Origin of the sequence: Polycladidibacter stylochi (genome assembly GCF_001562055.1) — a bacterium.
In the GTDB taxonomy this organism is placed as follows: domain Bacteria; phylum Pseudomonadota; class Alphaproteobacteria; order Rhizobiales; family Stappiaceae; genus Pseudovibrio; species Pseudovibrio stylochi.
This window is the reverse complement of record NZ_LLWE01000018.1, coordinates 1-405,300: the sequence shown is the minus strand read 5'-3', so window position 1 is coordinate 405,300 and position 405,300 is coordinate 1. Positions and strand designations below refer to the sequence as shown.

Below are 405,300 nucleotides of genomic sequence, written 5' to 3'. Positions count from 1 at the left end.
AACTGGATTACCCATAAACCTGATAGAGCATCTAAGGCATGGCGAAAAAACTGCCCCAAGCGCTCAATAAACTAAAGAGTCGTGTACTGTGGCTTTTAAGAAATAGCAAACTGCTTTAACTTTTTAGATCAAACGACATCGGAAGATTTGCGCTTGCGAGCCATTCGCGATTGTATCAAGTATTTATTGATGATGATTATTTTGAAAATAATCTAACTGCGGAACTGTCCGTTTTACATCAATTGCATGAACTTCCGGGGTGACAACGGCATGTTGAGCAAACGGGTCTTCAGCGACGCGTTTGTGAATTGCGTCTGTGCTCTCACCATGAGCGATTATAAATCCGCCTCCGCTATCCAAAGAACCAACACATTGAAAAACACCATCGGAAAAACCACTGGAAATCCAGCTGTTGTGCGTTTCCATATACTTTTTTGCAGATTCTTTGTTGTCGCCAAATTTCAGTAGAATGATATGCATTGCTCTCACCTTAATAACAGCCTTTTAAATTTGCACTTGCTAAAATACATCACTAATAGTTTTATGGAAGTAGGCAGAAATTTTGAAGTAACTCTTAAAATAATAGTATTAGGCCCGTATGACCCAACAGACTGATAGCGAGCTCTGCCCTGCACCCATTCTATTTTCAATGATAGGTGGTAAGTGGAAGCTTTTGATCCTGAAAACACTTGTTTTTAATGGAACAAAAAGATTTGGTGATTTACGCCGAGAAATTAGCGGCATCACCCAGACCATGTTAACCAAGCAATTACGTGCCTTGGAAGCTGATGGTTTGATAGATCGAAAAGTATACGCACAGGTTCCACCACGTGTGGAATATAGCGCCACCAATACAGGACGCGCATTAAGGCCCGTATTTGAAGCGATGCACCAATGGTGGTTGAATAAAGAGCAGCTTGAACAACAGTAGGGCTATTATTTGTCAGCCCTTTGTGCAGTAAAGCAGATATATATGTGTGGCGCTCGAAGGTACTATTTGATTATTGGAAATTTAAATGGTCGGGGCAGCAAGATTCGAACTTGCGACCCTCTGGTCCCAAACCAGATGCGCTACCAGGCTGCGCTATGCCCCGATCCGTGTCAACTTATCAAGTGGTCGGGGCAGCAAGATTCGAACTTGCGACCCTCTGGTCCCAAACCAGATGCGCTACCAGGCTGCGCTATGCCCCGTGACTCGATAATGTCTTTATGAATGGTCGGGGCAGCAAGATTCGAACTTGCGACCCTCTGGTCCCAAACCAGATGCGCTACCAGGCTGCGCTATGCCCCGTCATTCATATAGTCGCCGCTGTGCTCAGCGGCTCTGTGAGGGGGTATATATGCCCTGTTTTCATTTGTTGCAAGAGACAATTCATTTTATCCAAAGGGGGAATGCAATTTCTATCTATCTGAAAAGGATATTACATCACTAATATCTCACGTAGCCACCTTCAATGCCCCAATACCCCTACCCTTGAAAATCAAATAGGGTAAATGCAAAAAAAGAGGCGCGCCCGAAGGCACGCCCTTAAAGTTTTCCAGAGACCCATAAGGGTCCATTCAATCGCCAAACAGAGACAGATACTCAAAGCTGAGTATCAAACTCATGTTTTATTTCTAGTGCTATTGATAATGAATGTCAACTGCAATCGAAAGAAATATTGAACTATTCTTTCAACCTATGCAAAAACTAGTTTTGTGCAGTTTGCGTACTGGCGTGGCGGGCAAGCCAAGCACTCGCCCAATCAACCGCATCGCGGCGCTCTTGCTCACCCACTTCAGCCCACACTTTTTCATGCAATGCCGCAATCTCTTCAAATTGTTTTTTGTTATGCGGTAACCGCCGTTGTAAATCTGCGGTAATTTGCTTTTGAGCCAATGTAATCCAGCGGATGCCCATATTTTTTACCGTCTGGTAGCTATCGCTGTTATAAAGCAGCTCTCCAAACTTCGCCTGCGCAAAAATATGCCCTTTGACAGCTGAAAGCTTGAGCCAACGAGCTGCTAGGCGCCGATTACGTTCACCCGCCTGCCCTTCATTCAGTTTAGATTGCTGTAAATAATAGAGGCCTAAATGGTATTGGGCATCGGCATCACCAAAATAAGAAGCGCAATATGTAAAGATTTCCAGTGCCCGGGCACGATTGGGTTGAACGGGTGAGCCCTCAATACCTGTTAAATAATAGTTTCCCAACTCAACAAGAGCATTGGCAACAAATGGCGCACTGCTAGAGCGGGGACTATCACCAGAGTGTTCGCGGGCAACACGAGAATAATAATGGAATGCTTTCAAATCATCTTCAGCGACCCCGTCACCATAGGCGTACATACGCCCCAGCTTCCACGCAGCCATAGCCTGACCATTATCAGCCGCATATTGCAGTGGACGTAGCGCCTCGGCTTTATTACCCGCATAATAAGCTTTGGCACCACGGCGTAAAGCTTCTACTGGGGTTACAGGGTCTAAACTTTGTACAGCAGCAAGCGCACTATCAATAGGAGCCGTTTTGGCATGCCCGCCATTCGAATCGGCATGCACACCAACACAAGAAACGGCCACGGCGCTAAAGGTAATAACAATGCGCACAGCTCTACGAAATACACCATCTTGCGCAAAACACCGCTGACCCAACCAGTTTATGGCGCTACGCTTCGAATTTTGAAGTGCTAAATCCATCATTTGCAACTGCTTGTACCGATAAGACACAGAATTATTCTTAAGCCTACGACAACCTGTTTCAATACAGGTATACCCACAAACTATTTAAACTTGTACATTCAATAGCGCTGTTAGGCAGCAAGTTGAAGGCTCACATCTTCTTTTATCCTAGCCAAAAGTGTCTTTTTTGGCACTGAATTCAAGCAGCCCTATGGTTATTTGCGTTTAAAATCCTATTCAAAGTGTTTTTCCAATACCGCAAGTGAGATGCCAATACTCCAGCCAACTTTTAAACTAACTCTACATTTCCATGTAGTTACCCAAACTATCGCGCTAAAGATTAACTTACCGGTTAAGCCATAACCCTGAATTTGTTGCACCAATGCAACATTCTGATTTTCTTGTTACAAACACACAACGCTTGCAACAAAACAGCTCTTTTCTGTATTTTTCAGTCAACATCGACTTGTCAAAGCTGCCCTTCATCAGTGTATAAGGATGCCTGTAGTTCCCAATATCGAAAAGCAACACTGATCAGTCACATAAAAATACCTAGCAAGAGCAACAGGCCCTATGCCAATAACTATTGCTCATCAATATTTTAGTTAATTGTTTGTTTTGATTAGTAACCACAAAAGGCTGGAGCAAGAGACAGAGGCGCAATGAGTGAACGAGACGATTTATTTGCAACAACAACAAATACACAAACCGCTCCTGTTGCGACCAAACCGAAGAAAAAGAGCACCACGCCAAGCACAACAACGATGAAGGCTCCCTCTTTAAAGCCCGCCAACTCTGTGGCAGATCAAAACGAAGCCGGTTACACCGCAGCCGATATTGAAGTGTTGGAAGGACTGGAACCGGTACGCCGTCGCCCTGGAATGTATATTGGAGGCACCGACGAAAAGGCGCTTCACCATCTCTTTGCGGAAATCATAGATAACTCCATGGACGAAGCTGTTGCCGGTCATGCAAGCTGGATCGAGGTCCATCTCGGCGCTGATGGCTACTTAACAGTAACCGATAATGGGCGCGGCATTCCCATAGACCCGCATCCCAAATACAAAGATCGCTCGGCACTAGAAGTTATCATGACCACCCTACACGCGGGTGGTAAATTTGACAGTAAAGTCTATGAGACATCAGGCGGCCTGCATGGTGTAGGTGTTTCCGTTGTGAACGCACTCTCTGAGGAGCTCATCGTAGAAGTAGCCCGTAACCGCAAGCTTTACCGGCAGGTTTTTCGCCGCGGATTGGTAGATGGCCCCTTACAACACGTCGGTGATGTCCACAATCGCCGTGGCACCATGGTCCGTTTTAAACCTGATGTCGAGATTTTCGGACCAAATGCACGTTTTAAACCTGCGCGTTTAATGAAAATGGCCCGCTCCAAAGCCTATCTATTTGGCGGCGTTGAAATCAGATGGCGCTGTGATAGCGAATTAATTCAAGAAAACGAAAAGTCTTCCATACCCGACACCACCACCTTCCATTTCCCCGGTGGGCTAAAAGACTTTCTCGAGGCTGAGCTTGGCAAAGAACGCCGTGTCTGCGATGACATATTTTCCGGTCGAACCGCAACGACAGGAAAACACGGTTCTGTAGAATGGGCAGTATCTTGGTTTGCCGGTGATGGCTATGTGAATTCCTACTGTAATACGGTACCCACTCCCGAAGGTGGCACGCATGAGGCCGGGCTGCGCTATGCACTGTTACGTGGCCTAAAAGCCTATGGTGAACTGACAGGTAATAAACGTGCCTCGGTGATTACCAGCGATGATGTCATGACTTCAGCAGCGGCCATGTTATCCGCCTTTATTCGCGAACCCGAATTCGTTGGCCAAACCAAAGACAAGCTAGCGACCAACGAAGCCACTCGCCTGGTAGAAAATGCCGTTCGCGATGCGTTTGACCATTGGCTCACCGCCTCGCCAAATCAGGCAAATAAACTGCTGGAATGGGTTATTGAGCGAGCCGAAGATCGCTTAAGACGGCGTAAAGAGCGCGATGTGGCTCGCAAAACAGCCGTACGCAAACTCCGCCTACCTGGCAAACTGGCCGATTGCTCAACCAGTCAGGCCCAAGGGACAGAGCTATTCATCGTTGAGGGCGATTCGGCTGGCGGCTCAGCAAAACAGGCAAGGAATCGCCAAACACAGGCTATCTTGCCTCTTCGCGGGAAAATTCTTAACGTGGCCAATGCGGGACGCGACAAACTGGTCGCCAACCAGCTGTTATCTGACCTAATACAGGCCTTGGGTTGTAGTACCCGTAGCCAGTATCGCGATGAGGATTTACGCTACGAGCGCATTGTTATTATGACTGATGCGGATGTCGACGGTGCTCATATCGCCTCCCTCCTCATCACGTTTTTCTATAAAGAAATGCCAAAATTAATCGAAAACGGCCATCTTTACCTAGCAGTTCCTCCTCTCTACCGTATCTCCCAAGGAGGTAAAACATTGTATGCGCGCGATGACGCGCACCGCGACGAATTGCTAAAAACACAATTCAAGAAAAACGGTAAGATAGATATTGGTCGCTTCAAAGGCCTTGGCGAAATGCTCCCTGCGCAATTGAAAGAAACCACAATGAACCCCGCAAACCGCACATTACTTCAAGTGGTAATAGGTGCCGGAGCAGAGGAAACCACGCGTTTATGCGTTGAACAGCTTATGGGCAACAAACCGGAATCCCGCTTTGCTTTCATTCAAGAAAATGCCGAATTTGCCTCGGATTTGAATATCTAACTTTAACGATTGTTTATTATGCAAGCTCTGCCTTTATGAAGCGTTTCTCAACAAGCACTTTTGTAAGGAGACCGCAAAGAAAGTGTAGTAAACATTGACAAGCGCTACTTAAGCTGTAGTGTGCCGGAAAACCTTGGGTACAGTAGCAATACTGTGCCTTTCACAACTGTCACGAAGATCCCAAAAGTATGTCATTTGCCACACTTGGTTTAAGCGAGAAAGTCCTCGCAGCTGTAGAAGCCTCAGGTTACACCGAACCCACTGCTATCCAGGCAGAAGCAATCCCCTCTGTCATGGAGCGACGGGATGTTTTAGGTATCGCGCAAACCGGTACCGGCAAAACGGCTAGTTTTACGTTACCAATGATTTCGCTTTTGGAAAAAGGGCGGGCCCGGGCGCGCATGCCCCGCACCTTGATTTTGGAGCCAACACGCGAATTAGCTGCACAAGTTGCAGAAAACTTCGACCGTTACGGCGTCAATCATAAACTGAATGTTGCCTTGCTCATTGGCGGTGTTTCCTTTGCCGATCAAGACAGAATTCTAGAGCGCGGCGCGGACGTTTTGATTGCAACGCCGGGACGTTTGCTAGATCATGTTGAACGTGGCAAACTACTCATGCAAGGGGTTGAAATCCTTGTGATTGATGAAGCCGATCGCATGCTGGATATGGGCTTCATTCCAGACATTGAACGTATCTCCAAACTGATCCCGTTTACGCGACAAACAATGCTTTTCTCGGCAACCATGCCCAGTGAAATTCAAAAGCTTGCCGATCAATTCCTACAAAATCCAGTAAGGGTAGAAGTCGCCAAAGCCTCTTCAACCGCTGAAACAGTCACACAAAAACTGGTTCCTGCCAGCTTTGAAGACTACGAAAAACGCTCTGTACTGCGCGATCAGATAAAAGCCGCAAGCGATTTGCAAAATGCAATTGTTTTTTGTAACCGCAAGCGCGATGTGGCGACAGTCTTTCGCTCGCTCATACGCCATGAGTTTTCTGTTGGTGCCTTGCATGGCGATATGGATCAGCGCTCGCGCATGACCATGCTCGACAATTTCAAGAAAGGCAATATCTCTATCCTTATTGCCAGTGATGTGGCTGCACGAGGCTTGGACATTCCCAGCGTGAGCCACGTCTTTAACTATGATTTGCCAACCAATCCGGAAGATTATGTTCATCGTATTGGTCGCACAGGACGTGCAGGACGTGATGGTACTGCCATATCCATTGTGACAGGAGATGACGAAAAACTGCTGAAAGCAATTGAAGAAACCATTCAGGCTACGATTGACTGGGATGGAGAACCAATTGATTTTGCTGCAGCTCAAGAAGAGAAAAAGCAGCGTAGAAAAAGCAGAACCCGCACAAATCGCTCTTCAACAGATAAAAAGAGTGCATCGCAGCAACCCGCCGAGGCAAAACAACCCAAGGCAGCACCACCTATTTATCCAGGTGATGAGCAACCAGTGATTCACGACGAAGCATTTTCTCATAATAGGTATTCACATAAACGCCCTGCGCCATCGACAAGGCACAGTAAAACGAGGCAGGCTGCTCCAGAAGAAGAGCTATTTAAAAACGCCTCACATATACCGGCATTTTTATTGCGTGAAGCGCGTCCGAGGGCAACCTAAGCTCGCTAATAATTTGCAAGACGCATATTTGTGTGGGTAACTAGACCATCAAGTCTACAGCGCGTTTTTATTTAAAAACACGCTGTAGTATCACCTTTGGTAAGCTTTATTCTATGCACATTGCGAGACAAATATGGCAAGTAAAGATGATTTTCAGCGTACGATTACTTATGGCGATAGTGCTCTAAGTTATATCAAAAGCAATTCATTACCTGCCTTTCCTCGCAACTACGAGTTGTGGTATAGCTATGCTTCTGGTTTCAACCTCTCACTAAACAGATCCATCAATAAGATCCTTTCAAGAGATGGTAAAATTTCTGAGGAAGAAACCGAAAAAATATATAACCGCTTTCTATCCCCCAACCGCCTTGGCGATAGAATTGATGAGGTTGGTGATAAAATTGCTTCGGAAGTCCGTCATTTGGCTGAACGACTGGACCAAGGCAACATAGTAACTGAAGAGTATGCTGAACGATTAAAAAAGGCACTTTCAGAACTCAATTTAATAACCGATCAAAACGAATTACAACGCCTCATAATCGAACTAATGCGCGTAACAACACAAACTGCCGATTGTAATCGCGACTTACGTGCAGAACTACTCAATTCGAGACGGCAAATTGGCGTGCTTCAAGAAGGGCTTGAAGCAATTCGTTATGAATCGATGACCGATGAGCTAACCACCCTACACAACCGCAAGCACTTTGATAAATCTCTCGATAAACATGTCAAAGAGGCACGCGATTCCAAAGTACCACTGGCGGTACTACTATCCGATATTGACCATTTCAAACAGTTCAATGATAATTTTGGTCACCAGACTGGCGACCAGGTACTGCGCTTGGTTGCTCTTGCTGTCAAAAAGAACATGAAGGGTTCAGACATCGCCTGCCGTTATGGCGGTGAGGAATTCGGCATCATTTTGCCACGCACCAGCGAAGAAGATGCACTTGATATAGCCGAGCAAATACGACGCTCGGTCATTTCAAAAGAGCTTGTTAAACGCTCAACAGGCGAAAATCTGGGACGGATCACCATTTCAATTGGTGTTGCCTTTTTCCGCTCCGAAGATACCCCAATGTCCATCGTAAATCGAGCTGACAAAGCGCTCTACGCAGCGAAAAGAGCAGGTCGAAATCAAGTCAAACCAGAACTTGAAGAACCAGAACGCCTCCCCGTTGCGGCTTCAACATAAGTTTAGTCACTAATTAGCGACTGTTCTTTCTTCTGTGCCAGTGTTTTTAAACGTAGCGCCTCGTTGAGGGCATCAATGAGCCAGCTTCTCATTTTGCCTGTATCTTCCATCACTTGCTGGGGAACCGAGTAAAAACTAATAGGCAATACCTGTTGCCCCATACGCACGAAAAATGGCAGCTGCCCATAACTCAAATACTTATAGGCATTCGTTTCACTTCTCAAAAATAGCTTGTTGTCAGCACATAGGCCGAACATAACACCCTGGCAATAAAGGCCTAAGCCACCAAACATGCCTTTAAGCTCAACAGCGCCTTCGGGCAGCAGTTTTTGCAAATCCATCTCTTTCATATTTAATGCTCATTTATGTAATAATTTAATTAATTCTCCCGTAATTATATCGAGTGTTTTAGATTGGTCCATAGATCTAATTGTGTTTTATTATGATAATTTTTCAGCTATTTAGTTTTTACGCATCTCACCCGCGCTCAAGACCCATCTGCCAAAAATCAGCTTCCAAACGGGTGGCATTACCAAAATGCTCCATGATTTGTGGTCGGCGAGCATTCGTTAAATACGCCTGAGCCAATTCGTTTAACTCGGTCTTGGCCTCTTCCATGAGCCTAAGATAGTCCTCCCCTGAATACTCCTTAATCCACGGAGCATAAGGATTTTCGCTATCTAAAGCATTGGGTACCTGCGCCAACCGACGGGCAATCTCACCATAACCGATAACGCATGGTGCAAGAGCAACCTTTAAATCGAAGATATCTCCACGCATCCCTGCATCAAGCACATAACGGGTATAAGCCAGTGTTTGTGGTGCTTGCACAGCTGCCTGCATTTCTTGCTCACTCAATCCCCAAGATTGGCAGTACTGCACATGCAAACCCATCTCAACATTCAAAATGGTTTGTACTGAATCCAAAGATTTGCGCATCAATGCCATATTGGGACTTTTATAAATCGCGAGTGCATAAGCGCGTGCAAACTCGATCAAGAATAAATAGTCTTGCACAAGGTAATATTTAAAAGCCTGAATTGGCAACGTGCCTGCGGCCATCTGCTCGACAAAAGCATGTTCAGTATATTGCTTCCATGCCTGTTTATTGTCTTCAACCAGCGCATCAAAAAAAGTCATCCTATTATTTCCAAATTTGTAAAATCAATTGGATTTCATTGCTTTCAACATATCGGCCGGTTTGAGTTCAACAGATACGCCGCAACCGCATGCCGAAACTTCGTTCGGATTTTGGAAAGTAAACCCCGAACGAAACTTGGTGGTTTCAAACCCCAATTCGGTCCCTAAAAGGTAAAGCGTTGCCGAAGGGTCTACAAAGACCTTAATGCCATCAACCTCAACCACATCATCGCCCTTTGGCGCTTCGCTAACCATATCCATTGCATATTCCATACCGGCACAACCGCCCTTTTTAATGGAAATACGCAACCCAACGGGTACACCCTCTTGTATTTCAAGCAATGACTTGATCTGGGCAACCGCATCTTTGGTAACGCTTAATACTTGAAAACTAGCTGCCATAGCTGACCTCCTGCGCAAATGCGTCTTACTCGCAGTTTACACAATATAACGGCTTATGTAAAAAACCGCAGGAACCAACACGCCTTTGCATTGCAAAGGCGTGGAGATACTAAAAGAAGTTAAGGGCAACACGGGCCTCGTCCGACATGCGCGAGGTATCCCATGGTGGATCAAACACCATTTCCACCTCGACAAGGCCAACACCTTGAACCGAGCTAATGGCATTTTGCACCCAGATCGGCATTTCCCCAGCTACCGGACAACCCGGTGCGGTCAACGTCATATCCACTTTAACGGTGCGATCATCCTCGATATCAACCTTATAAATGAGACCAAGCTCATAGATATCAACCGGGATCTCGGGATCATATACAGTTTTCAAAGCCGCGATAATATCGGCGGTGAGCTGCTCCAGCTCTTCGCTCGGAATGGCAGAGCTTTGATTGATCTGCGTCTCTGCTATCTCCTCACCGGAGAATTCGCTACGGTTTACATTCTCACTCATGGGACTATCCAAACATCTTGCGGGCTTTTTCAAGCGCTGCCACGAGAGCGTCGACTTCTTCAACGCAGTTATACATGGCAAAGCTGGCACGGCAGGTGCTGGTTACACCAAAACGCTGCAGTAAAGGCTGGGCACAGTGGGTACCTGCGCGCACAGCAACGCCCTCACGATCGATTATCATCGAAACATCGTGAGCATGAATGCCATCCATCTCGAAAGAGAAGATCGCACCCTTTCCTTTGGCGGTACCAATAAGGCGCAGGCCATCCATATCATCAAGACGGGCTTGCGCATAATCACGCAGTGCCGCTTCATGCACCGCGATATTATCACGGCCCAGCTGCATGACAAATTCCAGCGCAGCTCCAAGGCCAATGGCCTGTACAATTGGCGGTGTGCCCGCCTCAAACCGATGCGGGATATCAGCATAGGTCACGCCATCCAGCGTGACATCCTTAATCATCTCGCCGCCGCCATTAAACGGGCGGAGCGCTTCCAACGCCGCCGCTTTGCCATAAAGCACGCCAATACCAGAGGGACCATAGAGTTTGTGCCCGGTAAAGACGTAGTAATCGGCATCAATAGCCTGCACATCAACAGGCATATGCACCGCCCCTTGCGAGCCATCGATCAGTACCTTCGCCCCGACCGCATGCGCCTTGCGGGTTACCTCTGCCACCGGCACCACAGTGCCTGTCACGTTGGACATCTGCGTCATGGCAACCAGTTTGGTGCGCGGGCTGAGCAGCTTTTCAAACTCTTCCATTAAGAAAGAGCCATCCTCGGCCACCGGCGCCCACTTAATCACCGCGCCCTTGCGCTCACGCAGAAAGTGCCACGGAACAATGTTGGAGTGGTGCTCCAAAATGGAGATGATGATTTCATCACCCGCTTCGATCTGCTCTTCCAGCCCGTAGGAGACCAGGTTAATGGCCTCCGTTGTCGAGCGGGTAAAGACGATCTGCTCCGCACTTGGTGCTCCAAGAAACTTGCGAACACTCTCCCGCGCCCCCTCGAACTTGTCGGTGGTGGCATTGGAAAGATAGTGCAAGCCGCGATGTACATTGGCATATTCACCGGAATAAGCAGCGTTCACCGCATCAATCACCGCCTGCGGCTTTTGCGCCGAGGCACCACTATCGAGAAACACCAATGGTTTGCCGTAGACCTGCCGCGACAGAATCGGAAATTCCTTACGTACGGCCGCCACATCAATAGACTGGTTTTGAGTTTGTAACTGAGTAACTGGCTGTGTCATCATCTGTTCCTAAACATGCAGCCAGTTGCTGATACGGCTGGTAAGCAAAGGGCCAATACGCGCGTCGTCCAGCTCATCGATGACCTCGCCAAGGAAAGCAAGAATAAGGATCTTGCGTGCTTCCTTTTCCGGAATGCCGCGGGCCCGCAGGTAGAACAACAAGTCCTCATCGATCTCGCCCGTGGTTGACCCATGGGCACACTGCACGTCATCGGCGAAAATCTCCAGCTCCGGCTTGACATTAACCTCAGCGCTTTCCGAGAGCAGCAGCGACTGCACCATCATCTGGCCATCGGTTTTCTGTGCGTCCGGCTTCACAAGAATTTGCCCCTGGAATACAGAGCGCGCCTTGTCATCGACAATCGCCTTGAAGTATTCGCGGGAATCGCATTCCGGCACCTTGTGATCAACGCTCAGCGTGATGTCCGCATGGCTGTCGCCCTTAAGCAGCGAGACCCCGCGCAGTGCAGCGTTAGAGCCCTCACCGTTGAAGGCAACGGCAAACTGGCTGCGAGATAACCCGCTGCCCGCATCAAACAGGAACTGGCTCAACTCGGCACCCTTGCCAAGATTTGCCGAAGCAGAGGCCAGATGGGTCGCGCTTTCCGCTTCCTCTTGCAACTTGACCCATGTGAGCTTGGCATTATCGCCCACCTCAAGTGTGGTCAATGTATTGCGCAGATAAGCGCCGCTGTCGCCCTGATAGCTCTCCAGTACCAAAACATCAGCACCGGCTTCGACCACCAGATCAATGCGCGAGAAGCTGGCACCCTCGCCCTTGGCCACGTGCACGATTTCCACCGCTTTTTCAAGCTTTTCGCCACCAGCAACCGTGATGGTTGCCCCGCCTTGAACAAACGCCGTGTTCAGATCAACCAGCGCATCGGCACGGGGGAAGGCAGCAGTGTCATGGGCCGGAGCCTCCGCCTTTTCCGCCCATGCAGAAACGCTAATCTTGCCTGCCAGTGCCTCAACATTCGACAGGGCAGCATCAAACCGTCCATTGACGAAAACAAGACGACCTTGCGTCTCCACTTCACCCAAAGCACCGGGGGCCGCAACCTCTGCCCTAGCAGAAAGCGCGATGGCGCTGCGTAGTTTAGCCTTCAAATCGGTATAGTGGTATTCTTCAATGCGGCGGTGCGGCAGCCCCGCTGCTTCAAAACGGGCCATGGCGGCGCGGCGCGCCTCACTCAGGCCGTCGCTTTGTTTGCCATGCGTGGCGGCAAACGCCTCCACAAATCCTGTTTCTGCGGCACTCAGCACCCGCTGATTTTGTGCTGTCATAGAGTTAACTCCCCTTACCAGCGTGCCCTACGCTTCTTCACCCACATAATCGGCATAGCCGTTTGCTTCCAGCTCAAGCGCCAGCTCTTTACCGCCGGTCTTGACGATTTTACCTTTGGAAAGCACATGCACCACGTCAGGGACAATGTGATCCAGCAGGCGCTGGTAGTGAGTGATAACAATCATCGAGCGTTCAGGAGAGCGCAACTGGTTCACACCTTCCGAAACAATGCGCAGCGCATCAATATCGAGGCCACTGTCTGTCTCATCAAGAATACAAAGGGTTGGTTCCAGCAGTGCCATCTGCAAGATTTCAGCACGTTTCTTCTCACCACCAGAAAAGCCCACATTGAGCGGACGACGCAGCATTTCGGGTGTGACCTTAAGATCCTTGGATTTCTCGCGTACCAGCTTCATAAAGTCGGGGGTCGATAATTCTTCTTCGCCGCGTGCGGCACGCTGTGCATTCAGTGCGGTTTTCAAGAATGTCATGGTGGCCACACCCGGAATCTCGATCGGGTACTGGAATGCAAGAAACATACCCGCAACCGCACGTTCATCCGCACTTAGCTCCAGCATATCTACACCGTTATAGGTGATCGAGCCCTCGGTGATTTCATAGTCTTCCTTACCGGCAAGGATATAGGAAAGCGTAGATTTTCCCGAGCCGTTCGGCCCCATAATAGCGTGTACTTCGCCAGGCTTAACAGTTAAATCGATACCGCGCAGGATTTGGTTGCCTTCTACTTCGGCGTGCAGATTTTTGATCTCAAGCATGAGATGGTGTCCTTAAATTCGTGTCATGCGCCAGCTCTAAGCTGGCCGCTAGGTGCTGGATCGTTGTGTCTGTTTTACGGCCTTTAGCCCACAGAGCCTTCCAGCGAGATATTGATCAGTTTTTGCGCTTCAACCGCGAATTCCATTGGCAATTGCTGAATGACATCACGCACAAAACCATTAACGATGAGCGCAACCGCCTCTTCCTCGTTAAGTCCACGCGCTTGGCAATAGAACATCTGGTCATCCGAAATCTTCGAGGTTGTCGCCTCGTGCTCGAATACGGCCGTGGCGTTCTTGCTCTCGATATAGGGCACGGTGTGAGCGCCGCATTTGTCGCCAATCAACAAACTGTCACACTGGGTGAAGTTACGAGCGTTTTTCGCCTTGCGATGCGCCGAGACCTGACCGCGGTAGGTGTTTTGCGAAACGCCAGCGGAAATCCCTTTGGAGATGATACGCGAGGAAGTGTTCTTGCCAAGGTGAATCATCTTGGTACCGCTGTCCACCTGCTGGTGACCATTGGAAATGGCGATGGAGTAGAACTCACCTACTGAGTTATCACCTCGCAAGATGCAGCTTGGGTATTTCCATGTGATCGCCGAGCCAGTTTCAACCTGCGTCCATGCGATTTTGGAATTGGCGCCACGACAATCACCGCGCTTGGTGACAAAGTTGTAAATCCCACCCTTGCCTTCGCTATCACCGGGGAACCAGTTTTGCACGGTGGAGTACTTGATCTCCGCATCCTCGTGCGCCACCAACTCAACAACAGCGGCGTGTAGCTGGTTTTCATCACGCTGCGGCGCGGTACAGCCTTCCAGATAGGACACGTAGGAGCCTTTTTCGGCAATAATCAGTGTCCGCTCGAATTGGCCGGTGTTGCGCTCGTTAATGCGGAAATAGGTAGAAAGCTCCATCGGGCAGCGCACCCCTTCAGGGATGTAAACAAACGACCCATCAGAAAATACCGCCGAATTTAGCGTGGCGTAAAAATTGTCAGAGACCGGCACAACGGAACCGAGGTACTTTTGCACCAGTTCTGGATGCTCGCGGATTGCCTCGGAAATCGGGCAGAAAATCACACCAGCCTTGGCCAGTTCCTCTTTAAAGGTTGTGGCAACAGAAACACTATCGAACACCGCATCAACGGCGACACGGTTTTCTGGCGCGATTCCGGCAAGAACTTCCTGCTCGGACAGCGGAATACCGAGTTTCTTGTAGGTTTCCAGCAGCTCCGGATCGACCTCGTCTAGACTTTTAGGCCCCTCTTGGGTTTTCGGAGCTGCATAATAATGCAGATCTTCAAAGTCGATTTTCGGATAGTTGACTCTGGCCCACTCAGGCTCTTCCATGGTTTTCCAGCGTTGGAACGCATCCAGACGCCAGTTCAACATCCATTCCGGTTCATCTTTCTTAGCGGAGATGAAACGGATAATGTCTTCGTTCAGCCCTTTGGGCGCCAGTTCGGATTCAATATCGGTGACAAAACCGTACTTATATTGATCCACGTCGATCGATTTCACGTGATCGATCGTCTCCTGCACTGCTGCCATTTACCTACTCCATAAGCGGTTCAAAGCCGCATCGGGGTCAATTGATATTTTTGTATTTATAGTGTTTGCCAAATAAACGCAGTCTTTTTTACGCTTATATGAACGATTTGATGTGCATGATTATGCAACTTGCGCACATCGCTTATAGTAGGGCCCTTTCCCGCCCTTTGCGCATGCGCAAACTTATTTTCGATAATGCTTGCAAAAAGTGATCCACATCAGCCTTTGTACTTTTCCAGCCCAAGGATATGCGAAGTGCACCATTTATTTGCGCCGCATCAAGCTGCATCGCGCTTAATACATGCGAGCGACCAACTTTACCTGAGGAGCACGCAGAACCGGAAGAAAGTGCAATTTTTTCTAAATCGAAAGCAATAAGCGCAGTTTCAGCACTCATACCGACAATTGAAAAACAAGTTGTATTAGGCAATCGCGGCACTTCTTGACCAATAATTTGAATATTCTCACTCATTTGTGAAAGCTGTGCTTCGAGATAACTATGCAGCTCAAAAACCCGAGCGCGCTCTTCTTCGTTAACAGCAAGTTTGGCGGCTGCTGCAAAACCAGCAATGCCGGCAATATTCTCGGTACCTGCCCGTCGCCATCCCTCCTGGCCACCACCGCGCATCATAGGTGCGGGGCGAAAATCACCATGACCCAAAATCAAAGCCCCCACGCCTTGTGGTCCACCCAATTTATGGGCAGAAATCGCCATTGAATGACAAGCTATCATTGGCTGGGATAAATCTAAACGACCCGCAGCCTGTACAGCATCCACATGTAAAGTATGGCCAGCATCTTCGACAATCACACCGATTTCCACAAGAGGCTGCAAAACTCCTGTCTCGCTATTCGCTGCATGTATAGCAACCAACACCTTTTCATCAGCACCGATATTGCTGAACTTTGAACGTAAATCGTTTAAATCCAGCAACCCATCAGGAGTTAAAGCAATTTGCGTCACACGCTCTTCCACAAACTGCCCGCCACTCAACACAGACGGATGTTCGCCAGCGCTGACAAATAACCGGTCAAACTTGTATTCTTGGCCTTTTTTCAACCAGTTCGGTGTTAGAGCCATGACATTAGCCTCAGTGCCACCACTGGTAAAAATCACATTTGCTGCGATACCATCCACCAGTGCAGCCACCTGTTGACGCGCCGATTCGATAACACCACGTGCCTGACGACCATAAAAATGCACCGATGACGCATTCCCTGGAGATTGGTAGGCATCTAACAATGCCTCTCTCACTTGGGGGCGCAATGGTGCACTGGCGTTATAGTCCAAATATGTATGTTGCTGCTCTACGTTCATGGCTCATTTATGAAAACACGGGTACTTTTTGCAAGTTATGCCAATATGATTCACGGCAAAGCTTGAAATTTCCCCTCACACTGACGATAAGGTGTTTAGAGTTTCGAATTGAACACCGTTGCTTCACGCTTTATTTTTGTTTTACAGAGCAAATAGAAGCCGCAACGCTCTTTTGTTTCGAATGGTTCTAAACTAGAATATAAAACCTGCTTTGTACAGTCAAGTTTATATGTTGCATAGCAGGAATACACAATGCCCCCTGAATAGTCAGAGGGCAAGCAACAAAGGATTTCCAACGCTCATGCCTGAGGTGATCTTTAACGGACCGGCAGGACGGCTTGAAGGTCGTTTCCATCCCGCTAAAAAACGCAACGCGCCTATTGCACTCCTACTACATCTACACCCGCAGTTTGGCGGCACGATGAATAACCAAATCATCTATCAGATGTATTACATGTTCGCAAAACGTGGATTTGCTGTATTGCGCTTCAATTTTCGCGGCGTTGGACGCTCACAAGGTCAGTTTGACCACGGGCAAGGTGAATTATCGGATGCAGCAGCAGCACTAGACTGGGTACAAACCATCCATCCCGACGCGCGGTCTTGCTGGATCGCCGGTTTTTCTTTTGGCGCATGGATTGGCATGCAGCTGTTGATGCGTCGTCCCGAGGTGGAAGGCTTTATCTCCATAGCACCACCAGCAAATTTGCATGACTTTTCCTTCCTCGCCCCCTGCCCGTCTTCGGGCCTGATTATACATGGCGATCAGGATAAGGTTGTTCCACAAAAAGATGTGCAAGCACTTGTAGACAAGTTGAAGACACAAAAAGGTATTGTGATCGATCATCAAACAATGTCGGGAGCCAACCACTTCTTCGAAAATAACGTCGATCTATTGGTAGACAATTGCGCCGATTATCTCGACCGCCGTTTGGGCATGATTCAAGAAACCGAAGAATAGTTTCACTTTTCACCCACAAAAAAAGCGGCCAATCGGCCGCTTTTTTATGTATTCATTGAATTCTATCAGCTCTCTGGCGACCAGGCTTGATAATCGCCAGTCACCTCGTCACGCTGAGCACCCTTAAGCAGCGAGCCTTTAGGGCGATATGCACCAGCAGTACCTGTTAAGTTAGGCTGGTGTGCCAACTCCCAATCTTTTGCCTGATAATTGCTTTCACTAGGAATTTCGTCAGTACGATGGTGCATCCATCCGTGCCAGCCTGCAGGTATTAATGAAGGCTCAGCAAGCCCTTTATAAATAACCCACCTTTTAGAACCGTTTTTCTGACGGTAATATTGATTGCCAAACTGGTCGTGCCCCACAAGCTCACCATTACGCCATGTAAAGAATCGCGTTCCCCATGTCTGACCATTCCACCAAGAGAAGAATTGAATTATGAGTTTTTTCATTGCCGCGCGCCCCTTCGGTTCCAGCGGTTGGGATAACTGACTATTGGCGCTGAATATGACCATATACATAGGACGTGTCCAGCCCTTTGCGCGATTACTCAGCAATCTATTTAACGATTGCAATCACTTTTTTTGTTTACGCACCCCAAAAGCGGGTTTAAGCGGTGAGCGCCGGACATCATCACGGCCCTGCATATACCCCTTCGTGTATCCATAGTGCTTGTGTTGATGCTGAGAGTGATCCGCTTCCAACACTTCCTCCCAATCGATTTTGATTGAGTTTACCTGCTTAGATACGCGCTTTCTCTCTCTTAATAATTTAGCACGCGGATTTTGTAGCTCGCTCTTTTCATATTTGGCTTCAAAGGCCCTATTAAATTGGCGGTTACCGCCTGCATTAATATCACTCTCTTTGTCACGCACACTCAAAACACTACGGATTTTTTCTGCATTTTGGATATCATTGTACTTCTTTTCACTCAGCTCCAAGCGCTCAGCAATGCCCGCAAGCTGAAAAATTCCTTCAGCCCCAATCACCATCTCTCTTGTATCGCGGCATATTTTCAATAAACACTTTTCAAGTTGGCTTGCTGAAATCGGCTTGACCAAAATGTGATGAGCCCCGGCTTGCATGGCCCTGTTCACATTCTCTCTTGTCCCGTGTGCCGTAATTACAATCACAGGAACAAAGCATAAAGGGGCTAGTTGCGGTTGGCGAATGAGGTTCAACATTTGCAAACCCGATAAAGGAGACATAACCCAGTCAGTTAAAATAATATCCGGTAGCTCACTCGCCATAGCGGGAATCGCATCTTTCGGCCCATCGAAAATACGAATCCGGCGAACCTCAAGACTACTTAAAAGACTACGTAAAATAGATTGTACTGGCTTTGAATCTTCAATAACGACAATATCAAGCTCATTTGTCGTTTTACCAAGCGCAAAGTGGTTCACAAAATGCCTCAATATCAAATCAAATCTACAGGAGATGCATAAAATGCCTATTACAATTAATAGTCGAACATATAAAGAGTAATTAACATTTTAACTAGTTTCGCCATCAATTTAAAATGATATTTGCACACATATATTAACGATATAAGCTATCCACTTTTATCCCACGCACAACAAGAAAAAACCCACAAAAAAAGTTGTGACGTTAAGGCATCACATCCAAACGCTTTAAAAGCGCAGTCTTCTGCAAAACAGAACGCAACTGCTTGCCTGCCTAACTGTTTATCAACACTATATTTGGTAGCTCAAACCCTCCTCGACACATTATGCACTAATAAATTTTATTGACGCTCGCACCAGATTCACACTAGGTTTAGCGCATTCGCAACGCGTAACCGAACAATCGGATTGTTTGGATGTTCTTCAAAATGGCAATGTAAATCTGATTTGAGTAGCCTTCATATCGCAACTCAAAGCAGTTTTTTTTGTCCAATCGCGTCTATATGTTGTGATGTGTATTTATTAAGCTACCATATATAGTTTTTATGACGTAACTGTTTTAAACTATCGGCAGCAGCGGCACAGGTATGACCAAAAATGAGTTAAGGCGGCATTGAATAGCAAGCCCCTTAACAAATGCGGCAATGTTCATATCTGACTAAATTATCCAGACCAAGTGGTCTGCCATATGCATAGGGGGCAATGGAAATGAAAATTTCACGGCACTACACGATGGAAGGCCAGTCAGCATACGCTGATATTGAGTTTCATTCGGCAACGAGCGAAATTCGTAATCCAGATGGGTCCATTGTGTTCCGCCTAGAGAACATTCAAGTTCCAACCCAATACTCACAGGTTGCAGCCGATATTCTGGCACAAAAATATTTTCGTAAAGCAGGCGTTCCGGCCCGCTTGAAAAAAATAGAAGAAAACAGCGTCCCCTCTTGGTTGTGGCGCAGCGAAGCAGATACGCAAGCACTTGAGGAGCTCCCAGCAGAAGAGCGCTTTGGCTCGGAGATCGATTCCCGCCAGGTTTTTGACCGCCTGGCAGGCACTTGGACATATTGGGGCTGGAAAGGCGGCTACTTTGATAGCGAAGCGGATGCCCGCGCCTTCTTTGATGAGCTGCGCTTTATGCTGGCTACGCAAAAAGTAGCACCGAACTCCCCTCAGTGGTTCAATACCGGCTTACACTGGGCCTATGGGATTGATGGCCCAAGCCAAGGCCATTATTACGTTGATTTTGAAAGTGGAGAACTTGTACGTTCCAAAACAGCCTACGAGCACCCTCAGCCCCATGCTTGTTTTATCCAGTCTGTTGATGATGATCTGGTAAACGAAAATGGTATTATGGACCTTTGGGTGCGTGAAGCACGTTTGTTCAAATACGGCTCCGGTACCGGCACCAACTTCTCGTCGCTTCGTGCCCATGGCGAAAAACTGGCAGGTGGCGGCAAGTCCTCAGGCCTGATGAGCTTCTTGAAAATTGGCGACCGTGCCGCAGGAGCGATTAAATCGGGTGGCACCACCCGCCGCGCCGCAAAAATGGTGGTTGTTGATATTGACCATCCAGACGTTGAGGAATTCATTTCCTGGAAGGTGACTGAAGAACAAAAGGTTGCCGCTATCGTTACCGGTTCAAAAGTCTGTCAAAAGCACTTGCAAGCAGTCATGCGCGCTTGTGTCAACTGTGAAGGCAGTGGCGACGATTGCTTTGATCCGAAGAAAAATCCCGCTTTGAAACGTGAAATGCGTGCGGCCAAAAAAGCACTCATTCCGGATAACTACATCCAGCGTGTGGTCCAATTTGCCCGTCAAGGCTACAAAAACATTGAATTTCCAACCTACAACACCGACTGGGATTCAGAAGCCTATCTCACTGTTGCAGGTCAAAACTCCAACAACTCAGTCCGCATTACTGATGGCTTTTTAAAAGCCGTCACCAATGATCAGGATTGGGAACTCAAAGCACGTATTGATGGCTCAACCCTCAAAACAGTTCGCGCTCAAGAACTGTGGGAGCAAATTGGTTACGCTGCTTGGGCATCTGCCGATCCTGGTTTGCAATACCATACCACCATTAACGACTGGCACACCTGCCCGGCTGGCGGCGAAATTCGTGCATCCAATCCATGTTCTGAATACATGTTCCTGGATGATACCGCCTGTAACCTTGCCTCCCTCAACCTCTTGCAATTCCGCATGGAAGACAAGAGCTTCGATTATGAACGCTTCGAACATGCCACGCGCCTTTGGACAATAGTGCTCGAAATATCCGTGATGATGGCGCAATTCCCATCAGCACAAATTGCCAAGCAGTCCTACGAGTACCGTACACTTGGTTTGGGTTATGCCAATATTGGCGGCTTGCTTATGACCGCCGGCATTCCATATGACAGTGATGAAGGGCGTGCATTATGTGGTGCCATCACGGCGATTATGACAGGTGTTTCTTACGCCACCTCGGCTGAAATGGCCGGCGAATTGGGCGCTTTCCCCCGTTATGAAGAAAACGCACAAAATATGTTGCGGGTTATTCGCAACCACCGCCGGGCAGCTTATGGCGAAACAAGCGATTATGAAGGCCTGCAAACAGCACCCGTTCCACTAGACCATATCTCGTGCCCAGAAGAAGTGTTGATCGAGCGCGCCATGCTCTCTTGGGATGAAGCGCTCGCACTTGGTGAATTGCACGGGTTTAGAAATGCGCAAACCAGCGTCATAGCGCCTACCGGCACCATTGGCTTGGTGATGGATTGCGACACGACAGGTATCGAGCCAGATTTCGCATTGGTGAAATTCAAAAAGCTCGCAGGTGGTGGCTACTTCAAAATCATCAACCGCGCAGTACCGGAAGCACTGGAAAAGCTTGGCTACAAACCATCGGAAATTGCCGAGATCGAAGCATATGCGGTAGGTCATGGTTCTATCGACCAAGCACCAGCTATCAACCCAACCAGTTTAAAGGCAAAAGGGTTTGATGACGAAGCCCTTGAGAAGCTAAGTGCGTCTCTAGGATCTGCCTTTGACATTAAATTTGTTTTCAACCGCTGGACACTGGGGGATGCCCTACTCGGTGAAAAACTCGGCGTATCGCAAGAGCAACTTGACGATATGGAGTTCAACTTACTTGAGCATATGGGCTTCAATAAGTCAGAGATTGACGCTGCCAACACCCATGTTTGTGGTGCCATGACCCTTGAGGGCGCGCCTTTCTTGAAAGAAGAGCACCTGAAAGTATTCGATTGTGCCAACCCATGTGGCCGCATTGGTAAGCGTTACCTTTCCGTAGAAAGCCACATTCGTATGATGGCAGCAGCGCAGCCATTCATTTCCGGGGCTATTTCCAAAACCATCAATATGCCCAATGATGCTACAGTCGAAGATTGTAAAGATGCCTATATGCTCTCATGGCAACTCGGTTTGAAGGCCAACGCGCTCTACCGTGATGGTTCAAAACTGTCTCAACCTCTAAATTCTCAGCTATTGGAGGATGAAGAGGAAGAGGCCGAGCTGGACAATGTTGTTGAGGCAATTACAGCCCAGCCACAAGCTGCCCGCGCCGAAGCCATCGCAGAAAAAATTGTTGAACGCGTTGTTGAGCGTGCGGTACGCACAAGAGAAAAGCTTCCGAACCGCCGCAAGGGTTACACACAAAAAGCGTCTGTAGGCGGCCACAAGGTTTATCTCACCACCGGCGAATACGAAGATGGCCGTATTGGTGAAATCTTCATTGACATGCACAAGGAGGGCGCAGCTTTCCGCTCGTTGATGAATAACTTCGCTATCGCCATTTCCCTTGGTCTCCAATACGGTGTGCCTTTGGAAGAATACGTAGATGCATTTACATTCACACGCTTTGAGCCTGCAGGCATGGTCATGGGCAACGATGCCATTAAAAATGCCACATCTATTCTGGATTACATTTTCCGTGAATTGGCCGTGTCATATTTGGGCCGGCATGATTTGGCACATGTCTCACCAGAGGCCATTGGCAACACCACCTCGCTCACTCGCACCACAAGCGATGGCAGCAGTAACGGCACTTCTGGGCCAGCTATTGTTTCCCATGGCTTGGTTCGTGGCCAGACCGAGAAATTCCGTCTTGTTCCAGGCGGCGACCCCACAGCTCATTTGGGCGGAGCCCTAACGGCACAATCCGCTGTCATTGCAACTGCTTTTAAACAGGATCAAGAAGCCGTTGTGGGCACAGCGCAACCGGCAAGCCAGCCATCAGTTGCCAGCCAAGTAGCCCAGGCACGCATGAAAGGTTATGAAGGTGAAAGCTGCTCGGAATGTGGTAACTTTACTATGGTACGAAATGGCACATGCCTAAAGTGCGATACTTGCGGCTCGACCAGCGGCTGTAGCTAAGCCCACAAATTCTGTGGCTTAACAATTAAAAATAAACACCATTTCAAGGCTCTGGTTATCCAGAGCCTTGTTTTATTTTTAAATTTCCTAAGAAAACAAATTATGTAAGTATATAACTAGTCATATTTATCGCAGTAATTTTCCAATATAGGTTAGTTATGGCTTTCTTTTTTACAGCCGATCCGCATTTCGGACATGAGAATATCATCAATCTTTGTAGGCGCCCCTTTAAAGACTCTGACGAGCAAACAAGTCAGCTCATTGCCAATTGGAACAGTATTATTGGCGAGAAAGATCATGTATTTGTGCTTGGCGACTTTGCTCACCGTGCCCCAAAAGGCTCGTTGTATAGTATTTTCTCAAGCTTGAATGGGCGAAAATCTCTTATCAAAGGCAACCATGATCATTCTGAAACGCTTAGTCTACCTTGGGTTTCACACGATCCAAACAAACCGCAACTAGCAATAACTGATCAACTAACGGTAAAAATAAACCGGCAACCCTTTTTTCTATGCCACTATGCCATGCGTACGTGGCCCGCAGAACATCAAGGGGCCATCCATCTATTCGGCCATTCCCATGGTAATTTGCCAGACCACAACCAATCAACAGATGTTGGCGTTGATTGCTGGAATTACATGCCAGTAAGTGCCCTGCAATTACAACAAAAATTCACAGCAAAATCCAAGCGATAAAACAGAGTTCCTAAAGTTTAGAGGGTGACAAAACAATGTCACAGTGCCCCAGCGTTGCTATCCTATCGGCATTAATTTGTTTTAAGCTTGAATCCAGCTCAACCGCATAAGCAAAGTAACCAAATCCCTCAATGTAGGCTAGAAAATCAGAGGGAGCTTCAAAGCGGGTCAATACCATGTGGTCATTATATTCCATCAATATGATAGGCTTTGACCGCAACAGCAGGTTCTCAGCACCAAGCAAAATGAATGCTTCACTTCGTTCTGCATCCATCTTGATGAAATCAACTTTATCACTGGCTTCTAAATAATCATCCAGTGAAGTTGCTTCGACTTCGATACGCTCAGTCTTAAAGCCCAAATGGTCTTCACCGTTATGGGAAAGGTGCAGGCTTGAGCCACCCATAAACTTGTTGCAAATCTCAAAGCTTAACTTCTCGGGATGAGAGTAGACCGCTTTTTGAACAACCTTACAAATTGACTCATAACCATTAATTGCAACGGACTGTTTTAGTAAACCGACCAAGTGCGGGTTCGCTTCGAATGCAGTAACACGCCCTTGCGGCCCAACGCCATGCGCACCAAGCAAGGTATAATATCCAAAATTAGCGCCAATATCGATCAAATGCATTCCCGGCTTTAGGAGCTTTAAAAACACCTTGGTAATCCACTCTTCCCAATAACCATGAATCATCAAATGCGGCGCGACAGATATATCGCGCGTGTCCACATACATTTTTTGATGACGTGTTGTGACGGTCAGAGCTGTATAATCACCTAAATAAATGCTCGAGGTGCGTTCCATTGCGATGCCTTTAAGTGAATAACTAAAAAGGCAGAATACGGTACCAGTAGAGAATTACTATTCTTAAATATTATCTAATATATTTTTATATTGCAAAATGCACTATTCATTTAGGCCCCAGTAAAACCAGGGCCTAAACGCGTAAAGCTACTTCGTCCACCAGTCATTCGCATCAAACCGGCCTGCCGCCTGTTCGATAACTTCACCAACCTGGAACAGTGTGCCCTCATCAAATGGTTTACCTAAAAGCTGAAGCCCCAACGGCAAACCGTCTTTGTTCAAACCAGCCGGAATAGACATACCCGGAATACCCGCCATATTTGCCGTAACAGTAAATACGTCGTTCATGTACATGGTCACAGGATCGGTAATCTCGCCCGGCGCAAAAGCAGCATCTGGTGTTGTTGGTGTCAAAATCGCATCCACACCGCTTTCCCAAACCAGATCAAAATCGCGCTTGATGAGTGTACGAACTTTTTGCGCTTTCAAATAGTAAGCGTCATAGTAACCAGCAGACAGCACATAAGTACCAATCATCACGCGGCGTTTCACTTCATCACCAAAGCCTTCAGCGCGTGTGTTCTCGTACATCTCGACAATATCATTACCCGGCACGCGCAGGCCATAGCGCACACCATCATAACGAGCGAGGTTGGAAGAGGCCTCGGCAGGTGCCACAATGTAGTAAGCAGGCAACGCATACTTTGTATGTGGCAACGAGATTTCAACAATTTCGGCACCAGCAGCCTTCAGCCAGTCAATCCCCTGCTGCCACAGTTTTTCGATTTCCTCAGGCATACCATCCATACGATATTCTTTCGGAATACCAATTTTCATACCCTTGATGGATTTGCCAACAAAGCTTTCGTAGTCCGGCACAGGCAGATCAACAGATGTTGTGTCTTTGGCATCAACGGAAGCCATTGACTTCAGCAGGATCGCATTATCACGCACGGTGCGGCCAATCGGTCCCGCTTGGTCGAGCGAGCTTGCAAAGGCCACCATGCCCCAACGCGAACAACGGCCATAAGTTGGTTTAATACCCACTGTACCGGTAAGCGCTGCTGGTTGGCGAATAGAACCACCGGTATCGGAAGCTGTCGCAGCAGCGCAGATTTTCGCAGCAACCGCACTCGCCGAACCACCGGAAGAACCACCGGGAACCAGCGCAGTTTCACTGCCATTACGACGCCATGGGTTGACCACATTGCCATAGAAGGATGTTTCGTTAGAAGAACCCATCGCAAACTCATCCATGTTGAGCTTGCCAAGCATCACCGCCCCATCATCAAACAGGTTTTGAGTTACGGTAGATTCATATTCGGGCTTAAAGCCATCAAGAATATGCGAACATGCCTGTGTATGAACACCCTTTGTTGCGTAAAGGTCTTTAATGCCAAGAGGTATCCCCTCAAGCGGACGCGCTTCACCAGCGGCAATTTTGGCATCCGAAGCTTTTGCCTGTTCACGGGCAATATCGCCGGTCACAGTGACATAAGCATTCAGGCTTTCATTCGCACTTTCAATAGCACCAATATAGGCTTCGGTAAGTTCAGAAGCTGAGAACTCGCGGGCAGCAAGCTTGTCGCGCGCCTCAGCGATAGTCAAATCAATCAGTTTAGTCACGGTTTTATTCCTTTAACAACGGCAAGTAAGCCAACAGCACATAAGGGTTATTCAACCACCTTAGGCACCATGAAAAAGTTATCTTCACTCTCTGGCGCATTGGCGACAACTTTATCAGCGTAGCCACCATCTTGAACGCCATCACTGCGCTTCTTCATGGTTTGCTCGACAACCGATGTTAACGGCTCCACATTATCTGTGTTCACTTCATCAAGCTGCTCGATAAAGCCGAGAATGGCATTGAGCTCACCGGTCATGGTTTCTGCCTGCGCATCGCTAACTTTAATGCGGGCAAGACCAGCAACACGTTTGACTGTTTTTAAGTCAACAGACATGGGTCTCTCCTGTTTTGAAAATGGCCGTAAAATGGTTTGTTGCACCTAGCAATATGTTTGAAATTGAACAAATTCAATGCGCTCTCCTTGCCATATACCCAGCTAATTGTTATTTTCGGTCCCCATGAGTACCGATAAATCTCCGGTTGGTCGCAAACAAAACGACGCGCTCACCAAACGCATATTTGCAGCCACATGTAATGCCCTCGCCCTAAATGGCTATGCGGGCACAAATCTGGCTCAAATAGTCAAAACTGCAAACACTTCAAAACAAGCCATTTACCGCCGTTGGCCCAATGGAAAACCGGAATTGTCCCTTGAAACTCTGCGCTTTTTCTTTTCAAGAGTTACCTATGTGCCAGCTGGCACAACAGGCTATCAACAAGAGCTAGAGACATCCTTTCATGCCTTGGAACAAGCCCTACTCTCCACTCCTCTAGGTCCCGCGCTCATCACCTGCCTAGGAGAGCCGGATTTACGTCCCTCCTGCCAATTGTTACTGGCAGAACAACGCACTTTTTTTCGGCAAATCTACCTTTACTGGGGGCAAACCCAAACAATGGAAACACAAATCAATTATCACTTTGCCAATGTACTACAAAGACTTATCATGGGAGACTTCGCAGCAAAGCCACATCAGCATTCCTAGGCCAACGACCAATCAATGGGCGTTTCACCCCTTGCTTGCAAATAGGTATTCGCTTGCGAAAAGGGTTTAGAACCAAAGAAACCACGGTGAGCGGATAGTGGCGAGGGATGCGGAGCTTTCAAAATCAAATGCCGAGCCTCGTCAATTAATGTGGTCTTTTTCTGTGCAGGCGCACCCCACAATACAAAAACCAGCCCTTCTCGCTCTTCATTTAATTTGCCAATAGCGGCATCTGTAAATTTTTGCCAGCCAAACTTGCTATGTGAACCCGCAGTACCAGCATTCACCGTTAATGAGGTATTTAACAACAGCACCCCTTGCCGAGCCCATGCGCTCAAGTTGCCATGCCTCGGGACACTCGTAATAAGGTCACTATGAAGTTCCTTGTAAATATTACGTAGAGATGGCGGAACCTTTACCCCTTCAAGCACCGAAAAGCTCAAGCCGTGTGCCTGCCCTGCCCCGTGATATGGGTCTTGTCCCAAAATAACCACCTTAACATCATCAAACGCTGTCATCTCGAACGCAGCAAACCTTACATCAAGTGGCGGATAAATCTCGTGCCCTAATGCTTCTTGCTCCGCGATTGAATGCATCAGTGCTTCATAATAAGATTTCGCACTTTCACATTCTAAAAATTCTTGCCACTTATAATCCATTCCTCAGCCACATCCTTAAAATATGCATAATAAACACGAAGAGTATTTCCCTAGGAGCACATGGTCATTATTGCAACACCTGCGTTGAATGCCTAACATTTCAACCACTTTAGCAACAAAAAAAACACATAGTTAATCCCAGCTCTTGCCAGTATTGCTTGGAAAAGCTAGTCAGAGGCCATGGGAAAACAACAGTCAGATTTTGCAGCGCCCGAGTCCATTAATCTGAAAGATGCACTAGAAGAGCGCTACCTTTCATATGCCCTCACCACGATTATGCATCGTGCCCTGCCCGATGTTCGTGATGGCTTAAAACCGGTTCACCGCCGCATCCTTTATGGTATGCGTTTACTAAAGCTCGACCCCAAGTCCGGCTTTAAAAAATGTGCCCGTGTGGTTGGTGATGTAATGGGTAAATATCACCCTCATGGTGATGGGCCTATTTATGATGCACTGGTGCGACTGGCCCAAGAGTTCTCTGTACGCTACCCCATGGTCGATGGTCAGGGCAACTTCGGTAATATTGATGGCGACAGTGCTGCCGCCATGCGTTACACCGAAGCGCGTATGACAGACGTTGCCATTCGCTTGCTGGATGGTCTGGATGAAGATGCCATTGATTTTCGTGAAACCTACGATGGCTTGGATAAAGAACCCGTCGTACTACCTGGCGCTTTTCCTAATCTTCTTGCCAATGGCTCCACCGGCATTGCGGTTGGTATGGCAACTTCTATTCCCCCGCACAATGCCTATGAGCTTTGTCAGGCATCGCTCACCCTAATAAAAAATCCAGAAGCCTCCACAGAGGACCTACTTGAATATATTAAAGGGCCGGACTTTCCAACCGGTGGTATTATAGTCAATGACAAAGGCTCAATTCTAGAAGCCTATAATACCGGTCGTGGTAGTTTTCGTATCCGCGCGAAATGGCATAGGGAAGAAGGCCCGCGCGGCACCTATCAGATTGTTGTTACCGAAATTCCCTATCAGGTGCAAAAGTCTCGTTTAATCGAAAAAATAGCCGAGCTTCTCACCGCTCGTAAATTACCTTTACTCGATGATGTACGCGATGAATCAGCTGAAGACATTCGCCTGGTTTTGGTACCTCGAACAAAAACAGTTGATCCTGATTTACTAATGGCTTCGCTCTTCAAGCTCACCGACTTGGAGAACCGTTTTTCACTCAACATGAATGTACTTTCTGCTGGTGTTGTCCCCAAAGTTATGGGCCTCAAGGCAGTGTTGCGAGAATGGCTTGACCATCAAAAAGTGGTGCTCGAACGCCGCTCCAATCACCGCCTTGAACAAATACGCCACCGCTTGGAGGTTTTGGAAGGCTATCTCGTTGCCTATTTAAACATCGATGAAGTTATCCGCATTATCCGTGAAGAAGATGATGCCAAAGCCTCTCTTATCAGTGCATTTAAGCTAACCGATGTTCAAGCCGAAGCTATTTTGAACATGCGGTTGCGCTCTCTGCGAAAGCTCGAAGAATTCGAAATTCGTAAAGAACACGAAAAACTCTCTAAAGAACGCGATGCGCTGGAAGCAATGTTAGCTTCACCGGCAAAACTTTGGAAGCGGATCAGCAAGCAGATAACGGAACTTGCCAAGGCTTATGGACCGGGAACAGAAATTGGCCAACGCCGTAGCCAGTTCGGTTCCGCTAGTGAAGTCGACTTGGAAGATATTCAACAAGCTATGATCGAGCGGGAGCCTATAACTGTCCTTGTCTCGGAAAAAGGCTGGATCAGGGCCCTGAAAGGCCATACCCAAGACGTTGCCAATATCACCTTCAAACAAGGGGACCAGCTCAAGCAACACTTCCTTGCTGAGACCACCAGTAAACTGCTTGTCTTTACCACAGGTGGAAAGTTCTACACCATCGGTGCAGATAAGCTGCCAGGTGGGCGTGGGCATGGTGAGCCAATACGTTTGATGGTTGATATGGACGAAGCACAAGATATTTTAACAGTCTTCCCCCATCAACCGGATCGAAAACTACTTGTTGCCACAACAGATGCCAAGGGCTTTGTTGTTAAAGAAAATGATATTATCGCCAATACACGTAAGGGTAAGCAGGTACTCAACGTATCAGCGCCAGAAGAGGCAAAACTCTGTATTCCGGTGACAGGTGATTATGTTGCTGTTATTGGCGACAACCGTAAGCTAATTGTCTTTCCGCTCGCGCAAATAACCGAAATGACCCGAGGGCGTGGTGTCCGCCTGCAGCGCTATCGTGACGGTGGAATTTCCGATGCCAAAACCTTTGTTGCAACCGAAGGGCTCAACTGGGTTGATAGTTCCGGCCGCACCTTTACCAGAACTCTTGATGATTTAGTTGATTGGCGCGGTGATCGGGGACAGGCAGGCCGCCTGCCGCCAAACGGCTTCCCAAGATCCAACAAATTTGGCGGGAACGGGCTGTAATTCAAGAAAGTTAAAGGCTAAGAACCAATAGGAAGTTCTTAGCCTTTGAGTACCATAGGACGTTAAGCTGTGCGCACTGAAGCCATAAAACTATGCACTGTATCGCGAAGATTAATAGCTTGCTCAGATAAGCTATGTGAAGCATCCAGCACAAAAGAGGCTGAACTTCTTGTTTCACGAACTTGATTACTTACCCGTTCAATATTATCGGCTACATTTTGTGTACCCACCGCAGCAAGTTGCACATTCTGGCTAATCTCTGAGGTCGCAGCTCCTTGCTGGCTCATCGCCGTTGCCATATTCGCTGCATAATTGCTCACATCGCCAATCGATTGGGTAATAGCATCAATCGCAACAACCGCTTGCTTGGATGCCCCCTGCACTTCCATAATTTGCTCGGAAATTTCTGTGGTCGCTTTGGCTGTCTGGCTGGCAAGTTCTTTAACCTCGCTGGCCACAACAGCAAAACCGCGCCCCATGTCTCCTGCCCGCGCAGCCTCAATTGTCGCATTCAAAGCAAGTAGGTTTGTTTGCTCTGCGATATCTTGAATAAGATTAATGACTTCGCCAATTTTCTGTGCCGAACCGTCAAGGTGGTTCACTTGCGAATTTGTACTCACAACACTATCAGCGGTTTCTTGCACGACCCTGCTTGTCTCACCCACTTGCCGACTGATTTCTTCAATGGTTGTGCTCAGTTCCTCAGCAGCAGTTGCTACAGTTTGCACATTAGCCGATACTTCTTGTGAAGATGTTGAAGCCGTATTTGACGAAGTTGAGCTTTCTTCTGCAACACCATTCAGTACACGAGCTGTACTTTCCAGTTGTTGAGACTGATCGCTCATTTGTTTCAACATAAGCTGAACATCTTTATCAAACTGCATCAGCAGTTCTTCTCTTTTTTTATGCCTTATTTCTTTTTCGCTTTGCTCTTTTTCTTTTTGTTTCTGTAAGGCTAAGCGCTCATTATTATTTTGATCCAATACAACGATAGCTTTCGCCATTCGTCCGATTTCATCAAATCGATTCATATATGGTATATGAAGGTCTTGCTGATTTTTCGCCAGCAGTCGTAAACACTGCGTCATTTCTGTAATTGGCCGAAGCAAATGCCGAGCACCCAGTGCGGCAAACAAAGTTAGCAACAATGCCAAAGCCACTTCCGATATTAACAAACCTTGAATAACACTATAAGTTGCAGCCTCAACACGCGCCTTTTGTACGCCGACATACAATATTCCGATAACATTATTCTGCTCATCAAAAATTGGTTGATAGCGCGTGTAATAAGGAATCCCTAAAATCACCGCCTCGCCTAGGAACGTTTCTCCTTTTGTGACAACTGGATACACCTTCCCATTCTGACCAAGCTGGGTACCAATTGCGCGGCTACCATTTTCCTTTGTAATGTTTGTGGTTTTGCGCCAAAAGTCCTGCGTCTTTGAATCCCATGCAAAAACCGTTGCGGTTTCGCCAGTTAACTGTCCAATTCCATCAATGAACTCATGATTATCAAAAACAGGTAGCTGTGGAAGGACAATGCGCTCGATATCACCATGACTGTCAATTTTTACTTGAGCTTGCGGGTAGTTAAAAGCAAGTTGCTTTGCCGCTATACGTAGCGTAAAATTTTGTTGCGCGATAACATCTTCTTTAAGTGACTGGAACAAAAGCCACTTTACTATAACGCCCAATAACCCTAGAGCTAAGACAATTGCAAAACTAGCACTTACGCCCACTTTAAAAACTAAAGATTTTTTTGCCCAATAATTTCTCATAAGACACCTCTATCCATCTCTGGTAGAGCGAATCACTTGTACTCTACCAATTTACGTAGATGTATATACGTACGCAACCTTGAGTAGAATTATCGCTTTAAATTTAAATACAATTTTAAACAGCATTTTATGCAATTTGTCCATTCACACATAAAGCCACTGCAGGGTCTTATTTTAATCCATAGGAAAGCTGAAAGATATATATAATTCTTTAGAATCTCATTCAAAAATTTATATGTTTTCTTGAAAAACCGTATTCTTGAATGGCATGAGAGCACAGCACAAACTATCAAAATATACTGATTTACGGGTATGCAAACCCTCTGTGATTATACCAAAAGCACCATCACTATGCTTAGAATTCTTAAGCTCATATAACTGATCGAAAGCATAACCCAACTCAATACCCTCTCGCACAAGTTGCATGACCTTACCCGGTAGCGGAAGCGTCATCGAACGGGTGCGCGATATGCGGCCATCCGCAGCTTGAATAACAAACCAGGCAAAAGTAAAGTACTGCTCACCGACAACATCGATACCCCCCTCAAGAGACACCCAGAAGTCACAGTCTTGCGCTTCACCTTGCGCATAGTCAGCGCGGTTTTGTGCACCTAACAGTGTCTCATTGTCTCCCAAAGGCTGGTCGGGTACCCCTGATGGCGCTGCAAGCGCAACCACGTCACACACGCTTTCAGGAAAGACTTTTTCAAAAGCCTCACGAGCAGCGGCAATTTTTACAGGGTTTTGTGAGGCCACGCAGATTTTCATAATTCCCCCGAAAGCTTGTGGCTGCCTCTTAATAGTTACGAAGAACTAGCCGTTTTTAAGTATTCTTTGTTTTTCACGGTTCCAGTCGCGCGACTTTTCTGTTTGCCGCTTGTCGTGTAACTTTTTACCACGCGCTAGGGCTATTTCCATTTTTGCGCGGCCATCTTCATTGAAATATATTTTTAAAGGAACAATTGTTTTGCCATCTTTTTGCACGGCACCGGCAAGCTTGTTGATTTGCCGTTTATGCAATAGCAACCGACGTGGCCGACGCGGCTCATGATTGAACCGGTTGCCCTGAGTATATTCCGGAATATAAATATTATACACCATGAGCTCGCCTTTATGCTCGGCAGCATAAGACTCAGCTATATTACTTTTACCGGTTCGAAGTGACTTAACCTCGGTACCTTTCAACTCGATACCGGCTTCAAAAACCTCTTCAATTTCGTAGTTGAAGCGCGCCTTGCGATTATCGCTAACAATTTTGCGCCCCGGAGCGCTACCTTTTTTGGCAGCCATGCGTCACCCTATCGTTCTCATAATTAACGTGCCGATGCTTCTATGCATCGGCACATTTTGTTTAGTCAATCAGACCTGCATGCACCATTGCTTTACGAATAGCAACCTCTGTCGCCTCCGAAACCGGCAACAAAGGCAAACGTAAGGAATTTTCCATTTTCCCAAGTAGCGACAAAGCATATTTTGCACCTGTCGGATTGGGCTCAATGAACAATGCGCTATGCAATGGCGCCAACTTATCTTGTATGGCAAGCGCCCCAGCAAAATCACCTGCCAAACATGCCTCTTGGAACTGGCTACATAAAGCAGGCGCAATATTCGCCGTAACAGAAATACAGCCATGCCCCCCATGAGCCATAAACCCAAGCGCAGTAATGTCCTCACCCGAGAGTTGAAGAAAATCATTGCCACACAAATGGCGCTGCTCGCTCACACGTGCCATGTTGGCCGTCGCATCTTTCACACCAATAATATTCTTGTGCTCAGCAAACAAAGCAGCCATCGTTTCACTAGACATGTCGATAACCGAGCGTCCAGGAATATTATAAATCAATATGGGCAGATCCGTAGATTGTGCCAAACGGCTAAAATGCGCCCGTAAGCCCGCTTGATTGGGCTTGTTATAATAAGGGGTCACAATTAAAAGCCCATTGGCACCAACTTTTTGCGCATGCTGGCAAAAGTCAATTGCTTCCACAGTATTATTAGACCCGGCACCAGCAATAACCGGTACCCGGCCAGCAGAAACTTCAACCGCCATTTCAATCACACGCTTATGTTCATCATGCGAAAGTGTGGGGCTTTCACCAGTTGTACCAACCGGTACAAGGGCATGTGAGCCCTGTTTTATCTGCCAATCCACGAATTCCTGGAAGGTTTTCTCATCCACTGCGCCATCCTTAAATGGAGTGACGAGTGCTGGGATTGATCCTCTAAACATAACAGGTTCCTCGTAGGTATTGCAGACGTAAACATATGTCGACATCAAATAGATTCAGATATTGCGCAGGCCACATTAGTGCCCAAGTATAAATGGGGCAATGCTAATAAGAGAGGATTACCCGTCAATTCCCTGTTTTTTTATCTCTTATTTCCGCCAATATCCTATGTTGAATAGCTTAGGAAGCTTTCATAGCCATAGATATTAAAGGATACTTACAGTGCAAGATGTGAGAGATTTTAAAACTAAATTTACCATGACAAGGCAGTCTTTGCATCACAACGCGAACTCAAAGTAGCCAGGCAAACTTGTCTGCAAGCTTTATCGCGCCCCCAACAAGCATGTTTCTGGGTTGAGAGAACGGATAGTATTTAAATGCAACGCAATCGAAAACCCGGTTTCTTTTATGCCTCTGCTGCGTTTATGCTCGCAGGCATTGTTCAAGCGAACGCACTAAACGTAAAAAATTTTGGATTTGATAGTCAATTACCCCAGAAAAAGCCGGTTATGAGAAACGTTAGCGCTGCACACACAATTCACGAGAAAGACATCACAAGTGCTGCTGTACCGCAGCGCAAACCAACCGAACCCAATAAGTATGCACCGTCAACGAACAACTTACAAAAAAGTAACTCGCCTCTTAGCGCTTTAGGGTTGCAAGCCGCACACAATGCAAAGCAGCCACAGACAACCCAAAACCAAGCCGCAATCATTAGCCAAACCTTTCAAAATGGATTGGCACAAGCTCAAGCCCACAGTAACGAACTTGCACTTTCAAACCTTATAAAATCCGCACAATCAAAAGACCTTGCACGTGCCTTCTTTTACCGCAGTCAACTAACAGATACATTAGATATAAAAATCGCTGACTGGTGGCTTATCGCATACGCCGGAGATAAACTTCCCCCCCGTTTTATCGCCGAATTTGCCGCAAAACACCCGAGCTGGCCAACACCAAAGCTTATGCGGGCAAAGGGAGAAGCTTCTTTAGCCGCAGCCAACCTTCCACCAAGGCAAGTCGTTGCCGCATTTGGCCGTACAAGACCAGAAACTGTAACAGGCAAACTCCTGCTTGCAAAATCCTATCTAAAAATAGGAAATAGCAACGCTGCCTACACCATATTGCAAAAAATATGGTTCACACAAACCCTTGATCTGGAGACACAGAGTAGCCTCTTGAAGGCATCTGGCTCTTTGTTAAATGCGCAAGACCACTACCGCCGTGCGGTCATGCTCATCATGACAGGTTATTTCACGCAAGCAAAAGCACTTTTCCCTTACCTTACCAAACAGCAAGAAAACCTACTAATAGCCACAACCAGTGCATTAAGCGGGCAAAAATCTGCACATAACAAGCTAAAAGCACTACCCAATGCCGATCATTACTTAGCACCCTATATTTATAGCATGGTGAAAGCAGCCCGCGAAGCTGAAGACTACCCAACAGCTGCTAAATGGCTAGAGGCATTATCCGCCGAACAAGAACGCAATACCGCACCAGACGAATGGTGGGTCCAGCGGCGCGTTATCTCCAGGCACTTAGCAGAGGAAGGCAACTATCGCGGTGCATACGCCATAGCAGCCGTTCATCAGGCAACCTCTAAAAGTAGTCAGGTTGAAGCAGAATTTCACGCAGGCTGGTATGCTTTAACAGGCCTGAATGACGCCAAAACGGCAACAATTCACTTTACGAAAATAACCCAACTTGCGCAAATGCCTGTCTCGTTATCCAAAGCGCATTACTGGCTAGGCAGATGTGCCGAAAAGCTCGGCCAAACACAAAAAGCTATTCAATCTTATACCCGCTCAGCCGTATATCAAACGACCTATTACGGCCAACTCGCACAAGCAAAACTTGGCCGCACCGCTTTATCACTTCCAAATACAATTTCTATTAGCCCAGAGGATGCCAGCAGCTTTAATAATAATGAAATTGTAAAAGCCATATACCGCTTAAAAGCCGCAGATATGCACAATTCAACAGTACGGCTGTACGCTTCCTTGGCAAAATCATTAAAAACCCCGGGGCAACTTGCCCTATTAACGAACCTGGCAATGGCAAATCAAATGCCGCAATGGGCACTGATGGCAGGGAAACTAACAGCAATTGAAAGCCCTAAAATGGCAACGCTTGCATTTCCCCTTGTCAAGCTGCCACGCTCTGTGGCCAACATCTCGCATGTTGAATTACCGGTTATCTATGCCATATCAAGGAAAGAGAGTGCCTTTAATCCCGCAGCAAAATCGCGTGTCGGCGCTCTTGGGTACATGCAGCTCATGCCGAGCACAGCAAAAGCAACGGCAAAAAAACTTGGTTTACGTTATAGCCGCCAAAAGTTGACACAAGATCCAGCCTATAATGCCACCTTAGGTGCAGCTCTGCTGCATGAGTTAATCGATGAGTTTAACGGCTCGTACATATTAGCATTTGCAGCCTACAATGCAGGTAAAACCAAAGCATACGAATGGATTAATCGCTTTGGAGACCCTAGGAACCCGCAGGTTGACCCAATCAACTGGGTCGAAAAAATTCCCTATGGAGAAACCAGAAACTACGTTCAGCGGGTTTTAGAAAGCATTCAAGTGTATCGCTATAAACTCGACAATCAAAAATTAGCGATTATTAATGACTTAACCCGTGGATAAACGCAAAGTCATGCCTCCCAGCAGAGGAGAAGGCTTCATTTGCTTACGGGCAAAATGGCCGACCAATAGGTCGGCCAAGAGGCCGGATAAAGGGGTAAGCTACGCAAAACATTAAAAGTCCCGTTGTACCCGGAATAACGCGGTCGCCTCATTTCTATTTTTTTCATGCCGTTGCCACATATTGGCAAAGCCAAAATCAACTCCCATCTCAACGCCATTAACAGGCATGTAAACAATGTCCATATCCATGGCGAGACGCTGAAAATCCTGTTGAGGAGCTGCTTTTGCCACCTCAACTCGCGCATAAGAGCTATCCACATCCCAACGCCATGCCGGTGAAAAGTAGTGCGTCAAGCCACCGGAAACCGAAATTCCTCGTGAGAGCTTTGTTTTGCCATCATCATAAGTGGCATCAAAAACATCATTAAACCCAATGTAGTCAAGCGCTCCTTGGGCATATTGCACCTGCAAAGCGGCTGCATCGCCCTCACCCCAAAACGGAATATTGAAGATAACGCCAGCACCAAGTGCAAAGCCTGTGGCACCATCTGCCTGACTGTCCAAGGCCCTCACCTGCTTAATCGCAGCTGAAGCTTGCGCACTCCCCCAGGCTTGATCAATTCTCAGTGCCGCAACGCCATCGGGCAGCTTATTTCCTGCAAGACCTTGCGTACCTCCACTCACAAACACCCCATTATCACGTAGACTTCTGTCTTCCAGTGAAAATGAAACACTCACGCCATTGCTCATCATAGCTGTGAAGGCAGCTACATTGGTGTCACGATCAGACCAGTTGCGCTTAATAGAGCCGAAAGTTGCACCCGTAAAATAATCAAACACAGAACGCGCGCGCCCCACAGTAAAACCGTAGAACTGCACATAACCTTTATTCATTCGCAAGAGTGTATTGTCATCCAGCCCCGCATCATCGCTATCACTAATTGCTTCCCATTCCATGTAGGAACGCAATAAGCCAAATTCAGTTTCTGTGCGTGCATCCATGCTCAGTGAAGCGCGAGCACGAAAGTTAACACCATTTTCAAGCCGCCCAGTTGGCTCTTGGTCACTTACACCCGACCAATTGCTTGGGCGGCTGCCAAAGTCCTCAATCTGTACTTCCGCGCGGACCCGGCCACTGATCCGCAAACAGGTATCTGTACCCGGAATAAAAAAGTAACCAGCACCATAACTATCGCAAACGCGAACATACTCGACCGGCTCCACCAAGTCAGGAAGCAACGGTTCAGTATTCGACGCCAAATCAGCCGCCCCACTATCAACACTCGAAAGTAATGCAACAGCAGGAAATAAAACAATATAATCACGAATTCTCATCTAGCCGACCTCCAAGAAAAGCCCAGCTTCATCGGCTATTTGTCAACTAAGTAAAATGAACACTTAGAAAACCAACAAATACGATCACTAGGCAAATACACTCAATTTGCTAGATATTGTTTTATTACTCATTGTTAAAAATGCATATCACTGCAATATTACTCAAATAAAATATTAGGATTATTGTGGCCAGACATAATCCTCCGACCAATAACCCTAATAATGTATTTAATGTAAACTTATTACCCATAAATAATACATAGTTATTTATATTAGATACATGATTTTATTACTAAAATAACTAATTGGGCAAATGCATAACTAAAACCCAGCCATCTCAACCTCAAAAAAAGAATGCATTAAGACTATAGGTATTCAGATTACTCAAGATAAAGCCAAATGCACTCATCATACGCCGAGGTTTAAAAATGCTAAGCAAAAATGTGATTATGCCAACAATCCTTCTGGCTTTCTTCTTGTTCCCTATCCACTTGCAAGCCAGTCCACTTCCATCATGGAATGATACCAAGGCAAAAGCTGCAATTATCGCGCATGTTGAGGCACTTACCGACCCGAATAGTAAATCATACCTCCCCAAAGAACGCCGTATTGCGACACTCGATAACGATGGCACATTATGGACCGAAAAACCGCTCTATATCCATGTTCTTGCCATTTTCGAACGCATGAAAGCGCAAATGAAACAAGCCCCCTTGCTCACCAAGCAACAGCCCTACGCAGCAATTGCCAGCAAAAAACTGGACTACTTCAAAGCCCTCTATGAAAATCAAGGGCTAGATTCCCTTGCTGGCCAATTGATGGCTGTTCCCTTTGCTGGAATTACAACAAACGACTATGCCAGTTGGATGCGCAAATGGGCCAAGGGCTGGCAACACCCCAAGTTCAAGCGCCCCCTATCCCAGCTCACCTACGCGCCCATGCGCGAATTGATCACCTATCTGAAAGACAACCAATTCCAAGTCTACATCTTTACCGCTGATGAAGGCGACTTTCTAAAACTGTTCTCGCAAGAGCTGTATGGCATCCCCCCGCAAAACGTTTTTGGCTCCAGCGTACATCGTGATTTTACCATGAGCGAGAGTGGTGCCACCATTACCCGCACCTATCGCATCCAGTCCATCAACAACTGGAGCGCAAAAGCCCGCTTAATTAATCAACTGTTTGGCCATGCCCCGGCTATCGCTGCCGGCAATTCCAATGGTGATCTCCAAATGTTGCAATACACGCACGCAAATGGCGGCCTTGCGTTACTGGTGAGCCACACAGACGATAAACGGGAAACCGCCTACCACTCGCACACCGATAAAGTGATGCTAGATGCAAAAAAGAACGGTTGGACAATCATTGATATGAAAAAAGAATGGCGCACCATATTCACTAAATAGGTAAGACGCTAACTTGCCATCCGACCAACAGCTTGCCGACTTAAAACTTTATGCACCGGCATGACGCAGTTTAAATAAACCCGCCCCAAGGCGTTATGGCAATGAACCCACGTTGCCATATACATACGGCCTTGATCCTTAAAAATAGAAATACGAAAGTTCAAATGCTTGTCGTCAAAACCAAGCAGTATTTCTTGTTCATTTTCAAAAGCCACTGGAAAGCGAATTTGCTGTTTATCACTGACCGCTTCGTTTGATCTGTGAATTCCAAATGGTTTAACGATAATATTACGCATTCTCATAAGCATATTCGGCAACCAACCAAATTGTAGCCCGTCTTCCATTGCTGTTCGTACAGATGAACAACTTTCAACAGAGTAACCGTCAATAAAATCGCCCTCTTGATACAGTGACCAAATACGAGAACCCTCAGGATGAATGCCGGCAATAACCATAGTACCCCCCAAATAAAAATGACCCACAATATAAATTATGGGTCATCCTAGGAGTTCTCAATAAACAGGGCCAATGCCCAATTAGTAGGGAGTAAAACACCTCAATAAGACGCTAATGACTATCCCCGCCTATTAGCTTGGCACGTAACCAACTTGAAAGGTTATCGATCAAAATTACAAGAATGATGACCAGTGCAATGATGTAGGTCGTATTTTCCCAATCCTGCCGTGTTCGCATGGTTTCAAGCAGCTTCAAACCAATGCCACCAGCTCCCAAAGCTCCAATCACCGTTGCCGAACGTGTATTGGACTCCAAATAATACAGCATCTGCGAAATAAACAGTGGTAGGATCTGCGGAAACACGCCAAAGCGATATTTCTGAACTGGTGATGCCCCTGTCGCCTGCACACCTTCGGCCTGCTTTTTATCGGCATTTTCGATCGCCTCGGAAAACAGCTTTCCAAATGTACCCGTATCGGTGAAGAAAATCGCAAACGTTCCTGAAAGCGGTCCAAGACCGAAAGCGCGTATAAAAATCAAAGACCAAATCAGATTATCAACACCGCGCAGGAAATCGAACAAACGTCGCAATCCAAATCGGCTCACCCTGTTGCGGTTCACATTACGCGCGGCTGCAAACGCCATTGGCAAAGCCAAAATACCCGCAATCAACGTACCCACCACAGCCATGACCAATGTTTGCAATAGCGCATAGGCAATGTCACCATGCAACCACTCTTCATTATACCAAAACTCAGAGAAAATAAGCGAAATGTTGGACTGCTGCGGATCCAGACGCTGCGCAGAAAACGCCAAGCTAACCACTTCGCCAAAGCTTTTACCATTTAAAGGGCTATCAAAATCAAACCAGAAGTTCTCCCAGCCCGCAAAGTAACGCTGTATCTCAATCCGAGATTTGGTAACACGGATGCGGCTGTAAAGGCTTGGCCTTGCATCAACCTGCGTCGCACTCACCCGCAACCACTCTGGTGTCTCACGCCCTGTGTAGGTAGGTGCACCTTGTCCCGTTTTAACCTGAAAATCCTGCGCATAATCTGGGTGTCGATAGCTAACGATACCATCTTTAACACGCACAAAACCATCACGCCCTAAATCAATCGAAGCATTGGCACCACTACTTTGAACCCAATCAGGGTTTTCAGAGTAAACCGTATTCCGATTACCCTCTAGGGAAACAACAAAACCCGCTTCCGGCTTTTTAAAGCGATAGCTGACGTGAATCTTATGCGCATAAGAATCGAGCAAGTACAAACTGGCAATATCAAAACGCACGCGCTTTGCCACGCTATGAATGTCAAAGCTCACATAGCAAACAGCCAGATAGGCCAAAATCAAAAGCGTAACAATTGGTGCTACCAGTTTTTTCAGCAGCGGACGGTCCACCACATCCGGGTATTTTCGCGCAATCGCGTTCATTTCAAGCATATGTACATGTGTCATTGTTAAGCCTATAGGGTTGCCGCATCGCCAATGAACGTGCGCCGCACAGCAGCAGATATGTAATCGATGAGACTAATTGCCGTGACCAGCATAAAAATAATCACCAAAATATCCGCCCCGTAATTCCAGTCGACAACCATTTTTAGCTCAGCCCCAAGGCCACCTGCTCCCACAAAGCCAAGAATTGCCGAAGCACGAACGTTGACCTCGAGCCGAAGCAAACAATAGGAAAAGAAGTTCGGTAATACTTGTGGCAAAATCCCGTAGCGCATTTGCTGCAGCCAATTCCCCCCCACTGAGGCAATACCTTCAACGGCCCGCATATCCGCATTTTCATTGGTTTCGGAAAACTGTTTTGCCAATGCCCCGATACTGTGAAAACAAACAGCCATGACCGCCGCTACAGGCGAAGGCCCAATAATCAGCACCAATAGCAACGCAATAACCATTTCAGGAAACGCACGTGTCACGTCCATAACGCGGCGCATACAAAACACCAGTATCCGTTGACTGACCAAGTTGCGGCTAGCCAAAAACGACAGCGCTCCTCCCAAAAAGAAAGCAATGAGTGTTGCCAGTAACGCAATGTTGATTGTTTCAATCAAATACGGCAGGTAGTGCCAACATAAGGAGAACAGCCGCCAAAGCCCGGCATCATAAGCGCCGCGAACCAGCTCCACAGGATAATCAAAGAACCTTGAAAGCCCGGAAAAAAAGCTACCGGAATTGGCATCCGCCGCCACAACCAAACCACCAGAGATTGAAAGTAAGACGACAGCAATAAGTATGAAGGTATAGAGCGCGCGCTGACGTGATAAACGTTGAAAATTTTGCTCCAGCTGCGCCAGTTTAGGATTTGCGGCCAGGGAATGAAGAGCTGCCACGAATTTCTCCTGATTATTATTGGGCACATATTAAAAATACAAAAAGCGCAGCACCATTGATGCTGCGCCCCGCTTTTTTAATAATTAGTTGCCTTTTTTCTTGGCTTCGATTTTACGGCGACGCGCCTCAACAATTGTCTTGTAGAAGCTGTGGTCCACATCAATATAGTCAGCGTATTCACCCGCCTGAGCTGAGTAGAAGCACTTTGGATCGTCCTTGACCATTTCTTTCAGTGATGCCTTGATCTTAGCTTTCACCTCTTGTGGCAAAGATGCACGCACAACCATCGGGCCATTTGGGATAAGTGGTGACTGCCAAACTTGCACCAGGTCACTCATGTCAACCATACCTTTGTCAACCATTTTGCGCAGGTTGCCAGAAGTATAACCATCTTCCCACTCGCCAACACCTGAGGCCCAGGTCACACCAGCGTCAACATCGCCATTAAGAACAGCCAGAACGTTTTGCTCATGACCACCTGAGAATTGAGTTGAGGCAAAATATTCTTTTGTGTTCAGGCCCATATCATCGAAAGCAACAGATGGGATCAGGTAACCGGAGGTGGAGTTAGGATCAGCAAAACCAATGCGCTTGCCTTTCAAGTCATCAAAGGTTTCGATACCTGAATCCGCCCGCGCAACCATCACAGAATAGTAACCGGTTGCACCATCAATTTGCTTTGTTGTCACAATTGGCTCAACAGCTTTAGGATCTGCCAGATAAATCGCGGCATAACCGGAAGCGCCAAGCTCGGCATAATCCAAAGTACCGCCCTTCAAGCCCTCAATTGTACCAGCATAATCGGCAGCAGGATACAAAGTCACTGGCACACCGAGCAACTTTTCAAAGCGGTCAGCGAGACACTGGTTCGCACGCAAACGGTCCTGTGCGTTCTCACCACCTAGAATACCAATGCGAAATTCAGTAATTTTTTCTTCCGCAAATGCTGTATTTACAGCAAATACAGATACCGTAATAGCTGCCGCAGCAGCGAGCTTAGCAAGTACTTTCATTTTAATCTCCATAGATACTATTGAAGCAATAAATTCCGCTTTTTAAGCGGATACCGCAGTTGCCAGTGGCATAACACCGGCTTGCTCAGTCACACTTGCAGCAGCAGTCTCGTTGCCGACAAGCGAAGTCTTTGTCGTCGCCTCGTCAAAGCTTTCATCAGCCCCGTAGATGTCTCGGGCTACAGCCGTTGAAAGCGCTTCAGGGTCACCATCAAAAACGATCTCGCCATCACGCATTCCAATAACGCGGTCACAGTAGTTGCGCGCAGTATCGAGCGTATGCAAATTACAAATAACAGTTAGGTTATCCTGCTCGTTAATCGAACGCAGGGCATCCATAACCACCTGTGCATTCATCGGGTCCAAAGAGGCAATTGGCTCATCAGCAAGAAGTATTTTAGGCTTTTGCATCAATGCCCGTGCAATAGCCACGCGCTGCTGTTGACCACCAGAAAGATTTTCCGCCCGTTTCATAGCTGTTTCAGCAATACCAAGACGCTCAAGATTCAAGAGTGCTTCAACCCGTTCATCACGCGAGAAGAGTTTCAAAACACTCGCTATGGTACTGTGCATATTCAAACGGCCAAGCATCACGTTGGTGAGCACATCTAAACGTGGCACAAGATTAAATTGCTGAAAAATCATAGCACAATCACGTTGCCAACGCCGTTGTGCGGCACCTTTCAAACGAAGCACATCAACCCCGTCAACCAGTAAGCGGCCAGATGTTGCCGGCGTCAATCGGTTTATCATCCGTAATAAGGTAGATTTACCTGCCCCGGAACGACCAATTATTCCAATCATCTGTGGTTTATCGACTTCAAAGCTGGCCCCCCTTACGGCAACATGGGAACCAAATTCTTTTCTGACCGTTTCAAACTGTATCACGTAGGCCTCATAGCGTTATCTGTTGCTTCGCTAATCGCTACATTGTGTAACAATACAATAACGGATTAATTACAAATTCATGAAGTCACATATGTGTCAAAATGATCACTGCTTTAACACACTGATACTAAGTATAAATTCGCAATTATATTGCAAAACAGCTACATTTAGTTCTCTTAATCAGCACCTATGAAACAAGTGGCTGCTTGAGCCAAGAAATCATTTCAAACATAAATTGATTCACTTACATAACCCATTTCTAATATTACCATGTAATAAGAACCATTATTATTTTCTATTATCAAATAATATTGCACCAAATATACTAATTTATTTTACAAACATAGAATTTCTAAAATAAACCACTGTCACTTTCAGTACATGAAAAATGACTAATAATAAATTTTATATTTATACTTTATGATAACTTGATGTAAGCGCTTACATATATCACTCTAACAAATACTATTCACTATGCTAGCTAACTACGGCAAACAAAGGGAGGGGCATTGAGCCCATAATACAACATTGGTAACTCTTGCCACAGTCTCTAAAGTAGCTGGCGTTTCCACTGCCACAGTTTCCAGGGTGCTCAATCAACCGCACAAAGTTGATAGGAACACGCGCCAAGTTGTTGAAAAAGCAATCGAGAAACTGGGGTATCGACCAAATCAATACGCGCGAGGGCTGGCAAGCAAAACCTCAAAAACCATAGGTGTCATCGTAAACCGCTTTTCATCAACATATTACGGGTTCATGTTAGACGGCGTAGAAGAAGCACTTGTAGAGTACGGCTACAAAACACTGGCCGAATCCAGCCGCGAAACAGCTGAAGGAGAAAACCAGGCACTGCTATCCTTAATCGATCGCCAGTGCGATGCCTTGGTAATACATACCAATAAACTAACAGATATCGAATTAGCTCAATACCAGAATAAAGCACGTCCCATCGTCTTTATGAACCGCAAAGTGCAGGCCTGCGAAAACGAATCTATCTACCTAGATAATAAAAGTGCAGGCCAACTTGCGGCAAGCTACCTTTTACAAAAAGGCCATACAAGTTTTGCCATGGTTACTGGCCCTAAATCCTATCACGAAAGCGTGTCACGCACTAACGGCTTCATAAGCACGCTAAAAGAACACGCGATTACAATCGATAAGGACTGTATTATTGAAAGCGATTTCACAGTTCAGGGCGGTTACGACAGCCTTTGTCGCCTACTAAAACAACAAAAACATTTTACAGCTATTTTCTTCCATAACGATGAAATGGCCGCCGGCGCATATAAAGCGTGCCGTGAGCATGGCATTGCCATACCAAGTCAAATTTCCATACTCGGGTTCGACGACGCAGTCATAGCAAGCCATTTGACCCCGGGACTTACAACTATAGAGCAACCATTGGCAGAAATTGGCAGAGCATCAGGCCTGCTGGCCCTGTCCCTTTTAAAAAACAAGCCAGAGATCTTTCAAGGGTCCAAACTGTTCACTGCGACGGTAAAAGAGCGTGATTCCGTCAAAGATATCAATAGGGAGTAAAGCGCTCAAACCTGGAGGAAATATGTACAAGCAGCTTATTCTTGGAATTTCCATAGCAACCATGTTTGCATTCACGGCACAATCTGGCGAATTGCGTTTTGATGGCTTTCCCGATCTTGATAGCCACCTGGATAAAGTCATTCCGGTATTTGAAGCGAATAACAAAGACAGCAAAGTTTCTTACCAGATGAACAATCATGGCGATCACCACAAGCGCTTAACAACAAACCTGGCAACAGGTGCAGGTGCAGGCGATATCGTTGCAGTGGATATCGAATATATCGGCTCGTTTATCAATTCAGGTGGATTTGAAAACTTATCAGCCCCTCAATATGGCGCAGAACAGTTCAAGGATCTATTCGTCAGCTATGCTTGGTCTCAGGGCAAAGGTACAGACGGCAATCAGTACGGCATACCGATCGATATAGGACCGGGGGTTATGTATTATCGCCGCGATAGCCTAGCAGCAGTTGACGCAAATATCGATGAGGTCATTAAAGACTGGGATAGCTATATTGAGTATGGCCGCCAGCTGAAGAAAAAGAACATCCACCTCATAGCCGATGCTTTCGATGTCGCCAACATTATCATTCGCACGACCGTCAAAGAAGGAGAAGGTCTGTATTTTGACCAAAATGGCAACTCGCTCATCCGCTCCCCCCGCTTTGTAAACGCATTCAAACTAGCAAAGACAATTCGCGACGAAGGACTAGATGCACAAATCGGTTCATGGTCAAACGAATGGTATGATGCGTTTAAAGATGGCAGCGTGGCAACTCAGCTTTCTGGTGCATGGCTGCTCGGCCACCTACAAAACTGGATGGCTCCGGATACCGCTGGTTTATGGGGTGTTTCAAATTTGCCAGACGGCATCTACGGCTCTTGGGGCGGCTCTTTCCTGGCAATTCCAAAACAATCGAAAAACAAACAGGAAGCATGGGAATTCATCAAGTTCCTAACAACTAACAAGCAAACCCAAATAGCAGCTCTTACCAATATTGGAGCCTTTCCAGTCCTGACGCAGACCTACAGCGATCCCATATTCGAGCAACCACTTGAATTTCTAGGTGGGCAAAAGGGCCGATTATTATTTGCCCATGTGGCACAACGCGTTCCGGCTGTAGCCCCAATGAAAGGAGACTTAATCGCTGCCGATGTTGTTCTAAATGGCGCTCTACGAGAAGTACTTAATGACGGCAAAGATATTGAAAGCGCTTTGAAAGACGCGGAACGCATGATCAAGCGACGCGTTAAATAGTGCAATGGTAAGGGCGCCTTGATTGCGCCCTTCCTCTAACAATATCAGTGCTTTTTAGTTGAACATTCAAGTAGTACTTGCGGGCAAAACAATGTCATCCGATACGCCATCAATCTCACCTCCCCCTGCTTCCAATAGGTCGAATAGTCTTGATAGGCTGGTAAACACAGTCCCCATAAAGCCTGAGCAAATAAAAAGACATAAGAAAAATAAATGGCACCGCCTCGTAAGGGCAATAACGCCTTGGCTCTTCATTTCACCATTTATAATAGTTTTTTGTACATTTACTCTTTTTCCTGTGCTCTTTTCCATTCACCTGTCTTTTCAAGAATGGAACCCCGTAACCGGCCTCAGCTCGATGCAATTTGTTGGCCTTCAAAACTACATCACCGCACTGGATGATCCTTGGTTCTGGAAGTCACTCTACAACACGCTCTGGCTCGCCATTGTTTCAGGTGTGCCTCAACATATTCTGGCAATACCCACGGCCTATATATTGGTTGCCACCTTACGTCCGATGCTACGCCACATTATTTCGGCCACTTTGTTTATTCCTTTCATTACATCCACTGTTGCCGTTTCGATGATTTTTTACAGTATTTATTCGGCCAATACGGGCATACTTAATCAAATCCTGGTGGGGCTGGCGCAAGTACCCATTATTGGCTGGCTGTTCTCATGGGCACCCGATGCAATGCCCATACAATGGCTCACACGATCTGATCTACTCAAGCCGGCTATCTCAGCTGTCGTGATTTGGAAATATACAGGCTTCAACATCCTTGTTTACTCTGCAGGCTTTATGACTGTACCAAATCAGCTCTATGACGCGGCAAAAGTTGATGGCTGTAACCGCTTCCAGCTCTTTTGGCACATCGCCTTACCGATGATACGCCCATTTATTTTCTTCGCACTCACACTCACCATTATTGGCAACCTACAGCTATTCGAGGAACCGTTTATTCTTACCACTGGCGATAGCGGCGGTATTGCTCAATCAGGCCTAACAACAACCTACTACTTATACTTGGTGGGATGGGAATGGCTGGAAATGGGAAGTGCCTCGGCAATATCCTGGATTCTTTTCCTGCTCATTGCACTGGCAACTGCCATTCACTTCTTTTTCAATGGCAAGCAAGGCATGGAAGGGCACCGGTAATGCAAAATGTAAAGCGCTCCGCACACACTCCCAAAACACAAACACTGGCAAGGCTGGCAAAGCTCAACTTCCTTGCTTTTGGCATAGTAATCACTATCTTTCCCTTTGTTTGGGTCGCACTCATGGGCACCCACACCAGGTCTGAGATTTTCTCATCTCCGCCACCTTTTTATATCGGCGACAACTTTATTGATAACTATTACAAGCTCTTAGAGATCATGCCTTTTTGGTTGGTACTCTGGAACTCGCTCTTTATATCCGTAATGGGCACCATTGGTGCAGTCTTCTTCTGCTCACTATGCGCCTATGGTTTTTTTGCTTTTGAATTTCGCGGTAAAAATATCATTTTCACACTCATGATCGCTTCCATGATGGTGCCCCCGGCCCTATTGCTCATCCCTTTCTTTTTAACAGTCCAGTTCCTGGGCATTCTCGATACTCACTTTGCACTGTGGTTTCCTGCCATCGCAAATGCATTCGGCATTTTTCTGGTGCGTCAATACATGGTGACAGCTATTTCAAAAGACTTGCTAGATGCAGCAAAAGTTGATGGGGCATCGCATTTGCGAATCTTTCTAGTCATAGTCTTACCCCTCATTAAGCCGGTACTCGCCACACTTGGAATTGTGATGTTTATTGGCCTATGGAATAACTTCCTATCACCCCTTATCGTTTTATCCTCGCCTGATAAATTTGTACTCACTCTCGCATTACGCTCGGTCCAATCGCTCGGCGATTCTCCTTGGGGAGCAGTTATGTTGGGTACTTTCTTATCAATGCTTCCCCTCCTCATCGCCTTTTTATTCTTCTCAAAACAAATCATGGCAGGGCTTACGGCCGGTGCAGTTAAAGGATAGCAATAGCTATTGGAGAACATTTCATGGCTTCATTACAACTCAGTAACCTAAGCAAATCATTTAATCAGACCAAAGTGCTAGAAGGTTTGAACCTAATGGTACCGGAGGGAGAGTTTATCGCTCTAATTGGCCCATCTGGCTGTGGCAAATCCACTTTGCTACGCATCATTGCTGGCCTGGACGAGCCAACTTCTGGTGACGTTTTACTCGATGGACAATGGGTTAACGAGCTCTCCCCGCGTGAGCGTAAAGTTGCCATGGTTTTCCAATCATATGCCCTTTATCCGCACATGACTGTCTTTGAAAACATTGGCTTTAATCTCAAAATATCCAAAATACCGCGGCAAGAAATTCGCCAACGTGTAACACAAACAGCGGCCATTTTGGATCTGGAAGAGCTGTTGGAAAGAAAACCCTCGCAATTATCAGGTGGGCAAAGGCAACGCGTTGCCATGGGCCGGGCCATAGTACGTAATCCAAATCTGTTCTTGTTTGATGAACCCCTGTCAAATTTGGATGCAAAGCTGCGTGTGCAAATGCGCGACGAAATAAAAAAACTGCACAAAGCAATCAAAACAACCTCAATTTACGTTACTCACGATCAGGTTGAGGCTATGACGCTGGCAGATCGGATTGTCATTTTAAATGATGGCGTTATTCAACAAATTGGGACGCCGCAACAGCTGTACAACACGCCGGTAAATCCATTTGTTGCCGGGTTTATTGGCTCTCCCTCTATGAATTTCTTAAATGGAAAATGGGAGGATGATCACAAAACAGCAATTATTTTAAAAGATGGAACAAAACTTCCAGCTCCTGTACCCAAGAGCAACACACATTTTGATGCCTCCACCCAAAACGATATCCTTATCGGAATGCGCCCCGAGCATCTACATTTACGTCCGGCCATGTCAGAGGACATTCAAGTAAAAGGTGTTTTGGATCATATCGAGCCCACTGGAGCGCAGAACTATCTGAAAGTACGTGTAGATGGGCAAATCATAACAGCGACAGACTTACAACAAAGCCAGTTACAATCACAACAACCAATTGAGCTAGCTATTGCACACAAAAACCTGCACTTCTTTGCAAATACCGCGCATGAATAACAAAACGGATTTTATTCAGCGCGATCCAACAAACGCTTACATTCAAGCAAATCAGTCATAACGGCTTGCAAACGGCTCACATCATCTTTTGTCAGCACAACGCCGCCTGTTTCTGCTCGCTCTTGCCCGCGAAAGCGGCTAAATATCCCTGTAGAAGGGCTTGCTGGTTCATTGGCAGGTAACTCTTCCACATCCGAAAGAACGCCTTCAGGTAGCTTCACGGGTACTTCTTTTGCAGCACGGCGGTCTAACTCAAACAAATCGTTTTGAGTATTGAGCTCGCTTGTTTCATAAGCGTCACTCTCTTCTTGCGCCACATCCAGACTATCCAGGTTACCAACTGGAGTTGTTACAGCTTCACGCCAAACATCCATAACAAAGCGTATGCCTTGTTCCTGCAAAATTTTCTGAACACCTTTGATGGTATAGCCTTTGCCATAGAGCAAATAGCGAATGCCACGCAACAACATGACATCTTCCGGGCGATAATACCTTCGCCCTCCACCGCGTTTCATGGGTGAGATTTGGCTAAAACGCGTTTCCCAAAACCGCAACACGTGTTGTGGCAAATCCAGTTCTGTTGCCACTTCACTAATTGTTCGAAATGCATCAGCGGTTTTAGACAAAACAATAGCCCTGTAGTTTTGGCCCGGCTAACCGGGCCAAATCAAAGAATGCATGGTGCCGTTAAAAAACTAAAACAGCTTATTAAGCGTCAACATTTTCGAGTAATGCATCATTAATGCGTTGCTTTAAAACATTGCTGGGTTTGAACACCATTACCCGCCGTGGAGAAATAGGAACCTCCTCACCGGTTTTTGGGTTACGCCCAATACGCTCCCCCTTTGAGCGTACAACAAACGATCCAAAAGAGGATAGCTTGACTGTATTACCCTGCTCCAGGCTTGCAGATATTTCTCCCAACACCTGCTCAACCAAGTCTGCAGATTCTGAGCGAGACAAGCCCACTTTTTGATAAACTGCCTCGCACAAGTCAGCGCGGGTCACCGTATGACCACTCATAGAACCCTCCTAATCCAAGAACCAAGCCTTTAGGAATATAGATAATTCTCAAAGGGATACGGTATAAAGTTAAATGCCTGCGGTCAACAGCACATTACAAAAAACACCCTTATTTTACGTAGGGTTCACCACCGCAGCATCACAGCGCCCCATGTAAAGCCACCTCCCATGGCCTCGAGCATCATCAAATCGCCTTCTTTCACACGGCCCGACTTAACTAGACTGTCCAAAGCCAACGGAATTGAGCCCGCAGATGTATTACCATGATAAGCTACTGTTTGTATTACCTTTTCTGGACTGATGCCTAGTTTTTTAGCAGAAGCATCAATAATACGTTTATTCGCTTGGTGCGGTACAAACCAGTTTAAATCCTCAGCGGTTGTACCAGTTTCATCAAAACAAGCCTGAATTACATCTGTCACCATACCCACAGCATGTTTAAACACTTCTTTGCCCTGCATACGCAAATGACCTGTGGTTTGTGTGGTAGATGGGCCACCATCAACATACAGTTTTTCCTTGTGATTCCCGTCTGAGCGTAATTGACAGGACACCACACCGCGTCCGCACTCGGCTGCATCTCCTTCTTGCGCTTCCAAAATAACGGCTCCGGCACCATCACCAAACAGCACACAAGTGGTCCGATCACTCCAATCCAGAATGCGTGAAAATGTTTCAGCGCCAATAACCAGTGCCCGCTTTGCCATTCCGCCACGCAAATAAGCATCGGCTGTAGTCATGGCATAAACAAAGCCCGAGCAAACGGCTTGTATGTCAAAAGCAAAGCCATGGGTGATGCCAAGCTTACGTTGGACCTCAACCGCAGTCGCCGGGAAGGTATGATCTGGCGTTGCCGTCGCAAGAACAATTAAATCTATATCACTGGCTTCAAGGCCCGCATGAACCAAAGCAGCTTGAGCTGCCTTTGTCGCCAGGTCTGAAGTATATTCACCCTCGGCTGCAACGTGTCGTTCTCGTATACCGGAGCGCTGTACAATCCACTCATCAGTGGTATCCACCATTTTTTCAAGGTCATGGTTGGTTATAGTTTTTTCAGGCAGGTAACTACCGCATCCAAGAACAACAGAGCGAAGAGATTTCACAATTATACCTTCCAATTACGCATCACGTTCAGCAAGACGACCACGATGATAGTCACCCAGATCATCGGAGATTTTTTTAATAAGATTATTTTTTGCCATGTCATAGGCAAGCTCAACAGCAGCGGCAAAACCTTCAGCATCTGTGCCGCCATGGCTTTTTATGACAATACCATTGAGCCCCAAAAACACACCACCATTGACTTTGCGCGGATCCATCTTCGCACGCAACCTCTCAAAGGCTCCCCGTGCAAATAAATAGCCAATTTTCGCCATAATAGTTCTACTCATGGCAGCCCGCAAATAGCTGGCCAGCTGCTTGGCTGTACCCTCGGCAGTTTTAAGCGCAATATTACCGGCAAACCCTTCAGTCACCACAACATCAACGGTGCCTTTACCAATGTCGTCGCCTTCAACAAACCCGGCATAAGTCATGTTCGTAGGCGAAAGTTCGCGCAGCATCCGTCCTGCAGTACGCACTTCTTCAACGCCTTTCACTTCTTCAACACCAATATTCAAAAGTCCGACACTCGGGCGCTCAACACCTTGAATAGAACGCGCCATGGCACCGCCAAGTATTGCAAAATCAATAAGCTGTTGCGCATCCGCGCCCACAGTAGCACCCACATCAAGCACAATAGACTCGCCCCGCATGGTCGGCCACATAGCAGCGATTGCGGGGCGCTCAATCCCCGCCATTGTCCGCAAGCAAAACTTCGACATAGCCATCAAAGCACCCGTATTACCTGCAGAAACAGCCACATCTGCATCACCGTTCTTCACCGCTGCAATGGCCTGCCACATCGACGACTTGCCACGGCCTTTTCTCAGGGCCTGACTCGGCTTTTCGTCCATTGTTATTGAAACATCGCAGTGTTCAAAAGAACTCGAGGCTTTCAGTTTGGGGTATTGGGCCATTAGAGGCTCGATAACTTTTTGATCGCCAAACAAACAAAAGTGAATGTCAGGGCAGCGCTCAAGTATCAGCTCGGCACCGGGTAATACGGTATCGGCACCATTATCCCCCCCCATCACATCCAATGAAATTCTTACTTTGCTCGACATTGATAAAGTCCAAATCCTACTGTTTTTGGCCACGATAATGGCACAACGCTTTTAAGGTTTGCCTGCTCATACCAACAAACCTACCACTTTTACATGTCAAAGCCCTAAATAGGCAAACATGTGAGCTTCAGCGCACTTACGCAATTTGTTGTTCGTTATTGCTTCAACAACTGCCCGTTTTGTTATGCGTTAGTGTTCACTCTCACGCAATTTTTTTAATGCTGCAAAAGGTGAAGCCTGTTGCTTTTCTCTCACTTCAGCCTCTTCGTCAATGGGCTGTGGTGCAAACTTTTCATCCATTTCGACACCAGCGGCACGAGGAAAATTGTTTAACGCTAGGGCAAAGTGCTCACAAATAACAGCCCCAACATCAAGTGAAGAACCGCTAAAGGTTTCAGGAGGGTCCTTTTCCTCCATATCGACCAAGAGTTCAAGGCTATCCTCATTTTTCCGCTTGGTGCCGCGCTCTTCCTCTGGCAAAAAGGTCCGCTCAAAGCTATCGTGTACGACCTCGCGAACAGGTTCCAGGCTGATGATACACTGTTGGATCACTTCCGCATCAATCACCCCGGATATTGCAACCCCGTTTTTACGCCATGTACGCAGCTCCAGTTGCGCTTCGAGCTGCTTAACCTCGATTAAGTCATAGGCTTTAGCCACCTGCTGACACTGTTCGCTACTAAGTTCCAGCTTAATATGATGTTTCTTGTTTCCAAGGCGGGTCACTTCCACCATGTGAACAATTGGATAGTCAATAACACTCATTTTAAGCACCTTCCACAACTGGCAACTCTTGCAGCCAATCAACATGGCCTACCAACAACGCACCCAGATCCTGTTTTTCCAAGTAGCCGTAGGATTTGCGAACATATAAGGCCAGTTGCGATGCCTTTCTATGCTTTTCTTGAGAATCGTAGATATTTTTACAAAGAGCGCGAACCAACTCATCGTTTACCTCGCTCTTCATTGCCTCGGCATAAGCAACCGAACGGCCATAAAATGATTCGCTCATTTTACGAATGCGGCGTCGCACCCCTTCATCACCAATTCCCTGCTCGCGCATGCTCTGATCCATATCTTCAAAAAATAAATCAAATACCCCTTGAGAAACTTCCTTGGCCGCCGCGCCTTCTCCATCCAAGCGCTTCAGGACTAAAAAACTATGTAAAACAATTAGTTCAAACCGACCAGAAATACTATCAGAAACGCCGCCCTCAGTATAAAACATGGGCTGACGCGCTTGCTGGACGATGGTTTTATACAAGGAATAGACACCATCTCTCTGCTTTTTTTTAAAAAAACCAAATACCATAACGCCCTCCTGGACAGGTTATTTCTCACAGTGGTTGCCAACTTGCCATTGACACGTTAGGCATGTTGATTAATGCGAATTTAGTTCGCTTGAATGATAGATTTTTGCTCTTTTTGCAAGTCAACAGGGTGTATCGCATGTTGAATTTCGCGCAACGTACAGCGCTTCTTGTTTGTTTGTCTTTGCCGCTAAGCGGCTGCTTCACGCAAACGCTGGTACACGGCCAGCAAGTCTCGCCAGATGCTCTACAAGAAATCCAGGTAGGCTCAAGCCGCGAGCAGGTGGAATTACTGTTGGGCACGCCCTCAACAACTTCCAACCTCAACGGTGAGGCATACTATTATATTTCTCAAAAAACAGAAACCGTGGCATTTTTAAGCCCGGAAATCGTCGATCAGCGCGTCGTTGCTATTTACCTTGATGACGATGGCTATGTGAAATCAATGGGTAACTACGGCCTAGAAGACGGTAAACTTGTTGACTACCTCAACAAAAAGACCCGCACAGGCGGTGAAGACTATGGCTTCTTAACCCAAATTCTCCGTGGTGCGCGCAACCCGTCATTGGGTCTATAACTGTAGCGTAATCACGAATTATAGCTTCCAGACAAAACTAGGGGCCCACCTTGCAAACAAGATGGGCCCCTAATTATTTGTTGAATACGAGCAGATGAACTAGTGAGCCAAAACGGCCAGGATCAAAAGCGCCACAATGTTCGTGATCTTGATCATCGGGTTAACTGCAGGGCCTGAAGTATCCTTGTATGGATCGCCAACCGTATCACCTGTTACAGCTGCTTTATGGGCCTCAGAGCCTTTACCGCCATGATTACCATCCTCGATATGCTTTTTGGCGTTATCCCATGCACCACCACCAGCGGTCATAGAAAGCGCAACGAACAAACCGGTAATGATAACACCCAGTAACATCGCCCCAAGTGCGGCAAACGCATTCGCTTTACCGGCAATCATATTAATCACCCAGTAACAAAAGACCGGTGAAAGCACAGGCAACAATGAAGGAATAATCATTTCCTTGATTGCAGCTTTTGTCAGCATATCAACGGCACGGCCGTAATCAGGACGTTCAGTACCTTTCATGATACCGGGTTTTTCTTTGAACTGCTGACGCACTTCCTCAACAACTGCACCGGCTGCCCGGCCCACGGCTGTCATGGTAATACCACCAAACAGGAATGGCAGCAGACCACCAAAGAATAAACCAACAACCACATAAGGGTTGGACAAAGAGAAGTCCAAAGCAGTTGGATCAATATCTTTAAAGTAGGCGAACTGATCGCCATTTGCCATGAAGAACTTCAGGTCTTCAGTGTAAGCAGTAAACAGCACCAAAGCACCCAGACCGGCAGAACCGATTGCATAACCTTTAGTAACCGCTTTTGTGGTGTTGCCCACGGCATCCAAAGCATCGGTTGTTTTACGCACATCCGCTGGCAGTTCGGCCATTTCGGCAATGCCGCCTGCATTATCAGTCACCGGACCAAAAGCGTCCAGCGCCACAACCATACCGGCCAAAGCAAGCATTGTTGTCACAGCAATCGCGATACCGAACAGGCCAGCAAGCTGGAAAGTAACAATAATACCGGCAATAATCACAATTGCTGGTAAAGCTGTTGCTTCCATGGAAACCGCAAGACCTTGGATCACATTGGTACCATGGCCAGTTTCAGATGCTTTCGCAATAGAGCGAACAGGACGATAGCCGGTACCGGTGTAAAATTCTGTGATCCAGATAATAAGACCCGTAACCACAAGACCGGTAATACCACTCAAGAACAAGGACATAGCAGGGAAGCTAATGCCATTACTCATGGTTAGCTGTGTGTCCATACCACCAAATACCCAAGTGGTAATTGGATACAGCGCCACCGCCGAGATCACCGCAGCCGCGATAAATCCTTTGTACAGCGCACCCATGATGGAATTGGACTGTCCCAAGCGCACGAAGAACGTACCGGCAATAGAAGCAACGCCACAAATACCACAGATAACCAAAGGATACAGCATGGCCGATTGCAAGGCCTCAGAACCGGCAAAGTAAATTGCTGCCAAAACCATCGTTGCAACCAATGTTACCGCGTAGGTTTCGAACAAATCAGCTGCCATACCCGCGCAGTCACCAACGTTATCACCAACGTTATCAGCAATTGTTGCAGGGTTACGCGGATCATCCTCAGGAATACCGGCTTCCACTTTACCAACAAGGTCACCACCAACGTCAGCACCCTTAGTAAAGATACCGCCGCCTAAGCGCGCAAAAATGGATATGAGCGAAGCACCAAAGCCAAGCGCGACCAACGCATCAATCACGCTACGCGATGTCCAGGCATGCCCCATAGGGCCTGTAAGAATGTAAAAGTAAACCGCAACACCCAAGAGTGCTAGGCCGGCAACGAACATACCGGTAACAGCACCAGAGCGAAAAGCAACACTTAAGCCTGCACCTAAGCTTTGGCTGGAAGCTTGGGCTGTACGCACATTTGCACGCACAGAAACCAACATACCAATGAAGCCCGCAGCGCCTGATAGTATTGCCCCAATGGCAAAGCCAATAGCCACAGTAATGGAAAGCAAATACGCAACCACTGCAAAAATGACAACGCCAACCAAGGCGATACTTGTATATTGGCGAGAAAGGTAAGCTTGCGCACCCTCTTGAATAGCACCTGCAATTTCTTGCATGCGTGCGTTACCGGCATCGGCTGCCATAACGCTACGAATTGCCCAAATGCCATAGAGAACTGACAAGACCCCACAACCTATGGTAATGAATAGTTCAGTCATGAATCCTCCCCTAGGATTGATCTGCAACGAAAGATTGCAGAGACTAAAGTACCGCCTCTAGTTGAAGCACGTATGGGGAGACGGTATATGGCTGGCACTATCCGTCAAGATTGTTTTCAGAGGTAGTCCTAGATAACACGTAGGTTGATAAGTGCCGCTGCACACTGACGCACTTCACAATTAACTAGAGGTTACAGCTCTAACCCTAAGAGATAGAAGAAGAACAAGTACGACAATCACCAAAAGTAAACTTATCTGATTGACCATATCCCAGCCATAAACTGAAAGTAGTTTTCCTGAGGAAAACGACGATACCGCCATAGAACTAAAGATCACAAAGTCATTTATTGACTGAACACTATTCGCTTCATTATTTCTATAAGTTGTTGTCAGTAAAGTTGTTGCGCCAACATAAGAAAAATTCCAGCCTAGACCAAGTAGTATCAGCGATATCCAGAAGTGCGCCAATCCATCGCCACTCATGCCAACAATTGCAGAAAGACCGGTCACAATAAACCCTGCGGCAATAACACGCGTAGAGCCAAAGCGCGAAATAATGCTGCCACTAAAGAAACTCGGCAAATACATTGCCAACACATGCCACTGTATGCCAAGGGCCGCCTCCGACTCACTAAAACCACAACCCACCATAGCTAGGGGTGCCGAAGTCATTAGCAAATTCATTAGGCTGTAACTGGTTGCACCGCAGAGCACCGCAATGATTAAAGGCCTTTGCGAGAAAATTTCTGACCAATGACGTTTTTGGTCCCTATCAATAGTCACCTTTTGCCGCTTGGGTAAACGTAAAAAACCCACAGCTATAAGCGCACAAAATTGCAACCCGGCCTGCACCATATAAGTGGCCATGAATAAAAACGGCGTATATAAATCCTTGGTAAAAATAACTGTTTGTGGCCCCAGTATAGCCGCAACAATACCACCTGTAAGAACCCATGAAACCGCCTTGGGCCGAAACGCAGGCGAAGCAGTGTCTGTTGCCGCAAACCGCCCTTGTTGCAAAAATGCTGCCACAACCCCGTTTCCAAATGTCGAAAGGCACAAAAGCGTAAAACTACCCTGATAGGCAGCGTAACTTGCAAGCAAAGAGAACAAAATTCCGGTAAAATTGCTTAGCAAAAAACCAAAGCGACGCCCGTAGCGCCGCATAATTTGCCCAGCAAGCAGACTGCCAAGCATTGTTCCGAAAACAAGCGCAGTCACCGGCAACGTTGCATACGTCATATCGCCGCCGAGCAAACTCGCTGCCAGAATTGTCGTGGTGCTATAAATTATTGTTGTAGCGGAAGAGCCGAAAGCCTGCGCAAAAGCAAGAATCCTAGCGTTGTAGCTTGCTAGATCGTCATCAAACACGGGTGTTTCATTTACATTACTTGTCTGCACGCTCATGCTACGCTCCTTATTTAGTTCTTCACTAAAGAAGCGCTATTAATAAGCAAGATCTAATGTATCGAACCCTATCATCTATGTGGATTTACCCACTGTTTTAACAATGCATTTTAGAAAACAGTCTTATCAACCATAGTTTCTTCGATTCAGGTAAAAGTTAATCCCTCTTCCGAACAAAGAATGTCAGGTTAACTTATATCACCCCAATATGGTATCCGCAGCTTGATGGCCGTTTCGCCTCTAGCCCTAGAAGTGGGCATATCCACGCTTGGAAAAAGTAACAACCTGCTGGTTATCGTAGAATACAGGCTCACATGAGCCAAAAGTTACTTTACTTTCGACAAATTTGCCGATTTGCGTAACCCGTACCCCGCACTGGCGCATAGCGGTTTCAAACTCGCTAGCATTCTCTGGCAAAACCGCCATAAGTACCTCATAGTCATCACCGCCAGTAACAACGGTTTCAACCGCATCAGGGCACAGTTTTACAACGCGTTGCCCCGCATGAGAAAGTGGAATCCTGCTCAGTTCTACTTGTGCACCAACCTCAGATGTTTGGCACATGTGACCAAGATCAGCAACCAGACCATCGGAAATATCCATTGAAGCCAGTGCATATTCTCTGATGATTTCATGCGCTTCAATGCGAGGCTCTGGCCTTAAATACCGGCCAAGAAGATAATCAATATCACTTTTATCAACTTGCCATTGAGCGCGGGCATTATCATCGCGGCGTAAACACAACCCCAGTGCTGAATCGCCAATATTACCAGTTACATACAGAAGAGCCCCGGCTTGCGCTGTCGTTCGGCGAACAACTCTGCCCGTCGGCACCTCCCCAAACATACTGATAGAAATAACCAGTTGACCAGTGCCGGTTTTAATGGTGTCACCCCCGAGCAAATCAAGCCCGTAGCGTAACATATCCCGCTTCAGCCCATCAACAAAACGCCCCATGAACGCATCATCAGCTGTAACGGGGAGCCCAAGCCCCATAAAATAGCCAAGAGGTTTTGCCCCCTTGGCAATAATATCAGAAACATTAACCCGAAGTACTTTTGCCGCAATATCTTCGGGTGCGTCATCAGCAAAGAAGTGTACTTGCGAGGCCAGCATATCCTTACTAATGACAAGATCATAGCCATTACGTGGAGACAATGTTGCCGCATCGTCTTCAAGTCCGGCTGCACCTGTACTTTGCGCCAGCGGCGCCAGGTATTTCTTTATAAACGAAAATTCGCCTAACGCCGCCATGGATACCTATGACCCGTTTCTTTGCCAGCTTGCAATCATGCAATGCCAAGCCTTGCTTTTGGGGTACAAACTAAAACCTTTAATCAACTTACTCGGAAGTAAATTCCTCAGGCCTTAAATCACGCGCCAACCGGTTCATAATACCATTCACAAGCTTGGGTTCCTCTTGCTCGTAAAAGGCTTTTGTTATCTCAATATATTCATTGATAATAACCTTTGCCGGCACATCTTTTTTACGCAACAGTTCGCCCATGCCAACCCTTAGTATGGCTCTTAAAGTTGTATCAACGCGTTTAAGTGGCCAGTCCTGAGAAAGCATTTTATGAAGTGCTGGGTCAATTTTCCGCTGCTCTTCGAATACAATCTGGACCAGGTCACGAAACCAACCTGCATCGGCTTCACGATACAACTCACCGTCGACCTCTTGTCCGAGGCGAAAAACTTCATATTCGCTCAAAACATCGTTCACACGTGCTTCGGAAACTTCAAGTTGATAGATAGCCTGTACCGCAGCAAGGCGCGCAGCCCCGCGCTTGTTCACAGGCCGCACTTCTTTCTTGCTATTACCTTGTTCGCTCGTCATTCCTAATTAAATCCCAAAACGGTCGCGTAGCTTTATCATTGCCAAGCAAGCTTCAGCTGCACCACCGCCTTTATTCTTTTGTTCAACACTGGCTCTTGCCCATGCTTGTTCGCTATTTTCTACCGTTTGTATACCATTGCCAACGGGAAGAGCGGCATCAACCACAAGGTCCATAATAGCGCGAGCAGACTCATTTGAAACAATATCGTAATGCGTTGTTTCTCCGCGAATAACCACACCAAGTAACACAAAACCATCATAATCGGCGCTGCCCATCTCAACTCCAGCTAGCGCCATGGATAAAGCAGCGGGAATTTCAAGGACACCAGGTACACTCACGCGAGAAATTCTTGCACCAGCACGCTCCAAAACCTCTTCGGCACCTTCGTAAAGGGCATCGGCTAGATCTTCATAAAATCGCGCTTCAATCACTAGGATATTTGGAACTGCTGTCATCACTACCACTCACCACTTAAGAACCCCGTTAGCGAACAACGGCTCTATTACCAATCCCAACATATGCCGGGGGCCTGTGTTTACAGGACATTACACTCAGGAACCATGCAAAAAACAAATTGTCCAGCCATATTCTCACCGATGCGTTAAAAACAATCGGCAAAAACATAAATTCTTTGCACCAACTGGCCCCATAAGCCTCAAAAAATCACTCTTGGTTAAACTCAGCCAGCCGCGCCACATAGCGAGCCATCATATCGACTTCCAAGTTCACCTCATCACCTTCAAGGCGCTGCCCCCAAGTGGTCACCGAAAGTGTGTGCGGAATAAGAAATACAGAAAACGTGTTACCGTCAGCCTCGTTCACCGTCAACGACGTACCATCCAGCGCAACCGAGCCTTTTTTGGGAATGAATTTTGCGAACTCAGGCGCACACGAGAATTGAAGATAGACACTATCAGGATGTTCTTCGCGGCGAATTATTTTGGCGCGCCCATCCACGTGGCCTTGTACCAAGTGTCCACCAAGCTCAGCTCCTAAGGCAAGCGAGCGTTCAAGATTGACCATATCGCCGACCTTCCAGCCAGCAACGGTTGTCAATCGCAATGTCTCGGCCGCGCTTTCCACCTCGAACCACGCCTGTTCGCCATCACGTCCACGTGCAACAACCGTATGACAAACACCTGAACATGCAATAGATGCACCGATATCAATCGTTTCAGGCTCATAAGAACATGCAATCCGAGAACGCAGTCCGGCGTCTATTTTCTCAACGACAACCAACCTGCCCACATCCGTAACGATACCAGTAAACACGTCTCTTGCTCCTAAAACTTAGTGTAATGCCATAATTCGTCTGCGTCACAGGCTTGTAAAAATTTTCCATTCATCGATGAATGGAGCTTTTCGAGACCAAAAGAACCGAACGGCAACAAACCATTATCAAGTTTTTGCGCACCTTTAAAGATGAGCGCTTCATCAATCAAGCTATCTTGCAAAAAGGCCGCAGCAAGCTGAGCGCCGCCCTCTAACATCAGCTTTGTAATACCCTGCCTTCCAAGCTCTTTTAACGCTTGAGGCAAGTCTATTTTCCCATTGCTATCTAGAGCTACCGGCAATAGGCGAACCCCCATTGCTTCAAGCTCATCATATTGCTGCGAAGCAATGCCAGCCCCCACCAACAACCAAACAGGCGAGGACTTGGCTCTACGCGCTAATTGACTGTCAAGTGGCAAGCGCGCTTTCGCATCAAAAACAACGGCTACAGGAGAGCGCTCCAAGCACCCCGGTAATCTGTTTTGTAAGTTAGGATCGTCTTCCAAAACAGTGCCGATACCAACCGCAATAGCATCAACCTGCCCACGCATACTGTGCACCATTTGGCGACTGGTATGCCCGGTTATTCGAATTTGCCCGCTACCCTTTCGACCAATATAGCCATCTTCCGACACAGCCATTTTTAGCATAATATACGGTCGCTGCTTTTCCACCAGACTTAGGTAACCGGCTAAAGGCTGCCGAGCCATTGATTGCAACACACCTTGACTAACCTCAACATTTGCCGCCGCCAACTGCCGATGCCCACAACCGCACACCAAAGGATTTGGGTCAGTGACAGCATAAACAACGCGGCGTACCCCTGCTTCGATCAATGCCTTAGAGCAAGGGCCTGTTCGTCCCGTATGCGAGCAAGGCTCTAAAGTAACGTAAGCTGTTGCACCTTTTGCCAAGGCACCGGCCTCTTGCAACGCCACAACTTCCGCATGCGCCCCGCCAACCGGCTGCGTAACCCCACGACCAACAATTTGCCCCCCATTATGCCCCTTATCAAAGCGAACAAGAACCGCCCCGACAGAAGGATTGGGCCATGTCCGCCCGAGAGCACGTCGTGAATACCCGATAGCAACTCCCATATAGAGTCTATCAAGTTCTTCTTGGGTACGGCTCGCGAAAGGAATAAGCATCGAACTCACCTGAATGGAACACACAAGAGAAGGAGAAGATAAAAAAACCTAATTGCGCGGCGTGAGCAACAGTGGATCCTCCTCACCATCACTTAGTTCATCGAGTAAAGCCTCGAAGTCTTTAGCTTCCCGGAAATTCTTATAAACAGAAGCAAATCGCACATAAGCCACATCGTCAAGCGTCTTAAGGCCTTCCATGACAAGATGTCCAATATCCTCGGCCATCACATCACTTTCACCAGAGCTTTCTAACTGGCGCACAAGGCCCGAAACCATGCGCTCGATACGATCGGGCTCCACAGGCCGCTTACGTGTAGCAATCAAAACGGAGCGCATGAGCTTTTCCCGATCAAAGGGAACGCGTCGACCACTTTTTTTAATAACCGTCAACTCACGCAATTGGACACGCTCAAACGTAGTAAACCGGCCTCCGCAAGTCTGGCATACACGGCGCCGACGTATGGAGCTATTATCCTCTGTCGGACGAGAATCCTTAACCTGAGTATCTTCACCACCACAATAGGGACAGCGCATCGAGCGTCTCCTGTTACTACAAAATGGCCAAAGTTACCCCTGGCCATTTTAATATGCATATTTCCAATTCTAGCCTTACGACAAAGAACTAGTAGAAAACAATGTGTTAAACAGGTTTACTCCCAGTAAAGATGAAAAACCTGTAATAACCCTTAGCCTTCATAGATCGGGAAGCGAGCTGTTAATTTCAAGACCTTCTCCTTAACGGCTGCCTCCACAGCTGCATCACCTTCTTCGCTGTTGGATTTACGCAGACCTTCGAGAACTTCTGTAATTAAGCGACCAACTTCACGGAACTCTTCAGGTCCAAATCCGCGTGTCGTGCCTGCAGGTGTTCCAAGACGTATGCCAGAGGTAATCGTTGGCTTTTGCGGGTCTAACGGCACACCATTTTTATTACAGGTTATATTCGCCCGGCCGAGTGCTTTCTCAGCAGCTTTACCTGTTAAGTTCATTGGGCGCAAATCAACAAGTAACAAGTGTGTATCTGTACCACCGGAAACAATGTCGGCACCACCTTCAACTAGAACCTCAGCAAGAACCTGTGCATTTTTGATAACGGTCTCAGCATAGGTTTTAAACTCGGGGCGCAGAGCTTCACCAAAAGCAACTGCCTTGGCAGCAATCACATGCATCAAAGGTCCACCTTGCAGACCTGGGAAGATTGCGGAATTAATTTTCTTCGCAATAGCTTCGTCATTGGTCAAAACAAGCCCGCCACGAGGGCCACGCAATGTTTTGTGTGTGGTCGAAGTCGCTACATGCGCATGAGGAAACGGGCTTGGGTGTGCACCACCGGCAACAAGTCCGGCAAAGTGAGCCATATCAACCCACAAATATGCCCCAACTTCATCAGCCACTTTTCGAAATGCAGCAAAGTCGATCCGACGTGAATATGCCGAGCCGCCTGCAACAATTATTTTCGGTTGATGCTCGCGGGCTAGCTTTGCCACATCTTCCATATCAATATATCCGGTATCCGTATCAATACCGTATTGAACCGCATTAAACCATTTACCGGATAGATTTGGCTTGGCACCATGTGTCAGGTGACCACCCGCATCCAAGCTCATGCCTAAAATTGTATCCCCGGGTTTTGCCAGAGCCATCAGCACCGACTGGTTTGCTTGCGAACCAGAATTTGGCTGCACATTCGCAAACCCACAATCAAACAGCTTCTTTGCCCGCTCAATAGCAAGGTTTTCAACCACATCAACGTATTCACAGCCACCATAGTAGCGGCGTCCAGGATAACCCTCAGCATACTTGTTCGTTAAAACCGAGCCCTGCGCTTCTAAAACAGCGCGCGATACAATGTTTTCCGACGCAATCAACTCGATTTCATTTTGTTGACGCGAAAGCTCACTATTAATGGCCTGAAGGATATCAGGATCACCTTCGGCAAGTGAGCCACTAAAAAAGTCGGGGTAGAGAGGGGACACACGAGTGCTATCCGTAACAGTCATAGGCGGGCCTCATTATAATTATCTGTGCCGATTGTGTTTGCAATCATTGAGGCAATACAATCTGGCAACAGCGATCAACCAAGAGCAATTGCAATTAACATAAGCGAAAGATAAACCCAAGCTATATAATGCTGAAACAAGTGCTTACAGACGCACAAGAGCAACAAATAAGACTAATTGCCAATTCTATGCACAGCGAAATTTATCTCAACAATCGTCGATATTTGCAAAAACGCTCAAAGCAGCAAAATCAGCTTATTTTAAAAGAAGTTAACCAAAACGATATAAGAGTATTCACGCAAATCCCAAAGACTCACCGCGCCTTTAATTCCAATAGTAGCTTATTGTATGCCAAGTTCTTCAAATAGGCTAAGGACGCCGATTTTGGTCCACTCACAAAAACCTCAGTGCCACTTTGTGAGCAAATTGCACTAACCTTGAGGAGCGCCCCATATTGGCGCACCTCAAAGAAAACTTCCCTGGTTTGTGATGGGCTCACTGGAGCTGGCCACCAGCTACCGGAGATGCGAATGCACCATCACGACCATAAATATCATCCCGGAAACGCACCAGACCATCACCATGCGACCAAGCTGTCACATAAACCATGTGCAAGGGAATACGCGTCTTCAACTTAACATCAAGACGCTCACCACTGCGAATAGTGGCATCCACCCGTGAACGACTCCAATCCTTGGTTGTTGTTGCTGTCAACCAAGATACGAATTCGCGTACGTTCTGCACCCGCACACACCCTGAAGAGTGGAACCGGTACCCACTACCGAATAAAGATTGCTCAGGAGTATCATGTAAATACACTTGATGCGTATTATGGAAATTTATCCGCACATGCCCGAGGGAATTGCCATCACCAGGTTCTTGCGTAAAGCGGTATTGGGTTGCCTCGTCGGTCGTCCAGTCAATATCTTGCCACTGCAATTCTTTGCCATGCCAATCAAAAATCCGAATTCGGTTTTTTGCAAGATATGTTGGATCCTTTTGCATACGTGGTATCAAATCCCTACGGATAATACTCAACGGTACTGTCCAGTACGGATTAAAATTCACCTCGAAAATTGCACTATCCAGTATCGGCGTTTGCCTATCTTTTTTACCAACAACGGCTGTGTGTCTAGAATGAACATGACCATTTTCGACAACCTCGGTACGTGCGGCTGGAATATTTACCATCACATACTTATTTTCAAGCTTCGCCTGCAACTCTTGTATTCGCGGCAAGTTCACACGCAGCTGGTTAAGTCGAAAAGTTGCTGGCACATTCATCGCTTCAATCGTACTCTTGCCCACAACTCCGTCTGCCACCAGCCCATAACGTAACTGAAAGCGGCGAACTGCACCATCGACATAACTGTCAAATATACTTGTAATGGGCGCACCTGCAGCCAAGTCACCAGAGACCATAAGTCTTTGCCGCAGCGCTTTGACAGTGTCATGGCTCATACCAACACGCAAAGACTTTGTGACTTGCGGCACGCGCTGCCAACCACCTGAAGCAACGATACGCTCGTACTTAGCAATAGCCCTGCCCATCGCCGGTATACTATCAGAGCTAATAAAAGGCGTTGTTCGATCATAACTGCCAAGCGTTATCGCAGAGCTATCGAAACCATCTTCCCATTCAGCACCTTCAACGAACGCACCTTGCAACGCCATTTCAGCACCAGCATTCGCGCTAAGGGGATTATCGTGATTAATCGGCATTGAGGGAGATACATACCCTGAGGGTAGAGTGGCATTAGGGTTAATAGGCTGCCTGGCTTGCCCTTGTTGGTACTCATTGCTGGTTGTCAGCTTAACCTGCGCAAAGCTACTTTGAACACCAAAAGCAAATACAGGGGCAAAAATTGCGGCAGTTAAAGCCCTGTACTTCAAATTCCATGCAAATTTACCCACCAATATCTCCTAGTATCGTCACTGCCCTCTTGCAGCGTTTCGCAATTTTGTAACCCTCAAGGAAATGAGAGATACAAGCATCACACCTCGAAAAGTGTAAAACCGTGCCAACTGTGAAATTTAGGTTAATCCATTCGATTATGGCTGTTTAATGGTCATACATGAATTTGCGCAAAAACCAACAACAATCCAAAGCAAAGCTCTATATTCTTAAAAAACTCAATAACAATTCTTCATAGAAGCAAGCATTAGAACAAATTTTACAATAAAAAAGGGTGCCCTAGAGCACCCTTATATCTAACGACTTAGAGGCGATAGAGAATCTGATCAGTCCAGAAACGCTCTAGACGTCTAAGAGAGCGATTTAGCTCCTGAAGATGCTCAGCACCAAGTTCGCCAACCTGCTCAACAGACAAAATATGACGTCCATAAAGTTCGTCAACAATCTGCGCAATTTCGCGACCTTTTTCGGTCAAACTCACACGAACGGAACGACGGTCCATCTGAGAACGTTCATGATTGATATATCCGGTTTCTACCAGTTTCTTAAGATTATAAGAAACATTGGAACCTAAATAGTAACCACGTGTACGAAGCTCACCTGCTGTCAGTTCCGCATCGCCGATGTTGAACAGTAAAAGTGCTTGAACACTGTTCACATCAGACCGACCCATCCGGTCAAATTCATCTTTAATGACGTCAAGCAAACGCCGATGAAGTCGCTCGATCAACGTTAAAGCTTCCAAGTAAGAAGCCTTAAGACCTGCGCTCTCTTCATCTTGCGCCAGAACCTCGACTGCCCTGTTCGTGTTATTCATCTGGTTGCGCCTCATGTCCATGTCGTTTTGCAATGGCTATTTTTATTCCGCAGTTGAGGCAAATTTATCTCACTGCTGCTAAAAAGCACTTAAGAGACATTGTTAATTTTCTCTAAATGCAATGAGATACCTTTGTGCTTACCCGTTAAACCTCTACTAACCTTTGGTTGAGCAAAAACTGCATTATACCGGAAAAGTCAAGGGTCTCCCCTCCCTCTTTACAGAATTCCTTATAAAGTTCGCTGGCTCTTTGGCCCATATGGTTCACCGCTTGACATTGCTCGGCTGCTTCATTTGCAAGCAGCAGATCCTTTAACATCATAGCCGCAGCAAACCCTGGTTTATAGTCATTATTGGCGGGTGAAGAAGGCACAAGGCCCGGTACAGGACAATAAGAGGTTAAAGACCAACACTGCCCAGAGGACGTTGAGGCAACCTCAAATAACTTATCCGCAGCCAAACCCAGTTTATCAGCAAGCACAAAAGCTTCGCATGTACCGACCATCGATATACCAAGAAGCATATTGTTACATATTTTCGCCGCCTGTCCAGCACCAGCTTTACCGGCATGCACAATAGACTTACCCATTACCTCCAATAGTGGAAGTGCAAGGCGGTAATTCTCGTCCTCTCCTCCAACCATAAATGTCAAGGTTCCTTGAGTTGCGCCTACCACGCCCCCCGAAACCGGAGCATCCACCATTTTCATGCCAGCGGCATTGGCTTTATCTGCCACATACCGGCTTGTTGCCACATCAATGGTTGAAGAATCAATCAATAAACTGCCCGAATCAACAGAACTTAAAACACCATTCTCACCTAAATAGATATTTTTCACATGCTCGCCTTTAGGTAGCATAGTAACCACAGTATCGGCACCATTTAAAGCAGCACCAACACTATCAGCTATACCACCACCAGCTTGCATAAACTGCGACCTAGCCTCCTCGCTTAAATCATAACCCGTTACGCTATGACCGGCTTTTAATAAATTTTGGGCCATTGGCAGTCCCATATTGCCAAGACCAATGAAACAAATTTTCTTCGTTTGCGTGCCCATAACTTCCTCCCATAATGAGATCAAACGTTAGAAGCACGTCTTTCAACGTACATTACTAACGCACAAGCCTCGCGTGAAACTTGTCGATCAATAGACTTTAAAACAAAAGGAACAAGGCAAGCTGTCCTATCCCTCACGTTCAGCAAGGTAAAGCAGGACGAGATAAATCGCGATTGCACTCATGTAGAATATCACTTCAATCATGCTGCGACCATAGACCGATGAAAGCACAGTATGCATGACAACCTGGGCAAGCGAACGAAACAGCCACATGGCAGCTCCCCAGCTTGTCAGCAACCATAGTCCTGTAGAAACAACAAGGTCGAGCACAGCAAAACATATGATCGTTGTTTTAAGGGGCATCGACAATTCAATAAAACTGAAGCCATTATAGTTGATAACACCAACTATCTGCATCCAGTAGTAAAGCCCCATAAACATAACAATAACAGACATGACCCGTAAGTACCCATGCATCCAGCGTTGACAAATACGGCCTCGCTCTGTCAATTCATTAGCTGCATTCATCATCATGGGTAATCTCCGGTAAGTTCTACTAGCACAAATCCCTAGTAGGGTAGTCAGATCAATTAGTGTGTAAAAAAGTCTATCACTGTTACTAAACACTTGTCGCAAACGCGCAAGTGCTCAACGCCCTAACTCCACAATCAACAGTGGTTCAAATGCCAAAAGCAACATCAAGCAAGTCAGGAAAACGATGACAGCTAATCGGAAAAACCTGCAAGAGCAACGATTAGCATTTAAAATACTTCTAAGCTTTTACATAGAGCTCTAAAAGCCATGCAGTAAAGGCGGGTAAAGCGGCATGTGCAAAAAACGCAATGCACCGCCGCCTTATCGCTAAAGCTACCAATTGTCTTGCAAATTCAACATAACCTCACGGCGTATGCCTTACTGGGGAAGAGGGGAACCCGCATAACTCGAATAGAAGTCAATCTTCTTCTGGTCATTTTCGCTGAAATACTTTTCAACGAGTTCACGCGTCACACCTGCGAACGTTGCTGGTTGCCACTTTGGCTTTTGGTCCTTATCTACGAGCACAGCCCGTATACCCTCATAAAAATCATGGGATTGGAGAACCTGCCAAACCATGCCGTATTCCATTGCCAGGCACTCTTGCAAAGAAAGCTCTTTGCCGCGTTTGATTTGCTCAAAAGTTACCAGCAAGCTGGTAGGTGAGCGCAATTGCAACTCATCAATTGTTTTTTGTGCAAATTCATCCCCGGCATCACAATCAATCTGAATCAGTTCAAGAGCCTGTGGCAAACTTTGGGCAGAAAACCAGTTTTCAATTTTTTCGCGCTGCTGCCAAACCGCTCCAACACTGCCCAACTCCACATCGTGATAATCATCAAGCACCCTTGCCACATCCTCATTTTCGCACAGGGCATTCAAAAGAGCCTCGAAATTTTGCGAACTGATCTTGTGCGTTACCAAACCAGCCTCATAGCAATCACCAAGTCGCATCCGCCCAGCGGTCAAACCGCAATAATAGCCAATTTTGGAAGGCAGGCGCGGCAAGAAGTAGCTGCCGCCAACATCTGGAAAGAAGCCAATTGCGGTTTCTGGCATCGAGAACAACAAACGCTCACTACCAACACGATAACGACCATGGACAGAGATACCAACGCCGCCACCCATGAAAATACCATCGATCAATGCAACAATAGGCTTCTCGAACGTGCCCATTAAATGGTTTAGTCGGTATTCACTTGCAAAAAAGCGAATACTGTCTGCAGCTTTTTCCGGCCCATCATCATAAAGCTGGCGAATATCTCCTCCAGCACAAAACGCTTTTTCACTCGAACTTTTTATAACAACATGCTTGATTACAGGATTTTCACGCCATGCCAATAAAACATCCGTAATCTTGCAAACCATATCAGATGAAAGAGCATTGAGCGCTTTAACTCTGTTCAGAGTAATCACACCAGCGTGACCGCGCACCTCAGACAAAACATGACTGTCTTCACCAATACCCATAAAAATTCCTCATAACCGAATAAATCATACTGCACCTTAAAACCAAACATCCAGCCTGAACATGGCTCACATCAATTCATTAACTCGCGTGAGATGATTAACCGCATTATTTCATTGGTTCCTTCAAGAATCTGATGCACGCGCACATCGCGCAAATACCGCTCAAGCGGGTAGTCTTTCAAGTATCCATAACCTCCGTGTATTTGCAGTGCCTCATTCACCACTTTAAAGCCGGTATCAGTGGCAAAACGTTTGGCCATGGCAGCAAATTTCGTTGCTTCCGGGTCTTTCTGGTCCAACAAAAAAGCAGCCTTATAAAGCAGCTGACGCGCAGCCTCTAGCTCAGTCGCCATATCAGCCACTTTGAATTGCAGCGCCTGGAACTGCGAGAGCTTGCGCCCAAATTGTTGCCGCTCATCCATATACACCAAAGCACGGTCCAAACATGCTTGTGCTGCGCCAATCGAGCAGGCACCAATATTCAAACGCCCACCATCAAGGCCAGCCATGGCGATTTTAAAGCCTTGCCCCTCCTCACCAACGAGGTTAGCAACAGGAACGCGACAATTCTCAAAATTCACTTGTGCAGTTGGTTGTGAACGCCAGCCCATTTTGTGCTCATTCGCGCCAAAACTTAACCCTTCACTTCCCTTCTCAACAACGAGGCAGGAAATCCCCTGGGGCCCCCCTCCGCCCGTGCGCACCATACAAACATAAATATCCGAAACACCACCACCAGAAATAAAGGCCTTGGAGCCATTGAGTATATAATGATCACCATCACGTACCGCTTTGGTGCGGAGCGAAGCAGCATCAGACCCAGAGTTTGGCTCGGTCAAACAATAGCTGGCAACTTTCTCCATACGACAAATATCTGGCAGGAAGCGCCCCTTCAACGCATCGCTGGCAAACTTTTCCAACATCCCAGCCACCATATTGTGAATGGATAAAAACGCTGCCGTCGATGTACATCCTTGCGATAAAGCCTCAAACAACAACACGCCGTCCAAGCGCCCGAGCTCCGAGCCACCAAAATCGCTTGAAGCATATAGGCCGGCAAGACCCAAGCCTGCAGCCTCCTTCAATGTCTCAACCGGAAAAGTTGACATTTCATCCCATTGAGCCGCAAAAGGCTCTAACTGGTCCTTGGAAAAGCTCGTTGCCATTTCCACAAATGCACGTTGTTCTTCACTTAGATATAAATCCAACACTAGTCTCCATGATCACCCACAAAACCAACAGCAAGACAGCCGAATCTCGAAGCACTTCCATGCTAAGACTTGGACAAAGCCCCCACTCTAACCTGCTTTATCGGTATGTTGATGTATCTCTAAGGTCAATTACCACCTAGTCTTAGACGTGCTGATAACAGTGCAACCAAAGACGAATGGAGGCTGAACAAACAGTCCGGTGATTTTAACGCAAATCTTTTTTGCCTTTTATCAAGGCCATTGCATGTGATAGGGAAATGATTGTTCTTGCGCAAAACGTAAGAAGCCAAACACCTTATAGATGTTTTACCCATAAGAAACGAAGCCAATTGGTGAGCAATAGTATGTCTACGACCAATAAACCATTTCAATCCAGTATCGATGAAACTCTCGATGTAAACGCGATTCTACAAGGTAAGCGCATGCGACGAAATCGGCGTTTTGATTGGTCCCGTAGGCTTATTAAGGAAAATACGCTTTCAACCAATGATTTGATCTGGCCTATTTTCCTCATTGAAGGTGATAATTGCCGCGAACAAGTCAGCTCCATGCCAGGCGTTGAGCGCCTGTCTGTTGATTTAGCCGTTGAAGCAGCCCGGAAGGCCGTTGAGCTTGGCATTCCGGTTCTTGCCCTGTTCCCAAACACCCCAAGCGAACTGCGTTCTGAAAATGGTGCAGAAGCCTTAAACCCGCAAAACCTGACCTGCAAAGCGTTACGCGCTATCAAACAGGCAAACCTGCCTATTGGCCTGATGACCGACGTCGCACTTGATCCCTACACCACCCATGGCCATGACGGCTTGATGGCCGGTGAGGAAATTATCAACGATGCCACCGTAGCCCAACTGTGCCGCCAAGCGATTATTCAGGCCGAAGCGGGTGCAGATATTATTGCCCCTTCCGATATGATGGATGGGCGCATAGGTGCCATTCGCCAAGCTCTCGACGCCGCAGGTTTTGAAAACATCCAGATCATGGCATACTCTGCGAAATATGCCAGTGCCTTTTACGGGCCATTTCGCGATGCTGTAGGCACTTCCGGCACATTGATTGGTGACAAGCGGACCTACCAAATGGATCCGGCAAACACCAACGAAGCTTTGGCAGAGGCTGAACTGGACCTGCAAGAAGGCGCGGACATGATCATGGTCAAGCCCGGCCTGCCATATTTGGATATAATCCAAAGGCTCAAGCAACAGTTTCAAGCCCCGACCTTTGCCTATCAAGTCTCTGGGGAGTATGCCATGATCTGCGCCGCAAGCCAGAATGGTTGGCTTGATCATGACAAAGCCATGCTTGAGAGTCTGCTCGCATTCAAGCGGGCCGGTGCAGATGGCATCTTGACCTATTTCGCCCCTGCAGTTGCGAAATTACTACAAAACAACAAGTAACCCCAAAAGCTGGGTAGCGTAAACAAACATGACTAAAATCATCACCTACCAACACATCAAAAACGCTCATACCCAGCTAAAAGGCCAGGTCGAACATACCCCCTTCATAAAAAGCGCACGCTTAAGTGCGCTTCTCGATGCTTCCATCTATGTAAAATACGAAAACATGCAGGCCACCGGCGCGTTTAAAGAGCGCGGTGCCTTAAACAAACTGCTTGCGCTCACCGATGAAGAACGCAAGCGTGGTGTCATTGCCATGTCAGCAGGTAATCATGCGCAGGCGGTTGCCCTACATGCCACTCGCCTTGGCATACCAGCCACCATTGTCATGCCCTGTGATACCCCGCATGTTAAGGTTGCGGCCACCAGCGCTTTTGGCGCTTCGGTGGTGCTCGCTGGCGAAACTGTTGACGATGCGCGTGAAGAAGCCAATAGGCTGTCTAACCTGCATGGTTACACATGGGTCCACCCCTTTGATGATCCGTGGGTAATGGCAGGGCAAGGCACCATCGCCATTGAAATGCTTGAAGAAGTGCCACAGCTCGACACGCTGATTATACCCATTGGCGGTGGCGGTATGATTGCTGGCATGGCAACTGCGGCCAAAGCAATCAAGCCGACAATCGAAATTATAGGCGTCGAGGCCGAGCTCTACCCTTCCATGTGGAACGTGGTACAACAAGATCACCGACCAGCGGGTGGAACCACCCTTGCCGAAGGCATCGCCGTTAAAGAAGTCGGCACCCTCACCCGCCAAGTCGCAAAAGACACTGTTGACGACATCATTTTGGTAAGTGAAACCGCAATTGAAAAAGCCATCAACACTTACCTCACCCTGCAAAAAACAGTGGCAGAAGGTGCAGGAGCTGCGGGCCTTGCAGCCATGATGTCCCAACCCGAGCGCTTTGCCGGTAAAACTGTTGGGCTGGTGGTCTGCGGTGGCAATATTGACCCGCGTTTACTGACCTCCATCATGCTGCGAGAACTCATCCGTTCCGGCAATATTATGTCAATCCGCTGCATAATCCCTGACCGGCCTGGTCTATTGGCCGATATTTCCAACATTATCGGTAAGTTGGGTGGTAATATTTTGGAGGTTTCGCATCAACGGATGTTTTTAGATGTGCCCGCGAAAGGGGCAACATTGGACGTAACAATTGAGACACGTGGCGCAGAACATGCCGAGCAAATCATCAAGGATCTGGAAGCACATGGCATAAATGTAATGCGAATTGGCAAGGGAGAAGGCGAACATCGCCCTTAGACAAGGTAATTACATTGCTAATTGCTAATTGCTAATTGCTAATTGCTAATCGCAAATACCAGCTACTAGCCGCAACTATTATTGTCGCACTAAACGCATACTTGCGTATTTCAAGCCCTGAAAGCCCTTGAAATACGTCAAAGCGATCTAATATGATGAATAGGCCAAAAGACTTATAAACCAACTTTTAATCGAACTTGTTTTTCGAAAGCCATTCGTATGACCCAATATCCCGTTTCCAATACCAACTCCCAAGAACAAAGGTTTCGCGAGGAATTCTCAAGTAATTCAGGCGGAGAAGATCTTTACATGCAAACGCTTTTGAAAGACGTGCGCAAAAAACGTGTTTTCGCTTTCTGCCTCGACTTTATAGCCATTTCCTTGCTTTACGTGGTACTTTCCATACCACTTTTTTTCGTCGGCATCCTCACTCTGGGCCTTGGCTTTTTACTCTACGGCATTCTCTGGCAAGTTATTGCATTGTTTTATTGTAGCCTCACACTAGGCGGCCCCAATGCAGCAACGCCAGGCATGCGCGCAATGGGCCTACAAATGCGAACCCTTTCCGGTACAAAGCCCTATCCGGTTTTAGCGGGTTTTCACGTTATCCTCTTTTATTGCTCAGTGGTAATTATCACGCCGTTTGTGCTTCTCATTTCACTGTTCAGCAATAAAAAACGCTTATTGCACGATATTTTGCTTGGCACCGTGATTATTAATGCGCCACAATAATTATTTTGCATAATTCAAAAGTGTTTGGTGGATATATGACCAAGCTGCACCCCTGATGCAACCTTGATAGGATGACGCAAGCCTTGTTAATAGGCTATGTAGTAACTACGACGTTTCTAAACAAGGTTACATCAAGGAGCCATACAGCACTATGTTATTAGCCGACCTACCAATGCTCTTGGTTTTCTTTGTTATTGGTACAACCATTATTCTCTATGCCTCTGAAAAGTTCGCAATAGAGATTATTGCGTTGGGCTCGCTAGTGGCCTTAATGCTCATTTCATTAGCTTTCCCGCTATTATTAAACGGGATAACGCTCTTACCACAAAGTTTGTTGAGCGGCTTTGCTAATCCTGCCCTTGTCACTGTAATTGCTCTATTAATTGTTGGCCAAGGCCTATTCCAGACCGATGCACTGGAAAAACCCGCCAACCATATTTTAAAAACAACAAAAAGCTATCCTTGGATGGCTGGCGCACCCCTCCTGCTCATAATTGCTGCCTTAAGCGCTTTTTTGAACAATACACCAGTTGTTGTAATGGCTCTCCCAATTCTTAGCGCTATTGCCGCAGCACATGGCAAGTCGTCAGCCCGGGTTCTGATGCCACTATCGTTCATAACGATTCTCGGCGGCATGACAACAATGATCGGCTCTTCGACAAACCTGCTCGTGACAAACATAGCCAACGCAACAGGCGAAGTTAACCTTCAGTTCTTCAGCTTAACCTCTATTGGACTAATCGTTATTTCCGTTGGCGCACTCTATGTTTTGTTCATTATGCCCTATTTGCTCAAGCCACGAAAAACAATGGCTGAAGAATTTACCGGTAATAGCGGCAAACAATTCATTGCCCAAATTCCCATCGTCTATGGTCACCCGTTGGTTGGCTCAAAGCCGGTTGCCGGGTTATTTCCCAACCTCAAAGACATGACAGTACGCCTCATACAACGTGGCGAACGCCCGCTTTTGCCCCCTTTCGAGAATGTAGAATTAAGCCCTGGCGATACAGTCATCGTCGCCGCGACACGCAAAACACTCACCAATGCAATTGCCAGCCGCAACCCATTGCTACCAGCAGATTCCAACGAAAGCCTGACAAGTGATGCAGAGCCAGCCAGCCCACAAGGTGCGCTTATTCTTGCCGAAGCTGTCGTTGCACCCGGTTCTCGACTGATAGGGCGTACCATAGCGCAAGCCGGTTTCCACGCTGACACTGGTTGCGTCATAACCGGCCTACAACGCCGCTCACGTATGCCACGTATGCCTATGACCGATATTCGCATGGAATCGGGAGACGTATTACTTATTGGCGGCAATCAAAAAGAAATTGATCGCCTTCGAGGCAATCGAGATGTGCTGCTGATGGATTGGTCAGCAAAAGAAGTACCGCAACGCCGTTATGCCCGCCGAGCATTGGCAATTTTCTCTATTATGATTGCAAGTGTCGTAAGCGGTATGCTGCCTATTGTCGTTGCAAGCACCACGGCTTGTTTTGCTATGATTGCTTGTGGTTGTCTGAATATCCGCCAAGCTTTGCGCTCCATAGATAGCCGCATATTCATGCTTATAGGTACCTCTATTGCGTCCTCTATGGCTCTACAGGCAACAGGAGGTGCTGCGCATATCGCTAAATCACTTGTTGCACTCTCCGATGGTTATTCACCAGCCGTAGTATTGTCGATCATGTTCGTCATTGTTGCCATTCTAACCAACTTGCTTTCGAACAACGCCACTGCTGTTATCTTCACTCCTATCGCCATCGATATGGCGCACCGCTTGGGCGTACCGGTAGAACCCTTCATCGTGGCACTTATATTTGCAGCCAACTGTTCCTTTGCCACACCAATTGGTTACCAGACCAATTTAATTGTAATGGGGCCAGGGCACTATAAGTTCTCAGACTTTATAATAGCAGGTACACCACTGGTCATAATCATATGGCTAACATTCTCAATAGTTGCACCGCTCTATTATAATCTATAGGCTCTATTCAAGGTGATCTTGCCGGCATAGGATGACCCATGACAAAGCAAACCTATGATAACCCCCATTTTTATCTCACAGCACCTGCCGAGTGCCCGTATATTGCCGGACTGAAAGAGCGTAAGGTCTTCACTCATTTGGTCGGCCCAAAGGCTTCTGCTTTAAATGATTTGCTTACGCAAGGCGGATTTCGCCGATCACAAAACATCGCATATCGCCCTGCCTGTGAAAAATGCAGTGCCTGCATATCTGTTCGCGTATGCGTTGATGAGTTTATTTGGACAAAGTCACTCAAGCGACAGTGGAAAGCCCATAAAAGCCTAATTGGGGAAGAGTTACCACCTATTCCCTCTGCAAGACAATATGAGCTTTTCCAGTCCTATTTGAATGAACGTCACGACGATGGCGGCATGCAGAACATGTCACTACACGATTATTCGATGATGGTAGAAGATACTCACGTCGAAACCGCAGTCATTGAATATCGTTATATTGGAAGCGAAGATTTGAGTGCCGTAGCTCTTACGGACCGTCTAACTGATGGTCTATCTATGGTTTATTCCTTCTATGACCCACATATTAAACCATCAAGCATCGGCACCTATTTAATACTCGATCATATTCAACGCGCCGCAAGCTTAAATCTTCCCTACCTCTATCTAGGGTATTGGGTCAAAAACTCTCCGAAGATGACATATAAAGAACGCTTTCAACCACAAGAACATTTAGGCCCTCAAGGCTGGCACAAAGTGTCCCAAGTCGTACCAAAGCCGCAAAAAGAAAAAACTACAAGCAACAAAAGAGCCATTCCCAATTCAGCTATGGAACTATTAGCCACACAACACAAAAAGCTATAGATCTCAAATACCTTCAAATACCTTCAAATACCTTCAAATACCTTCAAATACCTTCAAATACCTTCAAATACAAAAGTAAAGCGCATAATAATACCAGCAAGGCGGAGTTTTGTTGTCCCACGAAAAAAGGGTGACCCAGTAGATCACCCCTGCAAAACTCATTCCCCTGAAAGCATTAAACTGCTTTTTTATAGGGTAATTTATCTACTAGTAATCTTCGTCCATCAATCCTTCAGGGTCATCTTCCATCATACGCTGTGGGCGCTCATTAGGATCACGACCAACGCGCTGCATAAGAGTGCTGAGCTCGATAAAGTGGTCCGCTTGACGGCGCAGATCATCGGCAATCATCGGCGGCTGCGTTTGCAATGTGGAAACAACCGAAACCTTGCGCCCACGTCGCTGTAACGCCTCAACCAGCGAACGGAAGTCACCATCGCCTGAGAAGAGGACCACGTGATCAACCTGATCAACCAACTGCATGGCATCAACGGCCAACTCAATGTCCATATTGCCTTTAATTTTGCGCCGCCCGGTAGAATCGACAAATTCCTTCACCGGTTTCGTTACAACTTTATAACCATTATAATCAAGCCAATCGATTAGTGGTCTAATCGAAGAGTACTCTTGCTCCTCAACAAGTGCAGTATAATAGTAAGCGCGTAACAGATAGCCTTTTGATTGAAACTCTTTCAAAAGCCTTTTGTAATCAATATCGAAGCCAATTGCTTTAGCTGTTGAATAAAGATTGGCCCCATCAATGAATAAAGCAATTTTTTCTCTGGGATCGAACATATTGTTTTTAGCCTTTCCAATGCACAGTATTTTCTGTCACAAACTCGTTATAGGGTATCCGTATCGTTAAGTGTAAAATCACCCAGAATAATACGAGTATACCTTAGCAATAAGCCTTGTTACACCTTTTTTATCGGAAGCGGACGAGACATCCGGCCATAGCACTGGCTTACCCTTCCTTATTTACGCAAGACCCGTTAAAAAAAGGCCAATGCGTCCCGATTCAGATTGACGAATTTAAAACAAGCTGAAAAAAATTGACAGTCACTCTCCTGTAAAATTAACAGGAACAGATAAATAACTCATAGTTTTTTATGCTATCACTAATAAAATTGCCAAACAAACCTCTGGTTTTACCCTACGAATTCCCTCTGATTAAACGATAATCCAAATGTTACAGACAAATCGACGTTTTTTACTAGTTGGTACAATTTGAAGATAATTACCAGATCGCTCTTAAGATATCACTGGTGCAAGAGAATCAAAATTACCTCTACGTTCTTTGGCAAAACTAGTTAATTACTCCTTATTGTCTTTTGAAAGCTACTCAAATGAAGTGTATCATTTGGAAAATATTCAACAAGCCATAACTTGCCACTTGATCTTCTTTGTAAAGCACTATAATTGTGTCTGACTAAATTCCCATCAAACTATGGAGTATGTCTATGGCGCGCGTGACCGTCGAAGATTGCATCGACAAGGTCGAAAACCGGTTCGAACTGGTATTGCTTGCCAGCCATCGCGCCCGGATGATTTCTAGCGGTTCGCCGTTGACCATCGACCGCGATAATGACAAGAACCCGGTATGCTCACTGCGTGAGATCGCAGATGAACGAATTTCTCCGGAAGACTTGAAAGAAGATCTGATCCACTCCCTACAAAAATACGTAGAAGTGGATGAGCCAGAACCAGAAACAGCCCCAATGATTCCGACAGACCGTCGCGCTGTAGAAATTAATAGCGTTGATGACAGTCAGGTTGAATTCGATACGATGAGCGAAGAAGACTTGCTCAAAGGGCTCGAAGGTCTGGTACCACCTGAACGTACAGACGATTATTAAGTCTGACAGATAATTGCCGGCGCCGGCCTTGTCGGCGCCCCATTTGGCCGGTGCCTATTGATTTAAACTAAAATTGATCGGCCACCACCATGATGCGTCAGTATGAGCTAGTTGAAAGAGTAACAAGGTACAACCCTGAAGCTGACGAAGCACTACTCAACAAAGCATATGTTTATGCCATGCAAAAGCATGGTTCGCAATTTAGAGCTTCCGGCGACCCCTACTTTTCCCACCCGCTTGAAGTTGCAGCTATCCTAACAGATTTAAAATTAGACGACGCGACAATTGCGGTTGCACTTCTTCACGATACCATTGAAGACACCGACGCCACCCGTGCCGAAATTGATACACTATTCGGCGAGGAAATCGGCAAACTGGTCGAAGGCTTGACCAAAATCTCCCGCCTTGACCTCGTCTCGCGCAAAGCCAAACAAGCCGAGAACTTCCGCAAACTATTGCTGGCCATCGCTGACGATGTGCGCGTTCTACTGGTAAAACTGGCAGACAGGCTGCACAATATGCGCACCCTACACCACATGCGCGAAGACAAGCGAGCGCGAATAGCCGAAGAAACGATGGAGATCTATGCACCACTCGCGGGTCGAATGGGTATGCAAGACATCCGTGATGAGCTGGAAGATATCTCTTTCCAAACCCTTTACCCCGAAGCTTGTCAAACAATTAAAGAGCGCCTTAGTCAACTACATGATAAAAACGAAGGCCTGATCGCAGATATTGAGGCCGACCTCACCCAAAGACTAGCAGAGCGCGGCATCACAGCAAAAGTGAGTGGCCGCGAAAAGCGCGCCTACTCCATTTTCCGAAAAATGGAACAAAAGTCCCTTGGCTTTGAACAGCTCTCAGATATCTATGGCTTTCGGGTAATCGTCTCTACTGTCGAAGCATGCTATCGCGTTCTTGGTGTCATTCATACCGCATGGCCTAGTGTCCCCGGTCGATTTAAAGATTACATATCTACCCCGAAACAAAACGACTATCGCTCAATACACACCACCGTCGTTGGTCCAAAGCGCCAGCGCGTAGAGCTACAAATTCGCACCCACACCATGCATCGTATTGCCGAAAACGGCATTGCAGCCCATGCGCTTTACAAGGATGGTGTAACGGGCGGGAGAGATATCTCTCACCTAACAGCAGAATCAAGGGCTTACGGCTGGCTGCGCACAACAATCGACATGCTGTCACAAGGCGATACACCCGAGGAGTTTTTAGAGCACACCAAGCTCGAGCTCTTCCATGACCAGGTATTTTGCTTCACCCCGAAAGGCCGGTTAATCGCCTTGCCACGCGGCGCAACCCCAATCGACTTTGCCTATGCGGTGCATACTGACATTGGCAATACATGCGTTGGTTGTAAAGTAAATGGCCGAATATCTTCACTTGTCACAGTACTTGCCAATGGTGATGAGGTTGAGGTCGTGCGCTCAAAAGCGCAAACGCCGCCCCCGGCTTGGGAAAACATCGCCGTCACAGGCAAGGCCCGCGCCGCAATACGCCGCGCCACCCGTGCCTCTGCCCGCCAGCAATATGGCGATCTAGGCAAGCACATATTAGAACGTGCCTTTGAACGCGCAGGACAAGAGTTGCAATTAGAAGATCTGGAAGCCTACCTGCAAACACTGGGTAAGAGCTCCCTGCTCGATCTTTTAGTCAGTGTTGGCCAAGGCGAGCTCAGCAGCCGAAGCGTTTTAGAAACCGTTCACCCCGATTGTAATGCAGAGGCTGCAGCCGAACGCACCAAACAGGCACTACCAACCGGCAATGCTGCCGAAGGGTGGTTCGATATGGAGCAAAATTCCTCCGTCAAATTTAAAATACCCGAGACACTGCAAGAAGATGGCACAACCAACGCCCTACCTATTCGTGGTATGTCGGGCGCACTACCGGTACGCTTTGCGCCCAATGGCGGCGCAGTCCCAGGCGATCGCATAGTCGGCATCCTAACCCCAGGTATCGGCATTACAATTTACCCGATCCAATCTCCTGACCTCAAGGAGTTTGACGACCAACCGGATAGATGGCTTGACGTACGATGGGAGCTCGACTCGGAAAACCCCGAGCGCTTCCCTGCTCAAATTGCCGTTTATGCGGTTAACGAGCCCGGCTCCTTGGCAACAATTACCCGTATTATCGGCGATCTAAACGGCAATATCGATAATATCCGCATGCTACGTAAAGCTAGCGACTTCCATGAAATGCAAATTGATTTGGAAGTATGGGATTTAAAACACCTCAATCAAATATTAAAGCAACTAAGAGCACGGACGAATGTTTCCGATGCACGCCGTATTAACGGCTAACTGCTACGATGAAGTTCCAACAAACAAATTGGGACTTCATCATTCGCAATCTCTGGTAGCATCAACAACCTATTAAAGCTATTAGGTAAATAAATCAGTATTTCAGCTTGCTAATGCCGTAATTGCAGTATAACCGCTATTCAAATGTCAATAGCTAAACTGATGGTATAAGACCATACCAAGCCAACCAAAGGCTTCAACGAAAGCCTGGCTTTAAAGAGAGTAAGAGCACCAGAATGCTTTTTAAACGCCGTACCAAACCCACACGTTTACAACGCTTGCGAGTCGCCGTTTGGCCAAGGCATAGCTGGCGCCGTTCAGCAAAATATTTCAGTAAACGCGTGCTAAGGCTTTCGGCTAGTCCACATACTGTGGCAATCGGCTTTGCTTGCGGGGCAGCAGCTTCCATGACCCCGTTTGTCGGTTTTCACTTTATCTTAAGTTTCATTCTTGCTTACATCATTCGCGGCAACATGCTTGCCGCTGCGCTTGGTACTTCTGTTGGCAATCCGCTAACTTTCCCGTTCATCTGGGCGACAACCTACCAGTTTGGAAGTTTTTTATTACAGCAAGAAGCAACGGCAACACCCAACCTAAAAGCAATCCATAAGGCGCATATGGCCGCGAGCCATCACCTCGGTCTCTTAGACAAAATCACACTTATGCTGACCAAATCCATGGATACACTCCTACCCATGCTGGTTGGCAGCTTACCGCTGGCTCTCGCTGTAGGGCTGTGCTTTTACTTCCCTATTAAAGCGGCCGTAAGAACCTATCAAAAAAACCGCTACCACCGCTTTCAAGTATATCACCAAAGCAAAAAGAGCAATCAAGATAGTTAACCAACATAATCATTTTTGTTATCGCGCAGCAAAAAGGCATCAAAATGATATTAGGGACTGGAACTGATTTATGTGATATCCGGCGTATTGAAAAAACTCTCGAGCGCTTCCCCGGCCGCTTTGAAAATCGCGTTTTCACAACAATTGAACAGGATAAATCGGACAAGCGCAAAAATCGAGCGGCCTCATACGCCAAGCGTTTCGCTGCCAAAGAAGCCTGCGCAAAAGCTTTAGGAACAGGGCTTTCTATGGGCACCGCGTGGAAAGAAATGGGCGTTAAAAACTTACCCTCAGGCAAACCAACGCTCAACTTAACAGGCAAGGCCGCCCAACGCTTGCAAGCCATGACACCGGAGGGCTTTCGCGCCCAAATAGACCTCACAATAACCGACGACTTTCCCTATGCTCAAGCATTTGTGGTCATTTCCGCCTGCCCACAATCATGGCCGAACCCACAAGAGTAGCTATAAGCGCCTAACTATTGTATTTCCTAAAATAGGCAATTCACTCATCCATTGACCGAGCACACTTGTAAACACAGGTCGGACAAATTCAAAACCTATGGATTGCACTGACTAAAGCAAACCATTAAGAGATTGCAAGGTACTGTCATAAGTGGTGAATCAATTCTCCTAGCAAGGGTCAAACTGGCATTGATCCCTTGAACTATAGCCAACTATGGTTACATGTACCTGATTGACTTCATTAACGATGACAAATGAAGCAAAGTGCCATATTACAGCGCGGCCCAAACCCACAGTTTCCGGCCAACCTATTTTTATTAAGGGAACAATATGAGCGTGACCAACGAAAGCAAAGAGCAAGAGGGCGGTCTTTATGAAACCATAAAGGTAATAGCACAGGCCTTGTTGCTAGCCCTTGTCGTGCGTACTTTTTTGTTTCAGCCCTTCAATATACCTAGTGGCTCCATGAAGGATACCTTGCTGATTGGTGACTATCTGTTTGTTTCCAAATATAGCTATGGTTATTCGCAGTACTCTTTCCCCTATGGCTTGGCCCCTATCTCAGGGCGCATTTGGTCTTCAAACCCTAAGCGTGGTGACATAGCGGTTTTCAAACTGCCAACGGATAATTCAACAGACTATATCAAGCGTGTTATCGGTCTGCCTGGTGATGAAATTCAGGTAAAAAACAGTCGGCTCTACATCAATGGCAAGCTGGTTGAGCGTAAACGCATTGACGATTTTGTAGAAACAACGCCACGAGGCACGAAAATTAGCATCCCGCGCTATGTCGAAACACTACCCAATGGTGTGAGCTACGAAACCTTAGATGCCACCCCGAATGGTGCCCTGGATAACACAGGCGTTTATCATGTCCCTGAAGGTCACTACTTTATGATGGGTGATAACCGTGATAACTCGCAGGACAGCCGCGTAATGGAGCAAGTCGGCTTTGTACCGCTTAAAAACTTTGTCGGTCGCGCAGAAATTATCTTCTTCTCAGTACAAGAAGGCAGCGCCCCGTGGCAGTTTTGGAAATGGCCTTGGAGTTTACGCTGGCAACGTTTTGGCGACAGCCTTTAACAAACATAAGACAAGCTGGTTGTAGGCATTGTTCGTAAACTTTTACCTATAACCAGCCTTGCGATAGAACAAGTATGAGCAGAAAAAGAAAAATTTTAAAGCCGGCATCGGATAATGCACTCGAAGAACGCCTTGAGTATAAATTCAAGGACAGAACACTGTTAGCCAAAGCCTTGACCCACGCCAGTGCGCTAACCCCATCACAGGCAAATACCGGCAGCTATCAGCGCTTGGAATTTTTAGGAGATCGCGTTCTCGGTCTTTCCATTGCCGCCATGCTGGAGCGTGAGTTTCCCAAGGCCGATGAAGGCGAACTGGCCCGCCGCTTGAACCAGCTTGTTAAACGCGAGACCTGCGCACAGGTAAGCCGTGCACTGGCCATAGGCCCACATATGCGCTTGGGCGATTCAGAAATCAGCAGCGGTGGCAGAAAAAAAGAAGCCTTGCTGGCCGATATGTGTGAAAGCATAATCGCAGCCATCTACTTGGACAGTGGCTTTATTGAAGCAGATGCCTTCATACATCGCAATTTCAGCGCAATGATGAAAAGCTACAAAGGCCCCCTACGCGATGCCAAAACCACATTGCAAGAATGGGCTCAGGCCAAGGGCAAACCCACACCAAGTTATGAAATAGTCAATCGCACAGGCCCGGATCACGCTCCTGTATTTGTGATAAAAGCATGCGTGGAAGCTGTTGAACCGGAAGAAGCCTCGGGCACGTCGCGCCGCGCTGCCGAGCAAGCAGCTGCCACTGCCATTCTAAAGCGCGAAGGAGTGTGGAAAGAGTAGTTTCAGCATCTTTCCTTGACACTCGACAAAACAATTAACAAACTATCATTAGGCTTACACCAGCAAAAACAAGCCGATCAATAAAGAGTTATAAAATGACAGAGAACCCATTGGCGAGCTATACAGCGCAACTGCCAACCAAAGCCGGCTTTGTTGCCCTCATCGGCGCGCCCAATGCTGGCAAGTCAACACTTCTTAACAAATTGGTTGGCTTAAAGGTTTCAATCGTCACTCACAAAGTACAAACGACCCGCAACATCATTCGCGGCGTTGCGATTGAAGAACAAAGCCAGATCGTTTTTGTAGACACTCCAGGTATCTTTAAGCCGCGCCGCCGCTTGGACCGCGCCATGGTCGACAGTGCTTGGGGCGGTGCGAAAGATGCTGATGTAATCGCGGTACTTATTGACTCAACCCGTGGCATCACCGAAGCAGTAGAGCGCATTCTCACCGAGCTGCAAAACATCAAACTGCCAAAGGTGCTGTTGCTCAACAAGGTTGACATCACCAAGCGCGAAAAACTGCTTGAACTGGCCCAAAAGGCCAACGAGTATACTAGGTTTGAGAAAACCTTTATGATTTCGGCCCTCAATGGCAGTGGCACAAAAGACATCCTGAACTACTTTGCAGGTAAAATGCCGGAGGGACCATGGCTGTATCCGGAAGATCAAGCCTCCGATGTCCCGCTACGTATGCTGGCAGCAGAAATCACCCGTGAAAAACTTTATCTACGACTACATGAAGAGCTACCCTATATATCCACCGTTGAGACTGACCAATGGCAGGAAAAGGACGATGGCTCGGTACGCATTGAACAAACCATTTTTGTAGAGCGTGACAGCCAAAAAAGCATTGTTCTAGGTAAGAACGGCCAAACCATCAAAGCCATATCCAAGGCGGCAAGGGAAGAAATGATGGAGGCTTTTGAGCAAACCATTCATCTTTTCGTTTTTGTTAAAGTGCGCGAGAATTGGTCCGATGACCCAGAGCGATACCGCCAGATGGGGCTGGACTTCCCGCTCTAATTCAAAAACAACTCAAGGCTAGGGTGTGCGTCAACAGTAACGCGTTGCACCCTGCCTTGAATGCGTCCCACGCTCAGGAGCAAACAACACGATGCAGTGGAATGCGCAAGGTATTGTTCTTGGAACGCGTAAACAGGGCGAAAATAACCTCATACTAGAGGTAATGACACTAGAACGCGGCCGCTGCCTTGGCCTCGTTCGTGGTGGCCGCTCTCGTAAACAGCACCCTTCCCTTCAAGCTGGCAATCACCTGACACTCACATGGCGCGGCAGACTGGAAGAACATCTGGGCTCATTCACATTTGAGCCCCTCCAGCTACGCGCAGCAAACCTAATGCAATTCGCTCTCACATTACATGGGTTGCAAACCCTAACCGCATTACTGCGCTTGTTACCCGAGCGAGACCCACATCCTCAGCTATATCATGCCGTAGACATTATTTTGGATCATTTGGAAGAGCCCCAAATTGGCGCAGTGCTTTTGCAACGGTTTGAATTGGAACTCCTGAGGGAACTGGGTTTCGGGCTCGACCTGTCCCTATGCGCGGCGACCGGTACCACAGAAAACCTCATATGGGTCTCACCCAGATCAGGCCGCGCGGTATGCCAGGAAGCCGGAATTCCCTACGAACACTTACTTCTGCACCTTCCCCCTCATTTAGTACCCGCAAAAGGGCAAGGGAATGGACAAGGGCATGAGCTGTCGACACATAATAAGAATGAAAATTCAGCAACGATAACAAGTTCTGATATACAAAATGGCTTTAAACTGACGGGATATTTTCTTCACAAATACATATTTGAGCCCCGACAAATTACTTGGCCACAAGCCCGTGATAGCTATATCAAGGCATTACTTAGCACTATTTAAAAAATTGTTTATATTTAAATACAATCGTCTCATAATAATCATTTAAAATGCCATTTATTATTTAGACGAACTCGCATTCTTATCCTATGATATATAATAGGAATATACATGTTATGAGCGACACAGTTCTGCCAGTGTTCCTACATTAAACAAATAGCATCTTTAAAATAGCTAAATAGTGCAATTACTTGACCCAGATTAGCCTACTTGACACCACGAGAGCATTTAAAAAAACGACCGCTGTTAATAGACTGTCACTAACCATAGAAAGTGGTGAATTTGTAACGTTACTCGGACCATCAGGTTGCGGAAAAACGACAACTCTTCGCTTGATAGCCGGCTTAGAAACTCCGGACTTTGGCGAAATCTTATTTAACGGTGTTTCCGGCAAATACCTTAGCTCAAGCAATCGGGGGATTGGCTATGTAACCCAATCCTACACCTTATTTCCGCATATGAACGTAATGCAGAATATTTGTTTTGCCCCCAAAATGGCGCATAAAACAAAAGAGTATCAAGAAAAGCTATTAGCCACCCTCATAGAGGATTTGCATTTACACGGCCTTGAGAAAGCGTATCCCAATGAATTGTCGGGGGGGCAAAGACAACGCGTCGCTATTGCACAAGCGCTTGCAGGCAAACCGAAAGTTCTATTACTTGACGAACCGTTTTCTTCTTTAGATGCCCAGCTTTCTCAAGAGCTTCGTAACTTAATAGCTAATTTGCACAATAGATACCAATTAACTGTTGTATTAGTTACCCACGACCAACAGGAAGCCATTGAACTATCTGATAGAATTGCTCTTTTATTCAATGGGGAATTGACTCAATTCAGCACGCCGCAACAGCTTTATCATCACCCAGAAACGATGCAAGCCGCCAAGTTCATGGGTAATGCAAACTTCTTAGAATGCACGCGCATATCTGCCAACATATTGAAAACACCAATCGGCCTGCTACAGACCAATACTTCAATCCAGCAAGAACAAAACTTCGTTATAGCACGCACAGAAAACGAAAATTTACGACCTAATCATTATGCCATGATTAGGTACGAGGCGCTGAAACTCGCTCCCTTGGATAAAGCCAGACAATCTCAAACTGCAAACTATGATAGTCCAAGTAATACCTTTATTGCCCAAATTACCTCTAGGGAGTTCCTAGGGAATCTGACAAGATATCAAATGATAGTAGGGGAAGAGCAACTATTTGCCGATACGCTTTCAACGCCTCATTTGCAGCCAGGTGATATGGTTGAATTGACAATACCACCCCACAGCCTTTGGCATATAATTGGGAAATAGATGCTCCTTGCCAAGCCACACGAATGTTAGGATTAAGACCTGTGATGCCGACAAATAGCAAAGGTTATTATCTATCCGCACTATTGATGCTAGTTATTGTTTTCATCTCCAGCCAGAGCAAGGCTCAAGAAAGCGGGTCCCACGCCGAAAATCTACGTGAAGATTTTCTGCATCACAATTTGCCTTGGCAGCAACTGCTAGAAAGTGCCCAAAAGGAACAACAGGTTAATTTCTATTATTGGGGTGGGAGCATACCCATCAACCTATGGATTGATCAAAATGTAACGAATGATCTTAAGGCTTTAGGCATAAAACTGAATGCTAGGAGACTAAGCACAACCAAAGAAGCTATTGATTTAATCGTGGCAGAAATGGCAGCAGGCCGCAGCTACGGCCAAGGCTCTATTGATTTGCTATGGGTAAATGGCGAAAACTTTTACACCCTCAAAAAGCAAAATGCTCTTTGGGGCCCATTTGCAGATAAATTACCCAACTCCAAAAACTACGATTGGCTGTCAGATTCTATCACGGCCCATTTAAATCTCTACGACTTTGGAACCGCAACAAATATGCAAGAACTCCCTTGGTCAGGTGAGCAGTTTATATGTGCGGCCGACAGACAATATTTACCAGAAAGCAAAACACCGCACACATTTGCTGAGCTAAAAGAGTATTTAATAAACAGCCCCGGAAAATTTACATACGTAAAGCCACCGCATTACTTGGGAAATACTTTTGTACAATCCGTTATCTATGCAAAAAATCCCACAGGCACAGGCGCAATTCCTTTTCAAAAACCTATAACCAGTTATACGCCCAAGCAGTTTGCCGACTTAATTAAGCCCGCCTTCACGTATCTTCAAGAAATTGAACCATTTCTTCTACAAGCCTCAAAGGGTAACCCTCACTACCCGGGAACCGAAGCTGCACTGGATCAATTATTCCAAAACGGTGAGGTGCATATAAACTGTAAGTTTGGCATCTATGCAGTGCACAATGGCTTTATAACGGGACAATATCCTGAAAAAGCACGTATTTTTGTTTTCCCCAAAGGGTTAATGATTAAAAATAAAAGCTATCTTGTCATCCCTAAAACCGCCCCACATCCAGCAAGTGCGTTAGTTGCGGCAAATTACTTTGCATCGATTGCTGCACAAAGCAAAATGGTTGCAAAAGCAGCTATGCCCAATGGCATTGACTTAGCAATGTTGAATACAAACGAGCGCGAAATACTGCAACAAGCAGCCCCTCCCCTACACGGGTTAACTCACGAGCAATTAAGCGAAAATGCAGCTCCGGATATGAATGCCTCTCTTGTAAATATTATAAAAACTGTTTGGTTAGAAAAAATAGAAAAAAAGTCCTCCGAAACTATTGAGAGTGTAGTCGAGAAATACTACAAGTCTAATAATATCAATACAATTACAAATAAATGATAATAAATCGCATCAAAATTAATGAACTAGTCTATTTATTACCTTTTACTTTACTAATTGGCGGATCCATAACATTATCGCTAGGCTTCTCTCTGGCAACATCTTTAGGTTATGCTCCCTGGTTTGGTGTCAATAATTTTCCAAATTTTACAACATATTGGCAAACTTGGGCTTCATCAGCATTTTGGCTGGCACTGGCTTATACACTTTATTACGCCGTAATCTCATCCCTATTGGCAACAGCATTTGCAATACTACTTGCAATTGCGATCAACAAAAACATACCATTCATAAACAAACTTAGCAAAATCAATGGTCTGCCGCTATTTCTTCCGTATATTTTAGGCATAGCACTAGCAATTATAATGCTCGGCAAAGGGGGTATCTTTTCCCGACTATGCGCTGCCTTTGGCATCATAGACGACCCCGCTCAATTCCCAGCAATATTGAATACCCATTACGGCTGGGGCATAATCTTTGTTTTCGTTTGGAAACAACTGCCCTTCTTAACTCTCGTCATCAGTGCAGCGCTAAACGCCATACCAGCAAACCAAAAAGAAATGGCAATGATCTTAGGTGCCAATAAATGGCAAATTCTTTACCGCATTATACTGCCTCAAGTAATGCCACACACAGCATCCGCACTTGTTTTATGTATGGCCTACAACATATCTTCCTTCGAGGTTCCATTAATACTAGGGGGAGGATACCCCTATACCCTACCTGTAATCGCCTATAATTATTATATAAATCCCGATTACAGCTACCAGATACAAGCGATGGTTCTTATTGTTCATATGGCAATAATTAGCGCACTATTTTCCTATACCTACCTTTACCTCGGGCGCTTTTTAAAAGTAGGCAACTAGAGGGAACATGTACCAAAGCAAAAATACGGCACAGCGGCTCGCATCACTTGGGACACTGTTCATAACTATCATCATACTGATGCCGTTTATTCCATTGATCATCAGTTCACTGGCCTTTCGTTGGCAATGGCCAGATTTATTACCCGCTAAATGGTGGTGGCAACAAAGAGAAATTTCTCCAATCCCACTTTCCTGGGATTATTTAATATCGCCAAGTTCGCAATTAGGCGAGGCCATCGCAAATACGATGCTGATTGGTTTATCTGCATCAGCACTAACACTAGCCATTTGTTTTCCTGCCGCTTTAATAGCAGCCAAGAGAGAGAGCACAAGCAAGTTCTGGCATGCATTTTCACATAGTTTCAGCAACTTACCGCTCTTTCTCCCTGAAATATCGCTGGGGATACCTCTGGTTATATTAGCAATTCATACAAACCTACAGGGGTCTTACATAGTCATAGTGCTAGCACATTGCATTCCCGCTAGCCCCTACGTTTTTCGTTTGCTTATCCCCGCCCTAAATTCTCACGGTAACGAGCTGGAAGACCATGCGAGCATGCTAGGTGCCAGCAAAGCACAAACCTTGCGTCATGTAACATTACCTATACTAACACCAATATTTACGATCTCTTTTTTAATGGCTTTTTTAGTATCGACAAATCTATTTTTGATTACCTTCTTACTTGGACAGGGGAAAATAACTACATTAACAACATTACTGTTTTCCCACATCAGCGGTGGGGCATTAACACCTGTAGCCTCGGGGATAGCTATTATTTCTATATTACCAGGCCTGCTTACTCTTTTCATAATTACAGCAGGAGCAAAATTTAACAATAATTACAGAACCTTAACAAGACAAAAAACTCGAACCAATTTTTAACAGTAATAGAGAACAAAAATCCGTAAATTTACAATTGATAAAACTATAAATATTGAAAGGTGAAAATTCTTGAAATCTCAAAAATATACTAGAATATTTTGATAAAAGCATTTACTAGTCAGCGTGAAAATCAAGATCAGGCAAGTAAAAATGAAGTCAATAAAGTCTCTCTTTTCTATAGGTTTCTTTCTCACGCTGGTCGCCCAAGCTAGTGCTCAAACTCCTGTTGATCTGATCATTAAGAATGCACTTATCCTCACGATGGATGGGCAAAAAACCATACTTGAAAATGGTATGGTGGTAGTTAGCGAGGACGTTATTGTATCCGTTAGTAACGGTTCTGATTTTGAAGCTTATGACGCGAAAGAAATTATTGACGCCAAGGGCGATATAGTTATGCCCGGGCTCATCAACACTCACACCCATGTATCTATGAGTGTTTTCCGTTCTCTGGCCGATGATGTCCCCGACCGTTTACATCGCTACATATTCCCCCTAGAGAGCAAACTTGTCTCCCGTGATATGGTTCGCATTGGCGCAAATCTTGGCAATATTGAAATGCTAAAGGGCGGTGTAACCACTTACGCCGACATGTATTACTTTGAAGATGAAGTCGCCAAAACAGTAGATAAAATTGGCATGCGCGCCGTTCTGGGTGAGACTATTATTAAATTCCCGGTGGCTGATGCACAGAATGCTCAAGAAGGCATTGATTACGCTCTAAAATTTATTGAAGAATACAAAAATCATCCACGTATTACCCCTGCGTTTGCCCCGCATGCCCCCTACACAAATACCACGCTAGTCCTGCAACAAATCAGCAAACTATCCCAAGAGCTGGATGTGCCGGTTTTGATCCATCTAGCTGAATCTCAACGGGAAAACGAAATAATCGCTGAGCGCTCCAACGGCTTGTCCCCCATTTCCTATATGAATGACATCGGCGCATTAAACAGACACCTGGTTGCTGCCCACGTAATTCACGCTGACGCTGCAGATATAGCCCTGCTCAAGGCAAATGATGTGGGCATTGCACATAACATGAGTGCCAACATTAAATCAGCAAAAGGGGTATCCCCGGCTCTCGAAATGTTCGACAAAGGGCTACGTATTGGCCTCGGAACTGATGGCCCAATGTCAGGTAACACATTGAGCACAATAGATGAATTCAATCAGGTCGCCAAAGTACATAAACTGGCCAACAACGATCGCGCCGCCATGCCGCCAATAAAAGTTATCGAAATGGCCACCATTGGTGCAGCACGTGCACTGCACATGGAAGATAAAATCGGCTCATTGGAAGCAGGAAAACAAGCCGATATCATCATTATTGACACCAAGGCACCGAATATGGTGCCAATTTACAACCCTTATTCTGCACTCGTCTATTCAGCCAATGCGAGCAATGTTCGTACCAGTATTGTGGCAGGTAAGATTTTAATGCGTGATCGCAAGATCTTAACCGTTGATGAAGCCAAAATCGTACAAGAAGCTCAAGACTATGCGAAAATCGTACGAAAAACGGTCGAAGAAAGTGGCGAAAAGCTACAATAAGTGTTCCCTAGCAATTTCATAGGCATACAAAAAGGCCCCGCTGGTAAGAGCGGGGCCGTTAAAAACTGTATTGCTGAATTTTGTTAGAGAATATTCATTTCATACAAACACTATATGAATTTAGGATACTCTCCGCGCAAAAAAATACTTAATCTTCACGCACCACAAAAACAGATTGGTGAGCATGGCGCACAACACGCGCGGCATTCGGGCCAAGCAAGTAATCTTTCAACTCAGGCCGGTGCGAAGATAGTACAATCAAATCACAGTCCAGCTTATCAGCCGCCTTATTGATTTCCTCATAAATCGTCCCGTGTGCAATATGCCCCTGCACATTTTGTGATCCCTCGGGCAACTCACGGTCCAGCAGCTCTTCAAGCGCTTCACGGGTTTTTTCAAGTGCCTTGGTTTCATATTCCTTAGCAAAAAAGCCACCCACAAAGGCCTTCCCGTAATCTGGCAGCACTGTAACCACATGCAAATTTGCCTTGTAGTGCTGCGCCAAGTCGAGCGCGACAGGAAGAACCCGCTTCCAAGAACTTTCTTCGTTAATATCTAGAGGTAGCAGGATATTGGAATACATGCGTTTAATCCGTCTCTAATTTGGTCAACTTGCATTGCCACGACCAGTGATTCATCCAGATGATACTAAACGGTTTTATTTGCTCTGCATATTCTTAGAAGCCGCAGCCATTTTTCATAGGCCTAAAAGACCGCATCCATAAAACTTCCGCTTGCATCTTGTAAAGCTAACAGTGCAATACCCGCAGCTCTTAAGAAACTGCGGGTATTCTGTGGTTTTAAAAGGCTGGCTGCGTTTGCCGCCGCCGCTGCAAACCAATAACAAGCGCCAACAACAGCAGTGCAGGTAAGTAGAACCACTCTTTAGCCATACGCTCGGCCTGAACCTCGGTGCTCGCAATTGTCACAGGTACATCCCCATAAAAGTCAAAGACCTGGAGTTCCTTGGAGAACTTAGTACCGGGGAAAGGCTCATCAAGCACTACTTTATCGCCATCTTCCATGGCACTCAGCCCTTCGGCCTGCAAACGCTGCTCGCCGCTACCAACACCGACATCCAAAGTAATCGTGCGCTTGGTCACCTTGTCGGGATCGTCAAAGTCACTCCCCACCAGATTTAGGCGAACCTCCGTATTCAGCGGCGCATCACCAATCATCTGCATAACTGCCGTTCCGGTTGACCGCTCATAGGGCGGCTCGACCATATCCAGCCAGAAGCCGGGGCGGAAAAGTGTAAACGCTACCAGCAACAATGCCGCAGATTCCCATAGTTTTGAGCGGGCAAAGAAGTACCCCTGCGTTGCCGCAGCAAACAGCATCATCGCCACAACGGCCACAACAAACACCACAATCGCATGATCATATGTGACGTTGATCAACAACAGATCGGTGTTGAAGATAAACAGGAACGGCAACAATGCGGTACGGATGGAGTAGATAAAGCCCTGCACACCAGTCTTAATGGGGTCACCTCGGCTAATTGCCGCCGCCGCAAAGGCTGCAAGCCCCACAGGCGGTGTTACATCGGCCAGAATACCAAAGTAGAACACGAAGAAGTGAACAGCTATCAACGGCACAATAAAGCCCGTTTGCGCACCCAGCTCGACGATAACATGCGCCATGAGGGAAGAAACAACCAGATAGTTGGCAGTTGTCGGCAGCCCCATTCCGAGAATAAGGCTCATCATCGCTACAAGCATCAGCATCAACAACAAGTTACCGCCGGAAAGATATTCCACCAACTCGCCAATCATCTGATGCGCACCAGTCAGCGAAACAGTACCCACAATAACGCCAGCCGCCGCAGTGGCCACCGCAATACCAATCATATTGCGCGCACCACCAATCATACCCTCGATAAAATCAACCAGACCACGCCAATAGGTGCCCGCCAAGCTCTCACCACGGAACATCGCTTTCAACGGGTGCTGCGTCAGCACAATCACAATCATCGCCATGGTAGCGTAGAATGCAGATAAGGAGGGCGAGAAGCGCTCAAGCAAAATACACCAGATCAACACCACAATTGGCAGAATGAAGTAGTAACCGGTTTTGCCAACATCCCCCGCACGTGGCAGCTCGGAGATGGGCGCATTCGGGTCATCCACCACCAAATCAGGTGATTTGGAAGCCACATACACCAAATACACATAGAAAGCAGCAAATAGAACCAAAACAACCGGGAATGTTAAGCCGGGAATATTCGCCTTAAAGAAGCCGAGGATATAGTAGACAGCCAGCCCAAGCAGCGAAATACCGATAAAACCGGTCAAAACACCGATCAAACGTTGCATTGCTGTTAAAAGCGCTGGTGGCTTTGGCAAACCTTTCAGGTTCATCTTCAATGCTTCCAGATGCACAATGTACACCAAGGCAATGTAGGAGATAACCGCAGGAATAAACGCATGAATGACCACTTCGTGGTAACCAACACCGGTAAATTCGGCGATCAAAAAGGCCGCCGCCCCCATAACAGGTGGCATCAACTGGCCGTTTACCGAAGAAGCAACTTCAACCGCGCCTGCTTTTTCCGCAGGGAATCCGGTGCGCTTCATCAAAGGAATGGTAAAGGTACCTGTGGTCACCACATTGGCAATCGAAGAGCCAGAGTAAAGACCGCTCATGGCAGAGGCCACAACCGCCGCTTTGGCCGGTCCACCGCGCAAATGCCCGAGCAGAGCAAAGGCTGATTTAATAAAGTAGTTCCCCGCGCCCGCTTTTTCCAACAGCGCACCAAACAGCACGAACAGGAAAATCATCGAGGCCGAAACCCCAACGGCAACACCGAACACACCTTCAAGCTGCATCCAGTAGTGCCACATGGCTTTATTATAGGAAGCTCCGCGCCATTGCACCGCATCGGGTAAGAAAGACTGGTTGCCAAAAAAGGCATAGAGTAAGAAAACGCCCGCAACCACCACGAGCGGAAGCCCTAGCGTGCGATAAACGCAAATAGCAAGCACACAAAGCCCAATAGTGGAAACAATAAGGTCCATCTGGGTTGGCAAACCGGCGCGATCGGCGATTTGGTTGCGCATAACGACCAAATATAAGCAGGCAAAAACTGCCAAAGCCGCCAAAACCCAGTCGTACCAGGGAATACCATCCCGCTTGCTGTTAGCGAACAGCGGATACGCGAAGGCAGCCAAAACCATACCAAAAGCCACGTGGATAAATCTGATCTCCGAATTATTGAAAATCAGATTTATGCCCGTGGCACCTTCCAGCCAGTACGGCACATTGGAAGCCACGAACAATTGAAATGCAGACCAAAAAAACGCGATAAAAGCAACCATATACCCCAAAGAGCCGCTTAGGTTGCGCGCACCGGTATCGCTTTGCGCAACGAGCTCTTGGGCTTCTACCTGTGCTTTGTGCTGTTGTGCACTCATCACCCATCCCCACTATTGGCAAAAATGCCAGCTATTCTATTATTATTGTTGGTTGCCTGACCTAAAACAAAGGCCGATCATTGAAACGAGAATTGCATGCAACCAAAAGTATGCCCGAGCAATCGGACACTGTAACTCCCCTGAAAACCGAGAATTAAAATAGTTTTCTCTTGCTAGATATGTGTCATTTCAGGGGATGAAAAAGGGCGTTCGCACGCATCCGCGCAAACGCCCTGGTCAGAATTACATCCAACCCTTTTCTTTATAGTACTTCACAGCACCAGGGTGCAGTGGAGCTGTCAAGGAATCCTTGATCATTTCTTCCGGCTTCAAATTTGCAAAGGCAGGATGCAGCTTTTTGAAATCGTCAAAGTTTTCAAACACAGCCTTAACCAGTGTGTAAACAACTTCATCAGGAACCTTTGCAGATGTTACAATGGTTGCACCAACACCAAAGGTGTGGATGTCTTTGTCGTTGTTGTACATGCCGGCAGGAATAGTTGCTTTACGATAATAAGAGTATTTATCAAGCAACGCATCAATGGCCGGGCCTTCAACGTTCACCAGCTGAGCATCACAGGTGGAAACTGTTTCCTGAGTTGCCGCAGATGGGTGACCAACCAGCCAGTAATAGGCATCAATCTTGCCATCACAAAGTGCAGCACCAGCTTCAGAAGACTTCAGCTCGGTTGCCAAAGCAAGATCAGAAGTTTTAATAATACCTTCTTTTTCCAAAAGCTTCCAAGTGGCGTACTGGCCAGAACCAGGGTTACCAATGTTAACCTTCTTGCCCTTCAAATCTGTGTAGTTTTTAATGCCGGTATCTTTACCTGCCAACATGGTAACGGGCTCTGGATGCACCGAAAATACAGAGCGCTCGTCTTTAAAGGGCTTGCCCTCCCACTGGGAACGACCTTCATAAGCATTCGCCTGAACGTCGGATTGGGCAACACCGAATTCCAGCTCGCCGGCTTGAATGGTGTTAATGTTGTAAACAGAACCACCAGTAGACTCTGCAGAACAGCGAATGCCGTGTTCCTTGCGTGTCTTGTTAACAAGACGGCAAATCGCGCCACCGGTTGGGTAGTAAACACCGGTTACGCCACCGGTACCAATGGAAATGAACTGCTGCTCAGCAGCCGAAACCTGTGTCATGCCAGCAAATACAAGCGCAACACCGGCAGCAATGCTTCCTAATTTCATGTGCTCCTCCACGAACGACTTATTGGATTTCAAATCAAACAATGCGTTTTCTAACGCCGGGCCTATTGGTCTTAACCCTTAGGTATCAAGTGACATGATTCACCTGTATACAAAAGCGGACAATTACGCATTGACCGCATTAATCACTGTACCCTACGCAATTCTTCACACATCCCCTTTTATATCAGGGAGCAAGACAGAAAAAGGGTTGTAGGCCACTGTACACAATTTTTGCGCATTATTACCTAATAAATAACAAATGTTCTCCCCATTCCCCACTGAGGAAAAAACAAAACACCGTGCTCCATTAATTTGAAATATCTTGCTTTCTTAAAAGAAAGACAAAAGCACAAAGAGCAACAAACCCAACACGAAAAAACACCCAAGATTGTTAATGAGTTATTTTCCTATTATTTTTCATGTAGTTACCATGAGCCAATGTAGCACCCCCCATAAATACACACAGGAAAACACCACAAAATTCATTTTTATCTCATTTTCCGGTTGCACAATTCATCTTGGACCAGTATGTACCTTCTCACCGAAACGGAGCGGCCCCGCCGCAAAGCGAAAAGAGATTAAATCTCAATAAGCTAGCCCCTAACAAGGCACCGTTGAGAGCCCGTAGCTCAGCTGGTAGAGCAACTGACTTTTAATCAGTAGGTCCACGGTTCGAACCCGTGCGGGCTCACCACTCCCCCCAAGGAGTGAGAGAAAAATCTCCTAATACATACGATTGTTCAGCTTTTTGACATTAACAAGTCAAAATCAATTTAAGATTGTGGACTATCTAAAGACAATAAAAACTATTTTCACTTTTTCATTTTTTCCGGTTGCATTATTCATCCAAGGCCAGTATGTACCTTCTCACCGAAACGGAGCGGCCACGCCGCAAAGCGAAAAGAGATTAAATCTCAATAAGCTAGCCCCTAACAAGGCACCGTTGAGAGCCCGTAGCTCAGCTGGTAGAGCAACTGACTTTTAATCAGTAGGTCCACGGTTCGAACCCGTGCGGGCTCACCACTCCCCCCAAGGAGTGGGGGCAAAATGAATCATTTATAGATTCGCAACATCAACAGCCGTATCACTCACCAATCGAAATCCCAAATGTGCTGGTGGCGTACCTACAGCACAGCCTCCGCGTGCCGGATCCCGTACCGGATAGGGAATAACTGCCATATGTTCACCGCTCACATAAAAAGCGGGGCAGGATGCATCCTCTATTTTTTCTCCATTCTCGCTATAGCAATCCCCCGTCCACTCCCAAACACTGCCATCAAGGTCAGCCACCCCTTCGGCACTTGTTGAAAAGCTACCCCGCGCCTTAAGTCGCCGCGGTGCCAACCCCTCGGTCAAATAAGCAGATGCCCAGGTAAGCGAAGGATCTTTAAAAATCGGCTCGGGTTTTTTGGGTAAAACCTTGGCGGCCATAAAATTCCACTCATCTTGCGTTGGCAAACGAAACTGATGTCCGGAATGCGCATTCATCCAATCGACATATTGCGAGACATCCTCGAAATTCAAACCGGTGGCAGGAATACGCGCACTATCTTTTTTACCCGATACCCGCAGCTTAAGTGTACACGCACCGGCCGTATGGCAACGATTCCACTCCGCAACCGAAACCTCATATTTTTGCACGTAAAGCCGATGGCCATTCGGAAATACAACGGGATGCTCGGCCATTTGCGGTATCAATGACGGATCGCCTTGCGCACTCCAGTTCATGTAGGCAACCACAGCGCCGCCACCGACCCCGCCAACCACAACACCGCCCAAGATTAATAGAAAAGACGTTTTCAGATGATCAACTGCCCGGCGAAACCCCATGAAAACTCTCCCCACAAAATAAAGGTGCCTATGCAGTCTGGCTAGAACAGCATGAAATGCTGGGAATAATGGGATTAACAGCCAGACCGCACCAGCTTTACTTAACTTCAAAGGCGAATGAAGCAAGCAAAGGAACAATAAAGCATGAGCAAAGAGTAACGCCCCCAACTCATGCTTGTAAATGACAGTGCCTGCGCCCAGTTATGCCTGCTTTATCGTTTCAGGTACTGTCATTTTTCTCGCAGTACCAGTTAGCCTTGCTTCGTCAGCTTTTGAGGTGCAACCACTTGTTCCATCAAAGCGTTATTCCATTCACCCTCCACTACGAAGTGCGCTGTGGCGCCAAGCAGTGCTGCCTCAATCAGGTTATGATTCACGTAGGCGTAAACACCCGGTTGCTTAAAGGTATACATGGCAGCCCCGGCACTACCACCGCGAATGAACCAAGTCTCCAATCCTGTTTGCGGCGCATCCGTAAAAGATCCAGCCTCCCAAACATAGTCACCATGCCCACCAATAAGGTGAGGTCTTGTATCCCGGTTAGCCTGATTATGGATCATCAAAACGGTTTCGCCGACTTTCGCCTTCAAGGCATTTTCACCCGTAAGCGCACCAACGGAGCCATTAAATACTGAGTGTGTAGGCACCAATGTACGCATCACTTCCAAGCTATCTGCGTAATCATCACCCGCTTGCTCGTAGGTTTTGTATTCACCGTCTTTGTCTTTTGGCAAATAGAAGTCCTGCTCACCTATGTAAGCAATGGAATCGTAACGTAATGGGTTACCAGCCTTATCTTTCAGACCTTCGCGCGGCAACACCATAACAGCGCCATTCATGCCATGTACCACATGATAAGGGATCATAGCTCCGCCAGGTGCACAGTGATAGGTAAACACGCCTGGTTTAACTGCTTTCCAGCGCAATACAGTCTCTTCCCCTGGGTAAATATGGGTCAGACCACCGCCACCAAGAGCACCGGTTGAAGCATGGAAATCAATATTATGTTCCATTTTACTGTCCGCAGGATTGCGCAGTGTTAATTCAACATAATCACCTTCATGCACAATGATCAACGGGCCGGGAACAGAGCCGTTATAAGTCAGCGCCCAAATTTCAGCGCCGGTATCCTCATCCACTGTCAGTAATTTCTCAGTGGTTTCCATTGTGATTTCAACAATTTTCGGCTTACCGCTTGCAACTTGCTCATGCTTGGGCGCAAAAGGTGGGGCAACCAGTTTTTGCTGAACACGCTCATAGCCGGATAGATCAACCGGTTTCGCTTTTGCTTTCGCCTGCGCTTTTGCCTCCGCAACCACAAATTCTTTTGCCGGTGCACGTGGAGTCACTAACTTGGACTTCCCTTGTGGCATATTCATAGCCACAGCACTCGTACCAGTCACCGCAGCAGCACCTGCCAGCAAACTGCCGCGCAACATATTACGTCTGTTAACTTCAAGTGTTTGTTTGTCAAATAGTTTACCCATAACTTCCTCCGATAGGGTTAGGCTAGGCCCGTTGGGCCCAGCACATCAAACTGATAAAACTAGAGATTCTTGAGTTGTTTTTCGAAACGTTGTTTTGCTTTTTTAGGAATACGTCGCTCTAGGAAATCCTTTGGAGCTTCTTTGGCATCACCAACAGCAACAGTCATCACCATCCCCATGGCATAATGCGGTTTACACTCAATTGCATAAACACCTTCGTCGCTGAAAGTTACTTCGACTTCCTTGTTCATTTTCCCTTTAAAAGGCTTAGCGCCTTCTGGAATCATGCCTTTGATAGATTGGGCGTTATGCCCTTTATCTGTTGGGATAAAGCGCACAGTATCACCTGGGCCCACACGAAGAAAATCAGGTTTAAAGACCATGCGTTCTTTGCCGTCTTTATTCAGCATATGAACTTCAAACGTCTCTGCCATTGCGGGGCCCGCAAGTATACTTCCAACAATTAGCGCCATTGAAATTGTACGGAGCATTTTGTCTAACCCTTCCTATTTTGTTTCGGTCAATGACCTTTCACAAAAATACTAGGACGCAAAAGAAGGCGTGAATTTGCTCTGGCACAACCTTTTTCATAGAAATTTTACTTAGTAAAAACACCTGTGTTTTATAAAAAGAACCTATAGAACTGTGGGTTACTCTGTGATTAAATATATCTATGAGTGAAAATACATTAAAAAAAATTTTACCAAAGTTGGACACCAGTCTGCTTGCAAAGCTGCCACCTTTTTCTCGCTTATCTAATGAACAGATTCGCGAAATACTTAATCACGTTTCTGTTCGCCGCCACCCTGAAGGCACGCATGTGTTTGACGAGGCCGAGGCTGCCGAACGCTTTTTTATGTTGCTGGATGGCTATATAAGGGTTGTGCGAATTACCCCTACTGGGGAGCAGGTTATCTCACTTCATATTCCAAGCGGTCAGCTTTTCGGCATAGCCCGAGCACTTGGCCGAGACACTTACCCGGCAACAGCCATCACCGCAAGCGAATCCATTGTGCTCAGCTGGCCCACATCCCTATGGGACACATTCACCGAAAAATATGAGGGCTTTGCCACCGAAACCTACAAGACTGTCGGCCGCCGTGTTGGCGAGGTCAACATGCGCGTTATGGAAATGGCCACACAGCAGGTGGAGCAGCGCGTTGCCAACGCCCTATTGCGATTAATCAATCAGACTGGGCGTCCCGTTGAAGATGGCATAGAAGTCGATTTTCCCATTACCCGGCAAGACCTTTCGGAAATGACCGCAACCACATTGCATACTGTCAGCAGATTAATGAGCAAGTGGGAAAAGCAGGGGTTGGTATCAAGTCGCCGAAAACGAATAATCGTCAGTGATCCGCACGGACTGGTTGTATTGGCGCACCCGAAAGACAATCACGCCCATTAGCGAATTCAGGCAGGCGTTTCCTTTACATTTAAATTACTCAGCTATTAAACAAGAAATTCCGGCAATCAACTACTGCTTGGTTGCAGTAATTGCCCGTTCAAGCTCGCAACGAAAATCTTGCTCATCCAATTTATATTCTTCACAAGCATCGCTGATTGTGTGAAACGGATTAACCAGACAACCAACACACAGCATTTTATATTTCAAAAATACAGGAATTGTTTGTGGACACTGTTCCATGAGCCGGTCAAGTGTCATGTCTGGATTATCAAGACATTGAAGTGACATGTATTTTTCCTTTCTCTAATACATACATTACAGTTTTAACCGCTCTAAACTTTGCGCAAGCACAAACTTCCTTTTTCCAAAAAACGCTACCCCTTCCATTATTACGGAACCAGGGGGAGGCCAATATATGGCTGAGATACTTACCAAATCCCGGGCGCGAAACATTTTCTACGGAGGCTCGCTGTTCTTCGTTGTCATTTTCATCGTCCTGACTGTACAAAGTCATCTTTATATCACTGAAAAATCTACAGCTTCGCAACCTCTCACCAAGGAAGTGATTCTTGGCAAGCATGTTTGGGAGAAAAACTCCTGTATCAACTGCCATACCCTCCACGGTGAAGGCGCTTACTTTGCGCCGGAAGTCGGCAACGTCATGACGCGCTGGGGCGTTGTCGACGACCCCGAAGGAGCTTTTGAGACGCTCAAGGCATGGATGGAATCACAGCCTTCCGGCATTGAAGGCCGTCGCCAAATGCCCAATTTCCACTTGACCGACGAAGAAATTAAAGGCCTCGCCGAATTCTTAAGGTGGGCAGATCATACCGATACGCAGGGCTGGCCGCCCAACGACGCAGGTTAAGGAGAACATTCCATGAAATACCAATCGCAAAAAGTTGCAAAGGCCTATTTCCTGTGCGCTCTGGGTTTATTTGCCATTCAAGTACTCGGTGGCTTGCTTGCTGGCTGGGTTTATGTATCACCCAACTTCCTTTCCGAGCTACTGCCATTTAACATTATAAGAATGCTGCACACCAACGCGCTGATTGTTTGGTTGCTGCTTGGCTTTTTTGGTGCCGCCTACTTCTTGGTACCTGAAGAAGCTGAAAGAGAAATCTACTCGGTCAAGCTGGCCTACTTACAGCTGATCATATTGGTTGTCGGCACTCTTGGCGCTGTAGTCTCCTACCTTATGGGCATCCACGGAGGCCGCGAGTTCCTGGAACAACCTCTTTGGGTCAAGTTCGGCATTCTGGTTGCCGCTGTTATCTTCCTTGTTAACATTTCCCTGACAGTTTTGGCGGGCCGTAAAACAGCGATTACCAGCGTTTTGCTCACAGGGCTGTGGCTGCTATCGCTTTTGTGGATCTTCGCGTTCATCAACCCAGACAACCTCAGCCTTGATAAAATGTACTGGTGGTTTGTGGTTCACCTGTGGGTTGAAGCCACTTGGGAACTGGTCATGGCCGCAATTCTGGCCTTCTTGATGCTGAAAATGACCGGCGTTGACCGCGAAGTTGTCGAAAAATGGCTCTACGTTATTGTCGCAACGGCACTATTCTCTGGTATCCTTGGCACCGGTCACCACTTCTATTGGATCGGTACACCAAAATACTGGCAGTGGGTTGGCTCGATATTCTCTACCTTCGAAGTCATTCCATTCTTCTTGATGATGTCCTTTGCCTTTGTCATGGTTTGGAAAGGGCGTAAAAATCACCCGAACAAAGCCGCCTTGTTGTGGTCGCTTGGTTCTTCAACCGTGGCATTCTTTGGCGCAGGCGTATGGGGTTTCCTCCACACACTGCACGGCGTTAACTTCTACAGCCACGGCACACAAATAACAGCAGCTCACGGTCACCTTGCCTTCTTCGGCGCATACGTGGCTTTGAACCTGGCAATGTTCACCTATGCAATGCCAATGCTTAACAAGCGTGAGCCTTATAATCAGGTGATGAACATGGCCAGCTTCTGGCTCATGACTGGCGGCATGGCATTCATGACATTTGTTCTCACCTTCGCCGGTACAATCCAGACACATATGCAACGTGTCATCGGTGACTACTACATGGAAGTGCAAGACAGCCTCTCTGTCTTCTATCTCATGCGTTTTGGTTCCGGTGTTGCTGTGGTGGCAGGTGCGTTGCTCTTCATCTACTCCATGGTGGTTATCAATAAGCGTGAAGTGATCACACCAGGATCTGCCCAACTGAAAACAGGAGAGTAATTTGACTGTACATAGTGCACAAACACCCTTCTATAAACCAACAGCTCGCGAATGCGAGCTGTTTGAAACCGCCTATAACAACACCCTACCCCTTCTTTTGAAGGGGCCTACGGGCTGCGGCAAAACCCGCTTCGTTGAGCATATGGCCCATAAGCTTGGCAAAAAGCTATACACCGTTGCCTGTCACGACGATTTATCCGCCGCCGATCTCATGGGCCGTTATCTGCTCAAAGGTGGTCAAACCGTGTGGGTAGATGGACCACTCACCCGTGCAGTGCGTGAAGGGGCTATTTGCTATCTCGACGAGGTGGTCGAGGCCCGTAAAGACGTCACCGTGGTCTTGCACCCGCTCACCGACACCCGTCGCACCTTGATGCTGGATCGTACGGGCGAAGAACTTGTCGCGCCCGAAGGCTTTATGCTGGTCGCCTCCTACAACCCCGGCTACCAGAATGTTTTAAAACGCTTAAAGCCATCCACGCGCCAGCGCTTTTTGTCTATCTCGTTCGACTTCCCCGATGCCGAAACCGAAATCGCCGTTGTCACGCAAGAATCCGGTCTTGATGTTGACCGCGTTAGCTCTTTGGTACGGCTTGCCGGTCATATTCGCGCCCTGTCAGGCATGGACCTGGAAGAAGGTGTTTCCACCCGCCTGCTTATCTATGCCGCGACCTTGATTGCCGCGGGTATGAATGTTGACCAAGCACTGCAAGTGGCCATCATTGAGCCTTTGAGTGACGAGGAAGACGTTCAAAAAGCATTACGCGACTTAATATCAACAATCTACGGGTAGAGCGATGCAACTGCTTGATTTGATGGAGCCAGAAGAAACCGTTGGCAACATCTGGCACAATTTGGCCAGTGATCTGGGACAGTCAGCCCAGTTCCCGGATCAGGCTGTGTGCTTAACCGACATACGTACCAGTTTGGCCGTTTTATTTCGTGCCTTACATGGCAATGCGCAGGTGGACATAACAGAAGCGGCCCCAACCGCTGTAAACCACCGCCAAAATGCCAAACGTAAACTGGCCACCAACCGCGATAAGCACTATGTGGCCAGTTTCAATGGCGAAACGCTACGCTTACCACCACAAATTCTGAGCTTTCCAAGTAAACAGCTCAACCGCTCTGCTTACCTCTGGCTTACGGCTCTTGCCGCTTTGGCTTCAAGCGAGCAGTGGCAACAAGTCGCCAACCTTGAAGAGGGTATTGAGCGCGATCAAAAGCTTATTACATGTAACCTTGCCGCCACAGCCCAAGTACTAAAAACATGCCCTGGGCTACGCAAACCGTTTGAACTGATGGCAAATTACGCTCTTGCCCAGCGCCCAAAATTGTTGCGTCCAACCCAAGAGCAGCAAATAGAACAAGATATTTGCGCCGCCCTAATACACAAGGGCCCAGCAGAACAGTTTTCATTTAGCAATTCAACCCCAACTGCACAACGCAATTATCACCCCTATGCACCCGTCCCCATCTGGCTGCAATTTATCACGCCAAAGCTAGGCGCAAAAGCGGCTGAGGAAGAGCAAGACCCGGCCGCAAAAGCACCACTCGCCATGGCGATGGCCAATAAAAAGCAGGGCGAGCGAAAAGACAACGAGCAGAACCGCCGCTCCGATAGTTTTATCATTCACCGCTTTGAGGCTATTCTTTCATGGGTCGAGTCCATGAATATCAACCGCTCAGTGGATGATGATGACGACGAAAATGCACAAAAGGCGGCAGATGATCAGGAAAAAATTACCCTCACCAAGCACAATCGCAAAGCAGCTACTCGTCTGCGCTTACACCTTGACCTTTCCCCTTCCGATGCTGACCATGAAAAGCTAGCCGGTAAATATGTTTATCCGGAATGGAATTACCGCACAAAATCTTACATGGAAGACCATTGCCGTGTGCTTGATGCTCCCATACAGGTATCACACGATGAGCAGTTTAAAGCCAATCCTGCCCATGTGCGCCAGGTACGTCGTCAGTTTGAGGCACTTATGCCCAAGCGCAAAATCCAGCTGCGGCAAATAGAAGGCTCTGAGCTGGACTTGGACGCCCTCATCACCACGCAAACCGATTTAATGGCCACAGGGTATGGCAGCGATCGAATTTGGCAAGATTCCCGCCAAACAGAACGGGACTTAAGCGTTGCCTTTTTGATAGATACCTCGCGCTCCACTGAATCCGCAATTGGCGACACCACAGTTATCGACACCGCCCGCGAGGCCATGACGGCCATGTCTTTTGGTATTGATGCAGCCGGAGATAAACTGGGAATCTGGGGTTTTTCATCGCTCTACCGTGATCGTGTCTTCCTCTCAAGGGTGAAAGACTTCCAGGACCCGATGAACGAGCAAATAGAACAGAATATTGCCGCTCTAAAACCGGGCCATTACACCCGCCTTGGCACAGCAATACGCCACGTGGGAGCGCAACTCGCCACACAAAACAGCGCGCGAAAACTGCTCATTATTCTAACCGATGGCAAACCCAATGATCTCGATCATTATGAAGGCCAGTTCGGTATTGAAGACAGTCATATGGCGGTACGCGAGCTTCGATCGCAAGGCATGAGCCTACACGCCATTGTGATTGATGAAGACGGTCAAAACTGGTTCACCCGGATTTTCGGGCGTGGCGGCTTTACGCTACTGCCCAACCCCGAGCGCTTGCTACGCGCCCTTCCCGAAATCTACCGCAGTTTAACAAAGGAGAGCTAACCATGCGCTTGTTCCTATCATCATTATTATCTCTAGTTCTTTACCCCACTCTTGCGCTGGCAACCGCTTATGACCGGCCCATACCACAGGCACAATCAGCCACCGCTGAGTTCTGGTTTGCCATCGCATCCATTGCACTAATACTTGCATTGGCCGCCGTACAATGGATGATTGCCCGCCGATGACACGCCGCGATAACAGCTGGTCAATTTGGAAAATCACCGCAGCGCTCTACCCCTTTGGCGTGGGAGCCTTTGCGGTGAATGTTTTCTTTGCCTCGCTTATCGGCACCTGGCTTGGCGGCCCGGTGCTGTCCACCACATGGTCTATCATTATCGGAGCACTTATTGCCTTACCGGCAACCTATTACTTCGCAGCCCATATAAAAAACCTGATGCAACAGGCTGATGGCACCCGCAAAAAGTAAAACAAGAAACACACATGGACTAGAGAGTTCCTGTGGTTTCTTCGCGCCTTACTTGCAAAACACCCAGTTAATTGACTTGCAACAAATACCCAGTAAATCGACCATGTAAGGTTGCAAATAAAACGCAATTCCACAAAACACGAAGGAGCGCCTCGCGCGAGAAAAGCTGTGCAAGCAAGTAGTTCCCCCCGTTTACAAGCCACATTTTCTTTAGGGTTCCGCCCCTTCTACCTATTAGGTGCCATATACGCGGCGATCACCATACCCCTTTGGATTTTCAATCTAACCGGCCACTTAGAAATTTCCGGCCCGCTGGACGGGCTTTACTGGCACGCCCACGAGCTGCTCTTCGGCTTTGGTGCCGCCATATTGATTGGCTTTTTATTCACCGCCGTACAAAACTGGACGGGCGTTCGAACACCCCATGGAACACACTTGGCGTTGCTAGCACTACTTTGGCTTGCCGGTCGTATTGTTTTACTTTTTTGGAATAGCCCGCTTGCCTCAATAATTGATCTGGCATTTTTACCTGCAGCCACCGTCGGCGTTGCCATTCCCTTGATAAAAGCCAACAATCGCCGCAATTTATTTGTCATCATGCTGTTGAGCATCATGTCCTGCGCCAATCTCGCGTTCCATGCAGATGCATGGGGTTGGATAACAATCTCCCCCGAAGCACTCTTTCTGGCCGTTATCGATATATTCGCTATTTTTATCAGCGTGATAGCCGGCCGTATTATACCGATATTCACGAATAATGCCCTTGGACCCAAAGCGGTGCGCCTTCCCAAACTCGAGGCGGCGCTGGTAATTGGTATGCTAGCACTGCTTGTTTTGGATAGTATCTTTGGCATGTACAGCGAATACCCCTTGCCGCAAGCCACCCTTTGCATCGCCCTTGGTGTATTGCATGCCTTTAAACTGGGGCTTTGGTCTCCCTTCCGTACATGGAAGAACCCGATCCTCTGGATACTGCCATTAAGCTATGCCTGGCTGCCCCTTGCTTTCCTGTTACGCGCTGCAGCGCTTCTTGAAATCGTCGAACTAGAACAAATCTACGCCCTGCATGCGCTCACCATTGGGGCCATGGCCGGTATGATGCTGGCGATGATGACCCGCTCCAGCTTAGGCCACACCGGCCGCCCTATGCGTGCCACATGGGTTGATACGCTTATTTTCTATTCAATCATGCTCAGCGCGACTGCGCGGGTTTTCTTGCCCTTAATCAGCGATGCACTCTACACAATGTCGCTGCATATATCTGCCACACTTTGGGTCATTGCCTTTGCAGCTTTCGCACTACGTTATGCCCCTATGCTCACCACACCACGCGCCGACGGCAGGCCAATGTGAGCTTCACCATTTAGCCCCAGGAAAATATAATTGGACATACCAGCCTCAATAAGGCTGGTATTTTGGCGAAATAAGAAAGCTTGCCGTTCAAGAGCTTTGCTGCTCAATAAGCAGGTTTAGTTTATCAATTTTTGATTGGGCTACATTTGAAGCCTTAATGACATGCTCTTCTATGTACAGGCGAGAAATAAACCTTGCACCCCCAACACACCACGCCCCAAAACCACCCAACACCCTACGTAAAAATACATTACAACTCGAGAGAATTCAGGTATTTTTTATTCACCATGCCAACAAAGGCTTTTCAAGCTTCCAAAATTAGGCGTAGTCTGGTGCTCCCCACTGGTTATAAGTGAATGTGGTCAGTAAGTGCCCGCAAGCGGCCCCACCTGCTGCACCCCACACCAATAAGCAAGAGAACGCCAACCATGTTATTTAGTTTTCAAAACCCTACCGCTATTTTTTTTGGTCGTGGCCAAATTTCAGCCATTACCGATCAAATCCCCGAAAATGCCCGCGTGCTGCTTGCTTACGGTGGTGGCTCGATCAAAAAAAACGGGGTTTATAACCAAGTTACCAAGGCACTCCATAAGTATCAGTGGCAAGAGTTTTCAGGTATTGAGCCCAACCCCCATTATGAAACCCTGTTGGAAGCCATCGCACTGGTGAAAGAAGAAAAGCTCGATTACATTCTGGCAGTCGGCGGAGGCTCGGTGGTGGATGGCTGCAAGCTCATTGCAGCGGCATGCTGTTATGAAGGCGAACCATGGGACATTGTCACTAGAAAAACCCCAGTTGAAAAAGCATTGCCTTTGGGTTGCATTCTAACTTTGCCCGCCACTGGAAGTGAAAGCAACGGCAATTCCGTCGTAACCAAAATGGCAACTCGGGAAAAGCGTGCATTCGGCTCTCCATTGGTTCGCCCGCAATTTGCCGTACTCGACCCCGACACCATGAAGACATTACCCGAACGCCAGCTACGTAACGGTATTGTTGACGCTTTTGTCCATATTTGCGAGCAATACCTTACCTACCCCGTGGAGGCTATGGTCCACGATGGTTATGCGGAAACCCTATTAAAAACGCTTATCAAACTAGCAAATTCATTTGATCAGCAAGATGATGAATGGCGCGAAAACCTCATGCTTGCCGCCAATCAGGCCCTCAACGGCTTTTTGGGCGCCGGTGTGCCCACCGATTGGGCGACCCATGGAATTGGACATGAGATTACCGCCTATTATGGCACCGACCACGCAGCAACACTTTCAATTGTTCAACCCTCGTTACTACGCGCACAACTCAAGCAGAAACGCGGTAAACTGCGCCAAATGGGCCGCAATGTTTTTGGCCTGCATGAAAATCCATTCTTGGCTGAGCAAACCATTGATGCAATTGAAAACTTCTACAATAAACTGCACATGCCCACGCGCCTTTCCCACATTGGCGTTGGCAATAACGAGCAGCTAAAACCCTTCTTAAAAACCATCGATTCCAGGGATTACCTGCATGATATGGGAGAGCATGCCAACATTTCTCAAAAGGAAATCAAGGAAATATTGGTCCACGCCCTTTAAAAGCACAGCCTGCTAATACAAAAATACATATTGCCTTAAGAAGCACCAAGCCTGCACCCCACCAAGTGCAGGCTTGCAATGGCGCAACAAACTCAACACTAAAGCAAGACACCACCAAACCTTGAGCGCATCCCTTTTGCGTGAATCAAGCTCACGAAAATAATACCACTCAGCTTTTTTCAAGATCAAATACCCTTCAAAAGCTATGTGTATTCGTTAACTGACACAAAGCGGAAATAAAAAACTACTTCTGGAACGAAAAGCCTTAGCGCACCCTAAGCAAACTGCTTACCTGCAAAAACCCGTAGTTCCTGCCAATACTGCTTGCTGGTTTTAAGTGCCCCATGTGCCCATTCACGCCAAAACCTTTGCCAAATAATTCGCACAACGGTTTGCTGCTCCTGCCAGCGCAAAACCGCCATGTTATTTGTGGGATTCAGCTCTTTTTGGGAATTAATGAATTTTGAGCCCTCAAAGTGTGTTAGTGCGGCACGCTCCCAAGAAAACCGATGGCTCACCAAGGTTTTCTCCTGCTTATCCTCTGGCCAACGATCAGCCACGAATGAGCCCCCCTGAAAAGCATTTTTTTCCTCATTTTTAAAAGCTAATTTCCCTTGCTGTCCAAAATACACACCACTGATCTGAAGAAAAACCTCGCCCAATGCCTTACCTTTTTGTTGCCCTAACGGATCTAAACCTCTCTCAATAAAGGGCAACCACGATGACAAACTTGCGGCACTTGGCAGTTCAGCTTTCAAATGGCTTTCGCCCACTTGCACCCGTTCACTGCCTATTGAGTGCTTTTGAGCGGTAAAACTGCCCTGCTCTGCAATAAAAACCACCGCCCGGCTCCAACCCTGACCATTAGAATCAGCCGCGCGCTTTACTTCATATAAAAAGCCTTGCCGCGGGGCGATAAATACTGGTTCCAAATCCTGCCGATCTGCGCGCGTTGCTTTTAGGGGCGTAGTCCTGCCGTTAGTCACGCTTCCTGTTTCCCTAGGCCACTGTGTTGAAGGCAAAACTATTGACTGCTCTACACCGCTATCGTCCAGATCTCGCCCAAAATCAGCAAACCGCTGTTCAACCTGTTTCATTTGCAATAGAGTTTCCTCTAGCGCGATCCGGATTTGCGCATAATCCTTTTGCAGCCGCTTACCGTTTTGTAAAAGGGCCAATTCTTCGCCAGCAATTTGTCGTTGCTTGGCAAGTGCCGCCCGCTCAAGCTCAATAATCGCAATTCGTGGAATAATCAGCTCTTCAACAAGAGGAGCCTTCATTTGTTTTTCTTGCAAAATGAGCGCCAGTTCTTTTGCCAAAATTCCGCGCCTTTGCGCACCCGCATGGTAGATTTCATGGCTTTCTTGTGCACTTTCAACAAGCTGGCTAAGCCGTTCAAGCCCAGCGTCTAACGTGACTTCCCCCGGCCCAAGCAGCCGAACAGGCTCTGGCAACGTGGCAGCCTCCTCTATTAAATCGAGCCAAACACCTTGAAGCCCAAAACGAAATCGTTCTATTTCCTCCAAGGAGGTCGGATCATCCCGAACGCCTCCCCCCTTTGGCAAAGCTTCAAGGATTATACTCAAGGTTTTCGCCTGTTTATTCAGCTCATCGCGTTGTCCCTGTAATCGCTCCCAATTAACTTGTGCTCGCTGATCAAAACTCTCCTTCCGATCATGACGGCCTAAAGGCGATGTTTGTGGCCTGTTTTGTTCATTATCCAGCGCGGGCACGTGTCCACTAGAGCGTTCTTCTCTGAGAAATGTAAGCTGACTGCCAGCCTGAACCCGTAGCCCATCCTTTCGCAAAAAAACAATCTTACCTTCATTACTCACCACAACAAGCGGTAAGGATTGCCCACTCCCGTTAACGTAAAAGCCCCCTTGCCCCTTCTGCAAGGGCACAAACTCGATAAAATCGGCAAGAACAACCCCAACCGGTATCTCGCGCGATTGCTGAAACGAAAGAAGGCTAAGAAAACCCGCACTTAGCAAAAACAACAGGCAGCCAGTAAACAAACCAAGCCAAACTAGGTACCTTTGACGGCGACCAAGTACTGCCAGATAAATCTCCTCAGCCGCTTGTTGCACCATTTATACACCCTCAGCACCACAAACGCACACCAAGCACGCCGCACAATGCCCATTACGATTGCCAGTTGAGTGACAAAAGACCCAAAAATCGCAGGCCATTTCACTAGCCATTTCACTGGCCATTTCAAAGGCAACGCATCCGGACACCCCAAACAAAGCAGTCTTCACCCGTGATTGTTCAGGTGCTCTCATACAGCAAAGAATCGCATAGCCTTTTCATAGGTTATCGCGTCATGCGCACCCTTTAATCCGTCAACACTCACTAAGGAGTTCTGCATGGGCGTTTCAACAAGTCTGACAAAAGATGTGCGGGACGAACACAAACAACAAGCCGACCATCAGGACCACTCACAGCTCCCGCAAGCGGGGACTCCACAAACTATCGACGATTATGGCTTTGAAGACCCCTATGCCGGCGTTTTGCAAATACTTGCCCAGCAACTGGACCACCCAGTTAACATCTCCCGCCTGCAAGAGCGGTATTTACGAACCGGAGAGCGCTTTTCAATCCAGCAATTCCAGCGGGCTGCGAATGAATGCGGTTTCATCCTAAAACGAACCAATGCGCCCATATCCTCGCTCTCCGACCTGCTCCTACCGGCTCTGATAAACCTCAAGGGCGTCGGCCCGGTGGTTGCTATTGCCACCCATGGCGAAAACAAAATAACCGTAGCATTGCCTCAGGCCGCTGGCGGCACGATAAACATGCAGCACAGCGAAATTGCACTCAAATCCAGCACGCCCATTTATCTGGTCAAAACAAAACCGAGCAAACGACTTAAACAGCAAGAAAAGATCAAGGCAACAACGCTCAAATCACCCCAATTAACCCTTGGTCTTTTAAGCTTAAGCTTTGTCTTCTTCAGCCTAGCGCTTTTACTGGGCGCAACAGTTCTGCAAATGCCACAATCAACAGACGGCCAAACCACAGCTGGATTCAACTGGCCAAACATGAACACGCAAAGCTATATTTGGCTGTGCTTAATAGGCTTATTGCCCGTAAGTTATTATCTCATTGAGCGGATAAAACTCTCAATTGCCAGAGCTTATGAGAATAAGCTTCGCTTCACCTGTGAGCTGAACAAACTTGAGGCCTTGTTATCACCCAAAACAATGGGTAAGAGCTGGAAAAGCGCCACCAGCCCTCATACCTCCCCGGCATACACCCCAACGCACCATCGCCCACACACACTCAGTATCTGCGATCGTGCCAATGCCATTTTTCTATGCCTTGTCGCAATTGCGGCCAGCACAACACAACCACATTTTCTGGCCATTGCTCTTTTACAGTTTATATTGTTGTGCGCTCATTTGCTTCTAAACCGACCGGCGGCAGATACACAGCAAAGCGCGGATAAACCCACGCAAAACCTTTTGCTCTCAAAGTCGCTCGTAGAAACAATCGTCACCTCTGCCCTCTATCACAAAGTGCGTGGCTACCTTGCCCGCTCTTTTCAAGCCGTTGAGGCGAGAGAGTTTCAAGAAAACTGGCAGACCGCGTTCATAAAGGCAGTGCTGTTGACTTCTCTTGGTTTGGGGCTGGCATTTGAACTGAGTATGCAGGGAACTTTACATTTATCGGCTCTAGCAACCCTATCAATAATAACACTCAGCACAGCGGCCCAGTGGAATTTACTAGGAACACGCAGCCCCGCGCGCACATACTCTCAAAACGGTGATCAGCCAGCGCACATAGGCCGTAATACTGCCAAGCCCCATGTGGCGCGAAAAATCGAACACGGCGAGATTGAAATTAAAAAACTCACCCTGAAACAAACCGGTTACAATAACAAAAATACCAATGAGAACATTCTCTCCAACATAAACCTGCAGATAAAAGCAGGGGAAAAAACCGCCATACTGGGAGCCACAGGCAGCGGCAAAACCAGCCTGCTAAAAACGATAGGCGGTATATATTTGCCGCAAAAAGGGCAGGTTATCATTGATGGACTAGAGCTTTCCAGCTATTTTCCGGCCGAGCGCGCTGCAAGTATTACCGCCATTTTTCAAGGTATACGTTTATGGCCCTATGACCTTTTCACAAACTTTCAGCGCAGCTATTACAAACCGTCACTTGAAGATATAATCTGTGCCGCACAAAAAGCAGGCGCAACAAATGTTTTCAACCGCCTGCTCAATTGCGAACAGACGCAGCTGAGTGCTGAACTGCAACAACTGTCTGCAGGCGAGTTGCAAGCACTTCAAATGATAAAAGCCTTCATCAACCATCCGCCAATTGTATTATTAGACGACCCAACAGGCACGATGGACACGAAAACCGAAGAGCACATAATTAAAGAACTACAACAGCATATTCAGCCGCATCAAACTTTGCTTATGACAACCCATCGCAGCACCCCTCTTGACCTTGTGGATCGTGTCATCATTATTGATCGGGGGCAAATAATTGCTGATGAGCAAAAGTAACTAAGCACACCCCAATAGACGGGCAAGCTTTGAGGTGCTGAGGCAACAAAGCAAACAACCACTTTGCCAAAGCTCCCTGCAGCGAGAAATAGACCTGTATGGCACGAGACATAATCTTAACCACCCCAATCAAGCCTACGAAAAACAATAGAGGGTTAATTTACGCACTCAACTTAAGCTTCGAGCACACTTGCAATAGTGGTGTCAAACGGACACTTTAACACTCGCTTCATGTTAGCGTTCGGCACAACACAAAAAGCAAACAACCACGCCTTACACAAACAACATGCAACTTGAGCGAAATTTATAAGCCGATAGTTCTATAGTGAGTAATAAACACAAAACTAGTTTTGTTTGCTGTGCGACCAGATACCCTTGCGCTGCTTCTTCGCTTTATGTTGTGCTTGCACAGCTGTAATCGGCAGGTCTTTGAAAGAGCCCCCCTTGGGCTTAACCCGTGGAAGCGGAATCACGGCTTGAGAGAGAATTTGCCCCTTACCACTCCTATCACTTGTTTCAATGAACCAGCTAGAGTTAAGCTGTTCCAGGGCTTTATCAAAGGTCTGGCGACTGCGCGCTGCAACAACCAAACCCTTTGGATTTTGTAGTGGCCGCGAAGACACCACCCCGACGGAATTATAACTCTCCTTAGGCTTAACCTGCACTCTTGCCTGCTCACCCTCTTGCTGTTGCGCTCCCCCAACAATAAAGAAATCACTTTTTTTATGCGCAGACTGGGCATTAGAGCCCTGTTTGATACCCGTAGCTTTAGGCCTTGGAATAACGCTTTGCGTGCTAAAGGCGTGCCCTTGATCCGATTTTATAGGTGCGACATTTCCATATAACCCAGTAGTTTTTGCCATGCGCCCCACTTGCAAGCGACTGCTCAGCATGCGGGCTGGTCGTTGCCTCTTCCTGTTCTCTTTGAAAAAATTTTGCCCCGCATTCATTACTGTAGAAACCTGACGGGTAAGCTCTCCACGAAAACCTGCGGGTTTAACCAGTGGTAAGGCCACAGTAGATCTAGCATTTTCACCCAAAATTAAACTTGCTCCAATCCGGTTAAGCTGCTTTGAGAACCTGTTTCTCTCTTGCCTAGCGGCCGCAACGGTTGGCCTAGAAGAATCAGCGGGTGAGCGCGTAGCACCATGTTTCACAAGCGCGTTCAACCGTTCTGTCGATTGCTTGAGCTCGCTACTCTTAAGGGTCGGCAAAAGAACCCAGGCAAATGAGGCTTGTACACCATGCCAACCGCCGAGTGCGGCTTTCCTCGCACCTTCCCCCTGCCTCATCACGATCAAGCGCGTTGTCGCGCGGGTATGCGCATGACGGTGAATGCCTGTTTGACGATCACTTTTTGTAGGGCGTACAAAGCCTTTTTGTAAAGCTAAAGCGCCCTTATCGTCTGGCTTACTTGCAAAAGCACGATACTTTGACGCTAAATCCCCCCCATCACCATAGGCCACACTAGCCACAGCCTTTTCTCCTGTTTCAAAAGGCAGCTCTGCCAACACATGGGGGGATGGGCTTTTCTTGTGCTTGTCCCCGTTTAACCCGATATTCTCAGAGAGGATTACTTTTTTATCGCGATGCTCTTTAAGCTCTTGCCCCTCTAAATGCCCCATTTCCAAGGGCTGTAGTGCGCTGGTGGTTTCGTTTTTTTCATCATCAACACGTTTAGAAGGCAAACGCACAAGACGGTGAACATCCTGCTCTCGTAAATCGCCCCTACGTTTTTCAAAGGAACGCCGCGCGGTGACAACACCTTGCATTTCATCCAGACTGGCAGCCAGCGCTTCATTTGGTGGACGAACAAGCGCTGGTGTAGCATCGCCAGTACGCTCATTTGCAGCAAGTCCCTTGCTTTTTTGTGCTCTTAAAGATGGCAGATCACGACTTTGCACACCAAGGAGCTGCTCAACCAGCGCACCACTTAACGCCAACAATTCATAACGTAAATCCTGATAGGCATAACGAACGGAAACGGCTTGAACCTGTGCGGCAAAGTACTGCGCTTGCACCTCAAGCACATCAAGCAGTTGCCGCTCTCCTAAACTGTATTGTCTTGTATAAGAGTGGCGTAAAGCCATGGAAGAATGCACTTGCTGTTGTAAATATCTTTGCTGCTTTTGCAGCTCTTGCAGTTGCCCATAGGCCGCTCTGGCTCTTTCTTCCAAGCGCCGCAGCGCAGCGTCAAACTGGTATTTTTTTTCTCCTGCTTCTGCGACCCGTTGCCCATACAAACTAGAGCGCCTTGGACCATCAAAAACATTCCAGCGCATTAAAATGCTGGCACTAGCGCCACGGTCAACCCCCAAACGTCCGTCATAATTTTCCCGCAGTCCAGATTGCAGCTCTAAATCAACCTCCGGGTAATACCCCGCCTCCGAAACCCGAATGTTTTCCTCGGCAGCCCCTGCATTTTGCTGCAACTGTTTCAAATAGGGGTTATCACGCCGTACCTGCGTAATTAACTGGCTAAGTGATGAGGCAACCGCCTCCAGCCGTCCCCCACCAGCAGTACCGCGAAAAACAACCCCAGTAAGGGATTTAAATTGCTCTTGAGCTTTTGCAAGTGCCTCTTTTACCTCACTAAGTGCCACCGCCCCGGCACTGGCTCGCGCCTCGGCTAACTGCTGATCGGCAATTGATAGAACACCTTGTAAAACGCCTTTTCGACTCTTTTCCTCCATTGATCGCAAATATTGGAGATTAGATCTCGCCAACGTTTCAAGCACTTGCATTCGGGCTATTTCATTGTAAGCCAATGCCGTTTCTAGTGCTAACAGCTCAGCTTGCGCATCAATAGCATAGTGGGCAGCTTCGCTTAAATGCGCTTGCCTGCGAACTTTATGGGTAGTTGCAAAACCATCAAACAATTGCTGCGTGGCACGTGCACCAACCCGATACGGCCCATACCAGAACCGCGATATGCGCCGTGTCGAGCGCCGTTCACGCCATTCCGCCCCGCCTTCGGCTTCAAAGGTCAGGCGCGGATACCACTGCCCTTCAACACGTTCTTGGGCAAATCGGGCAGCCTCCGCTCCTTTTTCAGCCGCACGCAACTCGGGGTGATTAGCCAAAGTCAGCCGCACGGCTTCTTGCAAGCTCATTGCGTGTAAAGGCATAAGACCAGTTAAAAGCAGAGCAATCAAAACTATCGACTTAAATATATAATTTCTCATAATATGCCCCGACGCATACACAACCTTCTGGGCGGTAATAAACCTTCAAAATAGCCTATCAGCCCAAACCTAAGGGGTCATGCCAAGGATAATCCTATGAAATTCAAAAGGGGTATAATTACGAATAGGCTGAATCAAAAACTCAATCGCATTATCTATATATATCAATAAGTTAAATCAATTACCTGAATCAAAATAGCAACCGCACGGCTCCTATTAAATAAAGGGTGACCGCTCAACAAAAATCAAAGCAAAAAACTTACAAAACTTCAGCAAAATCAATAACTAAAGTAGATTATTTGATTCAATTTATTTAAAGATTTCTTAATCCCAAATCATCACTTCGTTAGAGCGTATTCTAGAAAAGCGCCAGCAGTTTTCAGGTTAGAATACGCGTCAAAATAATAGACTAAAGCAGTTTGAGCGCCTCGATGAAATAGCAAACTGCATTAATAGCGTAGTAATGCAAAAAGGGGCACAAGGCCCCTTTAAAATTTACAGAGATAAACTGTAGAGCCTTCGCGATGAAAGACCCGCTATTTTAGTCCCCTTATACCAAACGGCTATTATCCATAGCCGCGGCAATAAATGAAGAAAATAGCGGATGCGGTTCAAGCGGCCGTGACTTGAGCTCAGGATGATACTGAACCCCCACATACCACGGGTGATCTGCAATTTCGACAGTTTCTGGCAACACACCATCAGGCGAAGTACCGGCAAACTGTAAGCCCACGGCCTCCAGCTTATCCTTATAGGCGATATTAACCTCATAGCGGTGGCGGTGGCGCTCAAAAATCGTTTCACTTCCATAAATATCAGCGATTTTGGAGCCCGCTTTCAGCTTGGCTTCATAAGCCCCAAGGCGCATAGTACCGCCAAGGTCACTCTCGCTATGGCGTGTTTCTTTCTCGCCATCCTTGCTCCACTCGGTCATCAAGCCAACAACCGGCTCACCTTCGCCGCTAAACTCAGAAGAGTTTGCACTTCGCATACCCGCAAGGTTGCGTGCCGCTTCCAGCACGGCCATTTGCATACCGAAGCAAATACCAAAATAAGGGATTTTGTTTTCGCGTGCGTATTGCGCCGCTGCAATTTTACCTTCCGCCCCGCGCTCGCCAAAGCCGCCAGGAACCAGAATACCGTTCACATTCTCAAGCAGACTTGCCGGGTCTTTTTCTTCAAAAACTTCCGACTCAATCCACTCAAGATTGACTTTCACCTTATTGGCAATACCGCCATGTACCAGTGCTTCAATAAGCGATTTATAGGCATCTTTCAAAACGGTGTACTTACCAACAATCGCAATCGTAACTTCGCCCTCAGGGTTGGAAAGTGTTTCCACCAATTGCTGCCAGCGAGAAAGGTCGGCAGAAGGCGCACCGGTAATACCGAATGCATCCAGCACCTGGGTATCAAGCCCCTCTTTATGGTAGGCCAACGGCACTTCATAAATACTCTTGGCATCATACGCCGGAATAACAGCTTCTGGACGCACATTACAAAACTGCGATAACTTGCGGCGCTCGTTCTCGGGTATTTGCCGATCACAGCGCACCATCAAAATGTCTGGCTGAATACCAATAGAACGCAACTCTTTCACCGAGTGCTGCGTTGGCTTGGTTTTCATCTCGCCTGCGCTGGCAATATAAGGCAACAAGGTCAGGTGAATGTAAACAGCCTGCCCACGTGGCAATTCGTTACCCAATTGGCGAATAGCTTCAAAGAAAGGTAGGCCTTCAATATCACCTACAGTTCCGCCAATTTCACAAAGCACAAAGTCAAAATCCTCATTACCATCAAGAATAAAATTCTTAATGGCATCAGTTACATGCGGAATAACCTGCACAGTACCGCCCAGGTAATCACCACGCCGTTCCTTGGCAATGATTTCCTGATAAATTCGTCCCGTTGTAATGTTATCCTGCTTGTTGGCCGCCCGCCCTGTAAAGCGTTCATAGTGGCCAAGATCAAGGTCGGTTTCCGCACCGTCATCGGTGACATAACACTCCCCGTGTTGATAGGGAGACATGGTACCCGGATCGACATTCAAATAGGGATCCAACTTTCGAAGACGAACCTTGTAGCCGCGCGCCTGTAAGGCTGCGCCGAGAGCGGCGGATGCCAATCCCTTACCAAGGGAAGAGACAACACCACCGGTGATAAAGATATACCGCGCCATGGATCACTACCGATTTGCTTGTTAACGAGCTTGTCAGCTCTTATTGTCATTAAACGCAAAATTACAGGCACCGTGATAAAAACCACGGTGCCCATGAATTTTATAGATCCCGCAAACTGCGGAAAATCATAGGAAACGGACCTTGCGGACCACTCTATTGTGCCGCAGGAACCTGTGGACCTTCTGGTGTGCTCTGCTTTTTCAAAGCATCCAGCAGACCCTTGGCATCTTCGCCTTCGCCAGTTGTTTCACTCGCGGCAGGAATATTATCCAGCAGATCAGCAGGACGGTTATCCCAGCGATGCAACAAGGTGAGGCTCAACGAGGTCACAAAAAAGATTGCAGCCAGTATTGCCGTACCACGTGTTAAAACATTGGCAGTGCCACGGCTGGTCATCAAACCACCACCGCCGCCGCCCATACCCAGCGCGCCGCCTTCAGAACGTTGAAGCAGCACCAGAACAATCATGCCAAGCACGACCAACAGGTGAATTACAATTAGAACGGTTTCCATAGGTATCCGTAGGTATTAAAGTTGATTTCAGCGCTTTCTAGCGGAAATTTTCCCGCAATTCTACCCTCAAACAACAGCAAATTGGTAAATTGGCGCTTTTTAACCCAAATAGCTCTGGGCAATACCAAGGAAATCGGTTGCCTTCAGGCTGGCACCACCCACAAGCGCACCATTCACATTCGCAACAGAAAGCAGCTCTTTTGCATTGGCAGGCTTCACAGAACCACCATAAAGAATGCGGATTTTTTCACCTTCAGCACCAAAACGCGCCACAAGACGCTCACGCGCAGCAGTGTGGATTTCTTCCACATCCTGTGCGGTTGGTGTCAAACCGGTGCCGATTGCCCATACAGGTTCATAGGCCACAACAGTATTTTCAGCGCTCACACCATCAGGCAGAGAATCAGCAAGTTGTTGCGCGACAACATCCACAGCTTTACCGGCTTTACGTTCAGCTTCCACTTCGCCAACGCAAACAACAGCAACCAAGCCAGCACGCCATGCAGCTTCGGTTTTTGCCCGCACTTCCGCATCACTCTCACCATGGTCGGTGCGGCGCTCGGAGTGCCCCAAAATCACGTAGGAAGCCCCAGCATCCTTAACCATTTCTGCAGCAACATCACCGGTATGCGCACCAGAAGCAGCGGCATGACAGTCTTGTGCACCAATAGCAAAACTTGCCGTATCAGCGGCCTGTGCAACCAACATAGCAGAAGGACAAATGAGCAGCTCAACCTTGTCTTTCAATTCAGCAGTGTAACCTGCATCCATTGCCTTCAACTCTTCTAGCGCGGCTTTCAGGCCATTCATTTTCCAGTTGCCAGCAACAAGCGGACGAATTGTCATAGGATCATGCTCCCAGTTGTCAGTTTCAAATTGCCCGGCTCCCAAATGATACAAGATCTATCAAATAGAAAACCGGCTCCAAAGCAGCCGTCTTCACTGGCCAAAACCGCCCGCTCAACGCTGCTCTACTAGCCCCATAGCAAAGGACCGCCATAGCATGCAACACTCATGAACGAGCCGTTGAAAGGTATTACATCTTTCACCTATGGTTGATTAAGAACACAACAACGTGAAAACAATGCGACCAAACATCTCTTGTGGCGCTTTGACCTGCAAACCTTTACACCAAGCGCTATTTTTCACAACTCCAGCCTCGCTTTCAGGCCCACTTGACCGCGTGAAGGCAACGACTATCCAAAACAAATGAGGATGGTTACCCACACAAGCCGACATTAGCTTGCCCTAGAAGCGCTGGCTCATTATGATCTGCCAGCTTTTTATTGTATATGGCAGGCAGGTTCTTGCCATATCAACCAAGAGAAACGGATATTTAATATGCTGGACGCGCTGCGCCAAGGCGCCGGATCATGGGCTGCCAAGATTCTTATTGGACTGCTTGTTTTAAGCTTTGCCGTGTGGGGCATTGCCGATGTATTTACCGGACTGGGATCCAACGCTGTCGCCAAAGTTGGTAAGACAGAAATCTCTGCCACCCAGTTCCAGCAGGAGTACCAGCGCCAGCTGGAAACACTCTCCCGCCAGATTGGCCAGCCACTGACCCCGCAACAGGGCGCAGCTTTCGGCATTCCACAGCGCGTATTGTCCACACTGGTCACAGATGCAGCTCTCAACGATGAGGCAGCCCAGCTTAAAGTGGGCGTTTCTGATGCTGCGATCGTTAAAACCATTCACGAAAACCCGATGTTCCAAGGGCTAAACGGCAAATTTGACCGCTCACGCATGCAGCAAGTGCTCTACGCCAACAACATGACAGAAGACCGCTTCGTCAGTGAGCAAATGGACGTAGCACAACGCCAGCAGCTGGTCGCAGCACTGCTTGGCGGCTTCACTCCGCCACAAATGCTGGTAAAAGCCATGCACACATACCGCGCCCAGGCCCGTACCATTGATTATCTGGTACTAACGCCCGAAACATTGCCTTTTGTTAAAGCGCCGAGCGATGAAGAGCTGCAAACCTACTTTAAGGATAATCTGGCCAGCTACCGCGCCCCTGAATACCGCTCCGTCAAATATTTGGAGCTAACCGCCAGCACCTTGGCAAAGCCAGAAGATATCAACGAAGAAGACGTTAAAGCCGAATACGAGCGCACAAAGGACAGCAGAGTTCAAGAAGAGCGCCGCCAAGTATACCAACTCTCCTTTGCCAGCAAAGATGCAGCGCAAGCAGCAGAAGAGCAGCTAAAGGCAGGCACCCCGTTTACGCAAGTTGTAAAAGAGCAAGGCCATACCCTGAAAGATATCGATCTTGGTATGATGAAAAAAAGCGACTTTATTGATAAAGCCGTTGCCGATGCTGCATTTAGCCTTAAGCAAGGCCAATCCAGTGAGATAATAGAAGGCACGTTCACCACGGCCATCATCAATGTTGCAGCCATCAATCCAGAGCAAGCAATTCCCTATGAAGATGTTGCGAAAGAGTTGCGCCAACAGCTGGCAGCCGCAGAAGCCGCCAGTGAAATCGACGCCATCTATAACGAAATTGAAGATGCCCGCGCTGGTGGCAGTACTTTAGATGAAGTCGCCAAACGCTTTAGCCTGGCGATCACTCAATCTGCTCTTTTCGACAACACGGGTAACACCAAAGAAGAAAAGACTGTCAAGCTGCCAGAACAGGGCAAGCTTATTAAAGCTACTTTTGACAGTGAACTTGATAGCGAAAACGACCCAGTAGAAACCGGCAATAACGGCTTTATTTGGTATGAGCTCACCAAGGTAGAGCCCGCCAGAGATCGCAGCCTTGATGAAGTCCATAGCAAAGTAACCGCCGACTTCATGAAAAAGCGCCGCGCTGAACTTCTCGCCAAACAGGCCGAAGAGTTATTGAAAAAACTCGATGCCGGCACTTCTCTGGCGCAAATTGCCAAAGAGCAAAACCTTACGGTTCAAACACTAAAGGATGTCACCCGTGAACAGCCAAAGGGTGACTTGACCCAAGAAGCTGTGGCCGCGGCTTTCTCGGGCCCAACCGGCCTGTTTGCACAGGTAAATGGCAATAATGGCTCGCGCCTGCTGATCAATGCAGTCAGTGAGACCATTGCCCCGTTTGTCGCAAATGCGAAAGAGAATGCACCACTCAAAGCAGAAATCAGCCGCCAACTGGAAGGCTCCATGGGTAATCTCTATGTGGGTGAAATCCAAAAACGTGTTGGTGTGACCATCAATCAGGCAAATTTGGCCCGCGTCTCAGGTCTGGGCAATACTCAGTAAGTAAAAACGCACTACTCCGCCTGTTATGGCGGGGTAGTTTTTGTATCGCGGGGAGCCAAAACCATGTCCACACTTAAAAGTCACATTGACACGATTGCCAATGGGCACAATCTCAACCGCGAACAAGCACGCGAAGCCTTTGAAATCATTATGTCAGGCGAAGCAACTCCGGCACAGATCGGCGGTTTCTTGATGGGTCTTCGTATTCGCGGCGAGACCATTGACGAAATCTCAGCTGCTGTGGACACCATGCGCGCCAAAATGCTGCGTGTGGATGCACCCGAAAACGCCATTGATATTGTCGGCACTGGCGGCGATTCTTCCGGTACCTACAACATCTCAACCTGCACCGCTTTTGTGGTCGCTGGTTGTGGCTTGCCCGTTGCCAAACACGGCAACCGCTCGCTCTCCTCAAAATCCGGCTCAGCCGAGGCCTTGGCACAATTGGGAATCAACCTCGATTGTACCGCCGACCAGATATCCAATTGTATCAAACAAGCCGGCATTGGCTTTATGTTTGCACCCAACCACCACAGCGCCATGAAACATGTGGGCCCCGCCCGTATGGAACTGGGTACCAGAACCATTTTCAACTTACTTGGACCACTTGCCAACCCGGCCGGCGTAAAACAGCAAATGACTGGTGTATTCGCCCCACAATGGGTGGTACCACTCGCACAGACCTTAAACCAGCTCGGCACTGAGCGGGCCTGGGTGGTTCATGGTAGCGATGGACTGGACGAAATCACCACAACAGGACCAACCCAAGTGGCCGAATTACGTGGTGGCACCATTAAAACCTTCACCATTTCGCCACAAGATGCTGGCCTGCCACAAGCCGACCCGCAAGATTTAAAGGGTGGCTTACCAGAGGAAAATGCCGCGGCCCTACGAGCTGTACTGGAAGGCGAGCGCAATGCATACCGTGACATTGTTTTGCTCAACGCCGCCGCAAGCCTTATTGTTGCCGATGAAGTACCAACCTTGAAAGATGGTGTGGCGGTAGCAGCCGATTCAATCGATAACGGCAGTGCATTGCAGCACCTCAATAAACTGGTTGAAGTCTCCAACACTTAAGCATAGCAGCGCAAGAGAACAGCAGATCAATAAATCATGGCCGATATTCTAAAAAAAATCGAAGCATATAAACGCGAGGAAATAGCAACTGCCAAGGCAAATGTCCCCCTTACCAGCTTGCGTGCACAGGCAGAAGCGGCCACCTTGCCACGCGGCTTTGCCGCCGCCTTGCGCAAAAAACATCAAGAAGGCGCCTATGCCCTCATTGCAGAAGTAAAAAAGGCCAGCCCTTCTAAAGGTTTGATCCGAGAAGACTTCAACCCGCCCCTCTTGGCAAAAGCCTATGAAGATGGCGGCGCCGCCTGCCTTTCCGTTCTCACCGATGGCCCCTCATTTCAAGGGGCACCGGAATACTTGGTAGCAGCGCGTAGCGCAGTAAAAATTCCCGTTCTGCGCAAAGATTTCCTCTATGACCCCTATCAAGTGCTGGAAGCCCGCGCATGGGGAGCCGATTGCATCTTGATTATCTTGGCCGCTGTTGATGACGCGACAGCCAAGGATCTGGAAGACACCGCCATAGCGCTTGGTATGGATGTACTGCTCGAAGTGCATAACGAAGAAGAGCTGGAACGGGCGCTTAAGCTCAACTCACCTCTTGTCGGCATCAACAACCGCAATTTAAAAACATTCGAAACTTCGCTGGAAACCAGCAAACGCCTTGCACCCATGATCCCGCAGGAGCGCATAATAGTTGGCGAATCTGGGCTATTTACACCGCAAGACTTGGCTCAAATGGCCGCTGTGAATATTGAAACATTCTTGATCGGTGAGAGTTTGATGCGCCAAGAGGATGTTGAAACGGCCACCCGAAATCTGCTTGCCAAATAACCTGCAAGAACTTTATGTAGTCTTTATGTAGCGATAAATAGAATAGATTAGAGCAATCACATGTGCCAAGAAAACAAGCAAGCCCCGCTCGCCGACAACCTGACCCATTTGGATGAAACCGGCGCGGCCCATATGGTGGATGTCTCGCAAAAGGCTCACACCTCACGCATTGCCAGAGCCGGTGGCCGTGTGCGCATGCAAAAAGCAACACTGGATCTCATTCTTTCCGGCAACGCGAAAAAGGGCGATGTCCTTGCCACCGCCCGCATTGCAGCCATAATGGCCGCCAAACGTACCCATGAGCTGATCCCCCTTTGCCACCCGTTGCCCCTTTCAAAAGTGACAGTGGATTTCACTCCCCTACCCGATTTACCGGGTATTGAGGTTGAAGTGATGGCCAAAGTCACTGGCCAGACCGGCATTGAAATGGAGGCTCTCACCGCGGCCTCTGTTGCCTGCCTGACCATCTACGACATGGCAAAAGCCGTTGACCGCTCGATGATAATGGAAGATATCAAGCTGCTGGAAAAAGCAGGCGGCAAATCCGGCCATTTTTTGGCCGAGCGTGACCTTTAAAGCTAGAGCGTATTCCCGAAAAGTGCCTAGCGGTTTTCGGATAAGAATACGCGCCACAAAAAAGCGTATTCCCGATAAGCGCCTAGCGGTTTTCGGATAGGAATACGCGTTAAAATAAAAGGTTAAAGCAGTTTGAGCGCTTCTATGAAAAGCAAACTGCTTTACTCGTTCCTCCAACTATTTCTATCTGCCCATAAAACTAAAGGCACTAGCATGACTTTGATCAGCATTGAAGAAGCCCACCAACGCCTCTTGCAAAATGTGGCCACCATGCCAACGCAAACAGTGCCTTTAGCAAGTGGCGGCGAACGGATTTTAGCCAAGGATATGGCCGCTACCCGCACCCAGCCCCCCTTTAGCGCTTCTGCTATGGATGGCTATGCGGTCATCGCGGCCGATTGCACACAAGGTGCTATGCTGGAAGTGGTTGGCGAGGCGGCGGCAGGCCATAACTTTGACGGACAGCTACAACGCGGTCAGGCGCTGCGCATTTTCACCGGTGCCCCCGTGCCAGCCGGTGCCGATGCCATTTTGATTCAAGAAAATGCCAGCCGCAATGGCAGCACCCTCACCGTCAATGAAACAGTCCCACAGAGTAAGTTTATTCGCCCTGCTGGCCTTGACTTCAAGAAAGATGAAGTGCTGTTGAGTGCTGGTGACAAGCTCGGTTTTCGCCAACTTTCCCTGCTCGCAGCCATGAACATCGCACAAGTCCCAGTCTACAAAAAGCCCCTTGTGGCGATCCTTGCCAATGGCGACGAACTGGTTGAACCGGGACAAGAACCCGGACCCAATCAGATCATCGCCTCCAATCAGGTAGGTGTGGCCGAACTGGCCCGTAATATGGGGGCCGATGTGCTCATGCTGGGCATTGCCCGCGATGATAAGCAAGACATCACGGAAAAAGTGAAGCAAGCCATGCGCGCCAATGCCGATTTACTCGTAACACTGGGCGGCGCATCCGTAGGCGACCACGACCACATTCAATCAGTATTGGGCGAACAGGGCATGCAGCTCGATTTTTGGCGCATCGCTATGCGTCCGGGTAAACCGCTCATGGCAGGAAATATTGGTCCTATGCAGGTGCTGGGCCTCCCCGGCAATCCGGTTTCGGCATTGGTGTGCGCGCTACTTTTCATGCGCCCTCTACTTGCCAAAATGTCTGGCAACACCAGCCCGCAACAAACAGAGGTTGCGGTGAAACTCACCAAACCTATCAAGGCAAACGACCAGCGGCAGGATTACATGCGCGCCGCGCTACACACCAACGTGCAGGGCGAGCTGTGCGCCGAACCTTTTGACAATCAGGATTCTTCGGTGCTCTCGGTATTTTCACAGGCCCATGCCCTAATCATTCGCCCCCCCTTTGCCCCACAAGCTAAAGCAGGTGAGTGGCATAGTGCCCTGCGATTGAGCGAATAGGTTATAAAACCGTAATACAACACCGCAGTTATCGAAAACTTACATAGATCAATGAAGAAGTTACAGCAACTTCTTCATTGAATATTTCCAAACATCTCTCATTACCATACGCTTATCTTCAATTATTATTTAAATATCGGCGTATATATTATTCTTAAGTTCTCGTAACTTCCTGTTCAGATCAAGCAGTTCATCATCTTTCATTTTTGATGATTGCCTTAAGTTCTCAGGTATACAACTCGCTTTTCCCTTTAATGCTTTTCCCTTCTCACAAACTACTATTAATACTTGTCGCTCGTTATTTGGGTTTCGAAGCCGCTCAACAAAGCCAGCGACCTCCAATCGTTTAAGCAAAGGCGTTAGTGTGCTGGCTTCCAGCTCTAACTGTTTCGCGAGTTGCGACACACTTTGCCTGTCCTGCCCCCACAACAAATTCAAAACCAAATACTGAGGGTAAGTGATCCCCATCTCGTCGAGCATGGGTTTGTATTTGCGTTGTATCGCTAAGTTTGCAGCATAAATTCCCAAACACAAGTGATCATCTAATGAAAGCATCAGAACCCCTTTCGCCATGACATTGTTTTAATTCACCTTTTACCTCATACTTATATCGCGATAATTATTATCTTGACAAGATTAAATTTATAACAGATATTTCCTCACGTTAATTATCGCGATAACAATTATCGCAACACAGGAGAAGAAAATGAAAACCGCATTTCTTTTAGGATTACCATTTTTAGCCAGTGCCGCATTGGCCGCACCAACCCTAGAAAAAGAAACTCAGTTATTTATTGAGGCTGCACATAAGGCCACCCCGCTTTACACGCTGTCCTACGAAGACGCTCGCAGCGTTCTTGATAGTGTTCAACAAGAGAAAATCGCAACAGCCAAGACATCGATCCAAGATACGTCTTTCCCTGTTGGACCAACTGGAAATGTGGCCATTAGAATTATTCGCCCACAAAATGCCTCGGGAAAACTACCTGTAATTCTCTACCTTCACGGTGGTGGCTGGGTTATGGGCAATAGAAATACCCATGATAACCTAATTCAAGAGTTATCCGCACAAACTGGTGCCGCAGTAGTTTTTGTAGAATACGAGAATGCACCCGAGCTTAAATATCCTGACAATAACGAACAGGCTTATGCAGCTCTGGAATACGTTTCCAAGCATGGCCACAACTTTGGCCTTGATAGCACCAAAATTGCCGTCGCAGGCGACAGTGCAGGCGGAAACATGGCTGCCGCAATCACACTTATGGCAAAAGAGCGAAAAGGGCCAACAATCAAGCATCAACTCCTCTTCTATCCGGTTACCTCAGACATCTCGGAAAACGAATCCTATACCAAATTTGGTGAAGGCCCCTTCCTAACTAAAAAAGCAATGGAGTACTTTTTGAAAGCCAATTACCCAGAGGATCGTCGCAACGAGGTTTTGGCCTTTCCGCTTTTGGCAACTGATGAACAGTTACAAGGCTTACCAAGCGCAACCATAATTGTTGCAGAAAATGATTTGTTACGTGATGAAGGTGAAGCATATGCCCGCAAGCTAGCCAATGCAGGTGTTCAAGTTACCTCAACACGCTACAACGGCACAATTCATGACTTCGTTATGCTAAATGCATTGGCAAAAACGCCTGCTGCAAGCTCCGCAATTTCACAAGCTGCAACGGAATTAAAAAAAGCCTTTTCGAAATGAAATTGATTGATAAGCGGCCGGGCATCACCCGGTCGCCCTACAACTTGCTGATGACTATTCTCAAAATGTACCTAAGTCATTTTAAACACACCTGAAACATCATATCCTAGCGTTATCAGTGTTTTTAACAGACCTATGTGTTTTTAAGGTTGCAGAACACATGTGGAACATGTAACCTATGTTCGTGATTTGTACCATACATAAGCTATTTCAGCGGCTACAAACACAAACAGTACATAAGCCCCCATAAATTATGAGGGTAAGATTTTATTTTGAGTGTGACAGCCAGTTTTCTTGGCAACCACTTTACGTTTAATGGGGGCTACCATGCTAACGCCGAAACAACATGAGCTGCTAATGTTCATCCATTCGCGTTTGCAACAGCAAGGTATCCCGCCCTCGTTTGACGAAATGAAATCAGCACTGGATTTAAAATCCAAATCAGGCATTCACCGCCTTATTACCGCGCTAGAAGAACGCGGTTTCATTCGCCGCCTTCCCAACCGCGCAAGAGCGCTTGAAATCCTAAAAATGCCCGAAGCCGCCCTTGCCAATTCGAGCAAAACGCTAGAAGCACAAAAAAACAGCGGTTTTGCCCCCGAAGTTATTGAGGGCTCTCTTGCCAAATCGGTGCGCAGCAAATCAGCACCCAACCGCAATCCCACTCCCGCTTCCACGGATAACCACGCAGACCATGTCCCTACACTGGAAATACCGGTTATGGGGCGTATCGCTGCCGGCGTACCAATTGAAGCCATTCAGCATAAAAGCCATTCAGTTGCCATGCCTGCAGATATGCTGGGTCGCGGTGAACACTACGCCCTTGAGGTCAAAGGCGATTCCATGGTTGATGCCGGTATTTTGGATGGCGATACGGTTTTGGTGCGTAAATGTGCTGTGGCCGAAAATGGCGAAATTGTCGTAGCAATTGTTGATGGCGAAGAAGCCACATTAAAACGCCTGCGCAAAAAAGGCGATTCAGTTGCGCTCGAAGCGGCCAACCCCGCCTACGAAACCCGCATCTTCGGGCCAGACAGGGTCTCGGTACAAGGCAAAATGGTCGCCCTGTTCCGCCGCTATTAGTGCCTCATACCACTGTGCTTTGGGCGGGTGAAACATCCGCTGCCCTTCATAGGAACGGGTGATTTTCACTATTTCTAATTTCCTATTATTTACGTTCCCCTCTAAGTCATGAGTGCGACTTAGAGCAATAGGGCCTTGCACTCGATTAAATGAGAACCAGACTTTCGCGCCCCCCTTGGCCATTAAGTTTTCACCATCCAGAACCAGCGGGCTTTGGCAAGAAACCGGTGCCTGCAATTGGCTTATGATGATATCTGCCACTTGGCAATCACGTTCAAAAGCTTCCCCGCGCTTCACATGCGCAACATACAAAAAATCCTTAGGTCGTTGAATACCTTTCCCTTTTGCTACTTTTCCCTTTGTCACAGCCGCCTCGTCGACCAAAGCTTGTCCCATCACCAAGGCTGCTTTTTCTTCCTCACGGCTATTGCGTTCATTGCGAGCAGGATAAACCTTATAGATACAGCCCAGCGCATCACAGCTTTTATGCATCTCACCTGCTTGAAACCCCTTAAAATCTCGCCCCCGCGGGTATCCCCGCGCCCCCATATGCGCCTGACGTAAAAAGCCCATTGCCTGAAACAGGTTATCAGTTTGAAAACTGCCGCGTGACGCTTCAACCACAATCTGCCCATTTGAGTTGTAAAATGCAAAATGCCGGCCACTTGCGCCAATCACCAAGTCTGGTGCCTTTTGCTGCGCCAGCAAATATAGCAAGGCAACAGCGGGCAATAACGCAACAACTTTAACACGCCCCGGCAACACACAAAGACCCGCTAATAACAACAGGCTACAACCAAACATTTGTTTGCTGAAATAAAAATGCCCTTCACCATCAAGTGCAAAAGCGCTGAGCCAATGGGCAATATCCAAAACAACCTTAAGCCCTGCAAACATCAAAGCAAGTATCGGCCCTTCAAGCCCCAACGGCATGAACAAAAAACTCACCAGTCCCGCTGGCATAATCACAAAACATAAAAGCGGCATTGCCAGCAAGTTTCCCAATAATCCTAGCGGGGCAATTTGCGAAAAATAAAACAGCGATACACCAAGTGTTGCAATGCCAGCGATTAAAGATGTACTCGCCGCCATAAGCAGCCACATACCATAAGAGCGCAAGCCAGTAATAAGACGCTGCCAAAACCAGTGATATTGCATGTTGCTAAAATGGGAGGAGGCCGTACGACGTGAAAACTGCTCGTACGTGCTTAAAAGCGCCAGTACTGCCAGAAACGACATCAAAAAACCTGGGGCGAAGATATCCTCAGGCCCGACAATTAAAAGCCCGATAAATATAAAGGCAAGAGCACGTAAGCCATTATAGCGCCGCCCAAAAAAGCTCCCAAGAACCAAGAGGGAAATCATCAAGAACGCCCGTATGCTGGCCACAGCACCGCCGCTCACGAGTAGATAGACAAAACACCCCGCCAATGCCCATAGCCCTAACCAGCCTAGGTTAAACCGTGCCACGTTGGAAAGGTGCAATAAAAGCGAAAAAAACCGCAACAGTAACCAGAAACCGCCCCACACCAACCCCATATGCAACCCAGATATTGCTAAAATATGCGCCAATCCCGCATGGCGCAGCGCCGAAACATCGCCCTCACCCAAATCCTGACGCAAACCGGTAAGCAAGGCCGAGGCAAAGCCTGCGGCCTGCTCTTGCTGGTAAAATGCCCCCCACCGCAATATACGCTCATGTAAATCATGGCGCAGTATGATCAGCCGACCTTGCAAATTTTGCCCCACGTGCTGCCAAGATCCCAAAGAGCCTGAAGGCTCATCCAGAGCATCAGGCAATTGAGGCGGAGCCACCACATACCCCGATGCACCAACACCGCGAAAATAGGCGTGCCATGCATAATCATAGCCCTGCGGTACCCGAGCGCCGCCAAGGGGAAACAACATAACGCGAAAAATCAGCTTTCGCCCCAACAGCTGCGTAACCCCGTTTTTTTGCCGCGCAAACCAATCACTTTTGGCAAGCAGTTTTTCGCTTAAAGAAACTTCGATTTTCTGCAAACACGTAGCGCTTAAACGCCTACTATGCCCGTTAGGTTCTGCCTGTTTAAGCCCACCTTGAACACAAGACCCCTTGTCCCTTCCTATGTTCTTGGGGGCTGACAGCGTTAAATGCACGCGTTCTCCAGAGCCGGCCCGCACCGCTTCAACAACGGCCTCGATATGCAGCGATTGCATACGAATAAGACGATCACTTTGCACAAAATGTACCTGCAAACCGGCAATCGCAAACCCGCCGCCCATAGCAACCAGCAGGCTGAAAAGCACCGCATTAATCCGACCAAACTTGCCAGTGTAAAGCAGATACAAACCGCAAAGAGCGCCAAACAAAACCAGCCACAACACAGTATGCGCAGGCTCAAAAGCAAGCGAAAAATAAACCCAAATGCCAAAAGCAAAGCCACAGGCAAAGTAAACCGGACCAAAACCACGCAGCAAGCTTTGCGAATAATCTGCAATGGCATTTTGAAAAAAAGCGAATAGTTTTTGACGAACAGAAAAATGTTGAGCTTGAAAAAGGCCCGCATGAAGAGGTGCACCTAAGCCTTGCTCCTCGTAGGAGTACCCAAAAGATTGCGGAACAGGACGATGATGAGGGCTTTCATTTTTTAAAGTCTGTGCCGGGCGTCCATCAATGGGCGTATTTGTATTATCTGGCAGCCATTCATTCTGGCTCTCAGTGCTCTTTGTGCCTTTATGTGGTTTATTTCTGCTCTCCACGCTCACAACCCTTGGGGCTTGCCTGCCACTATGTTACACACCAGCAAGACAAACGGCCTCCGCCGTATTTCAAGGTTCACCATAAGAAAGATTGCCAAAAAGCCATGAGCGATACAGTCATTACCCGCTTTGCGCCCTCCCCAACCGGTTACCTGCACATCGGCGGTGCCCGTACAGCCCTTTACAGCTGGCTTTATGCCAAAGGGCGCGGCGGCAAAATGTTGCTGCGTATTGAAGACACCGACCGCGCCCGCTCTACCCAGGAAGCGGTAGATGCCCTGATTGATGGCCTCACATGGATGGGACTGGACTGGGAAGGCGAACCGATTTCCCAATTTGCCCGCGCAGATCGTCACAAGGAAGTGGCAGAGCAGCTGGTCGCCGCTGGCAAAGCCTATTACTGCTACGCCACCCCGCAAGAGCTAACCGAAATGCGCGAATTGGCCCGCGCCGAAGGCCGCCCGCCGCGCTACGATGGCCGTTGGCGCAACCGCGACGCCTCCGAAGCGCCTGAAGGTGTTTCCCCAGCCGTGCGCTTAAAAGCACCGCAAGAAGGCGAAACAGTCATCAACGATCAGGTTCAGGGCACCATTAAGTTCCCCAATAAAGATCTCGACGATCTGGTACTGCTGCGCTCTGATGGCACCCCGACATATATGCTCGCCGTGGTGGTAGACGATCACGACATGGGCGTCACCCATATCATTCGCGGTGATGACCACCTCACCAATGCCGCCCGTCAGGCGTTGATTTATCAAGCCATGAGCTGGGATGTACCGCAAATGGCCCATATCCCGCTCATTCACGGACCGGATGGTGCCAAGCTCTCCAAGCGCCACGGCGCAACCGGTGCCGAAGCCTACCGTGCCATGGGCTACCTGCCTGCCGCCATGCGCAACTACCTTGCACGCTTGGGCTGGAGCCACGGCGACGATGAAATCTTCTCCACCGAGCAAATGCTGGAATGGTTCGACTTTGACGCCTGTGGCAAATCCCCATCCCGCTTCGACTTCCAAAAGCTGGCCAACACCAACGGCCACTATATGCGTGCAACCGATGATGCCGAACTGCTCGTGCACTTCAAAGTCTTCTTGAACGCCATTGAAGACGGCGCACCTATTTTGCAATGGCTGTCAACACCAGAAAACGAAACAACGCTGCTCAATTCCATGGCAGCATTGAAAGAACGCGCCAAAACGCTGGTCGAGTTGAAAGACGGCGCGTCCTATCTTTGGGCCACCCGCCCGCTTTCATTCGAGCCAAAGGCAGAAAAACTGCTCAGTGATGAAGCCAAGGCCATTTTGGCAAACCTCACAACCAAGCTGGAAGCACTCAACGACTGGACAATGGAAGCCACTGAAACAACTGTCAAAACTTTTGCAAATGAGCAGGAGTTGAAGCTTGGCAAAGTGGCGCAGCCCTTACGCGCTGCCCTTACAGGCAAAACAACCTCACCGGGTATTTATGATGTTCTCATCGGCCTTGGGCGCGACGAATCACTTGCCCGCCTGAAAGAAGCTTGTGCGTAACACCACTTATGCTATGTAACTTAACGCACGGAATCCCTCGGATTTCGTGCGTTAAGTCCCCTTGTCGCAAACTTGTGTTAACCCTTTCTCTTGCGACATTTCGTCAAATCATGTAGCAAAGCGTCACAACACTTCCTCCGGGCGAAGCCGTCTCATTTTAAGGTGTATTCATTGGTACACAATTGAGGCCAGGTAAGTGTGGGGGGACAATTAAAACGAGGGGGTTGCCTTTATGAGCGACAAATCAGCAAGACTGACACTAGGGAATGAAACCTGGGACCTTAACGTACGTCAAGGGTCAGTTGGGCCAGAAGTCATCGACATCGGGTCACTCTACCGTGATACGGGAATGTTCACCTACGATCCCGGCTTCACCTCCACCGCATCATGTGAATCTAAAATTACCTACATTGATGGCGACGAGGGCACTTTGCTCTATCGCGGTTATCCAATTGAACAACTTGCCGACCACGGCGACTTTTTAGAAACTTGTTACCTACTTCTCTACGGCGAATTGCCAACCCGCGCACAAAAGGAAGACTTTGACTTCCGCGTGTCGCACCACACCATGGTGCACGAGCAAATGACCCGTTTCTTCTCTGGTTTCCGCCGTGACGCTCACCCGATGGCTGTCATGACCGGTACTGTAGGTGCCATGTCCGCTTTCTATCACGATAGCACCGACATCACCGACCCGCATCAGCGTATGGTGGCATCACTGCGCATGATCGCCAAGCTGCCAACCATCGCAGCCATGACCTACAAATACCATGTGGGCCAGCCATTTGTGTATCCGCGTAACGATCTCGATTACGCCTCCAACTTCCTGCACATGTGCTTTGCTGTGCCATGCGACGAGTACAAGGTAAATCCTGTTCTCTCCCGCGCTATGGACCGCATCTTCACATTGCATGCCGACCACGAGCAAAACGCCTCCACTTCCACAGTGCGTCTGGCAGGCTCTTCAGGTGCCAACCCGTTTGCCTGTATCGCTGCCGGTATTGCCTGCCTTTGGGGCCCGGCCCACGGCGGTGCCAACGAGGCTGCACTGAACATGCTCACCGAGATCGGCTCTGTAGACCGTATTCCCGAATACATCGCCAAAGCAAAAGATAAGAACGACCCGTTCCGTCTCATGGGCTTTGGTCACCGCGTCTACAAAAACTACGATCCACGCGCCCGCATCATGCAAAAAACCACGCACGAAGTGCTGGCCGAGCTGGGCATTAAAGACGACCCACTGCTCGACGTGGCTATGGAACTGGAGCGTATCGCTCTTTCCGACGAATACTTCGTCGAAAAGCGCCTCTACCCGAATATCGATTTCTATTCCGGTATTACCCTGCGCGCCCTCGGCTTCCCGACAACCATGTTCACCGTGCTGTTCGCACTGGCCCGTACAGTAGGTTGGATTGCCCAGTGGAAAGAGATGATCGAAGATCCATCCCAGCGTATCGGTCGCCCACGTCAGCTCTACACCGGTGCTGCACAGCGCGATTACACTCCGATCGACCAGCGCAGCTAAACCACTCTCTATTTTATTGGATACGATCAAAACACCAAGGGCGGCCTATAAGCCGCCCTTTTATTATGAAATTGCCCTAATCAATAGAGTATAAAAGACCTAAGCCCCTTCTTTAATACCCTCACTAGGAAAATCGCTTTTTCTCAATAGTGAGTAAGACGATGCATTGATTACTATAGTACCTAAAACAATATCATGTAGAAAACGCTTGTATTTGCTAATCAGACCAACAACGAGCACGAAGGGCGTTAAAAAACTAATACTAAGATAGTAAAGAACAGCAAATGCCGCTCCATATCCTGGATCCATTGCACGCCCATCTACGCGTATTAATTTGATATTAAAAATCCGCATACCGACTGTGGCCGAAGCATCCCCGCCTAAGGTAAAGGCATAATAAATTAACCCAACGACGGGATATAAAAGAAAAAACAATAACAGGCCTATTCCCAAGCTCAAAAAACCTATAAGTATACTTATAGTTAAAATAATCACTTCATCTATTAAGCCGGCAAGAAACCTCTTTCTGCGTACAGATTCCAATATTTTACCCATCTGCTCAATACTTAATTTTTCCATAAAAACTGGACTAGATGCGAATTCAAATTCCTTGGTCATAATCAAAATCTCCACTAACTCTTCCCATATAAACATTAAATACAATTTTAGTATTTATATAATTCTTAATGTAATTTTCAAGAACAACTTAACATAAACTCGCATTATTAAATGGCAAAAAGAATAAAATCATAAGGTTTATATAAATAATTATAATACATATATGCAACTTACTATATTTGAATAATTAGAAAAATGAAAAAACCATTACTATGTCATCTATAGGTACGATTGTCTTTGCTTTTAAATAGCGCTCAACTATCAGCATTTTCCTGACAATTTGAAATGCAAACATCGCCCCAATCACCAAGTAAATAATCAATAACAGGCACAAGCACAGCCTCTATGAAAATTCCCAGCAAAACACCACCAAGTACAAGAACGAGAAGCCCAGCCAATAACGACATGAAAGGATGATCAACAATAAACCCTAATAGTAAGACCCACTTAGCCCTAGAGAGGTGATTTATTTGAAAAGCTATCAATTCATCAAAATCTGCATTTGTATAAAGACCATCATAACAATAACCGGTTTCAGCCTCCACTACCCGAATTGGATATTCAAAGAGGTCGAGCGCAAGATTTCCCTCTTGGCGACCCTTCAAAATTTCTCTCTTAACCTGCTCAGCAGTTTTGGGTAGTTAGCCCTGCTCCTCAAGCGCCTCTTCTCCGCAAGCGGCATCTAAAGTGTTCGTAATTTGCCATTTTGTTAAACCATCAACATAACCGGATGCTTGCGAACTCATTACTGTTTCATTAACCGAACACGTTATTGCACAAGTACCTTTGGAAAGCGCTCTAATCGCGTTTTCCTGCAAATCACAAGTGACCGCATGATCTACAACAAAAACTGTCCAGCCATTTTTAAGACGGCCAATCCATGCGCCCGAATGCGGGACACTTTCAGCTTTATTCAAAACGGTTAAATCAAGCGCTGAAGCAATACGCTCAGGACTTTGCTTAATTAATAAATAATCACCACGGTAGCCCATTCAAAATCTCTTAAACTAATAAATTCCAACTTATCAAAAAACCGACACCTACGAAAACAAATATACTCAGAAAAACTATTCGAATTCATATTAGTTAAGAGATACGCTTATAACCCCTTCTTCAATACGCTTAGGTTAATCAGCACCCAAGCCCCGGTCAAACACCAAAACTCATTCCCCTTAACGACAGGAAGCGGCATTTTTAGGTAAAACGAACAAAAGGCCAAGCCAGCCAAAACAAACGATATAAAGAATGCCAAAAACGAAGGTGCCGAAAGTCTCATTTCAATATGCTCTCACTCAAACATGAATCAACTCAACGTAATCCTATAGATTTCATATTAAAAGGCAAACACAACTATAAAAAGAAAGTAGTTTATATATTTATTATAATAAAACTACAATATTAATCATCTAGTTTATTTGAGCCGCGACACATAATTGCCTCGCGACTCAAAGCTATCTTACTTACGCACTTGATCTAAAAACGCTGTCACCGCCTGTTGCAGATGCGCAGATTGCTGCGAAAGCGCCCCCGCTGCCTTTAGTGTCTGTTCAGCAGCACTACCGGTTTCACCAGCTGCCTGCTCAACACCAGTGATAGAGCCAGAAACTTCTTGCGTACCAAGCGCTGCTTGCTGCGCATTCATAGAAATTTCCTGGGTAGCCACCCCTTGCTGTTCGGCAGCAGCCGAAATCGCAGTCATATGCTCGCTAATGCTCACAATACGCTCAGAAATACCAACAACCGCCTGTACTGTCGCCTCTGAAGCATTTCTCATATTACCAATTTGCTCGGCAATCTCCTGCGTTGCCTTACTTGTTTGTCCGGCAAGCCCTTTCACCTCACTGGCAACAACGGCAAAGCCGCGCCCTGCCTCTCCAGCTCGTGCCGCTTCAATCGTTGCATTAAGCGCAAGTAGGTTGGTTTGCTCGGCAATATCATTAATAAGCTGCACAACCTCATCTATTTTTGCTGTCGCTTCACGCAGTTCCTGCACTTGCGCATTGGTTTTATGTGCTTCATCAGCCGCTGCTTGGCTGAGGTCTGTCGAGGTTTGAATTTGCTCGCTTACCTCTTGAATAGTCGCAGAAAGCTCTTCCGAGGCCCCGGCAACGGTATTTACAGATGTTGATGCCTCCTCAGCCGCGCCGGCAGCTGCAACGGTTTGCGCACTGGTTTCTTGTGCAATCGCTGCAAGTGTTTTCGCACCGCCTTCCATTTGCTGAGCCGCGGTCGAGACCCCAAGCACAACTTTACCAACCTGCTGCTCAAACTCACCAGCTAAGCGGTGCAACATATCGCGTTTTTCAGCTTCAGCTTCCTGTTTCGCTTTTTCCTGATCATCCTGAAGTCGCTTGTTCTCAAGCGCATTATCTTTGAAGACTGCAAGATTGTCCGCCATCTGTACAATTTCAACAAAACTGACATCCGCAATCTCATGCTCTAAATCCCCGCCAGCAATCGCTGTCATACTCTCAGTCAAACCTTTAAGAGATTTAGATGCATTCACCACAATGAAAACGCAAAGTAAAAGCGCAGAAATAATTGCAATTCCAATTTCGATAGCGGTCCATTTCAAAGTGGTACTGGCTTCATCTCTAAGATTGGTAATTGTCTCCTGCAATTCCGCATTGAGAGTGTCTTCAAACCCTTTCAATAAATTAATTTTCTTTGTTATTGCTTCAAACCACACCTCGGCCGTAACATCATCACGGCCCCACTCTTCAACCGGAGTGTTTAATAAATTGCGTAGTTCATCAACTTGTAAGCTAGTTGATGAGTTTAAAAGCTCCTCAAGTGCATTTGCCTTATCTTTGTGAGCAAGGCTTTCGAAAACAGAAAAATAGGTATTCGCTTCGCTAACCAATTGGTTAAAGCTTAATAAGAGAGCTTTATCACGCCCCTGCTTGGCATAGGCAGCCGCCCCTATCGCCCGCTCGCGGCCGGCACGCTCTTTACCCTCTAAAAATGCACTATAGGCGGTAAACATGCGCGATACGTGGGCTGTTTGGCTTAACCTGCTCCCGATATCAATCAGTTGTATCATGTTTTCATTCAACTGATTATAAAAGCTCACTGTCTGCTTTGTACTGAGTTGCAATCCATCCACCAGCTCGCGTTGCTCGCTCAGCTTTCTTAGCTCAGCGTTAACGGTCTGTAACTGCTGGGTAAATTCATCACCTAATATATTTAGATCAAAAGATGATAGCAGCTCTTGTAATGCTTTTTGTTTCTGGTCGGTTAAACGTCTTTGCTTAGGAAGCACATCTGCAAATTGCTTGCCGTCACTGGCAATAAAACCAGATGATGCACCGCGTTCTTTTTGCTGCTCATGAATAGCTGCACTCAACGCAACAGCAATCCTTGTCATTTCAAGTTGCTGCTCAGCGCTTTCCATAGCTTCAAATTTCTCATTGAAAATCTGCCAAGAAAACAACCCCACAACAATCATGGGTAGAGCAATTGCACAGCCCAATAGAAAAGTTACATGTATTTTTTTAGCTATTGTCATTCTACACCTGATAATGAAAACTTTTAATGTCAATAATCACAGTTGCAACGGACATTCAAATAGATTTTAATTATAATTCTAAAATTAGCTGTATTTGCTTTATGAATTTCAACAATATTACATTTTATTTACACTACCCCTACTTTTTCTCACTTTAAGTCACTCTGAAATATCAACAATCGAATCACTTATTACCGCTAAGTAACAACCTGACATACCAATAACTCCCCTCATCACCACGAATACAAAGCCGATGAAATACCCTCCTGTGTTCACTTTCTCCTTGCAAAATCTAAGCTACCCACTGGCATTTTCGGCCTTTTTTCACTAAGAGCAAGACAACATTTTTTTAATACGTAAGTGAGCACAACCGGCTTTCATCCTTTGCCTTTGCAATGAAAGGTGCTGTGTGTACCTGCGTTGTGCAGTTGGCCGCAAGCGCGGCCCAAGGAGACAAGATGAGTGCAGCAACTGGTGTGCAACAACCCCATGAAACCCGCCGTACCTTCGCTATTATTTCTCACCCGGATGCCGGTAAAACCACCCTTACCGAAAAGCTGCTATTAGGCGGTGGGGCGATCCGCGCCGCAGGTCAGGTTCGCGCCCGTGGCGAGCGCCGCCGCGCCCGTTCTGACTGGATGAAAATCGAACAAGAACGCGGCATCTCGGTCAGCTCCTCGGTCATGACCTTTGAGCGCGGCGGTATCCTCTTTAACCTCTTGGATACACCGGGCCACGAAGACTTCTCCGAAGATACCTACCGCACCCTCACAGCCGTGGATGCGGCCATCATGGTGATTGATGCCGCCAAGGGTATCGAAACCCAAACCCGCAAACTGTTCGAAGTCTGCCGCCTGCGTGACATTCCAATTATCACCTTCATCAACAAAATCGACCGTGAAGGCCGCAATACGCTGGAAGTGCTGGACGAAATTCAAGAGGCCCTCGCCCTTGACGTTACCCCTATGGCTTGGCCCGTGGGCATGGGTTCCGACTTCTTCGGCGTTTATGATCCCCTCAACAAGCAGTACTATACGTCCAACGAGGGACGCGGCGGCGCGTTTGATGAACTCAAAGACCTCTCCGGTCCGGAGGATGAGGCCCTCACCAGCACCGTTTTTGAAAACGTTCTTACCGAGCTGCAAGAAAATGTCGAGCTGGGTCTTGAGGTCTACCCTGAATTCGACCGTGAATCGTTCCTCGAAGGTCACCTGACCCCAGTCTTCTTCGGCTCTGCCCTTAAAGACTACGGCATCGATCAGGTACTCGACTTTATCGCCGCCCACGCACCAGCGCCGCATTCCCAGCCGGCCACCGGCGGCCGCACTATCTTGCCTTCCGAGAACAAGGTCACCGGTTTTGTCTTTAAAGTACAAGCCAACATGGACCCCAAACACCGCGACCGCATCGCCTTTGTGCGCCTGTGTTCGGGCACCTTTAAGCGCGGTATGAAGCTCAAGCACGTACGCGCGGGCAAGCCGATCACTGTTTCCGCCCCGATCTTCTTCTTTGCCGAAGAGCGTGAACTTGCCGAAAAAGCCTATCCGGGCGATGTGATCGGCGTGCCCAACCATGGCCAGCTGCGTGTGGGTGATACCCTTTCCGAGGGCGAAGAAATCCACGTCACCGGCCTACCGGCCTTCGCACCGGAAATCCTGCGCCGCGTCCGCCTGACCGACACCATGCGCGTCAAGCAAATGCGCCGCGGTCTGGAAGACTTGGCCGAAGAAGGCTTGGTGCAAATCTTCAAACCCGCCATTGGCACCAACTGGATTGTCGGTGTGGTTGGTGTACTCCAGCTCGATGTGGTTATGGACCGCCTGAAGGCCGAGTATCAAACCGAAATCAGCTTTGAAGCCGCCATGTACAACACCGCCCGCTGGATCGAGTGCGATGATCGGCAAAAGCTCGACAAGTTTTTGGAAGCCAACCGCGCCCACGTGGCCATGGACCGTGACGACCGCCCGGTTTACCTCTTTAAAAACGCATGGGAAGTCAGTTATGTGGGTGAGAAGAACCCCGATATCCGCTTCCGCGAAACCCGCGAAATCGTCCACACTTCGTAATCAAGCGCGACGCATAAAGGCTAAGCTATGAAAGACCCCGTCTTAGACACCCTGCTACTGCCATTGGAAAATGGCAGCCTTGAACTGCCCGCGCAAAATGCGGTGTTTCTACGCGCCCGCATGGGGGCATCGCTGCGCCAGCTGGGGGCAACCAACCTCACCTGCGTGCAAACTTTTGCACCCTATAACGACGCTTTAGAGGCCGCAGGTTTTACCACCACGCCAGACGCACCCCAATCCGCCGAGCTGGTACTGGTGCTCCCGCCGCGCCAGCGTGATGAAGCCCGCGCCCTTATGGCCCGCGCTGTGATCATGGCCGCCGCGCACAAAGGCACCGTACTGGTTGCCGCCCCCAATACGGAAGGCGCGAAAACCACCGAGGCCGATCTGGCAAAGCTCCTGCCGCTAGATGGCAAGCTCTCCAAAAACAAATGCCGCGTCTTTTGGGGCACAGCGGAAAATATCAACCAGCAGCTGGTGGATGAGTGGCTCCCGCTCGACGCCCCCCGCGAAATTCTAGAGGGCCGCTTCACTTCGCGTCCCGGCATTTTCGCATGGGATCACATCGACCCCGCCTCGAAAATGCTCGCCGAAACCCTGCCCACCCATTTGGGCGGTGTGGGTGCCGATCTTGGCGCTGGCTTTGGCTATCTTTCGGCCGAGGTTCTCGCCCGCTGTCCCAAGGTGAAAGCGCTTGATCTTTATGAAGCTGAAAAACGCGCCCTCGACTTGGCCCAGCTGAATATCGAAAAACAGCAAAGCGATGTCCTCACCGGCTTTTACTGGCAGGACGCTACTAAAATGCTACGCAAAACCTATGACTTTATTGTCATGAACCCGCCATTCCATACCAGTAAGGCCGACCAGCCAGACTTGGGCCAGAACTTCATACGCTCTGCCGCCCGTTCCTTGCGCGTTGGCGGTCATTTGTGGCTGGTAGCCAACCGCCACCTGCCCTACGAAGATACGCTGAACAAAACCTTCGGTTCCTATAAAATCGAACGCGATGAAGGCGGCTATAAAATCATCCATGCCATCAAGGCAGGGCGCTAAAGCGTATTCCCGAAAAGTGCCTAGCGGCATTCGGGTAAAAATACGCGTCAAATAAATAGGTTAAAGCTGTTTGAGTGCTTCAATAAAATAGCAAACAGCTTTAACACAAAACAGTAAATGGATCTGAGCTCTCTTATAAGGGCACAGATCGGAGCAGAAAGTCACAATTCCCGAGGCAACCATGAAGCTAGATAAATTACTGGCAAATCTTGGCTATGGCAGCCGCAAGGAAATGGCAATCACCATTAAAAATGGCTGGCTCACCGATGCCGCGGGCACCATTCTTAAGGATGGCAAACAAGTCCCCCCCTGCCCCTTTGAAGAGTTGCGTTTTGATGGTGCACCGCTTGATCCACCGCAAGGTAGCCTTATCATGCTCAATAAGCCGGTAGGCTATACCTGCTCCACCAAGGACCAAGGCGCATTGGTCTACCAGCTGTTGCCCGACCGCTTCTTGCGCCGTAAGCCGCCCATGTCCAGCGTTGGCCGTCTGGATAAAGACACCTCGGGCCTACTGCTGTTTACCGATGACGGCAAGCTGCTGCATCGCTTGATATCGCCCAAATCCGAGCTTGCCAAAACCTATCGTGTCACGCTGGAAAGACCGTTGAGCGGCAATGAGATTGATATTTTCGCCAGTGGCACCCTTATGTTGCGCGGCGAAACAACACCGCTCAAACCCGCAAAGCTGAGCATTGATAGTGAAACCATGGCCCACCTTACCATTACCGAGGGCCGTTACCATCAGGTGCGCCGCATGTTCGCCGCCACGGGCAATCACGTCAGCCAGCTTCACCGCACTCAAATAGGCGCTCTCACACTTGAAAACTTAGCCGAAGGTCAGTGGCAAACCATTGACCTTGCGAGCATCTACCCGAGCGAACAAAAAAGCTAAACAGCTTCGGAAAGCTTCTGCTGTACATCAGCCATCATGCTTTTGCTAGCTGCAACAATATCCTCGTAGGCGGCATCCGCCTCGGCGATTTGCTGGAATTTGGCCTCATTCAACCCCAGATAATCCAGCTTTTCCAAAGTATCCATAAAGCCGGTTTCAAAAGACTTCGCTTGCGCGTCTCGTACGCTTTCAACTTTGCCAACCAGCTCTTTCTGGCCACCAATGATTGACTGCTCCATCGACTGGGCATGATCAATCAAACGTTTAAGTGCGCTTTCATAATCCTTGGCATCAAGCTTGGTAATATCAACATGCATCAGCTCCAGCCGCTCGCTGCTCTCATCGCCGCGAAGAATTGCATCGATTTTATCTATCGCCGCACTTGCTTCCACTTGCTGTTGCTTATAACCGGCCTCGTAAACCTGGCCCGTGTCGCCCACCAGTACCTGGGTTTCTATTTGCAGCTTATCGATACGCTTTTGCAGTGCAAGCTTATCTTCTGCACTGGTCGCCTTGAGCGCTTCTTGCAAGGTTTCGCGTAACACGCGTATTTTACCACCCGCCAAGCGTAGGTTATCGCCGGTCTGCTTGGCAATAACCGCCGTTAGCGAATGCCGCGATTGCGAATCCACCAATGAACGGCGGGTAAAAGAATGCGGGTCCCCGCCAATCCACATGGTATAGCTATCATTAGGTGAGTTTCTCAAAATCTCTAGATTAGAGCGCTCAATCCTTCTATAGTTCTGCAGAACCGTTCTTAAATTGGATTGCACCAAAGACAAATCGCCGGAAAATACGCTCGCACCCATAATACTGCCCCACAAAACAAACGCTCAACCAATAAATAACACAACTGCTACCAGAGCTAATAACCATTTATTTATATAGCATATGGTACCAGACATAAAAGCAATACATTCGAGCAAGCCAATTCATCTATGCGAATAGATTAGAATTGTTGATCTATTCATATTTACTAGTATTCGTTTCCAGTTCGGTTATCACACGGTTACTTAAAAACAGCGCATCATCAAATTCCAAATCAACTTGCACTTGCCCATACAACTCGGGATTACGCTGGTTCACCAGTGCCGCAATCATTGAGGTTTCATATATGGTTTCGCGCTGGTTGAGAGCCTCTTCTCGCGCTGACAAAAAGTCAGACTTAGCATGCGATAGCGCATCAAGCTTCTCTTCACTAACTTTAACAAACTGCCCGACCACCCGCTCAAAGCTACTGGAGCCTTGATAGTTGGTCAGATCAAAATGTAATATGGTCGTGGAGTGCCGGCCAACCGCGCCGCTTTCATCCAGTTGCACCATAAAGGGAGCGTTTAAAATACCCTCACCCGAGCCTTCAATTCCAAACAGGCTCGAACGCTTCATATCAATGGCAACCAAACCCAGCTTGCCAAGCCGGATACTGTCACCGCGATCATCATCATCATCCAAACGCTTGATAAGGCTATCGACTTTATCAAGGTATTGGCTCATATCAACAAAATGCTGACCATGCTCATGTGCATACGCATGACCCGATGTATCCACCTCTTGCTGCATCATCCCTTGCAAGCTGCGAATACGTTCTTGCACATGACCAGTTGCAACATTTTTATTTCTTGTGCTCAAAAGTGCACTTCGTAACTCGCGCATATGCATGGTAACATTATCAAGCGCAATGATAGAGCGCTGCGCGGCCTCAGCTGAGTTCGTCAGCTTCGCGTCCACCTCAACAAGCGTTTGCGAGCTTTCAATACCACTATTTTTCTTGGTCTTACTAACCCGTTGCCGCTCTTCATCCGCACCTTGAAACTGTGCGATGTCTTCATTCGGGGCATTTTTGCTGCGCACAGCAGAACTGTCAACGGACCGCATAGCCTGTAAAACAGAGTCTTTTAAAAACACGCCACTCATCGTAAAGCCTCAACACTTTGCGCCACTAAAGGCAGCAGATTTTTACCCTTATAAATCCTGAGTTGATAAAATTAATACCTCAACCCAAAATCAATGCCTGTTTCACACAAAAGCTACAGCATTTGCAATACAAGGTTAAACACCTATAGCAAATCATTAGATACCAGTTAGCTTTCTGCAAGCTTACCATCAAAAACGACAAGTAAAACAAAAATCAATTTCATAGAATTGGAACGAATTATCGATACTAAAACATTCAATTTTAAAAGCACATTAGGGGAAATTTTCATTAAATCTGTAACGAATAAATACTAAGATTGATTAGCTAGGGCGTATTCCCGATAAGTGCCTACCGGTTTTCGCGTAAGAATACGCGTCAATATAAAAGGCTAAAGCAGTTTGCGTGCTTCAATGAAATTGCAAACTGCCCTATTACATAGCAAAAGGCACGCAGCCCCAAGAGAACTCTAGGCCCTTCCTCATAATTATAGACCATAGGCTAAAAGAGTTACACCTAAAGGTGAAGAGATCTCCTCTCTCCAGCCAAACCCCGGTAGATCAATTGTAATTCAAAAAGAAATACGCTCAAAATCGGCAAAACTAACGAACGCGATTGATCGTTTCTATAATTAAATCAGCAGCTTTTCCCGCCTGGCTTTCGCCTTCAGGCAGCTGCATAACTTCATCCAATTGCGCAAAGGCTTGCACTTGCTGCAAACGTTCATCCCCCCCTTCAAGCAAGCGTAGGATATTGTTCGCCATGAGGTGGGGATCAGCCTCCTCCTCGATAAATTCAGGGATGACATTTCGCTTCAAAATAATGTTGGGCAAGACAATTGAATCCACCTGCGCAAGCTTAATGAAACGGTTCAGTTGCTTCAAACGCCGGAAGAACCAATCAAGCTTGTAGGCCACAACCATAGGAACACCAGCAATCGCCAGCTCCAAAGACACGGTTCCACTGGCAGCCAAAGCCACATGCGCCCGCCTAAATGATGTAAATTTTTCATCAATAGACGAGACGATTTCAACAGGCTCCGCCCATTTTGCCATCTCGCCCTTAATCCGCTCCAACTGATGCGGCACTCCAACCAGCTGAATATTTAAATCTGGCCGTTTTTCTTTAACAAGGCGAACGGTTTCACCAAATGGCGCCATCAATCTTTTGACTTCACTGCCACGACTTCCAGGCAGTACAAGCAGTGTGTCTTGCCCTGCTCCCAGTGCGGCCCGCTCACCATTTTGCGGTCGTAGCACATCCAGCCGCTCAATCAGTGGGTGCCCGACATAATCTGTTTTCGGCCCGCCGAGCCGCCGGTGTGCTTCGGGCTCGAATGGCAGCAAAGCTAACAGCTGATCCACAAAAGCTGCCATCTTCTTCGCCCGCCCTGGCCGCCATGCCCACACGGAGGGCGAAACATAGTCGATTATGGGTAGGTGTTCGCACCTTTTTCGTACTCTTTTAGCTACATTTAGAGTGAAATCGGGACTATCGATGATCACCAGTGCGTCAGGCTGCTTTTTCTCAACATCATCAACGGTTTGGTAAACACGCTTAATAATAAGTGGTAGGCGTTCAAGAACTGCGGAAATTCCCATGACAGAAATATCCTCTAAAGGAAACAGAGAATTAACCCCCTGTGCCGCCAGCCTTTCACCACCAACACCACTCAGTTTGAGCCCGCTTCCAAAGCGCTCGCGCAAAACCTTAACCAGCTCAGCACCCAGCTGATCACCAGATTCTTCGCCAACAATCACATAAATATGTAACGATGTTTCTTGTGCCATCCATAACGCCTTCTATATATAAGCGTTTAAAAACAAAATCTTAATAACCATAAAGGAAAAGATTTTCTTTTTTGCATACTGAAAGTAGCTCTTCTTTATCAGCAAGCAAAACCTGACCAGCCTCAACATAAATGCCTTTTAACTGCGCCCGTGCCGCCAACTCTATACTGCGCGTACCAATGGTTGGTAAATCTGCACGTAAATCTTGGCCTTTTTTCAAGCCTTTGATCAAAATACCCGCCGAACCCTTGGCCTTCACACGCCCACATTCACGTAAGATAGCACAGCGCTCAAGCATCATATCGGTCCCCTCGGCCGCCTCAACAGCCAAACAACGCCCATTATGGACCACAACCGCCTGACCGATATCAGATTCGCTTATTTTTTCAATTACTTGACGACCATAAGCCAAATCTTCAAAACATTGCGCAGAAGGCTGTTCGCCACACAAAAGACCAGAAGACATTAACAATTCAGGAGCAATTTCATGTGCGCCAACCACTTGAAAACCCTCGTGTTCGAAAATAGCCATTACTTTAACCAGTAGGCTATCATCCCCCCCAATAAGTGCTGATAAAATGCGTGGCAAGCGTCGCACAGTCCCAAGGTCCCCTAATACCTGAGTAAAATCAGGACGTTTCGAGACTGAGCCAATTAAAACCACTTGCTTCACCTGCCGTTTTTTCAGCAGGTTAAACATTTTGCCAACCTGCCCCCAGCCAAGTACAACCGGCTCAAACGGCAAAAGGGAGGCATCTGCCTCCCCTTGTATCGCAATAACCACAACCTCACGGCCTTGTCGCTGAGCAGCCGCAACCACTTGCGCAGGGACTTGCCCTCCGCCAGCAATAACCGCTAAAGCGCCTAAGCTGTTGTCTTTACATAACATTCATCAATCATCCTGATGCTTGCGCGGCGCACAGAACTTGCGGCCGTCGGCACCAAGAATGAATGTAGTCATGGTCTGAACGCCTTCGAATTCGGCATACTGCACCTGCGCAGCCGCAGCGCGGTCCCGCATAGTGCCATTCTCACTATTGAAAATAGCCTTATACGCGCCGCGCAGGGCATGGATTTCCTCACGTGAAAAGTTACGCCGCTTAAGCCCGATGAGATTCAACCCACCCAGTCGCGCCCGCGAACCCAAAACAGAACCATAAGGAATCACATCGAATTCAACACCGGTCAAACCACCAATTATCGAATGCGTTCCAATGCGGCACCACTGCTTAACCGCTGATAAACCACCAAAAATAGCATAGTCTTCAACATAGACATGGCCCGCCAATACAGCGTTATTCGCCATAATAACGTAGTCACCAACTTGGCAATCATGCCCCACATGTGTACTAGCCATAAACAGGCAATTATCACCCACCTTGGTGATGCCCCCCCCATGCGCAGTCCCGGGTGACATAGTTACATGCTCTCTGATCTGGTTATTACAGCCGATTTCCAGCACTGTATCCTCGCCCGCATACTTCAGGTCCTGCGGTCGGTGTCCAAGGCTGGCAAACGGGTATACAACACTACCAGAACCGATGCTTGTGCGTCCGGTAACAACAACATGTGATGTTAATTCAACGCCTTCTGCGAGTGTAACTTTCCCCCCCACCATACAATAGGGGCCAATCTTGACGTTATCACCAAGAACAGCACCCTCTTCAATGATTGCGGTGGGATGAATTTGCGGCATATTCACCTCAATTATCTACAAGCATTGCGCTGAATACGGCCTCGGCAACTTTTTGACCATCGACCATCGCTGTACCTTCAAATTTCCAAATGCTAGCGCGCTTCTTAACTTTTTTTACATGGAAATGAACTTGGTCCCCAGGCACTACCGGCTTACGGAATTTACAACTATCAATAGTCATAAAGTAAACCAATGCAGGGTTTTCATCTTGTTCGCGTGAATGAACACAAAGTGCACCAGCTGTTTGCGCCATGGCCTCAACGAGTAGCACGCCAGGCATAACAGGTTGCACTGGGAAATGCCCCTGAAACTGCGGTTCATTAATGGTGACATTCTTGATACCAATACCGGAATTATCCCCATCCATTTCGATGATACGGTCAATCATCAAAAATGGGTAGCGATGCGGAAGCAGCTCCATAACACGCATAATGTCTGCGGTTTCAAGTGTTTTTGTTTCTGTCTCGCTCATCATTAAGCCTCAGTCTATAAAGAGTAGTTAGTTGGGTCAGCTTTTAGCATCTCATTGACAATTCTCAAGGGCCAAGCTGATTTTTACTTCGTTCTCATGCCTTTTTCTGCCAGGCGTTTGACGGCTGCCAACTCACGGAACCATAACTTAACAGGTTTTGCAGGCATGCCCCCGTAGCGTCCACCCGCAGCTAAATCGCTATGGACAGTACTCACCGCAGCAATTTGCGCACCCATTCCAATTTTCACATGTCCGCCAACACCGCTTTGGCCACCTATAGCAACATAGTCCTCAAGCTTGGAGCTGCCAGATATCCCCACTTGTGAAACAATCACACAGTGGCGACCAATCTCCACATTATGCCCCACTTGAACTTGGTTATCGATTTTAGTGCCTTCGCCAATCACAGTATCTCTGTTAGCACCGCGGTCAATTGTCGTATTTGCACCAATTTCAACCAAATCTTGAATAATGACGCGCCCCAATTGTGGCACTTTTTGGTGGCCACCAGGACCCATAGCAAAGCCAAACCCATCCTGCCCAATACAAACACCAGGATGAATAATACAGCGATCGCCAACAAGAGTATGTTGAAGCGTCACGTTCGCCCCAATATGACAAGAGCGACCAATGCTTACATGAGCACCAATCACCGCATTAGGTCCAATATGACAGCCCCGTCCAATTTGCGCATTTGCACCAATGACAGCACCGGCTTCAATAACCACATCCGCTTCAATCAACGCACTCTCGCTAACGACTGCACGGGGGCTAATCGACTTTTCGTCAGTAACAGCAAGAGGTTGCATTGCATCCGGGTAAAGTTTCGCCAAAACAGCGGCCAAAGCCTTATAAGGCTCTTTAACAACCAGCGCGACAACACCTTCAGGAATTCTCTCTGCATATTTCGGCGGCACGAGACAGGCAGCAGCATTCAAGTTTTTTAGCTGATCAACATACTTGGGATTTTCAATGAAAGTGAGCATACCTGTCCCCCCCTCATCAAGGGGAGCAACACCGGTAATAACAATCTGTTCATCATCACGATCTATTTGAACACCCGCCCATTGAGCAATTTCGACGAGCTTCGTAGGCTGGGGATCAGCGAAAAACTTGGGATCAGTCATGGTCTTCCTTAAACAAAAACGGCCGCCGAGGGAATCGGCGGCCGAATATACATCGAAATAGTTAAGACTAGAAGCGCGTACCACCACTCAGCTTAAACACCTGAGTTTTATCGGCATCATTCTTGACCACTGGCCAAGCGAAGTCAGCACGAAGTGGCCCGAATGGTGATTGCCACAGAACCCCGACACCCACAGAGGCTCTCAAATCAAATTTCTCGGAATTAACAGAGCTGCCATTTTGTTTGATAACATCCGACAATTCACCATCAACTCCCCAAAGAGAGCCAGCGTCCGCAAACACTGCACCAGAAAGACCAAGCTCCTCTGGGAAAACAGGGAATGGGAAGTTACCCTCGACAGTACCAGCCACATAGTATTGCCCGCCAATTGCATCGCCATTCGCATCACGTGGCCCATAACCATTTGTTGCAAAACCGCGAATGCGATCACTACTGCCTTGGAACTGATCCGAGACGCGCAAACGGTTGTTCCACGAGTTGATCGCGCCACCGGTCACTTTCGTAAATCCAACCAGACCCCAGGCAGGAACCAATTCACGATAAACGTTCGCCTGAACCTCACTACGTGTGAATTGAGAATCGCCACCGACACCAGCAAAATCTTGGCTGTACTTGGCAAAAACGCCTTCATGCGGGCTCATCATATTATCAAGTGTATTATACACCAGTGAGAAGCCAACAGAAGATGTCAGGTATTTACCGAGCGAGTCACAAACAGCGAACGAAACACCTGCCTTTTTACAGTTTTCAGGCGTCGGATCACCGACATTACTACGCGTTAGATCACGTTGATAAAGCTTGTAATTCAAGTTCAACACAAGCTCATCTTCGCGAAGAGGCAAACCGAAGTTCACGCCGCCACCAGTCGAAGTTTCCGCATAAGAGCGGTTACTGGATTGTTTATAGTCACGTCTATAAACATCAAAACCAGCAGAGATACGCCGTCCCATAAAGAATGGTTCAACAAACTTGAATTCGTACTTCTGGTTCTCGGTACCACCACCAACAGCCGCGCGAACAAACTGACCGCGACCTAGGAAGTTTTTCTCGGTAATTGACAAATCACCAATGACACCGTCCGAAGTTGAATAACCAACACCGAATGAAATCTCACCAGTTGGCTGTTCTTCAACATCAACATTCAAAATAACACGGTCTGGAGCGCTGCCTTGTTGGCGCGTAATCCGCACGTTCTTGAAGTAACGTGTATTACGCAAGCGGCGCTCTGCTTTATCCAGCAACACCCGGCTATAAGCGTCACCCTCGGCAATATCGAATTCACGGCGAATAACATATTCACGTGTACGGTCATTACCGCGTATATTGATGCGCTCCACGTATACACGTGGGCCCTCTTCAATATAGTAGGTCACAGAAACTGTTTTCGCATCGTAATCTCGATCACCACGTGGGCGAACCTGCGCAAAAGCGTAACCAGCCTTGGAAACTTCAATCGTCAAATCTTCTAGAGTTTTTTCAACATCTAACGAGTTGTAAGTATCACCGGATTTCGTGCGTACGAACGAACGCAAGGACTCAGTATCAACGGCACTTAGCGCACTATCGATTTCAATATCACCGAATGTGTATGGATCACCTTCATCCACAGTAAATGTCACATAAAAGATATTTTGCTCGCGGTCCAAATCAGCCACAGCGGAAACAATCCTAAAGTCAGCATAACCATGCTGATAGTAGAACTGTCTTAGCATTTCCTGATCCACTTCCAAGCGGTCAGGATCATAAACATCGGTAGTTCGCAACCAGCTTAACAAGCCGGATTCGCGTGTTTTGATCTGGTCTCTCAGGCGAGAATCGCTAAAGGCTTTATTACCAATAAAACTAATACGTGAAACGCCTGTTTTATCCCCTTCCTGAATCTCGAAAACCAAATCAACACGGTTATTACCGCGTTCAATAATCTTCGGCTCAACGGAAGCACGATAACGGCCAGAACGACGATACGCTTCTAAAATATTTTGCACATCGCTTTGCACACGTGCCTGTGTCAGCATCCCACGTTCAGTAGAACGTACGACACCTTTAAGCGCGGCATCATTAATACGTTTGTTACCTTCAAAGGAAACACGGCCAATCACAGAATTTTCAACCACTTCAACAACCAGGGAACTTCCCTTTTGTGAAATAGTTACATCAGAAAACAAACCTGTCGCATAAAGCGTGGTCAAACTTTCATCAATATCAATAGCACTAAATTGTTTTCCGGGTTTAATTGTTAAGTAGCTACGAACTGTATCATCCTCGACACGGGTAGCACCTTTAACAATTACCCTGCTCACAACAGCGGCTTGCGCCTGGCCTGCTCCAATAACCGGAACATTCGTCGCCAGCACAGCTCCCGGCGCCGCAACGGTCAATGCCAACAGTGAGATACGCGACAAATTCTTAAATGACTGCATAGAACTGCTATGCCTTTATTTTCGTCCCAGGCTACAGATGCAGCCATAGGTTATGGATGGATTCTTTAAACACCTAGCAACTTTGTACAGGGTTTACCAATGAAAGCAACCACTGTCCGCCATAATAACAACAAAATCACCAACGTAATTGAGCTTTTCACAACCATTCTATGATCTTAGTCCTTAAATCATTCCAAGTTGTAAAAATCATCAGTAGCAACACTAAGCTGATTCCTATGCGGAAGCCAATATCTTGTACTCGTTCATTTAACGGTTTCCCCCGAACAGCTTCAATAACATAGAACAACAAGTGTCCTCCATCTAGGACGGGTACGGGAAGTAAGTTTAACAAGCCGATGGAAACTGAAAGAACTGCAATAAGGTTAACAAGCGGTATAATGCCATGCGCGGCTACCTGGCCCGACACTTCTGCAATTTTGATCGGGCCACCCAGTTGCGAGGTATCCTCGGTGCCATGGAATAGACCGGCAATATAGCCACCAGTACGTGCAATAATAAACCAAGTTTCTTGCGCACCAGCGCCAAGCGCTTCTAGCGCTCCATAGCTACGTACTTTGACATCTCCAGAGCGCCCACGATGCTCAATACCTAAAACACCAACCTTTTGAGTGTTTCCAAACGGATCTGTCAGCTCTTGCCGCTTTGGCGTTGCTTTAAGGTGAACAAGAACTCCTTCACGGTCCACGTCGATACGCAATTCCTGATTGGCACTGGCCGTTACGATTCGTTGCAAATCGGCAAAACTCTCAATTTCAGAATCATTGATACGTAAAATGATATCTCCCGGCTCAAAACCGGCAACCTGCGCAGCACTATCAGGACGTACCGCATCAACCCGAGGCACGGTTTCCATTTTTCCCAAAAAGAAAAACAAACCTGCAAAAATCACAATGGCAAGAATGAAATTGGCAATTGGCCCCGCCGCAACAATAGCCATACGTTGCCAAACAGATTTCGCAAAAAATGCAGTTCGCCGTGTCTCTTCATCCATTGACGCAATTTCTTCGCGACTTGGCATGCTTGCCGCATTCTCATCACCGGAAAACTTCACATACCCACCAAGTGGTATCCAGCAAACCTTCCAACGCGTCCCGTATTTATCATTACGACCAAACAGCTCACGTCCAAAACCAACAGAAAACGCATCAATTTTAACACCGCAACGTCTGGCAACCCAAAAGTGACCAAGTTCGTGAAAAAACACCACAACCGTCAAAACAAACAGGAAAGGAACAATCGTTCCAAGCAATGAGTTAAATAGGAAGTCTAGCAGATCCATACCATTTCCTTCAGGCAAGTGCCCATAAGTTATTTTTCAACTGCGATGAGTATTACACCTTAAGGCTCACCTTTGAAAAGTGTTTCAAGCCGCCCCAAACAGACGCACCGAGGCGCACACATTTCACTATAGCCGAACCATTTTAGGTTATAAGTGGGTTTATTTTAGGCAACCTGTTGCAGTTTTACAATTCTCTCATGCGCACAAATACGTGTTCGCGCATCAAGAGCAAGCACACCCTCCAAATCAAGCTCTCCACCCAGCTCACCTTGCTGGTTGAAAATCTCCAAGCAGTGCTCAACAGTTTCGACAATATCAAGAAAACCGATTTGGCCTTTTAGAAAAGCCTCGACCGCGACTTCATCAGCAGCATTAAACACGGTACCAGCAGCATCCCCAAGGGCCATAACCTCTCCCACAAGCCGCATAGAAGGAAAGCGCTCTAGATCCGGTTTTTCAAACGTCAGTGCACTAATCTCGGTTAAGTCCAAAGGCTGGACATTAACACGCAAACGCTCAGGGTAAGAGAGGCAATGCGCAATTGGCACTTGCATATCAGCCGGCCCCATATGCGCAAGCAATGAGCCATCATTATATTGCACCAACCCGTGAACAAGAGACTGCGGATGCACCCAAACCCCAATCTGCTCAGGAGAAACAGGAAATAGGTGCCGACATTCAATAACCTCAAAAGCCTTATTCATAAGTGTTGCGCTATCAATCGTAATGCGCTGCCCCATCGACCAATTGGGATGCCTCAAGGCTTGTGCGGGCGTTGCAAGCTTCATTTCTTCTCGGCTATTTTGCCGGAAAGCGCCCCCTGATGCCGTAATGATAACTTTATCTATCGCTTTAACATTATGAGTCTCAAAGACCTGAAACAGAGCGTTGTGCTCTGAATCCAAAGGCAATAAGGGCTTACCTGCTTTTTGCGCCGCAGAGCACACCAGCCGTCCGGCACACACCAAGGATTCCTTATTGGCAAGCGCGACCTGATTGCCTGCCCGCAGCGCAGCGAGCGTAGGCTCCAGCCCTGCCGAACCTACAACTGCAGAAACCAAAATATCAACATCGCGTTGCGCCGCTTCAAGTACAGCCGCACGACCAGACGAAACAGATATCCCAAGGCCACCAACAGCAGCCTCCAAATCGCCTTGCAGCTCTTCATTTGCCACAACAACATGGGAAGGGTTAAATTGGCGGCAAATGTCGATCAGAGCCGCCACATTTTGGTTGGCAACCACCGTATCCAATTCAAACTGCTCAGGGTGTGTGCCTATGAATTTAAGTGTACTCTGGCCAACAGATCCAGTCGCACCCAAAATACTTATCTTCTTAGGCATTTAAAACACTCACCTTATCAGACCAAATCATTTAGCATAAACCTACGATAAGCTTAATAAAGCCGTCGCAGGCATCTCCAAGGCACCACCAATCATAAGAGCAATGATATATGCAACCACGCAGGCAAATACCAAGCCATCCATTCGGTCAAGAACACCGCCATGACCAGGTATTAAGGCACTTGAATCTTTCACACCAAAACGACGCTTAAGCGCAGATTCAAATAAATCACCCAATTGCGAGCTAACAGATAAAATAAAAGTAATACCAATAACATAAGCATAATTTTGCGAGCCAGCAAAACGTGCCATCAAGACACCAGCTAAAACAGCCAGCAACAAACCACCAATGGCACCACTCCACGTTTTGCCCGGTGAAACCGCTGGCCAAAGTTTAGCACCACCAATGGAACGCCCGCAAATATAAGCGCCAACGTCAGTAACCCATACGACAACAAGAAGAAAGAAAACAGCCCAAAACCCGTTCTCTCCCAATCGCAAGCTATAAATGGCAATGAGCGATAAGGAGGCGTATAAAAAGCCTTCCCCCACCCAACGTGCGGACTTGCTAAAACCGCCTGCCGCATAAACAGAAATAACCCCAATGACCACTGCAAGCAGCGCATATATATAAAGGCCGGACAACAGCAAACCGCCAATACCGGCAAGGAGCAAAAAGCCGGCCAAGCCACTCGCCCCGCGCCGACGCGAGCCAACAATCTTAACCCATTCCCAAAACATGAGCATACACGTCGCTAAAGCAAGCGCCAAAAAGTAATGCCCCCCTAGCCACAACAATAAAAGCGCAATGGGAATCAAAATAAGCGCTGAGAATGTACGCGTTAATAGATCCGGGTTTGCAGCAAGTGCCCGCTTGATTCTATTGTTATTAGGCATGTTTTCTTTTGTCATGTGTTATCACTTTGCTCTTCATCAAGGCCGCCAAATCGCCTTTTTCGCTTGGAAAAAGAAAGTAACGCCCGATCAAAAGCATCAGCATTAAATTCCGGCCATGGCTCCGGCGCAAAGTAGAGCTCGGCATAAGCCAGCTGCCACAACAAAAAGTTCGATATCCTTTGCTCACCGCTAGTACGAATTATTAAATCTGGGTCAGGTATATCACCGGTATCAAGATACTGAATAATCTCGGTCTCACCAATGGCATCTAGTGCAACACGGCCCATACTCACATCGCGCGCAAGTGCTTGAACTGCGCGAACAATCTCTTGCCGGCCACCGTAGTTAAATGCCACCTGTAAACGCAGCCCTGTGCACTCGGCAGTTTTTGCTTCTGCACGCTCCAACAAACCCAACAGGTCCTTGGGCAAGTCGTGGCGATCGCCAATTATGCGCACTCTTACATTGGCTTTTTTGAGTTTTTGTAAATCACTTTCAATAAAAAGCTTCATCAGACCAAGAAGGAACTGAACTTCTTTTTCTGGTCGGCGCCAATTCTCGCAGGAAAAACCGAAAATTGTTAGAAACTCTATACCGCGCTTTTGCGCATGGGCAACACTATCGCGAACAACTTGCACACCGCGCCGGTGCCCTTCTGTGCGTGGCAACCCCTTACTCTGCGCCCATCGCCCGTTACCGTCCATAATCACAGCAACATGACGTGGCAAACCCTCTTTCTCACATTCAGAGACAGGTTCAGCTAACAGCTCCGCAGGTTCTGCCATACTTCACTCTCTTATTACCCTTGCCGTTAGGCAAAGAAATATTCCTATAAATCACAACCGAAGTAACCAAGACCAAATCAAGCTAGCATAAGTTACCTCGGTTGCCATGAGCTTAAATCTGTTTGATTTCCTGCTCTTTTTTCGCCAGAACACTGTCGATTTCAGCAATAAACTCGTCGGTCATCTTCTGAACCTTGTCAGAAGCTACCCGACTATCATCCTCACCCATCTCACCAGCTTTTTCTTGCTTTTTGATGGTATCCATACCATCACGTCGCACATGGCGCACAGCAACCTTAGCTGTTTCAGAGTGCTTATGAGCAACTTTAACCAGTTCAAGGCGACGCTCTTCGTTCAGTTCGGGAATCGGCAAACGCAATGTTTGTCCGTCAACAACCGGGTTGATACCCAAACTGGATTCGCGAATTGCTTTTTCAGTTGCAGCAACCATCGAACGGTCCCAGATTTGTACTGAAAGCATACGCGGCTCTGGAACGGAAACGGTTGCGACCTGGTTAATTGGCATTGGCGAGCCATAAGCATCTACCATAATCGTGTCCAGCATGCTGGCAGAGGCACGGCCAGTCCGCAGACCAGAAAATTCGGTTTTCAAGGCAGTAATCGCACCATTCATGCGACGCTGCAGATCATCAAAGTCTACTTCAGACATTTTTCCCTCTTTCGAATTTTAAAGAACCAAACCGCAAGCAGCAAAACACTATTGCTCGGCCCAACCGCGTTTAATCCTCAATAACCGTAAACAGCCCCTGCCCTCGTAACACATTTACAAGCGCACCTGACGTGTGGATGGAGAAAACAACTACAGGAATTGCATTGTCGCGGGCAAGTGCAATTGCCGTCGCATCCATGACTTTCAAACCTTTTTCAAGAACATCTCCTGGAGAAAGCGTCTCAAAACGCTTTGCATCAGGCACAAGCTTGGGGTCTGCATCATAAACACCATCAACCTGCGTTCCTTTCAAGAAGGCATTACACTGCATTTCTGCAGCCCGTAACGCCGCCCCAGAATCAGTTGTAAAGAATGGATTACCGGTACCACCGGCAAACAAAATCACATCACCATCTTCCATGTAACGTTCTGCACCGCGTTGGGTAAAAGTTTCACAGATAGAAGGGACAGGGACAGCAGACAGCACACGCGCTTGAATACCAAGACGGCGCAACGCATCCGCAAGCGTCAATGAGTTCATGACAGTCGCTAGCATGCCCATATGGTCACCGGTCACACGGTTACCACCCTTGGCAGCAACTGCAACGCCACGGAAAATATTACCGCCACCAACAACAATACCAAACTGGGCACCAAGACGAACAGCCTCGGCAATCTCACTAGCTACCCGTTCCACGACCTTGGGGTCAATACCGAAACTCTGATCTCCCATCAGCGCTTCGCCTGATAGTTTAAGAAGAACCCGCTTCCAGCGCAGTGAATGAGACATAGTAAACCCCTTGTCGTGTCTCTAGATACAATAAGGGCGCCGATTAAAACCGACGCCCTATAGAATTAGTTACCGGCAGCAGCTGCAACTTCTGCAGCAAAGTCGGTTTCTTCTTTTTCGATGCCTTCACCGAGGGCATAACGAACAAAGCTGGTCAGTTTAATTGGCGAACCAATTTCTTTCGCAGCTTCTTCGATTGCTTGCTCTACAGTCAGATCAGGATTGATCACGAAAGACTGTTTTACAAGTGTAACTTCCTCGTAGAACTTACGCAGACGACCTTCAACCATCTTTTCGATGATGTTTTCAGGCTTACCGGATTCTTTAGCTTGTTCAACGTAAACAGCGCGCTCACGCTCAACAGCAGCAGGGTCCAGTTCATCAACGTTCAGTGCCATTGGGTTGGTCGCAGCAACGTGCATTGCAATCTGACGGCCCAGTGCCTGCAACTTGTCTGCAGCACCAGCAGATTCAAGAGCAACTAGAACACCAATGCTACCCATACCATCAACAACAGCGCTGTGAATGTATGTTGCGACAACACCTTCACTAACACTCAAACGGGTAGAACGACGCAGTGTCATGTTCTCACCGATTGTTGCAACAGCATCTTTGATTTCTGCTTCAACTGTTTTATCAGCGCCTGGGTACGGTGCAGCGGCCAATGCCTCAACACCACCTTCAGTAGCCACAGCAACAGAAGCAACATCACGAACCAGCTTCTGGAACAGCTCGTTACGAGCTACGAAGTCTGTTTCGGAGTTCAGCTCGATAACAGCTGCAACATTACCGTTTGATGCAACGCTTACCAAGCCATCGGCAGCTACACGACCAGCTTTTTTAGCAGCCTTAGCCAAACCTTTTGTGCGCAGCCAATCAATTGCTGCTTCCATATCGCCGCCGTTTTCTTTCAGCGCGGCTTTACAATCCATCATGCCAGCACCGCTAGTTTCGCGGAGCTCTTTAACCATTGCAGCAGTAATGCTCATCGATCGCCTCTTGGACGGAAGTGAAAAACAATTATCGGCAAACCCGACTTCCGGATACTGTTTACCGATGTGTCACATCGTGAGTGTGACGATACCCATAAAAATGAGAATCGCCACACAAACTTGTACACATGAGACAAAGCAGCCTCACAGCAAGCGCAGATTAACCTTCAGCTTGCTCTTCAGTGCCGGTAGCTTCTTCAGCCAGTGCAGGCTCTTCAAGAACCTGCTCGGACTCACCAAGGTCTACACCCATACCACCTTGTGCGCGGGCAATACCATCGATAGCAGCGCGGGCAATCAGATCACAGTAAAGTGTGATTGCGCGGCCGGCATCGTCGTTGCCTGGAACAGGGTAAGTGATGCCATCCGGATCACAGTTGGAATCCAGCACAGCTGCCACTGGGATACCCAGGCGGCGAGCTTCTTGAATAGCAATTGCTTCACGGTTGGTATCGATGATGAAGATCAGGTCAGGAATACCACCCATGTCCTTGATACCGCCGAGGTTGCGCTCAAGTTTTTCACGCTCACGGTCAAGGAACAAACGCTCTTTCTTAGTCATACGGTTTGCTTCACCGCCATCAAGCAGTGATTCAACCTTGCGCAGACGCTGAATGGACTGGGAGATTGTCTTCCAGTTTGTCAGCATACCACCAAGCCAACGGGCGTTGACGTAGTACTGAGCAGAACGACGGGCAGAATCAGCAACAGCTTCTTGTGCCTGACGCTTGGTACCAACCAAAAGCACACGACCACCACCGGCAACAGTATCGGAAACTGCTTTAAGTGCCTGGTGTAGAAGTGGCACAGTCTGACCAAGGTCAAGAATGTGAATGTTGTTGCGTACGCCAAAGATGTAGTTGTTCATCTTTGGATTCCAGCGGTGCTTCTGGTGACCAAAGTGGACACCAGCTTCGAGCAGCTGGCGCATTGTAAAATCGGGCAATGCCATAACCCTGAACTCCTTGATTTTCCGGTTTAAACCTCCGCAGGGGAACAGCAGATGCTGCGCCTTTACCGGATGGGCGCACCAAAAGGCACACCCGCCCCTGCGTGTGGGATGTGGGCGTTATAAGGAGCATTGCGGAAAATTTCAAGCGATTATCAAACAAAGATCAACAGACACTATTGAGCACTTAAACGCATCGACACCTAAAAATACAAAATTAGTACAATTGCTAAATATATAACACTTACCTAATACTCCTGGGCGGGAGATTATATAGGGATTTCAACTTATGTATAATACGCAGATTACAAGGCTTATATTCAGGTTTCTAGCCATTCTTTCTATTAGTATCCTGACAGCGTGTGGCACCACATCTAAATTACAAACTGCCTAAGGAAAAAACAAAACCGAAACGGACTTACGCGCTTACAACATCATTCTTATTCGCGACTTTGACTATGCCGAAAATAAAATCGACAAGAGTCGTGAGGAAATGCAAATCGTCTCCAATAAGTTTAGTGAGCTGATTTATAACTATACGCGCAGCACCTATGCTTTTCAAAAGGTAATACGCATAAAACATGCTGCTAACACAAAAGCAGAAGCTGAAAAACTCACTGGACCGGTAGCTGTCGTCTCGGGGCAAATTACAGAGTTTGAAGATGGCAACGCTACGGCACGCGCCATGATCGGTTTTGGGTTTGGCTCTTCGCACTTTGACGCCGATGTCGTAGTAAGCGATGCCCGCACTGGCACGGACCTGGGACACATTAAGGTTGATAAACACAGTTGGCTCTTAGGCGGTGCAATCGCGTCAACACAAGATGCCCGCTCATTCATGCCAGTTGCCGCACAAAGCATCGCCGACGAATTGAAAAAATCAAAGCTGTAATTCAAGCTTATACGATATCACTTAAATGAAGGAAAAGGAGCTAAAAGATCCTTTTCCTTCAAGATATTATAATTGGGAACCTTTCAATGAATACGATTTTTAAAAAGCTTTCAATATTACTTGCGAGTTCTCTAGCACTAGCCAGTTGCATGAAAACGGTCAAGCTTTCCGATGAAAACCATAAAAAGCTGGCATCTCAACCGATTATTGTTCTTGAAAATGCCAATTCGGATGAACACCGCCAAGACAGTACAATGCAGGGTCAAGGCCTGATAGCAATGGCGATTATTGGCACAGTTAACTTGGCTTCAGGTACTTATAACGATATGGCAGCAGCACCGCGTGCCAAAATTGCACCTCTTCCGCCCCTAAGGGAGCAAATAGTTAACCACCTTAAAGCAAACCATTCCATGCAGTTCGCAGGAACCAGATAAGGGCCATTTATGCCAGGGGCGGTAACGTCAAAAGAACGCATCAAGCAACTCGCTGACTACGCAAAACACACCAATTACAAAGGTTATATGCTTGATATCAAACCCGGTAGCTTCACCTCGAAAATAACCGGCATTGGTCCTTTTACAAATATTCAATTCCACTATAGTGCCTATGCAATCATTGCTTCATCCGAGGGTGGAAAGCCCCTTGCACAAGCCCAATGCACGGTAAACGATGAACATGATTTAAGTGAGTTTAATGCTGCTGGCAGTAAATTGGCTAATTCTATTGCTGTAAAACTGGGTAAAGAATGCGCCAATGAAATCATCGCGGCTATTTTTTAGCTTTTAAAAACACATCTTCGAAAATTGGGAACTGTTATTTCGAAGATGTGTAATCTTTAAGACAGCCAGCGACATATCAAAGTAGCAGTAGGTAAACCTTAACTACTGTTACTTATTTAGAAACCCCGTCAAAAATAGAATTAAATAACAACTATATATTAGCAATACTGTATTCTTGCAGTTCTTTACACTCAGTGCCCATTTCATGAATTCTGCAAATCATTCAATACACATGGCTTTCTTATTTATCGTGCTTTAAATGCAATGCAGTGCCATACAAAATATCAGCCTTGTACCGACCTCAAATTGCAGACCCTAAAGTTAGAGCACCAGCTTCAATAAAGCTCATCCTAATATTGTTCATAAAACTTAATTCAGCCGAATTTGACCAATGCCACACTTGATAATTCGCTATATGAAATTCAAGCAACAATTATCTCCTAGGAATACCAATGATCTCTCGCCCCAAAATTGTTACCGTTCTACTCGCTATTGCACTGGCTAACTGTACAAAAACAATGAATCTCTCCGAAAAAGATGCAGCAAATATTGCCAATGCTGATGTGATAATTGCTGTTGGTCCCGCCATAAAACACCAGCGGACAGTTAATGGTAATCTGCTCGCCCAATCTATTCCGGGGTTAACGAATGAAACCATAGAAAAAGAACGACAAAAAGCAGCGATACCAACACAGGCACCTCAGCCGCTACTCCTTGCTGATTTAACGGATTACTTTAAAAATAAGAAGACTGTAAACTTCAAAGGCATTTTTGCAAGTAAACAAAGTACAAAACTAATTCCTGAGAACGAGCGCATCGCTTCACTACAAAAAGAAGCAGCAGCAAGGAAATATACCGGTTACTACCTTGAAGTGACCCCGCAATCAAATCGATCACAAATAATTCAAGGTGCTTTCACGAATTCAATTAAATTTAACTATGAAAATACAGCAACTCTAATTTCTGCCAGTAGCGGAACAATCGTTGCGCAAGCCAGCTGCAATATTATCAAAGAATACCCTTTAGATGACTACGTAACGAAATCGTCTTCCTACGCCAACTCCCTGGTTCAAAACATGGGAATTGAATGTGCAGATCAGCTTATTCAAAGGCTTTTCTAACAGCAGCCTAATTACTTATCAGCTTGCGGTGGCATCTTGACTGTTGCCACCACTTATTTACAAAATAACCTCATTAAACTGGGCCAGCAAATAAAAAATGCCCTAATGCATTTGTGTCTCGACAACACCGGGAAGAGAGCGCAGTGCGCCAGCAAGCTGCGGCGAAAGTTGATACTTGCCTGGCAAACGAACCTCGACCTCACGCTGCCCATTATCCAATAACAACACGCAGCTCACTTCACCATCACCACCAACATGCAGTTGTCGTTTTAGGACAGCAACTGGTTCGGTTGAATTCAAGAAAATGCGCAGTGAACGATGCACGCGCGATGCCACTTTTTCAAGTGGTTCCACTTGCTGGATACGCACCCCAACCTCATCATCGCGCATATCGGCCTGAACCAATAGCACGACAGAAGCCCCCGGCTCCAAAGCCTCTCGATATTGATTAAGCCCTTCGGAAAACAAAATCGCCTCGTATTGTCCGGTCGGATCAGAAATGCGCACAATCCCCATTTGATTGCCATTTCGGGTTTTTCGCTCTTGGCGCGACACCACCGTTCCAGCCAGCCGGCCAGCTGCGGCCCCGGCTTTAACCGAGTGCTCAAAATCCTTCCACATTTGTACCCGCAACTTTTCAAAGAGTTCGCGGTATTCATCCAAAGGATGGGCTGAGAGGTAAAACCCAACAGCCGCCATTTCTCGTTGTAATTTTTCTGAAGGTAACCAGGGGTCTGTATCTGGCAAAATGAGCGGCTCTGGAGCCTCCACTCCGCCAAACAATTCATTTTGACCAGAGTTGGCATTTTGCTCGGCCCGTTGAGCCATACCAACCAGCCGATCAAGACCAGCAATTATCTGTGCACGATTGCTATTGAGCTCATCAAAGGCACCAGCCGCCACAAGATTTTCAAGTGTACGCTTGTTCAAAACCTTAACAGAAACTCTTTGGGCAAAGTCAGCAAGACTTTTGAATGGCTTTCCTCCTCGCGCTTGCACAATGTGCTCAACAGCACTTTCACCAACACCTTTAATGGCGCCCATGGCATAAATAATTTTGCCATCCTGCACATCAAAATGCACACCGGAAAGATTAATAGAAGGCGGCACCACCTCAATACCCATACGCATGGCTTCTTGGCGAAAATCACCTAGCTTATCGGTATTACCCAAATCAAGCGTCATGATACCAGCAAGAAACTCAACCGGATAATTGGCCTTAAGCCATGCGGTTTGATAGGCCACCAAGGCATAGGCGGCCGCATGCGATTTGTTAAAACCGTAGTTGGCAAACTTTGCCACCAGGTCATAAATCATACCCGCCTGGTCTTTATCGACCCCGCGCTCCACCGCACCTTCGGTAAACCGCGCCCGTTGAATCTCCATCTCAGAGGCAATTTTTTTACCCATAGCGCGGCGCAGTAAGTCCGCCTCACCCAGCGAGTAGCCGGAAAGCACTTGAGCAATCTGCATCACCTGCTCTTGATAGACGATAATGCCATTGGTTTCTTTCAATATTGGCTCAAGAAGCGGATGTAGAAAATCAGGTTCCTGCTCACCGTGTTTCACCGCATTATAAATGGGAATATTATCCATAGGGCCGGGGCGATACAGCGCCACCAAGGCCACAACATCCTCAAACCGGTCGGGGCGCATGCCGGCAATTGCCCGCCGCATCCCCTGGCTTTCCAACTGGAAAACGCCGACGGTCTCGCCTGCAGCAAGAAGCCTATAGGTGTCCGGATCATCAATGGCGATAGTAGAAATATCTACATTAATATCTCGCTTTTTCAGCAAATCCAGCGCCGTTTGAATAACAGTGAGTGTTTTCAGTCCCAAAAAGTCGAACTTGACCAGCCCCGCCGCTTCAACCCACTTCATATTAAACTGGGCAACCGGCATGTCCGAGCGCGGATCGCGGTAAAGCGGCACCAGTTGCTCAAGCGGACGATCACCAATCACCACACCAGCGGCGTGTGTCGAAGCATGGCGGTATAGTCCTTCCAGCTTCTGCGCCATTTCCAAAAGCCGCGAAACCACTTCTTCTTGCCGTGCCGCCTCGCGCAAGCGTGGTTCTTCCTCCAATGCCTGCTTCAACGTCACAGGTGCAGCAGGCGTTCCCGGAACCATTTTCGAAAGCCGGTCCACCTGTCCGTAAGGCATTTGTAAAACACGCCCCACATCACGCAGCACCGCTTTCGCCTGTAGCGTTCCGTAGGTGATAATTTGCGCTACCTGCTCGCGCCCATATTTGCGCTGCACATAACGGATAACCTCTTCACGTCGATACTGGCAGAAGTCGATATCAAAATCCGGCATGGACACACGTTCCGGATTCAAAAACCGTTCGAACAGCAACGAGTAGCGCATGGGGTCAAGATCGGTAATTGTTAATGCCCACGCCACCAGCGAGCCCGCACCAGAACCGCGTCCCGGCCCTACAGGTATACCTTGGTTCTTGGCCCATTTAATAAAGTCGGCAACAATAAGAAAATAGCCGGGAAACTTCATCCCGATGATAATGCCAAGTTCGTAGTCCAGCCGCTCCCAATAGTCTTTCTCTGCCAAGTCAGGCGCAAGACCATTCATATCCAGCCGCTTTTGCAAACCTTCTTTCGCCTGACGTGTCAGCTCTTCCGCCTCGGCCTTTTCCGCCTGCTCCGCATCCGCATCCGCCCCTGCAAAGCGGGGTAAGATAGGCGCGCGCTTCAAAGGGCGATAATGACAGCGCTTGGCAATTTCGACCGTATTTTCCACCGCCTCAGGCAAATCAGCAAACAGTTCCACCATTTGCGAGCGGGTTTTAAAGCAGTACTCGGCTGTTAACTGACGCCGGTCGGTTTCTATTAAAACCCGCCCCTCAGAAATCGCCAGTAACGCATCATGTGCTTCAAAATCATCAGGTGTCGGGAAAAAGCATTCGTTGGTTGCTACCAAAGGAATATCCAGCGCATAAGCCACATCAAGCAGCAATGGTTCGCTCATATTCTCTTCGCGCATACCATGGCGTTGCAATTCGATATAGAAGCGATCACCAAACAACCCGCGCAGCTTTTCTGCCCGCGCATTAACCAGTGCAACACCCCCATGAGCACAAGCTTTGTTGAGGGGGCCATATAAACCACCACTTAAGGCAATCAGCCCCTCATGCTTTTGCTCTAGACGTGAAAAAGGAATATTCGCCTTATGCCCTGGCTCCGTATCCAAAAATGCCCTTGAGCATAAATCCATTAGGTTTTCATAGCCCTGCTCATTGATGCACAAGAACACCATATCGCACAGGGCTTCGTCCCCTTCCCCCTCACCTTGTAAATCTTCAAAATCAACGGTGATTTGGCAACCAATAATCGGTTGCACACCCGCTCCGAATGCTTTTTCCGAAAACTCCAAGGCACCGAACAAGTTGCCACTATCTGCAATACCCAACGCAGGCTGTTCATCGGCTATAGCCAAATCCAAAAGCTTTCCCAAAGGCAAAGCCCCCTCAAGAAGAGAGTAAGCACTATGGTTGCGAAGATGTATAAATTGCGGATCTGTCATGCGACTGCCTTAAGAACTACCCTATGGGATTGAAAACCCAATTTGCTGCACCAAGCATGTGTTGTCGAGCACAATACGCAAGAACCGGTCAACATCCACAGACACAGCGTCAAAGTACGGCTCCATTATGAAAATGGAGTGGCAATAGCTTCAAACCAGATATGAACACTTGCTAAAAAGCTGGTAATAGCAACCAAACTCACCAAATCCCGTAGCATATAGGAGAACATCGCACACCTCACCTTTGTTTATAATTTGAACTCTTTATGTTCTATATTTGTTCCGATTCAAATTGAAATGGCAACCCCTATTTTTAACTTTTTTGCCCCATGGTTAACAAAAGAAAAAGGGCCTTGAAAACAAGGCCCTACAAACGCTCTTCTATAATTAGCAAACGAAGCTGGCTAGTTGAGCTCCACAACTTTTCCATCTCGCAATGTAATTCGACGGTCCATCATACGCGCCAACTCAAGATTGTGCGTCGCCAATAACGCCGCAACACCAGAAGCGCGAACCAATGCCTTCAATGCATCAAATACGTATTTAGAAGTTGTGGGGTCCAAGTTACCGGTCGGTTCATCAGCGAGCAAAACCCGTGGACCATTGGCAACAGCCCGAGCAATAGCAACCCGCTGTTGCTCGCCACCAGAAAGCTCGGAAGGGCGATGCGCTTCACGCGGACCAAGGCGCATGTAATCAAGCAATTGCCGCGCCCGTTCTTCCGCTTCCTTGCGCTTTAAACCACGAATAAGCTGCGGAATAACAATATTTTCAAGTGCAGTAAACTCGGGCAATAACTGGTGAAACTGATAGACAAACCCTATTTCATTACGGCGGATGGCTGTGCGCTCTTCATCATTAAGCGAACCACAAGCGCGCCCCCCAATATACACTTCCCCCTCTTGTGGCCGCTCGAGCAGCCCCGCCAAATGCATTAGGGTAGATTTGCCAGACCCGGATGGCGCAACCATCGCCACCAGCTCCCCCTCAAACAACTGTAAATCCGCTTGTTTGAGAATTTCCAGCCGGCCTTTACCCTCTTCAAATGAGCGAGACACACCGCGTAGTGCAAGTGCAACATTCTTTTGTTTCTGGTTGGAACCGTGCTCTGCTAGCATTGCTTTATTCATCATTCGTAACGCAAAGCCTCCACAGGATCCAGTTTTGCTGCCCGCCAGGCAGGGTACAAAGTTGCCAAAAAGCTAAGAGCCAAAGCCATCAGCACCACAAACCCCGTTTCACTGGGGTCCATGTCAGCTGGTAACTTGGAAAGAAAATACAACTCAGGCGAGAATAATTCTGTTCGCGTAATGTAGGAAATTCCCTGTCGGATCGCTTCAATATTCAAGCACACCACCGTTCCCAACACAAAGCCTGCCAAAGTGCCCAGCGTACCAATAGAGGCGCCAGTAATAACAAATATCCGCATCACTGCGCCACGCGTTGCACCCATGGTCCGCAATACCGCGATATCACGCCCTTTATCCTTCACAAGCATTGTCATGCCCGAAATAATGTTCAAAGCTGCAACCAGAACGATGAGTGTTAAAATGAGAAACATAACATTACGTTCCACCTCAAGCGCAGAAAAGAACGTCATATTGCGTTGTCGCCAATCGCTCACATACACAGGGCGCTGAGCAGCCTCTTCAGCAGATATGCGCAGCGGCCCAACACTATCAGGATCATTGGAATAAAGCTCTATACCGGTGGCAAGCCCCTCTTTATTGAAGTAAAGCTGCGCTTCTTCAAAGGGCATAAACACAATTGTACCGTCATACTCGCTCATACCGATTTGAAAAATAGCGACAATATGATACGCTTTCACCCTTGGCGTCATCCCCATAGGAGTAATCGAGCCACGTGGGGAAATAACACGAACACTATCACCAACAACAACCCCAAGCTGACGCGCTAAGCGGCTCCCTATGGCAATACCATTACTGTCATCAAACCCTTTTAAGCTACCGGTCAAGATATTACCGGAAACCAATGGCAATTGATCCAAATCACTTTTATGTACGCCGCGAAATAAGGCTCCTAAATCAGCACCTGGACCAGAAATCATTGCTTGCCCCTCAACAAAAGGCATAGCAAATTTAACCCCATCCAATGCGGCCAATCGCGCACTGACCTCTTTATAGTCATCAAACTTGCTATCAATCGGCTGCACCAAGATATGGCCGTTAATACCAAGGATTTTGGTCAGTAATTCACTACGAAATCCATTCATCACGGCCATAACAATAATCAGCGTCGCAACGCCCAGTGTTATGCCAAGAAAAGACAAGCCGGCAATAACAGATACCACCGCTTCTTTGCGCTTGGAACGTAAATAACGCCCCGCCAGCAACCATTCAAAACTGGCGAAGGGCCGGGTTTTCGTGGGGCCAGCATCCGCGCTTTGTGCCGTCATCAAATATAACTCCAATCAGGCTAAATGCTTCTTACAAAACAACAGAACACAAAAGCCCCTGTACAAACAAGGTAAAAGACCCGACTGCCAACGACTCCCTTGTGCATGAGCGCAAAAGAATAGGGCAATCGGGCCTTTAACTACCAGTTATCGCAAAATTATGGCAATTTTATTCGGCTAAAGCATGATTAGAAATTAATCTAATCTGCAAAAACAGAAACCAGTTTGCTCAAAGCCGCTTCCGGTGTCATCATCTCTTTTTCACCTGTACGGCGGTTCTTCACTTCCACTTCACCGCTCTTCAAGCCGCGCGGACCCACAACAATCTGGTAGGGTAAACCTATAAGATCCATAGAGGCGAACTTCGCACCAGCGCGTGTATCGCGATCATCGTAAAGCACTTCAACCCCGCCAGCTTCCAGCTTGGCATATAACTCTTCACAGGCACTATCGGTTTCGCTACCCGGTTTCATGTTGATCAAGCCAACATGAAACGGAGCAACGCTGTCTGGCCAGATAATGCCATCATCGTCATGATTGGCCTCAATCAACGCCCCCAACAATCGTGAAACGCCGATACCATAAGAACCCATATGAACAGGCACTTCACTGCCTTCACCAGTGGCGACCTTTGCCCCCATCGCATCCGAGTATTTGGTGCCAAAATAGAAAATGTGCCCGACTTCGATACCCCGCGCGGAAACCTTTTTGTCTTCCGCAACTTGCCCAAATGCTGCTTCATCGTGCATTTCGTCAGTAGCCGCATAGGGAGTTGTCCAGCTGGTAATGATTTCAGATAGATCACCATCAAAATCTGTTGCCTCGCTCGGAGTTTCCAGCGCAAGTATATCTTTATCCAAGAACACTTCACTCTCACCGGTAGAAGCAAGTACGATGAACTCGTGGCTCAAGTCACCGCCAATAGGACCTGTATCCGCTTTCATGGGAATAGCGGTCAGCCCCATGCGCTTAAAAGTACGCAGGTAAGCAACAAACATACGGTTGTATGCATGGCGGGCCCGCTCTTGGTCCACATCAAACGAGTACGCATCCTTCATCAAGAACTCACGGCCGCGCATCACACCAAAACGTGGGCGCACTTCATCGCGGAACTTCCATTGCACATGGAACAAGTTTAACGGTAAATCCTTGTAGGAGCGAACATAAGAGCGGAAAATATCCGTAATCATCTCTTCGTTGGTAGGACCATACAACATTTCACGCTCATGACGGTCCGTGATGCGCAGCATTTCCTTGCCATAGGCTTCATAGCGCCCACTTTCACGCCATAAGTCAGCGGACTGGATTGTTGGCATCAACAACTGCACAGCACCGGCACGCTTTTGTTCTTCCTCGACGATTTTCTGGATTTTATCCAAAACCCGAACCCCAAGCGGCAACCAGGCATAAATACCGGCGGACTGCTGGCGAATCATACCGGCACGCAGCATGAGGCGGTGCGAGACAATTTCAGCCTCTTTTGGGTTCTCTTTCAAGATAGGCAGAAAATAACGTGATAGGCGCATAGAATAGACTCATCATCTGGACTTGAATTATTATTGGCACTCAAAGCAAAACCGCAGCACAAATACAAGCCCTAGCCGCAAAAATCAGCAAAACTCCCTAACTATTTTGGTGTTAAACGGGCACCAGTTATAAACAGCACATTTATTAATCAAGACCAAATGATGGGCAAATAACGACAAAATAATGACAAACATGTGTCGTTAGGGTAAAGTTATTGCAACACAAAAACGACGGAGCGTGCTCCGCCATCGCAGTCTTAAGTCTTGGGAGGAATAGTTCTCAGGCGCCTTTATAAAAGAGCTGCCGGCTTTATAGCCAATGAGAACGTATAGACGCGGAACTTAAGTAGCAGCAAGGCCTCGTGCCTTGCTTCTTTTTTGCCCTAAGAAATTCCATATAGATAAATTACTTAGTGCAAAACATCATCGAACCACAGCATAAAGCTCTTCAAATGCCCCGCTTCTACTGCCCAATAAAATGTAGCAAATAACAGGCTCGTAAGCAGCGTGCACCATAATACCTTACGTAATAACAGCGGATTTTGCGGCGCACTGGCCGGCGTTCCGGGCACGACAGCTGCGCCATCTTCGTTTTGGGCACGAATACCAAAGGGCAACAGAGCCATAAAAATCACCCACCACATGACAAAATAAATACCAAGCGAAAGAGTAACTGACATGCGTTGCCCCTCTGAATTAGCAGGTAATACCCACATGAAGCATTAAGCTTGTTCCAACTCGGTTAGCGTACCTAAAAAATCCTTCGGATGCAAAAACAGCACCGGCTTACCATGGGCACCAATTTTCGGTTCGCCATCGCCCAAGATACGCGCCCCTTGCGCCACCAGCTGGTCACGCGCCGCTAAAATATCTTCCACCTCGTAACAAATGTGGTGAATACCGCCAGCGCTGTTTTTCTCTAAAAACTTGTTAATTGGAGAGTTATCACCCAAAGGCTCCAGTAGCTCGATTTTAGTATTGGGTAAATTCACGAAAACCGTTGATACTCCATGGTCCGGCTGCGCCACTTTTTCCGAAACATCGCCGCCCAGAGTATCACGATAAACTTTAAGGGCAGCTTCCATGTCTCGTACAGCAATAGCCACATGGTTTAATTTGCCAAGCATCAAAAGTCCTCCTTCAATCAATTCAGTATTGTAGGAGCAAAATTTTCAGCCCATGTCCACTAGGCACTTAGACATAGGAGATTGGTTGTAGAAAGAAGAAAAGCCATAATAACAAGGACTGGCTCCGCACAAAAGTTCTAGCCAGCCCTATAGAAATACTAAACGCGGCGAACCAGAGCCTTACATAATGGTTTTTTGCCCCAGTGCTCGACAACAGCATAGCGAGCACTACGCCGCGCCGCCTCGCGCACCAGCTCCACATCCTTGCGCCGTCCTTTCGGGATACTGATCACCGCACCATACACCGCATCACGAACCACATCTTCAAATGGAATTTCATCGCCATTTACGTCAGGATGACCAAACAATACTACGTCGATATCGCCCTCCAGATCGCCCTTGCCATTCACAGCCAGCGAAACCATGACGCAGCCGCCATAGGATAGTTTACGGCGTTCTTGAACGCCGGTCTCCTCTGGCGGGGCAATCAAATGGCCATCACGTACTGTAATGCCCACCGGTGCTTCATCAATGACCTCTAATGGCCCCGGACATAACCGCACCATATCCCCATCACGTATGATACGGGTATCTTCAACGCCGCGCCCAATGGCAAATTCTTTATGCGCTTGCATATGCGCCGCTTCGCCGTGAACAGGAACAACCCGCTTAGGCTTGAGCAAATCATAAACTTGGGCCAGCTCACCACGACGTGGATGGCCCGAAACATGTACCAAAGCATCACGATCCGTAATCACCTTGATATTCTGCTGGATGAGCTGGTTCATAATCCCGAATACGGCTTTTTCGTTGCCCGGAATAGTACGCGAGGAGAAAATGACCGTATCCCCAGCAGAAAGCGCAACCTGACGGTGATTATCACCAGCAATACGCGCCAAAGCCGCCCTATTCTCTCCCTGAGATCCGGTTAACAGTGCCACCACCTTATTACGCGGCAACAACCCATAGGCCTCTTCATCCAAAAACGCTGGTACACCATCAAGATAGCCCAACTCGCGTGCCAGCTCGCCGACCCGCAACATCGAACGGCCAATCATCACCACCTCACGCCCGGCTTCTTTGGCTGCCAGCGCAACCGCACGAATACGCGCCACGTTAGATGCAAAAGTGGTCACCGCCACCCGGTGTGGTGCGGCTTTAATCAACTCGGTCAGCTCGTCCTGAACATCCGCTTCACTTGGACTAATCCCCTCACGCATGGCATTGGTACTATCACAAATGAAGGCTTCCACACCCTCTTCACCAAGCTCACCCAATCGTGCCAGATCAATACCATCACCCACACCGGGGGTAAGATCAATTTTCCAATCCCCCGAGTGCACCACCATCTGCCCACTGGAACGAATAGCCAGCGCACATGCCTCGGGAATAGAGTGGGTCATGGCAATCAATTCTACGTCAAAAGCGCCAATCTGGTGCCGCTCTCCCGCATGAACGATATTGACAGGAATAGCTTCATCACGGCCATCATGGTGCCCTTTGGCAGCCAGCAGACCCGCCGTAAACGGCGTAGCATAAAGTGGCAGTTGCAGCTTGTCCCATAAATAGCCAAGCGCGCCATAATGGTCTTCGTGAGCATGGGTAATCACGATACCATCAATACGCGAACGTTCTTCCTCTAAAAAGCGAATATCTGGTAAAACGAGGTCAACACCGGGTAACTCGGGACCGGCAAAACAAATGCCAAAATCGACAATCAGCCAGCGGCGCTCATGCTCGGCTCCCACCCCATACAGGCCAAGATTCATGCCGATTTCACCGACACCTCCAAGCGGCAAAAAAACTATATCTGAGCGCGCGCCCATCAACTACTCCTGTTCTGCCCTGCTTCCATCGCAAGAGGCATATCTTCACGCTGTAGCGCTTATAATTAATTACGGATCAAGAAAAGAAAACATCGCCAGCTGAAACCAGCCGCTCTTTTCCGTTATGATCAATAGTGATCAACCGGCCATACTGGTCGATATCTTGAAACACACCTTTAAAGCTCTCGTTAATAAGCCGCACTTCAATGCTTTTGCCTATGCCAATGGCACGCGAGCGCCAACTCTCGCGCACACGCATAAAACCATCGGCCTGTAACCAGATTTCCCGCCAACGATGGAAGTGCTTGGCAAGTGCGTCAAATAACAATTCCGCTGAAACGCGATAACCCAACTCTTTAAGGTTGGTCGCCGGATAAAGCCCTAAATCCGGATGGTGGGCACAGTTGACACCAAACCCGCATACCAAAATCATACCGTCTTTGGTGTTATTTTCGCTCTCAAGCAAAATACCGGAAATTTTCTTACTACCAATCAAAAGATCGTTGGGCCACTTCAGTTCCACCAGTCGTAAACAACCGGTCAGCTCCTCCACAGCATCTGCCAGAGCAAGTGCTGCCACAAAGGGCAGCTGCATCACCTGCATCTGCGGGTTTTCGAGCTTTAAGATAACACTTGCAAACAAATTACCCGGCTCAGAGGTCCAGCTACGTCCTCGCCGTGCCCGCCCTTTTAACTGCTGGTCAGCCACCACCCAAAAGTCGGCAGGATAGCCAGCTCTGGCTTTATCAAGTGCAGTCAAATTCGTAGAATCGAGCGCATGATAGTGCTCGACAAAAAAACCCGGTGCTGAACGCACCGGGCCTTTATGGATCATTAGGTCATTCATACTGACTAGCTATCAGAACAATGACTGAGCAGCAAGAGAGGCTGCGCTAATTACCGGATTTGATAGAGCGATGTAAAAGCAAACCACTATACTTGACAGGCCCAGAACAATCTTCATTTCTCCGGACATCGGCAAGAATGCATCCGCAGGCTCATCAAAATAGATCACCTTCACAACACGCAGGTAGTAGAAGCAACTCACAACACTTGTCACCAAGCCAATGATAGCCAATGGTATCAAGTTTGCTTCAATAGCTGCGGAAAACACATTCAACTTGGCAAAAAAGCCAAAGAATGGCGGCACACCTGCTAAAGAGAACATCAAGAATGCCAGCAAAATTGCCATCACCGGATTGTGCTTGGAAAGCCCAGCCAAATCGGCGATCTCTTCCACCATGCCCTCTTTACGGCGCATGGACAAGATGCAGGCAAATGTACCAAGTGTCATGGCAAGATAAGCGCTGAGGTAAATCAGAACACCTTCCACACCTTGCTCGCTACCTGCAGCCAGCCCCACAAGAGCAAAACCCATGTGACCAATAGAAGAGTAGGCCATCAAGCGCTTGATGTTTTTCTGTCCAATCGCAGCAAATGCACCCAGTGCCATGGAAAGTATAGAAATAAACACAATGATCTGCTGCCAGTCGTGGGCTGTATTGCTAAAGCCGTCGATCAACACCCGCATTAACATACCAAACGCGGCAATTTTCGGTGCTGCTGCAAAGAATGCGGTTACGGGAGTAGGTGCACCCTCGTAAACATCCGGTGTCCACATATGGAACGGTACAGCAGAGATCTTGAAGCTTAAGCCTGCCAGCATGAATACCAGACCGATAACCAAACCAATTGAGGTTTCGCCGCGCGCCAATGCTTCACCAATAGCCGCAAATTCGATTTGCCCGGTAAAGCCGTAGATGAACGACATGCCATAGAGCAACATGCCAGAGGACAACGCCCCAAGCACAAAGTATTTCAAGCCCGCTTCTGTTGAGCGAATAGAATCGCGGTTGATGGCAGCAATCACGTAAAGAGCCAAAGATTGCAACTCAACACCAAGATACATGGCAATCAAGTCACCGGCCGAAATCATCAGCATCATACCGACGCTCGCCAGTACAATCAAAATCGGATACTCGAACCGGTCAAAGTTCTGCGCTCTGGCATAAGCCACAGACATGGCAATGGCAAAGCCCGAACCGATCAGCACCAGCACTTTCAAGAATTGCGCATAGGCATCTTGAATAAACGCACCATTAAACACTTCGCCATAATGCGGGCTGACAAGCAGCATAACGCCGGCAACAGTGAGTAATGCCACGCACACACCAGTGACCAGTGACGACGACTTGTCACCACCAAATGCGCCAACCATCAGCAACAACAGCGCCCCACCAGTGAGCAGCAGTTCCGGCATCAAGGGCATCAAATCAGCCATTTGTAAAAGCTCAGTTTGCATCAGTTTCACATGCCCCCTGATCACTGTGCCACTGCGGCAACAGCAGGCAGATGGCCCGCAGCTTCCACAGCAGTGCTATATTGAGAAATGAGAGCATCTACCGACGCCTGTGTCACATCCAGAACAGGCATTGGGTAGAAACCGAAGAAGATCACCAGTACAATCAGCGGCACCAGCAACACTTTTTCCCGCCCCGACAAATCGAGCAAGGATTTCAAGCTCTCCTTGTCCAGAGAACCGAAAACAACCCGGCGATACAAGAACAACGCATAGGCTGCAGAAAGGATAACACCGGTTGCGGCAAAGAAAGCCACCCAGGTATTGGCCTTAAACGCGCCGATTAATGTAAGGAATTCGCCAACAAAGCCCGATGTGCCTGGCAAACCTACGTTCGCCATGGTGAAGATCATAAATGCCACCGCATATTTCGGCATAATGTTCACCAAACCACCGTAGGCGGAAATCTGACGGGTGTGCATCCGGTCATAAATCACACCAACACAAAGGAACAGTGCGCCGGAAACCAGACCATGCGACAACATCTGGAACAAAGCACCCTGAATACCTTGGGCATTCATGGTGAAAATCCCCATGGTCACGTAGCCCATATGCGCTACAGAGGAATAGGCGATCAGCTTTTTAATATCTTCTTGTGCCAGCGCCACCAGCGAGGTGTAGATGATAGCTATCACCGAGAGGGTGAACACGAAAGGCGCAAACAACTCACTGGCCAGTGGGAACATGGGCAGCGAGAAGCGTAAGAAGCCATAGCCACCCATTTTCAAAAGAATACCCGCCAGAATAACCGAACCTGCGGTTGGCGCTTCCACGTGAGCATCTGGCAACCAAGTGTGAACTGGCCACATCGGCATTTTAACCGCAAAGCTGGCAAAGAATGCAAGCCACAGCCAAGTCTGCATATTTTCCGGGAATTTGGCTTCCATCAATGCTGGAATTTCCAAAGTACCGGCAAACCAGTACATGGAAAGAATAGCCACCAGCATCAACACCGAACCAAGCAGGGTATATAGAAAGAACTTATAGCTGGCATAAACCCGCCGTGGTCCGCCCCAAATACCGATAATCAGGAACATCGGAATAAGGCCAGCCTCGAAGAATACATAGAACAGCACCAGATCAAGCGCACAGAAAACACCAATCATCAGTGTTTCCAGGATCAAAAAGGCGATCATGTATTCTTTCACACGGGTCTGCACACTCTCCCAACTGGCCAGAATACAAAACGGCATCAGGAAAGTAGTCAGGATAACGAACAACATCGAAATGCCGTCCACACCCATGTAGTAGCTGAAGATACCCCCCATCCACTCGTGTTTTTCAACCATCTGGAAGCCGGGGTTTTCGTAGGTAAAACCGCCCCAAATGAACAACGAAACGATGAAAGTAAAGCAAGTGGTGATCAACGCCACCCGCCGGATGTTAGTTTTAGCTTCTTCATCATCACCGCGAACCAGCAGGATGAACAGGACCCCCACCAAAGGCAGGAAGGTCGTGATAGATAAAATAGACCAATCGCTCATCAGTGGGCTCCCCCGCCCGAGAACATTGAAAGGGTCACAAAGAACGTAACACCAATTAGCATCGCGAACGCATAGTGATAGATATAACCAGACTGCAAGCGCACAATTTGCGCAGACAACTTCTGAACTCGAGAGGCAACACCATCAGGCCCCAGCCCGTCGATAACAGCGCCATCACCACGTTTCCAAAGAAAACGCCCGATCTTCATAGAGGGTTTGACAAACAGGAAGTTGTAGAGCTCGTCAAAGTACCACTTATTCAGCAAGAACTGGTAAAGGGCATCGTGGCGTTCTGCCAGTTTCTTCGGCATTTCAGGTGCACGAATGTAGAACTGGTAAGCAAGCAAGAAGCCCGCAACCATCATCACAAACGGTGACAACTTCACCCAAGTCGGCACGTGGTGCATTTCATGCAATACATGGTTTTCAGCTCCGGTGAACAACGCTCCTTTCCAGAAAGCATCATAAGCTTCGCCAATGAAACCACTCTGGAATGCCATACCGGCAAACAGCGCACCGAAAGCCAGAATGAATAGCGGCATAGTCATCACCAGCGGGCTTTCATGCACATGCTTCATCACATCAACAGAAGCGCGCGGCTTGCCGTGGAATGTCATGAAAGTCAAACGCCATGAATAGAACGAGGTGAGGAACGCGGCAATAATGGTCATCCAGAACGCGTATTGCGAGAACATGTTATGCCCGGCAAACGTTGATTCAATGATCGCGTCTTTCGAAACAAAACCGGCTGTACCAATATACAGCTCCCCAAGGTGCGCCAGCGGGATACCAAAGCCGGTTAGCGCCAGCGTACCTATGAACATGGTCCAGTAGGTTACAGGGATCAGCTTACGCAAACCACCCATGCGACGCATGTCCTGTTCATCGGATACCGCATGGATTACAGAACCGGCACATAAGAACAACAGCGCTTTAAAGAACGCGTGTGTGAACAGGTGGAACACGGCCGCACCATATGCACCAACACCCAGCGCTGCAAACATATACCCCAGCTGCGAACAGGTGGAATAGGCAATCACGCGCTTGATGTCGTTTTGAACGCAGCCAATAGTACCGGCAAAAAACGCAGTGGTTGCACCAACAAATGTCACCACAGTCAATGCTGTATGCGAGTATTCAAAGATTGGCGATAAACGCGCCACCATGAACACACCCGCCGTCACCATGGTTGCCGCGTGGATCAACGCTGAAACCGGCGTTGGACCTTCCATCGCATCAGGAAGCCAAGTGTGCAACAGCAACTGTGCTGATTTACCCATAGCGCCCATGAACAACAACAGACAGATAACGGTAATCGCGCTATCAGCTGCAAGGCCAGTGCCTAGGAATGTCAGAACATTGCCCTCTTGACCCGCCACACTATTCACATTCTGGAAGATCACATCGTAATCAATTGAACCAAACAGAATGTAGATACCGCAAATACCCAGAGCAAAACCGAAGTCACCCACACGGTTGACCACAAACGCCTTCATCGCCGCCGCATTGGCACTTGGCTTTTTGAACCAGAAACCAATGAGAAGATAAGAAGCAAGGCCCACACCTTCCCAGCCGAAGAACATTTGCAACAAGTTGTCAGAGGTCACCAGCGATAGCATCGCAAAGGTAAACAGCGACAGATAGGCAAAGAAACGCGGCCGATGCGGATCGTGATGCATATATCCGATGGAATAGATATGCACCAATGCAGAAACTGTATTCACCACCACCAGCATGACAGCGGTCAGAGTATCAACGCGGATCGTCCAGTTAATAGATAAATCACCCGAACTGATCCATTGCAGAATTTCCAGCTGTACTTTTTCAGTACTGCCAAAACCTACTGAGAAGAAGGCAATCCATGAAAGGATAGCAGCAATCACCAGCAAGCTGCTGGTTATAAACTCGCTGGCCTTGGCCCCCAGTGCCCGTCCGAACAGACCGACAACCAAAAAGCCAACCAGCGGCAGAAAAACAATAGCAGAGTACATGTGCCGCTTAGCCTTTCATCATATTGATGTCTTCAACGGCGATAGATCCACGGTTACGGAAATAAACTACCAAAATAGCAAGCCCAATGGCCGCTTCGGCAGCTGCAACCGTCAGGACCAGCAGCGTGAAGATCTGCCCGACGAGATCATTAAGAAATACGGAGAACGCGACAAAATTAATGTTGACCGACAAGAGCAGCAGCTCAATCGACATCAAAATCACGATCACATTTTTCCGGTTCAAGAAAATTCCGAAAATCCCGATAGTAAACAGGATCGCCGCAACCGAAAGGTAATGGGAAATGCCTAATGCCATAGGTCCTATCGCTCTCCGTGGTGTTGAAGGGGCTGACCGGTGCACCTCACATGAAGGAGGTGCCGGTTTTCATCCCGCGGTGAAACAAACTTGATATTCATTATATCCCCTTCCGGTTTTCCACCGAAACCACCTCGATAGAGGTCTCGGGTGAACGGGCCACCTGCTCGGAGATATCCTGACGCTTAACGTTTTTCTTATGGCGTAGTGTCAGCACAATCGCCCCAACCATTGCCACCAGCAAAATGATGCCGCAGGTTTGGAAATAGAAAATATACTTGGTGTAGAGCACCTGCCCGATAGCAGCGATGTTTTGTACCTGCTCAGCACTTTGCATCGGCTCGGCGCCATGTCCAAAAGCCTCGGGGGCAAAATACCAGCCACTTACAGCCATAATCAGCTCGGCCAGCAAAATGAACCCGATGAGCGCCCCCACAGGCAAATACTGCAAAACCCCTTGCCGCATTTCGGCAAAGTCCACATCCAGCATCATCACCACAAACAGGAACAGCACCATCACCGCTCCCACGTAGACCACGATCAACAACATGGCCAGATATTCAGCACCAATAAGGACAAACAGCCCTGCCGCATTGATAAAGCAAGCAATCAAAAACAGTACCGAATGAACCGGATTACGCGCAGCAATCACCATAAAGGCGGATGCGACCGCAATCGCGGCGAACAGATAGAAGAATAGCTCCTGCAAAACCATAGAAGGTTGCCTCTGTCTCTATGTTTGCCCAAGCCCTTTACTAAAGGCTGAAGCATTGTTTTCACCGATCACCAAGCACAAAGCGCTTAGCGGTAAGGCGCATCCTCAGCGATATTGCGCGCAATCTCGCGTTCCCACCGTGCCCCGTTGGCAAGCAGCTTTTCTTTATCGTAAAACAGCTCTTCACGGGTCTCGGTAGCAAATTCAAAGTTCGGCCCTTCCACAATCGCATCCACTGGGCAAGCTTCCTGACAAAAACCGCAATATATGCATTTGGTCATGTCAATATCATAGCGTGTAGTGCGTCGTGTACCATCGTTTCGCCGCGGACCGGCTTCAATGGTAATGGCCTGAGCCGGACAAATCGCTTCACAAAGTTTACAAGCAATACAACGCTCTTCCCCGTTCGGATAACGCCGCAAAGCATGTTCTCCGCGAAAACGCGGACTTGTCGCCCCCTTCTCGAAGGGGTAGTTAATAGTCGGCTTTGGCTTAAAGAAGTATCGCATGGCGAGGAAGAATGCCGAGACAAACTCCTTCAGCAGCAGCGATTTTGCAGCCTGTTGCAGTCCCATAGCCTGGAGCCTCTCCTTGAGTGAAAGGTTACCAGCAAGTCTTTACAAAGAACCTGCAATGTAACCGGCGACCGGAAAACCGATCAACGTTAACAAAAATATCCCTAGTCGAAGTACAGGCATTATCCTTTTAAGGTTTTGCGCCCTAACTTCATCTTCTTGTTGCAGACGGTCTATCCGCGCTTGTAAACGTGCCAGCAATACAGCGCGATTAACCAAACCTATCAACAAACCAAGCCCGGCCCCAAAAAGGCCGGGAAAGGAAATCATCATACAGCACCACTCACAGGTGCCCAGCCCATAGCCATCAACACCGCAGCAACTGCAAACACCATAAACAGCGATAAGGGTAGGAACACTTTCCAGCCCAAACGCATTAACTGATCATAGCGATAGCGTGGCACCATTGCTTTCACCATTGCGAACATGAAGAACACCATCAGTGATTTGAGCAAAAACCACACGACCCCTGGAACCCATGTAAACGGAGCGACATCAACAGGCGGCAACCAGCCACCCATAAACAAAATGGTGGTGAGTGAACACATCAAGGCAATGGCCACATATTCACCCAGCATGAACATCATGTAAGGGGTCGAGCCATATTCAACCATAAAACCCGCAACCAGTTCAGATTCAGCCTCTGCCAAATCGAATGGAGGGCGGTTGGTTTCTGCTAATGCCGAGACAAAGAAAACAACAAACATCGGGAACAACGGTAACCAGTACCAGTTCAAAATGGTTAGCCACGGCACGCCCAGCATATTGGCAAGGCCGGTTTGCTGCGCATTCACAATGTCGCTAAGGTTCAGCGATCCCACACAAAGCAGCACGGTGACAATCACAAAGCCAATGGAAACCTCGTAGGAGACCATTTGCGCTGCAGAACGCAAGGCAGATAGAAACGGATACTTGGAGTTAGACGCCCAACCACCAATAATCACACCATATACGCCAAGGGATGAAATCGCGAAGACATACAAAATGCCCACGTTGATATCAGAGATCACCCAGCCATCGGCCATGGGAATAACCGCCCAGCCCGCAAGCGAGAGAATAACTGTGATCATTGGTGCAAACAGGAACAAGAACTTGTCGGAACTTGCCGGAATAACCGGCTCTTTCAAGACAAATTTCAAAAGGTCCGCAAAACTTTGCAAAAGCCCCCAAGGGCCAACCACGTTAGGACCACGGCGGATTTGCACCGCCGCCCAGATTTTACGGTCTGCGTAAAGAATATACGCAATGATCAACAGCAGCACGACCATGAGCAAAACGCTCTGCGCCACCATGATCAGCAAGGGAAACCCGTAGGAATTCCAAAATTCAGCCATAACGCCCCCTATTCCGCAGCTTCAGCCAAGCGCTTCTTGGCAAGGGCAGAGCACTGCGCCATTACCGCCGAAGCACGGGCGATTGGGTTGGTCAGGTAAAAATCGCTATAAACAGGAGCAAAGCCGGAACCTTGCATCTGTCCGCCAACAGCAGCAACTGCCTGCACAGCACTCACGTCTCCGGCCAAAATCTCGTCCACCTCACCTAGGTGCGGATGGGCTGCAATCATGGCAGCACGCAGCTGTACAAAACTGTCAAATGGTAAGGTCTTGTTCAACACACCGGAAAGGGCACGGAAAATCGCCCAGTCCTCACGCGCTTCTCCTGGAGGGAATGCCGCCCGGTTTGCCTGTTGTACACGGCCTTCAAGGTTCACATAGGTGCCGGACTTTTCAGTATAAGCCGCCGCAGGTAGAATAATATCCGCCCGGTGTGCTGCCCGATCCCCGTGGGTACCCACGTAAACGACAAAGGCATCGCCAAAAGCGTTCATGTCCAGCTCGTCAGCCCCTAGCAAGAACACCACATCAAGGGCCCCCTTACCAGCAGCTTCCTGCATCAGGGCAACGTCCTTGCCTTTGCCAGTTGGCACAAAGCCAACATCCAGCCCGCCAACACGGCTCGCCGCTGTGTGCAAAATGTTAAAGCCGTTCCACTCATCGCTGAGCGCACCGACTTCACCAGCAAGCTTGGCAGCTGTTGCCAGTACCGCCGCGCCATCTTCACGCGCCATCGCACCGCCACCAACAATAATCATTGGCCGCTTGGCACTCTTCAGCGTGGCAAAGAACTCGCCCTCACCCTTTGCCAGAGCGGCAAGACTGTCAGTACCAGCACCCAGATAATCATAGTCGTAAGTAAGATCTTCCGGCGTACTGATAGAGGCCACTTTCAAACCACCCTGACGCCAGATTTTGCGAATGCGGGCATTCAATACAGGAGCCTCGAGGCGCGGATTGGAACCCACCAACAAGATCGCATCAGCTTCTTCAATGCCCTCTATTGTGGTGTTGAACAGGTAGCTGCCACGGCCAAGGCTTGGATCAAGCTTTGCCCCATCCTGACGGCAATCAACATTGTCAGAGCCAAGCGCGTTCATCAGCGTTTTAAGCGCGAACAACTCTTCGGTAGAGGCCAGATCACCGGCAATCGCCCCGATTTTCTCTCCTGAAACACCATTGAGTTTCTGCGCAATCGCCGCAAACGCCTCGTTCCAGCTCGCTGCCTTGAGCTTGCCGTCAACTTTGACATACGGGCGATCAAGGCGCTGGGTCTTCAAGCCATCCCAGATAAAGCGGGATTTGTCGGAGATCCACTCCTCGTTCACCGCGTCATTAATCCGTGGCATAATGCGCATCACTTCACGCCCACGCGTATCAACGCGGATCGCCGAACCCATGGCATCCATCACATCGATGCTCTCGGTCTTGGTAAGCTCCCAAGGGCGCGCGTTAAACGCATAAGGACGCGATGTCAGCGCACCAACTGGACAAAGATCAATCACGTTGCCCTGCAATTCAGAGGACAGCGCCGCTTCCAAATACGTGGTAATCTCGGCATCTTCACCGCGGCCAATCAGCCCCAGCTCGGAAACACCGGCAATCTCGGTGGTGAAGCGTACACAGCGCGTGCAGTGAATGCAGCGCGACATGATCGTCTTAACCAATGGGCCAATATACTTGTTCTCGACCGCACGCTTGTTTTCACCAAAGCGGGAGCTGTCCACCCCATACGCCATGGCTTGGTCTTGCAAGTCACATTCGCCGCCCTGATCGCAAATCGGGCAATCCAGCGGGTGGTTGATGAGCAAAAACTCCATCACCCCCTCGCGGGCCTTCTTCACCATCGGGCTTTTGGTAAATACTTCCGGCGGCTGGCCTTCCGGCCCCGGACGCATGTCTTTCACGCTCATGGCACATGAGGCGGTCGGCTTTGGCGGCCCGCCCTTCACTTCCACAAGGCACATGCGGCAGTTACCGGCAATGGACAGCCGGTCATGATAACAAAAGCGCGGCACTTCCGCGCCAGCTTCTTCACAGGCCTGAAGCAGCGTGTAATCCGCTGGGACTTCAACCTCTTTGCCGTCTACGACAATCTTGCGCATTTCTCGCTCCTGCCTCCCGCTATTCTGCCGCTTGCGCCGGAGCGCTGCGTTTACGGGCGACATATTGGTCGATCCGGTCTTCAATCACCGGACGGAAATTGCGAATAAGCCCTTGAATTGGCCAAGCCGCCGCATCGCCAAGCGCACAAATAGTGTGCCCCTCAACCTGCTTGGTCACCTTGAACAGCATGTCGATTTCTTCATAGGAGCTTTCGCCCTTGACCATGCGTTCCATCACCCGCCACATCCAGCCGGTGCCCTCGCGGCACGGCGTACACTGGCCGCAGCTCTCGTGCTTGTAGAAGTAGGAAAGCCGGGCAATCGCCTTGATGATATCGGTGGACTTGTCCATGACAATCACCGCAGCAGTACCAAACGAAGAGCCAACCTCTTTCATGCCGTCAAAATCCATCAGGGCTTCGCGCATATCCTCGCCCTTGACGCAAGGAACAGAAGAGCCACCCGGAATAACGGCCAGAAGATTATCCCATCCACCGCGAATACCGCCGCAATGGCGCTCAACGAGATCCTTGAAAGGGATACCCATCTCTTCTTCGACAGTACAAGGGCGCTCCACATGGCCGGAAATGGCAAACAGTTTGGTACCGGCGTTGTTTGGCCGGCCCATACCTGCAAACCATGCCCCGCCCCGCTTAAGGATAGTCGGTGCCACAGCAATGGATTCAACGTTGTTCACCGTGGTCGGGTTGCCATAAAGGCCCATATTGGCCGGGAATGGCGGCTTCAGCCGTGGCTGGCCTTTTTTCCCCTCAAGGCTCTCAAGCAGCGCTGTTTCCTCGCCGCAAATATAAGCCCCGGCACCGTGGTGAACGTAGATGTCAAAATCATAGCCGTTCTTGTTGTTCTTACCGATCAAGCCAGCATCATAAGCCTGATCAATCGCCGCTTGCAGGCGTTCACGCTCGCGAATGAACTCACCGCGCACATAAATGTAAGCGGCAATCGCCCCCATGGCGAAACCTGCCAGCAAACACCCCTCCACCAAATGGTGCGGGTCATGGCGTAGAATTTCGCGGTCTTTACAGGTGCCCGGCTCCGACTCATCGGCATTCACCACCAGATAAGCTGGGCGGCCGTCACTTTTCTTGGGCATGAATGACCATTTGAGGCCGGTTGGAAAGCCAGCCCCCCCGCGTCCGCGCAAACCCGAGGCTTTCATTTCCTCAATGATCCAGTCGCGGCCCTTGTCGATCACCTCTTTGGTGCCCGACCATGAACCACGCTGCATGGCACCTTTAAGGCCCCAATCATGCACGCCGTAAATATTGGTGAAGATACGATCAGAATCTTGCAACATCGCTTAACCCTCACCCTTCTGCGCAGCTTCTTCAGCCTGCGCTTTGGCATAGGCAGCGGCAAAATCATCAACACCGCCCTGCGCCGGACGAGGCACCCCGGTATAACCCGGCCCGCCAGTGTTGATCGCATCCCCTGCATAATGGTTTGTCACCGCATCAGAGCCGCTCACAGCCATTGGCACAGGATCCGCGCCCTTGGTGTCATCTTCGATATCGCCAAGCGTGGTCGCCCCGCCTTCCGGCATGGAGAAGCGGCGCTCCACCTGCGGCCCCGGAGTTACCGGCTTACCCGCGGCAATATCGTCGATCAGCTGTGTAAGGCTTTCCTCGGTCAAATCCTCGTAGGTATCCTTGAAGATCTGTACCATTGGCGCATTCACACAGGCCCCAAGGCACTCAACCTCTTCCCAAGAGAAATCGCCATCCTCGGAAAGCTCGTGCGCATGCTTGGCGATCTTGCTTTTACAAACCTTGATCAAACCTTCCGCGCCGCGCAGCTGGCATGGGGTGGTGCCGCACACTTGAATATGCGCTTTTTTACCTACCGGTTGCAGCTGAAACATGGTGTAGAAGGTTGCAACTTCCAAAACGCGGATATTCGGCATGTCAAGCAGCTCGGCCACCACACGGATTGCCGGCTCGCTGAGCCATCCCTCGTTTTGCTCTTGCGCCCGCCATAGAACGGGAATAACGGCAGAAGCCTGACGGCCCTGCGGATAGCGCTCGATCGTCTTGTTCACCCACGCCATATTCTCGGGCGTGAATTCAAAGCTCTCGGGCTGCTCGTGATGAAGACGCCGTACAGACATTACCGGTCAATCTCCCCGAATACGATGTCAAGAGAACCAAGCACCGCCGAAACATCGGCCAGCTGGTGGCCACGGCACAAGAAGTCCATAGCCTGTAGGTGGGCATAGCCCGGTGCCTTAATTTTGCAGCGATACGGCTTGTTAGAGCCATCAGAAACCAGATAAACACCAAATTCGCCCTTCGGCGCTTCTACCGCAGCATAAATTTCGCCAGCGGGCACATGGTAGCCCTCGGTGTAAAGCTTGAAGTGGTGGATCAGCGATTCCATTGAGCGCTTCATCTCGCCGCGCTTTGGCGGCACGATTTTACCATCCGTTGCCGAAACAGGCCCGCTGATGGACGACAGCTGCTCAACGCACTGCTTCATGATACGCACTGACTGGCGCATCTCGAACATGCGGATCAAATAGCGATCATAGCAATCGCCGTTTTTACCAATGGCGATATCAAAGTCCATTTCCTCGTAGCACTCATAGGGCTGCGATTTACGCAAATCCCATTTTGCGCCAGAGCCACGCACCATCACACCGGAGAAGCCCCAAGCCCACGCATCTTCAAGGCTGACAACGCCGATATCAACGTTACGCTGCTTGAAAATACGGTTATCGGTCAACAAGCCTTCGATATCGTCCAGCGTGCCAAGGAATGGATCACACCACGCGCCAATATCGTCAACAAGTGCCTGCGGAATATCCTGATGCACACCTCCCGGACGCACATAGGCCGCGTGCATACGCGCCCCGCAAGCCCGCTCGTAAAAGCCCATCAAGTCTTCGCGTGGCTCAAAGCCCCACAACGGAGGTGTCAAAGCACCAACGTCCATGGCCTGTGTGGTCACGTTCAGCAAATGCGATAGCAACCGGCCAATTTCCGAATACAGCACGCGGATCAATTGACCACGCTTTGGCACTTCAATGCCCAGCATCCGTTCCACCGCAAGCGCATAAGCATGCTCTTGGTTCATTGGTGCCACATAATCCAGACGGTCAAAATACGGTACCGCCTGCAAATAGGTCTTCTGTTCAATCAACTTTTCGGTGCCGCGATGCAGCAAACCGATATGCGGATCAACACGGGTCACAACTTCGCCGTCCAGCTCCAGCACCAGGCGCAACACACCGTGCGCCGCAGGGTGCTGCGGACCAAAGTTGATATTAAAATTTCGTACCTGAGCCTCAGCCATCAACGCACGCCTCAGTTCGATGCCTTCTCATCGCCTGGCAGCACATAATCTGTGCCCTCCCACGGCGAGAGAAAATCAAAATTGCGGAATTCTTGGGTAAGCTTCACCGGCTCGTAAACAACGCGCTTGCGCTCGTCATCATAGCGAACCTCAACATACCCGGTCAGCGGGAAGTCTTTGCGCAGCGGGAAGCCATCAAAACCATAGTCGGTCAAGATGCGGCGCAGATCAGGGTGATCGGAGAACAAAATGCCGTACATGTCGTAGGCTTCACGCTCAAACCAGTCAGCACCACAATAAACTGAGCATGCCGAAGGTACGGGCGTTTTGTCGTCTGTAGCAACCTTCACCCGAATACGCAGGTTATGTCGTGGTGACAACAGGTGATAGACAACATCAAAACGCTTCTCGCGTTCAGGGTAATCAACCCCGCAAATATCTACAAGAGCGACAAAACTGCACCGTGAATCATCACGCAAGAAACGCAGGACCTGTATAATTTTGTCTGCAGATACATTAAGCGTCAGCTCACCAAAGACCACTTTTTGGGAGATAACGCTCTCCCCAAGGGCCAATTCGATGGCTTCGCCAAGATCACTTAGTGTTTCGTCCATGAACCCGTTCCTGTCCGTTGGACATGAATGCTAATAGTGCGGCACACCGCACCAACTCTATCGTTCAATCGTACCGGTGCGGCGGATTTTCTTTTGCAGCAACAGCACACCATATAGCAGTGCTTCTGCAGTTGGTGGGCAGCCAGGCACATAAATATCGACAGGCACCACCCGGTCACAGCCACGCACCACCGAATAGGAATAGTGGTAATAGCCGCCACCATTGGCACAAGAGCCCATGGAGATTACATAGCGCGGTTCTGGCATCTGGTCATAGACCTTGCGCAGCGCCGGTGCCATTTTATTGGTCAGAGTGCCGGCAACAATCATCACATCTGATTGGCGGGGGGAACCGCGCGGTGCAAAGCCGAAGCGTTCGCCATCATAGCGCGGCATCGACATATGCATCATCTCAACAGCACAGCACGCCAGACCAAAGGTCATCCACATTAAGGAGCCAGTGCGCGCCCACTGAATCAGGCTATCGGTTGAAGTAACCAGAAAGCCTTTATCCGCCAGCTCGTTATTTACGTCCATGAAGAATGGATCACTCGCCCCTACCGGCTGACCAGTATTCGGGTCAATAATGCCTTTTGCCGGTTGCGACACGAGAGGCTGACCGTTTTGAGAAACTAATCCCATTCCAGAGCTCCCTTTTTCCATTCATAAATAAAGCCGATAGTCAAAACACCCAGAAATACCATCATGGATGTAAAACCAAACCAGCCAAGATCACCAAAAACGACTGACCATGGAAATAAAAACGCTACTTCCAGATCAAATATGATGAACAAAATTGAAACAAGGTAAAACCGAATATCAAACTTCATACGGGCATCATCAAAAGCATTGAAGCCACACTCGTATGCTGAGAGTTTTTCGGAATCAGGATTACGATACGCCAACACAAAAGGTGGAATGAGCAAAGCAAGCCCAATAACAAGTGCAATCCCGATAAAGACAACGATCGGGATGTATTCCCTAAGGAGGTCTTCCATTATAATTCGCGTCCTTGCGCGTAGTTGGCCAGTTGACCGCAACAAATTTGTACGATGGACTTGTAATATTAAATAGGCATTCCGATATCTACGAGCAGTGCCTATTGATAAGCCACAACATACCTCACCGCACGATTAGCTTAAGCGGACAAGGTAAAGCAAGCCCTCAAGCACATGTATTTGCGCCATTGAATCGCAACTAGTAAGCCATAAAACTGCGTCAATGCGTCAGGTGCGTCAAAAATCCGCAGTTTTCCTCGAAAGTTAAATTATGAGTATAAAACTCATGTATTTAAGATATTTTATGTGCTTTTTAATTTTCATTAAGTGAAATCCACAGCCTTCATCATAATAGCAACGACTTGCAGTAGATCATTGGTTTAAGGAGAGTCGTTTTACACGTATCTTGACAAAGATTTGCGGCACACAACCAAATTAATCCCGATGTAATCGATAGACCTCATTTTTCTGCTTTATAACTTAAGTAAACAAGCCGAATAACGACCGGACCTGCGACAAATGCATAAAAATTTAATTATTTCAATCGAACCCAACAAAATAGGCAATCATTGACCTACGAAGCCAGCAACCACCAACCCGCAAAATAGAAATAAGATGAATTGCATATAGATAAAAAGACAAAAGCCTGCAGCTTTGCAGCTAACAGGCTTTTTGACTTAATGGGTGGCGCGAGTGACGGGGCTCGAACCCGCGACCTCCGGCGTGACAGGCCGGCACTCTAACCAACTGAGCTACACCCGCCCATTATGTAATCTATTTAGTATCCACTTTAAAAAGTGGCGCGAGTGACGGGGCTCGAACCCGCGACCTCCGGCGTGACAGGCCGGCACTCTAACCAGCTGAGCTACACCCGCTCTAAACAGAACCCCAGCCCTAAAGCTTCAAAGAAAGTGGCGCGAGTGACGGGGCTCGAACCCGCGACCTCCGGCGTGACAGGCCGGCACTCTAACCAACTGAGCTACACCCGCTCTCTTCAAGGACGCTATGTTGTCCTGAGGTGGCGCTGATGTACGTCGTGGCGCTCACCAAGTCAAGCACCCAAAACAGCCTTTCAGAACATTTTCCTGAATAACTTCATAAAAAGTGCATTTTCGCCCCTTTTGCGAACGCAATTTGTGGAAAAGAAAATGGTTTCCCACAACCAGAAAGCCTTATTCTTCAATCCACTGCATCATTTACCTCTAGATTTTTTAAAACCTATTTCCTCAAAAGCCAAATAAACATGCCACCACCGATGATACCCGTCAAAATTCCCACAGGCATATCATCGGGCGCCAACAAAATACGCGCCAGCACATCACAACCGATCATAAAAATAGCACCGAACAACAAACAGCTTGGCAATAAGCGTAGATACGAACCACCAAAAAGCAGCCGCAGGAAATGCGGTACCACCAAGCCAACAAATCCAATCATCCCGGAAAACGAAACCATAACCCCGGTTATCAGCGCACTGACCACAAAAACTGAGAGCCGAAACTTGCTAACCTCTATCCCCATAGTTGAGGCTGTTTCATCGCCCAAAGTCATAGCCGTCATTTGCCGAGAACGAAACAGCAGATACCCTCCACATACCAAGAGCACAAGAGCGGGGTAAATGAGCTGAGACCACTGAGCCAAACCAAAGCCACCGAGCATCCAAAACACAACCGTATGGCTTGCCCTTGGATCACCAAGGTAAATGAGCAAATTTGCCAATGCCATCATAGCAAATGATACCGCAACTCCAGTGTGTACGAGTCTGTCAGCACCATGCCGGGCCGAAAACCGCATTATCCCGAGCACGAGTAAAGTTGCCAACATACCACCGGCAAAAGCCATCAACGGTACAGTCATCCCCCCCAAAAACAACCCGGTATGCAATAAAGCAGCAATAGCACCAAACGCAGCCCCGGAGGAAATACCAAGCAAGTGCGGCTCGGCCAAAGGGTTGCGCGTTACAGCCTGTAAACAAGCGCCGACAATAGCCAGACCGCCCCCAACAAGCCCCGCCAAAATCGCCCGCGGCAATCGAATTTGCCAAACAATTGCCTCCTGAGCTGGCTTCCATGCACCATCTACAGCCACATGATAAAGGTTCGTTTTATGAAGAAAGATCGCCAACGATTGGGCAATCGGAATATGCATAGAACCCAAGCTCAAAGCTAAAAAAAGCATCAGCACTAGCAAGCCTATGCCTAAAGCCATAATAAGCCCAAAGGGAAACACGCGAACATGCATGTATTATTCCTAACCTTAAATTTTATATGAAAATAAATTGGCGTAGCAAAGCTGCAAGACCACTGGTGGCACCATTTGAGTGGCGCTATTAGAAATGGCCGTAGCATTCACGCTACGGCCACATAATTATCCCCAAAAGGCTTTCAGCAGCTTTTTAATGGCTCGGATGTTACGCGGACCAGGCGTTGCCTCCACATATTCCAGAACGACAAAGCGATCATTCTTAACTGCATTCAACTCAGAAAAAGCCGGATTGTTTTTCATAAATTCAATTTTTTGCTCAGCGGTCACTTCACCATAATTGACAATAATGATCACATCCGGATTGCGCTCTACAACACTTTCCCAGCCAACAAGGGTCCAGCTTTTCTGCACATCATCCATAATATTGACGCCGCCCGCAGCTTCAATCATTGCCGTTGGCATCGCGTAGCGACCAGCAGTAAACGGCTTATCTTCGCCGCTATCATACAAGAAAACTTTTAAAGGCTTTTCGGGCCGCGGATAAGAATCTTTAAGAGCTGCAAGCTCTTGCTTATAGCCAGCAACCAGTTCTTCAGCACGTGCCTCAACGCCAAAAATACGCCCCAAATTCAACAAGTCGCGATACATATCATTAAGGCTCACTTTATCTTTAGGCCCAATGTGTATGCATGACTCGCTGAGTTCATAAACCTTAATGCCAAATGGCGCTAATGTTTCAGGTGTTATCTCACCACCCACTTTCATGCCGTAGTTCCAGCCAGCAAAATAAAAATCAGCGCCAGCACCCACCAGCACCTCTTTAGATGGATACCGCTTCGAAAGCTCAGGCAGCTTCTTCACCCCTTTACGCAGCTCCGCATCCAGTGTCCTCCAACCGGAAACCCCAGAGTATCCAACCATACGGTCCTGCAGCCCAAGGACCAGCATCATTTCGGTCAAACTCACATCATTCGAAACGGCCGCTTTGGGTGGTTGGTTAAAATCCACCTCACGATCACAACTTTTAACTGTTACGGCAAAACTAGGCAGTGTCATTAAGGCAAGCGCGCCCATGGCACCTAAAACGTGCTTTACAAACATTTTATGCTCCTGATTATATTTGAAATTGAAAAATTTCCTGCTGGCTTTTTTCCAGCTTTTCCAAGTGAGTCCTCACATTGAAAACTTGTGATATTAGCTTGGGTGTCAGCGCTTCAAAGCACCCACCTTGCGCCACAACACGCCCCTCATTCACCACAACCACATCATCGGCGTAACTGCGGGCAAGATTTAAATCATGCAAGCTGCAAACAATGGTGAGATCTAAAGTCTTTAAGAGTTCAAGAATTTCCAGCTGATGACGAATATCCAAATGATTTGTTGGCTCGTCCAAAATAAGAATACTCGGTTGTTGCACCAAAGCGCGTGCCACCATTACCCGCTGTTTCTCTCCGCCAGAAAGAGAGGAGAAGCTGCGTGTCGCTAATGGCTCCAACTCAAGTTGAGCCATAACTTTCGCGACAATATCGCCAATAGGCGCTATATGCTTTTTAGTAGGGGAAAGAACTGTTTTCTGTTGCAACTGCGCTCCGAGTGAAACCACTTCGTGCACTTGCAAGCCAAAATCCGCTGGCTGTTCTTGCAATACAGCAGCAACCGAGCTTGCCACTTCCCAGCTACTCAAATGCCAAATATCACACCCATTGAGTAAAACTCTACCGGCATTGGGTCTATGAAAGCGATAAAGTAATCGCAACAACGAGCTTTTTCCTGCGCCATTCGCCCCTACAATGGCTGTAAACCGTCCATTATATATCGATAGATTTACCCCTTTCACTAAAGAGATTTTGGAGCTAGGCCCCCAACTAACGTCCTCCAACTGAAAAGCAGGAATAGCTTTTGAGAGATTGGGGCTACACTGCGGCGTTTCACCGGTTGTCGTTAAATCAGGCGCACGACCATCTGAGTAAATAGAGTTATCAACGCAACTGTCGCCATCGTAGTTAGGGTCATGAGCAGGGCCTTTAAACAACCGCAGCTCATTTGCGCTCTTTGCAAGAGAATTCATAGTTTGTCACCTCCTGCAAGGCGCAAACAGCTAATAATAAATATTTGGAAAATATGAAACAATGCCCTCATCCTCATGAAAGGAACTGGCATCACTAGAGGTCAGGCAAACAAGCACAGCCGAAGGCCGCATACAGTAGATTCACCATAGTCACCCCCCGAGACACCCCGCCCGAATAATTGGTTGTATATGATGGCAGGTCTCCTGACTTACGGTTTTCGATAAAGCACCCTTCCCAAAGCAATGAAGCTTCAGTGGATATATGCTCATCAACCGCCTACAGTTGCGGGGGCAGTCACGGCTTTGCTTGGCGCACCGTGTTCCCTATTAATTTCTTCACAGCCACATAGCCGCTTAGAAAACCATCATTGGCATTTCTAGATTATAAAACAATCGTGTCAAGTCGGCCGTGCGAATTGCCTACCATCATCCACGGTCAAATACCATATATTGTACTCACAACTCACTCAGGCACCATATAACATAAGACCAAAGCATAAAGCACATGCCCTACGAGTGATGCCCAAGTTATGGGATGAAAATCCAGAAAGGCTGGTAAGCCAGCAATCAAATGTGCCATCCCATAAAGGGCAAAAACCCAAAGCCCAATGCCATACGCAAGGCCAAGCCAGAATTTGCCCATGTCATTAAATACTAAAAATATAATAGGACGAGCGATATAGATGTAGCCAAGAGGATAAAAAATCACCCCGACGCTTATATGTATCAACTCGGCGAGATAAGAATTTTGTAGTGAGAAAACCCCTTGAACCAATGCAGCTGGTTCCAATGGCCCTCCGACGAGCATGGGGGTAATAAGCCGCGCCCAAACCTCCCATACGATGAGTGCAAGCACACCTGCGACAACTGCCTGGCGTAACAGTTTAAGCGATAAGCTAGGAAAAACAGACAACACATCAAGCCCTCGTTAATAAACACAGGCAAGATATTGGCACCAGCATCAGACTAGGGAAACCCGAGGTAAAGACTAGAAACTAATAATAATGGAGAAATGGTGGGCGATGAGAGACTCGAACTCCCGACATCTTCGGTGTAAACGAAGCGCTCTACCAACTGAGCTAATCGCCCTCAAAGAGGTACGCCGTGTGGCGTGAGGAGGTATTTACGTGCTAACGGTTTATTGTGCAAGTGCTTTTTTTATTTTTACAAGCAAAACTGTGAAAGATCCAATTTCAGCATCAAAATTGCCTCTCAAGACAAAACAACTTTTAAAAACTAAATATCAGCCACCCATTAAATGCTAAATCGAACCACTTCCTGCCCGCAGATACATTTGGCCACATTGTCAATCAGTTAAATCACTCTCAATACTCACCGCAAAAAGCAGCTATTTTTGCATCAATTACAGTTTGATAGATTAAAGAAGCTAGCTATCGGGTGCAAACTTGAAAATGCGCGTAAATCATACAAACATTATAAGAAGAACAACAAATAACATGCCCTCATCACTAAAGATAAATCCCAATGACACAGTTGCTGTAGCCTTAACCCAGTTAAGTGCTGGCAGCACACAACAAGGTATCAAGCTGATAAGCGATATCGCTTTGGGGCATAAATTTGCTCTTAAAGACATTAAATCTGGCGAACATATCACTAAATACGGCTACTCCATAGGAATTGCCAAGCAAGATATCCCCGCAGGCAGCCACATTCACAGCCATAATTTAAAAACCGGCCTCGGTAACGGCGAGACCTACGCGTTTACCGGTACCCCTCAAACACAGCTCAAAAACAAACCTACTCCGCAAATCATGGCCTTTGAACGTGCAAATGGCGATATCGGTATTCGTAACGATATCTGGATCATTCCGCTGGTAGGTTGCATCAACGGCACTGCGAATGCGATTGCGCGCAAGTACGAAGCCACAGGTGCTTTACCAAAAGGAAGCCAGATACAAATTCTCGCCCACCCCTACGGGTGCTCCCAATTGGGTGACGATCACGTTAATACCCGCAGCATTTTACAAAATCTAGCTACTCATCCCAATGCTGGCGCTGTACTAATCATGGGTCTTGGATGCGAAAACAACACTATGCAGGAGTTTCGCGAGAGCCTGTCTCCAGTAGATGCACAGCGTATTCGCTTTATGATTGCACAAGAAAGCGAAGATGAATACCAGACAGCGCTTGATCACTTACAAGAATTGTCACAGCTTATGCAGGCAGATAAACGTGTCGAAGTCGGTATCGATCGTTTACGTGTAGGACTTAAGTGCGGTGGCTCCGATGGCTTTTCTGGCATAACTGCCAATCCGCTCTTGGGCGCATTTTCCGATTGGCTTTGCAGTCGTGGCGGCACAACGGTATTAACCGAAGTACCGGAGATGTTCGGAGCAGAACATATTTTGATGGAAAGAGCAGAAAGCCAAGGGGTTTTCGCTGATATCGTGACGCTCATTCAAGACTTCAAGCAATATTATATCGACCACAACCAGCCGATCTATGAAAACCCCTCGCCAGGTAACAAAGATGGTGGCATCACAACTTTGGAAGAAAAATCCCTCGGCTGTACGCAAAAGTCAGGCTCTTCCATCGTAACCGACGTAATACGTTATCGCCAGCGTATAAAAAAGAAGGGGCTCAATTTGCTTGAAGCGCCGGGAAATGATGGCACTGCCATTACCTCTCTCGCCGCCGCCGGTTGTCATATGGTTTTATTTACCACCGGTCGAGGCAATCCATTAGGTACGGTTATTCCAACTGTTAAAGTCGCTTCAAATACAGCATTAGCCATAAAGAAAAAACACTGGATCGACTTTTCTGCAGGCCCCCTGATAGACGAACAATCCGACTTACAAGTGCTTTGCGAGGATTTCGCGAATTATCTCATGGAAGTAGCTAACGGCAAACAAACCTTGAATGAAATCAACCGCATGCAAGAAATCACTATTTTCAAATCCGGTGTGACCCTGTAAATTTCCTAGCCCGAAAGGTTTAGGTTCAGCTTCCAATTCTAAAACAAATACTAGGACCAATCACATGGCACGTGTCTCAGAACGAAATTTACAAGGTAGACCCCGTCCAACCGAGCGAATTATCCAATTTGGTGAAGGCAACTTCCTTCGCGCTTTTATTGATTGGAAAATCGACCGTATGAATGAGGAAGTTGGCACCGACTTCGGTATTGTTGTTGTACGGCCCATAGAAGGTGGTACACCTGTTTCCCTTAATGAATCGCAAGGAATCTATACCACTTTAAGTCGTGGCGTAGACACACAAGGTAATGCGGTTTCTAACATTCGTCCCATAGCCGCTATCCGCCGCGAAATCTCGGCAGTTCACGACTGGGAAAAGACAAAAGCACTAGCCCGTAATACCGACTTTGTTGCCATTGTCTCCAACACCACGGAAGCAGGCATAACATACAATAGCGAATGCAAGCAGGACGATACGCCTCCAACCTCCTTTCCTGCAAAGATAACCTGTTTATTATTAGAGCGTTACGAACATTGCGGCAGAGAAAACGCACCTGGCTTTCACTTCCTACCTTGCGAGTTGATCGACAAGAATGGCGACACTTTGCAAAACACTGTTCTGCAACATGCAGCCAACTGGTCCTTATCAGCTGAATTCATTCATTGGGTGCAAACCCAAAATGCTTTCTACAACACTTTGGTAGATCGTATCGTGCCCGGTTACCCACACCAGGAAGCTGCCCAAATCGAAGCAGAGCTGGGCTATGAAGACCCGCTAATGGTGGCTGCCGAGCTCTTCCACTTTTTGGTTATAGAAAAGCGCAACAACCAACCAGATCTTGCATTGCCATTGGCAAAGAAAGACCAAGGGACTCTTATTGTCGAAAATGCCAACGGTTACAAAGAGCGCAAAGTGGCAATATTGAACGGTGCCCACACCGCTCTATGCCCTTTAGCCCTACTTAGCGGCACAGATACAGTGCGCCAGGTGATGGAAAACAATTCGGCCAAGAATTTCCTTGACCAGTTACTCCTCACTGAAATTGTACCATACCTTTCTTTGCCAAAGCAGGAATTGGAGGCATTTAGCGCAACAGTTTTACGTCGTTTTGCCAACCCGTATATCCAGCACCGCTGGCATGACATTTCTCTAAACGGCATAGCAAAATTTCATACCCGTAATTTGCCAAGGTTTGAAAAACATATGCAAGTTACTGGCAACAGCCCTCGCTACATGTCGTTGTCACTGGCTGCATGGCTTGCCTACTACACAGGAAATTTTGCTCACAAAGATAGATATCCTGTCCGCGATGCTGACGATGTCATTGCGCTTTTTTCGCAATTTGATGAAATCAGAAAAACGCAAGGGGTCGAGGCCATGGTGCAGGCCTACCTTTCACAACCAACCTTCTGGGGCAAGGATCTGGCCAACGATAGCCTGATCAAAACCGTTGTTGATGGCTTCAACTTCCTTACAAAAGAACCATTTACACTTGATCGCCTCAGCAACTGGTCATCACAATGATTAAGTTGCGACTGTTGTTAAGAGTAAAAATCAAAACAAACTGCAATACAAACCAACAAAGAAGTGATTTATAAAAAACTATCAAAAACGCAAAAACCCCCGCCTTGATGACGGGGGTTTAAAAGAAAGCAAAACTGCTTATGCGTTTACAGCATCCTTAAGGCCTTTACCTGCCTTGAACTTAGGTGTCTTGGAAGCTGGAATCTGAATTGGCTCGCCAGTGCGTGGGTTACGGCCTTCAGTCGCAGCGCGCTCAGAAACTGAAAAGTTACCAAACCCGATGATGCGAACTTCGTCACCGCTTTTTAGCGTTTCTGTGATCGCTTCAAAAGCTGCTTCAACTGCTTCACCAGCCTGCGCTTTGGTCAGACCGGTCTTATCAGCAACAGCCCCGATCAGATCATTCTTGTTCATGACAGTTCCTTTCAATAATGCGGAATGCGGAGATTCGCTGTGCGCTCCTTGACAGCGACATTCACGTCAAATGGCATTCAAATCAAGCAAAAACCGCAGAAAACTGCGGTTTCACTACAAGTTTCAACCAAAAAAAGTCTCGATCAGCAATCGAGACTTTTTCTACCTAATTATATTTAATGGGACCAAGCCCTTAGGGTGAGTTACTAATGAGCTGTAAGCCCGCTACTCTCACCCTCTTTCACAAGCGCCTCACGCTGCTTTGCCTCGTCCTCTTCGGACCACTCAATTGGTTCAGGCAATTGCACGAGTGCATGCTTTAAGACCTCATCCATGCGCGAAACCGGAACAATATCCAACTCGTTTTTCACATTTTCTGGAATATCGGCTAAATCTTTCGCATTATCTTGTGGAATCAACACCTTTTTGATCCCACCGCGCAATGCGGCAAGCAGTTTTTCCTTCAAACCACCGATAGGTAAGACACGGCCACGAAGGGTAATCTCACCTGTCATAGCCACATCTCGCTTAACGCAAATACCGGTCATCACCGAAATCACAGCCGTAGCCATAGCGATACCGGCAGATGGCCCGTCCTTAGGTGTTGCCCCTTCCGGTACGTGCACATGCAGTTCGCGTTTATCAAACAAGGCTGGCTCAATACCAAACTCGCGTGAGCGTGAACGCACATAAGAAGCTGCAGCAGAGATGGATTCTTTCATCACATCTTTCAAGTTACCGGTCACGGTCATTTTGCCTTTACCAGGCATCATAACCCCTTCAATGGTCAATAACTCGCCGCCAACTTCGGTCCATGCAAGGCCAGTAACAACACCAACCTGATCGTCATCTTCCATCTGGCCAAAACGGAAGCGTGGCACACCCAGATACTCTTCAACAAGCGCACCATCAACCACCACCGATGTCTTGTCGCTGGTCAATAAATCCTTCACGCATTTACGCGCCAAAGTGTTGATTTCACGTTCCAGGTTACGAACACCAGCCTCGCGGGTATAAAGGCGGATTACCTTTCGCAAGGACTCATCGTCAATCTCGAATTCACCATCTTTAATGCCATGGTTTTTAATCGCCTTTTTCAAAAGGTGACGGCGGCAAATCTCGACTTTTTCATCCTCCGTGTAACCGGCAATACGAATAACTTCCATACGGTCCATCAAAGGACCTGGAATATTCAAAGTATTGGCTGTGGTTACAAACATCACGTCGGAAAGGTCGTATTCCACTTCTAGGTAGTGATCCATGAAGCTCGCATTTTGCTCAGGATCAAGCACCTCAAGCAAGGCAGAAGAAGGATCGCCGCGGAAATCCATACCCATCTTGTCGATTTCGTCCAGCAAAAATAGCGGATTGATCTTCTTGGCTTTTTTCATGGACTGAATGACTTTACCCGGCATAGAGCCAATGTAAGTCCGTCGGTGGCCACGTACCTCAGCTTCATCACGTACACCGCCAAGCGACATGCGCACGAATTCGCGGCCCGTAGCCTTGGCAATGGATTTACCGAGAGATGTTTTACCCACACCGGGAGGGCCGACCAGACACAAAATAGGACCGCGCAACTTATTCACACGGGTTTGCACTGCTAAGTACTCGATAATCCGTTCCTTGACCTTTTCAAGGCCATAGTGATCGGTATCTAGCACCTTCTCCGCAAGGGTCAAATCATTCTTGACCTTGGACTTTTTGCCCCAAGGAATACCAAGGATCCAGTCAAGGTAGTTGCGCACCACGGTCGCTTCGGCAGACATCGGACTCATCTGCTTCAGCTTTTTCATTTCCGCAGCCACTTTTTCCTTGGCCTCTGCAGAAAGCTTGGTCTTGGCAATGCGCTCTTCCAACTCGGCCAGCTCATCGCGACCATCATCACTGTCGCCCAGCTCTTTTTGAATGGCTTTCATCTGCTCATTCAAATAGTATTCGCGCTGGGTTTTTTCCATCTGCCGTTTCACACGCGAGCGAATACGCTTCTCAACCTGTAAAACAGAAATTTCACTCTCCATCAGCCCAAGCACTTTTTCCAAGCGCTCACTGATGGAAACAGTGGTCAAAACATCTTGTTTTTCTTCAATCTTAACCGCAAGATGCGAAGCAATAGTGTCTGCCAGTTTGGAAGCATCATCAATCTGGTTTACAGCACCTAAGACCTCGGGAGAAACCTTCTTATTGAGTTTCACATAGTTCTCAAACTCTGTAACAACAGAGCGAGCCAATGCTTCAACTTCAACCTGGTCATCGCCCGTCTCGTCTAGCACCTGTACTTGCGCCTCGAACAAGTCCTCGCGGTCAGAAAACTGGGTAATCTTGGCACGTGCACCACCCTCGACCAATACTTTAACGGTATTGTCAGGCAGTTTTAGCAGTTGCAACACTGTTGCTAACGTTCCAATTTCATATATCTGATCGGTATCCGGATCATCATCGGCAGCATTCTTTTGGGTCACAAGCATTATTTGCTTGTCTGCGCTCATCACTTCTTCAAGCGCACGTATGGATTTTTCTCGCCCAACAAACAATGGCACGATCATATGCGGAAACACGACGATATCGCGTAAAGGCAATACAGGAAACAAAGTTCCACTTTGTTCACCATCTTCACGCAATTCAATCTCGCTCATGCTCTATCCTTTCACTCGTCAATGCCTCGATTGACGCAAGAAATAAAACGCAGTCCGAGATAGCCAAGAAAACCAATCTCCTAATGGGCTGCTCATATTTGCCCTCACTGGCACAAATACAAGCACCTAACTGCTGTTGATCTTATTAGGTGGCAACCCTATGCCCACATGTCAAGGACACAACGATTATCAAAGGGTCCTGACTGTTGAAACCTGCAAGTTTCTCTTATTAATTAATGTAATTGCCTATTTATCAGGCAATTAAGAATTCTACGTATTCCCATGACTTACGTAGCAATGGGCGGGTCTGTTAACCAGCCCGCCCATTTGTATTTCGTTTCAGTGGCTTTTACGCACTGGTAGCCGAATTCTCAGCAATATCTTCATAGATGTATAAAGGGCGCGCCTCACCTTCGACAACTTCCGCCGAAATCACGACTTCTTTCACACCTTTAAGGCCTGGCAACTCGTACATGGTTTCCAAAAGGATCGCCTCAAGAATAGAGCGCAAGCCGCGCGCACCGGTTTTGCGCTGAATAGCCTTTTTAGCTATCGCGCGAAGAGCGTCCTCGTGGAAAGTAAGTGCAACATCTTCCATCTCGAACAAGCGCTGATACTGCTTCACAAGCGCATTCTTAGGCTCTTGCAAAATAGTAACGAGCGCATCCTCGTCAAGGTCTTCCAGTGTTGCAACAACAGGCAGTCGGCCTACGAACTCTGGTATCAAACCAAACTTCAAAAGATCTTCTGGTTCCAGCTCGGCAAACAGCTGACCAACCTTGCGATCTTCTGGAGCCATAACCTTTGCACCAAAACCGATTGATGTGGAACGACCACGCTCAGAGATGACCTTATCAAGGCCAGCAAATGCACCACCACAAATAAATAGAATATTTGTTGTATCAACCTGCAAGAATTCTTGTTGCGGATGTTTGCGCCCACCTTGTGGCGGCACACTGGCAACAGTACCTTCCATAATTTTCAACAGTGCCTGCTGAACGCCCTCACCGGAAACATCCCGCGTAATAGAAGGGTTTTCGGCCTTGCGCGTAATCTTGTCGACCTCATCAATGTAAACAATGCCGCGCTGTGCTTTCTCAACATTATAGTCCGCTGCTTGCAACAGCTTTAGAATAATGTTTTCAACATCTTCACCCACATAACCGGCTTCGGTAAGTGTAGTTGCGTCAGCCATTGTGAACGGCACATCAATAATACGTGCAAGTGTTTGCGCCAAAAGCGTTTTACCACACCCGGTAGGACCAACCAGCAGAATATTCGACTTGGAAAGTTCGACTTCATCGCCCTTAGTGGCATGGTTCAAACGCTTATAGTGGTTGTGAACAGCAACGGACAAAATCTTTTTAGCCCGCGATTGACCTATGACATAATCATCTAGGACACCGGCAATTTCTTGCGGCGTTGGAATGCCCTCGCGCGATTGCACCAACGAAGATTTGTTTTCTTCGCGGATGATATCCATGCAAAGCTCAACACACTCATCACAAATGAATACAGTCGGCCCTGCAATAAGCTTGCGCACTTCATGCTGGCTTTTGCCGCAAAACGAGCAGTAAAGCGTATTTTTGCTGTCGCTGCCGCCTGCTTTGCTCATGAGTAATAACCCCGCATACTTTTGAGGGTCCGCCCCTCGTCTTCACCTAACACTACACATGCCGGCATTAAACTTATCCTAATGGCTTTAGCCTGTTTTGCCTTCAGCATCCAGTAGAAAGCGAAGTACTAAATCAACAAACCCGTCAAAAACCATAGTTTCAATCGGCAAATGTCCAATTCGCCTCAATTTCAGGCAAATCAGGACTATCCCCAATTTACCTGAGATGAGCTACTTAGTCGTCTTCGCCATTTTCTGCAAGGCTTTCTCGCGACGAAATTACATTGTCGACCAAACCGAACTCTTTCGCCTCTTCAGCACTCATGAAGTTATCGCGCTCAAGTGCATCCTCGACAGCCTCGAGCGGCTGCCCGGTATGATGAACGTAAATTTCGTTAAGTCGACGCTTCAACTTAAGTATTTCTTGCGCATGCAACATAATATCCGAGGCCTGACCACGGAAACCTCCAGAAGGCTGATGCACCATCACCCGACTATTTGGCAAGGTAAAGCGCATACCCTTTTCCCCACCTGCCAACAGGAGCGAGCCCATAGAAGCAGCCTGACCAATGCAAAGTGTCGAAACTTTAGGCTTGATAAATTGCATTGTATCATAAATGGCGAGACCAGAAGTCACCACACCACCTGGCGAGTTGATGTAGAGCGAAATCTCTTTATTTGGATTATCCGCTTCCAGATACAACAGCTGCGAACAAACCAGCGTTGCCATGCCATCCTCAACAGGGCCGGTCAAAAAAATGATGCGCTCTTTTAAAAGCCGTGAAAAAATATCATAGGCCCGCTCACCACGGTTAGATTGCTCCACCACCATCGGTACAAGGCTATTCATATAAAAATCAACAGGATCGGTCATACATCATCCATTGCTTTACGTCACCGTTTCACAAAAACTGCCAAACGGCACTTCTGGGCCAACTACCAAATCATGGCAGCCCCTATGTTTTCTAGTGGTAATAGCGCTATTTCAACCAATAGAACAGAGAGTAGCTTAAGAAAGGCTGTTGAACACATGAAATCTATAGCCATTATGCAACCTTTAAGCCCTTAACAAACCGCTAAACCCAAGCCTTTTGCGCGTAAGACCTTGAATATTTATAGTGTTCCGAATCCCACTACCTGTGATTATTAAAGGGCGAAAGCAGCAATCTACTCACAGTCCGTACACAGAATCAAAAAGGGAGAGCCTTGCTCTCCCTTCATTTGATGATTCTATATAGAGGCCAATATTAGGCTTCTTCTTCATCCTGTTTAAGCAGCTCTTCTTTAGAAACCACCTTGTCGGTGATTTTCGCAAGCTCAAGAATAAAGTCGACACACTTTTCTTCGTAGATAGGTGCACGAAGAGAAGCCAGAGCCTGTTGGTTTGACTTGTAGAATTCAAACACTTGCTGTTCTTGGCCTGGGAACTGGCGAACACGGTCAAACAAAGCACGCTGTACTTCGTCTTCGCTAACTTCAACCTTGTTTTTCTCGCCAACTTCAGAAAGCACCAAACCAAGACGCACGCGGCGCTCAGCGATTTTGCGGTACTCTTCTTTAGCTTCTTCTTCGGTTGTATCTTCGTCAGCAAAAGTCTTGCCGCTCTGTTCCATTTCGGAAACAACCTGCTTCCAGATACCGTCGAATTCGGACTCAAGAAGTTTTTCAGGCAATTCGAAGGTGTAAGCTTCGTCAAGTTTATCAAGCAATGTGCGCTTGATTTTCTGACGGGTTGCTGCACCGAACTGGCTTTCGATCTGGCCGCGGATGATTTCCTTCAGCTTGTCGAGGTTTTCAAGACCAAGCTTAGTTGCCATTTCGTCGTTGATTTCAACTTCGCCCGGAGCAAGAATTTCTTTGATTTCAATATCAAAGGTCACTGCACGACCAGCAAGGTTCTGTGCGCCGTACTCTTCAGGGAAAGTCACGTCGATAACTTTTTTATCGCCAACTTTCATGTCAACGATTTGCTCTTCGAAGCCAGGAATGAACTGACCGGAACCGATAACCAGTTCACCATTCTCGTCAGCACCACCTTCAAATGGCTCACCGTCCAGTTTACCAAGGTAAGAAAGCTTGACTTTATCACCATTTACAACAGCAGCACCTTCTTCGCGCGCTTCAAATGGGCGATTGCTTTCCGCAACTTGCTTCACTTGCTCGTCAACTTCTTCATCAGAAATTTCTACAATCGGACGCTCAAGTTCAATAGCCGAGAAGTCGATCAATTCGATATTCGGCAAAATTTCATAGGAAATTGTGAAGTTCAGGTCAGCTGTACCAGCCATAACAGCATCAGCTTCATCTTCTGGCAAGTCCACTTCAGGCTGCAGGGCTGGCTTTTCGCCGCGCTCTTCCAGAGTTTTACCAGTGGTTTCGTTGATCAGGTTACCGATCAATTCTGCCATTGCCTGACGGCCATATAATTTCTTAAGGTGAGCTGCCGGTACTTTGCCAGGGCGGAAGCCGTTGATTTTTACCTTGTCTTTCATATCAGCAAGGTAGTCATCAAGACGGGTAGCCAGATCAGCAGCTGGCACAACGACTTTTAGTTCACGTTTCAGGCCTTCGGCCAAGGATTCAGTTACCTGCATTGGTCTTTGCTTCGTCCCTATCTAGGACGCGTACTTAGCAAGCATAAGCCTGCTTTTTCGTACGGATGAATGCAACTAACCCAAGAGGAAGGAAAAAAGGTAATTTTTCAACTACCATGTATTTTACCAAACCATCCAAAGGTGTGTCTTCAACCGAACTACGACAACGCCCTCAACTATAAAAGCTCCTGAGGCTTAGTGCTCAATCAAGCACCTTAAACCCGGAGGTTTGGTGCGGCTGGAGGGACTCGAACCCCCACGGTCTCCCGCCAGAACCTAAATCTGGTGCGTCTACCAATTTCGCCACAGCCGCGAATGTTGGGGTGGTGAATATGGCTCTCACGGCTCAAAGTCAACCACCAATTCGTAATTTATACCTGAAAGATTGTGAATTATTGAAACTCATCAACAGCTATGACTTAAAAATCCGCGCTTTACGTAGCGAACAAGCCGATTTCATCACTTTCACCTTCCTGCAGATAAAACTCCCTAAGCACTTGTGGAAGAACATTAATCAAATCTTCGGCTAAAAGATGCGGCCCCGCCTGTTTCGCACAAAGGCTATGCAGATATACAGCCGCCGCAGCCGCTTGGCCCGCACCAGCACCCGAACCAAGAAAACCACCCACAAAACCTGCAAGCACATCACCAGAACCAGCCGTGGCAAGCCACGGGCTTGCACCTGCATTAACCAACGGCTGTTGTAGATCACTATCAGCAATTACAGTGTCAGGCCCCTTGTAAATAACCGTTGCCCCGCTCATTGCACTTGCTTTTTGCGTCAAAAATAATTTGCTCTCCTCCAATGAGCTTTGCAGTGCATCACCAAATAAGCGCAAAAACTCACCATGATGTGGCGTCAGCACCACGCAACCTTTGCCCTGCTGTTTTTTAAGTTTAATCGCGTCAAAAAGAATATGCGGCATTTCAGCAAAACTGGAAAGCGCATCAGCATCCAGCACGGCACTGTGTGAGCTTTGCAAAACAGCCAAAACCTGCTCTCGCATTTGCTCACCCACACCGCCCCCAGGACCAAGAACAACAGACTTGCGCCGTGGATCGCCTAGAATATCTTTAAAGACCTCAAGATTTTCGTAGGGCACAACCATGGTACTCGTCTCATGCTGCGCCATACAGCGGCAAGAAGCTACTCCGCCCAACAGACTAACTGCCCCAACACCTAAGCGCGCACCCGCCCTGGCAGCTAAACGCGCCGCTCCAGTCTTAAACTCATCACCGGCAATAACAAATAAATGACCCCGACTGTATTTATGGTCTTCCACTTTTGGGGCATTAATTAGCTTCTTCAGCCATCCCCTATCATTCAGCCGTCCCGCTATATCTACTTTTTCAAGGCACGATGAATTAATCCCAATTTGCGCCACCACTTGACGACCGGTCACACTTGCTCCCGGATAAAGCACGTGCCCGGGTTTTTTACGGAAAAAAGTGACCGTTGAACGCGCAATAACTGCTTTACCAGCTATACGCCCAGTTTTACCGTCCACGCCTGAGGGCAAATCAACAGCAACAACACGCGCACGACAACAATTTATCGCCTCAATAATGCGCAGTGCGTCTCCGCTTGGTGCACGCGACAGCCCTGCCCCGAACAATGCATCAACCACCACATCGTTTTTGCCAAGACCTTTTATATCAGCAAGGGCATCTTCAAGACTTGTTAGCGGTAGTTTCAAGTACGCAAACGCTTTAGCAGCATCGCCTTTTAAGGACGCAGCTTCACAAACTAAGATGACCTTGGGCTGAAAGCCGCGAGAACGAAGTATTTGAGCAGCCACGAGGCCATCGCCGCCATTATTACCTGGGCCGCAAAAAACAACGATGCGCGCATTATAGGCACATTGACAGCCCACTTCATCGGCAACCGCGCGTCCTGCCTTTTTCATAAGCTCGAAACCGCTAACACCTTGCTCAATCGTAAACTGGTCCGCCAAGCCCATTTGGTGCGGCTCTATTAGCTCGTTCATAGCGACCTCAAAACACATAAACTATATCATTCCTATGCCCTTGCACTAAATAGATCATGTACAAAATTGGCAATGCGCAAATCATATAGTTCAAAGGCATTTAGTCGCGATACAAAAGAGCGCCTATGAACTGTCAGAGCTGGCAAGAACCACATTTTCTGGCTGCGCCAATTCAATTAAATTCCCATCTGGGTCACGCACATAAACTGAAAGCACTGCCGAATTCGCACCCTGCCGATAAACAGGACCTTCCAGAATCTCAACAGCATGTTCCTGTAGCCGATGAATAGCAGCATCAAGGTTTTCGACCAAAAAGCATAAATCAGCAGCACCAGGAGTAACGGTCGTTGCTTTAGGCGCAATAGCCTCCCCAACCTCATGAAGGTTTATCTTCTGTGCTCCAAAATGCAGTGCGTGCCGACCGCCACCAAACAGCAAGTCATCCATACCTAAAATATCGCGGTAAAAAGGCACCGATTCATCAAGACTACGCACACTTATAACAACATGGTCCAAGGCAATCAGGCGCATATTCTCTCCTGTTATTCTCTGCCACAATCGACAAACTCAACCACTCCTGCAAGAGATACAGAGCTTCAGCTCAAGCCCATAAGCACAGGTCAGTGACAGCGTAACACAGACACCTTAATTCTCATATATTTGCAAAATGCTTACTTTTTGACTTCACATGCCCTTCAGCATATCAAATAGCGAACAACCCAAACGCCTCATAAACATGATAATTAAACTCTCTATAAAGCAGAACTACCACTTCAAAGATAAACAGCCCCCAAGCGTAAGATTTTAGAAAACGAATAGTCTTTTAACCATAAAACCGCGCCAAGCTGCATCAATTTAAACCAATTGCCAATTCATTAAGCGCTCAAACTCGAATTCTATGCAATAACTTGACTACAATTTAATCATTTCGCCTATTTATTAATCAAAAAATGATGTCGCATGCGAATTCTGATTTTAAAAAATAATCAAAAACCTAGGGAAACGAGTGCTTTCTTGCCCTTTCCCAAAACTGGCACAGTTCCTGCATATAATTTTGCGCATGAGGATTTAGTCACGGAGTCATAGTGAGCTGGTAGAGGTGAGTAGAGCTGCACCAGCCTTTGAAGATCCGCGATAAGATGTTGGGACGGGGTTAAGCCATGAAAAAAATCGAGGCGATTATCAAGCCATTCAAATTGGATGAAGTTAAAGAAGCGCTTCAAGAGGTTGGCCTTCAGGGCATTACCGTCACCGAAGCCAAAGGCTTTGGTCGCCAAAAGGGCCATACAGAACTCTATCGCGGCGCTGAGTACGTCGTTGATTTCCTGCCAAAAGTAAAAGTAGAAATTGTCTTGAATGATGACTTGGCCGAGAAAGCCGTCGAAGCAATTCGCGAGGCTGCACAAACCGGCCGCATTGGCGATGGTAAAATATTTGTTTCCAGTATTGAGGAAGCCATAAGAATTCGTACCGGCGAAACCGGCGAAGAGGCTGTTTAACTTAGCCTATTAACAATTGGTGCTCTAGAGAAAAATTCAATTGTTCCTCAAGAGCATTCACACGCATAACCTTGTTAAACAAGGGTCTAGTTGGGAGCTGCTGAAAACGTCATCTTGGCTACAGCACAACCAAAATATCACTTCGAAGAAGGGGAAGGACGTTATGACAACGGCCACTGAAGTTTTAAAACTAATTGAAGAAAAAGACGTCAAATTTGTTGACCTGCGCTTCACCGATCCACGCGGTAAAATGCAACACGTCACCATGGACATTTCCCAGGTAAACGAAGATATGTTTGCCGAAGGTGTTGCTTTTGACGGTTCTTCCATCGCTGGTTGGAAAGCAATTGACGAATCCGACATGATGTTGATGCCTGACCCAGATTCTGCCCACATCGACCCGTTCTTTGCACAAGCAACCCTCTCCGTTTTCTGTGACGTTCTCGACCCAGTCTCCGGTGAAGGCTACAACCGCGACCCACGCATGACAGCGAAGCGCGCCGAAGCATATGTGAAAGCATGCGGTGCCGGTGACACAGTATTCGTTGGTCCAGAAGCCGAATTCTTCATCTTCGACGACGTTCGCTTTGCAGCTGATCCTTACAACACCGGCTTCAAGCTCGACAGCGGCGAACTGCCAACCAACATGGACAGCGAGTACGAATCCGGTAACCTCGGTCACCGCCCACGCACAAAAGGTGGTTATTTCCCGGTCCCGCCAATCGACAGCTGCCAAGACATCCGTTCTGAAATGCTTTCAGTCATGACTGAAATGGGCGTAAAGGTTGAAAAGCACCACCACGAAGTGGCTGCTGCACAGCATGAACTGGGCATGCAATTCCAGCCGTTGACCATGATGGCTGACCACATGCAGATCTACAAGTATGCGGTTCATCAGGTTGCTCACGCTTACGGCAAAACCTCCACATTCATGCCAAAGCCTGTATTTGGTGATAACGGTACCGGCATGCACTGCCACTTCTCCATTTGGGAAGACGGTAAGCCAAAATTTGCTGGCAACCAGTATGCCGATCTTTCAGAAAACGCCCTGTACTTCATCGGCGGTATCTTGAAACACGCAAAAGCGCTGAACGCCTTCACGAACGCCTCAACCAACTCCTACAAGCGTTTGGTTCCAGGTTATGAAGCACCGGTTCTGTTGGCATATTCTTCCCGCAACCGTTCCGCTTCTTGTCGTATCCCGTTCACCTCTTCGCCAAAAGCGAAGCGCGTTGAAGTTCGCTTCCCGGATCCATCCGCAAACCCATATTTGGCGTTTGCAGCTCAGCTGATGGCTGGTCTTGACGGCATCAAAAACAAAATCCACCCGGGCGACGCCATGGACAAAAACCTCTACGATCTTCCAGCGGAAGAATTGGCAGAGATCCCAACCGTGGCAGCATCCCTGCGTGAAGCTCTTGAGTGCCTCGACGCTGACCGCGACTTCCTCAAAGCAGGCGGCGTGATGGATGATGACCAGATCGACGCTTACATCGAACTGAAGATGGAAGAAGTCATGCGCACCGACATGACCCCACACCCTGTCGAGTTCGACATGTACTACTCTGTATAAGCTTTAAGCAAATAACCAGAGGGGAAGGCTCTGGCTGCTCAAGCGGCCGGGGCCTTTCTTTTTGCAAAATCAAAGGCAAACTGCAAAGGTTGAATGCCTATTTTGGATACGCTACGTCACAAATTATACAATTCAATTAAATTTCTGTAATTTCGCAAGTTAATCCCGCGCATAACAAACTCAATTTGTCAAGCTACAAGAAAGTTCCCTGAGATACTCACTTGCAACACACATACCAACATAAGAAATCAAGGCTCAATACAGTATAGTTAATTTGTGTTGCGTTTGGCACCGCTTTTAAATTGCAGCTGAATTAACAATGTCTTTATAATGAGCAACCAATGAAGCGCATTGGAGATAATATGCAGACCTCTCAAGAATTATGCGTGCTAGCTTGCCTGCCATCGCTAGATTTGCAAGAAACAGAAAAATTTTATCGAGATTACTTAGGGTTTGAGGCGGCCGTCTATCAAGACGAAACCACGCTAATTCTCAAAAAAGGTAGCATCGAAATTATGTTCAATGCGACTGAAGACCCCGCCATTTGCCAGGAAAGCCAAGTTTACATACGTGGCATAGCAATCACTTCTCTCTATGAGGATCTAAAGGCTAAAAACTGGTCGAATGCACCGCTGGCAAAACTCTCCGAGTTCACCGATCGGCCTTGGGGCATGCGGGAGTTTTATATTCAAGACCCACACGGAAATCTGCTCTGTTTTGGCCACGAAATCGAAGAATAAAGAACAGCCTACTGTGATTAATACGCACTCGAAGTGATTTGCGTCGCTTTCCGCGTGCTTTTACCTCTCACTTTGGTTATACACCTGCCAGAAACGACAAACTAGCTGATCGGGCGGGTGTATTCCAAAATGAACCAATACAAATCCGAGTTTTTAAAGGTACTGCAAGAGCGCGGCTTCATTCACCAGATGTCTAATGCTGAAGCACTTGATGCGTTATGCGCCAAAGAAACAGTAACAGCCTATATCGGCTTTGACTGTACAGCCAGCTCGCTACACGTTGGCTCCCTAGTACAAATAATGATGCTCTATTGGTTCCAGCAATGCGGTCACCGGCCAATCACACTAATGGGCAGTGGCACCACCCGTGTTGGCGACCCAACCGGAAAGGACGAAAGCCGCAAAGTCCTTACAGACGAAATCATCGAGGCCAATAAAAACGGCATTAAGCAGGTTTTTGAAAAATTCCTGACCTACGGCGACGGTCCACAAGACGCCATGATGTTGGACAACGCCGATTGGCTGTTGAAACTCAATTACATGGAATTCCTGCGCGATGTGGGCCGCTACTTCTCCGTAAACCAGATGATCCAGCGCGACAGCGTGCGCTTGCGTCTGGAGCGAGAGCAGCACCTCTCCTTCCTTGAATTCAACTACATGCTGCTGCAAGGCTATGACTACCTTGAGATTCACCGCCAAACCGGCTGCCGTTTGCAAATGGGCGGTTCCGACCAATGGAGCAACATTCTCTCTGGCGTTGACCTTGGCCGCCGCCTAGCTGATGAAGAGCTGTTCGCGCTTACAACACCGCTACTCACCACCGCATCTGGTGCGAAAATGGGTAAAACCGCCGCTGGCGCAGTGTGGCTTAACCCAGACATGCTCAGCCCCTACGATTACTGGCAGTTCTGGCGCAATACAGAAGATGCTGACGTTGAACGTTTCTTGAAGCTGTTCACAATTCTGCCCATGGAAGAAATCGCCCGCTTGGCCGCTCTTGAAGGCGCAGGTATCAACGAAGCGAAAAAGGTTTTAGCCACGGAAGCCACCGCAATGTTGCATGGCCGTGAAGCGGCAGAAGCTGCGGCAGAAACCGCGCGTAAGGCGTTTGAAGAAGGTGCCAGCGCCGCTGGCCTGCCAACTGTTATGATCGCCCGTAGCGAGCTGGAAGCCGGTATTGGCGTTCTTGGCCTTTATGTCACAGCAGGTCTTTGTGCATCTAACGGTGAAACTCGCCGCAATATCAAAGGCGGTGCCGTAAAGGTGAACGATAAGGCAGTGACCGACCATAGTGCAACGATATCATTCGAAAACGTTGCTGAAGATGGCACCATTAAATTGTCTTTAGGTAAGAAAAAGCACGTTCTTATTAAGCCTGTTTAAGGTCAAAACCATAGTAAAATCAGAGTTCTGGGCGTACATCGCCTGGGGCTTTTTAACGAATTTCTCTACGCTCTATACATTCATAACTACAATAACGCTTACCCCATACAACTATTAGAAAATTAATAAATATTTTTAATAATAAATATAAAATTATCTAGTCAAAAAGATAACTGCACTTGAAGAGGAATAATTATAATTGTTAATTACATTTAATAAAAACGACAAAATTCACTTTAACTTTACAATTTCTCATTTAGACTATTTTTTCCACTTAATTATTAAAATTCCTCCCTTGCGTTATTTCCCTTAAGGGTAATACATTATATTTTTACAACTTATTATCCAAATTAATAGCCTACCGATAATTTGATTTTTTGAAATATAACTTTCAATGTTTTCCTTATATAATGAAATTCAAATATTAACATAATAAGAAATTAATATTTTTTATAAAGAACTAATTCTTATATATTGTCATTTTTTCTTATTAGGAAACAGCATTTTACAGATATTAAAAAAATTTATTCTAATTGAATACTAGATTTTTTAAATTATTGTAAATAGCATATTTTAACTAATAATATTAATTATTGCACTACTTTCTCATGATGCATAAAACCTTAAAAAAATTAATCACAACGCACTGTAGGAAGAAGTATGCCGTTCTTACGCTTGAAGGGCAAGTTAGCTCTTTTAATTGTTGCCATCTCGTTTCTTATGATTTTATCCTCAGGTGGCATAATTTTATTTGCTAGTTGGTCTATAATTGAAGACCAAGCTAAATCTTTAACAGAAGAAATTGCCATTAAAACTGGTCAATCGGTAGAAAATCGTTTTAATGATGCTTTCCGAATATCTCGTGATCTTGCAGCCAATTTTGACTTGCAACGTCAAACAAGTACGACTGATCGAAAAGTTGCAATACTGACTTTAGAAGAGAAACTGAAAAGAAACTCTCATTTGTCAGGTGCTTGGACCGCGTGGGAGCCTTACGCATTTGATGGTAACGATAGGCTATGGATTAATAAAAAATACCATGACGTTTCGGGGCGCTTTCTACCTTATATATTTAGGGATGAAGCAGGTGAAATAGAAGGCCGGGCTTCGAACTCTACAGATAATCCTGAGGCGGATTATTGGTATAAAATACCAATTAACTCTGGTAAAGAGACCATATTGGAGCCAATTGTCTACGATTTAAATGGCAAAAAAGTCATCTCAACTTCATTCGTTGTTCCAAGTTCAGGAAATACGCCTACTGATGGAGTTACAGGAGTTGATTTATCATTAGGCAGTATCCAACAGGATTTAGAATCAATTCACCCCTCTGAGCATGGGTATCTCACTCTAATCAGTTATGGGGGTAAAGTTGTATATCATCCGAATTCAGATAATATAAATAAAGATTATCATGAAATCGGCTTCTCTAATAATTTGAACAATGCAGTTAATAATAGACGAGCGATAACACTTACAAATGAACACTTGAATAATGAAAGTGTTTTACAAGTCGTCATTCCACTTAAAATTGCCAATACAGGCACACCATGGACGCTGGTGGTAACAGTTCCTCGAGCTGACATATTTAAACCGATAACATCTATAATAACTACTGCACTTATAACAGCATTGTCATTATGTTTCTTAACAGCTCTAATCTCATGGTTTTTCGGGGTTGGTATGAGCAAACCAATAACGAATATTACGAATGTAATGCGCTCATTATCAAATGGTGATCTTAATGTTCTCATCCCGAAGCGAAATCAAAAAGATGAAATTGCTGAAATGATATCCGCCGTTACCGTATTCAGAAATAACGCAATACAAGTCAAAGAACTAGAGTTACAGCAACTCAAGATTAAACAAGAGCAAGAGAAAAACGAACGTGATAATCTCGATAACATTATATCGCAGTTTGAAAAACATGTCGGTGAAGTCGTTAGGCAAGTTAGCACCTCTACCAATGAAATAAATGACCTCACAAGCATCCTAACACCCAACGCTGAAGAAACTAAAAATCAGGCTAATCAAGTTAAAAATGCAGCTCAATCGACTTCACAAAATGTACAAATGGTTTCAGCTAGCGCAGAAGAGTTATCAGCATCTATTAACGAAATTAGCGGACAAATAAATATTGCTTCACAGACTGCACAACACGCTGTTCAAAAAGTTGACAACACAAACACGACTGTAATGAGTCTATCAGCGGCTGTAGAAAAAATTGGTGAAATCATCTTGATTATCAATGAAATTGCCGATCAAACCAATCTTTTGGCACTCAATGCGACAATAGAGGCTGCTCGAGCTGGAGAATCCGGAAAAGGGTTTGCAGTCGTTGCAAGCGAGGTGAAAAACCTCGCGAACCAAACTGGCAAGGCAACTCAGAATATTAGAGAGCAAATTTCTGGCGTGCAATCAGCGACAGAAAGTGCAGTCAATGAAATTGCCCAGATTACTGATGTTATCAATGATATTAATCAGATAGCATCAGTAATTGCAGCAGCTGTTGAACAACAATCTGCTGCAACAGGTGAAATTGCTCGTAATGCCGAACTTGCCTCATCGACAACTTCCGAAGGTCTATACAGCATCGGTGAGATTGAGAAAAACGCAACTGAAACAAGTAATTCAGCGATTAAAGTAAGCAACTCAGCAAAAAGTCTTACGATAACAACGAACGATTTACGCAAAAATGTAGAAATATTCCTTAGTGAGCTACGAGTGTAACATACAGCTGCAAGTCAAACCACCTGTTGCTAATTACTTTGGTAACAGGTGGTTCTTGAACGCTTTAATACTCATTAGTATTTCAAAAATACCTGGCTCAATCGAAGAAACCGCGCGTAAGGCGTTTGAGGAAGGTGCCAGCGCCGCTGGCTTGCCAACTGTTGAGATCGCCCGTAACGAGCTGGAAGCCGGTATTGGCGTTCTTGGCCTTTATGTCACAGCAGGTCTTTGCGCTTCTAACGGTGAAACCCGCCGCAATATCAAAGGCGGTGCCGTAAAAGTGAACGATAAGGCAGTGACCGACCATAGTGCAACGATATAACTCGAAAACGTTGCTGAAGATGGCACCATTAAATTGTCTTTAGGTAAGAAAAAGCACGTTCTTATTAAACCTGTATAAGCCAACAAGACGATCTACGCATTAAAGAAACCCTCCGGGCAGAGCCTTGGAGGGTTTTTCTTCACGTAACTGCATTTGAACATAAATGACTATACGATAAAGCCCATGGAAAGAGCACATGCGCAATAAAACCGTAAAGATTTTTGACCTGCTACAATTAATAGGCCGGGGTAAGCTGGTGGCTTTTTTGTTCAACGGCAAAATCGCGGCGTCCAAAAATGAACCATTGATGCTGCCAATGCGTTCGGTCAAACTCGACCAACTCGAACCTATCATTTTTTGCAAGCCACTCCAACGCAGCAGCGCGTTCACCTACTCTTGAGCTCGCCCGCGTAAGACGCCAGTCATCAAAATAGATAAGCGCACCATCTTCCAGCAAAGGGCTAATAAATTCAAGAACCTGACGTGTTGGCTCCAGTAAATCACAATCAATAACACAAACCGAGACCGACTTCTCAGCAAGACCATACTCGGCGGCTGCGACCTGTAGCGTTTGTTCGTAAAACCCTTCAACAGTCTGCAGCCTATCAGGGGCAACCTCTGCCATCTCGCTAAGCAGCAAAAACGTTTCCCTGTTGCAACAATAGCTACCCAAGGCAAAATCACCACCTGTGTACTCACTTTCCAAAGGGTCTGGCGGCGATAACCCAGCAAAGGAATCAAATGCATAAAAATGACCGGCAAGCCAATGCTTCATCCCGTGGTAATTATTGAAGAACGAGCGACCATACCAACAACCAAATTCCAGATAGTGCCCCTTTAAATTACAACGGGCTACATAGTTCGCCGCCGCCGAAGTTTCCCATGCAGCTTGTTGCGCATCAAACCCTTTGTATTTCGATGAAACAAGCACTTCACTATCTGCAGGTACAACCACCACACCATGGCGCAAAAGACACTCACAGCGTCGCATCGCTGCTGCGAAAAACACCCGATCAGCAATAACAACCGCATCCACCTCAACAGGACAGTCCTTAATCAGATACACTTTAGGCTCTCGACCAAACACGTTACGCTGCTGCATCACGCCCTCATCTGCTTGCAGCAAGACACCTTTAAAACCTTTAGGAACCACGGAATTTATTGGGCCATTTACAAGAACTGCAATGTGTTTGTACCCTTTACTTTCCAACCAGCTAATTGTTTCAATAATCGTGTTCATGCGTCTGGTACAATCCCCCTTCGCAATTCAGCAAAATACTGCGTTTGCCATGCACCTCGCATCAGTCGCGGTTCAGCAACCCCAAAAGATTGACCGCTATAACTGCCATCACAAGCATTTTGATAGACAATTTGCAGCAGCGGCCGCGCATCTGCCGTCACCGCTGCTTCAGAATAATGCCAACTAAGAAAATCCATCACCACCACGTCACCAACTTCCAATGAGGGTGAAAGAATCTCCATCGGTGGCCATTCCTGCAGCTGAATAGCACCGCGTTCCAAGGTCCCATAGTGATGGGAACCCAACACAAAACTAAGACCGCCATTACCATCAATAGCGGAGCAAGGTTCCAATGGAATAAAAAAAGCAACTTTCTGGGGTGAACCATTAAAGTATGGTTGATCTTGGTGCACACAAACTTCACCACACCAAACAGCATCTTTAACAAGCAACCGGTTCATGTAGAGCGCGATATCTTCACCAAGAATCTCTTGGGTCATATCAAGCAGCTTGGAATGCTCACAAACCTTCGCAATATCACCGCTCAAACTACCGAGTAGAAAACGATCTTGCCGTTCTAAGCCTTCGGCTTCTACCTGTCCGGCAAAATTACGCCATTGTTGGCGTGCTGGCGCAAGCTCATCCGCTTGAAACACGCCGCGCAGCACTTGTACGCCATCGGCCAGATATTTGGCAGTATCAAAACGCTGCTCTACATCTTCATCCAAGTCTGACATGTGTTTTGTACCTCATATACAAAACACAGTTTTGCGCAGCCTCATCACGAGATGCAATCCCGCAATTTACCCCATAAAAAACAATGACCTATCAGTACTAACCTAGTAAATCTACGAATTACTAATACTCAAAGATCTTTCTGAAAATACCAGGGGCAATAGCAGAAACCGGGTTAATTTTGAAAACAGGATCCGTAAAAGTGCCCGTGAGCTTATACGTGACACCAATCAGCCCGCCATCGGACGAGCCCCCGAGAGCAAAGCCAATGATAGGTATTTTAGCAAACAGATTATTAATGGCATAAGCAGGAACAAATGTACCCGTCATATTCAACCGCTTGGATTTCAAATCTGCAGTTCCGGAAACAAAGCCGCCCAATACGGTTCCAACCAAACGCCCCCTCGTAATATCTATTGTATTACGGCTTCTAATGAAATTGATCTCCATCCGATTGAATGTCGCTTCACCGTTTTTAACCGCATCGCGATAAACAGCTGCATTTTTAAGGCGGTCCCGTTTATTCTTTGGCACGTTTTTTAGTGCTCGAATGGCTTTGTCATCGATAATCGAGAAGTCTTTCACAATAAAGTCACCAACCCAATTACTTTGGTCGGGCATAATTATGTTCAGATAACCGCGCCCCGCTTGCATGCGATCGAATAAATCTAAAAACCGCAGCACGTCGCCCGTGCTATCCATTGTACCTGTTACTCTTTGTGCTCCTTCAAAAGGTTCAAGTTTGACAGCAATTTGCCCACGATCTTGTGTACGCCCATTAAAGGTAAGGTTCTGAATTTGCTTGTTGTGAACATTCGCTTTCAGGTTCACATCACTGACGTAAACACCATTAAAACCCGTCACCTGCTTAATTTGCGCGTTCAAACGCAGTGTACCACTGCGCCCGCCATTTTTATTGCCCGTATTTTGCAACAACTGGCGGATAATCGAGCGGGCATCAAACGAACGACCATTTGCACGAATGCCTAAAGAGTTTTTACCAAGCACCTTAACGGATAGCGACATGCTGTCAGAAGGCCTTAAATTGAAACGCTTAAACTCGGCCTCTTGAAACTGTCCTTTGGCATTAATTGTTAATCTACCTTGAATATCAACACCATCGGAAACGAGTGTAAAGCGATCAATAACAGTTGCCTTGCCCTTCTTTTTAATCTGCATGCTTGCTTTAGCACGCACACCAGGAGCCTTAGTCCAGCCAATCGGTTCAAGTTTTATCTTGGAGCGGGTTAAATCCAATTCGTAAAACTCGCCTTTATCAGTGTCATTAACCCGTATCTTTACAGGCCCCTCCAGAAACTCATCTATTCCCGGTGCCTGCTTGGATAGTTCCTTAGCATCTGCTTCCAGAACAATATCTTGAGTTGCAGCTTCTCTATCGTTTTTATCAAGCGGGCTTTTCATTTTGATATCTGCTTGCAGCCCGTTTAATTCACCCTTTCCAGTAATCGCAATTTCATCTTGGTTTGCCTGAATAATAAGGTCAGCATTCTTCAATTCTTGACCGGAGATTTTGCTGGTACTGGAAAACTTGGAGGTCCGTAATTCCGCTTTCCACTTGATATCATCAATTGCAATGTCTTCGGCCAGAGCCAATTCGGCATCAAGTTCCAACTCACCCTTACCAGAAAAGGCCGAAGGCTCGACCTTCAGTTGGTCCAACGCATTAATCGGCTCTGAATCCAGCAATACAGCCAAATCCCGGGCGCTTCCTTTGACTTTTATAAGTAAATCAGTCGGGTTAGGATCATTTTCGGCAAGGTCGTGGATTTTAAAATTCACCAATGGGACAGAAAGTTTATTGCCATCAGGCATCTGGAAAAAGCCGCTATTAGCAACAATATCCAAACTCTCACCCTTAATAGCACCCGTTCCGTTTAACTCTTGCGCTTCTGGTAAACTTGGAAGAGGCTTAAGAGCAACATCATGAAGTTGAAAGCTCGCGGTAATATCATCACCAGACCAACCGGCCTCTCCACCAACAACGCCGTCAAACGCATGGGGCCCGAGAGCTAGGTCCAATTTGATATCACTTGCACGCCCGCCTTTGATATGTTCGGTAAGCCAGTCTCTTGCTTTATGTGCAGCCGGGACTGGCCAGACCTGCATCACCTGCGCCAAACTCAATCCAGGTGATGACACAGCCAAAGCAAGCGCAGGGCCATGCACCCCATAATCTAATGAGCCCGCAATTAAAATCTGCGAATCGTAGCTTTCACCTTTGGCGTAATCAATAAAGACAGTCTTACTATTGGTATTCACACGCCCGTTCAGCTTAGCTCTGTAAAAAACCAATGGTTTCGCTTCAACATCGCTTGGTGCCAAAACAATTTCTCTTGAACCTAGCGAATAGCTCCATGGTGCCCCCTCAATAACTGGCGGACTTATCGACCCACCCAGTACCAAACGGGTTTCCCCTGAGCGAAGTATCAGTTGGTTGATTGTTAGATCATCATCCCCGCGCACGACGCTAGTATTCAAATGCGCACTATCAAGCCGGATATCTTCCTCAGCGCTTCCAAGAAATAACTCACTGGTTTTAATATCAAAATTCGCTTTTACAAAGTCGCCAGAAGCACCGAGGTACCCCTTCCCCACAGCCGTAACACGCGTAGAGGTGAGGTGCGGTACTTCTTTAGCGGTACTTAAAGACAACAAATCTCCCAGAGCTGCATTTTTGATGGCAACATTGATGAGCCGCTCCCCTGTCTTCACATCAACCAAACGATCCAGTTCCCAAGACCAGCGGCCGAGCCGGCCTGCCACATTGGCATTAACGCGAAAAGACAAGTCATCTAGCAGCTTAAACTCTGCATCTATGCCGCTTGCCAAATACGTCTGGCCTGCTGCCGAAATATTTAAAAAGCCCCGTTCAAGGGTAATTGTACTCAGCTCCCAACGCTCAAGCTCAGAGGCAATAATCGTTGAAAACTTGTCCATCGCCATCACTTCAGTTTGCACCTTGGGTAAAGGCGCAGAACTGCTATTAATGCGTAAAAGTGTTGATGGCCTTGAAATAACTAGGGAATTTACTTCGATACGCCCTAAAAACAACCCGAGCGTATTTATTTTTGCTCTAACCTTGGGCAGCAAAACGCGTGCCGATGCCTCACCAGAGACTTCAACCAAAGTGTCTTCAAAAACAACATAACTCCCACTGGACTGAGAGAAATCGAGAGTTAATCCGCCAATCTTAATATCCAAATTTGAGTTAGTTATTAAGCGGGATACGTATTCTGAAAGAAATGGCAATGAAATTGGGGCATAGAGTAAGCGTGCCGAGATCACGATAACAATCACGATCAATAGCAATACTGTATTTCGAGGCCACGAGCGCTTATTTTTACCACGAATTGCCAATATTTACTCTCCAAAGTTCTTGTAATACGCGAACCTGTTATCAGTCAAACTCTAATATATCCCGATTTATCAGCTTAAACTTGCACACAGCTGCAATTTCTGTAGTTTCAAGATCAACCAGAGCAAAAATGGATAACGACCAAGGCTCTCCTCTGCTCAACGTGCAGCCCAGCGCTGCAACTATATCAATTGAATGGAAACCATCGAAAAGGACTTTTTATGACTGAAAAAATGACGGAACCTCTTGTTGAAACAGCCATTGCACCGAACTTCATCATAGAAACTGATAATGGCGGTACTTTCAATCTGCAAGACAATAAAGGCCGTTATGTGGTATTATATTTTTATCCTAAAGATAACACCCCGGGTTGCACCAAGCAGGCAATTGCATTTTCCGAATATAAACAAGAGTTTGCTGGGCTGAACGCAACCATATTGGGCATTTCGCCAGACTCCATAAAAAAGCATAGTAACTTTCGCAATAAACATGACCTCACCATCCTGCTTGGTGCCGATGAACAAGCCGATGTCTGCCAACAATACGGTGTTTGGCAGGAAAAAAACATGTACGGCAAAAAGTATATGGGGGTAGTCCGCTCAACCTTTATCATTGATCCTGAAGGGAAAATTGCCGCCATTTGGCGTAAGGTTAAAGTGCCAGGTCATATCGATGCCGTACTTGAAAAACTGCAAGAACTCCAAAACGCATAGGCCCGAAATAAGCCAACAATAGAAAAGCATAATGCATTCATTACAAGCATCATCAAACGCAATAGTCAGCGCCCCTCAAACCGCAGATAAGGTTAGTTTGGCCTACGAAACCGCTGCAAAATGGTTTAACCGCTCGCTCGATATAGGGCATCCCTCCAGTTCCATCACCATGCCAGACCGGCCGGGCAGGCCTGAAAAACCACAACTTTTAGCGCCAAGGGATATGCCCAAGCGTGCCATGAACGGCACCAGCGGCAAACTGGCGCTTCTTCATTCTTTGGCCCACATTGAGCTTAATGCCATTGACATGACGTGGGATCTGATTGGACGCTTTACCGCTATTCAAATGCCGCGCTCATTTTACGATGACTGGGTACAAGTTGGCCTTGAAGAAGCCAAACACTTTAAAATGCTGGAAAATCGGCTTGCAAAGCTCGGGTATGGTTATGGTGATCTGCCAGCACACGATGGCCTATGGCAAGCGGCACAATCCACCGGCCACGATCTAAAAGCCCGCCTTGCTATTGTGCCCATGGTACTGGAAGCACGAGGCCTTGATATTACCCCGCCAATGATCGCCAAAGCCCGTTCTGGAAACGATGAAGACACTGCCAAAGCATTGGAAACAATATATAATGATGAAAAACGCCACGTTGCCTTTGGTACTAAGTGGTTTCGCTTTTTGTGCGACCGGGAGCGCATTAACCCCCACACAGAATTCCAAAAGCTGGTACGCAAATACTTTAAAGGAGCACTCAAACCGCCCTTTAACGACAGAGCGCGCTCCGAAGCCGGACTAACACCCAATTTCTACCGATCACTTATGAAAATAAGTTAAAAATTAATATTAACTCTAGGAAAACCCTTTGCTGCCATAGTGAGCAATAGAGGGTTTTTACAACTAATATTTCGTAGATCCTTGAATGCCATCTCCAAAAAAAACGGAGAGGCAACACTAATTTATTACAATAATTACAGTTAGTTACTAGGATTTCACTCATGGGGCGCAATGAAAACCGGCAAAACAACCGGGCAGAACGTATAAAACGGCCACGGAAATTTCTTGTTTACGTCAATGGCAACAAACAACGTATTATTGCCCATCACCCATTCTTAACCACAATAGCAATCGTTTTTTTGCTATCACTACAAACAGCATTTGTCACCTCGCTACTCTATCGCGAGTATAAAGATGATATTCTGCTCGCATTTCTCTCCCGCCATGAAGCAACAAAAAAAGGCTATGAGCAAGAGATTACCAGCCTGCGAATAGAGCTGGAAAAACTCGCCTCGCGCAAAAGCTTGGCAGAGCATAACACAACCAGAGAAATTGGCAGTGTCATTGCCCAACAAACCGAACTGGACGATCAGCTTGGCAAAATTTCACAATTGATGCAGCTTGCAAAAGCAACCGGATTACAAATCGACAACCAGAAGGCACAATACGAAGAACCATATCCCGTAACCAATGATGCTTCAAATACCATTGTGCCAACTACTACCAGCCAAGATCAATTACGCCCCCCAGCGAGTGAAGCAACGATTGCCAATCAAAGCAAAACTGCCACAGACGGGACACATTCAAGCCAAAACAATAAAAAAATAAATATATTCAACAATATACAAGAACTTGAACTCAGAGGTGTCAAAAACAACGAAAAACCGCTGCAAAAGCACTCAAAAAGTGATCAAAACCGATTGCAAAATAGTGCAAACACGCACAACACAACAGCACACAAGCAACAGCAACTCGAAACGCTTGCCCAAAGACTGAATGAAGCCCAAACCATACCAACAAGAGCAATGCAAACAATTGCCGACGCGGCCGAGGCACATATCAGCCATCTGGAAAGCACCTACAACTCACTTAAAATACCGCTTGAAAATCATCTCGACAACTTAGGTGGCCCTTACATTCCACTGGATGGTAAATCATTCACCGGACAATGGCTGCGGGCGAAGGCTGCACTGGTACATAGGGCCGAACTCATGGCGCTATCTCCAAAAATCCCGTTATTGTCACCTCTCGCAACCCGGCGCTTAACCAGCAACTTTGGCTCCCGCCTTGATCCGTTTTTAAAAAAGCCGGCATTCCATAGTGGTTTAGATTTTGCCGCTCCCACAGGAACACCGGTCATGTCCACAGCATTAGGCAGTGTCACTTTTTCCGGCAATAAAGGCGGCTATGGTCTTTCTATCGAAATAATGCACCCGAGCGGAGTTATCACCAGATACGGGCATATGAGTAAACTACTTGTCGCAAAAGGCGACAAGGTTTTGCCAGGGCAAATGATCGGCTTAGTGGGCAATACCGGACGCTCCACCGGCCCCCACCTGCACTACGAAACCCGTATCAATGGAGCAGCCGTTGACCCAACCCAGTTTTTAACGGCTGGCGAGAATATATGAGCCTAAGCATAATTGCCGATTTGCGTTTACGCATACAAACCCATTGACCATGATTCAACAAATCATATCGCTTACAAACCGCCTGTTGCGATTTGAAGTATTAACAAAAATGCCTTTAGGTTGTAACAGTATGAACTACATACCGCATACATACTAATTGTAACCTGTTACAACCGAGGCATGAATGGAATCTCTTAATTTTCACTATCCAAAACTAGCGGAGCTTGTGAAGGGTAAAGATGTTTATGTATTGTCCCATGGCGCTGACAACTCAATTGCGCCAGATGACGCAATCATCGTGCGATTTAATAGAAGTTATGAGCAATGCGATATTTGGGTATCAGCCTTTCTTGACCGGGAGTTTAAAGGTATCGATTTAGATCACTTGCTAAAGGCTCATCTAGACACCCCTCTTGTAATGAGTTCGATACCGCTAACTAACGAAGGCTTTTATTTTCCCTATTGTCAGGGCAAAGTGGTCCCCAACTATCTTGAGCGCCTCTCGCAAACATGGAACATAAAAAACTTTGAACCCATTACTTTAAATCATTACATGTACTTAAGCATGGCAATGCCCTATTGGCCTTATGCGGGCCTCTCCTTTCTGGCCATGCTACAAGCCGTTGAGTTCAAATCCTGTCATATCTATGGATTTGATTTCTATAGTGAAACGACAGAAAGTGGCAGTTTGCGACCCATAAACGAAGTTCACCCTACAGTCTCTCCCTGCTTTGAAAATTTAAACTATATTGATTACAAGCCTGATGGCCATGACTTGCCCGCAGCCATAAATTGGGCTCAAGGGTTAATTGCCGAAGATAAACGCTTTATTTGGAAAAGCAGAGACTTGGAAGAAGTCAAGAGAATATTCATGCCGAGCGTTATTCTGGGAGATACAAGATTTCTCATAAACAATACGAGTTTCACCATCACAGAAGAAATAGCTGACGCAAAATAAAAGCACTATTTACAATAGTATAGCGAGATAGCTTTATTTATTGAAATACAACTAATGCTATCTCGTATAGTTTCGGGCAAAAGGCAACAGAGCGGGTTTACGAGTTGGATTCTGTCTTTTTTTGTAAAACAGCGTCTTTCAGCAGCTGGCGGAACGCCGGACATTGCAAGTGGCTCGGTGCCGGACACACGGCAATATGAGAGAGCATATCACGCAGAGCTGACAGCTCTTCAATTTGCGCATCAATTTGCGCGACGCGCTCTTGCACACGCCCCCTTGGTATTTGAAGCTGTCCGTCAGTGCTGAACATGCCCTTTATCTCGTCAAGTGAAAACCCGCCGGACTTGGCAAGATTAATAAAAGCCAACCGCAACAAAACGCCGCTTTCATATTGGCGGCGTAATCCGCTACGCCCGGCCGATTGAATAAGCCCGAGCTCCTCGTAGTAACGCAGCGCTGAAGGCTTGACACCGGAGCGCATGCTAACTTCGCCAATATCAAGAAAATTCATTATTGACCTCAAGTTGACTTGAAGTTGTAGCCTCGCAAAACCAACACAAAAAAGCAAGAGGCTCAAACAATGCGTAGAGTAATCCCCCTAGCGCCCCCCTTGGCAAACCATTGGGCATGGTACGACAAGCGTGCACTCAGCCTGCTGTTTGCCGCAGCATTAACAGTGCTGGCCAATACCGCCATTAGCCCTGCCCTGCCCGATTTACAGGCAATGTATGCCAGCCAGCCTGGCGCGCAATGGTTAACACGGCTTTTGGTTCCCGCCCCCTCGCTCAGCGTGATTTTTGCCGCCCCCCTGTGCGGCAGTTTTGCCGACAAATATGGTCGCAGACCGCTTTTGTTGTCAGGGGTTCTACTTTTCGCCATAGCGGGCACAATTGGAATGGTATTGCCCGGTTTGGTATCTATTATGATAAGTCGCCTGATCCTTGGGATTGCTGTGGCCATGGTAATGACGGCACAAACGGCGTTAACAGGAGACTATTACACCCAACCCAAACGTAGCCAGATCATCGGCCTACAAATATCTGCCAGAAACTTCGGCGGACTTGTATTTATTCTCATCGCCAGCTTTTTGGCTTCGCTCTCACCCAAAGCACCCTTTGCTGTCTATGCCCTTGCACTATTAATACTGCCATTTTTGCTGCAAAGCATTAAAGAGCCACAAATTACGGTAAAACAACAGCAACAAACAACCAATGACACTCAACAAGCAGCATCAAGTTGGCGTTTACAACTGGTTATACTCGCTCTCCTACAGCTCTTGACCAATCTATGCTTTTTCATTTTGCCAACCCAGTTGCCCTTCTATTTTGACAGTTTGGGCAAAAGCGCCGCCATTTTAACCGGATTTGCCCTTGCCACTATCATGATAATGGGTGGCACATCGGCGTTGTATTTCTCTAAATTGAGCAAGCGCATCGGTAATAGAAGGTTGCTATCACTTGCCTATCTATTCATGGCCAGCGGCATCGCTCTTTTATCTACGCAAAACACTCTGGCAATATTTGTTGGAGTTGCCGCAACCGGTACCGGCTATGCACTTGCTTCGCCCATATTTCCAGCGATTGCTTTACAAATAGCACCTGCGCAACAACGCGGCCGCGCCAGCGGCATGATAACCACCTCAATATTTATGGGGCAGTTGCTTTCGGTTTTCGCCAGCATGCCATTGATTAACACCATTGGCTATCAGGCAACTTTTGCAATAATCGCCTCATTTCTCTGCTGCCTATCCTTAATTGCAGCACTATTACACTTTGACCAAAATGAGCAGGCATAGCAACTGTTTGAACGGGGATGAGAGTGGCTTTGACGCCTCACCCCCAAATGACCTTAAAGCGCGGGTTAATCCAGCTTTGCACGCCGTCAGAAAAGTCAATCTCCCCATAGGGCGTTGGCTGTTTTTGCCCCGCTACGTAATCACGCAGGCACACCCAGCCCGCCTCTTGCAGAGCGGCGCGTATGCGTGCCTCACCTTCTGCATAATGCGTGCCGATATGCAATCGCTTCACATTTTCACTAAGCTGCTCTATACCCGCCTCGATAATACTGGCTTCTTCTCCCTGCACATCCATATCAATGAGATCAAGCTCGCCCCACTTTGCAAGCAAGTCATTAATACTATGCGCTGTCACTTCAATGGCTTTCGCACCGCTGGCACACTCGATAACCTCATGCCCCATATACTCAGATTTATCCTGCGCAATATCTGCTGCAGCCTCTGTCGCAATCGATTGCCCGAACCACTCGCGTGATTTTTTGACATCCAGTTCCTGGCCATCACTCACATAAAAATTGCAGCAACCATTTTCAGCGGCCACAACCCCGTCAACCACCTCATAATCAAATAGATCATCACTATTTAAACCAGCATGTTCGTGTATCCAGCGAACGTGTTGTGGCTCGGCCTCGACAAAGTAAATCTCTGCCTGTTTGCCCAATTGCACAGCAGCTTGGGCGGCATTCATGCCCCAACGGCCATAACCGGCCCCGAGCTCCGCCATTTTATAGTGTATGCCAGCGCCCAAAACGGAAAGATAGATATCGATCCATTCAAAGTATTCTTCGTTTATGCCGGGATACATACTATCATTTGCAACAAGCTGCGCTTGCCGGGCCTTTAATTTTTGAAAGTGCCCCGCTTCATTCTCAAAAGAAATCTCCGGTGCGAATTGACAGTATTTTTGATGGTAAATAGTTTGATCCAATCCCGAGGAAAACGGCCCCTCCGAAATAGGGGTAAAAAAGGAGAACCTCTCGAATGCCGGATGATGCTTCGTAAAGGCCCCATTTTCTACGGGCATACCGCTAAACGTTTTATAATCAATTCTATCTCTGTATTTCCGCAGTTTGGAGGGGCGGTTATTGCGCCCGAAAAGGCTTGGCAGTTTGAGCATGACACGCGCTCCCAATGTATAAACAGCGTTACTCGTAACACACCACCAATCTAGTGTTATTCTTCAAAAATCAGAGCTGAAAATTTGAGATACAAAAATGGGGGCCGAAGCCCCCAGTTCATTTTCTTGATTATTCAATATCTTCAATGGAGGCCGGACCATCGCCAAATGCACGATGCGCCAATGTCGCTTCCATGAAATTATCCAGTTTGCCATCCAGCACATCTTGCGGGCTGGTGCTTTCCACCCCGGTGCGCAAGTCCTTCACCAACTGGTAGGGCTGCAACACATAAGAGCGAATCTGGTGGCCCCAACCGATATCGGTTTTCGCCGCCGCATCCTTACTGGCTGCCGCCTCGCGTTTTTGCAGCTCGGCCTCATACAAACGCGCCCGCAACATATCCCAGGCGGTCGCGCGGTTTTTGTGCTGCGAGCGCTCGGACTGACACTGCACCACAATGCCCGATGGCTGGTGGGTAATACGCACAGCAGAATCGGTGGTGTTCACGTGCTGACCACCGGCACCTGAGGCACGGTAGGTATCAATACGGCAATCACTCTCGTTGATCTCGATATTGATCGAATCGTCAATCACCGGATACACCCAGACAGAAGCAAAGGAAGTATGACGACGCGCGTTACTGTCGTAAGGCGAAATCCGCACCAACCGGTGCACACCGGACTCGGTCTTCATCCAGCCATAAGCATTTTCGCCCTTCAAAAGTAGAGTGGCGGATTTAATGCCGGCTTCTTCGCCGTCATTATATTCCATCAATTCCACTTTAAAGCCGCGCTGCTCGCCCCAACGGCGATACATACGTAGCAGCATGGAAGCCCAGTCCTGACTCTCGGTACCACCGGCACCGGAGTTGATTTCCACGTAGGTGTCGTTACCATCGGCTTCACCAGAGAGCAGCGATTGCAATTGCAATTTATCAACGGCTGCCTTCATGGTTTTCAAGGCAGCTTCAGCTTCGTCAATGACGCTTTGATCGCCTTCCATCTCGCCCATTTCAATGAGCTCGATATTATCCAGCAACTCTTGCTCTTGCCGCTTCACGCCGGAAATACTGTCATCCAGATTTTGCCGCTCACGCATGAGCTTCTGGGCATTTTGCGGATCGTTCCACAAATCCGGATCTTCCGAAAGGGCATTGAGTTCATCTAGTCGAACAAGGGCTGTATCCCAGTCAAAGATGCCTCCTCAGCAGGCTGAGTGCCTGCTTGATCTCATCAGTGATGGCTTCCATCTCGGCGCGCATCATATACCTCGCATGCTATTTTGCTCATTTTTAAAGAAGCAAACTGCTTTAAACCGGAGGCGACCATACTCACCTCACCGGCATTTTTCAATGCGGCGACGGTGACCAACCACAGCACTATTGATTAAATGCAAGCAGACAAGGCGCAATAAGCTGAGTGCAGCAACTTTTAATTACTCAAGCTGACCTGAGCTCCAAGCGCCCTCCACGTTTCTTTATAATCAGCCGTTTCTCTTAAATTCGAAAGCCATCTCTTGATGGTTTTGCGCCAATCAGTTTATACTCGCCACCTCCGTAGTTAAACATCACGCTATTTTCAGATAGCCAAATTATATCAACTTTGACTTCTGGATCAAAAACTAAAAAGTTAGCAGGTAGCGAGCTGAACCAGAAGAAATACTTCTCCCAAACAATGGTGGTGGTGGTTGTATAGTCAACTCCGAAGGTTCTTTCTTTTAGTATTTTAAGGCAGGTTTTACCTTGAGGAGAACAGCTGATTTCCACCCAGCGACTTACGAACGGAGAATAGCCAGAATTTGTAATGCCGGTAAATGCAAATAACCAAATCCCAAAAACAAGAACGACCACAAAAATTAAAAATTTCATTTTCCTGCTCATATTATGAGTTCCCAAATATTTGTTGTAGTTTATTTTATAAATATATTTCAATATCTTAGCAAATCACGCAAGCAATAACCACAAACAAAAAACACCGGTGCTTGTAACGGATCAGAGCTGAGGTCATCCGCCTCTGTTATCCTACCTATCTGGCCCGAAAGTTAACGTGACAGCACCCGAAAAGCTCCCTTCGCTCAATGGCTCAAGTACGAATGGAACAGATAACATCTACGTGAGCGCTAAACTGGTGCGGTCTATGTCAGCTTAAGTTGACGGCACCGTGAGCTTCATGATGCGCTTTCGAAGGCGGGCCGATAGCTACCAATGACTTTTAGCGTGACCATCTGCGGCGGCTCATTACACCGTGCTTGGAGTGTATCGCGGTAGCGCCGATAAGAGCGCAGATCGCGAAAAGGTGCCGCATTTGTGGCACTATCTACCACATGCACAAAAGTTACCCCGTCCTCTATGAGATAGGCCTCGTAGGTGAGCCCGGCCGGCTTTACCGCTTCCAACTCATCGAAAAACGCTTTGAGGAGCGTATTATTCTCTTGCATGTCCTCTGGCCGCACAGTGTAGCGGATGTGAACCTTAGTCATGGCGCACCTCCCGCAAGTGCATAAAGGCCCTACTCCACGTAATTAGCTGATTAAGCATCGCCTCGAGCCGCGGCAAATGAGCATCTGAAGGTTTAAAGATTGTATAATTTTCAAAGTCCTCCAAAAGTGACAGACCAACCTCTGGCACTGTGGTCGCGACCTGCAACTCCGCCATAATTTGCCGAAGTTGCGCGGTTGCGCGTGCGCCACCATTTGTTCCGTACCCGACAAAACCGGCTGCCTTGTTGTTCCATTCTGGATGAAGAAAATCGAGTGCATTCTTTAATGCTGCGGGAACGCCGAAATTATATTCGGGCGTCACCAGCACATAGCCATCAAACCGCGCAATAGTTTGCGACCAAGCTTTGGTATGTTGCTTGGTATAGCCGGTGCCCATCCGTGCAGAGGCCAACGCTGACAACGGCTCGTCGAGCAGAGGCAAATTGTAGTCAGCAATATCAATGAGTTCGAATTGGGCGTCACGACGAAGTTTGGCAATTCCTGCGACCCATTGCGCAACAGCTTCTGCATTGCGGCCGGGTCGTGTACTGCCTGTGACAATCGCAAGTTTTGGGTGTTTCATATTCGTATCTTTCTGCCAAGAAGGTGTTTCCAGCTCAAACTATCACTTGCCAATTTTTTAGAATAGTGGTGCTATAATGGCATCACTGTACAATAATATGGATAATGCAATATGGATTTAGCTGAACTCAGAGATTTTGTTGCCGTCGCCCGTGCGGGTTCCTTCGCGGCTGCCGCAACCGCGACCTGTGTTCCCCGATCAACACTTTCCAAACGCGTACAAATGCTTGAGGCAGCGCTGGAGCTTCGCCTTATTGAAAGAAACACGCGCAAGTTGCGCCTGACACAGGATGGGGAGCTTCTGCTAGAACGGGCCGCCCGCCTCATTGCCGAAGCTGACGATCTGGAACGATTAATGCGTGACCGTAACGAGGAGCCGCGCGGCCGCCTGCGCGTGTCTGTGCCAGTGATGTTCGGGCAAGAGATGATGGGGCAAATTGCAGCTGCCTACACGCAAAAATGGCCCGAAACTGAAATTGATGTGGTGTTGACTGACCGTCGTTCCGATCTTATCGAAGAAGACTTTGATTGTGCCATTCGTATCGGGCCACTGAAGGATTCCAACAACATCGCCCGCTGTCTCGCTTGGTCAAGAACAGTTCTTGTTGCCAGCCCAAGGCTTGCGGCGGGGCTGGATCTCCAGTCTGGACTGGATGCCTTTTCTGCTTGGCCAACAATTGCTTTTGCACCGGCAGGCACGCCGCTACCTTGGACATTAGAAAACCAAACACGTCAAATCGAGCTATCACCGAAAAGTGCAATAACATTCGCCAATATGCATGCTGTGCGGGCGGCAGCGATTGCAGGCGGCGGCGTTGCGCTCATCCCGGCCTTCCTTGTCTACGAGGCCTTGGCCGACGGCAGATTGGTGCAGCTGCTAACTGATTGGCGCGGCCCTGCCTCCAGCATTAATATTGTCTATCCCTCGCGCCGCCATCCTTCCGCACGTTTACGCGCATTTATAGATCTCCTAGCCTCAGAGCTTAAAAGTTCACCATGGGGTGCGCCTGAAGGTGCCACCAACCTAACCTGATATGGGCTGCAAGAGCTTTTAGGTCTCTCAACATGGAACGATTGAAAATACGACAAGCATGGTAAACACCTAGGTGAGTTTGCCCCTAAAACAGGGAAGAAAACAAAACCTGCAGATAAAAAGCGTAAAGTAGAGCCATAAAATGACCAGATTAATAAAAGCTTACGATAAAAAAACTGAAAAACTATTAGCCCAGACTGAACTCAAGAATATATCCTTACAAGAGTTGCAACGAATTTTTCATGTCCAAGAGAATAATCCGATGTTTGACGGTTGGGAGGTGACGCCTAACCATACGGAATACTTTTCTACATTTATTACGGATGATTTTATTTTTAATTTTACTGAATTCGACTATTTTGTTGAATATGCAGAGACGATGCTACTTGATTGAGGACACAATGGCATGTTGCATAAATCTGTCTTTTCGGAGTTGATGACGAGTGGTTCTCCTTTTGATTGATACCTTGCCATAGCAACTTCGGGTGCCGTCAACCTAACCTGACATTGGCCACACAAGTTTTCTCAGAGGCATTTTAGGCGTTAAACATAGCGGCTTGTTTCCATTGTGAAAAAGGGTTGATACGCTACTGTGATTGTCGATAGCACAGCACTAATGCCGAGAATGGCCATGAAGAAACTCTAGGCACAACAGAGGAACACCCCTTTTTACGTTAAAGGGCAAGGCTGAGTGGCAGTCGCTTCGTTGCAAATTGGCGATCAAGTTGTAAGCCATGCAATAGGCGAAGGACAAGGAGGTTTCCTTCTTGTCAAGTCTGTCACGCTCGAAGATGCGCGCCAAGATACCTATAGTTTTGAGGTAGAAGGCACCCACACCTACCTATTGGGTAGTCTTGATGCTTTAGTGCATCACCAGTACACAATTTGATACTGAAGTTGTGATACCAAAAGGCACGCAAATTCACATAGGACAAGTTGCGCCTCAACCAGTTGGGGTTAAAGGGGCAAAGTATAGAGGTGGCGCTGAGTATAAAAACAAATTTCCAGAGCAATTCAATTAGGGCATGACAATGAACAATGATAGCAATCAAGAGCTATTGGAAATGGTCGAATTCATTCATGATCATTTAAACCAAAATGGCTATGGAGAAAAGTATTCTGGGATCATTAAGTCACTGAATATTTTGAAAAGTAGAGATAGAAACGGTTATCATAAGGTGAGCGATCATCTGTTGGATGATTTCAGACGACTGTATGACAACAGACATGATAGCGAACTTCTAAATGAAAAATTTGACGCGGCTTGTAAGCTTGCAGAAAAACTCTTTTAGAGCGGGTCGTGTTACATAATGGCGCTATCAACTTAACTTTGGCTCCAGTGCCGATTGGTTGTTGAGCAGCATGACTTCAGCCAATGCCAACAACCTAACCTGACATTGGCCGCACAAGTTTTCTCCTGAAGGATTTTATGCGTTAAACATAGCGGTTTGTTTTTATTGCAAAAATGCGTTGAGGCGATGGTGGTGAAGTCATCCGCCTCTGCTATCCTAGCAATCTGGCCCGAAAGTTTACGTGACAGCACCGCTCAATTTGTTTTAGGTAACACAGCCGACGACACCCCTAGCTCAAGCAGTTTTTCTTGAGCTAGCTTCCCTATGTGGTCTTTTTGGCTTATCGAAATTTCTTGCAAGGCTGCGATAGCCGATGGATCTCCGATCTTACTCAGAGCCCACACCGCTTTGCTCCCTAAAGCTCTAGCTTCATCAAAATCCAGATAATCAGGAACCCACTGTGCAAGATACTTCAAACTATTGACGCAGCTAGGTGTGCGAATTTCATCAAAGGCACTTGCAATATCTTCGTGAGAGACATGCCACGCCTCTGGTGCCAGCGTAGACAGAAGTTTGATATGCACTTCTGCAAAGCCGAAACTAAAACCAACAATCATAGCACTCTGGACTTCGCCAGAGGTTTTTGATGTTAGCGCATCACTCAGCAGCTCTACGCCTAAAGAAATCGGGTCGCTAATACCTCCTCTAAAATTACGCAGGAAGTCTTCATCTGAAGTCCTTTGCTTGCCATCAAAACCAATACACAAATCTGAAATCTGTCTCTTCTCAGCTTTCGAAAGGGGCATTCCTATCACCATTCAGTAGTAAACGAATCTATATTTTTGTTAAAAATCAAACAACGCAGGGCCTTTGCCAAGACCAATACGTGATCTTGATCTCGCTTTTAAAATAGGCAATTGATCAAGTCCAACCATTTGAAACAAATGGCATATCAACACCAACCACAAGGTAAATAAGCCCCGCTTGTAAACCTCCATACACAAAAGGGACGCTTGCCGAAACAAGCGCCCCCTTTATATCTTTATAGCCACTTTCGAGCGATGCTTAGTAAAGCCCGCCTGTGCCAGACATGACCGCCGCACCGGCTTCATCGGACAAACTGCGATATTCGCCAAGCTCGTCATCAAAACCAATCACAGAATAGCTGTCAGGCGGTGCATTGCCCGGTTTAAAGGCTTCCAAAATGGTGCCCGGCGCACCGGCCTCGGCCCGCAAACCCGTCCGGCGGTTAATCGGGATCAACCGCAAACCTGCAGGCAAGCGAAACTCTTGTGGCGGTGTTCCCTTTAAGGCTTCTTTCAAGAAGCTCGCCACAATCGGCGCGGCCACACCACCACCGGTTGCCCCGCGCCCCATGGAACGCGGCGTATCATAACCAAGATAAACCCCTACAACCAGCTCCGGTGTGAAGCCGATAAACCAGGCATCCTTTTCATCGTTGGTTGTACCGGTTTTACCTGCAACCGGACGCCCAACAGAGCGTACCTTTGTTCCCGAGCCGCGCTTGACCACACCTTCCATCATGGATGTAATCTGGTAAGCGGTCATTGGGTCAAGAATTTGCTCGCGCGTATCAATTAGCTTGGGCTCCTGCTGGCCTTGCCAGTCATACGCCACACAGGCATCGCAAACCAGCTGGTCATTGCGGTAAATTGTTTTACCATAACGATCTTGCACCCGGTCAATCAAAGTAGGACGCACCCGCCGACCACCATTGGCAATCATCGCATAGGCATTGGTCATCCGCATGAGGGTCGTTTCACCCGCCCCCAGAGCCATGGAAAGCACCGGTTGCATATGATCGTAAATACCAAATCGAGCCGCATACTGGGCCACCAGGTCCATGCCCATGTCTTCAGCCAGACGAATGGTCATCAGGTTGCGTGACATTTCAATGCCCGTACGCAAGGTCGAAGGCCCATAATATTTGCCGCCGTAGTTTTTCGGCTTCCAGATGCCCTGATCCCCACCTTGATCGATTTCAATAGGCGCATCGAGCACCACAGACGACGGGGTATAGCCACTATCCAGCGCAGCTGAATAAACAAACGGCTTGAACGAGGAACCCGGCTGACGCATTGCCTGTGTTGCACGGTTAAACTGGCTAATATCAAAACTGAACCCGCCAACCAGAGCCAAAACACGGCCCGTTTGCGGATCCATGGCAATCAGACCGCCCGAAACCTCCGGCACCTGTTCCAGCTTGTAGCCGCCAGTACGCTTGCGGCTCACATAAACCACATCACCGGGAGAGAACAGCTCACGCACATTCCGTGGCTCGCGCCTATTCACCTTTGCCCATTTCATATCCTTGAGCAAAAGTTCGCTTTTGATGCGCTCTTGTGACAGCTTTTTGTTAACAGCACGCGTTGGCCGCAAGCCAATAATCGCTTTGGTATTGCTCACAGAAAGCACAACCGCTGTAGTCCAATCGGGCATATCCGACAGGCGGTTAACCTTATAAAGCGCGGGGCCCCAATCACCTGCAGCAAGATCAATCTGCTTGACCGGACCACGCCAGGAACCGCGCGAATGGTCAAAATTAATCAAACCGTTGGTCAAGGATTTGCGCGCAACATTTTGCAAACGTGTATTCAAAGAGGTGCGAACCGAAAGGCCGCCCTCATAGAGCCGCTTTTCACCGTACTGCTCGGCCAGCTGGCGGCGTACCTCCTCGGTAAAGTAATCAGCCCCCACCACATGAATACCCGTAGGACGCAGCTTCACGTCAAGCGGCATTGCTTTGGCTTTGGCCGCTTCTTCAGCGCTGACGTAACCATTGGCCACCATCCGATCAATAACCCAGTTACGACGGGTAATTGCCCGATCACGGTGGCGATAGGGGTGGTAGTTGTTGGGCGCTTTAGGCACAGCCGCCAGATAGGCGATTTCCGCAAGGTTCAGTTCTTGAACCGATTTATCGAATAGAATCAGCGATGCCGCACCAACACCGTGGGCACCCATACCCAAGTAGATTTGGTTAAGATAAAGCTCCAGGATTTCTTCCTTGGAATACAGCTGCTCGATCCGCAAGGAAAGGATCGCCTCTTTAAGCTTACGGATATATGTTTGCTCGTTGGTGAGCAAAAAGTTCTTCGCCACCTGCTGGGTAATGGTCGAAGCCCCAACCAAACGCCGTCCGGAACCAAGGTTCTTTAGGTTGGTTATTACCGCACGGCCAAGGCCCACCATATCCACGCCGATATGGTTATAAAAGTTTTTATCTTCAGCCGAAATAAACGCCTGTTTGAGTTTGTCGGGAATAGCTTCAATAGGCAAGAACAAGCGGCGCTCATGCGCATACTCGTAGATCAACTGCCCGTCCGCCGCATGCACACGTGTCATAATCGGCGGCGCATAATTTTTCAACGTCGTATAATCAGGCAGATCTTTAGACAACCCTCGCAGGTAGATATAAAGACCCGCCATACTGACCAACCCGACAAATGCGCCCGCAGCAAACAGGTAGCCAAAGATCCTAAGTATTACCTTCATTCTTCAGGCTCATCTTTCTATATAATCCAGATGCAGCGCAAATGTGATAACAAACGCAGCTACATAGTAATGCTTCAAATAAAGAGCTGCGCTATCCCGAACGCCCCCCGTAAGGTCGATCGAAATACATGGCCTGCAATATGCAGCCACAAAAGCCAAACAGCTCTTTACCAAAATCCAACTTCTCTCTCATGCCAATTACTTTTTAATATGGCAATGCTAAGGCAAAACTTTTCTATAATTTGTAAAATAGCTTTTCTAGTTCTGATGGCTATCATGAGCAATGCGTACAGCAAAAAAACTATTTACAGCTGCCGTAAGCGCATCTGAAGCCCGTTGCCGCCACCCGTCAGTTTGTAACATGGCCTCATCTTGTGCATTGGATAGGAAACCCAGCTCAATCAGAACCGAAGGCACATCATTGCTTTTAAGAACGGCAAACCCTGCGGAACGTAGCGGACGCGTAATAACCCGCGTTGCACTTTCCAGCTCGGCAATTGCCAACCGTGCAAAATGGATAGAAAAGTTTTTTGTCTCCCGTCGTGTCAACTCAACCAGAATGTCGGTCACTTCCTCCTCATCGACAGGCACTTCAACCCCACCAATTATATCGGAATAATTTTCACGCCGCGCCAGTGCCGCCGCCATTCTGTCCGATGCTTTTTCAGATAATGTATAGATAGAGGCACCACGCGTACTGCTTGCCCCTTCTGTAATCGAATCGGCATGTAGCGAAATGAACAAGTCCGCTTTCAACTCGTGGCCAATTTTCACCCGACCACGAAGTGGAATAAAACGGTCATGATCTCTCGTCAGATAAACCGTATAGAGCCCTGTTTGCTCCAACTTCTTTTTAAGCGATTTCGCAAAGTTCAACACCACTGCTTTTTCGAGTGTACCGCCAGCACCGCGTGCACCTGAATCAATCCCCCCGTGCCCTGGATCGAGCACGATAATCGGCTTGGGTGCAACACCGAGTAAAGCGCTCTCTTGGCTCGGCTTGGTTTGCGCGGTCTCAGGTAATGAAGCAGTCTCTTCAACGCTACTCTCCCCTTGCAAGGAAGGTTTCGCACCATTCGGGACATTTTCATTCTCACGGTCTTGCGCACGTAAGCCTAAGCGCGTGAAGGCCCGCCGCCCGATACTATATTTCTCACTGGCTTGCTCAAGAAATTGCATGCGCGAACCTGCAACCAAATCCAGCACCAAACGCGTTGGCTGTCCTTGCACACTCGGCATTAAAAACGACTTATCTAAAACAACAGGCCCGCTCAAATCCAGCACAACCCGACCGCGCTGCGCGGAAATGGCCCCAAAGCGCCAGTCACGTATAAGCCCGCGCCCATCTGCTATTATTTCCTTATCAATAGCAAAATGAACCTGAGCCAAATCGATAATCAACCGGTAGGGATCGGCCAAGAAAGAAAGGGCAAATGCTGCCTCGCCGTCCATATCCAAAACAAATCGGGTGCGGTTATCATCGCCAGCCACCCGACCATTACTTATGGTGATTTTTTGCTGAGTATTGGCATAAGCGTGCGACGACAGCGCAAACGGCATAAGCGCCATTAAAAACGCACTGAGCATTATTAGCAAAATAGGAATGACGAAACGAAGTTTACCCAAAAAAACCTCAAGCATCGTAGCTACATAACTTCCAAGCAGCTCTAGTCAGCAGCACTATACCCCAGAACCCAGTTCAACGCATAAGATACAGCCTATTAATTGTCACGGTGTCTTGTCGCGATTTACGCATTCTTTGTCATATTAACTCTGTTTTTCAACAGAACAAAACCCTGCAAGCCACATCATTGCCTCTGCAAAGCACTTAAGGTTATCAGCATAGCAACCCCGTCTTTTCTCCCTGCCAAACGTTAGCCTGTTGAATTCAGAGGCAGAACCCAGACAGCGATAACAATAACCAAAGCCACCATGAAAAGGGGGAGGCAACGGCCAAATTGCATTTCTCAGCCTTGCCAACCCAGCTTTTGCCGCTTAAAAGAAACTGTTAGACATTCTTTTTCGCAATTGCTCAAAAGATACTCTTGCCCCTTAGGACCGCTGATTTTAGCCACTCCTTTGCTGAATACAGCTGTATTTTTTGGGCTTCAGAGTATGTTTTAGATAAGGTTGTTTCCGATTTGTTGAGGCAAATTCTCTAAGATAGCAGCAATTGGCGAAGCCAAAAAGAATGACGATACGGAAGAAATTCACAGGCTGAGGCCAGAAAATCACTGCCGTGGGTGGGATAGTCTGGCACTCGCCAAAACAAGTTAATCTGTGCCTGTAACCATATTGTCATGGCGAAATCGACAGACAAATGGGCCCTGTGCACAAGCCTCCGGCATCAGCCGGTCAATTGCCTAATCTACAGGCGCAAAGCACCCGTAAAGTGCTTAAAAGTTTAATTTTGGAGACGGACGGTCTTGCTAGCGATACGCGCGACATATGCACGAAGTGCCTATGAAACCGAACAGAAAAGAAGCAGTGAGCGGGCAGCAATGTCAGCCCCCTTTTCTGTTGTCGCCGCGCGGCACCGCACGCCTCTTCGCATCAACACAAAAAACAACGCGGTACTGTTAACATGATCAATTTGAAGCGCCCTTTGCGCCGGTTGCCCAAACAGGCCGCAAGGATATCACTTCATGGCAAACAAAATGCTGATAGATGCGACCCACCCGGAAGAGACCCGGGTTACGGTCGTACGTGGGAATCGTGTAGAAGAATTTGATTTTGAGGCAGCGAACCGTAAGCAGCTGCGCGGAAATATTTATTTAGCCAAGGTAACCCGTGTGGAGCCTTCGCTGCAGGCGGCTTTCGTTGAATACGGCGGCAACCGCCACGGCTTTTTGGCGTTTAGCGAAATTCACCCCGACTACTACCAGTTGCCGGAGGAAGATCGTCGTGCGCTCGAAGCCCAGCTCCAGGCTGAGGCCGAAGCCAACCAGCGCGAGCGCGAGCGCCGCGAAAAGGAAGAAGCGCGCCGTGAAGCTGAACGTGAGGCTGCTGCTGCCGCACGTGAAGCGGAAAATAATGGCGAAAACGCTCCGGAAGACGAAGAAGACACCGAGGAGCAACTCGCACGCCTCGACGCACCGCATCAAGAAGATAGCATTGAGGACATTGAACCTGAACTGCCTTCGTTAAGCGATGACGAAGATAGCGACGACGCTTCACAAGCATCGGCTCCGCTGGCAGCCAACACACCAGAGACGGCGCCACAGCCAACACCAAACGTTGAGCAGCAAATCGCTTCTGCATCTTCTGCACCTGAAACAACAGTTTCGTCGCAAGAAGAACAAGCTTCAGCGACTGAGAGCACCCAAAATGCGGTGCCTTCACAAGACTTATCACAGCCGGACACCGCAAATGAAGCGGATGAGGTTGAAGCTGGCGATACCGACAAAAAGCCCGGCACTCAGGCAATGTCCGCTAATAATGACCATGTCATTTCTGGGGAGATGCCGGAAGAAGGTTCGAATAACAAACCAGAGAATGCGCCAAAAGATCAAGCGTCCGCAACTGAGCCGGCCCAAACAGCTGATACACCAGCTGCAGCAAGCGAAAGCCAGTCCGAACCAGCCAGTGGCCCGGATGAAACACAACCAAGCGCACCAGTCATAAAAGACGATGCCGTTGCCGTTGAAGAAATCAGCACCACTACCAGCCTGCAACCGACAGCCTCGTTTGTAGAGCCGCAACCTGCCAAGCTCGTTTTTGTCGATGTGTCGCCAGAGGAACTCGCAGCACAAACCACACCGAGCCAAGAGAGCAGCGAAGAAGCTGACAAGGAAAAGGCAGAGGCAGCAGAAGGTGAAGAAGAACAGCGCCCGAGTCGTCAAAACCGCAACCGTCGTTCTTTGCGTCGTACACGGCGTCGTCGCCGCAATCCTCTAAATGAAATCCCAGAGGAAAAGCAGGCAGACGACAAACAGCCTGTTGTGACTGAAGAAAAGAGTGCAGAAGAATCTGTCGATCAGGTTGGCAATGAAGATGCGCTGGAAGAAGTGCCAGAGCGTCCACGTCGCCTGCGCGATTCCTACAAAATTCAAGAGGTTATTAAACGCCGTCAGCTGCTGCTGGTACAGGTGGTCAAAGAAGAACGCGGCAACAAAGGCGCGGCGCTGACCACTTACCTTTCACTTGCGGGTCGTTACTCGGTCCTCATGCCGAACACCGACCGTGGTGGCGGTATTTCTCGTAAAATCACCAAGCCGGTAGACCGTAAACGCCTTAAGCAAGTTGCCAGTGATCTGGATGTGCCGCGCGGCATGGGCGTTATTTTACGCACAGCCGGTGCCAGCCGCACCAAAGCTGAAATCAAACGCGACTTTGAATACCTGCTACGCCTGTGGGAAAGTGTCCGTGAGCTCACGCTCAACTCCGCAGCGCCGCGTCTTGTTTATGAAGAAGGCAGCCTGATCAAACGCTCTATTCGCGATCTTTACAACAAAGATATCGATCAGGTGTTGGTATCGGGCGAAGAAGGCTACCGCGAAGCTAAAGACTTCATGCGTATGCTGATGCCAAGCCATGCCAAGAACGTGCAGCCTTACCGCGACGCCACGCCGTTATTCACCCGCTTTGGTGTCGAGGCCCAGCTGGATGCCATGTTCTCGCCGCAAGTAACCTTGAAGTCCGGCGGCTACATTGTCATCAACCAGACAGAAGCCTTGGTGGCAATTGATGTAAACTCGGGCAAATCCACGCGCGAACAAAATATTGAAGATACCGCTCTCGCCACCAACCTGGAAGCGGCAGAAGAAATATCCCGCCAGCTACGCCTGCGTGATTTGGCCGGTCTTGTGGTCATCGACTTCATTGACATGGAGGAAAACCGCAACAACCGCGCTGTGGAACGCCGCCTGAAAGAATGTTTGAAAACCGACCGCGCCCGCATTCAAGTGGGGCGTATATCCCACTTTGGCCTGCTGGAAATGTCACGCCAGCGCCTGCGCACTGGTGTACTGGAAAGCTCTTCGGTTATTTGTCCGCATTGCCGTGGTGCCGGTATTGTACGCTCTGTTGAATCTGTTGCGCTGCACATTCTGCGCTCCATGGAAGAACAGTTACTGCGCGGCGTGACCCACGATTTGATCGTCCACACCCCAGCCGAAGTAGCGCTCTACATCCTCAACCAAAAACGCCACAGCTTAAGCGATTTGGAAAACCGTTTCGGCCTAAGCATTTCTGTGAATGCCGATGACAGCGTTAGCGAACAGCACTTCACTTTAGAGCGCGGCGCTCCAGTAAGCTTCACCAAGCGCTATGAACAAGCGCCTGTATATGTGCAACCAGACAGCATTGCACCGGTTACGGCCACTCAGGATGAAATTGAAGAGATAGAGCCGGAAGAAACCGAAGATGTGAAGGCAAAGGACGAAGAAAGCAACGACAAGGATCGTCGCCGCCGTCGTCGTCGTCGCCGTCGCCGTGATGAGCGTGACAGCAAAGACAACGAAACACAGCAAAGTGAAGAGGCTGAAGACAAGGAAGAAGGCGCAAAAGAAAGCCAGGATCAGCCCGAAGATAACGAAGGCAAACTGGAACCTGTTGAGCAGACCACTTCTGAAGAAGCTCTTGCCGAAGCTGAAGAACTGAGCGACGAAGAAGAGCGTCGCCGCAAACGCCGCCGTGGCCGCCGTGGTGGTCGCCGCTCTCGCCGTCGTCCAAACGACGAATTGGAAACAAGCGAAAGCGAGGCAAACCCAGAAAGTGCCACGTTTCCAGAAGGCGCAACCGACACACCATCCCAAGCGGGTGAGCCAGCAGACGAAACCCAAGCGGCGCAAACCGGAACAGCCGCTGAAGAAAAAGCGCCAGAAAGCACGCCAACAGCAGCCCAAAGCGAGCCCAAGCCCGTCGCTGTTGAAGCGCCTGCTGAACCCGCTCAAGAAACTGCTCCGGCTGAACTAGCTGACAAAGCGAGCGACACTGGCGATGATAGTGCAGCGCAAACAGCGCAGGCTCCAAAATCCGAGCCAACACCTGTTGTTGCAGCTAAAGTTGAGGCGCAGGTAGAGGCCGCGCCGCAAAGCAACGATTTTGCTGAGGAGAAACCACAGGAAAACGGGGAAGTAGAAGAAAAGGCCAAGCCGAAGTACCGCCCTGCCCCGAAAAAACCGGTGGTCACCAGCCAGAAGATTGTTGAAGGCGAAGCGGTGGAAGTTGAGGAAGAAGAAGGCCAGTCACGCCGCACCGGTTGGTGGCAGCGCCGCTCATTCTTCTAGCATGATTATAAAGAACACAAAGGGCGGCCACCGAGCCGCCCTTTGTGTATTTACTGGCAGTATTGAATAGGTGTGAAAAATTTGCCCTAAAAAAGAATATCCGCTCACCACGGTATGTACGACGGCAAGTATAAACACGCCCTCGCTTACAAGCAGAACTAATTGGTTAAAAAGCTAAAGCAGCATCATTATTTTGGAAAGTAATAGCTGATGAACACATCAGAAAGAAAACGAAATCATCTCATATTTTTTGGCAACGAGGTTAAAAAGAAACTGCTATTAAAGGTCAAGGAGTTGCGCTCTGAAGAAGAATTTTATGCAGAAGCTTTTGAGTCAAAAGTCCTCTTGAATTATATCAAGTGTATATCAGATAGTTTTTGCGGAAATCTTTACCTCTTGGAGGCCAGTTATTTTGCTAATCCGCGAAACAGGATAAGATCATATAAGGGGCTCTTATGGCAAAGAGAAGAACTTCTGAAGCTGGATCATCGAAATTGGGAGTTGGAGGTTTATAGCGGCTATACGAGGCTTATGACATTGGTAGACCTCAATGAATATAATTTTGATGTACCCGATGAGATTTTTTTGGACCCAAGTACTAACTTACTAATTTAAACAGAGATGGATATTGATGCTTTAGGAAACCATGTGAAAGATTGGCTAAATTTAAAAATAAAAGGTGGTCTAGCACTTAACGGTGAAGCCATCGCCGATAGCTTAGTCACCTTAGATACGACGGCTGTCCTGCGCTATACTCCCGCCGATAATGGCTATTGTGAAGATATTGTCGTTTTTGGTAATAAAGAGTTCATCGAAAATAAAATTGAACAATGCCTTGATTTTGAGCCGTAGTCATGAGCTCTTCATGGCGCGTGTCATAAGCATGCCCAGTAACTTGCCCTATCATTTGCCCGCCAGCCCCATATAAGCAAAGCGGGCTTATGCTGTTAGCGGTTCAGCCAGTCTTCAAGCTTTTCCATGGCCAAGGCCATATCCGCTTCCGGCCCAGCAAACGAGAACCGCAAGTACTCGTGACCACGTTGTAAATCGAAATCAATCCCCGGCGTGGTTGCCACATGCGCCTCTTGCAACATGCCTTTACAAAACTCAAAACTGTCTTTGGCAAACGCCGTGGTGCTGGCATAAACGTAAAACGCCCCATCCACCGGTAACAACCGGTCAAAGCCAATTTGCGGCAAACGCTCGAGCAACAATTGCCGGTTACGGCCATAACCTGCCTTAATCTGCTCGTACTCCTGCGTGGCTGAAAACGCCGCCACTGCTGCCACCTGCGAAAGATGCGGCGCGGAAATATACAGGCTTTGCGCCAAGCGCTCTACCGGACGCACCAGCTCTTCAGGCAAAATCATCCAGCCAATGCGCCAACCGGTCATGCAGTAATACTTTGAAAAACTATTAACGATAATGGCTTTATCACTGAATTTCAGCGCCGTTTCCTCTTGCTGGCCAAAGGCAAGGCCGTGATAGATTTCGTCGGAAATAAACCAGATACCATTCGCCTCACACGTCTGGCTAAGTTCCTTCAGCGCTTCCGGTGTCATCATCGTGCCAGTGGGGTTGGCAGGAGACGCCACCAACACCCCCTTAAGCGGTGTTTTTTTGTGAACTTTCGCCACCATCTCGCCAGTTAATGCCCATCGGGTTTCCGGCCCCACTTCAATTTCAACCGCCTCTAACCCCAGCGCTTTAAGAATATTACGATAGGCTGGATAGCCGGGCGAAGTCAGCGCCACCCGATCACCCGGTTCAAATCCCGCCAAAAAAGCCAGATTAAACCCGGCGGAAGAACCGGTGGTCACCATAACCCGCTCTAGTGGCACCTCAACACCGTAGTGCTCGCTATAATGCTTGGCAATTGCCTGTTGTAATTCGGGCAAGCCTTTCGCGGGCGTATAGGCCATTTTGCCCGTATCCAGCAGGCTTTGCGCCGCACTGCGCACTTGTGCAGGCACTGGAGCACCGGGCTGGCCAATTTCCATATGCAACACTTTTTTGCCCTCAGCCTCCAGCTGACTCGCCGCTTGCAGTACTTCCATGGCTTGAAAAGCAAACACATCGCTACGCTTAGAAGGTAAAAAAGTATTCACGTATAAAATCCTCAGTTTAAGTTGTATTATTCAGCTTTGTTGCAAGCCAGCAATTGATAGGCAACAAATATTCCTAGCAATCCTATCCGATAGAAACCATTGGTCTTTTAACAAGGGAACATTGGCAATATAACAAGGATAAATAGTTTATCGCTGCCCTATTCCCGCCTGTTTATTTGTTTATCTCCCCACTCACTGACATACTGCTATTGTTCTGATTTGTTTATTGCACCATAAATAACCAGCTGCACCGAATTATGAGGCCTGTTAAATGTTGTTACCGAAAGCTCCTGCAAACCTATTCAAACAACTAGGTGTCAAGAGCAGCAAAGTCCTAACTAAAACTATTAGTTGTATTTGCGCTCTTACAATATTGGTACCAACACTTGCGAGCGTACCTGCACATGCGCAAGGCCGCTTGCCGCTCGTTCGCGATGCCGAAACCGAAGATTTACTACGCGACTACGCCCGCCCCATTTTCAAGGCAGCAGGGCTACCGCGCAACCAGGTCGATATCATTTTGGTAAATGATAAAAGTTTCAACGCTTTTGTACCCGACTCGCGCCGCATGTTCATTAATCTTGGCGTCTTGATGGAGGCCAAAACACCCAGCGAAGTTATTGGCGTTATTGCCCACGAAACAGGGCACATTGCCGGAAACCACTTGGTACGTATGCGCCAAGCCGCCTCTAACGCCCAAATAATGTCGGTGATTGGGATGATACTGGGTGCCGGAGCCATGGCCGCAGGTGCCGGCACGGGCAATTCATCAGTCGCGCAAGGGGGCGCGGCCGCTGCAATGAGTTCTGGTGCAATCGGCCAGCGCACATTCCTTGCCTATAAACGCACTGAAGAATCCTCGGCCGACCAGGCCGCGCTTCGCTATTTGAACAAAACCAAACAATCTGCCAAGGGTATGCTGACAACCTTTGAGCGTATGGCCGACCAAGCCCTTTTCTCGGCCCGCTATGTCGACCCTTATGCCGTAAGCCATCCCATGCCCCGCGAACGCTTGACCGCTCTTAAAACCAAAGCGAACCGCTCCAAATACTTCAATAAAAAAGACAGCAAGCAACTCCAGTTCCGCCATGATATGGTAAAAGCCAAACTTGTGGCTTTCACCTCGCACCCCAATACGGTGTATCGCGCCTACCCTTCCTCCAACAAGTCCTTGCCCGCCCAATATGCAAGAGCCATCGCCTCCATGAAGCGCGACTCGCTCAAAAAATCTTCGGCTAAAATTGATGCGCTCATAAAGCGCTTGCCCAAGGACCCGTATATCTATGAGTTGAAGGGGCAAGCACTCATTGAAGGCGGCAAGCCCGCCGCAGCTGTTGCTCCATTTCGCAAAGCTCTTTCGTTAAAGCCAGGGCAACCACAGCTGAAAATATGGCTGGGCTACGCACTGGTAGCATCTGGCGATAAATCCAAACTGAAAGAAGCAACAGGGCTTTTAAATGCCGCCTTGCGCAAAGACCCGAACTCCTACACCGGCTATGCCCAGCTGGCCATTGCCTATTCACGTCTGGGCCGCTTGCCCGAAGCCGATTTGGCCACCGCAAAAGGCCTTGTCGCACGCGGCGATTATAAAGGCGCAAAACGCTATGCAACGCGTGCAAAGACAAAGCTGAAAAAAGGCACAGCCCCATGGTATCAAGCCAACGATATCTTGAGTATCAAGTGATCTGCCTACCAGCAGCCCAATTGCAGGCCTAAAAAGCCTCAAAAGAGGCTAGTAAAATATTGTATGTGGAAATTTAACTATAAGCTCAAACACCCGCAAACGAAAACAGGTTAAGATACCGCAAAACCTCTAGGGTAGCTAATAATCTGGTTAAAACCAGATGCTTTAGGGATAAACAGTATTCAAAATCGCGAGTGCTCAAAGACATAAAGGCTCTTAGCGCCGTACCACAAACTGCCAAAGGCAATGGAGAAAACATGTTCGTTAAATTCAAGCAGATGCTTTGCTTAGCTGCAATGCTGATTGTAGCCACAACAGCCATGCTGGGCGTACAAGCAAAAGCTGCCGACATGGATCGCCAACAAGTTGAAAAAATCATCCATGATTACTTGATGGAAAACCCGGAAGTTATCACCAAAGCCTTAAACGAGCTCGAAAACCGCCGTGTTGCCCAACAAGAGCAAGCCCGGAAAGAAGCGCTTGTTGAAATGCGCGACACATTGGAAAACTCCAAGTATCAAGTCGTATTGGGCAACCCTAAAGGTGATGTAACGCTGGTTGAGTTTTTCGATTACAACTGCGGCTATTGCCGCCGCTCGCTCGCGGACATGATGAAACTCATGGAAGATGACGGCAATCTGCGCATTGTATTGAAAGAATTTCCTGTTTTAGGTCAAGCCTCCATGCAGGCGGCACAGGTAGCAATTGCTCTTAACGAAGTCGCCCCGGAAAAATACGAGGACTTTCATATCGCCATGCTCTCCTCAAAAGAGCGGGCAACGAAAGAAAGCGCCATGCGTATTGTCAAAGACCTTGGTGTTGATATGAACAAGATCGAGGACGAGTTGAAGTCCGACAGTACCCGCAATACCCTGCAAGAAGTCTTCACGATGGCGGAAAAACTGTCCATTAACGGCACACCTTCCTATGTGATTGGCGATGAAGTCGCAATTGGTGCTGTTGGCGTTGATAGCTTAAAAGAAATCATCGCCCAAACACGCGCTCAGAAAAACTAAATAGCCATTTGGCACGGGCATAATCGACTTTTTTTTTAAAAAAGCCCGAAAAAAAGCTGCATAGCTTGATAAACAAGCGGACTTAGGTCTTTTCCTGAGTTCGCTTCACTTCTATAAGTACCCCTTGAAAATAGTCGAACAATCACAAAGTAGATTCTTTGTGAAAAGCTAAAGAATAGCAAGAATTGCCCACCGCTACTTATCAAGCGTGTTTTTGTGGAACCTATGTTTTTCGTAGTTATGCCATGGAGATACCATAAAGCGGTGCTTTGAAAATTGTGTTGAGTTGAAACCGTGACCATTGGTATTCCTGAACACAAATGACAAACCGCAGTTTTCTTGCAAGCTGACATAACAATGTGTCTGGGGCACGAAATTTCCCCAGTCGAGATTAACTGGAACGCCCCATATGGGGAACCTCGAATGGACATAACGATGACGAAAAAAACAACGTTTGACCAAGATTTGATCCGTCAACTGGCGTCCCTTTTGGACGAAACCAAACTTTCCGAAATTGAAGTAGAGCAAAACGATTTACGTATACGCGTGGCAAGGCAGCTGAATGTAGAGGCTCGTGCCGTTGCCCCGGCCCCTGTTGCCGCTGTCCAGCCAGCCAGTGCCGTAGAAGTTGCTGTTTCGGCTGATGCAGCCAACCACCCGGGCGCAGTAACCTCGCCAATGGTCGGCACTGCCTACATGGCACCAGAGCCAGGTGCCCGCCCGTTTGTTGATGTGGGTGATAGCGTGCGCGAAGGCGACACTATTTTGATCGTTGAAGCGATGAAAACCATGAACCAGATTCCGGCAACAAAATCGGGGAAGATTACTTCTATTCTGGTTGAAGACGGTCAGCCGGTTGAATTCGGTGAACCTCTCGTTATCATCGAGTAACGGAGTTGCCTATGTTCTCCAAAATTCTCATCGCAAACCGCGGCGAGATTGCACTGCGAATTCTTCGCGCTTGTCGTGAGCTTGGCATCTCTACCGTTGCCGTTCACTCCACAGCCGACGAAGATGCCATGCACGTGCGTCTGGCCGACGAAAGTGTTTGCATTGGCCCCCCAGTGGCCCGCGACAGTTACCTGAACATACCGCAAATTCTCGCTGCCTGTGAAATCACAGGGGCCGATGCGGTACACCCAGGCTACGGTTTTCTTTCTGAAAACGCCCGCTTTGCGGAAATTCTCGAAGCACACGGAATCACATTTATAGGCCCAACTTCCGACCATATTCGCATTATGGGCGATAAGATTCAGGCCAAAACCACAGCCATCGAGCTGGGTATTCCTGTTGTGCCGGGTTCTGATGGCGGCATTACCCCGGAAGACGATGTCCACGCCATTGCGAGCGAAATCGGCTACCCCGTATTGGTGAAAGCCGCTGCCGGTGGTGGTGGTCGCGGCATGAAAGTGGCACAAACTGCTGACGATCTCGACACCGCAATTTCCACAGCCCGCGCAGAAGCCAAGGCAGCCTTTGGCGATGATGCGCTCTATATGGAAAAGTACCTCGGCAAACCACGCCACATTGAGGTGCAGGTACTGGGCGATGGCCAAGGCAACGCCATTCACCTAGGTGAACGTGACTGCTCGCTCCAGCGTCGCCACCAGAAGGTGTTTGAAGAATGCCCGTCTCCCGCGTTGAATGATGCTCAGCGTCAAAACATCGGCGAGATTTGCGCCAGCGCCATGCGCAAACTGAAATACCGTGGTGCAGGTACCATTGAGTTCCTCTATGAAAACGGCGAGTTCTATTTCATTGAAATGAACACCCGTTTGCAGGTGGAGCATCCGGTAACCGAAATGGTAACCGGTATTGACTTGGTAAACGAGCAAATTCGTATTGCAGCAGGCGCAACTCTTGGCATCAACCAAGAAGATGTGCGCTTCTCCGGCCATGCGATTGAGTGTCGTATCAACGCAGAACATCCGCTCACCTTCGCACCATCTCCCGGCACCATCACCTATTACCACCCACCAGGCGGTTTGGGTGTACGCGTCGATTCCGGTGTGTATCAGGGCTACAAAATTCCGCCACACTACGACAGCCTGATTGGTAAGCTGATTGTGCATGGCCGCACCCGTGTGGAATGCATGATGCGCTTGCGTCGCTGTCTACAAGAATTTGTGGTTGATGGCATTCAGTCCACCATTCCACTTTTTTCTCACCTATTGGAAAGTCAGGACATCGCCAACGGTGCCTATGATATTCACTGGTTGGAAAAATTCTTGGAAGAACAAAAAGCTCTACAGAATAAATAGGGCCTTTGGTGACGATGGCAGCTGATGATAGCCAGACACCGTTTAAAGTAACACCGCAGATATTGTTGAATGCATATGCCTGCGGTGTTTTTCCTATGGCCGAGTCAGCCAACGCCAAGGAACTCTTCTGGCTGCAGCCAGAACAGCGCGGGGTCATCCCGTTAGATCAATTTCACATTCCCCGCCGTTTGGCCCGAACAATCAGAAGTGATAAATACATCGTCCAGTCTTCAACCGATTTTGAAGGTGTAATCAACGGCTGTTCGGCCCCCGCCCCCAATCGTCAATCCACCTGGATCAATGATGAAATCCGTAGTTTGTATAAAGCTCTCTTTCTAGCTGACTACTGTCATACGATAGAAGTTTACGAAAATAATGTGCTCGTTGGTGGCCTGTACGGTGTCACCATTGGCGGTGCATTCTTTGGCGAGAGCATGTTTTCCAAAGCGCGCGATGCTTCAAAAGTTGCACTCGTACATCTGGTTGCCCGCCTAAAGCTTGCCGGTTTCACCCTGCTGGATACCCAATTCATAACCGATCACTTAACCCAGTTCGGCACCATTGAAATTCCGCAGGAAGAATATTTATACCAGTTGGACTGCGCCTTGAAAAATAATATGAGTTTCCCAAAGCAATTAGTTTTGTCAGGCCAAGAAGCGCTTGCGGCAATTGCAACCTAATCTATTATAACCGACAAAATATCAATAGTTATTTACTTACAGTAACATAAATATGGTTTCTTTCTACCATGCATAGTTGCAATAGCTAAATACAAAAACAACTATTGAAAATCGGCTTCAAATCTCCAATATACGACTTAGGTTTATTCGCTAGATTAAACTATCGATAAGAGTGAGCCATTTTTTTAATTCGAAAACGTCAAACCAAGCGGTTTGGTTTCTTTAAAGTTGCAGAACCTACTACTACTAATAATAACCACAGCTACTAGTTATGAGTTTTAAAGCTGCGGTGTCTTTTAACACTGTTATTTAGGTGTCGTTCACATCGGAGAGCATTGCCATGACGCAAACAGGAGTATTTCGCGCCCCTTCATTAGCAAGGCTAGATTTAAATGTTCCCGACGATTTACATGAAACCCTTGAAAACCACATGAGGGCATCCGGCTTTACAATAAAAAGACGTAGCGCTTCTACCGTTAGATTTTATGGAAAACTATTTATTTTCGCAGCAGCATTTTACATCCATATGCTCATTACCAATCTGCTCCTTGAGCAAGGCATCGAGTTGGGGTTTGGTGTTATTAAACAGCCTGCAATTATCGAAGAATTCCAGATACTCACGGTGTATTCTTATAATTTGATCACCAATTTTTATGCAATGGTTATAAGCAGTTTCAGCCTTGTATCTGAGCTTCTTCAAACAGGCTTATCTTTACTTGGCACTCTCTTTTAAAAAAGCCGGCCACTCATGAGTTAGCCGGCTTTAATTGAAGCAGTTTTGACAGTAAGCTTGTGGAACTACAAGTTCGTTACCAAAGCCCCCTCTTCCAGCGTATCACCCGGGAAGAGGATGACACGATCACCCACTTGCAAACCCGAGAGTACTTCAGCGTAGTCTTTGTTCATATGTCCTGTTTCAACAAACACCTTATGAGCATAGCCGTCTTTTTCTATAAACGCGGCCCACTTGCCGCCATCTCGAAATAGCGCTGTTAGCGGTGCCTTAACAATATCCTTTCCTTGCCAAAGCTCAATAGAAGCACGCAACTTGAATCCATGCCCCAATTTTTGAGGTATCTGCTTTAAATCGAGAATGGCATTAACCCGTTGCTCTTCGATACCCAAAGCCGAAACCTTGGTAAAACCGGCTGGCTCGATACGCCGTACAACAGCTTCAATAGGCGCCCCGCCCCAATCGGTTAAAACTGCTCGTGCACCTTTTTTTACTTGAACAGCATCTTCAGAAAGCAGATCAATCGTCACCTCAAGTTGACGCGGATCACCAATTTCCACCAGCAATTCACCTGTCTGTATCGCTTGCTCACTCTCTACGGCCAAGCGCAATACAACGCCATCTACGGGCGCGACTAACGGCAGAGATCTGGTCTGGGCCAATTCCGGGTCCACATACCCCTTGGGCTGAATAAGAGCTGCTTTAGCGCTCAACAAATCGCTTTTGCTCAATTTTAACTGCGCCTCGGCACTTATGGTCTCGGCCTTTTTCAACTCCAAATCAAAGTTAGCCCGCTCCAGTTGTGCCGCAGATATTGTTTTACTAGTCGAAAGACGCTGTGCGCGTTTGTACTCGGAAAGGCTAAGCGCTTCGGCGGCTTTACTAGAACCAAGCTTTGCCTCGGCAACCCGTACACTGGCCTCCGCCATCGCAACCCGCGCCTCGGCCCGCACACGTCCGCGCTCATCCAAAAATGTTGGGTCCTGTGGCATAATACGCGCCACAACGGTTTCTCCGCCTTTAACAGCATCACCAACATCGAGAATAGAGCGGGTAACACGTCCAGTTAGCGGCGAAAATATCCGGTACTTTTCCTTAACCCGTGTTTCCCCATCCTCTTCCACACTCACAACCATATTGCCTTGACGAATAACAGCCGTTTCCACATTCATCGCGATTGGCTGAAAAGCCCAAAACAAAGCCGCCACGACAAAGACCACAGCAATAATGAGGCCGAGTTTACCTTTTAATTTGGCAATCATCACGCCTACTCCCTTGATTTCAATACACTAATTAAATCTAATTTACTTACACGAAGCCACGCCAGCCCTGCGCAGAATAAAGCACTAACAAAAACCACAATAGAAGCAATTGCATAAGTCTTGTTATGAATGACCAAGGGCATAGCGTACATATCATTCGCAAAACCATTAATCATCACCACAGAGAACCCATAACCAACGAACCAGCTCAATGGCTGTGCCAATACAACAATCGCACCCATTTCAACGAGCATGACTTTAAACACTTCGCCGCTGGTAAAGCCAAGCACCCGCAGGCTGGCCAACTCTCTTCCGCGTTCAGAAAGTTGAATACGAATGGAGTTATAAACCACCCCGAACGCCACAATGACCGCAATAATAAAATAGACACTAACCATTGTGACTGTATTTTGGTCCATATGCTTACGAAACATCTTCTTTGAAAGTACTTGCATTGAAATACTTAACAAGCCGGGGGTCGATTTAATCGCCTCATATAGCTGAGGAGCTTGAGACTCGTCCATATCAAAAGCAGCGGCGTTAATACGTGGCCCCTGCCCCATAAGTCGGTTCAATCTCTCCAACCTCATGGCAGCAGCAAGCCCGAGATAGCTGCTGGAAAAGCCAGCCACACGAACACTCTTTTGCAAACCAGCAAGGCTTGGAAACTCGACGCGTAGTGTTTGCCCCAATCCCACATTCAGCTGCTCAGCCAACCGTTGGGGTAGCAATATGCCATGTTCAGGTAGCGGAGCCGGATTATTGTTTTCATCCAGTGTGCGCGATAAGTTTGAGTGCGTTAAGCGCCCCAATATCGAACCGCGTTTGGAAACAGCACCATGATGAAAAATCACAGCCTCTTGCCGCACTGGCTCAGCCATAAATACACCCGGTAGGCGCTGTATTTCATCCAAAACTGAAGGACGCATATCATCGATCAGCTGAACTTGCGCATCCGACCGCTCCGCTCGCGTCATAGATAAGTCTATCATCGCATTAATGGAATCAACGAAAAACAGTGCCATAACCGCCATTGCCCCAGCAAACGCAATGCCGAACATTGTCATCAAACTACGCAAGGGGCTATGAATAAAATGCCGTAGGCCCATAACCGTCAATTGAGACAGGAATTTGCCGTCACCTTGCTTCAACGCCATGACAGAGCGGAATTTTTCCGGTGCCGGTGGTCGCATCGCCACCGCTGGCGGTAAGGATGCCGCCCCATATATTGCCTTGGCCGCCCCCAAAAGGGCCGAACCCGCGCTAACCACAATGCCAATCAAATACAAATCAACACTTTGCTTAAACACCAAAAACGGGAAAGAAAAGAATTGGCTGTAAAGATGCGTCAGCCCCTTCCCTATTTGGGCACCGGCAAACATACCGATACTAAGGCCAACAAAACTGATCAAAATAACCAGCTTGCTGTAATGAAACGCCACTTGCCAAGATGAATAACCACAAGCTTTGAGCAAGCCGATTTGCTCACGTTCCAGTGCAATCAGCCGCGTTAAAATCATGTTGACCAAAAATGCCGAGACCAACAGAAAAACCGGTGGCATAACTCTGGACATAGATTCTAACTGCTTCAACTCAGCATCGATGAATGAATTCGATACCTGGTCTTTACGGCCATACGCCCCTGTAGAACCATAGGGAAGTAAAGCCTGATCAATTTGTCGCTTAACACACGCCTCGCATGCCCCCCTTAAAAGCCGCAGGGAGACACTATTATATGCCCCTTCCATATCCATGAGCGCTTCAAGGGCCTTTTGCGACATGTAGAATACGCCAAAGCGCTTTGAATCCGGGATCAAGTCACCAGGGCCAAGTGCATAAATAAATTCGGGACTTAACATAATACCCGAAACGCGAAGGTGCACTCTGTTGCCGTGAATAATCGCGCTAAACGAATCTCCCGCTCGCAAATCATGTGCTTTGGCAAAGCGTTCTTCAATTGCCACCTCACGCGTGCTGCTTGCCTGCGGTAAGCGTCCTTCGCGAAGATAAGGGCGGTTCACATCGGGTAGCTTACCAACTGGAAGCGACATAACATAACCGGCTCCCGGCTCTTGCATACCCTCCATTTCCAAGATAGCCGGAGCATCAATCCGCCCTTCAACCGCTTGCACACCTTCTAGCGAATGAAACGAGCGTACCACGGATTTTGGAATACGCTTGGCATTAACAAACAAATGCCCAAATCGATATTGATCGTAATAAACCTCTTGTGTTTCACGCAAGGAACGGTACGCGCCCTGCGCCATAATCAAGGTCATAACACCACAAGCCATCACCAAACCAATGGCCAACACCTGCGCCCACATGCGCCGCACATCGCGCAGAACTTTGCGATCGAGAACGGCCATCACCAATCCACCTCATGCGCTTGTTTAGGCGTGCTATTCACATGGCTGCTATCAATTCGGCCATCTTTGAATGTGAACACCCGATTGGCAAGCTGCTGAATACTCGCATTGTGCGTGATAACAGCAGTGGTAGTACCCAGCTCCTTATTAGTGCGCTGTAGTGCTTCCAATACCAAAATACCGGTTTTGGAATCAAGCGCACCCGTAGGTTCGTCACAAAGCAGAACTTCAGGCCGTTTTGCAATTGCACGTGCAATCGCTACCCGTTGTTGTTCCCCCCCCGACATTTCAGCGGGGAAGTGTTTTTGACGCCGCCCAAGACCGACAATCTCCAAAGCCTCAGCCGGATCAAGCGGATTATCGGAAAGCTCAGTGGTTAAAGCCACATTTTCCCATGCATTTAAACTGGGAATCAAATTGTAAAACTGAAATACGAAACCAACACTTTTTCGCCTGTATAGGGTTAGTTTGCGCTCACTATATCGGTTCAGCTCATCTCCTTGGTAGCGCACAATACCCGACGTAGGTGTATCAAGGCCTCCCAGAATATTAAGAAAGGTCGACTTACCCGAACCGGAAGGCCCCAATAGGACTGTCATTTCGCCGGCATATAACTTAAGGCAGGCTCCGCGTAATGCGTGAACTTCGACACTATTTGAAATGTAGGTTTTGCTAAGATCTTCAATCTCGAACAGCGCTTGAACCATAAATAAACCTCATAAAGCAGCTGTGTATACGTAAACTATAAATGACTAATTGGTCAATTTAAAACATCAAATGACATTCAAATCAATAATCATAAAAAAAAGGTCCTGCATTGCAGAACCTCAAATCTCTAACATTTATTTTGGTTTTGATATTGGAAGGCCAACTACACCACTAGAAACAAAATGATCTCCAGCAAGTCTGTCGGCTTGGCCATCATGTCTTAATGGCGGACCACTATAGTTTTCTGGTGGCGGCACATCTGAGTACCCAACACAATCTTCCAACCAAATATCATAGACCGGATGCTCAACCGCATGCACACCAGGGTTTGAAGCAAACATCCAACCGGTAAAAATTCGCTCCACCCGCTTATCACGCTTCAGCTCGTCCACTTCGATAAACGCTGTACTTTGAGCCTTTTCAGTGCGTGGACGCGAATAACACACCCGAGGTGTTACTTGCAGTGCGCCAAATTGCACCGTCTCTCCCATGTAAACATCAAAGCGGGTAATGCGACCGGTGATTTTATCCAGCCCGCTGAATTGCGCCACAGCATTATCGATCTTTTCAGCCTGAGCGCTATTACTCAAAGGAAAAGAGGCAAGTGCACCCAAAAGAGTCAATCCTGCCAACCGGGCACCAAATTTTATTAGGTGCTTTACCATTTGCAACAATCGCCCCAAATTATTAACCATACCAGCAAGAGACCAAACCATAATTTAAGGCAAGGTCGCAACGAACTTTTAAGACTAAGTCTCTAGCACGCCACAAGGAAGCTCTAAAGGCCAGATGATGGCTATTTTACGACTAACCCAACGAATTGGCGGAAATGCCGATGAAACTACCGGCATTTCCAATGCTTAATGCTTAACCCAGTGCCGCAAGGCGTTCCTTAGCCTCGCCCACTTTACTGCGCTTTTCGCTCAGCTCAATAACGCGTTCGCGCTCTGCCTCCACCACATCAGCCGGTGCTTTTTCGACGAAACGCGGATTTTCCAGCTTCTTGGTGATCTTCTGTAGCTCGGCTTCAATCTTACCCAATTCTTTATCAAGACGGGCATTCTCGGCTGCCAAATCAATTACACCAGCAAGTGGCAAGCACAAAGTGGCCTCACCAACAACAATCTGGGCTGAACCCTGCGGGATATCTTGGGAAACACACACGCTCTCGGCGCGGGCGTTTTTCAAAATTGCCCCTTCATGGATTTTCAAGCGATTTGCTGTCTCATCACTAGCGCCAGTAAAGACAACAGGTACTTTCGCCCCTGCCGGTACATTCATTTCCGAACGTACAGAGCGAATTTCACTAATCACATCAATCAACCAGTTGATTTCCGCAGCAGCCTCTTGATCCTCGCCAACAGCTGTTGGCCAAGAAGAAAGCATCAGCATGTTGTCACGTGTATCACCTTCTTTAACTGTGCGGTTCCACAATTCTTCGGTGATGAATGGCATAAACGGATGCAACAGCTTCAAGATTTCATCGCGAACGAATGCGGCAGTGGCGCGGGTTTCTGCTTTCGCCTCTTCATCGTCGCCATTGAAAATCGGCTTGGCAAGTTCAATGTACCAATCACAGAATGTGTTCCAGACGAAGCGATAGGCCCCACCCGCTGCATCGTTGAAGCGGTAGGTATCAATTGCCTCGGAAACTTCTGTAATCGCCCGGCTCATCTCGGTAACAATCCAGCGGTTAACAGTCTGCTTCACCAGCCCCGGATCAAAGCCTTCCACCCGTTCACACTGGTTCATCTCGGCAAAGCGGCACACGTTCCAAAGCTTGGTGGCAAAATTGCGATAACCAGCTACGCGGGTTTTCGCCAGTTTGATATCCCTGCCCTGCGCTGCCATAGCAGCTAGTGTGAAACGCAATGCGTCGGCACCGAATTCATCCATCAATTCCAAAGGATCAATCACGTTACCCTTGGACTTGGACATTTTCGCGCCTTTTTCATCGCGCACCAATGCATGGATATAAACAGTATCGAAAGGCTCGGTTTTCATAAAGTGCTTGGCCATCATCATCATCCGGGCAACCCAGAAGAAGATGATATCAAAACCGGTAACCAACACAGATGTTGGGTAGTAGCGTGCCAACTCGTCAGTCTTTTCCGGCCAGCCGAGGGTAGAAAACGGCCAAAGGGCGGAAGAGAACCACGTGTCGAGAACATCTTCATCGCGGTAAAGCACAATACGCTCCGCAGCACCACTTTCAAATACGGCACGTGCAGCGCTTTCTTCCATCACTTCAACTGGCTTGCCATAGAATGCTTCAGCCGCAGCAATAGCCTCTGCTTCGCTTTGCTCGACAAACACCTTACCTTCAGGGCCATACCACGCCGGAATACGATGCCCCCACCATAATTGACGGGAAACGCACCATGGCTGAATATTCTCCATCCATTCATAGTAGGTTTTTTCCCAGTTCTTCGGCACGAACTTGGTACGACCTTCACGAACCGACTCAAGTGCCGGTTTCGCCATGGTCACAGCATCCACATACCATTGGTCGGTCAACATCGGTTCAATTGGCACACCGCCACGGTCACCATAAGGCACCATATGCGGATGATCCACAATCTCGTGCAACAGGCCGCGCGCTTCCAGCATGGCAACAATCTGCTTGCGCGCTGTAAATCGCTCGACACCCTCAAGGGTCTCTATGCAAATTTTCAGTTCAGCGCTTTCCTCAATACCTTCAAGGAATTCCTCATTATCGGCTAGGATAATTTTTGCTTCACGGTCCATGACCGAAATCATGTGCAAGTCATGACGCTTACCGATGTCAAAGTCATTGAAATCGTGCGCCGGGGTTACCTTCATGGCACCGGTACCGGTATCCATTTCAACGTAATCATCAGCAATGATCGGAATGCGCCGGCCCACGAGAGGTAGAATAATCTCTTTACCGATCAGGTCCTGGAAACGCGGATCCTCAGGATGCACTATAACCGCCGTATCACCCAGCATGGTTTCAGGACGTGTGGTGGCAATAACGATGTAATCGCGGGTTTCAAATTCGCTTGGCTTGCCATCTTCATCATAGGCAATCGGGAACTGGTAGCTCACCCCATCGGCCAAAGGATAGCGGAAATGCCACATATGACCCTTGGTATCTTTTTGCTCCACCTCAAGATCAGAGATCGCAGTGAGGAGTTTCGGATCCCAGTTCACCAAACGCTTATCTTTGTAAATCAAGCCCTCTTTGTAGAGCGAAACAAAGACCTCCAGAACAGCCTTGGAAAGCCCCTCATCCATGGTGAAGCGCTCGCGAGACCAATCACAAGACGCACCAAGGCGCTTGAGCTGATTAAAGATCATCCCGCCGGATTCGCCCTTCCACTTCCAGACACGTTCAACAAAAGCCTCACGCCCCATGTCGCGGCGGCCCGCCTCACCATTGGCGGCCAGCTGACGTTCGACAACCATCTGGGTGGCAATGCCGGCATGGTCCATACCCGGCTGCCAAAGCACATCACGGCCTTTCATGCGCTGATAGCGCACCATCAAATCTTGCAGGGTGTTATTAAGGGCGTGGCCCATATGCAAAGAGCCAGTCACATTGGGGGGCGGAATCACGATTGAGTAGGTAGCAGCACCATCTTTAGCACCTGCCCCCGCTTTAAAAGCACCGGCCTGTTCCCAAGCCTCGTAAATCCGCGGCTCTATGCCTGCCGCCTCATATGTTTTATCCAGCATATTACTAGCTCTTCTATCTCTGGCAATTCATTGTAAGGGCGTCAATTGTTAAATACCCCTCAATGGCGTTCATGCGTGATAGCCAACAAAAAGCGCTGCCTGTCAAGAGGCAGCGCCTATATACAACCCGTTTTCAGCATTTTGGCTATTTATGGGTGGTAATTCGCTCTATTTCCTGACGGACAAGCCGCTCTACCATAACCGGCAAGTACTGATCCAGCCAGTCTTTCAACATGGGACGTAACATCTCAGAAACCAGATCTTCGAGAGTCCGTGCATTCTGATTGAGTACAGTTGTCGCCAAACCACTAAAGGCAGAAGATACAGCCTGATCCACCGGCTCAGACAACAACTTTGCAGAAGATGAGCGGACTTCATTTTCTACTTTTGCAAACATTGCCTTGGTTTGCTCCTCATTAATGCCCGATAAGGCTTGCTCGTGCGAAGGCTGAACAGCTTCGCTTTGAGGCTTCTTTTGCCCTTGCACTTCAAAACTCATCAACTCTTCGCCTTTTTCTTCCAACTCAACAAAGGCAACATCACCACTCTTAGGTTCATCCACTTGATTGCCTAGCCCCTCTACAACAGGTGTATCGACAACTTTTTCTTCTTCTGTTGCCAAAACTTCTTTTTCAGTAAGTTCTAAAATATCATCCAAAGCTTCTTCGCTCAAAGCCGCCTGGGGTGCCGTATTTTCTGACAAGAGTTTGTCGAATTCATCTTGTGCTGGTTCTTGTGATTGTTGAACTTCAACAGCTTCCTGCACCTCTCCTTTATCGTCATCAGATATAATCTTACGAATGGAGTTCAGGATCTCTTCCATTGAAGGTTCATTTGCTTGTGGTGTAGCCCCCAAGACGACGTCTCCTGCATGCAGTAACGTGAAAAAATATCCACGCTGATTCAAAAATTAAAGGTAGATTATATCCGTAAACTGAAAAGCGCCAAACCAAGACAAGGGCAAAAATTTGTTTTCCCCATCACAAACAACTTTTACACGGCGGGAATACACAGATTGCGCCCAAAAACATGAAACGAAGCGCATCAACAAAAAAGAGGGCCAAGGCCCTCTTAAAGATCTCGTTATTTAAACAATCTTTATCGACCGTCTGGAGTACGTAAACCAAACCATTTGTCGCGGACTTGGTGATAATGGTCCTGCGGATTGTAACGTGTGCCGTTCAAACCAAGGTCATCAAATGTTAAGCGCCCAATTGCCGCCAGTACTGAGTAGGAAGCAACCACACGATCCCGCTGAGCCGTAACCAATGTGACGCGCGCATCAACCAATGCACTTTGCGAGTTCAAAACATCCAGCGTGGTACGCTGACCCACACGCTGCTCTTCGACAACACCGTCAACAGCAAGTTTCGCAGCCTTAACACCTGATTCCGCCGCCCGAATAGAAGCAATCGAAGCATTTAATTGCCCCCAAGCCGAAATAGCACCGGCCCGCACACTATCACGTGACACATCTACCAGCATCTCAGCGCGGCCTAAATCTTCTTTCGCCTCACGAATGCGCGAATAAACCCGTCCTCCTTGGTAAAGCGGAATGCTCACCCGGCCATATATTGTTGCCTGGTTTGTATTGCCACCGCCATTAACGCCAGGAAGTGTATTGTTATTATTGGAAACAGTTGCTTGAACATCCGCTGTAGGCAACAATTCACCCTCAGCTGTTTTCACACCATAAATGCCCGCATCAACAGTATGTTGACTGGCAAGTATCGAGGGGTGTTGTTGCTGCCCCACAGCCACAGCATTGGCCACTGTTTTTGGCAGCAGGCGGGCAATATTTGTCCGCGGAGTGAGATTTTTCGGATCAAGGCCAATGACCTGCTTAAAACGCGCCCGTGAAGAATTCAAATTGGCAAGAGCTGCGTTTAACCGTGCCTGTGCCCCGGCGCGACCTGCTTCAGCTTGTGAAACATCTGTACGGGTGCCTTCCCCCACATTAAAGCGGTCTTTGGCGGCACGAACCTGTTCCTCTTGGAACTTCAAGTCACTTCGGCGTAGCGACACCAACGCTGTATCGCGAATAACATCCATATAGGCGGTAGCAGCTTCTAAAAACGTGATTTGCTCTTGAGCACGTAGCTGCTCACGTTGCGCGCGCACAATAGCTTCGGCTTGCTGCGTACTATTAACAGTCCTAAACCCGCGAAAAATCGGCTGGGTGAGCTGTAGGCTGGCGCTGCTATCACGATATTCTTGCCCATCAAAGCCTGTAGCTGACCGGGTCACATAACCGATACTGCCTGCCGCAGTAATGGTTGGCCGCCAGCCAGAAAGCGCTTGTGGCACTTTCTCATCAATTCCCCGCAACTGGGCACGCGCCGCATTGAGTGTTGGGTTAGTTTGGTAAGTTGCTGACAAAGCTTCATTAAGCGATAATGCACTCGCACTTTGCGCAAATATGGAAAAGCTGACACCAGCAAGAGCAGCAACTATCTTTTTTTTCGAAACCACTTTTCAAGCCTCAATCAAGGAACGACACGACAACCGCAAAACCAACTTAGCCTACATAAAGCCCTAGTTAAAACAATAAAGCAACCAACTCAATGTAGTAGCATGAAAGCCCCACTTGCATGCTAATATTAAAACTGTGGGCTTAATTGGCAACTATTCCGCTCAAAACCGAAATAATTGCTGATTCACTCACGTCCTGCAGGTTTAACATAGCTAAAAGTAATAATTAAGTAATAAATTGCCAATCCACTATGATGTAAAACACAAAAATATAATTAGTATATTTTCCTGTGAATAGCTCATTTATTAAGCAAATATACGCACAAACTAATCTTTTTACTCTTTAAAAATATCCACAACCCCAACGAAGCGGCCCATACATTACAATTACACAGGTGTTGCATTTTGCAAAACAACACCTGTGTAATAACTTCTACTAGAATCTAAATGTTTTTTCAGCTTCAAAACCTGGCAACAAAGGCGCGCTGGCATTGAAGGCAAAATCAGATGAAAGCACACCCTGCGTTTTACGGTAGATTTTTGCAATACCACTATTGCCACGACCTTCAACACAAACCAGCCTGCCGCCTTCTTTAAGCTGATCAGTTAAAGCCTGCGGAAGGTTTTCAATCGAGCCATTAATAAAAATAACTTCATATGGGGCATCCGCCGCATAGCCCTGCGCCAAGTTGCCCTCAACGACAGCAGCATTATCAATACCCAATGACACCAGAGTATCACCTGCCTTTGCAACCAGAGCAGGATCAAGCTCCAGACCCACGACAGATTCGGCAAGTTGTGAGATCACGGCCACGCAGTAACCCGTTGCGGCCCCAACAACCAACACCACATCTTGCGGCTGAATATCACAAAGCTGCACCATGCGCCCAAATATATGTGGCCTTAAGAGGAAGCGTTGCGGCTCTTGAGAAACCAATTGGTTTTCATCAATATATGCCAGTGCTATCTTGTCATCAGCAACAAAGCGCTCCCGTGGCACCTTCCCCATCGCTCCCAAGACCTGCAGATCTGTTATATCATTCGTTCTTAACTGGTTATCAACCATACGGGTTCGAGATACAGCAAAGTCCACCATAATGCCTCTCATTAATTATATAAGTCCCTAGGTTCTTTAATGGGTAGAACCACTAAAAACAAGCTCAAGCATGAAATACGAATATATCAGATACCTAATATAAAAGCGTGGAAGAATACCGCATAACCAGATGACAACTTATTCTGATAATACTATAAATCGGCAGAGACTTTAAAATATAATCTAGTTTAAATTTTATTTAAATGTATTTAGATAAATATATTTAAAGTAATATTAGTGAATTATGCAGCTTCAATAACCATTTACACTTTTAAATTGCATAAATAGTTTTTAAATATCTAATAAATTCTTCACAAGACAACGAATACATAAGAGAGAAACCAATGCACACACAAACACTTCATGAAGAAGCTTTACAAGCCCTTATAGATGGCAACTATCAAATGAGGATTGTTGCTGACGACAATGTTGCCGTAAAAATAAATGGATTAGCTCAAATCCAGCAAGACTTCGCCGAAAATACTCTTAGTAATCTTGTTAATGTTAGTATAGCTTCGAGCGAAACCGCCATTAAATCAGCACATATGCTACACACAATGAAAACCGTCAGTAGCGAAGCCAATGTAATTGCAGCTACTGGTGAGGAGTTTTCCGCCACAATTACAGAAATAGACAATTATGGCCGTAATATTGCCAAGCAAGCCGAACTAGCACATGAGGCCACAAAAGAGGGCGGTGAAGCAACCGCCAGCGCACGCCAATGCATGAATGAAATAACAACTGCAGTGGATAATGCCTCAAATCAAATCAGTAATTTAACCAGTCTATCTGCTACGATTAATTCGTTTTTGAGCATTATCGACAGCATTGCCTCCAAAACCAACTTACTAGCATTAAACGCAACCATTGAGGCCGCTCGGGCGGGAGAAGCAGGCAAAGGATTTGCCGTTGTTGCTTCTGAGGTTAAGTCACTCTCCAACCAGACTGCAAAGGCCGTTGAGGACATTTCGCAAATTCTCACGGACTTACAAAAAGAAATGACCGGCATTGAAACTGCCATGGCCCTTAGCTTGAGCGCAGTACAAGCAGGTGATTGTTCGATTGAAAATTTAAGCTCTAAAATTGACGTTATTAGTGAACGTATTTTCAATGTATCCGCAGATACAACCAATATTTCAGAGGCCCTACAACAGCAAACCATAGCAGCAGCTGAAGTCTCTTCTGGTATCCATCATATAGCAACTTCATGCAGCGAAGCCGAGCAGGATATTGAAGAGGTATTAAATACCGTTGACGATACAGAAGTTGCAGTAAAATCTGAGCTTAAAGTACTCTCGCGCCTTGACCTTCCAGCAAAAGTAATCAAACTCGCTCAATCAGACCATGTAATATGGATCAAAAACCTCGCTGAAATGGTTGCCGGTAGAGCAGGCATGGACCACAACGAGCTTAACGACCACAACCACTGCCGTCTCGGCAAATGGTACAATCAAGCCCTAAATAACCCGAACCTGAGTGGCCTCCCCCCTTTCAAAAATTTAGAGGCACCACATGCTTTGGTTCACCAGCATGGCATAACCGCTGTGCAGTTATATAATGAAGGCAAGGTGGATGAAGCGCTCACAGAAATTGAAAAGGTAAAAGCTGCTTCCAAAGAGGTCCTATCACTATTACGAGAACTTGAACAAATGGTCCAAAGCTAAAGCAATCAATACAGCTCAATCGTGAGACACAGAACGGCAGGCGCAACCACTTTTCGCCTGCCGACTTACAGATAGCGACCTCCTATACCACATCAACGACTACCCTTTAATAACACTCAGTTTAACTAGGCCAGAACAGACGTAAATTCAAAGCGCACCGGATTTTTCCTTCAAAGCATAACAACGATGAAAGTCAAACAACCGGTTATAAACAGGAATTGCCTAACCCCCTTCAATAATTTGCCTAACTTGCTTGACACAAGCCGTAAAACCGTTAAAAAGCCCATCAACCACAACGGCTTGGCGTCTTGGCGGAGTGGTGACGCAGCGGATTGCAAATCCGTGTACGCCGGTTCGATTCCGGCAGACGCCTCCATAATTTTTATTATCATGTAAATTTTTTAATTTGTTTTTAAAAAGCCCGTTTACTTAGACACAAAATTAATTAGCCAAATCCACTTATCATTGCTTCTGAGATCTTAATTCAACGAGTTAATTCACATCGTTGATTCACATCCCTATCGCATTGAGTAAATCCAACAGAAATTTAATTCATTCAAAATAACTCAAAATATTTAGTTGCAACTTTATACACGCATATTTTTCAATTTAATTTAATTAATATTTTAATACATAATTTTACACAACTTACGCGCTACTACTGATAGAACACTATCCAACTACACGAAATCCCTACGTAAACTTCGTTATTTAAATACATAACATTACAATTCATTATTAATTGGACAATTTGTTAAATGATCAACTTTAAAAACCATAGTTGATTTAGTTTTTTGAAAGGTTTTATGATTGCGTCAAATAACGTTTCGTTCATAACGTAACAAAATAATAATTTCTAATTGTAGGGAGTCACAAATGGCTTTCAAACGAAAGTTTAGTCTATCAATTCTCAATCTATTGATGGTTATTCTTCCAGTAATATTGGCCGTTTTTTTTGCTTACGCTCAGGTAAGCATAAAAATATCCGACAAAGAAGATGCAGATCGCACATTTGAGCTGACACAAATCGCAGTATCTTTAAGTAAACTACTCCATGAACAACAAAAAGAACGTGGTTTTACATCTGCTTATATGATTAACCGTGGTACAGCGTTTAAAGATGAACTGAATAATCAGAGACGCAAACGCGATACTGCCTACCAAAACTTCATAAACGCAAAGAAAAACGCAAATTTCAGTTCCTACCCAAAGGCTTATCGTGATGAATTTGGACACCTGGCTCAAATTACAAGCAAGCTTAGCGATATACGCACGAAGGTCAACGATCTAAAAATCTCTGAGGAAGTTGCGTTTTCATTTTATAATGAATTTAATAAACACCTCATTGATCTTGTTGAAATAACTGCAAAAATAACTAAAAACCCCGTTGTTGCCCGCTCTTATATTTCTTATGCATCCTTCTTAAACGCAAAAGATTATTCGGGGCAAGAGCGCTCCATTGGAACCAAAGGCTATGCAGCCTTTCATATATCTCAAAATGATCTGATAAAATTTGAACAGGCTATTTCTGATGCCGATACATACTTTGATATTTTCAAAGCTTATGGCACTCCGATTAACGTTACCAAACTTAAAAGAATCGAAAACTCAGCCGAGTTCAAACGCCTACAAGAATTAAGAGATATTTTGGTGGAATCCGCCAAAACCGGCAACCGTCAAGGTATTACCACACAAGTGTGGTTTGATGCGGCAACAGCAAAGGTTGATAAACTCAAAAAGCTTGAAGATGAAATCAACCAATTCCTTCAAGACCGCCTCAAACAACTCAGCAATGAAGCTAATGACGGCTTAAAACTAGCACTTTGGGAGACAGGTCTCGGTCTACTGTTTATTGGCACTATTGCATGTCTACTTGTTATAAGAACCCGCTCCAACACATTGAAAATTGTCAAGGTAATGGATGATCTGACCGCAGGAAAGCTTGACACACTGATACCAGAGACGGACTTCACAGAAACCGAAGCCATGATGCAGTCCATTGCTATTTTCAAAGAAAACGCTATTGAAAATAGGAGCCTGCAGCAAGCGCAAGAGCAAGCAAAAGACAAAGCCGCTCAAGAGCGCAAAGCTGTCCTGGAAAATCTTACAGTCGATTTCCAAAACCACGTGGGCTCTATTGTTGATGTGGTGTCCACATCCGCTCAGCAAATGCAGGAAAATGCCGAAGCTTTAACCAGTATTGCCAATGAAACCAGCAAGCAGTCGATCACCGCTTCAAGTGCTGCAGAAGAGGCCTCAAGCTCAGTCAATACTGTTGCAGGTGCATCAGAAGAACTCTCCACCACGATCCAGGATGTAAGCCAGCAAATTCAAGGCTCATCCAACCTCAGCCGTGATGCAGCTGTTGAAGCTGATGCAACCAAATCACAGGTTGAAGAGCTGCGCGTTGCCGCGGATCGCATTGGCGAAGTTGTTCAGCTCATTAATGACATTGCTGAACAAACCAACCTGCTTGCGCTAAATGCCACAATTGAAGCAGCACGCGCTGGTGAAGCAGGACGCGGCTTTGCCGTTGTAGCCAGCGAAGTGAAAGAGCTTGCCAACCAAACAAGCAAGGCAACACAAGAGATTTCTAACCAAATCACTGAGATGCAAAACGCTTCTAACCGCACAAGTAATGCGGTACTCAGCATCAGCGATAAAATCGTTGCGATTAATGAGACCATGACCTTAATCTCTGCGGCAGCGGAACAACAGGGCGTTGCTACCCAGGAAATCTCAATGAATGCCCAGCAAGCAGCTCAGGGAACCATTGAAGTTTCAGGTACCATCAGCTCTGTGAACCAGGCAGCCAAAGAAACCGGTGAAGCCGCCAGCGATACTTTACAAGCGGCAGAACAACTCACAAAGCAGGCTTCAGCCCTTTCAAATGCGGTCAATGCCTTTGTTGAACAAGTAAGATCAAACTAACGTGTTTGGGGCGAAGGCAAACTGTGTTCGCCCCAAACATCTAGTTGCATCCAGCATTTTGCAACCAGTCGCGCGCTAAGCGTTGCGCCTCGACAATTTCACAGCGCGTCATTTCGTTGGATATTTCTTTTCTGTACTGCACAGCTGGTACGCAGCCCTTTGATGCTGCAAGGTTAAACCATTTATGGGCATTAACGAGATCGCTAGTTTGCCCTTCCCTACCCGCAGCTGCCACAAGACCTCTCTCAAGCATTTCTTGACCATCCGCAATTGGTGCCCGAACAAGAGTTAGATTTTTCTCAGTTACTTCCATAAATGCCATCACAGTAATCCTTAGTATTTTGTTATACAATCAAAATATAGAAAATATTTTAAATAAATCTCAATTACTATAGTATACATAACATTAATATACGGAATAACAGCGAGTTATCTTATTTTTACTTAATTATAGAAATATTTACTAATTTTAACAATGTAAATGCATTCGCTAACACTAATACAAATGATAGGCTTAAACTTTTGATCAACTTCAAATACGTAACCTTTACGTTAAGGTTATCAAGCGTAACATTGGAGATTTCAAATGATCAGATTTCTAAATGCCTCAATAAAGCGTCTTAGTATCGCTCTTTCATTGTTTTTGCTGAGCTATCTTCACAGTTTTGCTGGCGACCCCACTGGAGTTTGGCTGCGTGCCTCGGGAACGTCAAAGATCAAAATTACCAAATGCGGTGAAGCATATTGTGGTCACCTTGCTTGGGTCAAAGACCCCAGAAACGATATTCATAATCCGGACAAATCAAAACGAAACCGCCCCTTACGAGGAATTCAAACAGTTATTGATATGAAGCCTGATGGCGAAAATTCGTGGAGCGGCTCCCTATACAATGCGTTAGATGGCAAAACGTACAAGGGAAAAATGAAGCTGCTATCAGCAAACAAACTTTCTTTAAAAGGCTGTGTTCTCGGCGGCTTAATATGCAAAGGCGAAAATTGGACAAGAACACAATAGGCAACCCTGATGAAATAATGGGCTGAGTGCACTTCAGCCCATTATAATAATAACAATGAAAAACTGCACATCCTAAATACCAACCCGACAAACATCAATATAAAATAAAAACATCAATAATTTAACCACCAATAATACACATACAATTTGCCTTTTTATTGACATAAAATAAGATGAATACTTAACACGCCAAGTAAATGGCAAATTAAATACACATAAGACATTGGAGGGTTACATGTCTTCTTCATTTGTATTGAATAGTGAAATTACAACACGTCATAAACCACAGGAAATGAAACTTGATCAGTTTCTACAAGAAGCTGGCTCTGAAGAAATCAATCAAATATTCAAAAATGTCAAAACCGGCTCTTATAGCGGTTGTCATTGCGCTTTTTTTGAAGCCACTGGTATCTGGATTCCAGAGCTTGTGCCTGTATTTCAAAAAATGGATGCAATGGCCTCAATGGGCGAAGAAATTAAGCCTGCAGGACTATAATCATGACCGCCTCATTATTGCATGAGGCCACCTCCCCTGACCCTGACCATATGGCTCAGGGGAGTGTGCTTCACTCGCTTTTTCAATTAGCTGATGAAGGCAGATATCAAAGATCCCTCTTGGGGCGCCGCATTGCCTACGCTGTCTTTCCCGATGTCTTTGACTATCAAGATTATCATCAAGATGAACTATTCCTGCGCCCCGAGCTTTTTTCGCTCAAAGCACAACCTGCAAAGCTGGCAGAGTTACAGCAGCTTCTTACCGAGCCTCCAGCCCACATTGCAAATTATAGTCAAAGTATTGGCGACAACGCCCTTACACTGCTGTCTGTTGACCATTTTGGCTTTGAAACCATTTTAACGCCAAAGCAACAAGACTTATCCCCGCCCTTGTCAGCAATGAAACGCGCCCTCGCCCGGCTCGCAAAATACCACCCATCATTGTACAATGGTTTACTTGCCAATTGCCAATACTGCTGTTTCTTTCGTGATGAAATGCAAAACTCCTTTGCCCACGATCTTTTTCCAGCGATTACCTTTATAAATAGCCACTACTCATCTACGGTTATTGCATTGCTTGAAGACTTCGTTCATCAAGCCTCCCACTGCCTATTTTCAGAAATAGAAACAGCGCAAGACTTTACCTATAAAATCCCCCCGCACACACCAATTGCCGCGCTTATAGACGGGCCTTCTAACGAGAGGAGCCTGCAAATTCTGCACCATTCGCTGTTTACCTTATCAACCAGCCTACTGGCATTAAATGCAATTGCTGATGAAACTCTCAGTGAAAATGAGCGGCAAGAAAAAAAGGCAAGGCTGGGTTTTCTGGCAAGAAAATTCATGATTGATCATAATTACTACACGCAAATAGACATTATCCAGCAGCCGATTGGTAATTTAATTCAGCGCTTTTTCCATGTAGCTTTGGAGTTAGCCACAAAAGTTAATCAATCAACCCAAGGGTTTAACTATAACAATCAACCCTACAATTTTGTTTTTGAAATATTTTTAAATGAGAACCCACAACTTGAAACAAGGTAGCAAGCCCCTAAGGGCTGCTACCACGCTTTCATTAACGGGCTCGTTGATTAAACAACACCGATTGCGCTTGCTTGTCTTCTGCTAACTTCAGCTTTTCGCGCTCTTCTTTTCCAGCCTCAAGACCGCGCTGTACTGCGGGCCGCCCTTCCAGGCGCTCACGCCAAGCTTCAACGTTTTTAAACTCTCCCGCAGCCATGCCTTGCGCCTCCCAGCCACGCGACCACCCTAAAATCGCCATATCCGCAATTGTGTATTCACCGGCAGCCACATAGTCGCGCCCATCCAAACGACGGTCAAGCACACCATAAAGGCGATGCGTCTCATTGAGATAGCGCGTCATGGCGTATTCAATTTTTTCTGGCGCGTAAATGCGGAAATGATGGTTTTGTCCGAGCATCGGCCCAAAGCCGCCCATTTGCCACATCAACCACTCTTCAACCTCAACTCGGGCACGCTCCGCTTGCGGGTAAAACTGCCCGAACTTTCGGCCCAGGTACTGCATAATAGCGCCAGATTCAAAAACAGATATTGGCTTGCCATCTGGCCCTTCAGGATCAATTATCGCTGGCATGCGATTATTGGGGGCAATTTTCAAAAAATCGGGCTCGAACTGATCGCCCTGACCAATATTAATCATCTTCAATTCATAGGGCACACCAAGTTCTTCAAGTAATATAGAAATCTTGTGACCATTAGGTGTTGGCCAGTAATACAGTTCGATTGGTTTTATTTGTTGATGAGGCATAGAAATATCCTTTTAATTGGTACATAACCACAAGACACATTTACCTTCATGTGCAACGCACCATTGTGAGCAACTCATTGGTAGCTACGCTATACCAGCAGATAATCTCACCGGCCAGTAACAACTATGTCAACGTCTCTTGTTAAAAGGTCAATTTTTTCGATCATCTAGCTGCATTTTAAAGCCCACATGCGAGGGCACAAACCCCTCACGCTGATAAAAGCGGTGCGCGTCCTTGCGCTCACTATTACTTGTCAACTGAATAAGACAGCAACCTTTTTCCTTTGCCTTCTCCTTGAGGTATTGAAGTAAGATGTGCCCATAGCCCATCCCCCTGTAAGCTGCTTTCGTGTGCATACTCTCAAGGGTCGCGCGTGGTTTGCCAGAAAATGCAAGCCCCTTTGAAAGGGTCAATTGACACGTGGCAATCAACTCTCCTTTCTCACTCACCAGTACATAGATATCCACTTCCGGTGCCTTGAGGATTTCCTGCAACGCTGTAGCGTAAACTGTCATATCCTTGGTTTCGCAAACAACCCGCCCAGCAGTTGCGCCGCCATTGACCAGCGCGACAAGTGCTTCCAAGTCCTCAAAAACTGCCACCCGAATATTGTAGTGCATGACACCTCCTTGCTCAAAGCCGTTTTCTTTCACAAAGCCTTAGAGCAGCAAGCATTGTCAACTAGCAATGACTAGTTTGCAAAACGAGGGCATAGTGGGGCTGTCGGTTTGAGTTGGAAAACCGCAAAATTCGTAGTCCGAAAGCCGGGCGTCAAAGCATGCGGCCAAGCAATGTGGTAGTTGCGGGTGGTAGCGACCTCTTTATAGCGAACAGCCGTCTGTTGTTGCAAAAAACGTTGCCGCGCTTCATTTTCCGAAACAGCATGTGGGCTATTTCCAAGGTCCATAATTGCAAAACAACCTATGTTTTGTCCCCTATTATGGGGAATATCTTCCAACCGATAACCCGCCATAGCAAGATGCGCCAATGGTAACTGCGCACGCGTATTGCCAGCCAAATATTCATCTAGTGCAAAAATGTATCCATTGGCCAAGCGCGGAAAATCTGCGCGCGCTTGCCGTATAAACCTGTCATATGGCTTCATATGCCGACAACTGCCCCCGCACATGCGCTTATCTGGCATAATAAAACCGGAAACACGCACCCCAACCACAAAACTGGCAAAAACAACCATCAAAACAGTATAGTACTGCAAACTGCGGGATTGAATTGTACGCCATTGTAAAAGCCCAAAGAGCATCAAAGGCAACCAGAGCAAAACGGGCTGCATGTGACGCTCCTTGATATAAGTCGCGCCTGTAAACGCAATTGCCGCCACAATGAGCAGTACGGCTATTCCAGTATATACCCATAGAAATAACTGTAATGCATGCCTATGATTATTATGTGTGATTGAGGAAAGAAAACCCGAGCCCCAAAGCTTGCGCCACCCCCGAAACAACGGTCGCCCGAAGAAAATCGGCATCAACACACTCAGCACCAGAGAGAACCCAAGCAGCGACCATAACAGCTTTGCCTCGCCCACGATAACACGTTGCCAAAATACGCCTTCTTGGCCCGCCATCACATGCATCGAGGTTGAGAGCAACCCACCACCCCGCAGCCACACCCAATAGAGAAACGGTGCGTAGACGAGAAAAGCCACCAGACAAATGCCAACAAGTGATTTGTAAGCAAAACGCTCTCGCAAGTAGGGCTGACTTAAAACCGCAAGAAACGCTGCCACAGGCACAATAATAAACGAATGCTTGGACAACATACCAAGGCCCAACACAATCCCTATAAATATACTGCTTAATAGGCTTGTCTTTCCCGATAAAATACGAAGAAACAACAACATAAAACCACTTGCACAGGCCATGAGAACAGCTGTATGCGTCACCCCCTCATGCAAATTAAACCCGACCTGATAGAGTAGTGAATAAGAGAAAATAGCAAAGGCTGCCAATCGAGGGTCGCGTATCACCATACGGGCACTGGCGTAAAGTGAAGCCATACAAACAAAAACAAGGCTATACTTCAAAATCAGAAATGACCAGATAGTCGGCCCGACTACCTGCTGCACCCCATACAACAACCACTCGTATAATGGTGGTTGTCGTAACTGATAACCCAAGCGCAACTCCTGCACATAAACATTTTCAAACATGTCATCAGTGCCAAGAATAGGCGAAAAGTAACCCCGCAGCAGCAAATGCAGCAGTAAATAGCCTGCCACAATAGTGAGAACCCCATAACCACGCGCATAAAACGGAAGACGGGTTTCATGATATAAAGACTGGGAATAAAGGGGTGCTTTATCCCCCCCATAAGAATACTTGGTTACCATGTTGCACTCTTTTAAATAATGCGTAGCGCAACCTAACCTAGATAAACTTGAAATACCTCCCCGCTATCCCCTAGGGTGAATGAAGTCATAACTCGCACCATCAAATGCGATCATGGCTAAACGATAATGAATGTGCTTAACAAAACAAAAAGCCCACCTCTAGGGGCGGGCTTTTCATGTTTTAAAAAGATTAAAGCGGTGTCTTACTCGATACCGATTTTCGCTTTCAGCAGCTCGTTCACCGCTTGCGGGTTGGCTTTGCCTTTAGAGGCCTTCATCACCTGCCCCACAAACCAGCCAATCATGCTTGGCTTTTCTTTGGCTTGGGCAACCTTGTCGGCATTGGCAGCAATCACCTCGTCCACTGCCGCTTCAATCGCGCCCATGTCGGTAACCTGCTTCATGCCGCGCTCTTCAACGATTTGCGCCGGATCACCGCCTTCACTCCAAACAATCTCGAACAGATCCTTAGCGATCTTACCAGAAATGGTGCCCGCTTTAATCAGATCGATAATCGCCCCCAACTGCTGTGCAGAGATCGGGCAACTATCAACGTCCAGACCTTCTTTGTTCAAACGGCCGAAGGTTTCGTTAATTACCCAGTTCGCTGCCAGCTTGGCATCACGACCCTTGGCAACTTCCTCAAAGAAATCACAGGAGGTGCGCTCGGCAACAAGAATATCGGCATCATATGCGGTCAAGCCAAGCTCGTTCACATAACGCGCTTTCTTCTCGTCCGGCATTTCCGGCAGACCAGCAGCCATCTCGTCCACCAGTTCCTGCGAGAACTCCAGTGGCAACAAATCAGGGTCCGGGAAATAACGGTAATCATGCGCTTCTTCTTTAGAGCGCATGGAGCGGGTTTCCCCTTTTACGCTATCAAACAGACGCGTTTCCTGATCAATCTCGCCGCCATCTTCCAAAATACCGATCTGGCGACGCGCTTCGTATTCAATCGCTTGGCCGACAAAGCGGATGGAGTTCACGTTCTTGATTTCGCAGCGCGTACCAAATTCACCACCCGGACGGCGCACCGAAACGTTCACATCCGCACGCATGGAGCCTTGATCCATGTTGCCATCACAAGTTCCCAGATAACGCAGGATCATGCGTAGCTTGGTCAGGTAGGCTTTCGCTTCATCTGCACAGCGGATATCTGGTTTGGAAACGATTTCCATCAAGGCAACGCCAGAACGGTTCAAATCCACAAACGACATGGTCGGGTGCTGGTCATGCAAGGATTTACCCGCATCTTGCTCAAGGTGCAGGCGCTCAACACCCACTTCCACTTGCTCACCGTCTTTCATGTCCAGATGAATGGTTCCTTCGCCAACAATTGGCTGCTTGAACTGGGAAATCTGGTAGCCCTGCGGCAAATCCGGATAGAAGTAGTTTTTGCGGTCAAAAACAGATTTGAGATTAATCTCTGCCTTCAAACCCAGACCGGTACGGATCGCCTGCCGCACACACGCCTCGTTAATCACGGGCAACATGCCAGGCATAGCCGCATCCACAAGGCTCACATTGGCGTTCGGGTCATTACCAAAAACGGTAGAAGCACCGGAAAAAAGTTTGGCTTCGGAAGTCACTTGCGCGTGCACTTCCATACCGATCACGATTTCCCAATCACCACTCGCCCCTTTAATAAACTTTTTCGGGTCTGGTGTGCGCGTATCGATAAGCGTCATGCGATTAATTCCTGTCTTAATGAACCAACATGCGGCTGGCCATGTCGCGGCTCTTGCCTGCGCACCCTATAAGGCCACTCCCCACGCAATAATCTTGAATGTTTGGGTAGTCCCTCTAAAGCACAAAGGCAAGGCTTTGAAACGCAAAAAAATCACTTTCATGCCGGATTATCCAGCAATCCATGCATATATTTTACGCACACTGCTCCAACCAATCAAAACGACAGGTATTAACCTTTGGATTCATTAGGTTCTTTCAAGCACCAAACAATGGCAACGCCCCAACCGCTTAACCCGCAAACAAGGGCAGAAATACAACGGGCGCTCAAAATTTGCCATGTCATCAACTGTGTTTCAAACCCTGGCATAAATGCCATGATCAAATCGAACAGTAAGGCAGCTATGACACCAGCAATTGCAGAGATCAAAACACCACGCAATGAACGTAAATAATAGCCTCCAATCAGGGAAACTAATATTATCAAAGGGTTAGAAAGTCCAAGTAATCCTTGTAGAGCAGATAAATCATTTTGCATGTGATAAAATGAAGAGCTTGCAGCTCTCTCCTTAGTTGTTGTTGACCTCCTATACAATACTACAGCACCCCGCAACAATGGCCGAGGCTGCATAGGTGCCTCTCATTTTTTATAGGGCTACTAAAGAGCTCACTTCCTAGGCAGATTGCCAAGGCAAAAAAGCACCGCCGCATTACAAAGGGGCTTGCCCGATGTAGCACCTGTTGCTATCAACAAGGCCAGCAACCATTAGGAGTTTTTATGCGATTTACTGGAGAGACCCGGTAAGGCCCTGCCACAAATAGGTAGGGCACAATTGAAAAGTACTTATCCCCCCAGCTGCGAGACGCGCGGGCGGGCTTACTTTTTGACACCTAATGACCAGAGCATAAATGAATATCTCCAAAGACGAACAACGCATTTTACATGTGTTGGCACAGGGCGGCTGCATCAAAATCGAAAAATGCGACCAAGGAAAAATAATAGAACTCGATACCATTACCCGCGATGGGTGGTACATGAGCGGCCTTACTTTACCTCTATTCCGCAAACTCAAGCGACGTAGGCTCATTGCCTCTAAAAACAGCGGACCATACAAAGTCACCAAGCTTGGCTTGAAACGCGTCCGCTCGCAAGTGGACAACAGATAACGCAGGAACAAGGTTCTGGCTGCTCCGATCAAAAGGCACAGCCAGAACCGTAAATGTTAGCCTATCTTCCCCAATGCGGCAAGCTAGTGGAATTATGCAAGCCGTGTCCAAAATTCCAAAGATGCACTCTTTGCTTCAGTTACCTCTAAAAACTGCTTACAAATTTCATTATTCATATAGCCATCACAGGTTTGAATGGCGCGCGATACACTTTGCGCAAAGCTCAACTCGCAATAATCGCCATCATCTTTAACTGCCAGTAATTGCCCCATGAAACCGGGCTGTTTGCAGCTGTAGCCCGATGTAACAGCTTGCGAAAGTCTCGCAACATCCTCAACTAAAGCTGCGCTTTTGAAACTCCCCATTTCCAAGCCATAAAACCCCTCAGTAATCACGGTATTTGCAGTTCTTACACTAAACATGGTTTTCGAAAGTGTTGCGCGATCAATTTGAGCCATAAAGGCCTGCGTCGCTTCAACCTGAGTATAAATTTCTCCCATTTTCCCGAGCGACAACGCATCTTGCGCGAGTACAAAATCAATAAACTCACCCTGACCATTACTTAAAAAGAACTGCCCAAGAATACCCGGTTGTTTGCAAACGAATTCATCCCTGGACTTTTCAAAATCACGCACGAGCTGCGCTAAGTCAGCCCCTGCAACAGTGTGAAAACGCACCGCTATTAACTGAGCACCTCTATTAATCTCCAGCCCAGTTGTTTTTGACATATCAAGAACAGTGTTCATAAAAATCTCCTATTTAGCAACTTAACACCACTTGGTATTGAAGGAACACTACTCGACACTACTGACAGTTTCTGTCAGGGTAAAATCATGCGCACACAACGATTGTTCCAGTTATTGGATAAACTACGGGCAGCAAAATACCCGCTGGCTGCGAATGCTCTAGCCGAGAGCTTAAATGTAAGCGAGCGAACAATTTACCGTGATATCAAAAGCCTACAACAAATGGGCGCACCCATACGCGGTGAAAGCGGCTTAGGTTACCAGATTGAAAAAGGCTATTTCCTACCGCCTTTACACTTCAACCGCGATGAGCTGGATGCACTTGTCTTGGGACTACGCATGCTTGCCAGCCAAGCAGATCCACAACTTGCCGACGCGGCTGCCAGTGTTCAAGCCAAAGTCGCCGTATCACTTCCCGAGCATTCGCAAGATGCGCTGGCCCGCACACCGCTCCTTGCCCCGCCCAGCCAGAGCGAGAAAGCGCAAAGCAACCGCCGCTATATGCAGAAAATCCGCCATGCAATTGCCGATCGCAAGAAACTAATAGTAACTTATAAAGACATTTCGCAGGCACAAACGAAAAGAACTCTGCACCCATTAGGCCTTGCTGTTTTTAGCGATATCTGGGTGTTAACTTGTTATTGTGAATTACGAAATTCCTTTAGGAACTTCAGGCTCGATAGGCTCCTCACTGTGCACACAACAGAAGAAAAATTCAGCTTCGAGCCTTCAAAAGAGTTTCACGCTTTTTTGAAAACAGTTCCAAATGGAAACGAACAGCAAAAATAAACAGCTCAAACATTATACACAACTATAATATGCCATTATTTTGCCCTTTGAGTACCAAAGCTTTTTGCAGCCTATTGTTTCCGCGAGGTCGCGTTCAAAACTATTAAGAATTTGCTAACAAAATCAATAAAACACTAACTTTAGGGCTAGCTAATTTAAAGGAAATAACAATCTAAAGTTGCGTATCTTACATTGTGTGTAGGTACTATATTATGTCTTTAAAAAATAACGCTATTCTCATAGCACTTGCCTTTCTCGCTGGCTGTCAGTCAATTTCCTTAAAAGATGTCCAAAAGGGCAAAGTTATACCCGCCGACCATCGCGTATCGGTCAGTAAGCTCATTACGAAACGCTATAGTGATACCGCAAGCGCGGTTGACCACTCTTATGTTTCGCGGCAAATTCATCTTAGTTCAGATGAGATTGGATACTGTGCGAAAACTCAATTGGGAAATGTGAATTACTTCATGCTCATTGCAGTCAATAAACAAAACAGCCAATCAAGCATGAGCACCCCTCATCAATGGTGTGTAAGCAATAATGCAGCGCTGGAATGGTTCAAGCTCAACCCAAAGCAAAAAAACAAACCAACTTTGGCACGCAATTAAAACCTTGACCCGAGTTAATTCATAGCTATAGCTAGTAACCGGAACCAAACAAAGAATGGAGGCGTTTTATGATTGTACTCAAGTCGCCTCGGGCTGCGAAATAAACCACTAGTGTGGCAAGCCCGGCAAGCTCCCCCCACCGATCAAGTGGGCGATGGATAACTATGCCTTCTTTTTGGATTTTCCATTACAATGCAACAACTACAAAATCTCGGCCTGTCTGCTTATTTTCTGCAACAGCTCAAAGCTGATGAGCTGGAAACACTTCAGCTTGCACGCATCTCCCGTGTTAACCGCAATAACCTGCATGCCCTTACCCCCGATAAGGATGATAGGGCCTTGCAGGAAATTCAGCTCCTCACGCCAAGCGATCAAACCACCGGAGAGTTCGCTGTGGGTGATTGGGTCAGCTATTCACCAGTTAACACCGAGGGTGCCTCAGGCATGGTACTGCGCAGCCTTGAGCGGCAAAGCACCTTGCAAAGGCGCGCAGCAGGAGAAGATGTCCAAAGTCAGCTGATCGCAACCAATATTGATGTGGCGTTTATCATGACCTCCTGCAATGCCGACTTTAATCTCGCTCGCTTGGAGCGCTACCTTGCATTGGTAAGATCAAGTGATATTCAGCCAGTCATAATTCTTAGTAAGAGCGATCTTGCCGAAGATATATACCAATTCAAACCACAAGCCGAAGCCATTGATCCGCTTATTCCGGTCATAGCAATGGATACCCGCGATCCTGCAAGAATTCCAGCGCTTATGGATTGGTGGCGCAAAGGACAAACCGCTGTTTTGCTCGGTTCATCCGGCGTTGGCAAATCAACCCTGCTCAACACCCTGTCAGGAGGAGAAGAGGCAACCGCCGGCATACGCGAAGATGATGCTAAAGGACGACACACCACCACGGCCCGCTCGTTATTCTCGATAGCGAATGACCGCTGGCTAATCGATACGCCCGGCATGCGCGCCCTACGCCTTTACGGGGTAAGCGAAGGTATTCAGGCTGTGTTTAGTGACTTGGAACAACTGGCCGACCAATGCCGTTTTGCAGATTGCAGCCATAGCAATGAGCCGGGCTGCGCCATTCAAGCGGCTATCATAGCTGGTGAGTTAGAGCCAAAACGCCTACAACGCTGGCAAAAACTCCAACGTGAAGAACAATACAACAGCGAAAGCATTCATGAATCACGTGCGCGAAACAAAGCATTTGGTAAAATGATCAAGCGCGTATCCAGTGAAAGCCGTAGGATGAAAGGCCAATAACATCTCACCGCTGAAGCGCCCATTATAAGAGCGCTTCAGCGCACAACAAAAAACTTGGCTAAAACACGCACGCATGATAGGGCCAGACCATGGCAAACGACACATCATATTCACTGGAAGATTTCCAGAGTGCACTTGAACCGCACCACCGTATCATTGGCATTGATTTGGGCAGCAAAACCATAGGCTTGGCCCTTTCAGATATCGGCCGCCAAATTGCAACACCCCTCGAAACAATCAAGCGCAAAAAATTCACACTTGATTGTGATCGCCTGTTAGAGCTGTGCGAAGAGCATAATGTCGGCGGCCTGGTGATGGGCCTACCTCTGAATATGGATGGCAGCGAAGGCCCGCGCGTGCAATCCACCCGCGCTTTTGTACGCAATCTTGCCCAGCGCTCCGATATTCCCTTAACCTACTGGGATGAACGCCTTTCAACAGCGGCAGTTACCCGAACACTGATTGATGCGGACCGCTCACGCGCGCGCCGTTCTGAGTTGGTCGATAAAATGGCCGCAACCTACATTCTACAAGGTCTTTTGGATCGGATCTCCTTTGGCGGCGCTCCCATATGGGAAGTTGAAGACGACGATTGGTTGGAAGACGAAAGATAAAAACAGCATAAGCCTGACGCCTTAGTCATGCGATCTGCCATTCTCTAACGAATAGAGCCAATCGAGCAGTTGCCGCGCCTCAAAACGCGCTGGCAACATGCCGTAACTACTGCGCCAGCCGCCTGCCAAACGGCTTTCCATAAACGCATCTGCAATAGATTCGGGACATATTTGTCGCAAAACAGCCGCCGCCGCTGTCATCGCCAGCTGCTCGCATAAAAACCGTGCCTTACTTGCATCATAAATTGCTTCATGGCGCGCAGCACTCAAAACATCGCAGGCAGCTTCCCCCGCGGCGCCAAGTGTTTGTTGAAGGTGCTCAAGCACCAGCTCAAACATCTCGGGTTGTTTTTCCAAAACCCGTAGCAAGTCCAGAGCCATAACACTACCGCTTCCCTCCCAAATACCATTCACCGGAGCTTCACGGTAAAGGCGGGCCATGCCGTGGTCCTCTACATAGCCATTACCGCCTAAACACTCCATCGCTTCACACACAAGGGTCGGCGCAACTTTACAAATCCAGTACTTGGCCGCCGGAATAATCACCCGCAAATACGCTTCACTCAACTCTTGTCCTGAATATCTTCGTCCACGCAAATCCATATGCAAAGCCAGCTGCAAGCCCAGCGACGTGGCCGCCGCGCAATCCAACGCCATATCCGCCAACACACTTGTCATCACCGGTTGATCAATCAATTTTTTTTGAAACACCCGCCGACAGCTTGCATGATGTAACGCGCGCAAAATCGCAATTCGCATAACAGCAGCAGAACCAAGACAACAATCCAGTCGAGTGGGCATAACCATACCCATTATGGTTTTAATGCCCTGTCCTTCCTCTCCCACCAAGTAGCCATGACTATTGTGTATTTCTACCTCGCTTGAAGCGTTGGCTTGATTGCCCAGTTTTTCCTTTAACCGCACCAGATTAAGCCCGTTGCTCCCCCCTTCTTCATTCAGGCGTGGCACCAAAAAGCAGCTTATCCCCTTTGTCGTTTTTGCCAGTATTAAAAAGCCATCACTCATAGGAGCCGAAAAAAACCACTTATGACCGTTAAGTTGATAGCGCTCCCCACTCAAAAAGCTGGCTGTTGTCGAAATTTGCCGAAGGTCGGTCCCCCCCTGTTTTTCGGTAAGGCCCATCCCCAGCGTCACCCCTTCTTTAGCACTCATGGGTAAATGGCGCTGATCGTAAGTCCGGCTAGAAATTTTTTGTAGCCACGGTAAAAACTGGCTTCCTTGCTGCCCCAACACCGCACCGGCTGCATTGGTCATGGTAAGAGGGCATAACTGCCCCGCCTCTACTTGTCCCATCACCATAATTTTCCGAGCTCGCTGCAAATTGGCAAAGGGGTTTGCCCCACCATCTAGCGAGCTACAATGCAAACCAACCTTAAAAGAACGGCGCATCAGGGTATGATAGGCAGGGTGATACTCTACTAAATCAGCACGTCGCCCGTATGCATCAATTGCCTTAAGTTCTGGTAGGTGGCGATTGGCTTGCTGACCAAGCGCCAAAACTTCTCGGCTACCGCACTGCGCCCCAAGCAACTGCAACTCATCCTGCACAGCACCATCAGCAGTTTCTAATGGCAGCACCGTGCAAAGCAGCCGATCGCTCGCCGCCAAATTATAACCAGCAAATATATCGGGAATATTGAACTCACTACGATTTAAACTCGTATCCGCCTTGTGCAACACATTTAACCCTTTTAATTGACTGGGGCCCAAACACTGAAGTGGGCTTCAACAAAGCACAAATAGTTAGCGTAACTCTGGCAATATTGGCTCCAACTCTTACCAATCACCGCAGGATGAGAAAAAATGCCAGATATACGTGTATGCAGCGCCATTAAGTGATAATAGAACAAACACCCAAGAAATGCGCCCTTTACAAAGCATGGATTAATCCCTAAGAAAGACTCTTCGATGAGCACAAATATTACACATCGAAACCCAGAGTTTCCATTCCGCCACCTCCTCGGTATTGAGGGGTTACATCCACCACATATCAACTATTTGCTTGATCTCGCTGATGAAGCGGTAGAAGTCTCGCGGCAGGTCGAAAAGCAAAAAGCGGTTTTGCGTGGCAGAACGCAAATTAACCTGTTTTTTGAAGCCTCTACCCGCACACAATCTTCCTTCGAACTTGCTGGTAAACGCCTAGGCGCAGATGTCATGAACATGGCAGTTGAGGTCTCTTCGCTTAAAAAAGGCGAGACACTCATTGACACCGCCGCTACTCTAAACGCCATGCGCCCCGATTTGCTGGTGGTGCGCCACTCACAAGCAGGTGCGGTACACCTTCTGGCCCGCAAAGTCGGCTGCGCTGTGGTCAACGCCGGCGATGGTGCCCACGAGCACCCCACCCAGGCCCTACTAGATGCCCTCACCATTCGTCGCCACAAGCAAGATATTGGCGGCCTGAACGTTGCCATTTGCGGCGATATTCGCCACTCCCGCGTGGCCCGCTCCAACATATTGCTTCTATCCACCATAGGCGCACGCGTTCGCCTTGTTGCCCCCTCGACCCTACTGCCCTCAGGCGCTCACAATATGGGTGTGGAAGTATTCACCGACATGCGCGAAGGCTTAAAAGGTGCTGACGTTGTCATGATGTTGCGCCTACAAAAAGAACGCATGAGCGGCGCTTTCATTCCCTCGGTCCGAGAATACTTTAAATACCATGGTCTGGACGCCGGAAAACTCAGCTACGCCAAACCGGATGCCTTGGTGATGCACCCCGGCCCTATGAATCGCGGTGTGGAAATTGCTGCGGAAATCGCCGATGGTCCGCAAAGTGTCATTCGTGAACAAGTCGAAATGGGGGTTGCCATCCGCATGGCTGTCTTAGAAGCCCTTGCTGCCAACTTACCTGCTTGAGAGTTAAAAGTACGCCATGGAAACCTCTATGACCCAAGCTGATATTAAAACCACGCCCCCAGTGTTGTTAAAAAACGCCCGTATCATGGACCCCGCAACGGGTCATGACGATGATGGTTCCCTTATCATTGTCGACGGGAAAATAGCCGCCTATGGTGCCAACGCGCACAATCAAGGCATGCCGGAAGGCACGCGAGAGATTGACTGCCAAGGTGCCGTTGTTGCCCCTGGCCTGATTGATATGGGCGTCACCGTTGGTGAACCTGGGGCAGAGCATCGCGAAACCTTGAAAAGTGCCAGTAAAGCGGCACTGGCAGGCGGCATAACCACGCTGATCACCAGCCCCGATACCGACCCGGTTATCGACGACCCGGCACTGGTAGATTTCATTTTGCGCCGCGCCCGCGACACCGCAAAAGTGAATATCCGCCCACTCGCAGCCCTGACCAAAGGCATGAACGGTAAGGAAATGGCCGAAATCGGCCTGCTACAAGAAGCTGGTGCCGTAGCGTTTTCCGACGCCACCAATCCCATCACCAACTCGCAAGTTTTGCTACGCCTCATGACGTACGCCCGCGATTATCAGGCCCTGATTATTCATCAGGCACAAGATAAGGACTTGGCAGGGAGCGGAGTTATGAATGCCGGATTGCGAGCCACTTGGCTCGGTTTAGGCGGTGTACCCAAAGAAGCGGAATTTATAGCAATCGAGCGCGACATGCGACTCGTCGCCATGGCAAAAGGCAAGTATCACGCCCGTCTGATTTCCTGTCCACAAAGTGCAAAGGCGATACAAGCGGCAAAACGGGACGGACTGGATGTCACCGCCGGAATATCAATCAATCACTTGACCTTGAATGAAAACGATATTGGTCCCTATCGTACCTTCCACAAAATGTCGCCGCCACTACGCAATGAAGACGACCGCAATGCCATGGTGAATGCGATAAAAGACGGCACCATTGATATCATCATGTCCGATCATAACCCGCAGGATGTGGAAACCAAGCGCCACCCATTTGCCGGTGCCGCCGATGGTGCTTTAGGCTTGGAAACCATGCTAGCGGCTGGTTTGCGCCTAGTACACTCTAACGACTTGCCATTGATGACGCTTTTGGCCGCCATGACTTACAATCCAGCGAAACGTTTGGGATTGCAAGCGGGCACACTGGCCGTACAAAGCCCCGCAGATATTATCGTTTTCGATCCCGAGAAGCCTTGGGTTGTCGAAAAGTCGAAAATAAGATCGCTTTCAAAAAATACCCCCTTTGAAGATGAGCTGCTGACAGGTAAAGTTCTGACAACAATTGTTGGTGGTAAGGTTTACGACCAGCAAGGCTAAAGCAACGCATGCTTGCACACGATCTGGAGAAAAGATGCTTGGCGAAATCTCGGGCCTGACAAACCTCTACCCTCTTCTAATAGGGGCCATGCTATTTGGTTATTTAATGGGGTCTGTTCCCTATGGGCTCATCATTACCCGCCTTGCCGGTCAAGGGGATATCCGCAATATCGGCTCGGGCAACATTGGCACCACCAATGTATTGCGCACGGGCAAAAAAAGCCTAGCGGTAATAACTTTGCTCTGCGATGTCCTCAAAGGCACAGTAGCTGTTATAATTGCCAAAGAGCTGGACCCGCAAAATGCGCAAGTCTTAGGCCTCATCGCCGGTCTTGGTGCTTTTTTGGGGCACCTTTTCCCACTATGGCTTAAGTTCAAAGGTGGCAAGGGCGTTGCCACTTATATCGGCGTTTTGCTGGGCCTATATTGGCAACTGGCACTCATTTTTATGGCAATTTGGCTCTGCGTTGCCTTCATTACCCGCTATTCCTCCCTGTCTGCACTCGTGGCATCATTACTTACCCCTTTTATTCTGTGGGTTTTCAACCAGTACCAAACTGCTGAAATGATGGCTGTCTTATCACTGCTGTTGTGGCTCAAGCATCACGAAAACATCGCACGGCTTGTCAAAGGAACAGAAGGTAAAATCGGCTCAAAAGGGTAAATACCCCGCATATTTCCCCTTTGCCTACAAGGGGGAAATATGCCACCAAACACCATGGCCACTAAGCCAAGTCTTGATGAAGAACAACGCCTTGACTGGCTTCAGCTCATCCGAAGCGAAAATATAGGCCCCTCCACTTTCCGCGATCTATTAAATTATTTTGGCTCTGCCAAAGCTGCAATTTCTGCACTGCCTGAGCTATCGCGAAAAGGTGGAAAAAAGCGCTACAACTTATGTCCGCGCCACTTGGCAGAATCGGAATATCAGCAAATTCTAAAGGCAGGTGGAAAGCTGATCGCTGTAGGCGAGGAAAACTATCCCAAAAAACTGAAGCATATTGACACACCTCCTCCCCTCCTAACTGTTGTCCAACCATCTACCCAGACTAAAAATCACATAGAGCACGAGACAATCGCCATAGTCGGCGCACGAAACTGTTCCATTGCCGGAGAGAAAATCGCTGCGAAGCTCTCAAACGAGCTGTCCGAAGCTGGATTTACCATTGTATCGGGTCTCGCACGAGGCATCGACAGCGCCGCACACAAGGCGTGCCTACCAAAAACGACGTGGGCTGTGCTCGCAGGCGGCCTTCAGCAAATTTATCCTCAGGAAAATGAAGAACTTGCCCGTAACATTTATCGTTCTGGTGGAGCATTGTTCACTGAAATGCCCTGGAATTGGCAACCAAGAACGCACGACTTTCCACGTCGTAACCGCATTATTTCGGGTATGTGTAGAGGTGTTGTCGTCATCGAAGCAGCAACGCGCTCAGGCTCATTGCACACTGCTAGGTTCGCAATAGAGCAAAACCGCGAAGTTTTTGCCATTCCCGGTTCCCCGCTCGATCCGCGATCGCTTGGAGCAAACAAGCTAATTCAAAGTGGTGCAACGCTTGTCAATACAACACAAGACATTATCGACACTCTAGAAATGCATCAAACGATGAATCAGGAAAAATTCTGTGACATTACAGTTGAGCATAAATCACAAGGCATGGGCTCTGATTTTGCTGCAAGCCAGCTGTCATTAACTTTAAAGTGCAACCAGCCAAAGAATATAGCTAAGGACAAACGGGAATTACTAAAAACTGCGCTTAGCACGACGCCAGTTTATCAAGATGATCTAATTGATCATTTAGATTTGGCCCCTAAGGAAATACAACTATTTTTACTCGAACTTGAGTTGGCAGGCGTAATACAAAAACAAAGTGGCAACCGGATTTCCTTAGTTTCATGACACCGATTGCCACTAGTTCACGTAAGAGAACACAACTCTTAGTAGTTATTCACAATAATTCGCATCTAACTTAACTCAAGGCAATAACTAAATGCCAATCAATGTATACATTACCAATCTATTTTAATTTAATTTTAAATAAATGGGTAAAAAGAACATTGAAAGGAAACATTTTGCCTTACTTTTCAATATAGTTAACTAAGCGTAATATTAGGAACTAAATATAACTTGCTGCTCTCGTCCCTGCGCATTCTCACGAGCTTCTTTCTCTGCCATTTCAAGAAGGTAAGACAGAAATGGTAACTGATTATTGCGGGCCAGCACACTCAGCTCACCACATATTTTTTGGCAATATTCTGCAACATCCCTTTTACTGTCATAACTAGTGGCTGTGGTTTCTTCTATCTCTATAGGCGAGGTTTGATTCATTTAAGGGCCTCTTGATTTCGCACTCTATTGATTAACGATTTTCATTTTTTATACACACTTGATAGGCACAACTTTATTGAGATGCAATACTGATTTTATATTAAAAGTTGCATTTTCACCTAACAACAACCCTTTCCGTTGGGTCAAAAACAGCAGGTTGTGGCAATTGCACTCTTGACCTGACCCGTTGAAAAAGCCATTTGACAGCCGTGCGTCGATCAAAGATGGTCAAATACCGACTCACATGCTTTAAAGCATAACTGACGAAAACATGCCGCTGCGCCTGAAAGAGCTCTGGATTATTGAATGAACGTTGTCATTGTTGAATCACCGGCGAAAGCCAAGACGATCAATAAGTACCTAGGAAAAGATTATAAGGTTCTCGCTTCCTACGGTCATGTGCGCGACTTGCCGCCTAAAGATGGCTCGGTTGTACCCGATGACGATTTTGCCATGTCTTGGACCACCGATTCCAAGTCACAAAAACGCCTCTCCGACATTGCCAACGCGGTGAAGGAAGCCGACACTTTGATACTGGCCACTGACCCCGACCGCGAAGGGGAAGCCATTTCATGGCATGTTTTGGAAGTATTGAATAAAAAGAAGCTGCTTAAAGACAAAAAGGTCGAACGGGTGGTGTTTAACGCCATCACCAAAACCGCTATTTTAGAAGCCATGAAAAACCCGCGCCAGCTGGATGTGCCACTGGTCGATGCCTATCTTGCCCGCCGTGCGCTGGATTACCTTGTTGGCTTCACCCTATCACCCGTCTTGTGGCGCAAGTTGCCCGGCTCCCGTTCCGCTGGCCGCGTTCAGTCTGTCGCCCTGCGCCTCGTGTGTGAGCGCGAACAGGAAATCGAAAGCTTCGTCTCGCAGGAGTACTGGTCTGTTCTTGCAAACCTACTCACCCCGAATAAAGAAGGGGTTCAAGCCCGCCTAACAGCTTTTGAAGGCAAGAAAATTGCCCGCCTAGACATCAATAATGAACAGCAGGCAACAGCTATCAGGCAAATGCTTGAAAGCGCAGACTTTACTGTCGCAAATGTTGAATCAAAACCGGCAAAACGCAACCCGTACGCACCGTTCACCACCTCGACGCTACAACAGGAAGCATCGCGCAAATGCGGCTTTGCTGCAGCCCGCACCATGCAAATTGCGCAAAAGCTCTATGAAGGCATTAGCCTCGGCGGTGAAACAACCGGTTTGATAACCTATATGCGTACCGATGGCGTGCAAATCGCTCCGGAAGCCATTCAAAGCGCCCGCAAAGTGATTGCATCGCGCTATGGCAACGACTATTTGCCCGAAAAGCCGCGTATCTACCAGACAAAGGCTAAAAACGCCCAGGAAGCGCACGAGGCGATTCGCCCCACCGATTTATCCCGTCATCCTAAAGACATGGCGGCCTATCTCGATGAGGACGCAGCCCGTCTCTATGAACTAATCTGGAAGCGCACCATCGCCAGCCAAATGGCTTCCGCAGTTATGGAGCGTACCACTGCTGACATTAATGCCGTGAGTGGCAGTCAAAAAGCCGTGTTGCGTGCCAACGGTCAGGTCACCCGCTTTGATGGCTTTCTGACCCTCTATCAAGAGGGCCGCGATGACGAGGAAGACGAAGAAAGCCGCCGCCTGCCTGCCATGAGCACCGGTGAGCTACTTGGTCGCAAAGGCATTGAAGCCAACCAGCACTTTACCGAGCCGCCTCCCCGTTTTACCGAAGCAACATTGGTGAAAAAGATGGAGGAGCTAAGCATTGGCCGCCCTTCCACCTATGCGGCCACGTTGCAAACACTCTCCGACCGCGGCTATGTCAGCATTGATAAAAAACGCCTGATCCCGCAAGATAAAGGGCGATTGGTAACAGCCTTTTTGGAAGGCTTCTTCAGCCGTTATATCGAGTATGATTTCACCGCTGCGCTCGAAGAACAGCTCGACCGCATTTCAGCAGGCGAACTGGATTGGAAGGCAGTGCTACGCGATTTTTGGAACCCGTTCCACGAAATTTGTGATGAGGTTATTAAGCGTTCCAACACCGAGGTTCTCGACGCGCTCAATGAGCTGCTTCGCGCCCACGTCTTCCCCGATAAAGAAGATGGCTCGGACCCGCGCCAGTGCCCGAAATGTGAAACCGGTCGCCTCTCTCTCAAAACCAGTCGGTTTGGTGCTTTTGTTGGTTGTTCCAACTTCAATAAGAACAAAAAGGACGGCAAAGAGCCAAACGAAAATCCACCCCACTGCGATTACACGCGCCAGATTGTACAGGACGGCAACGGCGATTCTGCCGCGCTAAGTGACGGTCCCAAAATCCTAGGTGTCGATCCGGAAACCGGCTTGGATGTTTCATTGCGCATTGGCCGCTTTGGCCCCTATGTGCAATTGGGCGAAGAAGCCAAACCCAAACGCTCTTCCCTGCCGCGTGGCTGGCAAGCCGCCGAACTTGATCTGGAAAAAGCATTACAACTACTTTCCTTACCGCGCGAAGTGGGCATGCATCCGGAAGACGGCAAAAAAATCAGCGCTGGACTGGGACGCTTTGGCCCGTTCGTGCTCCACGATGGCACCTACGCCAATTTGCCAGATGTGGAAGAGGTCTTTTCCATTGGTATCAACCGCGCGGTAACCTTGCTGGCAGAAAAACGCGCCAAAGGCGGTGGCCGTTCAGCAGCAAAACCGCTTAAAGAATTGGGTGAACACCCAGATGGCGGCCCGATTGGCGTTTATAATGGCCGTTACGGCCCCTATGTGAAGTGGAATAAAACCAACGCCACATTACCTAAAGACGTCACAGTTGAAACCGTTACCCTTGAGCAAGCAATTGAGTTGATTAACGCCAAGTCCAAAGGCAAAAAGACAACGAAAAAAGCTGCTTCAAAAGCGAAAACAACCAGTAAGGCTAAAACAGCTAGCAAAGGTGAGTTGGCTAGCTTTGGCAAATACACCGATGGCGGAGAAGTCAGCTTGCGCGACAGTGGCCGCTTGGGTCTGCGAATCAAGTGGGATAAAAAGTTTATTTCACTGCCAAAGGACATCAAGCCAGAAGATGTCACCAAGGAAATGGCTTTTGAACTCATCGCCAAGCAGGTTGAAACAGCAAGTTGAGGGTATTGGCGCAGCCTCCCAAGGCTTATTCAATACCGCAAAAACAAACAGTTAAAGCATTTTGCGAACATAACCAGTTGAGCGAACTGCTTTAATCGCGAAACGAGGCCCGGCTGCAAGAATTGTTGGCTGGGCCTAAACACGCAGCCAAGGCTGCAATGGATATCGAATTTGAGTCGAAAAAAACAGGCAATCAAACGCCACAAGGGACCGGCAGAAATGCCCAGTCGCGAGGATATCCTCGCCTTCATAAACCAGCACCCTGAAAAGGCCGGCAAAAGAGAAATCGCCCGCCACTTTAAAATTGCTGGCGCAGCCCGTATTGAACTAAAAAGAATTATTAAAGATCTGACCGCAGACGGTCATATCGAAAAAAAGCAAAAAAAATTACTTCGCCCCGGTGCCTTACCGCCAGTATTTGTAGCCAGCATTAAAGAACGTGATGCGCAGGGCGATCTCATTGCGTTTCCATTAAACTGGGATGGAGCAGCAGGCAGTGAGCCGCGTCTACTTGTTTTGCAAGACAAACGCGGCGCGTCAATGCACAAGGCCGGTGTCGGAGACCGTGTTCTGGTCAAGCTGTCATCAACCGACCCGCAAGGCGCTGCCAAACATTGCGTGCGAATAATGCGCAAACTAGAGCGTGCTCCTGCCGACTTACTGGGCGTTCTCAGTATTGATCCGGTAAGCAAACAAGCTCGCCTCCTACCCGTTGACCGTAAGCAAAACGAACTTGATGTCGATCCAAGATACCTTGAGGACGCGCAGGACGGCGATTTGGTGACTGTAGAAGTGGTGACCAAAGGTCGCCACCGCTACCCGCGCGCCCATGTGAAAAAGCGCATTGGCGCCATGGGCTCGGAAAAGGCTGTTACCGAAATTGCCTTGCACGCCCATAACATTCCCCGTGAATTCCCGGATCAAGTGATCGCAGAGGCTGAATCAGCCAAACCCTTCACAATGGATCAACGTGAGGACTGGCGGGACATGCCGCTAATCACCATTGATCCGGCGGATGCTAAAGACCACGACGACGCAGTGTATGCACAAGCAGATACCGCAGAGGATAACCCCGACGGGACAATTGTTTATGTAGCCATTGCCGATGTGGCCGCTTATGTGCACCCTAGCTCGGCAATGGATAGAGAAGCGCAAAAGCGCGGCAACTCGGTCTATTTCCCCGATCGGGTTGTGCCCATGTTGCCCGAAGCAATCTCCAACAATCTTTGCTCTTTGCGCGAAAAAGAAGACCGCCCGGCACTGGCAGTCGCCATGAAATTCAGTGCGGAAGGCAAAAAACTCTCGCACAGCTTCCACCGCATTGTCATGCGCTCTGCCGCCAAGCTCTCCTATCAACAGGCCCAAAAAGCCATTGAAGGCGTGCTTGATGAAAAAACTGAGATGCTGCTGGAGCCCGTTCTCAAGCCCTTGTGGCAAGCCTACGACATCTTGAAGAAAGGCCGCGACAAACGCGCGCCGCTCGAACTCGATATCGCCGAGCGCAAACTCAAGTTAAAACAAGACGGCACCGTTGACCATGTCTTTGTGCCCGAGCGGCTGGATGCCCATAAACTCATCGAAGAGTGTATGATTCAGGCCAACGTTTGTGCAGCCGAGCAATTGGAAGCCAAAAAAGCGCCGGTGCTCTACCGTGTGCACGATGCCTCCACCCCGGAAAAGCTTGCCTCGTTGCGTGATTTCCTCTCCACGCTCTCCATCAAAGTGCCAACAGCCGGGGGCTTACGGGCTTCCAACTTCAATCACATTCTGGCTAAAGTCGAGGGCACCCCAAGCGCCCAGCTGGTCAACGAGGTCGTACTACGCTCGCAAGCACAAGCAGAGTATACCCCGCAAAACATCGGCCACTTCGGCTTGAACTTGCGCCGTTACGCGCACTTCACCTCCCCCATTCGCCGCTATGCCGATTTGCTCATCCACCGCTCATTAATCCGCGCACTAGGATTTGGCAGGGATGGCCTGCCTGAGAGCTTTGAAGATAAACTGGATGCCATAGGCGGTGAAATTTCGGCTGCCGAGCGCCGTGCCATGCTGGCCGAGCGCGAAACAATAGATCGACTAATTGCCCAGTGGCTCTGTGACAAACTCGGCGCTACCTTTAACGGCAGAGTAGCCGGTGTCACCAAAGCCGGTTTGTTTGTGCGCCTCAATGAAAGTGGTGCGGATGGTTTTGTCCCCGCCTCAACCATTGGTGTGGACTACTATGAGTACGTGGAAACGGCCCACGCGCTTGTGGCGCGCCAGTCTGGCGAAACATTCCAGCTAGGTGATCAGGTTGAAGTGAAACTTGTTGAAGCAGCTCCGTTTGCCGGTGCCCTGCGTTTTGAAATGCTCAGTGATGGGCAAGTTCGTAAAGACTTGAAGGGTAATTTGAAAAGGCGAAGCCCAGCCGGCCGTGCCCGCGGTCGCAGCCAAGGCAAGCCCTACAAAAACCTGAAGAAACAAAAGGCACCGAGGAGATACTAAGGCATGCGTAATAATAGGACGACCCAGCAATCTCTCTCCAAGGCGATGGCACAAAATGGCCACCAGAACACGGGAGAGGAAACGGATCGTCCGGTTACGCCAGCCTTAATTAAAGGGGCGCTGATGAAGTGCCCCGCCTGTGGTCAGGCTCCGCTGTTCAACGGTTATTTACGAGTGGCAGATAGCTGCCCGAACTGCCAACAAGTGCTGCATCACCATCGCGCCGACGACGCACCGCCCTACTTCACCATTTTTATTGTCGGCCATATCGTTGTCGCACTCGCCATGTGGTTAGAATTCACCTATATGCCGCCTATATGGCTCCACATGGCCCTGTGGCTTCCCTTAACCATTCTGTTAAGCCTTTCCCTACTGCGCCCTCTAAAAGGCGCTATGGTCGGCTTACAATGGGCTCTGCGTATGCATGGCTTTGCAGCATTAAAAGACAAGCAAACGCCATCATAATTCTATTTGCTCAAAATACATGCCCATTCAACCCCAAGAATAACCATGACCTTTTCCAGTTTCACAGAAGAACTTACCCACTTTGCACGCAATGAAGCCAAACCGGACGCACCAGAGCTAACCCCGGTTGATGCCGCGACACTTTTGATTCTAAAGGAAGATGAACAAGGCACCATTCGTGTATTAATGGGCAAGCGCCATATGCGTCACCGCTTTATGCCAGGAAAATTTGTATTCCCAGGTGGACGCGTTGACGACAGCGACAGTCAAACCTGTATCCATAAACATTACGCCCAAGAATTGCGCCAGCGCCTTGCCAAGCATGCGCCGGATAGAAGTGCTGCACAGTTAAATGCCTTGGCCGTCGCCGCGATTAGAGAAACCTACGAAGAAGCGGGTATCTTTATTGGCGAGAAGACCGCAGGCGAAAATCTGGAGCTAAACCAACCCGAGCTTAAAGCATTTGCAGATCGCAACATCGCTATTTCCCTTGAGCCAATCAGCTTCATTGCCCGAGCCATTACGCCGCCTGGCCAACCTAGGTGTTTTGACACCCGTTTTTTCGCAGTATGGGAGAGCAGTATTTGCGATCAATTGGCCCAGGGCACCGGCCCCTCTGGAGAGCTTGAGGAACTTCAATGGCCAAGCTTGCAACAGGCACTCGAGCTTGACTTGCCGCCCATAACCAAAGTTATTCTACATGAGTTGATTGAGCGTTTGAAAACAGACCCAAGCCTTGAGCCACAAACTCCTGTCCCCTTTTATCATTGGCAAGATGAGTTTATAAGAGAGCTGATATAAACACGATTTCAGCACGCACTAGGGTTAACTGAACTTTAAATGCTGTTATTTGTAAAAAAGTCAGCCGCAACAAAGCCTGTTTCACAAGCAGATCTTGACTTTAAGCCCACGTTGAGTAGTGTGCGCGCTGAATTTTGTAAAAAAGACCAGCTCAGCCAGCGGGAAAATAACAGCCCACTGAGTCTCTTGAGCGGTTTAACAATCCGGCCATGAGTGCCGACAACCAACAGGATCCTTTGCCATGGCCAAGGCGACAACAATTAAAATCAAGCTGAAGTCCACAGCGGACACAGGCTTTTTCTACGTGACAAAAAAGAACTCACGCACCATGACTGAAAAAATGGTTAAGCGTAAATACGACCCAGTCGTTAAGAAGCATGTTGAGTTCAAAGAAGCTAAAATTAAGTAAGCTTCTTACAACACGCATTTAAGGGGCCTCGCGCCCCTTTTTTTGTTGGTTTTACCTACCCATGTTGATTTGCTAAATTTATCGAACTGGCTACGCCCCTACCCCAAAATAATTCCTAGCCAAGATACGTATCCATAATTTTCTAAAATACCTCAGCTGCACTACAATAAAAAACCGAGTAGAAAAGACGCTCCTTCAAAGCGTGATTATTGTTGTCAATCATATAATGACGAAGAATAATCTGCAGATAATTACAATCAGACATTTAGATATTACATTTCTAATTTATCGACATAGTTCGTAATCGATAGCGGGCTTTTATTTGTTTTGGTGAGAGGACTTATGGATCGAATAGAAACGATTGAACAACTAGAAGAAATTTATGGTCGATTTGACGATATTGCAGCTGCATCAAAAGATAAGGAAATTGATTATTTAACGCCAAGCTACCGACAGATGATTGAGGCATCTTCTTTTGTAGCATTGGCCAGTGTTGGTGCGAGGGGCGTTGATTGTAGTCCACGCGGTGACAAAGGCCAGGTGGTGTATTGCATCAATTCGCGGCAACTTCACTTACCCGACCGTCGCGGTAATAATCGTATCGACACACTACGTAATCTTATTGAGGACCCGAGGCTCTCCCTAATGTTCCTAATCAAAGGTAGTGGGAGTGTCATACGTGTTATTGGCCGTGCGATAATTAGCGTAGACCCGAATCTATGCGAAAAATACCAGTATGAAGGTAAATTACCGCGCTCTGTATTGGTGATAGATATCGAGCGGGTGTTTTTCCAATGTGCGCGGGCAATTATGCGCGCAGAATTATGGAGCGAGGCACAAAAGGAAACTGCCAAAAGCCTTCCCACGGCCGGCCAGATGTTGAAAGAAGCAACAAGCGGCCAATTTGATGGTGATAGTTATGATCGGGGATGGCTGGAACGGGCCGAGAAAACCATGTGGTAACGAAATGTGCAAAAGCCCCTCTCGCAACAAGAGGGGCTTTCGATTTCAGAACTTAACCAACAACCGAATCTTCCACATTAACTTTACGCTCATTGCGGATTTTCAACTTGTTCAATGCAGCAACATAAGCGCGGGCCGATGCAACAAGCGTATCAGTGTCGGCCCCTTTACCGGTGGCGATTTTGTCACCTTCTTCAAGACGCACAGAAACTTCAGCCTGCGCATCGGTTCCTTCGGTCACTGCATTCACCTGATACAGTTGTAAAGTCGCCTCGTGTGGCCAGATGGCTTTAATCGCATTGAAGGTAGCATCTACCGGCCCGTCGCCATTGGCCTCGCGGGTTTCATGCTTGCCATCTACATCCATGGTTAAAATAGCTTTTTGTGGACCGCCTGTACCGGCAATCACTGTTAGTGCGATAACTTTGACGTTCTCGCCCTGGATGGCGATTTCATCTTCTACCAAAGCTTCAATGTCTTCATCGTAGACGTTCTTTTTGCGGTCGGCCAATTCCTTGAAGCGACGGAAAGCCTCTTGCAAGGCGTTATCACCCAGTTCGTAACCCAACTCGGTGAGTTTATCTTTGAAAGCATGGCGGCCAGAGTGCTTGCCCATAACCAGCGAAGTTGCCTTAACCCCAACATCTTCAGGGCGCATAATTTCATAGGTTTCGGCATTTTTCAGCATGCCGTCCTGATGAATACCACTTTCGTGTGCAAAGGCATTTTTGCCCACGATAGCTTTGTTGTATTGAACAGGGAAGGAAGATACCGCCGACACCAACTTTGAAGCGCGTGTCATGTAGATTGGCTCTACGCTGCAAGTGTATGGCAACACATCGGAACGGGTACGCATGGCCATAACCACTTCTTCCAGTGCAGCGTTACCGGCGCGTTCGCCCAAGCCATTAATGGTACATTCAACTTGACGTGCCCCCCCCGCAACAGCTGCTATGGAATTGGCAACAGCCAAACCCAAATCGTCGTGACAGTGAGCAGAGAAAACGGCCTTGTCAGCATTGGGAACGCGCGCAATGATTTGCTCGAACATCTCCTGATACTCTGAGGGTACAGCATAACCAACAGTATCGGGTAGGTTAATAGTGGTTGCCCCAGCAGCAATAGCCGCCTCAACACAACGGCACAAATACTCAATCGGGGTGCGGGTGGCGTCCATGGCCGACCATTCGATATCATCAATCAAATTGCGGGCTTGACTAACTGTTTTGCTGATAATTTCCAGTACTTCTTCTTCGTTCTTTTTCATCTGGTATTGCAAATGAATAGGTGAAGTAGAAACAAAGGTATGGATACGACCTTGTTTTGCATGGCGGATTGCCTCACCTGCACGGTCAATATCGGCTGGAATAGCGCGGGCGAGACCGGCAATTATTGACTTATCGCTGCGCTTGGCAATTTCACAAACGGCTTCAAAATCACCGTTAGAGGCAATGGGAAAACCAGCCTCAATAACGTTGACGCCCATGGTATCGAGAATTTCAGCGACTTGCAGCTTTTCTTCCAAAGTCATGGAAGCACCAGGAGATTGCTCTCCGTCACGCAATGTGGTGTCAAAGATGACCACTTGGTCTTTCTCAGCAGAAGTCATGTATATTTCCTTAGGATTCAGGCCCTCAGGTATGCTTTCTTTTCTGAGGGGCTACTACTTTTTAAGGTTCTTGCGTTTCACTTCCCCCAGAGGTCCGCCCAGATACGGGGCTGTCGACGCCTAGGGGCATCTAAGTAGTAGGAGAGTGCTTAGCAGAAAAAGGGCGCAACGACGCACATAGGAAATTTGAGAAAACAGATTTTCGCTAATGGCGATCATAATAACTGTTACTCTTTGTCGTTAGCCTTTGGCGCATTTGTTTCAGCGCACTGATTAGTTTCTATGCCTTTTAGCATTCGTAAAATTTTGATATCTGAAAATTGGCGGTAGTGCAAGATGGTTACCACCTGAACTTTTGTTTTAAAAATGATATGGGGCGTTTAGCTTGGCAGCCATGGAGCTATTTTGCTCTCATCACCACGTTATATTTGGCCTTTCTCAATCGAATATTGAGCGTTTATCTGTTGTTAAACAGCCAGCTCTCCACTTGCAAGTACAACCGAGTTACCACCTATACGCACCTTTTTAAGTTGGTTGCTCTCAACATCAATCTCTAGCGAGATAATCGCTGGACGTTGCATGGCAATACCCTGCTCAACTTTGTAATGATGCGCACCATCTAAGGGGCGGTCGAATTCATTTATCATGGCTGAGAATGCAGCGGCTGCAGACCCAGTTGCGGCATCTTCACGTATCTGGTCACCCTTATAAAGCATACGTGCTTGAAAGTGGCACTCAGAATGAAGAGTTTCACGGGTATAAATGAACGCATTGTTGTGAGTGCAAGCCCCGAATGCTTGCTCCCACTGCGTTATATTGGGAATAATTTTATTCAGAATGGCAGCATTGCGTACAGGAACAAAAACAAACGGTAAACCTGCACTAAATGAACGCGGTTGGTGATTTTCGAAAGTAATGTCTTCCGGTTCCAGGCCAAGTGCATTGGCTATATCCTGATTGCTACCAAACGAGTGAGCCGGATAAGGAAGTGCCGGAATATCGAATTCTGACGTTATTTCAGAATCTTTTGAAATGGTTACAGCACAACGTATGAGGCCAATTTTTTCTTCCAGTGTTAACATGGCAATTGTAGGCCAGTTTTGAGCTTGCTGTTTGGCAATGAGTGCGGCGGCCCCTACTGTTGGGTGTCCGGCAAAGTCGAGTTCTTCAAAAGGCGTAAAAATGCGAAGTGAAGCTGTGTGCGAAGGGTTTTGTGGCGTGCAGACAAATACTGTTTCAGAAAGGTTGAATTCATGAGTAATTTTCTGCATTTGGTCGTTGCTAAGATCATCACAATCCAACACAACGGCGAGAGGGTTGCCCGCAAAGTACTTATTTGCAAAAACATCTAATATGAAATATTTATGAGGCATCAACTTACCCTAGAATAACAATTCACAATACAATATACACATAACTTGAACGTTGCAATGCAACAGGGTGTATAATAATCACGATTGACTTGACCTGAATCAAAAGAGTATAAAAGTTTTAAAAAACAACCCTTTAAGACTATTTGAGAACCCGAACCTCCATTTCAGCCACTCAAGGAAATTAGTTAATAACGGCAACAAATTATTGATAAACAATAAATTAGCTGTTATTAATTAATCTCGAAAGGGTCAATATTCTGAGGCATATGATGACACGAATTGAACAGGATATAGCAAAGTACTCAAGGTGGGCGCGAGCTGCTATTTACCTATCAATACTGTTTACACTTTTTGTGGTAATTGGGCCTGATATATATTTAAGCGATACCTTTGGTCCAGAGGACCCTGTATTGCTTGCAGAGTTACAGCTCTTGACCAGCGAAATAATGAAGACAAATCAAGAAGCCAGTATTCAATACACGGAAATAATTATTTTGACCATGTATTTCATTATGCTGGCGCTATGGATTTTTGTTTGTTTTCAGGTTGACCGGCTCTTTTCGAGTTTCCAAAAGAAAGCTATTTTTACTGTCAAAAATAGCAGGCGTCTTCGGTTTATTGGCTATGCAATGCTGACATCAGTTGTGATCGAGTGGTTTACGAACCTTGCCGAAGGTATTGAAAGGCAAAACATATTATCCTCCACGGATGAATTGATAAAAATTCCACATGTTTGGCTATTGGCTGATCTTGAGATAAATGTTTCTGTTGTCATCGGTGCAGTTGCTGTTGCGGTAATTGCACGTGTTATGGAAGCAGCCTCTGAAATGCAAGAAGAAATTGATCAGGTTATTTAGGGAGAGCGCCAGTGATTATTATACGCCTTGACGTAATGATGGCGCTAAGAAAAGTATCTTTAAACCATTTGGCAAGCGAAGTCGGCATCACACCCCAAAACCTCTCTGTTTTAAAAACTGGAAAGGCGAAGGCAGTGCGATTTAGTACACTTGAAGCGCTTTGTAGGGCTCTAGATTGCCAGCCAGGTGATATTATTACCTTCGACCCTGAAGTTTCGTCGGAGAGTGAGGCGCTTTAGTTTTTTTAATTGAAAGCAAGCGCCCGGTTGTGTGCACTATATTCTCCGATCACTTGTAGCCTTGGCCTTAGACCACCATTAAAGCCAAGGCTACCTTTTTTAGTGAACCAAAGCAGCCTTAATTTTTGCAGCTTGCTGCTTGAGAAGCTCAGAATCAGCCATTTCACCGGTATGCGGTCTGAGTGCAATACCATCCATACGCGGGATAACGTGAAAGTGGGTATGAAATACCACTTGCCCACCAGCTGCCTCGGAGAATTGCTGCATTGTAACACCGTCCGCGTTAAATGCTGTTTTTACAGCGATGGCGAGCTTACGTACGACCAACATCACATTGCATAAGGATTGATCATCAATATCCAAAAGATTTCTGGAGGGTGTTTTGGGTATGACCAGTAAATGGCCATCGGCGCGAGGCATAATGTCCATAATGGCAATCGCATTTTCGTCTTCGTAAATTTTTTCACATGGCAGCTCTCCACGCAGTATTTTTGCAAAGATGTTCTGTGAATCATATTCAACATTTGTCATGGTATTTCCTTTAGTTACATGAGATAGATCTTATAAGTCGTGACCAATACGGCGAAACGGGCTATAATTTCTTAATAGTTCTTGGTCGTCACTGATTGCGGCTCGTTCATGTTGTAAATAGTTATCAACTGCTTGTTTCAAGCCTTGATGCTTCAAGTAATGTGCCGAATATGTGGTTTGTGGCAGGTAACCTCGAGAAAGTTTATGCTCGCCTTGTGCTCCGGCTTCAACGACAGCCAGTTTGTGAACAATAGCATATTCGATCGCTTGGTAATAGCAAAGCTCGAAGTGGAGACATGGGTGGTGTTCAATACACCCCCAATTACGACCGAACAGGGTATCACGGCCAATCAGGTTCAGTGCCCCGGCAATATATGTGTTGCCACGTTTGGCAAAGATGAACAGCAAGTGCTCTTTCATAGATTGTGTTAGGAGAGAAAAGAATGTGCGATTTAGATAAGGTGCACCCCATTTTCGATCAGACGTGTTCATGTAAAACTCAAAGAAAGCATCCAAATGCGCCTCGGTGATATCAGCCCCTGAGACCCACTCAACCTGCAACCCCTTTGACAAAGCTGTTTGACGTTCCTTCTTAATAGCTTTACGTTTTCTGGAAGCAAGGTTTGCCTGAAATTCCTCGAAACTCTTGTAGTTGTTATTATGCCAATGAAACTGACTAGAAGTGCGCAACAAAAAGCCTTGCTCTTGTAAATTAACAGCTTCATCTTGTGGCAAAAAATTGACATGAACAGATGAAAAAGGGCCTTGGTGGCATAACTGCTTCAATCCATTGGCAAGTTTAGCGCGATAATAATGTGAGTTTTGGGATTGATTGGTGAGTAAACGGGACCCTGATACCGGTGAAAATGGGACTGCGCAAAGCAACTTTGGGTAATATTCGCCACCGGCACGGTGATAGGCATCAGCCCAAGCGTGATCAAAAACATACTCGCCCTGAGAGTGCCCTTTCACATAAGTAGGGGCAGCGGCTAAAAGTTGCTCTCCTTGCTGTAATAACAAATGAATTGGCATCCAGCCTTCTTGTGGTGCAACACATTTGCTTTCCTCCAAGCAGGCCAGAAACTGATGGCAGATAAAAGGGTTTTCGTAGCGCTCAGTTGTGGCACAAGTATCAAGCAGTGCATTCCATTTGCTTTGCGGCACATCAGCAATAGTTGCGATGGTCCTGAGCTGCATTGATGACGACATCTGTACTTCCATGAGGTTACAACGGGTAGCTTTTAGTTAGTTTTCGTCTGGTCAGGGTCAAAGCCTTCAAAAATCATCTGATCGGCATACTGGTCGGCGATTTGGCGTTGCTGCGAAGTTCTTACTGTCCATGTCATGAGGGGCATTTTAAAGAACCTTTTTAGCAGGGATGGCACAACTGCTGGTAAATCATCCACACCATAGGAAATAAACTGAGGCTTTGTGCCCAGCATATGTAAAAGGCTTGGCATCAATTTGCTCAATATCGGGCCTAACCTTGTACGCTCTTCTTCGCCCGGACGTGACATGGAAAGTATACCACGAGGAATATTAGGTGCCAGGTGCGCCATTGCACGCAACATGTGAGGGTCAAAAGACTTCACGGCGAGCGGACCTTTGTAAGTGCTAATAATTTTAGCAACTTGAGTGAGGTATGCTATTTGGCGGTCAGTACGATTAAGCGATTTCAACTCGACAACCAACGTTTGTTTGCCATTGACTTCCTCAAGAAGATTTTCAAGCGACCAGATTCTATCTGTTGTCTCTTTTAGGGGGATCTGCAGGAGCTCATGGCGGGGATGGCTCATGACCATACCGGATTCATTGGTTAACCTATCAAGATTGTCGTCATGAAATACGACAGCTTGATGATCGTTGGTCATTTGTAAATCAACTTCAATTGCATAGTGCTTTTCAACGGCGCACTGGATGGCTGAGAGCGAGTTTTCAATTATGCCATTAGCGCGATTATGATAACCACGATGCGATATCGGACGCTCAATAAGCCATTGTAGATCTGTCATTCCTGAATATCCTTGAAAATTATCTGCTTTTTAAATATCTGGGCGCTTTGAGGGCAACACCTGGTGCTATGCTATCGCTGCCAAAGCGATTACGTAAGCTATCCATGGCTCGTTCCGCTTGAGCGCGTTTTTCGGCATCAGCATCAACCAAGTCGGTTGGATCAGCCTGTTCGGCTGTTGTCAGATTGTTCAGGGCAACACCAATCAAACGATAGTGACGTTCATGCGGCATTTCATTTTTAAGAAGCTCGTTGGCATGACGAAAGATGACGTCGGTTAACTGGGTAGGATCAGCCAAGTGGCGCGAGCGGGTTAAGCTCTTAAATTCAGCGGTTTTCAGTTTTAGCGTTATACCGGAGCCGGCAAGCTCTGCCTTTTTTGCACGGTCAGAAACTTTACGGGCTAACGCCCAAAGGATATGTCGCAACTCGTCATACTTGGTAATATCACTGCTGAAAGTGGTTTCATTACTAATGGATTTGGCCTTTTGACGCGCGATAACGTTACGTTCATCTTCCCCTTGGCACAATTTTGCAAGCCGTACCCCCATCACACCATAGCGCTTGGCAAGCTCACTCGGGTCCGCCTTTTGCAACTCACCAACAGTGCGAATACCATTAGTGGCAAGTTTCTTTTGCATGACTTTGCCAACACCCCAGATGATTGAAGTGGGCTGCGTTGCGAGGAACTCTTTGGCTTCTTGTTTGCCGATAACAGAAAAACCCTTGGGTTTATCAAGGTCTGACGCGATTTTGGCAAGAAACTTGTTCGGAGCAAGGCCCACCGACATGGTAATGCCCACCTCGGCCTCCATGCGTTTGACAAAATCAGCCAGCACTTCAGCCGGTGTTGCATGGTGAAGTTTTTCGGTGCCGGTTAGATCTAGAAAGGCCTCATCTATGGAAAGCGGCTCAACAAGGGGGGTTAGTGTGCGCATTTCATCTTGTATTTGACGGCCAACTTTCACGTATTCATGCATACGGCCGGGTATAACTACAGCATGCGGGCAAGCCTTCATTGCTTGAAACATGGGCATGGCAGAACGCACGCCATATAGCCTTGCAATGTAACAACAGGTTGACACTACACCGCGTTTGCCACCTCCCACGATAACAGGTTTGTCGATAAGCTCAGGGTTATCGCGCTTTTCCACCGCAGCAAAAAAAGCATCACAATCAATATGCGCAATTTGTAGCAGGTCTAATTCTGGGTGAGATAACAGCCGAGGGCTACCACACTTTGGGCAGCGCTTCTTTGTACCAGAAAAACGAGCACCACAATCACGGCATAATGCCAAAGTGGCACTGCCCTCATTTTCGTTTGTATGGGTTGTGGTACTTTGGGTGTTCATTGTTCGTTCTTAGCTTTAGTGTATGTAACGAAATCCTAGTTTACGTTTTGGGGGTGTTGGCCCATATCTTTGAAGCTTAACTACGCACTCTAGTTTAGGTTGATTAACGGCGTATGACTAGGGGCATCTTGTCTCTAAGGTGGAAGCACTGCAGTCACTATCTAGCTGCAACGAATAGAATCTCATATTTACCCTATTAAACCTCGAATGTATCTCCAGAGATCACCAGCCTTGCAGCAGCAATCATGGTAGGGCGAATAGCTGCTTCTTGTGTGTAGGCCAACAGCAACTGCTCGTCTTGTAAAAGGAACTCCAAAACACCCATTAAAAAGCCGGGCTCCATGGCAGCTTCGCGAATTTGAGCAGGGCCAATTCCGGCCAGCGAAAGAAAACGCCCCAGTGTTTCCGGCTCTTTTGCAATAAAAGATAAAGCACCTATTGCAATTTCTTGTGCAGAATCAAGAGAAAGTGAAGTATGGTTTCCGCTACTCATGTCGTATTTGCCTTTCTGAAACGAATCTTGATTAACTGTAAATGCTTGCATGCGGATTTTGTCGGCTTTCTGACGGGTGAATAGGCATGGCAAGCGTTTAGTTCCTGCACTACTATTGGTGCTTCTTGATATACAAAGTGATCGATTATGGCAAAAACTGTGCTGATTGTTGAAGATAATGAACTCAACATGAAGCTTTTCAACGATTTGTTGGAGGCCCATGGCTATGCAACCTTACGTTCCAATAATGGAATGGAAGCACTTGAGCTCGTTCGATTGCATCATCCCGATTTGATACTAATGGATATTCAGCTTCCAGAAGTCTCGGGATTAGAAGTCACCAAGTGGATAAAGGAGGATGACGCTCTAAAAAGTATACCTGTTATTGCTGTTACCGCCTTTGCTATGAAAGGGGATGAAGAGCGTATCCGCCAAGGTGGCTGCGAAGCATACATTTCCAAACCAATTTCGGTTGCAAACTTCCTCGGTACTGTAAAGCAGTTTTTGGGAGAGTAGCTTCAGCTCCAAGCCGTTCACTCCAACTAAGCGCTGTTTGCCTACAAAATCTATGTGAAAAGCAATCAGCTTTACTAGAAGCACAGAACGCTGTGAGTCTTTGCCCCTATAATAAACATGGTTAACAATCGTTAGTAATTAGGTAATTTTGGATTAATACTTAAGAAACCAAGATGAATTGTTAAAAATAGCCTGTGAAAAAATCTGTGTAATAACTGATTGTATTCGCATTTGTTGTGCATAGCTCTTGAATCCGGCGCAAATCAACATCGTGTTTTCCTTCCAAGCTTTACTAAGCCAAAAAATATTGCGATGGTGTTGCAAGTTCACATCACATATGACGTGAGTTTGACGAATTCAAGCAGTCGTTTTGCTCGAATAAAGCGTTTGGTAGCTACCCGGGCAAGCAACTCTAGAGTAAATACCCTACGGAGCACTCAGGTCCGCCGCATTTCCTGAATTCCGTGGGGTTGGCCGGCGAGTAATGGGTTCTGAGTGGCCTCCTCGTGTTATCCGTTCTCGTCGGCCCCCTTATAAAATACCGGTCATAACACCTAGTTGATTAACTCTTAATCCAAGAGCGAAATTGATCTCTTTATTCTTTTTCATTGCTCAAACCACATCAAAACAGCCGTATAATTCTTCAATTTTCTGAATTGTTTCAATACGTTCCTGTTCAAACTCCAAATAATGACACACACACTTCACAGATAAATTACAAATGTAATACCAAAATTGCCAATAATACTTATATACTATTAATACTCGAAACAAAAATTTGTAAAATAAGTATGACACATATAGCTATAGACCTTGGAACAACTAATTCACTTGTATCTTATTACACTGAGGAAGGTCCTGTTTTAATTAAAAATGATCTAAATTCATTTTTAACCCCCTCTGTAGTGAGTTTTGATGGTAAAGTTTTACTTATCGGTGAAACTGCAAAAGCCCGTCTGGTTTCTCACCCCCAGGAAACAGCGGCACTCTTCAAGCGAACAATGGGAGCGGATAAAACCTATAAGCTTGGAAAAAAGGAATACAACGCTGTTGATCTTTCGGCTTTGCTACTGCGTACTCTCAAAGAAAATGCAGAAGCACAATTGAATGGCAAAGTCACCGATGCTGTTATATCCGTGCCAGCATATTTCAACGAGATGCAACGAAAGGCGGTTAAAACTGCCGCTGCCATGGCTGATTTAAAAGTCTCGCGACTTATTAACGAGCCCACAGCAGCTGCCCTTGCCTATGGCTTGCAAGATAAAGATGAAGAAAGCACTTTTCTTGTCTTCGACTTGGGCGGTGGCACATTTGATGTTTCCATTCTCGAAGTTTTTGATGGCGTCATGGAAGTGAAAGCCACTGCAGGGGATGCCTATTTAGGCGGCGAGGATTTCACCAAAGCTATTGCTGACCACCTCATCGAAGAAGTGACAAAAACAACAGACCTCTTGCCAGAGCAGGCTGCAAGCTACCCCCAGTTACAACACCTTGCCGAACAAGCAAAACTGGCACTAAGCCAAAAGCACGAAGTTCATCTGCAACTGGATAGCCCACCATTACGAATTGATTATGTGTTGACCCGTGAGAAGCTGGAGGAACTTACAGCTCATCTTAAACGTCGTCTTCGCGCCCCACTCGATCGCGTCATGTATGATGCCAAATTGTCACCAGATGACTTGGATCGTGTTGTGCTGGTTGGCGGCGCAACACGCATGCCGCTCGTTCGCTCGTGGGTCACAAAAATCCTGCGAAAATTTCCTGAAGCCACATTGGACCCCGACCAAGTCGTTGTCATGGGCGCTGCAGTGCAAGCCGGGCTTGTTAGCAAAAACAGCGCTTTGGATGATGTCGTCATGACCGATGTCAGTGCCTTTACCTTAGGAACTGAAATTGCACAGGAAATCGGCGGTATTATTAAGGGTGGCTACTTCCAACCAATCATCGAGCGTAACAGCGTTGTCCCCATATCACGCGAGCACATTTTCACTGCCATGGTACCGGGACAAAAGGAAGTAACAATTAACGTTTATCAAGGTGAGGCCCCCCTGATTGATTCGAACCTCTATCTTGGTGAAATCGATGTACCAATACCCTACAACAAAAAAGAACGTGAAGATGTAGCCGTGCGCTTCAGTTATGATGTTTCGGGGTTGTTGGAAGTTGATACTACAGTCCTTTCAACGGGTAAGAAAAAGAACCTGCTCATCAAAACACTTGCTGGTGAAATTTCTCAAAAAGAAATCAATAGCCGCTTAAAAGAGCTCTCACAATATAAAGTTCACCCTAAAGATGAAGCCGAAAACCAGCGTTTACGTGCTCGTATCGAGCAGTGTTACACCATGGCTAATCACGATGATCGTCAAAACCTTATGCAAATGCTCGCGACTTTTGATGCTCTGCTAGAAAAGCAGAACTCATCAGATATCGAAGCCGCACGAGAGCAAATCAGCAAAAACCTATCAGCATTCGAGGCCGGCTATGTCCAATAATCAAGAGCTTGGCTGGCCCTATGAACCATTGGGCTTCACGGAGTTGCCGCAGGATAAAAAGGCGATCAAGCGTGCCTATGCGCGCCTCTTAAAAACTATTGATCAGGCAACCGAACCGCAAGCCTTTCAAGAATTACGCAATGCCTATGAATATGCATTGGACAATTTTGAATACGATTTGAGGGGGCATGACGATGAGGAATATATATCGTTTCAACATACTTCAGATGAAGGCGAATCCTTTTTTATCGAAGTAAAAGCCGTTAAAAACACGGAAGAGCAAAGTGATACAGAAAAAAGCGAACCCTTAGAATCTACTAGCTCTCACTTCCCCTTACTAATTAGTGACACACCGATTGAGGATCTGCGAGAGTTCGCCGAGCAGTTCATCAGGCTTGATGAAGAAATGTCGGATGAAGTGGTAATCAGCAAACTTATTCACTATTCCGCAGAAGCCTCAATGCAAGATAGGCAGCTGATTGAAGAAGGAATGCTGAATTTATTGTCCATGCTCTGGCAGGAATCGTCTAGCACACGGAACATATTTGCCCTCCCGATAACAACAAAAATATTAAGGGAGTTGGAAGCAGAGTATCAGTGGACCAAAGACACCATCAGGTTTAACAACGATTATCCCGAGCATCTGGACATCTACCAAACCTACCAAGAGTTACTCGTAGATTATAACCGGCCCGTTAATGGAGTGTTAGTTAAAAAATCCCTACAATCAGAGCTAGTTATACTATCAATAGGCCTACTATTTTTAAGATGGGTATCCGGAATAATTGGCAATAATCTATTAAGTTATGAATTTACAACAATAGGCAATATCCTAGTTAATATGGTAAAACCGCTATCTTCAGCTGTGCTTTTCGTTATTTTGATAGTGATTACTTTGCAAGGTATAGGCAGGTTCATTCGCAAACTAAGATTACGCCTTGGTCAAGAGGCATCATAGTCGGATAGGTGTACACCACACAAAACCCGCCTAAATGGCGGGTTTTCAGCAATACTACTCTTCAGCGGTAATCTTCGGTACGCTCGTTGCTTTGCGCTTGGGTTGCCGTTTACTCGCTGCTGACTTGGTTTTTTGCTTGCGTTTGACCGGCTTGTCTTCAATGCTTTCCAGCAATAATCCGGCGCCGTCTTCACTCACAGTCACTTTCACCATACCGCCGCGCTGCAGCTTGCCAAACAACACCTCGTCAGCCAGTGGCTTCTTGATATGCTCCTGAATGACCCGCCCCAAAGGCCGCGCACCCATCAACCGGTCATAGCCCTTTTCAGAGAGCCAGCTCACCGCTTCCTCCGAAAGCTCAAAGGTCACATTGCGCTCCGCCAATTGGGCTTCAAGCTGCATGACAAATTTCTCGACCACACGGTGAATGACTTCTGTGCTCAGGTTGGCAAAGGCAATAATTGCATCAAGCCGGTTGCGGAACTCGGGCGAGAACAACTTGTTAATCGCCTCCATATCATCCCCTTCCCGTTGCACACGGCTAAAGCCGATAGGCGCTTTCGCCATATCAACCGCCCCTGCATTGGTAGTCATGATGATAATCACATTGCGGAAATCAACTTTCTTGCCGTTATGGTCTGTCAGCTTACCATGGTCCATCACCTGCAACAGGATATTGAACAAATCAGGATGGGCTTTTTCAATCTCGTCCAGCAGCAACACACAATGCGGGTGCTGATCCACACTGTCGGTCAACATGCCGCCCTGATCAAAGCCTACATAGCCGGGAGGCGCACCGATGAGCCGCGAGACTGTGTGCCGCTCCATATACTCCGACATGTCAAAGCGAATAAGCTCAACCCCAAGTGTCGAAGCCAGTTGCCGCGCCACTTCGGTTTTACCAACACCTGTTGGGCCAGAAAAAAGATAGGAGCCAATAGGCTTATCAGGCTCGCGCAAACCGGCCCGCGCCAGCTTGATGGCGGCCGAAAGCGCTTCGATGGCTTTGTCTTGCCCATAAACAACCCGCTTCAAGCTGTCCTTTAAATTGGCAAGTACTGTGGCATCATCCTTAGAAACCGATTTCGGCGGAATCCGCGCCATGGTGGAAATAGTGGCCTCAATCTCTTTCACGCCAATGGTTTTACGCCGCTTGCCCTCAGCCAGCAGCATTTGCGAAGCACCTGCCTCATCAATAACATCAATCGCCTTATCCGGTAGCTTGCGGTCATTCAGATACTTGGCCGAAAGCTCTACCGCCGACTTAAGCGCATCATTGGTATAGCGAATACTATGAAAGTCCTCAAAGTATGGCTTGAGCCCTTTTAGTATTTCAATAGCATCCGGAATGGTCGGTTCATTCACATCAACTTTCTGGAAACGACGCACCAACGCACGATCTTTTTCAAAGAACTGGCGATACTCTTTATAGGTTGTCGAACCGATACAACGGATTGACCCAGAAGCCAGCGCCGGTTTTAACAAATTAGAGGCATCCATCGCCCCGCCAGATGTGGCTCCCGCACCAATTACAGTGTGAATTTCATCGATGAACATTACCGCGCCTGGGTAACCTTCCACCTCTTTAACCACCTGCTTCAAGCGCTCTTCAAAATCACCACGGTAACGCGTACCAGCCAGCAGCGCTCCCATATCAAGCGAGAAAATGACAGCATTGCGCAGTACCTCGGGTACATCACCGGTTACAATGCGCCGAGCCAAACCTTCGGCTATGGCAGTTTTACCCACGCCGGGGTCCCCAACATAAAGCGGATTGTTTTTCGCACGCCGACACAGAATCTGTATGGTACGGGAAATCTCTTTTTCACGCCCAATTAGAGGATCAATTTTCCCCGAAAATGCCTTTTCATTGAGGTTTACGCAATAGGCCTCTAAAGCATCGGTTTTCGGCTTGTTCGCTGCATTCTCGCCCGGTGTATTACCAGTGGGCGCTTCATTAGCCCGCGTACCGGCTGGCAAATCGCTCTCGTCAACACCTCGAACCACCCGCTCCTCGGACATCCCAGGTCGTTTGGCAATCCCGTGAGAGATATAGTTGACCGCATCATAACGCGTCATATCCTGATCTTGCAGGAAATAGGCAGCGTGGCTTTCGCGCTCGGCAAAAATCGCCACCAGCACATTGGCACCGCTCACTTCATCGCGTCCGGAAGATTGCACATGGATGACAGCACGTTGAATAACTCTTTGGAAACCAGCTGTGGGCTTTGAATCCTCATCACCGTCCACCACAAGGTTTTCTAGTTCTTGGTCAATATATTCAACAACACTTTTGCGCAGCTGGTCCAAATCGACATTACAAGCGCGCATCACAGACGCGGCATCTTGATCGTCGATTAAAGCCAGAAGCAAATGCTCCAATGTGGCATATTCTTGCTTGCGCTCATTGGCAAAGGCAAGAGCCTGATGGAGTGCTTTTTCCAGACTACGAGAAAATGACGGCACAGGCGCCCCCTATTACTTTTTTTCCATCACACACTGCAATGGGTGTTGGTGTTTTCGGGCGAAATCCATAACTTGCGTAACTTTGGTCTCCGCGACTTCAAAGGTGAACACCCCACATTCTCCCACACCATGGTGATGAACGTGAAGCATGATCTCGGTGGCCTCCTCAAGGTTCTTATGAAAAAACCTTTCAACCACGTGAACAACAAACTCCATTGGAGTATAGTCATCATTTAGCAGCAATACGCGATAAAGACTGGGACGTTTGGTTTTTGGTTTCGTTCGGGTTAATACACCAACGCCACCTTCACCATCATGTATATTGTTATCTTCATCGCCATTGCTCATCTGTTCCAGAACTGTCTTCATTTATATCCACTGTGGCTTTATAGTATTTAAACACGAGACCCTTTGATTCAAGGGGGATAAAAACCCCGAAACAATAGACCGTATTTAATGTCCTTTTGACTTTCTTTTATGATCTATAAACGATTATGGCCTTCATTTTAATGATAATAAAACACATATAAAAAAGCTGCCACAATACGACCAGTCATCATGACCACAGCAATACCGGCAATATTCGGCAACAAATGCGTAACCTAAACCCTAGGGCGAAATATTTATTTCAGCAACTAGCAAATTCGCAATCAAATACACAATGATGAGAATTGGGTACAAAATCCCCACCAACAAAAACAGGTATTCTGTAAATATGATAGTCAATAAGTTGGGCGTGGCAATCACAGAAACCAAAACAAACAATCAAAAATAATTGACAGGAATTTGAGGCAGAAAAGTTAAACGCAATTAAGGCAAAAAGGCGTTTTCCTTAGTTTTCACAGCTTCATTTATACCGAAGGAAAAATCAATTCTAAACTATTTTGCTATGCAACATAAATTATAAAACAAATATAGCGGCCCTATGCATCATAGACCCGCTATATGAAGATGACGACTTAACGCACCAAACTATAAAAATTACTTACCAGCTTTTCCAAGAACAGCTTCGTAAGGTTTATAAGCGCTTTTAGCCATATCTGTGTACATTTCACCGAATTTAGTCGCTTGGCTAATAGCTGTTTCATAAGCTGATTTAGCAAACTCGCTTTGAGCTTCAAACGCTTTATCAAGAGTTTTCGCAGCTACAATTTTTTCCATAGCCGCAGAGCCATCTTCAAAGCTCTTTTTCGAATAATCAGCCATTTCAGCAGAAATGCTTTGAAAGCCCTTGGTCATCGCACCAAAGCTTTCCATAGCTAAATCCATGTTATCTTTACTCATTTTTTGAATATCATCAAAACCGTTCATCATCTTCATATCCCTATCATATAATTATGCACCAACTCGGGCTTTTCAGAGTGCACAATCATTTAAAACAATCATATGCTCTCAATAGAAATAAATATGTTGCATCGCAATATATTTGTCAAGATAACATCGCACTGCAAAATTGACAGTTCCTCCCTGATTTTCTAGGGAGGAATGCACACCACGACAAAAAAAATTGAAACTGTTGCATTTCATTTACGGATTTGTAACCGCGTTTGCAGCATTTTGGGCATGAACAAACAAATCATCTAGCCAAGCTGCAATCTGTTGAGTGCAAAAGATTCGCAATGGTGGGTGTTTGTCACGTACTCAAAGTGATAACGAACAACAAACTGTTCATGGGGCATTTTAATGGGTCTGCAAATATCAGGTTCGCTCAAAAGCATAGGGCGATCACTAGGGCGGCTTGCCACACTGGCAACATTCGTGTGCTTGCTAGTACTGGCACCGACAGCAAACGCCTTGGCGAACGCAAAATATGCAGGCATCGTTGTCGATGCCAAAACCGGTAAGGTGCTGTATTCAGAAAATGCCCATAAGAAACGCTATCCAGCGTCAACCACAAAAATAATGACGCTTTACGTCTTATTTGAAGAGCTAGAGGCAGGCCACCTCACTCTTAATACACGTATGAAAGTGTCAAGATATGCTTCCAGACGGCCCCCTACCAAATTGGGACTTAAGGTCGGAAGCACTCTGCGCGTCAAAGACGCCATCTTTGCACTCATAACCCGCTCTGCAAATGATGCCTCAACAGTCATAGCCGAACACATCTCCGGTTCAGAAGCCGCATTTGCGCGCAAAATGACAGCGACTGCCAGAAAAATCGGTATGAAAAACACCGTTTTTAAGAACCCGCACGGTTTGCCCAACAGCAAGCAATATACCACTGCGGCAGATTTGGCTTTACTAGGTCGGGCCATACAAGATCGCTTCCCCAAATACTACAAGTACTTCAACACACGTGTTTACACATATCATGGTGTTCGCATGGGCAACCATAATAAGTTACTTGGTCGCGTTCGTGGCGTTGATGGCATTAAAACCGGTTACACCCGTGCCTCAGGCTATAATCTGGTCACCAATGTAGAACGTGACAAACGCCATATTGTAGCTGTTGTGTTAGGCGGACGTTCAGGAAAACGCCGCGATGCCCAAATGGTGCGCCTGATCAACCGTTATCTACCAAAGGCTAGCCGGGGGCGTCGTACAGCCCCGCTTATAATGGTCAGCAACTTCAATTTTCCAAGCAAAGCACCAGCACTTCCCATTGCCAAGAACCCGCATAAGCCCGCACCATCACCTGCCACACTTATGGCCTATGCCAATGACGATGACATGCTGCCAAGTGCAAAACCGTATGACCCCATTGCCAATATGCTAGAAACACAAAGCTCGTTAAGGCCCGTTGTCAGTCCAACAACAATAGCTCGAAATTCGCAGCCTGATGTACGCACGATAACAAGCCTACTCAGTGGTCCGGTGCCGATGGCAAATCCAATTCGCCAAGCGCAAAATCCGGCACGGGCAACAGTGACACGTGTAGCAGCTCTGGAAACAGAAAAGACCAATGGTGGAAACATCATCCCGCCGGATGCCCGCCCTTCAGGATGGCACATTCAAATATCGGCCACTGACAGTAAAGATAAAGCCCTTTCCATTTTGCAAAAGGCCCGTAAAGCAACTGGTTCGGCGCTAAGCAAATATGATTTATACACTATGCAAGTAACAAAAAAGAAACAGACCCTATACAGGGCCCGCTTCACCGGTTTTGAAACCAAAACTGCCGCTTGGAATGCCTGCGCCACATTAAAAAAGGCCAAGTATTCCTGCTATGCCATTTATCAATAAAGTATAAGGATAGAGTAATGTCAGCCGAGAAGCCTCTCCTTAGCCTCGTTGAGTTTGGCGGCAAGGAACGCCGATCCGCCACTGTCGGGATGCAATCTTTTAATAAGCCTGCGGTGAGCAGCTATGATTTCTTCAGAAGTGGCCCCACGCGCAAGACCAAGAATCTGGTAGGCCTCCTCATCGCTCAAAGCGCTCGATCCCGGCGTACTTCGCTGCCCAGATGCGCTGTTCGCCTCGAAGTTTACACGCCAATCGGTAAACCTGCTGTCGAGATATGCCTCAATTAACGCCAGGCTATCTCCATCTGCTTTTAGCTCTTGCCAAAGCAACAATAAATTCTCGTTAGAAAGTGTACTTAGCTGGGCTCCGCGAAAATGCCCAGCGATCACTTCTCCATCCATCGCACCCGTTTCGTGATCCAGCTGCATCGCAAGAAATTTGGATTGCACCATTGATGTTTGACGGCGTTGCGAAGATGTACCCGCAGCGGCTCTTTGTTTCAAAAAGCGTAGGAATGCTCCCCCATCTGTTTTCACGCCAAGAAGCCCAAGCGAGACCAAACCGAGCGGAATGCCGGCAACCCACTTGCCTGTAAAAGCCAAAAACAAGCTTACGCATAACAACAAAGTGCCCAACAGCATCTTAAAAGTTGCCATTATATTCGCTTTGTTCGTCTTGTTGGCCTGCTGAGCAATAAACAACAACAATCCCAATATCAGTAGTCCAGCCAGTAAATACGCCATTTACTCCTGTTTAGCTCCTCATTTTAGTTAGTAGTAGCTGTGCGCCGACATTCCCGCGTAAACGCATTTTCTCTAGGGCCTCTCGCCCGCCACTCGTATAAACAGCTATAGCTGCCAGTAACTGAGCCAAACTATGGGCGGCACCTTGATCAAATTTATGGTGTACGCCCCTCGACAACCGAGCCATCTCTTTAAAACAATTGGTCGCATGCGTATCTTGGCCCTCTTGAAATAAGAATAACGGGACTCCACGCAACCCCAGTTGTCCTGCAAGCTCACAAAGTCTGTCGGGGTTCTCTTCAACACAGTCGCCGATATAGACTACAGCGCCCAGCTTGCCCTCTTCACGCCGCTTTAAAGCATGCTTTAAGATCTTAAGGATTTGCGTCTGCCCACCACGACAGGATATAGCCGACATTTTTTGACGTATGCTTTTTGCATCCCGTAAATAGCCACTACTTTGGCATTCTCCAAAACCACGAAAAAAAACCAAATCAACCAACAGGCCACCCAGATTATGCGCCTCAGTAAACATCTCGCTTTGTATCTGACTCGCAGTGTCCCAGGTTGGTTGCCTGCTCATTGTGGCATCCAGAGCAAATATTATTCGACCCTTTAGGCCATCTTTTTCTACGGAAGAATTGACAGCCTTTGTCGCCTCTAAGAATTTGCGAACATCTTTGCCTTTTGCAACAAGTGCTGGCGGCACGTCCTGTTTCTGTTTTGAATTATCGCTCACCTTACCAAGAAACTTGGCTATTGATATTTTGGTTTTCTTACCATCGCGCATAGGGCCCCGCAAAGTTCAAGGTTCGCTTCCTGTATAATTAGGTGACTGGCCATAATATGCAACGGTTGGAACCTTCCCGATAGTCATTCACTAACCAGTTTTCCTAGTTTGATAGAGAAAATCTTTATTTATTAATCAAAACGGGCCTACCAATACAACCTACTCATAGAAATCGGTAGAAGCTAAGAGACATGAAAAACATCTTCATTATAAGCGCACACCACCCCTACCCTTTTTCAGAGGGTCGCTTAAATGCAGCTCTCATAGAAAAAGCACAGGCTCTTTTGACGGCAAGGGGCTGCACCACAAAACTAACCAAAACCTATGGACAATACGACATTGACCAAGAAGTGGCGAACCATCAATGGGCAGATTGTGTACTCATTCAAACACCATTAAATTGGATGGGGGTGCCGTGGAGCTTCAAAAAATATATGGACGAAGTTTATACTGCCGGTATGGACGGGCGCCTTTGTAATGGCGATGGTCGCACCAGCTTAGCCCCGCAAAGCAATTATGGAATGGGCGGCGCTCTTCAAAACACGCATTACATGCTATCAATAACCCTAAATGCGCCCAAGCAAGCTTTCTCCAATATTGCCGAACCTTTCTTTGCAGGATCTTCACTAGATCAGCTATTACTTCCTCTCCATCTCAACGCCCGTTTTTTTGGTATGAAGCCGCTCAAAACATTCGCCGCATTTGATGTCATCAAAAACCCGCAAATAGAAGCGGATTTCCATCGTTTCGAAGCGCACATTAATGCCCTATTTCCATAGGGTACCAGTTTAAACCGACACCTTTATCAAGGTATCCAGTGCACGAGATTCCCGGTTCGTATTACTTGCAAACCTCTCGCAAACATGACAAAGAGCACTGAAAATGCCCTTCATGATTGCGAGACCCAAATGCACCAGCCTTCAGTTATCAATCAAATATCTGAGTTAAGAAAACACCTCAGCAATATACGTAGGCAAAGCAAAACAATTGCTTTAGTGCCCACTATGGGTGCGCTACATCAAGGTCATCTATCGCTCATACAAACAGCGCATCAGCATGCCGATTGTGTGGTTGCTTCCATTTTTGTAAATCCAACGCAATTTGGCGTTGGCGAGGACTTTGACAGCTACCCGCGAACCGAACAAGAAGATATCGAAAAGCTAGCAAGTGAAGGTGTTGACTGCATCTTTATACCCAGTGCAAAAGAAATGTACCCCACAGGCTTTTGCAGTTCTGTTGACCTTCAAGGCCCCGCACGAGAGCTTGAAACAAGCCACCGCCCACACTTTTTCTCGGGCGTAGCAACTGTTGTCACTAAACTATTGCTATCAGTTATGCCTGATACGGCAATTTTTGGCGAGAAAGACTATCAGCAGCTTCAGGTTATCAAGCAATTCACCCGGGACTTGAATATTCCAGTCAAGATCATCGGTGCACCCACATTACGCGAAACAGACGGGCTTGCTATGTCTTCTCGCAATGCATACCTCTCGCCAGCAGAGCGAAAAATAGCCGCACAACTATACGCACAACTAGTCAACTGCGAGGCTGACCTCTCTAAAAATCAGAGTTGGCAGGAAGTACAGCGCAAGGCCATAACAAATCTTACCCAGATTGGGTTTGAGGTAGATTATCTTGAATTACGCGATAGCCAAACCCTAAACCTACCGATCATTGGAAACCAGCGCCGTTTATTAGTAGCAGCCAAACTTGGTAAAACCCGCCTCATAGATAATATCCATATCCCTGCAGCAAGCTAAATCAGGCACAACTCCTCCAGTTCAAGGCGCATAACCTCCGGCATCGTTGAGGTGTCTAGGGCACTAGCGCCCCTCAGGCTGTCTTGGGGTTGTTCGCCATCTTTTAAGTACCGCCATCCTTGAAACGGCCGCTTGGGCTGATGTTGAACGTTAACAACGTGTGGTTCCATGACCAGATCACAGCATTTACGCCCACTATTATCATTGTAGACACGAATATCTATCAGCTTTTGGCGTGCTTGTATGACCCCTTTTATGACCCAGTAGAGCGAACCGCCATCCAGCAACTCTTGACTGCGGGTGGGTACCATTCTTGTGGTATGTATTTGCTCATCACTTAAACCGTTGGCCAAAGCTATAATTTGCCGCTGTTCAACATAGCTTCGCAACTGCTCAACGCTATCCACACCAACACATAATTTCACCAGATGCAAAGTCATAGCGATGCTTTATCAATTATTTTCGTTCTTGTAAAAGCTATAATCAAATAAAAAGGAAGAGAGCCCTTTGGCATCTCTTCCCATAAAATCTCAATTCAACTCCGTTGGTATTAGCAGCTTAGCCGCCTGCACCGGAAAACACATATAAAAGTGCAAGTGCGCTACCGAGCGCCATTACCGTCCAGGCTGTAACGCCCCAACAGGATCTTTGGATTTCAGGTTCCATTGAACACCATATCTGTTACAAACAAGAGGTTTCGTTTAAACACCTCTCACAAGGCTGGTGGAAATAACGGCTAGAAATGTAAAACTCAAGAAAAAAATGATAAAACTCATAATGTTTTTTAAACAATGCCGCATTTACCCTAACGACAACAGACACATTTCCACTATTTAAAACTTTAACATATGCATCAATCAAACACACACTACGGTGAATCACTCCTGATAACAGGAAAGCAAGACTTTGAATTAAGGGGCTATGACGCATGCTCTCCACAAACGATTATATAGCACTCAGTGTGTTTTTAACGGCTTGGTCAACCTATAGCTGGCTTGCCTATTACAGCCATTGGTCAAAATACACTCTATCCCATATGATGGACACGCACCGTCATGCCTGGATGCAAGCAATGCTCACGAGGCAAGTCCGCATTGCGGATACAAACATTGCAGCTGGCCTACAACAAGGTACAGCTTTTTTTGCCTCCAGCTCTCTCCTTGCAATTGGTGGCGCGTTTACATTTCTAAATGCAACAGAGTCAGCTGTAGAACTGGCAAAAGACCTGCCGATCCCCCTCACCACAGATCCAGTGCAGTGGGAGTTAAAAGCTTTTGGCCTAATCCTTATTTTTGCATATTCATTCTTCAAGTTTGGCTGGGCGTATCGGCTATTCAATTATGCCACAATTGTGATTGGCAGTATTCCAGAGGAAATCGATCCAGATGATGAAACAGCCCAAGCTGCTGCAGTAAGAGCTGCACGTTTGGCCACATTGGCCGGTCGCCACTTTAGCCGCGGGCAGCAAGCGCTTTTCTATGCTGTTGGCTACCTAGGCTGGTATGCAGGGCCCTATGCTTTCATTGTCACCACATTGTTTGTTACAGCAGTTTTATTAAGGCGTCAGTTTTTCTCTCAAGCAAGACAAGCCGCTTTAATTCCCGTAGCAACAGACAAGTTAACTTAAAACACTCATTTAACGTATTCAGGCAGATGGACCAATTGGCCCATCTGCCTGAATGAAAACCCATTTACCTTTGAATACTTGCCTTTAAAGTACCCTAAGAAATTTCTGAGGCACGAGCCACGACTTTACCAACCAGCCCGTAATCAATCGCCTCACTTGGGCTCATCCAGTAATCGCGGTCCGTATCTTTTTCAATACGCGCTATCGACTGGCCTGTCGCGTCAGCAAAAATGCGATTCAAACGATCTCGCATTTTTAGTATTTCGTTCGCCTGAATTTCAATATCTGTAGCCATACCACCAGCACCACCAGATGGTTGATGCAGTAAAAAACGGGTATTTTGTGTACAAAACCGGCGCTCTTTCGGAACAGATACGTAAATGAGTGCGCCAGCACTTGCCACCCAGCCAGTGCCAACAATCCAAACCTTAGGTCCGATGAATTTGATCATATCGTGAATCATGTCACCAGATTCAACGTGCCCACCAGGTGAGGAAACAATAACAGTAATAGGGTCGCTGGAAACTTGCGCCAAAGCCAAAAGCCGTGCACACACATCTTGTGCCAACTCTTGTGTTATGGTTCCGGTAATCAATACAGTCCGTGCTTCAAATAAATGCTTATCGACCGCGATTGATTTATCGGTTTGTTTTTCCTTCTTCTCATCACCGTCAAGCCCTACTGGCATCGTTGTGGTAAAATCGCCCATACGCTTCCCCGCTCCTTAATTGCTTGGAAGAACCGCCCATTGCGGTCTACTCATTCCTTAAGCTTCCTTGTAAATTAACCCTAAGCTTGCCGCAAACAACTTAATACACAGCTAACCACTTTTATCCCATCCCAAACACCGACCTCACCAAATCCTACGCCTCCTTCACTATGACATCATGGACACAAATTCATGTGACGTTACGGACAAATGTAATAATAATATAATTAAGTAATAACAAAAACAATTTTACTAGAATAAACAAGTAATGAATTTTTTTTCATCAATAACACATTGCATAATACTGTATAATAAAGATACAAAATTACAAAGCAGTAACAATAAAAGCCTTAAGCGTTTTAATATCAGTTAGAATTCAGTTTAAACTGGAAACAATTAATTGACTATCATTATGAAAAACAAAGAAGTTATGCTAAAAAAAACTGGGGCCATTCCAAAATCTGACGCAGATGTATATGAGCGCATTAACGCGCCATTACTTGTACTAGACCCGCATACAAATCGAATTATTTGGGCGAATTCATCAGCTTTAAAATTAATTAGATGCCAGAAGCAAGACAAATCACTTAATACGAATGAGGTAAACTATGATTTGCCTCTCCCAGCTTCGTGGGCATTAAAGGGTATGGATCAGCATTTACTTCACGTAACGAAAATGATCAGCAGTTACCCCAAAATGATTTATTCCCTTTGTCTACCTTATCATCAGGCTTTGAAGGCATTAACTGTCACCTTTACAAAACAACCGCTAACGAATGGTGATATTGGCCTGCTAGCCCAATTGGCAACACCAGAGGAAATAGAAACAACACAATCGCGCGCAGCGCAAACTCTGTATCATACCAATACACGCATAGCTATGTTTTCTCTTGAGGGTCAGCTGATTTTTGAGAACCCGGCCAGTCGCTTAAGCCGCCATAAAGGCGCCATGTCCCTAGCGAAACGCTTCTATAACTATTCAGACTACGAATCTTTTTATAAGCAACTCATAACTGACGGTGTTGCGGAAGGTGTCTATCGTGTTGTCGCGCCCAAAGGTTATCGTTGGCATGACATTTCGTTAAAACTCGACTTTGATCCAGATACCGGTAAGCAAGCAATAATGTACAGTGCGACCGATGTAACAAAGCGTATCGAAGCTGAGCTGGTAATACGCTACAACGCCACCCACGATTCCCTCACTGGGTTGGCAAATCGCTCCCGACTCGAATCAATCCTGCAACGACATTTATCAAACAGTCAAAGCAAAGTAGACAATGGTTCAATTTTCTTCATCGACTTGGATCATTTCAAAACAATAAATGACACACTCGGCCATCAGGCTGGCGATGATCTTCTTGTAACTATTGCAAAACGCTTGCAAAATTCAGTACAAGAAAATGGCCTTGTAGCTAGGGTTGGCGGTGACGAGTTTGTTGTTTTTTTTGAAAAAATAACTTGCCGTGAAAAACTGACACAGCTAGCAAAGTCAATTCGCTATGCTCTGAGCCAGCCAATACAGCTACAACAGCGTACCATCCAAGTTAGCCCTTCCATTGGCATTGCATTATTTCCGGAACATGCAGTCGATTACGAAGAACTTTTGAGCAAAGCAGATCTTGCGATGTATAAATCAAAAGAACAAGGAAGAAACCAGTACCGCTTTTATGAGCCGGAAATGAGCCAGGCAATCGAAAAGCGGGTTGCAGTTGAAACATCTCTTCGTAACGCATTATCTCTTAAAGAGCTGGTACTTCATTATCAACCACGATTAGAGATAGGCAGCAATAAAATTATTGGCGCAGAAGCACAGCTTTATTGGCAACACCCGCGCAATGGCCTCATCTCTGCCAAACCACTATTGAATGCAGCAGAACAAACTGGCCTGATAGATGAAGTTGGAGAGTGGGTAGCCGAAACAGCGATGCACCAGCAAAGTAAATGGGAACGCGCAGGTCACTCCCTGCATGTCACATTTGGTATTTCCAAAGCCCAGCTCAGACGTGGCGGGCTTTCTAAACGCTTCACACGTTTACAACGTAAAATAGGAATAAATCCTGCCAATGTATTAATTGAGTTCAAGCAGGATATTTTAATGGAAAAAAAAAGCGATTTAATAAAAGAAATCTTGGCATTAAAATACCAAGGCTTCCAACTCGGCATAAACGAGCACGATCAAAGCATTGCCGATTTAGAGCAACTGCATAATTACCCAATCAGCACCATAAATGTCGGTCATTCCCTCATTCAAGACCCGGTTAGATGGCCAATCATCCAGTTAATTCGGCAACTATCAACACAGTTGGAGTTACAATTAGTTGCAAGTGGCGTCGAGACGAAAGAGCAGCTAAACAATGCATCACGAATGGGTTGCGCTCAATACCAAGGCACTTATTTCTCATCTCCACTATGCCCACTTGAGTTTGACACCCTGTTGATGGATGCACATATTCCCCTTTGCTCGAACGCTTAAACACAAAAATATCAAACTTCACGCAAGGAATATCAAAACAATACCTCTAGCGGAAACCATACAAACACAATTATTTTTCGCACTGGGCATCTTTACTAAGCTTTTCCAGTAGGGATTTTGCTTCTTCAGCTCTTGGTGATGGCACAAAAATATGGTCATGGTAACAAGCTGCAACCACATTTGCAGAAATCCCCTTGCTTGCAAGCACATTCGAGATAGCCGCCGTTAAACCTACAGCTTCAAGTGATGAATGCACTTGAAGCGAGATACGTTTAAACACTCCGTTGTATGGAAGCCCCGCTTTATCGGCAACTTCAGCCTCCATTATTAAGCTTAGCCCTTCATCCTCAACAAATGATCCAAGAAAATCATAGTTTCCTATGGCTTGTTTATGCGCCTCTTGAACACTCGCAAAGACATAGTTTTGTGCAAATAACGTTGCTTTCATATTTGCCAGTAATATATTTAAATCAACAACACCTGCTTCCAAATCACCCATATTAAGCTCCAATAAAATTGCATTAAAAATCAAATTCTATGCTTTAAACAACCTAGCCTTCCAGCCCCTCTTTACCAACCATCGTAAATAAACCGGTTGCCACAAGAGTCAAATTACCTTGCTTTTCCGCCAAAACATCGGCTTTTGCAAGCGTTAAAGTACGCCCTGGTTTAATCACGCTACCTCTTGCAATAAGTGCTTCACCAGTTCCGGGCCGGACGATGTTTATTTTAAACTCTGCTGTCAAAACTCCAACGCCTTCTGGCATTAAAGTATATGCCGCATAGCCTCCTGCCACATCAGCAAGAGTCGCTATAACACCGCCATGGAAAAAACCGTGTTGTTGTAAAATAGCTTCCGAGCGTGGCAACCTAACGCGAACATGCCCGGCGTTAACCTCTTCCAGTTGTGCCCCAAGGGTTTTCATAAAAGGCTGCTTGGCAAAGCTGTTTTCAATACGCTGCGCGTACTGATCATATTCTACATTAAATGACTGAAGCATTTTCTTCCCACTATCAAATCGAATGCATACCAAATGATTGAAGAGATAGCTTTAAAGCGAAGTGCGAAAGATAAAATAGCCAATTAGTTCGAATTTACTAAAGGACAACCACTACAAAAATGGCAGATTAAACCACATCGAAGCAATGAAAAGGAAAGAGAAAAAACCAACTACGTCGGTGATCATAGTAACAAACACAGAGGACGCAATCGCGGGGTCAGCACCAAGACGATTCAAACCAAGCGGTACCAAAAGGCCAAACAAACCCGCACATATTGAGTTGATCAAAACGGCAGATCCAATAACCAGCCCGATATCAAGTGAATAAAACCAAAAGCCGGCAATACAGCCAATTAATAGGCCCAACCCGACACCATTAAGCATACCGACAAACAATTCGCGCCGTAAAACACGCAATATATTGCGGCGGTTCAACTCTTGCGTAGCAATGGCGCGCACAGTCACCGTCATAGTTTGCGTACCAGAGTTTCCGCCCATAGAAGCCACAACCGGCATTAAAACAGCCAAAGCGACCATTTTGGAAATGGTTTGCTCGAACAAAGAAATAACCGAGGCCGCAAATAAAGCGGTGAAAACGTTAATAACCAGCCAGCCAATACGCGAGCGCGCAATATCCAAAACATTGTCCGAAATTTCTTCATCACCCACGCCGGCCAGCGCCAGCATATCTTCCTCGGCCTCCTCTTGGATAACATCAACAATATCGTCAATCGTCACAATACCCACCAGCCGCTCGGCGTCATCCGTCACAGCAATCGAAACAAGGTTATAGCGCTCAAACAACCGCGCCACATCCTCCTGATCTTGGGTGGCCAGTACGCTAAAGCGTGTCTCCTCCATTATCTTAGAGAGTTTTTTAGAACGCTTGGTTGTTAAAACCCGGTCCAAAGACACCGCCCCTAACAAATGGAAGGCCGGGTCCACAATATAGATTTCATAGAATTTTTCCGGTAACCCCTCGGAAGAGCGCAAGTGGTCAATCACCTGGCCCACGGTCCAAAACGCAGGTACCGCAATAAAATCCGACTGAATAAGCCGCCCTGCCGTATCCTCAGGATATTCGAGCGACCTCTTAATCTGCACCCGGTCCACATTAGGTAGGTTGGCAAGGATTTTGTCCTGCTCTTCCTTCTCCAGGTCTTCCAGAATATAAACCGCATCATCCGATTCAAGCTCGCCAATCCCCTCGGCAATTTCTTGATCGGGCAGCGCTTCCAGCAGCTGCATCCGCACCAATTCGTCAATTTCGGTAAGTGCGGTAAAATCGAACTGGTCGCCAAGCAGCTGAATGAGAACAACCCGGTCCTCATCATGCAAGACTTCCAGCAAGTCCCCCATATCGGCTTCGTGTAAATTACCGGCAAGCGCAAGTATTTGCTGCTGATCTTTTACAGCAATCGCTGCTTCAACGGATTTGAGGTATTCGCGGTCCAAGTGGCCGCTATCATCACGAATGGAAGCTGGCTGGTGCACATCGGCCCCAATTGGGTTTACCTGTTCAACCAAGAGACCTCCATCTGGCTTTCCAGCTGGCATGCGGACATATAATAATTAAAGTACTAGAAGCAGTAGTGCCTCACATTGACGCAAGCTGCAAGCCCAACACGACCTTTAGCAACACCTTTACAAACCAATTTTAGTGATTTGATTGTACTTTCTTTATAAGTACACATTTCAAGTTTTTACATCAATCAGCCATGCACCATATGAACAAAGGACTCAATTTAAAAGCGATCAGGCAGATCTGCCGGTGCGCAGGTGTAACCGATGAAACACTTTTTCTTGTCTTGTGTTGGTACATATGCGCTTTTTAACATTTCATCGAATTGACAATAGCGGTGTTGGCTGACATAGCGATCAAACGCAGCGCCTCCAGTAGATAGAACAATAGCGCCCTTATTCTTCACCAGTCTTTGGGTTTTCTCGCAACTCATTTTGCGCGTTTCGGGACGTGCATTCGCGTTTAGCGCCATAATGGCTGTGAAGCCCAAAAATACGCAGAGTGCCTTTAGAAACTGTCTCATCAAACCCTCATAGTTATTGTTGTTCTTGTGGGTTTCATAGGCTTATTTATCAGCCGCTTGATAGTGAAATAGCAGATGAAAGTTTCTATTGGCTTTATAAACTGTCTTCGCCAAGTTGATGATTTGGCAGTAGGTAAACAGCTGTTATGCGCGTTCTCGGTTGATTTGCACGCTAAAACCTCCAGCATGCACAGGAACCGGTGCGCCTGGCTTGTTAATTGTAACGCTTATTCTGGCAATGCGGTGATCGGCAGCAAAGACAGCCTCGCAAATAGCGCCGCCCAAGCGCTCCAGCAGGTTAAACCGTTGTTGGGTGACAACAGCTTCAACAGTTTTAGCCAGTTTGCCATAACAAATTGTATCTTCGTAGGCATCGCTCAGCGATGGCTTGCTTAAATCTGCCCAACACGTCATATCCACAACAAAGCGCTGCCCCAACTTTGCTTCTTCTTCAAAAAGGCCATGGTGGGCATAAAATGACAGGCCATGAAGCTGTAGTTTATCCATATTATTCGTTCTCGATGCTTTTATGTGTTCATCTGCTACTTTTTCACTAGATAGACAGTGTGGGAAAGAAAAGCCAGTTTATCTCTAAGAATTCAGATTTATTCCAGATATATTATTTATAGTACTAATGTTTTCAGTAGGTTAGTGTTATATTTTCTCCAATGCCACCTATATGGCGTGTGGGGAGCGTGTTCGCCCTTTTGTGAGGTTGATCAAGTGGTTTTGCGAACCTACAACCTCATATATCTAAGCTTTTCAAATATGGGGCCGCATGTTTTCTAAAATACTAATCGCCAACCGTGGCGAGATCGCTTGCCGGGTCATTAAAACAGCCCAGAAAATGGGGATTGCGACTGTTGCTGTTTATTCAGATGCAGACCGCGATGCCATGCATGTTGAAATGGCAGATGAAGCCGTACACATTGGCCCGCCTGCTGCAGCCGAATCGTACCTTTTAGCGGATAAAATCATTGCGGCCTGTCAACAAACCGGTGCGCAGGCTGTGCATCCCGGCTACGGCTTTTTATCGGAGCGGGCCGAATTCTGTGCAGCTCTTGCCGCGCATGGAATTACCTTCATTGGGCCAAACCCGGATGCCATTGAGGCTATGGGCGATAAAATCACCTCCAAGAAGTTTGCCAATGATGCCGGGGTTTCTACTGTTCCAGGTTACATGGGGTTGATTGAAAGCCCCGAAGAAGCTGTCAAAATCTCAAAGGATATCGGTTATCCAGTGATGATTAAGGCCTCCGCCGGCGGTGGCGGTAAAGGCATGCGCATCGCCTGGAATGATAGCGAAGCGTCTGAAGGGTTTACCAGAGCGCGTTCTGAAGCTGCCAGCTCGTTTGGCGATGACCGGATCTTTATTGAAAAGTTTATTGAGAACCCGCGCCATATTGAAATTCAGGTGCTGGGCGATAAGCATGGCAACGTGATTTACTTGGGCGAACGTGAATGCTCAATTCAGCGCCGAAACCAGAAAGTGATTGAAGAGGCACCTTCGCCTTTGCTTGACGAAGACACCCGAAAGTTGATGGGTGAGCAAGCGGTCGCCTTGGCCAAAGCTGTGAATTACGACAGTGCGGGAACAGTTGAATTTGTTGCTGGCCAGGACAAGAGCTTCTACTTTTTGGAAATGAACACCCGCTTGCAGGTGGAGCACCCTGTGACCGAATTGATTACCGGTGTTGATTTGGTTGAGCAGATGATCCGCGTGGCTGCTGGTGAAGCGCTTGCCTTAAAGCAAGAAGATGTGAAGCTTAACGGCTGGTCCGTTGAAAGCCGGATTTATGCCGAAGACCCTTATCGCGGCTTTTTGCCTTCTATTGGCCGGCTGACACGTTATCAGCCTCCGGTTGAAGGTGTGCGCGGTGATGTGATTGTGCGTAATGATACCGGTGTGAGTGAAGGCTCCGAGATTTCGCTCTATTATGATCCGATGATTGCCAAACTTGTGACCCACGCGCCAAGTCGCACGGAAGCGATTGAAGCCATGGGTATGGCGCTAGATGAATTTGTCGTTGATGGCATTCAGCATAATGTGCCGTTTCTTACTTCCTTGATGAAACATCCGCGCTGGCGTTCCGGTGCATTGGCGACAAGCTTTATTGATGACGAATACCCGGATGGTTTTGCACCTGCCGAGCCGGACCAGAATGCTAAAACCTTGCTTTCTGCCGTTGCTCTTTCCATGCACTTGATTGAGCGCGAACGGTTAGATCATTTACCTGGCCGTTTGCGTCCGCATTCCGGTGCTACGCGTGAGCAATGGACTGTGAGCATTAATGGTGAGCATATTCCTGTAAAACTGCAGGAAGGCTTTCCCGCAACGCCAATAGATATCAACCTGGCGATTGATGATGGTGAGAGCATACACTTGCGCTCTGACTGGGCTCCGGGCGAAGTTTTATGGACCGGTAGTGTGGCTGGAGAGGAAGTTGCCATACAGGTGCGGCCCGTGCACAACGGCTATCGCCTTAACTGGCAGGGCTTTGATGTTATTGCCCGCGCGATGAGCCCGCGTATTGCCGAGCTTGACTTATTAATGCCAGAAAAAGTGGCACCTGACACATCCAACATGCTGCTCTGTCCAATGCCAGGACTTGTGGTTTCTATTGATGTGGATGAGGGGCAAGAAGTTAAAGCCGGGGAGCCGCTGGCGATTGTGGAAGCCATGAAAATGGAAAACATTCTTCGCGCCGAACGGGATTGTGTGGTAAGCACCATTAAAGCGTCTCCAGGCGAAAGCCTTGCGGTAGATGCGATTATAATGGAATTTGCCGAAGCATAATAAAGTGGAGTGGCCTGTACGCCGCTCCTGAAAGGAGCGGGCGTGCAGGCGCTGCTATTTGATCTTGATGGAACTTTAACTAACCCATACATTGGAATTACCCGTAGCATTCAGCATGCACTAGATAAGATGGGTGCCCTACAGCGTGATGCGGAAGACTTGCGCTTTTGTATCGGCCCGCCACTAGAAGAAAGTATGGCTGTTCTGCTGGAAACAGATGATAAGAAAACAATAGATAAAGCCGTAGGTTTTTACCGTGAGCGGTATAATGAAATCGGGCTTTTTGAAAATGAAATTTACAGTGGTATTGCCCAGTTACTGGCAGCCTTAAAGGCGCGTGATATTAAACTGTTTGTTTGCACTTCCAAACCCCATATCCCAGCACGGCGAATTGTAGAGCACTTCAAAATATCTCAATATTTTTATGCTGTTTATGGCAGCGAGTTTGACGGTACGCGCTCCTATAAGGGGGATTTGATAAAATATCTTCTGGAGCAAGAGAATCTTAAGGCCAATAACTGCTTGATGATTGGCGATCGTAAACATGATTTAATTGCGGCAGCAGCAAACAATATGCGCTCTATTGGCGTGAGCTGGGGATTTGGTTCCAAGCAGGAGCTGAAAGATTTTGAGCCACTCACCATTGTAGAGGACCGCGCCAGCCTGTTATTCGTACTTGATGAGTTGATGAGTGAAACCGCCAGTACCGGCGGGGGGTTGTTGGGCTAATTGGGAGTTCGTGCATGCCATTATATTTTGCTTATGGGCGGTTAATGAACCGCGATACGATGGCAGGGCGCTGTCCACGCTCCAAGCCGCTTGGGGTAGCGCAGCTAGATGGCTACCGATTGATTATTACCCGTGAAGGCGTTCCCTCTATCGTAAAAGCGCCTATGAAGTGCGTTCATGGTGTGTTGTGGGATGTGGCCATTGGCGAAGTGCCACTGATTGACAGCGCCGAGGCGCTGCTGCGCGGAGGAATGGATAAGGTGTTTATTCCTGTGCGCTACAAAGGGCAGCCGCGGTCCTCTCTGGTGTATGTGAGCCGTACTGCTGTAAGTGGTAAAGCACATGATAGAGCTGTAGCGGGCATGATGGACGCGGTTAAGGATTGGAACCAGCCAAAGCTCTATCAAGATGAAGTGGCCAAACTATTGGACTAAGCTGCATACATGAACACATGTCATGATGCCAGCCCGATGTGAAATACGAATATAAACCCCGCAAGTGTTGGCTTTGCGGGGTTTTTTAGTGCTGCTACTAAATGTGACTAGTCTTGGGACGGCGGCGTTTCACCATCGTTCGCCATTGTCTTTTTGGGGCGGAAGATAACGTTTTTGAGTTGGCCCAATACCCAAAAGAGTGGCAGTAACAAGAGGAAGCCGCCTTTTTTAAGCAAAATGAGGATGCCGCCCTTTTTAAAGAGCAACGCCAACAGTCCAGCGCCTGCAATTTTTCCATACTTGACCCCTAGCAGGCCAGCAAGAACACCCATGGCGCCAACGGCAGCGACTTTATCGCCATCTTTAAAGTCAGCATATTTTTCGCCTTCAACGGGGTGATAGTTTTGAATAACATTTTCTATGAGCGCAGATAACTGGGCTTCGTTCAAGTTGCTTTCATTGGGGGTGATGCGGAACACAACGTAACCTTGACGGTCGAAAAGCGAGAGTTTGATGTTGGTGACGAACTCCCCTTCCCACTTTAAGTTATAGGCATAAAACATACTGTTGTTATGTATGTTGAGTGTTGGATAGACTTTCCAACCCTCAAACGAAATGTTTGCGTTAAGAGCTTTGGCCTGAGCGGAGATACTTTCTTTGAGTTGCTCTTCGATCTCTTTAATTTGATCGTTATGGTCATCACTTTGCCACTCATCAAATTTTACCAGGCCTTCGCTATTGGGAGCTTCAGAGATCAGGATATTGATTGCGTCGGTATAGTTTACGATGAAAAGCTCAAGACCATCGCAGTTGTCCCAGCCCCATTCTTCGGTGACGATCTGGCAATATTTGGGGCGGGTGACCAGGTAGGATTCTTGTGATACCGGGTCAAGGCTGCCGCGTGAGGCCTTGGTAGGGCTTTCGAAAGGTATATATTCAAGTGGTGGTTCGCTTGCATGTGAAGCGAATGTAAAACACATTATTACTGCAGATAATACTAGGGTGTTTAATTTGAACATTTCATTAGTTCCGACTACAAAATAGAGTTTAAAGAGCTACTGGATAACCTATAAATCGACGGGTATAAATATTATTATCCACCTGTAGTTGAGAATAGGTATTTATAAGTTTTCAGTAATACTGAAAATTGCGTGCAATGCTGAGTTTTATCTGCTATAAGCCATGCACAAGCCGTTGGTTTGTATTCTCAGGGCAGGGTGAAAGTCCCTACCGGTGGTAATGCAACGTTCATTACGATTGTTAGTCCACGAGCGCTTTTTACTATGGGTAAAAGATAGTAATTGGGTCAGCTGAGCCGGTGGGATTCCGGAACCGACGGTTACAGTCCGGATGAAAGAGAATGCAGAAAAGCAGTGCCTTTCTGCTGCATGTCCTGGTTCATTATTATTGGTGCCTTGCACCTATGGATCAGAGAGACTTTTGATGACTATAATTATTATGCCGGGGTCTTGTTATGCTTAAGACCGCAGCGCTTTCCGCTCATCGTTCGCGTATTGGCGAGAAAATCCTCGGTGCATTTTGGATGGTATTTGCCGGTGCTTTATTTGCATTGGTGAATTCGGCAATGCAATATACCACCATGAACCTCGGGCTTGGCTCGCCCTCTGCCACTTTTTGGCAATATTTTATATCCTTGTTGGTTATGGTGCCCTTGATTTGGCGTATGGGTCTTGTTGCCTTAAAAACCAAACAACTGGGTTTGCATATATTGCGCGTTTTTTTGGCCGCTCTTGGGGTGCAGTTCTGGACCGCCTCGCTGGCCTATCCGGTGCCGATTTGGCAAGCAATTGCATTGCTGATGACCTCGCCATTTTTTGTGACCATTGGTGCGGCTGTAATTTTGCGCGAGCGGGCCACTTACCGGCGTTGGTTGGCGACGCTTGTCGGTTTTATTGGGGGGATGATTATTCTCTCTCCGTGGAGTGATGCCTTTCAGTTAGGGGCTTTGCTACCGGTTGTTGCAGCCATGCTGTGGGGTGCATCTATTCTTTGTATGAAGAAGCTCGAGCACAGCGAAAGCCCGCAATCGGTAACCTTGTATTTGCTGTTGTTTCTCGCACCTATTAACCTGTTTTTGGCAGGTGCAGCGGGCTTTGAATTGCCAAGCGGAGCTTTGGCCTGGGGGCTGATTGCATTTGCCGGTGTACTGGGAGCCTTGGCGCAAGGGGCGCTGGCGCTGGCCTATGAGAAAGTGGAGGCGGCTTATCTGCAGCCTTTTGACCATGTGAAGTTGCCTTTAAATGTGGTTTGTGGGCTGCTTGTGTTTGGTTGGGTGCCGCCGGGCAATTTATGGCTGGGTGCCTTGCTGATTATTGCCGCTTCGCTTTATATTCTTTGGTATGATGACTAGAGAGCGGGCATAGTCTGCGTTTTGCACGAATGATGGGGCTGGGTTATGCAAGCAGAGCGGATTTCTATTTCCGGCCGTGTGCAGGGTGTGGGGTACCGCTATTGGTTTATGACCCAGGCCGAGCGCCTCGGCCTGCGCGGGTGGGTAAAAAATTGCGCTGATGGCCGGGTTGAGGCAGCCATCACCAGCACCCCCGCCGCTGGCCGTTGCGGTCATTGGCGGCCACCCGCTCGGCCCCTTGGCGGTCGGCCTGCACCAGCGACACAAAGCCCTTGGCGCTTAAGTTATTGGCGCTGAACCCCGCGCAGTGGCTGGCAGGGCGTGTCTGACAGGCCGCGAGCGGCAAAATACTCAATGCACAAATGATAGTTGCTAAGGTCTTGCAGGTAAGTCGCATCTCGCTTGCGCTCCTGTTCTATGGTTAAAGCCTCATGTGCCATTTCCGCTTGCAATTTTGTGCGGGCATGCCTGTTGATTTGCCAATAAACCATCGTCAACACGGCACCAATAAGCAGCGCCAACAACAGCAAGCGCCCCGCCTTGCTAGCCAATAGCAATGTAAACCAGCCCATATCACGCCGCCCGCAACTGTTTGAGTATGCGGCTGGCCATCACCAGCGCCGCCACCACCAGCACAAATGCGAGCGCCCATTGCAACGACCCGCTACCGGTAAACATGCCTGATAACCCCGAGAGCGCGCCAACTGTGGTGGCCAGTGCCTCCGGTGTTTTCCATGCTTCAAAAGCGGAGGTTTCTTGTGCCAATGCTTTTGCCGTCAGTTGCGGAGCGCCCACATCCTCTTGCAAAGGCTGCTGCTGTTTAAGCTGCGCCATCTGCTGTAATTCGCTGGCGCTTTTGCGGGCCAGCAGCAGCGCGACCCGTTCCACTTCGCCCACACGATTGCGCCAACCGTATTTGTTGGCCTGCCAGTTTTTCAAACCGCGCATGAAAGTAAGCCGCGCCGCACAATAAGCACTTATCAGCGGTTCAAGCGCCCGCCCCTTGGCCGCTGCCAGTGTTTGCACCCCAATCACCCCGTCCACCGCAACGCCCAACAGTTTTTGCAGCTCTTTCGCTGCTCGCGCCGGGCCGGAGTTCACCGCAAAGTCAAAGACCGCGTACTCAAGACCCGCTGGCAATTGGTCGGCCCGCACGGCTTGCCAATACTGCGCCTTGTAAATGGCAATGGCGGTTTCTTGCTTGAGCCGTTGCACATCTTCCACACTGGCCCGCCGCCCCAACCAACCAGAAAGTGTGGCTCTGGTAATACCGTATTTGGTTGCCCCGCCGGGGTCGGCATGGCGCGGCCGGTTGGCAAAGCCGCCCTCGTGCTGCAACAGCTTGGGCAGGATCACGTCAAAACTTGCTTGCATGTTGTTAAGCCCTTTCTACAAATCGCTTGAATCTCAATGGACATCCACGATGTAGATGCTTTAAAATAGCAATAGATCACGTGGGGTCACGTATTTACTATTCATTAGTCTTCTCATTTATTGGATTACAAAATGCGAATATTTTTCGTTTGCACGATAGCTCTTACACCTTTTGCATTTGGACTATGGAAACACTCTGCAAAACCACCAGAAAATTGGTACATGCCCTATGAAACCATCGATTTAGCCGAAGTAAAATTGCAATTAACAGATGCTGGCCTATGCAAACACACCCATTGCTGGGTTCAGGAGAACCTCTTTCACACACATATTCTCTATGTATATGAAGGAACCCACCCAGTACACGAGAAGAAAATATCCCACGTTTCGATTCATACTTATCGAAAACCCGATATGCGTCGAACATCGTTTACGGTTGAGTTAGAACGGCTAGGGTATACAAATATATCGTATGGCCTATAAGCAAAGACTAAGACGTAATTCCTTTTAGTGCCTAGCTTTGCGGCTCTTTTTGTTGCAGTGCCTAGCTTTGTGGCGTTTCTAGCTTTGCGGTACGGTTGGCAAAAAGTAATGCAGCGCAAGGCGTACCTTGCCGCTGGTAAACGCCCCGCCCTTGGCCGTGAGTACCACCGGCGTATCACTATAAAACGCTGTGGGGCCAATGACCCCCGCATTGCTGCCGCCCAGCCATTTGGAAAGCGAGCCGCCAAACTTCGACGGTTCACCGGCTATGCCGCAATCAAAGGCGCTTGCCCCTTCAATTTGCTGCGTGGTGCGCACGCTCACACAAAACACAATTGCCCGCGCCGGTATGACCACGCTGCTGGCCACCGAACTGTCACTAAGCACCAGCTCTTCTTCCACTGTCACCATGGAAGAGGCCGCCCCGTGCGCCGTGCCGCTCACCACCGTACTGTTCTGCTTGGAAAAATCCGGCAGTGCGCCGCTACCCGAACCACTATCACCGCCAGAGCTTAACGACTGCCAAGCACCTTCATAAAACACCAGCGCTTTTTGCAAGTCTTGCGCCCATGCAATCCAGCCGGTGTTGGGGGCATAAAACACAAAGCCGCCATCACGGTAATGGGCGATTTCTCCGCTATGACCGGCAAAAGCACCCAGTGCCCCATCAGGCACCAGATAACACGTACCCTCACCCACCTGTGCCGGTGGCTGGGCTAACGTGGTAGAAGCAACGCTCAAATGCAGCAGGGCATCAAGCTGCAACAGCGCCTCGTTATGGGTAATATGCTTTTGTGCCTGCGCCGCCGCAATCAGCGGCATGGCAAGGTTTTGCGTTAAAGCCATCCCATCCCTTCCAAATAAAATCATCAAGCACCGCAAGCAAAGACATTGCAAACAGCACCACTGGAAAACATAAGCTATTATAGCATGAGGATGGAGGAGAGCGGATAACCAGCCCGAATACCTATAAAAACAATAGTTTGGATGTGGTAAAGCAACTTAATATCACGCCCCCCAAGCGGCGTACATCAAAGCCACCGCACAGCAAGACTCATAAGAAGAACTGGTGATTTCGCTAAATCTGTTTGCAAGACTGGTGAATGATCTGGGCGAGGAATACTTGCCCTTTTACCTGCGCATCGAGCGCCAACTCGCCGCCATGGACGCCAAAAACGACGCCCTCTCCCGCTAGAAAAAGAAGGACGTGGGGTGAAGGAGGAAGCAAACGCAAACAAACTTTTAATTCATTTAAGACATTGGAATTTATCCTCCGGAAGCTGCTTTACATGCTGCGGCGTTACAACTTATATCCAACGATTTAAAAATCGTCATCGCTCCACAAGTCATCCAATGCCTCCGGTGGAGGCAGAGATTCATAGAAGGCTTGACGATGAAGGTGAATATTGATCCTAGCGGCATACATTTTGGGCATTGTGTCAATTGCAAAGGCCTGCCCAGCAGCTGTACCCTCAATAAGCTGCTCTCCCCAAATACCAAGATCACCAGACCATACGTCACTATTCACAATCCGTTGTGCAGCGTCGCGGAATGACACTTCCTCGTCCTTATCGCGGGCAATAATCCATGAAGTGTCCGCAGGATAGTCGATGCGTTTTTTGGGCTGGCTAGCGTGACCATAACTCCTAGGCTTGGTAGTACCCCAATCGCCATAAATGATCTTCGGGTGGTTTGTATTTCTTTGTACTTGGGCAATAAGGTCACGGTTTGCAAAACGGATTGCATCGGTTCCATCAAACTCCGTGAAGCTCGTTGGAAATGACGTGCAGGAGATAGCAATCGGTATCGTTGCCGGCACTTCTCTTAAAAATCCCGTGATGTATCCGCTAGCACGCGCCGCCACATTAAGTGGCTGCTGCACCCAACCAAATTCAAATACCACGGCATAATCATTCACCCCTTCTCCTGCCAGCTCACGCACAAGCTCTGGCATCCACTGTGGAATACCAGAGCCCCTTCCCTCAGCAAGGTTCATCCGCAAACAAAAGGTACGATTATGCTCCCGAGCCCAAGTAATTTGCTCACGCGCACTTTCTATGGGGAGCTCTGCCGTCAGAAGGCAAGGGTTAGCATTAGGATATGCCGATAACAGCTCCCACCAAGCGTCGATGTCCGCTGGCCTCTTGGCCAATTGAGCCCAAAGTTTTTTCGCATCATTGGGCTTATCATTCATTTGGTAGTATGTATCTACATCGATAAAGTAGGGACGTGACGGATAAGACTCTTCAAACTTATCCAACGCTCTGGAAAGAGGCGAAGTAGCAAGCCAAGGAGCAAGTAAAACAAGAGGGGTTAACCGGTCTTTTGTCGTTCCCGGCAATTCTTTCAAACCGCTTAATTCAGCGGGGCGAATACCCAATGTTACTAAATACTCCTGAACGTCCATTACTTTCCTCACCCTTTAAGTCATCTGTAACTTGATTTCCATTGCTGCGATAGATACCCCGAACTTACGCGCGAGATCTTCAATAACCTCGCTCGTTATTGGACCAGAATATTCCGATGCGGCCTTCTCCAGCTGGCCAGAAGGAATAACCAAATCAGAAGCAAGCCGATTTGCCTCATATTCGATTTCCGCGGGTTGTCCCGAGCGCAAAAGCACGTTCTCTGACCATCCGCCCACTTCCTCAATCCGCTTTTTATGCAACAGGAAGTGCGCCAATTCATGAGCGAGTGTAAATCGCTGTCGAGTCTTTGCCTCATGGCGATTGATGCGGATTACAAATTCCCCGTTTTCCTGTCCAATTTGCCCTGAAGTACCCCTAGGAAGCGTAGATAACAGAACCTTGACACCTAACCGGTTCGCAAGCGCTCCCAACTTGACTGGATACTCTGCGAGGTATTCATCAATATTCTGTCTAACCTCGGAAGTGAGATTCTCATACTCTCTTGAAGGAGACTTAACTACCCAGTCATTCACGGCTGATTTGTTTTGCATATTTTTATCCATGGCTGCTCCTTCCTGCTTTTCAGGTTTGGATGCTTTCTTCTTAAGCATCAGAATCTAGCTCTGGTCCACCGTTCTGTACCCGCATAACCACACGTTCGAGCACCACATCAAGATCACCCCGCTGAGCCATGCCAGTTAGAATCTTATGCCCAAGCTCGTTATTTAAGAGCGCTTCTGGTAGCATTTCCGGAAGTGCGGATTGCACTTTTTCGTGCACGCTTGGTTCCAACTCAGCAGCCATCGTCTCATTGATTTTGTTCGCCGCAGCATCCTTTGCATTACTCGCGGCCTCCTCTTTAATCTCTCGCAGCGTTTTCAATGCAACGATACCAATAACTAATGCCCCAAGCGTTACAACTAGACCAACAGCACCGAGGAATACAGTCACGATAGTAAGCAATAGGTCAACGTAATCTGCTCTAGTCGGATCAATGTGAGTTGGCTGCCCGTTTCCCGACACTCCCCATCCAAACAAAACAATGAAGAAACCAACAGCAAAAAAACTGCCAGTAACTGCGCCAAGAATCGCCGCACCCACTTTTCCCAAAACGCACCCCAACAAACAGAACATAACGAGCACAAACTATTATTAATTATACCTGATCCAATTGTTAAGGTCGATAGAAAACAGCAGTTTTCCAACCTCCGCACCGGTATTCTGTCTAGCTAAAGTGTTTAGGTAAAAACCCAAGCCCGACAACAACCCCATTTTCAAGAATATGATTAATAGAAACAATTTTAACAACTAAAACTGGCACCACTTCCTCACCTTCAACCCACAATCCCTCCTCATAATCCAACGAGGTAGTCCAGCAATTGCGCGGCCCGATACGCCATTGCCCCACCCGCGCCATAATCCGGCCGGTTCACCACATGGCCCAGCAGCAGGCAGCGCAGCACAAAATCAACGCCTGCCCGTAGTAAACAAGCAGCCAAAGCCGTAAAGTACATGAAAAATATATAAGGAAAGAAACCAGTCCTGAAATGCAAAAAAGCCCTGGCTCATTAGAACCAAGGGCTTTTTGGTGCGGCCGAGAAGACTCGAACTTCCACGGGTGTTACCCCACAGCGACCTCAACGCTGCGCGTCTACCAATTCCGCCACGGCCGCAAACTGTAGCACCGAATAGTGAACCGCGTCTTCGTTAGAAGGTCGCCGCGCCCTGATCGGCTGGTGAGCGGTGATATAGCCGCCCCAGTAAAAACGTGCAAGAGCGGATTTAAAATTATTCACACAAAGCACGACAAAAATGTAATTCATGTGTTTTTTGTATAACTTATCCACTAGGGGCCACCCGCATAACACAGCAAGCGCACAAGAAAACACATCGCAAAAGCTGTAAAACCCAGTCACGCGCCCAAAGCCAGCCAGAATAATCAGCAAATTGCCAACATGCTAAGCTTCAGCGGGCGTTGTCACACTCTTCTTATTAATAACTTCGGTTATACGCACCCCCACCTTATCGCCCAGCACCATAACCTGCCCTTTGGCAACAAGTTTTTTGTTGGCCAGAATTTCAACATCATCATTTTCTTCCGCGTTCAGCTCAATCACACCGCCGCGCCCCATGCGCAACAGCTGGTGAATTGGCATTTCCGAACGCCCCAAAACAACAGAGATATCCACCGTGATATCATCAAAGGTGGCCATTTGCCGGCTCCCGCAGTAAACACTAGTTCCAAAATATTGAGCCAACCACATTTAGTGCAGCCCGCACGCATTTGGTTGACCCTACTGTATTTAGCGAAGCCGGTCCATATAGTCACCAAGGCCAAACCAAGGAATACTAAAGGATATCCAATGGCAGAACGTCAAACCCTGTCTCATGCCTTCACCCCGCAAGTGCCAACAGTACCTGTCGAATGGGTTATTGACGATAGTTTAATACCCTTTGAAGTTGCCAGCGCCGAAATGGAAAGCCGCGTTGAAGCCATTGCCGCCGGAAAAGCGCCAGAGCGTGTCTGGCTCCTTCAGCATCCTCCACTATATACAGCGGGCACCAGTGCCGACCCAAGTGACTTGATCCAAAAAGACCGCTTTCCCGTTTATCAAACCGGGCGCGGCGGGCAATACACCTACCATGGTCCCGGTCAACGGGTCGCTTACGTTATGCTGGATTTAAAACGCCGCCAGCAAGATGTCCGCGCCTTTGTCTCCGCGCTAGAGGCATGGCTCATTGCAACCTTAGAAGCGCATAACATAAAGGGCGAGCGCCGCGAGGACCGTGTCGGGGTGTGGGTAAGAAGACCCGAAAAGGGGCAAGGAGTGGAAGATAAAATCGCAGCTCTTGGCATTCGCCTGCGCAAATGGGTCACATTCCACGGCATTAGCTTGAATATCGAGCCCGATTTGGAGCACTTTAACGGCATTGTCCCTTGCGGCATCAGCCAGCATGGTGTCACCAGCTTTGTCGATCTGGGCCACCTGCTCACCATGCCCGAGGTGGATATGGTGCTGCAAGAAGAGTTTGAAAAAATCTTTGGTCCTGTTGTTCAAATCGGCCCATCTGGTTTGGCAGCGCCGATGGACACAAATTCCTAATTCAGCCCAATGCCCAAAGGCTTTCAGCCAACAATCTGAAAGCCGTCCTTTGCCTGGCTGCAAGCTTCTGGCAGGTTAATCACGCCAAGTTTTTCAATAGCGCTAACACGTGCAAAACGCGGCCCCACATAGGCGGCTTCTATCATTTTCTGGCAAGCATCTTTCGGTCCGGCAATCGCCGCTTCAACCCGGCCATCAGCGCAATTTTTTACCCACCCGCGTAGGCCGAGGCGCACGGCCTGGGTCATAAACCAATAGCGGTAGCCCACACCCTGCACACGGCCAGAAATAGAAATCCGCTCTGCTTGCATAACCCAGCCCCATCATTCGTGGAAAGCGCAGGCTATGCCCGCTCTCTAGTCATCATACCAAAGAATATAAAGCGAAGCGGCAATAATCAGCAAGGCACCCAGCCACAAATTGCCCGGCGGCACCCAACCAAACACAAGCAGCCCACACGCCAAAGCACCAATAACAATGAACTAGGAATTGCAGCAGAAAGGAACGACTTCCCTGCATTCTCTTTCATCCAGACTGTAATCGTCAGCTCCGGAATCCCATCGGATCTGCTGACCCAAATACTATCTTTTAAACATAGTAAAAAGCGCTCAAGGAATAAAATAAAAGCCCTGACAGTCCTGTCAGGGCCAAAGCTGTGAGTATCCCTCCTCACGCCGCACATCCTATGTAATCCAACCATTCGGTTTTGGCAATCACCCTAACAATTATTTCTCAAGGGCACAGGAGCTTGGCGTGCAATACTTATACCGCTTTAAAGCGGTATATTATCGTGTTTACGCCATGGCAATTCGGAGGCCTTGTTGCGCAACATAGCCAAAGCACGCGAAATGCGTTTACGCGTCGAATGTGGCATAATCACCTCGTCAATATAGCCACGCTCTGCGGCCACAAACGGGTTGGCAAACCGGTCTTCATATTCCTTGGTGCGATCGGCAATTTTAGCGGGATCATCAAGTTCGGAGCGATATAGAATCTCAACCGCCCCTTTAGCCCCCATCACGGCAATTTCGGCCGATGGCCATGCATAGTTAATATCGCCGCGAATATGCTTGGAGCTCATCACATCATAAGCACCACCATAGGCCTTACGAGTAATCACAGTAAGTTTCGGCACTGTTGCCTCGCCATAGGCAAAGAGCAGTTTCGCACCGTGTTTAATCAAGCCGCCATACTCTTGCGCAGTACCGGGCAAGAACCCGGGTACATCGACAAATGTCACTAGCGGAATGTTGAAGCAGTCACAAAAACGCACAAACCGTGCCGCTTTACGGCTGGCATCTGAATCAAGTACACCGGCCAGCACCATGGGCTGGTTGGCAACAATACCCACAGTACGTCCTTCAACCCGGCCAAAACCGGTGATAATATTGCCCGCAAACTTCTCTTGGATTTCAAAGAAGTCCCCTTCGTCCACGGTTTTGAGGATCACCTCACGCATATCATAGGGTTTGTTGGGGTTATCCGGTATGAGGCTATCTAGGCTCAAATCTTCACGCGCCGGATCGTCATAAACCGCAAGCTCGGGCAGCTCGGCCTTGTTGTTCATCGGTAAATAATCCACCAGCCGACGAATTTGCAGCAGCGCCTCCACATCATTGTCATAGGCACCATCGGCAATAGACGACTTGGTGGTATGAATAGATGCGCCGCCCAGCTCTTCCGAGGTTACGGTTTCATTCGTAACAGTTTTCACAACATCGGGACCGGTAACAAACATATACGAGGTGTCACGCACCATGAATATAAAGTCTGTCATGGCAGGTGAATAAACATCACCGCCCGCGCATGGCCCCATAATCACAGAGATCTGCGGAATTACGCCAGAAGCCTGAATATTGCGCCAGAAAACCTCGCCATAGCCGCCAAGAGCAGCAACACCTTCTTGAATCCGCGCCCCGCCAGCATCGAAAATACCAATGATTGGCGCGCGGTTTTGCAACGCCATATCCTGTATTTTCATGATTTTTTGCGCGTGGCTTTCAGAAAGAGAGCCACCAAAAACAGTAAAGTCCTTGGAAAACACATAGACTGTGCGGCCATTAACGGTACCCCAGCCAGCTACCACACCGTCTCCGGGTATATGGCTCTCATCCATACCGAAATCGGTACAGCGATGGGTTTTGAACATATCGTATTCTTCAAACGAGCCTTCATCGAGTAATATTTCGATACGCTCGCGTGCTGTCAGCTTACCGCGTTTATGCTGTGCATCAATGCGGCGTTCACCGCCACCCAGCTTGGCATTATCACGGCGCTTTTCAAGTTCAGCAAGGACTTCCTTCATGGATGATCTCAGCTCCCAGTTCGTTGATATACCTCCTAACACGCACCAGAGTAAAAAAACCAGTAATCCATTCGGGTTAAGCCGTACCGCCAAGAAAACTCCATTCTCACAGCTTTACCGTTCAAAAACCGCCAAAAACGTGGAGAAATTCAACAAAGAACCTCAGCTAGCCCGGTCCCAGCTAAGATATAAGCTTAAGTCTAACATCTGCCAAAATTCACAGGCTTGGCCATTCGCCTGCATTCAAATACAAAAAGGGCCGCCCAATGGCGACCCATCTTAATCTCAGTCATATTGCAAGCTTACTGCATTGGTGAGAGGACAATTTCCACACGGCGGTTTTGTGCCCGTCCTTGAGCCGTAGCGTTGGAGGCAATAGGCCGTGTCAAACCATAGCCGAATGCAGCGATACGGTAAGACGGAATACCCTGGTTAATTAGATAAGCACTGACAACCTGTGCCCGCTGCTGCGACAACTGCATATTATATTGTGCATTACCCACATTATCCGTGTGGCCCAAAACATTCATCCGTGTCTTGTCAAACTTCTTGCCAACAAGTGCAACACTGGTCAAAACCTGCATGGCACGTGGGCTTAAAGCCACCTGATTGGTAGCAAAAGTCACATCATTTGGCATATTCAGCACAATTTGGTTGCCATTACGGGTAACGGAGACACCACTTGCACGCAATTGCTGACGCAACATATCTTCCTGCTGGTCCATGTAATTACCAATGCCGCCACCAATTAAACCACCAGCAGCAGCACCAACAAGCGCACCTTCCACACGGGCGCTTTCACCGCCAGCAATAGCACCAATCACAGCACCAGTTGCAGCACCTAAACCACCACCAATGGCTGTGTTGGAAACCTCACTTTGTCCGGTATAAGGGTTAGTCGTCTGACATGCAGCAAGAACCATCAATGTAGCTGCTACAGCAGAGGCACGAATAGACTTTTTCATAAACATAATGACCCGATCAGTTTTGCCTGGCGCTATAATCACAAAATGCGCGATGACCCGATGAATTTCTCAGATTATTAAAAACATTAGCGTGACTGACAAGCAAAAAAATCACGTAAACTACGACACATTCAATTATTTTAGCAATAAGACAAAAAATGAAAAACAGTGGGAGTAAGCTTAGTTTGTTTCAAAATTTGAACATAATTCTAATTACGTTTGGATATCCAGCTATTTACCACTAAAAAGTGCACACCGCACAAGCAGTGCGCACTTTTAAAATCATCCGTCACAACAGGCAGGCACCGTTTAAAAACGATGGGTAAAACGCGCTAGAACTGCCCCACCTTGCTTGCCGCGTTCGTGATCAGCATTCAAACTGTAACTAGCCCCTACGCGTAACTGACTATCAAGTCCAACTTGCATTTCGTAATCAACGCCAAAGTCAAGCTGCCTTGCCTCGGGTACAAGCGAGATCTCTTTCTCGTTAAAGATAACCTTAGCATCACGTGTCCTCCCGCTGGCATATTTGAGCTTTACAGTCCCCTGTTCCAATCTTAAAGGTTGGCGTACAACAAAGCTTAACCGATCATTTGCAGTAAACTGATTATCAACATGAGCTTTCAAGCCAAAACCGCTGTATAAAGCGGGAGAAAGGTCGGAGACAAACCCCGCGCCTTGTCCATGTGCAACGCCCGCTTCCATAACAGCTTCAAACTGAACACCCAAAAGCGAGGTTTTCGCACCCATATGCAGGCTCGTATCGAACGAAGAGAAACCATCAATACTATCATTGGCGGGTGCGAGGTGCATCCCCATAAAAGACCTACTCTCGCGAACGCTCGTCATGCCCAAAGTGAGAGATGCATCATTGCCCAAGGCAAAGCAATGCACACCACCAAAGCCATAATTCTCTTGCCCAGCATGCGTTGCATCCACAAAACCGAACAAACCACTACGCGTGCCCTGCTCCGACTTTTTAAGCATCGAAAAAGCTATACCCTTATCCGCAAATCCCCAAATAGAACCCGACTTAGAAAGCAAGTGGTTCGTTCCGCTCACAAGACCATAACTATGGCTCAGCTCGTTTGTTAGCCCTGCTGCAAACTGCCATCCGGTGACACGCCCTCCAAGTTTGTGCCCCGCAGAGAAGCTGGCAAAATCATCACCTTCCCTTTTCTCTGCTTGATAATAGTGAAGCTGTTTTTCAAAGCTATCACTCTGGCTTTTTTGTAAAAAGCCACTGACATCAAGGTAAAAGTCTGTACCAAGCCCATCAAAAACAGCAATCTTTTGTCCTAATAATGCATGCGAAAGCCGCGATCCTATTACATCACCTGGTACTATAGAAGCGTGCGCTACTGGTATTACTGCTTTTGTAGTGCTTTTGGTCGTGGCAACTCCAAGCCCACCAACAGGCTGCAAAGCAGCTTTTAAATCAAGCATGCCATGACCGAAAGTTGAGCTATAATCATGCTTTATACCTTTTCCAAAATCAACAGTACCAGCAACGGTGAAATTACTAAAATCCGTATTTGCTGTTGCAAGAAGACGGCTCACCAACTCTTCGGGCTTTAGTTTTGGAAAAGCTTCGCTTAACAGTGCCACAGCGCCTGATACTTGCGGCGCCGCCTGTGAAGACCCGTAGCCTGTAGTATAATAGGCTACATCATAGGCATCATGCCCGTAAGCAAAATGAGTAAACCCATTCGCAATAATGCAATACTCAGCAGCTTCATGGCATGGTGTCGAAAGAAGTTCTAAAGAGTTCTTTTTACCAACGCCCTCAATAACCGGTACAGCATTGGGAACAACCAACCATTTGCCCTGTAACTCGCCATAAAGCTTGGGTAAACCCGCCATCAACGAAACACTTTTAGTCCCGTCATGTTCATTTGAAACACCAAATACGACAACTCCTTGTTTAGTGAAGTTTTTGACTGCTTCAATATAATTTGTAAACCCGAGTTTGAAGGCCTCTTTATTCGCCTTTATGTAACTATAATAATTGATTATAGCCTCAGTGGTTGTCATGCCTTTATTCTTCAACTGATATTCTTTTAAATCAGCAAAGGTGTAATGCATTGGCATGCCACGTTCTTTCATAAAATACTTATAACGAAGTGCAAGCCAAGAGTTATTTTGTACAATAGCTCCTTTATCTGCAGCGTCTTGCGTTGCAGCCGCCACGTTTTGCAAGCTGTCGTCTCGCACAGCTAAGTGCAAGCCAGCACCGGGTGCCACACCAACCATTCCACGGCCATCACGCCTTCCGGCAGCCAGAGAGGTAATACTCGTCCCATGGCCACTAATGTCTTTGGGGCCAAAATAATCTATTTTCTTACCGCGAAACTCTTGATGCCCCTCCAAAAATCCTCCATCAACAATCGCAATGGTTTTACCAGATCCAGTAAGCCCCTGCGCATGCGCATACGCTAAATTGATCGCTTCATAAGCGCCCACATTCACCTTTTTGTAACCAGAAATAAAACGGGAAAGTTTAGTGGGCTGCGTTGTATACTCTGCGGCCTTGGCTAACTTCTCCTCGCTAGCTCCAACAAGAGGGTCAGGTAATATTACAGGGGTGGCAGGCTCCAAAGGTGTCCATGGAATACTAACAATCTTTTTTGGCGGAACACTTGGTGTAGCTGGCGCAGTAGAGCCTGACGAAGGCGTTGCCACTGGCTTTGGCGCAACTGGTGTTGGTGTTACCGCCACTGGCTTTGGTGCAACCGGCGTTGGTGTCACCGCCACTGGCTTCGGCGCAACCGGCGTTGGTGTTACCGCCACTGGCTTTGGTGCAACCGGCGTTGGTGCCACCGCCACTGGCTTTGGCGCAACAGGTGTCGGTGTTACCGCTACTGGCTTTGGCGCAACAGGTGATGGTGTCACCGCTACTGGTTTTGGCGCAACCGGCGTCGGTGTCGCCGCCACTGGTGTCTGTGTCGCCGCGACCGGCTTCGGCGCAACTGGTGTCGGTGTGGCCGCTACCGGCTTCGGCACAACCGGTGATGGATTTGGGCTGTTAGTAGCACTCGGTTGGGATCCACCATTACTCTTTGGAGGCTTCTCTTGGCCGCTTCCATCACCACCACATGCGCTTAGTGATAAAAGGAAAAGGTAGATAATTATTCGCTGAAAGTTAAACATCGCTTGCCCAAAGTACTATTAGTAAATCCAATGGAAAGAAACACAATATGTATGAGCAGATGTCAATATGAGTTGTAAATATATTATTTATACACTTTTGATTGCATAGGGTTTTAATAAAAAAGGAAGCGACAAAACGTCTAGCTTCCTGATTTATTTTTAATCTCCGATAGTTTTATTCACTCGCATTGGCCGCAGCCGAATTCAGCATGCCGTAGTTCTGAATTCCGATTGTTTCAATCAGTTCGAGTTGCGTTTCCAGGAAGTCGATATGCCCCTCTTCATCAGCAATCAAACCGTCAAACAGCTTCATAGTTACATAATCACCCTCACGCTCACAAACTTCACGGGATTCTTTGTAGGATGCATGCGCGGTTTCCTCACCAGCCAAGTCGGCTTTGAGAATAGAAATTAAATCAGTACCGGCATTATCCAGCGAGCCTGCCCCCATTTGCGGCACACCACCTAAGAAAAGAATGCGCTCAAGCAATTGGTCGGCGTGGTCTTGCTCTTCGGCAGATTCTTCAAGTTCTTTAGCTGCTAACCCTTTAAAGCCCAAATCGTCCAAACGCTTTGCATGTAAGCGATACATATTCACCGCGCCAATTTCCAATTGCAATGCAATATTCAAACGCTCAATGACAGCAGCATTACCTTTCATGGCATAGCCCTTCCTATTCTTAAATGCGAGAGCTACGCCCCCTATTATTTAACCATCTAAATAATAGGGTATTTAACAACACAAGACAATAGTTTAGATTTATTCTAAACTAAGATTAGGAGGCACTTGCAATAAGCGCTCTCCAAGAAAACCGTAGACAAAACAGAAAAAGGCGGCACTAGAAAAGCGCCACCTTAAATATTCCCATTTTACTTCAGCTATCTAAGCGCCTTATTGCCGTTAAAAACGCACTGTAGCCGAGGCTTTAATGGTCCGCCCGCGGCCGCCATAACGTGGATTGTTAACACCATCAGCTCCCCCGATATTCATCCCAGCAGACGCAGGGATATAAAAAGCATCCAAAATATTATCAACACCAACGGTAAACTTAAAATTCTCAGTTGGTTCATAAGAGCTATATACGTCAAGCAGGGTATATGACTTCGTTGTCACATATTTATAAGCAGTTTTCGTAGGATCGCTCATTGCTGCCAAACCACCAGGGAAAGCTTGTTGGTATTCGCCAACGTATCGCAACTTACCACCAATAGTTAAAGCTTCATCAAACCACCTTGTACCAACATCAAGGCTTGCAATGTACGGCGATAAACGGCCAGAGTCATTCCCCATTCCGGCAAATGCACCCATGGGTTGATCCGTATCAGACCAAGTAAAAGCACCGTTTACATAAAAGTCCCTAGCATCATAACCAGCCGATAGCTCAATACCTTGCATGGCTACTGTGTTAGTCGCATTCATGTATTTCATTGGCTCAGACATCATGGCTTCATAAATGCGCATATATGTCGCCATATCACCGCTTGCCATCGCAGCCTGCATTTCGTTACTGGCTCTTTCGACATCGTAATTAATACCTTGACCAATAAAATCTTTGATGCGGTTGTTAAAGTAATTGGCCGCAAAAATCAGACGATCGTTTTCCAATACCAAATCTTGCGCATCAACTTTAAAGCCAACTTCAAACTGCGTGCTTTTCTCAGCCTTCAAGTCCATGTTGTATGTTTTAGGGTTCCCGTATCCGGTGAAATCATGGAAACTATAAAACATTTCACTGGTGGTAGGTGCTCTGGATGTTTTTGCAAACGAACCATAAAGGCTAAGCCAATCTAAAGCCTGGTAAGACAGTTTTAGATTTGGATTAAAGTTATTTTCTGAGCGCTTGATACGGCTTGCTACCGAGAAGTCTTTGTTATACGTTTCTACGCCATCAATTGTGTAGGCATCATATCGCAGTCCAGCTTTAAACTTCCAATCGCCATAGCTGAAAAGGCTATCCCCAAAACCGCCCCATTTTTGCAACTTCCCCTCAGGGTTAGAGCCGCGCTTTTCATTTCCTTTGTAATCATCAAAGTGGTAAGCACCGCCAAGCTGCAGGTCGATTTCAAGGCCATTATCAAGTTCAAAATAACTTGTATTACTCACACTACCACCGGCAGAGAGTATATCACCCTCTCGGCCATTATAAGTCCCCCCACCCTGCTTTGTTTTTTCAGGGAACCGCAGCTCGGATTTATTCACGTATCCAGTAAACTGTGCACTGATATAATCACTATCTGGCGTGAGTTCGTAGCTAAACTTGCCACCTTTATTATCTAGGTTCCAAGTGTAATCATCCGTAAATACATTGAATGTATTTTTATATTTCATAGCTTGTGCACTAAATTTGTTGACCTTGTTCAGTGCATAAGAAAGTTTGAACAATCCGTTTTCAGGTTTGCGCTCAGTATCGTTAAACTCACGCGAAAACAGTTTCTCTTTGGGTACCCGTTGTCCCGAACCATCATCAAAAGCATCGGTAATTCTTGCTGTATATGCCCCCAAGGCCTCAACATAGCTATCATCACCAAAACGATAACGCATAGCGCCGGCACCAAGCACACCCACACCATAGCCGTTCGTACCTGCCTCGGTTTTAATCATAGCGCCAGCATTGCGCCCTTCAAGCAACACATCATCAACATCAATTGTTTTAAAATTAACCGAACCGTTAAGCGTACCTAAACCATCAGCTCCGGCTGTAGCTCCTTTATTGATATCAACTTCCCCTACCATAAAGGGATCCATAAACACCAGTGGATCAGGTGTCCCTCCATGCCCCGAAAGGTTCCTGAAGGTCTGGGGTATACCGTCAATCATCGAGTTAACACGGCCACTCCCTTGCAAACCGCGGATATTGACTGAAAAACCGGGGTTATCCGTTGCTGCACGTGTAAACACCCCCGGCGTGCTACGCAAAACCTTAGAAAGGTCTCCACCACTTTTGAGGCTGATTTCTTCATTCCCCACCACTTGCGTACTATCAATGCCATCCAGTGGAGAGTGAACTTCAATACGATCGAGATCGACTGTCTTCTTGTTTTGCTCTGAGTGTGATGGACTGACGCAAAGCACTAGCGCCCCGGCAGAAAGAGCTGCCAAGTGAATTTGTTTATTTTTCATGTAATTACCGCTGAATTTTACAATAAGCTATGGCGGCGGCTAATAGCAATTTACAACCGACAAATATTAAATATGAATCTTATTGTCAAGTTTACTTATAATTAATTATCAATAACACAAGTCAAGTAAATTTGTAGTTTTCCTAATATAAATAAAATACACTTTCAATATATATACAATATACTTATTAAGTATTCTTATAATAAATCACCCAAAAACACTAAACACAATTTATATAAACGCAGTAAATATTTAACGAAACATCATATAAACAGGTTTACAATTATGACTTAACGATCAAGAAAATAACAAATAATTTTACTTATACAAATTTTGTTTTACAAAAAAGCTCCCTCATTTTACGAAGGAGCTCATAGTATTACATTGCGTTTTTAATTATTTTTCTTCTATATTTTACCAACAGGCTCCAACGTTTGCCGGTACAACTCGTTATTAGCACTATCCATCAACCGCACAGTCAAATGCTCACTGGCACCGTCCACATCAACAATCCCGAAGAACTGCAACCCGTCCGACGGTGGCAGGTTAAACTGTCCCTCTTTTGGTGCTTTCATAAATTTCACTTCGGGGCCAAAAGTCTTGTCCAAACCATTCGGGCCGAATGTACCTGCATGAATGGGTCCGGTTACAAACTCCCAAAAACCGTTGAACTCCTGGAACGCTGCATTGTTCGGGTTATAGTAATGCGCAGCCGTATAGTGCACATCTGCCGTCAGCCATACCACATTCTCAATTTCAGCCGCCTTGATAAAGTGTAGTAGATTGGCAAATTCCAACTCGCGCCCCTTAGGGCTACCATGGTCTCCATTGGCCACCGCTTCTGCGCCGCTCTTTTCCTTCCAGTTATCCCAGACAATCAAGCCAATAGGCATATCACAGGCAATCACCTTCCAGGTGGCACGAGAGGCGGCCAGCTCACGCTTGAGCCATGCCAGTTGGGTTGCCCCTAAAATCCGTGCCGCATCGCTCAGCTCACTTTCCATAGAAGCGCCATTGGCGCCGCGATAGCTGCGTAAATCGAGAAAGAACACATCCACCAAAGGCCCATAAGGGACTTTCCTATAAACCCGCCCCGGTTCCGCCGGTGTATAGCTAATCGGTGTCATTTCATGAAAAGCCCGCCCTGCCCGTGCGGCCAACACACCAACGTTCTTTTCACTGTAACGCGCATCATTCAACAAATCTTTGCTAGAAGACCAGTTATTGACCACTTCATGATCATCCCACTGGAAAAATGTCGGCACTTCAGCATTAAACGCCTTGAGGTTCTCATCAAGCAGATTGTATTTCCACTGCCCGCGAAACTCATTCAGCGTTTCTGCAACCTTGGACTTTTCAGGGGTCACAATATTCTTCCAAATACTGCCATCAGCAAGTGGTACCTCTTCTTTCATAGGGCCGTCAGAGTAAACAGTATCCCCACTATGAATAAAGAAATCAGGTTTATGCTGGGCCATAGTTGCATAGGTTTTCATGCCGCCGCGCGCCACATCAATACCCCATCCCTGGCCTGCTGTATCACCAGACCAAACAAAACGTACAGAGCGTTTCGACATCGGGCCGGTACGGAAACGACCGATAACAGGCTCACTCAACCCGTTGACATCATTCAAGTCTTCAAACTGAATGCGGTAAAAAATCTCTTGATCGGCAGGTAACTGTTCCAACAGTCGCTTAGCGGCAAAATCCGTATTGGGCAGCGCATTTGTGGGGGCCAATTTGAGTGGATCTTTAAAGCTCTCCACCGTATCCAGCTCCAAATGCATTTTGGCAGCGCGGTCACTGCGCGACCATACCATGGCAGAGTGCGCACTAACATCTCCGCTCTGCACCCCGTGGGTAACAACGGGCCGCGATGCCGCACGTGAGAGCGAGGGCATGCCCAGCCCCGTGCCAAGCATAACCCCGCTAGCGGCAGTCGTTTTCAAAAAAGTCCGGCGAGTTGATTGTGTTTTCATCTTTAATTCCCCAAGTGTTTCGCAATCCAATGCAAATCACTACTAGGGAATTTACGTATCCAACAAACAACAGTTCAATGTAGAAATAATGAAAAAAGCTTAGGCCATTAAGTAAATTTGTCTTAACTCGATATCACGCCACCACAAATAACAATATTTGACCAAGATTATCAGTATTATAATATTAATGCAGAATTACCGAATCAAAATTATGAATTGCAAATCAGGTATTACGATGAAAATCGCGCTCACTATATTAAACATTATCATAATTTTATTTCCAGTACACTTCTTCACTATAATTTTGAGTATTTCAACCAATGGTTCCCCTATGATTTTTTTGTATTGAACTCACTAATTATCTTAGGTTTTATTCACCTTGTCGTCCTAACAAGACTATGGATCGCCATAGCCCTGATCATTCCTACGCTATTCTTAAGTTTATATTATATTCTCCCAAGCTCTTATCTTTTAAATAAAATACGAATAGTACTAAATGAAGAAAGCCTTAATAAACTTAATGAAAATGAATCTATCGACTGGGGACATAGCGGTTTTCTCAGCTATGGAACCTGGTATATCCTAATAAAAACCGAATCATTCGATGAAAGCGCTTTCTACAAAAAGAATGAATGGTTAATAGAGCCCAACTGCGTGAATAATATAATTTTAAAAACAGATAGCTATGTACTTCTGCAACACTGGTGTCCATGAAATTATGATTAAATCATCATATTTTACGGTTTGGCTTATATAAGTTGCACATACCCACTCAAAATAATACGGCTGGCATGTATTTATGATAATACTCCCGGATACTTTTGAAGTTTATTGCGCCCAAGTACGCATTTTACTCGGAAGATTAACTCAAGAACTTTTTTATGTGTTTTCCATTTTCGTTTATTAATTTTATACCTGAGCCAATTCTTTTTTCCCATTCGATAATTAACAAACGACGCCCGATCACTATCCAGACTAGAGGCAAGTGGAGTATCTCCAGCTGCTTCGTGTACTTGCAGAACTGGATGCGGGAAGATGCTATGAGCAGCAGTTTTAAAAAGTGTATAATCATCTACCAGTGTATCAATAGGCTTTCGAAAGTCCTGACAATAATCAATAAGTGAGCTAACTGCATCTTTTGCAATTAAATATGCCCCTGCTCCCTCACTTGTTTTTAAAACCTGAACAAGTTCATAGCCTTCAGTTAGTTTCTCAATAACATAACCTTTGGATTGCCATAGGTTTGCCAGCTTCAAGAGTTTTATATCTGCAAAACGAACCCCTGCGAGCAGCCGCGGTAGGTCTGTTTCAATAATCACATCATCTTCAAAAATCACAAAGGCATCTGCTGTGTCATCCTGCTCTAGTTGCCGCCATAACTCTAAATGGCTTAGGCCACACGCCAGTTCAGTTGGCGCAAGTTCACGTCCAAAGTGCTGCTGTGCTTTTTTCGCATAATATTTATGCTGAACGCCCACCATAGTATCGGGCGTAACCGCACAAAAGAAATGAATATCTAGCCCCCATTTGGCAGCCTGCAACTGCATATGCTGACGCCGCTCAACAGCCTTTTCAAGATTAATCGCAAAATACTTAATGTGCATTTGAAGTAACCAGTAATACTAAAGTTACGCTTTATTTCGTCTCAACAATTAACAATAGCAGTATTGTAAGTAATATTTACTACAAAAGCATATATTTGTTGGTCGATCTACAATCGTAAAAAAAAGGAAACGAGCTACCTCAACGCGCCTTACATCATGAAGACAACAATGCAGCTGTTTAACAAAACTGGCGAGTTAATAATGCTTTCATTTACTATTCCCAATTAAATAGCAAAAATAGAATACTAATAGAAATTATCATCCCCAGGGGTACATTTAAATGTAAAATCAATGTAGCACACTATGTAAAGTAAAATAAAAACTCGCGACAGTTCTACCAAAAAATCTAGGACAAGACCCCTGGATACTTTAGCCAAGACCTACGAAAAACAAAACATCTCAACCGAAATAACATGTATAGGAATTGCTTGTGTAACCGCCATTTTCTTCTTAATGCTCTATATGCAAATCTATTCATTTTTGACATGGGCGCACTTTTAAAAGTGTGTCTATCATGCTCCAAACTTGACGAAAAAGGTGTGTCTAAATCTGCATTATGAATAACCTTCACAGGGTATGGATAAATACTAAACGCCTTAATTTTGAAAAGTGAATAATCATCTATGAGTGTATCAATTGGTTTTCGAAAGTTTTGGCAAAATTCAATAATCTGTTTGCATTCTTTTTTATGAAGTAAATATGCCGTTGCTCCTTCGCTCGTTTTAAACAAGCGAAGTAATTTGAATTCTTGTACTAAATCCCTCACCTCATAACCTTTACAACACCATGTATTGGCCAGTTTTAAAAGCTGTATTCGATCCAGCTTTATTTTTTTTAGCAGGCAATTTAAATCAGCTTCAATCAAAACGTCATCTTCAAAAATTACATAGGCATCCGCTTCTTCGTCCTTCTCTAATTGCCGCCATAGCTCTAAATGGCTTAGGCCACACGCCAGCTCTGTTGGTGCGAGTCCCCGCCCTATATGATAGCGTGTTCTTTTCGCATCATATTCATGCCGCACACCCGCCATAGTATCGGGTGTAACCGCACTAAAGAAATGAATATCTAGCCCCCATTTGGTAGCCTGCAACTGCATATGCTTGCGTCGCTCAACTGCATTATCTAAATTTATAGTAAAGTACTTAATAATCATCCAAACCCACCCAAATGAAAAATGGATTTATAAGTATATAACCATACGTAATGCAACTTTATACAACCTAAATCAGTATTTTATTAACAAATAAACCGTAGAAATCACCAGATCCGGGTTTTACAAAATATTTTCTATACGTTTTACCTAGTACATCAGTTTAAAATATGAAATAACTATAAATTCGACATAATATACTTACTGCATAGGTGCCAATACCAAACATGCAGCGGTGAATTCCTCACCCTGAAGCGGCAAATAAGCGCTGCTTCTAAGTGCCTGACCAAAATTAGTTTAGTGATACCAGCAGTTTAATCATACTCTGCTTCACATTCGCCTACAGGCTCTAAACCGGCAGAAATCGCAGCGCATGCCAGCGCAATATGCCGTGGTATGACCACAATTTTACTTGGGTCTTCCCGCCTTATTCCGGTTTCATATAACCGAACAGTTTCGGGCGATAAACCAAGCGCTTGTGCTGCAAGCGCCCTACTTTTAAACCCGCTTTTCTTTCGCCAGGCTTTAAACTCAGCTGCTGTCATTATTCTACTTTACTGCCCCCATTCAACATAAAAAATAAAACAACATAAATAAGCAAATCCAATAAAAGCAGCAATCATTTCAACGCATTCACCATTATTGATTGATGCTCATTCGAGTACTATTCAACCTACTTGAACTAACAATAGTAAAAAAATAATGAATTACATATTACCATTAATAATAACCATCACCTAGGGTACCGCATAAATATAACACTTCGCCAAAATTACATTTCCATAGTAACTATATTTAAAATACTGTTCAATACAGCGAATACTCATGTATGCGAGCCATACACCAACATACACTATTATTTATGGAGCAGGCTAACCAATTAAAATAGCAATGCCCAATGTGTTCTCGTTGTTGGCATCTATGGAATGAGGGCGACACGATACTTTCACACTCAGAATGCCCGACGTTACCACCCTCGCAGCTGGAGGGCTTGCGAATTCAATTCTTTCGCTTATTTTCATAACAAAGCTCGTAGGCATCTGAGTTATAGTGATCAAGCATTCACGCAAAAAACCAAAAAACCCGTACCTGCCAGCAGATACGGGTTCTTCTCTTTAAGTCTAACGCTGTCGGATACACAAAAAACTAGGCAATCACTGCATCTTCGGCGTCATATTCGTCTTGTGGTGGCACCAGAACAAGGCAAGCTGCGGTAAATTCCTCAAACTTGAACCGCCGCACACGGGCCGCCTCATCATCCTCGCCCCATTGGGCAATGTTCCAGTCTTCGTCCACATGCGCCGCTTGCCACACAACCTCGGGCGTAAACGCGTGTTTTGCAACCGCCAAAGCCAGCACGGCACTACCGCTAATCGAGGTAATGGTGTGAATAGCCGCCAGTTCCAGCGCGCTAAAGCCATCCAGCTGGGCGCGAAATGCTGCAAGCAATTGCGTATCTTGCGGCTGGTGCATCACACCGGCAATCATCACAAATTTGCCGTTCAAAAGCTCTTGCGCCCAGTCCACAATCGGGTCCCAAGCGGTATTTTGCAGCTCAACCAGCTCCACAGGGCTATCAACACGATAACACAAATGGTCATTACCGGCATAACGGGTAATCTCATCAGCCACGTCAGCGTAAGCACTCGCCACCCCGTCAATGGCCGCATGGGCCAAACGGGTCAGCGGCATGGTTGCCGGGTCAATAAACTCTTCTTGCAATTCCCATTCGGCAGCACAGGCACCGGCTAAAAGCTCACTATCAAAGCCAAGCGCATTCTTGCCCGGTGTTTTAATCGAGCGGCCATCCAGCAGCACCGCAAAATTGTCACCCTCTTGCGCACTCACGTGCACCCGCTCGTAAAACCGTTTCGGTAGGTCCCGCTTGGCAAGTGCTTTGGCGCGCAAACCGGGGTCTGCAGGGCCCTTGGCAATATCTTCGGCCAGCTGTTCAAACACATCACGCATATTGCACCTCGCTCCAGCTTAACTGTTTGGAGATAGCAGGTATAAGCTGTTCAAACTTGTCAATCACTTGAAAAGCCCCCGCCTCCATCAATTGCGCTGGCTGGTGGTAGCCCCAGCTCACCCCCAAGCCATGCACACCGGCGTTTCGCGCCATCAGCATATCGTAGCTGGTATCACCAATCATCACGGTACGCGCCGCGTCAACACCGGTCTCGGCCATGGCTTGCATAATCATTGCCGGGTTGGGCTTGGAAGGGGCACGGTCAGAAGTTTGTATGGTTACAAACTTGTTTTGCAGCCCGTGCTCTTCCACCATGTAGGCCACACCGCGCGAGTGTTTGCCCGTGGCCACACCCAAAAGCACATCATCGCGCTGCGCCAAAGCATCCAGAACCTGTCTGGTACCGGGGTATAAAGGCGAACGGTCTTCCCCGCTTTCGCGCCGCTCAATTGCCCGCTTGCGATACGCAGCTTTCATAACAGGCACCAAATCCGCCCGCGCATCCCCCACCAGCTGTAAAAAAGCTTCTTCCAGAGAAAGCCCGACAATCGAAAGCCCCTCAGCACGCGTGGGGCGCGGCAGTTCAACGGCTTCATAAGCGGCATATAGCCCCTGCATGATCGCATCCTGACTGTCAATCAACGTGCCATCACAATCAAATATTACCAAGTACATCGCTAAGTCTTCCGCAATAATGTCATCAACCCCGGTTTATTTGGCTTTGCCCGGTGCAGGTTCATGCTCTTCGGGGTCATACTCGCTCACATCAAAGCCAAGCAGGTTCCAGGTTTGCTGCATATGAGGCGGTAGTGGTGCCGAAACATCAATCATGCCATTACCCGATGGATGTGGAATTAAAATGCGACGCGCATGCAGATGCAATTTATTCTGAATACCGCCGGGCAGCTCCCAGTTATCCTTGTTGAAGTATTTCGGGTCGCCAATAATCGGGTGGCGCATATGGGCCGCATGAGCGCGCAGCTGGTGGGTACGCCCTGTAACCGGTTGCATGGTCACCCACGAAAGCTTCTGCCCCGAACGCTCCACCGTGTTGTAAAGGCTCACCGCGTGTTGTGCTTCATCTTCCCCGTGGCGGGCAATACGCATCCGCTCCGCCCCTTCGTCACGTGCCAGATAGGTCGAAATACGTCCTTGGCTCGGCTTCGGAATTCCAGCCAGTATCGCCCAATAAATCTTACGGGTGTTACGGTGGCGAAACGCCTTGGTCAGCTCCTGCGCCGCCAAGCGGGTTTTGGCAATCATCAACACACCAGATGTTTCCCGGTCCAGCCGGTGCACCAGGCGTGGCTTATTGCCTTTGCGGTCGGTAAACGCTTCCAGCATCCCGTCCACATGGCGATTGACACCAGAACCACCCTGCACAGCCAAACCGGCGGTTTTGTTGAGCACCATCACCTGCGCGTCTTCATAGAGCACCATTTGCTCAATGGCTTCGCGGTCATCTGCCACCATTTTACGAGGCTTGGGCCGCGCATTGCGCTGGTCGCTCGCATCCACACTCACGCCCAGCGGCGGAATGCGCACAATCATCCCCGGCTCAATTCGGCTCGAAGCTTCGCAGCGCTTGCCATCAAGGCGCACTTGCCCGGTACGCATGAGCTTTTGCAACCGGCCAAACCCTAGCGTGGGGTAATGCTGTTTAAACCAGCGATCAAGACGCATACCAGCTTCATCGGCTTCAATTTTTCTTTGTTCAATTGCGCTCATCGCAAGCCATCACACCCGTCATTGCAAACCGCAGCAGTTGCGGTTACCAAACAAAATTCCATGCGCCCTCATGTGACAGCACAAACGCCCGCTGGCAAGCCCTGCTATGAAAGATTGATGAAAAAACTGCGAAAACCGCCAGAATATCGCACAGTCCGAGCAAATTAGGCGCTAAACGCTGCCCGGGCAATATAAAGGCCAATAAATAGGCCTGTAATGCCAATCAGCACCGACCCTGCCACATAGGCAAAGGCCAACAGCGGCTCACCGCGTTCCCATAACACCGCCGTATCGAGCGAGAAACTGGAGAATGTCGTAAAGCCCCCTAAAAAGCCGGTGGCGACCAGCAAGCGAAATTCGGGCGACGAATTCAGCCGATGCGCAAGGAACTCGATAAACAGTCCCATAATGATGGAACCAAGAATATTCACCGTAAATGTGCCCCAAGGAAAACTTGGCCCCAAGTAGCGCAATCCGGCAAGCGAAACCAGATGACGGCACATAGCACCCGTGCCGCCCCCCAGAAATACAAGCAAAATATCTTTCATCAGCCCTACCTATTTGAGTCCCTGGTGTTTGTCCTGCGTTAAAATGCGTAATGCATCATAAAGGGCGCACCTTACCCATCCGTTTCTCTATCTGTTTTTTTATAGGACTTGTTGGCAGCATCACGCGCCGCTTGTGCCCGCTCCCCCCGCAGCCGTTGCCAGTAGTTCAGGCGCTTGTTTATCTCGCGCTCATATCCACGCTCGGGAGGGTGGTAGAACTGCACCCGTCCCATTTTTTCGGGAAAGTAATTTTGCCCCGAAAACGCCTCGGGCATATCATGGTCATAAAGGTAACCGGCATTATAGCCCATCTCCGCCATCATCTTGGTGGGCGCATTCAAAATATGCTTGGGCGGCATGACAGAACCGCCCTGCCTGGCCGCTTGCCGCGCGGCCTTGTAGGCAAGGTATGAGGCGTTGGATTTGGGCGCGGTGGCAAGGTAAATCGCCGCCTCTGCCAAGGCATAGTCTCCCTCGGGCGATCCCACCAGCTGGAAAGCATGCCGCGCCGCGTTTACCACCACCAGCGCTTGCGGGTCGGCCATGCCAATATCTTCGCTGGCCATCACAGTGAGGCGGCGCAAAATGTACAAAGGGTCCTCGCCACCCTCCAGCATCCGGCACATCCAGTAGAGCGCCGCATCAGGGTCAGAACCGCGAATGGATTTATGCAACGCCGAAATAAGGTTGTAATGCCCCTCTTTGTTCTTGTCGTAAATCGGTGCCCGCCGATGCACCACTTTGGAAAGCCGCTGCACATCCGCCTGCGCCCCTTCTTCAATAGTGCGGTAGACATCCTCCACAAGGGTGAGAATTGAGCGCCCGTCGCCATCGGCCATACCCAGCAAAGCATGGCGGGCATCGTCATTGAGGGGCAGCGCATAGCCCACCTCGTCTTCGGCCCGTTGCAACAACTGTTCTAAAGCTTCGCCCCCCAAGGCTTCAAAGGTCAGCACATGCGCGCGTGAAAGCAGCGCCGCATTCAGCTCGAAACTGGGGTTTTCGGTGGTCGCCCCCACAAGGGTAATGGTGCCATCTTCCACAACGGGCAAAAAACTGTCGAGCTGGGCACGGTTGAAACGATGAATCTCGTCCACAAACAACAAGGTACCTTGACCGGTCATCCGCCGTGTTTTCGCAGCCTCGAAAACCTTTTTCAAATCGGCCACACCGGAGAAAATCGCGGAAATTTGCTGGAAATGTAAATCGGTCGCATCGGCCAAAAGCCGTGCCACGGTGGTTTTACCAGTGCCCGGCGGCCCCCAAAAAATAAGAGAACCAAGCGAGCCGGACTTCAACATCAAGCTCAAAACACCGTCAGGACCAATCAAATGGCTTTGCCCCACTACCTCGTCCAGCGCCAAGGGCCGCAACCGGTCCGCCAACGGGCGCGGTGCCTCGCGTTCAAAACCTGCTGCTGCAAACAAATCACTCATGGCACATCCTGATCTTTTGGCAAAACTTATCACTGGGTTTACACCAGTTCAAACCACAAAAGAATATGCCATAAACCCTTGCCCCATACTTTGCTCGTTTCAAACCGGCTAATTGATGTCAACACACCAAAGCCTCAGACGGTTTAAGTTTGCCAACAGCGTCACAATTACCAAGTCCTAGCTCAGCATATGCGGGCACACACCACTCGCGCTAATCCCTCCACTTTTCAGCCTCTATTTATTGGAATATTGTTGTGAATATTCAATTACATATTTTAGATCAGGACAGTCCATATGTTTCGAGCAAACCATAAACGCCTCGCTTTACTCTCTGTTTTTTTTGTATTGCTGTTTTGGGCGCTCAATCTTTATATAGCCGTAAACCCATCGCTCATTGAGACAATGACGGATGTTGGTGCTTTTGGTGACGCATTTGGTGCAACCGGCGCACTGTTCGCGGGTTTGGCGTTCGCAGGCCTCCTCTACGCGATCCTTCTGCAACAAGAGGAGGTAAAAATTATCAAGCAACAAAGAGATGAAGCGAAACAGCTTGCTAGCCAACACATAGAGCAAGCTACGCATACAGCATTGATCGAAAAACAGCTTTTAGCAGAAAAGGCTTACTTTCAATACCTTGAGTTACTTGCTGGGTTAAAGCAAAACATCACTGTTTCTGATAGAGAACTTATGGGCGATGACGCTCTAGCTTTCATAACAGATTGTGCTACAGTAAATTTAAGAGTGGACTATCAATCATCTAATTGGCCTGACAAATCACCGCACTTTTCCCAAACAAGCTCTTATGCAGCAGTACTTGTACACGCACTCTGTCTCCATCGCTCAAGAGATAAAGAACCGCAAACACCTGCCGATCAGCTCTTTATCGACAGCCTTTCACCAGCGGACTATTCGCTATTGTCACTCAGCCTACTATCGGACAAATACCAGCATTTGGCTTCTTTAGCGGAGGAATATGAACTGCTTGAAAATTGCTCACTATCTGATGAAGGACTAAAATTGGTTGAAAGCTTATTCCATACTCCAACGCCCTAGGCTCCCTTTCCCTTGTACAGCGCCATTAATTGGGCCGCAATAGCCGCCCTTGGCTGGTTCAAAAGGTACCGGCAGACCCGCTAAACCACACCTGTCACGAACATAATTCACCCAACCTCACCCACAGTAGAGGTTTATTTTTCCCAACATAAAACGGCGAGCCAATAAGACCCGCCGTTGCAATTCACGCTTATTCATCGGGTATCATAAGGCAGCTAACCTTCAACACCCTCATTTACTAAATACGACAACCACCCGCCCTATAGGCGCAAAGTTGTCGAATATTTATGCCCGCCGCGCATAAACTCCAAGTGCCATGTGCGGTTGTTTTTGCGTAAAAGGCGGCTTAAATCTCGGGTGTTCTTCACCTTACGCCCGTTAACTCCCAAAATAATATCACCGCGCTGGAAGCCCACATAAGCCGCTTGGCTGTCGCTCTTAACATCAGAAATCACCACTCCCTCAGGGCTGCCCATAAGCCGCAGCTCTTCCGCAACCGCTGGCGACAGGTTCATCACCGTAGCGCCGGTTAATGGTGAGCGGCCATCTATTTCACGGCTATCACGCGGAATAGTTTCTGGCGCAACCGCCATATGCACATCGACACTCAGTTTTTTACCATCACGGATCAACGCAAACTTGGCCTTACTATCAATGGGCTGCGTAGCAAGGCGGTAACCAAACGAATTGGGGTCGTTCACCTCTTCGCCATTTATCGCACTAATCAAATCACCCACCTCAATACCGGCTTGTTCGGCCGGACTTTTTTTGGCAAGGCTGGTTACCAACACCCCTTTTGGTGTTTTCATACCCAGACTATCGGCAATATCGCGCGAAACCGCTTGCACCTGCGCCCCAATCCATGGCCGGCGCACCACATCCCCATGGCCAGCGGCGGCAGAAACCACCTTGGCCATATTGGCCGGAATAGCAAAACCAATACCGTTAGAACCACCAGAGCGGGTAAATATAGCGGTATTAACCCCCACAAGCCGCCCGTTCACATCCACCAATGCCCCGCCAGAGTTACCGGGGTTAATCGCTGCATCTGTTTGAATGAAGAACTGGTAATCCGAAACACCAACCTGCGTCCGTGCTACGGCTGAAACAATGCCTTGCGTTACGGTTTGCCCCACCCCGAACGGGTTTCCTATTGCAAGCACCAAATCACCCACATTAAGTGCATCCGAGTTTGCAAATTCAACAAACGGGAACTGTGTGCCATCACCGTCAATTTTCAAAACGGCCAAATCGGTGCGTTCGTCCTTCAATAATATTTTGGCATCATATTCACGTCGATCCGCCAAAACCACCCGCACCGCATCCGCATCCTTAATCACGTGGTGGTTGGTAATTATTATCCCCTCTTTGGAAATAATAACACCAGAGCCAAGGGAGCTTTTCACCCGCTCACGGGTCCGCGGGCTGCCAAACGGGCTGCGTCCGCCAAAAAACTGCTGAAAGAACGGATCATTTCCAAATGGCGAATAAGCCCGCTCGCGCACCCGGCGGCTGGCATAAACATTCACCACAGCGGGGGCAACTTTCTTCACAATCGGCGCAAAGGTAAGCTTCACCTCACCAGCACTTTGCGGCACCATGGCTTGTGCACTTTGTAAATAGGGAGCGCTGCTAAATATGGCCAGCCCCATAAACAAGGCGCTAACAACAGCGCCACTTTGAACAATACCCTTAATTCTTCGCAGCATTCAATTTTCGCCTTTCATTCCTGATCGCACCCCTAAAAGCCTGCATCATGCAGCTTAAGCATATTAAGATATATTTCACTTCTCTAGAGCGTATTCCCGAAAAGTGGAAGCCGGTTTTCGGGTAAGAATACGCGTCAAAATAATAGGTGAAAGAAGTTTGAGCGTTGCCATGAACGAGCAAACTTCTTGAAGGTGTATTAAACAACAATTGACCCCGTCTCCAAGTTCGTTATCCACCCCCAAAAACACCTAATCAATTACACAGGTAAAAATGGCCGCGTCGCGAAACGCCCGAACGATTTAAACCAACCGGTTTGAACCAGGCTCTGCGAGCAAACAACCACCATTTTAAAAATGTGCAACCACATCTATATTTGCACCAAACTTCATCACATCTTGAGCACTAATTGGTATGTTTTGAACACAACATGCACCAGTATTCGCACCCTATACCAACTGCAAACAAGCAAGAAACCGCCTTTTTTATCCCCTAGCGTTTTAAAGCCCGCGCAATCTCAATAGTTAAGAATCACAGTTTCACATCCACAAGTCTCTGATATTGCGCCACAAAAAGGCAGCAATAAGTCAAAGCGTCAACGCAAAAAAAAGGGTTGGAAATCAATCCAACCCTTTTACTTGCAGAATCTAAACGCCTCAAAAACCACGTAAAAAAGATCGCAGTTTAAAGCATCTCTACACTTTTCTTACTTTTGCCAAGTAGCTTTCAACCATTTTAGAAAGCGTTTCCGATTGATACGAAAGCTGCTCGGCTGCTGTTAATACGCTTTGCGCCTCAGAACCCGTGCTTTGCGCAATCTCGCTTACCCGCGTAATTGCCGCAGCAACCTCGGTAGATCCTGCTGTAACCTGCTGAATATTACCAGAAATTTCGGTCGCCGTTACCGATTGCTCCTCAGCGGCACCGGCTACAGCCGTTGACACTTCGTTAATACGGGCAATCACTTTGGTAATCTCGTCAATGGCCGCAACAGCTCGGTTGGTTTCGCTCTGAACTGATTGAATTTGCTGGGAAATTTCTCCAGTTGCATTCCCGGTCTGGTTGGCCAGCTCTTTCACCTCAGAAGCCACAACAGCAAACCCACGCCCCGCGTCACCGGCACGCGCCGCCTCAATAGTCGCATTCAGCGCCAACAGGTTTGTTTGTTCGGCAATATCGTTAATAAGTGAAACAACTTCGCCAATACGAGCAGCAGCATCTTGCAAACCATGTACAGTCTTCGACGCACTCTCGGCCGTTACCTCAGCTTCCTTCGAAATATCCGAGGATAACCTGATTTCCCGGTCAATTTCGCCTACGGTAGCAGACAGCTCTTCTGTAGCACCTGCAACAGCTTGCAAGTTCATAAGCGATTGCTCCGAGGCAGAGGATACAGTTTGTGCTTCACTGTTAGTTTGCTCGGACATTTCTGCCATACTGCGCGCGGTGCTATCCAGTGTATCGCCAGCTTGTTCAACAAGATCAAGCACTTCGCGCACACCGCGGTCAAAATCATTATTCAAGATTTCAAGCTGTTTCGCCCGTTCATTTCTTTCCATCTGTTCACGGGCACGCACATCCCGCATTTCCCGTTCAGAAGTCAGCCTTTGTTTAAATTCTTCAACGGCCTTGGCGATATCTCCAATCTCATCTTTACGGTCTAAATCGGTGATATTCTCTTCAAAGTTGCCTTTTGAAATACGATCTATAGAACCATTGAGCGCACTAAGCGGAGTTGAAAAATATCGAGCGATCGCAATACCAAGCAAAAGAACAACCAACTGCACGCCAAGACTGGAATAAATCATCGACCATCGCACATCTGAAACTTGTGCCGTTGCTTCCTCAACAGTTATTTCCGAGACAATTGCATTCAAACTACCAAAGAAATTTATGGCTGTTACTGCAAAAAGTTTATTCTCGTTCTTATATATATTCCTAGCACCAAGGCTAAGCTTCATATTTTTCAAGAAAGGTGCAGCATTATCAAATAGTTTAACATCAGTACTTTTCGGTGGTAAAGACTGTAAATGCCCCATAGTATCAGACATATAAGTTTGATTAGTTTTGCCAATCAAGGATTCTTTATTCAAAACATTTTCAGCAAATTGGTTTGTCAAGCGGCCAATCAAAACTGCCTTAATCTGCTCACCTTCTTTTGCCGGCGTCGCCACAAATAAGCTAGATTGATTATTAGCAAAAGGATATGGAGCTAACTTTGAAGCGTGAATATGCCCAGTCTCACCAATGAGGCTTTTTTCAAATAATGTCAGCAAAGGTGTATTTTTGAATTCATCGCTATGAATATTCTTTAAAAATTCAGGCCCTTTGGTAACGCTATAGACAATAAAACCATTTTTATCGATAATATACATATCTTCAAAAACGCCTTGGAACCACAACCGGTAAAAAGCGCTATGAATTTTTTGGTGTTTATAGCCATAAAAAGTGGTATTGTCGCCCGTGTAGTCAGCGCGGTCAACTGCGTCACTGTCTTCAGCCTGAAAGCTCTCCTTAACCTTTTTGACTGCCTCTTCATTAGTTTTCATCATTTCAATTGCTTGAAACAACTCTTTAAAAACCGTGGCCATAACAGGGCCATTAGCCAAAGAAATCAAAGACTCACTTGTTATGTCGGTTGCATTTCTAAGTGCATCTCTACGGCTCTCTGTAACGAGCTCAAGCTGGCTTTCTACTTCTTCTAAGATTGCATTCCGTGCTGTTCTTTCAGCAAAAACACCAACCAAACTGGTTGAAATCATAGCCAATCCCACAATCACAAGCGGTAACAAAAAGCTAATACGCCAAAAGCTGAATGTTCTACCATTCCCTATACTTGCATTTTCATCCTGTGAAATAGACATCTTGCTCTCCAGAAAATGTAAAATACCACAATAGTGGTTACATATAGTTTTAAACTTGCGCGAAGTATACTTATTACTATTTAGTAATTCTAATTCACTTAGAGATCAACTAAAAGAATTCCTCAATAAAAACTATACTCATATTTTATTTTTGCAATAAAAATATAATTAATTAAATGAAGAAAATTCAATTTTTGTAATTTTACTTACATTGCGAATATTTTATCTGAACAAATAGTAAGTGAAATTATTACACCTAATTCTCAGTAGAAGCATAAAAAAAGGGCCGGTTCTGATCCGGCCCTTTCACTTACATCTTAAGCATCTTGTATTTTTATGAGATAATCTTCAACGATCTTCTTAAGCTGTTCAGATTGCTCGTTCAAATTACCTGCAGCCGACAGTACCTTTTCCGCTTCATGCCCCGCATCACCTGATATGACCGATACTCGTGTGATCGCCTGCGCAATCTCGGAGGAACCTGCCGTAACCTGCTGAATATTGCTGGAAATGTCCGTCGCTGTTACAGCCTGCTCTTGTATCGCACCAGCTATAGCCGTTGAAGCATCGTTTATTTTTCCAATAACTTCGGCAATATCTTTAATGGCAACTACAGCTTTTTCTGTTTCAGCCTGCACCGCCTGAATCTGAATGCTAATCTCGCCAGTGGCTCGGCCTGTCTGATTAGCAAGCCCCTTGACTTCACTAGCAACAACAGCAAATCCCTTACCGGCCTCACCAGCTCTGGCAGCTTCAATAGTCGCATTCAGTGCCAATAGGTTTGTTTGATCTGCAATGTCGTTAATAAGTGAAACAACTTCACCAATTTTGTGCGCAGCTTCCAACAACCCATTAACAGAGCCTTCAGCCACTTTGGCCATATCAGTCGCCTGATTTGAAATATCTGCTGAACGTCTGACTTCGCGATCAATCTCTCCTACTGTCGCGGATAACTCTTCAGCAGCACCAGCAACTGCCTGCAAGCTCATGAGCGACTGCTCGGAAGCTGAAGAAACTGTTTGCGCTTCGCTATTTGTCTGCTCAGAAATTGAAGCCATACTCTCCGCGGTAACACCCAAGTTACCACCAGCCTCTGTAACCTGATCCAAAACCGATCTGACACCCTTGTCGAAGTTCTCATTCAACGCAACAACGCGTTTAACTCGCTCTTCACGTGCCAACTGTTCATCTTTGCTTTGTCGATCAAGCTCACGAACACGCTTAAGTCCCTCTTTAAAACTTAAAACCGCGCGTCCGATCTCACCAATCTCATCTTTCCGTACTGCAGAAGGTATCTCGACCTCTAAATTACCACCCTCTATCTGTTGTAGGTTTCCAGCAAGCGTACTCAGTGGTTTTGAAATTCGACGAGCAAAGAAATAACCGGCAAAGCCTGCAATAATAATAACGATCAGACCACTAATGATGATAGATCTTTGCATATTGTGGACAGCTGCCAGCGACTCCTCAACAGAAGACTCAGTAACAATAAATGCCGGGAAGTGTTTACTTCCTAACTTGATGGCATAATAAAACTTACCATCTACTTCATTGAATTTTTCATTGATAGCGCCACTTGAAAGTCGATTAAACTCAAGCGCCTTCATAACTTCTGGGCTGAGCTTTTCTTTCAGCGCTGTTTTCGTTTTTGAAAGTGGCTTATTGGAAATAAGCTGTCCCGCATAATTGACAAGATAAGCCTGCCCGGTATTACCTAGACCTTGACGTGAATTGAGCAAACTATCAAAGAAACTAGCATTTAACCGGACAATCAATGTGCCCTTACGAACACTTTTCTTAAATTCCTGCACATATATCGGTGTCCCTAGTATCACCGACATCTCGCCACCAGCTGGTTTATATGCATGAGCTGGTGAAATTGACACAACACCATCCGCCGCGTCCTTGAGCTCATCCACAATTGAAGCAACATAAGTTTGTGATAAAACAGGATCGTGTAGCTTCTTCAAAAATTCCGATGATTTATTCGCAGAGTAAATTACCATACCCTTTGAATCGAGAACAAGTATATCTTCGTAACCACCTAATTTAAGATTAACCAAATAATCGTTATGTATTGAAGAATGTCGCCAAGAGTATACCGATGACTGACCTTCACCGGTCAGTTCCCTTCTCTCTTTTATGCTACTACCATCAGGTTGGTAGTAATTCACGACTTCTTGGTATTCGTTATCGATACCACGAACAGCCTGAGCAAGTTCACCCATTGTAATCCGCATGGTATTGCTATGGGAAATTCGCTGAATATCCTGTTGGATAAATTCCATCTCGTCAGCCAGGCTATCTTTACGCGCAGTAGCCAAGAGCCTCAACTGTGACTTAGCAGATTCAGTTAGCGCTTTCTCACCTTCGTTAAAAGCAAGAAATGCAGCTATAGAGCTAGCAACAATCGCCAACCCCACAATAATAAGAGGCAGCTTAAAACCTATCTGGCTAAGCTTATGCCCTTTTTGAACGCCAGAACCGACATGCTTACTATTATTGATTTCTTCCATTAAAGCTGTCCCTATTACCCTCTACCAATTCAAAGGTTATAATTGTGAAAATCTAAATTACGCAGCCTACACAGGTATACCTGATAACATCACTTAAGTTGTATTACTTAGCTCGATTCATGAAAATTGAAAATATCCCAATCCAACCAATACCAAAATTTCATCACATAATTCAATTAGTTACAAATAGTAATGCAATGATATGTTGTAAACACAGTTTATTTGTAACCATACAACATGAAAAATATACTGGGTGCAACTCTAAAAGGCACAACTTTGCATAAAAAAGGGCACCCAAGGGTGCCCTTTCATAATACAGATTCTATCAGCTTTTATTATGCTGCTTCTTCTGTTGCCTCTTCAGCTTCAACACGTGCGCGATCAGCAGCACCACGTGCATTCACATCGCGGTCAACGAGCTCGATAACAGCCATTGGTGCATTATCACCAAAGCGGAAACCAGCTTTAAGAACGCGAGCATAGCCACCTTGGCGCTCTTTGTAACGTTCACCGAGAACGTCAAAAAGTTTACGCACCATAACAACATCACGGATCTGTGAAATCGCTTGGCGACGTGCATGCAAATCACCACGCTTACCAAGTGTGATGAGTTTTTCAATAATTGGACGAAGCTCTTTTGCTTTCGGTAGCGTCGTCACAATCTGCTCATGCTCGATAAGAGCAGCTGCCATGTTAGCAAACATGGCTTTACGATGGCTAGACGTCCGATTGAGCTTGCGGCCGGATTTACCGTGGCGCATGGCCCTCTCCTTTTTGTCTTTAAAGGCGGTTAAGCCTTCGAGCCGTAAACGGCCCTGTTCCTATCAATACTGGTGGTCTTCGTAGCGCTTGGCAAGATCATCGATATTTTCTGGTGGCCAGTTTGCCACTTCCATACCGAGATGCAGTCCCATCTGCGCCAGAACTTCTTTGATCTCATTCAATGACTTACGACCAAAGTTCGGAGTGCGGAGCATCTCGGCTTCGGTCTTTTGAATTAGATCGCCAATATAGACAATATTATCGTTCTTCAGGCAGTTTGCAGAACGAACGGACAGTTCAAGCTCATCAACCTTCTTCAGCAATGCTGGGTTAAAGGCCAATTCAGCAACAACATCCTCTTGAACTTCACGCTTAGGCTCATCAAAGTTCACAAAGATAGAGAGCTGATCCTGCAAAATACGTGCAGCAAACGCCACAGCATCTTCAGGAATAACAGAGCCGTCAGTCTCCACAGTCAAAGTCAGCTTGTCATAGTCAAGAACCTGACCTTCACGGGTGTTTTCCACCTTATAGGAAACTTTTTTAACTGGCGAGTATAAACTATCGACTGGAATCAGGCCAATTGGCGCATCTTCCGGACGGTTTGCCGCTGCAGTAACATAGCCCTTACCTTTGTTTACGGTAAATTCAATGCGTACTTCAGCACCATCATCGAGGTTACACAGCAGCAAATCAGGGTTCAGAACCTCGATATCACCAACTGTGCTGATATCACCAGCATATACTGCACCAGGACCCTGCTTACGCAGTACCATACGCTTTGGGCCATCCCCATCCATGCGCAGTGCAATTTCCTTAATGTTCAAGATGATGTCTGTAACATCTTCACGAACACCGGGAATGGATGAAAACTCGTGTAAAACACCGTCGATCTGAACAGCGGTGACAGCTGCACCTTGCAGTGAGCTAATCAGTACGCGACGCAGCGCGTTACCCAATGTCAAACCATAGCCACGCTCAAGCGGCTCGGCCACAATAGAAGCCTTAAAGCGGGTATCATCACCACCACGAACATCGAGTTGCGTTGGCTTGATAAGTTCCTGCCAGTTTTTTTGAATTGTCACGTTTAAACCCTTCTGGCTATCCCGTTGGCACATAGGCCAACCATACTTGGCCAAGAGTAAAGAAACTTGCCCTTGAATAAATTAGACGCGGCGACGCTTGCGCGGGCGACATCCATTGTGTGGAATTGGAGTTACATCACGGATCGATGTAATCACAAAACCTGCAGCCTGCAGTGCGCGCAGAGCAGATTCACGGCCAGAACCTGGACCACGAACTTCCACTTCCAATGTACGCATGCCATGCTCAGCAGCTTTCTTACCAGCCTCCTCGGCAGCAACCTGTGCAGCGTAAGGAGTGGACTTACGAGACCCCTTAAAGCCGAGTGCGCCTGCTGAAGACCAGGAAATTGTATTACCCTGAGCATCAGTAATGGTGATCATGGTGTTGTTGAACGTAGAGTTCACATGCGCGATACCAGAACTAATGTTCTTCCGTTCGCGACGACGCACACGCGTCGAATCTTTAGCCATTTTGTTTCCTATCTTTCGATATCTGCACCGCCGTATGTCGTCTTCAACTCCGGCGGCTCCACCAAGCGATTAAGCTGGTATCTTATTTCTTCTTACCAGCAATCGCTTTCGCAGGACCCTTGCGGGTACGTGCGTTGGTATGTGTGCGCTGACCACGAACCGGCAGACCACGACGGTGGCGCAGGCCACGGTAGCAGCCAAGGTCCATAAGACGCTTGATGTTCATTGCAGTTTCACGGCGCAGATCACCTTCAACAAGGTAGTCAGCATCGATTGTTTCACGGATCTTCAAAACTTCCTGGTCAGAAAGTTCATTGACACGACGTTCTGCAGCAATACCCACTTTTTCAGTGATTTCTGCAGCAAACTTCGGGCCGATACCATGAATGTACTGCAGCGCGATAACTACGCGCTTGTTCGTCGGAATATTGACGCCAGCAATACGGGCCACGTTTTCTCTCCTTTTCGAGGGAACCTCATTGTCCCCTCTCCCATTTCCTGCAGGGAATCGGCATGATTCCAAGCAGCAAAAAGATTGACCTCGGTTTCCCAAGGAAAACCGGCGCCAATCGAATATGGTACGATGTGCGCCGGCTATACTTTATTTAGAAGCTAAGTGCAAGCACTGCTTTGCATTAGGCATGATTATAGGGTTCAAGAACTGCATCAATTTGAGCAGCAACGTCTTCAACACTCTTCATGCCGTCAACAGCCTTCAAAGAACCTTTGTCCTTATAATAGCTGATCAAAGGTGCTGTCTGCTCGTTATAAACAGACAAACGCTTTTTCAAAGCTTCGGCATTGTCGTCAGAACGGACTTCTTCACTTTCACGAGCACGCTGTTCAATACGCGCCAGCAAAATTTTCTCGTCCACCTCAAGCTGTACAACACTGTCCAGATTGAGATTCTTTTTTTCAAGCAACTCAGCCAGGGCATCTGCCTGGGCAAGTGTGCGCGGAAAGCCATCAAGAATAAAGCCGTTTTTACAATCGTCTTGATCAACGCGATCCGCAATGATCGAAACAATCAGCTCATCTGAAACAAGCTCACCACGCTCAAGAACACCTTTCACTTTCTGGCCAATTTCACTTCCTGCTGCCACAGCGGCGCGAAGCATGTCACCAGTAGAAAGCTGCACGATTTTGTATTTCTCAACAAGCCGTGCAGCCTGTGTTCCCTTGCCGGCACCTGGAGGGCCGAGAAGAATAAGTCTCATCGACGCTTACCTCTCAGTTTCGTCTTCTTCACCAGCCCCTCATATTGATGGGCAAGCAAGTGCCCTTGAATTTGAGAGACGGTATCCATCGTCACGCTCACCACAATCAGCAATGAGGTGCCGCCAAAATAGAACGGTACGCCTGTCGCTGATATGAGAAATTCGGGTAAGAGACAGATCAAGGTTATATAGATCGCGCCTACTACCGTAATGCGTGTCAATACGAAGTCGATGTACTGAGCTGTGCGCTCTCCAGGACGGATCCCTGGAATAAAACCACCGTGCTTCTTAAGGTTATCTGCCGTTTCAGTCGGATTGAAAACAATCGCTGTGTAGAAGAAGCAGAAGAAAATAATCAACGCGGAATACAATAAAATGTAGCCCGGCTGACCATGCCCTAATAGCGCGGTAATTGTTGTTAGCCACTCCATAGCTGTGGATGTTTCTTCACCACTACCTTGAAAACTCGCAATAGTAGCCGGAACCATCAGCAATGAACTAGCAAAAATAGGTGGAATCACACCAGCTGTATTAAGCTTCAACGGCAAGAACGAAGAATTACCCTCGTACAGCTTATTACCGTGTTGTCGCCTTGGATACTGAATCAGCAACCGTCGCTGCGCCCGCTCCATAAAGACGATCACAGCAATCACAACAACAGCAACCAGCAATATAGCAATGATAATCCAGGTTGCCAGAGCACCTTGACGACCAAGCTCAAGAGTAGAAGCTAAAGCTGTTGGTAGACCCGCAACAATACCTGCAAAGATAATTAGTGAAATACCATTACCAATGCCGCGAGAAGTGATCTGCTCCCCAAGCCACATCAAGAACATTGTTCCGCCAACCAGTGTAACAACAGTGCTTAAACGGAAAAACATACCAGGATCCAGCACAACATTGGCACTGGACTCCAAACCGACAGAAATACCGTAGGCTTGGAAAGTAGCTAGGATAACAGTACCATATCGCGTGTACTGATTGATTTTTTTACGCCCGGTCTCGCCCTCTTTCTTCAATTGCTCCAACGAAGGAACAACCGAAGTCATCAACTGGATAATAATCGAGGCTGAAATGTACGGCATAATGCCAAGTGCAAAAATAGCCATGCGCTCCACAGCGCCCCCGGCAAACATATTAAACAGGCCAATAATGCCGGTTTGTACGTTGCCAAAGGCCTGCGCGAGCGCATCAGGATTAATTCCAGGCAGAGGGATATAAGTACCGAACCGGTAAACTAAAAGAGCACCCAGTGTAAACCAGATCCGCTTCTTTAGTTCCTCTGCCTTCGCAAAGGCAGAAAAGTTCATGTTAGAAGCAAGTTGCTCGGCAGCTGAAGCCATTCTGCGCTCCGGTCGTTGAAATATCCCAAAAAAAGAGCAAAGGCTTATTCAGCCTTTGCCCCCTTGATATCGACCTTACCGCCAGCTTTTTCAACTGCTTCAACAGCAGTTTTCGAAGCGCCGGCAATTTCAAAGGTCACAGCTGCTTTAAGCTCACCACCTGCGAGAAGACGTACACCGTCTTTTACGCGGCGGATAACGCCTGCAGCTTTTAGGGCTTCAGCTGTAACTGTTGCAGAAGCATCCAGTTTACCTGCGTCAATAGCAGTTTGGATACGACCAACGTTAACAGCAGTAAAGTCCTTAGCAAAGATGTTGGTAAAGCCGCGTTTTGGCAGACGGCGATGCAATGGCATCTGACCACCTTCAAAACCCTTGATCGCAACACCTGAACGGGACTTTTGACCCTTTACACCACGACCACCGGTTTTACCTTTACCGGAACCGATACCGCGGCCTACACGGGTACGAGTGCTTACTGCACCCGGATTGTCCTGAAGTTCATTGAGCTTCATTTGTTTATCTCCCGGCACCTATTACGCTTCATCGACGACGCGAACGAGATGCTGGACCTTACGGATCATGCCGCGCACTTCAGGAGTATCCTTCAGTGTAGAGCGACGGTGCATCTTGTTCAAGCCAAGGCCGACCAGCGTAGCGCGCTGATCTTTTGGTCGACGAAGTGGGCTGCCGACCTGTTCGACCGTAACGGTCTTTTCTGTATTAGCCATGACACTAACCCTTGTTCATTCAACAGCGGTGAGTGCGAAACTTAAGCTTCGCTCTTAACCACGACCGCATCATCATTGTCACGACGACGAGCCTGTAAAGCAGATACTTTCAGACCACGACGCGCTGCAACTGAACGCGGGCTATCTTCTTTCGACAATGCGTCAAAGGTTGCGCGAACCATGTTGTATGGGTTCGAGCTGCCCAGAGATTTTGCAACAACGTCCTGAACACCAAGTGTTTCGAACACTGCACGCATTGGACCACCTGCGATAATACCAGTACCGGATGGTGCTGCACGTAGCAACACTTTACCTGCACCATGACGGCCTTCTACATCGTGATGTAGAGTACGACCCTCACGCAGAGGAACACGAATCATTGTACGTTTTGCAGCTTCAGTTGCCTTACGAATTGCTTCAGGCACCTCACGCGCTTTACCGTGACCAAAGCCTACACGGCCCTTCTGATCACCGACAACAACGAGAGCTGCAAAGCCAAAGCGACGACCGCCTTTAACAACTTTTGCGACACGGTTGATGTGAACGAGCTTATCGACAAATTCGCTGTCGCGCTCTTCACGATCCCGGTTGTCCTGTCTTGCCATTTTAATGTCTTCCGTTTCTTAGGAGCACCTAAAGGCGCTGATCAGAAATTCAGTCCGCCTTCACGCGCGGCATCAGCCAAAGCCTTTACGCGGCCGTGGTAGATGTAACCGCCGCGATCAAACACGACTTCTTTAACGCCAGCAGAGATTGCACGCTCAGCAATGAGCTTACCAACAGCAGCAGCTGCGGATTTATCAGCACCAGTTTTCAAGGTGCCCTTCACATCGGCTTCGATTGTGGAGGCCGCCACCAGGGTAACACCCTTGGCGTCGTCGATAATTTGAGCATAAATCTGCTTGGACGAGCGGAAAACGGACAACCGAGGACGTCCATTTGCTACTTTTTTGATCGAACGACGCACACGTGCGCGACGACGTTCGAAAGAATTGCCATTCGCCATTGTCCGACCTATTACTTCTTCTTGCCTTCCTTACGGATGATGTATTCATCCGCATAACGAATACCCTTGCCTTTGTATGGCTCAGGCGGACGGTATTCGCGAATGTTCGCTGCTACCTGTCCGATTTGCTGCTTGTTAATACCGTTGATAACAATTTCAGTCGGCTTTGGGCAAGCAATCTGGACGCCCTGCGGGATGTCGAATTTGACATCATGCGAGAAACCCAGAGCAAGATTCAAAGTGCTACCTTGCACTTGTGCGCGGTAACCCACACCGGTAACCAGCAGCTTTTTCTCAAAGCCAGCAGTCACACCAGTGATAAGGTTTGCAATCATTGTCCGGCACATACCCCACATAGAGCGGGACAGCTTGGTTTGATTGCGAGGATCAACACGAATGCCATCATCCGTCATTTCGACCTGAACAGCGTCGTGGGCCACGAAGGAGAGTTCTCCCTTCGGACCCTTGACGACAACTTCCTGGCCGTTGATCGTTGCCGTTACCCCGCTAGGCACGGGGACTGGCTTCTTGCCAATACGAGACATAAGATCAACCTGTCTGTTGTTGTTTTAATAATCTGGACTATGCCGCATCAGAAGACGCGACACAGAACCTCACCACCCACATTTTGCTCACGAGCCTGGTGGTCTGCCATCACGCCACGTGGAGTGGATAGAATGGAAACACCGAGGCCATTGGCAACGTGTGGAATGTTCTTGACTGAAGAGTAAACGCGACGTCCAGGCTTGGAAACGCGTTCAATGGTACGGATTACAGGTGCACCATCAAAGTACTTCAGTTCAATCTCTAATTCGGACTTGCCTGCAGAGTATTCAACTGCGGTGTAACCACGGATGAAACCCTCAGAAACCAAAACGTCCAAAATACGTGCGCGAAGCTTGGAGGCAGGTGTAGATACCTTGCCTTTGCGACGCATCTGCGCATTACGAATGCGCGTGATCATATCCCCGACTGGATCGGAAATCGACATTGCAGTAACTCCTTACCAGCTCGACTTCACGAGACCCGGGATCTTACCCAGGGAACCCAACTCACGAAGTGCCACACGTGACATCTTGAGTTTGCGGTAGAAACCGCGTGGGCGACCTGTGACTTCACACCGGTTACGTACCCGTATAGGCGCGGAATTGCGCGGCAGCTTCGCAAGCTTAAGCCGTGCATTAAACCGCTCTTCCAGGGACAGGCTCTCGTCCTTGGCCATAGCCTTCAGGGCTGCGCGTTTATCAGCGTACTTTGCTACAAGACGCACGCGCCGCTTGTTTTTTTCGACCGCGCTTTTCTTCGCCATCGTCTGTCCTCGTTCCTTTCCCGTATACCGCTACTATTTAGTGCGGAACGGGAAGTTGAACGCGCGCAGTAGTTCACGCGCTTCGTCATCGGTTTTAGCGCTCGTACAGACCACAATGTCCATACCCAGCATGTGATCTACTTTATCGTAGTCAATTTCTGGGAACACAATGTGTTCTTTGAGGCCCATTGCATAGTTACCACGTCCGTCAAAGCTCTTTGCGTTGAGACCACGAAAGTCACGAACGCGTGGCAGAGCGATTGTGATCAAACGGTCGAGGAATTCGAACATTTGAGCACGACGCAATGTAACCTTGGCACCGAGCGGCATATCTTCACGAACTTTAAAGGTCGCAATAGATTTGCGTGCACGGGTAATAACCGCCTTTTGACCAGCAATCAAGGAAAGATCTGCAGCTGCAGTCTTTACTCGCTTACTGTCACCAACTGCTTCCCCAACGCCCATATTAAGAACTACTTTCTCAATACGAGGAATCATCATTGGGTTGGAGTAGTTAAACTTCTCCTGAAGCTGTTTACGCACTACTTCATCGTAATGCGTCTTCAGCCGTGGTGTGTTGTTAGCCTCAGCCATCGATAACATCTCCCGAACGCTTTGCAAAGCGCACCAAGGTACCGTCTTCGCTTGCTTTGAAACCAACGCGAGTTGGTTTACCGTCCTTTGGATCTGCGATCGCCAAGTTAGAAAGCTGAATTGGCGCTTCCTTCGAGATGATACCACCTTCGCTCTGTTGGGTCTGGCGTTGGTGACGCTGCACCATGTTTACGCCACGCACGACAGCGCGGTTTTCGTCGGTGATCATCCGGATAACTTCGCCGGTCTTCCCTTTATCACGACCAGCGATCACAACAACGGTGTCGCCTTTTTTAATTTTCGCGGGCATCAGAGCACCTCCGGCGCAAGCGAAATGATCTTCATGTGATTCTTAGCACGCAGTTCGCGAGGAACTGGGCCAAAAATACGCGTTCCGATCGGTTCTTTGTTGTTGTTGATCAGTACGGCCGCATTGCGGTCGAAACGGATCACACTGCCGTCAGGACGGCGGATATCCTTCGCCGTACGCACGACAACAGCCTTCATCACGTCGCCCTTTTTAACACGACCCCGGGGAATTGCCTCTTTAACGGAGACGACAATAATGTCGCCTACGCCAGCATATTTCCGCTTGGAGCCGCCGAGCACTTTGATGCACATTACACGACGCGCACCGGAGTTATCCGCCACGTCGAGGTTTGTTTGCATCTGAATCATGACTCGTCGCCTTATTCTTTAATCAGGCCCTCAACAAGAGAGCTACTGGATGCGTAATTAGCTCGCTGCCTCAGTAGAGACGACGACCCATTTCTTATTCTTAGAGATAGGTGCACACTCTTCAATACTGACAGTGTCACCAACCTTGTAAGAATTTTCTTCGTCGTGTGCACGATACTTCTTCGTACGGCGCACAGTTTTTTTCAGCAGCGGATGGGTAAAGCGACGCTCTACCTTCACCGTGACTGTCTTGTCATTCGCATCGCTGACAACGACGCCCTGCAATATACGCTTTGGCATTTAGAGCTCCTTAAGCGTTATCAGACATGCGCTTTTCACGCAGTATTGTCTGAATCCGCGCGATGTCACGACGAATTTGCCGTACACGTGCGGTGTTTTCGAGCTGACCGGTAGCCCTTTGGAAACGCAGGTTGAACTGTTCTTTTTTCAGTCCCTCCAGGTCTTCCCGCAGTTGGTCTTCGGTCTTAGCCCGTACATCGCTAGCCTTCATGGCCTGTTCCTTTCGATGTTCGATTACTCACCGATTCGCTGCACGAAGCGGCATTTAATCGGGAGCTTGGCTGCTGCCAGACGCATTGCTTCACGAGCAATTTCCTCTGACACACCATCAATTTCAAACATGATCCGGCCAGGCTTTACCCGGCATGCCCAATATTCTGGGCTACCTTTACCTTTACCCATGCGGACTTCAGCCGGCTTGGAGGATACAGGTACATCCGGGAAAATTCGGATCCACACACGACCCGCACGTTTCATGTAACGGGTCATTGCACGACGGGCCGCCTCAATTTGACGAGCGGTTACCCGCTCTGGCTCCAGCGCTTTCAATCCGAAAGCGCCGAAATTGAGGTCAGTGCCGCCTTTGGCGTTGCCATGAATGCGGCCCTTGTGCTGCTTGCGGAACTTAGTTCGCTTTGGTTGCAGCATCGCTAATCTCTCGTTTAACTAGATCTATCGTGAAGAGGTGCTGCTTAAGCAGCACGCTCACGTCGACCGCCACCTTGGCGCTCATTTTTACCACCACCTTCGGTAGCACGGCGTTCAGAAGCCATTGGATCATGCTCAAGGATTTCGCCCTTGAAGATCCAGACTTTAACACCACAAGCACCATAAGCGGTATGCGCAGTAGCTGTACCATAGTCGATATCCGCACGCAGAGTATGCAGCGGCACACGACCTTCACGATACCATTCCACACGTGCGATTTCCGCACCACCAAGACGACCACCGCAGTTAATACGGATGCCTTGGGCACCAAGACGCATTGCAGATTGAACTGCACGCTTCATGGCACGACGGAAAGCAACACGACGCTCCAGCTGCTGGGCAATAGAAGCCGCAACCAGTTGCGCATCAGTTTCTGGCTTGCGCACTTCAACAATGTTGAGGTGCACTTCAGAGTTGGTCATCGCAGACAACTTCTTGCGAAGCCGTTCGATGTCAGCACCCTTTTTACCAATAACAACACCTGGACGACCAGAGTGGATTGTTACACGGCATTTACGGTGCGGACGCTCGATAACCACCTTGGAGATAGCAGCCTGCTTGAGTTCCTTCATCAGGTACTCACGGATGCGGAAATCTTCATGCAGAAGATCGCCGTATTCGTTTTTGCTGGCAAACCAACGTGAATCCCATGTCCGGTTGATACCAAGGCGGAAACCGATTGGATTAATCTTCTGACCCATCAGGCTGCCTCCTCAACTTCACGAACAACGATGGTCAGGTTGGAATATGGCTTCATAATCCGACCCACACGACCACGGGCACGTGGCTGGAAGCGCTTCATAACAAGCGCCTTACCAACATAAGCCTCGGCGACAACAAGACTGTCGACGTCGAGATCATGGTTGTTTTCTGCGTTTGCAACAGCAGACATCAAGGTTTTCTTGACATCGCCAGCAATACGTTTGCGAGAGAATGTTAGATCAGCCAAAGCCTTACCAACTTTCTTACCGCGGATCGATGCTGCAACGAGGTTTAGCTTTTGCGGAGAAATCCGCAGCATGCGGCATACTGCCTTTGCCTCGTTGTCGGCGAGCGTCCGCTCAAGCTTCTGCTTGCCCATCGTTATTTCCTCTTCGCCTTTTTATCAGCACCGTGACCGTAGTAGGTACGAGTTGGGGAATATTCACCCAACTTCTGACCAACCATGTCTTCGGAGATCAAAACAGGAATGTGCTTTTGACCGTTATAAACGCCAAAGGTCAACCCCACGAAGTGCGGTAGTATTGTGGAACGACGGCTCCAAGTCTTGATGACCTCATTACGGCCAGACTCGCGAACCTTTTCCGCCTTCTTCAGGAGGTAACCGTCGATGAACGGCCCTTTCCAGATCGAACGTGCCACGATCCGTTCCCCTTACTTCTTACGTGCGTGACGTGAACGAACGATATACTTATCGCTCGACTTGTTACGCCGCGTACGTTTACCTTTAGTCGGCTTACCCCAAGGGGTAACCGGATGACGACCGCCGGATGTACGACCTTCACCACCACCATGTGGGTGATCGATCGGGTTCATCGCAACACCGCGAACATGCGGGCGGCGACCAAGCCAACGGGAACGACCTGCCTTACCAAGATTAATATTGGCATGATCAGGGTTGGAAACCGCACCAACGGTTGCCATGCAAGTACCAAGAACGCGGCGCTGTTCACCAGACAGAAGACGGATAAGGGTGTAACCCGCATCACGACCAACGATCTGAGCATACGCACCAGCAGAACGTGCCACCTGTGCACCTTTACCAGGCTTCAGCTCGATGTTGTGCACAATTGTACCAACTGGAATGGAAGCCAAAGGCATCGCATTACCTGGTTTAACGTCCACATGTTCACCAGCTACAACCTTATCACCAGCAGCCAGACGCTGCGGCGCAAGGATATAAGCCTGCTCACCGTCCTCATAGGAAATGAGAGCAATGAATGCTGTGCGGTTAGGGTCATATTCAAGACGCTCAACGGTACCGACAACGTCGAACTTGCGACGCTTGAAGTCTACTACACGATAAGTGCGCTTATGACCACCACCAATGTTGTTTGCGGTCTTGCGGCCGTAGTTGTTACGACCACCGGACTTGGTCAGACCTTCAGTCAATTTCTTGACTGGCTTGCCTTTCCACAATTCTGAACGATCAACTTGAACAAGCTGACGACGACCAGGAGATGTGGGATTAAATGTCTTAAGTGCCATTTTTCCTAAATCTCCCTTAAAGACCGGTTGTCACGTCGATGGCTTGACCATCTTCAAGTGTAACAACTGCCTTTTTAAAGTCAGACTGTTGACCGATAACACCGCGAAAGCGCTTTGTCTTACCCTTGCGAATAAGAGTGTTAACCGCTTTAACCTTCACACCAAAGAGCGCTTCAACAGCAGCTTTGATTTCAGGCTTGGTCGCGTCCTTAGCCACCTTGAAAACAACTTTGTTCTCTTCAGAAGCAATAGTTGCCTTTTCAGTGATCACAGGAGCAACGATTTTATCATAGTGAGCAATTTTACTCATTAGAACCGTTCCTCCAGAGCTGCGACTGCCGCTTTCGTCAGAACCAACTTTTCACGACGCAGAATGTCGTAAACGTTGATACCTTGAATTGGCAGAACATCGACCAATGGAATGTTGCGAGATGCGAGACCGAGGTTTGCATCCACTTCCTTGCCATCAACAATCAAGGCACTGTCAAGACCAAGACCAGAAAGAGAAGCTTTAAGAGCTTTTGTCTTTGCTTCAGCGGCCTTCGCATCTTCAACAATGATAAGATTACCAGCAGCTGCTTTAGCGGAAAGCGCGTGCTTCAGACCAAGAGCCCGAACCTTTTTCGGCAAGTCGAACGCATGGGAGCGAACAACTGGACCAAATGCTTTACCACCACCACGGAACTGAGGAACCTTACGGTTACCGTGACGTGCACCGCCAGAACCTTTCTGACGAACAAATTTCTTGGTGGTACCTGTAACTTCGGAGCGATCCAAAGTCTTATGTGTACCAGCCTGACGCTTAGCGAGCTGCCAGCGTACAACGCGTTGGATCAGGTCCTTACGTGGCTCGAGACCAAAGATCTCGTCAGACACGGTGATCGAACCGGCTGCGCTGCCGCCGAGGGTCTTAACCTCGAGTTCCATCACTCACCTTCCTTCCCGGTTTCGGTCGCTGCAGCTTCAACTGCACGGAAGGCACCAGGTACTGGTGCAGCTTCAGGCAGCGCCTTTTTAACTGCATCACGAACCAGGATCCAACCGCCTTTAGAACCAGGTACAGAACCCTCAACCAAGATCAGACCGCGCTCAACGTCGGTACGAACAATCTTGAGGTTCTGAGTGGTAACGCGCTCGCTACCCATGTGTCCGGCCATTTTCTTGCCTTTGAACACTTTACCTGGATCCTGACACTGACCCGTAGAACCATGCGCACGGTGTGAGATAGAAACACCGTGTGAAGCACGACCACCACCGAAGTTGTGACGCTTCATAGCACCGGCAAAGCCTTTACCGATTGATGTACCGGTAACATCAACAAACTGGCCATTGACGAAGTGATCTGCAGTGATTTCTGCACCAACTTCAATCAGGTTGTCTGCGGTTACGCGGAACTCGGCCACTTTGCGCTTTGGTTCCACCTTCGCTGCTGCGAAGTGGCCGCGCATTGCGCGATCCGTATTTTTTACTTTTGCTGCACCAACGCCAAGCTGTAGCGCTGTGTAGCCATTCTTTTCTTCCGTCCGATGAGAAACAACTTGGCACTTATCCAAGCTCAGCACGGTTACAGGCACGTGTTCACCTGCCTCATTGTATACCCGTGTCATTCCCACCTTCTGGGCGATCACTCCAGAACGCATCGGTGTGTCCCCTTATGGCCGCCTAGAGTTTGATCTCGACGTCAACACCAGCAGCCAGGTCGAGCTTCATCAAAGCGTCAACTGTTTGTGGTGTTGGTTCGACGATGTCGAGCAAGCGCTTATGTGTGCGCATCTCGAACTGATCACGACTCTTTTTGTCAATATGCGGCCCACGAAGTACGGTGTACTTCTCGATCCGCGTTGGCAACGGAACCGGTCCACGCACTTGTGCGCCAGTCCGTTTCGCCGTGTTAACGATCTCCTTAGTGGAGGCGTCAAGAACACGGTGATCGAACGCCTTTAGGCGGATCCGAATATTCTGACCGTTCATAACTTATCCCTACTGAGTAAGATTGGCAGCCTCATAGCAGAGACTGCCAACTAACTCAATTATTTTATTCGATGATTTCAGCTACAACGCCCGCACCAACGGTACGACCGCCTTCGCGGATAGCGAAACGCAGACCATCTTCCATAGCGATCGGCACGATCAACTCAACAGAAGCAGAGATCTTATCGCCTGGCATCACCATTTCTGTACCCTCTGGGAGAGTAACCACACCTGTCACGTCAGTAGTACGGAAGTAGAACTGTGGACGGTAGTTAGTGAAGAATGGGGTATGACGACCACCTTCTTCTTTGGTGAGGATATAAGCCTCAGCCTTAAACTTGGTGTGTGGAGTAACAGAACCTGGCTTACAAAGAACCTGACCACGTTCTACTTCTTCACGGCCAACACCGCGAATAAGCGCACCGATGTTATCCCCAGCTTCACCCTGATCGAGCAGCTTACGGAACATTTCCACACCGGTTACTGTGGTTTTTGCAGTTTCTTTAATACCAACGATTTCAACTTCGTCGCCAACGTGAATGATACCGCGCTCAACACGACCGGTTACAACTGTACCGCGGCCGGAGATAGAGAACACGTCTTCGATTGGCATCAGGAAGTCCTGATCGCGCGGACGGTCTGGAGTAGGGATATACTCGTCAACAGCAGCCATCAGTTCAGCGATTTTCTCGGAACCGATGTTTGCATCACGATCTTCCAGTGCTGCAAGAGCAGAACCAGCAATGATCGGAATATCGTCACCTGGGAACTCGTAGGAAGAAAGAAGTTCACGAACTTCCATTTCAACCAACTCGAGCAGTTCTTCGTCGTCTACCTGGTCAACTTTGTTCATGAAGACAACCAGAGCAGGCACACCAACCTGACGGGCAAGCAGGATGTGCTCACGTGTCTGTGGCATTGGGCCATCAGCAGCGTTCACAACCAGGATAGCGCCATCCATCTGAGCCGCACCGGTGATCATGTTCTTTACGTAGTCAGCGTGACCTGGACAGTCAACGTGAGCGTAGTGACGTGCATCGGTTTCGTACTCAACGTGCGCTGTGGAAATGGTAATACCACGCGCGCGCTCTTCAGGAGCACCATCAATCTCGTCGTATGCTTTAAAGTCACCGAATTGCTTGGTGATTGCAGCAGTCAGAGTTGTTTTACCGTGGTCAACGTGGCCGATTGTGCCGATGTTGACGTGCGGCTTCGTACGTTCAAATTTTTCTTTAGCCATCGGATTACTCCGTTCTCTCTGTGATCCTGTGGACTGTCTTAAAAAGCTTAAGCGTATTTCGCTTTAACTTCGTCAGCTACAGCCTGAGGGACCTGATCGTAATGATCGAACACCATGGAATACTGCGCACGTCCTTGGGACATGGAACGCAAGTTATTTACGTAACCAAACATGTTGGCCAGCGGAACCATAGCAGTGATAACGGTGACGACACCGCGGTTTTCAGTACCAGCAATCTGACCACGACGTGAATTCAGATCACCAATAACGTCACCCATGTAGTCTTCAGGGGTAACAACTTCAACCTTCATGATTGGTTCCAGAAGCTTTGGTTTTGCTTTCGCAATAGCTTCACGGAAACCAGCACGACCTGCGATCTCAAACGCCAGGACCGAGGAGTCAACATCGTGGTAAGCACCATCGGTAAGCTTAGCCTTGATATCAACCATCGGGAAGCCTGCCAGCGGACCGGAAGACATGACCGATTCAATACCCTTAGAAACACCTGGGATGTATTCTTTAGGTACGTTACCGCCCACAATGGTGTCGGAGAACTCAAAACCGGCGCCAATTTCATTTGGCTCGATTGAGAGTTTAATGCGAGCAAACTGACCAGTACCACCGGACTGCTTCTTGTGAGTGTAGTCGACATCTGCAGGAGCAGTAATCGTCTCACGGTAAGCAACCTGAGGTGCACCGATGTTTGCCTCAACCTTGAATTCACGCTTCATGCGATCCACAAGGATGTCCAGGTGAAGTTCACCCATACCAGCAATAATTGTCTGGCCGGATTCTTCATCTGTTTTCACGCGGAAGGATGGATCTTCTGCAGCCAAGCGGTTCAGGGCAAGACCCATCTTCTCTTGGTCACCTTTGGTTTTAGGCTCAACAGCGATCTCGATAACCGGATCCGGGAACTCCATGCGCTCCAGAATAACAGGCTTCAAAGGATCGCAGAGCGTATCACCAGTAGTGGTATCCTTCAGACCAGCAATAGCAACGATATCACCTGCGTAAGCAACATCAATGTCATCACGGCTGTTGGAGTGCATCTGCATCATACGACCAACGCGTTCGCGCTTACCCTTAACTGTATTCAATACAGACGAGCCTTTATTCAGCACACCTGAGTAAATACGGGCAAAGGTCAAAGAACCCACGAATGGGTCATTCATGATTTTGAAGGCGAGCATGCCGAGCGGCTCTTCATCAGAAGATTCGCGAACGGTTTCTTCCTCGGTCTTCGCATCAATACCTTTAATCGCTGGAACTTCTACCGGGCTTGGCAAATAGTCCACAACGGCATCAAGAAGCGGCTGAACACCTTTGTTCTTGAACGCTGTACCACACAGAACTGGAACGAATTCACCAGCAATGGTACCTTTACGGATCAGCTCCTGAAGCTTTTCAAAGGAAGGTTCGTTACCTTCCAGATATGCTTCCATTGCTTCTTCGTCAATCTCAACAGCTGTTTCGATGAGCTTATCGCGGTACTCAGCTGCTTGATCGGCAAGATCTGCAGGAATATCCAACTCATCCCAGCTAGCGCCAAGACTTTCACCATTCCAAACAAGTGCTTTCATCTTCAAAAGATCAACAACACCTTGGAATTCGCTTTCAGCGCCAATTGGCAGCTGCAAGCAGAGCGGAGTAGCACCAAGACGCTTCTCGATCATTTCTACACAGCGGAAGAAATCAGCACCGAGCTTATCCATCTTGTTAACGAAGATCATCCGCGGAACATTGTACTTGTCGGCCTGACGCCAAACAGTTTCAGTCTGCGGTTCAACGCCAGCGTTGGCGTCAAGAAGGGCTACCGCACCATCAAGCACACGCAAGGAACGCTCAACTTCAATAGTGAAGTCAACGTGACCAGGGGTGTCAATGATGTTAAGACGCTTACCGTTCCAGTGGGCTGTTGTTGCAGCAGAAGTAATGGTAATACCACGCTCCTGCTCTTGCTCCATCCAGTCCATAGTAGCTGCACCGTCGTGAACCTCACCAATCTTGTGAGATTTACCAGTGTAGTAGAGGATACGTTCCGTTGTAGTCGTCTTACCAGCATCAATGTGAGCCATGATGCCGAAGTTACGGTAGTCCTCGATATTATGCGTGCGGGACATAGCGCCAGCCTCTTTCCGGGGAGATTACCAACGATAGTGCGAGAACGCGCGGTTGGCTTCAGCCATACGGTGCGTATCTTCGCGCTTTTTAACTGAGTTACCACGGTTGTTAGCCGCATCCAGCAGTTCGCCTGCCAAACGCTCAACCATAGTGGTCTCGTTACGGCCACGTGCAGCAGAGATTGCCCAACGAATAGCCAGAGCCTGACGACGCTCGGAACGAACTTCAACAGGAACCTGGTATGTTGCACCACCTACACGGCGTGAACGTACTTCAACTTGCGGCATAACATTCTCAAGCGCTTCATGAAACACTTCGAGAGGGCTATTGCCGGTTTTCTTTTCCATGATGTCGAAAGCACCATAAACAATGCGTTCGGCAACAGATTTTTTACCATCGAGCATTACCGCATTCATAAATTTGGTAACGACGATATCTCCGAACTTAGGGTCCGGAAGAACTTTACGCTTCTCAGCGGCGTGACGGCGTGACATAAGCTATATCCTATTATTTCGGACGCTTAGCGCCATACTTGGAACGACGCTGTTTACGGTCTTTAACACCCTGGGTATCAAGCACACCACGAATAATGTGGTAGCGCACACCCGGCAAATCCTTTACACGACCGCCGCGGATCATCACGACAGAGTGCTCTTGCAGGTTGTGACCTTCACCCGGAATATATCCGATAACTTCAAAACCATTTGTAAGGCGGATTTTTGCCACTTTACGCAGAGCCGAGTTCGGCTTCTTTGGTGTAGTGGTATAAACACGCGTACAAACGCCCCGCTTTTGCGGGCAAGCTTCCATAGCAGGAACCTTGTTCCGCTTGGCAGAGTCTTTCCGCGGCTTGCGGATCAACTGGTTAATAGTCGGCATAATTTGCCCTTTTACCTTTTGCTTTTTGACCGGACGCAGCAACTGGTAGACATACGCAAGCGCCCCTATCCCAACTCGGAAATTCTCCAAGCCAGAAAAGCGCTGCGACAAACCAGAGGATCACGGATAACCGTGATCGTGCATTCGACTTTTATTCGCCTATAAACCTGGTACCGTTTAAGCTTTAGCATTCTGGGACGTAGCGTCACCGGAAACGGTCATTGCTTACCGCATACCATGAGGTTGCGCGGAACCTACTCACATGTTGCTCTCTCGTCAAGTGCTTATCAGTAAAAACTGAGATTCATTGACCTGTGATTGACTCTTGCGTCATTGCAGGAAGCAACTTTTGCTCTATTGAGAATATTATTACTCAGCAAGTGAGATTTGAGCAACTTAGTTAACCACACTTTAACACACAAGCCCAAGCTGATTAGAAATGCTGGCAAGAGCCCCTATGAACTTGAAAGAATGATTCTGTTAGATTTCTAGGTTTTCGGCCTTACTCATTGAAACAAATGATAGCAACAATTCCTTGTTGGGCATCATTATAAGCACTAACAAAAGGCTCTTGTTCGGGAACTTCTGTTAAAACACCAATTTTTGCCAGCTCTGCTTCAGCATAACCATCATCAGACAATGCTTCCAATGTTTTCGTTACCGCATCGTCATCATCTACTGCTCTACAGATAACATTTACTTCATGCGCATCTTCTTGTGTCAAAGCATCAGCATTCCACGCACGTCCCATAAGAATATATGTGGTGGAACCTGCCTCTTGTTCCTGCTCTCTTTCCATAACCATCCCCTTCAATACTTCATAAGTGCACTTCTAAAGTCGAGAACCCTCGTCACTATTGCGGTGCAATTACGAAAATAAAAGCCAAAAAATAAAAGGCCACCCGAAGGCGGCCTTTCATTTACTCTCTTCAAAACACCCTAGTGACCGCCGCCACTAAAGTCTTCTAGCATATTATCAGCATTACCGGCAGTCGAAGCCGCACGGCGTGCATCCATGATCAGGTCATCACGCTTCATAGCTACTTTGCGGATCCGGTTCATCGCCCCGCCAGTACCGGCAGGGATCAAGCGACCCACAATCACGTTTTCTTTCAAGCCATCAAGCGGATCACGCTTACCGGCAACCGCAGCTTCGGTAAGAACGCGTGTTGTCTCCTGGAACGATGCCGCAGAGAAGAACGAACGGGTCTGCAAGCTCGCCTTGGTAATACCCAGCAGAACCGGGTTTGCCTTGGCAGGGTCACGTGCATTGTCGATCGCTCGTTGGTTAGCTTCCTCAAAGTCGATCTTGTCAACCTGCTCACCAGCAAAGAACTCGGTCTCGCCTGGATCGGTGATTTCAACTTTCTGCAACATCTGGCGAACGATAACCTCGATGTGCTTATCGTTGATGCCCACACCTTGCAGACGGTAAACCTCTTGAATCTCGTTGACCAAGAACGCAGCCAGAGCTTCCACACCCTTAATAGCAAGGATGTCATGCGGTGCTGGGTTACCGTCGATCAGGTATTCACCTTTCTCGATGGTATCACCTTCCTGCAAGTGGAAGTGTTTGTTCTTCGGAATCAGGTATTCAACCGGCTCCAGACCTTCTTCGTGTGGCTCAATCACAATACGACGCTTGTTCTTGTAGTCACGACCGAAGCGGATAGTACCGTCAATCTCTGCAATAACCGCGTGATCCTTCGGACGGCGGGCTTCGAACAGTTCCGCAACCCGTGGCAGACCACCGGTAATATCTTTCGTCTTCGCGCTTTCCATAGGAATACGCGCAAGCACGTCACCAGCCTGAACATGATCGCCTGGCTGAACAGAAAGAATTGCATCAACTGACAGCAACGAGCGAGCATCGCCACCACGTTGCAGCTTTTTCACCTTACCGCTCTCGTCTTGAATCGAGATCGAAGGCTTCAAATCAGCACCGCGCGGTGTTGAGCGCCAGTCAATAACCACACGCTTGGTAATACCGGTGGTTTCATCGGTGTTTTCCTGAACGGATGCACCATCAACCAAGTCCTCGAAGTTCACACGACCGGAAACTTCAGTCAGAATTGGACGGGTGTATGGATCCCATTCAGCAATACGATCACCACGTTTGATTGTATCACCTTCATCGGCAAACAGTTTGGAACCATATGTCAAGCGGTGTACAGAGCGCTCATTGCCTTCATCATCAACAATGATAATGGACATGTTACGCGCCATCACAATCAACGCACCAGCACTATCACGTACCACATTGCGGTTGCGGGTCTTGATTGTACCGTCGTAGTTTGCTTCGATGAATGAGCTGTCAACAACCTGCGCTGTACCACCAATGTGGAACGTACGCATGGTCAGCTGCGTGCCCGGCTCACCAATAGACTGCGCAGCAATAACACCAACCGCTTCACCAATGTTCACAGGTGTACCACGGGCAAGGTCACGGCCGTAACACGCGCCACACACACCTGTCTTGGTTTCACAAGTCAGCACCGAGCGAATTTTGACGGTTTGGACTTTGGCAGCTTCAATAGCTTCCACGTCTTTTTCATCAATGAGCGTTCCCATTGGAACAATCACTTCGCCAGTAGCGTTATTGATAATATCCTCAGCCGTTGTACGACCCAGAATTCGCATACCAAGTGTTGCAATCACGTTACCCGCATCGACAATTGGTGCAACAGTAATACCATTGGTTGAGCCACAATCGTGCTCAAGGATAATGCTGTCCTGCGCCACATCAACCAGACGGCGTGTAAGGTAACCAGAGTTCGCAGTCTTGAGCGCCGTATCCGCCAGACCCTTACGGGCACCGTGGGTGGAGTTAAAGTACTCAAGAACCGAGAGGCCCTCTTTAAAGTTCGCGATAATCGGGTTCTCGATGATGCCGCCATCCGGCTTCGCCATCAAACCACGCATACCACCCAGCTGTTTCATCTGTGCTGGTGAACCACGCGCACCGGAATGCGCCATCATCCAAACAGAGTTCATCGGCTTTTCACGGCCGCTTTCCTCGTCATGCTCGGTCGAGGAGATGCGTTTCATCATCTCGTCAGCAACTTTGTCGGTACACTTCGCCCAGGCGTCAACAACCTTGTTGTATTTCTCGCCCTGGGTGATCAGACCGTCATTGTACTGCTGTTCGTATTCAGCAACCATTTTGGCAGTCTCATCAACCAAGCCAGCTTTGGTATTTGGAATAACCATGTCATCCATACCAAACGAAATACCGGCAAGACACGCATTTTTAAAGCCAAGCTGCATAACGCGGTCACAGAAGATGACTGTCTCTTTCTGACCAGCTGCACGATACACAGCATCGATCATTTTGGAGATTTCTTTTTTCGTCATCAACTTGTTGGCAATGTCAAAGCCCACTTCAAAATGCTTTGGCAACAAGTCAGCAATCATCATACGGCCAGGTGTTGTTTCGTGAATTTCCGAAACTTCCATACCGTGTTCGTCAACTGTACGGAAACGACCGCGAATCTTCGAGTGCAGCGTAATAACACCGTTATCCAGTGCATGTTGCAATTCACCCAGATTACCAAATGTCATGCCCTCGCCTGGCTCGTTCTCCGCCATGATAGACAGATAGTAAAGACCAAGCACAATATCCTGTGAAGGCACGATGATAGGACCACCGTTCGCAGGGTGCAAAATGTTGTTGGTAGACATCATCAGCGTACGCGCTTCAAGCTGGGCCTCCAGCGAAAGCGGTACGTGAACAGCCATCTGGTCACCATCAAAGTCAGCGTTAAACGCCGAACATACGAGCGGGTGCAGCTGAATAGCCTTACCTTCAATCAAGGTAGGTTCAAATGCCTGAATACCAAGACGGTGCAGCGTTGGCGCACGGTTCAACAGAACCGGGTGCTCGCGGATCACCTCGTCAAGAATATCCCAAACCTCTGGACGCTCTTTTTCAACCAGCTTCTTCGCCTGCTTAACAGTTGAAGAGTAACCTTTGGCATCCAGACGCGAATAAATAAACGGCTTGAACAGCTCAAGCGCCATCTTCTTCGGCAAACCACACTGGTGCAGCTTTAGGTTTGGACCCACAGTAATAACGGAACGACCCGAGTAGTCCACGCGCTTACCGAGCAAGTTCTGACGGAAGCGACCTTGCTTACCCTTCAGCATGTCGGAGAGCGACTTCAATGGACGCTTGTTGGCACCTTGAATCACACGGCCACGACGACCATTGTCAAACAACGCATCAACAGATTCTTGCAGCATACGCTTTTCGTTACGGATAATGATATCCGGTGCACGCAGCTCAATAAGACGCTTCAAGCGGTTGTTACGGTTGATAACACGGCGGTACAGATCGTTCAAATCCGACGTCGCGAAACGACCACCATCCAGCGGCACCAATGGGCGCAAATCTGGCGGAATGACTGGCACAACGGTCAGGATCATCCATTCAGGACGGTTACCGGATTCGATAAACGCTTCCACAACCTTCAAACGCTTGGCCAGTTTCTTCGGCTTCAGCTCGGTTGTTGCCTCGGCAATCTCGCGGCGAATCTTTTCAGACTCAGCCACCAAGTCCATGCTGGCAAGAATTTCGCGGATAGCTTCCGCACCGATCATCGCGGTAAAGGCGTCTTCACCATATTCGTCCTGAGCAGCCACATGCTCTTCTTCAGAAAGCAACTGGTGCTGCTTCAGCGGCGTTAGGCCCGGCTCAATAACAATATAGTTTTCAAAGTAGAGAACGCGTTCCAGATCCTTCAAGGTCATGTCAAGCAACTGACCGATGCGGGATGGAAGCGATTTCAAGAACCAGATGTGAGCGACAGGTGCTGCCAGCTCAATATGGCCCATGCGTTCACGGCGCACGCGTGACAAGGTGACCTCAACGCCACACTTTTCACAGATAACGCCTTTGTATTTCATGCGCTTGTATTTACCACACAAGCACTCATAATCCTTGATAGGACCAAAGATACGGGCGCAGAACAAACCTTCACGTTCTGGCTTGAACGTACGGTAGTTGATCGTCTCCGGCTTTTTAATCTCACCAAATGACCAAGAAAGAATTTTTTCAGGGCTGGCGATTGAGATGCGGATATGATCGAAGGTCTGGACGGGAGCCTGCTGGTTGAACAGGTTCATGACCTCTTGCGACATCGCTCTCTCCTTAGATGCGCGGCAAGGAAGCACGTATAAAACGTGCCTCCTTATTGTACCGGCTAATTAAAAATCTTGCGGCAAAACAGTTAGTAATAACTATTCCGCAGCATCCACGGCTTCTGCATCATCATTCTTAGGCTGATGCACTTCTTTGTCTTTCAGCTCCACATTCAGACAAAGTGAACGCATTTCCTTAACAAGCACGTTAAAGCTCTCAGGAATACCGGCCTCAAAGGTATCATCACCACGAACAATCGCTTCGTAAACCTTTGTACGCCCTGCCACGTCATCTGACTTAACAGTGAGCATTTCTTGTAGGGTATAGGCAGCACCGTATGCTTCCAGCGCCCACACTTCCATCTCACCGAAGCGCTGACCACCAAACTGGGCCTTACCGCCAAGCGGCTGCTGGGTAACCAGCGAGTAAGGACCAATGGAGCGCGCGTGGATTTTGTCGTCCACCAAGTGGTGCAGCTTCAACATATAGATGTAGCCCACAGTCACCTGTCGGTCGAATTGCTCACCGGTACGGCCATCAAACAGTGTTGACTGACCCGATGGCTTCAATCCAGCGGTAGAAAGCATATGCGAGATGTCCGGCTCACGTGCACCGTCAAACACCGGGGTCGCAATAGCAACACCTTTTGTTTTCAGCTGCTGTGCAAGCTCGACAACCCCTTCATCATCGAAGGACTTGACCGCATCACCCTTAATATTTTCGCCGTAGAGTTCTACAATCTCCGTACGCATGGCTTCAATCTCGCCATTCTTACGGTACTCATCGTAGAGCTCGCCGATTTTCTTGGCCATACCGGCACACGCCCAACCAAGGTGCGTTTCCAGAATCTGGCCAACGTTCATACGCGAAGGCACGCCGAGCGGGTTCAACACGATGTCCACGTGGGTACCATCCTCAAGGAACGGCATATCTTCACATGGGTTAATCTTGGAAACCACACCCTTGTTACCGTGACGACCGGCCATTTTATCGCCCGGCTGAATTTTACGCTTCACGGCAACGAAGACTTTAACCATCTTCATAACGCCCGGTGGCAACTCATCACCACGTTGAAGCTTTTCAACCTTGTCGATAAAGCGCTGCTCAAGGCGTTTGCGGCTCTCGTCGTAAGAACCACGCAACGCTTCCAGCTCGCCCATCAACTGTTCGTCTTCAACAGCAAACTGCCACCACTGCGAACGCGGGAACTCGTTCAGCACATCGCCATTGATTTCAACACCCTTACGGAAGTTCTTCGGACCACCAACAGCAATCTGACCCATAATCATCTCGGCCAAACGGCCATAGACGTTGCGGTCAAGAATAGCTTGTTCGTCATCACGGTCTTTCGCGAGAGTTTCAATCTCTTCACGCTCAAGCGCCATGGCACGTTCATCTTTTTCCACCCCGTGGCGGTTAAAGACGCGCACTTCAACAACTGTACCGGAAACACCTGGTGACAAACGCAGGGAAGTATCACGCACGTCAGAAGCTTTTTCACCGAAGATAGCACGCAGTAGTTTTTCTTCCGGTGTCATTGGGCTTTCGCCCTTCGGTGTGATTTTACCCACGAGAATATCGCCGGGCTTCACTTCTGCACCCACATACACAATACCCGCTTCATCAAGGTTCTTCAGAGCCTCTTCAGAAACATTTGGAATATCGCGTGTGATTTCCTCAGGACCAAGACGGGTGTCGCGAGCCATGACTTCAAATTCTTCCAAGTGGATAGATGTGAACACATCGTCACGCACAATCCGCTCGGAAAGCAGGATGGAATCCTCGAAGTTATAACCGTTCCATGGCATAAACGCCACGAGCACGTTCCGGCCAAGCGCCAGATCACCAAGATCAGTCGAAGGACCATCTGCAATGATATCGCCTTTGGAAATACGGTCACCCACATTCACCAATGGACGTTGGTTGATACAAGTATCTTGGTTGGAGCGTTGGAACTTCAACAGACGATAGATATCAACACCGGACTTGGAAGGATCAAGATCCTCAGTCGCACGAATAACGATACGTGTCGCATCAACCTGGTCGACCACGCCGCCGCGTCTAGCAACAATTGCCGCACCAGAATCGCGTGCAACCACAGGCTCCATACCAGTACCAACGAATGGGGCTTCAGCACGTACGAGTGGCACGGCCTGACGCATCATGTTGGAACCCATCAAGGCACGGTTCGCATCATCGTTTTCAAGGAACGGAATCAAAGCCGAAGCAACCGAAACCAGCTGTTTTGGCGAAACATCCATCAAATCAACGCGATCAGGTGAAATCAGAATGTTTTCACCAGCATGACGACACTGAACCAGATCAGAAGAAAACTTGTTATCTTCGGTAAGCTCGGCGTTTGCCTGTGAAACGTAGTACTTACTCTCTTCCATAGCAGAGAGATACACCACCTCGTTGGTAACAACACCGTCTTTCACAGTACGATAAGGGCTCTCGATAAAGCCATACTTATTCACACGTGCAAATGTTGCCAGCGAGTTGATCAAACCAATGTTCGGGCCTTCAGGTGTTTCAATCGGACAGATACGACCATAGTGGGTCGGATGCACGTCGCGCACCTCAAAGCCGGCACGTTCACGGGTCAAACCACCAGGACCCAGCGCAGAAAGACGACGCTTGTGCGTTACTTCTGAAAGCGGGTTGGTCTGGTCCATAAATTGCGACAGCTGGGAAGAGCCGAAGAATTCACGTACAGCAGCAGCAGCCGGTTTCGCGTTGATCAAGTCCTGCGGCATAACAGTGTCGATCTCGACAGAACTCATACGCTCCTTGATCGCACGCTCCATGCGCAACAAACCAACACGATACTGGTTTTCCATCAATTCGCCTACAGAGCGAACGCGGCGGTTGCCAAGGTTATCAATATCATCGATCTCGCCGCGACCGTCACGCAGATCAAGAAGAACTTTCATCACTGAAAGAATGTCTTCCTTGCGCAAGGTCCGCACAGTATCTTCACAGTCAAGGTCCAGACGCATGTTCATTTTCACGCGGCCAACCGCAGAAAGATCATAGCGTTCGGCATCGAAGAACAATGACTGGAACATTGCTTCGGCAGTCTCGATAGTGGGTGGCTCACCTGGGCGCATCACACGGTAGATGTCAAAGAGCGCACCTTCGCGGGTGTCATTCTTATCAGCAGCTAGTGTATTGCGAATGTAAGCACCAACATTGACGTGATCGATATCGAGAACAGGAATTTCGCCAAATCCACGATCAACCAATTCGGCAAGCATTTTCTCGCCAATTTCATCACCGGCTTCATAGTAAATTTCACCGGTTTGCATGTTGACCATATCTTCAGCCAGATACTGACCAAAAATGTCTTCTTCTTCGACCTTAAGCGCTTCAACACCTTTTTCGTTCAATTGACGAATGGTACGCGCTGTAATCTTCTTACCTTCTTCAACAAGCTCTTCACCTGTAGAAGCATCGATAAGCGCACGAATAGCTTTAGTGCCTTTCAGGCGACCACCATCAAATGGCATCGACCAGCCATCATTGGTAAGCTTGTATTCAATACGGTTATAGAAAGTATTTAGAATATCTTCGCAAGACAAGCCCAAAGCCATCAGCAAGGAAGTGACTGGGAGCTTCCTGCGACGGTCAATACGGGCATAAACGATATCCTTGGCATCAAACTCGATATCAAGCCAAGAACCACGATAAGGTATAACTCTTGCTGCAAACAAAAGTTTACCTGACGAATGTGTCTTACCCTTGTCATGATCAAAGAATACACCGGGCGAGCGCTGCATCTGAGAAACGATAACGCGTTCTGTACCATTAATAATAAAGGTACCGTTATCAGTCATGAAAGGAATATCACCCATATAGACATCTTGCTCTTTGATGTCTTTAACGGACTTTGCTTCGGTATCTTCATCGATATCAAATACAATGAGTCGCAACGTCAACTTAAGTGGCGCTGCAAAAGTAATGTCGCGCTGGCGACATTCATCAACATCATATTTAGGTGCTTCAAATTCGTAGGACACGAATTCTAGAAGTGATGCTCCAGCAAAATCCGAGATTGGGAACACGGATTTAAAGACGGCCTCGAGGCCCTCGTCAACGCGGCCACCCTGTGGCTTCTCGACTTGCAGAAATTGGTCATAGGACGCTTTCTGCACTTCAATCAGGTTTGGCATAGCCGCTACATCGCGGATGGATCCGAAATACTTACGAACCCTCTTGCGACCGTTGAACGTTTGCGTCATTGTCGCTCCTCGTATCACTCAAAGGTGACGGTTTAGCGAAATTGTACATGCCCTAGAGTACAATTTCACAAAACCGCCCCCGCGGGGACTTCCCCAATAGCCCAGCCCCAATTGGGACAATTACCCCGGCAAGCAAGCCCGCCAGGGTATGAAAGTGGCCCCAGTTTACACCGGGACCAATATAGTAAAACCCAAGATTACTTGAGTTCAACCTTTGCGCCAGCTTCTTCAAGCTTCTTCTTAAGCTCTTCAGCTTCGTCTTTAGCAACGCCTTCTTTAACTGGCTTAGGAGCACCTTCAACCAGTTCTTTAGCTTCTTTAAGACCAAGACCAGTGATCGCACGTACTTCTTTAATCACGTTGATCTTCTTCGCACCAGCGTCAGCCAGGATTACGTCGAATTCAGTCTTTTCTTCAGCAGCTTCAGCAGCAGGACCAGCAGCAGCAACAGCTACAGGAGCAGCAGCAGAAACGCCCCATTTTTCTTCAAGCATTTTGGAAAGCTCAGCAGCTTCCATAACTGTCAAAGCGGAGAGTTCTTCTACGATCTTTTCGAGATCTGCCATTTTCTTAGTACCTTAGTTTTCGAACCGTAAACGGTATTAGTTAAGATTGAGTGGTTCCGCCTTATGCGGCTTGATCCTTCTCGGCGTACGCATTGAAGACGCGAGCAAGCTGCCCGGCCGGTGCGCTTGTAACCTGAGCAATACGAGAAGCTGGGGTCTGAATCATACCCACCAACTTGCCGCGGAGCTCGTCCAGAGACGGCATTGTTGCAAGAGCGTTAACACCAGCAACATCCAGGTTAGTTGAACCAAGAGCACCACCGAGGATTTTGAAGTCTTCATTATCCTTGGCAAATTTTGCAGAGACCTTAGGAGCTGCAACCGGATCATCGGAAAATACGATGACAGTTGGGCCCTTAAACAGATCACTGATATGCTCAAGTTCAGTGCCTTGAAGGGCAAGCTTGACAAGACGGTTCTTTGCAACTTTCACAGTTCCGCCAGCTTCCCGAGCTTCAGCACGCAGCTGAGTCATCTGGGAAACTGAAAGACCTGCATAGTGCGCAACAACAGCAACGCCAGCGCTAGACAGCACTTCGTTGAAGTCAGATACGAACTTTTGCTTTTCCGATCTTTCCACTTGCCTTCTCCATTTGACGATAACTTATCATTATCGCCGGTTAGCCTTTGCCGTTAGAGGGAAACCCTCACACGACGCTTAGGGTTCCTGTCCCCTCGCCTGTACATAACGACATTGGCAAGGCAGTACGGTTCGAATCAAAGCACTGCTTCCTATTAGGAATCAACACGATGAATCATCTCCATCTATGCAGGCCTGTAACGATTAAACCTCAAAGAGGCACCTGCAGTCTCGGACAGGGGTCAACCTTATAGATATAATGGTTGACAAAAAACCTCCCGTTTACACGGGAGGTAATTCTATAGGTTCCGTTCCTTACTCGGTAACGGAAGCCAAATCAAGCTTTACACCCGGTCCCATTGTGGACGAAAGTGCTACACGCTTAACGTAGGTGCCTTTTGCGCCTGCTGGCTTTGCTTTCACAACAGCATCAACAAAGGATTTGATGTTTTCTTCAAGCTTGGCAGAATCAAAAGAAACTTTACCAACACCTGCATGTACAATACCGGCTTTTTCAACGCGGAACTGTACAGAGCCACCTTTAGCGTCTTTAACAGCCTTAGTCACATCAGGAGTAACGGTGCCAACCTTAGGGTTTGGCATCATACCACGAGGACCAAGAACTTTACCAAGGCGACCAACCAATGGCATCATGTCAGGAGTTGCAATAACGGTATCAAAGTCGATTTTACCGCCTTGCACTTCTTTCACCAGCTCTTCAGCACCAACAATATCAGCACCTGCCGCTTGTGCTTCTTCTGCCTTTGCATCACGAGCAAAAACAGCAACACGTACAGTTTTACCAGTACCGTTAGGCAGAACACATGCACCACGAACCATCTGATCAGCGTGACGTGGATCAACACCAAGGTTGATAGCAACTTCTACAGTCTCGTCAAACTTGGCTTTACCATTACCTTTAATCAAAGCAACAGCTTCAGAAAGACCATAGTCCTTATTGCGATCAACACCCTCACGAGCAGCTTTAATACGCTTACCTACTTTAGCCATGATCTTAACCCTTCACTTCCAGACCCATAGAACGGGCAGAGCCTTCAACCATCAGCATAGCTGCATCGATATCGTTGGCATTAAGGTCTTTCATTTTTGCTTCTGCAATTTCGCGAACCTGATCGCGTGTTACAGATGCAACAAAACCCTTACCAGGAGTCTGGGAACCAGACTTGATTTTAGCAGCTTTCTTCAAGAAGAAAGAAACTGGAGCAGTCTTCACTTCAAATGTGAAAGACTTATCCGAATAGTAAGTAATCACGGTTGGGCAAGGTGCACCCTTCTCGACATCCTGCGTTTTCGCATTGAATGCCTTACAGAATTCCATGATGTTCAGACCGCGCTGACCCAGCGCAGGACCGATTGGCGGGGATGGTGTAGCAGAACCCGCAGGTACCTGAAGCTTCAAGTAGCCTTCAATTTTCTTCGCCATTTAAGACTCTCCAAAGAGTTTGAGGGTATCCCCTCTTGTTAAGAGAGAGGGCGGTCTGGCAACAGCACACCGGCGAAGCGCACCTAACCTGCCGCCCGGCAAAATACAGTCAATTAACCGCCGATTTTCTCGACTTGACCATATTCCAACTCGACCGGCGTAGCCCGGCCAAAAATGGACACAGTTACTTTCAACCGCGCCCGCTCCTCGTCGACTTCCTCGACAAGACCTGAGAAAGAAGCAAATGGTCCATCAGAAACCTTAATTTGCTCCCCAACCTCAAAACTGACAGAAGGCTTCGGCGCCTCAACACCATCTTGAACCTGATTCAAAATGCGTTGCGCTTCAGCCTCGGAAATTGGCATAGGCTTCTTGTCATTCCCAAGAAAACCGGAAACTTTCGGCGTATCATTGATTAAGTGATACGTATCGTCGGAAAGCTCCATCTTTACCAAAACATAACCTGGGAAAAATTTACGCTCTGAGTCCACTTTGCGCCCACGGCGCACCTCAACTACCTTTTCAGTAGGAACCAGGACCTCATCAAACGCCTCTTCCAGACCATTTTGAGCAGCTCGCTCCCTAATGGATTCAGCTACTTTCCTCTCAAAATTTGAGTAAGCCTGAACGATATACCAGCGCTTTGCCATATTTAATTGTGCTCCAAGCGTGTGGCTAAACCACTCTTAAAATCCCAGCAACAAGCTCAGCAAGTAGCTCATCAACTGATCCGCAGCCAGAAAAAACATAGATGCAAGAAAAACCATTATGAAAACCATAAGGGTTGTCACACCTGTTTCTTTACGCGTTGGCCATGTAACCTTCGCAGTTTCAGAACGCACTTCCTGGAAAAATTTCAAAGGGTTGGTTTTTGCCATCCGTTCCCGGCCCATCTCACGACAGCTGGGCCCGTGAATTATTTCACGCGCCCTGCTGAGAAACCTCTATAGGCCATTCACTCCATGAAAACAAGAGAAAATGGCAGGGGCAGCAGGGTTCGAACCCGCGACCTACGGTTTTGGAGACCGTCGCTCTACCAACTGAGCTATACCCCTTCATGACACCCTCAACTCGCAAGGGCCAATTCTTTCCTAGTTTTTAAGTCCTTAGGAAGACTGCTGCACCGCATTTAAAGCCTGCGGCGCAGCTTGTAAAGTCAAAAAAATGACTTATTCGATGATTTCAGCTACAACGCCCGCACCAACGGTACGACCGCCTTCGCGGATAGCGAAACGCAGACCATCTTCCATAGCGATCGGCACGATCAACTCAACAGAAGCAGAGATCTTATCGCCTGGCATCACCATTTCTGTACCCTCTGGGAGAGTAACCACACCTGTCACGTCAGTAGTACGGAAGTAGAACTGTGGACGGTAGTTAGTGAAGAATGGGGTATGACGACCACCTTCTTCTTTGGTGAGGATATAAGCCTCAGCCTTAAACTTGGTGTGTGGAGTAACAGAACCTGGCTTACAAAGAACCTGACCACGTTCTACTTCTTCACGGCCAACACCGCGAATAAGCGCACCGATGTTATCCCCAGCTTCACCCTGATCGAGCAGCTTACGGAACATTTCCACACCGGTTACTGTGGTTTTTGCAGTTTCTTTAATACCAACGATTTCAACTTCGTCGCCAACGTGAATGATACCGCGCTCAACACGACCGGTTACAACTGTACCGCGGCCGGAGATAGAGAACACGTCTTCGATTGGCATCAGGAAGTCCTGATCGCGCGGACGGTCTGGAGTAGGGATATACTCGTCAACAGCAGCCATCAGTTCAGCGATTTTCTCGGAACCGATGTTTGCATCACGATCTTCCAGTGCTGCAAGAGCAGAACCAGCAATGATCGGAATATCGTCACCTGGGAACTCGTAGGAAGAAAGAAGTTCACGAACTTCCATTTCAACCAACTCGAGCAGTTCTTCGTCGTCTACCTGGTCAACTTTGTTCATGAAGACAACCAGAGCAGGCACACCAACCTGACGGGCAAGCAGGATGTGCTCACGTGTCTGTGGCATTGGGCCATCAGCAGCGTTCACAACCAGGATAGCGCCATCCATCTGAGCCGCACCGGTGATCATGTTCTTTACGTAGTCAGCGTGACCTGGACAGTCAACGTGAGCGTAGTGACGTGCATCGGTTTCGTACTCAACGTGCGCTGTGGAAATGGTAATACCACGCGCGCGCTCTTCAGGCGCACCGTCGATTTCGTCATATGCCTTGAAGTCACCGAACTGCTTGGTGATTGCAGCGGTAAGAGTGGTTTTGCCGTGGTCAACGTGGCCGATTGTGCCGATGTTGACGTGCGGCTTCGTACGTTCAAATTTTTCCTTCGCCATTGGCGTAGCTCTCTGTCCGTTCGCAGCCCAGTTACTCTATGCGCCACTTCGCAGCATACATAAAGACCGACTTCACAAGATCAACAATGATTAAGTAATTGGAGCGGGTGAAGGGAATCGAACCCTCGTATTCAGCTTGGAAGGCTGCTGCTCTACCATTGAGCTACACCCGCACAACAATTTCAATGGTGGAGGAGGTTGGATTCGAACCAACGTAGGCATAGCCAGCGGATTTACAGTCCGCCCCCTTTAGCCACTCGGGCACTCCTCCGAATATTGAAATTAAGCGACTTAATCACATCTTCGGTTCAAAAACTCGACCCCTTGTTTCCAAAGGTGTCGCGTCCCTGTGGCGCGGTTTATGCAGGGACGAACGCCAACTGTCAACGCCTGTTTTAAGTTTGCACCAGAAAATTAACAGGCTCTTGCAAAAAAAACTCTAAAAAGGCTTGCGAGCTAAAAAAATCTATACAGCAAACAAACTATAGCACCGCTTTATCCACCTCTTTGCCTAGCCTTAACCGCTTTGGTCATTTAAGAAAACCAAAGACAATACGACTAAGTGCACTCAGCATGCGGCCATTCATATGAGAAGCCCGCCCTGCCCGGCACTCGAAGACAACTACTCATATAGGCCCCCACGAAGGCCAGAGCGTCACAAGAAAGACAATTGCAACATGAGCCAGCAGGATAAGCCCCCCTTTAAGCATAAAAACAATAAAAGACCCCATAAGGATGGTAGTTTTAAAAGAGCTGGCACCCGCCCCCATCAAAAACCTGAGTACCGCCGAAAATCCGAACCCTCAGACGAGCCCATGCACCTTTATGGTCTCCACACGCTAGAAGCCGCCTTCAACAACAAAGAGCGCAAGCGCCACAAATTGTTCGTCACCACCAACGCCCTCAACCGCCTCAAAGAGCGCGACATCACCATCGATGTTCCCATTGAAGAGATGTCACCACGCCAAATCGACAAGCTGGTTTCCAAAGACGCCGTACACCAAGGTGCCGTTCTACTGTGTGACCCCCTGCCCCATTATGGCGCTGCCCATCTAAAACACGGCAAACTGGTTTTGGCACTGGATCAAGTCACCGACCCGCACAATGTGGGCGCGATTTTGCGTAGCGCCCTCGCCCTTGGTGCCGATGCCGTTGTCACCACCCGCCGCCATGCGCCCGAAGAAGGTCCGGTACTGGCCAAAACCGCCAGCGGTGCCTTGGACATGATCAAACACGTACGCGTGCAAAACATGGCCCGCTTTGTGGAAGAAATGCAGGACGCTGGCTTTCAAGCCATAGCTCTCGATAGCGAAGGCCCGACCTCACTGGAAGAAACCCGGTTTACCGACAAAACGCTATTAGTGCTCGGATCGGAAGGCAAAGGCGTGCGTCAAGGCATCCGCGAAACCTGCGGCACCCTCGCTCGCCTAGATATGCCCGGCCCGATAAAATCCTTAAATGTTTCCAACGCAGCTGTGCTTTCTCTCTATGTTGCACGGGTAAAAATGGGCCTTGTAAAGCTGTAATCACACCGCAAAGCACTGATAACCAATAAAAATTGCTCATTTTTGCAAAAAACATGCAGCTTACTGTGCAAAAGCAAATCTTTTTTAAAAAGGGAGTTTACAAGCACCGCTGCAACCGCTAAATAGCCGCTCAGCAACAACGGGAAGCCGGTATAGCTCAGATGGTAGAGCACCTGACTTGTAATCAGGGGGTCGCGAGTTCGATCCTTGCTGCCGGCACCAGTTGCTAAAATTTGAATATGATGCCGGTATAGCTCAGATGGTAGAGCACCTGACTTGTAATCAGGGGGTCGCGAGTTCGATCCTTGCTGCCGGCACCATTTCAATGCAGGCCTAACGGCCTACAAAGCCTCCCTCGGGAGGCTTTTTGCTTTTCTGCCCTTTATCAGCACATGGTAAGCAAACGGGCGTTTTGGTGAGGCCAACAGAGCGTATTCTCGAAAAGTGTCTACCGGTTTTTGGGGAAGAATACGCGTCAAAATAAAAAAGTAGCAGTTTGAGTGCTTCTATTTAATAGCAAACTGTTTTAAAATTAACATTCACAACACACTTCACTTCATTTTTAGCGCCGTTTATCTTCTACTAATTTGCAGCTACTAAAACTTGCTTATCCTAATAATAAGATTTCATGATACGCAAACGCTTTAAAAAACTATGGATTCATCAATGCGATTATTTATCTTACTAACTTTCGCCTGGTTAATGCAAAGCAACCATACCGTTGCCTTTGAAGTTGTAAAACCGCTCGATTTAATGGATGCAACGATATGGATAAAGCCCTCCAAGCCGGTCGAGGGACCTATTTTACATATAAGCTGTCGCCGTGCCATATATCCTGAGTTCAGAATTGGCCTACTCTATCATGATGGTTTTACGACAAAAGATCGCTATGCTCTTCAAACACCACAATTTAAAATAGATCAAAAGCCAAGCCGGATGCTGTTTGCTACCCTGCATAATTACAATGGTAAGTTTTCCATTATTGCAAAAGAAGGTCAAGAAACGATCAATCTTATCATGCAGGATCTGCAAAAAATTCAATCTAGCCTATCTATTTCAGATATTGACATCCCACTAGTATTCCAAGCTGAAAGCTTGAAAGGCGCTGAGCAGTATCTATAGCAGCAATGTCCACCAAAAGAATTTCATGAATACACTTTAGCAGATAAATATAACGATATCGTATCAGCAAATTTAGTACCGGTAGAACTCGTTGATGTTTTCGGGATTGACACCAAAGCCACGAGCATCTCGCTGCTCCTATCAGAAGTTGCTATAACCCCCTGGACAGCAGAACAACGCATTCAAACAGCGGCAAATATTGCCACAACATTAAATAAGAGATTGAAGCTTCTAAATACTAATGTAACCATCAACCCTGCCGGTTTGGACTATCCCGGTTCCCTAGTCTCCAAACAATCAGAAGCCGGCGTTACTCAAGCTATGTACTATGAGGCACTCTCCGTGAGTTAATGCCTGAAGGCACAATCGATGAAGAGGGTTTCTTTCTTATTGGCACAAACGCTAATGTATTTAACCAGAAAATATTCGAGTACTATCAAGCATTCTACAAATATAAATGGATAGCTGCCGACAGCGCTCTTGGTGAGGTCTCTAAAACACCAAGGAGCGATGCAGCCATGAATATTGTTTACCAAGCCATGAGCAAGGATCTTGGCTATGATGCGGAAAACTATTATCCATTCAAAAATAGCGATGGTGCAATCTCTAAATATAAAAACAAAAAGTTACCACCATCTCTTGAGAGAATTGTCGATCAAGCAGTTAATATATTCTGTACGCATGAACCATCATATTGCTATTTAAGAAACATAAGCCGCAAACAAAAGTAACAAAGTCACGACCTTCCACCGAAGGTGGAGGTTTTTTGCTTTTAAGAGCTTAGAAAAAAATGGGCGTTTTGGTAAGTAGGATTTCGCCCCTTCCTACCCCCTCTAAATACCCTTTCAGCTTAATACTGGACTGGCTTAAGAATAGTGGAGAGCCTCTGTCTCAATTTTTCTACGTTGTCTCTCGAACGTAATTGGCGATTGGTAGTCTAACGCCGAGTGTCGCCGGGTTGGATT

The 405,300-nt window shown here is 47.6% G+C and carries 363 protein-coding genes, 17 tRNA genes, 4 pseudogenes and 2 riboswitches; of the genes and pseudogenes, 136 read left to right on the top strand and 248 right to left on the bottom strand.

The features are described 5' to 3' along the window. Positions 1-183 precede the first annotated feature (183 nt). Positions 184-480, bottom strand: a complete 297-nt coding sequence (locus AYK67_RS05125) for a YciI family protein (RefSeq protein ID WP_068083205.1) — start codon at positions 478-480, stop codon at positions 184-186. Between the two features lie 118 nt (positions 481-598). Between AYK67_RS05125 and AYK67_RS05120 the strand changes: the two genes are divergently transcribed. After that, complete coding sequence (locus AYK67_RS05120) at positions 599-931, top strand: winged helix-turn-helix transcriptional regulator (RefSeq protein ID WP_068083200.1); 333 nt, start codon at positions 599-601, stop codon at positions 929-931. A gap of 86 nt (positions 932-1,017) precedes the next feature. Here the strand turns inward: AYK67_RS05120 and AYK67_RS05115 are convergent. From AYK67_RS05115 to AYK67_RS05100, 4 genes are all read right to left on the bottom strand, one after another. Then, positions 1,018-1,094: transfer RNA gene (locus tag AYK67_RS05115), tRNA-Pro, on the bottom strand. A gap of 20 nt (positions 1,095-1,114) precedes the next feature. Beyond that, a tRNA-Pro gene (locus tag AYK67_RS05110) sits at positions 1,115-1,191 on the bottom strand. A gap of 23 nt (positions 1,192-1,214) precedes the next feature. Continuing rightward, positions 1,215-1,291 (bottom strand) — tRNA-Pro (locus AYK67_RS05105). A 399-nt stretch (positions 1,292-1,690) separates the two neighbouring features. Next, entirely contained in the window at positions 1,691-2,707 is a 1,017-nt protein-coding gene (locus AYK67_RS05100; RefSeq protein ID WP_208976212.1) for a tetratricopeptide repeat protein, read from the bottom strand. A gap of 614 nt (positions 2,708-3,321) precedes the next feature. Here AYK67_RS05100 and parE point away from each other — a divergent pair. The 3 genes from parE (at position 3,322) to AYK67_RS05085 (ending at position 8,241) form a co-directional block, all read left to right on the top strand. Continuing rightward, a complete protein-coding gene (parE, locus tag AYK67_RS05095; protein ID WP_068083198.1) occupies positions 3,322-5,409 on the top strand; it encodes a DNA topoisomerase IV subunit B in 2,088 nt (695 codons plus the stop codon). A gap of 188 nt (positions 5,410-5,597) precedes the next feature. Further along, on the top strand, positions 5,598-7,046 hold the full coding sequence (locus AYK67_RS05090; protein ID WP_068083195.1) for a DEAD/DEAH box helicase: 1,449 nt from the start codon (positions 5,598-5,600) through the stop codon (positions 7,044-7,046). Between the two features lie 133 nt (positions 7,047-7,179). Then, positions 7,180-8,241, top strand: a complete 1,062-nt coding sequence (locus AYK67_RS05085) for a GGDEF domain-containing protein (protein WP_068083192.1) — start codon at positions 7,180-7,182, stop codon at positions 8,239-8,241. Positions 8,242-8,243: 2 nt separating this feature from the next. Here the strand turns inward: AYK67_RS05085 and AYK67_RS05080 are convergent, their stop codons facing one another. The 9 genes from AYK67_RS05080 to AYK67_RS05040 all read right to left on the bottom strand — a co-directional run bounded on the left by AYK67_RS05080 (position 8,244) and on the right by AYK67_RS05040 (position 16,484). Next, positions 8,244-8,591 carry a TfoX/Sxy family protein gene (locus tag AYK67_RS05080; protein WP_068083190.1) on the bottom strand — a complete coding sequence of 116 codons (348 nt, stop codon included), beginning with the start codon at positions 8,589-8,591 and terminating at the stop codon, positions 8,244-8,246. 127 nt (positions 8,592-8,718) lie between these two features. Beyond that, entirely contained in the window at positions 8,719-9,381 is a 663-nt protein-coding gene (gene tenA / locus AYK67_RS05075; protein WP_068083187.1) for a thiaminase II, read from the bottom strand. 24 nt (positions 9,382-9,405) lie between these two features. After that, positions 9,406-9,783 (bottom strand): HesB/IscA family protein, encoded by a 378-nt coding sequence (locus AYK67_RS05070; protein ID WP_068083184.1) that lies wholly within the window; start codon positions 9,781-9,783, stop codon positions 9,406-9,408. Positions 9,784-9,892: 109 nt separating this feature from the next. Further along, a complete protein-coding gene (locus AYK67_RS05065; RefSeq protein ID WP_068083181.1) occupies positions 9,893-10,288 on the bottom strand; it encodes an SUF system Fe-S cluster assembly protein in 396 nt (131 codons plus the stop codon). Positions 10,289-10,292: 4 nt separating this feature from the next. Next, positions 10,293-11,546, bottom strand: a complete 1,254-nt coding sequence (locus AYK67_RS05060; protein ID WP_068083178.1) for an aminotransferase class V-fold PLP-dependent enzyme — start codon at positions 11,544-11,546, stop codon at positions 10,293-10,295. Positions 11,547-11,555: 9 nt separating this feature from the next. Next, a complete protein-coding gene (gene sufD, locus AYK67_RS05055) occupies positions 11,556-12,833 on the bottom strand; it encodes a Fe-S cluster assembly protein SufD (RefSeq protein WP_068083176.1) in 1,278 nt (425 codons plus the stop codon). Positions 12,834-12,860: 27 nt separating this feature from the next. Beyond that, on the bottom strand, positions 12,861-13,610 hold the full coding sequence (gene sufC / locus AYK67_RS05050; protein WP_068083172.1) for a Fe-S cluster assembly ATPase SufC: 750 nt from the start codon (positions 13,608-13,610) through the stop codon (positions 12,861-12,863). Positions 13,611-13,693: 83 nt separating this feature from the next. After that, positions 13,694-15,166, bottom strand: coding sequence for a Fe-S cluster assembly protein SufB (sufB, locus tag AYK67_RS05045; RefSeq protein ID WP_068083169.1), 1,473 nt, complete (start codon positions 15,164-15,166; stop codon positions 13,694-13,696). Positions 15,167-15,308: 142 nt separating this feature from the next. Next, positions 15,309-16,484: a cysteine desulfurase family protein gene (locus AYK67_RS05040; protein WP_068083166.1), complete on the bottom strand. Its 1,176-nt coding sequence runs from the start codon at positions 16,482-16,484 to the stop codon at positions 15,309-15,311. A 301-nt stretch (positions 16,485-16,785) separates the two neighbouring features. Here AYK67_RS05040 and AYK67_RS05035 point away from each other — a divergent pair, with 301 nt between their 5' ends. After that, positions 16,786-17,445 carry an alpha/beta hydrolase gene (locus tag AYK67_RS05035; RefSeq protein WP_068083163.1) on the top strand — a complete coding sequence of 220 codons (660 nt, stop codon included), beginning with the start codon at positions 16,786-16,788 and terminating at the stop codon, positions 17,443-17,445. A gap of 65 nt (positions 17,446-17,510) precedes the next feature. Here the strand turns inward: AYK67_RS05035 and AYK67_RS05030 are convergent, their stop codons facing one another. Then, a complete protein-coding gene (locus AYK67_RS05030; protein WP_068083280.1) occupies positions 17,511-17,897 on the bottom strand; it encodes an NADH:ubiquinone oxidoreductase subunit NDUFA12 in 387 nt (128 codons plus the stop codon). Between the two features lie 123 nt (positions 17,898-18,020). Further along, positions 18,021-18,851 (bottom strand): response regulator, encoded by an 831-nt coding sequence (locus tag AYK67_RS05025; RefSeq protein WP_068083159.1) that lies wholly within the window; start codon positions 18,849-18,851, stop codon positions 18,021-18,023. A 708-nt stretch (positions 18,852-19,559) separates the two neighbouring features. Between AYK67_RS05025 and AYK67_RS05020 the strand changes: the two genes are divergently transcribed. Together AYK67_RS05020 and AYK67_RS05015 are read left to right on the top strand one after the other, a co-directional pair. Further along, positions 19,560-23,225, top strand: coding sequence for a vitamin B12-dependent ribonucleotide reductase (locus AYK67_RS05020; protein WP_068083277.1), 3,666 nt, complete (start codon positions 19,560-19,562; stop codon positions 23,223-23,225). Positions 23,226-23,383: 158 nt separating this feature from the next. Continuing rightward, entirely contained in the window at positions 23,384-23,920 is a 537-nt protein-coding gene (locus AYK67_RS05015) for a metallophosphoesterase (RefSeq protein WP_068083156.1), read from the top strand. Positions 23,921-23,930: 10 nt separating this feature from the next. Here the strand turns inward: AYK67_RS05015 and AYK67_RS05010 are convergent, their stop codons facing one another. From AYK67_RS05010 to gatC, 3 genes are all read right to left on the bottom strand, one after another. Next, positions 23,931-24,725, bottom strand: coding sequence for an FkbM family methyltransferase (locus AYK67_RS05010; protein WP_068083153.1), 795 nt, complete (start codon positions 24,723-24,725; stop codon positions 23,931-23,933). Between the two features lie 147 nt (positions 24,726-24,872). Next, entirely contained in the window at positions 24,873-26,351 is a 1,479-nt protein-coding gene (gene gatA / locus AYK67_RS05005) for an Asp-tRNA(Asn)/Glu-tRNA(Gln) amidotransferase subunit GatA (RefSeq protein ID WP_068083151.1), read from the bottom strand. 47 nt (positions 26,352-26,398) lie between these two features. Continuing rightward, positions 26,399-26,686, bottom strand: a complete 288-nt coding sequence (gene gatC / locus AYK67_RS05000; RefSeq protein WP_068083147.1) for an Asp-tRNA(Asn)/Glu-tRNA(Gln) amidotransferase subunit GatC — start codon at positions 26,684-26,686, stop codon at positions 26,399-26,401. A 124-nt stretch (positions 26,687-26,810) separates the two neighbouring features. Between gatC and AYK67_RS04995 the strand changes: the two genes are divergently transcribed. After that, a complete protein-coding gene (locus AYK67_RS04995) occupies positions 26,811-27,335 on the top strand; it encodes a TetR/AcrR family transcriptional regulator (RefSeq protein ID WP_068083141.1) in 525 nt (174 codons plus the stop codon). Here AYK67_RS04995 and ung read toward each other — a convergent pair. After that, positions 27,332-27,994, bottom strand: a complete 663-nt coding sequence (gene ung / locus AYK67_RS04990) for a uracil-DNA glycosylase (protein WP_068083139.1) — start codon at positions 27,992-27,994, stop codon at positions 27,332-27,334. The two genes, AYK67_RS04995 and ung, sit on opposite strands and share 4 nt — an antisense overlap. A gap of 180 nt (positions 27,995-28,174) precedes the next feature. Between ung and parC the strand changes: the two genes are divergently transcribed. Next, complete coding sequence (gene parC / locus AYK67_RS04985; RefSeq protein ID WP_068083124.1) at positions 28,175-30,424, top strand: DNA topoisomerase IV subunit A; 2,250 nt, start codon at positions 28,175-28,177, stop codon at positions 30,422-30,424. A 62-nt stretch (positions 30,425-30,486) separates the two neighbouring features. Here the strand turns inward: parC and AYK67_RS04980 are convergent, their stop codons facing one another. The 4 genes from AYK67_RS04980 to dapA all read right to left on the bottom strand — a co-directional run bounded on the left by AYK67_RS04980 (position 30,487) and on the right by dapA (position 34,432). Next, positions 30,487-32,202 carry a methyl-accepting chemotaxis protein gene (locus AYK67_RS04980; protein WP_068083121.1) on the bottom strand — a complete coding sequence of 572 codons (1,716 nt, stop codon included), beginning with the start codon at positions 32,200-32,202 and terminating at the stop codon, positions 30,487-30,489. 231 nt (positions 32,203-32,433) lie between these two features. Then, positions 32,434-32,970: an inosine/xanthosine triphosphatase gene (gene yjjX, locus AYK67_RS04975; RefSeq protein ID WP_068083118.1), complete on the bottom strand. Its 537-nt coding sequence runs from the start codon at positions 32,968-32,970 to the stop codon at positions 32,434-32,436. Between the two features lie 45 nt (positions 32,971-33,015). After that, on the bottom strand, positions 33,016-33,492 hold the full coding sequence (gene smpB / locus AYK67_RS04970) for an SsrA-binding protein SmpB (protein WP_068083115.1): 477 nt from the start codon (positions 33,490-33,492) through the stop codon (positions 33,016-33,018). A 61-nt stretch (positions 33,493-33,553) separates the two neighbouring features. Beyond that, positions 33,554-34,432, bottom strand: coding sequence for a 4-hydroxy-tetrahydrodipicolinate synthase (dapA, locus tag AYK67_RS04965; RefSeq protein ID WP_068083114.1), 879 nt, complete (start codon positions 34,430-34,432; stop codon positions 33,554-33,556). A gap of 375 nt (positions 34,433-34,807) precedes the next feature. Between dapA and AYK67_RS04960 the strand changes: the two genes are divergently transcribed. Next, positions 34,808-37,078 (top strand): lytic transglycosylase domain-containing protein, encoded by a 2,271-nt coding sequence (locus AYK67_RS04960; RefSeq protein ID WP_068083113.1) that lies wholly within the window; start codon positions 34,808-34,810, stop codon positions 37,076-37,078. Positions 37,079-37,189: 111 nt separating this feature from the next. Here AYK67_RS04960 and AYK67_RS04955 read toward each other — a convergent pair whose 3' ends face one another. Further along, entirely contained in the window at positions 37,190-38,413 is a 1,224-nt protein-coding gene (locus AYK67_RS04955; RefSeq protein ID WP_068083112.1) for a porin, read from the bottom strand. A 428-nt stretch (positions 38,414-38,841) separates the two neighbouring features. Between AYK67_RS04955 and AYK67_RS04950 the strand changes: the two genes are divergently transcribed. Then, entirely contained in the window at positions 38,842-39,819 is a 978-nt protein-coding gene (locus tag AYK67_RS04950; RefSeq protein WP_068083109.1) for an HAD family hydrolase, read from the top strand. An 8-nt stretch (positions 39,820-39,827) separates the two neighbouring features. On the opposite strand, the gene AYK67_RS04945 is transcribed toward AYK67_RS04950, so the two are convergent. From AYK67_RS04945 to phnC, 5 genes are all read right to left on the bottom strand, one after another. Then, entirely contained in the window at positions 39,828-40,274 is a 447-nt protein-coding gene (locus tag AYK67_RS04945) for a DUF2867 domain-containing protein (protein ID WP_068083106.1), read from the bottom strand. Positions 40,275-40,386: 112 nt separating this feature from the next. After that, entirely contained in the window at positions 40,387-41,736 is a 1,350-nt protein-coding gene (gene phnE / locus AYK67_RS04940; protein ID WP_068083104.1) for a phosphonate ABC transporter, permease protein PhnE, read from the bottom strand. Positions 41,737-41,744: 8 nt separating this feature from the next. Next, complete coding sequence (gene phnE / locus AYK67_RS04935; RefSeq protein WP_068083103.1) at positions 41,745-42,620, bottom strand: phosphonate ABC transporter, permease protein PhnE; 876 nt, start codon at positions 42,618-42,620, stop codon at positions 41,745-41,747. 84 nt (positions 42,621-42,704) lie between these two features. Further along, positions 42,705-43,634 (bottom strand): phosphonate ABC transporter substrate-binding protein, encoded by a 930-nt coding sequence (gene phnD, locus AYK67_RS04930; RefSeq protein WP_068083100.1) that lies wholly within the window; start codon positions 43,632-43,634, stop codon positions 42,705-42,707. 42 nt (positions 43,635-43,676) lie between these two features. Next, positions 43,677-44,522 (bottom strand): phosphonate ABC transporter ATP-binding protein, encoded by an 846-nt coding sequence (phnC, locus tag AYK67_RS04925; protein ID WP_068083096.1) that lies wholly within the window; start codon positions 44,520-44,522, stop codon positions 43,677-43,679. A gap of 528 nt (positions 44,523-45,050) precedes the next feature. Between phnC and AYK67_RS04920 the strand changes: the two genes are divergently transcribed. From AYK67_RS04920 to AYK67_RS04900, 5 genes are all read left to right on the top strand, one after another. Further along, positions 45,051-46,061 carry a LacI family DNA-binding transcriptional regulator gene (locus tag AYK67_RS04920; RefSeq protein ID WP_068083091.1) on the top strand — a complete coding sequence of 337 codons (1,011 nt, stop codon included), beginning with the start codon at positions 45,051-45,053 and terminating at the stop codon, positions 46,059-46,061. A gap of 22 nt (positions 46,062-46,083) precedes the next feature. Continuing rightward, positions 46,084-47,319 (top strand): extracellular solute-binding protein, encoded by a 1,236-nt coding sequence (locus AYK67_RS04915; RefSeq protein ID WP_068083090.1) that lies wholly within the window; start codon positions 46,084-46,086, stop codon positions 47,317-47,319. A 358-nt stretch (positions 47,320-47,677) separates the two neighbouring features. After that, positions 47,678-48,478 carry a carbohydrate ABC transporter permease gene (locus AYK67_RS04910; protein ID WP_206597494.1) on the top strand — a complete coding sequence of 267 codons (801 nt, stop codon included), beginning with the start codon at positions 47,678-47,680 and terminating at the stop codon, positions 48,476-48,478. Then, a complete protein-coding gene (locus AYK67_RS04905) occupies positions 48,478-49,335 on the top strand; it encodes a carbohydrate ABC transporter permease (RefSeq protein WP_068083087.1) in 858 nt (285 codons plus the stop codon). The genes AYK67_RS04910 and AYK67_RS04905 overlap by 1 nt, the downstream gene beginning before the upstream one ends. 23 nt (positions 49,336-49,358) lie before the next feature. Then, a complete protein-coding gene (locus AYK67_RS04900; protein ID WP_068083085.1) occupies positions 49,359-50,444 on the top strand; it encodes an ABC transporter ATP-binding protein in 1,086 nt (361 codons plus the stop codon). A gap of 11 nt (positions 50,445-50,455) precedes the next feature. Here AYK67_RS04900 and AYK67_RS04895 read toward each other — a convergent pair whose 3' ends face one another. The 6 genes from AYK67_RS04895 to AYK67_RS04870 all read right to left on the bottom strand — a co-directional run bounded on the left by AYK67_RS04895 (position 50,456) and on the right by AYK67_RS04870 (position 54,944). Further along, positions 50,456-51,070, bottom strand: coding sequence for a MerR family transcriptional regulator (locus tag AYK67_RS04895; RefSeq protein ID WP_082735639.1), 615 nt, complete (start codon positions 51,068-51,070; stop codon positions 50,456-50,458). 82 nt (positions 51,071-51,152) lie between these two features. Further along, positions 51,153-51,467, bottom strand: coding sequence for an integration host factor subunit alpha (locus AYK67_RS04890; protein WP_068083081.1), 315 nt, complete (start codon positions 51,465-51,467; stop codon positions 51,153-51,155). A 125-nt stretch (positions 51,468-51,592) separates the two neighbouring features. Continuing rightward, positions 51,593-52,570 (bottom strand): beta-ketoacyl-ACP synthase III, encoded by a 978-nt coding sequence (locus AYK67_RS04885; protein ID WP_156453051.1) that lies wholly within the window; start codon positions 52,568-52,570, stop codon positions 51,593-51,595. Between the two features lie 15 nt (positions 52,571-52,585). Beyond that, positions 52,586-53,632 (bottom strand): phosphate acyltransferase PlsX, encoded by a 1,047-nt coding sequence (plsX, locus tag AYK67_RS04880; protein ID WP_068083080.1) that lies wholly within the window; start codon positions 53,630-53,632, stop codon positions 52,586-52,588. 189 nt (positions 53,633-53,821) lie between these two features. Further along, complete coding sequence (locus AYK67_RS04875) at positions 53,822-54,397, bottom strand: YceD family protein (RefSeq protein ID WP_068083078.1); 576 nt, start codon at positions 54,395-54,397, stop codon at positions 53,822-53,824. Between the two features lies 1 nt (position 54,398). Beyond that, positions 54,399-54,944: a ubiquinol-cytochrome C chaperone family protein gene (locus AYK67_RS04870; protein ID WP_068083075.1), complete on the bottom strand. Its 546-nt coding sequence runs from the start codon at positions 54,942-54,944 to the stop codon at positions 54,399-54,401. A 137-nt stretch (positions 54,945-55,081) separates the two neighbouring features. Between AYK67_RS04870 and AYK67_RS04865 the strand changes: the two genes are divergently transcribed. Further along, positions 55,082-55,519, top strand: coding sequence for an outer membrane protein assembly factor BamE (locus tag AYK67_RS04865; RefSeq protein WP_068083073.1), 438 nt, complete (start codon positions 55,082-55,084; stop codon positions 55,517-55,519). A gap of 99 nt (positions 55,520-55,618) precedes the next feature. Here the strand turns inward: AYK67_RS04865 and AYK67_RS04860 are convergent, their stop codons facing one another. From AYK67_RS04860 to AYK67_RS04785, 16 genes are all read right to left on the bottom strand, one after another. After that, complete coding sequence (locus tag AYK67_RS04860; protein WP_068083070.1) at positions 55,619-57,748, bottom strand: sodium-translocating pyrophosphatase; 2,130 nt, start codon at positions 57,746-57,748, stop codon at positions 55,619-55,621. A 180-nt stretch (positions 57,749-57,928) separates the two neighbouring features. After that, on the bottom strand, positions 57,929-59,155 hold the full coding sequence (locus AYK67_RS04855) for an MFS transporter (RefSeq protein ID WP_068083067.1): 1,227 nt from the start codon (positions 59,153-59,155) through the stop codon (positions 57,929-57,931). 246 nt (positions 59,156-59,401) lie between these two features. Beyond that, a complete protein-coding gene (thiL, locus tag AYK67_RS04850; protein ID WP_068083065.1) occupies positions 59,402-60,409 on the bottom strand; it encodes a thiamine-phosphate kinase in 1,008 nt (335 codons plus the stop codon). 88 nt (positions 60,410-60,497) lie between these two features. Further along, positions 60,498-60,992 (bottom strand): transcription antitermination factor NusB, encoded by a 495-nt coding sequence (gene nusB, locus AYK67_RS04845; protein ID WP_068083063.1) that lies wholly within the window; start codon positions 60,990-60,992, stop codon positions 60,498-60,500. Between the two features lie 6 nt (positions 60,993-60,998). Continuing rightward, entirely contained in the window at positions 60,999-61,448 is a 450-nt protein-coding gene (ribH, locus tag AYK67_RS04840) for a 6,7-dimethyl-8-ribityllumazine synthase (RefSeq protein ID WP_068083061.1), read from the bottom strand. Between the two features lie 208 nt (positions 61,449-61,656). Then, complete coding sequence (locus AYK67_RS04835; protein WP_068083059.1) at positions 61,657-62,265, bottom strand: riboflavin synthase; 609 nt, start codon at positions 62,263-62,265, stop codon at positions 61,657-61,659. An 11-nt stretch (positions 62,266-62,276) separates the two neighbouring features. After that, positions 62,277-63,413: a bifunctional diaminohydroxyphosphoribosylaminopyrimidine deaminase/5-amino-6-(5-phosphoribosylamino)uracil reductase RibD gene (ribD, locus tag AYK67_RS04830; RefSeq protein ID WP_068083056.1), complete on the bottom strand. Its 1,137-nt coding sequence runs from the start codon at positions 63,411-63,413 to the stop codon at positions 62,277-62,279. Between the two features lie 48 nt (positions 63,414-63,461). After that, positions 63,462-63,947: a transcriptional regulator NrdR gene (nrdR, locus tag AYK67_RS04825; protein WP_068083054.1), complete on the bottom strand. Its 486-nt coding sequence runs from the start codon at positions 63,945-63,947 to the stop codon at positions 63,462-63,464. 152 nt (positions 63,948-64,099) lie between these two features. Continuing rightward, on the bottom strand, positions 64,100-65,413 hold the full coding sequence (gene glyA / locus AYK67_RS04820) for a serine hydroxymethyltransferase (protein WP_068083052.1): 1,314 nt from the start codon (positions 65,411-65,413) through the stop codon (positions 64,100-64,102). A 313-nt stretch (positions 65,414-65,726) separates the two neighbouring features. Further along, on the bottom strand, positions 65,727-65,912 hold the full coding sequence (locus tag AYK67_RS17755; RefSeq protein ID WP_082735638.1) for a DUF6898 family protein: 186 nt from the start codon (positions 65,910-65,912) through the stop codon (positions 65,727-65,729). After that, positions 65,909-67,327: a L,D-transpeptidase family protein gene (locus AYK67_RS04810; protein WP_208976211.1), complete on the bottom strand. Its 1,419-nt coding sequence runs from the start codon at positions 67,325-67,327 to the stop codon at positions 65,909-65,911. Before AYK67_RS04810 ends, AYK67_RS17755 begins: the two co-directional genes overlap by 4 nt. Positions 67,328-67,632: 305 nt before the next feature. Further along, positions 67,633-68,145 (bottom strand): transcriptional regulator LdtR, encoded by a 513-nt coding sequence (gene ldtR, locus AYK67_RS04805; RefSeq protein ID WP_068083050.1) that lies wholly within the window; start codon positions 68,143-68,145, stop codon positions 67,633-67,635. 145 nt (positions 68,146-68,290) lie between these two features. Then, a complete protein-coding gene (gene mmsB, locus AYK67_RS04800; RefSeq protein WP_068083047.1) occupies positions 68,291-69,205 on the bottom strand; it encodes a 3-hydroxyisobutyrate dehydrogenase in 915 nt (304 codons plus the stop codon). A 126-nt stretch (positions 69,206-69,331) separates the two neighbouring features. Continuing rightward, positions 69,332-69,739, bottom strand: coding sequence for a DUF6163 family protein (locus AYK67_RS04795; protein WP_208976210.1), 408 nt, complete (start codon positions 69,737-69,739; stop codon positions 69,332-69,334). A 378-nt stretch (positions 69,740-70,117) separates the two neighbouring features. Next, on the bottom strand, positions 70,118-71,209 hold the full coding sequence (locus tag AYK67_RS04790; protein WP_068083044.1) for an enoyl-CoA hydratase/isomerase family protein: 1,092 nt from the start codon (positions 71,207-71,209) through the stop codon (positions 70,118-70,120). Positions 71,210-71,280: 71 nt separating this feature from the next. Next, positions 71,281-72,375: an acyl-CoA dehydrogenase family protein gene (locus tag AYK67_RS04785; RefSeq protein WP_476641862.1), complete on the bottom strand. Its 1,095-nt coding sequence runs from the start codon at positions 72,373-72,375 to the stop codon at positions 71,281-71,283. A 389-nt stretch (positions 72,376-72,764) separates the two neighbouring features. On the opposite strand from AYK67_RS04785, the gene hemB reads away from it, so the two are divergent. The 5 genes and pseudogenes from hemB to AYK67_RS04760 all read left to right on the top strand — a co-directional run. Then, on the top strand, positions 72,765-73,811 hold the full coding sequence (hemB, locus tag AYK67_RS04780) for a porphobilinogen synthase (protein WP_068083040.1): 1,047 nt from the start codon (positions 72,765-72,767) through the stop codon (positions 73,809-73,811). A gap of 28 nt (positions 73,812-73,839) precedes the next feature. Further along, entirely contained in the window at positions 73,840-75,075 is a 1,236-nt protein-coding gene (locus AYK67_RS04775; protein ID WP_068083035.1) for a threonine ammonia-lyase, read from the top strand. A 219-nt stretch (positions 75,076-75,294) separates the two neighbouring features. Beyond that, positions 75,295-75,807, top strand: a complete 513-nt coding sequence (locus AYK67_RS04770) for an RDD family protein (RefSeq protein WP_068083032.1) — start codon at positions 75,295-75,297, stop codon at positions 75,805-75,807. A 151-nt stretch (positions 75,808-75,958) separates the two neighbouring features. Then, a complete protein-coding gene (locus AYK67_RS04765) occupies positions 75,959-77,791 on the top strand; it encodes an SLC13 family permease (RefSeq protein ID WP_068083027.1) in 1,833 nt (610 codons plus the stop codon). 38 nt (positions 77,792-77,829) lie between these two features. After that, positions 77,830-78,549 (top strand): annotated as a pseudogene (locus AYK67_RS04760) (arginyltransferase); the annotation flags it as partial. Positions 78,550-78,855: 306 nt separating this feature from the next. Here the strand turns inward: AYK67_RS04760 and AYK67_RS04755 are convergent. Beyond that, the gene (locus AYK67_RS04755) at positions 78,856-79,443 is read right to left on the bottom strand and encodes a LabA-like NYN domain-containing protein (protein WP_068083026.1); all 588 of its coding nucleotides are present in this window, start codon (positions 79,441-79,443) and stop codon (positions 78,856-78,858) included. Positions 79,444-80,108: 665 nt separating this feature from the next. Here AYK67_RS04755 and rpoZ point away from each other — a divergent pair. The 13 genes from rpoZ to AYK67_RS04690 all read left to right on the top strand — a co-directional run bounded on the left by rpoZ (position 80,109) and on the right by AYK67_RS04690 (position 93,947). Beyond that, positions 80,109-80,504: a DNA-directed RNA polymerase subunit omega gene (rpoZ, locus tag AYK67_RS04750; protein WP_068083024.1), complete on the top strand. Its 396-nt coding sequence runs from the start codon at positions 80,109-80,111 to the stop codon at positions 80,502-80,504. A gap of 89 nt (positions 80,505-80,593) precedes the next feature. Beyond that, on the top strand, positions 80,594-82,825 hold the full coding sequence (locus AYK67_RS04745; protein ID WP_068083021.1) for a RelA/SpoT family protein: 2,232 nt from the start codon (positions 80,594-80,596) through the stop codon (positions 82,823-82,825). Positions 82,826-83,061: 236 nt separating this feature from the next. Beyond that, on the top strand, positions 83,062-83,667 hold the full coding sequence (locus AYK67_RS04740) for a DUF2062 domain-containing protein (RefSeq protein ID WP_068083018.1): 606 nt from the start codon (positions 83,062-83,064) through the stop codon (positions 83,665-83,667). A gap of 44 nt (positions 83,668-83,711) precedes the next feature. Then, on the top strand, positions 83,712-84,131 hold the full coding sequence (gene acpS / locus AYK67_RS04735) for a holo-ACP synthase (RefSeq protein ID WP_068083015.1): 420 nt from the start codon (positions 83,712-83,714) through the stop codon (positions 84,129-84,131). A gap of 330 nt (positions 84,132-84,461) precedes the next feature. Next, positions 84,462-85,214: a signal peptidase I gene (lepB, locus tag AYK67_RS04730; protein ID WP_068083012.1), complete on the top strand. Its 753-nt coding sequence runs from the start codon at positions 84,462-84,464 to the stop codon at positions 85,212-85,214. Between the two features lie 74 nt (positions 85,215-85,288). Then, positions 85,289-86,005, top strand: a complete 717-nt coding sequence (rnc, locus tag AYK67_RS04725; protein WP_068083009.1) for a ribonuclease III — start codon at positions 85,289-85,291, stop codon at positions 86,003-86,005. A gap of 95 nt (positions 86,006-86,100) precedes the next feature. Continuing rightward, on the top strand, positions 86,101-87,030 hold the full coding sequence (era, locus tag AYK67_RS04720) for a GTPase Era (RefSeq protein WP_068083005.1): 930 nt from the start codon (positions 86,101-86,103) through the stop codon (positions 87,028-87,030). Positions 87,031-87,121: 91 nt separating this feature from the next. Next, the gene (recO, locus tag AYK67_RS04715; RefSeq protein ID WP_068083002.1) at positions 87,122-87,901 is read left to right on the top strand and encodes a DNA repair protein RecO; all 780 of its coding nucleotides are present in this window, start codon (positions 87,122-87,124) and stop codon (positions 87,899-87,901) included. 188 nt (positions 87,902-88,089) lie between these two features. Beyond that, on the top strand, positions 88,090-89,205 hold the full coding sequence (locus AYK67_RS04710; protein WP_082735636.1) for an ABC transporter ATP-binding protein: 1,116 nt from the start codon (positions 88,090-88,092) through the stop codon (positions 89,203-89,205). 44 nt (positions 89,206-89,249) lie between these two features. After that, the gene (locus AYK67_RS04705; protein WP_068082996.1) at positions 89,250-90,641 is read left to right on the top strand and encodes an ABC transporter substrate-binding protein; all 1,392 of its coding nucleotides are present in this window, start codon (positions 89,250-89,252) and stop codon (positions 90,639-90,641) included. After that, positions 90,638-91,510: an ABC transporter permease gene (locus tag AYK67_RS04700; protein ID WP_068082993.1), complete on the top strand. Its 873-nt coding sequence runs from the start codon at positions 90,638-90,640 to the stop codon at positions 91,508-91,510. Before AYK67_RS04705 ends, AYK67_RS04700 begins: the two co-directional genes overlap by 4 nt. 7 nt (positions 91,511-91,517) lie before the next feature. Next, complete coding sequence (locus AYK67_RS04695) at positions 91,518-92,393, top strand: ABC transporter permease (RefSeq protein ID WP_068082991.1); 876 nt, start codon at positions 91,518-91,520, stop codon at positions 92,391-92,393. A 150-nt stretch (positions 92,394-92,543) separates the two neighbouring features. Next, complete coding sequence (locus AYK67_RS04690; protein WP_068082988.1) at positions 92,544-93,947, top strand: amidohydrolase; 1,404 nt, start codon at positions 92,544-92,546, stop codon at positions 93,945-93,947. A 148-nt stretch (positions 93,948-94,095) separates the two neighbouring features. Here the strand turns inward: AYK67_RS04690 and AYK67_RS04685 are convergent, their stop codons facing one another. From AYK67_RS04685 to AYK67_RS04675, 3 genes are all read right to left on the bottom strand, one after another. Further along, a complete protein-coding gene (locus tag AYK67_RS04685) occupies positions 94,096-94,530 on the bottom strand; it encodes a universal stress protein (protein WP_068082984.1) in 435 nt (144 codons plus the stop codon). Between the two features lie 217 nt (positions 94,531-94,747). Next, positions 94,748-97,360, bottom strand: a complete 2,613-nt coding sequence (locus AYK67_RS04680; protein ID WP_068082981.1) for a TRAP transporter permease — start codon at positions 97,358-97,360, stop codon at positions 94,748-94,750. A gap of 243 nt (positions 97,361-97,603) precedes the next feature. After that, positions 97,604-98,563 carry a TAXI family TRAP transporter solute-binding subunit gene (locus AYK67_RS04675; RefSeq protein WP_068082978.1) on the bottom strand — a complete coding sequence of 320 codons (960 nt, stop codon included), beginning with the start codon at positions 98,561-98,563 and terminating at the stop codon, positions 97,604-97,606. A 618-nt stretch (positions 98,564-99,181) separates the two neighbouring features. On the opposite strand from AYK67_RS04675, the gene AYK67_RS04670 reads away from it, so the two are divergent. Together AYK67_RS04670 and AYK67_RS04665 are read left to right on the top strand one after the other, a co-directional pair. Beyond that, a tRNA-Lys gene (locus AYK67_RS04670) sits at positions 99,182-99,257 on the top strand. 253 nt (positions 99,258-99,510) lie between these two features. Continuing rightward, a tRNA-Lys gene (locus AYK67_RS04665) sits at positions 99,511-99,586 on the top strand. 33 nt (positions 99,587-99,619) lie between these two features. On the opposite strand, the gene AYK67_RS04660 is transcribed toward AYK67_RS04665, so the two are convergent. The 3 genes from AYK67_RS04660 to AYK67_RS04650 all read right to left on the bottom strand — a co-directional run bounded on the left by AYK67_RS04660 (position 99,620) and on the right by AYK67_RS04650 (position 102,314). Next, on the bottom strand, positions 99,620-100,393 hold the full coding sequence (locus AYK67_RS04660; RefSeq protein WP_082735634.1) for a formylglycine-generating enzyme family protein: 774 nt from the start codon (positions 100,391-100,393) through the stop codon (positions 99,620-99,622). A gap of 251 nt (positions 100,394-100,644) precedes the next feature. Continuing rightward, on the bottom strand, positions 100,645-101,880 hold the full coding sequence (gene nirK, locus AYK67_RS04655) for a copper-containing nitrite reductase (protein WP_068082976.1): 1,236 nt from the start codon (positions 101,878-101,880) through the stop codon (positions 100,645-100,647). Positions 101,881-101,939: 59 nt separating this feature from the next. Further along, positions 101,940-102,314: a pseudoazurin gene (locus tag AYK67_RS04650; protein WP_244266878.1), complete on the bottom strand. Its 375-nt coding sequence runs from the start codon at positions 102,312-102,314 to the stop codon at positions 101,940-101,942. Between the two features lie 239 nt (positions 102,315-102,553). On the opposite strand from AYK67_RS04650, the gene AYK67_RS04645 reads away from it, so the two are divergent. Next, on the top strand, positions 102,554-103,288 hold the full coding sequence (locus tag AYK67_RS04645; RefSeq protein WP_068082971.1) for a Crp/Fnr family transcriptional regulator: 735 nt from the start codon (positions 102,554-102,556) through the stop codon (positions 103,286-103,288). Positions 103,289-103,357: 69 nt separating this feature from the next. On the opposite strand, the gene AYK67_RS04640 is transcribed toward AYK67_RS04645, so the two are convergent. Beyond that, positions 103,358-103,576 carry a DUF1858 domain-containing protein gene (locus AYK67_RS04640; protein WP_068082968.1) on the bottom strand — a complete coding sequence of 73 codons (219 nt, stop codon included), beginning with the start codon at positions 103,574-103,576 and terminating at the stop codon, positions 103,358-103,360. 127 nt (positions 103,577-103,703) lie between these two features. On the opposite strand from AYK67_RS04640, the gene AYK67_RS04635 reads away from it, so the two are divergent. The 8 genes from AYK67_RS04635 (at position 103,704) to AYK67_RS04600 (ending at position 111,586) form a co-directional block, all read left to right on the top strand. After that, positions 103,704-104,156, top strand: a complete 453-nt coding sequence (locus AYK67_RS04635; protein ID WP_068082966.1) for a c-type cytochrome — start codon at positions 103,704-103,706, stop codon at positions 104,154-104,156. Positions 104,157-104,168: 12 nt separating this feature from the next. Continuing rightward, complete coding sequence (locus AYK67_RS04630) at positions 104,169-105,518, top strand: cbb3-type cytochrome c oxidase subunit I (protein ID WP_068082964.1); 1,350 nt, start codon at positions 104,169-104,171, stop codon at positions 105,516-105,518. A gap of 1 nt (position 105,519) precedes the next feature. Then, positions 105,520-106,311, top strand: coding sequence for a CbbQ/NirQ/NorQ/GpvN family protein (locus tag AYK67_RS04625; protein WP_068082961.1), 792 nt, complete (start codon positions 105,520-105,522; stop codon positions 106,309-106,311). A gap of 4 nt (positions 106,312-106,315) precedes the next feature. Continuing rightward, positions 106,316-108,232: a nitric oxide reductase activation protein NorD gene (locus tag AYK67_RS04620; protein ID WP_068082959.1), complete on the top strand. Its 1,917-nt coding sequence runs from the start codon at positions 106,316-106,318 to the stop codon at positions 108,230-108,232. Positions 108,233-108,234: 2 nt separating this feature from the next. Beyond that, positions 108,235-108,417: a protein NnrT gene (locus AYK67_RS04615; RefSeq protein ID WP_068082957.1), complete on the top strand. Its 183-nt coding sequence runs from the start codon at positions 108,235-108,237 to the stop codon at positions 108,415-108,417. Further along, positions 108,396-108,659, top strand: a complete 264-nt coding sequence (locus AYK67_RS04610) for a hypothetical protein (RefSeq protein ID WP_208976209.1) — start codon at positions 108,396-108,398, stop codon at positions 108,657-108,659. Before AYK67_RS04615 ends, AYK67_RS04610 begins: the two co-directional genes overlap by 22 nt. Positions 108,660-108,827: 168 nt before the next feature. Then, positions 108,828-110,012 carry an NnrS family protein gene (locus AYK67_RS04605; protein WP_068082951.1) on the top strand — a complete coding sequence of 395 codons (1,185 nt, stop codon included), beginning with the start codon at positions 108,828-108,830 and terminating at the stop codon, positions 110,010-110,012. 428 nt (positions 110,013-110,440) lie between these two features. After that, a complete protein-coding gene (locus AYK67_RS04600; RefSeq protein WP_068082949.1) occupies positions 110,441-111,586 on the top strand; it encodes an iron-containing alcohol dehydrogenase in 1,146 nt (381 codons plus the stop codon). A 275-nt stretch (positions 111,587-111,861) separates the two neighbouring features. Here AYK67_RS04600 and AYK67_RS04595 read toward each other — a convergent pair whose 3' ends face one another. Continuing rightward, entirely contained in the window at positions 111,862-113,679 is a 1,818-nt protein-coding gene (locus AYK67_RS04595; protein WP_068082946.1) for a hypothetical protein, read from the bottom strand. A 276-nt stretch (positions 113,680-113,955) separates the two neighbouring features. On the opposite strand from AYK67_RS04595, the gene AYK67_RS04585 reads away from it, so the two are divergent. Continuing rightward, complete coding sequence (locus tag AYK67_RS04585; RefSeq protein ID WP_068082937.1) at positions 113,956-116,106, top strand: ATP-binding cassette domain-containing protein; 2,151 nt, start codon at positions 113,956-113,958, stop codon at positions 116,104-116,106. A 344-nt stretch (positions 116,107-116,450) separates the two neighbouring features. On the opposite strand, the gene AYK67_RS04580 is transcribed toward AYK67_RS04585, so the two are convergent. From AYK67_RS04580 to tpiA, 4 genes are all read right to left on the bottom strand, one after another. Then, positions 116,451-119,291, bottom strand: coding sequence for a TolC family protein (locus AYK67_RS04580; protein ID WP_082735632.1), 2,841 nt, complete (start codon positions 119,289-119,291; stop codon positions 116,451-116,453). A gap of 550 nt (positions 119,292-119,841) precedes the next feature. Next, a complete protein-coding gene (locus tag AYK67_RS04575; protein ID WP_068082929.1) occupies positions 119,842-121,470 on the bottom strand; it encodes a CTP synthase in 1,629 nt (542 codons plus the stop codon). Positions 121,471-121,624: 154 nt separating this feature from the next. Beyond that, a complete protein-coding gene (gene secG / locus AYK67_RS04570; protein ID WP_068082927.1) occupies positions 121,625-121,984 on the bottom strand; it encodes a preprotein translocase subunit SecG in 360 nt (119 codons plus the stop codon). A gap of 99 nt (positions 121,985-122,083) precedes the next feature. After that, positions 122,084-122,830 (bottom strand): triose-phosphate isomerase, encoded by a 747-nt coding sequence (gene tpiA, locus AYK67_RS04565; protein WP_068082924.1) that lies wholly within the window; start codon positions 122,828-122,830, stop codon positions 122,084-122,086. 495 nt (positions 122,831-123,325) lie between these two features. Here tpiA and AYK67_RS04560 point away from each other — a divergent pair, with 495 nt between their 5' ends. From AYK67_RS04560 to AYK67_RS04540, 5 genes are all read left to right on the top strand, one after another. Beyond that, positions 123,326-125,218 carry a peptidylprolyl isomerase gene (locus tag AYK67_RS04560; protein WP_068082922.1) on the top strand — a complete coding sequence of 631 codons (1,893 nt, stop codon included), beginning with the start codon at positions 123,326-123,328 and terminating at the stop codon, positions 125,216-125,218. A gap of 63 nt (positions 125,219-125,281) precedes the next feature. Beyond that, positions 125,282-126,295, top strand: coding sequence for an anthranilate phosphoribosyltransferase (trpD, locus tag AYK67_RS04555; RefSeq protein ID WP_068082919.1), 1,014 nt, complete (start codon positions 125,282-125,284; stop codon positions 126,293-126,295). 36 nt (positions 126,296-126,331) lie between these two features. Then, entirely contained in the window at positions 126,332-127,123 is a 792-nt protein-coding gene (trpC, locus tag AYK67_RS04550) for an indole-3-glycerol phosphate synthase TrpC (protein WP_068082916.1), read from the top strand. Positions 127,124-127,183: 60 nt separating this feature from the next. Then, positions 127,184-127,699, top strand: a complete 516-nt coding sequence (moaC, locus tag AYK67_RS04545; RefSeq protein ID WP_068082914.1) for a cyclic pyranopterin monophosphate synthase MoaC — start codon at positions 127,184-127,186, stop codon at positions 127,697-127,699. Between the two features lie 213 nt (positions 127,700-127,912). After that, positions 127,913-129,121: a molybdopterin molybdotransferase MoeA gene (locus AYK67_RS04540; protein ID WP_068083259.1), complete on the top strand. Its 1,209-nt coding sequence runs from the start codon at positions 127,913-127,915 to the stop codon at positions 129,119-129,121. A gap of 129 nt (positions 129,122-129,250) precedes the next feature. Here the strand turns inward: AYK67_RS04540 and AYK67_RS04535 are convergent, their stop codons facing one another. Then, positions 129,251-129,676: a MarR family winged helix-turn-helix transcriptional regulator gene (locus AYK67_RS04535; RefSeq protein WP_206597493.1), complete on the bottom strand. Its 426-nt coding sequence runs from the start codon at positions 129,674-129,676 to the stop codon at positions 129,251-129,253. A gap of 130 nt (positions 129,677-129,806) precedes the next feature. On the opposite strand from AYK67_RS04535, the gene AYK67_RS04530 reads away from it, so the two are divergent. Both AYK67_RS04530 and lexA read left to right on the top strand, forming a co-directional pair. Continuing rightward, a complete protein-coding gene (locus tag AYK67_RS04530) occupies positions 129,807-130,823 on the top strand; it encodes an alpha/beta hydrolase (RefSeq protein WP_068082908.1) in 1,017 nt (338 codons plus the stop codon). A 327-nt stretch (positions 130,824-131,150) separates the two neighbouring features. After that, complete coding sequence (gene lexA, locus AYK67_RS04525; RefSeq protein WP_068082905.1) at positions 131,151-131,906, top strand: transcriptional repressor LexA; 756 nt, start codon at positions 131,151-131,153, stop codon at positions 131,904-131,906. Here the strand turns inward: lexA and AYK67_RS04520 are convergent. Further along, complete coding sequence (locus AYK67_RS04520; RefSeq protein ID WP_068082902.1) at positions 131,802-134,648, bottom strand: ComEC/Rec2 family competence protein; 2,847 nt, start codon at positions 134,646-134,648, stop codon at positions 131,802-131,804. The genes lexA and AYK67_RS04520 overlap by 105 nt on opposite strands. Before the next feature lie 104 nt (positions 134,649-134,752). Between AYK67_RS04520 and gltX the strand changes: the two genes are divergently transcribed. Both gltX and gltA read left to right on the top strand, forming a co-directional pair. Continuing rightward, complete coding sequence (gltX, locus tag AYK67_RS04515) at positions 134,753-136,177, top strand: glutamate--tRNA ligase (RefSeq protein WP_068083256.1); 1,425 nt, start codon at positions 134,753-134,755, stop codon at positions 136,175-136,177. 232 nt (positions 136,178-136,409) lie between these two features. Continuing rightward, complete coding sequence (gene gltA / locus AYK67_RS04510) at positions 136,410-137,702, top strand: citrate synthase (protein ID WP_068082899.1); 1,293 nt, start codon at positions 136,410-136,412, stop codon at positions 137,700-137,702. A 99-nt stretch (positions 137,703-137,801) separates the two neighbouring features. On the opposite strand, the gene AYK67_RS04505 is transcribed toward gltA, so the two are convergent. The 4 genes from AYK67_RS04505 to AYK67_RS04490 form a co-directional block, all read right to left on the bottom strand. Next, complete coding sequence (locus AYK67_RS04505; RefSeq protein ID WP_162265078.1) at positions 137,802-138,320, bottom strand: RDD family protein; 519 nt, start codon at positions 138,318-138,320, stop codon at positions 137,802-137,804. A 254-nt stretch (positions 138,321-138,574) separates the two neighbouring features. Beyond that, positions 138,575-138,925 (bottom strand): hypothetical protein, encoded by a 351-nt coding sequence (locus AYK67_RS04500; protein ID WP_068082894.1) that lies wholly within the window; start codon positions 138,923-138,925, stop codon positions 138,575-138,577. Positions 138,926-138,961: 36 nt separating this feature from the next. Next, entirely contained in the window at positions 138,962-139,312 is a 351-nt protein-coding gene (locus tag AYK67_RS04495) for a hypothetical protein (RefSeq protein ID WP_068082890.1), read from the bottom strand. 464 nt (positions 139,313-139,776) lie between these two features. Next, positions 139,777-141,828 (bottom strand): methyl-accepting chemotaxis protein, encoded by a 2,052-nt coding sequence (locus AYK67_RS04490; RefSeq protein WP_068082888.1) that lies wholly within the window; start codon positions 141,826-141,828, stop codon positions 139,777-139,779. A 458-nt stretch (positions 141,829-142,286) separates the two neighbouring features. On the opposite strand from AYK67_RS04490, the gene AYK67_RS04485 reads away from it, so the two are divergent. The 3 genes from AYK67_RS04485 (at position 142,287) to AYK67_RS04475 (ending at position 145,842) form a co-directional block, all read left to right on the top strand. After that, positions 142,287-143,894, top strand: a complete 1,608-nt coding sequence (locus AYK67_RS04485) for a peptide chain release factor 3 (protein ID WP_068083253.1) — start codon at positions 142,287-142,289, stop codon at positions 143,892-143,894. 27 nt (positions 143,895-143,921) lie between these two features. Next, positions 143,922-144,947, top strand: a complete 1,026-nt coding sequence (locus AYK67_RS04480; RefSeq protein WP_068082885.1) for a class I SAM-dependent methyltransferase — start codon at positions 143,922-143,924, stop codon at positions 144,945-144,947. Between the two features lie 181 nt (positions 144,948-145,128). Continuing rightward, positions 145,129-145,842, top strand: coding sequence for a pseudouridine synthase (locus tag AYK67_RS04475; RefSeq protein ID WP_068082882.1), 714 nt, complete (start codon positions 145,129-145,131; stop codon positions 145,840-145,842). Here the strand turns inward: AYK67_RS04475 and AYK67_RS04470 are convergent. The 16 genes from AYK67_RS04470 to rpsB form a co-directional block, all read right to left on the bottom strand. Further along, positions 145,839-146,651 carry a hypothetical protein gene (locus AYK67_RS04470; RefSeq protein ID WP_068082880.1) on the bottom strand — a complete coding sequence of 271 codons (813 nt, stop codon included), beginning with the start codon at positions 146,649-146,651 and terminating at the stop codon, positions 145,839-145,841. The genes AYK67_RS04475 and AYK67_RS04470 overlap by 4 nt on opposite strands. A 154-nt stretch (positions 146,652-146,805) precedes the next feature. Continuing rightward, positions 146,806-147,756 carry a hypothetical protein gene (locus AYK67_RS04465; RefSeq protein WP_068082877.1) on the bottom strand — a complete coding sequence of 317 codons (951 nt, stop codon included), beginning with the start codon at positions 147,754-147,756 and terminating at the stop codon, positions 146,806-146,808. Positions 147,757-148,356: 600 nt separating this feature from the next. Beyond that, positions 148,357-149,544, bottom strand: coding sequence for a lipid-A-disaccharide synthase (gene lpxB / locus AYK67_RS04460; protein ID WP_068082871.1), 1,188 nt, complete (start codon positions 149,542-149,544; stop codon positions 148,357-148,359). A gap of 40 nt (positions 149,545-149,584) precedes the next feature. Continuing rightward, positions 149,585-150,433, bottom strand: coding sequence for an LpxI family protein (locus AYK67_RS04455; RefSeq protein ID WP_068082867.1), 849 nt, complete (start codon positions 150,431-150,433; stop codon positions 149,585-149,587). Between the two features lie 3 nt (positions 150,434-150,436). Then, complete coding sequence (gene lpxA, locus AYK67_RS04450; protein ID WP_068082864.1) at positions 150,437-151,240, bottom strand: acyl-ACP--UDP-N-acetylglucosamine O-acyltransferase; 804 nt, start codon at positions 151,238-151,240, stop codon at positions 150,437-150,439. Positions 151,241-151,247: 7 nt separating this feature from the next. Then, positions 151,248-151,712 carry a 3-hydroxyacyl-ACP dehydratase FabZ gene (gene fabZ / locus AYK67_RS04445; protein ID WP_068082861.1) on the bottom strand — a complete coding sequence of 155 codons (465 nt, stop codon included), beginning with the start codon at positions 151,710-151,712 and terminating at the stop codon, positions 151,248-151,250. An 83-nt stretch (positions 151,713-151,795) separates the two neighbouring features. Then, a complete protein-coding gene (lpxD, locus tag AYK67_RS04440; RefSeq protein ID WP_068082858.1) occupies positions 151,796-152,839 on the bottom strand; it encodes a UDP-3-O-(3-hydroxymyristoyl)glucosamine N-acyltransferase in 1,044 nt (347 codons plus the stop codon). A 67-nt stretch (positions 152,840-152,906) separates the two neighbouring features. Continuing rightward, the gene (bamA, locus tag AYK67_RS04435; RefSeq protein WP_068082855.1) at positions 152,907-155,279 is read right to left on the bottom strand and encodes an outer membrane protein assembly factor BamA; all 2,373 of its coding nucleotides are present in this window, start codon (positions 155,277-155,279) and stop codon (positions 152,907-152,909) included. 157 nt (positions 155,280-155,436) lie between these two features. Then, positions 155,437-156,579 carry an RIP metalloprotease RseP gene (gene rseP / locus AYK67_RS04430; RefSeq protein WP_068082852.1) on the bottom strand — a complete coding sequence of 381 codons (1,143 nt, stop codon included), beginning with the start codon at positions 156,577-156,579 and terminating at the stop codon, positions 155,437-155,439. 164 nt (positions 156,580-156,743) lie between these two features. Next, positions 156,744-157,922, bottom strand: a complete 1,179-nt coding sequence (gene dxr / locus AYK67_RS04425; RefSeq protein WP_068082849.1) for a 1-deoxy-D-xylulose-5-phosphate reductoisomerase — start codon at positions 157,920-157,922, stop codon at positions 156,744-156,746. A 42-nt stretch (positions 157,923-157,964) separates the two neighbouring features. Then, positions 157,965-158,834 (bottom strand): phosphatidate cytidylyltransferase, encoded by an 870-nt coding sequence (locus AYK67_RS04420; protein WP_068082846.1) that lies wholly within the window; start codon positions 158,832-158,834, stop codon positions 157,965-157,967. Continuing rightward, positions 158,831-159,604: an isoprenyl transferase gene (locus AYK67_RS04415; protein ID WP_068082843.1), complete on the bottom strand. Its 774-nt coding sequence runs from the start codon at positions 159,602-159,604 to the stop codon at positions 158,831-158,833. The genes AYK67_RS04420 and AYK67_RS04415 overlap by 4 nt, the downstream gene beginning before the upstream one ends. Before the next feature lie 112 nt (positions 159,605-159,716). Further along, positions 159,717-160,274: a ribosome recycling factor gene (gene frr / locus AYK67_RS04410; RefSeq protein ID WP_068082840.1), complete on the bottom strand. Its 558-nt coding sequence runs from the start codon at positions 160,272-160,274 to the stop codon at positions 159,717-159,719. A 70-nt stretch (positions 160,275-160,344) separates the two neighbouring features. After that, on the bottom strand, positions 160,345-161,064 hold the full coding sequence (gene pyrH, locus AYK67_RS04405; RefSeq protein ID WP_068082837.1) for a UMP kinase: 720 nt from the start codon (positions 161,062-161,064) through the stop codon (positions 160,345-160,347). A 65-nt stretch (positions 161,065-161,129) separates the two neighbouring features. After that, on the bottom strand, positions 161,130-162,053 hold the full coding sequence (gene tsf, locus AYK67_RS04400) for a translation elongation factor Ts (protein WP_068082834.1): 924 nt from the start codon (positions 162,051-162,053) through the stop codon (positions 161,130-161,132). A gap of 163 nt (positions 162,054-162,216) precedes the next feature. Beyond that, positions 162,217-163,008, bottom strand: coding sequence for a 30S ribosomal protein S2 (rpsB, locus tag AYK67_RS04395; protein ID WP_068082831.1), 792 nt, complete (start codon positions 163,006-163,008; stop codon positions 162,217-162,219). A 490-nt stretch (positions 163,009-163,498) separates the two neighbouring features. Between rpsB and AYK67_RS04390 the strand changes: the two genes are divergently transcribed. The 4 genes from AYK67_RS04390 to AYK67_RS04375 all read left to right on the top strand — a co-directional run bounded on the left by AYK67_RS04390 (position 163,499) and on the right by AYK67_RS04375 (position 165,797). Further along, positions 163,499-163,897: a DUF4410 domain-containing protein gene (locus AYK67_RS04390; protein WP_068082828.1), complete on the top strand. Its 399-nt coding sequence runs from the start codon at positions 163,499-163,501 to the stop codon at positions 163,895-163,897. Positions 163,898-163,983: 86 nt separating this feature from the next. Further along, positions 163,984-164,331, top strand: a complete 348-nt coding sequence (locus AYK67_RS04385; RefSeq protein WP_068082822.1) for a hypothetical protein — start codon at positions 163,984-163,986, stop codon at positions 164,329-164,331. Positions 164,332-164,340: 9 nt separating this feature from the next. Next, on the top strand, positions 164,341-164,676 hold the full coding sequence (locus AYK67_RS04380) for a hypothetical protein (RefSeq protein WP_068082819.1): 336 nt from the start codon (positions 164,341-164,343) through the stop codon (positions 164,674-164,676). A gap of 518 nt (positions 164,677-165,194) precedes the next feature. Next, the gene (locus tag AYK67_RS04375) at positions 165,195-165,797 is read left to right on the top strand and encodes a hypothetical protein (RefSeq protein ID WP_156453048.1); all 603 of its coding nucleotides are present in this window, start codon (positions 165,195-165,197) and stop codon (positions 165,795-165,797) included. Positions 165,798-165,899: 102 nt separating this feature from the next. Here the strand turns inward: AYK67_RS04375 and dnaE are convergent, their stop codons facing one another. The 31 genes from dnaE to AYK67_RS04220 all read right to left on the bottom strand — a co-directional run bounded on the left by dnaE (position 165,900) and on the right by AYK67_RS04220 (position 197,397). Beyond that, positions 165,900-169,337 (bottom strand): DNA polymerase III subunit alpha, encoded by a 3,438-nt coding sequence (gene dnaE / locus AYK67_RS04370; RefSeq protein WP_068082816.1) that lies wholly within the window; start codon positions 169,335-169,337, stop codon positions 165,900-165,902. A 404-nt stretch (positions 169,338-169,741) separates the two neighbouring features. Then, positions 169,742-170,455 carry an ABC transporter ATP-binding protein gene (locus AYK67_RS04365; protein WP_173645100.1) on the bottom strand — a complete coding sequence of 238 codons (714 nt, stop codon included), beginning with the start codon at positions 170,453-170,455 and terminating at the stop codon, positions 169,742-169,744. Between the two features lie 11 nt (positions 170,456-170,466). Then, complete coding sequence (locus AYK67_RS04360; protein ID WP_068082811.1) at positions 170,467-171,753, bottom strand: lipoprotein-releasing ABC transporter permease subunit; 1,287 nt, start codon at positions 171,751-171,753, stop codon at positions 170,467-170,469. Positions 171,754-171,953: 200 nt separating this feature from the next. After that, positions 171,954-173,279 (bottom strand): proline--tRNA ligase, encoded by a 1,326-nt coding sequence (gene proS, locus AYK67_RS04355; protein ID WP_068082808.1) that lies wholly within the window; start codon positions 173,277-173,279, stop codon positions 171,954-171,956. Positions 173,280-173,689: 410 nt separating this feature from the next. Next, complete coding sequence (locus tag AYK67_RS04350; protein WP_068082805.1) at positions 173,690-173,959, bottom strand: DUF1467 family protein; 270 nt, start codon at positions 173,957-173,959, stop codon at positions 173,690-173,692. A 42-nt stretch (positions 173,960-174,001) separates the two neighbouring features. Beyond that, a complete protein-coding gene (gene mce, locus AYK67_RS04345; protein WP_068082802.1) occupies positions 174,002-174,406 on the bottom strand; it encodes a methylmalonyl-CoA epimerase in 405 nt (134 codons plus the stop codon). Between the two features lie 158 nt (positions 174,407-174,564). Beyond that, a complete protein-coding gene (locus AYK67_RS04340) occupies positions 174,565-176,232 on the bottom strand; it encodes a ribonuclease J (RefSeq protein WP_068082800.1) in 1,668 nt (555 codons plus the stop codon). A gap of 76 nt (positions 176,233-176,308) precedes the next feature. Then, entirely contained in the window at positions 176,309-177,067 is a 759-nt protein-coding gene (locus AYK67_RS04335; protein WP_208976208.1) for a biotin--[acetyl-CoA-carboxylase] ligase, read from the bottom strand. A gap of 24 nt (positions 177,068-177,091) precedes the next feature. Beyond that, positions 177,092-178,534 (bottom strand): NADH-quinone oxidoreductase subunit NuoN, encoded by a 1,443-nt coding sequence (gene nuoN / locus AYK67_RS04330; protein WP_068082797.1) that lies wholly within the window; start codon positions 178,532-178,534, stop codon positions 177,092-177,094. Positions 178,535-178,554: 20 nt separating this feature from the next. Further along, positions 178,555-180,075 carry an NADH-quinone oxidoreductase subunit M gene (locus AYK67_RS04325; protein ID WP_068082794.1) on the bottom strand — a complete coding sequence of 507 codons (1,521 nt, stop codon included), beginning with the start codon at positions 180,073-180,075 and terminating at the stop codon, positions 178,555-178,557. Beyond that, positions 180,075-182,066 (bottom strand): NADH-quinone oxidoreductase subunit L, encoded by a 1,992-nt coding sequence (gene nuoL / locus AYK67_RS04320; protein ID WP_068082792.1) that lies wholly within the window; start codon positions 182,064-182,066, stop codon positions 180,075-180,077. Before nuoL ends, AYK67_RS04325 begins: the two co-directional genes overlap by 1 nt. A 7-nt stretch (positions 182,067-182,073) precedes the next feature. Further along, positions 182,074-182,382, bottom strand: coding sequence for an NADH-quinone oxidoreductase subunit NuoK (gene nuoK / locus AYK67_RS16870; RefSeq protein ID WP_082735631.1), 309 nt, complete (start codon positions 182,380-182,382; stop codon positions 182,074-182,076). Positions 182,383-182,482: 100 nt separating this feature from the next. After that, positions 182,483-183,097 carry an NADH-quinone oxidoreductase subunit J gene (locus AYK67_RS04310; RefSeq protein WP_068082786.1) on the bottom strand — a complete coding sequence of 205 codons (615 nt, stop codon included), beginning with the start codon at positions 183,095-183,097 and terminating at the stop codon, positions 182,483-182,485. Between the two features lie 86 nt (positions 183,098-183,183). Next, positions 183,184-183,672 carry an NADH-quinone oxidoreductase subunit NuoI gene (gene nuoI / locus AYK67_RS04305; protein ID WP_068082781.1) on the bottom strand — a complete coding sequence of 163 codons (489 nt, stop codon included), beginning with the start codon at positions 183,670-183,672 and terminating at the stop codon, positions 183,184-183,186. Between the two features lie 42 nt (positions 183,673-183,714). Further along, positions 183,715-183,945 (bottom strand): hypothetical protein, encoded by a 231-nt coding sequence (locus AYK67_RS04300; protein WP_156453047.1) that lies wholly within the window; start codon positions 183,943-183,945, stop codon positions 183,715-183,717. Continuing rightward, the gene (gene nuoH, locus AYK67_RS04295; protein ID WP_068082776.1) at positions 183,942-185,006 is read right to left on the bottom strand and encodes an NADH-quinone oxidoreductase subunit NuoH; all 1,065 of its coding nucleotides are present in this window, start codon (positions 185,004-185,006) and stop codon (positions 183,942-183,944) included. Before nuoH ends, AYK67_RS04300 begins: the two co-directional genes overlap by 4 nt. A gap of 8 nt (positions 185,007-185,014) precedes the next feature. Further along, complete coding sequence (nuoG, locus tag AYK67_RS04290; RefSeq protein WP_068082771.1) at positions 185,015-187,111, bottom strand: NADH-quinone oxidoreductase subunit NuoG; 2,097 nt, start codon at positions 187,109-187,111, stop codon at positions 185,015-185,017. A 19-nt stretch (positions 187,112-187,130) separates the two neighbouring features. Next, positions 187,131-188,429: an NADH-quinone oxidoreductase subunit NuoF gene (nuoF, locus tag AYK67_RS04285; protein WP_068082768.1), complete on the bottom strand. Its 1,299-nt coding sequence runs from the start codon at positions 188,427-188,429 to the stop codon at positions 187,131-187,133. A gap of 3 nt (positions 188,430-188,432) precedes the next feature. Then, entirely contained in the window at positions 188,433-189,239 is an 807-nt protein-coding gene (nuoE, locus tag AYK67_RS04280) for an NADH-quinone oxidoreductase subunit NuoE (protein ID WP_068082765.1), read from the bottom strand. Next, a complete protein-coding gene (locus AYK67_RS04275) occupies positions 189,239-190,423 on the bottom strand; it encodes an NADH-quinone oxidoreductase subunit D (protein ID WP_068082762.1) in 1,185 nt (394 codons plus the stop codon). Before AYK67_RS04275 ends, nuoE begins: the two co-directional genes overlap by 1 nt. An 11-nt stretch (positions 190,424-190,434) precedes the next feature. Further along, entirely contained in the window at positions 190,435-191,037 is a 603-nt protein-coding gene (locus tag AYK67_RS04270; RefSeq protein ID WP_068082759.1) for an NADH-quinone oxidoreductase subunit C, read from the bottom strand. 57 nt (positions 191,038-191,094) lie between these two features. Next, positions 191,095-191,679, bottom strand: coding sequence for a NuoB/complex I 20 kDa subunit family protein (locus AYK67_RS04265; protein ID WP_068082756.1), 585 nt, complete (start codon positions 191,677-191,679; stop codon positions 191,095-191,097). Further along, positions 191,670-192,035: an NADH-quinone oxidoreductase subunit A gene (locus AYK67_RS04260; RefSeq protein WP_068082753.1), complete on the bottom strand. Its 366-nt coding sequence runs from the start codon at positions 192,033-192,035 to the stop codon at positions 191,670-191,672. The genes AYK67_RS04265 and AYK67_RS04260 overlap by 10 nt, the downstream gene beginning before the upstream one ends. A 685-nt stretch (positions 192,036-192,720) precedes the next feature. Then, positions 192,721-192,797 (bottom strand) — tRNA-Asp (locus tag AYK67_RS04255). Between the two features lie 36 nt (positions 192,798-192,833). Further along, positions 192,834-192,910, bottom strand: a tRNA-Asp gene (locus AYK67_RS04250). 37 nt (positions 192,911-192,947) lie between these two features. Continuing rightward, a tRNA-Asp gene (locus AYK67_RS04245) sits at positions 192,948-193,024 on the bottom strand. A 229-nt stretch (positions 193,025-193,253) separates the two neighbouring features. Continuing rightward, positions 193,254-194,276: a FecCD family ABC transporter permease gene (locus AYK67_RS04240; RefSeq protein WP_068082749.1), complete on the bottom strand. Its 1,023-nt coding sequence runs from the start codon at positions 194,274-194,276 to the stop codon at positions 193,254-193,256. Positions 194,277-194,402: 126 nt separating this feature from the next. Continuing rightward, positions 194,403-195,341, bottom strand: a complete 939-nt coding sequence (locus AYK67_RS04235) for an ABC transporter substrate-binding protein (protein ID WP_068082745.1) — start codon at positions 195,339-195,341, stop codon at positions 194,403-194,405. Between the two features lie 13 nt (positions 195,342-195,354). Further along, complete coding sequence (locus AYK67_RS04230) at positions 195,355-196,308, bottom strand: ABC transporter ATP-binding protein (protein WP_082735630.1); 954 nt, start codon at positions 196,306-196,308, stop codon at positions 195,355-195,357. Between the two features lie 177 nt (positions 196,309-196,485). Next, positions 196,486-196,690: riboswitch (cobalamin riboswitch) on the bottom strand. Positions 196,691-196,771: 81 nt separating this feature from the next. Further along, positions 196,772-197,221 carry a hypothetical protein gene (locus AYK67_RS04225; protein WP_244266877.1) on the bottom strand — a complete coding sequence of 150 codons (450 nt, stop codon included), beginning with the start codon at positions 197,219-197,221 and terminating at the stop codon, positions 196,772-196,774. 100 nt (positions 197,222-197,321) lie between these two features. Next, a tRNA-Val gene (locus AYK67_RS04220) sits at positions 197,322-197,397 on the bottom strand. 368 nt (positions 197,398-197,765) lie between these two features. Between AYK67_RS04220 and AYK67_RS04215 the strand changes: the two genes are divergently transcribed. Together AYK67_RS04215 and AYK67_RS04210 are read left to right on the top strand one after the other, a co-directional pair. After that, positions 197,766-199,244, top strand: coding sequence for a UxaA family hydrolase (locus AYK67_RS04215; RefSeq protein ID WP_068082739.1), 1,479 nt, complete (start codon positions 197,766-197,768; stop codon positions 199,242-199,244). Between the two features lie 64 nt (positions 199,245-199,308). Then, entirely contained in the window at positions 199,309-200,769 is a 1,461-nt protein-coding gene (locus tag AYK67_RS04210) for a tagaturonate reductase (protein ID WP_068082736.1), read from the top strand. A gap of 138 nt (positions 200,770-200,907) precedes the next feature. Here the strand turns inward: AYK67_RS04210 and AYK67_RS04205 are convergent, their stop codons facing one another. From AYK67_RS04205 to AYK67_RS04170, 8 genes are all read right to left on the bottom strand, one after another. Then, positions 200,908-201,183, bottom strand: coding sequence for an HU family DNA-binding protein (locus tag AYK67_RS04205; RefSeq protein ID WP_068082733.1), 276 nt, complete (start codon positions 201,181-201,183; stop codon positions 200,908-200,910). A gap of 206 nt (positions 201,184-201,389) precedes the next feature. Then, positions 201,390-203,819 carry an endopeptidase La gene (lon, locus tag AYK67_RS04200; protein WP_068082730.1) on the bottom strand — a complete coding sequence of 810 codons (2,430 nt, stop codon included), beginning with the start codon at positions 203,817-203,819 and terminating at the stop codon, positions 201,390-201,392. Between the two features lie 349 nt (positions 203,820-204,168). Further along, positions 204,169-205,434 (bottom strand): ATP-dependent Clp protease ATP-binding subunit ClpX, encoded by a 1,266-nt coding sequence (gene clpX, locus AYK67_RS04195; protein WP_068082727.1) that lies wholly within the window; start codon positions 205,432-205,434, stop codon positions 204,169-204,171. A gap of 235 nt (positions 205,435-205,669) precedes the next feature. Beyond that, positions 205,670-206,308 (bottom strand): ATP-dependent Clp endopeptidase proteolytic subunit ClpP, encoded by a 639-nt coding sequence (clpP, locus tag AYK67_RS04190; protein WP_068082725.1) that lies wholly within the window; start codon positions 206,306-206,308, stop codon positions 205,670-205,672. Between the two features lie 373 nt (positions 206,309-206,681). Next, positions 206,682-208,028 carry a trigger factor gene (tig, locus tag AYK67_RS04185; protein ID WP_068082723.1) on the bottom strand — a complete coding sequence of 449 codons (1,347 nt, stop codon included), beginning with the start codon at positions 208,026-208,028 and terminating at the stop codon, positions 206,682-206,684. Positions 208,029-208,258: 230 nt separating this feature from the next. Next, positions 208,259-208,341 (bottom strand) — tRNA-Leu (locus tag AYK67_RS04180). Between the two features lie 121 nt (positions 208,342-208,462). Further along, complete coding sequence (locus AYK67_RS04175) at positions 208,463-210,016, bottom strand: bifunctional ADP-dependent NAD(P)H-hydrate dehydratase/NAD(P)H-hydrate epimerase (RefSeq protein ID WP_068082721.1); 1,554 nt, start codon at positions 210,014-210,016, stop codon at positions 208,463-208,465. Between the two features lie 123 nt (positions 210,017-210,139). Then, positions 210,140-210,547: a VOC family protein gene (locus AYK67_RS04170; RefSeq protein WP_068082718.1), complete on the bottom strand. Its 408-nt coding sequence runs from the start codon at positions 210,545-210,547 to the stop codon at positions 210,140-210,142. A gap of 629 nt (positions 210,548-211,176) precedes the next feature. Here AYK67_RS04170 and AYK67_RS04165 point away from each other — a divergent pair. The 6 genes and pseudogenes from AYK67_RS04165 to AYK67_RS17090 form a co-directional block, all read left to right on the top strand. Then, the gene (locus tag AYK67_RS04165) at positions 211,177-211,515 is read left to right on the top strand and encodes a P-II family nitrogen regulator (RefSeq protein WP_068082713.1); all 339 of its coding nucleotides are present in this window, start codon (positions 211,177-211,179) and stop codon (positions 211,513-211,515) included. A gap of 163 nt (positions 211,516-211,678) precedes the next feature. Continuing rightward, the gene (glnA, locus tag AYK67_RS04160; protein ID WP_068082711.1) at positions 211,679-213,088 is read left to right on the top strand and encodes a type I glutamate--ammonia ligase; all 1,410 of its coding nucleotides are present in this window, start codon (positions 211,679-211,681) and stop codon (positions 213,086-213,088) included. A gap of 341 nt (positions 213,089-213,429) precedes the next feature. Next, the gene (locus tag AYK67_RS04155; RefSeq protein ID WP_206597492.1) at positions 213,430-213,828 is read left to right on the top strand and encodes a bleomycin resistance protein; all 399 of its coding nucleotides are present in this window, start codon (positions 213,430-213,432) and stop codon (positions 213,826-213,828) included. A gap of 129 nt (positions 213,829-213,957) precedes the next feature. Beyond that, positions 213,958-215,211: a tyrosine--tRNA ligase gene (tyrS, locus tag AYK67_RS04150; protein WP_068082707.1), complete on the top strand. Its 1,254-nt coding sequence runs from the start codon at positions 213,958-213,960 to the stop codon at positions 215,209-215,211. A 660-nt stretch (positions 215,212-215,871) separates the two neighbouring features. Continuing rightward, positions 215,872-217,941, top strand: a complete 2,070-nt coding sequence (locus AYK67_RS04145; RefSeq protein ID WP_068082704.1) for a methyl-accepting chemotaxis protein — start codon at positions 215,872-215,874, stop codon at positions 217,939-217,941. A 106-nt stretch (positions 217,942-218,047) separates the two neighbouring features. After that, positions 218,048-218,341: pseudogene (locus tag AYK67_RS17090) on the top strand (tyrosine--tRNA ligase); the annotation flags it as partial. Positions 218,342-218,498: 157 nt separating this feature from the next. Here the strand turns inward: AYK67_RS17090 and AYK67_RS04135 are convergent. From AYK67_RS04135 to AYK67_RS04125, 3 genes are all read right to left on the bottom strand, one after another. Further along, positions 218,499-219,503 carry a class I SAM-dependent methyltransferase gene (locus AYK67_RS04135; RefSeq protein ID WP_068082699.1) on the bottom strand — a complete coding sequence of 335 codons (1,005 nt, stop codon included), beginning with the start codon at positions 219,501-219,503 and terminating at the stop codon, positions 218,499-218,501. Beyond that, positions 219,500-220,240: a phytanoyl-CoA dioxygenase family protein gene (locus tag AYK67_RS04130; RefSeq protein ID WP_068082698.1), complete on the bottom strand. Its 741-nt coding sequence runs from the start codon at positions 220,238-220,240 to the stop codon at positions 219,500-219,502. The genes AYK67_RS04135 and AYK67_RS04130 overlap by 4 nt, the downstream gene beginning before the upstream one ends. A gap of 121 nt (positions 220,241-220,361) precedes the next feature. Beyond that, positions 220,362-223,616, bottom strand: a complete 3,255-nt coding sequence (locus tag AYK67_RS04125) for a YhdP family protein (protein ID WP_068082697.1) — start codon at positions 223,614-223,616, stop codon at positions 220,362-220,364. A gap of 219 nt (positions 223,617-223,835) precedes the next feature. On the opposite strand from AYK67_RS04125, the gene bcp reads away from it, so the two are divergent. The 4 genes from bcp (at position 223,836) to AYK67_RS04105 (ending at position 227,694) form a co-directional block, all read left to right on the top strand. Continuing rightward, a complete protein-coding gene (gene bcp, locus AYK67_RS04120; RefSeq protein WP_244266876.1) occupies positions 223,836-224,327 on the top strand; it encodes a thioredoxin-dependent thiol peroxidase in 492 nt (163 codons plus the stop codon). A gap of 31 nt (positions 224,328-224,358) precedes the next feature. After that, positions 224,359-225,165: a ferritin-like domain-containing protein gene (locus AYK67_RS04115; RefSeq protein ID WP_068082694.1), complete on the top strand. Its 807-nt coding sequence runs from the start codon at positions 224,359-224,361 to the stop codon at positions 225,163-225,165. 161 nt (positions 225,166-225,326) lie between these two features. Further along, positions 225,327-226,736 (top strand): M23 family metallopeptidase, encoded by a 1,410-nt coding sequence (locus AYK67_RS04110; RefSeq protein WP_068082692.1) that lies wholly within the window; start codon positions 225,327-225,329, stop codon positions 226,734-226,736. Between the two features lie 184 nt (positions 226,737-226,920). Then, on the top strand, positions 226,921-227,694 hold the full coding sequence (locus tag AYK67_RS04105; protein ID WP_068082689.1) for a hypothetical protein: 774 nt from the start codon (positions 226,921-226,923) through the stop codon (positions 227,692-227,694). 97 nt (positions 227,695-227,791) lie between these two features. Here AYK67_RS04105 and AYK67_RS04100 read toward each other — a convergent pair whose 3' ends face one another. Then, a complete protein-coding gene (locus tag AYK67_RS04100; protein WP_068082686.1) occupies positions 227,792-228,205 on the bottom strand; it encodes a helix-turn-helix domain-containing protein in 414 nt (137 codons plus the stop codon). Positions 228,206-228,274: 69 nt separating this feature from the next. Between AYK67_RS04100 and AYK67_RS04095 the strand changes: the two genes are divergently transcribed. Then, positions 228,275-229,489 carry an MFS transporter gene (locus AYK67_RS04095; RefSeq protein ID WP_068082683.1) on the top strand — a complete coding sequence of 405 codons (1,215 nt, stop codon included), beginning with the start codon at positions 228,275-228,277 and terminating at the stop codon, positions 229,487-229,489. 37 nt (positions 229,490-229,526) lie between these two features. Here AYK67_RS04095 and AYK67_RS04090 read toward each other — a convergent pair whose 3' ends face one another. From AYK67_RS04090 to AYK67_RS04070, 5 genes are all read right to left on the bottom strand, one after another. Then, entirely contained in the window at positions 229,527-230,606 is a 1,080-nt protein-coding gene (locus AYK67_RS04090; protein ID WP_068082679.1) for an FkbM family methyltransferase, read from the bottom strand. A gap of 130 nt (positions 230,607-230,736) precedes the next feature. Next, positions 230,737-231,868 (bottom strand): peptide chain release factor 2 gene (gene prfB / locus AYK67_RS04085; RefSeq protein WP_156453056.1). Its coding sequence is split into 2 segments (ribosomal slippage): positions 230,737-231,798 and positions 231,800-231,868, totalling 1,131 coding nucleotides; the frame shifts between segments, so codons are not numbered across the junction. 234 nt (positions 231,869-232,102) lie between these two features. Continuing rightward, the gene (locus tag AYK67_RS04080; RefSeq protein ID WP_068082673.1) at positions 232,103-232,474 is read right to left on the bottom strand and encodes a hypothetical protein; all 372 of its coding nucleotides are present in this window, start codon (positions 232,472-232,474) and stop codon (positions 232,103-232,105) included. Between the two features lie 299 nt (positions 232,475-232,773). Continuing rightward, complete coding sequence (locus AYK67_RS04075; protein ID WP_068082670.1) at positions 232,774-233,085, bottom strand: hypothetical protein; 312 nt, start codon at positions 233,083-233,085, stop codon at positions 232,774-232,776. Further along, positions 233,078-233,668: an NADPH-dependent FMN reductase gene (locus AYK67_RS04070; RefSeq protein ID WP_068082667.1), complete on the bottom strand. Its 591-nt coding sequence runs from the start codon at positions 233,666-233,668 to the stop codon at positions 233,078-233,080. The genes AYK67_RS04075 and AYK67_RS04070 overlap by 8 nt, the downstream gene beginning before the upstream one ends. 111 nt (positions 233,669-233,779) lie before the next feature. Here AYK67_RS04070 and AYK67_RS04065 point away from each other — a divergent pair, with 111 nt between their 5' ends. From AYK67_RS04065 to AYK67_RS04050, 5 genes and pseudogenes are all read left to right on the top strand, one after another. Continuing rightward, on the top strand, positions 233,780-234,700 hold the full coding sequence (locus AYK67_RS04065; RefSeq protein ID WP_068082665.1) for a LysR family transcriptional regulator: 921 nt from the start codon (positions 233,780-233,782) through the stop codon (positions 234,698-234,700). Positions 234,701-234,757: 57 nt separating this feature from the next. Next, positions 234,758-234,841, top strand: a pseudogene (locus tag AYK67_RS17750) (colicin E3/pyocin S6 family cytotoxin); the annotation flags it as partial. Position 234,842: 1 nt separating this feature from the next. Further along, entirely contained in the window at positions 234,843-235,094 is a 252-nt protein-coding gene (locus tag AYK67_RS04060; RefSeq protein WP_068082662.1) for a DUF7683 domain-containing protein, read from the top strand. 297 nt (positions 235,095-235,391) lie between these two features. Further along, positions 235,392-235,589, top strand: a complete 198-nt coding sequence (locus tag AYK67_RS04055) for a hypothetical protein (RefSeq protein WP_068082660.1) — start codon at positions 235,392-235,394, stop codon at positions 235,587-235,589. Positions 235,590-235,731: 142 nt separating this feature from the next. Beyond that, entirely contained in the window at positions 235,732-235,992 is a 261-nt protein-coding gene (locus tag AYK67_RS04050) for a hypothetical protein (RefSeq protein WP_068082658.1), read from the top strand. Positions 235,993-236,246: 254 nt separating this feature from the next. Here AYK67_RS04050 and AYK67_RS04045 read toward each other — a convergent pair whose 3' ends face one another. From AYK67_RS04045 to AYK67_RS04035, 3 genes are all read right to left on the bottom strand, one after another. Further along, positions 236,247-236,798 (bottom strand): hypothetical protein, encoded by a 552-nt coding sequence (locus AYK67_RS04045; protein ID WP_068082656.1) that lies wholly within the window; start codon positions 236,796-236,798, stop codon positions 236,247-236,249. Between the two features lie 259 nt (positions 236,799-237,057). After that, on the bottom strand, positions 237,058-239,499 hold the full coding sequence (locus AYK67_RS04040) for a penicillin-binding protein 1A (RefSeq protein ID WP_068083237.1): 2,442 nt from the start codon (positions 239,497-239,499) through the stop codon (positions 237,058-237,060). Positions 239,500-239,766: 267 nt separating this feature from the next. Then, positions 239,767-241,134, bottom strand: a complete 1,368-nt coding sequence (locus AYK67_RS04035) for an N-acetylmuramoyl-L-alanine amidase (protein WP_208976206.1) — start codon at positions 241,132-241,134, stop codon at positions 239,767-239,769. A 1,019-nt stretch (positions 241,135-242,153) separates the two neighbouring features. On the opposite strand from AYK67_RS04035, the gene AYK67_RS17435 reads away from it, so the two are divergent. The 3 genes from AYK67_RS17435 (at position 242,154) to AYK67_RS04020 (ending at position 246,590) form a co-directional block, all read left to right on the top strand. Continuing rightward, a complete protein-coding gene (locus AYK67_RS17435; protein WP_068082654.1) occupies positions 242,154-245,738 on the top strand; it encodes a ribonuclease E/G in 3,585 nt (1,194 codons plus the stop codon). A 210-nt stretch (positions 245,739-245,948) separates the two neighbouring features. Further along, positions 245,949-246,353: a hypothetical protein gene (locus AYK67_RS04025; RefSeq protein ID WP_068082651.1), complete on the top strand. Its 405-nt coding sequence runs from the start codon at positions 245,949-245,951 to the stop codon at positions 246,351-246,353. Positions 246,354-246,359: 6 nt separating this feature from the next. Beyond that, a complete protein-coding gene (locus AYK67_RS04020) occupies positions 246,360-246,590 on the top strand; it encodes a hypothetical protein (protein WP_068082649.1) in 231 nt (76 codons plus the stop codon). Between the two features lie 95 nt (positions 246,591-246,685). Here AYK67_RS04020 and AYK67_RS04015 read toward each other — a convergent pair whose 3' ends face one another. Next, the gene (locus AYK67_RS04015) at positions 246,686-247,795 is read right to left on the bottom strand and encodes a pyridoxal phosphate-dependent aminotransferase (protein WP_082735645.1); all 1,110 of its coding nucleotides are present in this window, start codon (positions 247,793-247,795) and stop codon (positions 246,686-246,688) included. A 322-nt stretch (positions 247,796-248,117) separates the two neighbouring features. Between AYK67_RS04015 and AYK67_RS04010 the strand changes: the two genes are divergently transcribed. From AYK67_RS04010 to AYK67_RS03985, 6 genes are all read left to right on the top strand, one after another. Continuing rightward, a complete protein-coding gene (locus AYK67_RS04010; protein ID WP_082735626.1) occupies positions 248,118-249,530 on the top strand; it encodes a M48 family metalloprotease in 1,413 nt (470 codons plus the stop codon). A gap of 257 nt (positions 249,531-249,787) precedes the next feature. Beyond that, positions 249,788-250,546 (top strand): DsbA family protein, encoded by a 759-nt coding sequence (locus tag AYK67_RS04005; protein WP_068082642.1) that lies wholly within the window; start codon positions 249,788-249,790, stop codon positions 250,544-250,546. A gap of 435 nt (positions 250,547-250,981) precedes the next feature. Continuing rightward, complete coding sequence (accB, locus tag AYK67_RS04000; protein ID WP_082735644.1) at positions 250,982-251,437, top strand: acetyl-CoA carboxylase biotin carboxyl carrier protein; 456 nt, start codon at positions 250,982-250,984, stop codon at positions 251,435-251,437. Positions 251,438-251,448: 11 nt separating this feature from the next. Beyond that, positions 251,449-252,807 (top strand): acetyl-CoA carboxylase biotin carboxylase subunit, encoded by a 1,359-nt coding sequence (gene accC, locus AYK67_RS03995; RefSeq protein WP_068082636.1) that lies wholly within the window; start codon positions 251,449-251,451, stop codon positions 252,805-252,807. 14 nt (positions 252,808-252,821) lie between these two features. Next, positions 252,822-253,487, top strand: coding sequence for a leucyl/phenylalanyl-tRNA--protein transferase (aat, locus tag AYK67_RS03990; protein WP_068082633.1), 666 nt, complete (start codon positions 252,822-252,824; stop codon positions 253,485-253,487). Positions 253,488-253,827: 340 nt separating this feature from the next. Continuing rightward, on the top strand, positions 253,828-254,220 hold the full coding sequence (locus AYK67_RS03985) for a hypothetical protein (RefSeq protein WP_068082629.1): 393 nt from the start codon (positions 253,828-253,830) through the stop codon (positions 254,218-254,220). A 65-nt stretch (positions 254,221-254,285) separates the two neighbouring features. Here the strand turns inward: AYK67_RS03985 and AYK67_RS03980 are convergent, their stop codons facing one another. The 8 genes and pseudogenes from AYK67_RS03980 to AYK67_RS03945 form a co-directional block, all read right to left on the bottom strand. Next, entirely contained in the window at positions 254,286-255,482 is a 1,197-nt protein-coding gene (locus tag AYK67_RS03980; RefSeq protein ID WP_068082625.1) for an efflux RND transporter periplasmic adaptor subunit, read from the bottom strand. Between the two features lie 5 nt (positions 255,483-255,487). After that, a complete protein-coding gene (locus AYK67_RS03975) occupies positions 255,488-257,851 on the bottom strand; it encodes an ABC transporter permease (protein WP_068082622.1) in 2,364 nt (787 codons plus the stop codon). Continuing rightward, positions 257,851-258,558 carry an ABC transporter ATP-binding protein gene (locus tag AYK67_RS03970; protein WP_068082619.1) on the bottom strand — a complete coding sequence of 236 codons (708 nt, stop codon included), beginning with the start codon at positions 258,556-258,558 and terminating at the stop codon, positions 257,851-257,853. The genes AYK67_RS03975 and AYK67_RS03970 overlap by 1 nt, the downstream gene beginning before the upstream one ends. Positions 258,559-258,804: 246 nt before the next feature. Beyond that, positions 258,805-259,254 (bottom strand): annotated as a pseudogene (locus AYK67_RS03965) (DUF2155 domain-containing protein); the annotation flags it as partial. Between the two features lie 172 nt (positions 259,255-259,426). Beyond that, positions 259,427-262,258, bottom strand: a complete 2,832-nt coding sequence (locus AYK67_RS03960; RefSeq protein WP_068082616.1) for a valine--tRNA ligase — start codon at positions 262,256-262,258, stop codon at positions 259,427-259,429. A 145-nt stretch (positions 262,259-262,403) separates the two neighbouring features. Continuing rightward, positions 262,404-263,114 carry a DUF2497 domain-containing protein gene (locus AYK67_RS17665; protein WP_068082613.1) on the bottom strand — a complete coding sequence of 237 codons (711 nt, stop codon included), beginning with the start codon at positions 263,112-263,114 and terminating at the stop codon, positions 262,404-262,406. A 242-nt stretch (positions 263,115-263,356) separates the two neighbouring features. After that, positions 263,357-264,730 (bottom strand): TolC family outer membrane protein, encoded by a 1,374-nt coding sequence (locus AYK67_RS03950; protein WP_068082610.1) that lies wholly within the window; start codon positions 264,728-264,730, stop codon positions 263,357-263,359. 436 nt (positions 264,731-265,166) lie between these two features. Next, positions 265,167-265,829: a protein-L-isoaspartate O-methyltransferase family protein gene (locus AYK67_RS03945; RefSeq protein ID WP_173645098.1), complete on the bottom strand. Its 663-nt coding sequence runs from the start codon at positions 265,827-265,829 to the stop codon at positions 265,167-265,169. Positions 265,830-266,170: 341 nt separating this feature from the next. Here AYK67_RS03945 and AYK67_RS03940 point away from each other — a divergent pair, with 341 nt between their 5' ends. From AYK67_RS03940 to AYK67_RS03930, 3 genes are all read left to right on the top strand, one after another. Further along, positions 266,171-267,490, top strand: a complete 1,320-nt coding sequence (locus tag AYK67_RS03940) for a methyl-accepting chemotaxis protein (protein ID WP_068082604.1) — start codon at positions 266,171-266,173, stop codon at positions 267,488-267,490. 302 nt (positions 267,491-267,792) lie between these two features. Beyond that, a tRNA-Cys gene (locus tag AYK67_RS03935) sits at positions 267,793-267,866 on the top strand. A gap of 500 nt (positions 267,867-268,366) precedes the next feature. Next, positions 268,367-270,421, top strand: a complete 2,055-nt coding sequence (locus tag AYK67_RS03930; protein ID WP_068082601.1) for a methyl-accepting chemotaxis protein — start codon at positions 268,367-268,369, stop codon at positions 270,419-270,421. A gap of 40 nt (positions 270,422-270,461) precedes the next feature. Here the strand turns inward: AYK67_RS03930 and AYK67_RS03925 are convergent, their stop codons facing one another. After that, the gene (locus AYK67_RS03925; protein WP_068082594.1) at positions 270,462-270,743 is read right to left on the bottom strand and encodes a hypothetical protein; all 282 of its coding nucleotides are present in this window, start codon (positions 270,741-270,743) and stop codon (positions 270,462-270,464) included. Positions 270,744-271,007: 264 nt separating this feature from the next. Here AYK67_RS03925 and AYK67_RS03920 point away from each other — a divergent pair, with 264 nt between their 5' ends. From AYK67_RS03920 to AYK67_RS03910, 3 genes are all read left to right on the top strand, one after another. Next, on the top strand, positions 271,008-271,436 hold the full coding sequence (locus AYK67_RS03920) for a DUF2147 domain-containing protein (RefSeq protein WP_068082591.1): 429 nt from the start codon (positions 271,008-271,010) through the stop codon (positions 271,434-271,436). Between the two features lie 235 nt (positions 271,437-271,671). After that, positions 271,672-271,932 carry a hypothetical protein gene (locus tag AYK67_RS03915; protein ID WP_068082589.1) on the top strand — a complete coding sequence of 87 codons (261 nt, stop codon included), beginning with the start codon at positions 271,672-271,674 and terminating at the stop codon, positions 271,930-271,932. A 2-nt stretch (positions 271,933-271,934) separates the two neighbouring features. Then, a complete protein-coding gene (locus AYK67_RS03910; RefSeq protein ID WP_068082586.1) occupies positions 271,935-272,975 on the top strand; it encodes a hypothetical protein in 1,041 nt (346 codons plus the stop codon). Between the two features lie 31 nt (positions 272,976-273,006). On the opposite strand, the gene AYK67_RS03905 is transcribed toward AYK67_RS03910, so the two are convergent. From AYK67_RS03905 to gatB, 4 genes are all read right to left on the bottom strand, one after another. Continuing rightward, positions 273,007-273,720, bottom strand: coding sequence for a glutathione S-transferase N-terminal domain-containing protein (locus AYK67_RS03905; protein WP_068082583.1), 714 nt, complete (start codon positions 273,718-273,720; stop codon positions 273,007-273,009). A 150-nt stretch (positions 273,721-273,870) separates the two neighbouring features. Further along, positions 273,871-274,341, bottom strand: coding sequence for a GNAT family N-acetyltransferase (locus AYK67_RS03900; RefSeq protein ID WP_068082582.1), 471 nt, complete (start codon positions 274,339-274,341; stop codon positions 273,871-273,873). Positions 274,342-274,412: 71 nt separating this feature from the next. Beyond that, on the bottom strand, positions 274,413-276,071 hold the full coding sequence (locus tag AYK67_RS03895; protein WP_068082581.1) for a glycosyltransferase family 39 protein: 1,659 nt from the start codon (positions 276,069-276,071) through the stop codon (positions 274,413-274,415). Positions 276,072-276,274: 203 nt separating this feature from the next. Further along, the gene (gene gatB / locus AYK67_RS03890) at positions 276,275-277,759 is read right to left on the bottom strand and encodes an Asp-tRNA(Asn)/Glu-tRNA(Gln) amidotransferase subunit GatB (protein WP_068082578.1); all 1,485 of its coding nucleotides are present in this window, start codon (positions 277,757-277,759) and stop codon (positions 276,275-276,277) included. Between the two features lie 270 nt (positions 277,760-278,029). Here gatB and AYK67_RS17080 point away from each other — a divergent pair, with 270 nt between their 5' ends. Both AYK67_RS17080 and AYK67_RS03875 read left to right on the top strand, forming a co-directional pair. Then, positions 278,030-278,212 carry a hypothetical protein gene (locus AYK67_RS17080; RefSeq protein WP_156453046.1) on the top strand — a complete coding sequence of 61 codons (183 nt, stop codon included), beginning with the start codon at positions 278,030-278,032 and terminating at the stop codon, positions 278,210-278,212. A 454-nt stretch (positions 278,213-278,666) separates the two neighbouring features. After that, on the top strand, positions 278,667-278,924 hold the full coding sequence (locus AYK67_RS03875) for a YjhX family toxin (protein WP_068082570.1): 258 nt from the start codon (positions 278,667-278,669) through the stop codon (positions 278,922-278,924). Positions 278,925-279,016: 92 nt separating this feature from the next. Here AYK67_RS03875 and AYK67_RS03870 read toward each other — a convergent pair whose 3' ends face one another. Then, the gene (locus tag AYK67_RS03870) at positions 279,017-279,670 is read right to left on the bottom strand and encodes a hypothetical protein (protein WP_068082565.1); all 654 of its coding nucleotides are present in this window, start codon (positions 279,668-279,670) and stop codon (positions 279,017-279,019) included. An 87-nt stretch (positions 279,671-279,757) separates the two neighbouring features. Here AYK67_RS03870 and AYK67_RS03865 point away from each other — a divergent pair, with 87 nt between their 5' ends. From AYK67_RS03865 to ruvX, 4 genes are all read left to right on the top strand, one after another. Continuing rightward, complete coding sequence (locus tag AYK67_RS03865; protein ID WP_068082563.1) at positions 279,758-280,459, top strand: helix-turn-helix transcriptional regulator; 702 nt, start codon at positions 279,758-279,760, stop codon at positions 280,457-280,459. Between the two features lie 212 nt (positions 280,460-280,671). Further along, positions 280,672-281,067 carry a hypothetical protein gene (locus tag AYK67_RS03860; protein ID WP_068082560.1) on the top strand — a complete coding sequence of 132 codons (396 nt, stop codon included), beginning with the start codon at positions 280,672-280,674 and terminating at the stop codon, positions 281,065-281,067. A gap of 192 nt (positions 281,068-281,259) precedes the next feature. Further along, a complete protein-coding gene (gene rsgA, locus AYK67_RS03855) occupies positions 281,260-282,330 on the top strand; it encodes a ribosome small subunit-dependent GTPase A (protein WP_068082557.1) in 1,071 nt (356 codons plus the stop codon). A gap of 89 nt (positions 282,331-282,419) precedes the next feature. Continuing rightward, on the top strand, positions 282,420-282,944 hold the full coding sequence (gene ruvX / locus AYK67_RS03850; protein ID WP_068082554.1) for a Holliday junction resolvase RuvX: 525 nt from the start codon (positions 282,420-282,422) through the stop codon (positions 282,942-282,944). A gap of 21 nt (positions 282,945-282,965) precedes the next feature. Here ruvX and AYK67_RS03845 read toward each other — a convergent pair whose 3' ends face one another. Then, entirely contained in the window at positions 282,966-284,645 is a 1,680-nt protein-coding gene (locus tag AYK67_RS03845; RefSeq protein ID WP_068082552.1) for an acyl-CoA dehydrogenase family protein, read from the bottom strand. A 228-nt stretch (positions 284,646-284,873) separates the two neighbouring features. On the opposite strand from AYK67_RS03845, the gene AYK67_RS03840 reads away from it, so the two are divergent. From AYK67_RS03840 to dprA, 4 genes are read left to right on the top strand one after another with little or no spacing between them, the layout of a single operon-like run. After that, positions 284,874-285,827, top strand: coding sequence for an aspartate carbamoyltransferase catalytic subunit (locus AYK67_RS03840; protein WP_068082550.1), 954 nt, complete (start codon positions 284,874-284,876; stop codon positions 285,825-285,827). 28 nt (positions 285,828-285,855) lie between these two features. Beyond that, on the top strand, positions 285,856-287,169 hold the full coding sequence (locus AYK67_RS03835; RefSeq protein WP_068082547.1) for a dihydroorotase: 1,314 nt from the start codon (positions 285,856-285,858) through the stop codon (positions 287,167-287,169). A 34-nt stretch (positions 287,170-287,203) separates the two neighbouring features. After that, entirely contained in the window at positions 287,204-287,833 is a 630-nt protein-coding gene (plsY, locus tag AYK67_RS03830; protein WP_068082544.1) for a glycerol-3-phosphate 1-O-acyltransferase PlsY, read from the top strand. A gap of 39 nt (positions 287,834-287,872) precedes the next feature. Next, on the top strand, positions 287,873-289,069 hold the full coding sequence (gene dprA, locus AYK67_RS03825) for a DNA-processing protein DprA (RefSeq protein WP_068082541.1): 1,197 nt from the start codon (positions 287,873-287,875) through the stop codon (positions 289,067-289,069). A 210-nt stretch (positions 289,070-289,279) separates the two neighbouring features. Here the strand turns inward: dprA and AYK67_RS03820 are convergent, their stop codons facing one another. Continuing rightward, on the bottom strand, positions 289,280-289,498 hold the full coding sequence (locus AYK67_RS03820) for a hypothetical protein (RefSeq protein WP_068082538.1): 219 nt from the start codon (positions 289,496-289,498) through the stop codon (positions 289,280-289,282). A 306-nt stretch (positions 289,499-289,804) separates the two neighbouring features. On the opposite strand from AYK67_RS03820, the gene topA reads away from it, so the two are divergent. The 6 genes from topA (at position 289,805) to AYK67_RS03790 (ending at position 297,722) form a co-directional block, all read left to right on the top strand. Beyond that, a complete protein-coding gene (gene topA / locus AYK67_RS03815; protein WP_068082535.1) occupies positions 289,805-292,600 on the top strand; it encodes a type I DNA topoisomerase in 2,796 nt (931 codons plus the stop codon). 219 nt (positions 292,601-292,819) lie between these two features. Continuing rightward, positions 292,820-295,084 (top strand): ribonuclease R, encoded by a 2,265-nt coding sequence (rnr, locus tag AYK67_RS03810; protein WP_082735625.1) that lies wholly within the window; start codon positions 292,820-292,822, stop codon positions 295,082-295,084. Between the two features lie 3 nt (positions 295,085-295,087). Further along, positions 295,088-295,549, top strand: a complete 462-nt coding sequence (locus AYK67_RS03805; protein WP_338012326.1) for a DUF983 domain-containing protein — start codon at positions 295,088-295,090, stop codon at positions 295,547-295,549. A gap of 45 nt (positions 295,550-295,594) precedes the next feature. Then, positions 295,595-296,350, top strand: a complete 756-nt coding sequence (locus AYK67_RS03800) for an NUDIX hydrolase (RefSeq protein ID WP_068082530.1) — start codon at positions 295,595-295,597, stop codon at positions 296,348-296,350. A 241-nt stretch (positions 296,351-296,591) separates the two neighbouring features. Next, positions 296,592-296,759: a 50S ribosomal protein L33 gene (gene rpmG / locus AYK67_RS03795; protein WP_068082527.1), complete on the top strand. Its 168-nt coding sequence runs from the start codon at positions 296,592-296,594 to the stop codon at positions 296,757-296,759. 342 nt (positions 296,760-297,101) lie between these two features. Then, positions 297,102-297,722, top strand: a complete 621-nt coding sequence (locus tag AYK67_RS03790) for a pyridoxamine 5'-phosphate oxidase family protein (protein WP_068082524.1) — start codon at positions 297,102-297,104, stop codon at positions 297,720-297,722. A 52-nt stretch (positions 297,723-297,774) separates the two neighbouring features. Here AYK67_RS03790 and AYK67_RS03785 read toward each other — a convergent pair whose 3' ends face one another. Continuing rightward, the gene (locus AYK67_RS03785) at positions 297,775-299,331 is read right to left on the bottom strand and encodes a 2-isopropylmalate synthase (RefSeq protein WP_068082516.1); all 1,557 of its coding nucleotides are present in this window, start codon (positions 299,329-299,331) and stop codon (positions 297,775-297,777) included. A 467-nt stretch (positions 299,332-299,798) separates the two neighbouring features. Further along, complete coding sequence (locus AYK67_RS03780) at positions 299,799-300,704, bottom strand: PhzF family phenazine biosynthesis protein (protein ID WP_068082513.1); 906 nt, start codon at positions 300,702-300,704, stop codon at positions 299,799-299,801. Positions 300,705-300,973: 269 nt separating this feature from the next. Between AYK67_RS03780 and AYK67_RS03775 the strand changes: the two genes are divergently transcribed. Then, positions 300,974-301,561, top strand: a complete 588-nt coding sequence (locus AYK67_RS03775) for a DUF2975 domain-containing protein (protein WP_068082511.1) — start codon at positions 300,974-300,976, stop codon at positions 301,559-301,561. A gap of 35 nt (positions 301,562-301,596) precedes the next feature. Next, on the top strand, positions 301,597-301,800 hold the full coding sequence (locus tag AYK67_RS03770; protein ID WP_082735642.1) for a helix-turn-helix domain-containing protein: 204 nt from the start codon (positions 301,597-301,599) through the stop codon (positions 301,798-301,800). Between the two features lie 99 nt (positions 301,801-301,899). Here AYK67_RS03770 and AYK67_RS03765 read toward each other — a convergent pair whose 3' ends face one another. The 5 genes from AYK67_RS03765 to AYK67_RS03745 form a co-directional block, all read right to left on the bottom strand. Continuing rightward, the gene (locus tag AYK67_RS03765; RefSeq protein ID WP_068082508.1) at positions 301,900-302,331 is read right to left on the bottom strand and encodes an HIT family protein; all 432 of its coding nucleotides are present in this window, start codon (positions 302,329-302,331) and stop codon (positions 301,900-301,902) included. A gap of 30 nt (positions 302,332-302,361) precedes the next feature. After that, complete coding sequence (locus AYK67_RS03760) at positions 302,362-303,540, bottom strand: GNAT family N-acetyltransferase (RefSeq protein WP_156453044.1); 1,179 nt, start codon at positions 303,538-303,540, stop codon at positions 302,362-302,364. A 32-nt stretch (positions 303,541-303,572) separates the two neighbouring features. Next, positions 303,573-304,343 carry a glycerophosphodiester phosphodiesterase family protein gene (locus tag AYK67_RS03755; RefSeq protein ID WP_068082503.1) on the bottom strand — a complete coding sequence of 257 codons (771 nt, stop codon included), beginning with the start codon at positions 304,341-304,343 and terminating at the stop codon, positions 303,573-303,575. Positions 304,344-304,362: 19 nt separating this feature from the next. Beyond that, positions 304,363-305,694: a DNA polymerase IV gene (locus AYK67_RS03750; protein WP_068082501.1), complete on the bottom strand. Its 1,332-nt coding sequence runs from the start codon at positions 305,692-305,694 to the stop codon at positions 304,363-304,365. Positions 305,695-305,890: 196 nt separating this feature from the next. Further along, positions 305,891-306,187 (bottom strand): DUF3572 domain-containing protein, encoded by a 297-nt coding sequence (locus tag AYK67_RS03745; RefSeq protein ID WP_068083224.1) that lies wholly within the window; start codon positions 306,185-306,187, stop codon positions 305,891-305,893. A 147-nt stretch (positions 306,188-306,334) separates the two neighbouring features. Between AYK67_RS03745 and AYK67_RS03740 the strand changes: the two genes are divergently transcribed. The 3 genes from AYK67_RS03740 (at position 306,335) to AYK67_RS03730 (ending at position 310,153) form a co-directional block, all read left to right on the top strand. Beyond that, complete coding sequence (locus tag AYK67_RS03740) at positions 306,335-306,703, top strand: response regulator (protein ID WP_068082498.1); 369 nt, start codon at positions 306,335-306,337, stop codon at positions 306,701-306,703. Between the two features lie 791 nt (positions 306,704-307,494). Further along, entirely contained in the window at positions 307,495-309,195 is a 1,701-nt protein-coding gene (locus AYK67_RS03735) for an Hsp70 family protein (RefSeq protein WP_068082495.1), read from the top strand. Next, positions 309,185-310,153, top strand: a complete 969-nt coding sequence (locus AYK67_RS03730; protein ID WP_068082491.1) for a hypothetical protein — start codon at positions 309,185-309,187, stop codon at positions 310,151-310,153. Before AYK67_RS03735 ends, AYK67_RS03730 begins: the two co-directional genes overlap by 11 nt. 54 nt (positions 310,154-310,207) lie before the next feature. On the opposite strand, the gene clpA is transcribed toward AYK67_RS03730, so the two are convergent. The 3 genes from clpA to AYK67_RS03715 all read right to left on the bottom strand — a co-directional run bounded on the left by clpA (position 310,208) and on the right by AYK67_RS03715 (position 313,933). Continuing rightward, positions 310,208-312,619: an ATP-dependent Clp protease ATP-binding subunit ClpA gene (gene clpA, locus AYK67_RS03725; RefSeq protein ID WP_068082488.1), complete on the bottom strand. Its 2,412-nt coding sequence runs from the start codon at positions 312,617-312,619 to the stop codon at positions 310,208-310,210. A 12-nt stretch (positions 312,620-312,631) separates the two neighbouring features. After that, positions 312,632-312,967 carry an ATP-dependent Clp protease adapter ClpS gene (clpS, locus tag AYK67_RS03720; protein WP_173645097.1) on the bottom strand — a complete coding sequence of 112 codons (336 nt, stop codon included), beginning with the start codon at positions 312,965-312,967 and terminating at the stop codon, positions 312,632-312,634. 633 nt (positions 312,968-313,600) lie between these two features. After that, positions 313,601-313,933: a phasin family protein gene (locus tag AYK67_RS03715; protein ID WP_068082484.1), complete on the bottom strand. Its 333-nt coding sequence runs from the start codon at positions 313,931-313,933 to the stop codon at positions 313,601-313,603. Positions 313,934-314,302: 369 nt separating this feature from the next. Here AYK67_RS03715 and AYK67_RS03710 point away from each other — a divergent pair, with 369 nt between their 5' ends. Continuing rightward, complete coding sequence (locus tag AYK67_RS03710) at positions 314,303-315,802, top strand: D-alanyl-D-alanine carboxypeptidase (RefSeq protein ID WP_068082482.1); 1,500 nt, start codon at positions 314,303-314,305, stop codon at positions 315,800-315,802. 20 nt (positions 315,803-315,822) lie between these two features. Here AYK67_RS03710 and AYK67_RS03705 read toward each other — a convergent pair whose 3' ends face one another. Beyond that, positions 315,823-316,545: a DnaJ domain-containing protein gene (locus AYK67_RS03705; protein ID WP_068082479.1), complete on the bottom strand. Its 723-nt coding sequence runs from the start codon at positions 316,543-316,545 to the stop codon at positions 315,823-315,825. 10 nt (positions 316,546-316,555) lie between these two features. Beyond that, positions 316,556-317,335 (bottom strand): YbbN family protein, encoded by a 780-nt coding sequence (locus tag AYK67_RS03700; RefSeq protein WP_206597491.1) that lies wholly within the window; start codon positions 317,333-317,335, stop codon positions 316,556-316,558. 191 nt (positions 317,336-317,526) lie between these two features. Between AYK67_RS03700 and AYK67_RS03695 the strand changes: the two genes are divergently transcribed. Further along, on the top strand, positions 317,527-318,114 hold the full coding sequence (locus tag AYK67_RS03695; RefSeq protein ID WP_068082476.1) for an NAD(P)H-dependent oxidoreductase: 588 nt from the start codon (positions 317,527-317,529) through the stop codon (positions 318,112-318,114). An 84-nt stretch (positions 318,115-318,198) separates the two neighbouring features. Continuing rightward, on the top strand, positions 318,199-319,095 hold the full coding sequence (panC, locus tag AYK67_RS03690; RefSeq protein WP_338012325.1) for a pantoate--beta-alanine ligase: 897 nt from the start codon (positions 318,199-318,201) through the stop codon (positions 319,093-319,095). Here panC and AYK67_RS03685 read toward each other — a convergent pair. Continuing rightward, positions 319,092-319,535 (bottom strand): DUF1489 family protein, encoded by a 444-nt coding sequence (locus AYK67_RS03685; protein WP_068082475.1) that lies wholly within the window; start codon positions 319,533-319,535, stop codon positions 319,092-319,094. The two genes, panC and AYK67_RS03685, sit on opposite strands and share 4 nt — an antisense overlap. 488 nt (positions 319,536-320,023) lie before the next feature. Between AYK67_RS03685 and AYK67_RS03680 the strand changes: the two genes are divergently transcribed. Then, a complete protein-coding gene (locus AYK67_RS03680; protein ID WP_068082473.1) occupies positions 320,024-320,722 on the top strand; it encodes a DUF599 domain-containing protein in 699 nt (232 codons plus the stop codon). A gap of 94 nt (positions 320,723-320,816) precedes the next feature. Here AYK67_RS03680 and AYK67_RS03675 read toward each other — a convergent pair whose 3' ends face one another. Further along, a complete protein-coding gene (locus tag AYK67_RS03675) occupies positions 320,817-321,431 on the bottom strand; it encodes an ATP-dependent Clp protease proteolytic subunit (protein WP_082735623.1) in 615 nt (204 codons plus the stop codon). Positions 321,432-322,128: 697 nt separating this feature from the next. Here AYK67_RS03675 and AYK67_RS03670 point away from each other — a divergent pair. Next, on the top strand, positions 322,129-323,904 hold the full coding sequence (locus tag AYK67_RS03670; protein WP_162265076.1) for a putative bifunctional diguanylate cyclase/phosphodiesterase: 1,776 nt from the start codon (positions 322,129-322,131) through the stop codon (positions 323,902-323,904). Between the two features lie 70 nt (positions 323,905-323,974). Here AYK67_RS03670 and AYK67_RS03665 read toward each other — a convergent pair whose 3' ends face one another. The 5 genes from AYK67_RS03665 to folB all read right to left on the bottom strand — a co-directional run bounded on the left by AYK67_RS03665 (position 323,975) and on the right by folB (position 327,457). Next, a complete protein-coding gene (locus tag AYK67_RS03665; RefSeq protein WP_068082471.1) occupies positions 323,975-324,403 on the bottom strand; it encodes an ACT domain-containing protein in 429 nt (142 codons plus the stop codon). Between the two features lie 52 nt (positions 324,404-324,455). Next, on the bottom strand, positions 324,456-324,905 hold the full coding sequence (locus AYK67_RS03660; protein ID WP_068082468.1) for a PaaI family thioesterase: 450 nt from the start codon (positions 324,903-324,905) through the stop codon (positions 324,456-324,458). 111 nt (positions 324,906-325,016) lie between these two features. Next, a complete protein-coding gene (gene mgtE, locus AYK67_RS03655; RefSeq protein ID WP_156453043.1) occupies positions 325,017-326,462 on the bottom strand; it encodes a magnesium transporter in 1,446 nt (481 codons plus the stop codon). A 188-nt stretch (positions 326,463-326,650) separates the two neighbouring features. After that, on the bottom strand, positions 326,651-326,950 hold the full coding sequence (locus tag AYK67_RS03650; protein WP_068082463.1) for a hypothetical protein: 300 nt from the start codon (positions 326,948-326,950) through the stop codon (positions 326,651-326,653). A 144-nt stretch (positions 326,951-327,094) separates the two neighbouring features. Beyond that, positions 327,095-327,457, bottom strand: a complete 363-nt coding sequence (gene folB, locus AYK67_RS03645; protein WP_068082460.1) for a dihydroneopterin aldolase — start codon at positions 327,455-327,457, stop codon at positions 327,095-327,097. A gap of 271 nt (positions 327,458-327,728) precedes the next feature. Here folB and AYK67_RS03640 point away from each other — a divergent pair, with 271 nt between their 5' ends. The 3 genes from AYK67_RS03640 to AYK67_RS03630 are packed head-to-tail and all read left to right on the top strand — an operon-like array spanning position 327,729 to position 330,910. Continuing rightward, the gene (locus AYK67_RS03640) at positions 327,729-329,747 is read left to right on the top strand and encodes an acetyl-CoA carboxylase biotin carboxylase subunit (protein WP_068082456.1); all 2,019 of its coding nucleotides are present in this window, start codon (positions 327,729-327,731) and stop codon (positions 329,745-329,747) included. A gap of 42 nt (positions 329,748-329,789) precedes the next feature. Continuing rightward, positions 329,790-330,476, top strand: coding sequence for an HAD hydrolase-like protein (locus AYK67_RS03635; RefSeq protein ID WP_068082453.1), 687 nt, complete (start codon positions 329,790-329,792; stop codon positions 330,474-330,476). A gap of 14 nt (positions 330,477-330,490) precedes the next feature. Continuing rightward, positions 330,491-330,910 carry a gamma-glutamylcyclotransferase family protein gene (locus AYK67_RS03630; RefSeq protein WP_068082451.1) on the top strand — a complete coding sequence of 140 codons (420 nt, stop codon included), beginning with the start codon at positions 330,491-330,493 and terminating at the stop codon, positions 330,908-330,910. A 107-nt stretch (positions 330,911-331,017) separates the two neighbouring features. On the opposite strand, the gene AYK67_RS03625 is transcribed toward AYK67_RS03630, so the two are convergent. Beyond that, complete coding sequence (locus AYK67_RS03625; RefSeq protein WP_068082448.1) at positions 331,018-331,890, bottom strand: DUF2167 domain-containing protein; 873 nt, start codon at positions 331,888-331,890, stop codon at positions 331,018-331,020. Between the two features lie 219 nt (positions 331,891-332,109). Continuing rightward, positions 332,110-332,276: riboswitch (FMN riboswitch) on the top strand. A gap of 108 nt (positions 332,277-332,384) precedes the next feature. Here AYK67_RS03625 and AYK67_RS03620 point away from each other — a divergent pair. Next, the gene (locus AYK67_RS03620) at positions 332,385-333,281 is read left to right on the top strand and encodes a DMT family transporter (protein WP_068082446.1); all 897 of its coding nucleotides are present in this window, start codon (positions 332,385-332,387) and stop codon (positions 333,279-333,281) included. Positions 333,282-333,326: 45 nt separating this feature from the next. Continuing rightward, the gene (locus AYK67_RS03615) at positions 333,327-333,578 is read left to right on the top strand and encodes an acylphosphatase (RefSeq protein WP_068082443.1); all 252 of its coding nucleotides are present in this window, start codon (positions 333,327-333,329) and stop codon (positions 333,576-333,578) included. Here AYK67_RS03615 and AYK67_RS03610 read toward each other — a convergent pair. The 3 genes from AYK67_RS03610 to AYK67_RS03600 form a co-directional block, all read right to left on the bottom strand. After that, positions 333,566-333,853, bottom strand: coding sequence for a hypothetical protein (locus AYK67_RS03610; protein WP_068082441.1), 288 nt, complete (start codon positions 333,851-333,853; stop codon positions 333,566-333,568). The two genes, AYK67_RS03615 and AYK67_RS03610, sit on opposite strands and share 13 nt — an antisense overlap. 1 nt (position 333,854) lies before the next feature. Then, positions 333,855-334,655, bottom strand: coding sequence for a glycoside hydrolase family 108 protein (locus AYK67_RS03605; RefSeq protein WP_068082439.1), 801 nt, complete (start codon positions 334,653-334,655; stop codon positions 333,855-333,857). Between the two features lie 561 nt (positions 334,656-335,216). Then, on the bottom strand, positions 335,217-335,984 hold the full coding sequence (locus AYK67_RS03600) for a DUF2793 domain-containing protein (RefSeq protein ID WP_068082432.1): 768 nt from the start codon (positions 335,982-335,984) through the stop codon (positions 335,217-335,219). Positions 335,985-336,207: 223 nt separating this feature from the next. On the opposite strand from AYK67_RS03600, the gene AYK67_RS17660 reads away from it, so the two are divergent. Then, positions 336,208-336,333 carry a hypothetical protein gene (locus AYK67_RS17660; RefSeq protein ID WP_274533521.1) on the top strand — a complete coding sequence of 42 codons (126 nt, stop codon included), beginning with the start codon at positions 336,208-336,210 and terminating at the stop codon, positions 336,331-336,333. 126 nt (positions 336,334-336,459) lie between these two features. Here AYK67_RS17660 and AYK67_RS03595 read toward each other — a convergent pair whose 3' ends face one another. The 8 genes from AYK67_RS03595 to AYK67_RS03575 form a co-directional block, all read right to left on the bottom strand. Further along, a complete protein-coding gene (locus AYK67_RS03595; RefSeq protein ID WP_068082429.1) occupies positions 336,460-337,545 on the bottom strand; it encodes a beta family protein in 1,086 nt (361 codons plus the stop codon). A gap of 15 nt (positions 337,546-337,560) precedes the next feature. After that, positions 337,561-338,097 (bottom strand): ImmA/IrrE family metallo-endopeptidase, encoded by a 537-nt coding sequence (locus AYK67_RS03590; protein ID WP_206597490.1) that lies wholly within the window; start codon positions 338,095-338,097, stop codon positions 337,561-337,563. Positions 338,098-338,149: 52 nt separating this feature from the next. Continuing rightward, complete coding sequence (locus AYK67_RS03585; RefSeq protein ID WP_068082426.1) at positions 338,150-338,656, bottom strand: hypothetical protein; 507 nt, start codon at positions 338,654-338,656, stop codon at positions 338,150-338,152. A 115-nt stretch (positions 338,657-338,771) separates the two neighbouring features. Beyond that, complete coding sequence (locus AYK67_RS17075; RefSeq protein WP_156453042.1) at positions 338,772-338,909, bottom strand: hypothetical protein; 138 nt, start codon at positions 338,907-338,909, stop codon at positions 338,772-338,774. Beyond that, the gene (locus AYK67_RS17070; protein WP_156453041.1) at positions 338,899-339,060 is read right to left on the bottom strand and encodes a hypothetical protein; all 162 of its coding nucleotides are present in this window, start codon (positions 339,058-339,060) and stop codon (positions 338,899-338,901) included. The genes AYK67_RS17075 and AYK67_RS17070 overlap by 11 nt, the downstream gene beginning before the upstream one ends. 72 nt (positions 339,061-339,132) lie before the next feature. After that, positions 339,133-339,219: transfer RNA gene (locus tag AYK67_RS03580), tRNA-Leu, on the bottom strand. Continuing rightward, positions 339,184-339,393 carry a hypothetical protein gene (locus AYK67_RS16860; protein ID WP_156453040.1) on the bottom strand — a complete coding sequence of 70 codons (210 nt, stop codon included), beginning with the start codon at positions 339,391-339,393 and terminating at the stop codon, positions 339,184-339,186. Before AYK67_RS16860 ends, AYK67_RS03580 begins: the two co-directional genes overlap by 36 nt. A 111-nt stretch (positions 339,394-339,504) precedes the next feature. Next, positions 339,505-339,759, bottom strand: a complete 255-nt coding sequence (locus AYK67_RS03575; protein WP_068082423.1) for a FliM/FliN family flagellar motor switch protein — start codon at positions 339,757-339,759, stop codon at positions 339,505-339,507. Positions 339,760-339,909: 150 nt separating this feature from the next. Here AYK67_RS03575 and lipB point away from each other — a divergent pair, with 150 nt between their 5' ends. After that, positions 339,910-340,650, top strand: a complete 741-nt coding sequence (lipB, locus tag AYK67_RS03570) for a lipoyl(octanoyl) transferase LipB (protein ID WP_068082420.1) — start codon at positions 339,910-339,912, stop codon at positions 340,648-340,650. Positions 340,651-340,673: 23 nt separating this feature from the next. On the opposite strand, the gene AYK67_RS03565 is transcribed toward lipB, so the two are convergent. From AYK67_RS03565 to AYK67_RS03540, 4 genes are all read right to left on the bottom strand, one after another. Then, a complete protein-coding gene (locus tag AYK67_RS03565) occupies positions 340,674-340,961 on the bottom strand; it encodes an acylphosphatase (protein ID WP_082735620.1) in 288 nt (95 codons plus the stop codon). 461 nt (positions 340,962-341,422) lie between these two features. Next, positions 341,423-342,955: an acyl-CoA carboxylase subunit beta gene (locus tag AYK67_RS03555; RefSeq protein WP_068082413.1), complete on the bottom strand. Its 1,533-nt coding sequence runs from the start codon at positions 342,953-342,955 to the stop codon at positions 341,423-341,425. A 302-nt stretch (positions 342,956-343,257) separates the two neighbouring features. Beyond that, the gene (locus AYK67_RS03545; RefSeq protein WP_068083210.1) at positions 343,258-343,920 is read right to left on the bottom strand and encodes a YiaD family glycine zipper/OmpA-like lipoprotein; all 663 of its coding nucleotides are present in this window, start codon (positions 343,918-343,920) and stop codon (positions 343,258-343,260) included. Between the two features lie 309 nt (positions 343,921-344,229). Continuing rightward, on the bottom strand, positions 344,230-346,383 hold the full coding sequence (locus AYK67_RS03540; protein ID WP_068082408.1) for a S8 family peptidase: 2,154 nt from the start codon (positions 346,381-346,383) through the stop codon (positions 344,230-344,232). Positions 346,384-346,423: 40 nt separating this feature from the next. On the opposite strand from AYK67_RS03540, the gene AYK67_RS17065 reads away from it, so the two are divergent. Further along, positions 346,424-347,044 (top strand): hypothetical protein, encoded by a 621-nt coding sequence (locus tag AYK67_RS17065; RefSeq protein ID WP_162265075.1) that lies wholly within the window; start codon positions 346,424-346,426, stop codon positions 347,042-347,044. Between the two features lie 201 nt (positions 347,045-347,245). Here the strand turns inward: AYK67_RS17065 and bfr are convergent, their stop codons facing one another. The 11 genes from bfr to AYK67_RS03475 form a co-directional block, all read right to left on the bottom strand. After that, a complete protein-coding gene (gene bfr / locus AYK67_RS03530; protein WP_068082403.1) occupies positions 347,246-347,731 on the bottom strand; it encodes a bacterioferritin in 486 nt (161 codons plus the stop codon). A gap of 240 nt (positions 347,732-347,971) precedes the next feature. Continuing rightward, positions 347,972-350,191, bottom strand: coding sequence for a TonB-dependent receptor domain-containing protein (locus AYK67_RS03525; RefSeq protein WP_068082400.1), 2,220 nt, complete (start codon positions 350,189-350,191; stop codon positions 347,972-347,974). Between the two features lie 407 nt (positions 350,192-350,598). Further along, positions 350,599-352,170, bottom strand: a complete 1,572-nt coding sequence (locus AYK67_RS03520) for an alkaline phosphatase D family protein (protein ID WP_068082398.1) — start codon at positions 352,168-352,170, stop codon at positions 350,599-350,601. A 797-nt stretch (positions 352,171-352,967) separates the two neighbouring features. Beyond that, positions 352,968-353,774: a glycosyltransferase family 25 protein gene (locus AYK67_RS03510; protein ID WP_068082392.1), complete on the bottom strand. Its 807-nt coding sequence runs from the start codon at positions 353,772-353,774 to the stop codon at positions 352,968-352,970. Positions 353,775-354,120: 346 nt separating this feature from the next. Then, a complete protein-coding gene (locus AYK67_RS03505) occupies positions 354,121-354,927 on the bottom strand; it encodes a glycosyltransferase family 25 protein (RefSeq protein WP_068082389.1) in 807 nt (268 codons plus the stop codon). A gap of 311 nt (positions 354,928-355,238) precedes the next feature. Next, on the bottom strand, positions 355,239-355,469 hold the full coding sequence (locus tag AYK67_RS03500) for a helix-turn-helix domain-containing protein (protein ID WP_068082387.1): 231 nt from the start codon (positions 355,467-355,469) through the stop codon (positions 355,239-355,241). Between the two features lie 601 nt (positions 355,470-356,070). Next, positions 356,071-356,892, bottom strand: a complete 822-nt coding sequence (locus AYK67_RS03495; protein WP_068082384.1) for an ATP12 family chaperone protein — start codon at positions 356,890-356,892, stop codon at positions 356,071-356,073. Further along, a complete protein-coding gene (locus tag AYK67_RS03490; RefSeq protein ID WP_068082381.1) occupies positions 356,885-357,568 on the bottom strand; it encodes an HAD-IA family hydrolase in 684 nt (227 codons plus the stop codon). Before AYK67_RS03490 ends, AYK67_RS03495 begins: the two co-directional genes overlap by 8 nt. Before the next feature lie 36 nt (positions 357,569-357,604). Further along, positions 357,605-358,621 (bottom strand): RluA family pseudouridine synthase, encoded by a 1,017-nt coding sequence (locus tag AYK67_RS03485; RefSeq protein ID WP_068082380.1) that lies wholly within the window; start codon positions 358,619-358,621, stop codon positions 357,605-357,607. A gap of 164 nt (positions 358,622-358,785) precedes the next feature. Continuing rightward, positions 358,786-359,169, bottom strand: coding sequence for a fluoride efflux transporter CrcB (crcB, locus tag AYK67_RS03480; RefSeq protein WP_068082379.1), 384 nt, complete (start codon positions 359,167-359,169; stop codon positions 358,786-358,788). A gap of 71 nt (positions 359,170-359,240) precedes the next feature. Continuing rightward, positions 359,241-360,605 (bottom strand): replication-associated recombination protein A, encoded by a 1,365-nt coding sequence (locus tag AYK67_RS03475; protein WP_068082376.1) that lies wholly within the window; start codon positions 360,603-360,605, stop codon positions 359,241-359,243. A gap of 402 nt (positions 360,606-361,007) precedes the next feature. Between AYK67_RS03475 and AYK67_RS03470 the strand changes: the two genes are divergently transcribed. Then, on the top strand, positions 361,008-361,658 hold the full coding sequence (locus tag AYK67_RS03470) for a hypothetical protein (protein WP_156453038.1): 651 nt from the start codon (positions 361,008-361,010) through the stop codon (positions 361,656-361,658). Between the two features lie 260 nt (positions 361,659-361,918). On the opposite strand, the gene AYK67_RS03465 is transcribed toward AYK67_RS03470, so the two are convergent. From AYK67_RS03465 to AYK67_RS03235, 47 genes are all read right to left on the bottom strand, one after another. After that, positions 361,919-363,310, bottom strand: a complete 1,392-nt coding sequence (locus AYK67_RS03465; protein WP_156453053.1) for a DegQ family serine endoprotease — start codon at positions 363,308-363,310, stop codon at positions 361,919-361,921. 750 nt (positions 363,311-364,060) lie between these two features. Then, entirely contained in the window at positions 364,061-366,229 is a 2,169-nt protein-coding gene (locus AYK67_RS03460; protein WP_068082368.1) for a methyl-accepting chemotaxis protein, read from the bottom strand. A gap of 317 nt (positions 366,230-366,546) precedes the next feature. Next, positions 366,547-368,745, bottom strand: coding sequence for a methyl-accepting chemotaxis protein (locus AYK67_RS03455; RefSeq protein ID WP_068082366.1), 2,199 nt, complete (start codon positions 368,743-368,745; stop codon positions 366,547-366,549). Between the two features lie 335 nt (positions 368,746-369,080). Beyond that, the gene (gene rplQ / locus AYK67_RS03450) at positions 369,081-369,506 is read right to left on the bottom strand and encodes a 50S ribosomal protein L17 (protein ID WP_068082364.1); all 426 of its coding nucleotides are present in this window, start codon (positions 369,504-369,506) and stop codon (positions 369,081-369,083) included. A 63-nt stretch (positions 369,507-369,569) separates the two neighbouring features. Then, on the bottom strand, positions 369,570-370,625 hold the full coding sequence (locus tag AYK67_RS03445; protein WP_068082361.1) for a DNA-directed RNA polymerase subunit alpha: 1,056 nt from the start codon (positions 370,623-370,625) through the stop codon (positions 369,570-369,572). A 48-nt stretch (positions 370,626-370,673) separates the two neighbouring features. Then, the gene (gene rpsK / locus AYK67_RS03440; protein ID WP_068082358.1) at positions 370,674-371,063 is read right to left on the bottom strand and encodes a 30S ribosomal protein S11; all 390 of its coding nucleotides are present in this window, start codon (positions 371,061-371,063) and stop codon (positions 370,674-370,676) included. An 82-nt stretch (positions 371,064-371,145) separates the two neighbouring features. After that, complete coding sequence (rpsM, locus tag AYK67_RS03435; RefSeq protein ID WP_068082355.1) at positions 371,146-371,514, bottom strand: 30S ribosomal protein S13; 369 nt, start codon at positions 371,512-371,514, stop codon at positions 371,146-371,148. 184 nt (positions 371,515-371,698) lie between these two features. Continuing rightward, on the bottom strand, positions 371,699-372,280 hold the full coding sequence (locus AYK67_RS03430; RefSeq protein ID WP_068082353.1) for an adenylate kinase: 582 nt from the start codon (positions 372,278-372,280) through the stop codon (positions 371,699-371,701). After that, positions 372,277-373,623, bottom strand: coding sequence for a preprotein translocase subunit SecY (secY, locus tag AYK67_RS03425; RefSeq protein ID WP_068082351.1), 1,347 nt, complete (start codon positions 373,621-373,623; stop codon positions 372,277-372,279). The genes AYK67_RS03430 and secY overlap by 4 nt, the downstream gene beginning before the upstream one ends. Positions 373,624-373,667: 44 nt before the next feature. Beyond that, positions 373,668-374,138 carry a 50S ribosomal protein L15 gene (rplO, locus tag AYK67_RS03420; protein ID WP_068082349.1) on the bottom strand — a complete coding sequence of 157 codons (471 nt, stop codon included), beginning with the start codon at positions 374,136-374,138 and terminating at the stop codon, positions 373,668-373,670. 21 nt (positions 374,139-374,159) lie between these two features. Then, positions 374,160-374,354 (bottom strand): 50S ribosomal protein L30, encoded by a 195-nt coding sequence (gene rpmD / locus AYK67_RS16855; RefSeq protein WP_068314046.1) that lies wholly within the window; start codon positions 374,352-374,354, stop codon positions 374,160-374,162. Between the two features lie 41 nt (positions 374,355-374,395). Continuing rightward, positions 374,396-374,959, bottom strand: a complete 564-nt coding sequence (rpsE, locus tag AYK67_RS03410; protein ID WP_068082347.1) for a 30S ribosomal protein S5 — start codon at positions 374,957-374,959, stop codon at positions 374,396-374,398. 41 nt (positions 374,960-375,000) lie between these two features. Next, entirely contained in the window at positions 375,001-375,360 is a 360-nt protein-coding gene (gene rplR / locus AYK67_RS03405; RefSeq protein ID WP_068082344.1) for a 50S ribosomal protein L18, read from the bottom strand. Positions 375,361-375,371: 11 nt separating this feature from the next. After that, on the bottom strand, positions 375,372-375,905 hold the full coding sequence (rplF, locus tag AYK67_RS03400; RefSeq protein ID WP_068082341.1) for a 50S ribosomal protein L6: 534 nt from the start codon (positions 375,903-375,905) through the stop codon (positions 375,372-375,374). A 47-nt stretch (positions 375,906-375,952) separates the two neighbouring features. Beyond that, positions 375,953-376,351 carry a 30S ribosomal protein S8 gene (gene rpsH / locus AYK67_RS03395; RefSeq protein WP_068082338.1) on the bottom strand — a complete coding sequence of 133 codons (399 nt, stop codon included), beginning with the start codon at positions 376,349-376,351 and terminating at the stop codon, positions 375,953-375,955. 12 nt (positions 376,352-376,363) lie between these two features. Next, positions 376,364-376,669 carry a 30S ribosomal protein S14 gene (gene rpsN / locus AYK67_RS03390; protein WP_068082335.1) on the bottom strand — a complete coding sequence of 102 codons (306 nt, stop codon included), beginning with the start codon at positions 376,667-376,669 and terminating at the stop codon, positions 376,364-376,366. A 33-nt stretch (positions 376,670-376,702) separates the two neighbouring features. Continuing rightward, entirely contained in the window at positions 376,703-377,263 is a 561-nt protein-coding gene (gene rplE, locus AYK67_RS03385) for a 50S ribosomal protein L5 (protein WP_068082333.1), read from the bottom strand. Beyond that, complete coding sequence (gene rplX / locus AYK67_RS03380) at positions 377,256-377,573, bottom strand: 50S ribosomal protein L24 (protein WP_068082330.1); 318 nt, start codon at positions 377,571-377,573, stop codon at positions 377,256-377,258. The genes rplE and rplX overlap by 8 nt, the downstream gene beginning before the upstream one ends. Further along, positions 377,573-377,941 (bottom strand): 50S ribosomal protein L14, encoded by a 369-nt coding sequence (rplN, locus tag AYK67_RS03375; RefSeq protein ID WP_068082328.1) that lies wholly within the window; start codon positions 377,939-377,941, stop codon positions 377,573-377,575. Before rplN ends, rplX begins: the two co-directional genes overlap by 1 nt. Positions 377,942-377,998: 57 nt before the next feature. Then, entirely contained in the window at positions 377,999-378,241 is a 243-nt protein-coding gene (gene rpsQ / locus AYK67_RS03370) for a 30S ribosomal protein S17 (protein ID WP_068082325.1), read from the bottom strand. 10 nt (positions 378,242-378,251) lie between these two features. Then, positions 378,252-378,452: a 50S ribosomal protein L29 gene (rpmC, locus tag AYK67_RS03365; RefSeq protein WP_068082324.1), complete on the bottom strand. Its 201-nt coding sequence runs from the start codon at positions 378,450-378,452 to the stop codon at positions 378,252-378,254. 23 nt (positions 378,453-378,475) lie between these two features. Continuing rightward, positions 378,476-378,889 carry a 50S ribosomal protein L16 gene (rplP, locus tag AYK67_RS03360; RefSeq protein ID WP_068082323.1) on the bottom strand — a complete coding sequence of 138 codons (414 nt, stop codon included), beginning with the start codon at positions 378,887-378,889 and terminating at the stop codon, positions 378,476-378,478. Between the two features lie 44 nt (positions 378,890-378,933). After that, complete coding sequence (gene rpsC, locus AYK67_RS03355) at positions 378,934-379,650, bottom strand: 30S ribosomal protein S3 (protein WP_068082320.1); 717 nt, start codon at positions 379,648-379,650, stop codon at positions 378,934-378,936. Further along, the gene (gene rplV / locus AYK67_RS03350) at positions 379,650-380,030 is read right to left on the bottom strand and encodes a 50S ribosomal protein L22 (protein WP_068082317.1); all 381 of its coding nucleotides are present in this window, start codon (positions 380,028-380,030) and stop codon (positions 379,650-379,652) included. Before rplV ends, rpsC begins: the two co-directional genes overlap by 1 nt. 2 nt (positions 380,031-380,032) lie before the next feature. Then, positions 380,033-380,311, bottom strand: coding sequence for a 30S ribosomal protein S19 (gene rpsS, locus AYK67_RS03345; protein WP_068082314.1), 279 nt, complete (start codon positions 380,309-380,311; stop codon positions 380,033-380,035). Between the two features lie 12 nt (positions 380,312-380,323). After that, positions 380,324-381,157, bottom strand: coding sequence for a 50S ribosomal protein L2 (gene rplB, locus AYK67_RS03340; RefSeq protein WP_068082311.1), 834 nt, complete (start codon positions 381,155-381,157; stop codon positions 380,324-380,326). Positions 381,158-381,173: 16 nt separating this feature from the next. Then, complete coding sequence (locus AYK67_RS03335) at positions 381,174-381,467, bottom strand: 50S ribosomal protein L23 (protein ID WP_068082310.1); 294 nt, start codon at positions 381,465-381,467, stop codon at positions 381,174-381,176. Beyond that, complete coding sequence (gene rplD, locus AYK67_RS03330) at positions 381,467-382,084, bottom strand: 50S ribosomal protein L4 (RefSeq protein ID WP_068082306.1); 618 nt, start codon at positions 382,082-382,084, stop codon at positions 381,467-381,469. Before rplD ends, AYK67_RS03335 begins: the two co-directional genes overlap by 1 nt. Further along, positions 382,084-382,797: a 50S ribosomal protein L3 gene (gene rplC, locus AYK67_RS03325; protein ID WP_068082303.1), complete on the bottom strand. Its 714-nt coding sequence runs from the start codon at positions 382,795-382,797 to the stop codon at positions 382,084-382,086. The genes rplD and rplC overlap by 1 nt, the downstream gene beginning before the upstream one ends. Before the next feature lie 22 nt (positions 382,798-382,819). Continuing rightward, complete coding sequence (rpsJ, locus tag AYK67_RS03320) at positions 382,820-383,128, bottom strand: 30S ribosomal protein S10 (protein ID WP_068082299.1); 309 nt, start codon at positions 383,126-383,128, stop codon at positions 382,820-382,822. Between the two features lie 64 nt (positions 383,129-383,192). Continuing rightward, positions 383,193-384,368, bottom strand: a complete 1,176-nt coding sequence (gene tuf, locus AYK67_RS03315; protein ID WP_068082265.1) for an elongation factor Tu — start codon at positions 384,366-384,368, stop codon at positions 383,193-383,195. A 47-nt stretch (positions 384,369-384,415) separates the two neighbouring features. Then, complete coding sequence (fusA, locus tag AYK67_RS03310; protein WP_068082296.1) at positions 384,416-386,491, bottom strand: elongation factor G; 2,076 nt, start codon at positions 386,489-386,491, stop codon at positions 384,416-384,418. Positions 386,492-386,515: 24 nt separating this feature from the next. Further along, a complete protein-coding gene (gene rpsG, locus AYK67_RS03305) occupies positions 386,516-386,986 on the bottom strand; it encodes a 30S ribosomal protein S7 (RefSeq protein WP_068082293.1) in 471 nt (156 codons plus the stop codon). A gap of 13 nt (positions 386,987-386,999) precedes the next feature. After that, on the bottom strand, positions 387,000-387,371 hold the full coding sequence (rpsL, locus tag AYK67_RS03300) for a 30S ribosomal protein S12 (protein ID WP_068083208.1): 372 nt from the start codon (positions 387,369-387,371) through the stop codon (positions 387,000-387,002). Positions 387,372-387,873: 502 nt separating this feature from the next. Then, the gene (locus tag AYK67_RS03295; RefSeq protein WP_068082291.1) at positions 387,874-388,170 is read right to left on the bottom strand and encodes a hypothetical protein; all 297 of its coding nucleotides are present in this window, start codon (positions 388,168-388,170) and stop codon (positions 387,874-387,876) included. A 140-nt stretch (positions 388,171-388,310) separates the two neighbouring features. Further along, positions 388,311-392,510: a DNA-directed RNA polymerase subunit beta' gene (rpoC, locus tag AYK67_RS03290; RefSeq protein ID WP_068082288.1), complete on the bottom strand. Its 4,200-nt coding sequence runs from the start codon at positions 392,508-392,510 to the stop codon at positions 388,311-388,313. Positions 392,511-392,609: 99 nt separating this feature from the next. Further along, positions 392,610-396,752, bottom strand: coding sequence for a DNA-directed RNA polymerase subunit beta (rpoB, locus tag AYK67_RS03285; RefSeq protein ID WP_068082285.1), 4,143 nt, complete (start codon positions 396,750-396,752; stop codon positions 392,610-392,612). A gap of 197 nt (positions 396,753-396,949) precedes the next feature. Next, the gene (gene rplL, locus AYK67_RS03280; RefSeq protein WP_068082283.1) at positions 396,950-397,318 is read right to left on the bottom strand and encodes a 50S ribosomal protein L7/L12; all 369 of its coding nucleotides are present in this window, start codon (positions 397,316-397,318) and stop codon (positions 396,950-396,952) included. Positions 397,319-397,379: 61 nt separating this feature from the next. Continuing rightward, on the bottom strand, positions 397,380-397,898 hold the full coding sequence (gene rplJ, locus AYK67_RS03275; RefSeq protein ID WP_068082280.1) for a 50S ribosomal protein L10: 519 nt from the start codon (positions 397,896-397,898) through the stop codon (positions 397,380-397,382). A 315-nt stretch (positions 397,899-398,213) separates the two neighbouring features. Then, positions 398,214-398,909 (bottom strand): 50S ribosomal protein L1, encoded by a 696-nt coding sequence (rplA, locus tag AYK67_RS03270; RefSeq protein WP_068082277.1) that lies wholly within the window; start codon positions 398,907-398,909, stop codon positions 398,214-398,216. Between the two features lie 4 nt (positions 398,910-398,913). Beyond that, positions 398,914-399,342 (bottom strand): 50S ribosomal protein L11, encoded by a 429-nt coding sequence (rplK, locus tag AYK67_RS03265; RefSeq protein WP_068082274.1) that lies wholly within the window; start codon positions 399,340-399,342, stop codon positions 398,914-398,916. A 113-nt stretch (positions 399,343-399,455) separates the two neighbouring features. After that, positions 399,456-399,992, bottom strand: coding sequence for a transcription termination/antitermination protein NusG (nusG, locus tag AYK67_RS03260; RefSeq protein ID WP_068082271.1), 537 nt, complete (start codon positions 399,990-399,992; stop codon positions 399,456-399,458). Between the two features lie 36 nt (positions 399,993-400,028). Beyond that, a complete protein-coding gene (gene secE, locus AYK67_RS03255; RefSeq protein WP_068082268.1) occupies positions 400,029-400,220 on the bottom strand; it encodes a preprotein translocase subunit SecE in 192 nt (63 codons plus the stop codon). Positions 400,221-400,321: 101 nt separating this feature from the next. Then, positions 400,322-400,397 (bottom strand) — tRNA-Trp (locus AYK67_RS03250). 114 nt (positions 400,398-400,511) lie between these two features. Further along, positions 400,512-401,687 carry an elongation factor Tu gene (gene tuf, locus AYK67_RS03245; protein WP_068082265.1) on the bottom strand — a complete coding sequence of 392 codons (1,176 nt, stop codon included), beginning with the start codon at positions 401,685-401,687 and terminating at the stop codon, positions 400,512-400,514. A 99-nt stretch (positions 401,688-401,786) separates the two neighbouring features. Further along, positions 401,787-401,860, bottom strand: a tRNA-Gly gene (locus AYK67_RS03240). A gap of 13 nt (positions 401,861-401,873) precedes the next feature. Next, positions 401,874-401,958: transfer RNA gene (locus tag AYK67_RS03235), tRNA-Tyr, on the bottom strand. A gap of 406 nt (positions 401,959-402,364) precedes the next feature. Here AYK67_RS03235 and AYK67_RS03230 point away from each other — a divergent pair. The 5 genes from AYK67_RS03230 (at position 402,365) to AYK67_RS03210 (ending at position 405,066) form a co-directional block, all read left to right on the top strand. Further along, positions 402,365-403,213, top strand: a complete 849-nt coding sequence (locus AYK67_RS03230) for a TrmH family RNA methyltransferase (RefSeq protein WP_068082262.1) — start codon at positions 402,365-402,367, stop codon at positions 403,211-403,213. 146 nt (positions 403,214-403,359) lie between these two features. Next, positions 403,360-403,435 (top strand) — tRNA-Thr (locus AYK67_RS03225). 22 nt (positions 403,436-403,457) lie between these two features. Continuing rightward, positions 403,458-403,533: transfer RNA gene (locus tag AYK67_RS03220), tRNA-Thr, on the top strand. A 346-nt stretch (positions 403,534-403,879) separates the two neighbouring features. After that, complete coding sequence (locus AYK67_RS03215) at positions 403,880-404,335, top strand: hypothetical protein (protein WP_156453037.1); 456 nt, start codon at positions 403,880-403,882, stop codon at positions 404,333-404,335. Between the two features lie 350 nt (positions 404,336-404,685). After that, positions 404,686-405,066 (top strand): hypothetical protein, encoded by a 381-nt coding sequence (locus tag AYK67_RS03210; RefSeq protein WP_068082256.1) that lies wholly within the window; start codon positions 404,686-404,688, stop codon positions 405,064-405,066. The last annotated feature ends 234 nt before the right edge of the window (positions 405,067-405,300 follow it).

Excerpts from the sequence above, each read along its gene's own strand:
- AYK67_RS05125 (WP_068083205.1), bottom strand. The coding sequence starts at position 480 with ATGCATATCATTCTACTGAAATTTGGCGACAACAAAGAATCTGCAAAA.
- AYK67_RS05120 (WP_068083200.1), top strand. The coding sequence starts at position 599 with ATGACCCAACAGACTGATAGCGAGCTCTGCCCTGCACCCATTCTATTT.
- parE (WP_068083198.1), top strand. The coding sequence starts at position 3,322 with ATGAGTGAACGAGACGATTTATTTGCAACAACAACAAATACACAAACC.
- AYK67_RS05090 (WP_068083195.1), top strand. The coding sequence starts at position 5,598 with ATGTCATTTGCCACACTTGGTTTAAGCGAGAAAGTCCTCGCAGCTGTA.
- AYK67_RS05085 (WP_068083192.1), top strand. The coding sequence starts at position 7,180 with ATGGCAAGTAAAGATGATTTTCAGCGTACGATTACTTATGGCGATAGT.
- AYK67_RS05080 (WP_068083190.1), bottom strand. The coding sequence starts at position 8,591 with ATGAAAGAGATGGATTTGCAAAAACTGCTGCCCGAAGGCGCTGTTGAG.
- tenA (WP_068083187.1), bottom strand. The coding sequence starts at position 9,381 with ATGACTTTTTTTGATGCGCTGGTTGAAGACAATAAACAGGCATGGAAG.
- AYK67_RS05070 (WP_068083184.1), bottom strand. The coding sequence starts at position 9,783 with ATGGCAGCTAGTTTTCAAGTATTAAGCGTTACCAAAGATGCGGTTGCC.
- AYK67_RS05065 (WP_068083181.1), bottom strand. The coding sequence starts at position 10,288 with ATGAGTGAGAATGTAAACCGTAGCGAATTCTCCGGTGAGGAGATAGCA.
- AYK67_RS05060 (WP_068083178.1), bottom strand. The coding sequence starts at position 11,546 with ATGACACAGCCAGTTACTCAGTTACAAACTCAAAACCAGTCTATTGAT.
- sufD (WP_068083176.1), bottom strand. The coding sequence starts at position 12,833 with ATGACAGCACAAAATCAGCGGGTGCTGAGTGCCGCAGAAACAGGATTT.
- sufC (WP_068083172.1), bottom strand. The coding sequence starts at position 13,610 with ATGCTTGAGATCAAAAATCTGCACGCCGAAGTAGAAGGCAACCAAATC.
- sufB (WP_068083169.1), bottom strand. The coding sequence starts at position 15,166 with ATGGCAGCAGTGCAGGAGACGATCGATCACGTGAAATCGATCGACGTG.
- AYK67_RS05040 (WP_068083166.1), bottom strand. The coding sequence starts at position 16,484 with ATGAACGTAGAGCAGCAACATACATATTTGGACTATAACGCCAGTGCA.
- AYK67_RS05035 (WP_068083163.1), top strand. The coding sequence starts at position 16,786 with ATGCCTGAGGTGATCTTTAACGGACCGGCAGGACGGCTTGAAGGTCGT.
- AYK67_RS05030 (WP_068083280.1), bottom strand. The coding sequence starts at position 17,897 with ATGAAAAAACTCATAATTCAATTCTTCTCTTGGTGGAATGGTCAGACA.
- AYK67_RS05020 (WP_068083277.1), top strand. The coding sequence starts at position 19,560 with ATGAAAATTTCACGGCACTACACGATGGAAGGCCAGTCAGCATACGCT.
- AYK67_RS05015 (WP_068083156.1), top strand. The coding sequence starts at position 23,384 with ATGGCTTTCTTTTTTACAGCCGATCCGCATTTCGGACATGAGAATATC.
- AYK67_RS05010 (WP_068083153.1), bottom strand. The coding sequence starts at position 24,725 with ATGGAACGCACCTCGAGCATTTATTTAGGTGATTATACAGCTCTGACC.
- gatC (WP_068083147.1), bottom strand. The coding sequence starts at position 26,686 with ATGTCTGTTGACTTAAAAACAGTCAAACGTGTTGCTGGTCTTGCCCGC.
- AYK67_RS04995 (WP_068083141.1), top strand. The coding sequence starts at position 26,811 with ATGAGTACCGATAAATCTCCGGTTGGTCGCAAACAAAACGACGCGCTC.
- ung (WP_068083139.1), bottom strand. The coding sequence starts at position 27,994 with ATGGATTATAAGTGGCAAGAATTTTTAGAATGTGAAAGTGCGAAATCT.
- parC (WP_068083124.1), top strand. The coding sequence starts at position 28,175 with ATGGGAAAACAACAGTCAGATTTTGCAGCGCCCGAGTCCATTAATCTG.
- AYK67_RS04980 (WP_068083121.1), bottom strand. The coding sequence starts at position 32,202 with ATGAGAAATTATTGGGCAAAAAAATCTTTAGTTTTTAAAGTGGGCGTA.
- yjjX (WP_068083118.1), bottom strand. The coding sequence starts at position 32,970 with ATGAAAATCTGCGTGGCCTCACAAAACCCTGTAAAAATTGCCGCTGCT.
- smpB (WP_068083115.1), bottom strand. The coding sequence starts at position 33,492 with ATGGCTGCCAAAAAAGGTAGCGCTCCGGGGCGCAAAATTGTTAGCGAT.
- dapA (WP_068083114.1), bottom strand. The coding sequence starts at position 34,432 with ATGTTTAGAGGATCAATCCCAGCACTCGTCACTCCATTTAAGGATGGC.
- AYK67_RS04960 (WP_068083113.1), top strand. The coding sequence starts at position 34,808 with ATGCAACGCAATCGAAAACCCGGTTTCTTTTATGCCTCTGCTGCGTTT.
- AYK67_RS04955 (WP_068083112.1), bottom strand. The coding sequence starts at position 38,413 with ATGAGAATTCGTGATTATATTGTTTTATTTCCTGCTGTTGCATTACTT.
- AYK67_RS04950 (WP_068083109.1), top strand. The coding sequence starts at position 38,842 with ATGCTAAGCAAAAATGTGATTATGCCAACAATCCTTCTGGCTTTCTTC.
- AYK67_RS04945 (WP_068083106.1), bottom strand. The coding sequence starts at position 40,274 with ATGGTTATTGCCGGCATTCATCCTGAGGGTTCTCGTATTTGGTCACTG.
- phnE (WP_068083104.1), bottom strand. The coding sequence starts at position 41,736 with ATGACACATGTACATATGCTTGAAATGAACGCGATTGCGCGAAAATAC.
- phnD (WP_068083100.1), bottom strand. The coding sequence starts at position 43,634 with ATGAAAGTACTTGCTAAGCTCGCTGCTGCGGCAGCTATTACGGTATCT.
- AYK67_RS04915 (WP_068083090.1), top strand. The coding sequence starts at position 46,084 with ATGTACAAGCAGCTTATTCTTGGAATTTCCATAGCAACCATGTTTGCA.
- AYK67_RS04910 (WP_206597494.1), top strand. The coding sequence starts at position 47,678 with ATGCAATTTGTTGGCCTTCAAAACTACATCACCGCACTGGATGATCCT.
- AYK67_RS04905 (WP_068083087.1), top strand. The coding sequence starts at position 48,478 with ATGCAAAATGTAAAGCGCTCCGCACACACTCCCAAAACACAAACACTG.
- AYK67_RS04900 (WP_068083085.1), top strand. The coding sequence starts at position 49,359 with ATGGCTTCATTACAACTCAGTAACCTAAGCAAATCATTTAATCAGACC.
- AYK67_RS04890 (WP_068083081.1), bottom strand. The coding sequence starts at position 51,467 with ATGAGTGGTCATACGGTGACCCGCGCTGACTTGTGCGAGGCAGTTTAT.
- plsX (WP_068083080.1), bottom strand. The coding sequence starts at position 53,632 with ATGTCGAGCAAAGTAAGAATTTCATTGGATGTGATGGGGGGGGATAAT.
- AYK67_RS04875 (WP_068083078.1), bottom strand. The coding sequence starts at position 54,397 with ATGAGTGTTATTGACTATCCAATTGTTCACATGGTGGAAGTGACCCGC.
- AYK67_RS04870 (WP_068083075.1), bottom strand. The coding sequence starts at position 54,944 with ATGGTATTTGGTTTTTTTAAAAAAAAGCAGAGAGATGGTGTCTATTCC.
- AYK67_RS04865 (WP_068083073.1), top strand. The coding sequence starts at position 55,082 with ATGTTGAATTTCGCGCAACGTACAGCGCTTCTTGTTTGTTTGTCTTTG.
- AYK67_RS04860 (WP_068083070.1), bottom strand. The coding sequence starts at position 57,748 with ATGACTGAACTATTCATTACCATAGGTTGTGGGGTCTTGTCAGTTCTC.
- AYK67_RS04855 (WP_068083067.1), bottom strand. The coding sequence starts at position 59,155 with ATGAGCGTGCAGACAAGTAATGTAAATGAAACACCCGTGTTTGATGAC.
- thiL (WP_068083065.1), bottom strand. The coding sequence starts at position 60,409 with ATGGCGGCGTTAGGCGAATTTTCGTTTATAAAGAAATACCTGGCGCCG.
- nusB (WP_068083063.1), bottom strand. The coding sequence starts at position 60,992 with ATGACGAGCGAACAAGGTAATAGCAAGAAAGAAGTGCGGCCTGTGAAC.
- ribH (WP_068083061.1), bottom strand. The coding sequence starts at position 61,448 with ATGACAGCAGTTCCAAATATCCTAGTGATTGAAGCGCGATTTTATGAA.
- ribD (WP_068083056.1), bottom strand. The coding sequence starts at position 63,413 with ATGCTTATTCCTTTCGCGAGCCGTACCCAAGAAGAACTTGATAGACTC.
- nrdR (WP_068083054.1), bottom strand. The coding sequence starts at position 63,947 with ATGCGCTGTCCCTATTGTGGTGGTGAAGATACTCAGGTTAAGGATTCT.
- glyA (WP_068083052.1), bottom strand. The coding sequence starts at position 65,413 with ATGACTGTTACGGATAGCACTCGTGTGTCCCCTCTCTACCCCGACTTT.
- ldtR (WP_068083050.1), bottom strand. The coding sequence starts at position 68,145 with ATGAATAACACGAACAGGGCAGTCGAGGTTCTGGCGCAAGATGAAGAG.
- mmsB (WP_068083047.1), bottom strand. The coding sequence starts at position 69,205 with ATGGGCACGCAAACGAAGAAAATTTGTTTCATTGGTCTTGGCAATATG.
- AYK67_RS04795 (WP_208976210.1), bottom strand. The coding sequence starts at position 69,739 with ATGATGATGAATGCAGCTAATGAATTGACAGAGCGAGGCCGTATTTGT.
- AYK67_RS04790 (WP_068083044.1), bottom strand. The coding sequence starts at position 71,209 with ATGGGTATTGGTGAAGACAGTCATGTTTTGTCTGAGGTGCGCGGTCAC.
- AYK67_RS04785 (WP_476641862.1), bottom strand. The coding sequence starts at position 72,375 with ATGGCAACGAGCTTTTCCAAGGACCAGTTAGAGCCTTTTGCGGCTCAA.
- hemB (WP_068083040.1), top strand. The coding sequence starts at position 72,765 with ATGTCTACGACCAATAAACCATTTCAATCCAGTATCGATGAAACTCTC.
- AYK67_RS04775 (WP_068083035.1), top strand. The coding sequence starts at position 73,840 with ATGACTAAAATCATCACCTACCAACACATCAAAAACGCTCATACCCAG.
- AYK67_RS04770 (WP_068083032.1), top strand. The coding sequence starts at position 75,295 with ATGACCCAATATCCCGTTTCCAATACCAACTCCCAAGAACAAAGGTTT.
- AYK67_RS04765 (WP_068083027.1), top strand. The coding sequence starts at position 75,959 with ATGTTATTAGCCGACCTACCAATGCTCTTGGTTTTCTTTGTTATTGGT.
- AYK67_RS04755 (WP_068083026.1), bottom strand. The coding sequence starts at position 79,443 with ATGTTCGATCCCAGAGAAAAAATTGCTTTATTCATTGATGGGGCCAAT.
- rpoZ (WP_068083024.1), top strand. The coding sequence starts at position 80,109 with ATGGCGCGCGTGACCGTCGAAGATTGCATCGACAAGGTCGAAAACCGG.
- AYK67_RS04745 (WP_068083021.1), top strand. The coding sequence starts at position 80,594 with ATGATGCGTCAGTATGAGCTAGTTGAAAGAGTAACAAGGTACAACCCT.
- AYK67_RS04740 (WP_068083018.1), top strand. The coding sequence starts at position 83,062 with ATGCTTTTTAAACGCCGTACCAAACCCACACGTTTACAACGCTTGCGA.
- acpS (WP_068083015.1), top strand. The coding sequence starts at position 83,712 with ATGATATTAGGGACTGGAACTGATTTATGTGATATCCGGCGTATTGAA.
- lepB (WP_068083012.1), top strand. The coding sequence starts at position 84,462 with ATGAGCGTGACCAACGAAAGCAAAGAGCAAGAGGGCGGTCTTTATGAA.
- rnc (WP_068083009.1), top strand. The coding sequence starts at position 85,289 with ATGAGCAGAAAAAGAAAAATTTTAAAGCCGGCATCGGATAATGCACTC.
- era (WP_068083005.1), top strand. The coding sequence starts at position 86,101 with ATGACAGAGAACCCATTGGCGAGCTATACAGCGCAACTGCCAACCAAA.
- recO (WP_068083002.1), top strand. The coding sequence starts at position 87,122 with ATGCAGTGGAATGCGCAAGGTATTGTTCTTGGAACGCGTAAACAGGGC.
- AYK67_RS04705 (WP_068082996.1), top strand. The coding sequence starts at position 89,250 with ATGCCGACAAATAGCAAAGGTTATTATCTATCCGCACTATTGATGCTA.
- AYK67_RS04700 (WP_068082993.1), top strand. The coding sequence starts at position 90,638 with ATGATAATAAATCGCATCAAAATTAATGAACTAGTCTATTTATTACCT.
- AYK67_RS04695 (WP_068082991.1), top strand. The coding sequence starts at position 91,518 with ATGTACCAAAGCAAAAATACGGCACAGCGGCTCGCATCACTTGGGACA.
- AYK67_RS04690 (WP_068082988.1), top strand. The coding sequence starts at position 92,544 with ATGAAGTCAATAAAGTCTCTCTTTTCTATAGGTTTCTTTCTCACGCTG.
- AYK67_RS04685 (WP_068082984.1), bottom strand. The coding sequence starts at position 94,530 with ATGTATTCCAATATCCTGCTACCTCTAGATATTAACGAAGAAAGTTCT.
- AYK67_RS04680 (WP_068082981.1), bottom strand. The coding sequence starts at position 97,360 with ATGAGTGCACAACAGCACAAAGCACAGGTAGAAGCCCAAGAGCTCGTT.
- AYK67_RS04675 (WP_068082978.1), bottom strand. The coding sequence starts at position 98,563 with ATGAAATTAGGAAGCATTGCTGCCGGTGTTGCGCTTGTATTTGCTGGC.
- AYK67_RS04660 (WP_082735634.1), bottom strand. The coding sequence starts at position 100,393 with ATGGGGTTTCGCCGGGCAGTTGATCATCTGAAAACGTCTTTTCTATTA.
- nirK (WP_068082976.1), bottom strand. The coding sequence starts at position 101,880 with ATGGGTAAACTATTTGACAAACAAACACTTGAAGTTAACAGACGTAAT.
- AYK67_RS04650 (WP_244266878.1), bottom strand. The coding sequence starts at position 102,314 with ATGGCAGAGACGTTTGAAGTTCATATGCTGAATAAAGACGGCAAAGAA.
- AYK67_RS04645 (WP_068082971.1), top strand. The coding sequence starts at position 102,554 with ATGAGTGAAAATACATTAAAAAAAATTTTACCAAAGTTGGACACCAGT.
- AYK67_RS04640 (WP_068082968.1), bottom strand. The coding sequence starts at position 103,576 with ATGTCACTTCAATGTCTTGATAATCCAGACATGACACTTGACCGGCTC.
- AYK67_RS04635 (WP_068082966.1), top strand. The coding sequence starts at position 103,704 with ATGGCTGAGATACTTACCAAATCCCGGGCGCGAAACATTTTCTACGGA.
- AYK67_RS04630 (WP_068082964.1), top strand. The coding sequence starts at position 104,169 with ATGAAATACCAATCGCAAAAAGTTGCAAAGGCCTATTTCCTGTGCGCT.
- AYK67_RS04620 (WP_068082959.1), top strand. The coding sequence starts at position 106,316 with ATGCAACTGCTTGATTTGATGGAGCCAGAAGAAACCGTTGGCAACATC.
- AYK67_RS04615 (WP_068082957.1), top strand. The coding sequence starts at position 108,235 with ATGCGCTTGTTCCTATCATCATTATTATCTCTAGTTCTTTACCCCACT.
- AYK67_RS04610 (WP_208976209.1), top strand. The coding sequence starts at position 108,396 with ATGGATGATTGCCCGCCGATGACACGCCGCGATAACAGCTGGTCAATT.
- AYK67_RS04600 (WP_068082949.1), top strand. The coding sequence starts at position 110,441 with ATGTTATTTAGTTTTCAAAACCCTACCGCTATTTTTTTTGGTCGTGGC.
- AYK67_RS04595 (WP_068082946.1), bottom strand. The coding sequence starts at position 113,679 with ATGGTGCAACAAGCGGCTGAGGAGATTTATCTGGCAGTACTTGGTCGC.
- AYK67_RS04585 (WP_068082937.1), top strand. The coding sequence starts at position 113,956 with ATGGGCGTTTCAACAAGTCTGACAAAAGATGTGCGGGACGAACACAAA.
- AYK67_RS04580 (WP_082735632.1), bottom strand. The coding sequence starts at position 119,291 with ATGAGAAATTATATATTTAAGTCGATAGTTTTGATTGCTCTGCTTTTA.
- AYK67_RS04575 (WP_068082929.1), bottom strand. The coding sequence starts at position 121,470 with ATGGCGCGGTATATCTTTATCACCGGTGGTGTTGTCTCTTCCCTTGGT.
- secG (WP_068082927.1), bottom strand. The coding sequence starts at position 121,984 with ATGGAAACCGTTCTAATTGTAATTCACCTGTTGGTCGTGCTTGGCATG.
- tpiA (WP_068082924.1), bottom strand. The coding sequence starts at position 122,830 with ATGACAATTCGTCCGCTTGTTGCTGGCAACTGGAAAATGAATGGCCTG.
- AYK67_RS04560 (WP_068082922.1), top strand. The coding sequence starts at position 123,326 with ATGCTGGACGCGCTGCGCCAAGGCGCCGGATCATGGGCTGCCAAGATT.
- trpD (WP_068082919.1), top strand. The coding sequence starts at position 125,282 with ATGTCCACACTTAAAAGTCACATTGACACGATTGCCAATGGGCACAAT.
- trpC (WP_068082916.1), top strand. The coding sequence starts at position 126,332 with ATGGCCGATATTCTAAAAAAAATCGAAGCATATAAACGCGAGGAAATA.
- moaC (WP_068082914.1), top strand. The coding sequence starts at position 127,184 with ATGTGCCAAGAAAACAAGCAAGCCCCGCTCGCCGACAACCTGACCCAT.
- AYK67_RS04540 (WP_068083259.1), top strand. The coding sequence starts at position 127,913 with ATGACTTTGATCAGCATTGAAGAAGCCCACCAACGCCTCTTGCAAAAT.
- AYK67_RS04535 (WP_206597493.1), bottom strand. The coding sequence starts at position 129,676 with ATGCTTTCATTAGATGATCACTTGTGTTTGGGAATTTATGCTGCAAAC.
- lexA (WP_068082905.1), top strand. The coding sequence starts at position 131,151 with ATGCTAACGCCGAAACAACATGAGCTGCTAATGTTCATCCATTCGCGT.
- gltX (WP_068083256.1), top strand. The coding sequence starts at position 134,753 with ATGAGCGATACAGTCATTACCCGCTTTGCGCCCTCCCCAACCGGTTAC.
- gltA (WP_068082899.1), top strand. The coding sequence starts at position 136,410 with ATGAGCGACAAATCAGCAAGACTGACACTAGGGAATGAAACCTGGGAC.
- AYK67_RS04505 (WP_162265078.1), bottom strand. The coding sequence starts at position 138,320 with ATGACCAAGGAATTTGAATTCGCATCTAGTCCAGTTTTTATGGAAAAA.
- AYK67_RS04495 (WP_068082890.1), bottom strand. The coding sequence starts at position 139,312 with ATGGGCTACCGTGGTGATTATTTATTAATTAAGCAAAGTCCTGAGCGT.
- AYK67_RS04490 (WP_068082888.1), bottom strand. The coding sequence starts at position 141,828 with ATGACAATAGCTAAAAAAATACATGTAACTTTTCTATTGGGCTGTGCA.
- AYK67_RS04485 (WP_068083253.1), top strand. The coding sequence starts at position 142,287 with ATGAGTGCAGCAACTGGTGTGCAACAACCCCATGAAACCCGCCGTACC.
- AYK67_RS04480 (WP_068082885.1), top strand. The coding sequence starts at position 143,922 with ATGAAAGACCCCGTCTTAGACACCCTGCTACTGCCATTGGAAAATGGC.
- AYK67_RS04475 (WP_068082882.1), top strand. The coding sequence starts at position 145,129 with ATGAAGCTAGATAAATTACTGGCAAATCTTGGCTATGGCAGCCGCAAG.
- AYK67_RS04470 (WP_068082880.1), bottom strand. The coding sequence starts at position 146,651 with ATGGGTGCGAGCGTATTTTCCGGCGATTTGTCTTTGGTGCAATCCAAT.
- AYK67_RS04465 (WP_068082877.1), bottom strand. The coding sequence starts at position 147,756 with ATGAGTGGCGTGTTTTTAAAAGACTCTGTTTTACAGGCTATGCGGTCC.
- lpxB (WP_068082871.1), bottom strand. The coding sequence starts at position 149,544 with ATGGCACAAGAAACATCGTTACATATTTATGTGATTGTTGGCGAAGAA.
- AYK67_RS04455 (WP_068082867.1), bottom strand. The coding sequence starts at position 150,433 with ATGTTATGTAAAGACAACAGCTTAGGCGCTTTAGCGGTTATTGCTGGC.
- lpxA (WP_068082864.1), bottom strand. The coding sequence starts at position 151,240 with ATGCCGCAAATTCATCCCACCGCAATCATTGAAGAGGGTGCTGTTCTT.
- fabZ (WP_068082861.1), bottom strand. The coding sequence starts at position 151,712 with ATGAGCGAGACAGAAACAAAAACACTTGAAACCGCAGACATTATGCGT.
- lpxD (WP_068082858.1), bottom strand. The coding sequence starts at position 152,839 with ATGACTGATCCCAAGTTTTTCGCTGATCCCCAGCCTACGAAGCTCGTC.
- bamA (WP_068082855.1), bottom strand. The coding sequence starts at position 155,279 with ATGCAGTCATTTAAGAATTTGTCGCGTATCTCACTGTTGGCATTGACC.
- rseP (WP_068082852.1), bottom strand. The coding sequence starts at position 156,579 with ATGGATCTGCTAGACTTCCTATTTAACTCATTGCTTGGAACGATTGTT.
- dxr (WP_068082849.1), bottom strand. The coding sequence starts at position 157,922 with ATGCCTAAGAAGATAAGTATTTTGGGTGCGACTGGATCTGTTGGCCAG.
- AYK67_RS04420 (WP_068082846.1), bottom strand. The coding sequence starts at position 158,834 with ATGACAAAAGAAAACATGCCTAATAACAATAGAATCAAGCGGGCACTT.
- AYK67_RS04415 (WP_068082843.1), bottom strand. The coding sequence starts at position 159,604 with ATGGCAGAACCTGCGGAGCTGTTAGCTGAACCTGTCTCTGAATGTGAG.
- frr (WP_068082840.1), bottom strand. The coding sequence starts at position 160,274 with ATGTCTGAAGTAGACTTTGATGATCTGCAGCGTCGCATGAATGGTGCG.
- pyrH (WP_068082837.1), bottom strand. The coding sequence starts at position 161,064 with ATGTCTCATTCACTGCGCTGGAAGCGGGTTCTTCTTAAACTATCAGGC.
- tsf (WP_068082834.1), bottom strand. The coding sequence starts at position 162,053 with ATGAGCATTACTGCTGCAATGGTTAAAGAGCTCCGCGAAACTAGCGGT.
- rpsB (WP_068082831.1), bottom strand. The coding sequence starts at position 163,008 with ATGGCATTGCCCGATTTTACAATGCGCCAGCTGCTCGAAGCTGGTGTC.
- AYK67_RS04390 (WP_068082828.1), top strand. The coding sequence starts at position 163,499 with ATGCAAATCGTCTCCAATAAGTTTAGTGAGCTGATTTATAACTATACG.
- AYK67_RS04385 (WP_068082822.1), top strand. The coding sequence starts at position 163,984 with ATGAATACGATTTTTAAAAAGCTTTCAATATTACTTGCGAGTTCTCTA.
- AYK67_RS04380 (WP_068082819.1), top strand. The coding sequence starts at position 164,341 with ATGCCAGGGGCGGTAACGTCAAAAGAACGCATCAAGCAACTCGCTGAC.
- AYK67_RS04375 (WP_156453048.1), top strand. The coding sequence starts at position 165,195 with ATGAATCTCTCCGAAAAAGATGCAGCAAATATTGCCAATGCTGATGTG.
- dnaE (WP_068082816.1), bottom strand. The coding sequence starts at position 169,337 with ATGACAGATCCGCAATTTATACATCTTCGCAACCATAGTGCTTACTCT.
- AYK67_RS04365 (WP_173645100.1), bottom strand. The coding sequence starts at position 170,455 with ATGCTAGCAGAGCACGGTTCCAACCAGAAACAAAAGAATGTTGCACTT.
- AYK67_RS04360 (WP_068082811.1), bottom strand. The coding sequence starts at position 171,753 with ATGACGGCACAAAGCGCGGATGCTGGCCCCACGAAAACCCGGCCCTTC.
- proS (WP_068082808.1), bottom strand. The coding sequence starts at position 173,279 with ATGCGCCTATCACGTTATTTTCTGCCTATCTTGAAAGAGAACCCAAAA.
- AYK67_RS04350 (WP_068082805.1), bottom strand. The coding sequence starts at position 173,959 with ATGTCAGTTACTCTTTCGCTTGGTATTTATTTTGTCATGTGGTGGGTG.
- mce (WP_068082802.1), bottom strand. The coding sequence starts at position 174,406 with ATGCTTGGCAAATTAAACCATGTGGCTATTGCTGTACGAGACATGGAA.
- AYK67_RS04340 (WP_068082800.1), bottom strand. The coding sequence starts at position 176,232 with ATGGGCGCGCGCTCAGATATAGTTTTTTTGCCGCTTGGAGGTGTCGGT.
- AYK67_RS04335 (WP_208976208.1), bottom strand. The coding sequence starts at position 177,067 with ATGATCCATAAAGGCCCGGTGCGTTCAGCACCGGGTTTTTTTGTCGAG.
- nuoN (WP_068082797.1), bottom strand. The coding sequence starts at position 178,534 with ATGCAAACTGAGCTTTTACAAATGGCTGATTTGATGCCCTTGATGCCG.
- AYK67_RS04325 (WP_068082794.1), bottom strand. The coding sequence starts at position 180,075 with ATGAGCGATTGGTCTATTTTATCTATCACGACCTTCCTGCCTTTGGTG.
- nuoL (WP_068082792.1), bottom strand. The coding sequence starts at position 182,066 with ATGTACTCTGCTATTGTTTTTCTGCCGCTGGTTGGCTTTTTGGTTGTC.
- nuoK (WP_082735631.1), bottom strand. The coding sequence starts at position 182,382 with ATGGCATTAGGCATTTCCCATTACCTTTCGGTTGCGGCGATCCTGTTT.
- AYK67_RS04310 (WP_068082786.1), bottom strand. The coding sequence starts at position 183,097 with ATGGTTTTGCAGGAGCTATTCTTCTATCTGTTCGCCGCGATTGCGGTC.
- nuoI (WP_068082781.1), bottom strand. The coding sequence starts at position 183,672 with ATGGGACTGCAACAGGCTGCAAAATCGCTGCTGCTGAAGGAGTTTGTC.
- AYK67_RS04300 (WP_156453047.1), bottom strand. The coding sequence starts at position 183,945 with ATGATGATTTCCTTTCCCGGCCTTTTTGGGGCCGGGCTTGGTTTGTTG.
- nuoH (WP_068082776.1), bottom strand. The coding sequence starts at position 185,006 with ATGGCTGAATTTTGGAATTCCTACGGGTTTCCCTTGCTGATCATGGTG.
- nuoG (WP_068082771.1), bottom strand. The coding sequence starts at position 187,111 with ATGCGCAAGATTGTCGTAGACGGCAAAGAGGTTGAAGTCCCAGCGGAT.
- nuoF (WP_068082768.1), bottom strand. The coding sequence starts at position 188,429 with ATGTTGCAAGATTCTGATCGTATCTTCACCAATATTTACGGCGTGCAT.
- nuoE (WP_068082765.1), bottom strand. The coding sequence starts at position 189,239 with ATGTCTGTACGGCGTCTTCATCACGAGCAGCCCGAGAGCTTTGAATTC.
- AYK67_RS04275 (WP_068082762.1), bottom strand. The coding sequence starts at position 190,423 with ATGGCTGAGGCTCAGGTACGAAATTTTAATATCAACTTTGGTCCGCAG.
- AYK67_RS04270 (WP_068082759.1), bottom strand. The coding sequence starts at position 191,037 with ATGGACGAAACACTAAGTGATCTTGGCGAAGCCATCGAATTGGCCCTT.
- AYK67_RS04265 (WP_068082756.1), bottom strand. The coding sequence starts at position 191,679 with ATGGGATTAGTTTCTCAAAACGGTCAGCCTCTCGTGTCGCAACCGGCA.
- AYK67_RS04260 (WP_068082753.1), bottom strand. The coding sequence starts at position 192,035 with ATGGAAGACCTCCTTAGGGAATACATCCCGATCGTTGTCTTTATCGGG.
- AYK67_RS04240 (WP_068082749.1), bottom strand. The coding sequence starts at position 194,276 with ATGCATGTTCGCGTGTTTCCCTTTGGGCTTATTATGGCTTTAGGCATA.
- AYK67_RS04235 (WP_068082745.1), bottom strand. The coding sequence starts at position 195,341 with ATGTTTGTAAAGCACGTTTTAGGTGCCATGGGCGCGCTTGCCTTAATG.
- AYK67_RS04230 (WP_082735630.1), bottom strand. The coding sequence starts at position 196,308 with ATGAATTCTCTTGCAAAGAGCGCAAATGAGCTGCGGTTGTTTAAAGGC.
- AYK67_RS04215 (WP_068082739.1), top strand. The coding sequence starts at position 197,766 with ATGCCCTCATCACTAAAGATAAATCCCAATGACACAGTTGCTGTAGCC.
- AYK67_RS04210 (WP_068082736.1), top strand. The coding sequence starts at position 199,309 with ATGGCACGTGTCTCAGAACGAAATTTACAAGGTAGACCCCGTCCAACC.
- AYK67_RS04205 (WP_068082733.1), bottom strand. The coding sequence starts at position 201,183 with ATGAACAAGAATGATCTGATCGGGGCTGTTGCTGATAAGACCGGTCTG.
- lon (WP_068082730.1), bottom strand. The coding sequence starts at position 203,819 with ATGAGCGAGATTGAATTGCGTGAAGATGGTGAACAAAGTGGAACTTTG.
- clpX (WP_068082727.1), bottom strand. The coding sequence starts at position 205,434 with ATGAGCAAAGCAGGCGGCAGCGACAGCAAAAATACGCTTTACTGCTCG.
- clpP (WP_068082725.1), bottom strand. The coding sequence starts at position 206,308 with ATGACCGATCCTGTTGATTTTTATATGAATAGCCTTGTACCGATGGTG.
- tig (WP_068082723.1), bottom strand. The coding sequence starts at position 208,028 with ATGCAGGTAACTGAATCCTTGGCCGAAGGCCTGAAACGTGAACTAAAA.
- AYK67_RS04175 (WP_068082721.1), bottom strand. The coding sequence starts at position 210,016 with ATGAACGAGCTAATAGAGCCGCACCAAATGGGCTTGGCGGACCAGTTT.
- AYK67_RS04170 (WP_068082718.1), bottom strand. The coding sequence starts at position 210,547 with ATGCGCCTGATTGCCTTGGACCATGTTGTTATAAGTGTGCGTAGTCTT.
- AYK67_RS04165 (WP_068082713.1), top strand. The coding sequence starts at position 211,177 with ATGAAAAAAATCGAGGCGATTATCAAGCCATTCAAATTGGATGAAGTT.
- glnA (WP_068082711.1), top strand. The coding sequence starts at position 211,679 with ATGACAACGGCCACTGAAGTTTTAAAACTAATTGAAGAAAAAGACGTC.
- AYK67_RS04155 (WP_206597492.1), top strand. The coding sequence starts at position 213,430 with ATGAAGCGCATTGGAGATAATATGCAGACCTCTCAAGAATTATGCGTG.
- tyrS (WP_068082707.1), top strand. The coding sequence starts at position 213,958 with ATGAACCAATACAAATCCGAGTTTTTAAAGGTACTGCAAGAGCGCGGC.
- AYK67_RS04145 (WP_068082704.1), top strand. The coding sequence starts at position 215,872 with ATGCCGTTCTTACGCTTGAAGGGCAAGTTAGCTCTTTTAATTGTTGCC.
- AYK67_RS04135 (WP_068082699.1), bottom strand. The coding sequence starts at position 219,503 with ATGAACACGATTATTGAAACAATTAGCTGGTTGGAAAGTAAAGGGTAC.
- AYK67_RS04130 (WP_068082698.1), bottom strand. The coding sequence starts at position 220,240 with ATGTCAGACTTGGATGAAGATGTAGAGCAGCGTTTTGATACTGCCAAA.
- bcp (WP_244266876.1), top strand. The coding sequence starts at position 223,836 with ATGACTGAAAAAATGACGGAACCTCTTGTTGAAACAGCCATTGCACCG.
- AYK67_RS04115 (WP_068082694.1), top strand. The coding sequence starts at position 224,359 with ATGCATTCATTACAAGCATCATCAAACGCAATAGTCAGCGCCCCTCAA.
- AYK67_RS04110 (WP_068082692.1), top strand. The coding sequence starts at position 225,327 with ATGGGGCGCAATGAAAACCGGCAAAACAACCGGGCAGAACGTATAAAA.
- AYK67_RS04105 (WP_068082689.1), top strand. The coding sequence starts at position 226,921 with ATGGAATCTCTTAATTTTCACTATCCAAAACTAGCGGAGCTTGTGAAG.
- AYK67_RS04100 (WP_068082686.1), bottom strand. The coding sequence starts at position 228,205 with ATGAATTTTCTTGATATTGGCGAAGTTAGCATGCGCTCCGGTGTCAAG.
- AYK67_RS04095 (WP_068082683.1), top strand. The coding sequence starts at position 228,275 with ATGCGTAGAGTAATCCCCCTAGCGCCCCCCTTGGCAAACCATTGGGCA.
- AYK67_RS04090 (WP_068082679.1), bottom strand. The coding sequence starts at position 230,606 with ATGCTCAAACTGCCAAGCCTTTTCGGGCGCAATAACCGCCCCTCCAAA.
- AYK67_RS04080 (WP_068082673.1), bottom strand. The coding sequence starts at position 232,474 with ATGAAATTTTTAATTTTTGTGGTCGTTCTTGTTTTTGGGATTTGGTTA.
- AYK67_RS04075 (WP_068082670.1), bottom strand. The coding sequence starts at position 233,085 with ATGACTAAGGTTCACATCCGCTACACTGTGCGGCCAGAGGACATGCAA.
- AYK67_RS04070 (WP_068082667.1), bottom strand. The coding sequence starts at position 233,668 with ATGAAACACCCAAAACTTGCGATTGTCACAGGCAGTACACGACCCGGC.
- AYK67_RS04065 (WP_068082665.1), top strand. The coding sequence starts at position 233,780 with ATGGATTTAGCTGAACTCAGAGATTTTGTTGCCGTCGCCCGTGCGGGT.
- AYK67_RS04060 (WP_068082662.1), top strand. The coding sequence starts at position 234,843 with ATGACCAGATTAATAAAAGCTTACGATAAAAAAACTGAAAAACTATTA.
- AYK67_RS04050 (WP_068082658.1), top strand. The coding sequence starts at position 235,732 with ATGAACAATGATAGCAATCAAGAGCTATTGGAAATGGTCGAATTCATT.
- AYK67_RS04045 (WP_068082656.1), bottom strand. The coding sequence starts at position 236,798 with ATGCCCCTTTCGAAAGCTGAGAAGAGACAGATTTCAGATTTGTGTATT.
- AYK67_RS17435 (WP_068082654.1), top strand. The coding sequence starts at position 242,154 with ATGGCAAACAAAATGCTGATAGATGCGACCCACCCGGAAGAGACCCGG.
- AYK67_RS04025 (WP_068082651.1), top strand. The coding sequence starts at position 245,949 with ATGAACACATCAGAAAGAAAACGAAATCATCTCATATTTTTTGGCAAC.
- AYK67_RS04020 (WP_068082649.1), top strand. The coding sequence starts at position 246,360 with ATGGATATTGATGCTTTAGGAAACCATGTGAAAGATTGGCTAAATTTA.
- AYK67_RS04015 (WP_082735645.1), bottom strand. The coding sequence starts at position 247,795 with ATGGAAGTACTGCAAGCGGCGAGTCAGCTGGAGGCTGAGGGCAAAAAA.
- AYK67_RS04010 (WP_082735626.1), top strand. The coding sequence starts at position 248,118 with ATGTTGTTACCGAAAGCTCCTGCAAACCTATTCAAACAACTAGGTGTC.
- AYK67_RS04005 (WP_068082642.1), top strand. The coding sequence starts at position 249,788 with ATGTTCGTTAAATTCAAGCAGATGCTTTGCTTAGCTGCAATGCTGATT.
- accB (WP_082735644.1), top strand. The coding sequence starts at position 250,982 with ATGACGAAAAAAACAACGTTTGACCAAGATTTGATCCGTCAACTGGCG.
- accC (WP_068082636.1), top strand. The coding sequence starts at position 251,449 with ATGTTCTCCAAAATTCTCATCGCAAACCGCGGCGAGATTGCACTGCGA.
- aat (WP_068082633.1), top strand. The coding sequence starts at position 252,822 with ATGGCAGCTGATGATAGCCAGACACCGTTTAAAGTAACACCGCAGATA.
- AYK67_RS03985 (WP_068082629.1), top strand. The coding sequence starts at position 253,828 with ATGACGCAAACAGGAGTATTTCGCGCCCCTTCATTAGCAAGGCTAGAT.
- AYK67_RS03980 (WP_068082625.1), bottom strand. The coding sequence starts at position 255,482 with ATGATTGCCAAATTAAAAGGTAAACTCGGCCTCATTATTGCTGTGGTC.
- AYK67_RS03975 (WP_068082622.1), bottom strand. The coding sequence starts at position 257,851 with ATGGCCGTTCTCGATCGCAAAGTTCTGCGCGATGTGCGGCGCATGTGG.
- AYK67_RS03970 (WP_068082619.1), bottom strand. The coding sequence starts at position 258,558 with ATGGTTCAAGCGCTGTTCGAGATTGAAGATCTTAGCAAAACCTACATT.
- AYK67_RS03960 (WP_068082616.1), bottom strand. The coding sequence starts at position 262,258 with ATGCTGGATAAAACATATGAGGCGGCAGGCATAGAGCCGCGGATTTAC.
- AYK67_RS03940 (WP_068082604.1), top strand. The coding sequence starts at position 266,171 with ATGCACACACAAACACTTCATGAAGAAGCTTTACAAGCCCTTATAGAT.
- AYK67_RS03930 (WP_068082601.1), top strand. The coding sequence starts at position 268,367 with ATGGCTTTCAAACGAAAGTTTAGTCTATCAATTCTCAATCTATTGATG.
- AYK67_RS03925 (WP_068082594.1), bottom strand. The coding sequence starts at position 270,743 with ATGGCATTTATGGAAGTAACTGAGAAAAATCTAACTCTTGTTCGGGCA.
- AYK67_RS03920 (WP_068082591.1), top strand. The coding sequence starts at position 271,008 with ATGATCAGATTTCTAAATGCCTCAATAAAGCGTCTTAGTATCGCTCTT.
- AYK67_RS03915 (WP_068082589.1), top strand. The coding sequence starts at position 271,672 with ATGTCTTCTTCATTTGTATTGAATAGTGAAATTACAACACGTCATAAA.
- AYK67_RS03910 (WP_068082586.1), top strand. The coding sequence starts at position 271,935 with ATGACCGCCTCATTATTGCATGAGGCCACCTCCCCTGACCCTGACCAT.
- AYK67_RS03905 (WP_068082583.1), bottom strand. The coding sequence starts at position 273,720 with ATGCCTCATCAACAAATAAAACCAATCGAACTGTATTACTGGCCAACA.
- AYK67_RS03900 (WP_068082582.1), bottom strand. The coding sequence starts at position 274,341 with ATGCACTACAATATTCGGGTGGCAGTTTTTGAGGACTTGGAAGCACTT.
- AYK67_RS03895 (WP_068082581.1), bottom strand. The coding sequence starts at position 276,071 with ATGGTAACCAAGTATTCTTATGGGGGGGATAAAGCACCCCTTTATTCC.
- gatB (WP_068082578.1), bottom strand. The coding sequence starts at position 277,759 with ATGACGCTTATCGATACGCGCACACCAGACCCGAAAAAGTTTATTAAA.
- AYK67_RS17080 (WP_156453046.1), top strand. The coding sequence starts at position 278,030 with ATGGCAACGCCCCAACCGCTTAACCCGCAAACAAGGGCAGAAATACAA.
- AYK67_RS03875 (WP_068082570.1), top strand. The coding sequence starts at position 278,667 with ATGAATATCTCCAAAGACGAACAACGCATTTTACATGTGTTGGCACAG.
- AYK67_RS03870 (WP_068082565.1), bottom strand. The coding sequence starts at position 279,670 with ATGAACACTGTTCTTGATATGTCAAAAACAACTGGGCTGGAGATTAAT.
- AYK67_RS03865 (WP_068082563.1), top strand. The coding sequence starts at position 279,758 with ATGCGCACACAACGATTGTTCCAGTTATTGGATAAACTACGGGCAGCA.
- AYK67_RS03860 (WP_068082560.1), top strand. The coding sequence starts at position 280,672 with ATGTCTTTAAAAAATAACGCTATTCTCATAGCACTTGCCTTTCTCGCT.
- rsgA (WP_068082557.1), top strand. The coding sequence starts at position 281,260 with ATGCAACAACTACAAAATCTCGGCCTGTCTGCTTATTTTCTGCAACAG.
- ruvX (WP_068082554.1), top strand. The coding sequence starts at position 282,420 with ATGGCAAACGACACATCATATTCACTGGAAGATTTCCAGAGTGCACTT.
- AYK67_RS03840 (WP_068082550.1), top strand. The coding sequence starts at position 284,874 with ATGAGCACAAATATTACACATCGAAACCCAGAGTTTCCATTCCGCCAC.
- AYK67_RS03835 (WP_068082547.1), top strand. The coding sequence starts at position 285,856 with ATGACCCAAGCTGATATTAAAACCACGCCCCCAGTGTTGTTAAAAAAC.
- plsY (WP_068082544.1), top strand. The coding sequence starts at position 287,204 with ATGCTTGGCGAAATCTCGGGCCTGACAAACCTCTACCCTCTTCTAATA.
- dprA (WP_068082541.1), top strand. The coding sequence starts at position 287,873 with ATGCCACCAAACACCATGGCCACTAAGCCAAGTCTTGATGAAGAACAA.
- AYK67_RS03820 (WP_068082538.1), bottom strand. The coding sequence starts at position 289,498 with ATGAATCAAACCTCGCCTATAGAGATAGAAGAAACCACAGCCACTAGT.
- topA (WP_068082535.1), top strand. The coding sequence starts at position 289,805 with ATGAACGTTGTCATTGTTGAATCACCGGCGAAAGCCAAGACGATCAAT.
- rnr (WP_082735625.1), top strand. The coding sequence starts at position 292,820 with ATGCCCAGTCGCGAGGATATCCTCGCCTTCATAAACCAGCACCCTGAA.
- AYK67_RS03805 (WP_338012326.1), top strand. The coding sequence starts at position 295,088 with ATGCGTAATAATAGGACGACCCAGCAATCTCTCTCCAAGGCGATGGCA.
- AYK67_RS03800 (WP_068082530.1), top strand. The coding sequence starts at position 295,595 with ATGACCTTTTCCAGTTTCACAGAAGAACTTACCCACTTTGCACGCAAT.
- rpmG (WP_068082527.1), top strand. The coding sequence starts at position 296,592 with ATGGCCAAGGCGACAACAATTAAAATCAAGCTGAAGTCCACAGCGGAC.
- AYK67_RS03790 (WP_068082524.1), top strand. The coding sequence starts at position 297,102 with ATGGATCGAATAGAAACGATTGAACAACTAGAAGAAATTTATGGTCGA.
- AYK67_RS03785 (WP_068082516.1), bottom strand. The coding sequence starts at position 299,331 with ATGACTTCTGCTGAGAAAGACCAAGTGGTCATCTTTGACACCACATTG.
- AYK67_RS03780 (WP_068082513.1), bottom strand. The coding sequence starts at position 300,704 with ATGCCTCATAAATATTTCATATTAGATGTTTTTGCAAATAAGTACTTT.
- AYK67_RS03775 (WP_068082511.1), top strand. The coding sequence starts at position 300,974 with ATGACACGAATTGAACAGGATATAGCAAAGTACTCAAGGTGGGCGCGA.
- AYK67_RS03770 (WP_082735642.1), top strand. The coding sequence starts at position 301,597 with ATGATGGCGCTAAGAAAAGTATCTTTAAACCATTTGGCAAGCGAAGTC.
- AYK67_RS03765 (WP_068082508.1), bottom strand. The coding sequence starts at position 302,331 with ATGACAAATGTTGAATATGATTCACAGAACATCTTTGCAAAAATACTG.
- AYK67_RS03760 (WP_156453044.1), bottom strand. The coding sequence starts at position 303,540 with ATGTCGTCATCAATGCAGCTCAGGACCATCGCAACTATTGCTGATGTG.
- AYK67_RS03755 (WP_068082503.1), bottom strand. The coding sequence starts at position 304,343 with ATGACAGATCTACAATGGCTTATTGAGCGTCCGATATCGCATCGTGGT.
- AYK67_RS03750 (WP_068082501.1), bottom strand. The coding sequence starts at position 305,694 with ATGAACACCCAAAGTACCACAACCCATACAAACGAAAATGAGGGCAGT.
- AYK67_RS03745 (WP_068083224.1), bottom strand. The coding sequence starts at position 306,187 with ATGAGTAGCGGAAACCATACTTCACTTTCTCTTGATTCTGCACAAGAA.
- AYK67_RS03740 (WP_068082498.1), top strand. The coding sequence starts at position 306,335 with ATGGCAAAAACTGTGCTGATTGTTGAAGATAATGAACTCAACATGAAG.
- AYK67_RS03735 (WP_068082495.1), top strand. The coding sequence starts at position 307,495 with ATGACACATATAGCTATAGACCTTGGAACAACTAATTCACTTGTATCT.
- AYK67_RS03730 (WP_068082491.1), top strand. The coding sequence starts at position 309,185 with ATGTCCAATAATCAAGAGCTTGGCTGGCCCTATGAACCATTGGGCTTC.
- clpS (WP_173645097.1), bottom strand. The coding sequence starts at position 312,967 with ATGAGCAATGGCGATGAAGATAACAATATACATGATGGTGAAGGTGGC.
- AYK67_RS03715 (WP_068082484.1), bottom strand. The coding sequence starts at position 313,933 with ATGATGAACGGTTTTGATGATATTCAAAAAATGAGTAAAGATAACATG.
- AYK67_RS03710 (WP_068082482.1), top strand. The coding sequence starts at position 314,303 with ATGGGTCTGCAAATATCAGGTTCGCTCAAAAGCATAGGGCGATCACTA.
- AYK67_RS03705 (WP_068082479.1), bottom strand. The coding sequence starts at position 316,545 with ATGGCGTATTTACTGGCTGGACTACTGATATTGGGATTGTTGTTGTTT.
- AYK67_RS03700 (WP_206597491.1), bottom strand. The coding sequence starts at position 317,335 with ATGCGCGATGGTAAGAAAACCAAAATATCAATAGCCAAGTTTCTTGGT.
- AYK67_RS03695 (WP_068082476.1), top strand. The coding sequence starts at position 317,527 with ATGAAAAACATCTTCATTATAAGCGCACACCACCCCTACCCTTTTTCA.
- panC (WP_338012325.1), top strand. The coding sequence starts at position 318,199 with ATGACAAAGAGCACTGAAAATGCCCTTCATGATTGCGAGACCCAAATG.
- AYK67_RS03685 (WP_068082475.1), bottom strand. The coding sequence starts at position 319,535 with ATGACTTTGCATCTGGTGAAATTATGTGTTGGTGTGGATAGCGTTGAG.
- AYK67_RS03680 (WP_068082473.1), top strand. The coding sequence starts at position 320,024 with ATGCTCTCCACAAACGATTATATAGCACTCAGTGTGTTTTTAACGGCT.
- AYK67_RS03675 (WP_082735623.1), bottom strand. The coding sequence starts at position 321,431 with ATGGGCGATTTTACCACAACGATGCCAGTAGGGCTTGACGGTGATGAG.
- AYK67_RS03670 (WP_162265076.1), top strand. The coding sequence starts at position 322,129 with ATGATTTATTCCCTTTGTCTACCTTATCATCAGGCTTTGAAGGCATTA.
- AYK67_RS03665 (WP_068082471.1), bottom strand. The coding sequence starts at position 324,403 with ATGGGTGATTTGGAAGCAGGTGTTGTTGATTTAAATATATTACTGGCA.
- AYK67_RS03660 (WP_068082468.1), bottom strand. The coding sequence starts at position 324,905 with ATGCTTCAGTCATTTAATGTAGAATATGATCAGTACGCGCAGCGTATT.
- mgtE (WP_156453043.1), bottom strand. The coding sequence starts at position 326,462 with ATGCCAGCTGGAAAGCCAGATGGAGGTCTCTTGGTTGAACAGGTAAAC.
- AYK67_RS03650 (WP_068082463.1), bottom strand. The coding sequence starts at position 326,950 with ATGAGACAGTTTCTAAAGGCACTCTGCGTATTTTTGGGCTTCACAGCC.
- folB (WP_068082460.1), bottom strand. The coding sequence starts at position 327,457 with ATGGATAAACTACAGCTTCATGGCCTGTCATTTTATGCCCACCATGGC.
- AYK67_RS03640 (WP_068082456.1), top strand. The coding sequence starts at position 327,729 with ATGTTTTCTAAAATACTAATCGCCAACCGTGGCGAGATCGCTTGCCGG.
- AYK67_RS03630 (WP_068082451.1), top strand. The coding sequence starts at position 330,491 with ATGCCATTATATTTTGCTTATGGGCGGTTAATGAACCGCGATACGATG.
- AYK67_RS03625 (WP_068082448.1), bottom strand. The coding sequence starts at position 331,890 with ATGTGTTTTACATTCGCTTCACATGCAAGCGAACCACCACTTGAATAT.
- AYK67_RS03620 (WP_068082446.1), top strand. The coding sequence starts at position 332,385 with ATGCTTAAGACCGCAGCGCTTTCCGCTCATCGTTCGCGTATTGGCGAG.
- AYK67_RS03615 (WP_068082443.1), top strand. The coding sequence starts at position 333,327 with ATGCAAGCAGAGCGGATTTCTATTTCCGGCCGTGTGCAGGGTGTGGGG.
- AYK67_RS03610 (WP_068082441.1), bottom strand. The coding sequence starts at position 333,853 with ATGGGCTGGTTTACATTGCTATTGGCTAGCAAGGCGGGGCGCTTGCTG.
- AYK67_RS03605 (WP_068082439.1), bottom strand. The coding sequence starts at position 334,655 with ATGCAAGCAAGTTTTGACGTGATCCTGCCCAAGCTGTTGCAGCACGAG.
- AYK67_RS03600 (WP_068082432.1), bottom strand. The coding sequence starts at position 335,984 with ATGGCTTTAACGCAAAACCTTGCCATGCCGCTGATTGCGGCGGCGCAG.
- AYK67_RS03595 (WP_068082429.1), bottom strand. The coding sequence starts at position 337,545 with ATGGACGTTCAGGAGTATTTAGTAACATTGGGTATTCGCCCCGCTGAA.
- AYK67_RS03590 (WP_206597490.1), bottom strand. The coding sequence starts at position 338,097 with ATGCAAAACAAATCAGCCGTGAATGACTGGGTAGTTAAGTCTCCTTCA.
- AYK67_RS17070 (WP_156453041.1), bottom strand. The coding sequence starts at position 339,060 with ATGTACTTTACGGCTTTGGCTGCTTGTTTACTACGGGCAGGCGTTGAT.
- AYK67_RS03575 (WP_068082423.1), bottom strand. The coding sequence starts at position 339,759 with ATGGCCACCTTTGATGATATCACGGTGGATATCTCTGTTGTTTTGGGG.
- lipB (WP_068082420.1), top strand. The coding sequence starts at position 339,910 with ATGGCAGAACGTCAAACCCTGTCTCATGCCTTCACCCCGCAAGTGCCA.
- AYK67_RS03565 (WP_082735620.1), bottom strand. The coding sequence starts at position 340,961 with ATGCAAGCAGAGCGGATTTCTATTTCTGGCCGTGTGCAGGGTGTGGGC.
- AYK67_RS03555 (WP_068082413.1), bottom strand. The coding sequence starts at position 342,955 with ATGAAGGAAGTCCTTGCTGAACTTGAAAAGCGCCGTGATAATGCCAAG.
- AYK67_RS03545 (WP_068083210.1), bottom strand. The coding sequence starts at position 343,920 with ATGAAAAAGTCTATTCGTGCCTCTGCTGTAGCAGCTACATTGATGGTT.
- bfr (WP_068082403.1), bottom strand. The coding sequence starts at position 347,731 with ATGAAAGGTAATGCTGCTGTCATTGAGCGTTTGAATATTGCATTGCAA.
- AYK67_RS03525 (WP_068082400.1), bottom strand. The coding sequence starts at position 350,191 with ATGAAAAATAAACAAATTCACTTGGCAGCTCTTTCTGCCGGGGCGCTA.
- AYK67_RS03520 (WP_068082398.1), bottom strand. The coding sequence starts at position 352,170 with ATGAAAACACAATCAACTCGCCGGACTTTTTTGAAAACGACTGCCGCT.
- AYK67_RS03510 (WP_068082392.1), bottom strand. The coding sequence starts at position 353,774 with ATGCACATTAAGTATTTTGCGATTAATCTTGAAAAGGCTGTTGAGCGG.
- AYK67_RS03505 (WP_068082389.1), bottom strand. The coding sequence starts at position 354,927 with ATGATTATTAAGTACTTTACTATAAATTTAGATAATGCAGTTGAGCGA.
- AYK67_RS03500 (WP_068082387.1), bottom strand. The coding sequence starts at position 355,469 with ATGACAGCAGCTGAGTTTAAAGCCTGGCGAAAGAAAAGCGGGTTTAAA.
- AYK67_RS03495 (WP_068082384.1), bottom strand. The coding sequence starts at position 356,892 with ATGCGTGATGTGTTTGAACAGCTGGCCGAAGATATTGCCAAGGGCCCT.
- AYK67_RS03490 (WP_068082381.1), bottom strand. The coding sequence starts at position 357,568 with ATGTACTTGGTAATATTTGATTGTGATGGCACGTTGATTGACAGTCAG.
- AYK67_RS03485 (WP_068082380.1), bottom strand. The coding sequence starts at position 358,621 with ATGAGCGCAATTGAACAAAGAAAAATTGAAGCCGATGAAGCTGGTATG.
- crcB (WP_068082379.1), bottom strand. The coding sequence starts at position 359,169 with ATGAAAGATATTTTGCTTGTATTTCTGGGGGGCGGCACGGGTGCTATG.
- AYK67_RS03475 (WP_068082376.1), bottom strand. The coding sequence starts at position 360,605 with ATGAGTGATTTGTTTGCAGCAGCAGGTTTTGAACGCGAGGCACCGCGC.
- AYK67_RS03470 (WP_156453038.1), top strand. The coding sequence starts at position 361,008 with ATGACGGATGTTGGTGCTTTTGGTGACGCATTTGGTGCAACCGGCGCA.
- AYK67_RS03465 (WP_156453053.1), bottom strand. The coding sequence starts at position 363,310 with ATGGGGCTGGCCATATTTAGCAGCGCTCCCTATTTACAAAGTGCACAA.
- AYK67_RS03460 (WP_068082368.1), bottom strand. The coding sequence starts at position 366,229 with ATGTCTATTTCACAGGATGAAAATGCAAGTATAGGGAATGGTAGAACA.
- AYK67_RS03455 (WP_068082366.1), bottom strand. The coding sequence starts at position 368,745 with ATGGAAGAAATCAATAATAGTAAGCATGTCGGTTCTGGCGTTCAAAAA.
- rplQ (WP_068082364.1), bottom strand. The coding sequence starts at position 369,506 with ATGCGCCACGGTAAATCCGGCCGCAAGCTCAATCGGACGTCTAGCCAT.
- AYK67_RS03445 (WP_068082361.1), bottom strand. The coding sequence starts at position 370,625 with ATGTGCCAACGGGATAGCCAGAAGGGTTTAAACGTGACAATTCAAAAA.
- rpsK (WP_068082358.1), bottom strand. The coding sequence starts at position 371,063 with ATGGCTAAAGATTCGACGCGTGTGCGTCGTCGCGAACGGAAGAACATT.
- AYK67_RS03430 (WP_068082353.1), bottom strand. The coding sequence starts at position 372,280 with ATGAGACTTATTCTTCTCGGCCCTCCAGGTGCCGGCAAGGGAACACAG.
- secY (WP_068082351.1), bottom strand. The coding sequence starts at position 373,623 with ATGGCTTCAGCTGCCGAGCAACTTGCTTCTAACATGAACTTTTCTGCC.
- rplO (WP_068082349.1), bottom strand. The coding sequence starts at position 374,138 with ATGAAGCTCAATGAACTTCAGGACAATCCGGGTGCAGTAAGCACTCGT.
- rpmD (WP_068314046.1), bottom strand. The coding sequence starts at position 374,354 with ATGGCTAATACAGAAAAGACCGTTACGGTCGAACAGGTCGGCAGCCCA.
- rpsE (WP_068082347.1), bottom strand. The coding sequence starts at position 374,959 with ATGGCAAGACAGGACAACCGGGATCGTGAAGAGCGCGACAGCGAATTT.
- rplR (WP_068082344.1), bottom strand. The coding sequence starts at position 375,360 with ATGGCGAATGGCAATTCTTTCGAACGTCGTCGCGCACGTGTGCGTCGT.
- rplF (WP_068082341.1), bottom strand. The coding sequence starts at position 375,905 with ATGTCTCGTATTGGCAAGAAGCCAGTCCCCGTGCCTAGCGGGGTAACG.
- rpsH (WP_068082338.1), bottom strand. The coding sequence starts at position 376,351 with ATGTCGATTTCCGATCCAGTCGGGGATATGATCACGCGCATTCGTAAT.
- rpsN (WP_068082335.1), bottom strand. The coding sequence starts at position 376,669 with ATGGCGAAGAAAAGCGCGGTCGAAAAAAACAAGCGGCGCGTGCGTCTT.
- rplE (WP_068082333.1), bottom strand. The coding sequence starts at position 377,263 with ATGGCTGAGGCTAACAACACACCACGGCTGAAGACGCATTACGATGAA.
- rplX (WP_068082330.1), bottom strand. The coding sequence starts at position 377,573 with ATGCCCGCGAAAATTAAAAAAGGCGACACCGTTGTTGTGATCGCTGGT.
- rplN (WP_068082328.1), bottom strand. The coding sequence starts at position 377,941 with ATGATTCAGATGCAAACAAACCTCGACGTGGCGGATAACTCCGGTGCG.
- rpsQ (WP_068082325.1), bottom strand. The coding sequence starts at position 378,241 with ATGCCAAAGCGTATATTGCAGGGCGTCGTTGTCAGCGATGCGAATGAC.
- rpmC (WP_068082324.1), bottom strand. The coding sequence starts at position 378,452 with ATGAAGGCTAGCGATGTACGGGCTAAGACCGAAGACCAACTGCGGGAA.
- rplP (WP_068082323.1), bottom strand. The coding sequence starts at position 378,889 with ATGCTGCAACCAAAGCGAACTAAGTTCCGCAAGCAGCACAAGGGCCGC.
- rpsC (WP_068082320.1), bottom strand. The coding sequence starts at position 379,650 with ATGGGTCAGAAGATTAATCCAATCGGTTTCCGCCTTGGTATCAACCGG.
- rplV (WP_068082317.1), bottom strand. The coding sequence starts at position 380,030 with ATGGGCAAGCAGAAGCTTGAGCGGACGCTCGCCGACAACGAGGCAAAG.
- rplB (WP_068082311.1), bottom strand. The coding sequence starts at position 381,157 with ATGGCACTTAAGACATTTAATCCCACATCTCCTGGTCGTCGTCAGCTT.
- AYK67_RS03335 (WP_068082310.1), bottom strand. The coding sequence starts at position 381,467 with ATGAGTAAAATTGCTCACTATGATAAAATCGTTGCTCCTGTGATCACT.
- rplD (WP_068082306.1), bottom strand. The coding sequence starts at position 382,084 with ATGGAACTCGAGGTTAAGACCCTCGGCGGCAGCGCAGCCGGTTCGATC.
- rplC (WP_068082303.1), bottom strand. The coding sequence starts at position 382,797 with ATGCGTTCTGGAGTGATCGCCCAGAAGGTGGGAATGACACGGGTATAC.
- rpsJ (WP_068082299.1), bottom strand. The coding sequence starts at position 383,128 with ATGAACGGTCAGAATATTCGGATCCGCCTAAAGGCGTTCGATCACCGT.
- tuf (WP_068082265.1), bottom strand. The coding sequence starts at position 384,368 with ATGGCTAAAGAAAAATTTGAACGTACGAAGCCGCACGTCAACATCGGC.
- fusA (WP_068082296.1), bottom strand. The coding sequence starts at position 386,491 with ATGTCCCGCACGCATAATATCGAGGACTACCGTAACTTCGGCATCATG.
- rpsG (WP_068082293.1), bottom strand. The coding sequence starts at position 386,986 with ATGTCACGCCGTCACGCCGCTGAGAAGCGTAAAGTTCTTCCGGACCCT.
- rpsL (WP_068083208.1), bottom strand. The coding sequence starts at position 387,371 with ATGCCGACTATTAACCAGTTGATCCGCAAGCCGCGGAAAGACTCTGCC.
- AYK67_RS03295 (WP_068082291.1), bottom strand. The coding sequence starts at position 388,170 with ATGGAAAGAGAGCAGGAACAAGAGGCAGGTTCCACCACATATATTCTT.
- rpoC (WP_068082288.1), bottom strand. The coding sequence starts at position 392,510 with ATGTCGCAAGAGGTCATGAACCTGTTCAACCAGCAGGCTCCCGTCCAG.
- rpoB (WP_068082285.1), bottom strand. The coding sequence starts at position 396,752 with ATGACGCAAACGTTCAACGGTCGCAAGAGGGTTCGTAAGTATTTCGGA.
- rplL (WP_068082283.1), bottom strand. The coding sequence starts at position 397,318 with ATGGCAGATCTCGAAAAGATCGTAGAAGAACTCTCCGCTTTGACAGTT.
- rplA (WP_068082277.1), bottom strand. The coding sequence starts at position 398,909 with ATGGCTAAAGTAGGTAAGCGTATTAAAGCTGCTCGTGAGGGTGTTGAT.
- rplK (WP_068082274.1), bottom strand. The coding sequence starts at position 399,342 with ATGGCGAAGAAAATTGAAGGCTACTTGAAGCTTCAGGTACCTGCGGGT.
- nusG (WP_068082271.1), bottom strand. The coding sequence starts at position 399,992 with ATGGCAAAGCGCTGGTATATCGTTCAGGCTTACTCAAATTTTGAGAGG.
- secE (WP_068082268.1), bottom strand. The coding sequence starts at position 400,220 with ATGGCAAAAACCAACCCTTTGAAATTTTTCCAGGAAGTGCGTTCTGAA.
- tuf (WP_068082265.1), bottom strand. The coding sequence starts at position 401,687 with ATGGCGAAGGAAAAATTTGAACGTACGAAGCCGCACGTCAACATCGGC.
- AYK67_RS03230 (WP_068082262.1), top strand. The coding sequence starts at position 402,365 with ATGAGCCAGCAGGATAAGCCCCCCTTTAAGCATAAAAACAATAAAAGA.
- AYK67_RS03215 (WP_156453037.1), top strand. The coding sequence starts at position 403,880 with ATGCGATTATTTATCTTACTAACTTTCGCCTGGTTAATGCAAAGCAAC.
- AYK67_RS03210 (WP_068082256.1), top strand. The coding sequence starts at position 404,686 with ATGCCTGAAGGCACAATCGATGAAGAGGGTTTCTTTCTTATTGGCACA.